406 protein-coding genes, 1 tRNA gene, 6 rRNA genes, 2 pseudogenes and 1 riboswitch (1 of these 416 running past the window's edge) are annotated in these 461,373 nt (G+C 47.2%); of the genes and pseudogenes, 229 read left to right on the top strand and 186 right to left on the bottom strand.

The genetic code is table 11. The features are described 5' to 3' along the window. Positions 1–359: 359 nt before the first annotated feature. Entirely contained in the window at positions 360–1,493 is a 1,134-nt protein-coding gene (locus AC5YB3_RS13750) for a hypothetical protein (RefSeq protein WP_115335681.1), read from the bottom strand. Positions 1,494–1,674: 181 nt separating this feature from the next. On the opposite strand from AC5YB3_RS13750, the gene AC5YB3_RS13745 reads away from it, so the two are divergent. Further along, positions 1,675–2,313, top strand: a complete 639-nt coding sequence (locus AC5YB3_RS13745; protein WP_006086643.1) for an ERCC4 domain-containing protein — start codon at positions 1,675–1,677, stop codon at positions 2,311–2,313. 34 nt (positions 2,314–2,347) lie between these two features. Here AC5YB3_RS13745 and yjjG read toward each other — a convergent pair whose 3' ends face one another. Further along, a complete protein-coding gene (gene yjjG, locus AC5YB3_RS13740) occupies positions 2,348–3,085 on the bottom strand; it encodes a pyrimidine 5'-nucleotidase (protein WP_311988333.1) in 738 nt (245 codons plus the stop codon). A gap of 239 nt (positions 3,086–3,324) precedes the next feature. On the opposite strand from yjjG, the gene AC5YB3_RS13735 reads away from it, so the two are divergent. Beyond that, positions 3,325–4,221: a LysR family transcriptional regulator gene (locus AC5YB3_RS13735; protein ID WP_311988265.1), complete on the top strand. Its 897-nt coding sequence runs from the start codon at positions 3,325–3,327 to the stop codon at positions 4,219–4,221. Positions 4,222–4,324: 103 nt separating this feature from the next. Beyond that, complete coding sequence (locus AC5YB3_RS13730; RefSeq protein ID WP_259566514.1) at positions 4,325–4,801, top strand: PD-(D/E)XK nuclease superfamily protein; 477 nt, start codon at positions 4,325–4,327, stop codon at positions 4,799–4,801. A 35-nt stretch (positions 4,802–4,836) separates the two neighbouring features. On the opposite strand, the gene AC5YB3_RS13725 is transcribed toward AC5YB3_RS13730, so the two are convergent. Then, positions 4,837–6,792 carry a DUF2075 domain-containing protein gene (locus tag AC5YB3_RS13725; RefSeq protein WP_259484179.1) on the bottom strand — a complete coding sequence of 652 codons (1,956 nt, stop codon included), beginning with the start codon at positions 6,790–6,792 and terminating at the stop codon, positions 4,837–4,839. Then, positions 6,789–7,019 (bottom strand): helix-turn-helix domain-containing protein, encoded by a 231-nt coding sequence (locus tag AC5YB3_RS13720; RefSeq protein WP_076497128.1) that lies wholly within the window; start codon positions 7,017–7,019, stop codon positions 6,789–6,791. Before AC5YB3_RS13720 ends, AC5YB3_RS13725 begins: the two co-directional genes overlap by 4 nt. A gap of 665 nt (positions 7,020–7,684) precedes the next feature. Between AC5YB3_RS13720 and AC5YB3_RS13715 the strand changes: the two genes are divergently transcribed. Then, positions 7,685–8,656 (top strand): sulfotransferase family protein, encoded by a 972-nt coding sequence (locus AC5YB3_RS13715; protein WP_494525521.1) that lies wholly within the window; start codon positions 7,685–7,687, stop codon positions 8,654–8,656. Between the two features lie 9 nt (positions 8,657–8,665). Here the strand turns inward: AC5YB3_RS13715 and AC5YB3_RS13710 are convergent, their stop codons facing one another. From AC5YB3_RS13710 to AC5YB3_RS13695, 4 genes are all read right to left on the bottom strand, one after another. Further along, positions 8,666–10,084 carry an MFS transporter gene (locus AC5YB3_RS13710; RefSeq protein ID WP_494525520.1) on the bottom strand — a complete coding sequence of 473 codons (1,419 nt, stop codon included), beginning with the start codon at positions 10,082–10,084 and terminating at the stop codon, positions 8,666–8,668. A 182-nt stretch (positions 10,085–10,266) separates the two neighbouring features. Then, positions 10,267–11,331, bottom strand: coding sequence for a phosphotransferase enzyme family protein (locus AC5YB3_RS13705; RefSeq protein ID WP_259506334.1), 1,065 nt, complete (start codon positions 11,329–11,331; stop codon positions 10,267–10,269). Next, positions 11,324–12,196 carry an NTP transferase domain-containing protein gene (locus tag AC5YB3_RS13700; protein WP_494525519.1) on the bottom strand — a complete coding sequence of 291 codons (873 nt, stop codon included), beginning with the start codon at positions 12,194–12,196 and terminating at the stop codon, positions 11,324–11,326. Before AC5YB3_RS13700 ends, AC5YB3_RS13705 begins: the two co-directional genes overlap by 8 nt. A 204-nt stretch (positions 12,197–12,400) precedes the next feature. Further along, positions 12,401–14,047: a hypothetical protein gene (locus AC5YB3_RS13695; protein ID WP_494525518.1), complete on the bottom strand. Its 1,647-nt coding sequence runs from the start codon at positions 14,045–14,047 to the stop codon at positions 12,401–12,403. Between the two features lie 252 nt (positions 14,048–14,299). On the opposite strand from AC5YB3_RS13695, the gene gmk reads away from it, so the two are divergent. The 30 genes from gmk to AC5YB3_RS13545 all read left to right on the top strand — a co-directional run bounded on the left by gmk (position 14,300) and on the right by AC5YB3_RS13545 (position 45,678). Continuing rightward, positions 14,300–14,932: a guanylate kinase gene (gmk, locus tag AC5YB3_RS13690; RefSeq protein ID WP_494525517.1), complete on the top strand. Its 633-nt coding sequence runs from the start codon at positions 14,300–14,302 to the stop codon at positions 14,930–14,932. A 49-nt stretch (positions 14,933–14,981) separates the two neighbouring features. Next, positions 14,982–15,260 (top strand): DNA-directed RNA polymerase subunit omega, encoded by a 279-nt coding sequence (gene rpoZ, locus AC5YB3_RS13685; protein ID WP_006079841.1) that lies wholly within the window; start codon positions 14,982–14,984, stop codon positions 15,258–15,260. Positions 15,261–15,305: 45 nt separating this feature from the next. Further along, positions 15,306–17,411 carry a bifunctional GTP diphosphokinase/guanosine-3',5'-bis pyrophosphate 3'-pyrophosphohydrolase gene (gene spoT / locus AC5YB3_RS13680; protein WP_494525516.1) on the top strand — a complete coding sequence of 702 codons (2,106 nt, stop codon included), beginning with the start codon at positions 15,306–15,308 and terminating at the stop codon, positions 17,409–17,411. A gap of 25 nt (positions 17,412–17,436) precedes the next feature. Further along, a complete protein-coding gene (locus AC5YB3_RS13675; protein WP_006079838.1) occupies positions 17,437–17,820 on the top strand; it encodes a RidA family protein in 384 nt (127 codons plus the stop codon). Positions 17,821–18,047: 227 nt separating this feature from the next. Further along, positions 18,048–19,712: an AMP-binding protein gene (locus AC5YB3_RS13670; RefSeq protein ID WP_494525515.1), complete on the top strand. Its 1,665-nt coding sequence runs from the start codon at positions 18,048–18,050 to the stop codon at positions 19,710–19,712. Between the two features lie 179 nt (positions 19,713–19,891). Beyond that, complete coding sequence (locus AC5YB3_RS13665) at positions 19,892–20,836, top strand: calcium/sodium antiporter (protein ID WP_494525514.1); 945 nt, start codon at positions 19,892–19,894, stop codon at positions 20,834–20,836. A 214-nt stretch (positions 20,837–21,050) separates the two neighbouring features. Next, the gene (locus tag AC5YB3_RS13660) at positions 21,051–21,752 is read left to right on the top strand and encodes a tetratricopeptide repeat protein (RefSeq protein WP_494525513.1); all 702 of its coding nucleotides are present in this window, start codon (positions 21,051–21,053) and stop codon (positions 21,750–21,752) included. Between the two features lie 132 nt (positions 21,753–21,884). Next, entirely contained in the window at positions 21,885–22,964 is a 1,080-nt protein-coding gene (locus tag AC5YB3_RS13655; RefSeq protein WP_494525512.1) for a sensor histidine kinase, read from the top strand. Beyond that, positions 22,964–23,560 (top strand): response regulator transcription factor, encoded by a 597-nt coding sequence (locus tag AC5YB3_RS13650; protein WP_107949587.1) that lies wholly within the window; start codon positions 22,964–22,966, stop codon positions 23,558–23,560. The genes AC5YB3_RS13655 and AC5YB3_RS13650 overlap by 1 nt, the downstream gene beginning before the upstream one ends. 184 nt (positions 23,561–23,744) lie before the next feature. Continuing rightward, a complete protein-coding gene (recG, locus tag AC5YB3_RS13645) occupies positions 23,745–25,820 on the top strand; it encodes an ATP-dependent DNA helicase RecG (protein WP_347097901.1) in 2,076 nt (691 codons plus the stop codon). Between the two features lie 198 nt (positions 25,821–26,018). After that, a complete protein-coding gene (locus AC5YB3_RS13640) occupies positions 26,019–26,915 on the top strand; it encodes a DUF3014 domain-containing protein (RefSeq protein ID WP_006079828.1) in 897 nt (298 codons plus the stop codon). A gap of 355 nt (positions 26,916–27,270) precedes the next feature. After that, positions 27,271–28,005 carry a beta-ketoacyl synthase chain length factor gene (locus AC5YB3_RS13635; RefSeq protein WP_268650124.1) on the top strand — a complete coding sequence of 245 codons (735 nt, stop codon included), beginning with the start codon at positions 27,271–27,273 and terminating at the stop codon, positions 28,003–28,005. Next, positions 27,998–28,873: a lysophospholipid acyltransferase family protein gene (locus AC5YB3_RS13630; protein WP_494525511.1), complete on the top strand. Its 876-nt coding sequence runs from the start codon at positions 27,998–28,000 to the stop codon at positions 28,871–28,873. Before AC5YB3_RS13635 ends, AC5YB3_RS13630 begins: the two co-directional genes overlap by 8 nt. Next, positions 28,857–29,111, top strand: coding sequence for a phosphopantetheine-binding protein (locus AC5YB3_RS13625; RefSeq protein WP_006079824.1), 255 nt, complete (start codon positions 28,857–28,859; stop codon positions 29,109–29,111). The genes AC5YB3_RS13630 and AC5YB3_RS13625 overlap by 17 nt, the downstream gene beginning before the upstream one ends. Positions 29,112–29,120: 9 nt before the next feature. Then, complete coding sequence (locus tag AC5YB3_RS13620; RefSeq protein ID WP_494525510.1) at positions 29,121–29,369, top strand: acyl carrier protein; 249 nt, start codon at positions 29,121–29,123, stop codon at positions 29,367–29,369. Then, a complete protein-coding gene (locus AC5YB3_RS13615; protein ID WP_268650122.1) occupies positions 29,369–29,917 on the top strand; it encodes a COG4648 family protein in 549 nt (182 codons plus the stop codon). The genes AC5YB3_RS13620 and AC5YB3_RS13615 overlap by 1 nt, the downstream gene beginning before the upstream one ends. Next, positions 29,914–31,278 (top strand): AMP-binding protein, encoded by a 1,365-nt coding sequence (locus tag AC5YB3_RS13610; RefSeq protein ID WP_494525509.1) that lies wholly within the window; start codon positions 29,914–29,916, stop codon positions 31,276–31,278. Before AC5YB3_RS13615 ends, AC5YB3_RS13610 begins: the two co-directional genes overlap by 4 nt. After that, entirely contained in the window at positions 31,271–31,675 is a 405-nt protein-coding gene (locus AC5YB3_RS13605; RefSeq protein WP_494525508.1) for an ApeI family dehydratase, read from the top strand. The genes AC5YB3_RS13610 and AC5YB3_RS13605 overlap by 8 nt, the downstream gene beginning before the upstream one ends. Then, positions 31,669–33,540, top strand: a complete 1,872-nt coding sequence (locus tag AC5YB3_RS13600; protein WP_494525507.1) for a glycosyltransferase family 2 protein — start codon at positions 31,669–31,671, stop codon at positions 33,538–33,540. The genes AC5YB3_RS13605 and AC5YB3_RS13600 overlap by 7 nt, the downstream gene beginning before the upstream one ends. After that, positions 33,537–35,111 (top strand): HAL/PAL/TAL family ammonia-lyase, encoded by a 1,575-nt coding sequence (locus tag AC5YB3_RS13595; protein WP_432320792.1) that lies wholly within the window; start codon positions 33,537–33,539, stop codon positions 35,109–35,111. The genes AC5YB3_RS13600 and AC5YB3_RS13595 overlap by 4 nt, the downstream gene beginning before the upstream one ends. Continuing rightward, the gene (locus tag AC5YB3_RS13590) at positions 35,108–35,539 is read left to right on the top strand and encodes an acyl-CoA thioesterase (RefSeq protein ID WP_427723805.1); all 432 of its coding nucleotides are present in this window, start codon (positions 35,108–35,110) and stop codon (positions 35,537–35,539) included. The genes AC5YB3_RS13595 and AC5YB3_RS13590 overlap by 4 nt, the downstream gene beginning before the upstream one ends. After that, the gene (locus AC5YB3_RS13585; protein WP_494525506.1) at positions 35,539–36,339 is read left to right on the top strand and encodes an outer membrane lipoprotein carrier protein LolA; all 801 of its coding nucleotides are present in this window, start codon (positions 35,539–35,541) and stop codon (positions 36,337–36,339) included. Before AC5YB3_RS13590 ends, AC5YB3_RS13585 begins: the two co-directional genes overlap by 1 nt. A 2-nt stretch (positions 36,340–36,341) precedes the next feature. Continuing rightward, positions 36,342–38,873 carry an MMPL family transporter gene (locus AC5YB3_RS13580; protein WP_494525505.1) on the top strand — a complete coding sequence of 844 codons (2,532 nt, stop codon included), beginning with the start codon at positions 36,342–36,344 and terminating at the stop codon, positions 38,871–38,873. Positions 38,874–38,896: 23 nt separating this feature from the next. Further along, positions 38,897–40,186, top strand: a complete 1,290-nt coding sequence (locus AC5YB3_RS13575; RefSeq protein ID WP_494525504.1) for an NAD(P)/FAD-dependent oxidoreductase — start codon at positions 38,897–38,899, stop codon at positions 40,184–40,186. Positions 40,187–40,190: 4 nt separating this feature from the next. Next, positions 40,191–40,979, top strand: a complete 789-nt coding sequence (locus tag AC5YB3_RS13570) for a DUF3261 domain-containing protein (protein ID WP_494525503.1) — start codon at positions 40,191–40,193, stop codon at positions 40,977–40,979. Positions 40,980–41,028: 49 nt separating this feature from the next. Continuing rightward, complete coding sequence (locus AC5YB3_RS13565; RefSeq protein WP_494525502.1) at positions 41,029–42,228, top strand: beta-ketoacyl-[acyl-carrier-protein] synthase family protein; 1,200 nt, start codon at positions 41,029–41,031, stop codon at positions 42,226–42,228. 1 nt (position 42,229) lies between these two features. After that, positions 42,230–42,766, top strand: coding sequence for a hotdog family protein (locus AC5YB3_RS13560; RefSeq protein ID WP_370452680.1), 537 nt, complete (start codon positions 42,230–42,232; stop codon positions 42,764–42,766). A 154-nt stretch (positions 42,767–42,920) separates the two neighbouring features. Beyond that, a complete protein-coding gene (locus AC5YB3_RS13555) occupies positions 42,921–43,646 on the top strand; it encodes a 3-ketoacyl-ACP reductase FabG2 (RefSeq protein ID WP_338726031.1) in 726 nt (241 codons plus the stop codon). Then, positions 43,647–44,906: a beta-ketoacyl-ACP synthase gene (locus tag AC5YB3_RS13550; protein ID WP_259515747.1), complete on the top strand. Its 1,260-nt coding sequence runs from the start codon at positions 43,647–43,649 to the stop codon at positions 44,904–44,906. It abuts the gene before it with no gap. Between the two features lie 28 nt (positions 44,907–44,934). Then, positions 44,935–45,678, top strand: a complete 744-nt coding sequence (locus AC5YB3_RS13545) for a hypothetical protein (RefSeq protein ID WP_268650115.1) — start codon at positions 44,935–44,937, stop codon at positions 45,676–45,678. 681 nt (positions 45,679–46,359) lie between these two features. On the opposite strand, the gene AC5YB3_RS13540 is transcribed toward AC5YB3_RS13545, so the two are convergent. Then, on the bottom strand, positions 46,360–47,193 hold the full coding sequence (locus tag AC5YB3_RS13540; RefSeq protein WP_494525501.1) for a metal-binding protein: 834 nt from the start codon (positions 47,191–47,193) through the stop codon (positions 46,360–46,362). Between the two features lie 608 nt (positions 47,194–47,801). Between AC5YB3_RS13540 and AC5YB3_RS13535 the strand changes: the two genes are divergently transcribed. Then, positions 47,802–48,257 (top strand): GNAT family N-acetyltransferase, encoded by a 456-nt coding sequence (locus tag AC5YB3_RS13535; protein WP_445782530.1) that lies wholly within the window; start codon positions 47,802–47,804, stop codon positions 48,255–48,257. 52 nt (positions 48,258–48,309) lie between these two features. Here AC5YB3_RS13535 and AC5YB3_RS13530 read toward each other — a convergent pair whose 3' ends face one another. After that, positions 48,310–49,497, bottom strand: coding sequence for a benzoate/H(+) symporter BenE family transporter (locus AC5YB3_RS13530; RefSeq protein ID WP_445782531.1), 1,188 nt, complete (start codon positions 49,495–49,497; stop codon positions 48,310–48,312). Positions 49,498–49,661: 164 nt separating this feature from the next. Here AC5YB3_RS13530 and AC5YB3_RS13525 point away from each other — a divergent pair, with 164 nt between their 5' ends. The 3 genes from AC5YB3_RS13525 to AC5YB3_RS13515 all read left to right on the top strand — a co-directional run bounded on the left by AC5YB3_RS13525 (position 49,662) and on the right by AC5YB3_RS13515 (position 50,967). Beyond that, positions 49,662–50,237 (top strand): helix-turn-helix domain-containing protein, encoded by a 576-nt coding sequence (locus tag AC5YB3_RS13525; protein ID WP_445782532.1) that lies wholly within the window; start codon positions 49,662–49,664, stop codon positions 50,235–50,237. A 145-nt stretch (positions 50,238–50,382) separates the two neighbouring features. Next, complete coding sequence (locus AC5YB3_RS13520; protein ID WP_012586539.1) at positions 50,383–50,706, top strand: rhodanese-like domain-containing protein; 324 nt, start codon at positions 50,383–50,385, stop codon at positions 50,704–50,706. Positions 50,707–50,781: 75 nt separating this feature from the next. Next, positions 50,782–50,967 (top strand): hypothetical protein, encoded by a 186-nt coding sequence (locus tag AC5YB3_RS13515; protein ID WP_432289180.1) that lies wholly within the window; start codon positions 50,782–50,784, stop codon positions 50,965–50,967. A gap of 154 nt (positions 50,968–51,121) precedes the next feature. Here AC5YB3_RS13515 and azoR read toward each other — a convergent pair whose 3' ends face one another. The 6 genes from azoR to AC5YB3_RS13485 form a co-directional block, all read right to left on the bottom strand. Then, positions 51,122–51,718 carry an FMN-dependent NADH-azoreductase gene (azoR, locus tag AC5YB3_RS13510; RefSeq protein WP_445782533.1) on the bottom strand — a complete coding sequence of 199 codons (597 nt, stop codon included), beginning with the start codon at positions 51,716–51,718 and terminating at the stop codon, positions 51,122–51,124. A 159-nt stretch (positions 51,719–51,877) separates the two neighbouring features. Further along, on the bottom strand, positions 51,878–52,333 hold the full coding sequence (locus AC5YB3_RS13505; protein ID WP_432370387.1) for a thioesterase domain-containing protein: 456 nt from the start codon (positions 52,331–52,333) through the stop codon (positions 51,878–51,880). Between the two features lie 159 nt (positions 52,334–52,492). Then, entirely contained in the window at positions 52,493–52,930 is a 438-nt protein-coding gene (gene dtd / locus AC5YB3_RS13500; RefSeq protein WP_011982175.1) for a D-aminoacyl-tRNA deacylase, read from the bottom strand. Between the two features lie 17 nt (positions 52,931–52,947). Continuing rightward, positions 52,948–53,553 (bottom strand): hypothetical protein, encoded by a 606-nt coding sequence (locus AC5YB3_RS13495; protein WP_115335715.1) that lies wholly within the window; start codon positions 53,551–53,553, stop codon positions 52,948–52,950. Continuing rightward, on the bottom strand, positions 53,550–54,515 hold the full coding sequence (locus tag AC5YB3_RS13490) for an alpha/beta fold hydrolase (protein ID WP_494525500.1): 966 nt from the start codon (positions 54,513–54,515) through the stop codon (positions 53,550–53,552). The genes AC5YB3_RS13495 and AC5YB3_RS13490 overlap by 4 nt, the downstream gene beginning before the upstream one ends. A gap of 36 nt (positions 54,516–54,551) precedes the next feature. Continuing rightward, the gene (locus AC5YB3_RS13485) at positions 54,552–55,523 is read right to left on the bottom strand and encodes a virulence factor BrkB family protein (protein WP_006086585.1); all 972 of its coding nucleotides are present in this window, start codon (positions 55,521–55,523) and stop codon (positions 54,552–54,554) included. A gap of 81 nt (positions 55,524–55,604) precedes the next feature. On the opposite strand from AC5YB3_RS13485, the gene AC5YB3_RS13480 reads away from it, so the two are divergent. Continuing rightward, positions 55,605–55,826 (top strand): hypothetical protein, encoded by a 222-nt coding sequence (locus AC5YB3_RS13480; RefSeq protein ID WP_006079786.1) that lies wholly within the window; start codon positions 55,605–55,607, stop codon positions 55,824–55,826. Between the two features lie 29 nt (positions 55,827–55,855). Further along, positions 55,856–56,509 carry a DUF2959 domain-containing protein gene (locus AC5YB3_RS13475; protein ID WP_115335716.1) on the top strand — a complete coding sequence of 218 codons (654 nt, stop codon included), beginning with the start codon at positions 55,856–55,858 and terminating at the stop codon, positions 56,507–56,509. A 230-nt stretch (positions 56,510–56,739) separates the two neighbouring features. Here AC5YB3_RS13475 and AC5YB3_RS13470 read toward each other — a convergent pair whose 3' ends face one another. After that, on the bottom strand, positions 56,740–57,900 hold the full coding sequence (locus AC5YB3_RS13470) for a trans-sulfuration enzyme family protein (protein ID WP_115335717.1): 1,161 nt from the start codon (positions 57,898–57,900) through the stop codon (positions 56,740–56,742). Positions 57,901–57,918: 18 nt separating this feature from the next. Continuing rightward, positions 57,919–58,923 (bottom strand): isopenicillin N synthase family dioxygenase, encoded by a 1,005-nt coding sequence (locus AC5YB3_RS13465; protein ID WP_115335718.1) that lies wholly within the window; start codon positions 58,921–58,923, stop codon positions 57,919–57,921. A gap of 367 nt (positions 58,924–59,290) precedes the next feature. On the opposite strand from AC5YB3_RS13465, the gene AC5YB3_RS13460 reads away from it, so the two are divergent. Both AC5YB3_RS13460 and AC5YB3_RS13455 read left to right on the top strand, forming a co-directional pair. Beyond that, on the top strand, positions 59,291–60,505 hold the full coding sequence (locus AC5YB3_RS13460; RefSeq protein WP_432330676.1) for a 4Fe-4S binding protein: 1,215 nt from the start codon (positions 59,291–59,293) through the stop codon (positions 60,503–60,505). A gap of 172 nt (positions 60,506–60,677) precedes the next feature. Next, positions 60,678–61,700: a GGDEF domain-containing protein gene (locus AC5YB3_RS13455; protein WP_494525499.1), complete on the top strand. Its 1,023-nt coding sequence runs from the start codon at positions 60,678–60,680 to the stop codon at positions 61,698–61,700. Between the two features lie 299 nt (positions 61,701–61,999). On the opposite strand, the gene typA is transcribed toward AC5YB3_RS13455, so the two are convergent. Further along, the gene (gene typA / locus AC5YB3_RS13450; protein WP_012196535.1) at positions 62,000–63,811 is read right to left on the bottom strand and encodes a translational GTPase TypA; all 1,812 of its coding nucleotides are present in this window, start codon (positions 63,809–63,811) and stop codon (positions 62,000–62,002) included. 1,023 nt (positions 63,812–64,834) lie between these two features. On the opposite strand from typA, the gene glnA reads away from it, so the two are divergent. Together glnA and AC5YB3_RS13440 are read left to right on the top strand one after the other, a co-directional pair. Beyond that, on the top strand, positions 64,835–66,244 hold the full coding sequence (gene glnA / locus AC5YB3_RS13445) for a glutamate--ammonia ligase (protein WP_006079778.1): 1,410 nt from the start codon (positions 64,835–64,837) through the stop codon (positions 66,242–66,244). Between the two features lie 258 nt (positions 66,245–66,502). Then, positions 66,503–67,578, top strand: a pseudogene (locus tag AC5YB3_RS13440) (dicarboxylate/amino acid:cation symporter). A 62-nt stretch (positions 67,579–67,640) separates the two neighbouring features. Here AC5YB3_RS13440 and AC5YB3_RS13435 read toward each other — a convergent pair. Both AC5YB3_RS13435 and AC5YB3_RS13430 read right to left on the bottom strand, forming a co-directional pair. Further along, a complete protein-coding gene (locus AC5YB3_RS13435; RefSeq protein WP_012586527.1) occupies positions 67,641–68,762 on the bottom strand; it encodes an aminotransferase class V-fold PLP-dependent enzyme in 1,122 nt (373 codons plus the stop codon). Between the two features lie 4 nt (positions 68,763–68,766). Further along, complete coding sequence (locus AC5YB3_RS13430) at positions 68,767–69,945, bottom strand: PrnB family protein (RefSeq protein ID WP_071940469.1); 1,179 nt, start codon at positions 69,943–69,945, stop codon at positions 68,767–68,769. A 265-nt stretch (positions 69,946–70,210) separates the two neighbouring features. Between AC5YB3_RS13430 and AC5YB3_RS13425 the strand changes: the two genes are divergently transcribed. Beyond that, positions 70,211–71,554, top strand: coding sequence for an anaerobic C4-dicarboxylate transporter (locus AC5YB3_RS13425; RefSeq protein ID WP_432345094.1), 1,344 nt, complete (start codon positions 70,211–70,213; stop codon positions 71,552–71,554). 66 nt (positions 71,555–71,620) lie between these two features. Here the strand turns inward: AC5YB3_RS13425 and AC5YB3_RS13420 are convergent, their stop codons facing one another. Then, positions 71,621–72,232 (bottom strand): TetR/AcrR family transcriptional regulator, encoded by a 612-nt coding sequence (locus AC5YB3_RS13420; RefSeq protein WP_220591760.1) that lies wholly within the window; start codon positions 72,230–72,232, stop codon positions 71,621–71,623. Between the two features lie 167 nt (positions 72,233–72,399). Here AC5YB3_RS13420 and AC5YB3_RS13415 point away from each other — a divergent pair, with 167 nt between their 5' ends. The 3 genes from AC5YB3_RS13415 to AC5YB3_RS13405 all read left to right on the top strand — a co-directional run bounded on the left by AC5YB3_RS13415 (position 72,400) and on the right by AC5YB3_RS13405 (position 74,997). Continuing rightward, positions 72,400–73,485, top strand: coding sequence for an MBL fold metallo-hydrolase (locus AC5YB3_RS13415; protein ID WP_432320821.1), 1,086 nt, complete (start codon positions 72,400–72,402; stop codon positions 73,483–73,485). A gap of 357 nt (positions 73,486–73,842) precedes the next feature. Next, positions 73,843–74,445, top strand: coding sequence for a hypothetical protein (locus tag AC5YB3_RS13410; RefSeq protein ID WP_494525498.1), 603 nt, complete (start codon positions 73,843–73,845; stop codon positions 74,443–74,445). 39 nt (positions 74,446–74,484) lie between these two features. Beyond that, positions 74,485–74,997 (top strand): M23 family metallopeptidase, encoded by a 513-nt coding sequence (locus AC5YB3_RS13405; RefSeq protein ID WP_494525497.1) that lies wholly within the window; start codon positions 74,485–74,487, stop codon positions 74,995–74,997. 133 nt (positions 74,998–75,130) lie between these two features. Here the strand turns inward: AC5YB3_RS13405 and AC5YB3_RS13400 are convergent, their stop codons facing one another. Further along, complete coding sequence (locus tag AC5YB3_RS13400; RefSeq protein ID WP_310795105.1) at positions 75,131–75,391, bottom strand: DUF2986 domain-containing protein; 261 nt, start codon at positions 75,389–75,391, stop codon at positions 75,131–75,133. Positions 75,392–75,805: 414 nt separating this feature from the next. Between AC5YB3_RS13400 and AC5YB3_RS13395 the strand changes: the two genes are divergently transcribed. After that, complete coding sequence (locus AC5YB3_RS13395; RefSeq protein ID WP_494525496.1) at positions 75,806–77,983, top strand: TonB-dependent receptor; 2,178 nt, start codon at positions 75,806–75,808, stop codon at positions 77,981–77,983. A 72-nt stretch (positions 77,984–78,055) separates the two neighbouring features. Here AC5YB3_RS13395 and AC5YB3_RS13390 read toward each other — a convergent pair whose 3' ends face one another. Continuing rightward, positions 78,056–78,223 (bottom strand): YqaE/Pmp3 family membrane protein, encoded by a 168-nt coding sequence (locus tag AC5YB3_RS13390; protein WP_006079767.1) that lies wholly within the window; start codon positions 78,221–78,223, stop codon positions 78,056–78,058. A gap of 263 nt (positions 78,224–78,486) precedes the next feature. On the opposite strand from AC5YB3_RS13390, the gene AC5YB3_RS13385 reads away from it, so the two are divergent. Beyond that, entirely contained in the window at positions 78,487–79,656 is a 1,170-nt protein-coding gene (locus AC5YB3_RS13385) for a GGDEF domain-containing protein (protein WP_494525495.1), read from the top strand. A 48-nt stretch (positions 79,657–79,704) separates the two neighbouring features. Here AC5YB3_RS13385 and AC5YB3_RS13380 read toward each other — a convergent pair whose 3' ends face one another. From AC5YB3_RS13380 to AC5YB3_RS13365, 4 genes are read right to left on the bottom strand one after another with little or no spacing between them, the layout of a single operon-like run. Continuing rightward, a complete protein-coding gene (locus tag AC5YB3_RS13380) occupies positions 79,705–80,397 on the bottom strand; it encodes a TIGR01621 family pseudouridine synthase (RefSeq protein WP_259484000.1) in 693 nt (230 codons plus the stop codon). A 33-nt stretch (positions 80,398–80,430) separates the two neighbouring features. After that, a complete protein-coding gene (locus AC5YB3_RS13375) occupies positions 80,431–81,687 on the bottom strand; it encodes a sensor histidine kinase (protein WP_006079764.1) in 1,257 nt (418 codons plus the stop codon). Between the two features lie 49 nt (positions 81,688–81,736). Further along, positions 81,737–82,414, bottom strand: a complete 678-nt coding sequence (locus tag AC5YB3_RS13370) for a response regulator transcription factor (protein WP_006079763.1) — start codon at positions 82,412–82,414, stop codon at positions 81,737–81,739. 60 nt (positions 82,415–82,474) lie between these two features. Then, the gene (locus AC5YB3_RS13365; protein ID WP_006079762.1) at positions 82,475–82,996 is read right to left on the bottom strand and encodes a hypothetical protein; all 522 of its coding nucleotides are present in this window, start codon (positions 82,994–82,996) and stop codon (positions 82,475–82,477) included. A gap of 493 nt (positions 82,997–83,489) precedes the next feature. On the opposite strand from AC5YB3_RS13365, the gene AC5YB3_RS13360 reads away from it, so the two are divergent. Then, positions 83,490–83,651: a hypothetical protein gene (locus tag AC5YB3_RS13360; RefSeq protein ID WP_006086557.1), complete on the top strand. Its 162-nt coding sequence runs from the start codon at positions 83,490–83,492 to the stop codon at positions 83,649–83,651. Positions 83,652–83,665: 14 nt separating this feature from the next. On the opposite strand, the gene AC5YB3_RS13355 is transcribed toward AC5YB3_RS13360, so the two are convergent. From AC5YB3_RS13355 to moaA (AC5YB3_RS13325), 7 genes are all read right to left on the bottom strand, one after another. Continuing rightward, entirely contained in the window at positions 83,666–84,769 is a 1,104-nt protein-coding gene (locus AC5YB3_RS13355; RefSeq protein WP_494525494.1) for an ABC transporter ATP-binding protein, read from the bottom strand. Beyond that, positions 84,750–85,430 carry a molybdate ABC transporter permease subunit gene (gene modB, locus AC5YB3_RS13350; RefSeq protein ID WP_107949675.1) on the bottom strand — a complete coding sequence of 227 codons (681 nt, stop codon included), beginning with the start codon at positions 85,428–85,430 and terminating at the stop codon, positions 84,750–84,752. The genes AC5YB3_RS13355 and modB overlap by 20 nt, the downstream gene beginning before the upstream one ends. 8 nt (positions 85,431–85,438) lie before the next feature. Beyond that, the gene (gene modA / locus AC5YB3_RS13345) at positions 85,439–86,239 is read right to left on the bottom strand and encodes a molybdate ABC transporter substrate-binding protein (protein WP_494525493.1); all 801 of its coding nucleotides are present in this window, start codon (positions 86,237–86,239) and stop codon (positions 85,439–85,441) included. 77 nt (positions 86,240–86,316) lie between these two features. Beyond that, positions 86,317–86,784 carry a molybdopterin synthase catalytic subunit MoaE gene (gene moaE, locus AC5YB3_RS13340; RefSeq protein WP_494525492.1) on the bottom strand — a complete coding sequence of 156 codons (468 nt, stop codon included), beginning with the start codon at positions 86,782–86,784 and terminating at the stop codon, positions 86,317–86,319. Between the two features lies 1 nt (position 86,785). Next, positions 86,786–87,037 (bottom strand): molybdopterin synthase sulfur carrier subunit, encoded by a 252-nt coding sequence (moaD, locus tag AC5YB3_RS13335; RefSeq protein ID WP_006079756.1) that lies wholly within the window; start codon positions 87,035–87,037, stop codon positions 86,786–86,788. A gap of 116 nt (positions 87,038–87,153) precedes the next feature. Beyond that, positions 87,154–87,630, bottom strand: coding sequence for a cyclic pyranopterin monophosphate synthase MoaC (gene moaC / locus AC5YB3_RS13330; RefSeq protein ID WP_006079755.1), 477 nt, complete (start codon positions 87,628–87,630; stop codon positions 87,154–87,156). A gap of 96 nt (positions 87,631–87,726) precedes the next feature. After that, positions 87,727–88,707 carry a GTP 3',8-cyclase MoaA gene (gene moaA, locus AC5YB3_RS13325; protein ID WP_494525491.1) on the bottom strand — a complete coding sequence of 327 codons (981 nt, stop codon included), beginning with the start codon at positions 88,705–88,707 and terminating at the stop codon, positions 87,727–87,729. After that, positions 88,695–88,828, bottom strand: a riboswitch (molybdenum cofactor riboswitch). Its footprint overlaps the gene before it by 13 nt. A gap of 247 nt (positions 88,829–89,075) precedes the next feature. Between moaA (AC5YB3_RS13325) and AC5YB3_RS13320 the strand changes: the two genes are divergently transcribed. Together AC5YB3_RS13320 and AC5YB3_RS13315 are read left to right on the top strand one after the other, a co-directional pair. Further along, the gene (locus AC5YB3_RS13320) at positions 89,076–90,725 is read left to right on the top strand and encodes an electron transfer flavoprotein-ubiquinone oxidoreductase (protein ID WP_494525490.1); all 1,650 of its coding nucleotides are present in this window, start codon (positions 89,076–89,078) and stop codon (positions 90,723–90,725) included. 348 nt (positions 90,726–91,073) lie between these two features. Beyond that, the gene (locus AC5YB3_RS13315; RefSeq protein ID WP_006086544.1) at positions 91,074–92,990 is read left to right on the top strand and encodes a methyl-accepting chemotaxis protein; all 1,917 of its coding nucleotides are present in this window, start codon (positions 91,074–91,076) and stop codon (positions 92,988–92,990) included. 76 nt (positions 92,991–93,066) lie between these two features. On the opposite strand, the gene AC5YB3_RS13310 is transcribed toward AC5YB3_RS13315, so the two are convergent. The 4 genes from AC5YB3_RS13310 to AC5YB3_RS13295 all read right to left on the bottom strand — a co-directional run bounded on the left by AC5YB3_RS13310 (position 93,067) and on the right by AC5YB3_RS13295 (position 97,187). Further along, entirely contained in the window at positions 93,067–93,423 is a 357-nt protein-coding gene (locus tag AC5YB3_RS13310; protein WP_006079751.1) for a DUF4870 domain-containing protein, read from the bottom strand. Between the two features lie 309 nt (positions 93,424–93,732). Further along, positions 93,733–94,422: an MOSC domain-containing protein gene (locus tag AC5YB3_RS13305; RefSeq protein ID WP_494525489.1), complete on the bottom strand. Its 690-nt coding sequence runs from the start codon at positions 94,420–94,422 to the stop codon at positions 93,733–93,735. 135 nt (positions 94,423–94,557) lie between these two features. Next, positions 94,558–96,018, bottom strand: coding sequence for a sensor domain-containing diguanylate cyclase (locus AC5YB3_RS13300; RefSeq protein ID WP_012586507.1), 1,461 nt, complete (start codon positions 96,016–96,018; stop codon positions 94,558–94,560). A 317-nt stretch (positions 96,019–96,335) separates the two neighbouring features. After that, complete coding sequence (locus AC5YB3_RS13295) at positions 96,336–97,187, bottom strand: PfkB family carbohydrate kinase (protein ID WP_006079748.1); 852 nt, start codon at positions 97,185–97,187, stop codon at positions 96,336–96,338. Between the two features lie 359 nt (positions 97,188–97,546). Here AC5YB3_RS13295 and AC5YB3_RS13290 point away from each other — a divergent pair, with 359 nt between their 5' ends. Further along, complete coding sequence (locus AC5YB3_RS13290; RefSeq protein WP_071940509.1) at positions 97,547–97,729, top strand: hypothetical protein; 183 nt, start codon at positions 97,547–97,549, stop codon at positions 97,727–97,729. Between the two features lie 40 nt (positions 97,730–97,769). Here the strand turns inward: AC5YB3_RS13290 and AC5YB3_RS13285 are convergent, their stop codons facing one another. Next, positions 97,770–98,165 (bottom strand): hypothetical protein, encoded by a 396-nt coding sequence (locus AC5YB3_RS13285; RefSeq protein WP_494525488.1) that lies wholly within the window; start codon positions 98,163–98,165, stop codon positions 97,770–97,772. A gap of 362 nt (positions 98,166–98,527) precedes the next feature. Between AC5YB3_RS13285 and ovoA the strand changes: the two genes are divergently transcribed. Continuing rightward, the gene (gene ovoA, locus AC5YB3_RS13280) at positions 98,528–100,642 is read left to right on the top strand and encodes a 5-histidylcysteine sulfoxide synthase (RefSeq protein ID WP_494525487.1); all 2,115 of its coding nucleotides are present in this window, start codon (positions 98,528–98,530) and stop codon (positions 100,640–100,642) included. A gap of 137 nt (positions 100,643–100,779) precedes the next feature. On the opposite strand, the gene AC5YB3_RS13275 is transcribed toward ovoA, so the two are convergent. Beyond that, positions 100,780–102,735 (bottom strand): methyl-accepting chemotaxis protein, encoded by a 1,956-nt coding sequence (locus AC5YB3_RS13275; RefSeq protein WP_494525486.1) that lies wholly within the window; start codon positions 102,733–102,735, stop codon positions 100,780–100,782. Positions 102,736–103,093: 358 nt separating this feature from the next. On the opposite strand from AC5YB3_RS13275, the gene ppnP reads away from it, so the two are divergent. The 8 genes from ppnP to glnG all read left to right on the top strand — a co-directional run bounded on the left by ppnP (position 103,094) and on the right by glnG (position 110,494). Next, the gene (ppnP, locus tag AC5YB3_RS13270) at positions 103,094–103,405 is read left to right on the top strand and encodes a pyrimidine/purine nucleoside phosphorylase (protein WP_006086532.1); all 312 of its coding nucleotides are present in this window, start codon (positions 103,094–103,096) and stop codon (positions 103,403–103,405) included. A gap of 287 nt (positions 103,406–103,692) precedes the next feature. After that, positions 103,693–104,289, top strand: a complete 597-nt coding sequence (locus AC5YB3_RS13265) for a TetR/AcrR family transcriptional regulator (RefSeq protein WP_494525485.1) — start codon at positions 103,693–103,695, stop codon at positions 104,287–104,289. 183 nt (positions 104,290–104,472) lie between these two features. Next, on the top strand, positions 104,473–105,630 hold the full coding sequence (locus AC5YB3_RS13260) for an iron-containing alcohol dehydrogenase (protein ID WP_494525484.1): 1,158 nt from the start codon (positions 104,473–104,475) through the stop codon (positions 105,628–105,630). Positions 105,631–105,689: 59 nt separating this feature from the next. Further along, entirely contained in the window at positions 105,690–106,382 is a 693-nt protein-coding gene (locus tag AC5YB3_RS13255) for a type 1 glutamine amidotransferase domain-containing protein (protein ID WP_432370413.1), read from the top strand. A gap of 135 nt (positions 106,383–106,517) precedes the next feature. Then, positions 106,518–107,144, top strand: coding sequence for a glutathione S-transferase family protein (locus AC5YB3_RS13250; RefSeq protein ID WP_432370414.1), 627 nt, complete (start codon positions 106,518–106,520; stop codon positions 107,142–107,144). Between the two features lie 192 nt (positions 107,145–107,336). After that, entirely contained in the window at positions 107,337–107,843 is a 507-nt protein-coding gene (locus AC5YB3_RS13245; RefSeq protein ID WP_432370416.1) for a DUF4124 domain-containing protein, read from the top strand. 153 nt (positions 107,844–107,996) lie between these two features. After that, the gene (glnL, locus tag AC5YB3_RS13240; RefSeq protein WP_311999956.1) at positions 107,997–109,043 is read left to right on the top strand and encodes a nitrogen regulation protein NR(II); all 1,047 of its coding nucleotides are present in this window, start codon (positions 107,997–107,999) and stop codon (positions 109,041–109,043) included. 38 nt (positions 109,044–109,081) lie between these two features. After that, positions 109,082–110,494, top strand: coding sequence for a nitrogen regulation protein NR(I) (gene glnG, locus AC5YB3_RS13235; RefSeq protein ID WP_494525483.1), 1,413 nt, complete (start codon positions 109,082–109,084; stop codon positions 110,492–110,494). Between the two features lie 136 nt (positions 110,495–110,630). Here glnG and AC5YB3_RS13230 read toward each other — a convergent pair whose 3' ends face one another. From AC5YB3_RS13230 to AC5YB3_RS13215, 4 genes are all read right to left on the bottom strand, one after another. Then, entirely contained in the window at positions 110,631–111,188 is a 558-nt protein-coding gene (locus AC5YB3_RS13230; protein WP_259529740.1) for a porin family protein, read from the bottom strand. 207 nt (positions 111,189–111,395) lie between these two features. Further along, positions 111,396–111,848 carry a hypothetical protein gene (locus AC5YB3_RS13225; protein WP_311906655.1) on the bottom strand — a complete coding sequence of 151 codons (453 nt, stop codon included), beginning with the start codon at positions 111,846–111,848 and terminating at the stop codon, positions 111,396–111,398. Positions 111,849–111,862: 14 nt separating this feature from the next. Beyond that, positions 111,863–112,753 carry a cation efflux pump FieF gene (fieF, locus tag AC5YB3_RS13220; RefSeq protein WP_126490959.1) on the bottom strand — a complete coding sequence of 297 codons (891 nt, stop codon included), beginning with the start codon at positions 112,751–112,753 and terminating at the stop codon, positions 111,863–111,865. Between the two features lie 51 nt (positions 112,754–112,804). Continuing rightward, positions 112,805–113,329 (bottom strand): Spy/CpxP family protein refolding chaperone, encoded by a 525-nt coding sequence (locus AC5YB3_RS13215; protein ID WP_494525482.1) that lies wholly within the window; start codon positions 113,327–113,329, stop codon positions 112,805–112,807. Positions 113,330–113,622: 293 nt separating this feature from the next. Between AC5YB3_RS13215 and AC5YB3_RS13210 the strand changes: the two genes are divergently transcribed. After that, positions 113,623–114,309, top strand: a complete 687-nt coding sequence (locus tag AC5YB3_RS13210) for a response regulator (protein ID WP_006079731.1) — start codon at positions 113,623–113,625, stop codon at positions 114,307–114,309. Between the two features lie 14 nt (positions 114,310–114,323). Beyond that, complete coding sequence (locus AC5YB3_RS13205) at positions 114,324–115,673, top strand: ATP-binding protein (RefSeq protein WP_283631165.1); 1,350 nt, start codon at positions 114,324–114,326, stop codon at positions 115,671–115,673. A gap of 96 nt (positions 115,674–115,769) precedes the next feature. Here the strand turns inward: AC5YB3_RS13205 and acuI are convergent, their stop codons facing one another. The 4 genes from acuI to AC5YB3_RS13185 form a co-directional block, all read right to left on the bottom strand. After that, complete coding sequence (gene acuI / locus AC5YB3_RS13200) at positions 115,770–116,750, bottom strand: acrylyl-CoA reductase (NADPH) (protein WP_494525481.1); 981 nt, start codon at positions 116,748–116,750, stop codon at positions 115,770–115,772. A 177-nt stretch (positions 116,751–116,927) separates the two neighbouring features. Further along, entirely contained in the window at positions 116,928–117,446 is a 519-nt protein-coding gene (locus tag AC5YB3_RS13195) for an ankyrin repeat domain-containing protein (protein ID WP_494525480.1), read from the bottom strand. 177 nt (positions 117,447–117,623) lie between these two features. After that, a complete protein-coding gene (gene katE1 / locus AC5YB3_RS13190; protein ID WP_494525479.1) occupies positions 117,624–119,144 on the bottom strand; it encodes a catalase KatE1 in 1,521 nt (506 codons plus the stop codon). Positions 119,145–119,426: 282 nt separating this feature from the next. Next, the gene (locus AC5YB3_RS13185) at positions 119,427–121,328 is read right to left on the bottom strand and encodes a sigma-54-dependent Fis family transcriptional regulator (protein WP_494525478.1); all 1,902 of its coding nucleotides are present in this window, start codon (positions 121,326–121,328) and stop codon (positions 119,427–119,429) included. 261 nt (positions 121,329–121,589) lie between these two features. On the opposite strand from AC5YB3_RS13185, the gene exaC reads away from it, so the two are divergent. Continuing rightward, complete coding sequence (exaC, locus tag AC5YB3_RS13180) at positions 121,590–123,110, top strand: acetaldehyde dehydrogenase ExaC (RefSeq protein WP_006079725.1); 1,521 nt, start codon at positions 121,590–121,592, stop codon at positions 123,108–123,110. Between the two features lie 227 nt (positions 123,111–123,337). Here exaC and AC5YB3_RS13175 read toward each other — a convergent pair whose 3' ends face one another. Continuing rightward, complete coding sequence (locus AC5YB3_RS13175; RefSeq protein WP_413491300.1) at positions 123,338–124,099, bottom strand: SDR family NAD(P)-dependent oxidoreductase; 762 nt, start codon at positions 124,097–124,099, stop codon at positions 123,338–123,340. 138 nt (positions 124,100–124,237) lie between these two features. Between AC5YB3_RS13175 and AC5YB3_RS13170 the strand changes: the two genes are divergently transcribed. Continuing rightward, on the top strand, positions 124,238–125,161 hold the full coding sequence (locus AC5YB3_RS13170) for a LysR family transcriptional regulator (protein ID WP_494525477.1): 924 nt from the start codon (positions 124,238–124,240) through the stop codon (positions 125,159–125,161). Here AC5YB3_RS13170 and AC5YB3_RS13165 read toward each other — a convergent pair. Together AC5YB3_RS13165 and AC5YB3_RS13160 are read right to left on the bottom strand one after the other, a co-directional pair. Beyond that, on the bottom strand, positions 125,147–125,659 hold the full coding sequence (locus AC5YB3_RS13165; protein ID WP_494525476.1) for a hypothetical protein: 513 nt from the start codon (positions 125,657–125,659) through the stop codon (positions 125,147–125,149). The genes AC5YB3_RS13170 and AC5YB3_RS13165 overlap by 15 nt on opposite strands. A 68-nt stretch (positions 125,660–125,727) precedes the next feature. Further along, positions 125,728–126,198 carry a ribosomal maturation YjgA family protein gene (locus tag AC5YB3_RS13160; RefSeq protein ID WP_494525475.1) on the bottom strand — a complete coding sequence of 157 codons (471 nt, stop codon included), beginning with the start codon at positions 126,196–126,198 and terminating at the stop codon, positions 125,728–125,730. A 219-nt stretch (positions 126,199–126,417) separates the two neighbouring features. On the opposite strand from AC5YB3_RS13160, the gene AC5YB3_RS13155 reads away from it, so the two are divergent. From AC5YB3_RS13155 to AC5YB3_RS13125, 7 genes are all read left to right on the top strand, one after another. After that, on the top strand, positions 126,418–127,005 hold the full coding sequence (locus tag AC5YB3_RS13155; protein WP_011845505.1) for a cytochrome b/b6 domain-containing protein: 588 nt from the start codon (positions 126,418–126,420) through the stop codon (positions 127,003–127,005). A gap of 53 nt (positions 127,006–127,058) precedes the next feature. Then, positions 127,059–127,505 (top strand): DUF1924 domain-containing protein, encoded by a 447-nt coding sequence (locus AC5YB3_RS13150; protein ID WP_259578684.1) that lies wholly within the window; start codon positions 127,059–127,061, stop codon positions 127,503–127,505. A 90-nt stretch (positions 127,506–127,595) separates the two neighbouring features. Continuing rightward, a complete protein-coding gene (locus AC5YB3_RS13145; protein WP_011845503.1) occupies positions 127,596–128,159 on the top strand; it encodes a diheme cytochrome c in 564 nt (187 codons plus the stop codon). Further along, the gene (locus tag AC5YB3_RS13140) at positions 128,152–128,418 is read left to right on the top strand and encodes a PepSY domain-containing protein (RefSeq protein WP_011845502.1); all 267 of its coding nucleotides are present in this window, start codon (positions 128,152–128,154) and stop codon (positions 128,416–128,418) included. Before AC5YB3_RS13145 ends, AC5YB3_RS13140 begins: the two co-directional genes overlap by 8 nt. Beyond that, positions 128,418–129,077 carry a winged helix-turn-helix domain-containing protein gene (locus AC5YB3_RS13135; RefSeq protein WP_012586486.1) on the top strand — a complete coding sequence of 220 codons (660 nt, stop codon included), beginning with the start codon at positions 128,418–128,420 and terminating at the stop codon, positions 129,075–129,077. The genes AC5YB3_RS13140 and AC5YB3_RS13135 overlap by 1 nt, the downstream gene beginning before the upstream one ends. 5 nt (positions 129,078–129,082) lie before the next feature. Further along, positions 129,083–130,399: a sensor histidine kinase gene (locus tag AC5YB3_RS13130; protein WP_494525474.1), complete on the top strand. Its 1,317-nt coding sequence runs from the start codon at positions 129,083–129,085 to the stop codon at positions 130,397–130,399. Between the two features lie 131 nt (positions 130,400–130,530). After that, the gene (locus tag AC5YB3_RS13125; protein ID WP_494525473.1) at positions 130,531–130,998 is read left to right on the top strand and encodes a GNAT family N-acetyltransferase; all 468 of its coding nucleotides are present in this window, start codon (positions 130,531–130,533) and stop codon (positions 130,996–130,998) included. A gap of 105 nt (positions 130,999–131,103) precedes the next feature. On the opposite strand, the gene AC5YB3_RS13120 is transcribed toward AC5YB3_RS13125, so the two are convergent. Together AC5YB3_RS13120 and AC5YB3_RS13115 are read right to left on the bottom strand one after the other, a co-directional pair. Next, positions 131,104–131,301 (bottom strand): hypothetical protein, encoded by a 198-nt coding sequence (locus AC5YB3_RS13120; protein WP_006079715.1) that lies wholly within the window; start codon positions 131,299–131,301, stop codon positions 131,104–131,106. A gap of 411 nt (positions 131,302–131,712) precedes the next feature. Further along, positions 131,713–132,225: a DUF1993 domain-containing protein gene (locus AC5YB3_RS13115; RefSeq protein WP_006079714.1), complete on the bottom strand. Its 513-nt coding sequence runs from the start codon at positions 132,223–132,225 to the stop codon at positions 131,713–131,715. Between the two features lie 484 nt (positions 132,226–132,709). On the opposite strand from AC5YB3_RS13115, the gene AC5YB3_RS13110 reads away from it, so the two are divergent. Beyond that, positions 132,710–133,726 carry an IS110-like element ISSba19 family transposase gene (locus AC5YB3_RS13110; protein ID WP_494525472.1) on the top strand — a complete coding sequence of 339 codons (1,017 nt, stop codon included), beginning with the start codon at positions 132,710–132,712 and terminating at the stop codon, positions 133,724–133,726. Between the two features lie 376 nt (positions 133,727–134,102). On the opposite strand, the gene AC5YB3_RS13105 is transcribed toward AC5YB3_RS13110, so the two are convergent. The 4 genes from AC5YB3_RS13105 to AC5YB3_RS13090 form a co-directional block, all read right to left on the bottom strand. Further along, positions 134,103–134,179 (bottom strand) — tRNA-Asp (locus AC5YB3_RS13105). Positions 134,180–134,215: 36 nt separating this feature from the next. Next, positions 134,216–134,331 (bottom strand): 5S ribosomal RNA (gene rrf, locus AC5YB3_RS13100). A gap of 190 nt (positions 134,332–134,521) precedes the next feature. Then, positions 134,522–137,424 (bottom strand): 23S ribosomal RNA (locus AC5YB3_RS13095). A 368-nt stretch (positions 137,425–137,792) separates the two neighbouring features. Beyond that, positions 137,793–139,335: ribosomal RNA gene (locus tag AC5YB3_RS13090) — 16S ribosomal RNA — on the bottom strand. Together the 16S, 23S and 5S rRNA genes with 1 tRNA gene alongside form the textbook arrangement of a ribosomal RNA operon. Positions 139,336–140,306: 971 nt before the next feature. Here AC5YB3_RS13090 and AC5YB3_RS13085 point away from each other — a divergent pair. Beyond that, positions 140,307–140,798 (top strand): N-acetyltransferase, encoded by a 492-nt coding sequence (locus tag AC5YB3_RS13085; protein WP_006083557.1) that lies wholly within the window; start codon positions 140,307–140,309, stop codon positions 140,796–140,798. Between the two features lie 241 nt (positions 140,799–141,039). Here AC5YB3_RS13085 and AC5YB3_RS13080 read toward each other — a convergent pair whose 3' ends face one another. Both AC5YB3_RS13080 and AC5YB3_RS13075 read right to left on the bottom strand, forming a co-directional pair. After that, positions 141,040–141,945, bottom strand: a complete 906-nt coding sequence (locus AC5YB3_RS13080; RefSeq protein WP_006083558.1) for a substrate-binding domain-containing protein — start codon at positions 141,943–141,945, stop codon at positions 141,040–141,042. Positions 141,946–142,014: 69 nt separating this feature from the next. Beyond that, on the bottom strand, positions 142,015–142,887 hold the full coding sequence (locus AC5YB3_RS13075) for a formate dehydrogenase accessory sulfurtransferase FdhD (RefSeq protein WP_494525471.1): 873 nt from the start codon (positions 142,885–142,887) through the stop codon (positions 142,015–142,017). A 319-nt stretch (positions 142,888–143,206) separates the two neighbouring features. Between AC5YB3_RS13075 and AC5YB3_RS13070 the strand changes: the two genes are divergently transcribed. The 16 genes from AC5YB3_RS13070 (at position 143,207) to AC5YB3_RS12995 (ending at position 163,730) form a co-directional block, all read left to right on the top strand. Next, complete coding sequence (locus AC5YB3_RS13070) at positions 143,207–143,671, top strand: DUF3305 domain-containing protein (RefSeq protein ID WP_006083560.1); 465 nt, start codon at positions 143,207–143,209, stop codon at positions 143,669–143,671. Beyond that, positions 143,671–144,339 (top strand): DUF3306 domain-containing protein, encoded by a 669-nt coding sequence (locus AC5YB3_RS13065; RefSeq protein WP_432407064.1) that lies wholly within the window; start codon positions 143,671–143,673, stop codon positions 144,337–144,339. Before AC5YB3_RS13070 ends, AC5YB3_RS13065 begins: the two co-directional genes overlap by 1 nt. Before the next feature lie 189 nt (positions 144,340–144,528). Then, positions 144,529–146,190 carry a 4Fe-4S binding protein gene (locus AC5YB3_RS13060; RefSeq protein ID WP_494527188.1) on the top strand — a complete coding sequence of 554 codons (1,662 nt, stop codon included), beginning with the start codon at positions 144,529–144,531 and terminating at the stop codon, positions 146,188–146,190. A 10-nt stretch (positions 146,191–146,200) separates the two neighbouring features. Continuing rightward, a complete protein-coding gene (locus AC5YB3_RS13055; protein WP_006084526.1) occupies positions 146,201–146,878 on the top strand; it encodes a TorD/DmsD family molecular chaperone in 678 nt (225 codons plus the stop codon). Positions 146,879–147,051: 173 nt separating this feature from the next. After that, positions 147,052–147,249, top strand: coding sequence for a twin-arginine translocation signal domain-containing protein (locus AC5YB3_RS13050; RefSeq protein ID WP_006083564.1), 198 nt, complete (start codon positions 147,052–147,054; stop codon positions 147,247–147,249). A 17-nt stretch (positions 147,250–147,266) separates the two neighbouring features. Then, on the top strand, positions 147,267–150,119 hold the full coding sequence (locus AC5YB3_RS13045; RefSeq protein WP_012090497.1) for a molybdopterin-dependent oxidoreductase: 2,853 nt from the start codon (positions 147,267–147,269) through the stop codon (positions 150,117–150,119). A gap of 26 nt (positions 150,120–150,145) precedes the next feature. Further along, positions 150,146–150,742 (top strand): formate dehydrogenase FDH3 subunit beta, encoded by a 597-nt coding sequence (gene fdh3B / locus AC5YB3_RS13040; RefSeq protein WP_006083566.1) that lies wholly within the window; start codon positions 150,146–150,148, stop codon positions 150,740–150,742. Positions 150,743–150,791: 49 nt separating this feature from the next. Then, positions 150,792–151,820: a formate dehydrogenase subunit gamma gene (locus AC5YB3_RS13035; protein ID WP_006083567.1), complete on the top strand. Its 1,029-nt coding sequence runs from the start codon at positions 150,792–150,794 to the stop codon at positions 151,818–151,820. A 384-nt stretch (positions 151,821–152,204) separates the two neighbouring features. Further along, a complete protein-coding gene (locus AC5YB3_RS13030) occupies positions 152,205–152,405 on the top strand; it encodes a twin-arginine translocation signal domain-containing protein (RefSeq protein ID WP_006084531.1) in 201 nt (66 codons plus the stop codon). A gap of 17 nt (positions 152,406–152,422) precedes the next feature. Continuing rightward, positions 152,423–155,275, top strand: a complete 2,853-nt coding sequence (locus AC5YB3_RS13025) for a molybdopterin-dependent oxidoreductase (protein WP_494525470.1) — start codon at positions 152,423–152,425, stop codon at positions 155,273–155,275. Positions 155,276–155,304: 29 nt separating this feature from the next. Next, a complete protein-coding gene (gene fdh3B, locus AC5YB3_RS13020) occupies positions 155,305–155,874 on the top strand; it encodes a formate dehydrogenase FDH3 subunit beta (RefSeq protein WP_006083570.1) in 570 nt (189 codons plus the stop codon). A gap of 79 nt (positions 155,875–155,953) precedes the next feature. After that, positions 155,954–156,937: a formate dehydrogenase subunit gamma gene (locus AC5YB3_RS13015; RefSeq protein WP_494527187.1), complete on the top strand. Its 984-nt coding sequence runs from the start codon at positions 155,954–155,956 to the stop codon at positions 156,935–156,937. Positions 156,938–157,358: 421 nt separating this feature from the next. Beyond that, positions 157,359–158,942: a methyl-accepting chemotaxis protein gene (locus AC5YB3_RS13010; RefSeq protein WP_494525469.1), complete on the top strand. Its 1,584-nt coding sequence runs from the start codon at positions 157,359–157,361 to the stop codon at positions 158,940–158,942. 459 nt (positions 158,943–159,401) lie between these two features. Next, entirely contained in the window at positions 159,402–160,943 is a 1,542-nt protein-coding gene (locus AC5YB3_RS13005) for an esterase-like activity of phytase family protein (RefSeq protein WP_494525468.1), read from the top strand. 132 nt (positions 160,944–161,075) lie between these two features. Beyond that, a complete protein-coding gene (locus AC5YB3_RS13000) occupies positions 161,076–161,966 on the top strand; it encodes a hypothetical protein (protein ID WP_494525467.1) in 891 nt (296 codons plus the stop codon). A gap of 372 nt (positions 161,967–162,338) precedes the next feature. Beyond that, the gene (locus AC5YB3_RS12995; protein ID WP_494525466.1) at positions 162,339–163,730 is read left to right on the top strand and encodes a tetratricopeptide repeat protein; all 1,392 of its coding nucleotides are present in this window, start codon (positions 162,339–162,341) and stop codon (positions 163,728–163,730) included. 69 nt (positions 163,731–163,799) lie between these two features. Here the strand turns inward: AC5YB3_RS12995 and AC5YB3_RS12990 are convergent, their stop codons facing one another. Then, a complete protein-coding gene (locus AC5YB3_RS12990; protein ID WP_220777034.1) occupies positions 163,800–164,711 on the bottom strand; it encodes a bile acid:sodium symporter family protein in 912 nt (303 codons plus the stop codon). A gap of 378 nt (positions 164,712–165,089) precedes the next feature. Between AC5YB3_RS12990 and AC5YB3_RS12985 the strand changes: the two genes are divergently transcribed. Further along, on the top strand, positions 165,090–166,427 hold the full coding sequence (locus AC5YB3_RS12985) for a coproporphyrinogen III oxidase family protein (RefSeq protein ID WP_012586473.1): 1,338 nt from the start codon (positions 165,090–165,092) through the stop codon (positions 166,425–166,427). A 132-nt stretch (positions 166,428–166,559) separates the two neighbouring features. Then, the gene (locus tag AC5YB3_RS12980) at positions 166,560–166,817 is read left to right on the top strand and encodes a helix-hairpin-helix domain-containing protein (protein ID WP_494525465.1); all 258 of its coding nucleotides are present in this window, start codon (positions 166,560–166,562) and stop codon (positions 166,815–166,817) included. 84 nt (positions 166,818–166,901) lie between these two features. Here the strand turns inward: AC5YB3_RS12980 and AC5YB3_RS12975 are convergent, their stop codons facing one another. Continuing rightward, positions 166,902–168,902, bottom strand: a complete 2,001-nt coding sequence (locus AC5YB3_RS12975) for a ligand-gated channel protein (protein WP_494525464.1) — start codon at positions 168,900–168,902, stop codon at positions 166,902–166,904. Positions 168,903–169,026: 124 nt separating this feature from the next. On the opposite strand from AC5YB3_RS12975, the gene AC5YB3_RS12970 reads away from it, so the two are divergent. Together AC5YB3_RS12970 and AC5YB3_RS12965 are read left to right on the top strand one after the other, a co-directional pair. Beyond that, positions 169,027–170,040, top strand: a complete 1,014-nt coding sequence (locus AC5YB3_RS12970; protein ID WP_494525463.1) for a LysR family transcriptional regulator — start codon at positions 169,027–169,029, stop codon at positions 170,038–170,040. A gap of 77 nt (positions 170,041–170,117) precedes the next feature. Next, a complete protein-coding gene (locus tag AC5YB3_RS12965; RefSeq protein ID WP_494525462.1) occupies positions 170,118–170,999 on the top strand; it encodes a patatin-like phospholipase family protein in 882 nt (293 codons plus the stop codon). Here the strand turns inward: AC5YB3_RS12965 and AC5YB3_RS12960 are convergent. The 3 genes from AC5YB3_RS12960 to AC5YB3_RS12950 form a co-directional block, all read right to left on the bottom strand. Next, a complete protein-coding gene (locus AC5YB3_RS12960; RefSeq protein WP_012090512.1) occupies positions 170,983–171,924 on the bottom strand; it encodes a LysR family transcriptional regulator in 942 nt (313 codons plus the stop codon). The genes AC5YB3_RS12965 and AC5YB3_RS12960 overlap by 17 nt on opposite strands. 28 nt (positions 171,925–171,952) lie before the next feature. After that, complete coding sequence (locus AC5YB3_RS12955) at positions 171,953–172,810, bottom strand: DMT family transporter (RefSeq protein ID WP_107949806.1); 858 nt, start codon at positions 172,808–172,810, stop codon at positions 171,953–171,955. Positions 172,811–172,936: 126 nt separating this feature from the next. Beyond that, positions 172,937–173,710: a type 2 periplasmic-binding domain-containing protein gene (locus AC5YB3_RS12950; RefSeq protein WP_226059943.1), complete on the bottom strand. Its 774-nt coding sequence runs from the start codon at positions 173,708–173,710 to the stop codon at positions 172,937–172,939. Positions 173,711–173,870: 160 nt separating this feature from the next. On the opposite strand from AC5YB3_RS12950, the gene trmL reads away from it, so the two are divergent. From trmL to AC5YB3_RS12935, 3 genes are all read left to right on the top strand, one after another. Further along, the gene (trmL, locus tag AC5YB3_RS12945; protein WP_113940306.1) at positions 173,871–174,335 is read left to right on the top strand and encodes a tRNA (uridine(34)/cytosine(34)/5-carboxymethylaminomethyluridine(34)-2'-O)-methyltransferase TrmL; all 465 of its coding nucleotides are present in this window, start codon (positions 173,871–173,873) and stop codon (positions 174,333–174,335) included. A gap of 422 nt (positions 174,336–174,757) precedes the next feature. Continuing rightward, positions 174,758–176,728: a hypothetical protein gene (locus tag AC5YB3_RS12940; protein WP_494525461.1), complete on the top strand. Its 1,971-nt coding sequence runs from the start codon at positions 174,758–174,760 to the stop codon at positions 176,726–176,728. Between the two features lie 426 nt (positions 176,729–177,154). Then, the gene (locus AC5YB3_RS12935; RefSeq protein ID WP_494525460.1) at positions 177,155–177,448 is read left to right on the top strand and encodes a hypothetical protein; all 294 of its coding nucleotides are present in this window, start codon (positions 177,155–177,157) and stop codon (positions 177,446–177,448) included. Here AC5YB3_RS12935 and AC5YB3_RS12930 read toward each other — a convergent pair. After that, positions 177,445–177,987 (bottom strand): hypothetical protein, encoded by a 543-nt coding sequence (locus AC5YB3_RS12930; protein WP_494525459.1) that lies wholly within the window; start codon positions 177,985–177,987, stop codon positions 177,445–177,447. The genes AC5YB3_RS12935 and AC5YB3_RS12930 overlap by 4 nt on opposite strands. A gap of 294 nt (positions 177,988–178,281) precedes the next feature. Here AC5YB3_RS12930 and AC5YB3_RS12925 point away from each other — a divergent pair, with 294 nt between their 5' ends. Beyond that, on the top strand, positions 178,282–180,303 hold the full coding sequence (locus AC5YB3_RS12925; protein WP_494525458.1) for a S9 family peptidase: 2,022 nt from the start codon (positions 178,282–178,284) through the stop codon (positions 180,301–180,303). Positions 180,304–180,420: 117 nt separating this feature from the next. Here AC5YB3_RS12925 and AC5YB3_RS12920 read toward each other — a convergent pair whose 3' ends face one another. The 7 genes from AC5YB3_RS12920 to AC5YB3_RS12890 form a co-directional block, all read right to left on the bottom strand. After that, complete coding sequence (locus AC5YB3_RS12920; RefSeq protein ID WP_494527186.1) at positions 180,421–181,854, bottom strand: M16 family metallopeptidase; 1,434 nt, start codon at positions 181,852–181,854, stop codon at positions 180,421–180,423. A gap of 11 nt (positions 181,855–181,865) precedes the next feature. Then, positions 181,866–183,197, bottom strand: coding sequence for a M16 family metallopeptidase (locus AC5YB3_RS12915; RefSeq protein WP_012090519.1), 1,332 nt, complete (start codon positions 183,195–183,197; stop codon positions 181,866–181,868). Between the two features lie 137 nt (positions 183,198–183,334). Further along, positions 183,335–184,750 (bottom strand): amidohydrolase, encoded by a 1,416-nt coding sequence (locus AC5YB3_RS12910; protein ID WP_494525457.1) that lies wholly within the window; start codon positions 184,748–184,750, stop codon positions 183,335–183,337. Positions 184,751–185,427: 677 nt separating this feature from the next. Beyond that, entirely contained in the window at positions 185,428–186,327 is a 900-nt protein-coding gene (locus tag AC5YB3_RS12905) for an Imm49 family immunity protein (RefSeq protein ID WP_494525456.1), read from the bottom strand. Positions 186,328–186,465: 138 nt separating this feature from the next. Further along, on the bottom strand, positions 186,466–187,374 hold the full coding sequence (locus AC5YB3_RS12900) for an Imm49 family immunity protein (RefSeq protein WP_494525455.1): 909 nt from the start codon (positions 187,372–187,374) through the stop codon (positions 186,466–186,468). Positions 187,375–187,569: 195 nt separating this feature from the next. Further along, complete coding sequence (locus AC5YB3_RS12895) at positions 187,570–188,004, bottom strand: hypothetical protein (RefSeq protein WP_012586460.1); 435 nt, start codon at positions 188,002–188,004, stop codon at positions 187,570–187,572. 145 nt (positions 188,005–188,149) lie between these two features. Further along, complete coding sequence (locus AC5YB3_RS12890; protein ID WP_259483584.1) at positions 188,150–188,869, bottom strand: ArsR/SmtB family transcription factor; 720 nt, start codon at positions 188,867–188,869, stop codon at positions 188,150–188,152. 64 nt (positions 188,870–188,933) lie between these two features. On the opposite strand from AC5YB3_RS12890, the gene AC5YB3_RS12885 reads away from it, so the two are divergent. Both AC5YB3_RS12885 and AC5YB3_RS12880 read left to right on the top strand, forming a co-directional pair. Then, positions 188,934–189,317, top strand: a complete 384-nt coding sequence (locus AC5YB3_RS12885) for an NIPSNAP family protein (protein ID WP_427648807.1) — start codon at positions 188,934–188,936, stop codon at positions 189,315–189,317. Beyond that, positions 189,314–189,643 (top strand): antibiotic biosynthesis monooxygenase family protein, encoded by a 330-nt coding sequence (locus AC5YB3_RS12880; RefSeq protein ID WP_259483585.1) that lies wholly within the window; start codon positions 189,314–189,316, stop codon positions 189,641–189,643. Before AC5YB3_RS12885 ends, AC5YB3_RS12880 begins: the two co-directional genes overlap by 4 nt. A gap of 84 nt (positions 189,644–189,727) precedes the next feature. Here AC5YB3_RS12880 and AC5YB3_RS12875 read toward each other — a convergent pair whose 3' ends face one another. Both AC5YB3_RS12875 and AC5YB3_RS12870 read right to left on the bottom strand, forming a co-directional pair. Then, entirely contained in the window at positions 189,728–190,378 is a 651-nt protein-coding gene (locus AC5YB3_RS12875; protein ID WP_494525454.1) for a methyltransferase domain-containing protein, read from the bottom strand. A gap of 104 nt (positions 190,379–190,482) precedes the next feature. Next, positions 190,483–190,854, bottom strand: a complete 372-nt coding sequence (locus tag AC5YB3_RS12870; RefSeq protein WP_494525453.1) for a hypothetical protein — start codon at positions 190,852–190,854, stop codon at positions 190,483–190,485. Between the two features lie 293 nt (positions 190,855–191,147). Between AC5YB3_RS12870 and AC5YB3_RS12865 the strand changes: the two genes are divergently transcribed. Then, complete coding sequence (locus AC5YB3_RS12865; protein WP_494525452.1) at positions 191,148–193,268, top strand: putative bifunctional diguanylate cyclase/phosphodiesterase; 2,121 nt, start codon at positions 191,148–191,150, stop codon at positions 193,266–193,268. 474 nt (positions 193,269–193,742) lie between these two features. Here the strand turns inward: AC5YB3_RS12865 and AC5YB3_RS12860 are convergent, their stop codons facing one another. Together AC5YB3_RS12860 and AC5YB3_RS12855 are read right to left on the bottom strand one after the other, a co-directional pair. Next, the gene (locus AC5YB3_RS12860; protein ID WP_494525451.1) at positions 193,743–194,366 is read right to left on the bottom strand and encodes a tRNA-uridine aminocarboxypropyltransferase; all 624 of its coding nucleotides are present in this window, start codon (positions 194,364–194,366) and stop codon (positions 193,743–193,745) included. A gap of 157 nt (positions 194,367–194,523) precedes the next feature. Beyond that, positions 194,524–195,732: a multidrug effflux MFS transporter gene (locus AC5YB3_RS12855; protein ID WP_012197777.1), complete on the bottom strand. Its 1,209-nt coding sequence runs from the start codon at positions 195,730–195,732 to the stop codon at positions 194,524–194,526. Between the two features lie 113 nt (positions 195,733–195,845). Here AC5YB3_RS12855 and AC5YB3_RS12850 point away from each other — a divergent pair, with 113 nt between their 5' ends. Next, a complete protein-coding gene (locus AC5YB3_RS12850) occupies positions 195,846–196,817 on the top strand; it encodes a LysR substrate-binding domain-containing protein (protein WP_126493135.1) in 972 nt (323 codons plus the stop codon). 83 nt (positions 196,818–196,900) lie between these two features. On the opposite strand, the gene AC5YB3_RS12845 is transcribed toward AC5YB3_RS12850, so the two are convergent. Further along, positions 196,901–198,772, bottom strand: coding sequence for a methyl-accepting chemotaxis protein (locus tag AC5YB3_RS12845; RefSeq protein WP_006079656.1), 1,872 nt, complete (start codon positions 198,770–198,772; stop codon positions 196,901–196,903). 374 nt (positions 198,773–199,146) lie between these two features. Between AC5YB3_RS12845 and AC5YB3_RS12840 the strand changes: the two genes are divergently transcribed. Further along, entirely contained in the window at positions 199,147–199,494 is a 348-nt protein-coding gene (locus AC5YB3_RS12840) for a hypothetical protein (RefSeq protein WP_006079655.1), read from the top strand. A 92-nt stretch (positions 199,495–199,586) separates the two neighbouring features. Here the strand turns inward: AC5YB3_RS12840 and AC5YB3_RS12835 are convergent, their stop codons facing one another. Then, on the bottom strand, positions 199,587–201,062 hold the full coding sequence (locus AC5YB3_RS12835) for a DUF4145 domain-containing protein (RefSeq protein ID WP_259506776.1): 1,476 nt from the start codon (positions 201,060–201,062) through the stop codon (positions 199,587–199,589). A gap of 33 nt (positions 201,063–201,095) precedes the next feature. Beyond that, entirely contained in the window at positions 201,096–201,803 is a 708-nt protein-coding gene (locus AC5YB3_RS12830; RefSeq protein WP_012197781.1) for a hypothetical protein, read from the bottom strand. A gap of 189 nt (positions 201,804–201,992) precedes the next feature. Between AC5YB3_RS12830 and AC5YB3_RS12825 the strand changes: the two genes are divergently transcribed. After that, on the top strand, positions 201,993–202,523 hold the full coding sequence (locus AC5YB3_RS12825; protein WP_012090531.1) for a DUF2780 domain-containing protein: 531 nt from the start codon (positions 201,993–201,995) through the stop codon (positions 202,521–202,523). Between the two features lie 101 nt (positions 202,524–202,624). After that, a complete protein-coding gene (locus AC5YB3_RS12820) occupies positions 202,625–203,098 on the top strand; it encodes a tellurite resistance TerB family protein (protein WP_006084588.1) in 474 nt (157 codons plus the stop codon). A gap of 176 nt (positions 203,099–203,274) precedes the next feature. Here AC5YB3_RS12820 and AC5YB3_RS12815 read toward each other — a convergent pair whose 3' ends face one another. Both AC5YB3_RS12815 and yjeH read right to left on the bottom strand, forming a co-directional pair. Next, positions 203,275–204,099 carry an HDOD domain-containing protein gene (locus AC5YB3_RS12815; protein ID WP_012586447.1) on the bottom strand — a complete coding sequence of 275 codons (825 nt, stop codon included), beginning with the start codon at positions 204,097–204,099 and terminating at the stop codon, positions 203,275–203,277. Positions 204,100–204,387: 288 nt separating this feature from the next. Further along, positions 204,388–205,650, bottom strand: a complete 1,263-nt coding sequence (gene yjeH / locus AC5YB3_RS12810) for an L-methionine/branched-chain amino acid transporter (protein WP_494525450.1) — start codon at positions 205,648–205,650, stop codon at positions 204,388–204,390. Positions 205,651–205,901: 251 nt separating this feature from the next. Between yjeH and AC5YB3_RS12805 the strand changes: the two genes are divergently transcribed. Continuing rightward, positions 205,902–206,333: an Lrp/AsnC family transcriptional regulator gene (locus AC5YB3_RS12805; RefSeq protein WP_006079646.1), complete on the top strand. Its 432-nt coding sequence runs from the start codon at positions 205,902–205,904 to the stop codon at positions 206,331–206,333. A 278-nt stretch (positions 206,334–206,611) separates the two neighbouring features. Here the strand turns inward: AC5YB3_RS12805 and nrfD are convergent, their stop codons facing one another. The 4 genes from nrfD to AC5YB3_RS12785 all read right to left on the bottom strand — a co-directional run bounded on the left by nrfD (position 206,612) and on the right by AC5YB3_RS12785 (position 209,261). Beyond that, complete coding sequence (gene nrfD / locus AC5YB3_RS12800) at positions 206,612–207,553, bottom strand: cytochrome c nitrite reductase subunit NrfD (RefSeq protein WP_494525449.1); 942 nt, start codon at positions 207,551–207,553, stop codon at positions 206,612–206,614. Then, complete coding sequence (locus tag AC5YB3_RS12795; RefSeq protein ID WP_006079643.1) at positions 207,550–208,236, bottom strand: 4Fe-4S dicluster domain-containing protein; 687 nt, start codon at positions 208,234–208,236, stop codon at positions 207,550–207,552. Before AC5YB3_RS12795 ends, nrfD begins: the two co-directional genes overlap by 4 nt. A gap of 9 nt (positions 208,237–208,245) precedes the next feature. Next, complete coding sequence (locus AC5YB3_RS12790) at positions 208,246–208,707, bottom strand: nitrite reductase (RefSeq protein ID WP_012586446.1); 462 nt, start codon at positions 208,705–208,707, stop codon at positions 208,246–208,248. Positions 208,708–208,784: 77 nt separating this feature from the next. Further along, positions 208,785–209,261, bottom strand: a complete 477-nt coding sequence (locus tag AC5YB3_RS12785) for a DUF2726 domain-containing protein (protein ID WP_006079641.1) — start codon at positions 209,259–209,261, stop codon at positions 208,785–208,787. A gap of 409 nt (positions 209,262–209,670) precedes the next feature. On the opposite strand from AC5YB3_RS12785, the gene AC5YB3_RS12780 reads away from it, so the two are divergent. From AC5YB3_RS12780 to menE, 5 genes are all read left to right on the top strand, one after another. After that, the gene (locus AC5YB3_RS12780; RefSeq protein WP_494525448.1) at positions 209,671–210,639 is read left to right on the top strand and encodes a LysR family transcriptional regulator; all 969 of its coding nucleotides are present in this window, start codon (positions 209,671–209,673) and stop codon (positions 210,637–210,639) included. Positions 210,640–210,820: 181 nt separating this feature from the next. Beyond that, complete coding sequence (gene menD, locus AC5YB3_RS12775; RefSeq protein WP_494525447.1) at positions 210,821–212,542, top strand: 2-succinyl-5-enolpyruvyl-6-hydroxy-3-cyclohexene-1-carboxylic-acid synthase; 1,722 nt, start codon at positions 210,821–210,823, stop codon at positions 212,540–212,542. Then, the gene (gene menH, locus AC5YB3_RS12770; protein WP_494525446.1) at positions 212,542–213,336 is read left to right on the top strand and encodes a 2-succinyl-6-hydroxy-2,4-cyclohexadiene-1-carboxylate synthase; all 795 of its coding nucleotides are present in this window, start codon (positions 212,542–212,544) and stop codon (positions 213,334–213,336) included. The genes menD and menH overlap by 1 nt, the downstream gene beginning before the upstream one ends. A 27-nt stretch (positions 213,337–213,363) precedes the next feature. Further along, positions 213,364–214,464 carry an o-succinylbenzoate synthase gene (menC, locus tag AC5YB3_RS12765; RefSeq protein ID WP_494525445.1) on the top strand — a complete coding sequence of 367 codons (1,101 nt, stop codon included), beginning with the start codon at positions 213,364–213,366 and terminating at the stop codon, positions 214,462–214,464. Position 214,465: 1 nt separating this feature from the next. Beyond that, entirely contained in the window at positions 214,466–215,878 is a 1,413-nt protein-coding gene (gene menE, locus AC5YB3_RS12760; RefSeq protein ID WP_494525444.1) for an o-succinylbenzoate--CoA ligase, read from the top strand. Positions 215,879–215,970: 92 nt separating this feature from the next. On the opposite strand, the gene rpoH is transcribed toward menE, so the two are convergent. From rpoH to ftsY, 4 genes are all read right to left on the bottom strand, one after another. Continuing rightward, positions 215,971–216,828 (bottom strand): RNA polymerase sigma factor RpoH, encoded by an 858-nt coding sequence (rpoH, locus tag AC5YB3_RS12755; RefSeq protein ID WP_006079635.1) that lies wholly within the window; start codon positions 216,826–216,828, stop codon positions 215,971–215,973. Between the two features lie 224 nt (positions 216,829–217,052). Next, entirely contained in the window at positions 217,053–218,018 is a 966-nt protein-coding gene (ftsX, locus tag AC5YB3_RS12750) for a permease-like cell division protein FtsX (protein ID WP_494525443.1), read from the bottom strand. After that, positions 218,015–218,728: a cell division ATP-binding protein FtsE gene (ftsE, locus tag AC5YB3_RS12745; protein WP_494525442.1), complete on the bottom strand. Its 714-nt coding sequence runs from the start codon at positions 218,726–218,728 to the stop codon at positions 218,015–218,017. Before ftsE ends, ftsX begins: the two co-directional genes overlap by 4 nt. A 3-nt stretch (positions 218,729–218,731) precedes the next feature. Beyond that, the gene (gene ftsY / locus AC5YB3_RS12740) at positions 218,732–220,312 is read right to left on the bottom strand and encodes a signal recognition particle-docking protein FtsY (RefSeq protein ID WP_494525441.1); all 1,581 of its coding nucleotides are present in this window, start codon (positions 220,310–220,312) and stop codon (positions 218,732–218,734) included. Positions 220,313–220,525: 213 nt separating this feature from the next. On the opposite strand from ftsY, the gene rsmD reads away from it, so the two are divergent. Together rsmD and AC5YB3_RS12730 are read left to right on the top strand one after the other, a co-directional pair. Then, positions 220,526–221,194, top strand: coding sequence for a 16S rRNA (guanine(966)-N(2))-methyltransferase RsmD (gene rsmD / locus AC5YB3_RS12735; protein ID WP_006079628.1), 669 nt, complete (start codon positions 220,526–220,528; stop codon positions 221,192–221,194). After that, positions 221,169–221,453 carry a DUF1145 domain-containing protein gene (locus AC5YB3_RS12730; protein WP_432311031.1) on the top strand — a complete coding sequence of 95 codons (285 nt, stop codon included), beginning with the start codon at positions 221,169–221,171 and terminating at the stop codon, positions 221,451–221,453. Before rsmD ends, AC5YB3_RS12730 begins: the two co-directional genes overlap by 26 nt. 102 nt (positions 221,454–221,555) lie before the next feature. On the opposite strand, the gene AC5YB3_RS12725 is transcribed toward AC5YB3_RS12730, so the two are convergent. Next, positions 221,556–222,119: a NapC/NirT family cytochrome c gene (locus AC5YB3_RS12725; protein WP_006079625.1), complete on the bottom strand. Its 564-nt coding sequence runs from the start codon at positions 222,117–222,119 to the stop codon at positions 221,556–221,558. A gap of 435 nt (positions 222,120–222,554) precedes the next feature. Between AC5YB3_RS12725 and AC5YB3_RS12720 the strand changes: the two genes are divergently transcribed. The 7 genes from AC5YB3_RS12720 (at position 222,555) to AC5YB3_RS12690 (ending at position 230,649) form a co-directional block, all read left to right on the top strand. Beyond that, the gene (locus AC5YB3_RS12720) at positions 222,555–222,917 is read left to right on the top strand and encodes a hypothetical protein (protein ID WP_259542809.1); all 363 of its coding nucleotides are present in this window, start codon (positions 222,555–222,557) and stop codon (positions 222,915–222,917) included. A 100-nt stretch (positions 222,918–223,017) separates the two neighbouring features. Next, positions 223,018–223,473, top strand: coding sequence for a DUF2057 family protein (locus AC5YB3_RS12715; RefSeq protein ID WP_259542803.1), 456 nt, complete (start codon positions 223,018–223,020; stop codon positions 223,471–223,473). 109 nt (positions 223,474–223,582) lie between these two features. Continuing rightward, positions 223,583–224,020 carry a hypothetical protein gene (locus tag AC5YB3_RS12710; RefSeq protein ID WP_494525440.1) on the top strand — a complete coding sequence of 146 codons (438 nt, stop codon included), beginning with the start codon at positions 223,583–223,585 and terminating at the stop codon, positions 224,018–224,020. Between the two features lie 268 nt (positions 224,021–224,288). After that, positions 224,289–224,549 carry a heavy metal-binding domain-containing protein gene (locus AC5YB3_RS12705; RefSeq protein ID WP_342898799.1) on the top strand — a complete coding sequence of 87 codons (261 nt, stop codon included), beginning with the start codon at positions 224,289–224,291 and terminating at the stop codon, positions 224,547–224,549. Positions 224,550–224,570: 21 nt separating this feature from the next. Continuing rightward, positions 224,571–226,112: an efflux RND transporter periplasmic adaptor subunit gene (locus tag AC5YB3_RS12700; protein WP_259506800.1), complete on the top strand. Its 1,542-nt coding sequence runs from the start codon at positions 224,571–224,573 to the stop codon at positions 226,110–226,112. Between the two features lie 9 nt (positions 226,113–226,121). Beyond that, the gene (locus AC5YB3_RS12695; RefSeq protein ID WP_494525439.1) at positions 226,122–229,271 is read left to right on the top strand and encodes an efflux RND transporter permease subunit; all 3,150 of its coding nucleotides are present in this window, start codon (positions 226,122–226,124) and stop codon (positions 229,269–229,271) included. 208 nt (positions 229,272–229,479) lie between these two features. Further along, positions 229,480–230,649, top strand: a complete 1,170-nt coding sequence (locus AC5YB3_RS12690; RefSeq protein ID WP_494525438.1) for a ribonuclease T2 family protein — start codon at positions 229,480–229,482, stop codon at positions 230,647–230,649. Between the two features lie 79 nt (positions 230,650–230,728). On the opposite strand, the gene AC5YB3_RS12685 is transcribed toward AC5YB3_RS12690, so the two are convergent. The 3 genes from AC5YB3_RS12685 to plsB form a co-directional block, all read right to left on the bottom strand. Continuing rightward, a complete protein-coding gene (locus tag AC5YB3_RS12685; RefSeq protein ID WP_494527185.1) occupies positions 230,729–231,502 on the bottom strand; it encodes a VOC family protein in 774 nt (257 codons plus the stop codon). Positions 231,503–231,651: 149 nt separating this feature from the next. Beyond that, positions 231,652–232,908, bottom strand: a complete 1,257-nt coding sequence (gene mtr, locus AC5YB3_RS12680) for a tryptophan permease (protein ID WP_012588833.1) — start codon at positions 232,906–232,908, stop codon at positions 231,652–231,654. Next, positions 232,908–235,331 carry a glycerol-3-phosphate 1-O-acyltransferase PlsB gene (gene plsB, locus AC5YB3_RS12675; protein ID WP_006079610.1) on the bottom strand — a complete coding sequence of 808 codons (2,424 nt, stop codon included), beginning with the start codon at positions 235,329–235,331 and terminating at the stop codon, positions 232,908–232,910. The genes mtr and plsB overlap by 1 nt, the downstream gene beginning before the upstream one ends. A 160-nt stretch (positions 235,332–235,491) precedes the next feature. Between plsB and lexA the strand changes: the two genes are divergently transcribed. From lexA to AC5YB3_RS12645, 6 genes are all read left to right on the top strand, one after another. Beyond that, positions 235,492–236,112, top strand: a complete 621-nt coding sequence (gene lexA / locus AC5YB3_RS12670) for a transcriptional repressor LexA (RefSeq protein WP_006084613.1) — start codon at positions 235,492–235,494, stop codon at positions 236,110–236,112. Continuing rightward, positions 236,109–236,621 carry a cell division inhibitor SulA gene (locus AC5YB3_RS12665; RefSeq protein ID WP_006079607.1) on the top strand — a complete coding sequence of 171 codons (513 nt, stop codon included), beginning with the start codon at positions 236,109–236,111 and terminating at the stop codon, positions 236,619–236,621. The genes lexA and AC5YB3_RS12665 overlap by 4 nt, the downstream gene beginning before the upstream one ends. A gap of 402 nt (positions 236,622–237,023) precedes the next feature. Then, complete coding sequence (gene coxB / locus AC5YB3_RS12660; protein ID WP_494525437.1) at positions 237,024–238,580, top strand: cytochrome c oxidase subunit II; 1,557 nt, start codon at positions 237,024–237,026, stop codon at positions 238,578–238,580. 9 nt (positions 238,581–238,589) lie between these two features. Next, entirely contained in the window at positions 238,590–240,182 is a 1,593-nt protein-coding gene (ctaD, locus tag AC5YB3_RS12655; protein WP_006084616.1) for a cytochrome c oxidase subunit I, read from the top strand. Position 240,183: 1 nt separating this feature from the next. Further along, entirely contained in the window at positions 240,184–240,765 is a 582-nt protein-coding gene (locus AC5YB3_RS12650; RefSeq protein WP_259577507.1) for a cytochrome c oxidase assembly protein, read from the top strand. Next, a complete protein-coding gene (locus AC5YB3_RS12645; protein ID WP_006079601.1) occupies positions 240,762–241,637 on the top strand; it encodes a cytochrome c oxidase subunit 3 in 876 nt (291 codons plus the stop codon). Before AC5YB3_RS12650 ends, AC5YB3_RS12645 begins: the two co-directional genes overlap by 4 nt. A gap of 4 nt (positions 241,638–241,641) precedes the next feature. On the opposite strand, the gene AC5YB3_RS12640 is transcribed toward AC5YB3_RS12645, so the two are convergent. Then, positions 241,642–241,860, bottom strand: a complete 219-nt coding sequence (locus AC5YB3_RS12640) for a DUF2909 family protein (protein WP_014620547.1) — start codon at positions 241,858–241,860, stop codon at positions 241,642–241,644. On the opposite strand from AC5YB3_RS12640, the gene AC5YB3_RS12635 reads away from it, so the two are divergent. The 5 genes from AC5YB3_RS12635 to AC5YB3_RS12615 all read left to right on the top strand — a co-directional run bounded on the left by AC5YB3_RS12635 (position 241,859) and on the right by AC5YB3_RS12615 (position 245,837). Beyond that, the gene (locus tag AC5YB3_RS12635) at positions 241,859–242,623 is read left to right on the top strand and encodes an SURF1 family protein (RefSeq protein ID WP_494525436.1); all 765 of its coding nucleotides are present in this window, start codon (positions 241,859–241,861) and stop codon (positions 242,621–242,623) included. The genes AC5YB3_RS12640 and AC5YB3_RS12635 overlap by 2 nt on opposite strands. Before the next feature lie 91 nt (positions 242,624–242,714). Beyond that, a complete protein-coding gene (locus AC5YB3_RS12630) occupies positions 242,715–243,260 on the top strand; it encodes a redox-active disulfide-containing membrane protein (protein ID WP_494525435.1) in 546 nt (181 codons plus the stop codon). After that, positions 243,260–244,237, top strand: a complete 978-nt coding sequence (locus tag AC5YB3_RS12625; RefSeq protein WP_259577511.1) for a COX15/CtaA family protein — start codon at positions 243,260–243,262, stop codon at positions 244,235–244,237. The genes AC5YB3_RS12630 and AC5YB3_RS12625 overlap by 1 nt, the downstream gene beginning before the upstream one ends. Before the next feature lie 14 nt (positions 244,238–244,251). Continuing rightward, positions 244,252–245,157: a heme o synthase gene (cyoE, locus tag AC5YB3_RS12620; RefSeq protein ID WP_259577512.1), complete on the top strand. Its 906-nt coding sequence runs from the start codon at positions 244,252–244,254 to the stop codon at positions 245,155–245,157. Between the two features lie 47 nt (positions 245,158–245,204). Continuing rightward, positions 245,205–245,837, top strand: a complete 633-nt coding sequence (locus tag AC5YB3_RS12615; protein ID WP_311905481.1) for an SCO family protein — start codon at positions 245,205–245,207, stop codon at positions 245,835–245,837. On the opposite strand, the gene AC5YB3_RS12610 is transcribed toward AC5YB3_RS12615, so the two are convergent. Then, positions 245,838–246,884, bottom strand: coding sequence for a polysaccharide deacetylase family protein (locus AC5YB3_RS12610; RefSeq protein WP_494525434.1), 1,047 nt, complete (start codon positions 246,882–246,884; stop codon positions 245,838–245,840). It lies immediately after the preceding gene. 22 nt (positions 246,885–246,906) lie between these two features. Between AC5YB3_RS12610 and AC5YB3_RS12605 the strand changes: the two genes are divergently transcribed. Beyond that, on the top strand, positions 246,907–248,274 hold the full coding sequence (locus AC5YB3_RS12605) for an MATE family efflux transporter (protein ID WP_494525433.1): 1,368 nt from the start codon (positions 246,907–246,909) through the stop codon (positions 248,272–248,274). 80 nt (positions 248,275–248,354) lie between these two features. Continuing rightward, on the top strand, positions 248,355–250,292 hold the full coding sequence (locus tag AC5YB3_RS12600) for an alpha/beta hydrolase family protein (protein ID WP_494525432.1): 1,938 nt from the start codon (positions 248,355–248,357) through the stop codon (positions 250,290–250,292). An 84-nt stretch (positions 250,293–250,376) separates the two neighbouring features. On the opposite strand, the gene nfuA is transcribed toward AC5YB3_RS12600, so the two are convergent. After that, positions 250,377–250,955 (bottom strand): Fe-S biogenesis protein NfuA, encoded by a 579-nt coding sequence (gene nfuA / locus AC5YB3_RS12595; protein ID WP_006079591.1) that lies wholly within the window; start codon positions 250,953–250,955, stop codon positions 250,377–250,379. A 241-nt stretch (positions 250,956–251,196) separates the two neighbouring features. Continuing rightward, positions 251,197–251,988: a ComF family protein gene (locus AC5YB3_RS12590; protein WP_494525431.1), complete on the bottom strand. Its 792-nt coding sequence runs from the start codon at positions 251,986–251,988 to the stop codon at positions 251,197–251,199. Positions 251,989–252,020: 32 nt separating this feature from the next. Here AC5YB3_RS12590 and bioH point away from each other — a divergent pair, with 32 nt between their 5' ends. Beyond that, the gene (gene bioH / locus AC5YB3_RS12585; protein ID WP_494525430.1) at positions 252,021–252,815 is read left to right on the top strand and encodes a pimeloyl-ACP methyl ester esterase BioH; all 795 of its coding nucleotides are present in this window, start codon (positions 252,021–252,023) and stop codon (positions 252,813–252,815) included. Between the two features lie 61 nt (positions 252,816–252,876). Next, positions 252,877–253,434 carry a hypothetical protein gene (locus AC5YB3_RS12580; RefSeq protein WP_268649961.1) on the top strand — a complete coding sequence of 186 codons (558 nt, stop codon included), beginning with the start codon at positions 252,877–252,879 and terminating at the stop codon, positions 253,432–253,434. Between the two features lie 99 nt (positions 253,435–253,533). Here AC5YB3_RS12580 and AC5YB3_RS12575 read toward each other — a convergent pair whose 3' ends face one another. From AC5YB3_RS12575 to greB, 3 genes are all read right to left on the bottom strand, one after another. After that, complete coding sequence (locus tag AC5YB3_RS12575; protein WP_494525429.1) at positions 253,534–255,498, bottom strand: LTA synthase family protein; 1,965 nt, start codon at positions 255,496–255,498, stop codon at positions 253,534–253,536. 217 nt (positions 255,499–255,715) lie between these two features. Further along, positions 255,716–258,079, bottom strand: a complete 2,364-nt coding sequence (locus tag AC5YB3_RS12570) for a Tex family protein (protein WP_494525428.1) — start codon at positions 258,077–258,079, stop codon at positions 255,716–255,718. 163 nt (positions 258,080–258,242) lie between these two features. Then, on the bottom strand, positions 258,243–258,746 hold the full coding sequence (greB, locus tag AC5YB3_RS12565) for a transcription elongation factor GreB (protein ID WP_006079584.1): 504 nt from the start codon (positions 258,744–258,746) through the stop codon (positions 258,243–258,245). A gap of 394 nt (positions 258,747–259,140) precedes the next feature. Here greB and ompR point away from each other — a divergent pair, with 394 nt between their 5' ends. The 3 genes from ompR to AC5YB3_RS12550 all read left to right on the top strand — a co-directional run bounded on the left by ompR (position 259,141) and on the right by AC5YB3_RS12550 (position 263,325). Then, complete coding sequence (gene ompR, locus AC5YB3_RS12560) at positions 259,141–259,866, top strand: osmolarity response regulator transcription factor OmpR (protein WP_006079507.1); 726 nt, start codon at positions 259,141–259,143, stop codon at positions 259,864–259,866. A gap of 42 nt (positions 259,867–259,908) precedes the next feature. Next, positions 259,909–261,225 (top strand): two-component system sensor histidine kinase EnvZ, encoded by a 1,317-nt coding sequence (gene envZ, locus AC5YB3_RS12555; protein WP_063882184.1) that lies wholly within the window; start codon positions 259,909–259,911, stop codon positions 261,223–261,225. Positions 261,226–261,354: 129 nt separating this feature from the next. Then, positions 261,355–263,325: a methyl-accepting chemotaxis protein gene (locus AC5YB3_RS12550; protein ID WP_494525427.1), complete on the top strand. Its 1,971-nt coding sequence runs from the start codon at positions 261,355–261,357 to the stop codon at positions 263,323–263,325. Positions 263,326–263,362: 37 nt separating this feature from the next. Here AC5YB3_RS12550 and AC5YB3_RS12545 read toward each other — a convergent pair whose 3' ends face one another. Then, on the bottom strand, positions 263,363–264,655 hold the full coding sequence (locus tag AC5YB3_RS12545; protein ID WP_494525426.1) for a DUF5666 domain-containing protein: 1,293 nt from the start codon (positions 264,653–264,655) through the stop codon (positions 263,363–263,365). A gap of 86 nt (positions 264,656–264,741) precedes the next feature. Here AC5YB3_RS12545 and AC5YB3_RS12540 point away from each other — a divergent pair, with 86 nt between their 5' ends. The 3 genes from AC5YB3_RS12540 (at position 264,742) to AC5YB3_RS12530 (ending at position 267,191) form a co-directional block, all read left to right on the top strand. Beyond that, positions 264,742–265,410, top strand: a complete 669-nt coding sequence (locus AC5YB3_RS12540) for a response regulator transcription factor (protein ID WP_131525518.1) — start codon at positions 264,742–264,744, stop codon at positions 265,408–265,410. Continuing rightward, positions 265,382–266,647 carry a sensor histidine kinase gene (locus AC5YB3_RS12535; protein ID WP_494525425.1) on the top strand — a complete coding sequence of 422 codons (1,266 nt, stop codon included), beginning with the start codon at positions 265,382–265,384 and terminating at the stop codon, positions 266,645–266,647. Before AC5YB3_RS12540 ends, AC5YB3_RS12535 begins: the two co-directional genes overlap by 29 nt. 154 nt (positions 266,648–266,801) lie before the next feature. Next, positions 266,802–267,191 carry a YgiW/YdeI family stress tolerance OB fold protein gene (locus tag AC5YB3_RS12530; protein WP_113940229.1) on the top strand — a complete coding sequence of 130 codons (390 nt, stop codon included), beginning with the start codon at positions 266,802–266,804 and terminating at the stop codon, positions 267,189–267,191. Positions 267,192–267,262: 71 nt separating this feature from the next. Here AC5YB3_RS12530 and AC5YB3_RS12525 read toward each other — a convergent pair whose 3' ends face one another. Together AC5YB3_RS12525 and AC5YB3_RS12520 are read right to left on the bottom strand one after the other, a co-directional pair. After that, a complete protein-coding gene (locus tag AC5YB3_RS12525; RefSeq protein WP_113940228.1) occupies positions 267,263–267,736 on the bottom strand; it encodes a peroxiredoxin in 474 nt (157 codons plus the stop codon). 80 nt (positions 267,737–267,816) lie between these two features. Then, a complete protein-coding gene (locus tag AC5YB3_RS12520; protein WP_494525424.1) occupies positions 267,817–268,773 on the bottom strand; it encodes a choice-of-anchor H family protein in 957 nt (318 codons plus the stop codon). Positions 268,774–269,131: 358 nt separating this feature from the next. Between AC5YB3_RS12520 and AC5YB3_RS12515 the strand changes: the two genes are divergently transcribed. From AC5YB3_RS12515 to AC5YB3_RS12500, 4 genes are all read left to right on the top strand, one after another. Then, a complete protein-coding gene (locus AC5YB3_RS12515) occupies positions 269,132–269,422 on the top strand; it encodes a PepSY domain-containing protein (RefSeq protein ID WP_494525423.1) in 291 nt (96 codons plus the stop codon). A gap of 2 nt (positions 269,423–269,424) precedes the next feature. Further along, on the top strand, positions 269,425–270,120 hold the full coding sequence (locus AC5YB3_RS12510) for a response regulator transcription factor (RefSeq protein WP_494525422.1): 696 nt from the start codon (positions 269,425–269,427) through the stop codon (positions 270,118–270,120). Further along, positions 270,113–271,477, top strand: coding sequence for an ATP-binding protein (locus AC5YB3_RS12505; protein ID WP_311898371.1), 1,365 nt, complete (start codon positions 270,113–270,115; stop codon positions 271,475–271,477). Before AC5YB3_RS12510 ends, AC5YB3_RS12505 begins: the two co-directional genes overlap by 8 nt. Before the next feature lie 148 nt (positions 271,478–271,625). Beyond that, positions 271,626–273,128, top strand: a complete 1,503-nt coding sequence (locus AC5YB3_RS12500) for a DUF3300 domain-containing protein (RefSeq protein WP_259574035.1) — start codon at positions 271,626–271,628, stop codon at positions 273,126–273,128. Between the two features lie 91 nt (positions 273,129–273,219). On the opposite strand, the gene AC5YB3_RS12495 is transcribed toward AC5YB3_RS12500, so the two are convergent. Both AC5YB3_RS12495 and AC5YB3_RS12490 read right to left on the bottom strand, forming a co-directional pair. Further along, a complete protein-coding gene (locus AC5YB3_RS12495; RefSeq protein ID WP_012588855.1) occupies positions 273,220–273,696 on the bottom strand; it encodes a hypothetical protein in 477 nt (158 codons plus the stop codon). Positions 273,697–273,793: 97 nt separating this feature from the next. After that, complete coding sequence (locus AC5YB3_RS12490; protein ID WP_494525421.1) at positions 273,794–277,441, bottom strand: bifunctional diguanylate cyclase/phosphodiesterase; 3,648 nt, start codon at positions 277,439–277,441, stop codon at positions 273,794–273,796. Positions 277,442–278,040: 599 nt separating this feature from the next. On the opposite strand from AC5YB3_RS12490, the gene AC5YB3_RS12485 reads away from it, so the two are divergent. From AC5YB3_RS12485 to cyoE (AC5YB3_RS12460), 6 genes are all read left to right on the top strand, one after another. Further along, entirely contained in the window at positions 278,041–278,430 is a 390-nt protein-coding gene (locus AC5YB3_RS12485) for a hypothetical protein (protein WP_006079495.1), read from the top strand. Between the two features lie 187 nt (positions 278,431–278,617). Next, complete coding sequence (cyoA, locus tag AC5YB3_RS12480) at positions 278,618–279,721, top strand: ubiquinol oxidase subunit II (RefSeq protein WP_494525420.1); 1,104 nt, start codon at positions 278,618–278,620, stop codon at positions 279,719–279,721. Positions 279,722–279,723: 2 nt separating this feature from the next. Next, positions 279,724–281,703 carry a cytochrome o ubiquinol oxidase subunit I gene (gene cyoB, locus AC5YB3_RS12475; protein WP_259524425.1) on the top strand — a complete coding sequence of 660 codons (1,980 nt, stop codon included), beginning with the start codon at positions 279,724–279,726 and terminating at the stop codon, positions 281,701–281,703. A 1-nt stretch (position 281,704) separates the two neighbouring features. Then, positions 281,705–282,325 carry a cytochrome o ubiquinol oxidase subunit III gene (cyoC, locus tag AC5YB3_RS12470; protein ID WP_006084646.1) on the top strand — a complete coding sequence of 207 codons (621 nt, stop codon included), beginning with the start codon at positions 281,705–281,707 and terminating at the stop codon, positions 282,323–282,325. Further along, on the top strand, positions 282,325–282,666 hold the full coding sequence (gene cyoD, locus AC5YB3_RS12465) for a cytochrome o ubiquinol oxidase subunit IV (protein ID WP_494525419.1): 342 nt from the start codon (positions 282,325–282,327) through the stop codon (positions 282,664–282,666). Before cyoC ends, cyoD begins: the two co-directional genes overlap by 1 nt. A 13-nt stretch (positions 282,667–282,679) precedes the next feature. Beyond that, complete coding sequence (cyoE, locus tag AC5YB3_RS12460; RefSeq protein WP_494525418.1) at positions 282,680–283,612, top strand: heme o synthase; 933 nt, start codon at positions 282,680–282,682, stop codon at positions 283,610–283,612. A 111-nt stretch (positions 283,613–283,723) separates the two neighbouring features. On the opposite strand, the gene AC5YB3_RS12455 is transcribed toward cyoE (AC5YB3_RS12460), so the two are convergent. From AC5YB3_RS12455 to AC5YB3_RS12435, 5 genes are all read right to left on the bottom strand, one after another. After that, entirely contained in the window at positions 283,724–284,248 is a 525-nt protein-coding gene (locus tag AC5YB3_RS12455) for a protein disulfide oxidoreductase (RefSeq protein ID WP_311998797.1), read from the bottom strand. Positions 284,249–284,273: 25 nt separating this feature from the next. Then, complete coding sequence (locus AC5YB3_RS12450; RefSeq protein WP_071940383.1) at positions 284,274–285,158, bottom strand: thioredoxin domain-containing protein; 885 nt, start codon at positions 285,156–285,158, stop codon at positions 284,274–284,276. Between the two features lie 122 nt (positions 285,159–285,280). Next, positions 285,281–287,392, bottom strand: coding sequence for a protein-disulfide reductase DsbD family protein (locus tag AC5YB3_RS12445; RefSeq protein ID WP_432369241.1), 2,112 nt, complete (start codon positions 287,390–287,392; stop codon positions 285,281–285,283). 279 nt (positions 287,393–287,671) lie between these two features. After that, entirely contained in the window at positions 287,672–288,100 is a 429-nt protein-coding gene (locus AC5YB3_RS12440) for a hypothetical protein (protein ID WP_081248404.1), read from the bottom strand. A 196-nt stretch (positions 288,101–288,296) separates the two neighbouring features. Beyond that, entirely contained in the window at positions 288,297–289,046 is a 750-nt protein-coding gene (locus AC5YB3_RS12435) for a 3-oxoacyl-ACP reductase family protein (RefSeq protein ID WP_494525417.1), read from the bottom strand. 184 nt (positions 289,047–289,230) lie between these two features. Here AC5YB3_RS12435 and AC5YB3_RS12430 point away from each other — a divergent pair, with 184 nt between their 5' ends. Continuing rightward, complete coding sequence (locus AC5YB3_RS12430) at positions 289,231–290,151, top strand: LysR family transcriptional regulator (protein WP_012090586.1); 921 nt, start codon at positions 289,231–289,233, stop codon at positions 290,149–290,151. Between the two features lie 46 nt (positions 290,152–290,197). Here AC5YB3_RS12430 and AC5YB3_RS12425 read toward each other — a convergent pair whose 3' ends face one another. The 6 genes from AC5YB3_RS12425 to AC5YB3_RS12400 all read right to left on the bottom strand — a co-directional run bounded on the left by AC5YB3_RS12425 (position 290,198) and on the right by AC5YB3_RS12400 (position 295,977). Continuing rightward, a complete protein-coding gene (locus tag AC5YB3_RS12425; RefSeq protein ID WP_494525416.1) occupies positions 290,198–290,845 on the bottom strand; it encodes a CatB-related O-acetyltransferase in 648 nt (215 codons plus the stop codon). A 257-nt stretch (positions 290,846–291,102) separates the two neighbouring features. Then, positions 291,103–291,504: a class I SAM-dependent methyltransferase gene (locus AC5YB3_RS12420; protein ID WP_259582086.1), complete on the bottom strand. Its 402-nt coding sequence runs from the start codon at positions 291,502–291,504 to the stop codon at positions 291,103–291,105. A 4-nt stretch (positions 291,505–291,508) separates the two neighbouring features. Beyond that, positions 291,509–291,790 carry a class I SAM-dependent methyltransferase gene (locus AC5YB3_RS12415; protein WP_494525415.1) on the bottom strand — a complete coding sequence of 94 codons (282 nt, stop codon included), beginning with the start codon at positions 291,788–291,790 and terminating at the stop codon, positions 291,509–291,511. A gap of 67 nt (positions 291,791–291,857) precedes the next feature. Continuing rightward, on the bottom strand, positions 291,858–293,012 hold the full coding sequence (locus tag AC5YB3_RS12410) for an MFS transporter (protein WP_014620492.1): 1,155 nt from the start codon (positions 293,010–293,012) through the stop codon (positions 291,858–291,860). 11 nt (positions 293,013–293,023) lie between these two features. Further along, a complete protein-coding gene (locus tag AC5YB3_RS12405; protein WP_494525414.1) occupies positions 293,024–294,583 on the bottom strand; it encodes an ABC-F family ATP-binding cassette domain-containing protein in 1,560 nt (519 codons plus the stop codon). A gap of 650 nt (positions 294,584–295,233) precedes the next feature. Further along, on the bottom strand, positions 295,234–295,977 hold the full coding sequence (locus AC5YB3_RS12400; protein WP_259483634.1) for a substrate-binding periplasmic protein: 744 nt from the start codon (positions 295,975–295,977) through the stop codon (positions 295,234–295,236). A 359-nt stretch (positions 295,978–296,336) separates the two neighbouring features. Here AC5YB3_RS12400 and AC5YB3_RS12395 point away from each other — a divergent pair, with 359 nt between their 5' ends. From AC5YB3_RS12395 to AC5YB3_RS12350, 10 genes are all read left to right on the top strand, one after another. Further along, the gene (locus AC5YB3_RS12395) at positions 296,337–296,843 is read left to right on the top strand and encodes a sigma-70 family RNA polymerase sigma factor (protein WP_012090589.1); all 507 of its coding nucleotides are present in this window, start codon (positions 296,337–296,339) and stop codon (positions 296,841–296,843) included. Between the two features lie 2 nt (positions 296,844–296,845). Continuing rightward, a complete protein-coding gene (locus AC5YB3_RS12390; RefSeq protein ID WP_494525413.1) occupies positions 296,846–297,835 on the top strand; it encodes a FecR domain-containing protein in 990 nt (329 codons plus the stop codon). 100 nt (positions 297,836–297,935) lie between these two features. Further along, complete coding sequence (locus AC5YB3_RS12385; RefSeq protein ID WP_494525412.1) at positions 297,936–300,335, top strand: TonB-dependent receptor domain-containing protein; 2,400 nt, start codon at positions 297,936–297,938, stop codon at positions 300,333–300,335. A 2-nt stretch (positions 300,336–300,337) separates the two neighbouring features. After that, the gene (locus tag AC5YB3_RS12380) at positions 300,338–300,700 is read left to right on the top strand and encodes a hypothetical protein (protein ID WP_494525411.1); all 363 of its coding nucleotides are present in this window, start codon (positions 300,338–300,340) and stop codon (positions 300,698–300,700) included. Then, a complete protein-coding gene (locus tag AC5YB3_RS12375) occupies positions 300,697–302,376 on the top strand; it encodes a PepSY-associated TM helix domain-containing protein (RefSeq protein WP_126493239.1) in 1,680 nt (559 codons plus the stop codon). The genes AC5YB3_RS12380 and AC5YB3_RS12375 overlap by 4 nt, the downstream gene beginning before the upstream one ends. A 20-nt stretch (positions 302,377–302,396) precedes the next feature. Then, positions 302,397–302,765 (top strand): DUF3325 domain-containing protein, encoded by a 369-nt coding sequence (locus AC5YB3_RS12370; protein ID WP_126493241.1) that lies wholly within the window; start codon positions 302,397–302,399, stop codon positions 302,763–302,765. An 8-nt stretch (positions 302,766–302,773) separates the two neighbouring features. Beyond that, positions 302,774–303,700: a MotA/TolQ/ExbB proton channel family protein gene (locus tag AC5YB3_RS12365; protein WP_494527184.1), complete on the top strand. Its 927-nt coding sequence runs from the start codon at positions 302,774–302,776 to the stop codon at positions 303,698–303,700. Continuing rightward, complete coding sequence (locus AC5YB3_RS12360; protein WP_006079463.1) at positions 303,684–304,154, top strand: ExbD/TolR family protein; 471 nt, start codon at positions 303,684–303,686, stop codon at positions 304,152–304,154. Before AC5YB3_RS12365 ends, AC5YB3_RS12360 begins: the two co-directional genes overlap by 17 nt. Then, positions 304,154–304,558: an ExbD/TolR family protein gene (locus tag AC5YB3_RS12355; RefSeq protein WP_014620481.1), complete on the top strand. Its 405-nt coding sequence runs from the start codon at positions 304,154–304,156 to the stop codon at positions 304,556–304,558. Before AC5YB3_RS12360 ends, AC5YB3_RS12355 begins: the two co-directional genes overlap by 1 nt. Next, complete coding sequence (locus AC5YB3_RS12350; protein WP_494525410.1) at positions 304,555–305,361, top strand: TonB family protein; 807 nt, start codon at positions 304,555–304,557, stop codon at positions 305,359–305,361. Before AC5YB3_RS12355 ends, AC5YB3_RS12350 begins: the two co-directional genes overlap by 4 nt. A gap of 109 nt (positions 305,362–305,470) precedes the next feature. On the opposite strand, the gene AC5YB3_RS12345 is transcribed toward AC5YB3_RS12350, so the two are convergent. Beyond that, the gene (locus AC5YB3_RS12345) at positions 305,471–306,217 is read right to left on the bottom strand and encodes a class I SAM-dependent methyltransferase (RefSeq protein WP_006079459.1); all 747 of its coding nucleotides are present in this window, start codon (positions 306,215–306,217) and stop codon (positions 305,471–305,473) included. A gap of 266 nt (positions 306,218–306,483) precedes the next feature. Between AC5YB3_RS12345 and AC5YB3_RS12340 the strand changes: the two genes are divergently transcribed. Beyond that, positions 306,484–308,748 carry an EAL domain-containing protein gene (locus tag AC5YB3_RS12340; protein ID WP_494525409.1) on the top strand — a complete coding sequence of 755 codons (2,265 nt, stop codon included), beginning with the start codon at positions 306,484–306,486 and terminating at the stop codon, positions 308,746–308,748. Positions 308,749–308,840: 92 nt separating this feature from the next. Next, on the top strand, positions 308,841–309,686 hold the full coding sequence (locus AC5YB3_RS12335) for a 23S rRNA (adenine(2030)-N(6))-methyltransferase RlmJ (protein ID WP_006079458.1): 846 nt from the start codon (positions 308,841–308,843) through the stop codon (positions 309,684–309,686). 68 nt (positions 309,687–309,754) lie between these two features. On the opposite strand, the gene AC5YB3_RS12330 is transcribed toward AC5YB3_RS12335, so the two are convergent. The 3 genes and pseudogenes from AC5YB3_RS12330 to AC5YB3_RS12320 all read right to left on the bottom strand — a co-directional run bounded on the left by AC5YB3_RS12330 (position 309,755) and on the right by AC5YB3_RS12320 (position 312,164). Further along, entirely contained in the window at positions 309,755–310,510 is a 756-nt protein-coding gene (locus tag AC5YB3_RS12330) for a lytic transglycosylase domain-containing protein (RefSeq protein ID WP_259582098.1), read from the bottom strand. Continuing rightward, a pseudogene (locus tag AC5YB3_RS12325) lies at positions 310,510–311,548 on the bottom strand (DUF3137 domain-containing protein). The gene AC5YB3_RS12330 and the pseudogene AC5YB3_RS12325 overlap by 1 nt, the downstream one beginning before the upstream one ends. A gap of 49 nt (positions 311,549–311,597) precedes the next feature. Then, positions 311,598–312,164: a LemA family protein gene (locus AC5YB3_RS12320; protein WP_006079455.1), complete on the bottom strand. Its 567-nt coding sequence runs from the start codon at positions 312,162–312,164 to the stop codon at positions 311,598–311,600. Positions 312,165–312,736: 572 nt separating this feature from the next. Here AC5YB3_RS12320 and AC5YB3_RS12315 point away from each other — a divergent pair. After that, positions 312,737–314,359, top strand: coding sequence for an AbgT family transporter (locus tag AC5YB3_RS12315; RefSeq protein ID WP_494525408.1), 1,623 nt, complete (start codon positions 312,737–312,739; stop codon positions 314,357–314,359). Between the two features lie 74 nt (positions 314,360–314,433). On the opposite strand, the gene AC5YB3_RS12310 is transcribed toward AC5YB3_RS12315, so the two are convergent. From AC5YB3_RS12310 to AC5YB3_RS12295, 4 genes are all read right to left on the bottom strand, one after another. After that, positions 314,434–314,757, bottom strand: a complete 324-nt coding sequence (locus tag AC5YB3_RS12310) for a hypothetical protein (RefSeq protein ID WP_006079453.1) — start codon at positions 314,755–314,757, stop codon at positions 314,434–314,436. A 37-nt stretch (positions 314,758–314,794) separates the two neighbouring features. Next, positions 314,795–315,058 carry a hypothetical protein gene (locus AC5YB3_RS12305; RefSeq protein ID WP_494525407.1) on the bottom strand — a complete coding sequence of 88 codons (264 nt, stop codon included), beginning with the start codon at positions 315,056–315,058 and terminating at the stop codon, positions 314,795–314,797. Between the two features lie 133 nt (positions 315,059–315,191). After that, a complete protein-coding gene (locus AC5YB3_RS12300; protein WP_259577578.1) occupies positions 315,192–318,326 on the bottom strand; it encodes an efflux RND transporter permease subunit in 3,135 nt (1,044 codons plus the stop codon). A 9-nt stretch (positions 318,327–318,335) separates the two neighbouring features. Next, entirely contained in the window at positions 318,336–319,481 is a 1,146-nt protein-coding gene (locus AC5YB3_RS12295; RefSeq protein ID WP_494525406.1) for an efflux RND transporter periplasmic adaptor subunit, read from the bottom strand. An 899-nt stretch (positions 319,482–320,380) separates the two neighbouring features. Here AC5YB3_RS12295 and AC5YB3_RS12290 point away from each other — a divergent pair. Next, a complete protein-coding gene (locus tag AC5YB3_RS12290) occupies positions 320,381–321,127 on the top strand; it encodes a TorF family putative porin (RefSeq protein WP_011845425.1) in 747 nt (248 codons plus the stop codon). A 132-nt stretch (positions 321,128–321,259) separates the two neighbouring features. Here AC5YB3_RS12290 and AC5YB3_RS12285 read toward each other — a convergent pair whose 3' ends face one another. Then, positions 321,260–321,949 carry a DNA-3-methyladenine glycosylase I gene (locus AC5YB3_RS12285; protein ID WP_006084667.1) on the bottom strand — a complete coding sequence of 230 codons (690 nt, stop codon included), beginning with the start codon at positions 321,947–321,949 and terminating at the stop codon, positions 321,260–321,262. Between the two features lie 207 nt (positions 321,950–322,156). Between AC5YB3_RS12285 and AC5YB3_RS12280 the strand changes: the two genes are divergently transcribed. Beyond that, the gene (locus AC5YB3_RS12280) at positions 322,157–322,804 is read left to right on the top strand and encodes a glutathione S-transferase family protein (RefSeq protein WP_006084668.1); all 648 of its coding nucleotides are present in this window, start codon (positions 322,157–322,159) and stop codon (positions 322,802–322,804) included. Between the two features lie 25 nt (positions 322,805–322,829). Here AC5YB3_RS12280 and AC5YB3_RS12275 read toward each other — a convergent pair whose 3' ends face one another. Both AC5YB3_RS12275 and prlC read right to left on the bottom strand, forming a co-directional pair. Next, a complete protein-coding gene (locus tag AC5YB3_RS12275; protein WP_006079446.1) occupies positions 322,830–323,360 on the bottom strand; it encodes a thioesterase family protein in 531 nt (176 codons plus the stop codon). A 184-nt stretch (positions 323,361–323,544) separates the two neighbouring features. Further along, a complete protein-coding gene (gene prlC / locus AC5YB3_RS12270) occupies positions 323,545–325,584 on the bottom strand; it encodes an oligopeptidase A (RefSeq protein WP_494525405.1) in 2,040 nt (679 codons plus the stop codon). A gap of 268 nt (positions 325,585–325,852) precedes the next feature. Here prlC and AC5YB3_RS12265 point away from each other — a divergent pair, with 268 nt between their 5' ends. From AC5YB3_RS12265 to AC5YB3_RS12185, 17 genes are all read left to right on the top strand, one after another. Beyond that, complete coding sequence (locus AC5YB3_RS12265) at positions 325,853–326,644, top strand: hypothetical protein (protein ID WP_259527895.1); 792 nt, start codon at positions 325,853–325,855, stop codon at positions 326,642–326,644. A 167-nt stretch (positions 326,645–326,811) separates the two neighbouring features. Next, on the top strand, positions 326,812–327,375 hold the full coding sequence (locus tag AC5YB3_RS12260) for a hypothetical protein (RefSeq protein ID WP_310802887.1): 564 nt from the start codon (positions 326,812–326,814) through the stop codon (positions 327,373–327,375). A 179-nt stretch (positions 327,376–327,554) separates the two neighbouring features. Next, positions 327,555–328,910: a glutathione-disulfide reductase gene (gene gorA, locus AC5YB3_RS12255; protein ID WP_226059714.1), complete on the top strand. Its 1,356-nt coding sequence runs from the start codon at positions 327,555–327,557 to the stop codon at positions 328,908–328,910. Positions 328,911–329,091: 181 nt separating this feature from the next. Beyond that, positions 329,092–329,292 (top strand): DUF1656 domain-containing protein, encoded by a 201-nt coding sequence (locus AC5YB3_RS12250; protein ID WP_006079439.1) that lies wholly within the window; start codon positions 329,092–329,094, stop codon positions 329,290–329,292. 6 nt (positions 329,293–329,298) lie between these two features. Next, the gene (locus tag AC5YB3_RS12245) at positions 329,299–330,162 is read left to right on the top strand and encodes an efflux RND transporter periplasmic adaptor subunit (RefSeq protein WP_259574017.1); all 864 of its coding nucleotides are present in this window, start codon (positions 329,299–329,301) and stop codon (positions 330,160–330,162) included. 5 nt (positions 330,163–330,167) lie between these two features. Then, on the top strand, positions 330,168–332,240 hold the full coding sequence (locus AC5YB3_RS12240) for an FUSC family protein (RefSeq protein WP_126493268.1): 2,073 nt from the start codon (positions 330,168–330,170) through the stop codon (positions 332,238–332,240). Positions 332,241–332,403: 163 nt separating this feature from the next. Beyond that, the gene (locus tag AC5YB3_RS12235) at positions 332,404–332,580 is read left to right on the top strand and encodes a hypothetical protein (RefSeq protein WP_006079436.1); all 177 of its coding nucleotides are present in this window, start codon (positions 332,404–332,406) and stop codon (positions 332,578–332,580) included. A 3-nt stretch (positions 332,581–332,583) separates the two neighbouring features. Further along, entirely contained in the window at positions 332,584–334,080 is a 1,497-nt protein-coding gene (gene putP, locus AC5YB3_RS12230; protein ID WP_012090617.1) for a sodium/proline symporter PutP, read from the top strand. Between the two features lie 11 nt (positions 334,081–334,091). Next, complete coding sequence (gene proB / locus AC5YB3_RS12225; RefSeq protein WP_006079434.1) at positions 334,092–335,192, top strand: glutamate 5-kinase; 1,101 nt, start codon at positions 334,092–334,094, stop codon at positions 335,190–335,192. Between the two features lie 48 nt (positions 335,193–335,240). Next, a complete protein-coding gene (locus tag AC5YB3_RS12220) occupies positions 335,241–336,488 on the top strand; it encodes a glutamate-5-semialdehyde dehydrogenase (RefSeq protein ID WP_012588921.1) in 1,248 nt (415 codons plus the stop codon). Positions 336,489–336,890: 402 nt separating this feature from the next. Beyond that, the gene (locus AC5YB3_RS12215) at positions 336,891–339,077 is read left to right on the top strand and encodes a TonB-dependent siderophore receptor (protein WP_494525404.1); all 2,187 of its coding nucleotides are present in this window, start codon (positions 336,891–336,893) and stop codon (positions 339,075–339,077) included. Positions 339,078–339,116: 39 nt separating this feature from the next. Beyond that, positions 339,117–339,758, top strand: a complete 642-nt coding sequence (locus AC5YB3_RS12210; RefSeq protein WP_494525403.1) for a nickel transporter — start codon at positions 339,117–339,119, stop codon at positions 339,756–339,758. Between the two features lie 27 nt (positions 339,759–339,785). Continuing rightward, positions 339,786–340,835 (top strand): efflux RND transporter periplasmic adaptor subunit, encoded by a 1,050-nt coding sequence (locus tag AC5YB3_RS12205; protein ID WP_494525402.1) that lies wholly within the window; start codon positions 339,786–339,788, stop codon positions 340,833–340,835. Between the two features lie 4 nt (positions 340,836–340,839). Further along, positions 340,840–344,007, top strand: a complete 3,168-nt coding sequence (locus AC5YB3_RS12200; protein WP_494525401.1) for an efflux RND transporter permease subunit — start codon at positions 340,840–340,842, stop codon at positions 344,005–344,007. Further along, entirely contained in the window at positions 344,000–344,368 is a 369-nt protein-coding gene (locus AC5YB3_RS12195; RefSeq protein WP_494525400.1) for a hypothetical protein, read from the top strand. Before AC5YB3_RS12200 ends, AC5YB3_RS12195 begins: the two co-directional genes overlap by 8 nt. After that, positions 344,365–345,969: a PepSY-associated TM helix domain-containing protein gene (locus AC5YB3_RS12190; RefSeq protein ID WP_494525399.1), complete on the top strand. Its 1,605-nt coding sequence runs from the start codon at positions 344,365–344,367 to the stop codon at positions 345,967–345,969. Before AC5YB3_RS12195 ends, AC5YB3_RS12190 begins: the two co-directional genes overlap by 4 nt. Further along, on the top strand, positions 345,966–346,292 hold the full coding sequence (locus AC5YB3_RS12185) for a DUF3325 domain-containing protein (RefSeq protein ID WP_494525398.1): 327 nt from the start codon (positions 345,966–345,968) through the stop codon (positions 346,290–346,292). The genes AC5YB3_RS12190 and AC5YB3_RS12185 overlap by 4 nt, the downstream gene beginning before the upstream one ends. A gap of 326 nt (positions 346,293–346,618) precedes the next feature. On the opposite strand, the gene AC5YB3_RS12180 is transcribed toward AC5YB3_RS12185, so the two are convergent. Continuing rightward, a complete protein-coding gene (locus AC5YB3_RS12180; protein ID WP_263162586.1) occupies positions 346,619–348,133 on the bottom strand; it encodes a KAP family P-loop NTPase fold protein in 1,515 nt (504 codons plus the stop codon). A 237-nt stretch (positions 348,134–348,370) separates the two neighbouring features. Next, positions 348,371–349,903, bottom strand: coding sequence for a DUF3612 domain-containing protein (locus tag AC5YB3_RS12175; RefSeq protein ID WP_012588922.1), 1,533 nt, complete (start codon positions 349,901–349,903; stop codon positions 348,371–348,373). Between the two features lie 252 nt (positions 349,904–350,155). Here AC5YB3_RS12175 and AC5YB3_RS12170 point away from each other — a divergent pair, with 252 nt between their 5' ends. Together AC5YB3_RS12170 and AC5YB3_RS12165 are read left to right on the top strand one after the other, a co-directional pair. After that, on the top strand, positions 350,156–350,719 hold the full coding sequence (locus AC5YB3_RS12170; RefSeq protein ID WP_006084707.1) for an aldolase/citrate lyase/malate synthase family protein: 564 nt from the start codon (positions 350,156–350,158) through the stop codon (positions 350,717–350,719). Positions 350,720–351,007: 288 nt separating this feature from the next. After that, positions 351,008–351,958 (top strand): YeiH family protein, encoded by a 951-nt coding sequence (locus AC5YB3_RS12165; RefSeq protein ID WP_494525397.1) that lies wholly within the window; start codon positions 351,008–351,010, stop codon positions 351,956–351,958. 23 nt (positions 351,959–351,981) lie between these two features. Here the strand turns inward: AC5YB3_RS12165 and AC5YB3_RS12160 are convergent, their stop codons facing one another. The 9 genes from AC5YB3_RS12160 to AC5YB3_RS12120 all read right to left on the bottom strand — a co-directional run bounded on the left by AC5YB3_RS12160 (position 351,982) and on the right by AC5YB3_RS12120 (position 360,329). Further along, positions 351,982–352,128, bottom strand: a complete 147-nt coding sequence (locus AC5YB3_RS12160; protein ID WP_494527217.1) for a hypothetical protein — start codon at positions 352,126–352,128, stop codon at positions 351,982–351,984. A gap of 174 nt (positions 352,129–352,302) precedes the next feature. Next, positions 352,303–352,938 carry a paraquat-inducible protein A gene (locus AC5YB3_RS12155; RefSeq protein ID WP_494525396.1) on the bottom strand — a complete coding sequence of 212 codons (636 nt, stop codon included), beginning with the start codon at positions 352,936–352,938 and terminating at the stop codon, positions 352,303–352,305. A 112-nt stretch (positions 352,939–353,050) separates the two neighbouring features. Next, entirely contained in the window at positions 353,051–354,241 is a 1,191-nt protein-coding gene (locus AC5YB3_RS12150) for an HD-GYP domain-containing protein (protein WP_259566209.1), read from the bottom strand. 234 nt (positions 354,242–354,475) lie between these two features. Further along, positions 354,476–354,715 carry a hypothetical protein gene (locus tag AC5YB3_RS12145; RefSeq protein WP_012588931.1) on the bottom strand — a complete coding sequence of 80 codons (240 nt, stop codon included), beginning with the start codon at positions 354,713–354,715 and terminating at the stop codon, positions 354,476–354,478. Between the two features lie 38 nt (positions 354,716–354,753). After that, entirely contained in the window at positions 354,754–355,491 is a 738-nt protein-coding gene (locus tag AC5YB3_RS12140) for a DNA-binding protein (protein WP_494525395.1), read from the bottom strand. A 29-nt stretch (positions 355,492–355,520) separates the two neighbouring features. Continuing rightward, complete coding sequence (locus tag AC5YB3_RS12135; RefSeq protein ID WP_012588933.1) at positions 355,521–356,063, bottom strand: hypothetical protein; 543 nt, start codon at positions 356,061–356,063, stop codon at positions 355,521–355,523. After that, positions 356,056–356,736 carry a CbiQ family ECF transporter T component gene (locus AC5YB3_RS12130; RefSeq protein WP_006084716.1) on the bottom strand — a complete coding sequence of 227 codons (681 nt, stop codon included), beginning with the start codon at positions 356,734–356,736 and terminating at the stop codon, positions 356,056–356,058. Before AC5YB3_RS12130 ends, AC5YB3_RS12135 begins: the two co-directional genes overlap by 8 nt. After that, positions 356,726–358,096, bottom strand: a complete 1,371-nt coding sequence (locus tag AC5YB3_RS12125; RefSeq protein ID WP_063882056.1) for an ATP-binding cassette domain-containing protein — start codon at positions 358,094–358,096, stop codon at positions 356,726–356,728. The genes AC5YB3_RS12130 and AC5YB3_RS12125 overlap by 11 nt, the downstream gene beginning before the upstream one ends. A gap of 1 nt (position 358,097) precedes the next feature. Then, complete coding sequence (locus tag AC5YB3_RS12120; protein WP_494525394.1) at positions 358,098–360,329, bottom strand: TonB-dependent receptor plug domain-containing protein; 2,232 nt, start codon at positions 360,327–360,329, stop codon at positions 358,098–358,100. A gap of 425 nt (positions 360,330–360,754) precedes the next feature. Between AC5YB3_RS12120 and AC5YB3_RS12115 the strand changes: the two genes are divergently transcribed. Continuing rightward, positions 360,755–362,113: an isochorismate synthase gene (locus AC5YB3_RS12115; protein ID WP_006079408.1), complete on the top strand. Its 1,359-nt coding sequence runs from the start codon at positions 360,755–360,757 to the stop codon at positions 362,111–362,113. A gap of 12 nt (positions 362,114–362,125) precedes the next feature. On the opposite strand, the gene AC5YB3_RS12110 is transcribed toward AC5YB3_RS12115, so the two are convergent. After that, positions 362,126–362,866 (bottom strand): ABC transporter substrate-binding protein, encoded by a 741-nt coding sequence (locus AC5YB3_RS12110; RefSeq protein WP_494525393.1) that lies wholly within the window; start codon positions 362,864–362,866, stop codon positions 362,126–362,128. A 215-nt stretch (positions 362,867–363,081) separates the two neighbouring features. On the opposite strand from AC5YB3_RS12110, the gene AC5YB3_RS12105 reads away from it, so the two are divergent. Both AC5YB3_RS12105 and AC5YB3_RS12100 read left to right on the top strand, forming a co-directional pair. Further along, complete coding sequence (locus AC5YB3_RS12105) at positions 363,082–363,741, top strand: 7-cyano-7-deazaguanine/7-aminomethyl-7-deazaguanine transporter (RefSeq protein ID WP_006079405.1); 660 nt, start codon at positions 363,082–363,084, stop codon at positions 363,739–363,741. Between the two features lie 100 nt (positions 363,742–363,841). Beyond that, a complete protein-coding gene (locus AC5YB3_RS12100) occupies positions 363,842–364,300 on the top strand; it encodes a GNAT family N-acetyltransferase (RefSeq protein ID WP_494525392.1) in 459 nt (152 codons plus the stop codon). A 349-nt stretch (positions 364,301–364,649) separates the two neighbouring features. Here the strand turns inward: AC5YB3_RS12100 and AC5YB3_RS12095 are convergent, their stop codons facing one another. Together AC5YB3_RS12095 and AC5YB3_RS12090 are read right to left on the bottom strand one after the other, a co-directional pair. Continuing rightward, positions 364,650–366,803 (bottom strand): sensor histidine kinase, encoded by a 2,154-nt coding sequence (locus AC5YB3_RS12095; protein WP_006079401.1) that lies wholly within the window; start codon positions 366,801–366,803, stop codon positions 364,650–364,652. Position 366,804: 1 nt separating this feature from the next. After that, on the bottom strand, positions 366,805–368,187 hold the full coding sequence (locus AC5YB3_RS12090; RefSeq protein ID WP_006079400.1) for a sigma-54-dependent transcriptional regulator: 1,383 nt from the start codon (positions 368,185–368,187) through the stop codon (positions 366,805–366,807). Positions 368,188–368,471: 284 nt separating this feature from the next. Here AC5YB3_RS12090 and AC5YB3_RS12085 point away from each other — a divergent pair, with 284 nt between their 5' ends. From AC5YB3_RS12085 to mutM, 8 genes are all read left to right on the top strand, one after another. Continuing rightward, entirely contained in the window at positions 368,472–369,296 is an 825-nt protein-coding gene (locus tag AC5YB3_RS12085) for an ABC transporter substrate-binding protein (RefSeq protein ID WP_006079399.1), read from the top strand. After that, positions 369,293–370,000, top strand: coding sequence for an ABC transporter permease (locus tag AC5YB3_RS12080; protein WP_006079398.1), 708 nt, complete (start codon positions 369,293–369,295; stop codon positions 369,998–370,000). Before AC5YB3_RS12085 ends, AC5YB3_RS12080 begins: the two co-directional genes overlap by 4 nt. A gap of 3 nt (positions 370,001–370,003) precedes the next feature. Then, positions 370,004–370,714: an ABC transporter ATP-binding protein gene (locus AC5YB3_RS12075; RefSeq protein WP_494525391.1), complete on the top strand. Its 711-nt coding sequence runs from the start codon at positions 370,004–370,006 to the stop codon at positions 370,712–370,714. After that, on the top strand, positions 370,698–371,288 hold the full coding sequence (mobA, locus tag AC5YB3_RS12070; protein WP_006084724.1) for a molybdenum cofactor guanylyltransferase MobA: 591 nt from the start codon (positions 370,698–370,700) through the stop codon (positions 371,286–371,288). Before AC5YB3_RS12075 ends, mobA begins: the two co-directional genes overlap by 17 nt. A 33-nt stretch (positions 371,289–371,321) precedes the next feature. Then, positions 371,322–373,133: a bifunctional molybdopterin-guanine dinucleotide biosynthesis adaptor protein MobB/molybdopterin molybdotransferase MoeA gene (locus AC5YB3_RS12065; RefSeq protein WP_494525390.1), complete on the top strand. Its 1,812-nt coding sequence runs from the start codon at positions 371,322–371,324 to the stop codon at positions 373,131–373,133. A 16-nt stretch (positions 373,134–373,149) separates the two neighbouring features. Next, positions 373,150–374,133, top strand: a complete 984-nt coding sequence (gene moaA, locus AC5YB3_RS12060; RefSeq protein ID WP_494525389.1) for a GTP 3',8-cyclase MoaA — start codon at positions 373,150–373,152, stop codon at positions 374,131–374,133. Positions 374,134–374,223: 90 nt separating this feature from the next. After that, entirely contained in the window at positions 374,224–374,679 is a 456-nt protein-coding gene (locus AC5YB3_RS12055) for a hypothetical protein (protein WP_259527847.1), read from the top strand. Positions 374,680–374,714: 35 nt separating this feature from the next. Further along, positions 374,715–375,530, top strand: coding sequence for a bifunctional DNA-formamidopyrimidine glycosylase/DNA-(apurinic or apyrimidinic site) lyase (mutM, locus tag AC5YB3_RS12050; RefSeq protein WP_311998738.1), 816 nt, complete (start codon positions 374,715–374,717; stop codon positions 375,528–375,530). A 62-nt stretch (positions 375,531–375,592) separates the two neighbouring features. On the opposite strand, the gene AC5YB3_RS12045 is transcribed toward mutM, so the two are convergent. From AC5YB3_RS12045 to AC5YB3_RS12035, 3 genes are read right to left on the bottom strand one after another with little or no spacing between them, the layout of a single operon-like run. Further along, positions 375,593–377,317: an ArnT family glycosyltransferase gene (locus tag AC5YB3_RS12045; protein WP_494525388.1), complete on the bottom strand. Its 1,725-nt coding sequence runs from the start codon at positions 377,315–377,317 to the stop codon at positions 375,593–375,595. A 9-nt stretch (positions 377,318–377,326) separates the two neighbouring features. Further along, positions 377,327–377,992: a TVP38/TMEM64 family protein gene (locus AC5YB3_RS12040; RefSeq protein WP_259523862.1), complete on the bottom strand. Its 666-nt coding sequence runs from the start codon at positions 377,990–377,992 to the stop codon at positions 377,327–377,329. Position 377,993: 1 nt separating this feature from the next. Beyond that, positions 377,994–378,725, bottom strand: coding sequence for a glycosyltransferase family 2 protein (locus AC5YB3_RS12035; protein WP_432359007.1), 732 nt, complete (start codon positions 378,723–378,725; stop codon positions 377,994–377,996). Between the two features lie 235 nt (positions 378,726–378,960). Here AC5YB3_RS12035 and AC5YB3_RS12030 point away from each other — a divergent pair, with 235 nt between their 5' ends. Together AC5YB3_RS12030 and AC5YB3_RS12025 are read left to right on the top strand one after the other, a co-directional pair. Further along, on the top strand, positions 378,961–380,124 hold the full coding sequence (locus AC5YB3_RS12030; RefSeq protein ID WP_259562746.1) for a nucleotide sugar dehydrogenase: 1,164 nt from the start codon (positions 378,961–378,963) through the stop codon (positions 380,122–380,124). Between the two features lie 23 nt (positions 380,125–380,147). Beyond that, positions 380,148–381,155, top strand: a complete 1,008-nt coding sequence (locus tag AC5YB3_RS12025) for an NAD-dependent epimerase (RefSeq protein ID WP_259562748.1) — start codon at positions 380,148–380,150, stop codon at positions 381,153–381,155. Between the two features lie 65 nt (positions 381,156–381,220). Here the strand turns inward: AC5YB3_RS12025 and AC5YB3_RS12020 are convergent, their stop codons facing one another. Then, positions 381,221–382,696, bottom strand: a complete 1,476-nt coding sequence (locus AC5YB3_RS12020) for a capsule assembly Wzi family protein (protein WP_259562750.1) — start codon at positions 382,694–382,696, stop codon at positions 381,221–381,223. Positions 382,697–382,786: 90 nt separating this feature from the next. Beyond that, positions 382,787–383,278, bottom strand: a complete 492-nt coding sequence (coaD, locus tag AC5YB3_RS12015) for a pantetheine-phosphate adenylyltransferase (RefSeq protein WP_259214355.1) — start codon at positions 383,276–383,278, stop codon at positions 382,787–382,789. Between the two features lie 290 nt (positions 383,279–383,568). Between coaD and AC5YB3_RS12010 the strand changes: the two genes are divergently transcribed. Next, entirely contained in the window at positions 383,569–384,639 is a 1,071-nt protein-coding gene (locus AC5YB3_RS12010; protein ID WP_259214356.1) for a glycosyltransferase, read from the top strand. A 354-nt stretch (positions 384,640–384,993) separates the two neighbouring features. Beyond that, entirely contained in the window at positions 384,994–386,166 is a 1,173-nt protein-coding gene (locus AC5YB3_RS12005; RefSeq protein WP_041408555.1) for a glycosyltransferase family 4 protein, read from the top strand. A gap of 48 nt (positions 386,167–386,214) precedes the next feature. Here the strand turns inward: AC5YB3_RS12005 and AC5YB3_RS12000 are convergent, their stop codons facing one another. From AC5YB3_RS12000 to AC5YB3_RS11990, 3 genes are all read right to left on the bottom strand, one after another. Then, positions 386,215–387,297, bottom strand: a complete 1,083-nt coding sequence (locus AC5YB3_RS12000; RefSeq protein ID WP_375163566.1) for a CDP-glycerol glycerophosphotransferase family protein — start codon at positions 387,295–387,297, stop codon at positions 386,215–386,217. A gap of 22 nt (positions 387,298–387,319) precedes the next feature. Further along, the gene (locus AC5YB3_RS11995) at positions 387,320–388,405 is read right to left on the bottom strand and encodes a glycosyltransferase (protein WP_494525387.1); all 1,086 of its coding nucleotides are present in this window, start codon (positions 388,403–388,405) and stop codon (positions 387,320–387,322) included. A gap of 91 nt (positions 388,406–388,496) precedes the next feature. Next, positions 388,497–389,540, bottom strand: a complete 1,044-nt coding sequence (locus AC5YB3_RS11990; RefSeq protein ID WP_494525386.1) for a glycosyltransferase family 9 protein — start codon at positions 389,538–389,540, stop codon at positions 388,497–388,499. A gap of 99 nt (positions 389,541–389,639) precedes the next feature. On the opposite strand from AC5YB3_RS11990, the gene AC5YB3_RS11985 reads away from it, so the two are divergent. Beyond that, a complete protein-coding gene (locus tag AC5YB3_RS11985; RefSeq protein WP_259577666.1) occupies positions 389,640–390,395 on the top strand; it encodes a 3-deoxy-D-manno-octulosonic acid kinase in 756 nt (251 codons plus the stop codon). A gap of 26 nt (positions 390,396–390,421) precedes the next feature. Here AC5YB3_RS11985 and waaA read toward each other — a convergent pair whose 3' ends face one another. After that, on the bottom strand, positions 390,422–391,687 hold the full coding sequence (waaA, locus tag AC5YB3_RS11980) for a lipid IV(A) 3-deoxy-D-manno-octulosonic acid transferase (RefSeq protein WP_259577673.1): 1,266 nt from the start codon (positions 391,685–391,687) through the stop codon (positions 390,422–390,424). A gap of 142 nt (positions 391,688–391,829) precedes the next feature. Between waaA and AC5YB3_RS11975 the strand changes: the two genes are divergently transcribed. The 5 genes from AC5YB3_RS11975 to glpG all read left to right on the top strand — a co-directional run bounded on the left by AC5YB3_RS11975 (position 391,830) and on the right by glpG (position 396,244). Next, positions 391,830–392,477, top strand: coding sequence for a TetR/AcrR family transcriptional regulator (locus AC5YB3_RS11975; RefSeq protein ID WP_011845372.1), 648 nt, complete (start codon positions 391,830–391,832; stop codon positions 392,475–392,477). A gap of 287 nt (positions 392,478–392,764) precedes the next feature. After that, positions 392,765–393,958 (top strand): glycine C-acetyltransferase, encoded by a 1,194-nt coding sequence (locus AC5YB3_RS11970; protein ID WP_494525385.1) that lies wholly within the window; start codon positions 392,765–392,767, stop codon positions 393,956–393,958. Between the two features lie 11 nt (positions 393,959–393,969). Further along, positions 393,970–394,995 (top strand): L-threonine 3-dehydrogenase, encoded by a 1,026-nt coding sequence (gene tdh / locus AC5YB3_RS11965; protein ID WP_006079369.1) that lies wholly within the window; start codon positions 393,970–393,972, stop codon positions 394,993–394,995. A gap of 101 nt (positions 394,996–395,096) precedes the next feature. Continuing rightward, entirely contained in the window at positions 395,097–395,402 is a 306-nt protein-coding gene (glpE, locus tag AC5YB3_RS11960; protein WP_006084745.1) for a thiosulfate sulfurtransferase GlpE, read from the top strand. After that, on the top strand, positions 395,399–396,244 hold the full coding sequence (gene glpG / locus AC5YB3_RS11955; protein ID WP_259589908.1) for a rhomboid family intramembrane serine protease GlpG: 846 nt from the start codon (positions 395,399–395,401) through the stop codon (positions 396,242–396,244). Before glpE ends, glpG begins: the two co-directional genes overlap by 4 nt. Before the next feature lie 89 nt (positions 396,245–396,333). Here the strand turns inward: glpG and elbB are convergent, their stop codons facing one another. After that, a complete protein-coding gene (elbB, locus tag AC5YB3_RS11950; protein ID WP_012588959.1) occupies positions 396,334–396,996 on the bottom strand; it encodes an isoprenoid biosynthesis glyoxalase ElbB in 663 nt (220 codons plus the stop codon). A 387-nt stretch (positions 396,997–397,383) separates the two neighbouring features. On the opposite strand from elbB, the gene polA reads away from it, so the two are divergent. Next, positions 397,384–400,149 (top strand): DNA polymerase I, encoded by a 2,766-nt coding sequence (gene polA / locus AC5YB3_RS11945; protein WP_259577681.1) that lies wholly within the window; start codon positions 397,384–397,386, stop codon positions 400,147–400,149. 1,258 nt (positions 400,150–401,407) lie between these two features. Here the strand turns inward: polA and yihA are convergent. Beyond that, positions 401,408–402,067, bottom strand: coding sequence for a ribosome biogenesis GTP-binding protein YihA/YsxC (gene yihA, locus AC5YB3_RS11940; protein WP_006079362.1), 660 nt, complete (start codon positions 402,065–402,067; stop codon positions 401,408–401,410). Positions 402,068–402,235: 168 nt separating this feature from the next. On the opposite strand from yihA, the gene AC5YB3_RS11935 reads away from it, so the two are divergent. From AC5YB3_RS11935 to hemN, 5 genes are all read left to right on the top strand, one after another. Beyond that, positions 402,236–402,859 (top strand): c-type cytochrome, encoded by a 624-nt coding sequence (locus tag AC5YB3_RS11935; protein ID WP_006079361.1) that lies wholly within the window; start codon positions 402,236–402,238, stop codon positions 402,857–402,859. Positions 402,860–403,680: 821 nt separating this feature from the next. After that, positions 403,681–404,319: a class I SAM-dependent methyltransferase gene (locus AC5YB3_RS11930; protein ID WP_259560067.1), complete on the top strand. Its 639-nt coding sequence runs from the start codon at positions 403,681–403,683 to the stop codon at positions 404,317–404,319. Between the two features lie 90 nt (positions 404,320–404,409). Beyond that, positions 404,410–404,970 carry a Der GTPase-activating protein YihI gene (gene yihI / locus AC5YB3_RS11925; protein ID WP_494525384.1) on the top strand — a complete coding sequence of 187 codons (561 nt, stop codon included), beginning with the start codon at positions 404,410–404,412 and terminating at the stop codon, positions 404,968–404,970. Positions 404,971–405,044: 74 nt separating this feature from the next. Continuing rightward, positions 405,045–405,512, top strand: coding sequence for a DUF2489 domain-containing protein (locus AC5YB3_RS11920; protein ID WP_494525383.1), 468 nt, complete (start codon positions 405,045–405,047; stop codon positions 405,510–405,512). Between the two features lie 261 nt (positions 405,513–405,773). Continuing rightward, positions 405,774–407,150 carry an oxygen-independent coproporphyrinogen III oxidase gene (hemN, locus tag AC5YB3_RS11915; protein ID WP_494525382.1) on the top strand — a complete coding sequence of 459 codons (1,377 nt, stop codon included), beginning with the start codon at positions 405,774–405,776 and terminating at the stop codon, positions 407,148–407,150. A gap of 92 nt (positions 407,151–407,242) precedes the next feature. Here the strand turns inward: hemN and add are convergent, their stop codons facing one another. Then, complete coding sequence (gene add, locus AC5YB3_RS11910; protein WP_494525381.1) at positions 407,243–408,238, bottom strand: adenosine deaminase; 996 nt, start codon at positions 408,236–408,238, stop codon at positions 407,243–407,245. A 210-nt stretch (positions 408,239–408,448) separates the two neighbouring features. Between add and AC5YB3_RS11905 the strand changes: the two genes are divergently transcribed. Further along, positions 408,449–410,260 carry a DUF885 domain-containing protein gene (locus tag AC5YB3_RS11905; RefSeq protein ID WP_494525380.1) on the top strand — a complete coding sequence of 604 codons (1,812 nt, stop codon included), beginning with the start codon at positions 408,449–408,451 and terminating at the stop codon, positions 410,258–410,260. A 95-nt stretch (positions 410,261–410,355) separates the two neighbouring features. Further along, positions 410,356–411,339 carry an alpha/beta fold hydrolase gene (locus AC5YB3_RS11900; RefSeq protein WP_011845362.1) on the top strand — a complete coding sequence of 328 codons (984 nt, stop codon included), beginning with the start codon at positions 410,356–410,358 and terminating at the stop codon, positions 411,337–411,339. On the opposite strand, the gene AC5YB3_RS11895 is transcribed toward AC5YB3_RS11900, so the two are convergent. The 5 genes from AC5YB3_RS11895 to ccoG all read right to left on the bottom strand — a co-directional run bounded on the left by AC5YB3_RS11895 (position 411,296) and on the right by ccoG (position 421,213). Next, entirely contained in the window at positions 411,296–413,746 is a 2,451-nt protein-coding gene (locus AC5YB3_RS11895) for an EAL domain-containing protein (protein WP_494525379.1), read from the bottom strand. The genes AC5YB3_RS11900 and AC5YB3_RS11895 overlap by 44 nt on opposite strands. A 289-nt stretch (positions 413,747–414,035) precedes the next feature. Next, positions 414,036–414,151, bottom strand: a 5S ribosomal RNA gene (rrf, locus tag AC5YB3_RS11890). A gap of 191 nt (positions 414,152–414,342) precedes the next feature. Further along, positions 414,343–417,245, bottom strand: a 23S ribosomal RNA gene (locus AC5YB3_RS11885). Positions 417,246–417,613: 368 nt separating this feature from the next. After that, a 16S ribosomal RNA gene (locus AC5YB3_RS11880) occupies positions 417,614–419,158 on the bottom strand. A 627-nt stretch (positions 419,159–419,785) separates the two neighbouring features. Next, on the bottom strand, positions 419,786–421,213 hold the full coding sequence (gene ccoG / locus AC5YB3_RS11875; RefSeq protein ID WP_494525378.1) for a cytochrome c oxidase accessory protein CcoG: 1,428 nt from the start codon (positions 421,211–421,213) through the stop codon (positions 419,786–419,788). Between the two features lie 91 nt (positions 421,214–421,304). Here ccoG and AC5YB3_RS11870 point away from each other — a divergent pair, with 91 nt between their 5' ends. From AC5YB3_RS11870 to AC5YB3_RS11860, 3 genes are all read left to right on the top strand, one after another. Then, positions 421,305–421,655, top strand: coding sequence for a hypothetical protein (locus AC5YB3_RS11870; RefSeq protein ID WP_006079351.1), 351 nt, complete (start codon positions 421,305–421,307; stop codon positions 421,653–421,655). Between the two features lie 124 nt (positions 421,656–421,779). Then, positions 421,780–422,685 (top strand): 1,4-dihydroxy-2-naphthoyl-CoA synthase, encoded by a 906-nt coding sequence (locus AC5YB3_RS11865; RefSeq protein ID WP_432345440.1) that lies wholly within the window; start codon positions 421,780–421,782, stop codon positions 422,683–422,685. A 185-nt stretch (positions 422,686–422,870) separates the two neighbouring features. Further along, a complete protein-coding gene (locus tag AC5YB3_RS11860; RefSeq protein ID WP_006079349.1) occupies positions 422,871–423,074 on the top strand; it encodes a DUF2061 domain-containing protein in 204 nt (67 codons plus the stop codon). 108 nt (positions 423,075–423,182) lie between these two features. On the opposite strand, the gene glmS is transcribed toward AC5YB3_RS11860, so the two are convergent. The 23 genes from glmS to rpmH form a co-directional block, all read right to left on the bottom strand. After that, on the bottom strand, positions 423,183–425,012 hold the full coding sequence (glmS, locus tag AC5YB3_RS11855) for a glutamine--fructose-6-phosphate transaminase (isomerizing) (protein ID WP_259214370.1): 1,830 nt from the start codon (positions 425,010–425,012) through the stop codon (positions 423,183–423,185). A gap of 47 nt (positions 425,013–425,059) precedes the next feature. Then, positions 425,060–425,833: a DeoR/GlpR family DNA-binding transcription regulator gene (locus AC5YB3_RS11850; RefSeq protein ID WP_006084759.1), complete on the bottom strand. Its 774-nt coding sequence runs from the start codon at positions 425,831–425,833 to the stop codon at positions 425,060–425,062. Positions 425,834–426,034: 201 nt separating this feature from the next. Beyond that, entirely contained in the window at positions 426,035–428,149 is a 2,115-nt protein-coding gene (locus AC5YB3_RS11845) for a TonB-dependent siderophore receptor (protein WP_494525377.1), read from the bottom strand. 284 nt (positions 428,150–428,433) lie between these two features. Next, positions 428,434–429,816, bottom strand: coding sequence for a bifunctional UDP-N-acetylglucosamine diphosphorylase/glucosamine-1-phosphate N-acetyltransferase GlmU (gene glmU / locus AC5YB3_RS11840; protein WP_494525376.1), 1,383 nt, complete (start codon positions 429,814–429,816; stop codon positions 428,434–428,436). A 187-nt stretch (positions 429,817–430,003) separates the two neighbouring features. Further along, positions 430,004–430,432, bottom strand: a complete 429-nt coding sequence (locus tag AC5YB3_RS11835; RefSeq protein WP_006083846.1) for a F0F1 ATP synthase subunit epsilon — start codon at positions 430,430–430,432, stop codon at positions 430,004–430,006. Positions 430,433–430,468: 36 nt separating this feature from the next. Beyond that, positions 430,469–431,860, bottom strand: a complete 1,392-nt coding sequence (atpD, locus tag AC5YB3_RS11830; RefSeq protein ID WP_006083845.1) for a F0F1 ATP synthase subunit beta — start codon at positions 431,858–431,860, stop codon at positions 430,469–430,471. 35 nt (positions 431,861–431,895) lie between these two features. After that, positions 431,896–432,756 (bottom strand): F0F1 ATP synthase subunit gamma, encoded by an 861-nt coding sequence (gene atpG, locus AC5YB3_RS11825; protein ID WP_006084762.1) that lies wholly within the window; start codon positions 432,754–432,756, stop codon positions 431,896–431,898. Positions 432,757–432,806: 50 nt separating this feature from the next. After that, entirely contained in the window at positions 432,807–434,348 is a 1,542-nt protein-coding gene (atpA, locus tag AC5YB3_RS11820; protein ID WP_006083843.1) for a F0F1 ATP synthase subunit alpha, read from the bottom strand. Positions 434,349–434,362: 14 nt separating this feature from the next. Next, positions 434,363–434,896: a F0F1 ATP synthase subunit delta gene (gene atpH, locus AC5YB3_RS11815; RefSeq protein WP_006083842.1), complete on the bottom strand. Its 534-nt coding sequence runs from the start codon at positions 434,894–434,896 to the stop codon at positions 434,363–434,365. A 15-nt stretch (positions 434,897–434,911) separates the two neighbouring features. Further along, positions 434,912–435,382 (bottom strand): F0F1 ATP synthase subunit B, encoded by a 471-nt coding sequence (atpF, locus tag AC5YB3_RS11810; RefSeq protein WP_006083841.1) that lies wholly within the window; start codon positions 435,380–435,382, stop codon positions 434,912–434,914. Between the two features lie 37 nt (positions 435,383–435,419). Next, a complete protein-coding gene (atpE, locus tag AC5YB3_RS11805; RefSeq protein WP_006083840.1) occupies positions 435,420–435,671 on the bottom strand; it encodes a F0F1 ATP synthase subunit C in 252 nt (83 codons plus the stop codon). 64 nt (positions 435,672–435,735) lie between these two features. Beyond that, a complete protein-coding gene (gene atpB, locus AC5YB3_RS11800; RefSeq protein WP_006083839.1) occupies positions 435,736–436,530 on the bottom strand; it encodes a F0F1 ATP synthase subunit A in 795 nt (264 codons plus the stop codon). A 12-nt stretch (positions 436,531–436,542) separates the two neighbouring features. After that, complete coding sequence (locus AC5YB3_RS11795) at positions 436,543–436,926, bottom strand: ATP synthase subunit I (RefSeq protein ID WP_126493379.1); 384 nt, start codon at positions 436,924–436,926, stop codon at positions 436,543–436,545. A 225-nt stretch (positions 436,927–437,151) separates the two neighbouring features. Then, the gene (locus AC5YB3_RS11790; protein ID WP_006084765.1) at positions 437,152–438,030 is read right to left on the bottom strand and encodes a ParB/RepB/Spo0J family partition protein; all 879 of its coding nucleotides are present in this window, start codon (positions 438,028–438,030) and stop codon (positions 437,152–437,154) included. Positions 438,031–438,039: 9 nt separating this feature from the next. Further along, on the bottom strand, positions 438,040–438,828 hold the full coding sequence (locus AC5YB3_RS11785; protein WP_012090674.1) for a ParA family protein: 789 nt from the start codon (positions 438,826–438,828) through the stop codon (positions 438,040–438,042). 73 nt (positions 438,829–438,901) lie between these two features. Continuing rightward, positions 438,902–439,522 (bottom strand): 16S rRNA (guanine(527)-N(7))-methyltransferase RsmG, encoded by a 621-nt coding sequence (rsmG, locus tag AC5YB3_RS11780; protein WP_494527161.1) that lies wholly within the window; start codon positions 439,520–439,522, stop codon positions 438,902–438,904. A gap of 117 nt (positions 439,523–439,639) precedes the next feature. Further along, positions 439,640–441,529, bottom strand: coding sequence for a tRNA uridine-5-carboxymethylaminomethyl(34) synthesis enzyme MnmG (gene mnmG, locus AC5YB3_RS11775; RefSeq protein ID WP_012588971.1), 1,890 nt, complete (start codon positions 441,527–441,529; stop codon positions 439,640–439,642). Positions 441,530–441,968: 439 nt separating this feature from the next. After that, complete coding sequence (gene mioC, locus AC5YB3_RS11770; protein WP_006083832.1) at positions 441,969–442,409, bottom strand: FMN-binding protein MioC; 441 nt, start codon at positions 442,407–442,409, stop codon at positions 441,969–441,971. Positions 442,410–442,676: 267 nt separating this feature from the next. Then, a complete protein-coding gene (mnmE, locus tag AC5YB3_RS11765; RefSeq protein WP_012197887.1) occupies positions 442,677–444,038 on the bottom strand; it encodes a tRNA uridine-5-carboxymethylaminomethyl(34) synthesis GTPase MnmE in 1,362 nt (453 codons plus the stop codon). Between the two features lie 127 nt (positions 444,039–444,165). Further along, a complete protein-coding gene (gene yidC, locus AC5YB3_RS11760; protein WP_006083830.1) occupies positions 444,166–445,791 on the bottom strand; it encodes a membrane protein insertase YidC in 1,626 nt (541 codons plus the stop codon). 3 nt (positions 445,792–445,794) lie between these two features. Further along, positions 445,795–446,049, bottom strand: a complete 255-nt coding sequence (yidD, locus tag AC5YB3_RS11755) for a membrane protein insertion efficiency factor YidD (protein ID WP_006083829.1) — start codon at positions 446,047–446,049, stop codon at positions 445,795–445,797. Continuing rightward, a complete protein-coding gene (gene rnpA, locus AC5YB3_RS11750) occupies positions 446,016–446,372 on the bottom strand; it encodes a ribonuclease P protein component (RefSeq protein WP_006083828.1) in 357 nt (118 codons plus the stop codon). Before rnpA ends, yidD begins: the two co-directional genes overlap by 34 nt. 15 nt (positions 446,373–446,387) lie before the next feature. Continuing rightward, positions 446,388–446,525, bottom strand: coding sequence for a 50S ribosomal protein L34 (gene rpmH / locus AC5YB3_RS11745; protein WP_006083827.1), 138 nt, complete (start codon positions 446,523–446,525; stop codon positions 446,388–446,390). Between the two features lie 446 nt (positions 446,526–446,971). Here rpmH and dnaA point away from each other — a divergent pair, with 446 nt between their 5' ends. The 4 genes from dnaA (at position 446,972) to gyrB (ending at position 453,198) form a co-directional block, all read left to right on the top strand. Further along, positions 446,972–448,360 carry a chromosomal replication initiator protein DnaA gene (gene dnaA, locus AC5YB3_RS11740; protein ID WP_006083826.1) on the top strand — a complete coding sequence of 463 codons (1,389 nt, stop codon included), beginning with the start codon at positions 446,972–446,974 and terminating at the stop codon, positions 448,358–448,360. A 19-nt stretch (positions 448,361–448,379) separates the two neighbouring features. Next, complete coding sequence (gene dnaN / locus AC5YB3_RS11735; RefSeq protein ID WP_006083825.1) at positions 448,380–449,480, top strand: DNA polymerase III subunit beta; 1,101 nt, start codon at positions 448,380–448,382, stop codon at positions 449,478–449,480. 201 nt (positions 449,481–449,681) lie between these two features. Next, positions 449,682–450,764: a DNA replication/repair protein RecF gene (gene recF, locus AC5YB3_RS11730; protein WP_011845334.1), complete on the top strand. Its 1,083-nt coding sequence runs from the start codon at positions 449,682–449,684 to the stop codon at positions 450,762–450,764. Positions 450,765–450,780: 16 nt separating this feature from the next. Continuing rightward, positions 450,781–453,198 carry a DNA topoisomerase (ATP-hydrolyzing) subunit B gene (gene gyrB / locus AC5YB3_RS11725; RefSeq protein ID WP_006083823.1) on the top strand — a complete coding sequence of 806 codons (2,418 nt, stop codon included), beginning with the start codon at positions 450,781–450,783 and terminating at the stop codon, positions 453,196–453,198. Positions 453,199–453,283: 85 nt separating this feature from the next. On the opposite strand, the gene AC5YB3_RS11720 is transcribed toward gyrB, so the two are convergent. Beyond that, positions 453,284–453,946 carry a glutathione S-transferase family protein gene (locus AC5YB3_RS11720; RefSeq protein WP_226060068.1) on the bottom strand — a complete coding sequence of 221 codons (663 nt, stop codon included), beginning with the start codon at positions 453,944–453,946 and terminating at the stop codon, positions 453,284–453,286. Between the two features lie 240 nt (positions 453,947–454,186). Between AC5YB3_RS11720 and AC5YB3_RS11715 the strand changes: the two genes are divergently transcribed. From AC5YB3_RS11715 to AC5YB3_RS11700, 4 genes are read left to right on the top strand one after another with little or no spacing between them, the layout of a single operon-like run. Further along, the gene (locus AC5YB3_RS11715) at positions 454,187–454,489 is read left to right on the top strand and encodes a c-type cytochrome (RefSeq protein ID WP_226060067.1); all 303 of its coding nucleotides are present in this window, start codon (positions 454,187–454,189) and stop codon (positions 454,487–454,489) included. A 1-nt stretch (position 454,490) separates the two neighbouring features. Further along, positions 454,491–455,717: a sulfite oxidase gene (locus AC5YB3_RS11710; RefSeq protein WP_494527160.1), complete on the top strand. Its 1,227-nt coding sequence runs from the start codon at positions 454,491–454,493 to the stop codon at positions 455,715–455,717. Further along, positions 455,717–456,100 carry a cytochrome C gene (locus tag AC5YB3_RS11705; RefSeq protein ID WP_494527159.1) on the top strand — a complete coding sequence of 128 codons (384 nt, stop codon included), beginning with the start codon at positions 455,717–455,719 and terminating at the stop codon, positions 456,098–456,100. The genes AC5YB3_RS11710 and AC5YB3_RS11705 overlap by 1 nt, the downstream gene beginning before the upstream one ends. Next, positions 456,097–456,432 (top strand): c-type cytochrome, encoded by a 336-nt coding sequence (locus AC5YB3_RS11700; RefSeq protein WP_494527158.1) that lies wholly within the window; start codon positions 456,097–456,099, stop codon positions 456,430–456,432. The genes AC5YB3_RS11705 and AC5YB3_RS11700 overlap by 4 nt, the downstream gene beginning before the upstream one ends. 90 nt (positions 456,433–456,522) lie before the next feature. Here the strand turns inward: AC5YB3_RS11700 and AC5YB3_RS11695 are convergent, their stop codons facing one another. Then, positions 456,523–457,443 (bottom strand): 5-oxoprolinase subunit C family protein, encoded by a 921-nt coding sequence (locus AC5YB3_RS11695; protein WP_259564060.1) that lies wholly within the window; start codon positions 457,441–457,443, stop codon positions 456,523–456,525. Between the two features lie 333 nt (positions 457,444–457,776). Here AC5YB3_RS11695 and AC5YB3_RS11690 point away from each other — a divergent pair, with 333 nt between their 5' ends. After that, on the top strand, positions 457,777–458,817 hold the full coding sequence (locus AC5YB3_RS11690) for an HDOD domain-containing protein (protein ID WP_494527157.1): 1,041 nt from the start codon (positions 457,777–457,779) through the stop codon (positions 458,815–458,817). Positions 458,818–458,904: 87 nt separating this feature from the next. Here AC5YB3_RS11690 and glyS read toward each other — a convergent pair whose 3' ends face one another. Together glyS and glyQ are read right to left on the bottom strand one after the other, a co-directional pair. Beyond that, positions 458,905–460,974: a glycine--tRNA ligase subunit beta gene (glyS, locus tag AC5YB3_RS11685; protein WP_494527156.1), complete on the bottom strand. Its 2,070-nt coding sequence runs from the start codon at positions 460,972–460,974 to the stop codon at positions 458,905–458,907. A 10-nt stretch (positions 460,975–460,984) separates the two neighbouring features. Further along, positions 460,985–461,373, bottom strand: partial view of a glycine--tRNA ligase subunit alpha gene (gene glyQ / locus AC5YB3_RS11680; RefSeq protein ID WP_006083814.1) — the 3' portion only. The gene runs 517 nt beyond the window's last position; only the last 389 of its 906 coding nucleotides appear in the window; the start codon falls outside the window, past its right edge; its stop codon occupies positions 460,985–460,987.

Here is a 461,373-nt window from a genome sequence, read left to right as displayed (position 1 = left end):
ACTCTTACTGTACACGCTAAGCAGGTAAGTCAAAGTTTACACGCCTAAACCGTTAAAAACACATTCACACGCTATAGGCGTTAAACATAGTTCACCCGCTACGGCGGGTAGCCTGACCATAAAAGACAAAAGAAATGGGGGGAGTCATTGCCAAGGAGCGCTGAATTTAATTGAAATGCAGAACCGACATTCAGTTTCAAATGTCGAATAGTGTGTTGTCGTGTTCAACTACAATCTAATAAACAAAAAACCTTATTTATCATGAATTTATCTTGGCGACTCAATCTAATTCACTTTTAATAAAGCAAAACACATCACTCGATCACAGCGCCATAGCTATTGGCATTAAAATAACTAAATCAAAGCGATAGCATAATTTTCTGTAACGGTTCTAACCGCTTAATCAGTGCTTTACGCTGTTTATTTTTGCTAATAAAAACATCAAAATTTTGTTTAAACTCGCTGGAAGATTGTTTTAGTTGATAAGCATCGAACAACACTTGCAAGGTACGGCCGGCATTATCATAGCCACTGGCACACCCACGAGCAGCCTCCTCAAAAGCACTATCCCAATGGCTTTGATGCGCTTTATAAACCGCTTCAAGATGTTCATTACGCAATAACGTCTCACGGGCAAGACGCTCGGCCTCTGCCATGCGCTCTTCTTGCATCACTTCTTTTTCTGCTACATGCCAGAAGGGATGCAACGATGCAACTGTTACCCAGTCGGAGTACTCTATTGGTGTTTCTTGCGTTCTGAGGAGCGCATACGCATCCGCCGCAAATATTTTCCCTTCATCAAATAAGCAACAAAGCAACGCGTCCTTCTCGGCATCCGTTAGCTTAGCCACCTGCTGCTGTGCCGTTAATACTGTGGGTTGAGGAACATGTGCAGGCATTGACTGCAGCAAAAGATGTAAAGCACGTATCGATGGTAAAGGGATGTCAAAGAGTGTGGTAAATGCCAATTGCGCCTGGGTTAACTGGTGAAAATCAAAGGCTATAAGCGGCAAGGGCTCTAAGGCCATATCATCGTTGGCTTGGCTTAACCAATGAAAATACAAAGCACGATAATCGCCAGTTAATAGTTCTGTCCTTAGTGCCACCAAATGCAGCATAAAGGATTCGGCACTCTCATCGTCGCGGTAGCGATAATCATCTTCTAAAGTAAATATCAGTAATTGGCTCTGCTTATTCTCGACAAAAGACACATAAAAGTCAGCATTTATTACCTTGAAATCACAGGGGATTGTACCGGCTGGCAATTTAAGATACGCATTCACTTGCCCCCAATTGGTGTAATAAAAGCCAATATCAAAAAAATCCATCATTAAGGCTTCTGGATCGGCACTTAAATCACCGTAATGATATTGAACACAAAAGGAGTGGCTGGTGATCTCTGCTCGGCTAGAAATATTCCTTAATCTATTCCGCTGCGGGACCGACAAGCTACTGTTAACACATTCGAATCGATAATACTGATATTCACTCATAGCTAACTCACATTGATTTTCTAGCGCTGTCTTAATGCAGCTGGCCAAACGAACAGATATAGGTATAACTAAATTTTAACTAGGCGACTCAGAAAGCTGAAGACAACTTTTGTGCTTGTTGTTCAGCCTGACTACACTCATAAACAATCCTGAATATGTCACTCGGTTGAGGTCACTAAAATTGGCAGCGGCTAAAATCCCTCTCTTTTATGACGATAGAGAACATGCAGAAAAAATCATCTATGAGCTGTCACTGCACGAAGATCTCTCACTCATCAAAAAACACCTAAAATTGGGTGATTATCAACTCAATGGTTGGCTGATTGAACGTAAAACGTTGCCCGATCTCGTGCAATCATTATGCGATGGGCGCCTATTCTCACAGGTGGCCAGATTAGCCCAGAGCCCAAATCATACCGCCCTGCTTATCGAAGGTTATACACAAGATATCGCATGTTACCAGATACGCAGAGAAGCGTTAATCGGGGCGCTGTGCTCGATTTCAATCAATTTCCACATCCCAATACTGCGCAGTCTATCGCAAACTGAAACAGCCAAAATTCTGTATTTTTGCGCCACTCAGTTAAACCGTAGAGAACATGAATTAACCCTCACGGGACGTAAGCCCAAACGCAAGAAAAATCAGCAATTATTCATCTTGCAAAGCCTACCCGAGGTAGGCCCTAAACTCGCCAATAAACTTTTATGCCATTTCGCCAGTGTCGAGGCAGTCGTAACAGCATCTGAAGAGGCATTGATGCAAGTGGGTGGTATAGGTAAAAATAAAGCAAGTAAGATCCGTGAAGTGCTGACTCGCTAAGTGACTTCACAGCATAAGCTGAGTGCCTGTTGACTTACCCGAACAATAAACTATATAGCTCTTGGTGCGAACTCACTTGATAGTTCGGGGCGATACCGGCAGGTACGTCGTGGCCGTGGACGTTATACCAGCAAGTATGAATACCGGCATTGATACCGCCTTGGATATCTGAATGTGGGTTATCACCGACCATGAGCACAGAATCGCGCTCAGGATGACCCATGAGCTCGAAAGCATGTTCGAAGATGCCTACATCGGGTTTGGCTATGCCGACTTTTTCTGAAATCACTAAAATATCAAAATGATGCTGCAAGCCTGTACGCTCTAATCGCACGGTTTGTAGTTCAGTGAAACCGTTGGTGATGATGCCCAATTTAGCTTTACCTTGCAGCGCGGCTAATAACTCGCGAGCACCGGGTAGCGGCGAACAAATTTCGGCCATTGCTGATAAAAAGGCACTATTGAGCGTCATGGCCGTGACAGATAATTTGGCTGCCCAAGGCTCGAAACGTATGGTCTGCAACTCGGCGGCAGTTATTTTGCCATCTTGATAATCGACCCAAAGCGGTTTGTTAACTAACTGATACTCGTCAAAATCGGCTTGGGTAAAATCGACCCCAAACTCACTAAACATCAACTTAAGCCCTTTTAAGGCATCAAAATAAAATAGGGTTTCATCGGCATCGAACAAAATCCATTGGTAAGGCAAGGACATAGGAACTCTCTTTCTGACAAAATAGCTAAAACCCATCCCCATGCCGTTCAGTGGCATCGAGAATGGTACATCGGCGATTGCGGCAATGCTGTGGCTAGCTGCCGAGCAGTAATCAAGATAAGCGATAAACATGAGCGATGAGCCCGAAAATAACTAGGCTTCACTGTCGACACCCGCAATCAGCAAGTGCATTAGTCTACCTTGCATCAAGGGCGATGATAACCACGATAATAAAAACTGACTGTTGAGGTATCATCAACAATAATGGCAGGGGAACGCGATAATCTAAGGACACCATGGAGCACTTTTCGGCACTACCTATCTTTGTCACTATCGTGGAATGCGGTAGCTTTTCACTGGCAAGTCAAAAGCTTGGGCTGAGTAAATCGGCGGTGAGTAAACGCATTACCCTATTAGAACAAAGTCTGGGTATTCAACTTTTGCACCGTACCACTCGCAGCTTGAGTCTTACCGAAGCGGGCGCCCGCTACTTCGACTATGTTCGCCCTGCAGTTAAACTCGCAGAGGAAGGATTGGACGCTATTTCAGAGCTACAGCAAGCGCCTCAGGGCAATTTGCGCATCGCTGTCCCTATGGTATTTGGCCGCTTGCATATCGCCCCTTTAATCCCCGAGTTTCTGCGTCGTTACCCGAAAATACAGCTGCAAATGCAGATGGATGATAAGACCACCGATTTAATTGCTGGCGGATTCGATCTGGCGATTCGCATCGGCGAACTGCCAGATTCAAGTCTTATTGCCCGTAAAATTGCCCCTTGTTTAAGTGTGATTTGCGCGTCACCCGAGTATCTTGCTCGCCACGCTGCGCCACAAACGCCACAGCAACTCAGCCAACATAACTGTTTGTTCTACTCATATTTTCGTGATGGTGTTGAATGGACCTTCTTAAGCCCACAGGGCCCCACTCGTATCCAGCCGAACGGTAACTACCAAGTCAATAATAGTGATGCCATCCACCAAGCCACACTCGATGGTTTAGGCATAGCCAACCTGCCCCGTTTCATGGTCGACACCGACTTACAAACAGGCCACCTACAAGCCTTGCTCGCAGACCATCCCCTCCCAGAACATGGCATCTACGCGGTTTATCCGCAGCGGAAATATTTGCCGACTAAGGTGAGTGTATTGATCGAGTTTTTGATGGAGTTGTTGGTGAATGGCAACTTAGGGTAAATTTCAAAGTTATAGAACAATTTTATGTAGTGGTTCTAACTGATTGAAAATAAGCCACTCTCAATGCTACATTAAAGGGCGATTTAATAACCAAGGATGGAGAATGAACCAAGAATCACTTTTTGAAGATCTACCTGAAGTCGACTCAGGTAAATATGAAGCAAGCATGTTATCCAATCAGAAGTTTTGTGATCAAGTAGAACAATCCCTTGTGGCGCTAGGCTTCCGTGAAGTACAAGGTGTTCCGTCTCAAAACGAGTTCCTTAAAAGTGTGCCTTATACAGATATGTATGGTGGAATTCGAAAAGCAGCATTCTTAGTACAACATCAAACACTAGGAGCAGTCCGAATTGAAGCTCACAAGCAAGAGCAAAGCGGCTCTGTCGATCAAAAATTTCCTTTTTTCCTAGAGTCTCTTCGCCTCGCGCCAGAGCACAATTTAGTCATTTTACTAGGTGGAAAAGGCTATAAACAAAAAGCTTTTGACTGGATAAAAACTGCTGCAAGTAATATTCAAGACAAACAAATCAAGGTCTTTAGTGACCTTGATGAATTTATTAGTTTTTTCGTTTCAAAATAACCAAAAGGGTCGAACAATTCCGACCCTTTCTTTTACTAAATCACACCAATCCCGCAATCTATCAAGTACTTATAAGTATGATCATAAAAATTTGGATCTCGAGTCTCATCTGATTTATCGCCTTTAGGAACGAATATCACCATGCCCTGACGAGCCCGCGTCAACAATACGCGATAAGCATTTTCAAGGTATTTTTGCCGAACTAATTGGCTTCGTTTTTGCCATTTCGTTCCTACAAACTGCCAGTGCTCAAATGCTTGAGCATTGAAACGGTAATCTGCATCCCAAGCCACAACGCACCAGTCTAGCTCTAGCCCTTGTACATCAAATTCAGTAGCAACATCCTCTAAAAATTCGGCAGAACGAATATCATCGGCCCCACTTAAAAACCACTTAGCAGGGTCTATCTTGTTCTTAACGAAAATACCCTCAGCTTTAAGCCTAATACCGTTAGAAGAAGCAAGCAGCCCCATGGACTCGTTGGCTCGTTTGTGCAGATTAACCCAAGCTTTGGCTTTAGCTATATCCCGAGTGACTTTGATTGGGTAGACATGCTCTATCTCTTTATAGAGGCTAACTGCAAGTCCGCATTGCCCAGAAACGAAGTAATGAACAAAGCTCGATAACTTTTCAGCGCGGAAAGATCGCATGGATGTGGCAAGATGTAAGTTAGGTAAGATATTCGCCCTTGAAACCGAATTCAGGTCTACGCCCATTGAGACATACTCACCAGACAATAAAGCGGTGGAAAAATAGACATCCCAATCTAAGAACCTGTCCTTAAGTGCGTCCAACCAACCTGCTAGACCTGCCTCACCTTTATTAATCTCCTGCCCACCACCGACTAGTGCAATAATAAATGCCCAGTCTTGACGACGGTCCATTACTTCGATGAGAAACTCAGGCTCTGATTTATCAAAGTCGACAATACCTCGCTTACGACGCATAAAATCGCTTGCCTGCTCTTTATCCCACGCCCGTTGAGCCTCATCAAATATGGCCACTTTTTCAGGCGGCACACCACCATTCAGATATTCATCCCTAAAGCGATGGATATTTTGAATAAATGATTCAGTCTCCTTTCTGGTTGCGCTGATAGAATCACCAGTTCTAGAAGATCTATCCCTAGCTAAGGCTTCCTGTAATACCGTCACTAAAGGCCCATTACCACTGAGGAAAACAGAATACTCGTTCTCTTCCCTGTTTGCGTGAATACTCGCAATATTTAGCCCTACAAGGGTTTTTCCCGCCCCCGGAACACCGGTAACGAAACAAATTATTTTTCGCTTATTGATACGAGCATCGTGAATCAACTGAAGTAATTGCTGACTCGTTTGTCCAAGATTTTGAGTGTCTGCTTCACTACGAGCTATATCTTCGACTTTATGCTGCGCATATAGCGCTTGCGCCGCTTCGATAATTGTTGGTGTCGGCAAATAGCCAGAATCAGCCCACAAGTTTGGGTCAAAAGTAGGTTGATTCAACCGTTCAGCGATTTGGCGCATTCTTGAAAACAATTCACTGGGTGAAATACACAAGGTCGAAGCAACATTATCGTCGGCGAATTCTGGATTTTTCGATTGGCTCATCGCTTTGGTGGCGACAAGCAGAGGAACTAGATATTTATCATGACTACCGCGATGAAAGTTCTTTAAATCTAAAGCATATCCATGAGTTTGCCTCATATCTGCAGCGGTAAATACTTTTGCGCCAACTTTAAACTCTACAACAAAAACAATCCCTTTAAATATAATCACGACATCGGCACGTCGTCCCATTCGTGGGATCATAAACTCAATGAAAATATGCCCTTCCAGCTCAACGCTCTCGGCCAAGGAACGTTTGAGAACTTCAATTTCAGTACACCAAGCACGAGTTTGCGTATGCAATAAATGCTGAGTATGGAAACGTGATATCTGCCCGATAATCGCATCGGGCTCATCAGATAGAAAATCTTTAAAACTCGCCAAATAAAATGCTCGTTGAGTCATAATGATCCCTCAACGGTAAAATCAAGAAGTTGTTTCGCCGGGATATCTAAAGCACTGGCAAGCTTAAAAAGATTAATCAAACTAACATTGCGTTGCCCACGTTCAATGCCGCTGACATAGGTTCTGTCCATGTCAGCTTTTAATGCAAGCTGCTCCTGAGAAAAAGATCTCTCAAGTCGCAAACTTTTTAGATGAGTACCGAATGAGGTAAGCAAATGATCTTCCATGAATAATCCTTTGAAGAGTTTTCATGATGATCTTTACTTGTAGACAATACGTCTACGGACTATGAGTCACATTCAATACCTAGCACTTAATGATTTTGACATAACATCGCACAGAGTAATCACTCACAAAATACAAAATGGTTGTTGCCGCTGATTACATTTAGACAGCAGATTTACCAACCACTCGACAATAAGTATTTGGTACTTCGGCCGCAGGAATTGCCTAGCTATTCCAGAATTCAACATCACGCAGCTCGACCAATTGAGCTAGATGACGGGCGACTCACATTAGCGACCTTTTGATTGAGGTTCACTTATTCGCCTCACATTATGAGTCGAATAGCGCTAATATTCGCCTCATCAATACCAACATGGCTATGCAATGCAGGGAAATGAGCCTTGTTGGTAATCCGGAAGCTCAGTTTCTAAGCCTTATGAGCTTCCACACTTACTATTATTGTGCAGCGACACTTCACTTATCACACAATACGGTGCGCCTTTACTGGGTGCATTGCCGTGGTGCGTGACTTTTATGTATAGCCACCGACAAAGCCTTCGTGCTGAGATATACTGTCGCCGCTGATTTGACACGCCAATGCGAAACGCCGATGTGAAAACTCATTGCTTACACTGCACCGCTTGCACACACATTCTGAGCCCAATCTATGCCTGATAATGCCAACAATTCAACAGCTTCTGCTCACGCACAATGTTCTGCTAATGCACAGCGTACTGTTGATGCACAACATATTGGCAATGCAGATCATGCCGCAAATACGCAGCACACTGGTCATTCACAGATTACCACGCCAGATAAGATGAATCCTGCAAAGTCGAGTGCGCTCGGTGGTGAACAGGCAAGTGTAGAAAAACAGAAGGTCTTTATCATAGGCCTACCGCGTACGGGCACGACAAGTGTGAGTGTGGCGTTGTTGGAGCAAGGGCTTAAAGTGGCGCACATGGCCTTTACTAAACAGGCATTTATGCTGGCCGATGCGATTTCTGATGTGCCCTGTTTTAGTGATTATCGGCAGCTTGATGGTCTATTCCCGCAGGCCAAATTTGTCTACCTCGAGCGTGATATGGCGAAGTGGGTGCCTTCAATGCAAATGCTACTGGGTAAAATGCTGCCGCATTTAGAGGAAAAATCGGGACGATTCCACCCGATTATGAAACGCAGTTTTCGGCACACGTTTGCTATCAATAAAGTGGCGGATCCCGTAGACGAGGCACATCTTATTGCTTGTTATCAAAGGCATCAAAACGAAGTGCTCGCTTACTTTCATGGCCGAGAAGATTTTATCTCACTCGACATAAGCCATGCGGGGAGCTTGAGTCGCTTGTTGCAATTTTTGGGGTTAACTACGGATTGCCCAACCTTAGGTCAAGTGACAGATAGAGCATTCTCGGACTCTCAAATAAAAAGTGCACCAAACCAGATATCACAGGAAGGAACGAGTCAGGAAAAGGCAGCCGTTCAACCACAGCCAGTCAACACCAGCGAGCATGGACTGGATTTCCCTAAATTAAACGCTGGTACACACGTTGCGGCTTGGCATGAATATAAACATCCCAATAAGGTGAACAGTAATAGCGCTGGCCCGCAAAGCCGTAAGTTTTTCGACTATACGCTTTAGCTGTACGCCCTATTGCTTGCGGCGTTTTACCACAGTGAGCCAATCGAGGCTCACGCCCGAAATGGCATTAAAGCCGCGGATACGGAAGATAAGTTGCAGTAACTGCGGCCTTGGACGCACTTTAGGTTCGACCGAGCGCGGAATAAACCAGAGTGTCACTAAGGCTCGCAGCACGGTCGAGACTAAGAACACCACGAAGATAGGGCTAGATAACACGCCATCCCAACCCGACCAGACTAAAAAGTCCGCCGCATGGGAGGCAATAGTGCCGCCCAATATCGCGCCAACAAATACACAGGCCGCACTCAAGGCTGCTTGCAAAGCGGCGTAGGTCGCAAAGTCACTGCGAAAGGGGCGGATATCATAAAGGTAATTTGCCGTGCTTAAGGTGAAGCCGCTCCACGCCAAGCCAGAGAAAGCTTGGATTGCTAAGATATACAGATAGTTATCCGAGAATAGCCACATCAGCGGCAAGCTTGGGATCATACAACTGGTGATGATCATCACTAAACGATTGCCGAATTGATCGCTAAAGCGACCCCAAAATCGCAGGGTGACAAATTGAGTCGCTATCGAAGCCACGCTGGCGAACACAAATTCGAGATAAGTAAACTTCAAGCCTTCCAACATATAAACGGCAAAAAATGGCGCTGAGATCGCCACCATTCCCTGCATACTGGCGACAAACAAACTGTACTGACGAAAAGTTTTATCCTTCCACGCCTCGCGAAAATGACTAATCGTCTGCAGAAATACGCCGCGCTGTTTGGGCTCGCGCGGATCGGGATCGTGCATCTGCAGCAGTAGCCAAGCCGACACAAACCGCCCCATCGCCGCGATAGAAAACAACAGACTAAAGCCCAGCCACGCCATCTGCATCGAGTCGGTTAAGGTAAGTATGCCGCCGCCAATAAAGAACACACTCAAAGATGCGCCCATAGTGAGCCGAGTGCGCGCGGCGAAAAAAGTGCCACGGCGCCGTTCGGGAACAATAGAGCCCATCCACGCCCGCCAATGGGGTTGAATTAGATTGATAAAGCCATGGTAACCAACGGCTAAAACGATAAAGATCCACACCGCATGTTCAGGGCCGAAAGCGGCTAACGCGCCCATAGCCAGCACAACACAGGCCTGAAAGGCGGCACAAAAGACGATAAAAGTTCGGCGGGAGAAATGGCTGGCGAGCCAGACAGATAAAAGCTGGGAGATAGCGCCAAAAAACTGAGGTAAACCTGTGACAAAGCCCATCTGCGCTAGGCTGGCACCGAGAAAAATTGCGTAGGCATTAAAGAAGTTATCGCTGGTCGCCGTCATCATAGACGAGGCAACCGCCTCCTGCTGCGAGCGACGCAGGGTACATCTTAACCAAGAGTTACGTTCGCTGCGCCGTGAACAAGTGACTAACGGCTGCGCCACAGGTGAATCCATACCAAGCACAAATCCATATAATATTAAGGGATATTGCTCGATTATGTCGGATGAAATGCCATCTGCCTAGGGCTTAAAGCAATCGTATTAAAGCAAAACGCCCAAAGCAAAGCCTTGGGCGTTTTGTTTCTCAGTGCATTGGAACTATAAACTGGCGCAATCACCAAGATCCATATCCTGACTTAGAAATGGGCTTTAAGTACCGTTTCTTGGTCGAGCAAACTTTGGTACAAGGTAAACTGATTGGCGGCGCGGTCCAGATTGTGGCCTTCGCGGTGGATGTGAAAATACACATCACCGTTAAGATAATCCGTTAAAAAACGCACGCCTATCATCAAACAAATCACCCGCGCGCCAAGCCACAGACTGCGTTTTTCGTCTTCCGTTAAGACATCGCCCAACTCGCTCAAGTAGCCACGGCAAATCGCGGCGAAGATATCTTGTCGCACTTCGACTTTATCCAAGGCCGTTGAGTCTTCTTCCTCTGGCGAGCAGAAAGTGCGGACCATATCGCCAAAGTCATACATCAGATGACCTTTCATGCAGGTATCTAAATCGATAATCGCCATGCTGGACATGTCGCGTTTATCGAAAAGCATGTTATTGATTTTAGTGTCATTATGACAAATTCGCAGCGGCAGCTTTGGCGATATTTCCGCGAGTTCATCCAGCAAAGCCTGCTGAGATAACGCGTAATCGACCCAATGACGGCAAAGATCTAGGCGGTGTTGGCTATCGAGTTCGGCGGCCTGTTGTAACAAGGCCATGCGTCCCGGTAAGTGGTGAAACTGGGGGATCACATCTTCGAGCTGAGTCGCATCAAAGTCACTCAAGGCTGAAGCAAAATGACCAAAGGCCTTGGCCGCCATTTCTGCTTCTTGTTCCGACTTAACCACTTCAATGCTGAGACTATGTGGCAAATAACTGATCGCGCGCCAAAATCCTTGTTCGCCTAAATCGATAGCCAATTCACCCTCTTGGGTTAAACAAGGGCTAACGACTTTGAGGCCGTATTGTTGCTGCAACGATTTAGCGCATAAATGATGGCTAATTTTATCGGCATTGCTGACCAAAGCGTTGGGCGTTTTAAATACCTCAGTATTAATTCGCTGCAATACTAATTCGCCCGCAGGCCAGCGCACCAACAGGGTGTCATTGATGTGGCCATTACCGAGTGCAGAAATTTTTGCCTCGGCAGCTTCAATACCAAAATGAGGCAACACTGACTGCCTGATGAGTTTAATCACTCAATAACTCCGTTAATTTTTGTTTTACCCAGACAGTGTCCTGCGGATAAGTCACGCCGAGCCAAGGCTCACAGGCAACATCGACATAGACAGGCAAACCTTGCTCAATGCCCGCTTGTACTATGGCGGGCAAGTAACATTCAGACTTAGGTTGTTGACCCTGTTGCCCAATAAATTCGGTTAATTCACGTTTAATAACATCAAATATGCTTGGGGAGAAGCCCCAGCAAGTCATAGAGACCAAGGACTCGGGCGGCAAACTCGCATGTCCCTGTGGGCCATCACCCACCAATTGCCCACCTTGCTCGGCGATATTGAGCCATTCGGCAACCGATTTAAGCTGACCATTTTCAACCTGACACAGACCCCGGTTAACACCGCCGTGCTCCGACAATGTGAGTTCTATGGGATAAGCCACCATCATCCACTCTGTAGGTCTCATGCTTAAGCCTTTGGCTAACGAGTCAAAAGCGCTATCACCATAAAAATCATCGGCATTGATAACGGCCATTGGCCCTTTAACGAGATGGCGCGCACTCCAAAGAGCATGGGCCGTGCCCCAAGGTTTAAGCCTGTGACTGAGATCAGCCAGCTGCGCCGCTTCGGGTAAATCCGTTAGGGCTTGATAGCAAAAATGATAGGCAAAATCGGTGGGCAAAAACCGTGTCAGTATCTCAGTTAACTCAGTTTCTAACTCAGGGCGGATCACCAGCACAGCACGCTGAAAGCCACTGCGAATGGCCGACATGATCGATAACACCAACATGGGTTCGCCAGCGGGACCGAGCGCTGCCAATTGCTTATCGCCGCCGAAACGACTACCTAGCCCTGCAGCCATAATGACTAAGGTCAATTCTGTATTCATGCTGGATTGATATATTCAGTTCAAATTTAAAGATGTTTCCCCAAACCGCCGCGCCCAATACCAAGGCATAACGCATTTAAAACGCGGTTTGAGAAAAAGAGGAGCAAAAGTGTAATCTACCCCTCTAATTGTGACTAGCATTTAAGCAGAAATTTTATCGACTTATGCTGCTGACCTAAGCTGCGACCTAACTTGCAGTCTAAATCAACGCGCGATGTAATCACCAAAAGTGCGATTCTGTTCCAATATCGCTTGGCTGCCCTTAAGACTGAACTTATAACCACACAGGCTGATACTGCCACGGCGCGCAAGGTCCACTATGATGGCTTGAGTGTCGAGTGGGGTGAATCGCGCTTCGGTTGCTGAGTCGGCTTTCAAATCCACAGTCACAGGGCGATAGTCAGTGCCATTATTAAAGGACAACAGGCTACAGGTTTTATCGCCCTTTGCCGTCGCTATGGACCAGAGGTTTTGCGCTTTACCTTTCTCACCGAGCCAACGCATGATCAAGATGTCATCCTCCAGCGCCACAGAAAAGCCGTCCGGTAGCGCGAGCGTCACCCGCTCACCCGCATAGGGCGCAATCGCGTTAACCGTTACCACTTCTGCGCCGTCGCCCGTCTCAGCGTCGCCACTTGGCCAAAGGCCCCAAACCAAGGCGAGCAAGACCACAACACCACAACCTATCCCCGCAGGACGCCAATAACGGCGTTCCAGTTTAGGCAGCTTAATCTTAGGTAGTACGAAGAACCGCTTTAGCGGCGCTAAAAACTCGAACAAACCGCGAAACAGCTCGGTCATCGACCCTGAATCTTTCGCTTCGGCGCGGCGTTGACGTACTTCTTCGGCATGATCTCGATCGTTAAAGCTGTCCGGCTCGTCATCTTCTTCGACGGCAAAACGCCAACCCGGTTCTGTGCTGCGTTCGGCGGGATCTAATTGGGCCGCGTTAAAGTCGACATGTTTTAAATCAACATTGGCGACATCAACGTCGACTAAATCAATGTTGGTCTGTTCGACACGACTGGTGTTAGCGGGGCGAAAATCCGCATGACTGTCGGGCACCACAAAATCGGCAGGATTTTGCGTCATCCGAGTAAGGGCATCAAAACGCAGTTCATCTTGGCGCTGGGCCTCAAGCTCGGCATCCGCCGCGCTCATAGTCGAGGCGACAATAGGTTCAGCGACATTAGACTCAGCGACTATTGGTTCAGAGGCAATGGGTTCAACATGGGCAGATAAATCCACCACTGCCTCAGAGGCCGTTGCGGCGCTAATGGCCTGTGCATGCGACTGCTCAACATGCGGCTCATGTCGCTCAACTTGAGGCTGCGCTTGAATATGGGCGGTCGATTTGCCTGCCTGTCTTGCGGCAACATCTTGAGTTTCTATCTCTTTAGCCGCCGCCTTTGGAACGATCGTCGGCTCCACACGGCGCCTAGGCATAGCCTGCGATGTTGGCGCATCCAGCTCAGGGCCGAAATAACCGTAGCGATAATCGACTATGGTTGGCGCCGGTAAACGCCAGCCCCAAAACGTCAGTCCAGCGGCTAACGCTAAACTCAAGCCGATTAAGGCAATATGCACATCGGCCGTTAACAGCCCGATGAAAATAAATAAGGGTAATAGGAATACGCCAATCAAGCCTTTTGACTTATCGGCATCGGCCAAACGACGCAAACTGGCGAGCCCTAATAAAGGTAAGCCCAACAATGCCAGTAAATACATCAGGAAATTAGCCCCAAAAGCAGCGGCGGCAAGTGCAATACAGACGTAAACGCCAACACTGATTGCGACAAAGCGGGGACGAGAATCACGCCCGTGAAGGCAGAAAAGAGATTTTAACAGCACGACCCTTCCTTTATTGTTGTAAAAACGAGATACAAAAAGACACTCATTGCCTTATTCGCACGAGCGTAACCAATTTACCCGCAATTGTCAGTGCCTACGACCCTAGTCGGATAAAAATGCGCATAATATCGAAGTAAATCTAAAATAGGCTTAAATTGCTGGCCTACAAGCCCTAGTATTTCTATGGTCAAAATCGGTATAATGCTCGGCTTTCTGGGCCCTTCTTGCGTTAACCAATTGGATATTTAGCTCATGACCGCACGCGGAAATTTATTTATTGTGTCGGCGCCAAGTGGCGCAGGTAAATCCTCGCTGATCTCGGCCTTGCTTAAAGACGAGCCCGCTGACATGCAGGTTTCGGTATCACATACCACCCGCGCGCCACGCCCAGGTGAAGTCGATGGTCAACACTATCACTTCGTTAATGTTGAACAATTCAAAGCGTTAATTGCTGAAAATGCCTTTTTTGAATGGGCAGAAGTGTTCGGCAATTACTATGGTACCTCGCGCCATGTGATTGAGCATACGCTCACCCAAGGTATCGATGTTTTCCTCGATATCGACTGGCAAGGTGCCGAGCAAGTTAAAGCTGTGATGCCCGATGCCGTTGGTGTGTTTATTCTGCCACCCTCGAAAGCCGAGCTAGAACGCCGCCTCACAGGCCGTGGACAAGACAGTAGCGATGTGATCGCCAGCCGTATGGCACAAGCCGTATCGGAAATGTCCCACTATAAAGAATATGATTTTATTATCGTCAACGACGATTTTGACACTGCATTAGCTGATTTGCGTGCCATCATTCGCAGTCAGCGCTTAACCTGTGCTAGTCAGATCCACGCGCAAAATGATATGCTTAACGATCTGTTGGCAGGCCAACTGTCATAGTGTACAATTTTGCGTCATTTTTTCCCTAGATAAACTGGAGTTTCAACACATGGCTCGCGTAACTGTAGAAGACGCCGTAGAACAAATCGGCAACCGTTTTGATATGATCTTGGTTGCGGCGCGTCGTGCTCGCCAAATCGCCGTGCAGGGTAAAGACCCTATGGTTGAAGAGATGAACGACAAACCAACGGTTATCGCCCTGCGTGAAATCGAACTAGGTTTAGTTAACGCTCACACCTTAGATGCCGATGAGCGTCAAACGGTACGTGAACGTGAAGCCGCTGAAATTGCAGCAGTTTCAGCCATTGCTGAAGGCCGTTCATTATAAGAGTTGTTGAGTAAACACCTGTTTAGGTAAAAGGAGAGCTGCCACTTGTATCTGTTTGAAGGTCTAAAGGAGTCTGCTTCCGGTTACTTAGAACCCGAACAGGTAGAATTGCTCAAGCAGGCGTACCAGATTGCGCGTGATGCCCACGAAGGGCAAATGCGCACGAGTGGCGAACCTTATATTACTCATCCGGTTGCGGTTGCCCGCATCCTTGCTGACATGCGTCTTGATCATGAGACGCTGATGGCAGCACTGCTCCACGACACTATCGAAGATACTCATGTCACCAAAGACGATTTAGCCGAACTATTCGGTATCGCGGTGGCCGAGCTCGTCGAAGGCGTGTCAAAACTCGATAAGCTAAAATTTCGCGACAAGAAAGAAGCTCAGGCTGAAAACTTCCGTAAAATGATGATGGCGATGACGCAGGATATCCGCGTTATCCTCATCAAGCTTGCCGATAGAACCCACAATATGCGTACCTTAGGCGCCCTGCGTCCCGACAAACGTCGCCGTATCGCCCGCGAAACCTTAGAAATCTACGCGCCCATCGCTAACCGTCTCGGTATCCATAACATCAAGACAGAGTTAGAAGACTTAGGTTTCCAAGCGTATTACCCCATGCGATATCGGGTGCTCAAAGAAGTCGTTAAAGCTGCCCGTGGCAATCGCAAAGAATTGATCCAAGGCATTGAAGCCGCTGTTTATACGCGCTTAAACGATGCGGGTATTCCAGGAAAAGTTAAAGGCCGCGAGAAAAATCTCTACTCCATCTATAACAAGATGCAGAGTAAAGAGCTGCAATTCCAAGAAGTGATGGATATCTACGCCTTTAGGGTAATAGTCGATTCCATCGACACTTGTTATCGCGTACTCGGCGCCATGCACGGACTGTATAAACCTCGCCCCGGTCGTTTCAAAGATTATATTGCTATCCCTAAAGCCAACGGCTATCAGTCACTCCATACCTCTTTATTTGGTCCACACGGCGTGCCCGTTGAGATCCAAATTCGTACCGAAGATATGGATCAGATGGCTGACAAAGGGGTCGCTGCACACTGGGCCTACAAAGGCGGTGCGCAAACAGGCCAAGGCACGACGACTCAAGTGCGTGCCCGTAAGTGGATGCAAAGCTTGTTGGAATTACAACAAAGCGCCAGCACCTCATTCGAATTCGTTGAAAACGTGAAGACTGAACTCTTCCCAGAAGAGATTTATGTGTTCACCCCTGAAGGTCGCATTCTGGAATTACCCGTGAATGCCACCGCGGTAGACTTTGCCTACGAAGTGCATACAGATGTGGGTAATACCTGCGTCGGTGCCCGCGTTAACCGCCAAGCGTATCCGCTCAGCCAGCCGTTAATTTCAGGCCAAACCGTTGAAATCATTACCGCTAAAGGCGCCCGTCCGAATGCCGCTTGGCTGAACTTTGTGGTAACAGGTAAGGCCCGCGCCAAAATCCGCCAAGTGCTGAAAAGCCTTAAGGGTGATGACGCAATTGCGCTCGGTCGCCGCCTGCTCAACCATGCGCTCGGCAAGACTAAGCTCGACAGTATTCCGCCTGAGCAGATTGAAAAAGTCATTCGCGATACTAAACATACCACGCTCGATTCACTGCTCGCCGACATCGGCCTTGGCAATGCCATGAGCATTGTTATCGCCCAGCGTTTGATTGGCGATAATCTTGAGAATCAAGAAAGCCGCGACGGCCACATGATGCCAATTCGTGGCGCCGAAGGTATGCTCGTTACCTTCGCCAACTGTTGCCGCCCAATCCCTGGCGATGCCGTAATTGCCCACGTGAGCCAAGGTAAGGGCTTAGTGGTGCACATGGAAAACTGCGCTAACATTCGTGGTTATCAAGGAGAGCCTGACAAGTATATTCCTGTGCAATGGGATAATGTCGAAGGCGTTGATTACCAAGCCAACCTGCGGGTCGAAATCGTTAACCACCAAGGCGCACTGGCGAAGATCACCTCGATCATTGCCGCCGAAGGCTCGAACATTCACAACCTCAGCACAGAGGAACGAGATGGCCGCGTGTATTTGATCAACCTGCGGATTTCGGTGAAAGACAGGATCCATTTAGCCAACGTGATGCGCCGAATTAGGGTACTGCCCGAAGTGCTGCGTACGTCCCGTAATCGTTAATTAACTCAACATTAGAGAGAGCGTCATGGCAGAAAAAATTATTATAGCGACCGAAAACGCCCCTGCGGCCATCGGCACTTATTCACAGGCCGTCAAAGTCGGCAGCACAGTATATTTATCCGGCCAAATTCCGCTTGTGCCAAGCACAATGCAAATTGTCAGCGATGATTTTGAAGCTCAAGTGGTGCAAGTATTTGAAAACCTAACGGCGGTTTGTACTGCTGCGGGCGGTTCAATCAACGATATCGTTAAGCTCAACATCTTCCTGATTGATTTAAGCCACTTTGCAAAAGTGAATGAAATCATGAGCCGTTACTTCAGCCAGCCATACCCAGCCCGTGCAGCTATCGGCGTGAAGCAATTGCCGAAGGATTCTCAAGTTGAAATGGATGGCGTGATGGAGCTGTAAGCTCTGGCATTCCACTTCAACCAACAAAAAGGCGCTGCGGCGCCTTTTTTGTTGCCGACACCAGCCTCTCTGACGCTTGTCATTCTCTTCATCTTATTTTCATACTCAGCTTGTAGGCTTTGGGCTCCATTCTCATATTTTACAATCCTGTAAACTATTTGCGCGGGCTCACAAAACTCGCCATACTGGGTGCAGCCAAAATAACAATAAAGAACAGGGAATTGCCAATGGATACAGCGATTAAGACGCCAATTGAAATGCTGGCGCACTGGGCTAAGACTCAGGGGGATCAAGTCTATTTACGCCAACCTATCAAGGGTCAATTCCTTGATTTTACTTGGGCCGAAGTTCAAGAAAAAGTTCAGCAACTGGCCGGTGCCTTACAGCATCTAGGCCTAGAGCGCGGTGATAAAATTGCCGTACTCTCTAAAAACTGCGCCGAATGGTTTATCACCGACCTCGCGTTAATGCACGGCGGCTATATTAGCGTGCCGATTTACCCAACGGCCAACACAGATACCATTCGCTATGTGCTGCAACACAGCGGTGCAAAAGCCATTTTCCTCGGTAAACTCGACCATTGGGCCGACCAAGAAGCCGGTGTCGGCGGCGAGCTGCTACGTCTTGCTATGCCCTACGATACAATGCCAGCCCAATATCAATGGGAACAATTACTTAAACTAGGTTATCCCCTAGTTGATGCCCCGCTACCGACGCCTGATCAAGTGATGACACTTATCTATACCTCTGGCTCAACGGGTCAACCTAAGGGCGCGATTCAAACCTTTGCTAGCTATGGCTGGACTTGCCAAGCGGTAGTGCGTGATTTACGCACCGACGGCAATGACAGACTGTTATCCTATTTGCCTTTAGCGCACATCACAGAGCGCGTCGCGATTGAAGGTTCATCCTTCTATTCCGGCAGCGTGGTCGCCTTCGTCGAGAGTCTCGACTCCTTCGTCGCCGACGTGCAAAGGGCAAAACCGACGGTATTCTTCTCAGTGCCGCGTTTGTGGAGCCTGTTCCAGAAAAACATCATAGACAAAATTGGTGTTAGTAAACTGAATCTATTGCTGAAGATCCCGTTAATCAGCAGCTTAGTGAAGCACAAAATCCATAAAGGCTTAGGTTTGAACCATTGTCGTTTGCTCGGCTCTGGCTCTGCGCCCATTCCGCCGTCGCTGATCCACTGGTATCACAGCATTGGTCTGAATATCTGTGAAGCTTGGGGTATGACAGAAAACTGCGCCTACTCGATTATCAACTACCCCTTCGATGCCCGTAAAATTGGCACAGTAGGTCGCCCGGTTGAGGATTGTCAGATCCGCCAAGGGGAAGATGGTGAGCTACTGCTTAAGAGTCCAGGGTTGATGACGGCTTATTATCTACAGCCAGAAGCCACTGCGGCAGCCTTCGACGCCGATGGTTTCTTCCACACTGGCGATTTATGTTCTATCGATGCCGATGGTTGCGTGACCATTACCGGCCGAGTGAAGGACAACTTCAAAACCGCCAAGGGTAAATATGTCGCGCCCGTGCCTATCGAACGTAAATTGGCGCAGGACCCGCATGTTGAACTGATCTGCGTGATTGGCTCAGGCCTGCCGCATCCGGTCGCATTAGTGCAATTATCCGAAGGCGCTAGTTTGCAAGCCCGCGAAGAAGTCCGCGCTTCACTCAAGGCGACACTCGATAGCGTGAATCCGCACTTAGAGTCACACGAACATGTGGATGCGATTATCGTAGTTAACGATCCTTGGACGATTGAGAACGATGTGCTGACGCCGACGCTTAAGATCAAACGCCATGTGCTTGAAAAAGCCTTTAGCGAACGTGTTGATGGCATTCGTGGCGCCCAAGTTCGCTGGGAAGATGAGTTAACGCAAAAATAACTCGACTAAACAGAGAGATGGCCAATATGGTTATCGGCACAAATCAAGCACGCCTCGGCGTGCTTTTTTATGACATATTCTGTCAAATTTCGATAAAACCACGTATCATGTGCGCCAGTCGGCTAAGGGATGATTCCCTTGTACTTTCCCATTCAATATAGGTTTAACAAAGTCCCGTGATGCTCATTACACTCTCGATTATTGGCGGTTTTATTATTTTAACCTTAGGCGCCGAAGCCCTAGTGCGTGGCGCGAGTGCTATCGCCCTACGCTTAGGTATTACGCCACTTATCATAGGCTTAACTATTGTTGCCTTTGGTACTAGCGCACCAGAACTGGCTGTGAGTGTCAAATCTGCCCTCGCCGGAAACAGTGGTATCGCCTTAGGTAACGTTATCGGCTCCAACATTGCCAACATAGGTTTGATCTTAGCGATCACGGCTTTAATCCGCCCTATCCAAGTGCAATCCCAAGTGGTGAAGCGCGATATCCCTTTGATGATCTTGGCGTCTATGCTGTTCTGGGGACTCTTGTTAGACGGCGAACTCAGCCTGATTGACGGTGTGGTACTGCTTTCACTGCTGGTTGGATATTTAACCTTTAGCTATATCAGCTCGAAAAACAGCAATAATGAGGAAGAAATTGAAGCGGGTCCCAATAACCCACTGCTTTCTGGCCTGTTCATCCTAGTCGGCATTAGCATGTTAGTTGGCGGCGGTATTCTATTTGTGAACGGCGCAGTCGATTTAGCAAAAACCTTCGGCGTGAGTGAAGTCATTATCGGCTTAACGATCGTGGCGATTGGCACCAGTATGCCAGAGTTAGTGACCTCAGTAATTGCGGCACTAAAAGGTCAAAGCGATATCGCTATCGGTAACGTTGTGGGTTCTAACCTGTTCAATATTTTGGGCATTTTAGGTGTTACCGCCATAGTGCATCCAGTGTCGTCACTCGGTTTCCAACCCTTCGACTTTATGGTGATGTTAGCTTTAGCCATAGTGATTCTGCCTTTTGCATGGACTGGATTACGCATCGGCCGCCGCGAAGGTTCTGTGCTGCTACTGACCTATTTAGGTTATATGGTTTACCTGATTAACCAAGCGAGCGCTCAAGCTTTGGTATAACACCCAGCGGTAATATCCACTTGAAACACCGGAGCCTCTCCGGTGTTTTGCTATCTGGGTTTCGCACTTTTAAAAAAAGACAAATTTAACACCCTTAAACTGATGACATTTGTCATGCTAAAGCCATGACCTTTGTGTCTGCATTTCTCCAGTCGAATTTCTGATAATGAGTCCGTACCCAAACACGGGGAAATTTACTCAATAAGGAAATACCATGAAAACATTATTACTCGTCTCAAGCTTAGCGCTTATCAGCCACGCGTTTGCAGCGTCGCCCTCTAATGCCAATATCACCAGCATAGATGCGTCCTCAAACTCGATGAACCTAGCGCAGTTGCAACAACTGAGTGCCAGCACCCAAGATTACGATCAAGCCTATGCGAACTATCGCTTAGCCATTAGCGCCAATGTCATGGGACAAAAAGCCCTCGCCAGCAGTGCACTGACTAATGCGCAAACTGCATTAGAAGCCTTAGAAACCAGCCAAGCTGACGCGGAATCCCTCGCGCTGTTATCGTCGGTTTATGGCATGCAAATCGCCTTAGACAATAGCAAAGGCGCAACTCTCGGGATGAAATCAGCCAAAGCCATTGCCAACGCCGAGCAGTTAGAACCCCAAAATCCACGGGTCGCCTTGGTTAAAGCGATCGCCGCCTATAACACACCAGCTATGTTTGGCGGCAGCATGCAAAATGCTAAGACGCTCGCCACCACGGCCATAGAAAGATTCGCCCAACCTTGCGACGGCATTTGTTGGGGTGAAGCCGAAGCTTACACGTGGCGCGGGCTCGCTAAACAGGAATTAGGCGATAGCCAAGGCGCGAGTGAAGATTGGCAACAGGCGATGAAAGTGCAAGCAGATTACGGTTGGGCAAAATTTTTGCTTCAACAAAATCAGCAATTAAGTGCAAACTAGACCAAGTTGTTAACAGGGACTGATGGCGCTGACCCCAGCGCCAATCCCTAAACAGAATAAATCAACACAGATGTCACCTTCGGGCATTCAATGATTAACGATTAACAATCAACACAGTTTCACAGAGGCATTATGATAAGCACGCATCTTCAGCTCGAACGAAAACTCGCTTGGGTGTATTTGATAAACTTAGTGTTTTATCTTATTCCGCTTGCCATCAATGCGTATCCAGCATGGAAAATCGCCCTTAGCTTTACCGTGCTGATTCCTTTTATTGCCAGTTATTTTTGGGCCTATAAGTGCAATCAGAATAGCGCCTATCGCCCCATTCTGATGATGGTGGCCATCGCCACAGCAATCACCCCAATCAACCCGGGATCTATCTCGCTATTCACCTTTGCCGCTTTTTTCATTGGCTTTTTTTATCATATCAGAACCTGTCTGTTGGCTATTGCCGCCTTAATCGGCCTGTTGTTTGCCCTCAATGAGATTTACGACTTTAACAGTTACTACTTTCCGCTTTACGGCTCAGGATTAGTGCTTGGTGTAGGCATGTTTGGCGTAGCCGAACGCAGGCGTCATCAACATAAATTGAAAGAACAGCAAAGCACGCAAGAAATTAGTACCTTAGCGGCTATGGTTGAGCGAGAACGCATTGCCCGCGATCTACACGACATCATGGGCCACAGCTTGTCTTCGATTGCGCTTAAGGCGGAACTGGCCGAAAAACTGCTGGAAAAACAAGAATACCAACTGGCCACAATCCAGCTTAATGAACTCGGCCAAATTGCCCGCGAGAGCCTCAGCCAAATTCGCCACACCGTATCTGACTACAAACATAAGGGGCTCGCGGATAGCGTGACACAACTGTGTAAACTATTGAGGGAAAAAGGAGTAAGTGTCGAGCTAACAGGCAATATCCCTAAACTGCCCGCCAGAATGGAGAGCCAGCTGGGATTAATTGTCACTGAACTAGTGAATAATATTTTACGCCATAGCGGCGCAAGCCAATGTATTATCGACTTTATTCAGCAAGCAGATAGGCTAGTCGTTGAGGTCAAAGATAATGGCACAAGTAAACCTATCGCTGAAGGCAATGGCCTCACGGGGATACGCGAACGTCTTGACAGCTTAGGCGGCAGCTTGAGCTATAATCTCGAACAGGGATATGCATTTACCGTCAGTTTACCTTTGCAGGGAGCAACAGATTAATGAAGATTTTATTGGCGGAAGACCAAGCCATGGTGCGAGGCGCACTCGCGGCACTCCTCACGCTTGCGGGAGGCTTTAATATCACCCAAGCGAGTGACGGCGACGAGGCCCTAGGCCTACTCAAACAGCAAAGCTTTGATCTCTTGCTAACCGACATCGAAATGCCCGGCCGCACAGGCCTAGAACTGGCAACTTGGTTAAAGGATCAACATAGTCAAACTAAGGTCGTGATCATCACCACCTTCGGCCGCGCGGGTTATATCAAACGCGCTATCGAAGCTGGAGTCGGCGGTTTTCTACTAAAAGATGCGCCCTCGGAAACCTTAGTCAACGCGATTCAACAAGTTATGGCGGGTAAACGGGTCATCGATCCTGAACTGGCCATGATGGCAATTGGTGACGCCGACCCACTCAACGATAAAGAGCGCCGCGCCCTACGCCTCGCCAGTGAAGGCAAATCCACCGCCGACATCGCCGAAACCCTTTTTATCGCCGAAGGCACAGTGCGTAACTACCTCTCCGAAGCCATAGCTAAACTCAATGCTAGCAACCGAATCGATGCAGCACGCATCGCCAAACAAAAGGGCTGGCTGTAATCACGCTCACGGTTAACTACTCTTTCGTTCATATCGACAATTTTTGCGGCCTTAGCCGAAACCTAAGGGCCGCAAACTGACGTTAGTTATGCTAGCAAATAAGTCCCTCATTCTGCTTGAGATTGCCTTACGCTTATTCTCTGTTAATATATGTATAAATTCACAGTGATTGAGTGCTAACGACTTGCAGCAATTGGATCTTGTTCCGATCACCGACCTCAAAGGCGTCGCCAAAAAGGTCGCGGAGAAACTCGCAAAGCTCGGCATCACAACAGTACAAGATCTGCTGTTTCACTTACCCCTGCGCTACGAAGACAGAACCCAAATCTATCCGATTGCCGCCCTTATGCCCGGCAGTTATGGCACCATAGAAGCTGAAATCCAATCGACGCAAATCATTCAAGGCCGCAAACGTATGCTGGTCTGCAATGTGCGTGACGATACGGGGAGCTTGAGCCTGCGCTTTTTTAACTTTTCCGTCGCCCAGCGTAATGCCATGCAAAATGGTTTGATGATCCGCGCCTACGGTGAAGTGCGCCGTGGCGGCCATCAAGCCGAGATAGTGCATCCAGAATATAAAGTCGTGTATCCCGGTGAAGATGTTCACCTGAGCGATACCCTAACGCCGATTTATCCCACAACTGAGGGCTTAAAACAGGCGAGTTGGCTCAAGCTGACCGAGCAAGCTTTGGTATTGCTGGAAGATGGCGGCTTAACTGAGCTGCTGCCAGCGCAATTACAACCAAACAACATCAGCCTTAAACAAGCGTTGCAAACGCTGCATCGACCTCCTGCGGGGATCTCACAGTTCGATTTAGAGTTAGGCCAACACCCAGCCCAGCAGCGACTCGTGCAGGAAGAATTACTCGCCCATAATCTCAGCATGTTACGCCTAAGGCAGCGCAGTAATTTAGACGCTGCGGTTACCATGCAGGCCACGGGGCAGTTGCTCAATCCATTCCTCGCCGCTTTGCCTTTTAAGCCCACAGGCGCCCAGCAAAGAGTGGTGGCCGATATAGGCAAAGATTTAGAAAAGCCGCACCCTATGATGCGCTTAGTGCAAGGGGATGTAGGTTCAGGTAAAACCTTAGTCGCGGCGATGGCTGCGCTGCAAGCGATTGAAAACGGTTATCAAGTTGCCATGATGGCGCCAACAGAGCTATTGGCCGAGCAACATGCAACTAACTTTGCCGCTTGGTTTGAGCCACTCGGACTTAAGGTCGGTTGGCTAGCGGGTAAACTCAAAGGCAAGGTCAGAGCTCAATCCCTTGCGGACATAGAATCCGGCGCCGCCCAGATGGTGATTGGTACCCATGCTATCTTCCAGCAGCATGTGGTCTTTAACAAACTTGCGTTAATTATCATAGATGAGCAGCACAGATTCGGCGTACACCAACGCTTAGGCCTACGGGAAAAGGGCGTGAGCCAAGGGTTCCACCCGCATCAATTGATCATGACGGCAACGCCGATCCCGCGCACGCTAGCGATGACGGCCTATGCAGATCTCGACACTTCTATTATCGATGAACTGCCGCCGGGACGGACACCTGTGACCACAGTGGCGATTGCCGATTCACGCCGCAACGAAGTGCTCGAACGGGTACGTAACGCCGTCATCACAGATAAACGTCAGGCCTACTGGGTGTGCACTCTGATTGAAGAATCCGAAGTACTCGAATGCCAAGCCGCCGAAGACACGGCCGAAGAACTGCGCCTCGCCCTGCCCGAGCTCAATATCGGCCTCGTGCATGGCAGGTTGAAGAGTGCCGAAAAACAGCAAATTATGGCCGATTTTAAGGCGGGCATAATTCATTTACTGGTGGCGACAACCGTGATTGAAGTCGGCGTCGACGTGCCTAATTCCAGCCTGATGATCATTGAAAACCCTGAACGTTTAGGTCTAGCACAACTACACCAACTGCGCGGACGAGTCGGTCGAGGCGCCATCGCAAGCCATTGTGTGTTACTCTACAAGGCGCCATTGAGCCATACCGCCACCCAAAGACTGAGTGTACTCAGGCAGAGTAATGACGGTTTCATCATAGCGCAGAAAGATTTAGAAATTCGTGGCCCAGGTGAAGTGCTTGGCACTAAGCAAACGGGACTGGCCGAGCTGAAAATTGCCGATCTGGTGCGCGATCAAGCTTTGATCCCGCACATTCAAAAACTGGCAAATCATGTGATGGCGCAGGCCCCCGAAAAAGTCGATGCGATAATCTTACGTTGGCTCGGGCACAAGCAGCACTATGTGCAGGCTTAGGCAGTAAAGGGGAAAGGCCGAGGAGTAACATCTGCCTCGATACTCAAAATAAATTGTTTATGTTCAGCTAAGCGCTATAGACAAGCGCATGGAAACTTGCAAAATGAACCAGCGGTATTCCAATAGTCCGCTCTTGCACTTTAATGTTAGCTGCATGTATTCACCAAGTTACCTTGACACTCAAGCGAAGGATGTAAAATGCAAGTTAATCAAGATGATAGAATAACACCTCAAGAGACTTCTTCTAGCAGTAATCGCTTTGCGCTTTTTGCGATAGTGCTCGTCGTGCTACTTTCTGCCGGAGGATATTATTACTACAGCGGTGACTCAGATTCACCTAAACTCATCCCTAACGCGCCAATTGTATTGCCTGAAACACCGCCATCTGAGCCAATGACGCTCGAAAGTGCGCCAGAGCCAGAAACCACTGAAACGACGCCTGCTGTTACAGAAACAAACACCAACAGCACAGAAGCCCCTGCGGTAACTGAGCCTGAAGTGGTTGCTGAACCTGTACCGGCACTGGCTGAAAGTGATGCATTCGTACAACAAAAAGCCCTCGCCATTATCGATAACAATGTGCTGGGTTCTGCATTAGTGCAGCAAGATCTCGCACGCCAATTTGTGGTGTTTGTTGATAACTTAGCTCAGGGCGAATTGACCCGTAAAGTGAGTCCACTCAAAGGCCCAGAGAAGCATTTCTCGGTTTCTGAAATCACCAACAAAGTGTATTTAAATCCTGAGGGTTTCCACAGATACGATGCCTATGTTGACTCGATTGCCAAAATGGACGAACAGACGTTAATGGTCACCTATAAGCAAATGACGCCTATGCTAGAGGAAGCCTTTACCGAACTCGGCTACAGCAACGCTAAATTCAACGACAGAATGCTGCAAGCGATTAAAATACTGCTCGCGGCACCTATCATTGAAGATCCGATTGAGCTGAGCTCTATTAGCGTTAACTATCAATTTGTTGACCCTAACTTAGAGGCACTACCTAGCGCGCAAAAACTGCTGATCCGTATGGGTCCAGAAAATACCCGCAAGCTAAAAGTAGCCCTACGCAAACTCGAGAACCAACTGGCACAGTAAAACCTTGCCGTGGTGAAGACAAAAGGCGCTCAGTGCGCCTTTTTTCATTTTGAGCGCAAATCGCTTGGATAAAAAAGCCTATCGAATGAGACTGCTATTGCGATATTTGTTACATAAATTCGATCGTTCTGCTGAAAATCACAGCACTTGATCCCATTGCGTTAACCCACACAATGCAAATGGCTTCATAAAAACGCGGGGCATAGTGTAGAATGGCTCCGCTGTAGAGGGCATTCCTAGCGTCATCGTCATTCATCAAACGCGTTTACACCTCACTATGGTATGACAATCCATCAATGTTCTAACTTAGTTAGGGATAACTAAGACAGCTTAAATTTAGTGTCGAGGCAAAGTAGTGCAACTAACATTCAGCATTCTCTCTTGGGGCGCTTGGGCCCCCCAATATCAGCACCCGCAAAGTTGGCAAACTTGGTGCAAAAACTCGGCTGAATTAAATCTCGACACACCACAGTCTGATACGACCGCTCCCGCACTCAAACACGTTCCAGCCATGCAACGCCGCCGTTTTAGTCGCTTGACTAAGATGATGTTAGAGGTGAGTTTTCAGTGCGAAATGCCTGCAAATTGTCGCTCTATTTTTGCCTCGCGCCACGGAGAGTTGCAGCGCACCATAGGACTGCTCGAAGACATTATCGCCAAACAGCCATTATCGCCCTTAGGGTTTAGTCAGTCGGTGCACAACACCGCCAGCGGCATTTTTGGCATAGTGGCGGCCAATACCGCGCCGTCGACCTCAGTTGCGGCAGGTACCGAAACCCTGTCACAAGCTATGGTTGAAGCCTTCGCCCAGTTACACCAGTCACCAGAACCCTTGCTGTTAGTCTTCGGTGATGATCCTGTGCCACCTGTGTACGATGAGTTTACCCAAGAATTTGAATTACCTTTGGCCCTAGGTCTACAGCTCGCGCCCTTCGATGCGCCCGCTTCGGTCAAGCTCACAGTGAGCCGCATCTCAGAGTCGACAGCATTAAATCCTTTGACCTATGGCGCCTTGCTCCACGCACTCGCGACAGCGCAAAATATTTCAGGCTGCTTATCCCAATGGCATTGGAAGCTAGAGCATGTTTAATACTGCCCACAGCCATGACGCCGCCAAGGGTTATGAAGATTCAATGCACAATGCCGCTTATACCTTGCCGGAGACTCGCCGCACTGGGCTGAATTATGTGCCACGTTGGCTAGGCGGCGTGAGTTGCTATATCGCCTTTGGCTTAGGCGGCTTATTAAGCTCCTTGACCATTTTGCCTTTGCTACGTTTCTGGCCTGGTACACCCGAGGCGCGGATTATTCGAGTCCAAAAGGCCGTACATTTGATGTTCAAAGGTTTTGTCGCCATGCTCACTTGGGCGGGCGTGATCCACGTCAGCACCCACAGAGCACAACAACTGCATGATGCCAGAGGCGTTATCGTTATCGCCAATCATCCCAGTTTAGTGGATGTGGTCGTGTTGATAAGCCTCATGCCCAATGCGGGCTGCATAGTCAAACAAGGTTTATGGCGTAATCCGTTTTTGCGTGGTGTCGTGTCCTGCGCGGGTTATATTCCCAATCGCGGCGCCGAACTTATGCTAGAGGATTGCCGCGAAGTGCTCGCGAGAGGCACCAATTTAATTATCTTCCCCGAGGGCACACGCACGGTTGTCGGCGCGACCATTAACGACTTTGCCCGCGGCGCAGCCAACATTGCCTTAAGGGCCGAAGCAGATATTTTACCTGTGGTGCTGCGTACCAATGTCCGTGGTTTGACAAAGGAGCAACCTTGGTATGAGATCCCAAGGCAAACCATGGGGATGGCCGTTGAAATCGGCGTAACAGTTTCTTACCAAAAGTACCAAGCGGCTTTAGGTGAGCATGCAAAAATGGCCCGGCAGCTGACGCGGGATCTTGAACACTACTATAAACAACAACTCGAAAATAATTATGAACTTAAACAATGAAATAAAGCAGTTAATCATCGACTGTCTCGATCTTGAAGACGTCAGTATTGATGATATTGAAACCGATGCGCCGCTCTTTGGCGAAGGTCTAGGCTTAGATTCAATCGACGCCCTCGAACTCGGCTTAGCCATCAAGAAAAAATTTGATGTCAAAATCGAAGCTAATTCGGATGCCACTAAGGCCCATTTTCATAGTGTTGCCAGCTTAGCTAGCTTTATCGAATCACAGCGTCCATAGGAGAGGAATATGCAAAATCGTGAACAAATCCTCGCTATGCTGACCACTATTTTAGTGGATGAATTCGAAATTGAGGCCGAGGCGATTACGCCTGATGCCAACCTGTATGAAGAGCTCGATCTCGACAGTATTGATGCCGTCGACTTAGTGATCAAGCTGCAGCAACTGACGGGTAAAAAGATCCAACCCGATGAATTTAAATCAGTTCGCACAGTCAACGATGTGGTTAATGCCATCGAAGGTTTAGTTAAAGACTAATGCGCGCCTTGCTACAAGTCTTAACCGCCCTCACATTGCTGGCCTATCCGGTTGCCGTGTATTTCGGGCTGAATTATTTGCCTGCTGGCACCATAGCGCTCGTGCTGTGTGGATTACTGATTGTGCGGTTAATGCTACAAAAGCAAAAGGTTAAGACGTTAGTATTGCCCCTGTTGGTGGGGATTGCGCTTACGGCAGGCAGTTATCTTGCCAAGCGCAGCGACTGGCTTTTGTATTACCCAGTGGTAATAAATCTGACTATGCTGGCTCTGTTTAGTTATTCACTGCACACTGGCCCATGCATGATAGAGCGTTTAGCCCGCTTGAAAGAACCCGATTTACCGGATGAAGCCATTCCGTATCTTAAAAAAGTCACCCTACTTTGGTGCGGCTTATTTATCTTAAATGGCTCGATGGCGGCTTATACCGCTGGCTTTACTAGCTTAGCAACCTGGACCTTGTATAACGGTTTGATTGCATACGTACTCATGGGACTGCTCCTCGGTGGGGAATGGTTATATCGCAGCTTTTGGTTGAAGAAAACATGACACAGCTACTCAAAAACTGGTTAACCCAAGGGCCCTTTGCCCAACAACTGATCAGCTTTAATCACCACGACATAGTCACAGGTGCATTATTTACCAATCAGGTGGCGTATTTTTACGAGCAACTGCTCGCCGCGCCCGAGAAAAAATGGCTGCTCGCGAGTGATACCAGCGATCTGTTTGCCGTCGGATTATGTGCCGCGCTGTTAGCGGGCAAAGAAATTATCCTGCCTCCCAACACCCAAACCGGCACCTTGAGCGAGTTAACGCACCAGTTTGATGGCATATTGTCAGACAAGCCTTTGTGCGAATGCCAAGCTTTTGTGCTGCTGAAAAAGGAACTGAGCCTACCCAACAAACCTTGGCCTGCAAGCGAGGCTATCGGTGAGTTAGTGCTCTTTACCTCAGGAAGCAGCGGCGAACCTAAGGCGATCCGTAAAACACTTGAACAGTTAGATGTCGAAGTGTCTGTGCTCGAACATACCTTTGCCGAGCATTTGCCCCATTGCAGCGTAGTATCCACGGTTTCCCACCAGCATATTTACGGTCTGTTATTCAAGATTTTGTGGCCGCTCGCCGCCAGTCGACCGTTTTTAAGCGAACAGATTGAATACCCAGAAACCCTAAGTTATTACACTGCCTTGCTGCCAAACCTATGTTTAATCAGTAGCCCAGCCCAATTATCGCGCCTGCCTAAAGCGCTAGAGCACGAGCGGCAACTGCGCTCACCGAGCTTAGTGTTTAGCTCTGGCGGGCCATTAAGTTTTGCCGCAGCCAAGGGCGTCAACCAGTGCTATGGTCACTTACCCATCGAAATTTTTGGTAGTACAGAAACCGGTGGCATCGCCTATCGCCGTCAGCATGAGGCCGATGAACCTTGGCAAGTGTTTGACCGCATCTCAATAGATCAAGATCCGACCGACGGCGCCCTGCTGCTGAAATCGCCCTATTTGGCCGACGATGAATGGCTACGCTGCGAAGATAAAATCGAACCAACCGAAAATGGCCAGTTTAGACTCAAGGGCCGACTCGATCGCATCGTTAAGATTGAAGAGAAGCGCCTGTCACTAGCGCAAATGGAAACCCTCATGTGCAGCCACGCCTACGTTGAGCAAGCCGCTCTGGTAGTGCTACCACAGTTTAAATCCCAACTTGGCGCAGTGGTGACCCTGTCTGAACTCGGTAAAAACGTGCTGCAAGAACAGGGCAAACTCAGTATTAACAATGCCCTAAAAGCACATTTACTGACCCAATTTGAGCGCGTCACGCTGCCACGCCGCTGGCGTTATCCCGATATTTTACCGCTTAACACTCAGGGTAAGCGTGTCACTGCCCAGTTAATCGAGTTATTTGATCATGATTAAATCGAGTTTACCGCCGATCCTGCATTCCGATATCGGCATTGATAACATTGAATTACGTCTGTTAGTGGCGGCCGACCTTGAGTATTTTAACGGCCATTTCCCCGAACAAGCCGTGTTGCCGGGCGTGACTCAATTAGATTGGGCGGTGCGTTTAGGCTGCAAACATTTCGGTTATTCAGAGGCGGTCGCTAACTTAGAAGTGCTTAAGTTTCAGCAACTCATACTGCCGGGCCAAGAAGTCACCTTAAGCATTAGCAATAATGCCGCTAAGGCAAAACTCACCTTCGCCTATTGCGATGGTGAAAACCGTTATGCTTCAGGCCGTATCGCCTTTGATAGCACGCCCGTTAACAGCAAATCTGCTACCAACAATGGCGATGAGGCAAGTCAGTGCTAACGCCTCCCAGCGACCTCGTCGAGTCGGTGCCCATCAAACTCGCCTTAGTGATCCCCAATTACAATCACAGCGCCGCGATTGCCCAGACCTTGGCCGAACTCGCCCAGTTTAATCTGCCCTGTTATTTGATTGATGATGGCAGCAATGATGAAACCCGTTATCTACTGCAATCCTTAGCCCAAACCTATCCTTGGGTGACTTTGCTGCTGCATCCGTACAATCGTGGTAAGGGCGCCGCTGTGATGACAGGGCTGCGCCGTGCCTACCGCGATGGCTTTAGTCATGCGCTGCAGGTCGATGCCGATGGTCAACATAATCTCGCCGATATCCCGGCTATGTTAGCAAGGGCACAAGCTAAACCCGATGCGCTGATTTCGGGTAAGCCTGAGTACGATGAATCTGTACCTAAGGGCAGGCTTTATGGCCGCTACTTAACCCATTTTTGGGTATGGGTCGAAACCTTAAGCTTTGATATTCAAGATTCTATGTGTGGCTTTCGCGTTTATCCGCTGGCCGCCACCGAGCGATTACTGTGCCAGCAAGCCTTAACGGAACGAATGGATTTTGATATCGAAATCCTGGTTAAACTTTACTGGCAAGGGGTGGAGATTCTATTCCAGCCGACTAAGGTGATTTATCCCGAAGGCGGCGTCAGTCACTTTCAAGCTGTGGCCGATAATGTGCGCATCACTAAGCTGCACACTAAGTTATTTTTCGGCATGCTCAAACGCCTGCCTTGGCTATTGAAGCGTAAATCACAGCGTAAATCGCAGCAACAAGCCGTGCAAACTTCCGATTGCTCGTCAGCAACATCATCAACTTCAGCTACCCATTGGTCTGGCATGAAGGAGCGTGGCAGTTACTGGGGCATCAAACTGTTAGCCGAAAGCTATCGCTTTGGCGGCCATTGGTTATGCCGCGCCATTATGTATCCGGTGATTTGCTATTTCTTCCTCACAGGCAAAGTCACCCGTGAAGCCTCGTTAGATTTTCTGCGCCGCGTGCAAAAACTTGAGCCGCAACACCCTAAGCTCAATCAGCCTGTAGGCTGGCGCGATAGCCTGAATCACTTTTTAGCCTTTGGCAATGCCGCACTCGATAGAATCGATGCCTGGTGCGATCGTATCCAATTGAGCCAAGTGGATTTTCCCGACCGCCAAGTGCTGGCCGACCAGCTCGAAAGCGGCAAAGGCGCCGTGTTATTAGTGTCGCACCTGGGTAATTTAGAACTTTGCCGCGCCATTTCAATCCACCAGCGCAAAGTCAAAGTGAACGTCATGGTGCTAACTAGCCATGCGGAAAACTTCAATAAGGTACTCAAACAGTTAAACCCAGATAGCACGCTCAATCTTATTCAAGTGACCGAGCTGAATCCTGCAACGTCTATGCTGTTACAGCAAAAAATTGAGGACGGTGAACTGGTGGTGATTGCGGGGGATAGAACCTCATCGAATACCCAAGGCCGCGTCATGTATGCGCCGTTTATGGGCCAAGATGCCGCGTTTCCACAAGGGCCGTTTATTTTGGCGGGCTTACTCGATTGCCCCGTGTTTTTAATGTTTTGCCTGCGGGAACAAGGGCGTTATCGGGTGCATTTAGAACGCTTCGCCGAAACACTGAAAGGCCCAAGAGCGGGCAGAATGGACAGATTACAGCAGGCCGTGAACCGCTACAGCGAACGTTTAGAATACTTCGCCAGACGCGAGCCTTTGCAATGGTTTAACTTCTTCGATTTTTGGCGCAAAGACAACGAGCTACAACGCACCCCATCGCATTTAGTACAGCCTAATCCGTTACCGACAACTTCAGCATCATCGCCGATCCCAGAGCAGGATCATAAGACAGACAGGACACAGCATTTATGAGCCACACCAAAGCAGCCGACTCCGAGAGTCAATCAGACCTACAGACTGTTGAGTTCGGCCGTCAATTTCTTACCTTAGAACAAGTGGTTGCCGTCGCCAAGGGCGCGCCAGTAAAGCTCTGTGACGATGCGGATTATCAAGAATATATCCAAAAAGGTGCGCGTTTTATCGATAGCCTGCTGCACGAAGAAGGCGTGGTCTATGGTGTAACCACAGGTTATGGCGACTCTTGCACAGTCAATGTGAGCTTAGCTCTGGTCCACGAATTACCACTGCATTTAACCCGCTTCCACGGCTGCGGTCTAGGCGAGACCTTAAGCATAATGCAGGCCCGCGCTGTGATGGCTTGCCGTTTAAACTCCTTAGCCATTGGCAAATCTGGCGTGACCTATGAGCTATTAAAGCGCATCGAAACCTTGCTGAATCTCAACATAGTGCCAGTCATCCCAGAGGAAGGTTCGGTCGGCGCCAGCGGGGATTTAACGCCTTTGTCGTATTTAGCCGCCGTGTTAGTCGGTGAGCGCGAAGTGATTTACCAAGGTGAGCGCCAAGCGACTCAAGCTGTGTACGCTAAGCTCAACATCACTCCGCACGTACTGCGCCCAAAAGAAGGCTTAGCCCTGATGAACGGCACCGCCGTGATGACAGCTTTAGCCTGCTTAGCCTTTGATCGCGCGCAATATCTTGCCCGCTTAAGTAGCCGCATTACCGCCATGGCTTCGTTAACGCTAAAAGGCAACTCGAACCATTTTGATGAAATCTTATTTGCCGCCAAACCGCATCCAGGGCAAAACCAAATCGCCACTTGGATACGGGAAGATTTGAATCACCACGAACATCCACGTAATTCTGATCGTCTGCAGGACAGATATTCCATCCGCTGCGCACCGCACATTATCGGCGTGTTGCAGGATGCCCTGCCGTTTATGCGTCAGTTTATCGAAACCGAAGTCAACAGCGCCAACGACAACCCAATTGTCGACGGCGAAGGCGAGCATATTCTCCACGGTGGCCATTTCTACGGCGGCCATATCGCCTTTGCGATGGATTCACTGAAAAATACTGTGGCCAACTTAGCCGATCTTATCGACCGCCAAATGGCGCTAGTAATGGACCCTAAGTTTAACAATGGCTTACCTGCCAACTTATCTGGCTCAACCGGTCCACGCCGCGCGATTAATCATGGTTTTAAAGCGGTACAAATTGGCGTGTCGGCTTGGACGGCAGAAGCGCTCAAGCACACTATGCCGGCCAGCGTGTTTTCACGCTCGACCGAATGCCACAACCAAGACAAGGTGAGCATGGGCACTATCGCCGCCCGCGACTGTATGCGCGTGCTGCAATTGACCGAACAAGTCGCAGCGGCTGCATTACTAGCCATGACCCAAGGTATTGGTCTGCGTATCGCCCAAAATGAACTGAGCGAAGCCTCGCTCACACCCTCATTGGCGAAAACCCTCGCTCAAGTGCGCGCCGATTTTGAAACCTTAATTGAAGATAGGCCGCTCGAAACTGTGCTGCGCCAAACCATAGCTAAAATCCAAGCGGGCGAATGGGAAGTGTGCCGATGAAATCATTGCTCACTATCGATATGGAAATGCAAATCCCCTTCCACGATGTGGATTCTATGGGGATTACTTGGCATGGCAATTACCTGCGTTATTTCGAAATAGCCCGCTGTAAACTGCTCGATGAGTTGGGCTACAACTACCGCCAAATGCAAGCATCTAACTATGCGTGGCCGATTATCGATTTGCAGATTAAGTACGTCAAAGCCAGCATCTTCGAGCAAAAAATCACAGTGCGCGCCGAGTTAGTCGAGTGGGAAAACCGCTTAAAGATCAATTATCAAATTCGCGATGTCGAAACCGGTGCGCGCATCACTAAGGGTTATACCATTCAGGCGGCGGTCGATATGAGCACCCAAGAATTGTGCTTTGTTACCCCAGATGTGTTCCGTGACAAAATCGCCACTCTGCTCGCTAAGGTTGAAGACTAATGAACTCAGTACTCGCCAAGAGCTCTGCGCTGACGAAGAATCCTGTGCTGGCGAAGTGTGCATTATTTCTCTACTTAGCTTTTGCTTTGATAAGCCTGCCACTCAAGGCTGAAACCTTAAGTGACAAGCATGCCGCGCCCGGCGATTATCAAGCACTCTTTAGCCAAAGTGCAGATACCGCGCAGCTTGTGGCCTTAAGCCAAAAACTTAACTTGGGCGAAACGGTGCGAGGTCACTTTGTGCAATCTCGGCAGTTAAAGGTGCTCAAAAAGCCGTTAATCAGCCAAGGTCAGTTTATCTTCGACAAAGAGCAAGGGCTGATCTGGCAACAGATAAAGCCCTTTAAATCCCTGCTGATTTTAAAAGATAAACAACTGATCCAGCGTGATAGCCAAGGTCGAGTGCAGATCAGCAAGGCCGACACCTCGGCAAGCGCCGCCGCTATGGGCGATTTATTACCCAGCCTAGTGCGCGCTATGCTCGGCGGGGATATTTCCGGTTTAAGCGAAAACTTCGAGCTGCACTTTCTCATTACAGACAAGTTAAACACAGAAAAGTTAAGCCCAGACGGCCAATGGCAATTAGGCCTAACGCCCAAAGATCCCTTAATGAAAAAAGCCATCGCCAATATGGTGTTAGAGGGTAGCGATGTGTTGCAATCCTTAGTGCTGCTGAGCGCCGCGCCGAATGTGACACCACAGGATATGACCCGCATCGACTTTAGTGCGCTTTCACAAGGCACACTCAGCGAAGCCGAATTAGCGCAGTATGCGTTGGCGCTCGAGGCGAGCAAACCTTAGCCATGGCCTCCAACTTCGGCGCGCGCGCCAATCAAGCTTTGATGCAATCTTCCCCCAAGTGGCGCCTCGCCATTTGGTTGCTATTGATGCTGTCAGCAAGTTTGTGGACGCTGCAACTTTGGCAAAACGGCGCACGGGTGCAGAGCGATATTCTCGCCATGTTGCCGCATTTACAGCAGGATAAACTCACAGAGCGCGCCCTTAACCAAGTTGAAGCCACGCTCGCTGACCAAGTCTATATTGCGCTCGTCGCCAAGGATGAAACCACGGCAATCGCTGCGGCTAAGCTGTTGATGCAAAAGCTTGAAACTGACCTTGTTGCAAGGGGTAAGCAAGGCGCGCTAACCGATATTCGCAGCGCCGATATGCAGCTCGGTGAAGCGCTAGGGCAATTCTATTTCCCCCACAGATTTAAATTACTGACAGCGCCGCAAGCTGAAGCGTTAGCCAGCCAAAATATTGAAAGTCTGATTGAGGCGGCCACAGCGCAGCTTTACAACGCCTTTAGTTACGCCAATAGCAACTTGCTCGCCCAAGATCCGCTGCTGTTATTCCCAGCCAATTTACTCGCCCTCGCGCCGAGTTCAAAAGTCAGAGCCAGCCAAGGGATACTGCTCGCGAATCAAGGCGATAATGTTGCCGCGGTCGTCATGGCAAAAGGGCGAGAAAGCGCTTTTAATCCCAATGCGCAATTAGCGCAGATGACGGCATTAACCCAAGGATTGGATGCCGTTAAACAAAGCTACCCAGATATTACCGTGCTCAAAGCTGGCGCCCTGTTTCATGCCCTTGCGGCAACGCAAACGGCTAAGAGTGAAATATCGATCCTCGGCCTAGCATCCTTACTTGGGGTGATAGCCTTAGTTTGGTTGGCGTTTCGCTCAGTGATGCCGCTACTGTTGGCGATTGTCACTATTTCCAGCGGGCTGTTGCTCGCAGTGACTTTTACCTTAAGTGTGTTTGGCGAGCTGCATTTACTCACCTTAGTGTTTGGCACTAGCTTGATTGGCATTGCCATCGACTACAGTTTTCATTTTTACTGCGAGCGCTTAAGCGATACAGAGCGGAGCGCAAAGGCCACAGTGGCGTATATCTTCCCAACGGTGACACTCGCCTTTATCACTAGCGCTTTGGCTTATGTCGGCATAGGTTTAGCACCGTTTCCCGGCATGCAGCAAGTCGCGATTTTCTGCGCCGCGGGTTTGCTCGGGGCCTATCTCACCCTCATTCTCGCCTATCCACTGTTAGCAGGAAGTCGTTTGCCTGAAGGCTCCCGCCCGTTAGCGCTCGCAGGGACTTACCTTGCCTGTCTCACTCAGTTATCGAAACGATTTACCACGCCGTTAGGCATGGGCATGTTTGCTTTGGTGATACTAGTCTGGTGTCTGGTTGGCGTAACAAAGTTAACCGTCGATGACGATATTCGCCATTTGCAACAAAGCCCTGCGAGCGTGACTGAGCCAGAAAACCAGCTACGCCAGTTACTCAGTGGCGGCACAGACAATCAATTCTTATTGGTGCGCGCACCGAATAAAGAAGCGCTGCTGCAACAGCTTGAGCGAGTGTCACCCATGCTTGATACCGCCATAACAAACCAAGAGTTAGGCAACTATGTCAGCCTCAGCCGGTATCTGCCCAGCCATCAAAAACAAGACACGGCTTACCACTTACAGGGCAAAATCTATCAAACTCAGATAGATACTGTGCTCACAAGCCTTGGTTTGGATGAAAATCTAAAGCCAGAACTGCAAGCCGCCTATTTGGCCGCGAAAACAGAGTACATCACGCCTGCTGCATTCTTTACGCTAGGGGCCGGCAAGCAACTCGCGCCGCTGTGGCTCGCGCCGAATGAGGCTAACAGTCCAGTCAGCAATGGCGCGCTAAATGATGATGGGGCGAGCGCGGAACATGGCGCGAATCACGGTGCAGTTCAGGGTGCCGATTATGGAGCTGATTATGGTGCAATAGTCCTCCTTGGTGGCATTCAGCAAATCGATGCACTTAAGGCGCGTTTTGCCCATGATGAAAGCGTACAACTTGTCGATAAGGTGGCGGACATTTCAGCCGTCATGGGCCATTACCGATTGTTAACCCTAAAGCTGTTAGCCCTTGCACTTGGCATCGCACTCTTGTTGTTTAGCCTGAATTTCGGCTTTAAAAAAGCGGCGGTTGTGGTTGCCGTGCCGGCCCTTGCGGCCTTGCTCACGCTTGCAACCTTAGGCTTAACGGGCTCACCACTGAGTCTGTTCCATGCACTCGCGCTCATTTTAGTTTTCGGGATTGGGATAGACTACAGCTTGTTTTTTGCCTCAGCCCAGAACCACGGCAAGGCAGTGATGATGGCGGTGTTTATGTCCGCCTGCTCGACCCTATTGGCCTTTGGTTTACTTGCCTTTAGCCAGACCCAAGCGATTCACTACTTTGGTTTAACCCTGTCGCTGGGCATAGGGTTTACCTTTTTACTTTCGCCGTTGATTTTGACCACAACACTGGCTTTAACCACCAATCAGCTTCTAACGACAAAAAAGTCCTGATGACTACAAGGAACGTATTTTACATGTCTACACAGGTTCACGATTTATCAGCTATACCAAATTCACTTGATGTCGATGTGGCTATTATCGGCGCAGGGCCTTCGGGCGCCATCGCTGCCAGCCTGCTACATCAGCAAGGCAAGCGCGTGCTTGTGTTAGAAAAACAGCATTTTCCTCGCTTCTCCATCGGCGAAAGTTTACTGCCCTGCTGCATGCAGTTTATCGAAGAGGCGGGCATGTTAGATGCGCTCAATGCCGCTGGATTCCAACATAAAAATGGCGCCGCCTTTCGTCGCAATGGGACTTACACCACCTTCGATTTTACCGATAAATTTACTCCTGGGCCGGGCACCACGTTTCAAGTGCAGCGCGCCAGTTTTGATAAACTGTTAGCCGATACCGCCCAAAGCCAAGGGGTCGACATCCGCTACGGCGAAACGGTCGAGGCGATAGATTTAACCGAGAACCCACGCTTAACGGTGCGTAATGAACAGGGCGAGCGTTATCAAATCAATGCCCAATATGTGCTCGACGCCAGCGGTTTTGGTCGCGTATTACCCCGTTTGCTCAACTTAGAAAGTCCGTCTTGCCTGCCACCGCGCAGCGCCATCTTTACGCATGTGGAAGACAACATCAGCGATGCTAGCTTCGATCGTAATAAGATTTTGATCAGTGTCCACCCTGAACATAAGGACATTTGGTATTGGCTTATTCCCTTTAGCAATGGCCGTTGTTCACTCGGCGTGGTGGCTGAGCCGCAGTTACTCGCGCGTTTACAAGGTTCGCTTGAGCAACAATTGATGAGCATAGTCAATGAAGAACCAGGGCTAAAAGCCCTGCTGGCAAACGCTAAAGTGGTACAGGAATGCGCCACGCTCAAAGGTTATTCCGCCAATGTGTCACGCCTTGCAACCGACAAGTTCGCCCTACTGGGTAATGCGGGCGAGTTCCTCGATCCTGTGTTTTCCTCCGGTGTGACTATCGCCATGCAATCGGCGTCTATGGCTGCAAAATGCCTGACGAAACAACTCAATGGCGACACGGTTGACTGGCAAGCCGATTACTCAACGCCTTTGATGCAGGGCGTGAATGCCTTTCGTACCTATGTGCAAGCTTGGTATGATGGCCGCTTTCAGGACGTGATCTTCTATGAAGAACCGAACGAGCGTATCAAGCAGATGATTTGTTCTATTCTGGCGGGCTATGCTTGGGATACAAATAATCCCTTCGTTAAAGACTCGGAGCGCCGCCTGAACATGATAGTCGAACTGTGCCGAAACCCAGCCGCCACTCCAGCATTCGCAGAGGTCTAACCGCATGCCGCTAAACCTTAACGCTAAATGGTTAGTGATCCCCGCCCTGCTGCTCGCAAGCCTTGGGCTGACGGGCTGTAGTGAACTGCTGCTCAGGCAGACCTGTGTCGGACTCGCTAAGGATATGCGTTATTGTTTGGCTCCACTGCCACATAACTTTGCTCCCGCGACCGATAAGCCGTTGACTAAGCCTAGGATAAAGCCCACGACTGAGCCTACAACCAAGCCCGCCATCATGGCGAGTCAGCAAACCGACAGCAATACTGGCGTATCTTCACCCCAGTCCTTTAGCCAAAAAGTCAGTATTAAAGTGGGTAAAGAGTCCCACGAACTGCTCACTCAATTGGAGTTAGAGGGCGAGCGCATGACGCTCGTGGGTTTAGCGCCACTCGGACAGGCTTTGTTTACCTTGGTTTATGATGGGAATACACTCAGCAGTGAGCAAAGTGTGCTGCTGGGCGACAATTTTAAAGCCGAGTATTTAATGGCGATGATGCAACTGATCTATTGGCCTGAGCAGAGTATTCGCGCCCATTTGGAAGGTGGCCATTTAGTGACAGGCCTTTGCGATACGGTTGGGGAAAATCAGAGTGACACGCTTGTCGACACCCGAGTAAATACAATCCCCTGTCGTCAGATCTATAGCCAAGATACCTTGATCAGTAAAAGCGCCCTGCAAACCCATGTGGTGCAAATCCGTTATCAACAAAATGTCGGCGATGCCCTATGGCAAGCCCACATCAGCTTAACTATGCCGCAGGCCAAGTTTGAGCTAGAAATCGAACCTATTTAACCTTTTAACACCCGCACTTCGCTGTGCCATGGTAAAAAAACGATACGCTATGATGAACAGAGTAGCCATTACACAGATTGGATTGTGTACCCCGCTAGGGCAAGATCCCCAGCAGGTTTTAGACCGCCTGATCGCGGGCGATACCAGCGCGATACAGCGCAGTGACACACTCCTGTTCGAGCACCCAACCTTAGTTGCGCCAGTGACAGCTGCGCTACCGGCAATTCCTGCAAAGCTCATTCAGTTCGATTGCCGCAATAACCAGTTACTCCTATGCGCGGCGCAGCAAATTACCGCCACGATTGAACAAGCGAAACGGGATTTGGGTCATGCCCGCATTGGCGTTGTGCTAGGCACGAGCACCTCGGGGATTTCTAAAGGTGAAGCGGCCCTGAGCTATCGCAATCAACACGGCCACTTTCCGGCGGATTACCACTATTTCCAGCAGGAGCTCGGCAGCACTAGCGACTTTTTACGCCAATATTTTGAGCTAGATGGCCCTTGCTACACGATTTCAACCGCCTGTTCCTCCAGCGCCAAAGTCTTTGCCAGTGCCAAACGTTTACTCAGCGCTAACCTCTGTGACATGGTGATTGTTGGCGGTGTCGACAGTTTGTGCCAACTGACAGTCAATGGTTTTAATGCTTTGGAATCTGTATCCAAAGGCCACTGCAATCCCTTTAGTATCAACCGTGATGGCATCAATATTGGCGAAGGCGCGGCCTTATTCGTGCTGGCGGCGGGCGAGTCCGATGTGATGCTAGCGGGCATTGGCGAGTCGAGCGATGCCCATCATATTTCGGCGCCACACCCCGAAGGCGTTGGCGCAATCACCGCCATGCAAGCGGCTTTGCAAGATGCAAATATTGCGGCACAAGACATTGGTTACATTAACTTACACGGCACAGCGACACCTAAAAATGATGCGATGGAAAGCCGCGCTGTGGTTGAAGTATTTGGCGTCAACACACCACCCTGCAGCTCGACCAAACCCTTAGTCGGCCATACCTTAGGTGCCGCTGGCGCGATTGAAGCCGCCTTCTGCTATTTATTGCTTTCGGCACATAATCACGGCCAAGCCCTGCCACCCCATCAATGGGACGGACAAGTCGATCCACAGGACCCGTCCATTGCCTTAGTCGAACGCCATCAAGTCGCCGCAAAAGGTGCACTTAATTATGTGATGAGTAATTCCTTCGCCTTTGGCGGCAGCAATGCCAGCCTGATTTTTTGCCGTAACGAGGCCTAAAATGATGCCCTTTATTCAATTCAATTTACCCTTTGCCGAGCAGGATATTGCCGATTTCATCCCCCACAGGGCGCCGATGATCTTGGTCGATAAGATCATCTCTTATCAACGTGATACCTTAGTTACCGAAGTCACGATCACGCCGAAAAGCCCCTATTTCGACGATAAACATCAAGCCGTACCCAATTATGTGGGTATCGAATATATGGCCCAAAGTATTGCCGCACTGGCCGGAGTAGAAGCTAAGCTGCGCAATGATAAAATCCGCGTGGGTTTTCTGTTGGGGTCGCGCAAATTAGCGCTACATGCCAAGCAATATGAACTCGGGCGCACCTATCGCACCCAGGTAAACCGTCTCTATCAAGAGGAGTCGGGATTAGCGGTATTCGATTGCCAGATTTATCTGCTGCCCGAAGCCGGAAGCGAACAAGAGAAAATCTTAGTCGCCACAGCGAATGTGAATGTGTTCCAACCTCAAGACACGCAAGCCTACCTTGATGGAAATCAAGACGCGGGCAATAGAAGCCTTGGACACTAATATCGAGGCAATGCTGAGACCATGCAATCGCAGCAAACTGAATTAGCCTGTCGATAAAAAGCGTTACATTAAGCGCCTTAGCAAGCAGCCTTTTACCATAAATACATGAAACCCCATACCGACTCCTAAAGATAAAATGGGGTGGAGAAAATAGATGAATAACAGAGTATTAGTCACAGGTTCGAGCCGCGGCATAGGTAAAGCCATTGCCCTCAAACTGGCCGCAGCAGGCTTCGATATCGCCCTGCATTACCACAGCAATCAAACGGCGGCCGATGACACTGCCGTTGAAGTTCGCGCGCTTGGAGTCAATGTGAGCCTGCTCAAATTTGATGTCGCCGAACGCGCGACAGTCAAAGCTGCCATCGAAGCCGATATCGAGGCTAATGGTGCCTATTATGGCGTGATCCTCAATGCCGGCATCAACCGCGATACCGCCTTTCCCGCTATGACAGAAAGCGAGTGGGACAGCGTCATCCACACTAACTTAGACGGCTTTTATAATGTGATCCATCCCTGCGTGATGCCTATGGTACAAGGCCGCAAAGGTGGACGTATCATCACTTTAGCTTCGGTATCTGGGATTGCGGGCAACCGTGGCCAAGTGAATTACAGCGCCTCCAAAGCGGGTATTATCGGCGCGACTAAGGCACTGTCATTAGAACTGGCAAAACGCAAAATTACCGTCAACTGTATCGCCCCGGGCTTGATAGAAACCGACATGGTGGCCGATATCCCTAAGGACATGGTCGAGCAATTAGTGCCAATGCGCCGTATGGGTAAACCCAATGAAATCGCAGCCTTAGCCGCATTTTTAATGTCTGACGATGCCGCCTATATCACTCGCCAAGTGATATCGGTCAATGGAGGCATGATCTAAATGAGCGAGGCGACAAATCAAACGCACTTGGGTAAACGAGTGGTCATCACAGGCATTGGCGGGATTACCGCCCTAGGCCATGATTGGCCGACGATAGCGGCGAGCCTTAAGGCGCAGAAAAACTGCGTCGTCACTATGAGTGACTGGGATAGATACGACGGACTTAACACCCGTTTAGCCGCGCCAATTACTGACTTTGAAGTGCCAAGCCATTATTCGCGCAAGAAAATTCGTTCCATGGGCAAGGTTTCCATTATGGCGACCCGCGCCAGTGAACTGGCTTTACTCGATGCGGGGTTGTTGGATGACCCTATCGTATCCTCAGGTGAAATGGGCATCGCCTATGGTTCATCCACGGGCAGTACCGATCCTATTACCGCCTTTGGCGATATGCTGAAAACGGGCGATATGTCGGGCATCACCGCCACTAGCTATATCCGCATGATGGCGCACACCACAGCGGTGAACGTTGGCGTCTTCTTCGGCTTAAAGGGCCGAATTCACACCACCAGCAGCGCATGCACTTCGGGGAGCCAAGGCATAGGTTATGCCTATGAAGCCATCAAATACGGTCAGCAAACCTTAATGTTGGCGGGCGGCGGTGAAGAACTCTGTCCCACCGAAGCTGTTGTGTTCGATACCCTGTTTGCTACCAGCACTAAAAACTCGACGCCCGAACTCACGCCACGCCCCTTTGATGCAGATCGCGATGGCCTCGTCATTGGCGAGGGGGCTTGTACACTGGTGCTCGAAGAGCTCGAACACGCCAAGGCGCGCGGCGCCAAGATTTACGCTGAGTTAGTCGGTTTTGGCACAAATTCCGACGGTCAACACGTCACCCAACCGAATGCGCAGACCATGGAAATCGCCATCAGATTAGCCCTCAAAGATGCGCAGCTTGAGCCTAGCGCCATAGGTTATGTGAACGCCCACGGCACAGCAACCGACCGTGGTGACATTGCTGAGAGTCACGCGACTCAAGCAGTGTTTGGCGCGGAGACGCCAATTTCATCCCTTAAAAGCTACACGGGCCACACCTTAGGCGCATGCGGTGCGTTAGAAGCTTGGGTGAGTATTGAGATGATGAATGCGGGCTGGTTTGCGCCAACACTCAATCTTGAGAATATCGACCCACAGTGCGCCGATTTGGACTATATCCGTAACGAACTGCGCCCGATCGACACGGATTATGTGATGAGTAATAATTTCGCCTTTGGCGGCATTAATACCTCGCTGATTTTTAAACGCTGGACCAGATAACACCTAAAACCCACATAAGGACATAGCAATGAAACCACTGTTTGCAGGGATGCTGCTGAGCATCAGTTTATTAACCGCGCCACTGTTTGCCAAAGAATACACGGTAGAAACCTACCAAGAAGTCTTTAAGGGCGACAACGAATTTAAGCAGAAACAAGCCATCGAATCCTTAAGCCTTGCAGGCTTATCCGATCCTGCAATTTACGATGTGCTCGAAGCTAAACTGCTTGCCTCTTTACCCCAAGCGACTGAAAAAAATGCCATCGACTACAGTGCTTGGTTAGTCAAAGGCTTAGCCTACTCGGGTAACGACAAGTACAGCGAAACCATCAACAGCATTGTGAATGGCAACTATCACAAAAAACTCAAAAAATACGCATCTCAAGCCAATGAAAATCTAGCGCAATATAAAAAGTGGAATACCATTCTTGGGGATAAAAGCCAATATGCTGCCGACCAAAGTCAGCAAAATAATGCCTTTGCCAATGCACTACGCAGCGATGATTTAGAGTTAATGCGCCTAGCGGCTAAACGCATTATGGATGATCGTCAGTACGATGACTTTATCCTAGCCATCCTCAGTAACGAATTAAAAACGCCACGCTTAATGGCCGATGACAAACTCGCTATCGATACCTATGCCAACATGGCAAAAGCGCTAGCTAGTTCGGGGAATACCGCTTACCGCGATGTGATTGAGAATATTGCGACCACAAATTCGAACCGAAAACTGCAAAAATACGCGGCTAGCTACCTGAAGAAATTCTATTAAACCAGCCCGTTTTACGCTTAATAAAAAAAATCATGGCCGAGCTTATCCTCGGCCATTTTTATATCCATTTGGATCACTTTTTAAATTAAAAGAAAATTTACTGTTGGCCTTAGCGTTTGCTGAAATTGCCTATACAGGCTTGCGATGGTAATCACTCACGACAATGTGAAATCTAAGTTGATAAACGAGAGTTACGGAAGGCGAAGAGACAGTTAAACACGGATGTTGTTCAAGTCCATCCTTGGATGCTCGAGCCCCGTCCATGGGCGGACGGTCGTCTCACCAATCACCATTATTTGCCTTTCGAGCATCAGCGTAACCTTTAAGCTCAAAAGACTAGAACGAACAATTAACAAATGGCAGATCCCTTGAAATTTCATGCTAACACAGAATTATATACAGCCTCATGTCTAAGGAATGAAAAACAGACTTTGCAATATCTAAACCGATTGCAGTAATCCTCATAGGTGGGCTCGTCCTCTTTCTGATGAGTTTTAGCAACTATATTGTGGCCCATTCCATTGCGAAGCAGATTTAAAGTGATGAGTCCATTCCATTATCCATGTCCTGACTCACGCAATTTATTCCAAAGCCCAGCGACAACTTCGCAGGAAATTGGTGTGTCGGTAACTTCAACCTGAAAAATCTAAAAAGTTCTCCTATCCAATCTCTTATTTAATCTCACTGTCCCACAGGATAGCTAACAATCGCTGTTGAGCCATCTAAGAACATCATCTGGTTACCGTGTAGTCCATGAAATGGGAATTCAGCATAGGGTAATCCTTGTGACGACATGTTGATGCGAAGGACGGTATCATCCAATCGAAACTCTCTAGCATGCCAAGGAAAGATCCCCTTATTCTTCTCTGTAACCATAAATGCAATCGGAAAGAAATGTAAATGACTCGAAATAGCAAGATTACCCTCATTAAAAAAAGCGATATTTTTAGCACTGACATGCCTGCTTGATGGATAAAACCAATAATACATTTCATGAGTGTCGACCAAAGCATCGTCATCACCCAACACAAATCTCTTTAATGGGTCAAAATATGGGGTAGATTCTGGTTCAACCTTACATTCCTTTACCGATGTCGCTGCCAATATGTGCCCAATCATAGCTCGACAAAACTTAATAGCATCAACCTCAACACTGATTTCAGTATAGGGGCTGGTTGGTATGTTGAAATAGTCCTTTATCTTAGAAGTTAATAACTTACATACTCTAGCGATCTCCGTATCATTATCACCACCAACATGAAGGCCATTACAGGTTTTACAAAGTGTTTTGAATTTGCTTCCATTGCTTGATTCAATACCCTTGACACCATTTCCCGAAACAAAACCTGCCGTTTCAGTTATGTGCCGCTGTTCAACTTTAGTTATAGTTATACTGCCTTGCGGAGGTACATGATCAAATGTCAGTACTCCATATTTCCCACATATTAAACAATATCCTTGGGTTATCTTTGTATGAGCGATTCTTTCAGATATTGACCGACTGTATTTTCCCATTGCCGCCCCCTTGCTATGACATTTTCTCGAGTAACTTAACTGGTACTGTTCAAGAAAGATAGAACACACATTAAAAGAGAAAAAACCTAACTAGCGATTCAATTTTTGTTTTCAATGATTGATGAATAACACTTAAATTATATGCATAAGCCAACACATCAAAAGATCTGACAGACATAACTTTTACTCCTTAACAATTGACCAACCACGCTATAGCCTCAGGAATACACCACCCCCTCGGAGTTGCCGCAGGGCATTAGCGTTCGTTGCGTGATCGAGGCATGGAGGCCGAGATAGCGTCAGTCGAATCAGGGACGAGCGTCTGACGCGATAGCATAAGGACGCTAATTGCCCAAGGGGATTTCAACTACGTAAGGGGCGTCTTGGAGAATCCAAGGAGGATAGGACGAGCAGTCCTCCTTGGTCGGGTGTGGGGTGAAGCCCCACGACTTTGACTTTGATTCTGTGTTTAGCTTTAGCTAAAGCTAAAAACTCTTGGCCTACCCTTTGCTTATCCCCCGCAGCGTTTTAACGCTAAAAACAACGAAACGCGATAACACTATGATGGACAAGCAACAAAAGAGGGAGTTTCAATCTTGAGAAAGACGATGAAAATTATACTAGATGATCTAAAAGGACCTGAAATCGCAGCACTTTTAACGGAACACCTCAACGATATGCGGGCAACTTCACCGCCTGAAAGCGTTCACGCATTAGATCTTGATGGCCTGCGTCAGCCCAATATTCGCTTTTGGACCCTATGGGATGGCAACAATTTAGCGGGCTGCGGTGCACTAAAATGGTTAGATACCGAGCACGCCGAGATCAAATCCATGCGCACCGCCGCGCCCTATAAGCAGCAAGGTATAGCGTCTAAAATATTGCAGCACTTAATTAACGATGCCAAAAGTGCTGGCATCAAACGCCTCAGTCTAGAGACAGGTTCGATGGACTTCTTCAACCCAGCTCGCATGCTCTACTGCAAATTTGGTTTTGAAATCTGTGGCCCCTTCGACGGCTACCAACTCGACCCCAATAGCGTGTTTATGACGAAGAAAATCTAAAACACATGCGCCTTAGTCTTTGAAATTCATCTCTAAGGCGCTTTTGATGCAGTTAAGTATTCGCTCGCTTAACCACAGCTGCAGCTCTGTGCCCGTTCCACCAATGGATGATAAACCCAAGTAACAACCCCCAAAATGCGCTGCCGATACCCAGCACACTAAAACCTGATGCCGTGACCAAGAAAGTGATCACCGCTACTTCGCGATCTTCGGTTTTAGCTAATGCGGCGGTAAGGCTATTGGCGATAGTGCCGAGCAGCGCTAATCCGGCGATGGCCAGTACTAATTCCTTCGGGAAAGCGGAAAACAGGCCGACCACAGTGGCGCCGAGTAACCCAGTGATAAAGTAAAACACCCCGCCCCACACTGCCGCCCAGTAACGGGTCGCTGGATTCGGATCCGCCTCTTTCCCCATGCAGATAGCCGCTGTGATGGCGGATAAGTTAAAAGCAAAACCGCCAAAGGGCGCCAGAATTACCCCGATTAGCCCTGTACTGGTGATCAAAGGTGAAATTGGCGGCCTGTAGCCATTTCCATGCAGCGCAGCAACTCCAGGCATATTTTGCGAGGCCATAGTCACTACAAACAGCGGTAGCGCCACGCCAATTACACTCGCCAACGAAAACTCAGGCGTGGTCCACACTGGCATCGCTAGTTGCAACTGAACGGCATCTAACTTGAGTAAATCTAATTGAAAGCTCATGCCTATGCCCACCAGCAACGTCAGCAAGATGATGTAGCGCGGCGCAAAAGGTTTAACGACGACAAACACCAACAGCATGATTAATATGAGGCTCAGCTGGGTTTGCATCGCCTGAAATAGCCCTAGGCCAAATTGCAGCAGGATCCCCGCCAACATGGCTGAAGCGACTGACTGCGGCATGATACGGATCAGTTTATCCATCCAGCCTGCCACCCCGCAAAGAGTGATTAAAATCGAACTCACCAGAAAAGCGCCTATGGCTTGGTTGACGCTCAACCCTGCAAGGCTGGTCACCATCAGCGCCGCGCCCGGTGTCGACCAAGCCGTTAGAATAGGATTCTTGTAGTAAAGCGATAACCCTATGCTGGTTACGCCCATGCCCACACCTAAAGCCCACAGCCACGAACTAATCTGTGCAGGTGTCGCCCCCACAGCTTCAGCCGCTTGAAAGATGATCACAGCCGAGCTGCTATAACCCACTAATACCGCAATAAATCCCGCTGATATTTTTGATAAACCCCCTGCATCTCGCCACATATCCACTCCCTTTCTCTGCAATTGATGTCGCCATTACTTTGTGCGCTATAACTTATAAAATGAACAAGATCGCTTTTTGTGCGCTATAACGTACGAGATGGACAAGATAGCACCTGTGCGTTATAACGTACAAACTAAATTTTCATAAAAATGATGGGGCCATTGTGCAGACGATAAACAGCTATCTCGCCACCACGCTTAAAGCACTGCGTAATCAAAAGGGATGGAGTTTAGATAAAGCCGCCCAAGAGACGGGCGTGAGTAAGGCCATGATAGGACAAATCGAGCGCGGCGAATCTAGCCCAACCATTGCGACGCTGTGGAAAATTGCCAGTGGATTCAATATCTCTCTTTCGACCTTTCTCGAGCCCACGCCCCAGAGCCAAGGCGCAGTATTCCGTAAACCCGACGAATTACGCCAACAACCCGCCACCGACGGCATGCTAGTCGCCTCACTCTTTCCCTTTGAAGACCGTTTCGGTTTTGAGATGTTTGAACTCACCCTGCTGCCAAACTATGAGCGGCTTTCTGAGCCCCATGAAGACGGCGTCACTGAACATGTCATTGTATTAAGCGGCACTATGGAAGTGTTAGTCGATGGACAGTGGCAAACGCTCAAGCAAGGTGAAGCGGTACGATTTGCGGCCGACAAACCCCATGGCTATCGCAATCTAAACGAGCAAGCCGTGGTATTCCACGACATCATTCACTATCAACGAGGCTGTGAATCTAGCTTGTAGCAGCTTATCTAATGCCAGTAATGCCGAGTTCGGGCTCTTGCACGGCCAAAGACCAAACCCTTCACTATGATAATTTGCAACGCTTGCACTCGCCAATTCATTAGAATAAACTTATTGAAAATTTTCTAATGGTAGGAGCAATGCTATGTTTCAATCTTTACTGGCTAAGTTATCCGGCAGCCACTCGGGCGAAAAGTGTTGGCAATTGATTGAGCAAGGCGCACGGGTGATTGATGTGCGTTCACCAGAGGAATTTGCCTCCGGTCATTTGCCCCAAGCCATTAATGTGCCATTGCCAACGCTCGACCAATGGTTGCATCAAGTCGACAATAAACAACATCCCTTCGTGCTCTACTGTGGCGCGGGTATTCGAGCGCAAAAAGGCTGCGATATCCTCAAGGCCAATGGTTTTGGCTGCGTGGTGAATGGTGGTTCGCTCAAAGATTTAGTCTGCTGCCAACCAAGCTAATTTAAACCTTGGTTGTTCAGCGCCAATCTCACCAATCTGTATGTTGTGATGGTTTAGATATCTGCGAGGTGATGTATGCATAAAACGAATCATGCCAAAGCGTTACAGTTTGAAGCCACACAGGTTAACCCTGCTGAAAAGCCGCATGAAACTGAACGCCCTGCACGCTTTAGCATCAGTCGTAACCGCGATAAAGCCAGCACTAAGGTGCGTTATGTTGAGACTAGCACCCTTACTAAAGGCTGCAGCCTTTGCGAATAAACGGCTATGCCTGAGACTTAAACCTAGTAGCTCAAACCTAACCACTTAAGCCAAGCGTGCTTAGCTTAAATGGACATACAAAAATGCCAGCCTATTAAAGGCTGGCATTATTTATTCAGCTAAATCAAATGACTCAACTAAAGCAACAGAACGATTAAGCCTTCAGCTGATCGATACTGTGTTTCGCTGCGCTCATGCCTTTGTCGTGTGCTTCAGGACCCATGTTCAGCGCTTCGGCGTAAACCACTTCAACATTAGTGATACCAATAAAGCCTAAAACCGTTTTCAAGTAAGGTACAACGTGATCCGTTGGGCCATCTTTGTGAGCGCCGCCACGGGTCGTCACTAACACAGCGCGTTTACCTTCCACTAATCCTTTTGGACCTGTTTCAGTGTAAGTAAAAGTCACACCAGCGCGGGCAATGAAATCGATCCAGTTTTTAAGTTGAGCCGGAATAGTGAAGTTATACATAGGTGCTGCGATAACAATAGTGTCGTTCGCTTTTAATTCAGCAACTAAGGTATCTGATAATGCGAGCATTTCTTGCTGACGTGCCGACAATTCTGCACCACCACGTAAACCAGAAGCGATTTCACCGTCTACCATAGGCAGCACGTCTTTACCGCCTAAATCACGTACTGTGATAGCGGCGCCTTGGTTTTCCCAGTGGCTAGCTAAGTGGTCAATTAACACGGCAGATTGTGAATAACCGCCAAGAATGCTTGATTTTAAAATTAAGACTTTAGACATAATCTGCTCCGAAAATAGGTAAATGACTCAGAGTCAGATGGAATATCTCAACTCTATGACGCTAGTGTATTCGCCCATAAAAAAGAAATAAAGTGGATAAAATTTGAGATTCACTTCGATTTTTTAGAAAGGTTATAGGTTGTTGCGACGCGCTATAAATTAACTCGCTTTCGGCGCACTGACATACAGACCTTCGAATACCGCACAAAGCTTAGCATCACAATACAATTGCACAGCTAACTTCACTTTAACTCTGCGCCCCCTTTGCAACGGGCTGAGATCCACATCTGGCCATTGCACTGTTACCACAGGGTCACAAGTCACTGGAGCGAGATAACGAATATGGGCATCGGCGAGCACAATGTCACCCGCAACGCCAGCTAACTGCTGGTTCAGCCACACAGCGCCCCAGCCAGTTAAGGTCATCAAGGTATAAATGCTGCCGGCAAACATGGTCTGATGCAGATTAATATTGGGCGCTATCGGCGCAGTGACTCGAAACTCACCCTCGCTGTAATCGAGTGGCGCAATCTGCATAAATTCGCTAACAGGAATAGTACTGTGCCACGTCTGGCGTAACTGAGTGAGTAATTGAGTAAGTAGTAATTCATCCATGTGCATTTACCTCGATACAACCCTCTTCACAGCTAACACCGAATAAGTTCAACACTCTATCCCCCAGAAAAACCACGCGATGACTAATGTAATAGCTAACGTAATAGCTAACGTAATAGCTAACGTAATAGCTAACGCAATCACTCGTGCGATAAGAAGCTACACCTGCAGATTAAAAGTCACAGGGCCATCATTGACTAAGGACACTTGCATATCGGCGCCGAATTGTCCGGTTTCTGTGGTCACGCCCTTAGCGCGGCAAAATGCGACAAACTCTTCATACAGTGCCAAGGCTTGATCCGGCGTACCGGCGCCCGAAAAACTCGGTCTCAAGCCACGGCCCGTATCGGCGGCCAAGGTAAATTGCGACACCACTAACAAAGAGCCACCGACTTGCTCTAGGTTGAGATTCATCTTGCCATTTTCATCGGAAAACACGCGATAACTCATCACTTTAGTTGCCAGTTTTTCCATCTTCTCACGGGTATCCTGCTGCTCGACGCCCAGGAGTACCAACAGACCCTTATCGATTGCACCTATGGTTTGATTATCGACAACCACACTGGCGCGGCTCACTCTTTGAATTAACGCAATCACAACTTTTCCTTTTTAGATTAAGGCTTAACGGGAACCATTTGCTGCATGAGCGGGATAGGACGAATATATTGATCGATGCCATCTGGCAGGGATTGCGCGACTTGTGCCAAACCGCCATTGGTCCACAGCATAAAACGACGTAACTCTTCGATTTCAACACGATCGGCAAAGGTGACTGTGCCTTGTATTTGGATCACAGCGCCTTGGTCCAGCAACACGAACTTGGCAAAATTAAGCTTCTGATTCAAAGTGCCAATCACCACAGGCAGCTCTTGGCTAGCCTGTAATTGCGGATGCACGGCATAGAAACGATTCATTAAAATACGGTCAATGCCCGCAGAATTAATACTCGGCTCAAGCAAAAACTGGTTATCGCCAAACTGCACCGCGACTTTCGTCGGTGCAACTTTGGTGGCCAAGTAGTTCGCGTTAATCAACGCTTGATACAAGCGCTCAGCGGCAGCGTCATTGGTCAATCCACCCAGTTCAACGACTTTGGGCGCGACGGGTGCACTCACGTTCTCCTGAGCCACCACTGGGTCAATCGCGCTGGTTTGCGAGGGCGCCGTGGCGGCACAGGCAGTTAATCCGAGTAAACTGGCACTGATGAGCAATGTTTTCATTGTATTTCCCTTTGATGTATCCACGACCACATAGCATGGATTTCTGCTGTGACCGCCAAAAACAACGACTCGCTATTGAGCATATGTCCGCCGTCGGCAACAGATTGAATCGTAATAGCATGCTCTAGCCCAGCCACAAAATCGCGCAATAGCGCCGCTGGGCAAATCGCATCCTGCATTCCTTGCAATAACACACTACGCGCCTTCACCCTAGGCGTCACGCGCTGCAACACAGTCATGGCATTGAAGTAATCATGCCGAGCAAAGTGCAATTCGATATCAGCTAACGCTAATGCTGGGTCGGGTAACTGTCTTGGCAACACCAATCTCGCCCCCGCGAGCTTTAGCTCCCACTGAACCCAACGCCGCGCAAAATGGTGCCGCAGGTTTTCATCGGCCGATGCCAAACCTTGATGATATAAATCCAGCAGTTCAGTCAGCGATGGCTCAACGGGCGCATTACCACTGAAGAGTCGATAAGCCGCAGGTTGCAATTTTGCCGCGCCGTCAGCGCCATAGAGCCAATCTATGCCTTCTTTAGAGGGAATAAATAACGCCCACAGCACTTGCGCTATCACCCGTTCGGGAAATAATCCGCTGTAAATTAAGCCTAAGGTGGCCCCAAAGGAGCCGCCCGCTAAACACCAGCGCTCAATACCTAACGCGAGGCGAATCGCCTCCATATCGCAGATCAAACCATTAAGATGATTATGGGCTAAATCGCCAAAGGGCAAGGATTGTCCAGAACCTCGTTGATCTAACAGCAAAATCCAATATTGTTCGCCATTAAATAAAGCTAAATCACCGATATCACAACCCGCTCCCGGACCACCGTGCAAATACAACAGCGGGATACCTTGAGGATTTCCGTATTGTGCCAGATGTAATTGCTGACCATTGCCAACGCTAAACCAGTCGCGGCGGATAAAAGGGGGAAAGGATTCAGGCACTGATTCAGGCATTAAGTGTTATCGCCATTACTTAACCGTTTAGGGATGTCATTCCGATTTCGCCACGGCCTTGAGTGCCGTCACCTCTGCCGACGTTAATACTGACGACGAATCACCTTGGCTGGCATCTGCTAATGGTTTGGCATTCAGGGCCGTTTCGTCATCTGAGCTCGATTCATAATCTAAATATTCTGGCATAGCCGCGGTAATTTCCGCGCCGAGCAACACTATCATCCACGATAAATACACCCAGACAAACACTATGGGGATCGTCGCGAGCGCGCCGTAGATGGCTTCATAACTTGGAAACTGAGTCACGTACAGGGCAAAGCCTTTTTTACCTAACTCAAATAAGAGCGCGGCCACAATCGCCCCCAATAACGCATGTAAAAACTTCACCTTCTGATTCGGCACCACCATGTATAACAGCAAGAATGCGGCAACTGAAAACAACATGGGCAAGCGCGCAATAAAAATCGGCAACATGCCCGATAAAGCTTCAGCTTCAAACACCTTCAGTGAAATCACATAGGAGGATGCGACCAAACTCGCCCCGACCAATACCGGCCCTAACGTCAGCACCATCCAATACATTGAAAATGCGACCACCACGGAACGCTTCTCTTTAGTGCGCCAAATGTTATTCAGTGATTTGTCGATGGCGGAAATCAGCATAATGGCAACCACCACTAAGGCCGCGATCCCGACGGCTGTCCCCTTAGACGCATTGCCCACAAATTCATTGATATACACTTGCACTGTGTCGCCAGCAGCGGGTAAAAAGTTTTCGTAAACAAAGCCTTCTATCTGCCCACGAATGCCTTTAAACACCGGAAAAGCCGACAGCATAGACATAGTCACTGCCACCATAGGCACGAGTGACAATAGCGTGACATAGGCCAAATGTCCGGCGCGGATATTGATCTGATCTTCCACTAAACGCCGCCTTAAATGCAGCAGGAAGTGCCAGATCCCGAGGAATAAGACGCGAATTTGTGCCAGTTCTATCTTCTTAGTCACGGGTTTCTCTTGATTCTGTTGGTATAGACTCGTTATCTTCGTACAATAAACACTTAATTTACAAGTCTAAGGAGTGAATTGATGTCTCAACAAGGATCTGCGGGTAACGTTATTTCCGCTATTGCTAGCCTATTTTTCCCTGGGTTAGGCCAACTATTACAAGGCCGCATTATGGCCGCACTGTTATTTTTCATTATCACAGTGGTGGGTTATGCACTCTGGTGGCTAATTGTGCCCGCGGTAATAGGTGCTATCTTTCATCTGTGGAGCATTATCGATGCGGCTCGATTTAAGGCCGATTAATTTCAATTCACTCAGTGACGGAATACCCAATGAAAAGACTGATAACTTCAGGCCTGATTGCCGCAAGCCTCCTGCTCAGTGGTTGCCAAAGTGCCTATTATGGCGCGATGGAAAAGGTCGGTTACCATAAACGCGATATTATGGTCGACAGAGTTAAAGACGCGAAAGAATCCCAAGAGGACGCCCAAAAAGAGTTCAGCTCGGCCCTCGAAGAGATGCAAGCCCTGCTCAATCACGATGGCGGCAACCTAGAAAAAGCCTATAACAAGGCTAAGGATGAATACGAATCGGCCCAAAGCGCCGCAGATAACGTCAGCAACCGCATCAAGAAAGTTGAAGATGTGGCCGAAGCGTTATTCGATGAGTGGCAAGGTGAAATTGGCGAGATCAGCAAAGCCAGCCTGCGCCGTAACAGTGAAGCTAAGCTCAAAGAAACCCGCCGCGCCTACGAACAATTGATCAAAAGCATGCACCGCGCCGAATCAAAAATGCCACCTATCCTTACCGCCATGAAAGACAACATGCTGTATCTCAAGCATAACTTGAACGCCCAAGCCATTGGTGCGATCAAAGGCGAATTTGCCAGCCTGCAAACCGATATTTCGGGCCTGATTAAAGAGATGAACAAATCGATTAACGAGTCGAACAAATTTATCGAGTCACTCGAAAAATCAAAAAGTTAGCTTGAATACAATTGACTCATTCGAGGCGCAAGCTGTTAGTTTCAATTAAAGAAAATAGAACTAACAGCTTGGGCTAACTCATCGCCGCTTAATATGAGTCATTGTTAGTGAGTTGCTGACATGGCACATCACACTAAGTGATTGACCATTCATCAAATTATCCCGCAGGAAAAATCTACCGCGAGTTGTACACACGATCCAAGCGACAGGCCGGATTCAAATTATCCGTCTTAGATCGCTAATGCTTGTTCAAGATCGGCAATTAAATCTTGAGGATCTTCAACGCCAATACTCAGTCTGATAAGGTTATCGTTCACCCCAGAAGCTAGCCTGCTCGCGACATCCATTGCCGCATGAGTAGTACTTGCTGGGTGGCAAGCTAAGCTTTCTAGATCGCCTAAACTGACCGCTTGAGTAAATAGGTTTAAATTATCTAAAAACTGCGCCGCTCGGCTAAACCCGCCTTCAAGCTCAATACTCACCATACCGCCAAAGGCATTTATCGTTTCACTCAAAACTTGATGCCCTGGATCCTGTGAAAGCCCTGGATAATAGACTTTTTCGACGCTCGGATGTGATGCTAAAAAAGCAGCGACTTTAGCGGCTCCCGCAAGATGGGCATCCATTCGCAACGCTAAAGTACGTAAACCGCGCTGCAGTAAATAGGCTTCCTGTGGCCCAATAGCAGCCCCAATATGCTTAAGTGCTAAGGTGCGAATTGGCTGCATTAATGCTTTACGGCCCGCGACTACACCCGCGATTAAATCACCATGCCCACTTAAATATTTAGTGGCACTGTGCATCACGATATCTATGCCATGTTCCAGCGGTTTGAATAAATACGGCGTTAAAAACGTATTATCACAAATGGTGATTGCCCCAACCCGCTCAGCGGCGAGCTTTACCTTACGATAATCACTGACTTTTAAGGTCGGATTGGTAATAGGCTCAAATAAGATAATTTTTGTCTCGGGGCTTATCTCAGACAATAAGTGGTCATCATCTTGATAACGGCGCACTGTAATGCCCGCGCGGGTCAGCGTTTGTATTAGAAATGCCGCAGTACCACCATATACAGGATCGATAAATGCGATTTCATCACCTTGACTGGCCAAGGCATAGAAAATACTGCTGATTGCCGCCATACCACTCGCAACCACAAGCGCGTCATCAGCCCCCTCTAGCTGGGCCAATTGGTGTTCGAGTGCCTGTACAGTGGGGTTCGCCATACGACTGTAGATAAACCCCGGCTGTTCACCGGCAAAACGCGCTCGACCATCTTCGGCACTGCCATAGGCAAAAGTGCTACTTTGATAGATAGGTGTCGTGAGCGCACCCGTTGAGTTTTCAGCGGTATGATGGGTGTGAAGTAATTTGGTTTTAAACTGCATAATAGATCCTAATAACAATTAAATAGCATTGGAAAATGAGGCGTAATGCGCTTTCGCAACATCAGGATGTGAGCGTAAACGTCCTTTTAATACGTTTTGGCCAACTTGGTGAAAGAGTGGATTTAATGGATCGCTTGCAGGCCCTTGGGCTTGGCGTGCCAAATATTCAGGCAAGGGTAACAAGGGAACCGTAGCGTTCAACTGTGCCGCCATAAAAAAGGCGCAAGAGTAGCGCTCAACTCCAGCAGGCGGGCTAGTGACCCTGTGATAAGTGGCTTTTAAATACCCGTTAGAGGCTAACTCAAGTAACTCACCTATATTAACAACAAAGGCGCCCTCCAAGGGCGGAATGCTTACCCAGCCGTCGTCAGTCTGAACTTCTAAACCCGATTGCTTATCTTGCAGCACTAAGGTGAGGTAACCAGGATCTTTGTGCGCTCCCACCCCTTGGCCAGAAGTCTCTCCATTCGCACTTGGATAGCGGATAAGCTTCATGTGTTGATATGGGCCAGTATCAATCGTGGCATCGAATGCGGTCTCTGATTGCTCTAATGCGACAGCGAGCGCCTTCAATAGCGTAACACTGGTATCGGCTAAGTCCTGTTGCCATTCCAATAAAATCGTTTTCATCTGCGGTAATTGGGACGGCCATTGATTAGGTCCTTGTAATTGCGACCATTTGGGCACATCCGAACGCGGAGGATTAGCGGTTTCCTCTTGCATTATGTCAAATTGCTCACGCAAATCAGGCTTCCCTAAAGTCAATTCACCTTGTAAACGGGTATAACCACGAAAATGAGGCGTGTTCGTCATTTTCACAGCGAGCTTATCGGCGAGAGGGAGCGCAAAGAAATCCCTAGCTAACTGAAGTACTTGCTGCTGTCTCGCGAGCTCAATGCCATGGCCAGTTAAATAGAAAAAACCTATCCTTCTAGCTGCATCGGCAAGTTTATTAATGAAGGCGTGACGACTTTGCCCACCCGCATGCCAATCGCTTAAATTCAATATCGGTAATTGTTCCATCAATGACTCCAATTCAACGCATGATTTGAGTCGGATTCTATGCCTTTATAGGTTAATGGATAACGAATTAATAACTATTTGATATATCAAACAAGAATATTAGATCATTTAGATATATAGACATCTAGGCTTCCATACTTCCCTTTCACTTGTCGATGAGTCGTAACGTTACTCATCTCGCCTCCCTGCAATCCCTTCTTTTTTTGTGCAAGCCCAAAACACTTGGCTTTGTGAGCTATGGCGCGCTTTAATGGATTGATAGCACCAATCTTAGACCTGTCGCACAATTTCACTTAGTACTCAAAAACTTATCATCAGTTCATCACTCAGACACTGTACTCGTTACTCATTCGCTGTATTCATCACTATGACTTTTATCGAATCACTCACCCTGATGTTGGCACTCATGTATCTCGCCTCCCTCAGCTATTGGAGCGGCCAGAAATGGGGCGCTGCCGCCACACTGTTACTCAGCGTCGGCGCCGTCGCGATTAGCCTTTACTGGCCATTGGCACTCGGACTGATTATTGCGCTGCCGTTGGCATTATTGGGGCATAAATTTGCACCTGATTCCTTCAAGGGTGAGATTAAGATAAACACCCTGCGGGAAGGCACTCAGCATGTCTTGGCGCTATCGCTTTTACTGGTTGCCGTGCAATACACAATCAATACCATACTGCTTAAGCAAGGTATTACACCTTGGCTCATGCGCCCAGATGTGGTCGATGCTTTCCTGCCAATTGCTGGCGGCATTGAGCTTAAGGCTATTGTCAGTCTGAATTTATGGGATCAAACCCATCCTGCAGCGGCAGTGATGTTAGCTGCGGTATTACTCACAGGATTACTCTGCAAGCGAGCATTTTGTGGTTGGGCTTGCCCATTAGGTTTGGCAGGGGAATATCTGTATGCCTTTAGAAAACGCTTTATTAAATCAGAACTAACACCACCCGCTTGGCTCGATTGGCCACTGCGTATGCTCAAGTATCTATTGCTGCTTGGCCTCTGTTACATAGTGATTGGCATGCCAGCGCAATCGATTCCTAATTATCTCGATGGCAATTACCATAAGATTGCCGACTTGAAGATGGCACTGTTCTTTCTAACACCTAGCCTAATTACTTTATTAGTGTTTGCGTTGATCCTTGCCTTAGCCGCATGGCGCCGTCAGGGATTCTGCCGTTACTTGTGCCCTTATGGTGCCATGCTCGGGATCTTAAGTTTTGCGAGTCCCTTAAAAATCCGCCGCGATAGCCAGCACTGTCTTATCGAAGCAAAAGGGATGAAATGTGACAAGTGCACCCGCGCCTGCCCAGCAAACATCATAGTGCACACCAAAACCACGGTTCGCAGTGACGAATGCCAAGCCTGTATGCGCTGCGTCGCCGCTTGTCCAAAATCTGCCGCCCTTGGCCTAGGACTTAAATCCGGCCACAGACTCGGCCACAAAGGATTGCTCGCATTAGTACTCATCACCTTATTTATTCTACCGCTTGGCGCTTACTTAGCAGGTTTCTGGCATAGCCAAACACCCGACAATATCCGCATGGAACTGATCCAAGTGATAGATAGAGTTGGGCATTAGCTAATACCCCAAAAGCACACTGCAGATAATGGCTTACATCACTATCTGCAGTATTTTTAATATATAAGTCATAACATTGACTACAATCAGGCAACCACTCGATTTTATCGCTGATACTATTCCTATGCGAATACCAGATAAGTGGTTTTATGTTCCATCACGGAGCTAGCCTATGCGACCCAACCGACAGCAACTGATCCGTTCGTTATTTGACGAATATATTGAGATGTATTCCTCCCGTGATGACAGGCTAACCCACCGCTTTAGTGAGAATTTTAGCGGCTATGCTGGCAGTAGTGACCAGCTTGTCACCGACAGGGAAGAATGGGTGCGGATCACTCGGCAGGACTTTGCACAAGTGCCTGAGCGGATCCATATCGAAATGTTAGCTCTCTCCTTACAAGATCTTGCCGACAACCTCGTGGTTGTAAATGCCTTTTTTCATATCCACTTACCCATCCCTAATCCCATGCTTTCCCGCGAGACAGCACGGCTAGTGTTGATATTTCGTCTAGAACACAAAGACTGGATGATTGCCCACAGTGGCATATCCATCCCCTACGGCTTAGCCCACAAAGGGGAAATTTACCCGATAGCACGATTAGAAGAGCGTAATGTCGAGCTTGAATCCATGATCAAGGCACGAACCTGTGAGCTGGCAGAAGCTAATAGGCAACTCGAAATACTCAGCAATACCGATGGTTTAACCAATATCGGCAACCGCCGCCTATTTGACATGATGTTACAAACGGAGTGGAGCCGAGGACAAAGGAGCAACTCATCACTGGCTCTCATCATGCTCGATATTGACCACTTCAAACAATTTAACGATCACTATGGCCACCTCGCGGGAGATGATTGCCTTAAACAACTGGCCAGTACTTTGTCCCAATCCGGCCGCAGAGCGGGCGAACTCGTGGCTCGCTACGGTGGTGAAGAATTTGTCATTCTGTTGCCCAATATCGACAAACAAACGGTGCTCGACACAGCGCAGCATATTCATCAACTGATCCAAACCATTGCCATTCCACATGCGGATACCGACCTTGGTATTGTGACCGTCAGCGCAGGAGTCGCTTATCTGCAACCCTCAAACCAACAAAGCCATTTAGAGTTAGTTCGCCAAGCCGATGCCGCGCTTTACCGTGCAAAATCAGCAGGCCGCAATTGCATACGGGTGATGAATGAGGAGTAATACAGGATCTCAAGATTCAGCATTTTTAACTAATCGCAGGCATACCCTATCTTCTCATCACAGAACAACAGAGTTACAACCTTGAGCAGAGCCCGCAGTGCTACAGAGAATATATGCTGCAAGCACTAAGCTTTTAGCGATGTAATGAATAAAACGCCACATCAGCTCCATAGCGCAAACTATCGACATGCCCATGACCAAATAACTCTCAACAAAAAGCCCCACATAGTTTCCTATGCAGGGCTTTTAAACCGATTAACCCACCTTAATGGCGTGCCACCTGAATCATCAGACTGGCATTAAGCGCGGTTAAAGCGCTTACGATCGTTTTCAGTCAAGTGTCTCTTACGAACACGAATGTTCTTAGGCGTTACTTCAACTAATTCGTCATCATCGATGAACTCAAGCGCTTGCTCAAGTGTCATGGTGATTGGCGTAGTCAGTACTTGAGCTTCGTCAGTACCAGAAGCACGCATGTTGGTCAGCTGCTTACCTTTCAGACAGTTAACTGTCAGATCGTTTGAGCGAGCGTGGATACCAACTACTTGGCCTTCGTATACTTCAGCGGCATGGCCGATAAAGAGACGACCGCGATCCTGTAGACCGAACAGTGCGAAGGTCAGAGCCTTACCTGTAGCGTTAGAGATCAATACGCCGTTAGCGCGTTGACCGATATCGCCACCTTTGTGTGGACCGTAATGGTCGAACGAGTGGTAGATTAGACCAGTACCAGACGTCGCAGTTAAGAATTCAGTTTGGAAACCGATTAAACCACGGCTTGGGATGATGAAGTCGATACGTACACGACCTTTACCATCAAGCTGCATGTCTTTCATTTCAGCTTTACGGGTACCTAACTTCTCGATCACTGTGCCTTGATCTTCTTCTTCAACGTCAACAGTCAACGTCTCGTATGGTTCACACAGTTCACCGTCGATGGTTTTCAGAATTACTTCTGGACGTGATACGGCTAACTCGTAACCTTCACGACGCATGTTTTCAATCAGGATTGATAAATGCAATTCACCACGACCAGATACGCGGAAGCGATCTGGACTTTCTGTTTCTTCAACACGCAGTGCCACGTTGTGGACTAATTCTGTTTGCAGACGTTCCAGAATGTTACGTGAAGTCACATACTTACCTTCTTTACCAGCAAAAGGTGAAGTGTTAACTTGGAAAGTCATGGTCAGAGTTGGTTCATCAACAGTCAAAGCAGGCATTGCTTCTACTGCGCCAACGGCACAGATAGTGTCAGAAATTTTCAGCTCGCCTAAACCTGTGATAGCAACGATGTCGCCCGCGTTAGCAATTTCAACTTCAGTACGGTCTAGACCCATGTAACCTAATACTTGGCCCATTTTACCGTTACGAGTTTTGCCATCAGCGCCAATAATGGTCACTTGTTGGTTAGTTTTAACGCTACCACGCTTGATGCGGCCGATACCGATAACACCCACGTATGAGTTGTAGTCGATTTGCGAAATTTGCATCTGGAACGAACCTTCGGCGTCAGCATCTGGGAAAGATACTTTTTCAACGATAGTTTGGAACAGCGGCGTCATATCATCGCTCGCTACATCCGGATCTAAAGTTGCAAAACCGTTTAACGCAGAAGCGTAAACGATTGGGAAATCTAACTGCTCGTCGGTTGCGCCTAAGTTGTCGAACAGGTCGAATACTTGGTCGATAACCCAATCTGGGCGTGCACCTGGACGGTCAATCTTGTTGATAACAACGATTGGCTTTAAGCCTTGAGCAAACGCTTTCTTCGTTACGAAGCGAGTTTGTGGCATTGGACCGTCAACGGCATCAACCAGTAATAATACTGAGTCAACCATAGACAGAACACGCTCAACCTCACCACCGAAATCGGCGTGGCCTGGGGTATCAACGATGTTAATACGGTAGTCGTTCCACTTGATGGCAGTATTCTTTGCCAGAATCGTGATCCCACGTTCCTTTTCAAGATCGTTGGAGTCCATCACCCGCTCAGTGGCTTCTCCTCGGGTTGCAAGGGTGCCTGACTGTGACAGCAACTTGTCTACCAGGGTCGTTTTGCCATGGTCAACGTGTGCAATAATGGCGATGTTACGTAAATTCTCTAGCACGGATAAACCTCTTACCATCAAACAAAAATAGGGATATTTCAGTAATTCGTTATGGCGATCTAGCTCGATCCGCCACAATAAAAAGCGTGCCATTCTACTCCAGAGCGGCCTTGGCGCACAGGATTATTTTTGAACACTTATAAAACAATCCGCCAATCCTTGGGTAATTCCTGCCAATATTCCATTGAGTGAAATCCTCTACCGCCACAGTTAAAGCACTGTTCAATTGCCATATTCGTAGGAAAAATCAGAGTTAAGCAGCTGAATTTGCTATTTTTCATACTCTAGACGCAAACCATTTCTGCTGATTTAAACATCAATTAAAAGTGATGTCACCGCGATGAAATCATCTCACCGAGAAACAGCAATAAATTCTAGCGTACATTTAACTGAGCATTCATATTGGCGTTTATGACCGCGAAAACTGAATGTCTTTAAGACTCACTTCATTGTCACGCTATACCTTTATTACGCATCATTGATTCACTTGGTCTGTGAACAGCAAAGACATTTCGCACATGAGAACGAACTCTTTCCTAATAATATGATAATAAACCACTATTGGATTGAGAATGCGTGCCATAGTTGGACAGACTAGCGTGGTTTTATGACAATTTTGCGGCGGCGAAACAGCCCAGAGAAATAGTCCCGTTCTGTGCTGAAAAGATGTGCTAGATTCACTGCTGCTGTCCTTATGCGACTAATGTGAGCCAAGGCGTCACTGCCATCTCACTGCCACATAAGCAGTGCATGTTATTAGTTTGGATCCCAGCCTAGGTTTGCATGAATCAATTCAGTGCGCACCAAAATGGATTGATGCACCAAAATGCCACAGCCAAAAGCACCATAGTGGTGCAAACACGAATCCAATTAAGTGCAACAAAGATTTTAAACCATGTTAATCAGCTAGTTAAATTATTGGCATGGATATCGCTTTATCGCTCGTAAGTTTGGCTCAAGATAAATCACTTGAGTTAAAAGATTATAGAAGGGGCATCCCTTTACCCTACCGGAGGCTTGAGAATGTCAGTTGAATCAGTTTTAAAGCAACTTGAAGAATTAGAAGTTAAGTTCGTTGATTTACGTTTTACCGACACTAAAGGTAAAGAGCAGCACGTATCTATTCCTTCTCATCAGGTAGATGCTGATTTCTTCGAAGACGGCAAAATGTTTGACGGTTCTTCTATCGCAGGTTGGAAGGGCATTAACGAATCAGACATGGTACTGATGCCAGATCCAACGACATTCGTACTGGATCCTTTCACCGAAGAAACCACAGCACTGATCCGTTGTGACATTCTTGAACCAGGTACTATGACGGGTTATGACCGTGATCCACGTTCAATTGCTAAAAAAGCAGAAGCTTACCTAATCTCTACTGGTATCGCTGATACTGTTTTGATTGGCCCAGAACCAGAATTCTTCCTATTTGATGATGTCCGTTTCGGTACTGACATGTCAGGTTGTTTCGTTAAGATCGACGCTAAAGAAGCGGCTTGGAACTCAGGCACTAGCTACGAAGGCGGCAACACAGGTCACCGTCCATTCACTAAAGGCGGTTACTTCCCAGTTGCACCGGTTGACTCATCACAAGACCTACGTAGCGCTATGTGTTTAGTGCTTGAAGAAATGGGTCAAGTGGTTGAAGCGCATCACCACGAAGTGGCGACTGCGGGTCAAAACGAAATCGCAACTCGCTTCAACACGTTAACTAAAAAAGCGGATGAAATCCAAATTCTGAAGTACGTAGTGCACAACATGGCACACGCTTACGGTAAGACGGCGACTTTCATGCCTAAACCCATCGTTGGCGACAACGGTAGCGGCATGCACGTTCACCAATCTCTGGCGAAAGACGGTGTTAACTTGTTCGCTGGCGACAAATACGCGGGTTTAAGTGAAACGGCTCTGTACTACATAGGTGGTATCATCAAGCACGCTCGCGCGCTGAACGCTTTCACTAACCCAAGCACTAACTCTTACAAGCGTTTAGTGCCACACTTTGAAGCACCTGTTATGTTGGCCTACTCTGCCCGTAACCGCTCTGCATCAATCCGCATTCCTGTGGTACCAAGCCCTAAAGGCCGTCGTATCGAAGCGCGTTTCCCAGATCCACATGCAAACCCATACTTAGGTTTCGCAGCGCTGCTGATGGCGGGTCTTGACGGTATCCAAAACAAGATCCACCCAGGTGAAGCGATGGACAAAGATCTGTACGATCTGCCTCCAGAAGAAGCGGCTGAAATCCCACAAGTGGCAACGTCATTAGAAAACGCCCTTGAAAACCTGCAAGCTGACCATGAGTTCCTGACTAAAGGCGGCGTGTTCAGTGAAGATTTCATCCAATCTTATATCGTACTGAAAACAGCTGAAGCTGAGCGCGTAGCACGTACAACTCACCCACTTGAGTTTGAAATGTACTACAGCTTGTAATCCTTACTCGCAAATTGATTAAGCCCCGAATTGTCGGGGCTTTTTTATAGATGAAGCTCTGACTAGCTATAAAGCCAAATCCATTAATCATAAAAATCAAAATCCATCACGTATAGATTTCAAACCTTTTCGATTTAAAATCAATCACACCTTGCACTCACTCAATGCAATCGCTAGCTTGAGAATGTCCATGCAGCACGATTAATCCTGATCACTTGGGCGCATCTTATTCATAAAAATAACAATAGGCGTTTACCTATGTGGCAAAAGATAAAACCTTATAAAGATTCCATCGTGCTGCTCACCGCGTTATTGTTGGGCGGCGTGCTCGGTGTCGGGTTGCCAGAACTGGCGCTCTGTTAGTGTCAATCATGGCGGTGTCTATAGTGATGGCGATTATCCCCGCCGTGGGCATTATCGGGCTGGCCTTATTTTTCGACCCCGCCCAAGGTGTTACCTTAGATCTCAATCAAACCATCAGCGATACTGCGGGGACGATGGATTTTGTCGGCCTGCTGACCACCAATGACTTTTCAGGTTTATTATCAAAATCCAATATCTTAGCCCTGATCATCATGTCGGTTATTGCGGGGATTGCGATAGGTCAATCGGGGGAAGATGGCAGAAAAGTCTCGGCATTACTCGACAGTTTTAATACCGTCATCATGAAGATAGTCTCGATCATTATGGTGGCAGCGCCCGTGGGACTCGGTGCCTATTTCGCCTCGACAATGGCAAGCCAAGATCCGCAGCTTGTTATCACCTTTGCCCGCGCCGTTGGCCTGTTTATGGTCGCCTGTTTTATTTATCTAACCGTGGGTTCTACCTTTTACGCTTGGCTTGGCGGTGGCACTCAAGGGGTTAAACAATTCTGGCGCTTCGCCCTCGAACCTGCAGTGACGGCACTGGGCACCACATCATCACTCGCCACCCTACCCGTCACCTTGAGAACCGCGCTGAAGATGGGCATTAAACCCGAAATCGCCGACATCAGCCTGCCATTATTGGTCAATTTAAATAAGGGCGGCGCCTCAATCATCACAGCCCTAAAAATCGTGTTTATCTACTCGTTACTCGGATTAGATTTCACCGTCGATGTGTTTATGGTGACAATACTGATTTCGGTTCTATCGGCCTTTATCATAGGCGGCGTGCCGGGCGGCGCTTTCCTCGGAGAGATTTTTATCGTCACGACCTTAGGCTTGCCAATGGAAACCATACCAATTTTAGTGGTGATAGGGGCAATTACCGATGCACCATCGACGGTCATTAACGTGGTACACGACTTGAACGCCTGCCAGATCATCGAGCGGCTAAATCGTAAACGACTCTAAAAAAATGCCCAAACACTGAGGTTTGGGCATAGCTATTTATCCACAGAGCCCTTATCAATTGGCTACCGATTGGCTTTTATCACGTCCAGTAACAACTTGATATCGGCCATATTGTTGTAGATATGCGGCGAAATACGGATCCCCATGCTGCGAGCATCGACGCTGATATTCGCGTTCGCTAATGCCGTCATGATTTGATGTTGTTGCTCACCAAACTGCAAAATCAGCGTACCGCTGCGTTTTTCAACATCCCGTGGCGACACAAACTCATGTTCGAGCTCTTGCGCCACGGCATCAATTAACTGCTGATTACATTTACGCAGCAAGGGGATGCCTAAACCCGCAAGATAATGAATGCTGTGGGCAGCAATGGCATAGGGGGCGATTGAAGGCGTTCCACCCCAGAAGCGCATTGCGGAATGCTGGTAACGAAAATCATGGATATCGAACTCGAACGGATTCTCGTGGCTAAACCACCCCACATCCTTTGGCTGGCAACTCTCCAATATGGCGGGATTAACCCAAAGATAGGCGGCACCAGGGCCGCCGCAGAGCCATTTCACACTCGAACCGATTAAAAAGTCAGGTTGTAGGCGTGCAAGATCCAGCGGAATAATCCCCGCCGATTGCGCTACATCCACTAAGCTCAAACAGCCTCGCTCACGGGCTATGGTGAAAATATTGGCTAATGGCGCCTGCTGCCCCGTATTCGAGTAAGCATGGCTGACAAACACCAGATCTACATCACGACTGATATGCGCGTCCCACACATTAGGGTCAGTGACATCGAGTCCCTTAGGAATAAAACGCACTTCGCAGCTAGCTGGCAGCGCTTTTTTAAGGGCGAAACCCATACTGGGGAAATCAATCTCACTCATCAACACAACGGCGTGTTCGCGATTTAATCGGTCGAGTGACATAACGATTTTAGTCAGTGCACTGGAAAGATTTACCTGAGGGCAAAAGTCCTTTTGGTGGCCGTTAAACAGTTTGGATAAGGCAAAGGTAAAATCATCAATCACACTCAGCCACTGACCCCAAGGCTCGCGCCCCGATTCCTGCCAAGGCGCAAAAAAGGCTTCTTTGAAGACCTGTTCGGTCGATTTTAACGGTCGACCGACTGAATGGTTCAATAGATATCCTGGACCCGCGAGGTAAAAGTCCTTTTTAAAGTCTTCAAACATAGTGTTATCTCAAACTCTCTTTTAATTTTTTAATCTCATAATAACGCGTCCGAATATCGCTGCGCTGAACGGCGGCGCGCCTATCTCTGAGTCGCTCCAATGAACCGAGTAGCACATGCAGTGGCGGACCACTGGCGGTAACCTTAGCTAAATGCTGCTGCTCCATACTTGTCGAAGGCTCGGCAATATATTTAGTCACTAACTCATTATGGTGCTGAATCGCAGTCTCGCCATGTAATTCGCAGACTTCGATAAAGAGTCGCAAATTTTCTTGATACCAAGTTTGGTTTGCACTGTCTTTTGCCTGCAGGAAATCATCCATCAAATTCGGCCGACGCATGCACTCACGTAATATCTGCTGATCCTCTGGCATCATGTACAAAAACTTGTCCACCAGCATTTGCGAGTAGGAAGCTTCATTGGCGAAACAAAGACCTAGCGTTAAATCGATTACATTAATCCCCGCAAAATCCCCAGCGTTAGCGCCGCGATAAATGACCGATCCCACCCGATAAGGTTTGTAGTAAGGGCGAACACAGTAAAAGAAACGATCCGTATCTAATCGATTGAATAATTGAGTATTCGACTCAATCACATCCTGCAATGCCTGTTTAGCGACTCGCAGTAAATCGTGGCTGATGGGATGGGAAATACCCAAAGGCTGGATCTTCAATAACGCATCGGCGGCGCGTTTATAGGCCAAAATGCCCTTAGTGTTGTAATCCACAAACAACTTTTCAGCGGGAAGATCGGTAAAGCGCTTATAAATGCCATTGTGGGCACGATTGTGCGTAGTTAAATGTGCGGTGGCAAAGCGCGGCGTGACGCCTATTGAAGCGCCGATGTGCATGGCAAGCGCGGAGGCTTCGGCTAATGGCGATGTGGTTTCCCGCGAAGGCTCGGTAATTTCATGGCGTCGACAGGCCGCCATATACAGGCCCACGTTGCCGAGTAAATCAAAAGCACTGTCGAACCCTTCGTCGGTATTGCCCTCATCGAGCAAGGCCTTAATCAACTCTCGCCCTTCGCTCTCCAGCGCCAACTTAGCTTCTGCGCCAATATCGAGCACATTGGCCCGATCCGTTTGTTGGTAGTAAAGCTGTTCTAGCTCTGAGTTGAGTTCGACAAAGCGACTGCGGATCCAATCATCGAAGGCTTCGGTGTTAAAGGTGGCTGGTTTCACGGGCTTATCCTTGAGTATTGTTATCGTTCTTTTAAACGGAGCGAGCTCAAAGTCTTAGCCCATTCCATAAAACTCGTTAACCAGAATGCAACTTATCGCTACGTGTTTCTAGCGCTAGGTCAAATTTCCGAAAAATCTCATGCCATTTTTTATTTACACCATGCGCCAGCGCAATTTTTCAAACGCTTTTCCTCCGCAAAATGTCCCTGAAAACACTCATCACTCAACAAATCGCTAAGCGGTAGATTCCGCAGAGGTAAATCGGATGATTTTAATGGAATTTATAGTAGTGCTTAGTTGCCTACTACTCGGTACCCGCTACGGCGGTATGGGACTCGGCCTCATCAGCGGCATAGGTTTGTTTTTACTGATATTTGTCTTCGGTTTAGCGCCGGGACAACCGCCAGTACAAGTTATGCTAACGATTCTTGCGGTAATCGGCTGTGCGGCCGTATTACAAACCGCAGGCGGTTTAGATGTGATGATGCAGTTTGCCGAGCGCCTACTGCGCCGCCATCCACAATACATCACCATTCTGGCGCCGCTGACCACTTGGACGCTGACCTTTCTTTGCGGTACAGGCCATGTGGTTTACACCATGTTTCCAATTATTTCCGATATCGCGCTGAAGAAAAATATTCGCCCAGAACGCCCAATGGCTGTGGCATCCGTCGCCTCGCAAATGGCGATTTGTGCTTCGCCCGTGTCGGTAGCGGTTGTCTCTATGGTGTCGATTCTCGCATCGCAGCAAGGTGTGGGCCGCGCCTACAATCTGCTCGAAATTTTAATGGTATCAGTACCGGCATCGCTTTGCGGTGTGATGGCCGCCGCACTTTGGAGCCTACGTCGCGGTAAAGATTTAGATAAAGACGAAGAATTCCAAGAACGGATTCAAGATCCTGTCCAAAGAGCTTTTATCTATGACAAGAGCGAAACCCTGCTAAATCAACGTTTTCCTAAGGAAGCTTACTGGGCAACGGGGATTTTCTTTGCGGCTATTGCAGCTGTGGTGCTGCTAGGTTCCTTTAGTGAACTGCGCCCTGCCTTTGAAGTTAAAGGGAAAACGACCTTATTATCGATGAACTTAGTCATCCAGATGATGATGTTAATTGCGGGGGCATTTATCCTAATGACCTGCAAAGTCAAGCCGACAAACATCTCTAATGGCCCGGTCTTTAAAGCGGGCATGGTGGCGATTTTCTCAGTATTTGGTGTGGCGTGGATGAGTGATACTTTCTTCATCAGCCATATGGATGTGCTTAAGGAAAACCTGTCCCACGTGGTGCAAAGCCAGCCTTGGACCTATGCCTTAGTGCTGTTCCTCATCTCTAAGCTAGTTAATAGCCAAGCAGCCGCGCTGACTGCCATTGCGCCTATGGGTCTCGCATTAGGAGTCGATCCAAAACTCTTGATCGCTTTCCTTCCAGCAAGCTACGGGTATTTTGTACTGCCTACCTATCCAAGCGATCTGGCCTGTATCGGCTTTGACCGTTCAGGCACAACTAAAATAGGTAAATTCATTATTAACCACAGCTTTATCATTCCAGGTTTTATCGGCGTGGGTACCGCATCGACCGTCGGTTATATGCTGGCGACAGCCTTGCTCTAGTCTGTATTACATAAATAATAAAGGCCGCGATGCGGCCTTTATGTTGAATAGCATGGAACGATAAGTTTAAGCGCGATACATGGCCAAAAACATCTTGATATTGGCGTCGATAATCGCTTGCTGGTGCTCATCATTATTTTTCATATGGAACAGCTTAGGCCAGAATGCAAACGCCTTAAACATGCCCCAAAACTGAGTCGATGCCATCGCAATATCGTCGATATTCAGCGCCTTGTGTTCTACCGCTCCCGCAAGCCAAGCTTCGAGTCCACCTTCTTGCTTCGCAAGCTTCTCCATCGCTTCAGTCGCTTGGACAGGCGAGCGAATAAACTCTGCCATCACCACCCGCGCCACATCGAGAAACTCAGGCTGCTGATACAAAGCCCAGCATCGATGCGCAATTTGCTGCAACTGATCTTCAAGACTCTGCGCAGGATTGTAAACTAAGGTCGCCGCCTCTTTCGTCCGCGCCCACAGCTCTGTGGTTGTGGTATCAAACAGCACTTCCTTGCTCGGAAAATGGTTATACACAGTACGTTTAGAAACATTAGCCCGCTGGGCGATCCTGTCCATACTGGCACCCACAAAGCCATTGACCATAAACTCTTCCCGCGAGGCACGCAGAATCGCCACACGTTTCTGCTGAGAATTTGTCAATTTAATGGGTTTGTCTGCCATGTTTTCCTACGCCATAAAAATCATTTGTCGACATTTTACACTATCCAGTTTACTTTTACACCGCCGCATGTAAACTACACTGTGTAGTTTACTTTTTAATATTGTACATGCAATTATAAATGCGATTGAAGATTGTCTTGACCTTACTACGACTCGGGAGCTTTATCATGGCCACTCAAACAAATACTGACGTAAACACTAAGACTTCGGCCCATGTTGAGGGTGACAAATTCAGCAATGAAGCTCCCAATACCCACAGTGGTGAAGGTAATTTACTTTCTATTTTATGGCGTTACATGACTGAAAATATTCCAGATAAGAGCCCAAACCAGCCATTACCGATCCAAAAAATGCAGCTAAACCCAACGGCCAATGCGACACCTATGCTGTATAAAATCAGCCATTCAACAGTGCTGTTACAACTCAACGGTCAATATTGGTTAACCGATCCTGTGTTTTCGAAACGCGCCTCGCCAAGCCAAATGTTTGGGCCAAAACGATTCCACGAGTTGCCGATCGAACTCGATAATATTCCAGTGCTCGCAGGGATTATTTTGTCCCACGATCATTATGATCATTTAGATAAACACAGCATTTTAGCCCTCGCCGAGCGCACGCAAAAATTTATCGTGCCACTGGGCGTAGATAAACATTTGCTCGCATGGGGCGTGCCTGCCAGCAAGATAGTCGCGCTCGATTGGTGGCAAGAAATCCAACATGCGGGTCTGAGTTTTATCGCGACGCCGGCACAGCACTTTTCGGGCCGTGGTATAACGGACAAAAACCAAACCCTGTGGGCATCTTGGGTTATTCAGTCCCCTGAACTAAAACTGTTTTTCAGCGGTGATTCCGGTTACTTCGACGGCTTTAAAAAGATTGGCGACAGACTTGGGCCTTTCGATTTAACCTTAATCGAAACAGGTGCCTACGATGAGATGTGGGCAGATATCCACATGCAGCCAGAGCAATCACTGCGGGCGCATTTAGATCTGCGGGGACGACACTTAATTCCGATACATAACAGCAGCTTCGATCTCGCGCTACATAGTTGGTACGAGCCATTGGAACGCATAGCCGTAGCCGCCAAGGCCTATGACGTGCCGCTGCTTACGCCGGAATTTGGTCAAGGGATCAACCTGAGTGAATTAGCCCATAGCCCAGCTTTGAATCACGCTTGGTGGAAAGCCTATTTACCCAAAGACAGAACCGAGTTTGAAATCATTCCGGCGCGCATGAGTTCAGATAAGTTTTAAGCTGAACTCTTATCAGCACGTGTATCTAAACCTTTATCAGTACGCTTAAAAACGTTGAATCAGTGGCTCTCCAACAAAAGAGAGCCACTGCGGTTTACCATTCGACAGATTCCCACTCGTCGGCGCTCAAAAGCTCACAACTTAAGTATTAAGCTTCTTCCTGCTAACGCTAAACCCTAGACGACAGCTTAGTTACAGGCATAAAATCACTTACCTTGTCATTTTAAATATCCAACTGAATTAACGGTATTAATCCTTCAAGCTGGCCGTATACGGATGAGTAAAATCGCGGGTACAAGAAGTAGATTGGTGATTTGAATCTTTAGAAACGCCATGATCAATTAACATTCACCTTATATGGTCGCGCTCATGTCTGTGCTCACTTGGCTAAAAAAACATCTTCATAGCGCCTTTCATGGCAACAGCACACTAGAGCGACAAGCTGACTTAGCCGCCATTTTTCATCCCGCGCAAATGCCCGACATCGACTTGCCGACAAACCAAGCCTATCCGCAAGTAACATCAATAGTGCAGGCCGATATTTATGCCTATCAAGTTCACGGCTTACTGACCTTAGAAGGCAAGCAAACCTTAGATACGTTAATCGGCAATACAGGTTTTACGGTATTGCCCGAACATGCCGCCAGCTTCAATGGCCTGATAACCCATCGGAGCCGAGCAACCAGCTTGCAGCTCCACCAATATGCCGATTTTTCGGGGATCTGCGTCAGTTTAATCAGCAACGACAAAGCACTATTAGAACAGCTGATTGCGTTCAAATCGACTTTACCTCACCCTTGGGAAAGCTTTCCCCATGTCGATCCCAATACACTCGGCAGTCTTCAAGGGAATATCGATTTTTGGTGTAACTATTTTTGGCGCCCCTATTGGTTATCACTTTCAGCGGCTGAACGCTTACAGTACCCCGTAAATTGGCAGGAATTCAGTGATTTTCATTAGAACTTGAGAGAAGTACTAAGGCTTAATGCAGGATAAAAAATGAAGTTAACATATGGTGGATTAGCACTATCGTTACTGCTACTTGGCGGCTATCTGATCCCTGAGTCACCGGTGATCCCAGTCAAAGGCGCCAGCAGTAAAGATTGGAACAGCCAAACCTTTTGGTATGAACCTTGGGGCCCATCGGGCGTACATAAGGGGATAGATATTTTCGCCGCCAAAAACACTGCCGTGATTGCGCCAACGCCTATGCTGATCTTCTATCGAGGCGACTTCTTTAAAGGAGGTAATGTGGTCGTTGGTCTAGGTGCTAAATGGCAAATTCATTATTTTGCCCATTTAGCGCAAATTGAATCAGCCACGGGATTAATTGCCCACCAAGGTGAAACGCTGGGCACTGTCGGCGATACGGGTAATGCTCAAGGTAAACCGCCACATTTGCATTATTCCATTTTGAGCTTATTGCCTAAACCTTGGCTAATAGATACTTCAACCCAAGGATATAAAAAGGCCTTTTATCAAAACCCCATCAGCTACTTAGAAGCACACTAAGACTTAGGTGATGAGTAACATAGCGGCTTCGCGACAATATCAACTACTAATGAGGGTTCAGCAACTCGCCATGTAGGCAAACTCACTGAATGCCAGCATGGCCGACACATTATACGAAGAAATGAACGGAGACTTATGATTCAGCAGACTTACTATCAAGAGTCACAGAGTTAACTGCCGCAGCATGCGACTCGGTATCGGCCTCTGCAGCTAATGATTCCCTATCCGCCTTCGCAATGTATTTAGGTTTATTGCTCGATTGCAGTTTGGCATTGGCCTTTTTCGCCTTGCTCTTCAAGGTTTGGTTTATCTTCTTTTTACGGTTCATCAGGGCACCAATGCAGATACGGAATAAAGGGGCGCGATTATAGCCTTCCAACTGCACGCCAGACAATCGAAAGCACTAAGTCAGATCGCCTCCGGCCATCAAACCCACGCCCAATGCTAACCAAATTAACAAGCCTAGTTAACAAACCGCGTTTTCAAGCCAAGTCATCAAGCCTGCGACCAAACCATCAGATCGCGAAAGCCATGCTAAACGCTAAGTAAGGTCATATCTTACCGACATGAACTCGCACTAGGTAACCCTTGGGGTTAAATCTCTATACCGAGTGCTGTGTCGCAATTTATCAATACTGCCGCCAAATCGTGCAATTTCCTGTATGACACGACTAGACAAGCCGTTATTCCTCCCCTAAAATCGCGACAGAATAAAAATCGTTATCATTTGTAATGCCGTTTAATGGAATATGGACTTATGCCAAAGGAGCCGGTGTAGCAAACTCATTCGCCCTTAGCAGGAAGTTATATGACATTCAAAACCTCGTTTGTTGCTTTAGCCGTATTTGCAGCGCTAAGCCAATCCGCTGCGGCTCAAGATGCCCCCGATAGCAATTCAAACAACAAAAATAAAGACATAGAAAAAATCACTGTCACCGCGAGTCGGATGGATAAATCCCCCAGCTCGATCCCTAATACCGTCACTATCATTGACCGCGCCCAGTTAGAAGAACAGTTCCGCACCACTAAAGATTTATCGACCATTATCGGTAACTTGGCCCCAAGCTTTTCGCCAAGCCGCCAGAAGATGAGTAACACAGGCGAAACCCTGCGTGGTCGTCCACCATTGATTATGATCGACGGCGTACCGCAATCGAACCCACTTCGCAGTGGAGGGCGTTCGGGTCAAACTATCGATCCTGCCATGATAGAGCGTATTGAAATCATTCACGGTGCCAATGCGATGCACGGTCTCGGTGCCCAAGGCGGCATCATCAACTACATCACTAAAAAGCCCACTGGCGACAGCGAACAGGTTGCGAGTTTCGATGTGACAGTTCCTGATTCGATGAAATCCAACGGCTTAAGCTTTGGTGCCAGCTATGCGTTTTCTGGCGAGTCTGAATTTATCGACATGATAGGCTCGGTTAGCTATCGCAATAATGGTGTGTACTACGATGCCAACCACGACGTTGTTGGCGTAGACACAACTCAAGGCGAGTCGATGGACAGTCAAAGCAAAGACTTCTTCATCAAGCTTGGCCATAACTTCGATGAGTCTCGCCTTGAATTAATGGTTAACCATTACAATGCAGACAACAATGGCGATTGGATGCCCGTTGCAGGCGACAAACCCAATGGCGTGCCCACGGGCGCAATTAAAGAAACCCAGCCATGGGAAGCGGCTAACAACCAAGTGACCACCACCAGTTTGACTTATACCCACGCCAACATTGGTGGCCAACAACTTAACCTGCAACTCTTTAATCAAGATTTTAAAGCGGTTTATGGTGGCGGCTGTTTCGACAGTTTCTACGATCCATCCTTCGAAGGTAGCGACCAAGTGATCCAGTGCGGTGTCGGCAGCAAAGGCGAAAGCTTGTACTACGAGCAATCGCGTAACGCTTCAGTTAAATGGGGGTTGAAAAGCTCCTTGATCGCTAAGGATATTGCGGGTTCAGGGATTGATGCGGCCTACGGTGTCGACCTTTTCCGCGATACCACAGAGCAAGATTTAGTGAAAACGGGTTTTTCGTGGGTTCCGGAAAGCACCTATGACAACGTCGCGCCATACTTGCAGTTAGATTATGATTTAATTGAAAATCTAACCTTATCGACCGGTGTTCGTTACGAACATGCCGAGTTGAGCGTTGATGACTACAAAACCCTATGGGGTGCGGGCAACAAGCAGATTGCAGGCGGTTCAGCCACCTTCGATGAAACCTTATTCAACGTCGGTATTTCCTACAAAATCACCCCAGACATTCGCGTTTATACCAGCTATAACCAAGGTTTTGGTATGCCAGATATCGGCCGTATTTTGCGTGATGGTAAAAGCTTCCCCGGCGACAATCCCAGCATAGATGACTCATTGGCGCTCACGCCGATCGTCACAGATAACGTCGAAGTTGGTGCCGATTACCAAGGTAAATACTTAAGCGCTAAGTTTGCATATTATCGTTCGGCCACTGATTTTGGCTCACGTTTAGCCTTAAATGGCGATGGTTTCTACGACGTGAAGCGGGAAAAAAGTGTCATCGAGGGTATCGAAGCCAATATTACCGCCTACCTCACCAGCAATGATGATCTTGGCATGAACATCGCCATTCAACAGGGCGAATACGATTCAAATGGTGATAACAAAGTCGATACCGATCTCGATGGCGCAAATATTTCGCCCAACCGTATAAACCTGTTCTGGACCCATAACTTCGATAATGACATGTCGACCCGCGTTCAAGCCAACTACTACATGGACCGCGACTTTAAAAATGCTGCGGGCAACAAGTACGCTGAGTTTGATGGCTATACCACAGTCGATGCTTCCTTCTCTATGCCGCTTTACACTGGCACCCTGAGCTTAGGTCTGCAAAATCTGTTTAATAAGGATTATTTCAATTATTACTCACAAACCATGGGTACAAATGATCGTTATTTCAAAGGTATGGGACGTACTGCGACAATAGGCTACACCTTGCCTTTCTAAGTGAAAGGCTCATTTTGAAGCATAAAAAAGCGCAATTAAATTGCGCTTTTTTATTGTGTGGAAGAAAGCAAATTATGCCTTGGTCACGACCCAGAGTGCATGTAATAAACCGGGGAACCAGAACAGTAAACACAACACTATGTTTATCAGCAGATCTTTACCCGCTCCTGCCTTCAAAAATACGGCAACAGGAGGCAATAGAATCGCAATAATGACTAAGAGTAATTTATTTGTATCCATAACAGGGCATCCTTAAAACGGAGATTATAGGCGAATCAACAGGGTCTAACTTCGCAGGAAGACTCAGAATTTGCAAACATTTTAGCTTACAAGACAGCAAATAACCCAAGTTATTCTCTAAATAAAGGCACTTAATATCGCCATAAATTCAAAAGAGGATACAGCCCACCTCCTGCCGATAAATACAGATTAAGATATCCTATAAACTTCAACCGAAAATGCCTAAAAGCATCTATAGTTAAAGAAAAATATGAAGTAAAAGAATGATATTTGATCCCCAAGCCCTATTACTCATCAAATTTATTTGCCTACTGGCCAGCACCGCAGCCGTGGCATGGGGACTCATTGCTAAACCCTTACAGATTGCCACTCAGGCCAGTATGCGCTTTTCTCTGGCGAACTTGTTCGTCCTCCTTGGCATAATACTCAACAGCCAACGCTCAGAAGCCTCCAGCTACCTTTTTTGGTTCTGCTCCGATATGGCGATTTTGTTTGGATTCATCCTATTACGCTGGGGTACTAAGGCACTTTTCAGGCTGAGTCCCAGCGTTAAATCCGATCTTATTCTCTTGGCAATCACGGCCAGTGTGATGATCTCGGTTCCACCCAACTTCAGCTCCGAACGCACCTTAGCCGTTGCTTTCTCCGCCTGCGCCGCGCTGATTTTTACCATGCTAACGCGGGATAACTATCAGGCCATTAAACGCGATACGGGGAATCGAGTCGCCATCGCTATGGTCATGCCTTTAGTCGCTATGGTGGGTATTTTTACCATTCGCATCTTTATCGCCCTGCTTTCCCCAGAAGAAAGTCCGATGTTTATCGCCATGCACACGCACGAAGCGATACCTGTGCTGTGGTTTTATGTATTTCTAACCCTATTGATCAATATCGTGATGATAGGTAATGCCATGACGCGACTCGTCAGCAAAATCCGTATGTTAGCGGAACGAGATCAACTCACAGGCCTGTGGAATCGGCGGGCTATGCATAAGTTTCTCAACAATATCCATCAACGCTGGCTAAGGGATAGTGTGCCTTACAGTATGATTTTATTGGATCTTGACCATTTTAAAGAGATTAACGATCAATACGGCCACGATGCGGGTGATCTCGCCCTGCTGACGGCGGCGAGACTGTTTGGATCAGTATTACGTGAAAATGATGCCCTATGTCGTCACGGTGGTGAGGAGTTTCTGGTGATTTTACCCGCGACCGATGCACCCGCCGCCAGAGCCGTTGCCGAGAAATTGCATCAAGTACTTAAGGACAATTCATTTGTCTGGCAAGGTGTTACGATAAAAATCCATGCCAGTTTAGGTTACGCCACTACCTATCAAGGATGCCAGCCCGACAAGCTACTCATTCAAGCAGACCAAGCCATGTACCGCGCAAAATCTGAAGGCCGAGATCGTATTTGCCAAGCTTGCTAGGCTTTCGCAAAATCTTGCTAGCCTCACGCAAAAATAACGCGACTCGTATTAATCCCCTTTCGCTGGCCAAGCCAAAGTATCGGGTTCACGCCATGAAACTAGCGCCTCAATCACACCTGCAGCGGCAAAATGTTCACCTTGAGTCGGCACATCCCTATACGCGTAATCACGCCAGCCAGTGACTTCGTCACCATAACGAAAATGCAGACAGTAGGCATGTAGATAGCAACGATCCGCCGCCGTGCCACCGTATAAATCATCGCCTAAAATCGGCACACCTAAGCTTGCCAAGGCGACTCTTAATTGATGGGTTTTACCCGAATGGGGTTTCAGTAAATATAAACGTAATCCCTCGCTGACACTTAATGAAAAAAACTGCGTAATTGCCGGATTCTCTTTAGTGCGCAGCAGTTTAAACATGCTACGCCGCGACTTTGCCATGTCACCAATCACCCAGCCTTGCTTCTTCTTCGGCTTGCCTTTCGCGAGGGCGAGGTAATATTTCTGCACTTTATGAGCGGTAAACAGCTCAGTAAATTGCTTAGCGGCGACGGCGCTTTTGGCCAAAATCAACAGACCAGACGTAGGTGTATCTAGTCTATGCACGGCAAAAAGCTTAATCCCTAAATCTTGCTCCGCCTGCGCCACCACGCCCGCCGTTCCATCCTGACTGTGGAAATGCACTTTGGCTGATTTGGAGATAACAAGGAAGTCAGCCTCATCGGCTATGATTCGATACATGGAGTTCTCGACACTGTAATGCGGATCATCGACTTAAAACTTAATAGTGACCACTAAGCCGGGATGATTATCCGTGAGATTAATTTTGGCATTGTGCCGTGAGAGAATCGCTTTGACCATAGATAATCCTAAACCTGTACCCTGTAAATGCCGGCTAGGGTCGAGGCGCACTAAGCGTTCGAACACTCTTTCTTTACTGTCGTCGGGAATACCGGGGCCATTATCGCGGATCTGAATTTGAGGGCCTGACTGAATAATCTCAATCCGCGCACCTTGGCCAGAATACTTCATCGCATTATCGACAAGATTATATAAGGCTTGGAATAATAAGTATTTATCACCAAAAACCTTATGGTCAGCCAACAGCGACAAACTCAAGGTTTGCTCATTGGATTCTGCCACGGCATCGGCCATGTCCAACAAATCGGTACACAGTTGCGCTAGGCTTAACTCCTGCAAATCGAGCGTCTGCTGACCTTCTTCGATACGCGTGAGTGACAACATGGCATCAAATGTCGCTAAACAATGGTCGAGCTCCTCGGTCAAAATCGCGCAACCCTCGCTAATCTCATCGCTGGGTTTACTCGCCAGCTCTTCAAGCCCAATGCGGATATGTGACAATGGAGTACGTAAATCGTGGGCGATATTATCGGTCGCACCACGCACTGCCATCAGGTTATTTTCGAGGATATCTAGCACATTATTAAACTGCAGCGCCAACATATCGAACTCGTCCTGACGCCAACTCAAGGGTAAGCGGGTGTCATAATGACCGCGTTCAATCTGTTCACTCAAGCGGTTGTATTGCACTAATCGACGTAAAATCGCCTTAGAAAACAGATAGCCGAGCGCTAAGGTCAACACTATCGTCAGCATCACGGCAGTCGCCGCAGCACTGATAAACTTATCGATTAACGTCGCTAAGTTATCGGTACGGGTCGCAATTAACACAGGGCCGTAGCGAGTCATCACTAGCCCGCCGGTAAGAATGTGTAGCTTATCTGGACCACCGGTTAAGATGGGGAAATCCCGCGTTTGCGGCAGCATGGGCATGCCTTCGGGCATAAAGCTCAAGGCACCGACCATGTCATAACTGTTGCGCCAAGCGATGAGCGCCGTCTGCGGATCGGCGGCGCGGATTTGAGCGGCAAAACTACGGCGATCAACCGTTAGGGCAAGTTGTTGATAACGTTGGGTCTCTGACTCTAAATATTGAGTCACTTGATACTGTTGCTCGATGATCAACTGTCGATAGAGGGCAAATAGCAGCGCCCCAATGATCACCGTCACTAAGGTCGAAAAGACGATTGTGATGCGCCAGGCGCTGCTTTGGTAAGGCTTAATGCCTTTGTCGTAAGCGATAACCCGCTCCCCTCACGGTTTCGATAAGCTCGCCATGGCCTAACTCTTCAAATTTACGGCGTAATTTTGCGATATGCACATCGATAACATTCGTGCGTGGATCGAAGTGATAATCCCACACAGCTTCAAACAACAAGGTGCGACTAATCACTTGATTCGCATGTTCCATAAGATACTTAAGCAACTGGAACTCTTTCGGCTGCAGCATCAACTCTTGCCCGTCTAAGGTCACATTACGGGTCAGTAATTCCATCTTCAATCCACCGACAACAAGATCTGTGGTGACTGGCACAGATTGACCACGGTGCATGAGTTTTTCGGCGCGCACTAATAACTCAGAGAAGGCAAACGGCTTAGTCATATAGTCGTCGCCGCCCGCGCGCAGGCCTTTCACTCGCTCATCAACGTGCGCTAAGGCAGATAAAATCAGCACTGGGGTTTGATTGCCCGTTGCCCTTAAGGCGGCCAATAATTTTAAGCCATCGAGCTGGGGTAACATGCGGTCGAGGATCACGAGATCGTACTGACTACTCGTGGCGAGTGAGAGACCTTGGTGGCCATCGCTCGCCGTTTCGATATTGTGGCCCTGCTCAAGAAATCCTTTGACGATGTAATCAATCGTCGTCGCATCATCTTCAACTAAAAGTATTTTCATCTGTATGTTGCGCTCCTCAATCCTAAATACTCGTTTGAGCACTCGATTGACTTAGATGTTTCAATCCCACTTGAGTAAAGGTAACGGGCGTAAATTTTCGACATCAAAAGCCAATTTAAACTTACCCGTATCGTCTAGCAGCTTAAGCTCTAAATAACTGATACCTAAGTCGTGATCTAACTTTGCCTCGGTTAAGAAGGCTTTGTGATCTTTAGTGGCCTTAGCGATTAGGCCTGAAAATGTTTGATCTTTTGCCGCAATCAAACGTGTCGCCTCAACCTCACCGAGATCATCCGCGCTCACTTTACTCGCCTTTTGTTTCAGCAACTTACCATCGCGGGCACGATATTCAAACCGCGTTATAGAATTGGCCAAGGGATTAATCAACTCAAATTGGTAGACTAATTCACCCTCTTGCTCTTCCATATTAAATTCGGCAATCACGCCGGAGAACCCTTTTTCGATCTGCTGCATAACGCTCAGCGGCGGTACATAGTCTCCGCCCGCAAACATCGAATACATGCTCTGAGCCGCAGTTGCGACGCCAGATACCAACATGAATCCTAGCAACCATAGTCTCATGGCTCCTCCATATAAATCAGCTAAGTTTGTATCTTATGAGACAATCAGTTAGAAGTCGATGGGACCTATTGTCCCTGTGCGCGATTCCAAGCCAATCTCCCATAATCTACCACTGGATATAGCATACACTGCGTTAGCCTTAACTCAGGTTTGGTCATAAATGGAACGAAAACTCCCTTTCAACATCACCTAAGTTATTAGCTTTTAAGCCAAACACTCAATCATTTTGTGGCTAATGTGTTAAGTCTACCTAATACCAGCTGAAACACCGATGGAAACAAGATTAAGCTTTGATCATCTGGGGGATTTTGAAGCATGACATTTCCAGTGAAAAACCATAATTTAGCCATTTAAAATCAAGCTGATTGAATTTGAGCGGGTATTTTAGTGCATCTGTGTCGTCAAAAAGTACGATTGGCAAATAGACCGCACTCAACTAAAGTCAGTCTGATAACCAAGCGTCAAGTAATGGCATTTTTTAATCGGAGCGAGTATGAAACCAGTCACACGATGGATAAGCTTGAGCTTGCTACTCGTTGCAGCATTAAGCGCCTACGCCTATGGCAGCGCCACAAGCGCCGTGGCATTTATCATCTTAGGCATGCTGTTGGAAGGAACATTTTGGATTGGATTGCTGGGTAAAAAACGTTATTAGAGTGCGAGATCACATTATTCCAAAATATGAATTTGTTCGGATTTGAGTGCCACTGTGGTTTGCATTCCTTTTGTGAGTGCAAGCTTTTGGGCGAGGTGCAGCGAGACTTCAGTGTTAAGTTGTAACTGAGTACCTGTGACATAGCAAATAAGCCGGACCGATTCCCCCATCACAAGCATAGCGTCGATCGTGACATCTAACTTATTAAAGCTGCGGCATAAACGCCCTTTGGAAATCGAATTAAACCGAATACCTTGGTTGGGGATAACCCAACGAACTCGACTTCCCACAGGGCGATCTTTGCCATAGTCACAGGCAATCAACTGCTCGCCAAACTTAAGCCAAGTGAGGTCTTTTGTGCTGTCTTGAAACACTACTTCACCGTCGAAAATATTCCTTAGCCCCATCTGCCGCGCCACAGCTTCATTGCGCGGCCGGGACAACACTTCGAAAGGTGCGCCCTGCTGTAGCATCTTCCCTTGGCTGATCAAAATCATCGAATCAGCCAGCAACAAAGCTTCATTTAAGTCATGGGTAACCATGATCACTGGGCAGAGTAACTGCTCCTTGAGGCGCGCCAGTTCGAGATATAAACGCTCGCGGGTTTCCCTGTCTACTGCCGAAAAAGGCTCATCGAGTAATAACACTGAAGGTTCGCGGGCAAGTGCACGGGCAAGCGCAACCCGCTGACGCTGACCGCCAGATAAATGCGCCGGCAATCTATCGGGTAGGCCTTGTAGGTTGACTCGCTCAAGCCAATCTTTAGCGCGTACAATGCGCTCCGATTTAGGGATATGGTCAAGTCCAGCGACTACATTCTCTAAGGCAGTGAGATTCGGAAATAAGCCAAAATGCTGCGGCATATAACCGATATGGCGTTGCTGCGGGCTTAAGGCGATGCGCGCTTTATCATCAAACCAAGGCCGTTCGCCAAAATGGATTTGGCCCGTATCGGGATGATTCAACCCAGCGATCATCCGTAGTAAGGTCGTTTTGCCACCGCCAGACGGCCCCACCACAGCGAGCACTTCGCCAGCCTTGCAGCGAAAATCAGCGTTGAGTTTAATGTGTTTATGGTTTTGGATCTGACACTGCAGATCAGCGATGATTTGCGCCACGCTGACCTCCTAAACGCCGTGATAAACTGGTAGTGAGCGCCAAAGCCGTTACCGCAAATAGCAATAACACTAATGACATAGTGCCTGCGGCATTAAAATCGAAGGCTTGCACACTGTCGTAGATAGAAATCGAAATCGTCTTAGTCTCGCCAGCGATATTGCCGCCCATCATCAACACGACGCCAAACTCGCCGAGCACATGGGAGAAACACAACACCAGCGCGGTTAGCACACCCGGCCACACCATAGGCAATTCAATTTTAAGCAATATTTTAAGTCGACTCATACCGCAACAAGCTGCGGCATCGCGGACATCATTCGGCACTGCTTCAAAGGCCCGCTGGATCGGCTGCACCGCGAAGGGGATATTGACGAACACGGAAGCGATAACCAGACCTGAAAAATGAAACACGAGCTGCTGGCCAGTTAGTTGCTCTATCCATCGTCCGAGCCAACTCTGACTACCGAGCCCCACCAGCAAGTAATAGCCAATCACGGTCGGCGGTAACACTAAAGGCACCATGATGAGTGCCTCGACCCAAGATTTACCGACAAATTGGCGGTAGGCCAAAGCTCGCCCCGCGAGTATCGCAAGGGGGATCAGCACCAATACTGTGATGCTGCTGAGTTTGACCGATAACCACAGCGCCTGCCAATCCATTGGAATCCTTAACTTACTGGCAAACCAAAACCGTATTGAGTGAATACGGCGCGGGCGGCGTCTGACTGTAGATATTGGTAGAAACGCTCGGCGGTTGAGCTCGCCTTAGGCATTAACGCCATACGTTGATTCAGCGGACCATGGAGATCTGAGGGCAGAGCTAAATAATGACCGAGAGCCTGAAACTGCGGCGCAATCGCCAGTGATAAAGGAATAATGCCGCCTTGAGTCGAGCCGCTGATCGCAAACTGCGCCGCTTGGGAGGCATTTTCGCCTAAGATCAACTTAGTTTGCAGCTCATCCCATAACCCGAGTTTTTTCAATAACTCACGGGCGCGTTCGCCGTAGGGAGCATGGTCAGGATTGGCGATCGCAAAGCGCTCTAGCTGGCCCGCTGCCAATAATGCTTTTAGGCCATTGAGTTCGATATCTAGTGCGAGCGGCGAATTTTTTGGGGCGACTAAGGCTAAACGGCCAACAGCATACTGCACGCCCTCGCCTTGGGTAAAACCGACTTTGTTCAGCTCGTCAATATAACGCTCATCGGCGCTCAGCAGCATTTCAAACGGCGCACCGTGTTGAATTTGCGCGACAAAATTTCCCGATGAACCATAAGAGACCCGTACTTTGAGACCCGTTTCTGCGGTGAAGTTTTTAACAATGTCATCCAAGGCAAACTTGATATTAGCCGCCGCGGCGATGGCAGGAATCGGCGCATTATCCGCTGCGCGACTGGTCGATGGTACGACGGCTAAGCAAAACAGTAATGCAAAACCTAGGGAGTGGAAGAAACGGGTCAAACTCTGCATTGGGTCACCTCAGTGCCGTGTTCGCGTTTATCTTGAGCTAGCAAGCTGCGTTGCCACTGCGCGTATTTTTGCTGCAACTAGTCTTTGTGTTGCCACAATTTGGCAGCTTGTTCATCGGCATCTTTCGCCTCAACCCAGCTTTTACCTTGCTCACCCGCTTCTAATTTCCAGAATGGCGCCTTGGTTTTTAGGAAGTCGATTAAGAATTCACAGGCCGCGAAGGCGGCTTTGCGATGGGCGCTGGTTACGCCGATAAACACAATTTGCTCACCTAAGGCCATAGTGCCCACGCGGTGAATCACAGTGACCTTGTTCAGTGGCCAGCGACTGTGCGCCTCGACAACGATTTGTTCTAGCACGGCTTCGGTCATGCCCGGATAGTGCTCTAAGGTTAAGTCTGTCACGGCGGCGCCATCATTAAAATCACGCACTTTACCGACAAAAGTGACTACGGCACCATCGCTATCATCTTGAGCCAACTGCCGATATTCGTCGGTCACACTAAAATCGACTTCTTGCACTCGAACTGCGGGTAATAAGCGCATATTAACCTCCGGTAACGGGTGGGAAAAAGGCGACTTCATCACCATCGTTTACAGGCGTATCCCATTGACTGATGGTCTGATTTACCGCCACCAGCAATTTGTCTGAGGTTAATACTTTTGCCCATTTATCGTCGGTAGCCGCCAGCGTCGCACGTAACGCTTCGGCGGTTTGTGTCTGCTCGCTCGCCTCTAGGCTTAATTTAGCAGTGCCCAATAATTCTCGAACTTGAGCAAAAAACAACACGTTAATCATAATTTTCTCTCGTTTTTGATCCGCTAAACTGACTCACAAATAGCGCGTCAGACTTCAGCTTGGACAGCTTCGCTCACTTGCTAATCTGCCGAGTGGCTAAAGCCTATTCTGTCAGGCTAAACCTTAAAATGTCCCGACTTGCCGCCGCGTTTTTCTAGCAAACGGACTTGGGAGATCACCATATCTTTTTGCACGGCTTTGCACATATCGTAGATAGTTAATGCCGCCACTGAGGCCGCAGTTAAGGCTTCCATCTCAACACCTGTTTTGCCGGACAATTTGCACAGGCTAGTGATACGCACGCGGTTATGTTCGGGCTGCGCCTCTAAATCGACTTCAACTTTAGTCAGCATCAGTGGATGGCATAAAGGGATAAGATCTGAGGTTTTTTTAGCGGCTTGAATGCCAGCAATACGTGCAGTGGCAAACACATCACCCTTGTGGTGGCTGCCACTCATGATCATCTCAAGTGTCGTGCTCGCCATCTCGATAAACGCTTCGGCACGGGCTTCGCGCTCGGTAACGGCTTTTTCGGTGACATCGACCATATGGGCGTTGCCATCGGCATTAATATGGGTAAATACATTGCTCATTGGAGCGATCCTTTAATTGAGGTCAAAACAAGGTACAAGGGAAATTGTGCTTATACTCGCGCTAAATTGGCTATGGCAACAGACCTAAAACCTGGTCTAGCCGCCAATAGAGGCAAGATGCTGAGTGACACCTGTGATGCCTTGATGCAAATAATGGGTTTCTTTCTTCTGGGCTAATTGACCGTGCAAACGCTCAATCAATTCCGCTTGTTGACTGGAATGCTGTAGCAGATCACGTAAATCGACACCGGATTCGGTAAAGAGGCACAAGTGCAACTTACCCTTAGCAGATACCCGTAAACGGTTACAGGTAGCACAAAAATTATTGGCGTAAGGCATGATTAAACCGATACGGCCCTGATAATCACTGCGGCTAAAGTTTTGCGCTGGACCATCATCGGCGCTTGGCGTATCTAATTGCCAACCATCCGCCAGTAACTGCGCTTTAATGTCAGCGCCCGCTAAATGATGTGCTTCAAAATACTCACGGCCTAAACCCGTTTCCATTAACTCGATGAAACGTAAATCGATTGGCGTGTTTTTAATCCAATGCAAAAAGCGCGGTAAATCTTTATCGTTTAGGCCTTTAAGCAGGACAGCATTGATTTTTACGCGCTCAAAACCCGCCGACAAGGCAGCATCGATCCCCCGCATCACTTCGTCGAATTTATTCTCGCCGGTGATTTGGTAAAACATTTTGGGATCTAAACTATCCACAGACACATTGATACGGCGCAAGCCCGCATCGAACCATTCTTTGGCATGCTTTTCGAGTCTATAGCCATTAGTGGTTGTCGCTATGGTGTGAATGCGCGGGTTATCGGCGACGACGCGGATGATGTCGGTAAAGTCTTTACGCAGGGTGGGTTCACCGCCTGTAATGCGGATTTTTTGGGTGCCGACTTGGCTAAATGCAGAGACTAAGTTTTCTATCTCATTGAGAGATAAGAATTTTGGCTTGCCGTCAGGATGATAACCGTCGGGGAGGCAATAACTGCATTTGAAGTTACAAACGTCAGTGACTGACATCCGCAAATAGTGAAATTTTCGACCAAAGCTGTCTTGTAATTGAGACATGATCACCTTTCCAAGTGTGGGAGGTGAGAGCATTTCTTATCCCACCCCGGTGGCATTATTACCACGGCTACACCTCCATATCTTTCGACTTAGGTAGGCAAGCTCGGAGAACCGTCACCGGTGATTATAGGCCGAAAGTACTCACTAGCTATACCCCTAAACAGGTATTTATTAACCTAGATCACGCTAGCGTGAATAATCTGTGACAGTCCTCACCTAAAGATTTGTACTGAATTAGACTAAACAGCCGCTTAATCCACTGTGACCTTATCTTATTTTCAGGTAAGGTGGTACAAGCAATAAAACGCCCGTTTACAAACTACAACACTCGATAAAAATCGGGGAAACGTGAAGGAAGAGGTGAACTGATGGAACGCGAATCAATGGAATTCGATGTTGTTATCGTCGGCGCAGGTCCAGCAGGCTTGGCCACCGCGTGTCGATTAATGCAAATATCACAGGATTCAGGTAAAGAAATTACCGTCTGTGTGGTCGAAAAAGGCTCAGAAGTGGGCGCGCATATTCTGTCAGGCGCAGTGTTCGAGCCAAAAGTGCTAGACGAGCTGTTCAGCGACTGGCGTGAGAAAGACGCCCCAGTGAAAACCGCTGTCACCCACGACGAAATCTACCTGCTCAGCTCCGCCACAGACGGCCGAGTGATGCCTAATGCCTTTGTGCCAAAAACCATGCATAACGACGGCAATTTTATTATCAGTGTCGGTAATCTATCCCGCTGGCTTGCCAATCGCGCCGAAGAACTGGGTGTCGAAATATTCCCCGGCTTTGCCGCCAGTGAATTGCTATTTAACGTCGATAACAGCGTTAAAGGTATTTTGATTGGCGATATGGGTGTGGGCGCCGATGGTGAGCCTAAAGACAGCTTTATGCCCGGCATGGAGCTGCACGCTAAATATACTGTTTTCTCAGAGGGTTGCCGCGGCCACTTAGGCAAGCAACTGATCGAAAAATACCATTTAGATAATGGTAAAACACCTCAGCATTACGGCTTAGGCTTCAAAGAGATTTGGAAAGTCCCCGCCGAGCAACACGAGCAAGGCAAAGTGGTGCACACTGGTGGCTGGCCATTAACCGAGGGCGCATCGGGTGGCGGCTTTCTGTATCACATGGAAGACAACCAGATTGCTGTCGGCCTCATTATCGATTTGAACTACAAGAATCCGCATCTGAGCCCATTTGACGAATTCCAGCGCTATAAAACCCATCCTGTGATTGCTAAGTATTTAACCGGTGGCGAACGTCTCAGTTACGGTGCCCGTGCTATCACTAAAGGCGGCTTGAACTCGCTTCCTAAGATGAGCTTCCCCGGCGGCCTGATCATCGGCTGTAACGCAGGGACTTTGAACTTCGCTAAAATCAAAGGCACTCACACTGCGATGAAGAGCGGTATCGTTGCGGCAGAAACCTTAGGCAAAGCCATGATGGCGGGTGTTGAAGGCGGTAAAGACCTCGACTGTTACCAGACTCATATCGAAGAAAGCTGGCTGCATGAAGAACTGCATAAATCGCGCAACTTTGGCCCTGCGATGCATAAGTTTGGTACCTATTTAGGCGGCGCTTTCAATTACATAGATCAAAACTGGTTTGGCGGAAAGTTCCCTATCACGCTGCGTGATGAACACCCAGACTATGCGCAAATGGCCTCCGTGAGCGCTTACAGCAAGATCGATTACCCAAAACCCGATGGCAAACTCAGTTTCGACAAACTGTCTTCAGTGTATCTGTCGAGCACTTATCATGAAGAAGATCAGCCCTGCCATTTACGCCTTAAAGACAGCAGCATTCCACTGGGCATCAACCTGACTCAGTTTAATGAGCCAGCACAACGTTATTGCCCTGCCGGTGTGTATGAAATCGTCGAAGAGGCGGGTCAGTCCAAGTTTGTGATCAATGCGCAAAACTGCATTCACTGCAAAACCTGCGACATTAAAGATCCTAGCCAAAACATCACTTGGGTTACGCCAGAAGGCGGTGGTGGTCCTAATTACCCCAATATGTAACTTGTCACCAATAAATGTTAATAGCGGCGCTCAGTGGAGCGCCTTTTTTTCACCTTTGACACAAATATCTCACTTTTTTTGCTTGCCCTTATCTACGACATTGGCCACAATTGCCACACAAAAAAGAGTTCGTTTTCAATCACCATCCCATTTCCATCTATACTCTACATAATTAGATCTACTGCAAGACCAACGGGTTAGGCCAAATAAATGTTATATAAGCTGTTTTATTCGGCATTCGGCCTAGACTAAGGTTAACTTTTCACATTCCTGTCCGATAATCTTTTACCGTACAAGAGTGCGTTGACCGATAACGCAAAACAGTCCAACACAGGCATATTGATATTTATGATATTTAATAACCTCACCATTAAGCAGAAAATTCTGCTAACAGTGACATTTGCAGTACTGCTGTCGACCATACTCGTCGGCGTATTAAGCCAACGTAGCGCTAAAAATGTCGTACAACAACGGATGTTAGGTTCGGAACTGCCGAGTTTGATGATGCAGATCCGCAATAAGATCGATCTCGACATCTCCACTTTAATGAATGCTGCAGAGCAATTAGCCAGCAGCCGCATGTTACTGCAATGGCTCGAAGATGGCAGACCGCAGGCCCAAGAAACCCAAGTGGTTGCCCAACTGAAAGACATCACGCGTCAATATAAGCTAGCGCAAGCCTCCTACGCCGACAGACAAACTGCCGCCTATTACACTCAGGATGGATTTTTGCGCGTGCTCACCCCCGCGCAGGATGGCTGGTTTTTTGGTTACCGCGACAGTGGCCAAGAACGTATGTTGAACGTATTCACTGAGGCCAACGGCGAAGTCAAACTCTTCATCAACTACCAGCAACCCAATGGTCGCGGCTTAGTCGGGCTAGCTAAATCACTCGATGATATGGTGCGCTTGCTGAGCTCGTTTAAGATTGAAGAAACGGGATTTGTTTACTTAGTGGATGCCAAGGGAGAAGTGAAACTCCACCCAGATACGAGCCAAATTGGTAAGAGCAACCTAAGCAACTTATACAAAGATGCGAACTCAAGCGCCTTACTAAACCGCGGTGATTTCAATCTGATCAATACCAAGATCAATGGCGAAAACATGCTGGTTGCCAGTAGTTATATCGCGTCTATGGATTGGTACTTAGTGGCACAAGTGCCAGAAGCCGAAGTGTTTGCGCTATTAACCGAAGCGGCTTATCAGATCTTAATCTGGACACTGTTGATTGCAGCGGGCTTTATCGTTCTCGCTATCGTTGTTGCAGGTTCTGTGAGTCGTCCAATCGCCCAAGTTGCCGCTATGTTCCGCGACATAGGCGAAGGTGAAGGTGACTTACGCCAACGCTTACCTGTCAATGGTGAAGATGAGATTGCGCAACTCGCTAAGGGATTTAACAGCTTTATCAGCAAGATCCAAGATTCGGTCATCGAAGTGGCGCAAACCAGCGAACAGCTCGGTTTCTCCGCTAAGGATGTGTCGAATCAGGCACAGCAAACCTTAGAAGACAGCCACGAGCAGAAAGATCGCACTATGATGGTGGTAACAGCCATTAATGAAATGGGCGCGACGGTTAACGAAATTGCCAGTAATGCTGCCCAAGCAGCGGTTGCAGCAAGAGATGCTGACACTGAAGCCAGCAGTGGCCAAGTTGTGGTAACCCGTGCCCGCGATACCATTAACCAATTGTCGAAGGACGTTGGCCAAGTGGGTGAAGTGATTGAGTCCCTCGCGACCCACACTAAATCCATTGGTGGGATTTTAGATGTGATCCGCGCTATCTCTGAACAGACAAACTTGTTAGCCCTCAACGCGGCAATTGAAGCGGCACGTGCCGGTGAAGCTGGACGCGGTTTTGCTGTAGTTGCCGATGAAGTACGTAACTTAGCATCACGCACAGCAGCATCGACCAATGAAGTGCAAGGCATGATCGACAAGTTGCAATCGGAAGCCAGCCGCGCAGTTAATGCGATGGCCCAGAGTCGTACCCGCTCCCACGAGGGTGTTGTGGCCGTCGATGAAGCCAGCAAATCGTTGATTGGTATTAGCGATCGCATTGGTCTTATCAGCGACATGAACATCCAAGTTGCTGCGGCAACGGAAGAGCAATCCACAGTTGTGGAGGACATCAACCGTAACGTCACAGAAATCAACGATATTACTCAGCGTACAGCCAATACTGCACAAGCGGCAGCACAGGCGAGTTTAGCCTTGAATCAACTGTCACACCGTTTAGATACCTTAGTGGCCAAGTTTAAGGTGTAAAACCTTAAACTTACACCATAAAAAAACGCCTTAGATGGAAACATCTAAGGCGTTTTTCTTTAACTCAAAGAGGCGATCAATCCATAGCAATAAATTTAATCGTTAATGGATATTTATATACCTTACCCTCACTGGCTTTAATAATCGCCAGCACAGTGCACACCAAATCGAATATGCCGAGTATGGCTAAAAAGATGAAACCTATCCCGACCAAAGCGAGTACGCCACTGATGATTACATAAATCAGCAGGCTCAATTTAAAGTTCAAACAACTACGGCCACATTGATCGACAAATGCGGACTCTTCACGCTTCATCAGCCAGATAATCAAAGGACCAAGAATCGAGCCCAGCGGCACTAAGTATCCAACAAAGCTTGAGGCGTATACCAGTAAGCCAAAATCTTTATCACTTTTTGTAACGGGTTCAATCATAAGGTCATCCCTGTTTTATCATTATGGATATAAATACTTATTTACCGCTCGGCCCACATAATACCAATCACATTAAATATCTAATCAGTTCAGAGCCTCACAGGCATCTCAATCCAAGGCGCATTGACGCAGAAATGGTTATTCCCTTTTAAGGCAATGCAACACGGGAGTGGGATGCCTGTGAGGCTCCCGAAGGGCGGGTTTCAATGCGCTTTATACTGCGTTCAAGGCTTTAGACAGAGCACCACTATGCCTTCAAGCCTTCGCCTTGTCTAAAGCGCGTTGAACTCCCGCTGAATGAACAGATATTTAATACGATTGATATAAGCGCATTTGCCAATCTTCTACTGTCTGTGATGCTAAGCGGCGTTGTAGGCTATTCACCCAACTCTGCGCTAATCCCTCGCAGCAAGCTAAACGATCATAGCCGCTGGCATTAAACGTTGGCGAAAAATAGAGTGCCATAGCCTCTGCGACACTAATGTCCGTACGGCGCTCAACCAGTTCAATCTTATCGTTTAACTGAATAATCCCAGGCGTTAATACTCGATAAAACCAACCACATAACTGGCTCTGCTGCATGGCGAGGGCAAATTCTTTGTGCCCAAATTGCAGATTCAACTTAAAGCAAGGTGAACGCGGCTGAGTGACCTGCACTGTTACGGCGCCAATTTGTAAGATATCACCAATATTAACTTGGGTTTCGTTTAGCCCAACGGTACTGATGTTCTCTCCCATGCTGGGCGCATCTTCGAGTTGAGTAATTAAATCCCAACGACGATATTGGCCGTAATGCTCGCGGGGAAAATGATGTAACACGCGATCGAGTCCGCCATGGTGTTTAGGATCGGCCTGTGCATCCCCTTCAACATGGCTGACATGCACTAGCAGTTGTTGAGCGGCGTGCTTGCCATCAATACCTGTGGCGACACCTGCCATTTCCTGCAGATGCGTCCCTAAATACAATCCAGATAACTTATTGATCAACAACTTTGACATCTGTAACCCCCAATCCATAACCCATCTCGCATTACCGCCAGAGTGTAAACCGCGATACGCCAGTAACACAATCAACTCGCTCAATCACCCATAAAAATAGGCGACATCTTGCCACCAATAAGCACGGGGCTGAATCTATGAATGATTTAACACCACTTGATTTCGACCGGCTTCCTTAGCCTGATACAAGGCCAGATCGGCACGCTTGATCAGATCTTCTGCAGGCTCTTGCGCCTGATGCTCGGCGACGCCAATACTGGCAGTAATAGAAATATGTAATCCATTCACTTTAATTTCCCGCTGAAAAATAAGCTCACGGATCTGTTCAGCCAGTTCTGCCGCTCGGGTTAAATCCATCCCCGGAAGTAAAATCAAGAACTCCTCGCCGCCCCAACGACATAAGATATCCTCTTGCTGCAGCGCGCCACGCAGCATATTCGTCATGGTTTTTAATACTAGATCACCAATCCCATGCCCATAGCTGTCGTTCACTTTTTTAAAGTGGTCAATATCCAGCAAGAGTATTGAAATCGGCGATTGTGCCAACTTAGCCTTATCTAACGCCTGCCTAAAGTACTCATCAAATACCTGACGGTTAGCGGCGCCAGTAAGCTTATCGGTAGACGCCATTACTTCTAATTTGCGCTGATAACGACCTAAGGTCATGTTGGAGATGAATAAAATCCCTAGGGTCACCATTAGGCTTAAGCCCAAGTTGCCCCAAAAAGTATTCAGTAACTCCCGCTCCTGAGGCGCATCTTCCTGCTCAACAATCAAGTACCACTTAAATTCAGGGACTAGGCGGCTGTTGAGATAAACAGTTTTACCATTTCTCTGGTAGCTAAAAGCCGCACTTGGACTGGTTAAAATACGCGTCGCTAAATTTTCAAGCCCTGGACTGGTTTGCAGCGAATCCGCACCATCATATTCATCGCCATGCAAAGTGACATTGCCCTGCCGATCGGTAAAGAACACTCGACGGTTATAACGTTTTTGATAAAGCTCGATGAGGGACTTAACCTTTTCAACCGCCAAACCCACACCGGTAACGCCTATAAATTTGCCTTCAAAATCAAAAACTTTATAGTTTACGAATACGGTTGTTTTACTGCGGTCCGCCGTATCAGCATCAATATTGACCTCATAATGCTCAGATTCGGGTAAAGAGCGCACTCGAAAGTACCAAGCATCATCGGGCTCAACATCTTGGATTTGTTTTAAAATGCCCGTGGAGTGGTAATAATGCCGACTTTTCTCTGACACAAAAAAACTGGTGACTGTATCGTATTTCTCTTGGATTTCCTTAAGGTAACGGATCAGTTTTTCTGGCTCTTGCTCGTGGCTTAATGTCCAATCGCGAACAAAAGTATCCTGCGCCATCAAGGATGAAATAAAAATAGGTCGCAGTAGATCCTGTTGAATTTCTGAGTAAATATTGTCACTTGTGAGCGGGAGGGTATTACTCTCGATTTGTTGACTCAGTGAGTCATGGGCCACCTTATAACTGATACCACTGGTCACTAAGAAGGCGACTAAAAGCAAAACAGAGAGCAGCCAAATAAATTTATTCTTATCATTCCAAGCGTTATTGCCCATTCTCAACTCCAAAGACTACAGAACACCTTGAGTGGCTTATTATTTTAATGTCACGATAACTATTTTAGTTGAATAAATGTTAACGCAATTGCGCCATGGCCGCACAACATTTCAGCTTTATGAATGTTCTGCGATGGAATAACTTTATTTTGAGCAAAAAAATGCCTCGTTGGGGAAACGAGGCAAAAAACATACTAACCAATAAATGGGAGAAAAGCACAAGAAAACGTTAAGGGACAAGAGCTATGCGCCACAAGACATACTCTAGCAAGACCGTATGACAGAAAGATGACTCAAACTGCTCATCCGCAGATTTTTCATGCGATTTGCTTCGCCTCTAAATACTGTTTCAGTGCCTCACCCGGAATAGAACTATCGGTTGCCACCGCAAATGCCGCCCAAACAGCGCCTTCAGCCATCGCCTCGGTAATCGACTGACCAGTGCATAGACTATGGATAAGCCCCGCCGCATAGGCATCACCAGCGCCAGTGGTATCAACAACAGTGGCAGGGATAGCAGCGACATGCTGCACTTGATCGTGCGTGTAAACCTTAGCTCCATTGATGCCATCGGTGACAATAAAGTAACGCAGACCCTCACCGCCAATGCTTTTGCCATATTCCCAAGAGGCGCCATCACAACGCCCTTGGATATCACTCATGGAAGCCAGCAAAATATGACAAGGTCTCTGCCTGTCATCTTTGGCTAATTGCGCGACCACAAGACAATGCTCCAAGGCTGTCTTTGCCCAACTGACCGAACCCTCAGCGGAAGTATTAAAATACAGCGCGTCCCATGGCTGCCATTTCGGCGGCACTGATAACTCAAATATGGGTCTTTGTGGCCGAATAATCGTCCGTTCACCGTCTGGCGTCATCACGAGTAGCATTTCGCAAGTGTTACCGGCTCGGCGCTGCACTAAACGGCAATCGAGTCCTTGAGTGCTGGCTTCTGCAATGAGCCAATCTCCCATGTCATCACGGCCAACTTGACTCACCAATGCGACGCTATGCCCTGCCCAAACTAAACCTAATCCGGTATTTGCCCCGCCGCCACCGAGCCTTTGTCCACCATCTTGATAATGGAAACGCCCACCTGTTTTTAAAGGTTTATCAAGCAGTAAAATCCGATCACAGTTGAGATTGGCAACTAACAGAATATTCGCCATTACGCGGCTCCAAAGGGCAAAAAAGACTCAAGGCCAGAAGATGAAAACAAAGAAATATCAATCTAGAGCAAAATGCTCACTGGTACAATCCAATCATCAAGATAGCAGCACCATCAGGCTATGGCTGACGCCGGTATAAGCATTTGTCCCGAATAAGATAAGGAAAAAGTCCATCACCATACAATAAAACTAACTGTTTCAGCTCAACCCTCTGTTTAAAATAGATTTCTATATTGCATGACGCCCAACGGCATAAATGCATACAACAAACTTCAAACCAGCTCAGTTAAATAGCAATAACTGTCGTTAAAATATGTGAAGTGAATAAGGAATTAAGTTTATGAATGGAATCAAACGCTATGCTAATGGAAAGATGGGATACCGCTGAAGAAAAAGCTGAGCAGCTACGCCGTTACCAGCTCTGCCTTGATGAGTTTAATGAGCTGGATTTTCACGATGTATATGTCACAGAAATTAAAAAAGAATACCAACAACTTGCAGAACTAGTAAAAGTGCAGTCAACGTCGGATCCCGAGCGCTAACTGCACTTACCTATTTAGTCACTTAACCATAAATCTTCAATTACTTTATTGGCGTCAATGGTGATAAAAACGCAAATTGTACTGCCAACGTCCAATCTGTGATAACCATATCTGACGGCTGCCAACTGTCATCAACCCACTCATAAATCAATCCTGGATTTTCCTCAGCATTGACTAACAAACGCCGTCCATCTTGCAATACCAGCGTATAATCGAGCCCCTGTGCATCGACACTTTCAATGTCCCCCAAGACATTATGTTTAATGGCCGAAATGGTTCCCGCTGCCTTAACGGCATCACTCCCCTTTGCACCGCTGTAAAACGTTAACGCCTCGTTTGCGACAGTCTTATGAAAGACAAACTCCTCAGTCACACCCACTACGATCGATTGATCAAGTTCGTACCAGGCGGGTATCCATAATGCGTTAATTGTCATCCCGTTATATCCTGCATAATAATTTTACGGACGGGATCATTCTGCCTTAACCCCGACAGAGAAAATACTCTTCAGGGATAAAATAATTTTAATCCTAAAAAGGATGGCACACGAAACGCCGTGCTCACTTCCTTTGTAAGATAATCTTAACTCCAAAGGTTATGTCTGAAATGTTTTAGCGCCATTGGCTGATGTTGGACTCAATTCGTGTTTCTGTTAGTTTGTAAAACACTTTGCCTCAAATCGACACATTAAGCTGACAAAGTGATCCTGAGCCCAGTAATCGCGTATAGAGTCACACACGATAGATTCATGTTCCCATGCTTGCACCGCAGGCCGATAAATACGGAGTTGACTTGCCTATGGATAAGCCCATAACGCCCCCCCCTCAAACCCTTAAGCTAATTGGTGAAACTGAGGCAGGAAAGCGTCTAGAGCTTAAGCAGTACTTTAATCAGACATGGGCTCTGTACGAGTCACTGTTTGATTTGATCCAAGAAGATAGCGCCTATTACCTCAAAGCCGAGCCGCTGCGCCATCCGTTGATCTTTTATTTTGGCCATACGGCCACTTTTTATATCAACAAACTCAAACTCGGCAAATTTCTCGACGAACGGGTAAACGATAACTTCGAATCCATGTTTGCCATTGGTGTCGATGAGATGTCTTGGGACGATCTGAACGAGCAACATTACCCATGGCCGAACGTGGCAGAAGTGCGCAGCTATCGCCAACAAGTTAATGCTGTCGTCAATCGCGTGATTGATGAAATGCCTCTAACGCTGCCGATCACTCAAGACAGCCCAGCTTGGATCATTTTGATGGGCATTGAACATGAGCGAATTCACTTAGAAACCTCATCGGTGATCATCCGCCAACTGCCATTGGAACATGTCGCGCCCGACAGCCTCTGGGCTGCGTGCCAAGACTTCACCGCCGCCGAAGCCAACAGTTTACTGGCAGTAAAAGGGCAGAAAGTGACCTTAGGTAAAACTGAGCAAGATCAAACCTACGGCTGGGACAACGAATACGGCCATAAAATCTTTAATGTTGTCGACTTTAAGGCCTCTAAATTCTTAGTCTCGAATCAAGAGTATCTCGCATTCGTCGAAGCTGGCGGCTATCGCTCACCCCAATTTTGGAATGAAGAAGGCCAAGCTTGGCTCGCTTACACCCAAGCTCAAATGCCGCGCTTTTGGCGCTTAAAACAAGATAAATGGTGGCAACGTAACTTAGCGGAAGAAATCCCGCTGCCATTAAACTGGCCTGTAGAAGTGAATCAACTCGAAGCTAAGGCCTTCTGCAATTGGAAAACCGAGCAAAATCAAAGCAACATTCGCCTACTGACGGAAGCCGAATGGTACATCTTACGCGAGAATGTGCCCGCCGATGCGCCCGATTGGCACGAAGTGCCGGGCAATATTGCTTTGGCTTATTACGCCTCTTCTTGCCCAGTGAATCGCTTCGAACATAATGGCTTTTTCGATATTGTTGGTAATGTTTGGCAATGGACAGAAACCGCAATCGACGGCTTTAACGGTTTTGCCGTGCATCCACTCTATGATGATTTTTCTACCCCAACCTTTGATGGTAAACATAATCTCATCAAAGGTGGCTCGTGGATCTCCACGGGTAATGAAGCCATTGCTTCGTCACGCTATGCGTTTCGTCGACATTTTTATCAACACGCTGGCTTCCGCTATGTGGAATCCACGCAAAATCCCGCCCAAATGGCCGAGGTCAATGTGTACGAAACTGATGAACTAATTTCCCAATACCTTGAATTCCACTATGGCGCCGAATATTTCGGGGTTGCTAACTTCTGTGTCAATGGCGTGCAACAAGCGCTCAGTGAAATTCAACTCACCCATACCACCAAAGCGCTCGATATCGGCTGCTCCGTAGGTAGAGCGAGTTTTGAACTTGCAAAAGTGTTTGATCATGTTGATGGTATCGACTTTTCGGCACGCTTTATTCAACAGGCCTATGCCCTAACTGAACAAGGTGAAAAACGTTACACCATACGTACCGAAGGCGATTTACAGGAATTTAAGAGTGCGAGTCTGGCTAAACTTGGATATGAGCTTGAGGCGAAAAAAGTCAACTTTATGCAAGGTGATGCCTGTAATTTAAAGCCAATGTATACAGGTTATGACTTAGTTTATGCCTCGAACCTTATCGACAGACTGAACGATCCTAAGCACTTTTTAACCAGTATTGCCCAGCGGATTAATCAAGGTGGATACCTTGTTATTACTTCGCCATACACTTGGCTTGAGGATTATACGCCGAAGGATAAATGGCTCGGTGGCGTTAAAGTCAAAGGAGAGAACTTCACCACCTTAGATGGCTTGACCGAAACCTTGATCGGCCAATTTGAGCTAGTCGCAGTGAAGGAAATCCCCTTCGTCATCCGCGAGACTAAACGCAAATTCCAACATTCTGTCTCAGAAATGACAATTTGGCGTAAGCGTTAATGCTCTCATGGAATAAACTGCTGAAATTTATATAAAAATATCCGCCAGAAATCCATTTCTGGCGGATGTGTAACATCCAGCTCAGTCATCTTTGCAGCATCAACTAAAGTTGAACACGGCAAATACAGCGCAAATACCTACACCTTAAACTGTGCCGTTGTTAAACCAAGCTGATTAGCTAACCCTAGCAAACTACGCGTACTCGCTGCCACTTGGCTGATCGCCGCGCTATTTTCTTCCGCCGCCACGCTCAAGCCCGCAATCCCCTGCGCAATCGTTGCCGAAACCGTTGTTTGCTCCTCCGCGGCGGTGGCGGTTTGGATCATTAATGCCTTTAAGGTTTCCAAACGTAAAGCGATGTCATCCACTGCGGCTTGCATGCCATCGGCATCTTCTGCTGTTTTAGAGGCTTCAGTAGTACAAGTCACACTATGCAGCGCCAACACGCCAGATTGCTGTTGAATGCCTTTTAACACTTGGCCAATATCCTGAGTCGCCAACTGAACCTTAACCGCTAACTGGCGCACCTCATCGGCAACTACGGCAAAGCCGCGGCCATGCTCACCAGCTCTTGCCGCTTCAATCGCCGCATTAAGTGACAGCAAATTCGTTTGTTCGGCAATCGCATTAATCACAGCCAATACCGAACCGATTTTCTGACTGTCAGCCTCAAGGCTGCCCACCTGTTGATGTATGGTCGCAAAACTGCTCAAGGTCACTTTCAAGCTTTTACGTGTACTGGCTAAATTTTGCGAAAGAATTTCACTCGAATGGGTACAGGCAGACACTTCATCGGAGGATTTAAGCGTATTAGTGCTGATTTCCGCGGCGGCATAACTCATTTCTTCGACTGCGGTTGCTAACATATCGGTTTCTTTCGCCTGCATCTGAATACTGCAATCGGCTTGGGTCATAGCGGCAGAATTTTGTTCAGCGGCGGATTCGAGTTCATGTCCAACGCCCACCAGCTGACTAATGATTTCTTTGAGCTTTGTTTGCATCCGGGCCAACCAGCTCATCAGATGATTATCTGTTTGAACATGGGGCAGATTATGGGTGAGATCGCCAGAGGCGATCATGCTGGTCAAATTGCACATGTCCTCAGGCTCACCGCCGAGTGGCTTCAACACAAATCCTGTGACTAACTTAGCGGCAGCGAATGCCAATACTAAGGCCGCAACACAAACAAATAAGCCGATAAATAGCATTCGATAGGCCGGCGCAGCGATTTCGCTCACATCAATTTCAGCCATCAAGCCCCAACGTAAGCCAAGTTCAACAACGGGAGAATAGGCAGATAACACTGGATTATGATTGTAGTCATTCACTTGCATCACACCTGTCTTACCCGCCAGCGCCTCTTTCACCGCAAGTGTGTCGACACCATTCTGGGCAACCGTTCCAGCAAACGAAGCCGTAACAGTGCGATTGTTCGGGTCAAGAAAAGAATCAGAACGCATGCGATTATTGGGGCCAATTAAATAGGTCTCGCCACTTTGTCCCATACCTTCGCGGATCTGCATAACTCGGTTGATGCGGTCAATTGATACTTGAGCCGCCACCACCAATCTTTGCTGATTGAATTGAATCGACTGACCAATAAATGCTGCCGGTTGGCCATTTGAAGGAGCGTATGCGGAGAAGTCTTGCAGTAATACAGTACCAGTAGACCCCAAAGCCTTATTGAATAACTGCGCTAATCCCGAATCATGGTAGGGCCCAGTGCGAAGATTGGTGCCGAAATCCGACTCCTTCGCGACGGTGTAAAACACAGTGCCATCATCCCGAATGATGAACAGATCGTAAAAACCTAAAGACTTATTTAACGATTTTAAGGTCTCATCAAGGTCGGAGATAGTATCGAGGCTTTTTTGGCTTGCGATCACCGCACTGACGGCCTGCAAGTTATCTGAAAAGTCCTGAAACATACCGACAATCTGTCGCTGCTTGATCTCGCGAACTGCCACTAAACGAGACTGAGCCTCGGCAAATAACTCATCCCGAGCAATGTAAGTCACTATCGCAGTAGCAAATATGAGGGGTAGTAGGACAATCAATAAACTGATCAGCTGAATTTTACGAGTAAAACCCATGGTGAGACTCCTTGTCGCGCTTCGAATTCCATTCATTCACTTCTTGCAGAATAAAATCTACCCTAGAACTATAGGAGAAGAATCTCAGCTAAACAAAGTGATGCAGACTATTTTCATCAAAAGTTAACCTAAATGCTGCTAGCTCATTATTTTTAAATAGAAAAATAATTAATAACTTTAAATGACAGCCAAGCCATACCGACCATTTCAAACAAAATGATATAGTGGAAAACACGTTATAAACCGAACGTTAGTATCAGCTTATATTCAATACGCACATCCACGCGACAAATGGCGCATTGAAATTTATTAAATATGCATATAAATTCATCTCAAGCCAATTTATAGAGGATTAAAAATGAGTTTACTCGAGCAAGTGTCTGTATCTAAAAAAGCCAATATTTACTTTGATGGTAAAGTTGCCAGTCGTAGCGTATTTTTTGCCGATGGTAGTAAGCAAACCTTAGGCGTAGTACAGCCTGGAGAGTATGAGTTCTCGACTTCACAAGGCGAAATTATGGAAGTGATTAGCGGCCGTTTTGAGGTGTTACTACCAGAAACGACCACTTGGCAAGAATTTAGCGAAGGAACTCAGTTTGAGCTTGCTGCAAATGTCAGCTTTAAAATTCGTAATACAGCCATTGCAGAGTACTGTTGCAGCTACCTGTAATCATCTTGATTGAGTAAAAGTTTCAATATCAATTATGAATCTAATGCTCACAGTGACGGTTTATCTCAGCACTGTGGGTATTTTGTCCTACCGAACCATTTTTCCTTGCCACAATTTCACCCTCTGCATGCTTTATCCGTCCGGTTTTTTATCAATCTGGCCGTTTTGTTAAGCAGACTCAGGACAGCTTAAACCTCGCGACTTAAAGAAGACTAGATCGGGCGTGTTGATATCGCCGATAAAAACAACACTAGACGACCGGTCTATTTTGATTTATCCTAGACCACATGAAAATTGAAACTCAATCCACTCGCCAGCACATTCTCGACATCGGCTATAAGCTGATCGTACGAAAAGGCTTCTCCAGCGTCGGCTTATCGCTACTGCTGCAGGCCGCCGAAGTGCCTAAAGGCTCATTTTATCATTACTTCAAATCCAAAGAACAATTTGGTGAAGCGCTCATAACTGATTATTTTGAGAAATATCAGTTAGATTTAGACGCATTATTCAATGACTCGACACTGACAGGCTATCAGCGCTTGATGCAGTACTGGCAACAATGGTTGCACGTACAAGCTGATGGTTGCGTAGATCAAAAATGCCTCGTCGTGAAACTCAGTGCTGAAGTGGCCGATTTATCCGAAGCCATGCGTGTTGCCTTACTTAAAGGTTCCGCCGGCATCATAGACAGGTTAACCACTTGTGTTCAAGTTGGCATAAACGACAGTTCAATCGCCGAGCAAGATCCGCAATCGACCGCTGAAATGTTGTATCACATGTGGTTAGGTGCCAGCTTAATGAACAAGTTAGGCCACAGCCCCGCGGCACTCGAACGTGCGCTCGTGATGACTAAAGCTATTTTAACGCCTAAAACGGCCCTTTAACTTAATACCGATTCAAGACCGATATTTGCAGATATCAGTCAGCCTAGATTTTTAAAGAATACATTTTCACGCCCCAGAATTAGACGACTGGTCTACTAATTTAACGAGCGATTAATTAACGCAGCGCATTTAACACAGCTAATTTAAAGTAGCTCACTTAAAGTAATAAGGGATAAATCATCCATGCTAAATTTTAACTATTACAACCCAACCCGCATCCGTTTTGGTAAAGACACTATCGCCGAAATTGATACTTTAGTACCGAGCGATGCCAAAGTGATGATCTTATTTGGCGGCAGCAGCGCCAGAAAAACCGGCACGCTAGATGAAGTTAAACAATCATTGGGCAATCGTTTCATCGTCGAGTTCGATGGCATTGAGCCAAACCCAACCTATGAAACCTTAATGAAAGCCGTCGCCCAAGTGCGCGAACAGAAGATCGACTTCCTCCTCGCAGTGGGTGGTGGCTCTGTTATAGATGGCACTAAATTTGTTGCCGCTGCAGCAGTATTCGAAAGTGAACCTTGGGACATTCTCACTAGCTGGGGCGCAAAAGTAACTCAAGCTATGCCTTTTGGCTCAGTATTAACCTTGCCTGCGACGGGTTCAGAAATGAACAACGCCAGCGTAGTAACCCGCAAATCACTGCAAGCTAAGCTGCCATTCCGTAATGACTTGGTTTATCCACAATTCTCAATACTTGATCCGACGAAAACCTTCACCCTGCCAGAACGCCAAGTGGCCAACGGTGTAGTCGATGCTTTTGTGCATATCACAGAGCAATACCTCACTTACCCAGTTAACGCCGCCGTACAGGACAGATTTGCCGAAGGTCTGTTACAAACCTTGATTGAGCTTGGTCCACAAGTGCTAGTTCAACCCGAAGACTACGACATTCGCGCTAACTTAATGTGGGTCGCCACTATGGCACTCAACGGCACGATTGGCGTAGGCGTTCCGCACGATTGGGCAACCCACATGATAGGCCATGAACTGACTGCGCTTTACGACATAGACCATGCGCGTACATTGGCAATCGTATTGCCTGCCCTGCTGCAATGTACCAAAGAGGCTAAGCGCGAAAAGTTACTCCAGTACGCAGACCGAGTGTGGCACATCAACACAGGTACCGATGACGAGCGCATCGATGCCGCTATTGCAAAAACTAAGGCTTTCTTCGAAGCCATGGGCATACCGACACATTTATCTGCCTATGATCTCGATGCCAGCCACGTTGATACCCTAGTGAAACAGCTTGAACTGCACGGCATGGTGGCACTCGGCGAACATGGCAACATTAACCCAGCAATGAGCCGTGACATTTTGACCTTAGCCCTATAACGTCAAATGAACTAAACCCAAAGCTCACACGTATTGATGTGAGCAACTTAGGTAAAGGTATGAAAATGAATATATTAATGGTACTTACATCACATGATAAACTCGGCGACACAGGTTTAAAAACCGGCTTTTGGCTCGAAGAATTCGCCTCACCTTTTTATGAGTTTAAAGATAAAGGTTTTGACATTACTTTAGCCTCCCCATTGGGCGGTCAACCACCGCTCGATCCAAAAAGTGATGAGCCAGACTTTCAAACTGAAGCCACTGCGCGCTTTAGTAAAGATCCTGAGGCACAAGCATTGCTAGCAAATACCACTCGCTTAAGTGAAATCAACGCAGCTGATTATGATGCGGTTTTCTATCCAGGCGGCCACGGCCCACTGTGGGATCTTGCCGAAGATAAGCATTCAATCGCCTTGATTGAACAGTTCTATCAAGCGAATAAACCCCTAGGGCTCGTCTGTCATGCGCCTGCGGCACTGCTGCACCCTAAAACCAGTGATGGTAAGCCATTGGTCAGCGGCAAGCGTGTTACCGGTTTCAGTAATTCTGAAGAAGAAGCCGTGCAACTCACTCATGTCGTGCCATTTTTAGTTGAAGACATGCTTCAGAAAAACGGCGGCACTTATGTCAAAGGTGATGATTGGACAAGCTTTGTTGTCGCAGATGGCCATTTGATCACAGGTCAAAACCCAGGATCATCCGAAGCCGTTGCGCAGGCCATAGTCGTGCAATTGAACGCCAGAGGCTAAGCGATAAATGACGCGACACACTCAGCTTGAAGTACATAATGACAAGCGCGAGTGTGCTAAATACGGTAGAAATAGCTCTCGCACCATAATGGTGCGATAGCTAAAAATGTACTCTCACAGCAAAAAGGGAAGCCAATGATCACCTTGCACCATCTCAATAAATCACGCTCTAAACGTATCATCTGGTTGCTAGAAGAACTCGGTCAACCTTATCAAATTAAGAGTTATCAGCGTGATAGCCAGACTTTTCTCGCGCCACCCGAACTCAAGCAAATTCATCCATTGGGCAAATCACCCATTATCGAAATGGACGGTCAAGTGATTGCCGAGTCAGGCGCGATCACTGAGTATCTGATTGAGAAATATGCGGCGGATACCTTAGCCCCCGCCAGAGACAGCGCTGACTACGTCGATTATCTACAATGGCTACACTTTGCCGAAAGTTCAGCCATGCTACCTTTGTTGCTGCGCATGTTCGTGCAAAAGGACGGCTGCAAAACCAACTTCCTTGAAGGTTATGCGGCGATAGAAGTCAGTAAGATAAGCCACTACTTCAATGATATGTTGGCCGATAAAACCTATCTGGTTGCAGGCAAGCTCACAGGTGCAGATATCATGATGTCCTTCGTAGTTGAGCTACTGGCTAACACTGGCGACCTCGAAAAATTCGAACACATTCAACGCTATGCCACTCAATTATCCCAGCATGCCGCTTGGGTTAAAGCGAGTGAGATCGAGAAACAACTCGACGCAAGCGTGTAATTTACAACTCGAGTTCGGGTACATGAGTGTGCCCGAACTTCAGCTCGTTCAACCCAGTCCGATTTCTAGCTCCCCTTTACTGTCTCGCTTTACGCCTTCCATGTAGCGACGCCGCATAACAAACACCATGATTTTTGATGTAAAAGAGACTAATCTTGATTAACTCTCTCTCAAGGCTACAGGGACTTTAGCATGCGTTCACTCACACTCATCGGCTTAGTGCTATTTAGCATGTTAGCGCAAGCGACGGTTTATAAATGGGTCGATAAAGATGGTAAAGTCCATTACTCAGATGAGCCGCAGCCCAATGCCCAAGTCGTTGAGCTAAAAGAGAAGACCTTAAATCAAATTGCCCTTCCCCTACCTAAAACAGACTCAAATAACGCAAACCAAGCAATTGAATCTATTCAATATAAAGTTAATATCACTTCCCCAGCAGAAGAAGAAACCGTCAGAGATAATAATGGCGATTTCGACGTCGTTGCGACTATCACCCCTGAGCTAAAAAGCCAGTATTTAATGGTCCTCAAACTCGATGGCACCCCCGTCGTTCAGCCGCAAATTGGCGGTACCTTCAAACTCAAAAACATCGACCGGGGTGAACATACCTTAGTTGTTGACGCTTTGACTCAAAACGGCAAAGTCTTTGCATCAAGTTCACCAAGAAAGATATTTCTTCATCAAGCAGCTAAGCGTTAATGTCGCTATTTATATAGTTAGAGTTAGTATAAGAACTTTAAATACATAGAGTTAGATTAACCGCCCCAGACTAAACCGTTTGATGAAGACAAGTTGCAGCTTGCACCAGATTGGTGCACCATAGTGGTGCAACCCTATTTCTAGGAACGGTCGATGGATAAAGAGACACTGCTCAATCATTTAGTTACCGCTGTACTTGTCATAGATAAGGATCTTAAGCCTTGTTATGCCAACGCAGCAGCAGAGCAATTATTAGGTGTTGGCAGCCATAGACTCGTAGAACAAGCTTTGCCTGAGCATTATCAAATCCTCGGTGTCGAAGCCCAGTTATTGAGGGATGCGGTAAAGGCTGGCCAAGGTTTAACGGTCAATACGGCGGCCCTAGTCACGCTCGATGGTCAGCACCATACCGTTGATTTAACCCTTATTCCACTCGATGATGAGGCTGAACTCAGCCTGCTCGAACTGCGCCAAGTCGACCAACAAAGACGTATTCATCAGCAACTGAGTCAAGATGCCCAGCAGCAAGCGGCGCAGTTTTTAGTGCGCAACTTAGCCCATGAAATCAAAAATCCTTTAGGCGGCCTGCGCGGTGCAGCGCAATTGTTATCGCGGGAGCTGGATGATCCGGCGCTGAAGGAATTCACTACCCTCATCATAGAGCAGGCCGATCGACTGCGTAATTTAGTGGATCGCCTGCTCGGCCCCCAAAGGCCGACGCAGCACAGTCTGCACAACATCCATCAAGTGGTGCAAAAGGTCTATAAGTTAGTTGAAATGGCACTGCCCGCTAACATCCAACTCAAACGGGATTACGATCCATCCATTCCCGATATCGAGATGGACCCAGACCAAATGCAGCAAGCCGTGCTCAACATTTTACAAAATGCGGTGCAGGCGCTTGAGCATACGGGCGGCGAGATTTTGATCCGCACTCGCACTCAACACCAAGTCACCATAGGTTCACAGCGCCACAAGCTAGTGTTAACCCTATCGATTGTCGACAACGGCCCAGGTATACCGCCCGAGCTAATGGACACATTATTTTATCCAATGGTGACAGGTCGTGAGCAAGGTTCAGGTTTAGGCCTCTCAATTGCCCATAATATTGCCCGTTTACACTCGGGAAGAATCGATTGCCTCTCCAGCGCTGGGCACACCGAATTCATCATTTCATTACCGATTTTAGGCGCGAAATAATTTCGACAGTACCTACCCATACCGTATGAGGAAGCAAGATGCGAATTAGTGAACAAGTGTGGATCCTCGACGATGACAGCTCGATACGTTGGGTACTCGAAAAGGCACTTCAAGGTGCCAAGCTCAGTACCGCCAGCTTTGCCGCCGCCGAATCCCTGTGGCAGGCCTTAGAAATATCGCAACCGCACGTGATAGTGTCGGACATCCGTATGCCAGGCACAGACGGTTTAAGCCTGCTCGAACGATTGCAGGTGCATTACCCCCATATTCCCGTGATCATTATGACAGCCCACTCGGACTTAGACAGCGCAGTCAGTGCCTATCAAGCGGGCGCATTTGAGTATCTGCCTAAACCCTTCGACATCGATGAGGCGATCTCTCTGGTCGAGCGCGCACTCACCCATGCCACTGAACAGAGCCCAGCACCCGCGCAGGAAGCCCAAGTCAAAACACCCGAAATCATAGGTGAAGCGCCAGCGATGCAGGAAGTGTTTCGCGCCATAGGCAGGCTTTCACGATCATCCATCAGCGTGCTGATTAATGGCCAATCTGGGACAGGTAAAGAGCTCGTGGCAGGCGCGTTACACAAACACAGCCCACGTAAAGATAAGCCATTTATCGCGCTGAACATGGCTGCGATCCCTAAGGATTTGATCGAATCGGAGCTATTCGGCCACGAAAAAGGTGCCTTCACTGGCGCAGCCAATGTGCGCCAAGGTCGCTTCGAACAAGCTAACGGCGGCACGCTCTTTTTAGATGAAATAGGCGACATGCCGCTAGATGTACAAACACGATTACTCAGAGTGCTTGCCGACGGTCAGTTCTATCGCGTCGGTGGTCATAATGCAGTGCAAGTGGATGTGCGTATCATAGCGGCGACCCACCAAGATCTTGAATTATTAGTGCAAAAAGGCGGCTTTAGGGAAGACTTATTCCATCGCCTCAACGTGATCCGCGTGCACTTACCGCCACTGTCACAAAGACGGGAAGACATTCCCCAACTCGCCACCCATTTCCTCGCCTCGGCAGCGAAGGAAATTGGCGTGGAAACTAAGATCATGACCAAGGAGACCGCGGTAAAACTATCCCAATTACCTTGGCCCGGTAATGTCAGACAACTCGAAAACACCTGCCGCTGGTTAACCGTTATGGCATCGGGGCAAGAAATTTTACCCCAAGATTTACCGCCAGAATTACTGAAAGATCCTGTGAGTGTCACCCACACGGCGAAAGGCAGCCAAGATTGGCAATCGGCACTGACTGAGTGGATAGATCAAAAACTCTCGGAAGGAAACAGCGATCTATTAGCTGAGGTACAACCCGCTTTCGAACGCATACTGCTAGAAACTGCGCTGCGCCATACTCAAGGCCATAAACAGGAAGCGGCGAAACGTTTAGGCTGGGGACGAAATACCTTAACGCGAAAACTCAAAGAACTGTCGATGGATTGAGTAAATAAAATAACGTTATTATTCGCTATAGCGATACAAGCTTATTAATCATAAAAAAGTAAAAGGGATATTTTCATATCCCTTTTTATTTGAAATTCTTTTCATTGGCATTAATTAAATATGCCAAATCAAAAAATTAGAATTGATAATGCACACCAACAGCGAATTGCTTAATATCGGTGTCTATATCTTTTAATCCTAAATAGCTACGGTCTGCATCTAAATCGCCCGTAGTGACATCATAGCTTACACGGATATTTAAGTGTTCTGTTACGGCGGCATTAACGCCTACACCGTAAGTCCAACCAAAACCAGTAAAGTCTTCATCGTAACCATAGCCATCAACATTCACAGCCATAGAAGCGATACCCACTTTGGCATAGGCAGAGAAAATATCATTGATTTGTGCAGTAAATTTAGGTGTGAAGCTTAATGCGCCAGCGCTAACATCAACATCCTTATCGCCTAAGTCGCCAGTGGCGAACAGGTTAGCTTCTAAACCAAACCACTCATTGAAGTTATAGCCACCGTATACGCCTACACCAGTACCGGTTTCTGAACCACCAAAAGTATCTGCTGTGACTCTATTTAATGCGCCACCCACATAAAATCCTGTCGTGTCGGTTGCAGCAGATACTTGAGTAGCCGCGAATGCTGATAGTAAAGAGATAGCAACAATTGATAACTTGTTCATCATATTTCCCTAATGATTTAACGTAAGTATTAGACAGCGCGGATATTACAATAAGCAATTAAGAAGTGTCATGGTTTAAATTATCAAAATACAAACCATACAGCATTGATTCAGCTTGAGTCGAAAAATGGAAGTTTTAGTTATTCGCTATGTAGCAAAACCATGCTTACTGTAAGTATTTTTTTAAAATTGAAACAATTAACGATGTTAACTTAGCACCCGCAACAATCCTATAAAACTAGCATATAACCAACGGATGAGGGAACGACGCCGTCTGACATCTAAACATTCGGATACGACAACTCGGCCAGTCGCTAGACAAATAATACGGGTGCGCCAAAGGAATAATGGCCAGATATGGACTCGATAAGTTTGGTTAGATATTTCAAAATCAATTTTCTGCGGTAGGTAATAAAGATGTTTACGCAGGACTAACTGACTCCAAGCCCCCGCAATCACAGGAGTGACTGTACTATCTGCTTGGTTCACTCTCGAGGACTGCGCTTGAGTTGAAACCGTAATATCCGCATCTGCAGGAACGTTCACATCACGAATCTCAGATTCGACTATCAACTCAAAGCGAGTCGATAGCCTCTGATAGCGACATATCAATCGAGTGGAATGATCCCATCTGTGACCTTGCTTCTGCATCCATGCCATCGCTTGCCCTTACTTTATGTTTCGTTGACTTCAGGTTTGACTGGGTCTTGGTGAATAATCACCTCGGCATCTTCAAAGGCGGCCTTGACCCTTATCCCTGTCGTATCGGCAATACTGTGGGCTTCATTCAAACTCAGATTGCCATCAAGCTCTAAATGGAATTGGATAAAAACAGTTTTGCCAGCCTGACGAGTACGCAAGTCATGCAGACCTTGTACCCGTGGATCTTCCATTGCGATTTGCGTGATTTGCTGGCGAGTTTCTTCGTCTAACTCCCTATCTAGCAAAGCTTGAATTGAGCGATAGCCCAAGCCAAAGGCTTGATGACCAATATAGAATGCAATCATTACCGCAAACAAGCCGTCAGCCCACCACCAACCATACTGGGCTAGGACGAGTGCTAACAGTACCGCGCCATTGAGGAATAAGTCCGACTTATAATGCAGTGAATCGGCTTCGACCACAGTGCTTTTTGTCGCTGCTAATGCGCGTTTTTGCAACGTCACTAAGGCTAACGTCATAATAATCGCGATAACGGAAACCACCACACCTATGGTGGCATTTTCGACGGGAACGGGCGTTAATAACCGCTCGCCACCATAGAAAAGTAACAGGAACGCGGAGCCCATAATAAAAGCGGATTGCGCTAAAGACGCTAACGGCTCAGCCTTACCATGGCCATATCTGTGGTCATGATCCGGCGGCACAAGCGCGTAACGAATTGCAATAAAGTTGATGATGGAAGCGAGTGCATCGGCAAAGGAATCCGTCAAAGATGCCAACATACTGGCAGAGCCGGAATAAAGCCAAGCGAACATCTTGATAAGAATAAGGATCAAAGCGGTAGCCACGGAAGCGCGGCTAGCCAGTTTGACCCAAAAATCGTATTGGGAAGTCTGAGTCATAAGGGATCTATATTGGGAAGCTATGACCCTATTGTATATCAGCTAAGACACTTAACCGCGAGGTTCTTTACCAGCTTGTGCTTCAAATCGCGCTTTAAACTTAGCTTGCTGCTCTGGCGTCAACAGATTGTATATTTGATTATGTAACTTCATGCGTTCAATGGCTTGAGCTTGACGCTGTTCTTGCTGCGCGCTCATCAGTGCCTTGGCTTGTACTTCATCAAAATTAGGTGCCGTCATCAAAGCCTGCATCTCAGTGCGATGGGCCAAACGCTGTTCTTTCGTTGGGCGGCTATCGGCTCGCGCAGCTTTCTGATCGGCAAATAACTTTTTGATGTCAGCCTTTTGAGCATCCGTTAAATCCAGCCCTTCAAACATACCATGCATGCCGCCATGATCCATATGTCGGCCGCCATGTTCCATACGATCGCCCATCATGCGGTCGCCTTTATGGAATTCAGAACGGGAGAAATCACAGCCACCGTCCATAGGTTCAGCATTGACTGTCGTCGCGAAAACCGCAGAACTCGCTAGAATTGCAAACAGGCTCGCTTTCAAAGGTGATAATGTTTTCATAGTGTTAACCTCAGTGGTTCAACTTTAATATTGCAAGTAATAAGACACAGTGACGACCCTTTTAAGCCGAGTCACTTTCGACCCTTCCAGTCTAAACCCCTATATGTAAGTGAGGACGTTGCCTGAGTAAATCACTGTAAAGTTGCAACAGCAAACGGCTGATTCTCTATTCTTTACTTTGGCTTACATTGCTACACAGCAATTGACATCAAAACAGGTATACTCAGCCAAAGCGCTAAAAGTGCCTGTGTAAACGGGCACGCAAGGCCACATTACAGAGATTAAGGAACAGTATGAGTCGGATATTATTAATCGATGACGATCTGGGTTTATCGGAGCTACTAGGGCAACTGCTCGAGTTAGAAGGGTTTCAATTAACCTTGGCCTACGACGGTAAACAAGGTTTAGATCTGGCACTGAGTGCGGATTACGATCTGATCTTACTCGATGTCATGCTGCCTAAATTGAACGGCTTCGAAGTCCTGCGTGCACTGCGCCAACACAAGCAAACGCCTGTATTAATGCTGACCGCTCGCGGCGATGAAATCGATCGCGTAGTCGGGCTTGAAATCGGCGCCGATGATTATCTGCCAAAGCCTTTTAATGACAGAGAGTTAATCGCCCGTATCCGCGCCATTATTCGTCGCTCGAACTTAACAACCCAAGAAATCCATGCCGCGCCCGCCCAAGAGTTTGGCGATCTGCGCTTAGATCCATCGCGCCAAGAAGCTTACTGTAATGAGCAATTAATCATACTCACAGGCACTGAATTCACTCTGCTGCACACCCTAGCACTGCACGCTGGCGAGTTGATGAACAAGGAAGAGTTAAACGAAAAAGTGCTCGGCAAAAAACTCATGCCCTTCGATCGCAGCTTAGACATGCATTTATCGAATCTACGTAAAAAACTCCCCGAGCGTAGCGATGGGCGGCCAAGGGTGAAAACCATCCGTGGCAAAGGTTATATTTGGCTTCCATAACGGCGGTATCGACTGTGCCTAATCGTTTATTTATCAAATTATTGCTCGGATTCTGGCTCTGCAGCTCGCTGATCATTGCCTTGGTCGGTCTGTTGCCATTGCTGCAGCAGAGTCACGACCGTGCGCCGCTGCCACCTCACCTTGAAAAGGTTCTATCGACCATAGCGCAGCGCATTCAAGAAAATCCTGCCTTACTGGAATCCGACTTTCTTCGTCGCTGGGAAAGGCACAGAGACATGGAAGGCAAGCCGCTACGGGTTTATCTCGTTAACAGCCAAGGCCAAGTCGTCAACACCCACAGAGTGAGTCGCGGTGTGCGCAGCTTTATGTTGATGGCCGATGAAGAAAAACAACCTATTAGCCATCAGTTTAAAGATGAGCTGGTGTTTGGCCCCTTTCAATTCAATCTGGGCGCCGAGACGTATTCACTCTACGGCCGTCTGCCGGATAACCATCCGCGGCCTTGGTTTTTCTTCTTCGCCGAAAATAAGTTATTAACTTTAAGCCTAGCAATTTTCCTGTCGGGATTATTATGTGGCCTGCTCGCTTGGCATCTAGGTAAGGCGTTAAATTCACTTAAAAAAAGTGCCAATGCCCTCGCAGAAGGCGACTTAAGTAACCGTGTCGATAAGTCCACCACTCAACGCAACGACGAAATTGGTCAGCTTGCCACGGCTTTTAACAGCATGGCCGACTCCATCGAAGCTATGGTGAATAATCAGCAGCGGCTCATGGGGGATATTTCACATGAACTACGTACCCCATTGACGCGCCTACAATTATCCCTCGCCCTCGCCCGTAAAAAAGGTCAACAAACCGCCGAAACGGAACGCATAGGTTATGAAGCCGAGCAACTCGAAAAGCTTATCAGTGAATTGTTAGAACTCTCGCGGGTCAAGCTCAGCACTAACGAAACTAAGGTGCATTTAGGCTTGGCCGAATCACTGAGCCAAGTATTGGACGATGCTGAATTTGAAGCCGAACAGCAAGGTAAAAGCATTACCATCGATATCGATGAAGAAATTGAGTTAGCACACTTTCCTAAATCACTTTCCCGTGCGATTGAAAATCTGCTGCGTAATGCAATTCGCTACGCCGCAAGCGACATTCACCTGCACGCAAGCGCGACGGCTGACCAAGTACAAATCACGATAAAAGACGATGGTCCAGGCATAGATGCCGCTGAACTCGATGCCATCTTTAAACCTTTCTACCGCCCAGACTCGGCAAGACAAAGAGAAAGCGGTGGCTGGGGACTCGGACTGGCAATCACTGAAGCGGCGATTACCGCCCACAAAGGTAAGATTAAAGCCGAGAACCGTATACCAACCGGTCTTGAAGTGACGATCACACTGCCGAAATAGCCGATATGAAGACAAGTAAACTTGGTAAAACGGATGGCATAGTCGTAGATGGCAACACCTCAGTGTTGCCATCGCTTTAAAGTATTAGAAGCTAGATTACAGCTTAACTAATACACGCCCTGTGACTTGGCCTTGGATAATTTTATTCGCGAAATCAGGAATCTCTGCCAATGAGATCTGCTGACAAGCTTGCTGATAGAAATGTGCAGGTAGTGCTTTAATCACAGCTTCCCACGCAGCTTTTCGTTTCTCAAATGGACAAGAAACAGAGTCGATTCCCAGTAAACTCACACCCCGTAAAATAAATGGCATAACGGTTGTCGGTAATGCAAAACCGCCCGCTAAACCACAAATAGCGGCGGCGCCACCGTATTGCATTTGCGCCAATGCTTTAGCGAGGATCTTGTTGCCAACGGTATCGACCACACCCGCCCAGCGCTGCGCCTCAAGCGGCTTAGCATCTTGTTCAAGCTCACTGCGATCAATCACTTCTGCGGCGCCAAGCTCCCGCAGTAAAGGTGCATTCTGTTCAACCCGACCACTGCAGGCGACCACACGATAGCCAGCATTGGCGAGCAAAGTCACCGCCACCGACCCCACACCACCACTGGCACCTGTGACCAGAATATCCCCACTTTGCGGTGTTATCCCAGCCTGCTGCAGCGCTTGCACGCACAACATCGCCGTAAGCCCAGCCGTGCCTATCATCATGGCTTTAGCGGCATCACAACCTTGCGGCATAAGCACCAGCCAGTCGGCGTTAACGCGCGCTTTTTGCGCCATACCACCCCAGTGATTTTCGCCTACGCCCCAGCCGGTCAAAATAACCTGATCGCCGACTTGGTATCTTGCATCAGTCGATTCGCGCACTACGCCCGCAAAATCAATGCCTGGCACCATAGGAAACTGGCGAATGATTTTGCCAGCACCCGTCACAGCTAAACCATCTTTATAATTCAGCGAGGAATAGGCAACCTCAACTAAGACTTCCCCTTCTGGTAAATCAGCTTCTGTGATCTGTGAAACTTGAGCAAACGTGTGTTTATCTTCTTGCGTCAGTAGTAAGGCATCAAACATAAATTGCTCTCCGAAGGCCATGAAAATCGTATTAAACGATATTCAAAAAGTTACCATAAAAGGCATAGACATCATTAACAAGCAGACTTGTTGCTAATAGTAAATGCTGAGATCTAAACAGATTAAAGATAATGACCAAAAGTGATCGAGCGCAAGAGATGGCAAGATCTAGCGTCTTTATTGCTTTAAACTCGCCTGCTGTAAAGCGCCACTTTGACCCCAGTAGCGGGCAAACTCAGTCAAGGTCATTCCGGCATTATTCGTTAGGCTCGCATCGCATTCTTTCGCGTATAGCCGCTTTACAATATTGAATTCGGCCTTAATCACAGCGCCCATCATTGCCGTATTACCACGCTTATCTTGCAAACAAGCATTAGCACCATGCTCAAGCAATAAATCCGTTGCAACCTCTTGGCCGTTATAAGCCGCCACCATTAGCGCGGTATAGGTTTGACTATTTCTCTGATCAATAGGGAAGCCTGCATCGAGAAAATGCTCAAGCACTGTGATATCGCCGGTACGCGCTGCAGCAAAAAAGTAGTCCACCAGCAATTGTACTTGTGCGGTATCGGGCTCGTCCGTTTGACTGACAGTTGTGGATGTAACCAATGGCGCTTGAAGCGAACCCGCCCCCATTGCCACCGACATACTCAGGGCCACAATAATCAATAATAAGATAGCAATAGTGTGTTTCATAAATGGCTCCCAGCACAGCTAAAATAGAGATTTAAACAATGAGACGTGACGAAATGCCCGCAAGACGCCCTCTTAAACTGGGCAGAAAAGAGCTTGTTTACGTCTTGCGGGACTTACTGGGTTCAGACAGTTAATGCGCAAATCTCTGCGACCAAAACAGTCCTAAAAATAACAAAATCAGATTGAACGTTGTTTAACGTCAGCCAAATCACCCTTTACGGCCTTGGTTAAACGCTCACCAAACTCTGGATCTGCACGATAAAAGTGACTGAGCATCTGATGTTTCACATTGGTATCGTTCACTTTACCTAAGTCACCGGCCAAGTTAGTGATCAGATCTGCTCTATCTTGCTTGCTCAAGCTGCGGTAAAAAACACCCGCTTGGCTAAAGTTATCCTGCTTGCTAATAGCCGTTTGTTGCACTGTGCCACTGAGCGCAGTCGTTACCGCACGATAACGATTATCTTCGGCCAAGGCTAAATGTACGCTCGGTTGATAATTCACATCGGACTGGGTATGCCCCATATTGCCCGCGCCTTCTTGGTTGTGGTTTGCCACCGCCACTAAGGGTTTATTAATCGGCAATTGCGACAAATTCGCGCCGAGTCGATACAGCTGAGTATCGGCGTAGGAGAACATACGGCCTTGCAGTAATCTGTCTTCCGACGGCTCAATCCCTGGGATCAAATTCGATGGCGCAAATGCCGCTTGCTCCGTCTCTTGGAAGAAGTTTGCAGGCATGCGGTTCAGCGTCATAGTGCCCACTTTTTGTTCTGGCACATCTAGCCACACCTTAGTGGCGTCTAACGGGTTGTAATCAAACTTATTAAGCTCAGTCGGGTCGAGTAATTGAACGTACAGATCCCACTTAGGATAGTTACCCTTGTTGATCTCACTATAAAGATCATCAGTTAAATGGTTAAAGTTTTGCCCTTGGACTTTAACCACTTCATCGGGACGTAAGCCTTTAACACCTTGCAGACTCTTCCAGTTAAATTTCACGTATTTAACTTGGTTATCTCGATTCACAAATTTGTACGCATGCACACCGAAACCGTCCATTTCACGATAACTGGCAGGTACACCTAAGTTACTGTAAACCTGAGTCAACATATGGGTTGAACCCGCTTCGTGACTGAAAAAATCGAAGAAACGATTCGGATCTTGCATATTGGTCACTGGCGATGGTTTGAGTGAATGCACCATGTCAGGAAACTTGATCGCATCGCGAATGAAGAATACGGGTAAGTTATTACCCACTAAGTCCCAGTTACCTTGGTCCGAATAAAATTTGGTCGCAAACCCTCGGGGATCACGCAGCGTTTCTGGCGAACCTTTCGAGTGGATCACGGTAGAAAAGCGCACAAATACGGGCGTCACTTTACCTTTTTGTGCAAAGGGTGCCGCTTGGGTTAGGTTACTAAAATCGCCACTCGATACAAACTCACCATGTACACCAGTGCCTCTGGCGTGGACGACACGCTCAGGAATACGTTCACGGGCAAAGCGTTGTAGCTTCTGGATAAGCTGTACATCTTGCAATAACACGCTGCCATTACTGCCCGCGGTGGTCGAGTTTTGGTTATCACCCACAGGTGCACCATTGTCACGTGTCAGGGTATTTGTTGGTAAAGTTTGAGCCTGTACATTCAATGTCAGACCCATAGAAATAATTAAAAGGCTTTTAGTAAGATGCATAACAGTTCCTCTTCTATGCATAACGCCAAGCTCTTTTCTGCCTGCCCGCAGTATAGTTCTGAATTTGTAATTAGAAGGAGCGATCTTTATCGATTATATGAATCAATAAAACCTATTAGACATAAATTGGCAACAACAAAAAGTCCCATTGTCAGATACTGAAGCTAGAGATTGTGGACTAAAACCTCTCGGTTTTAGTCTATTGCGAAGTGGATAAACGTGGGGTGATTAAGAGATATTTAGCAATTGATTGAGCTTCACAACAAGAGCCGTAAGCTAGCATTAATCCTTAATCCCCATCTGTTTTAATCGCCGGTACAAGGCATTACGGCTGATCCCTAAACGCTTAGCGCATTGGCTCACATTGCCATTACAGGCTTGGTATGCCTGCAGCACATTGCTATAAATCGCCTCATTTAGGGAATCCGATTGAACCTTTGTGACATTCGGCTCCACAGCGAACTTACCACTTTGCAGGGGTGATGCAGAAGGTTGACCACTTACCTCTTTAAATTCTTCACATAAAGATGCAGCTTGTAACAGGTCTCCTTTTAACAGCTCGCATGTGAGTTTGGCCGCCAGATAATCGGGTAAATGTTGCCAATTGAGGGTATTGTCCCCTTCTGCCATCAAGCAAGCGACTTGCATGAGGTTATCCAGCTCACGCAAATTCCCCGGCCAGTCGTATTGCATCATTTTCCCTAACAGTTCTGGGCAGATATCCTGCGCGGCGATACGATGTTTACGATGCAATTTATGGATAATACGCTCGATATCCTGCCGCTCACGCAGCGCAGGTAAACGTACTTGCAGACCATTCAATCGATAGAATAAATCCTGCCGAAACAGCCCCTGCGCCACTTGTTGCTCCAAATCCATATGGGTCGCGGCAATGATTTGAATATCAACTTTAAAACTTTGATTACTGCCTACGGGCACCACTTCGCGCTCTTGCAATACCCTAAGTAAACGACTCTGGGCTGCCAGCGGCATTTCGCCAATTTCATCTAAAAACAAAAAACCGCCGTGGGCTTGGCGAATCTTGCCGATAAATCCCGTACGGTTCGCTCCAGTAAAAGCGCCCGCCTGATAACCAAAGAGTTCAGATTCGACTAACTCGGCAGGCAATGCCGCGCAGTTCACCGCCACTAAATGCTCGGTGCGACGCGCGCTCTGGGCGTGGAGTTTTTTAACAAACTGCTCTTTACCTACGCCGGTTTCACCGAGCACTAACAGCGGAATTTGCTTGGTGATCACCTTATTGGCATGTTGCCATGCGCGCTCAAGTTGAGGGTCGCGAAACCGCACGCCCAGTTGATTAAGCGATTTATTACTAGTCGCTACCCGACTCTTGATGCTGGGAATATTTAAGGGCTGAGTCAGTAGATGCAAGTCTAAATGCTGATTAAAGCCACCCGCACGGCTCCAATTATCGCCTAAGTACTGCTCGACGGCATCGCCAACCTTGGCATGACTAAGCAATTGTTTCGCCATGGGATTGCACCCCACAATGCGACCATCACTATCGGCAATCACTATGCCCTGCCAACCCGAATTCAGTAAATTTGGCTGCGCCGCTAAATCGATTCGATAACGGCTATCGGGCAAGTGACACAAGAGCGCGGTCTCGACCTGCTGCGCCAAACTCGACACTAACATCAGCGTCTGCTGTGTGTGTCTTTGCTGCTCGCTGGTGATATCTATCACCCCGAGCATCTCACCTTGGGGGGAAAATATTGGGCAGGCAGTGCAACTCATAAAACGATTCTGGCGAATAAAATGCTGCTCACCCACCACAGATACAGCTTGTTTGGCGGTGAGCGCCGTCCCTATCGCATTGGTGCCTTTGTGCTGCTCGAGCCAATTCACCCCGATATCCAAAGCCACGTCCGCCAATTTTGTGGAGTAGCGGCTCACGCCCCAGTGCCTAAGCACATAACCCTCGGCATCGGAGAGCAAGAGTCGGCTATTAGAATGCGCCATCAACTGATTGAACAAGGGCAAAGCATGGGATTGCACTAATGCAATGAGCATTTGATATTGCTCATGTTTCTGCTTTAGTTCGCTGGCGTCGAGCCTAAGCTCTTGGGGTAACTGAAATTCTGACAAGCCAGCGCCAATGCTGCGCTGCCACGAATCGGCCAACCACGCCTGTGTCGATGGTAAATGCGGTTTAACTGCCATAGCCGTGCTCCCCCGAGCTGTGTTCCGTTTCGGCACAGTTGCAGTGTGCCATTCGATGACAAAGTGACCACAGGACACACCTCTCTCCCTGAGTGCCCACACTGTTTCAAATCTGCAAAATTAGCTTTTCATCATACTGTTAGCGCAACAAGTGTACAACTCTTGCCAGTTTGGCACTCTCCTTGCGATGCACCCTTAGTATGCAGGCCTTAGGTGTTGCATAAGAGAACACTAAGCTAATCAACAAGAAGGAATGATTCTATGATTTATGCTCAACCCGGAACCGCAGGCGCAATCGTTAACTTCAAAGAAAAATACGCCAACTTCATCGGCGGTAAATGGGTCGCCCCAGTCAATGGCAAATACTTCGACAATCGCTCACCCGTGAATGGCCAAAACTTTTGCCAAATCCCGCGATCCGATGCACAAGATATTGAATTAGCGTTAGATGCAGCCCACGCAGCCAAAGAAGCATGGGGTAAAACTTCAGTCACCGAACGCTCAAACCTGTTACTGCGCATTGCCGATCGGGTCGAACAAAATCTCGAATATTTAGCCGTCGCCGAAACCTGGGAAAACGGTAAAGCGGTGCGTGAAACCTTAAACGCCGACTTGCCCTTATTTGTCGATCACTTCCGCTACTTTGCCGGTTGTATCCGCGCACAGGAAGGCAGCGCCGCCGATATCGACGGCAACACAGTCAGCTATCACTTCCCAGAACCTTTAGGCGTAGTCGGCCAGATCATTCCTTGGAACTTCCCGCTCTTGATGGCAGCATGGAAAATCGCCCCAGCGCTAGCGGCGGGTAACTGTGTGGTACTCAAGCCTGCGGAGCAAACACCAGTATCGATTCTTGTATTACTTGAGCTGATTGAAGACCTATTACCCGCGGGCATTCTTAACGTAGTCAACGGCTTTGGCGCGGAGGCGGGACAAGCTCTGGCCACCAGCAAACGCATTGCTAAGCTTGCGTTTACGGGCTCTACAGAAATTGGTTATCACATTTTAAAATGCGCCGCCGAATCCTTAATCCCATCAACTGTTGAGCTTGGCGGTAAGTCGCCGAACGTATTTTTTGCCGATGTAATGGACCATGAAGACGAATATTTAAATAAAGCCGTCGAAGGTATGTTGCTGGCCTTCTTTAACCAAGGTGAAGTCTGTACTTGCCCGTCACGGGTGCTAGTCCAAGAGTCGATTTTCGATCGCTTCATCGAAAAAGTGCTCGCCCGCGCCCAAACCATTAAGCAAGGCGATCCCTTAGATACCGACACTCAAGTGGGGGCTCAAGCCTCCAAAGAACAGTTCGATAAGATCTTAAGTTACTTAGCCATAGGTAAGGCTGAAGGTGCAGAAGTGCTACTGGGCGGCACACTTTGCCAACTCGATGGCGGCCAAAGCGAAGGCTACTACATCAGCCCAACCATTATGAAAGGCCACAATAAGATGCGTATCTTCCAAGAGGAGATCTTCGGCCCTGTGATTTCGGTCACCACTTTCAAAGATGAAGCCGAAGCCCTAGCGATCGCTAACGATACTGAGTACGGCTTAGGCGCTGGTGTGTGGACGCGGGATATGAACACGGCCCAACGTATGGGGCGCGGCATTCAAGCAGGCCGCGTGTGGATTAACTGTTACCACGCCTATCCTGCCCATGCTGCTTTTGGTGGTTACAAAAAATCCGGTATTGGCCGCGAAACCCATAAGATGATGCTCAACCATTATCAAAATACGAAGAATCTCTTGGTAAGTTACGATGTAAATCCACTGGGTTTCTTCTAAGGAGCTTTGTTAGGAGATTTATCTAAGATACTTTCTATAAAGGACGTCTCTAACCTGCTACAGCGGTTGTTCTTAGCATTTGTTCTTAGCGGTTGCAGCTAAGCGTTGTTGAAGATGGTGCATTCGCAGTGATTGCTGCACAGCAATCACATAAATAAGAAAGGGCGACTCGCCCTTTCTTTGTTTCTGCCTCACATATTAATAAATCAGATGTTTACACAAAAAACTTACAGAAACATACCACCTGAGGCTTCGATACGCTGGGCATTAATCCAAGCGGCCGCTGGCGATAGCAAGGCACTAATCGCGCCGCCGATATCATCCGGCAAGCCCACACGTCCTAACGCAGTTTGCTGCGCTAAAAACTGATTCATCTGTTCATTATCCCGTACAGCACCGCCGCCAAAATCTGTTTCAATCGCCCCAGGGGCAAGCACATTGACCCGAATACCCCTCGGGCCTAACTCCTTCGCCCAATACTTAGTCATAGTTTCGACCGCGCCCTTCATAGTGGCATACGCGCCAAATCCGGGAATCGCAAAGCGCGTCAAGCCGGTGGAAATATTGACAATGCTTCCCCCATCCATCAGCTGCGGCAATAAGGTTTGAGTCAAAAAGAACGGTCCTTTGACGTGGATGTTCATCAAGGTATCGAACTGTTCGATACTGGTTTCCGCCATAGGCACATGAATCCCGATACCTGCATTGTTAATCAAATAGTTAAACGACTCCCGCTGCCAAGTATGAGCTAATACAGTGCTCACTTGGGTGGCAAACTCGGCAAATGAGCCGCTATCGCTCACATCCAGCGGCAGCGCTACCGCTTTGCGTCCCAGCCATTCAATCTCGGCGACCACTTCAGCGGCCGCTGCAGCATTCGTTTGATAGGTCAGGATAATATCTATCCCCTGCGCCGCTAATTTCAGGGCAGTGTTTTTACCTAAACCGCGGCTAGCGCCAGTGATTAGTGCAATTGGAGTCGTGTTCATGGTCAGTCCTTATAATCGTCGCTGGAAGTGAAACCTAAGCCTTGAGGCCTAATTAACTGCACACAGCTTATTACTTGCAATTAACGAGATAAACACACTATAAATGCTAAGACTGTTAGCCAATAAAGGACAATCGCCGTGCAAGATCGACTGCAAGCCATGCAAATTTTTATGCGGGTCGCTGAATTACAAAGCTTTACCCAAGCGAGCGTCAGCTTAGGCCTATCGAAAACCCATGTGTCGAATGTGGTGGCGCAGTTCGAAACATTTCTGGGTGCGCGCTTGTTGCAACGCACCACGCGGACGGTACGCTTAACCCAAGATGGCCAGAGTTGTTATGAGCGCTGTAAAAGTTTACTGGCGGAATTTCAAGAATTAGAAAGCCTGTTCCAACTGCAAGCCGAGCAAGTATCTGGGCGGCTCAGAGTCGATATGTCGACGGGCATTGCCCGCAACTTAGTGCTCCCTAAACTGGCTGAATTTATTGAGCAATATCCGCATATCGAGCTTGAACTGAGCAGCACAGATCGTAAGGTGGATGTCATTGCCGAAGGGTTCGACTGTGTGATTAGGGTCGGCAGTGTGCAGCAAGAAGGATTAATAGCGAAAAAACTGGGGCATTTTAAGATGCTGAACTGTGTCAGCCCAGCCTATATTGCCAAATACGGTAAACCCGAAAGCCTTGAAGATTTGACCCAACACAACCACAAACTCGTCCACTACGTAAGCCAATTAGGCGGCACTGACTCAGGCTTTGAATATCAAGATCCCCACACTCATCAAGCGAACCTAACTATCCAACTGCCTAAATTGATTACGGTAAATAATGCCGATGCCTATAGCTCAGCCTGCTTGGCGGGGCTGGGGATCATTCAAGTCCCTAGCATAGGGGTGGCGAAGTATTTACACACTGGAGAGTTGGTCGAGATCCTGCCAAATTACCCCGCGCCACCTATGCCTGTAAGCTTGCAGTATCCCCACAGGCGGCACCTATCTAAACGCCTGCAAGTCTTTATGGCATGGTTAAATCAGCAGATGACGCCATTTTTAGTCCCACATTAGTGACTTTTCGATGGCCGCTAAACGCTGAGCCAATTCGGCCATAGCGGCGGCCGTTTGCGGATCGCTTTGGGGATTAACAACTTCAATCAGCTTAAGTTTCGGCCGCGCCGTTAACCAAAAGCTGCCCGCAGTAATGACTAAATCCAGCACAAACTGACCGTAATAGTGCAGTCGCAAGCGGTTATCGGCTATGGGCCAGTGTGAGTGCAGTAAAAACGAATCATACATTTGCGCCAAAGATGTCGTCGCAATGAGCTTAAACGCTTCATCAAGCAGGCTAAACTCGGTTGATTCTTCGAAGGGACAATCAAAAGAAGTAATGACCAAATACCCTAAGGTTTTATTGGGTAAAACGCAGCGATATTGGCCTTCAATCACTAAGCCTGCAATAAAGGCATGAGTATGTTGGCCATTGAAATACAAAGGCATTTGCAGTGGATTAAGCTCAAGTCCATCGGTACGTGCTGTTAGCAATGAAAACGCCGTTATCGGCTGCATCCCCTTACCCCACTTATCTCGCCTGTCCGCGAAAACACATGTCACGCGGCTCTTGCGGATTCAAATCACTAGGACTGGCGGCTTTTCCAATAACAGCCCAATAAGATCAAGTAACCGACAAAATATGCCACGAGATCGAGTGGATCAAAATGGCTACCTATCACTATCCGCGCCAAGCGATTTCCGCCCAAGCCTAGCTTGTCGACTAAACCCCAATACTGGCCAAACTCGATAGCAAAGGCAAACAGCAATACCGCAAACGCCAGCCAAGGAGTTTGAAATAAGTGCTTAATGCCATCGCCGGTGTTTTTTGCTGCGGTATTTTCTACCGGATGGGTATGAGTGACTGGAGCGACAGCCCGCGCCATGCAAAACAGCAAGATCACTACCAATACATCGCCCACAAAACCACGAATAAAACCCGCAGGCGCATATAAAGCGATTAAGACTTCAGTCAAAAATAATAAAACGGCATAAATAAAAAAGGATTTACGACTCGGATTGCGGCTGATGAAAGCGCGAATAACGGCGGTAGACATAGATAAGTTAGTCCCTAACTTCACTCGGTTGAGGTGGCAGAATTTACCGTAATACCAAGAGGTTAACAAGCGAGTTTCGTTGACATTTAAGACTCGTCACCCAGGCAAGCGCGCCACTTAACCCCATCAACTCAATGAATGTTCGCGCCTCAAAATTTAAGCGAGGTTTAAGTTTGGGTTAAGTAGCCTACACCTAAACCAACTTAGGAGCGTCACACCATGTCATCAAACACACTGCAAACCATCAAAGTCTGGGACCTGTTGATCCGCATATTCCATTGGTCTCTCGTCGGCTTTTTCACCTTAGCCTACCTCACTGAAGGCGAAGACGAGTGGATGACCATCCACAGTTACGCAGGTTATAGCATCTTAATTTTACTGGTGTTTCGTCTGCTGTGGGGCGTGATTGGTACCCACAATGCGCGCTTTAGCAACTTTATCACTCGCCCTAAAGAAGTGCTGGTGTACCTCAAAGGGCTCATCACAGGCAAAGCCAAAGACTACATAGGCCATAACCCCGCTGGAGCAATGATGATAGTGGCCTTGATTGCCAGCATCGCCATCACGGGATTCTCAGGCATGGCTCTATACGCCACCGACGGACACGGCCCATTAGCCACGAGCTTTTTCGCCACTTGGCCCGAAGGCGCCATAAAAGAAGTCCATGAATTCTTTGCCAACTTCACCGTGTTCCTTGTGGTCATCCATGTTGGCGGCGTCATCGTCAGCAGCCTGTTACACAAAGAAAATTTAGTCAGAGCCATGGTCACGGGCAAGAAACAACGCCCAGTGGAACAAGAAGATTAATCCATTAGCCATTTTGCTTAGCAACAAGACATCCAGCCCAAAAGGAATGCCCTATGAACAGATTCACCAGACACACGAATAAAAGTCGCCTTGCTATCGTCGCGATTTCCACCTTGCTGCTGACTAGCCTCAGCGTTAGCGCCGCCAACAGTAAAGTGCAAAGCCTGCCACTGAGCGCCGAGCGTATTGGCACGCAGCTGCAAAGTTATCAAGCCCAAGGCGCAGGACCCTTTACCGCCGCCGCAGGACAAAAGCTTTGGCTACAGGACATGGACGGTCGCAGCTGCGCCAGTTGCCATACCGCCAAAGTCACCGACATGGGGATGCACCAAAATACCCGTAAACCCATTGACCCTATGGCGCCGTCGATTACCGCAGATCGGTTAACCGACTCAGCCAAAATCGAGAAATGGTTTACCCGTAACTGTAACTGGACCTTTAAACGCGACTGCACGCCACAGGAAAAAGGCGATGCCTTACTCTGGTTAAGCCTGCAATAACCGCCAAATTTCGACCTTATAGCTCATTCAATTAGATCAATTAATTTCAATACCTTCCACAGAAGGTAACGGCACAAAAAGGAAGATGTCATGACTAAACAAGCACACCCTATTAGCTGGTTCTTAGGTTCATCACTCACAGCTGCGGCATTAGCCATTGGCGTTATCGGTGTCAGCCTAACCTTAACCGGCACAGGCTATGCGGACGATGGCCGTGGGCTTAGCCGCGCCATTCCACAAAATGCGGAATATACGGCAGAATGTGGCAGCTGCCACATGGCTTACCCCGCGAACTTACTCCCCGCCGACAAGTGGCGCGCCATTACCGCAAATCTTGAGAATCACTTTGGCGACAACGCCAGCCTAGATCCTCAAGTCACTGCTAGAATTGAGGAATATCTGGTTCAACATGCGGCGCAAAATGGTAAGGTGATGAAAAACAGCACGCCACTGCTTGCAGGCGCTGGGCCGCAGAAGATCACAGAACAGGCATTTTTTATTCGCAAACACGATGAGATCCCAAGACGTATGGTGCAAGATAACCCCAAAGTCGGCTCATTCAGTCAATGCAGCAATTGTCACAACCTCGCAGAAAAGGGCATATTCGATGAAGATACCGTTAATATTCCTGGCTTTGGCCGTTGGGATGATTAGCAGCCCCAGCTGCGATGCCCACGACGATGATCTTTCAAACAAGGTGGTCGAGTGGGTTAAGGAGGGCAAGGTTTTGCCCTTCGACACCATAATGCAACGCTATGAATCACGGCTAAAGGGACGGTTGCTCGATCTCGAAGTCGAGCAAAAACATGGCAGGATCATCTACGAGCTCGAAATCCTCCGTGACGATGGCATAGTGTATGAAATCAAGATTGACGCCAAAACCGGCGAGTGGCTAAAGGAAAAGGTCGACTGATGCGTTTGCTATTGATTGAAGATGATACCGATCTGGTCGCGCGCCTCATCCCCGCCCTTAACAAGGCGGGTTATACCGTCGAACACGCCGATAACGGTATCGACGGTGCCTTTTTAGGCGAAGAAGAAAACTTCGAAGCCGTGATCCTCGATCTCGGTTTACCCGGCAAACCCGGTTTACACGTCCTCGGCCAATGGCGACAAAAAGGCTTAGCCATGCCAGTGCTGATCCTCACCGCTCGTGATGCGTGGCATGAGCGGGTCGATGGCCTCAAGGCGGGTGCCGATGATTACCTCGGCAAGCCTTTTCATATTGAAGAACTACTCGCAAGGCTCGAAGTGTTGATCCGCCGCCACTTTGGCCGCGCCGACAATGTGTTGCAACATGCGGGCGTTTCCCTCGATGTCGACAAACAAGCCGTCACCAATGTCGACGGTGAAGTGATAGAGTTGACTAAGATTGAATATCGCCTACTGCATTATTTAATGGTCAACCCCAGCAAAATCGTCTCTAAGTCAGAGCTCAGTGAACGCATTTACGAAGAAGATCAAATCAAAGACAGCAATGTCATCGAAGTGTACGTCAACCGCCTGCGCCAACGCTTAGGCAAGGATTATATCGAAACCCGCCGCGGCCAAGGTTATCGACTCAAGGAGTAAAAGGCGTGTATTCACTCAAGGGTTATCTGACGCGCAATCTGCTGATCACGCTCACCTTTGCCATGGTACTGTTACTGTATTTTCTGTACCAAGGTATCCAAATATTAACCCAAGACTTTGTTGCCTCGCGATTGCAACACGATGCCGACAGCCTGATCTCCGCCCTGAATAACAATCCCGATGGCACCTGGGCGCTCACCACCGACCGCTTGCCCAATGTGTACCACAGAGTTAATTCTGGGCATTATTTTGCGATTCAAATCGGCGAGCAAACCCTGCGCTCACGCTCCCTATTCGACCATAACGTGAACATGCCAAAACTGATCGCCGGTGAGCACCACCAAGCCACTGAGTTTGTCGGCAAAGAACATTGGCTGATGTTCAGTCAGGCCGTAATCAAAGATGATCAATTAGTTACCCTGTGGGTGACAGAAGACATCAGCGAGCTCGAACAAACTCAAGTACAGTTTTTAGCCTTTGCTAGCGCGGCCGTGTTGCTCACGATTGTTATTCTATTACTGGCACAGTATCAGCTACTGAAACGCGGCTTTAAACCCTTAGAGCAGATGCCTGAAGCCATACGGCAGATGCGCACCCAAGGGCAAGAAATTAATCCAGACCAAATGCCGAGCGAAATCATCCCGCTGATTGAAGAGATAGATCGTTTAGTCAATCAATTGGGCCAAAGAGTACAACGCTCCCGTAATGCCTTGGGTAACTTAGCCCACGAAATGAAACGTCCGCTACAAGGGCTGCAGTCCTACCTAGAAAGCCTTCCACCAGAACAGAGGAGTGAGGGCAGCAAGGTGCTCGCAAACCTGCACCACATCATTGAGAGAGAGCTTAAGCGCACTAAGATTGTCGGCCTGTCCACTCCGGGGCGTTATACCGTGCTCGATGACGACCTCGCGCCGCTGATTCAAGTGATGCAGCGCATCTACCCAGACCGCATTATTCATAGCCATTACGCGAGTGGCTTAGTGATGCCATTTGACCGCGATGACTTACTCGAACTCTTAGGCAATTTACTGGATAACGCCTGCAAACATAGCCGCAAGAACATTGAGATCCGTATAGTGCATCAAACGGCTCCCAACGCAGGTTATGGGATCATAGTCAGCGATGATGGAGAAGGCGTCTCTGATGCCGCACTGTCGATTATCATCGAGCGCGGCATTCGGCTAGATGAAAGCATCCAAGGCCATGGCTTAGGATTATCAATCTGTAAAGATATCGTCGACAGTTATCAGGGCGAACTCAGCTTTAGCCACGCGCAACAAGGTGGACTCGAAGCCAGCGTATTTCTGCCGATCCCGAGTTAAGCGGTATACTCAGCCAAACCATGCTCAATCAAACCTGCCGCCACATAATGTAGACCAGCGAACGGACTTAAGTATTCGCGCCATAATGTCGCACCATTAGGCCCTTTGCATAACACACGTCAGAGATTTATATGAAAGTTATCGACCTAAAATCGGCCCCGCAGTACATTCCACTGCTGGCACAATGGCATCATCAAGAATGGGCACATTTAAGTTCCGCGGACGCCACAGTCACCACACTCATTGAGCAGATGAGCGAGTACCTCACCGACGCTGCCATTCCTAAGATGTTTATCTGTGAAGACGCTAACCAAGTCATGGGCTCCTCCTCATTAACCGCAGCAGATATGGATACCCGAACCGACTTAAGCCCTTGGCTGGCCAATGTGTATGTTAATCCACACTATCGAAATAAAGGCTTAGGGAAATTATTAGTCAATGCCGTCGTTGATTATGCCAAAGCACTCGGATTACAAAAAATCTATTTGTTTACCGCAGACAAAGCAGAATTTTATCAAACGCTTGGTTGGTCAAAGATTTCACGGGAAGATTATATGGGCGAGATGGTCACGATAATGGAATATGAATTTAAGAAGTGAATGTTTAAGGAGAGTGAGCAAGCCCCACGACGGGCGTCGTGAAGCTGTACATGCTGGCTAAATATCTAGATGTGATATCCAATACTTAGCGACAAGCCAATGGCTTTAGTCAATTTCTATATCCACGCCGAAACGATTGGATAGTTGGCGTTGCTCGTGCAGAATTTCAATTCGGCGGCGAGTGTCTTGGGTCAACTTGTCTTTGAGGCGCAAACCACTAGTAATGGCGGCTTTTTTTGCTTTCTTGCTCTTAGTTGTCGTTGCATCCGTTGGACTCTCGACGGCTTGAGATTCGATAGACATAGCTAACTCCTTTAATTAGAACCTTAAATAGGCTCTTCCAGTAAATCCCTGCTCAAAACGAACAAACAGGTCATCTTTATAATGAGTCAATTCGCCATTCACTATTTAAGTAATAGATAATTTGGCGACTCATAAACTTACGGCTCATATCATTTACCTAAGCCAACAAAATTCAATCACATGCTAACAGGATAAAAATAATCGAGACGTAAGGTCGAAATGAAAAACTGAGTATTGATTGACTTCATCGGTGTAACAGAACCCTAACGAGCCCTAAATTTCCAGCGACAAAGCGGCATAACATAGGTAGAGAAAGAACAGGTGGTAATGCAGAAAGGTTGGTAAGCTCGAGCGGCAAAGCGCTGCTGCGCAACAATTAGGCTGCGCAACAGTACTACATCTAGCCTAGATTTACGACTTATATGGCATAGCTCCAAGGTAATCTTTCTTGCCAATTTCAACACCGTTGTGGCGCAAAATCGCGTAGGCTGTTGTTACATGGAAGTAAATGTTCGGAATCGCATGCTCAATAGCAAACTCATAACCCGTAAGATATTTTCCTTCCCAACGCGGTTGTGAGACATGGATCGTGGCCGCATTAGCAAAATCATCCGCTTTGAACGTCGCTAAGTAATCTAATACAGAGCTAATACGAGCTTGTAATTCAGTTAAAGTCGTTTCGCTATCGTCGTGCTTTGGCACTGTATCTAAGTTATCGGTCAAACGTGCCACGCCAATTTTGGCAGTATCGCAGGCAATCTGAACTTGGCGAATAAGGTTAAATTGATCCGGCGCTAAACGTGAGTTTAATAGCACCGCCATATCGACTTTCTTGAGGTTTGCGAAGCATTCGCCCTTTTCAAGAATAACGCTTAAATTTTTCAGCATCTTGCTAAATTGTACAACCGTTAAATCATAAAGCATGGCATTGACCTCAGTGATGGACGCTACAAAACTGCAGCACTTAAGACTATCTTGGGGCAAATAACTCAATTTCAATCATTCTTGGAATTTAAGTATTTGCTTAACAATAAACACACCTAAATAAGCCCTATTAAGCAGCTAAAAATAACAAGAAACAGGTGAAATCTTGTGAGGCAGAGTATTTATCAAGCGAAAGAAGGTTAATATTCAATCAGAAAAACAGTAATAGACGGTACAAAATTTGGACAATTGAACGAATAACAGCTTGAGATATCACCAATAATGTTAATTTCTCCACAACGGAAAAAGCCTCTACATTGCTGTAGAGGCTTTCATCTTTATGATGGCGGGTGAAATATCGCGCAGCGATAAGCTCATGAAGGAGAGGCATGGATAATGGAATGGACCCATCCACTTTTAATCGGCCTCGCAATGGGCCACGATGTAGTCGCTAAAACTCATCAGAAAGAGGACGGGTCCACTTATGAAGATTACTACAATTGGTTTAGATATCGCAAAGTCTGTTTTTCATGCTGTTGGTGTCGATAAAGCTGGCAAGTTAATTAAAAAGAAAATGCTTAGACGCAAAGACTTACTTCCCTTTCTTGCTCAAATTGAGCCGTGTCTGATTGTGATGGAAGCCTGTAGTGGGGCAAATTATTGGGCCAGAGAATTTGAGCTGTTGGGCCATAACGTCAAGCTAATCGCACCTCAATTTGTGGTGCCTTTTCGGCAAGGTAATAAAAATGACTACAACGATGCCTTAGCCATCGCTGAAGCTGCGCAGCGACCCAGTATGCGGTTTGTAAAACCCAAAAGCGTTGAGCAGCAAGATGTGCAACTGCTCCACCGCATGCGCGAACGATTAACTAAACAATCAACCGCCTTAATCAATCAAGTCAGAGGGATGTTAGCGGAATACGGCATCGTGATAGCCAAGAGTAAATCGGCTTTTAAAGTACAGTTCCCAGATATTTTAGCGGATGAAACCAATGCGCTAACCACCAAAGGTCGGGCCATTTTTTATCAGTTATATGAAGAGTTTAGTGATATAGAAAAACGGCTTAAGGGTTGTGACGTTCAAGTGCTCACTGAAACTAAGAACAATGTGATTTGCCAGCGTTTAGAAACTATCCCAGGTATTGGTCCAGTCACCGCTACCGCCTTTTATGCCGCCGCAGGTGACGGTAAAGACTTCACTAATGGCAGGCACTTTTCAGCTTGGTGTGGCTTAGTTCCCAAGCAACACAGCAGTGGAGGTAAAGATAACCTCCTTGGGATAAGCAAACGGGGAAATGCGTATTTACGCACCCTGTTCATCCACGGCGCCAGAGCCGTGTTGCAACACAGTTGTCATAAACAGGATAAATTTAGCTGCTGGGCAATCCAGTTAGCAGAACGCCGAGGTTTTAACCGAGCCTGTGTAGCCGTCGCCAATAAACTCGCGAGAATGGCATGGGTTATCGCGGCGCATGACGAAGAATATCGACTTCCAGTATAGTGCTGAATAGATTCAATAAACGTTAATAATTAACCAACCAACCAGCAAGTTGCTAAGACACTTGAATTGATGATGAGACAGTCAGACTGATCTACCGAAAACCTTAGCTCGGCATAGGCTCATAATGAAGCCGCAAGGATGATAAGGACAGTAGAAGCAGATATCCATCAGGGCCAGAGGCATACCTCAATAACAGGCCGGATATATGGGTGCAATGAACTCTTCTCAAAATCGCTATCGAATGTCTTGCAAACCGGATGGGTCCATATATGCCGAGCAGGGCTGTTAAGCAGGGATGCTGTTCCGCGACGATTGAAATAGATAAATTCCAGATACGAAAAAGCCCTAACATTGCTGTTAGGGCTTATCGAAATGTTGGCGGAGCGGACGGGACTCGAACCCGCGACCCCCGGCGTGACAGGCCGGTATTCTAACCAACTGAACTACCGCTCCTTTAGTCTAACGTTTGCACGTTAACCTAAATTAGGCGCTTGGCGATGACCTACTCTCACATGGGGAGACCCCACACTACCATCGGCGCGTTTGCGTTTCACTTCTGAGTTCGGGATGGGATCAGGTGGTTCCACAAGGCTATTGTCACCAAGCAAATTCTGTTTATTACCGTGTCCATCGCTGGACCACGTTAATAATAATTCGGAAAGCTGATTTGCTTTGTTTGAGTTCACACTTCATCAAGTGTCGATATTCTGTCTAAGGCTTTTCGTACGACCTCCATGGATGGAGGAAGTGCTAGAAAATGTCTGGAACATTTTCAGTAAAACCCATCTGGGTTGTATGGTTAAGCCTCTCGAGTCATTAGTACATGTTAGCTCAACGCCTCACAACGCTTACACACCATGCCTATCAACGTCCTAGTCTCGAACGGCTCTTTAGAGGAATTAAATTCCTAGGGATGACTCATCTTAGGGCTCGCTTCCCGCTTAGATGCTTTCAGCGGTTATCGATTCCGAACGTAGCTACCGGGCAATGCCATTGGCATGACAACCCGAACACCAGCGGTTCGTCCACTCCGGTCCTCTCGTACTAGGAGCAGCTCCCTTCAATCATCCAACGCCCACGGCAGATAGGGACCGAACTGTCTCACGACGTTCTGAACCCAGCTCGCGTACCACTTTAAATGGCGAACAGCCATACCCTTGGGACCGACTTCAGCCCCAGGATGTGATGAGCCGACATCGAGGTGCCAAACACCGCCGTCGATATGAACTCTTGGGCGGTATCAGCCTGTTATCCCCGGAGTACCTTTTATCCGTTGAGCGATGGCCCTTCCATTCAGAACCACCGGATCACTATGACCTACTTTCGTACCTGCTCGACGTGTATGTCTCGCAGTTAAGCTGGCTTATGCCATTGCACTAACCGTACGATGTCCGACCGTACTTAGCCAACCTTCGTGCTCCTCCGTTACTCTTTGGGAGGAGACCGCCCCAGTCAAACTACCCACCAGGCACTGTCCCTAATCCCGATAAGGGACCTAGGTTAGAACATCAAAACTACAAGGGTGGTATTTCAAGGACGACTCCATCATGACTAGCGTCACAACTTCAAAGTCTCCCACCTATCCTACACATGTAGGTTCAATGTTCAGTGCCAAGCTATAGTAAAGGTTCACGGGGTCTTTCCGTCTAGCCGCGGGTATACGGCATCTTCACCGCAATTTCAACTTCACTGAGTCTCGGCTGGAGACAGCGTGGCCATCATTACGCCATTCGTGCAGGTCGGAACTTACCCGACAAGGAATTTCGCTACCTTAGGACCGTTATAGTTACGGCCGCCGTTTACCGGGGCTTCGATCATGAGCTTCTCTTGCGATAACCCAATCAATTAACCTTCCGGCACCGGGCAGGCGTCACACCGTATACTTCCTCTTGCGAGTTTGCACAGTGCTGTGTTTTTGATAAACAGTTGCAGCCACCTGGTATCTGCGACTCCCGTCAGCTTAGAGAGCAAGTCTCATCACCAACAGGAGCGTACCTTCTCCCGAAGTTACGGTACCATTTTGCCTAGTTCCTTCAGCCGAGTTCTCTCAAGCGCCTTGGTATTCTCTACCCGACCACCTGTGTCGGTTTGGGGTACGATTCCCGCTAACCTGAAGCTTAGAAGATTTTCCTGGAAGCATGGCATCAACTACTTCAGTCCCTTAGGACCTCGTCATCAGCTCTCAGTCTGCACACTAAAGTGCGATTCCCCGGATTTGCCTAAGAAATCAACCTACCACCTTAAACGCGGACTACCAACGCCGCGCTAGCCTAGCCTTCTCCGTCTCTCCATCGCAGTTAGCGGAAGTACAGAAATATTAATCTGTTTCCCATCGATTACGCCTTTCGGCCTCACCTTAGGGGTCGACTCACCCTGCCCCGATTAACGTTGGACAGGAACCCTTGGTCTTTCGGCGAGGGGGTTTTTCACCCCCTTTATCGTTACTCATGTCAGCATTCGCACTTCTGATACCTCCAGCGTGGGTTACCCCTTCACCTTCAACGGCTTACAGAACGCTCCTCTACCGCGCACAGTAAACTGTGCACCCGTAGCTTCGGTGACTAGCTTAGCCCCGTTACATCTTCCGCGCAGGCCGACTCGACTAGTGAGCTATTACGCTTTCTTTAAATGATGGCTGCTTCTAAGCCAACATCCTAGCTGTCTAAGCCTTCCCACATCGTTTCCCACTTAGCTAGTACTTTGGGACCTTAGCTGACGGTCTGGGTTGTTTCCCTTTTGACGACGGACGTTAGCACCCGCCGTCTGTCTCCCGAGTAGTACTCATTGGTATTCGGAGTTTGCAAAGGGTTGGTAAGTCGGGATGACCCCCTAGCCTTAACAGTGCTCTACCCCCAATGGTATTCGCTCGAGGCGCTACCTAAATAGCTTTCGAGGAGAACCAGATATCTCCCGGTTTGATTGGCCTTTCACCCCCAGCCACAAGTCATCCGCTAATTTTTCAACATTAGTCGGTTCGGTCCTCCAGTTGATGTTACTCAACCTTCAACCTGCCCATGGCTAGATCACCGGGTTTCGGGTCTACACCTTGCAACTAAACGCGCAGTTAACACTCGGTTTCCCTACGGCTCCGCTATTCGCTTAACCTCGCTACAAAATGTAAGTCGCTGACCCATTATACAAAAGGTACGCAGTCACGGTCTCAAGAACCGCTCCCACTGCTTGTACGTATACGGTTTCAGGTTCTATTTCACTCCCCTCACAGGGGTTCTTTTCGCCTTTCCCTCACGGTACTGGTTCACTATCGGTCAGTCAGGAGTATTTAGCCTTGGAGGATGGTCCCCCCATATTCAAACAGGATGTCACGTGTCCCGCCTTACTCGTTTTCATCAATGGTTAGTTTTCATGTACGGGGCTATCACCCTGTGCCGCTGTGCTTTCCAACACATTCCACTAACACCCCACTGACTTAAGGGCTAATCCCCGTTCGCTCGCCGCTACTAGGGGAATCTCGGTTGATTTCTTTTCCTCCGGGTACTTAGATGTTTCAGTTCCCCGGGTTCGCCTCGCAACACTATGTATTCATGTTGCGATAACAGCTTATGCTGCTGGGTTCCCCCATTCGGACATCGTTAGCTCAAATGCTTGTTACTAGCTCGCCAACGCTTTTCGCAAGTTACTACGTCCTTCATCGCCTCTGACTGCCAAGGCATCCACCGTATACGCTTAGTCGCTTAACCATACAACCCAAATGAGTTTCACTCATCTGCGCCGCATTGCGACCAGCTTGGTTTTACTTGTCTCACTTCTGACCAAAGAAGTGGACGCGCCTTAGACGCAAACTATTCAATAAAGAATAATTTACTTTTTGAATATTCAAGACACTTAATAAAGTGTTTGAGAACTCATGATGCAAACGTTTCCACGTTTACATCGGTTTGTAAGTAACATGACGACAGACATCATCACGTTACATACTATCAGCTTTCCAAATTGTTAAAGAACAATGCGTACCTGCTAGCGGCGCATTCAGCTCTGACTTCTCCTAAGAGAAGATAAACAAGCAATCTGTGTGAACACTCAGCAAAAATTAAGTTAGTCGTATAGGTAAGGAGGTGATCCAGCCCCAGGTTCCCCTAGGGCTACCTTGTTACGACTTCACCCCAGTCATGAACCACAAAGTGGTGAGCGCCCCCCCGAAGGTTAAGCTACCCACTTCTTTTGCAGCCCACTCCCATGGTGTGACGGGCGGTGTGTACAAGGCCCGGGAACGTATTCACCGTGGCATTCTGATCCACGATTACTAGCGATTCCGACTTCATGGAGTCGAGTTGCAGACTCCAATCCGGACTACGACGAGCTTTGTGAGATTAGCTCCACCTCGCGGCTTTGCAACCCTCTGTACTCGCCATTGTAGCACGTGTGTAGCCCTACTCGTAAGGGCCATGATGACTTGACGTCGTCCCCACCTTCCTCCGGTTTATCACCGGCAGTCTCCCTAGAGTTCCCACCATTACGTGCTGGCAAATAAGGATAGGGGTTGCGCTCGTTGCGGGACTTAACCCAACATTTCACAACACGAGCTGACGACAGCCATGCAGCACCTGTCTCACGGTTCCCGAAGGCACTAAGCTATCTCTAGCGAATTCCGTGGATGTCAAGAGTAGGTAAGGTTCTTCGCGTTGCATCGAATTAAACCACATGCTCCACCGCTTGTGCGGGCCCCCGTCAATTCATTTGAGTTTTAACCTTGCGGCCGTACTCCCCAGGCGGTCTACTTAATGCGTTAGCTTGAGAGCCCAGTGTTCAAGACACCAAACTCCGAGTAGACATCGTTTACGGCGTGGACTACCAGGGTATCTAATCCTGTTTGCTCCCCACGCTTTCGTGCCTGAGCGTCAGTCTTTGTCCAGGGGGCCGCCTTCGCCACCGGTATTCCTCCAGATCTCTACGCATTTCACCGCTACACCTGGAATTCTACCCCCCTCTACAAGACTCTAGTTCGCCAGTTCGAAATGCAATTCCCAGGTTGAGCCCGGGGCTTTCACATCTCGCTTAACAAACCGCCTGCGCACGCTTTACGCCCAGTAATTCCGATTAACGCTCGGACCCTCCGTATTACCGCGGCTGCTGGCACGGAGTTAGCCGGTCCTTCTTCTGTAGGTAACGTCACAGCAACAGCGTATTAAGCTGCTACCTTTCCTCCCTACTGAAAGTGCTTTACAACCCGAAGGCCTTCTTCACACACGCGGCATGGCTGCATCAGGGTTTCCCCCATTGTGCAATATTCCCCACTGCTGCCTCCCGTAGGAGTCTGGGCCGTGTCTCAGTCCCAGTGTGGCTGATCATCCTCTCAGAACAGCTAGGGATCGTCGCCTTGGTGAGCCATTACCTCACCAACTAGCTAATCCCACCTAGGTTCATCCAATCGCGGAAGGCCCGAAGGTCCCCTCCTTTCCCCCGTAGGGCGTATGCGGTATTAGCAGTCGTTTCCAACTGTTATCCCCCTCGACTGGGCAGATCCCTAGGCATTACTCACCCGTCCGCCGCTCGCCACCTCAGAAGTAAACTCCCTTGTGCTGCCGCTCGACTTGCATGTGTTAGGCCTGCCGCCAGCGTTCAATCTGAGCCATGATCAAACTCTTCAATTAAAGTTTTGTTGCTTCCGTCTTACGACTTCAGCGGCTCAATGAATTCTGATTTTTTGTTTCTCGCTAAAAGAAACAAACTGTACATATTGCTATGAACACTCATTGTTACATTGATTTAAATTTTTGACTGCCAACCCGAAGGTTGAGCAGTTTCGATTAACTCAACACCTGTGAGTGTCCACACAGATTTCTTGTTTTATCTTGTTAAAGAGCAACTCAATATCCGTAAGAGGACGTGAGTACCACACTGAGCGTCGAACGCTTCCAGTTGGCTAGGGCTGCGTATTCTACGCATTTCCCGTTTCGCGTCAAGGAGTTTTTTCAACTTCTTGCTGCGGTTGAATTAAGTGGTTAAAAGCCATTCAATTCAATCTAACTCGTCATCTTGCTTTCGCTGTCTGCCGTGTCAGTGGATGCGCATTATAGGGAGATTGAGAAAGTGCGCAACCCCTTTTTTAAGGAAATCTGCAGTTAATTCTGATTACCTAAACTAGCCACAAGATACCCACCACTTACCCCCAAAGTTATCCACAAAATAGCGTTTTCTCTGCAGTTCTACCTCATATTTTGAGGATGTACAGCATCAAAATGAAGGGTTCAGGGTATGAATTTACTTGGTTTAGGTAACGATAACGGTTACCCGAATCGGAATATCTCCTCCCTACTTTTATATAGAGCAGTTAATGGAAAATATAGGGGGGACATATAGATGACCGCTAGTACATTTTAGGATACAAGGTACTTTAGCGACTCGTAAGCCTTCATTGCTTAGCTTTTCTCAATGAGTTGACTACATTTAGCACAAGAAAATTGCTTTCTAACGGGTAAATGCAATTTAGCTTGCTTAAAAGGTCAGATTAAATAAGAGGTGGGGCACGGTTCAACGCCCATCAAGATGTTAACGTATTGTTTTAATGAAAAATTATTGATCAACTATGTCTAGACTGTTGTAATAGACGGTACAAACCACGATGAAGAAATATAATAAAATGACTCAAACTAAGTCTGATACGCCAAGAACATTTACCATTCGTCCTGCATTAGCCGATGATCATACTGCCATTAGCGCTTTGTGGCTAAAGGGAAGTCTTCAAGCGCATCCTTTTGTTGCCGCAACTTATTGGAAGGAACAACTGCATACGATGTCGAATGATTATTTACCTAGTTGTGAATGTTGGGTATTGGAAGCCGATCACGAAATACTTGGATTTAGCGCTATGCATGACGATGAGTTATCAGCCTTATTTGTTCATGCGGATAGACAAGGCCAAGGTTATGGTGTTGCTTTGCTTAATCATGCAAAACAATTGAGACCTTTACTTTGGCTGGCGGTCTATGAACAAAACCAGCGTGCTTTGTTATTTTATCAACAGCAGGGTTTCCGGAATGAGAAACGCCAACGTTGCGAAAACACGCAAGTATGGGAATGGGTAATGCGAAGAAAGGATAAAGATAACGACTAATCTCAGTTAATTGTATCTAATCGTTTTGCATCTCCTAACTTCTTTTCATGTTAATAGTGCAGCGGCCTTCATCCCATCGCCATAGAAAGCTCCAAATGACTTAATCAGGGACAGGGAGAGATCTCTTTAATACTTATTCGGTAACTAGCTATATATAATAAGTAGCAGTGTAAGTAACTGTCATAAGTAAGGCAGAGATCATTCGACTCTATTCAGCTTGATCCATTACCGAGAAAGTGGATTAGCTCGCACTCCAGAGTAACTGTCCACAGTCGGTAAGATCATAGCCACCCAGTAGCGCCGCCATTTGCCTCGAGTGGCCGCTCGCCAACATAGTAAAGAGTTGTTGAAGCTGACGACGGAAGTAAATGCTTTGCGGCATAACGAAATCGAAGGACTCTTTAATCAGTGGCACGAAACTCAAACCACTCTCCAATGCCACAGATTGACAGCCAAAACCTATATCGGCATCACCACGGGCGATATAACCTGCCAGCTCCCGTTCACTATAGGCCGTCAGCACGACATTTAGCTGATCTAAGCGAGCGCCTTGCTTTAACAACCAATGTTCTAAATGTTGCTGGCTACCCGCGCCGCCCTGACGACTCACCCAACGCCAAGGTAAGTTCACGACTTTATCTTCCTCTTGGCACCTGTGGTGCATATCGGCACGCATGATCAACCCTTGTTGACGGGAGTAACCGTGCACCATGATCCATTGTTGATGATTGTTATACCCTTTAAGTAAGGCTGGATGACGGATATTGCGATCCTCCATACTGCCCCAGTGCAAGGTACACACATCGGCATAACCTTTAGCGAGTAACTCTAATCCTAAGCGTGAACCTGTCGCGCTGTAGCTTATCAACTCACGGCTACCGACTTGTGCCATCAAGCGCGCCACCAGCATAGATAAGAGTGGATCGTCACTACCGGTGATCAACAAACGGTCGGTAAGCATGCCACTGTGACACGAATCCATCACCCAACGGTCGATTAACACTTTCGGGAATAGCCATTTACCGGTGATTTTAGTGGCGGGGAGAATTCTGTCATTGGCCATGGCGTAGACTTTTTTCTCGTTAAGATCTAAATACTCGGCCACTTGCTTCGCGCTCATGTAAACCAATTCACTGGCAGACGTCATCTTGTTTCCTTGTCTTATTCTTTATTACTGCATGCAAGTCTTAGCATTACTGTCTTAGCTCACTTGGGGCTAAGGAGCCGTATTGGCATCAAATTGCAGATTTTCACTGCCGTGATACACCAAAAAGTGTCGACCTTTAGCGCGGGCGATAATAGTAATGCCTAACTGCTGCGCCAGTGCTAAGCCCATCTGAGTGACGCCGCTACGTGATAGCAAAATGGGGATCCCCATCTTGGCGACTTTAATCACCATTTCAGAGGTTAAGCGGCCTGTGGTATAGAATATTTTGTTATCGCCACGATCCTGCGTCAGCCACATATCCCCAGCCAAGGTGTCGACGGCATTATGGCGGCCGACATCTTCAACGAAGGCCATAATCTTATCGTCTTCGCACAAACCACAGCCATGCACAGCGCCAGCATTCTTATAGGTTTCGTTATATTCGTTGATATTTTTCAATAAGCTATACAGCGTGCTTTGCTTCAAACTCGGTGTAGGTAAATTGATGTTATCTAGATCCTGCATGAAACTGCCATACACCGTGCCTTGACCACAGCCTGACGTCACGGTTTTTTCGGAGAGTTTCTCGTCGAGATCGACAGTTTGTTCACGGGTAACCACAGCCGCAGAACTCACATCCCAATCGACGATGACAGAGTCCAGCAGGCTCACATCCGAAATAAAGCCTTGGTTCTTAAGATAACCTAACGCCAGAGACTCAGGTTTTGCCCCTAGGGTCATTAGCGTCACTATGGGACGCCAGTTTAAATAAACGGTAAGTGGACGTTCACAGGCAACAAATTTATCCAGCACTTCCCCCGCCTCATTCACTGCTTTTACGGCAATGGTTAACGGTACTTCCGCTTGGGTTCTCACAAAAGAACACTGATGATGAGGCTTCTGAGTGGGGTTAGCTGCCGCTACTTCTTTATCTGTGCCCATGCTGTTTTCCGAAATCATAATGCTACCGCTTAACGAGTCATGGCCTGAGCATAGCAATATTTATACCTAGGTATAAAACTCGGGTTTAAATGCGTGATCTGCCGCAATGCTGATTTTTCATTAGCCCTTTTATGTCCCAAACAAAACCCAGTACTGGACAAAATGTCCACTTTTTAGGGGGTTTTTGATGATCTAGTTCAAACTAATACCCCATGTTTACTGGCACCAATATTGCAGTGACCTTTTATCGCAATTTGTTGGTAAAACCGATCCGTTCGATCTACGGTTCGTCCATCAACACGGCTGAGACGGAGAGACAATGCAACATACAACGAATGTTTGGCCCATGTACGTTTCACTTAAAAAAGTAGAGAAACAAGTTGGCCGCTGGACCTCAGTACAATGGGAAATTGAACACCTACTTCCCGCCACCCATCAAGCCCCAGACGACGCAACCTTAGTGCTCCTCGAACTGCACAAAGACGAACGCGCCAGCTATCGCCTCAATCTCGATGTAGATAACGCTATGCTGTATTTAGTGTGCGATGAAACGGCCGATGGCACTTGGATACCCGCAGCACTGTCGGCAGACCAAAACGTCGCCGCAGGTTGCCTTGAGGGCAATACCCCTGTTATCAACCTATTGATGCCAGAAGCCATCGCTTGTTGGATTGAAGCCTTTATCACCCAGCATGGCGAAGTCGAAATCGCCGCCCATCGCCGTAAGCATGTCGATGGCCGTAAGAATCAAGGCCCGAGTCACGATCCACTTCGGAGGGACTAATGGCTGAATCCACGCAAAAAACGGCTGGGCTACTGAGTCGCTGGAACCAGCGTCGCGAACAAGTTGCCGCTGAACAAGCGCGAGAAACTCAAGAAGAAGCAGCGCCTCAAGCGCCGATCGCGACCGAAGCCACTGTGGCAGTTGAGCCGCTTCAACCGACAGAGCCAGTAACAGAGTCCAATACTGCCGAACATGACGATCCGAATCGCATGCTCACAGCGGCGGATTTACCGAATCCTGACGAAATTGAAATTGGCGGCAGCTTTGCGAGTTTTATGGGCGCGAATGTCGATCCGGCGGCGAAATCTGCGGCGCTGCGAGCACTGTGGAAACAACCACATTTCAACGAGATAGATGGGCTTTTAGAATATGCGCTCGATTACAGTAATCAGCCCAAACTCAGCGCCGAAGTTTCAGCAGAATTAGCGCAAAAAGTCTTCCGCTACATCACCAAAGACAGCGAAACGCCGGATGAAGAGTCAGCCTTAGCCAAACAAGCTGCAGAAACTAATCCATCCGCTAGTCTTGATGTAAGCGAAACCACGACTCAAGAAGTCGAAACCGAATTGGCAGCAGAGCCGATAGCGGACAATTTGGATGGGGAGACTGATGACCTACCCCAAAATGCACCAGAGCCCTCGGCTCAGGTCCAAACCCGAGTTGTTTAACGTCAGTTTAGCTAATTTTAATGTCCGTAACTTTGGTATGTGAATTGCTGTACTAAGACATAAAAAAGCTTAGATAAAAGCAGAAAAGGCAATGACTTACTTATTACCAGCCGCCTAAATCTGCCCAGATACAGTAAAACAAGAAACAGCCAAAGTACTGTTCAGGAACGCAATGTGAGCACTCATTTGATGACCAATCAAACCCAAGAAGCGTTAAAACAAGCGCGGCAACAGGTGTTAGCGCAAACTCAGATGCTGCAGAATCTGATCCCGCCAACCGTCAGCTACACCACCGAAGGCAATGTCCTCATTATCGGCCCAGAAGATCTTGCTCGCCTTGCCGCGGACAAATTGTCCACTATGGCCCATCGCGTGATTTTAGCCAATGAAGCCATTACCAGCCAAGACGAAGCCCACCTTGAGCGTGTGATGGCGGCGGCAACCGATGTCGAAAGTTACTACAACAAACTCATTGGCGTAAAAGGCTTTTTAGGCCAATTCCAAGTCAGTGTTGAAAATCAAGATGGCGCGGCCGAACTCAGTTTAGTGTCGATTCGTAAACCCCATTTCGATATCGTGCTCGATTTGAGCAGCACAGCTTGTTTGAACTTAGAGATGCTGCCACCCGGTTATTTCTATGTCGGTCAAGACACTGAGAAACTCGAAGATGCCCTCGCGCAAATTCCCGATCTTGTCGGCCAATTCGATAAGCCTCGCTACGTCAAAATCAACCCAGATATTTGTGCCCACGACCGCAATGGCATCAATGGTTGTAATCGTTGCCTTAACTTTTGTCCAGCCGATGCAATTAGTAGCGTGGCGAAGAAAATTGAAATCGACCCATACCTTTGCCACGGCGCGGGCAGTTGTACTAGTGCTTGTCCAACGGGTGCCATCAGTTACGATTTACCGACGCCGCAGGCCTTACATTCATATCTGAACAAAGTCGTTAGTCGTTTCCGCGAGCAAGCCCAAACCGCACCGGTGATTTTGTTCCATGATAATGCCGTCGGCGCTGACTTTATCACCGACGATCTAGCGGGTGACATTATCCCCGTCGCCCTAGAAGAAATTACTGTTGCTAGCTTAGATCACTGGCTGTCTGTACTCGCTTGGGGCGCGCGCCAAGTGCTGATCCTCAATACCGACGCCACAGCGCCAACTCTTACGCAAATGCTTAAAGGCGAGCTTTCGTTAGCCAACAGCATTTTAGATGAAATGGGTCAGCCACAACGTATCAGCCTCATCGACCCAAGCAAGCTTGCCGATTTAGATTCGATGCTCGATATCAGCTTAGATTGGCCCGTGATCGTGCCCGCTGCATTTGTCTCGACTACCAAACGCAACACGCTATTTGAAGCGATAGATCACCTCAATAGCCAAGCGGGTGAAATCGATACTTGCCTTAGCCTCAACAACATTCCCTTTGGCAAAGTCAGCGTGAATGTCGAAAAGTGCACTATGTGTATGTCCTGCGTGGCAATTTGCCCAACCGTGGCATTGCAAGATGGCGGCGACAAACCTGCACTACACTTTATTGAGCAAAACTGCGTGCAATGCGGCTTATGTGAAGCGGCCTGTCCTGAAAAAGTGATAAGCCTAACGCCACAAATTAATTTTGATAAAGCTGCTCGTCAGCAACAACACACCCTGAAAGAAGAAGCTCCCTTCGAATGTATTCGCTGCGGCTCTCCTTTCGCGACCCAATCTATGGTGCATCGGATGCTGGATATGGTCGGCGCGCACAGCGCATTTTCTGCCAATATTGAGCGCTTGAAAATGTGTGGCGACTGCCGGGTAAAAGACATGTTTGAAGACATTCTTCAAGATCCTGAAAAGCAACTGCGATAAGAGATCCGCTATGACCGAATCAGTAAGACAAGTTTCAGAAAACGATCAGTTGAGAGCCGATATCTATCAACTGTTAGCCGCCCTATTGCGCCGTCAGCCGAGTCCTGAACTGCTGCAATTTTTGGCCAATCTTGAAATCGATGCCAATGAAGACAACGAGATGACCAAAGCTTGGTTATCACTCCAACTTGCCGCCCAGCAGTTCAACGATGAACAGCTTGAAGACGAGTATTTTGCGCTATTCCTCGGCGTAGGCTCTGGTGAAATCCTGCCCTATGGCAGCTGGTTTATGACTGGCTCCTTAATGGACAAACCGCTGGCATTACTGCGCCAAGACCTAATGCAACTTGGATTTGAACGCGAAGACAATGTCAAAGAACCCGAAGATCATGTAGCCGCCCTGTGTGAAGTAATGGGAACCCTGATTTTAGAAGCGCCGAGCTATCGCCAACTGGCTTTTTACCAACGCCATATCGGCAGTTGGATTGGCCGCTTCTGCGACAACTTAGCTAAAGCGCCCAGCGCTGCGTTTTACGCGACCGTCGCCCAGCTGGCAAAAGCCTTCTTTGAAATGGAAGCCAGTGCCTTTGAACAATTGAGCTTAGATATTCCCGTCAATTGCCCAGGCAGCGCCGACCTACAACCGGCCACCAGCGATTTAGCAAAACCAGTGGAATTAATGAACTAAGACTAAGCTTAATAATAGCGCGACATGTGCGCGCTAGATATCAGTGCTAAATGGATTTAAACGGCAAGGTGAAGTCACACGCACCTTCGCAACAATAACGAAAGCTTAGGCTTTCACAATAACCGAGGTGGTCACCGTTTGTGCCACCTTATCCCGCAACACAAGGAGACACTATGAAGAAGCCAGCTTCCGACATGGGCCGTCGTCAATTGCTCAAAGCATTGGCACTCGGCAGTGCGGCAGGCGCAGTGGTAACCGTGAGCAGTCAGGCGTTAGCCTCGACAAAAACGGCAGCAACCACAGAGCCTAAGAGTGAGAACTACCGCGAAACCGACCATATCCGTAACTATTATGCGTCGTTGAACAACTAACCAGAGGAGAGTGTGTGATGCGATTAACCCGCAAAACAGACCAGGTTGTCGAATCTAAAGCGCCAGCACTGGGTCTCAATCGTCGTCAGTTCTTAAAATCGGCAGGTCTTGCCACAGGTGGCATCGCTGCGGCGTCCATGCTGGGCACAGGCATGATGCGTAAAGCACAAGCCCAAGAAGACATAGGCCACAATGTTCCCACCGAAGTTAAACGTACCATCTGTTCTCACTGCGCCGTCGGCTGTGGTGTATATGCAGAAGTACAAAACGGCGTGTGGACAGGTCAAGAACCGGCATTTGACCATCCCTTTAACCAAGGTGGACACTGCGCGAAAGGTGCGGCACTGCGTGAGCACGGCCACGGTGAAAAACGCCTGAAATACCCAATGAAGTTAGAAGGCGGCAAGTGGAAAAAGATCTCTTGGGATCAAGCGATTAATGAAGTCGGCGACAAGATGGAAGCGATTCGTCAAGAGTCAGGTCCAGATTCCGTTTACTTTATGGGTAGCGCCAAGTTTTCGAACGAACAAGCTTATTTATATCGCAAATTAGCGGCACTGTGGGGCACGAACAACGTCGACCATTCAGCCCGTATTTGTCACTCTACCACGGTAGCCGGTGTTGCTAACACTTGGGGCTACGGTGCGCAAACCAACTCGATTAACGATATCCGCCACACTAAGTGCATCATGTTTGTGGGTTCAAACCCAAGTGAAGCGCATCCAGTGGCAATGCAACATATTCTAGTCGCCAAAGAACGCGGCGCTAAAGTGATTGTTGTTGATCCACGTTTCACCCGTACTGCAGCGAAATCTGACGAGTACGTGCATATCCGCCCAGGTACAGATATCCCCTTCATTTATGGCCTGTTATGGCACATTTTTGAAAACGGCTGGGAAGATAAAGAGTTTATCAAACAACGCGTATACGGCATCGAGCGTATCCGTGAAGAAGCCAAAAAATACACCCCAGAAGAAGTTGAACTGGTTGCAGGCGTGCCTAAGGCGCAAATGTACCGTGTGGCTAAAATGCTGGCCGAAACGAAACCCGGCACTATCGTTTGGTGTATGGGCGGTACTCAGCACCATGTCGGTAATGCCAACACCCGTTCATACTGTATTTTACAGTTGGCCCTAGGCAACATGGGTGTTTCTGGTGGCGGGACTAACATCTTCCGTGGTCACGATAACGTGCAAGGTGCGACTGACTTTGGTTTGTTATTCGACAACTTACCCGGTTACTACGGCTTAACGACTGGCGCGTGGGCTCACTGGTCAAATGTATGGGATCTCGATCCTAAATGGATTGCCAGCCGTTTCGACCAAGGTGAATACCTAGGCCAAACACCACAAACATCAGCCGGTATTCCTTGCTCTCGCTGGCACGATGGGGTGTTAGAAGATAAAACCAAAATTGCGCAGAAAGACAATATCCGTCTGGCGTTCTTCTGGGGACAATCGGTTAACACTGAAACCCGTGGTCGTGAAGTGCGTGAAGCATTGAACAAGATGGATACTGTGGTTGTGGTCGATCCTTTCCCAACCATGGCAGGTGTTATGCACCAACGTAAAGACGGTGTGTACCTATTGCCTGCGGCGACGCAATTCGAAACCTATGGTTCAGTATCGGCCTCAAACCGTTCGCTCCAATGGCGTACTAAAGTCATCGAGCCACTGTTTGAGTCTCTGCCCGATCACATCATCATGTATAAGTTCGCTAAAAAATGGGGCGTTGAAAAAGAATTCTGTAAGCACATTCAAGTGAATGGCGAAGAGCCTTTGATTGAAGATGTGACCCGCGAATTCAATACCGGTATGTGGACTGTAGGTTATACAGGTCAAAGCCCTGAGCGTTTGAAAATGCACCAAGAAAACTGGGGCACTTTCGATGTCAATAATCTAACAGCACCCGGCGGTCCTGCTAAGGGTGAAGTCTACGGTTTACCTTGGCCATGTTGGGGTACACCAGAGATGAAACATCCTGGTACCCAGATCCTGTACGATCAATCAAAACACGTGAAAGACGGTGGCGGTAACTTCCGTGCCCGTTACGGTGTTGAGCATGATGGCGTCAACATTCTTGCCGAAGGTTCTTTCTCTAAAGGCAGTGAAATTCAAGATGGTTATCCTGAATTCTCCGCCGACATGCTCAAGCAATTGGGTTGGTGGGATGAACTCACAGATGCAGAGAAAAAACGCGCCGAAGGCAAAAACTGGAAGACTGACATTTCTGGTGGCATCCAACGTGTTGCGATCAAGCATGGCTGTATTCCCTATGGCAACGCTAAAGCCCGTTGTATCGTTTGGACTTTTCCAGATGATATCCCGAAACATCGCGAACCACTTTACACTCCTCGTCGTGACTTAGTCGCCAAGTACCCAACCTACGAAGACCGTATGGTTGCGCGTCTGCCGACCTTGTATAAGTCAATCCAAGATAAGGACTTTACCCAAGGCTTCCCGCTGACGCTGACCTCTGGTCGTCTAGTGGAATACGAAGGCGGCGGTGAAGAATCCCGTTCTAACCCTTGGCTTGCTGAGCTGCAACAAGAAATGTTCATCGAGATGAACCCTGCGGATGCTGCGGATCGCGGCGTGCGTGACGGTGACAATGTCTTTGTGCATGGCCCAGAAGGCGCCAAGATCACGGTTAAGGCTATGGTGACACCGCGCGTTATTGCCGGTGAATGTTTTATGCCATACCACTTTGCTGGTGTGTTTGAAGGCGAAAGCCTCGCGAAAAACTATCCTGAAGGCACAGTGCCTTACGTGATAGGCGAATCGGCAAACACCATTTTAACTTATGGCTACGACGTTGTGACTCAGATGCAAGAAACTAAGTCCAGCTTGTGCCAGATCAGCAAAGCCTAACCTACTTGATGAGGAGATAAGCCATTATGGCAGTCATGAAATTTCTGTGTGACACCAAGCGCTGCATCGAGTGTAACGGTTGTGTCACTGCATGTAAGAACGAAAACGACTCCGCTCTCGAGTGGGGAATCCAACGTCGCCGCGTGGTGACGATTAACGATGGTCTACCTGGCGAAGCCTCTATTTCAGTGGCATGTATGCACTGTACCGATGCTCCCTGCATGGCCGTATGTCCGGCAGATTGTTTCTACCGTACCGAAGACGGCATAGTGCTACACAACAAAGATACCTGTATCGGTTGTGGTTATTGCTTCTATGCTTGTCCATTTGGTGCACCGCAATTCCCGAAAAAGACTGCCTTTGGTAGTCGTGGCAAGATGGACAAGTGTACTTTCTGCGCCGGTGGCCCAGAAGAAACCTTCTCCGAAGCCGAGCGTAAAAAATACGGCGCCAACCGTATTGCTGAGGGCAAGTTACCTATGTGTGCTGAGCTTTGTTCGACAAAAGCCCTGCTCGCGGGTGATGCGGAAGTGGTATCCAATATCTACCGTCAACGTATGGCCTCTCGTGGCAATCCTAACGTGATTTGGGGTTACAACCCCAAGACAGGTGAGATTAACTAAGCAGAGCGAGGGTTAGGGAGTCATCCCTAACCTCTGGCAAGGAGTGAAAATGTTAAACAAACAGTTAAACAAATCACTGCGCAGTCTGTTTGCTCTGTTGGTGCTCGTCATGGGATTGGGATTAGGTTCAGTAATGAGCGCAAGCCCAGTACACGCAAGTGATCAGCAATCGAGTCAACAACAGGCGAAAGCGCAAACCAGCGATGCCGATCTTTGGCGGGCGGTAAAAGCAGGCGATGCCGGCTATACCACTGCCAAAGGGATAGATACTGGGGTGTTGATTAACGTTGCCGGTAACCAAGGTAAAGAACTGAGAAACCAATATCTAACCCCGATTATGGCGTTGGCCGTTGTCGGTGTGTTCGGGGCTTTCTTATTGTTTTATCTGGTGAATGGTCCATCAAAACTCAGCAAGGGCTTTTCAGGCAAGTTAGTGGCGCGTTGGTCTAAGGCGGATCTGTGGATCCACTGGATCATGGCGAGCAGCTGCCTGACACTGATGTTTACCGGTTTAACCATAATGTTAGGTAAGCATGTTGTTCAGCCCATGTTAGGGCCTGATCTGTGGGCACCATTGATCTACGGCAGTAAAACCATCCACGATTGGGCAGGTCCCATCTTTATCGCGGCTTGGGCTGTCTGTGTCGTCAAATGGATGCCGCTACAAACCTTCAAGATGTATGATTTGAAATGGTTTTTAGTGGTAGGTGGTTATATCAACTTTGGCCCGTTCAAAGGTAAACACCCTGACAGTGGTTTTGCTAACGCCGGTGAAAAAATGTGGTTCTGGACGCTGATGCTGTTTGGTTTATTCATCAGTGTTTCTGGCATCATGTTGGTATTACCAGGCTTAGACTTACCGCGCGAAGCCTCCATGGGCGCGCTACTGATCCACTCTATCAGCGCCATTATTCTGATTGCCTTTACCATAGTGCATATTTGGATGGCGACCGTACTCAGCGAAGGCGGTATGGAGTGTATGAAGTCAGGCTATTGTGATGAAAACTGGGCAATCCAGCACCACAATCTCTGGTATGACGAAATCAAAGCCAACGGCAACTTAAAATATAAAGACTAAGTTACACCGCAGCTTTTAGGTCCTTAAAACACCCCGCAATGCGGGGTGTTCTTTTATCTGTACTTCATTCGACAATACAAAAACTTAACACCTGAAACGCTGTGATACAAAAAGCCGCCAGCGCCCTGCTCCCAAGGGAGTTGCGAAACTATGAGCGAGTTAACGCTTTAAGAGTACGACAGCCGATTTCAACACTGCAAACTGTCCTAGATCAATTCCTACTCAACCCTTTCCTACTATATTGCCGTCACGCGCGATGATTGATGGCAAACAAGATGATTTCATTATCTTTCTCACCGCTAATCTTCACTTTTTGATAACAAGATGAATCCCACAAAAAGCCGTGCGATCTCAAAAAACTAAACCCTAATTTCAGGAGTCAGCATGAAGCAGCAACCCAGCGATTTATCTCGCCGATCTTTGCTCAAAGCGCTCACCGTCGGCAGCGTAGCGGGTGCCGCGATTGCCGCAACCGGCATGAGCGTGGCACAGGCCAGCGAGAGCAGCAAGGTAACCACCAAAGCGTCAAAGGGTTACCACGAAACTGCGCACATCAGCAGCTATTACAATAGCTTGCGCAGCTAATCTAGGAGAAGTCAGCGATGAAGTTAACTCGCAAGTCTAGTGTCGCCCCAGTGGCAGACAAACCGGCGTTAGGCATTAGCCGTCGTCAATTTATGAAGCACGCAGGTATTGCCACCGGAGGTATTGCGGCGGCATCACTGATGGGCACAGGCATGATGCGTCGCGTCGAAGCCAAAGAAGTGCCACATGATTCCCCTATCGAAGTCAAACGTACTATTTGTAGTGCCTGCGCCGTCGGTTGTGGTCTGTATGCCGAAGTACAAAATGGCGTATGGACGGGTCAAGAACCTGCATTCGATCACCCCTTCAACGCCGGTGGTCACTGCGCTAAAGGTGCGGCACTGCGTGAACATGGCCACGGTGAAAAACGCCTTAAATACCCAATGAAATTGGTTGATGGCAAGTGGAAAAAAATCTCTTGGGAAGATGCGATTAACGAAGTGGGCGACCAAATGCTCAACATTCGTAAAGAATCCGGCCCAGACTCAGTGTACTTCATGGGTAGCGCTAAATTCTCAAACGAAGGTTGCTACATGTACCGCAAACTAGCGGCCATGTGGGGCACAAACAACGTCGACCATTCAGCTCGTATTTGTCACTCTACCACGGTAGCCGGTGTTGCTAACACTTGGGGCTACGGTGCGCAAACTAACTCCTTTAACGATATCCAAAACGCGAATGCGATTTTCTTTATCGGTGCTAACCCTGCAGAAGCCCACCCAGTGGCGATGCAACATATTCTGATCGCTAAAGAAAGAAACAACGCTAAGTTGATCGTGGTTGATCCACGTTTCTCTCGCACCGCGGCGCATTCCGATCTGCACTGTGCATTGCGTCCAGGTACAGATATTCCTTTTATCTACGGTATGTTATGGCACATTTTTGAAAACGGTTGGGAGGATAAAACCTTTATCCAACAACGTGTTTTCGAGATGGACACCATTCGCGCCGAGGCGAAAAAATTTCCACCTAAAGAAGTGGAAAACATCACAGGCGTGAGCGAAGCCGAGGTTTATCAAGCAGCGAAACTCATGGCTGATAACCGCCCAGGTACTGTGATCTGGTGTATGGGTGGTACTCAACACCACGTCGGTAATGCCAATACCCGCGCTTACTGTATTCTGCAATTAGCGCTAGGTAACATGGGCGTGTCAGGCGGCGGAACGAACATTTTCCGTGGTCACGATAACGTACAAGGCGCAACTGACTTAGGTTTGTTGTTCGATAACTTACCGGGTTACTACGGCTTAACAACAGGTGCTTGGACCCACTGGACCCACGTGTGGGATCTAGACATGGAATGGATGAAAGGCCGCTTCGATCAAGGCACTTATCTTGGCCGTGAACCTATGACTACGCCGGGTATCCCTTGTTCTCGCTGGCACGATGGTGTATTAGAAGAAAAAGGCAAACTCGCGCAGCAAGATAACATTCGCATGGCGTTTTTCTGGGGACAATCGGTGAACACCGAAACCCGCCAACGTGACGTGCGTGATGCCTTAGACAAGATGGACACTGTGGTGGTGGTCGATCCATTCCCAACTATGGCAGGTGTGATGCATCGCCGTAAGAATGGTGTTTACTTGCTACCAGCAGCGACACAGTTTGAAACTGAAGGCTCAGTTTCTAACTCTGGCCGCAGTCAGCAATGGCGCGAAAAAGTCATAGAACCATTGTTTGAATCTAAAACCGATATCGAAATCATGTATCGCTTAGCGCAAAAACTTGGTTTTGCTGAGCAGTACACTAAACGCATCGCCAAAGAAAATGATTTGCCTGTGATTGAAGACATCACCCGCGAAATCAACCGCGGCATGTGGACTATCGGTATGACGGGCCAAAGCCCTGAACGCCTGAAACTACACACCCAAAACTGGGGCACCTTCAGCAACAAGACGCTCGAAGCCGCAGGCGGCCCAGCGAAAGGCGAAACCTACGGTTTACCTTGGCCATGTTGGGGCACGCCAGAAGCGAAACACCCCGGCACCCAAATTCTTTACGATCAATCCAAACATGTTAAAGACGGTGGCGGTAACTTCCGTGCCCGTTACGGCGTTGAATACAATGGTAAAAACCTATTGGCTGAAGGCTCTTTCTCTAAAGGTGCTGAAATCCAAGACGGTTATCCAGAGTTCTCCGACAAGCTGCTCAAGCAACTCGGTTGGTGGGATGATCTGACGGCGGCAGAAAAAACCGAAGCCGAAGGCAGAAACTGGAAGACAGATTTGTCAGGCGGCATAGTTCGCGTAGCGATCAAGCATGGCTGTATTCCTTTCGGTAACGCTAAAGCCCGTTGTATTGTTTGGACTTTCCCAGACCAAGCGCCAGTTCACCGCGAACCGTTATACACACCGCGCCGTGACTTAGTGGCCAAATACCCAACCTATGCCGACATGCAAGTGCACCGTCTGCCTACGCTGTATAAGTCAATCCAAGACAAAGACATGAGCGGCAAGTACCCACTGGTACTGACCTCAGGCCGTCTGGTTGAATACGAGGGTGGTGGTGAAGAATCTCGTTGTAACCCTTGGCTAGCTGAACTTCAACAGGAAATGTTTGTTGAGATAAGCCCTGCCGATGCAGCTGATCGCGGCATTCGTAACGGTGAAGACGTCTGGTTAGAAGGCGCCGAAGGTGGCCGCATTAAGGTACAAGCTATGGTGACGCCACGCGTTAAACCTGGCGTGACCTTTATGCCATATCACTTTGCGGGTGTGATGCACGGTGAAAGTTTAGCGCCTAATTATCCAGAGGGCACAGTACCTTACGTTATCGGTGAATCCGCTAACACTGCGCTGACCTATGGTTATGACCCTGTGACACAAATGCAGGAAACCAAGGCATCACTGTGTCAGATCGTTAAAGCGTAAGTGCAGCTTAAGCTAGGAGAATTGCCATTATGGCTACAATGAAATTTTTGTGTGATACCAAGCGCTGCATTGAATGTAACGGTTGTGTCACTGCCTGTAAAAACGAAAACGACTCCGCTCTCGAGTGGGGGATCCAACGCCGCCGCGTAGTGACCATTAACGATGGTCAACGTGGAGAAGCCTCTATCTCTGTCGCCTGTATGCATTGCTCAGATGCACCTTGTATGGCTGTTTGCCCAGCAAATTGCTTCTACAGAACCGACGACGGCATAGTGCTACACAACAAAGATGCCTGTATTGGTTGCGGTTACTGCTTGTACGCCTGTCCGTTTGGTGCACCACAGTTTCCGAAAAAAGGTGCCTTTGGTAGCCGTGGCAAGATGGATAAATGTACCTTCTGCGCTGGCGGCCCAGAAGAAAACCACTCAGAGGCAGAGCGCCAAAAATACGGTTCAAACCGTATTGCCGAAGGCAAACTGCCTATGTGTGCAGAACTGTGTGCCACTAAGGCCCTGTTAGCGGGTGATGCTGAAATTGTTTCAAACATCTTCCGTGAACGTGTGGCTTACCGTGGTGCTAAAAACGCGGCTTGGAATTAATTCAGGTCAACAGGATCTGTCCACAGACTTAGCTTAGCGCCTGCTCAGGCGGGCGCGACTAGGTGAGAGAGGATGTATGATGAACAAGTGGTTCAAACACATAGGCTTAGCCATAGCACTGTTATTTAGTGCCGTGTGTCTAGCCAATGGTGGTGATGAACTGGCGAATCAAGTTCAACAGTCTGATGCCCAAATTTGGGCACAACTGAAGGATGGTGCCACGGGATACACTACCTCCCAAAGTGAGTTTCATGCTCAACCCATCAATACCTATGATCTACGGGTATTAGAGCTACGTAGCAACTGGTTAGCGCCGGCCTTAATGGCAGCACTATTTGGTATGATCATTATCTTTGTTTTATTTATCAAGGTGAACGGCATCTCCAAGCTGCACCATGGTTTTTCAGGCAAGTTAGTGCATCGCTGGTCTAAGTTTGATGTTTCAATCCACTGGTTAGGCGCAATCCCGTGCTTACTGTTGATTTTAACGGGCTTAACCTTGCTGGCGGGTCGCTTCTTCTTCCAACCTTGGTTGGGCGAAGGCATCTGGGAAGCTATCGTGTACGGTGCGAAGCAAATCCATGACGTGATGGCGATTCCCTTCATGATAGGTTGGGCATTAATGACCACCCTATGGGCGAAAAACCAGCTGCCAAAAATGTACGACGTAAAGTGGTTCTTAGTCGTGGGCGGTTACATTAACTTTGGCCCGTTCAAAGGTAAGCACCCAGACGCAGGTTTTGCGAACGCCGGCGAGAAAATGTGGTTCTGGGCCTTTGCCCTATTTGGATTAGTGATTTCGGCCTCTGGCATGTTGTTACTCTTCCCTAACCTATTCGAACCTAGCCGTACATTAAGCTTGATCGCACTCGTGCTGCACTCTGTAAGCGCAATCGTGATCTGTGCTTTTTCTATCGTCCACATCTTCATGGCAACCGTGATGTCAGAAGGCGGTATGGAATGTATGGTGTCTGGCTACTGTGATGAAAACTGGGCAAGCCAACATCACAACCTGTGGTTTGACGAAATCAAAGCTAACGGCACCTTGAAATACAAAGACTAGTGTCATTGACTCGTCTCAACGCATAAAAGAAACCGTCGGTTTAACTAAAAACACCTCGCAGCGTCGAGGTGTTTTTCTTCATGCCAATATTGATACATTTTAAAACATTTACTCAATCTGTGATGTCGCTCACAAGCGGCAATACCTGTGTTGTTTCTATGTTTCGAAATTTAGGAGATTTGACAAATTATAAATTAAAAACAATAAGTTAGAATTCAACGTTATTTTGCAACTCAATATATAATCAACCCAGCGTTTGATTACATGCAACAATATGAAAACAAGTATTAATAAACAATACCTTACGGCGTAATTTAAACAACCATCAATTTGCACCCTCTTATTTCAGGCTGTAAAATGACCACATTGTGTAATTTTATTACATCACCTCTTCTATCCGTTCTACATCCTTAAGGTCACTATGTTTAATAATGCTAAAACCAGCACTCTGACGGCTTTGCCCTCGGTGATCGCGAGTATTCTACTCATCATCATAGGTATCTCATCCTATCGTAGCTTTACCGATCTCGGTGAAACTAGCCGTCGCTTAGTCAACAATACCCAACTGGCAGAAACCTTTACCAATATACGTGCTGAATTTTTTGAAATTCGTTTAGCGACGCTAGTCCATAATGAGAAAGGCATTACCGAACATCAACAGAACATTAGCCAGCTAGTCGCTAAACTCTCTGAATTTAATACCAATTTCATGGGCCAAAATGCGCGTAACATTCAGACTTTACAGCCACAGATAGAGCAATATGTCCGCCTCTACCGACAAGAAGTCGCCCTTGCTGAGCGCACCGCCACAGAAGCGGAATTAACTCAGGAACGTCGTGAACTCGGTCCTAAAGTCAGCGATCAAATTAATCAACTCGTTTCACTAATCACTATCCGTAACCATGAGTTAGGAACTCAGGCAGGAAGTAAGATTGCTATCGCAGAAAGCTTGTTACTGGGCCTGATCTTATTTGCCATCATCGCCTCTCTCCTCAGCGCGCTCTTTATGAGCAAACGCTTAGTTCGGATAGTCAATGACATTAAGCGGGTAATGGAACGCCTAGCCAATGGCGACCTGACACATAAGACAAACATAAAGGGTGACAACGAACTCTGCTCACTCGCCACCGATCTCGATCGCGTTATCGATAATCTACGCCATATCATCTCAGATATTACCCAAGCCTCAGATCACATGTCTGACCAAATTGGCCAACTGAATGTGCAATCCAATACTAATAGTGGTGCGCTACAAACTCACGCAGTTGAAACCGACCAAGTCGTAACGGCCATGTCAGAAATGAGCGCGACTGCCCATAATGTTGCTGGTGATGCCGCGTCTGCAGCCCAGTTTACTCAGCAAGCCAATGAACAAGCTGATAAATCGAAGAAAGCCGTTGAACAGGCCGCCAACACTGTGATTGCCTTGGTGACTAAAGTCGATGTCGCTGCTGATGCGATTAATGATATGAACGAAAACACTCGTCATATCGCCGCTATTTTAAATGTAATAGGCGAGATTGCCGATCAGACCAATCTGCTCGCGCTTAATGCGGCCATCGAAGCCGCCCGTGCAGGTGAACAAGGTCGAGGCTTTGCCGTTGTCGCCGATGAAGTGCGTACATTGGCCGCTCGTACTCAAGCCAGTACATCCGAGATTAATCAGATGCTTGAACGTTTACGCCGCGGTGCCGATGCAGCCGTGACCGCAATGGAGCAAACCAAACACAGTTGCCAACAAGCCGCCGACACAACCACTCTGGTAACGGAAAACCTCGATACCCTGACCGCTTATGTGTTCGATATTAATGGGCTCAGCACTCAAATCGCCACCGCCGCCGAAGAGCAAAGCGCCGTGACCGAAGAAATAAACCGTAATCTGACCACCATTCGTGAAATGGTCGATGAACTGAATCAAAGCGGTAAAGCCACCCTTAACAGCGCTACAGCTTTAGCCGCGACGAAGGAACAACTCGTCGGCGTGGTATCGCATTTTAAGCTTTAGGTTTAGGTTCACTGAAAAAAGCTTTTAAATCTGCGGCCTAAAAACAAAAATTATTAGGCCGCAGATTTTTAGAGCAGATATAAAGCGAGTCACGCACCTGCAATATAAATCGCAGCCAATAAATCTAACCTATTATTAATACTGTATTTTTAGAAAAGTTATTGACCAAAAAATGGTTGAATTGATTCAGTGCCAACAGTACTAAACCAATAATAAGAGCGTGAAGCCTGTAGTTCAGAAATGAAGTCTGCCCATCACTGCTGCCGCAATATTAAATACCACTAAAAACTTCGGACACAGCCAATCAACGACGCCATCATGGGCTTTCATGCACAACCAACACACCGTATTCGTACTCGATACGTAAAGCGGCACACTTGTCACATTTAGTTCACAGCCTAACTTTATATTACCTGCCAACAACATAGCTAATCACTTTGAGAATCGGGATATATTAAGATGAAAAATGTGCTCGTCACCTCAGGCTTGTGCCTGTCAGTTTTGCTACTGAGTGCTTGTAATTCGGATGATAAAGACATCAGTAGCCTGACCACACAAACCACATTAGTTGGCGGTGATAGCCACTGCTGGATGGGCGGCACTCGCACAGATTCGGGTCTTGATAACAACGATAACGGCAAGCTCGACGGTAATGAAGTGGTTGATAGCAGCTATATATGTAATGCCGACCTGTTTACGAATAAAGCGGTGCATCTACCTTTCACTGTGCTGCGCAATGATTTAGACAATGGCGCTATGCCTGGTACTAAATTTGAAATTCGTAACGGCGGCTATGGCTCTGATGCAGCGCCAAATCCCAATAATCCTATTCAATTTTATGCCCTCACCGATCGCGGCCCGAATGCGGATTACACCGGTAGTTTAGGCAAAGGTAAGATGTTTCCAACGCCGGACTACACACCACGTATCGGTTTATTTGAACTCCAAACCAATGGCACCATCACTAAGCTCAAAGACATCTTATTTAAACGCCCAGATGGCAGCTTGATCACCGGACTTCCCAATAGCAGCAGCCTTGGCGGCACAGGAGAAATCCCCTATGACGCAGCAGGTGAAGTCATTCGTCAAGACATGAGCCAGCCTTACAATGCCCAGACCAACCCAATCAAACTCGATGATTATGGGTTAGATTCCGAAGGTCTTGCCGCCATGGATGATGGCAGTTTTTGGGTCAGCGATGAGTATGGTCCACACATTGTGCATTACTCGGCTGAAGGGGTAGAAATAGCGCGGATTAATCCTTTCGCAGACGATGCACGCAACTTATATAGCCTACCAGCAGAGTTTGCTCATCGCCGCGCCAACCGAGGGATGGAAGGGCTGACTATCACGCCAGATCAGTCGACACTTGTGGGCATAATGCAATCGACCATTTCCAATCCCGATAAGAATGTTAACAACAATACCCTCACTCGAATCGTGACTATCAACTTGGCGACCGGCGCTATTGGCCAATATTTATATCAGCAAGAAATTGCCCAGAACTCTAACTCAGCTATCGTTGCCTTAAGTAACAGCCAATTTTTAGTGTTAGAACGTGATGGCAAGTTTTTTAATATCGACACTGATGTGATGAAGCATGTGTACAAGATAGATATAAGCGGCGCGACGGATCTCGAGACCGTCACTGCACAAGCTGATATCGCCCAAGATGCGGCGCTAGGATTAACCCTTAAAGGTAAAACCTTAGAACAGGTAGCGCTAAGCGATGGTTGGGAGGCACTTGCAGCCAATGGCATCATACCCGCGACAAAATCACTGGTGCTAGATATGGCTGCCAAAACACAATATCCCCATGACAAAATGGAAGGTTTGTGGCTCATTGATAATAAGCGTTTGGGTGTGCTAAATGACGACGACTTCGCCACTTGGAGTAATAACAACACCTTAGAACAGAAATATCTCGATAGTGCGCAAAGTGATATCGACGGCAACACTTTGTATATCGTTGACGACTTACCATTATCGGCTGACAAATAACCATTAAGTATTCAGCTGCATGAGTCATCACTGTCTTTAGTGGTGGCTCATGACACACTCAGGTTGTAATAGAAGTCGTTATCGCGAAAACATAAACAACCTTGCATCAGCACATCACTTAAGGATTAACCGATGAAAACAGCTTCACATGCGATGATGTCATTCACGTTAGCCTCAACTGCCCTGCTCGCCTCATATGCGGCACAAGCAAATCCTGTTGAAACATCAAGGGAATATAAGTTACTGCTCGACCCAAGCCACTTTAATTACGCCACTCAAAGTACAACCGCCAATAACTATCTAACGGATGCTAAACAAGTCATTAGCAACGCTATCAGTCGTAATATCACAGGCTCTTGGGCATTAACCAAAGCGCGTCAAGTAGCCTTCTATGACACCCCAACCAGTTGTCAGCTAAAGCAGTTAGGTTACATTTTTCGTGACCGAACGAGCGATGGCAAAAGTGAAGTAACCCTGAAATTTCGCAGCCCTGATCGATTTATTGCTGACTTTGAAGATCTCAGCTCACCCGATAATCAAGCCGACACTAAACTCGAAGCCGACATCAGTACCGATATCAATAATGGCATCCGCATTGTATATAGCCATTCAACCACCACGCCAAACACTCGTACCTTAAATGATATGGCCGATGTAAATAGTCACTTTTCAGGCTTTGCCGACGCTTACGGTTTAAGTAGCAATCTCACACTCGCCAAAGTCGGTGGCCTTACGATTAACGAATATGTGTTTGAAGGCAGTGAAATCGATTTAGGTAGCATAGATGCCTCACTCGAACTCACGCTGTGGTACACCAGCTCCCCAAGTGCCTCGCAGCAACCCGTGATTGCCGAAGTGTCCTTTAAGTATAAAGATCCCAATAGCAATTACACCGCCAAAGTCGTGCAAAGAGCCAAGCTGGCTTTCGACGCTATGACGCAACTGAGTGCATGGAACTCAACGAGCTCACTTACTAAAACTGCTTTTATCTATGCATCAACACCCAATTTTTGCAGTCAATAACGACACAAATCAGCGTCGTTAACACTAATACCAATCGTATTAAATATCTGTTCATTCAGCGGGAGTTCAACGCGCTTTAGACAAGGCGAAGGCTTGAAGGCATAGTGATGCTCTGTCGAAAGCCTTGAACGCAGTATAAAGCCGCAAAACGGCTATTGGGGCAGGTAAACTAGGTAATAAGAAAATAGTAGGTAGATCCCTTCAAACTGGCAATGCCACACAATAGTCACGGCAGTGCTACCGCTGCAATTCATCCGCCAGTCATAACACAGTGGCAAACCGCAGGGCTTGCTTGTAGCATAACAAGCCACTATGTTAGCCAACTTCACTAGCACTACCGCTTGCAAGTACCCGCTTAACTACAAGGATGTTATGAAGATATTCACGATTGCGACTCTCCTATTACTGCTGACCCTAAGCTTTGCAGCAACGGCGGAAAAATCCGCGCTGGAACAGTTATTTGAGCAACAACAATACAACGCTTTCTTACAACAAGCACAGCAGCAAGCCGCAGAAAACAATGCTGATGCGTTATTTCTACTGGGTAAAGCCTACCATCTCGGCCGTGGCGTCACGCAAGACAATGCCACCGCCAGCCAATACTATGAACAAGCCAGAGCCTTAGGTTCGGCCCGTGCCAGCCATAATCTAGGCAGTATGGCGCTGGATAATGGTCGAAAAACGCAGGCCATCCCATTTTTAGAAGAAGCGCTGGCGCGGGGTCTTAAGCTACCGACCTTATATAACCTAGGACGAGCACACAGTCCGGCAGATCCCAGCTCAAGGTTCTATCTGACAAAAGCAATCGCAGCGGCGCAGCGAGCGGGGAGTTACTTTGGGCAAGCCTTTGAACTTCAACCAGATAACCTTTACTTGGATAGTGCCTCACGCGAGTATCTGCGCGCTTACTTAATGGCGATGCAAAGTGTCGGCAGTGAAAGAGAAAGTCTCGACCTCCCGCAGTTACGCCAGCAAGCCATAAAGTGGCTGGAATTGGGTATGGCAGCAGATGACGGTACGGCGTGGACAAACTACGGCGCCCTACTGTTGAATGAAAATGACTACAGCGGCGCAAAAACCGCATTTTTACAAGGTGCTAAGCGTCAAGTTGCCATTGCTAACTATCATTTAGGCAGCATGGAAGAGCGCGGTTTGGGCGCAGAAGCCGATAAAGTGCAAGCACTGGCATACTACGAGAAAGCGGCGTTAGCCGGCATGGAACAAGCGAAGGCTCCCGCTTATGAACTGCTTAAGTCACAACTGGAATATGAAGACGATCTCACTAAATTAGAACAAGGCATTGCCCGCTTTAATGCATTAAAACAGCAAGATCAGTATGTTCCCATCTCACTGGACTCAGTTATAAATCGGCTGGCGTGGGGCACGTTTCTGGCACAGCAGCGGCAACAGACTATTTCGCTACCAACAGCGGCCAAAACCCAATTAAGCTTGCAAGCCTGTGGTTTAGGCTACAACCAATTGCATGGCAGCACATACAATATTGGAGAAAACTCGCACTGGCGTATGGCGGCGTATCTAACCTTAGCCGACAAAATCGCTTTACCACTTGAAGGCAGAGTCGACGAGCATGGTTGTGCCAGCTTAACGATTGCCATGACAGATCAGCTGTATCGCTTGTTACAACAAGGTGCCGTATTCGGATTGCGCTTTCCCAACTACACCCTGCCACTGGCATTAAGCCAGCAAGAAAATATCTTGCAGCTGACACTCATGCCCGTCGAGACCCCATTACCGGTTAATTAGTCACAGCAATCTAAGCCTGTGGCCGCGCTTGCTAGGCCACAGGTATTGTCTATTTTCGCCAGCAACATCTTAATCTTGCGATTCCCTCGCCCAATATCCCGCTAACATGGCGCCTGATAGGTTATGCCATATCGAGAATATCGCGCTGGGTATGGCAGAAATAGGGCTAAAAAACTTGATACACAAAGCCGTAGCGAGGCCAGAGTTTTGTAGGCCGACTTCGATGGAAATGGTTTTACAGACGGTATGGTTAAAGCCTAATAAACGGCAGCAAAAGTAGCCTAAAGCGAGGCCAAAACCATTATGTAAGAACACTGCCAGCAAAATAATGGGACCAACTTTATCAAACTGATTGGCATTTAACGCCACGATAATGGTAATCGCCATGACGATTGCCAAGATTGAAATCAACGGCAATGCGGGAGCGACTTTGGCCACCAGCGATTTAAAGAAATGATTTATGATCACGCCTGCGCTAACGGGGAACAGCACGATTTTCACTAAGCTCAGTAGCATGTCGGCGAAGGGAATATCAATCATCTCGCCAATCAACAGCTTAATAATCAGTGGCGTTAATACTACGCCCGCTAAGGTCGACAGTGCCGTCATGGTTATCGATAAAGCCACATCGCCTTTTGCCAAATAACAGACTACGTTTGAGGCAGTGCCACCTGCAACACTGCCCACCAACACCATGCCGATGGTGAGTTCCCTATCTAATCCTAATAACTGGCTGATCAATAATGCGCTGAGCGGCATGACCGAAAATTGCAGTATCAACCCAGTCAGCACGGCGCGTTTTTGTTTGAATGCATTAGCAAAATCCTGCAGATCTAAGGTGAGTCCCATAGAGAGCATGATGATCACTAACAGCGGCACTATGGCGGATTTAAGCTCAGTAAACCAACTCGGCATTAAATAAGCGGTCACAGCGCCTATGAGTGCCAACAGCGGGAAGAAGCGGTTTACGTTTACCAACATAGCTAGCCCTTTAGATCATGAGGTTATTTTATCGCTCGGATGATGACAGTCGAGCATTGGATAGACAAGCGCTAATCCACCAGCAATAAAGCCTAGAATGGTGATTTTTCAATCTCCACATTTCGACTGACACCTTAAGTTAACTCCCCAAATTCACAGTAGATTCCGCCCCAAAGCGCAGGATAAAAATGCATTCCTGATCGCTAAAACATGATCTGCTTAACAAAAAGCCCGTGATTTCCTTGTTAGGAAACCGTAACTTATAACCAGTTCACGTTTTAACAATTACATACGATGTAGTCTTATTGCGCTAGGTGGTCGTGAATTACCTAAAGCAATTTCGGTGTTTACGGTTAGCACTCACAGATAGGAATCGTTATGTCTTCAGTTATCCAAACGCTCAGCGGCGCTATCGCAACGCCTTATCAAGCGAATATTACCGTCCCTAACTGGATGCTCGGCTCGATGGAACGAGTCATGCAGTACTACGTCGATAAGAATCTTCGCCTCGATACCCTTTCCGCAGAAATGATGCCAGCGCCCGTAGAAGGCAAAAAGTATATGCTGTACGCGCATATCCCCTTCTGCCATACCCTGTGTTCTTACTGCACCTTCCACCGTTTCATGTTCAAGGAAGACAAGGCACGCGCCTATTTCATCTCATTGCGTAAAGAGATGGAAATGGTCAAAGCCCTCGGCTATGACTTTGAATCTATGTACATTGGCGGCGGCACCACCACAGTATTAGAAGATGAATTAGCCCGTACTATCGAACACGCGAAAACCCTATTCCCGAGCATTAAAGAAGTCTCCTGCGAGTCCGATCCGCAGCATTTAGATAGCCCTGGCTTTAAGCAACTCAAAGGCCTAGTGGATCGCATGTCCATCGGCGTGCAAAGCTTTAATGACGATATTTTAAAAATGACCGACCGACTCGATAAGTTCGGTACGGGTCAACAAACCTTCGACAAGATCATGGGCGCCAAAGAGTTGTTCCCAATTATCAACGTCGATCTGATTTTTGGTTTCCGCGGCCAAACCGATGAAGTGATCCAACACGATCTCGACATGGCATCGCGTTTAGATCCAAGACAAATTACCACTTATCCGCTGATGATCACCCACCAGACTCGCAAGAGTGTAAAAGGCAAGTTAGCGGCTCCGCAGGCGGATATGGCCAACCAATATCGCCAGATCTTAAACAGCCTGAATGGCCAATATAATCAATTGTCTGCATGGGCATTTGGTAAAACCGATGACGAAGGATTTGACGAATACGTTATCGATTACGACGAGTATTTAGGCGTAGGTTCAGGCTCATTCAGCTTCTTGAATGATACCCTATATGTAAACACTTTCTCGTTGCGCAAGTACCAAGAACGCATTGCCGCCGGCCACATGGGTGTCGAGCAGCAAAAGAACTACAGCAAAAAAGACGTGATGCAATACCGCTTCTTGCTGGGCATGTTCTCCGGCCGTTTATCACGTAAATATTTCCGCGAAACCTTTGGCGTCAACTTAGATACCGCCTTGTTTAAAGAAATGACGTCGATGAAGTTAATTGGTGCGATCAAGAATGACCCAAGGGATCCCGACAATCTGATTGTGACCGACAACGGTAAGATGATGGGTCTCTTGATGATGAAAGAGTTTTATTCAGGCATGGACAATGTGCGCGCCCAGTTACGTAAACCGCTCAAACCCTGTGATATGTAACACTTACGGATGATTGTTGATCCATAAAGACTAAACAGGCCCTTCGAGGGCCTTTTTGTTAACTCGGTTTAAAGGTAGTCTTGCCCAGTGCTATTAATTGAGCACAATCCCAACAATAAAGGAGTATTCGTTATGGGTTTTAATGAACAAGAAAAACACGCCTTATTGGCACTCAAAGGCGTTGGCCCCACTGTGATAAAGCGCTTCGAAGAAATTGGTATCAGTTCACTGCAACAACTGGCACAACTGGCACAACACGAAGTGGATGATATCGCAAACTTAGTCGCCAGCATGCTGCGCACCACGTGCTGGAAAAACAGCCCACAAGCGCGAAACGCCATAGGCGCGGCCATCGAACTCGCCCGCGCCCACCCGCTAGCAAACGAATAGTCATTCCTATTGATGAATACAACTAACAAAAAGCCAGAGTCAATGCTCTGGCTTTCGTTTCAGTGTTAGCAATAAGATATCGGCTTAAAAACTGTAGGTCATACCTAACCAATAACGGCGACCATCTTCAAGATAACCGTATTCCTCTTGGGTAATGTCCTTATCGAAGGCGTTATAAATTCCCGCGCTAAATTTCAGGCTATCGTTCAACTGATAGTTAGCCCCTAAATCCAGCAGAGTATAAGAAGGTGCGATAAAACTGCTCGACGACGGTCCCGTCGTCGGTTGGCTCTCTTCGCCACGGTAGTTCACTCTCAACCAAGTGCTTAAGTTATCAATAGGCTCGTAGTTGAACGACGCTTGGATCAAATGCTTAGGCAATTGATTCAATGGGCTGCCTTTGTAAGCCCCCGTCTTTTGCTCTGAATCCGTGTAAGTGTAGTTACCCGTTAAGCTCAGGTTTGAGCGAATCCGATAGTCGATACTCAGCTCAATACCTTGGGTCACAGCATCGTCAATATTCACATAAGTGGTTGGGTCGGAACCAAATTGATTGGGACCATCGGTACATTGAGTCGCAGGACAGGCCACGCGGGTGATCTTGTCTTTAAACTCGTTATAGAACACACCCGCACTGGCGGTAATGCTCTCGGTCAGATCCGAATACACACCTAACTCATAGTTCACTGAGGTTTCGGGTTGTAAATCTGGATTACCGTACATGTTGCCGCCACGGCTGACTTGTCCCCAATCGGGCACTGTCTGGCGCAAACTCGGCGCCCTAAAGCCCGTCGACACGCCGCCCTTTAAGGTGGTGCTGTCCGTTAATCCCCACACGCCGTAAACACGCGGGCTGACATGGTGACCAAAGTTTTCATCGTCATCCAAACGCAGCCCCATGGTCAGGGCAAAGTTATCGACTATGCGCCATTCATCCTCAGAAAATACCGACCATTGTCTGCGGCTGATATCGGTTAAGTTGCTAACCTGATTACCGGTTTCGTCGGTTAAATCTTGATGGTTAAATGCCGCACCAAAAGTCGCCGTATGGCTTTGGCCTAAGGTGGTGATCAGGCTAGATTGCACATCCGTGTTAGTGATCTTCATCTTGCGGGTTTTGTTATCAAAAACCTCATGCTTGATATAAGAATCCGAGGTACCAAAGTCCCAACGCCCTGTGTGTGAAAGCGAAATGGTGCTGTTTTCGTATTCTGTCGTTGAAGATTGAGGACAACCGCGACGACCACAGGCTTCGCCCGGTGCCAGCGGTGTAACGGTTTTGCCTAAGCTGCTGTCGAGTTCTTGGTTTGACACCCCAACTTCGAGCATGATGTCGTGGTTTTCATTGGGGGTGAGCGCAAAACGCGCGGTCAGATTCGTCGCATCACGGCCACGGTAACCGCCGTAGATATTATCTTCTTCACGCTGAGTATATTGACCGTACAGTTGCATCCCCAGCAGATCTTTAATCAAACCACCGTTGACGAAAAAGTTACTCTGGTACACATTTCCTGAGGTCGACTTTTCCTGCAATGTTGTGTCGAGTCGCACTTCACCCTGCCACTCATTCGGCACTTTACGGGTGATAATGTTGATCACGCCGCCAATGGCATCCGAACCATAAAGTGATGACATAGGCCCGCGAACAATTTCAATTCTGTCGATGGCCGCCAATGGTGGCGTCCAAGCGCCTTCAACACCTGGACCGTCGCTGTTAGTACGTGTCTCGCGCGAAGATTGGCGTTTACCATCCACTAAAATTAACGTGTATTGGCTGCCCATGCCCCGCAGGCTGATGTCCTGACGGTCGGCGCCGCCGGTAATCACCACACCGGGGACTTCTAACATGGCATCGGTTAAGTCGCGATAGAAGCGGTTATCCAGATCCTCACGGGTGATCACACTGATAGATGCGGGCGCGTCGCGAATTTGTTGTTCAAATCCCGATGCGGTCACTACGATTCTTTCCATCATCTTTTCTTTATCAGGCGCGGTATCCGCAAGGACATTTGTCACAGGTACTGCGGGCAACAAACATAAAGCGGTGATCACTTGAGCAAGGTACTTCTTACGACTTAACAACATAACCGACAAGTCTCCATTGGGTACAGATTGTAAATGAGAACAATTTTCAATACGGCAATGTATCCCTATGTTACAATCAGCTCAAGTTAGACTTTAGGTATTCACTTGTAAGAGTTACTTAAAAATGAATAAAAACATGATCAAAGGCATGATCGTTTTTGCGGCAATCGCAGAAAAGGGCTCAATGAGTGCCGCAGCGCAGCAGTTAAACCTCAGCTCCTCGGCGGTGAGTCAACAAGTGACTAAGCTCGAAATGGACATGGGGATCAGTCTATTCCATCGCAATACTCGCAATCTTACCCTCACAGAAGCGGGCAGCTTGTTCTATGAGAATTGCCGAAAAGTCATCGCGATAGTCGAAAGCACAGAGCAGAAACTCAATAATTTGAAAGGGATTCCTTCGGGGGAATTAAAGATTGCCGCGCCCATAGGTTTTGGCGGCGGCCTATTGAGCGAGCCCTTTAACTACCTGTTGGCGGCGCATCCGCAGATAAGTTTGAATTTACTGCTGCAGGATGGCCCGATAGATATAGTCAACGAGGGCATAGATCTGGCGATTTGCATCGGGCCTTTATCCGATTCCAACTTAATTGCCCGCCACTTAGCCGATTGGCGCATGTTGCTGTGCGCCTCACCCGATTATTTGCCAATGCACAAAATTTTTAAGCATCCCGCTGAATTGGCGGCCTTTAATCGCATTAATCACCCCTGCGCTAACAGTGAAACCTTGACCCATGCCCGCAGCCAAGAGTGCTTCGAGCTGACAAGTCAGCGCATTACCGTCAACAATATGCAGGCATTAATCCAACTCACTCTCGATGGTCTCGGGTTTGCCGCCCTGCCCGAACCTGAAGTGCACAAATATCTCGAAAGCGGCCAGCTTGTCACCCTCTTACCCGAGTGGTCACTCAATACCTACAGCGTTTATAGCGTCACTTCAGCGCGGGATAAGCAGCCCGCGAAAGTGAAAGAAGCGCTCAATACGCTTAGCCAATACTTCAGTCAGGCGAATTTTAACCCTGCCGTTCAATCTAAACAGCCTGTTCAAAATGGTGGCACAAAGGATTGCGTGACCAATATTTTACCCATAAAGCCCAAGCAAGCGTCCCATCACACCAACGTCGATCACGCATCTTAAGTGTGCCTTTTGCGCATTCATTTCTGCGCTAAGCTGGGGTATTCTGCTGGGATGAACCGATAAAAAGATGTAACTCGATGAAAGATGTGGCCTTAGTGTTGGAAGGTGGCGGCCTCAGAGCCATTTATACCGCAGGTGTGTTAGACGCGTTTTTGCAGCAGTCGCTCAACTTCAGCTATGTGATTGGGGTGTCTGCGGGTGCCATTTATCCCGCGTCCTATGTGTCCCGCCAATTTGGGCGTAATCTTCAAATTCAGCAGCAATATCTCAACGATAAACGCTATATGGGCCTGCGCCATTGGTTGGCAACAGGCAACTATGTCAATACCGACTTTACCTATCGCCGCATGGCCTATGAGTTACTGCCATTTGATTTTGATACATTTTTAAATAGTCATACCGAATTTAAGGTCGGCGCCTTTAACTGCAATACAGGGAAAACCGATTACTTCGGTATGGCCGATTTTAATGACCACGATAAATTACTCGACGTGCTCATCGCCTCCTCTAGCCTGCCTTTTATGTCTAAACCCAGCGTGATTAACCAACACCATTATCTCGATGGCGGCATCGGCGAACCGATACCGTTAGCGCAATCACGCAAAGATGGTTATGCACGCCAAGTGGTGATCTTGACTCAAGATCAGCATTACCAAAAATCCGCGATGAAAATTAATTGGTTAGCTCATAAAGCCTATAAACGCTACCCCGCAGTTGCCCATGCGTTAAGTGAGCGCCACCGAGTTTATAATCAAGCATTAGCCGAGTTAGACCAAGCCGTTGCAGCGAATATCGCCTTTGTGATCCGCCCAGCACTGCCGCTTAATTTATCCAGGCTCGATCGCAATATCGATAAAGTGACCGCCGTCTATCAACAAGGGCTAGCGGATGGAAAAGCAGTCTTACCCACATTAACCGCTTGGTTAACGGCGTCAAAAGAGCCTAAACCCGAGGCGTAATCGACGGCAGCACTTGGCTTATGATCAACTCACGTAGCCATTTATGGCTCAAGTCATGCTCGAAGTGTTTATGCCACATCAATAAATACGCGCCAGGGATCAGCTTGATAGGAGATGGTAAAGACTGAAGCTCGAAGGATTTCATCACAGCAAAGGCATAACGGGACGGCGCGCAAAGAATTAAATCGCTTTGTTCACACAGGGCCATAGCACTCTGAAAGTCGGTCATGTTCACGGCGATATCGCGCTGACGGCCCTCAAGTTGCAGCACATCATCCAGCAACCAATGCTCTATGCCACCAAAAGCCACTTGCAGATGGCGATAGCTCAAGAAGGTGTCTAAATTCCACTCTTGTGCTAACGCCGGATGATCGCGGCGCATCAAGCACACAGTATAATCCTGCACTAACTCGACATGGCACAAGTCATCGGGAATATGATTCACATGCATAGGCGAACGCTCGTCCCACTCGCGGCAACCTATGGCTAAGTCGATGTCGCAGCGCAGTAATCTGTCCATAGTATCGAGCCGCCAAGTTTGGCAATTGAGACTAACACCGGGCGCTTGGGCGAGCAGCGAGGGCATAAAATGCGGAAAAGTGAGCGAGTATGTGGTCTCAACCAAATGCATTCTAAACTGCCGCTGACTTAAGGCGGGCTCAAAGGTATCGGGCCGGGTAAATTGCGCCAATTGCTGTAAACATTGGCGCAACTCCGGCGCGAGCGACAAAGCTTTAGGCGTCGGTTTTAGGCCGTAGGCGGTGCGCTCAAACAGAGGATCATCAAACACTTCCCTCAAGCGCGTCAGTTGTTTACTCACCGCCGACTGGCTCAAATGCAAACGCGCCGCAGCGGCCGTCACACTTTGTTCCTCAAGCAGGATTTCCAGTACGGGTAGTAAATTCAGATCCAAACGTTTTAGCATCTATCCCTCATTTACCCCAAAATACTGACTAGGGCTGCACTTTTTTAAATGGGTTTAACCTTAAATTCTGTGGCAATTTCATCAATAACAGCGACAGTAATATCACACCTATCCCCGCCCACTGACGCATATCTAAGGTCTCACCCACGATCATAACCCCTAATGATACGGCAACCACGGGATTGACTAAAGCGACCATGCCCATGATTTCTGGTCCTAAATTTCGCATCGACCACAGCCAAGCCCAATAAGCGATGGCGGTGTTGGCAATCACTAACCATAGTAACGACGGCACCACTGTCAGGCTCGGTAATTGCGGCGGGCCCGCCATAAACCACGCTAGCGGGATTAACATCAAACCACCCAAAAACAGCTGCCAGGCGGTGAGCACTAAAAAGTCACCCACATCCCACTTTTGCATCCAGCGAGAAGAGAAAGCAATCAAGGTCGTGGCGCTCAACATGCACAACACGCCGATAGGATCGAGATCCGCCGACGGGTTAAGCAGTAAAATCACCCCGCCAAGGCCCATTAAGCCTAATAGTAACCACTTCATCCCAGGGCGTTTTTTATCAATCACCCAAGCTAAGATTAAGAAAATTAACGGCAGCGTCGCCCCTAATGTCCCCGCCACTGCGCCCGGCAAACGATACGCGCCGATAAATAACAAGGTGAAGAAGGCACCGATATTACAAAAAGCCAGCAAACCAAGCTTTGACCACACCAGCGTTGGCAAACGAGGACGCAGCATCAACATCAGAATTCCCGCAGGCAGCGCGCGCCACACGGCCACCCAATAGGGCGACATATCATGTAAGTAGAGACTCACTAACGCATAGGTCGTCCCCCAAAATACAGGGGCGAGTAAGGCGATTACAAAAGGCATAATAACTCTTCAAAAAGTATCTTGATATGAAGATATATTATTCTCAGTCTTCACTCCTAGCAAGTGAAGTTTATGAATATCTCATTATCGGCGGGAGTTAATTAGGTTAACTGTTTGATTTAAAAACTAAGGTTGCCAGTCATTGTAGGACAGATGGATAGTTTGATAAATCTGGCTTAATTCTCCAGTCTGCCGCAGTAATTCAATCATGCGAGTCAAATATGCGTCCACGGCATCCCCTTCGGGGCCCTTGGCAATCACAAACACATCTTCAAAATCGCCAAAGTCTTCACGGTGGATATTATGCAACTTCAACTGTTTCAGCATCATATCGGCCTCTTCCTGCGCCCAAACGAAAGCATCGATACGGCCATGGGAAAGTTTTAGCAAAGAACGTTTAATGGTTATCGAAGGTTCCGCAGGGATAGGCATGTAATCTGGGATCGCCTCCACGGTAAATACGCGCCCCGTTTGCTGCTGATCAAATAACATGGCCTTCGTTATCGGCTTATCCACATTGGTATAAAGCACGTGGGTGACTTGCCCAAATGAAACAGAACTAAAACGGTAAGGTAAGGCATCTAACGCGGCATTATTACGGATGGCGGGCAAACCAAAATCAGCACGACCAAGCGTCACGCCTAGCATCGCCCGTGAAAGCGGGAAAACCTTAATCTCAATTTCAACCTCAGGATCTGCCCTATCAATTGCTTTAACCAGTTCCACAAATGGCCCTGTGCCATCGGCATTAATTAATCCAGGGATCTCCCCTAAATAAGCCGTCATCTGCCGCTTGCCGCCAGCATTAATGACAGCATCATCCGCGGCATAGGCTGGGGTGAAAATGCTGTGAAGGAAAAGCACAGAAAAAATACACAAGGTAATAAAGTGACTGAACATGAGTGGTCCCTCGGTGGCTTTCTCAAGCTTAGCAGAGGACAACGATTGTGGCGTTCATTCCTCGCATCCAGATGAGAACGTGATAAAGCATCACTCTGTCACTGCGCTTAGCTGCCGTTTGCCGTATAATCAGCCGTCATTTTTCTATAGGCGGGCCAGTATGTTCCATATCGCACTCTATGAGCCAGAAATCGCACCTAACACAGGTAATATCATTCGCTTATGCGCCAACAACGGTTGTCAGCTGCATTTGATTGAGCCATTAGGTTTTGATCTAGAAGAGAAAAAGTTACGCCGCGCTGGTTTAGATTATGCCGACTTAACCAATGTGACTCGCCACAAAGACTTCGATGCCTTCCTCGAAGCTATGGCAGGCAAGCGCATAATGGCCTGCACCACTAAAGGCAGTCGCCCGCATACTGAACTCAGTTTTGCGAAAGATGATGTGCTGCTATTTGGCCCTGAAACCCGCGGCTTGCCGATGGCGATTATCGAATCTATCCCGACCGAGCAGAGACTGCGCATTCCGATGGCGGCCACTAGCCGTAGCCTCAATCTCTCCAATGCAGTGGCGATTATCAGCTATGAAGCCTGGCGTCAGCTTGGGTTTGAAGGCGCAATTTAATACCTAGGAATACTGATTTAGATTAGGCTGGACTTAACCAGCCAATTTTCCAATCAACCCCGAAAGATTGCGTTAACTCAATTCAGCCCGAAAGCAAGACAGTTTAGTGACGCGCATGACGCGTTAATTGTCATTGCTTTCCCAATGACATACTGCCAACGGTCACAGTTGCAACAATGCCAATCTTAACGACTATTGAACAGCTCATCCGGCTAAAAGCTTTTGCCCCGAAACGTGCCTGAGATGCCTTTCGCCTCCTTGTTGCACAGAGTCAGTTGACCAAATTATTGTATAGCTACAAAGTGTCCACTGTCACTGGAGCAGAACACAAAGTGGATATGCTAATAAATGTTTGTAATACATGTATAAAATCTATAGATTAATAAAAATTGTGATACGAAATTATGTGATCATTTTTGGTTATGAACAAGCCTGATAGAGATAGAGTGGTATTCCACTCAATACATGACATGTCGAGTGGTCACTATTTATCAAAAGCAGAATCGCTATTGAATAGCGAATTAGCGGAAGATATCGAAGACATAAACGATATACTTGAGTTGTACAATATATCGCTGTTCTTCGATAACGCTATACACCTTAAAAGTTGGTCGCATGCACACATTGCAAAATACAAAGCGAAAGCTAATACTTTTAAGGATATAGTCAGAAAATTCATAACCAATATTGATGATGGTAACTTTCTCCCCTATTTTACAAGTATATCTTACAACTACTATGGCAGTTTCTGGGAATTAATAAATAATTACCAACAATCTAAAAAAATATCTTCATCTCAAATAGAAAGGGCTCTAGAGGAAGTGCCCCATCAAATCAGAAACTTGTTGAGTCACAAGAACTTGGTTAATAAGTATAACCTTGTTATCTGTGAGTATTTAAAGAGCAACCCGCAAAGTGCAGAGTTACTTTTATCTATTTATGAAGTTGAAGATATTTTTAATAAAGACCAGCTGTATCTCCCTAGCTCTCTAACTATTCAAGACAAAGAAAATATAATTTCTTCGTACATCGAATCAGAGCATTGCAATACTAATTACCTGCCGATAATTCAAAATGCAAAAAAGCATAGTGATCTCCGTATCTCTGATAAAACTAAGTTGGCGGCCAAGAGGAAATATCAAGAGAATATTAAAGAGTTTTTCGACAACGGTTCTAACTCATTATTTAAATACGGAGTAGCTATCAGTTATCCAGAAAATACACCTAAAGTTAAGCATGCTAGGATTGAGCAGGGTATAGTTCACTACGAATATAGTTTAGATTACATTAAAGAAAATTGTGGCCCATATATTCTATATAGAAACTTCAAAACACTTTTTGAGTACATGGATGAGCAGAATATAATGACCCTACCCAGTAAAGAGAGTCAACTCGGAGTTTTTGAAAGAACTTTAGGAATTAGGTCAAAAAATCAATATGTTTTTGGTGTGGCGTTTAATCAATCAGAAATGGCATCTATGGCCCAAATGTACACATACTCTAATGTGCTGAAAGACATTGGATATTCATTGGAAGATATTTTAAAGACTGTTTTAATTAATGTTTTTCCTGAATTGCATGGCTTACCAAGTAACGTCAACTTAACCATCCCAACAGCCAGTGCTTCTGCTTTAGAGAAAGTAAGAACAATTGCACCTGAGTTTGAATCTATATTAAAGCAATATAAATTATTTGTTGAAAATAAACAGATAGATTTTGAACTTCTACAAATGTCATCTGGCCCTACGGCAATGAAAGATATTCCAAGTTTAAATTTCAATAAATATATTTATATTAACAAGGAAGATAAAGATGTTGAGTTTTTAATCTATTTACTGTTTTCAGATCAAACCCCTTTGACTTATGTTGAACCATTCAAATATAAACAATACCGTAATTTTGTTGATTTATTGGTAAATGAAGAAGAAATAAGCTTTAGTAATTATGGAAAATATCAACATGAACACCTTAATTACCTGAACGATAAGAACTATATCTCTATAGATGAAAACAATTGGATTCACGTTCCCAATTGGAACAGAGTTTTAATATTGAGAGACATATTCGAAAATGAAGTTGCTTCTTTTTATCACTACCCTACTGACATACAAGAAGAAGTTATGGATATGGTCAAGGAAGGTATTGTGTTTTTTCGAAGTTCACTTTTCGCAGAGTCTGAACAAAAATATTTCAACTACTACTTAAATAAGAGTGAGTTTACAAACGGACTAGACTTAAGAAATAGCTATTTACATGGAACACAGGCTAACCCATCTGAAACTGACTTACATGAAAATTCATATTTGCTTTATTTAAAAATATTAACTTTAGCTATTTTAAAAATAGAAGATGACCTAGTTATTTATAACAAGCGTAAGACGAGATTAGAATAATCTACCAGGAGGATGTTTATTAGTAAATATTTATACATAGGCATGATACTAAATTCCAATGACAAGATGATTCTATTCAAACGTTCCAATGTTTTTCCATCCAAGCAAATCGTGATCACTTTAAACTTAAAATTGGATAAATTTTATCCGCACCAATTTATTTTAATAATAAAAACTCACCGAAATGCTGGTAACGTTTCATAGGAAGTATAAAAGCTTTTTTGTTGTGAGTGCGAAATATACAGGTGTTTATTCCGTTGTTTTGACCAGCTTTCTGTTAATGATTGACTACTTGGTTAGTGGCAGTAGCTATGAACCTCGCCATAGGAACTTTAATTCGAAACAGATAAACTAGAACAAAGGACCAATCACGCTTTTGTCCCAAAAGAAGTCACATATCTTCTTTAAAACAAACAGGCTACAACGATGTTAAACAGGAGAGCCATGGTGATTAGCGACACGACCGTCCGCCCCATGGACGGGGCGGTCGAGCATCCACGGATGGACTTGCTGCGTGTCGGTGAGCAAATACCATGGACGCCATTCAATATGAGCTTTGCATTAAATGACCAAGCAATAAATCATTTAGTGTTATTAGCCCTTCTATATTTAGCGTCCTTCTGTCTCGAAGTGAGTTGCATAGTTTTCGAGCCGAACATTTACGATAAGTCGCATTACATACTCAAAACAGCTCATTCGGGTATCAATGAAGCGGCTTAATTCGATGGCGCGATAGGCGTCATCTCTATCCCACGAAATAGCTGATAGCGATCAATATCGTCGTCCAAATATTGAATGTTTTGCGTCCACTGCCATGCCCCTTGGGGCGATTTTGCCTCGAACAACAATTGGATCAAGGCAGAGCGCGCATTAACAACGCCTTCCCCTAGCAGGGAATAATCCCCATTTTGTCGATATAAACTAAAGACTTGCTGTTTATCTTCCGCCACACCGTCGTAATAGGTCAGTAACACTTGATCGCCTTGTTCCCTAAACCACCAAGTTTCGCTAAAGGGCGCCCTCGTGCCGATACTCACAGATAAAGTCAACTGGCGCTGATCGTGGGAGCAAAAGCCCGTGACGGCCACTTTTCTCGGAATCTCCCCCGCCTTGGCAGCATCACCCGCCCATTGCCCCACTAATTGTGGACAAAATTCCTTGAAACTGACCTTAGCGGCCATGACTGAGAAGGACGAAAACACGCTCAGTACAATGGCAAGACCCAGCATAAGGTTTAAACGGTCGATTTTAAGCGGCATATCTCTAGCACCTACCCGAAACAGATCAATACATTAGCGTTAAAAGCATCAATCGACAAATCCCCCATTACAAACGATTCCTTTAACGACGGAATGAACGCTTTTGTATTGCAGTTAGCCTGACAGTTTAGCGCCTACATCCGCCGCTTTTGAGCTGAGATACCCAACAAAGATTCACAGTTGCTTACATAACAGCTTATTCAGGCATGACGGGGTTTCATGCTAACTTGCCACTTAGCAAAAATACGCAACATCATAATCCTAGTAACTGTTTGTATCATAAGGAGACTCATAGTGAAGAAGACAGGCATTTTATTACTCTGTTTACTGATGCCCTTTAGCTCGGCATTTGCAGAACAGGGCAAACCACTCTCAGCAGAATTGCTTTGGCAACTCAAACGTATCGGTAGCCCGATTGTATCTCCAACGGGCGAACACATTATCGCGCCAGTCACAGAGTACGATCTAAAAGCCGATAAAGGCTCAACCCAGCTGTGGCATTTCGATGGCAAGCATAACCGAGCCATCACAGCCAAAGGTTTAAGGGTGAGCGAGCCCGTGTTTTCCCCCGACGGCAAAACCTTGGCATTTGTGAGTAAGCGCAATGAAGACGAGGCGAGCCAAATTTACCTGCTGCCGATGGACGGTCCGGGTGAAGCGCAGCGCTTAACCGATATTCCCACTGGCGTTAACAGCATTAAGTGGGTTGGCAAGCATCTGTATTTCATCAGCAATATCTTCCCTAATCAAAGCTGGGAAGAAATGAAAACCCAGCTCACCACAGATACAGACAATAAGGTTTCCGCCCATCAATGGAACGCCTTGCCCTATTCCCAATTTGATCACTGGTTAGATGAACGTCGCCAAGCCCACGTATTTAGAATTCCGGCCAAAGGCGGTAATGTCGAAAATATCACCCAGCCTGCGGGCCATGAATTACCACGCTCAGACCAAAGCAGTACAAGCTATGATGTTTCCCCCAATGAGCGCTGGATTGCCTTCAATGCCTATGGCTCAGAAAATAAAGTCGATCCTAAAATTGATATATTTCTCGCTGCGATTGGAGACAACAAGGCCGAAAATCTCACCGCAGATAATCAAGCGCCGGATCTGAATCCTAGCTTTAGCCCTAACGGTAAAACGCTCGCCTTTACCCGCCAAAAAATCCCCGGTTTCTACGCCGATACCTCAAGGCTGATGCTGCTGGATATCGACAGCCGTAAACTCACAACACTCACATCTGACTGGGACCGTTCTGTCTCTCAATTCAGTTGGACACCCGACAATAAGGGCTTTTATGCCACTGTGGAGGACGCAGCCACAAACCGTATTTACTCTATCGATGCCAAGAACGGCAAAGTAAAAGCCATCACAGAGGCAACCGATTTTAGCCAACCCGCCATAGGCAAAGATGGCGAACTGATTGCCACCAATCAGAGCTTCTTGTATCCCGCTCGCTTGGTTAGCATCCATCCTCGCAATGGCAAGATTGAACGCCTAGAAAACTTTAACGACGATATTCTCAAAGATGTCGACCTAGGTACTTATGAATCAGTCACCTACAAAGGCTATCAAGGTAAAGATATTCAAATGTGGGTCCACTACCCCGCAGGATTTGATCGCAGCAAAAAATACCCATTGTTTATGCTCGTCCACGGCGGTCCACACAATGCCATTACCGACGGTTTCCATTACCGTTGGAATGCGCAAACCTTTGCTTCTTGGGGTTATGTCACTGCGTGGCCAAACTTCCACGGTTCGAGCGGCTTTGGTCAGGAATTTGCCGATTCCATCAATCCCGATTGGAAGACAAAACCCCTTGAGGATGTGCTCAAGGCGGCAGACTGGTTTAAACAACAAAGCTGGATAGACAGTGATCGCATGGTGGCGGGTGGTGCAAGTTATGGTGGTTACCTGACCTCGATTATTTTAGGTCAGCCGCATCCCTTTAAAGCGCTATTGATCCATGCTGCGGTCTACGACATGTATGCACAAATGGCGTCGGACTTTGCCGTGCACAGCACCCGATTTGGCTACTATTGGGATAATCCAGAACTCTATAAAGCCATTTCGCCCCATTACTTTGCGGCTAACTTCAACACTCCAACCTTAGTCAGTCATGGTCAACTCGATTACTTAGTGCCGGCGACCCAAGGGTTCGAGCTGTTCCACACCCTGCAAAGTCGACATGTTGAATCGCGGATGATTTATTTCCCCGATGAAAATCATTGGATTATGAAGCCTAATAACTCAGTCTACTGGTATAACGAAGTGAAGAAGTGGATGACCCACTTTGCCGAACCTGGCGCGCGTTAAACACCATCCATAAGATACAAAAAAGGTCTGCAATGCAGACCTTTTTAATGGGTTAACTTAAGCTAAAGCATAAGCTAACGCCTTAGTTTGAAATGACTTAGCTTGAAATGACTGAGCTTATTGGCCAAAGCCCGTCGCTTTAATATCCACGGTTTGCACTTTGCCATACTTAGCGGCGATAGGTGCAATCTTAGCCGCATTGCCAATCAGCACAAATTGCAGATCTTTTTGCGGGAAGTAAGTTTTCACGAGCCTTTGAGTTTCTTCTAAGGTCAAACCATCCACCTTAGCTTGGAACTCATTGATAAACTTATCATCGAAGCCGTATAGATACATGCCAGACAACAATCCCGCCAGTTGGCCTGAGGTTTCAAACTTAGGTGGGAACTGGCCTTTCACATAGGCTTTAGCCGAATCTAAGGTGGTTTGATCTACGCCTTTCTCCCATAAACGAGCATAGGTTTTCAGTGCGAGATCAATCGCTTCTTGAGTGGTTTCCGTCTTAGTAAAAGTGCTGATAGTAAACACACCCGAGTCGGTATAAGGGCTAAAACCTGAGCGTGCGCCATAGGTTAAGCCAGCGTTTACCCGCAGCTCGTCGTTAAGCCAAGAGGTAAAACGACCACCTAAAATAGTGTTCACTACCGTTAAACCGACATAGTCTGGATTGTCACGACTAATGCCTAAACCGCCGATAACAAAGGTGGTTTCGATTGCATCGGGTTTATCCACCAGCAAAACTTTCGCTGCGGTTAACTGAGGCAAACCTTGGTTTAAGTCAGGCTGCACCAGTTTCTCGCTGCCTTTCCACTGACCAAAGGTTTGTGTCAGCTTGGCCTTCATCGCAGCAACATCAAAGTCACCCACGACGGTAATCGCAGTATTGGCCGGTTGGTAGTAACTCTTATGGAAAGCGCGCAGTTGCGACACTGTCACTTGTTCAAGCGAATCGCTGTTACCCGAAGCCGCATTACCATAAGGATGGGCACCAAATACCAGCTTATCGAAGTAACGACCAATCACCGCCCGTGGGCTTTCTTTATCTTGCTGCAAACCTGCAATCGCGCGTTGCTTGAGTTTATCGAACTCGGCAGCATCAAAGTCCGGCGTTAACATCGCCGCGCTAAATAAGCCCAGCATGACGTCAGTGTCTTTCGCCATAAAATCGGCGCTGAGATAGCTGCCTTCTTTATCCGCTTCAGCGCCTAAACTTGCACCGAGAAAATCCACTTGCTGCTCGATATCCGCCTTAGATTTACCCGCCGCCCCTAACAACAAACCTTCTGCCGTCATTTGCGCCACGCCTGCGGTGGTGTCATTGACAGCCCCCGCACGTACCACGGCATTTAAGGTGACTAAAGGCACTTCGCGCTGCGGCATTAAATACACAGTTAAGCCGTTATCCAGTACGAACTTGTCGTAACTTGGCATCACAAAGCTGCCAGTTTCAACGCGTTTTGGCGCCGATGTCGTAGCACAACCCGCTAAGGCTAAACTTGTGCCTAGGGCTAATGCGGCCATTAACTTAGAAGGTTTCCCGATTGATGCCATCTTAAGTGATTTCATTGAGAGATCTCCTCGTTTGCCGCCAGCACAGCTACAGTGCGATTCGATTTACGTAAATAGGTTTGGGCAACACGTTGAATATCCGCTGGCGTCACCTTGTTATAGGCTTCTGGCGCATTAAATAGCTTGTCGTAACTGCCAAAATACATCTCATAGGTGCCTATGGTATTGGCCTTGCCATTAATGGTTTCCATCGAACGATAGAAATCCATCAACTTGATATTTTTAACTTTATCCAGTTCTTGCTGGGTAACGCCCGTTGTCGCAATCGCATCGATTTGTTCAATCAGTGCCTGCTCCAGCGTCGAGGCTTTCACCTCAGGCGTGGCAACACCCATCACATAGAAGAGGTTAGGATCGACCGACATCGGCATATAGGTTTGCGCTTCTAAGGCCACTTGTTTATCAACCAGTGATTGATATAAACGCGAGCTATTACCTTGGCTTAAAATCGAGCTTAATAAATCCAGCGCATAAAAATCTGCGTGAGTCGCCGCCGGAATATGGTAAGCCAGCATCACATTAGGTGTGCTCACCGATGCCTTTTGCACAAAGGTACGACGCTCGCCCTTTTGCTCAGGTTCTACGGTGCGAATCGCTTTAGGCGGAGTTTGTGCAGGAATAGGCGCAAAGTATTTGTCGGCCAAGGCTTTAACTTGGGCAACCTTTACATCACCGGCAATCACGACCACAGCATTGTTCGGCGCGTAATAGGTTTTGTGGTACTGCACGAGATCTTCCAGCGTCCAAGCGGCAATATCCGACTCATGGCCGATCACAGACCAAGAATAAGGATGAGCTAAAAATGCCACGCCTTTGATTTCGCCTTCAAGGGCATTCCAGTTAGAGTTTTCTAAGCCAGTGGAGCGCTCCGACTGCACTACACCACGTTCGCTATCGACCATAGTTTGGTTGATATCTAAGTTAGCGATACGGTCGGCTTCGAGATCGAACATAGTTTCAAGCGCATTGGCAGGGAACCAATCGGTATAAACCGTCATGTCTTCAGTGGTATACGCATTGTTCGCGCCACCTGCGGCTTCCATAGTGCGGTCGAACATTTTCGGGCCGTACTTTTTTGAACCGTTGAACATCATGTGTTCGAAAAAGTGCGAAATACCGGTGATGCCGGGCACTTCGTTACGTGAACCGACTTTCCAAAACAAATACATGTTGGCATTGGGAATAGAGGCATCTTCTAGCACCATGATTTTCATGCCGTTATCTAGCGTGAAACTCTTAATGTCTTCTGCCGTGGTGGCCTGTGCTTGGCTTAGGGGGTTAAAAAGTCCCATGGCCAACACAAGAGCCGATAGCGTGCGCTTCATCTTGTTCGCTCCTTGCTGTAAAAATTCACATATGAGGGCATATTGATTAACAAATCAAGCGCAGAAAGCGTATCCCGCGCCGATTTTTTGTAAGCTCAAGTTATACCGAAGAGCTTACGGAATAACGTCTGTCCGACTTATTGCGCCTTAAGCGCAGTCAGCGCCACTTTAGTCATGGCCTCAACTCCCACTTTTAACGCACTTTCATCCACATAAAATGCCGGAGAATGATTGCTGGCCGCGGTTTCAGGGTCAGTTCCCTTTGGCGTCACCCCAAGGAAGAAAAACATCCCCGGCGCTTCTAAGGCGTAATAAGAAAAGTCTTCGGCACCTGTAATTAACCCAGGTTCAATCAGCATCTTATCGCCCACCACACTGGCAAGCACAGGACGCATGCTAGCGACTAACTCGGGATTATTCACCACGACAGGATAACCTGGGTGGATCTCTGTGGTCGCACTCGCACCAAGCGTTTTCGCCGATAACTCGGCCATTTCAGCTAAACGCACTTTGATATCGGCGCGCATGGGCTGGTCGAAGGTGCGAATAGTGCCAATCAGCTCGACTTCATCGGGAATAATGTTAGAGCGAATGCCACCATTAACCGCACCAAAACTCACCACGGCAGGGGCTTTAGTGATATCCACCTGACGGCTGACGATCGTTTGCACGTTAGTGATAATTTGCGCCGCGGCGACAATAGGATCGACCCCATTCCAAGGACGCGAACCGTGGGTTTGGCGGCCTTTCACTTTGATCGTAAAGGAATCTTCACTCGCCATCGCCGGACCACTGCGCACACCAATCATGCCACTCGGCATGCTGGAGGTCACATGCATACCAAACACTTGGTCAGGTTTACGCTTAGCAAACAGCCCTTCCTTTAGCATTAACTCCGCGCCGCCTTCTTCCCCGTCTGGCGCGCCTTCTTCGGCAGGTTGGAAGATAAACATCACATCACCCGCGAGGCTATCTTTCACTTTCACGAGGTTTTCAGCCACGCCCATCAACATGGCCACATGGGTATCGTGCCCACAGGCATGCATCACCCCCACCTTTTGATCACGATAGGTATCGGTCGCTTTAGAGGCAAAGGGCAAATCGACCACCTCAGTAACAGGTAAAGCATCCATATCCGCCCGAATCGCAATCAACGGACCAGACTTGCCACCTTTCAGCTTTCCGCCTTTTAAGATTGCCACCACGCCAGTATGCGCCACACCCGTTTGAACTTCTAAACCTAATGATTTCAGATGCTTTTCAATAATCTTGCTGGTGCGAAACTCACGATTTGACAACTCAGGGTGTTGATGCAAATCGCGGCGCCAGTCGATCACCTTTTGTTCCACACCCGCCGCCAACTTAGCCGCATCCGGCATAGCACTGGCCGCCGCTTGCGCCGAACTCAAACCCGCGCCCATAAAACTCAAGGCTAAGGCCGAAGCGATTAAGGTCTTGGAAAAAATGGCTTTGTTTGCAGAAAAGTTAAACCCAAATGATCTTGGGATCGATGATGTTGAGATAGCAGATGGTGATACAGAGGGTAAAGTCATAGCGATAACCTATTGTTGTTTTTATAAGCTACCTAAACTACACGGACACTGAGGAATTGTTAATAGATTTAATGATGAAGGAAAAGAGACTGCGCTTTATTGGAGACCGTCTCTAGTCGTCATTCCCGCAATGCTTGTGGGCGGGAATCCAGCTTTGAGGTAAATCAGTCTGTTCGATCTTGAGAGTATAAAAATTTTTTGCAAGTAAAACCAATACTTAACCAATTGATTTATTATGAAATTAAGTTAAGCACAGCCAGTCATAGGTGCTCGAACGTGGCATCTGCTGTATAGGACCGATCGCATGGATGTGAATAAGCGACCATGGGGCGGACGGTCACTTCCATAGCAGCACTCAGAATGTCTGAACGTCCGCATTTTCTGGCCATGCGTGCACACTTAATTACGGTAGTTGAATCAGTTCTTAAGAGATTTAATTAATTTTAGAGGGGAAACCGCCCCCACAATAGCCGCTAACTGGGCATAAAAGGGCGGATTTTAGGTGGCGTGGTGAATTAACCTAGGTAAGAATAATCACGGACACGCTTGGAGGCTAAGAAGCATTAAGACAGGGCTCAACTGCCATAAAGTTTGCCGTTTTCTCATTTAGTAAAACTGTGACAGCCATTATGAGCCCGATTTTAATGGCCTTGTATAAGGGACAAATCCAATAGTACTTAGCTTATCGGCTCTAACTGTTCGAAGCTAATAGCTTGATCCTCAATTTGATAAATAACTTCTGGGACATAATCGCTGTAGAACCCTAAGGTATAACCAAACTTACGGTAGGCTAACTTTGCTAACGCGGTTAGCGGCAAGGAAATATCGCCAACGGAATGTCCCGCCATACGTGGCAGGCTATAAAATTTATCGTGGGATTGTAGCGCTAGGTACATGGCCTGCCGATATTGGGATTCTTCGGCACCGCCGAAGATTTTCAACATGACGTCAATGGTTGGCAGCGTGACATTCGCGACGTGTTCGTAAGATGCCGTCGATATCTTGTCAAACTCAGTGGCGCTAACGAAATCTTGGATCAACGCTGCCACATCGCCCGCTTTCACACGGAAGAAACCGGCCAAAATATCACTCATCATATGGGATGGCGGATCCAGCTCCCAATTAAAGTTATCGGCCTCCTTGATGCTGACCAAATAGGTCATATCTTGGTACTGATCATGCAGTACCGCACTCCAAAAATAGATAGTCCAGTCTGCATAGGATAAAAATCGGTTATCTGCTGGCAGTGGTTTCAGCACTAAGGTGTCTGCGGGGATCTTGACACTGAGGGTATCGCCATCGGCCATCAGCTTACGTTTATAACCCTTAATACCCAGATAATGCATTTGCTGCAGATGCTCGAAGGCGCGTGCCGGAGCTGCGGCGCCATGCAGCGCCTCTGATGCAAGAGCGAGATGACGATTACTGATACTCAGCAAGTCAATATCTCTGGAATCGATACGGATCATATTCATCACCCTATCCAGACTTTCCAAACGTTCCTGATAAACCCAAGCATGACCTTTGAGCCTTTCTAGATGAAAGGGTAACGGACGGGATAAATCGACTGATTGCATCTTGTTAATACCTCTAAATCAATGCCTTCTAATACTGTGGATATGGTTAACCTTGGGTCAACCATTTCATTACTCTGATTGTCATGTCCAGATCGCTGACCCGTATTCAGCTTATGTTAGGGGCAACCCCAAGAGCACTTAGTTTGTTGGTTCTAGTGATACTAAGAGGTCAAAGCTGATAGCTTGATCCTCAATTTGATAGATAACTTCTGGGATATAGTCGCTGTAGAAGCCTAAGGTATAACCAAACTTACGGTAGGCTAACTTTGCTAACGCGCTAAGCGGCAAGGAAATATTCCCAACTACTTTGCCCGCCATACGTGGCAGACTGTAAAATGTATCGTGGGATTGTAGCGCTAGGTACATGGCCTGCCGATATTGGACTTCTTCGGCACCGCCAAAGATTTTCAACATGACGTCAATGGTTGGCAGCGTGACATTCGCCACATGATCGTAAGATGCCGTCGATATCTTACCAAACTCAGTGGCGCTAACGAAATCTTGGATCAACGCTGCCACATCGACCGCTTTCACACGGAAGAAACCGGCCAAAATATCACTCATCATATGGGATGGCGGATCCAGCTCCCAATTAAAGTTATCGGCCTCCTTGATGCTGACCAAATAGGTCATATCTTGGTACTGATCATGCAGTACCGCACTCCAAAAATAGATAGTCCAGTCTGCATAGGATAAAAATCGGTTATCTGCTGGCAGTGGTTTCAGCACTAAGGTGTCTGCGGGGATCTTGACACTGAGGGTATCGCCATCGGCCATCAGCTTACGTTTATAGCCCTTAATGCCCAGATAATGCATCTGCTGCAGATGCTCGAAGGCGCGAGCCGGAGCTGCGGCGCCATGCAGCGCCTCTGATGCAAGAGCGAGATGACGATTACTGATACTCAATAAGTCCATCGTTCTGGATTCGGTACGGATCATATTCATGATCCAATCCAGACTTTCCAAACGTTCCTGATAAACCCATGCATGGCCCTTGAGCCTTTCTAGGTGAAAGGGTAGCGGACGGGATAAATCGACTGATTGCATCTTGTTAATACCTTCCTCTATACCGAAATGGCAAAGCTATATCGTCATGAGTGACAATGCCACTCAGTAAACATGTCTCTATAGGCTCTATGACTACATTTATGTTAATTACGAAATAGGTGCAAAAATTTAAGTGTCATATTCACTTAACTATGAGTAGCCTCATTTTGTACTCAAGAATTAATATGAGAATAGTTATTTTACTGAAAAATCTACAATTTGTGTATTGCTTGTTAAGCATTTTTCCCTAGTAAAATAATTCTCACAAAACATTGCTGTTACATGTAATTTTTTAGGAACGGGATCATAGATCATTTTAACTAGGTCTTTATCTACTATCTGACCAATAATGCCATAACGAGGCACTGATATTTTTTCGTTTAACGCACAACCAGAATCAAACATGCCATTTATGCCATAGATGACTCCATTTTCATCCTTTATATCAAAACTGATACCACCCAATGGCTCAAAACATAGAATATAATTAAGCTCAACTTCTTTTTCAGAATTATTATATATTGTTATATAAAAGTTATTTCCATTGACCTCAAATTTTAACGCCTCATTTGCCAATACAGAAAATGAGAAGACATGAAGAAAGAATAAAATTAAAGATGTTTTTATCATCCAACGCCTCCTAACTTAGTTCAAATTAACACCCCATCCAAATGCCTTCTATTCCTTTCCATCTGAATTCTGGAATAACAAGTAAAAATGGCTAGCCATAATTAACAATATGATTTTCAGCCTCAAATAGACAACATTAAATTGTCTATTTTGTCGCAATGCCATAGTCAGCACGAAAGGATTTTAACCCTCGGCTTGAAAATTGTAGGGCACGGGTGTCGAGGGCTTTCTCTGCCCAGCCTTTATCCAAAATATCCTTAAGAACCCATTGACCTAGAACACCAGCAAGATGACTGCGACGCTCGCTCCAATCGAGGCATGACTTACATAAAGGACGGCGAGATTGACGTCTTTTCGGTACATCGAATACATCATCTGGTGCACCCAGCAACGAGTGTTCTACGCCACGTTTGGCAAAAAAGGTCATCCCTGCTGCGGTGATTTTTGTTTCGCCCCCTTCATGGACGATCAAATCCTGCCGACTTAAGCTGTCGTAAAGTGCAACACCCAATTCACCCGCGAGATGGTCATAACAAACACGAGCCAGTCTCAATCTAGGGTCCGCAGGTCCATGAATGACCTTAGAGTTCGTAATGGCTGCGCTCATGTTGAGCAGACTTTCCAACAGTTCGGCCACTTGGCGGCTCTGCAGCTGAAAATACTTATGCCTCCCCTGCTTACGCACGAGCAATAGTTCGCCTTCTACCAACTTAGTTAAATGGCTGCTGGCAGTCTGTGGTGTGATATCTGCTTCAAGAGCCAGTTCTGTCGCAGTCAATGCCTCTCCGCCCATTAAAGCTATCAACATACGTGAGCGGGCGGCGTCACCAATCAAGTTGGCAATAAAAGCGATGTTAGGTTCCATGCTTGTAATCTCATTCGGGAACAGTTCGATAACCATCGAAGCATTAATTTTTCTGGTAATTACAATGCAGCTAAAACCTTTACCACACAAGTCAATGGCGCCAAACACTATGAAAATTACCTGTTTTATCGAATACAAAATAGACCCGTTCAAATTGGAACAATTTGCCCAATATGCTGAAAACTGGGGCGATATCATTCCAGCCTACGGCGGCGAACTCCTTGGCTACTTTCTGCCACACGAAGGCACCAACGACACTGCATTTGGTCTCATTAGCTTCGATAGTCTGACCCACTATGAACGCTATAGAGACAAACTGAAGACAGAAGCCGCAGGCAAGGCAAATTTTCAGTTGGCAAAGCAAGGAGAATTTATTTTGAGTGAAAAACGCAGTTTCCTAAAGCCGATAGCAAAGACCTATCAAAGAGCTGCGGAGACAAAACTATGATGGTCGTTATTTTTGAAGTCGTGCCGAATCCCGACTGCCAAGAAAGGTATTTAGAGATAGCCGCCGACCTGAAATCAAGCCTGAGTAACATTGAAGGATTTATTTCAATCGAACGGTTTCAGAGCATGGTCAATCCCGAACGCTTATTATCGCTGTCATTCTGGGAGAATGAGGCTGCGGTACAAGCTTGGCGACGACAGATATATCACCGCGAGGCACAAACTCAAGGACGCGAACAATTATTCGCCGACTATCGCCTGCGGGTTGCCGAAGTTGTTCGTGACTATGGCATGTTCGACCGTGCTCAGGCACCAAGGAGTAACTGATATGCTGCTACTTGAGTAGCGGATCACGCAACACATAGCCTTAGCTGCAAAGGACATGATTTTAGTTAAACCGCTACGACTGCATTAATTTACTTTATGCATCTCTTTATATAAAAACACTACGTCTTTATCGATGATTTCGAGTCGCCAGCCATAGTGATGCGCGAGCCATTCAAAGGTCGCTTCGGCATAAAAGTTGATGTGGGTGGGATCGTTTTTATAGTGCCAGCGGGTAAATGCAGTCTGATCTTGTACGCGTTTAGTCATCACAGCCAAAATGCCGTTGGGTTTTAATAAGCTATCAAGTTGAGCAAGCAAACCTGCGGCATCGCTCACATGCTCTATGACTTCAGTTAACGTTATAAACTCGTATTGGCGAGCCAAGGCTTCAGGATTGTTGGCGTAATAAAGGTCGTAATTATCGATTTGATAGCCACGCGCCTTTGCCATCATACTCAATGCCTTGCCTTCGCCGCAGCCAAAATCGAGCCCTTGGGCCGAAGTGCTAACACGGCTAAGTAGTGGCTCAAGTGTGCGATTTAAAAAGGTTTGATAGCCAAGATCATTGGCATGATTCTCGTGCTTATCGTACTCGGCTTTTTCGGCCTCGGCCGAGAGATAAAACTCAGGAGGCACGCTAACCAGTTGGCAGGTTTGGCATTGGCGATAGTCGCGCTTTTTATCCTGATGATAAGCGAGTAATTCTGTGCCGTGGCATAAGGGGCAGATATTCAACAACAATTCCTAGGGATAGTAAGGTGCAATTAATGAGAGTAGTCGCAATGCCAACAAATAAGGCTAGCACTGCCTAGCTGAAATCGACGGTGTCGATGGCCCGCTTAAGGCTTTGGGATTTTACGCTCTTTTGCTGCGGCTTCTTTTGCTTCCCGTAAATATTTTTGCTCGCGACTTTCCCTCTCGTCGAACTGTTTCTGTGCCTTGAGTTTTTGCTGAGCCTCCCAATCATTGGTTTGGGACTGCTGTTTGATTTTATCTTCTCGCTCTGCAGTCTCCTTGGCGGCTTGGCGCGCCTTCTCTAATTGGGCCTGCTCTAATCGCTGGGAGTCTATACGGGCCTTATCGGCTTTTTGCTCTAGAGTTAATTTTGGCTTTGGCGCATCGGCGGCATTAGCCACGGCAAGATGAATGCTGGTAATCAGTATGAACGACATCAACATTTTAGAGATGAGCACCTTAGATAAATGCGCCATTTCCGGCCTCCTTTATTTGGTCATCGGATGGATGAACGATAACAGCCAACTCAAACACGATGCGAAAAACATAGCATAAAATCTGTCAAAGTTTGAAATATGCAGCAGGTGTTCTTAAAAAATATGCTTAAATACAAGTCTTAAACTACACTTTTTGAGTTTCTATTTGAGTGAAACAACAATTAGGTTTATTTTTAACCCCATTGGAATGATGTACTATTGGGCAACTTCGTATCAACGAAGACCTAAAAAATAGGATGTGACCTTATATGTGTCACAAGGGAGTATCCTAAATGATCAGATGGCAACACTTACTTAAGAAACTCAGTACGGATGATCCAGTACTGCAAGAAAAGCTGTCGCTCTGGCAAGCACATCCCCACAAAACTCCCCTAGCCTTAATTCAAGGCTTCAGCTTTATTAGCGCCAACCAAGCGACACTCGGTTATTTTGAGACTGAGTATGATGCCTTTGTGAATGCGACTCCCTATGACTTTTCTCCGAGAATTCAATCATCCGGCCGTAACAGTGTTGAATATGCGAGGGAAATGATCCTCGAAGCCATTGCAGGAAATAATGTTGAATTTAACTGGCTACACTTGAGTCAACTCGGCAATGAACTGCCAACTCGAGTAAACCTTTATCGCTGCTATCTGCAGCAACAGCCCGTTGTGCTCGTGGAATTTCAAGCGCTCAATCGCCGTAATCAAATGCGCGAAATTATTACCGATGGCTTTGCTCATATTCCTAAAGAGATTTTGTCGACGACGCTCGAGGAAAGTGCCGAAGCTGTGTATATCACAGACTCAGATGATCAGATTTTGGCCGTTAATAAAGCTATGTGCCGTATTTGCGGTTATAGCGCCGAGCAGCTTATCAGTAAAACCCCTGAATTTTTAGAGTTGAAAAGCCATCATTTAGGGACAGAAACCGAATGCCAAATTGCACTGAAGCAAAGGGGCTTTTGGCAGGGTGAGACCTGGAAGAAACGTTCAGATGGTAGCAATTTCCCTGCTTGGCAGAGTAGCCGTAAAATCATTACCGAAGATGGCGCTCACTATAATGTGAATATTTTCAGTGATATTAGCACGAAAAAGCTGCTCGAAACTCAGCTGACGACCCGTGCTATGTACGATACCTTGACTGGATTGCCTAACCGATTCCACCTTAAGCAGATCCTCAATACAGCCCTCGAAAAACTTAAAACCGATCCCCTCGCCCTCGGTGCGCTAATGTTTTTAGATCTCAATGGGTTTAAAAATATTAATGACAGCTTCGGCCACTCCATGGGCGATAGAGTGTTACAACTTGTCGCAGCCAGACTCGAAGCCGGTTGTATCGAAAAAGCCGACATAGCCCGCATGGGTGGAGATGAGTTTACCTTAGTACTGCAAGACTGCAGCTGCAAAGATGAAATCCAACTGTTTGCAGAGCAGATACTTAGTCTATTTGAGAGCCCCTTTGAAATTGAAGGGCAAAAGTTTTTCCTCGGCACGAGTATCGGCATTGCGCTATTTCCGACCCACAGTGATAAAGCGGGACAACTGATTAGCCTTGCAGATACAGCCATGTATTGTGCTAAAAAGAGCTTACCGCACCTCGTGTTTTACGATAAGGCTATGAGCCAAGCAGCAGAATTAAAGCTGCAGTTAATCAATAGCCTAAGGCATGCTCACAGCTTAAAACAATTCACTCTCGCCTATCAAGCCATAGTGGATTTACACACAAATCAAACGATAGCTGCTGAAGCCCTACTGCGCTGGCAAAAATCACCTACCGAGTATTATGACGCCGCCGATTTTGTTCCATTGCTGGAAGAGACAGGGTTAATTGTCAGTATTGGTCAATGGGTATTGGAACAGGCTTGCGTGCAAGCGGCACAATGGCGGGCACATAATCAGGCAGACTTTAGAATTTCAGTCAATGTGTCGCCACTGCAATTGGAACACTTAGATTTTATCGACCAAGTGATTAATGCTCTGGAAATGGCTAATTTACCTGCTGAGGCACTGATTTTAGAAATCACCGAATCGGCACTGCTACGCCAACCTGAGCAAGCACGACTCACACTCAATCGCATCAAAGCCTTAGGTGTCAGCATTGCCATTGATGATTTTGGGACTGGGTTATCTTCACTCAGTCGCTTAGGCACTTTGCCCATAGACAGTGTAAAAATTGATGCCGAGTTTGCCCTACGTTTAAACGAAGTGTCAGGACAAAAGCTCTGTAATGCCATAGTGCAACTCGCGCAGGCACTGGATATTCACTTCGTCGCCGAAGGCATAGAGACTCAACAACAAAGAGACATAATGACAGACATGGGCCAAGGTTTTGCCCAAGGATTTCTTTTTGGCTACCCGAGTTCAGTCGATAATTTCACCCAAACCTTTCTTACGGAAAAACATATAGCTTAAAGCTCGATAGCCCTGCCAGCACGCCATTAACTAATTGTGATTAACAATGGAATCACTCCCCTGCAAAGCCAGTTATTGACTGGCAAAGCCATCGCATCATTTGCTCCGAACAATGAACATATATACAACTGTTTTATCGGATGAGCTTTGATTAAAATTAGAGGCTAAGCAGAAATATTGCTGCGATGTCATTGCGGAAAAACACAAAGCTTAAAGCTCGATAGCCCTGCCAGCACGCCATTAACTAATTGTGATTAACAATGGAATCACTCCCCTGCAAAGCAATTGGCTGGCAAAGCTATCTCATCATTTGCCGCGCAAATGAATCCTTATTATTAAACCGTATTTCACACTAAGTTAGCGTGATCTGAATAAGATTTTGACTAATTTAATTCGTACGCAGTATCAAAACCCAATAACTTAAAGGCATTAATTCAGACCTAAAACCTCTAAGGCTAAATAATGTCAAAACATTCACTTAGTCTCGCCGTTAGGTTTGTTTGAGTTCTGATAACGAGCCTGCACAGTGCTCGGCATCGCCTTAATCCGCAGTTCAACCATAGCATCAAATGCCGTCATTAAGGGCTGAACATCAAGCCGAGGATTAAGGGCGCTTAGCATATAAGCACAAGCTTCTAAGGTCGATAAACTGTCGCAACGACTCGACTTACGGATCCGGTAGCGCGACTCATAACCTTCAGCCAAATGCACCGCAGGATACTGGGTTAACCAAGGATTCAGCTGCAACATCTTAAACGCCTTGCGCCAAGTACCATCGAGTAAGAGCAATACACAATCTGGATTGATAGGCTGCTGTTCAACACTCACACTTTGCTCAGAGGGATAGACGAGATAAATCGGCTTATTACACGCCGCTAAATGTTCCCGTAAACCATTGAAGTCGGCCTCGCTTTCGCCCACATAAACTTGCGTTTCAGCAACAACAAGACTCAATACCCGCACACTATTTTTTTTATGTTCGACTTCACTCGGGTGCTGTAAAACCACCAACTGAGTCATTGGAGAGATAGGCTGAACACTCGCACACAGACAAGCATTCTGGGGATAACGACAAATAGCACAATAGTGACGGGACAAGCTTTACCCTCGGTTTGAGTAAGTTATTTTACGAGTATACCAAAGGATAAAGGGGTATTAGGCACAATAAAAAATACCCACAGATCGCGGTCAAACAAACTGTGGGTAAAGGGTGTACTCTGTAATTAACGACTTTGTAATTAACCTGTGCCGCGAACTAATGCTCGCCAGCTAACTGCTCTTGATGCCAATGGTCGAATCGACTCAGCGCCATCATCAACAATAAACCGATAGGAAATACGCCCATCACTAAGGCCACTGCATAAGGTGCGGTTAAACTCGTTTGTTGTACGAGTCCAGCGAGAACGGATGCACCGCTCATTTGAATAAAACCTAACATAGCCGCGGCCGTTCCAGCTCGTTCACCGAAGGCCGACAGGGCCATACTGGTCGCAGGGCCAAGTAAGAAGGAAAATCCCACGCCTAACATCAACATGGGCAACATAAAGGCAAACGCTGCCATCATTCCAGTGCTCGGACCGAATTGCTGACCCGCCACAGTGATAGCGGCAGACAGAACGAGTATGGACAGCGCCAAAATCGTTGTCGGGCGATTACCGAGTTTGCGAATGACCAGCGGCGCCGTAAAACAGGCCACGATATTAAACACTGCATTGAAACCGAATAAACCACTGAACATGAGTTCAGAAAGCCCTAAATGCCCAATCAGCCACACAGGCGCATACGACACGTAACACAAAATCGCCGCCATCGCCGACATACAAGCAAAGGCATAAAACAAGAAGTGAGTGTTACCCAGTACAGGTTTGTATCGACCCCAACGGTAAAGCGGCCCTGTGGTAACCGTATTGGCAGGTCGAGTCTCGGGTAAGCGATAACCGACAACGAGCAACATCAACATGGCATATAACGTCATGAAAACGAAGGTTGAACGCCAACCAAATTGCATTGCCAATAAACCACCTAATGTCGGCGCTAATGCAGGAATAACGCAAATGGCACCATTTAAGTAACTGTAAATCTTAGCGCCTTCTTTTTGATCGTAGCAGTCACGCACCGCGCTAAACACCACGATAGAAGTCGAACAGGCGGCTAAACCTTGCAGCAAACGGGCAATCTGTAACCAATGGAACTCGATAGCCGCAGCGGCTAATAGGCTGCTCGCACCGTAGAGTAAGACCCCAAAGATTGCCACAGGACGGCGGCCATAACGGTCGGCTAATGGCCCGATCAACACTTGGCCTAAGCCCATGGCGAATAAAAATAATACGATCGTAGATTGCACATCACTGGCAGATACGGCGAATTCTGCCGCCATAGTTGGCATTGAAGGTAAGTAAATATCGATTGCCAATGGGCTGAGAAGCACCATAGACATCAGGATAGGTAATAGATTGCGCCGCATAAATAATCTCAGTTGATCAGGAAAAGGTATTTCAGTGGGCGCTATTTTAATTAACTCAAGGTATGAACAGAAATGGTATAATTTCCAAAGTAAATTTCCTCTGAGGAATATCTGTGAATATCGACAACTTAGCCAGAATCGATCTTAACTTGCTGGTCATACTCAAAGTTCTGCTAGAAGAGCAAAGCGTTACTCGCGCCGCCAGCCGATTGCATATAAGCCAGTCAGCCCTCAGTAAGAGCTTAAATCGGCTCAGAGAAACCTTAGATGATCCCCTATTTCAGCGCACGGCCCACGGCTTAAAACCGACGGCGCACGCCCTAATTCTTGGGCAAAAACTGCCGAATATTTTGCAAGACTTATATCAACTCACCCAGCCTCCGACCTTCAATCCCGCCAGTAGCAATCGACAATTCTCCTTTGCCATGGTGGAAAGCGCTTATGAAACCTTAATCCCGTATTTTATTGGCCCTATGCTAACCACGGCGCCCAACGTCAAACTTGACTCCTATGTCTGGACCGAAAAATCGATGCAGGATTTACAACAAGGGCAAATTGACTTTGGTATTTCAGGGCGGGACTTGCATCCATTGTCCGATTTTCAGGTGGATCGCCTGCCCGAAGGTATTGCCTATCAAACACTGTTTACCGATCAACAAGTGTGTTTAGTGCGTGAAGACCACCCACTGATGACGGCGCTCACTTCAGACCAATGGAATCTCCCACTCTACCTCGACATGGCCCATGTGCAGGTTCGCTGTGAAGGCAGCGATTGGTGGGCGCTGGATTACTTTCTTGCCGATCTCGGCCATCGACGCCGGATCAGTACGACAGTACCCGATTTTTATGGTGCCGCCAGTGTATGCGCCCACAGCGATTTAATCTTCACTCTGCCCTCGAGCTTTGCACGGCACGCCTGCCAGCTCTATCCGCTTAAGCTACTGCCCTTACCCTTCGAATTTATGCCCATGGCCTATGTATTGTTATGGCATCAAAGAAATGATGAAGATCAAGGGCATAAATGGATTAGAGAAACGATTTGTCAGAGTGTGGCTAAGTTATTTACTCCCGCAGAAATGCTTTAATACCAAATCACTATCAATAAAAAAGCCCGATAAAGCAAAGGCGTTATAGGGCTCTTATCAAAGTGAAGCGCTACAAATAGTGGCTACAGAATAAAGGTCGCGACTTGTGCATTAAGATCATTAGCACGGGCTTTTAATCCACGCGCCTGTGCCAAATCAGCCATGGCCGATGCGGTGATCTCATCGGTCACATCTTTAATCGCAACAGTATTTTGGGTGATTTCACCCGTCACTTGAGTCTGCTCTTCCGCTGCGGTAGCAATTTGGCCTGCCATATCTGAAATCACGTTGACCGCTTGAGTAATTTCTTCAAGGGCTTTTGCCGCCGCATTCGCATCTTCAACACTGTGACCCGCTAATGCTTGGCTGCTTTCCATCAAGCTGACGGCTCTGGCGGTTGTGCGTTGCAGTGTTTCAATCGTGGTATGCACTTCTTGAGTCGAATCTTGAGTACGGCGCGATAGCACGCGCACTTCATCCGCGACCACGGCAAAACCACGGCCCTGCTCACCAGCACGCGCCGCCTCAATGGCAGCGTTAAGCGCCAACAAGTTGGTTTGTTCTGCAATCCCTTGAATCGTCGCTAGAATGCTCGAAATGGATTGAGCGTGACGGCTCAAATCAGCAATGACATCGGTCGCTTGAGTCACTTCATCGGCCAGCGAATTAATTGAGTTACGGGTTTTATTGACTAACTCTTTACCCTGTAAACTGCTCGCTGCAGATTGTTGAGCCGCCGTTGCCGTGTTTTCAGCATTGGCCGCAATCTCATTGGTAGCACTCGCCATTTCTGTCACTGCGGTCGCGACCATAGCCACTTCTTGCTGCTGACGTTGTAGTTCAGTCACCGAGGTTTGTGTGGTGGCCAGACTACGCTCAGCATCGGCATCTAACTCATTCGCTAACTGGCGAATATGGCTGATAAGCTGATGTTGACTACCAACAAAACGGTTAAAGCTATCGGCAAGTACACCCACTTCATCTTGAGTGTCGACTGAGATACGCTGAGTTAAATCACCATTACCATCGGCGATACGCGCCAGTGCCTGCGATACTCGGCTCAATGGACCCAGTAACATGCCAACTAACCAAGAAATCGCTAACACACTCAACAGCAGTACGAGTGCCGATAAACCCAGTTGGGTGAGTAACAGGCTCGACAGTGGCGCTTCTAGCGTTTCCTTATCAAGCACTAACACTAATTCCCAATCTGTATTGGGAATATCAACGCTCCAAACTAACTTATCGCGTCCTTCATTTTCAAAATACATAGGCAACAGAGTACCCGCTGCACGGCTCTGTTCTGGCAAGTTGCGATTAAGATCGTTGTCGATTTCACCTATAGGCTTCATCGTCTTCGCTTGATCTTTATAAGCGATAACCGTGCCGTCTTTGTGCATCATGATGGCATAACCGTTGGCCGGTAACTTCATCCGATTAACGCCGTCAACTAGGCTCGCGATAGATAAGTCACCACCCACAACACCTTGTGTCGTAGGCTGCGCCATAGTCACAACCAGAATGTTATAAGCCACATCCACGTAAGGCTTAGTCAAGATAGGACCGCGTGCACTGATGGCTTGTTGATACCAAGGACGGCTACGAGGATCATAACCAGTACGGTCTACACTCGGATCAGAATCCAGCATTTGCCCCGCTTGGCTCCCAAAATAGGTCAACTGGAAACGGCCAGACGCTTGTGCTTGTTGTAACGTATTTAGGCTATCGCCCTCAACTTTGCTCGCCAGTGCCCCCATAATATCTTGGCGGCCGGCCAACCATTCTTGAATACGCTCAGCCTGCTGCTCACCTAAGCGCTGCACTTGTTCTAGGCTGTTTTTTAACAGCTGAGACTTTTGGCTGGAATAACTTTGCCATGACAACAAACCAATCACGAGTGAAAGGGCTACCACGACGGAGAACAGAATTTTTTGCTTGAGCGAATATGAGTTCATGTTGGCGTCTAATTTATTAACAAAGCAGTGAAACAAGAGGGTGTCTGAGCGAGTTGAACGAACATTTAAAACTAATTTAATAAAGCGGCAAACTGAGTTAAAACTGCAGCTTAATCTGAACTTAATTTTCTCATACTCTGTACAGTTCGCAAAGAAATTGCTCAGATTTACATCAAAAAGATTCGAGCAAAAACATATAATTAACCAACTGTTATTCGAAGCACAACATAGGCGACTACGAGATCACATATCAAGATGATACGTAACAGCCAAATGGCCTCAGAGGTAAAATAAAGTAAATTAATCAAGATTAACGTGACCTAGACGCACTCGCTATTGCACACTAAATGTCCACTGCCTATCGAGGAGTTCTTATGATTTATCAACAGTTCCAACAGAGCCCGCTGCAGACCCGAATTTCTGGCCCACGGGCTTGGTTAGCCATGGCAATTAGCGTTAGCCTTATCTGTTTATCGCTATTTTTATTGCCCTTCGTGCTTTTATTTGGCGCCATTGCGCTCGGTTGTTTAGTCCTGTTTAGCCGTTTTTACATGGCACGTCAGTTGGCTAAATTTAATCAGGCACAGGCAAACGCCAAGCAACACGCCCATGCTGCAGATGAGCCACAGAGCCAGGTTTATGGTTCAGAAACGATTGTTAGGGAATCTAATGCGACCCGCCATCAAGGGCGGACTTTTGAGCATAAAGAGGATGAACACTAGGGCGTGTTGACGTTTAGATATTAGATATTAAATTTTGTTCGCTCTGGCAAGCTAGTGATCGCGAAACGAGGCGTGAAGTGTCGTTATTCTACTCAAATGACGAGTAATGTCTGTGCGCGATTAAGGCTATGAATTTCTGCGGGATCTTGAGTTACTTTAAGTACATTTTTAATTTGTAATGCAAGAGAACGCCAAAGAGGCTCGATAATCTCGGCCTCTTTTTTATTGGCATGTTGGCGCGCCAACTTCAGCAAAGCAGCGGCTCCCACAACATCAATTCGCCCTAACATACCGTCGGCCAGTGCCATACTCAGCTCGATCATCGCAGGCACACTGTGACCATATTTGATCACTTGGCGCAGATAATCCTCAGCCTGAGTCAAATCACTACCAAAGGCATTATCGTCATTGAGCATATGCTGCGCCCGCGTCAGCATGGCATCGAGTTGCCCTTGCTCGGCAGCTTCAGCCATCCAATACTCGCTGGCAATCATATCTCGAGTACAACCGTCACCATTGGCGAGCATTAATGCCAAATGATACTGGGCATGGGGATAGCCCGCTTGCGCGGCTTTGCTTATAAAATGATAGGCTTGAGTCAGATTTTTTTGCTGGTAATGCAGCACACCTAAGTTCGCCATCGCTTCGGTTTGCTCACCCTCAGCGGCGCGCTGTAAGTATTGCTGCGCTAACTTGCTATCGGGTTGAAACGACTCACTGCCGACAAGATAAAAATATCCCAATAACGCCATCGCATTAACGACACCCGCCTCGGCCGCCGTCGCAATCAGCTGCTCACCTTTCGCCACCTCTGGCACACCTTGATAACCGTGGATCAAGGCCACGCCGTGCTCATGTAACGCTTCCATATGCCGAGGCGCCGCAAGGGCAAACCAATAGGCGGCACGGGTAAAACTGTCAGCGGCGCTGATGTGAGAAGTAAGAGGTGAAACGCCAGAAGATTCTGGATTAGATGTGGCTTCAGCTGAAGTGGCAAACTCTTGATCTTGTTGCAGCTCTTGCTCTTTCAGTATCAGAGCCTTGGTCTTAAAGGATATTCCCACTAGATACTGGGCTTCGGCGTCATCTTCCATCACAGCGCGGTAGCATAAATCCTTCGCGGTCATGGCATCAGACGCTTCATAACGATAATCAGGTGCGACTTGGCCTTTAACCTTGGGATACAAGTGTTCGACTAGCGCCAAAACATCTTTAATAGATTTTTGCGCCAGCGCGAGCAATTGCGCTTGAGTCAGGTGATATTTTTCAGGATGAGCGCCGCGGTTACCGTCGGCCCGCAATCGATGCAGCGCGCGAGTCGTCTTAACATCGATAACGCGCTGCTGATTTAGTTGCTCGATCCTATCGTACAGATTCGGACTCGAAAACGCGATTTGCTTATCTTGCCCCAGTAACTCGGTGAGCTTATGGGTAAAACTGCGAATGTGCAGTAGCGACTGAGTCGGCACATCCTGCACATAGCTTTTTGCCTTGAGATAGTCATCACTCAAGGAGGCCGAAAAATCTTGGATAAACTCACTATCCTTAATGACTGTTTTCGTCCCCATGAGTGATTCCCTGCAGGCTGAATTGAGTTTACATTACTCGACGCTTGGTTTTTTCGACACCATATATAAGCGGAACAAAGCCACGTTAACGAATAAGCCAATGAAAGACATAAAGGTATCCGATAGCATTTGCAGCGGTAATCCGCCCATAGAGGCAGCACCTGACAGCATATTACCCACCACTGAAAGTGGCAGATAGAGCATTAATAGTGCAATAGTTCTCAGCACGATAGGACCACTAAAGCTAAAACTGCCCTTGATGGCTTCCAGCGGTGTTAAACGCTCAACCACGACCATAAAGTTCACATAGGCCAAACGGGCGAAGAGATAGAAGCTAATAACCAACCCCACCAGCCACAAAGGACCGAAGGCGGCAAACAGCATCACTGGCGCTAAAATAGCTAAACCAGAAAACACCCCAGCTAATAATAGTGGTGGAACAAAAGGTAGACTTGCCTTCAGCACCATGCCCGCAGAAGGACTATGCCCTTGAGAGCGCAGTTCTAAAAACAGTGTCAGGGCGGCGATTAATACCGAAAAGGTGAGCAGTAACAGCATCATGGCGACCATGTGTGGTGCGCCAAACTGTGGATTTTCAAGATCGACTTTACTCATCTCTACGCCAAGCCACAACTGGATCCCTACTTGGATCAAAAGTAATGGAATCGTCAGCATAGCGAGTTGCGCCAGATGATTACGGAAGAAGTTATAGGCTTCTGACAAAATTGCGGACAGTGACATGCGACTTTCCAAATAATTGAAATGAATTAACACTTAGAATTGCGCTAAGGATACCGAAAATCCCGTAGCAATGCACAGCAGAAATCACCAGTGTGAATCGTAAATCACAGAAAACTACTGCAACAAAAGTTGCAAACCCGCTAAACTGTCCTGCGAACACATGCGCAAACCATCAAAGGACGCTTCCATATGAAACACACTCTTACCCTCTCTATCTTCCTCGGCACTTGTATTTTAGCGGCGCCAGCCAGTGCAGGATGGTTAGATAACTTGGCCGGAACTCAAGCCAAAACTGAAAAAGCGGCCACGACGGCGACAGCAACTCAGTCAAATGATTTGGTTGGCAGCGTCATGTCACAATTAGGTTTAAACCAAACTCAAGCCGAAGGTGGTTTAGGCAGTTTATTAGGCTTAGCGCAATCTAGCCTAGGGACAACCGACTACTCAAAACTGGCTGCCAGCATTCCTAATGCCGATAGCTTGTTAGCAGCAGCGCCTAAATTGGACTCAAAATCAGGCGTTTCTGGCTTGTTATCCAAAGCGGGTGATTTAGGTTCATCACTGCAAGGCAGTGCGATGGTGTTCGACGCCTTTGAAAAATTGGGCATTTCTAAAGATCTGGCGATGCCGATGATCAACATAGCTAAGTCTTACTTGGATACCAATGGCACTGAAGGCACCTCAGACTTACTGATGAAAGGTCTGAACTCGCTACTGTAATCCCGTTTTATCTCACCCTAAGCAATACAGTACTTAGGGTGAACTTTCGCCCCCCAATCGACTCTACCTTAATATTCCCTCCAACATGAGAACCGCCAAATATGATTGCGAAGTTAAGACGATTCTTTGAAGCACATACGCAAGCAGTCTCCCCAGAAGACAAGGCGCATCAACTTAAACTCGCCGCGGCGAGTATGTTACTTGAAGTGGTGTTTGCCGATGATACCTTAACGGCAGAGGAAGAAGCCTTATTGCCTAAGTTACTGACAGATACGCTATCAATGTCAGAAACTGACGCTAAGATACTGATTGATGAAGCCAAAAGCGTGCAAGGTAGCGCGACCTCACTGTTTGAATTTACCTCAGCCATTAACGCTGAATTTAGCCTAGCGCAAAAGCAGCAATTATTGCTCGCGATGTGGCAACTGGCCTATGCCGATGGACAGTTATCCCAATATGAAGACCAAATCATTCGTCGCACCGCTGATTTGCTGTACCTCAAACACAGCGAGTTAATTCAAATGCGCAATCTTGCCATCGCCGCCAATCGACATATTGATCAGGCGCCCCAGTGATTCAACGGTTTAATCAAAGTACTAATCGATTAATCCGTCGCATAAAAAAGCGTGAATGCGAAACGCTATCTCGTTTCACATTCACGCTATAGTCTTAAGACCTTATTGATATTGTCTTTGACTAAAAAATGATTTGTCCTGCCGCGCGATTTACTTAAACCCAACTCACTTAAATCCTAAGCTAAGGCTTTACCGATTTCGAACCCTGAACCGCGTAACTCAGTCAACTTAGTCCGCAATCCACCCATCTCCATTCTTAATCCTTTCTTGGTGGCTAACTGGGATAACCAACTGGTTTTCTCATCATCCTCAATGGTATCCCACTCATCCAACACTTTGTAAGATAGGCATAATAATGCGGCAAGTTTTGAAAATGGGTCCGAATCCTTAGGATGATCTTGATATAAAATACCTTCCACCAACGCTGTGGTGAATTTCCAATTTTTAGCCAGCAATGCGCCGATATCGGGTGAATCATATCCAAGTAACTCACGCTCAAATTCATGCTTATCTTTACCCTGCGCCACGGCTTCAGCAATTTTTGCCGCATCTTTAGGTGACACAGCCGCAATGAGTAAGTCGCCAATACGGTGCAAGATACCGCAGGTAAATGCTTCTTCAGGCATAGCACCACAACGTTTCGCCATTTCTTGGCTATATAGGGCAATCTCAAAGGTTTGCCCCCAAAACTGGGCTAAGTCGATTCCTTCACACTTAGGAACTGCGCCAATTACGGCCGATGCAAGCACTAAAGTACGTAGGGTCTGCATCCCAAGACGCACCACGGCTTCGTCGATCGTACCCACCTCTCGACTGCGTCCATAGTGGGCACAGTTAGCAAGGCGTAATACCCTCGCGCTGATTAAGGGATCGTGTGCAACCTTAGTGGCAATACTTTTTACTGTCGCATTATCATCATTGACTGCGTCTAATAGTTCACTGATCGCCTTGGGTAACCTGGGTAATTCATCCACTCGATTGAGTAACGCAGCTGAATCCATTTTTATGCTCCTTCTGTATGAATGATCAAAATATAGAACACAAACTAGCGCCTCGCTCGCGAGATATAATTAAATATCAGTAATGTGCAATCCTTCTGCGACACCTATTACCGGCCATCAAACTTAAGGTTTACCTCTTTATTTCATTCAATTTAATCACACTCAATCATATCCAGTTACGAAATCCACTCAGCCATACAAAAAAGCCCCGAACTCTAATAACCATAAAGAGTTCGGGGCTTTCTTAATTAACCCATCATTTTGATTTCGCCCCAGAGGAGCCGAATATTACTCAGGAATCGCTAAACCTTGTTTGCGGCTGATATGAGTCTTTTGCCACCACAGAAATGGCGCCACCACTAATATCAACACCAACACATAGGACATGCTCGCACCTAGGGCAAAACCTAATGCCAAGCAAAACGCACAACCCAGCGCTACTAGTGGCCAATTATGGCGCGGTAATAACTTAGCTGCCGCTAACATAGCCATCAAATAGATCACCACAAATACACCGTTGCTCCATGCAATAAGGTGTTCTAACTCTTGTCCAGTAAGATAAGTCAGCACTATCACGCTTGCCATCACAGATAACAGTGCAGCCAGTGCGCGAATAGGTACGCCGTGGGCATTCTTCACCGCAAAAAAGCGCGGCAAAATGCCTTCACAACTAAAGCTCCACACTAAACGTGCCGCACTGGCCGAATACACGTTCACGGTTGCCAATCCACTTGCAATCCCCAACACGCCAATCACTTGCGCGCCGTAACCACCGAGCAACTGATCAAACACGCCGATCATAGCGACGCTTTTATCCGTCGGCACTAACAGTAGCAATAGTGTACAAGCCACATAAATGACGCCCACCAGCACAGTACCCATCATCATAGCGGGGATCATATCCTGCTGCGGACGACGAAAATCATCGGCCAGATGGGTCATCGCTTCTATACCCAAGAAACTCCAAAAAGCGATGCCAGCAGCAATCATCACGGTTGGCATTTCAGGCATACCATGGCTGGCGAGTGTTGTCAGATGACCGGGCTGAAAACTGCTTGCGCCAAATAAGAGGACAACGACGGCCACTATGCACAGCGTTAAGCCAAATTGCAGCTTGGCCGACACTTGAATGCCCCTTAAATTAATCAGTAACAGGCCAAAAATCACTAATACTTCAACACCGACCTTGGCCCAACCCGATATCGGCATTAAGGCATTCACAAACTGAAAGGTCATCAAAATCGCGGCGGGGGCGCCCATGGGCACAACCAGTAAAAAGATCAGTCCAATTGTTCGACCAGCGGTGCGACCAAAGGCTTTTTCGACAAAGTAAGCGGGGCCAGCAGCATGGGGAAATACACTCGCTAAACGACCAAAAACCAGCGCCACAGGAATAATGGCTAAGGTGAGCAATATCCATGCGACTAGCGCGCCAGATTGCGCTTTTTCAATTGTCATCTGAGGCAAAATAAACACCCCAGTACCAAGCAAAGTGGTCGCCATCAGACCCGCACCTTGCCAACGACCTATAGTTCCGCTATTTGAATTCATCTGTTAATATTCTGTGGTATTTGAGCTGTCAGTATAGTGAGATTTTGCCCCACAATCTGCCGTTAATTTCAGTGTTCTCCACGTCCAATACCGGCAAAATCACGGCAAATAGCGTTATTTCCATCAAAATGACGGCCAGCTTAAGGTGTGGTGAAATTATAAGCTCAAATACTCAGTAAATTCTGTTGCCATTCAAACCAATGGCAAAATTGCACACAGATCCAATATAGCCATTTTCACTGGAGTCACCCTTGGATAAATTCGATACGGCCATCATTCATAGTTTGCGTCAGGATGCACGCCAGAGCGTGTCGAATATTGCCGAACAGGTGAACCTTTCCCGCAGCGCGGTAGCCGAGCGGATTAAAAAACTCGAACAGACTGGGGTGATCCGTGGCTATCAAGTGCTCTTGAGTGAGTCGCAAAAAGAAGGGGTATCGGCTTACTTCGAAATCCAGCATCAATGTCCACGTTGCGCCGACGTAGTACACGTATTCCAAGCGATCCCCGAAGTGATCACTTGCCGTGGTATTTCCGGTGATATGGATTTACTCGTGTACGTGCATGCCCCCTCAATGCGCCGCCTGCATGAGATCCGTGAATATATCGACACGCACACTGATATCATCAAGATCAAAACCCATGTGGTGATGAGTGAGTGGATTAATAATTTAGGCGAGTAAGTTAAATCGAGTGGCCCTAAAGCAAGAAACGCCACCCTAAGGAATAGAGGTGGCGAGGCCCATTTGGAGGCAGGGCAAAATATTGAAGTGTAAAATATGGCATCCTTGCCCAGCGACCTCCCTGTTACACAACCAACCGCGACTAGACTTACCCCTTGAGAGCTCAGCCAGCGCCGCAAGGGCCTCATCTACAATGTTTTCCTTTGACATTGTTTCCGCGATCCGTCGATTTCCTTGGTTCTTATCATCTTGTTCGTCTTGAATGAAGCGTTCGCACCTTAAGCGATCGTCATTTGTCCTGTGTACAGTATGAAGTTACGCAGCAACAACACCCCGATTAAGCTCAAGCAAGCCGTCCCTGCTACATAAGCCCATTTACGTTTCGACGTCGTGGTCATAAACAGGTTCATCGCTAACGGGCCTGATAAACCGAGTCCGATAATCCCTACCCAGAAAATCCAGCCCCAGAAGCCATAACCTAAGGCATTAAAGGCGGCAATTTCACTCTGTCCACCTGTTAGTACTAAGCCCATAAAGAAGGTAAAAATCAGCACGATTTCGACTAAAATTAGTGGAATTTCAACCTTGTGGATAAAGTGCACCTCTTTGTCATTCGGTTTGCCATTCATCAACACGCCACCGAGTAAAGAAGATGCCGCACCGGAAGACAGCCCTGATGCCAAGAACAGTAAAGGCAGCACAGGATTTTTCAGCATGGGATAACCAGGTAACGCCGATAACAAAAAGCCGGTATACGCGCCCAATGCTAAGGATAGAATCACCAGTAACCCAGTAATCGTCGCCTCAAACCGAGCTAGCAAAGCCGTCAGTTTAAGGACGATAGGGAAACGCGATTCACACCAAGCATCGACAGGTTTGCGGAAGGTTAACCCTATCCACATAAACATAAACACTTGGTAAATCAGCAGAATCAGTACGCCCATCGACATCACAGATTTAGGATTGTAAAACACCAAAATCTTCCAGAAATCGAGGGGTTTAGTTAAGTCTGCGACCAATATGCCTAAGCCTGCCATCACGGCGACTGGGGCGACAATACAGGCGGCTCGCACAAAGCCAGACTGATAGGCGTTTTGCTTCAAAACAAAATGTTTCAACAGTACGGCGAAGAACATAGCCCCTGCTGATACACCCGCCAAAAACAGGTAGATCGCAATCGGCCAATGCCAGACTAAGGTATCAAAATGTAGGGCACTCATAGTATCACCTCCCCGGATTTCGCCAGGATACGGAACAACTTAGGTCGCGTTCCGAGGGCGACTTTCGCGCGTTGAGTTGGATTAGCGCGCAGCACTTGTACTAACTCAGACGTCGGATCTTTTAAATTACCGAACACTAACGCCTTAGTCGGACACGCCTCAACGCAGGCAGGCTGTTTTCCTTGAGCGAGATTCGTCTCACGGCAGAAATCACACTTATCCGCCGCGTGGGTGACTGGGTTAATAAAGCGAATTTTGTAAGGGCAAGCCGCAATACAATATTGGCAGCCGACACATTTCCACGCATTGACTGACACTATGCCGGTTTCTTTATCAATAAAGGCAGCACCCGTTGGGCACACGTTAACACAAGGTGCGTCTTCACAATGCTGGCAAGAGATACGGCTGAAGTGATAATACTCATTCGGATACTCACCGAACGGTCCGGTTTGCTCAATCCTGACTCGAGAAACGCCTTCTGGCACTTGATTGGTTTCACGACATGCCACTTCACATGCGCGGCAACCAATACACTTAGTTTCATCATGAATCATCGCATATTTAATATCTGACTCTGCTTTAGCACCTTCAGCGGCATTCACTGTGGCGAGCAGTGATGCGCCCGTAGCGCCAGCAAATAAGGCACATGTGCCTTTTAGAAATCTTCTTTTTGAATTTTCCATAACCTACCCCTACTGGCCACTATGGCAATTGCGGCACAGCTCACTGCGAACTTTTGGCGTCATATCCGCCATAGGTTCGGTTGGGCTATGTAATTTATGACAGGCAGCACAGGGCACTTTTTGTGCGTGCACATTATGCGTCCACTCGGTTTCACCCAGTTTTCGCTGGGTATGGCACTTGTGACAAACGGCGAGCTGAGTATCAAGCTCCGAGCCATCTTTCATACCAAACACCACGATATCATTCGGCTTTTTAGGGTGGTCGCCTTTTTCACCATGACAGGTTGAACAGGTCATTTTCATCGCATCTTGGCCGTGATGCCCTAACATTTGACCGTTACGTTTGTGGCACTTCATACAAGTCGTGTCACTGTTAATTTGAAAGGCCGACTCGGCACTTGTCGCACCAAAGCTTAAAAGCAATGCAATTGCACCCAAGCGAATCGACCACAGCCATTGTCTTTTGGACATAGGGAGTCCTCACATTTATTTTGGGAAGGGAGAAGAGGAGTGTCAGGGTTCGGAGTTACCCGAACCCGACGGTCGGATCAGACGGCTAACGCTTGCTTTAGGCTCTGTGTATCCCACTGTTTATGTTGGTTCATTTCAATAAAGTTGATATTGAACTTACTAAACAGCTTTTTCATTGGCGAGTTGTGTTCTTTGCCAAAATCACTGATCACCATTTTCACTTCAGATGAGTCATGATCTATTAACACATAGTCTAGTCGGCACTCGTGATTTAAATCAGCGTCATGCTGGTCCATTTCAAATACGGTGTCTAGCGGGACATTACAGCAAACATCGTATTTGCCTTCCACTACGGTTTTTAACGATTTAAAAAAGTTAAAACTTTGTTTATCGAACAGTACTGGTTTAAGTTTCATTTCATGATGCTCTGCCTCATCGGGGCCTGCTTTAAAAAACTTAATGCAGGTCATGACGAACATGACAAAAACAAATGGCACTGCTACAAACAGCACGAAATACATAAACGCATAGCTGAGAATGACTGAAGTATTCATAACGCCTCCAATAACCTATTTATTTTTTGTTATCTCTTTTAACGCAACTTTAGTATTAACGTGAAGCGTTTTATTTTTTTTGAACACGATCACATTTAACAATGGCAATTTAATAATAAACAACAAGTTAAGAATTCGATCTCATTACCATTTAGCGCAAATCTTGAATGTAAAAATAGATAATTGATAATCGCCAATGTGAAATTCAATTAAATGAATTTCACCTTTTAAAATTCCAAATTTATCTTTATCACATTTTGAAATATAAAAAACATTAAATCTAAAAACGACACTAGCAGACTGCGATATTATAGTTTTGAAGTTGAGATATGTTTCACATTAAATTTATTTAATGACGCCATAATTAATCGTTCTTTAAAGTATTTGCTCGATAAAAGGGATATAAAAAATGCACATTAGTAACATGGATGGCCTGGATATTCTGAGTTTGAAAATACTCGTTTCATTATATGAGAACAAGTCTGCAACTTATGTCTCTAAGGCTCTTGATATTCCGGCTCCTAAAATAAGTCGTAGCCTTAAAAATCTACGGGAAATTTTTGGTGATGAACTTTTCATTCGTCGTAAATACGGACTATTCCCTAATGAGTTTGCGACCCATTTATATCCAATCGCGAAAGAAGCCATTGAATGTACTGATAAGTTTCATAAGGCCAGAGCCGCAAATGCTAACTTAGTAAAGACGCATATAGAAATTGCAGCTCCCGGCTTAATTGCTTACGCTTTTCCGAAAGCATTAATGCAAGCCATTAAAGATGAACAGAAGCTGATGCACATTAATATCACGCCTTGGTCTATGCACACGACCCAAGATATTGTTAACGGCGATACTACACTGGGCATTTGCTGTAATAAAAGTACGGCAGATGTGGCCGCCTTTGGTGATAAACTCCTGACGACCACTTTGCAACGCATGGATAAGGTTTACCTTATTGCGAGCCGTAATCATCCTATTTTCAAACGAGAAATTACTTTAGAGACGATTGCAGAATATCCCTACGTCAATACCGACCTCGGTAATCCCAGCTCTAAGCTCAGTCCTTACCAAGAGTTTTGCCTGAAGAGCAACATTAAACTCAATACTGAAATTACCATTACCAGTATTTCAAGTTTGTTTGAATACCTAGGTGAAAGTCAGGCGCTGTCGTTATTACCCTACCGCGTGGTTTACGAGATGGTGAGTGATGTGGCTGAGCTGCACACATGCCAACTGTCACAACACGAAGCCGAACGTTTATATGCTCATACTGAAGCGCCAACCATTTTCTTAGTGCAAAAAAATCAGCCAAGCAAAGTGAATGATGATTTAGTGTGGCTAAGTGGACAGATTAAAAAGATTGTTGACCATATTATTTAGCCCAAAGCAGCTTGCACAACCCATAGACTAGCCACTGTACAGAGGTGATAGGCATCCCTTGCCTTAGCTTAGGCTCCACCTCAGCCCCCATACAAACCCGCCGAGAATTGTTAAGCCAAGCATACATCTTGGGGCATAAACACGTTACACTAAGCCCATCTTTATCCTAATAGATTCAGCTATGCGGACCGAAAATACAGCCACTCTTAATCTTATTTGGGGCGCCCTTATTCTTGAGGAGTTAGCACGTCTTGGCGTGCAACATGTGTGTATGGCACCGGGCTCGCGCTCGACGCCGTTAACCCTCGCCGCCGCCCAGCAAACTAAACTCCAGCGTCACCTGCATTTCGACGAACGTGGACTCGGCTTTATGGCCTTAGGTCTGGCAAAAGCCAGCCGCGCACCGGTCGCTATCATTACCACCTCGGGCACCGCAGTCGCTAACTTGTATCCTGCGATTGTTGAAGCTTGGCTAACCCACGTGCCTTTGATCGTCTTAAGCGGCGATCGTCCACCCGAATTACTCGGCTGCGGCGCCAATCAAGCCATAGTCCAACCGGGAATTTTTGCTCATTACGCTACCCAAGTGAATTTGCCAACGCCGGATGCGCATATCGCACCGCAGGCGTTGCTCACCACAGTGGATGAAGCGGTGGCGAATCAAACCCGTCCGGTGCACATCAACTGCATGTATCGCGAGCCCTTGTACCCGAGTGAACTCAGTGGCGTGATTCTCGATGCCGAATCGCCTTACCTCAAACCACTGCAAACTTGGCTGCAACTCGCCCGCCCGTATACTCAATACGGCAAGAGCAAACAGCTGAGCAGCCCCAGTGACGATGCCATCATGCGGTTCGTCCACGGTAAAGGCGTGATCGTTGTCGGCACACTCACACCCGAGCAAGATCCACAGCAGCTTATCGCGTTATCGCAAAAAATTGGCTGGCCTTTGCTTACCGATGCCCAGTCGCAACTGCGCCAACATCCCGCGGCAATAGGCAATATCGACCAACTGCTACAACATCCAAGGGCACGCAATCTATTACAAGAAGCGGATCGTGTACTCGTATTCGGCGGGCGTTTATTGTCAAAACGGGTGATCGGTTATCTTGCCGAGCAAAATTGGCACAGCTACTGGCAAGTGTTACCCGAGCAAGACAGGCTAGATCCGAGTCACAATGCGAAGCACATTTGGCATGCTAATGCAGAGCAGTTTGCGGCCTTGAACTGGTATCGTTCATCCTCGGCGAACTGGGCGAATACCTTAATCACCTATAACGATGAATTGCATCACTTATTTGTGCGTAATATCGATCAAGGGGAATTTGGTGAAGCGCAGGTGATACGCGCTATCGCCAACACTCGTCCCTTAGAACAGCAGCTTTTTATCGGCAACAGTCTGCCTGTACGCTTGTACGACATGTATGCCCCTGTCAGTTGCTGCACAGCGACCACTTATACCAACCGTGGCGCCTCGGGCATTGACGGCTTGCTCGCCACCGCCTGCGGCATTGCGGCCCACAAAGGCAAACCTACCAGCTTGATCATCGGTGATTTATCACAATTGCACGATCTTAACTCGCTGGCCATCGCCAAAGGCTTAAGCAGCCCGCTGGTGATCGTGATCCTCAATAACGATGGTGGCAATATCTTTAACTTATTGCCGGTTCCCAATGAACAAGTCCGCAGCGATTATTATCGACTCAGCCACGGCTTAGAATTTGGCTACGCCGCAGCCATGTTTAATTTGCCCTATAATCAAGTGGATAATTTAGCTGATTTTCAAGATAGCTATAATGAAGCGCTGGATTTTCAGGGTGCTTCGATCATTGAAGTCAATGTGAGCCAAAACCAAGCCAGCGACCAAATCGCCGCGCTCAACCTTTGGGTGAAACAAAGCTAATGCCAACCATGGCCCGTTACGGCGATCCTTCACTACCGAGCTTAGTGCTACTGCATGGCTTTTTAGGCACTAAGGCCGACTGGTTGCCGTTAATGCCTGCGCTAAGCCAGCACTTCCATTGTATTTGCTTAGATCTGCCGGGCCATGGAGATAATCAAGCTGAAGGGTCGACTGAAGCTAAACTCGATTTCGACTTTTGCGTCGAAAACATAATAGCGCGGCTCGATAGCCTTAATCCAAGTCCCGAACCGTTTCATCTCTACGGTTATTCCTTAGGCGGGCGTATTGCCTTGCACCTTGCAAAAGCCTATCCGCAGCGCTTGTTAAGTCTGAACCTCGAATCCTGCCATCCTGGGCTGGTAGACCCGCAAGAAAAAACGGCCAGAACCAAGAATGATACCCAGTGGGCCGAGCGTTTATTGCATCTGGCTAGCAAAGATTTTTTAAACTTGTGGTATCAGCAGCCCGTATTTGCCGACATGACTGCGGCCAAACGTAGAGCATTAATCAAGCAGAGATCTGCCGTCTTAGATCAGCATCCCAAACAGCTGCTTAAAGAGGTATTCTTAGCTACTTCACTTGCGCGCCAAGCATCGATGTGGGATGTGCCTTTGCAGCTTGCCTGTGAATGCCATTTCTTTGCGGGCAGCCAAGATGCCAAGTTTCACGCCCTCGCCCAAGAGTGGCAATTACACGCACCTATTCTCGTCCATAATATTAGCGGCGCCGGACACAACATACACCAAGCAGCTCCCGAGGCATTAATAGCAACAATAGTTAAACTGCTTGGGTAAATAACAGAATTAAAATGTAGGAAATATATGATCTTAACTTCGCTTAACCTGTATCAATATCGACTACCGCTCGATGTATTATTGCCCGTAGGCAAGCAACGCATCGACCACAGGGCTGGGTTAGTATTGCAAGCCTGCGCCAGCGCTAATGTTGGTAGTGAGTATAAACAAGTCGAAGTTGAAATCGCCCCACTCTCTGGCATAGATGTCGATGAACAAGTCTTAGTGGGATTTAGCCGCGAAACACTGGCTCAAGTGCAAACGGCGTTAACTGAGCTATTGCCCCTACTCTGCGGTCAGCATATCGATACCCTTCTGGATTACGCCGAGCAAAGTCCTTACCCTTCCTTGGCCTTTGGTTTAAGTCTGTTGCATGCCAAATTAATGGGTAAGCTCGATGCTATCCGCCCACAAACTGCCACAGTCCCTTTGATTTATCATCCAACGGATGCGGGCAAAGACCTGCTCGATAACAAGATTGCGGCGCTCGGCATGCATGTTCATTCGGTGAAAGTTAAAGTCGCGCAGACCTCAATCGAAGACGAGCTGAGTCTGATTTATGGCATTTTACGCACCCGCTCCGATCTCAAGCTACGTTTAGACGCAAACCGAGGGTTTACACTAGAACAAGCCATCGAATTTGCCGCTTGTCTGCCCCTAGACACAATCGAATACATAGAAGAGCCTTGCCAGAATCCACAGGATAATCTGGAATTTTATCAAGCGATTGGCATGCCCTACGCCCTCGATGAATCGCTTAACGATCCCGATTATCAGTTTGCGATGCACAATGGCCTAACAGCGCTCGTCATCAAACCTATGCTGCTCGGTAGTATTGAAAAGCTAGCTAATTTAATCGAGACGGCGCAAAGCTATGGCGTGCGTTGCATTATCAGTTCGAGTCTTGAAAGCAGTTTAGGCATTAGCGATCTGGCCCATTTAGCCGCGATTCTCACTCCCGATGAAATCCCAGGACTCGATACCCTCAGCGCCTTTAGCCAAGATTTAATCGTGTCATCGGGTAAAAAACACTGCCTTACTCTGGCGCAACTTGAGCCTATTGCACAACACGCCATTGATTCAACGCCGCAAAGTGATGTTGGTGTAGCCAAGCGTGAGGAAAACTAGTTTGTCTGACAAACGCCTATCGAAGTCGCTAGCACTGTCACCCCTGCACCAAGCCGCGCTGGCGTTTCCACAGCTGACGGCCATCAAGTTGGCGGGGCAAGACATTCGTTACTCTGAGCTTTGCCAGCGCGTTATCGCTCTAGGTCAGCAGCTAAGAGCAGCAGGTCTTACAGAGGGTGAGCCACTTGCCTGTGTTGCAGTGAATAATCTCCAGATGATTTGCCTCTATTGGGCCTGCATCGATATCGGAGCGATTTTTTTCCCAATATCACCTCGTTTTCCTCTCGCACAGATCCAAGGTTTAATCGATGGACATCAGATCCGCTATGTGTGGCGGGCTGAGATTTCTGATCTGCAGAATTGCAGCCAACTAGCCTTAGATTTTAATCGCCTCAGTAAAGAGTCAGCTCAGCCTGTCGATATTACCCGCCCTGCCAATGTGATTTTAACGTCGGGTTCTAGCGGTTTTCCAAAAGCGGCGATCCATTGCTTAGCAAACCATATTGCCAATGCCGAAGGCGCTCGCAGCTTAATCGCGCTCAAACAAGATGATGCTTGGCTGCTCTCCTTGCCCTTATTTCATATCGGCGGTCTAGCGATATTAAACCGCTGTGCCCTAGTCGGTGCCACTGTTGTTATGCCAGACCAAGCGCTAAGTCTTAGTCAGCAAATTGACCAAGATAAGCTGACCCATCTCTCTTTGGTGCCAGCACAACTGAGCAAGTTATTAGCCGATACAAGCAGCAAACTTAAAAGCATCAAAGCATTATTACTGGGAGGCGGCGCAGTCTCATTAGACTTACTCGCGCAGCTTAAGCAACGCAATATCGCCAGCTACACGAGTTACGGCATGACAGAAATGGGCTCGCAGATCACCACAGGCCGCGCGTTAAGCGACGGCAGCAGTGGCAAATTACTCCCCAAGCGTGAGCTTAAAATCGAAGACAGTGTGATTTGGGTGCGCGGCGAATGCCTGTTTATCGGCTACCTCACCCCAGAGGGAATACAAGCTGGCGTGGATCAAGAAGGCTGGTTTTATACTAAAGACAGGGGCGAATGGGACGAAAATGGCAATCTACACATCCTTGGTCGCGTCGATAACATGTTCATTTGTGGCGGCGAAAATATCCAACCAGAAGAAATCGAAGCCGCGCTTAAACAGCACCCACAAATAGATGATGCTATCGTTTTCGCCATCCCCGATGCACAATTTGGCAATCTCCCCGCCGCTATCCTTCGCGGCAGTTTAACTCATCACACAGAGTCGATTGCCAATGAACTCGAATTGTTCCTCGCCGAAAAAATCGCCCGCTTCAAACGCCCAAGACAATATTATGTATGGCCAGAAAATCATGAGCAGACAGGGCTGAAAGTAAATAGAAAAGCCTTGATAGCTAATCTTGTTAAACACTGACAACGTCATCAAGCCAAATTTCACCCATAAAAAAACCTGCCGTAGCAGGTTTTTTTATGGCTAAATCACAGTCACCTTACACGTGATGTGACTTAGGCTTCCATGCAAGCTTTCAGCTTGTTCATGGCATTTTTCTCAAGTTGGCGAATACGTTCAGCCGACACTTGATAAGTCTCTGCAAGTTCTTGCAGTGTGGTTTTATCGTCATCTAACCAACGGGCGCGCAGAATATGCTGGCTGCGTTCGTCTAAGGTTTTGATGGCCGATAATAAACGACCTTGGGCATTCGATTCCCAGTTGTCGTTTTCAATGTTTTCCGCTAAATCCGATGAATGATCTTCCAAATAATGGACTGGGGCAAAATCATGCTCCTCGTCTTGATCATTGGTTAAATCAAATGCCGGATCTTGCGCAGCCATACGTGATTCCATTTCGGTCACATCGGCCTTAGATACACCTAAATTTTCAGCCACCATAGTGACTTCTGCATCGCTGAACCAACCTAAGCGTTTTTTCGCTTTACGGATGTTAAAGAACAACTTACGTTGCGCTTTAGTGGTCGCGACTTTAACAATGCGCCAGTTTTTCAGCACATATTCATGAATTTCAGCTTTAATCCAGTGCACAGCAAAAGAGACGAGACGCACGCCAACATCCGGATCGAAGCGTTTAACCGCTTTCATCAAGCCTATGTTGCCTTCTTGGATCAGGTCTGCCTGTGGCAAACCATAGCCTGAATAGCCCTTTGCAACGTGCACTACAAAACGTAAGTGCGACATAATCAGTTGCTTCGCAGCTTGTAGATCACCAGTTTCCTGTAAACGCTTGGCCAACTCATACTCAGCCTCAGCGTCCAGCATGCTGATGCTAGTCACTGAATGGATATAAGCTTCTAGACTACTGGCGCCCTGTGGGACTGTCAGTGCCATTGATTGCGTTTGAAAGGTCATTCGCTCTCCTACATTTATCAGACTGCTTACGAGTGCATTCTAAGGTTCAATAACAAAATACCCTAAGAATAAGCTCACGAACTATCGGCTAATTGACAGAGTATGTCAACCTCAGCTCGTTTGCGGATACCCTTTTTACCTCGCTGAAGTAGACATTGCAAGTGAACAAAAGTTCATTCCTCAGCATTTTTTTCATCACTTTTTTTAGTTTAATCGACTGATTATTATGAAGGTTCAATCGAGCGTAAATGCTGGCGTACAGACAAATACGAACCTAACCAACCTAAAAATGATGCCAGTCCAACCAACTGCAACAGTTCAGTAAAAGTGAGTGATTTCATCTCTAGCTGACTGCCATACAAGCCCAGTAGCTCGGCAAGGGCCGAATCGAGATACCAGACTAATAAGTTAATGATCAGCCAGGCCAATATGCCTCCAATCACTCCATACCAAATCCCAGTGTAGAGGAATGGACGTTGGATAAAGGCTTCAGTTGCCCCGACGAGCTTCATCACTTCAATTTCGCTGCGTCTATTCATAATTGCTAAGCGAATGGTATTACCTATGACTAGCACAACAGCCAGCACGAGTAATGCGGCAATCGCCATCACAGTACGTTCGAGTAGGCGCACTACTGCCTGTAACCGCTCTAGCCATTCGATGTCTAAGCGGCCAAAGCTAATCTCAGGCTCGCGTTCTAGCTTAGTTAAGAGTTCACGGGCTCCCACTGGCGTTGAATAACGTTGCGTAGGCGTGACAGTAATAACCGAAGGTAACGGGTTTTTATCTAAATAGGCCAAAGCTTCACCAAAACCAGATAAGCGTTGAAACTCTTCTAGGGCTTGGTTTTTATCAATATATTGCACTTTATCCACTTCGGAATAAGTGCGAATCCGCGTCAGCAGGCTCTGAATCGTTTGCTCGCTGCGATTGTCTTCGATAAACAAAGAGATCTCCGCAGCACTGTTCCAAGAGCTGGTAATGGTCTCAGCGTTTTTCACTAACACTTGCAAAGCCGCAGGCAAGCTCAGGCTCACTCCCAATACCGCCATCGTCATCACGGAAGACACTGGATTGCGCCAGAGTTCTCCCATACTCGCCATCGCTTGCTGTGCGTGACGAATAAAGAACATCACAATCCGCCCAGACAGAGGTAACTTACTGCGGGTTAATTTAGCGCTGTCGCTCATTGCCCTTCACCTCTATTGGTCGATACGCGCGTATGCACACTAGGATGTAATTCCTGTGCGCCCAACATACGACCCTGTTTGAGGGTGAAAGTGCGATATTTCATCCGCGCGATTAAGCCTAAATCATGGGTCGCGATTAACACGCTGGTTCCTGCATCGTTGAAGGTTTCAAACAGACGCAAAATATCCATCGATAATTTAGGATCTAAGTTACCCGTTGGTTCATCGGCGAGCAGTAAGGGCGGCTTGTTCACAATCGCACGGGCAATGCCGACGCGTTGCTGTTCACCGCCGGACAACATAATCGGGTTATGACGTTCTTTGCCATATAAACCCACCATGTCGAGGGCGCCGGCCACTCGCTTACGGATTTCACCGTGGGAGAAACCTTCAATCACCAAAGGCAAGGCCACATTGTCGAACACGCTTCGGTCCATCAATAGGTGATGGTTTTGGAAAATCATGCCGATATTGCGTCGCAAATAAGGCACATGCTTAGGGCTGACTTTGGCGATGTCGTGGCCATTGATGGCGACACGACCGGTCGTCGCCCGCTCGATAACCGTGATTAATTTCAACAGCGTACTTTTACCCGCACCCGAGTGGCCGGTTAAAAATGCCATTTCACCTTGTTGTAGATGAAAATTCACATCTTCCAGCGCCATTTGGCCGCCAGGATAAATCTTACTGACCTGCTGAAAATCAATCATAAATTAGCTATCCGCTTTTTCTTGAGTGAACAAGGCATCGATAAATTCTTTCGAATTGAAGGTACGCAAATCATCAATTTGCTCACCCACGCCTATGTAACGGATCGGAATATTAAACTTGTCGGCAATCGCAAACACCACGCCGCCCTTAGCCGTTCCGTCTAACTTGCTGATGGTAATACCCGTTACACCTACGGCTTCTTGGAATAATTGCGCTTGGCTAATCGCATTTTGCCCCGTGCTCGCATCTAGTGTCAGCATGACCTCATGCGGCGTATCTGGGTCGAGCTTTTTCATCACTCGCACCACTTTCTTCAATTCTTCCATCAAGTGCGCTTTGTTTTGCAGACGACCCGCAGTGTCGGCAATCAACACATCCACTTTACGGGCTTTAGCCGCTTGCAAAGCATCGAACAGTACAGAGGCACTATCGGCACCCGTATGTTGGGCAATCACAGTAATATCATTACGTTGACCCCAAACCTGTAACTGTTCTACCGCAGCTGCACGGAAGGTATCGCCCGCGGCTAACATAACTGACTTACCTTGGCTCTGATATTGTTTGGCTAATTTGCCAATAGTGGTGGTTTTACCCACGCCATTAACGCCGACCATTAAGATCACAAATGGGCCATTTGCATTGTCTGGCACTAACGGAATAGCGACAGGATCGAGCGTCTTCTGCATCTCTTCCCGTAACAAGTCATATAAAGCTTCAGCATCTTTCAATTGCTTACGCGATGCTTGCTCGGTCAAATTCTTGATCAAACGCGTGGTTGTTTCGACGCCAACGTCGGCGATTAGTAACTGTTCTTCGAGTTCTTCAAACAGATCATCATCGATTTTCTTGCCGCGGAATAGGCCGATAAAACCACTGCCAATATTCTCGCTGGTACGCATCAAGCCGCGTTTCAAACGAGCAAATAGCCCTTCTTTAACGGGTCTCGCCTGCGGCTCTGGCTGTAATTCAGTCACGGGCCCAGCGGTTTGCGTAGCTTCGGCCTGCTGTTGCGCTAACGCTTCAGCTTGCTCACGTGCTAATGCTTCAGCAGCGAGTTGCTCCGCAGCTAACACTTCAGCGGCTTGTTCGGCGGCAACACGAGCACGTTCAGCTTCCTCGGCTGCAGCTTGTTCAGCCGCGAGTCGTTCAGATTCTAACTGAGCAGCCGCCAGTCGTGCCGCTTCAGCTTGTTGCTCGGCTAAACGTTGAGCTTCGATTTGTGCTTGCTCATGTGCAATACGCTCGGCTTGCACTTTCGCAAGTTGTTCCGCTTCTAACTGAGCAGCCGCCAGACGCGCCGCTTCGGCTTGTTGCTCGGCTAAACGCTGGGCTTCGATTACTGCTTGTTCTTGGACAATACGCTCGGCTTGCGCCTGCTCGGCAGCTAACTGTTCTGCTGCCAGCTTTTCTGCGGCCGCTTGAGCCTCTGCCTCAGCAGCTAAACGTTGCGCCTCTGCGCGTTCCTGTTCTAAACGCTCTGCTGCTTCAGTGTCTTGTGTTGGAGTAACAACTGGAGTTTCAGCGACGACCTCATCTTGTGACTTATCTTTACGAAACCAGGAGAAAAAACCTTTCTTTGCCATGTGTGATTCCAGCGCTCTACTTCAGTGTTGAATTTTGAATAAGACCCTGATGTTATACCAGATTGCCTCGGCAATTACGCCCAAAAAGTCGGCAATTAGCTAAGCTCACTCAGCCTTCTCACCTTTTAGTGAGACTTTGATATAAAATAGTGGCCTTTATTAAGGTGGCATAGTCTACCACTTTCTTTCTTCAGGCAAAATCACGGGGGCACTTTGGTTAAGAATCGAACGGTCAAAAATAATGTGACCAAAAGTCCAACAGCCAAAAATAAACCCGGTAGCGGTCAAGTGCGGATCATCGCGGGCCAATGGCGTTCGCGTCGTTTACCTATTCAAGATCTCGAAGGTTTACGCCCGACAACAGACAGAGTGCGCGAAACCCTGTTTAACTGGCTTGCCAATGACTTAGTTAATGCGCGAGTGCTCGACTGTTTCGGCGGCAGCGGCGCTTTAGCTCTCGAAGCCCTATCTCGCTATGCCAGTTTCGCCAAGATTATCGAGTTGCAACGCGGCGCAGCCATGCAATTAAAAGAAAATCTGCAAACCCTAAAATGCGACAAGGCCGAAGTGCTCAACGCCGATACTTTAGTGGTGTTGCAAAGGGGCTGCGAGCAAGGTTTCGATGTGGTGTTTATCGATCCGCCCTTTCGCAAAGGATTGGCAGAAAAGACCATTCAACTGCTCGATACTCAAGCTTGGCTCAATGATGGCGCGCTGATTTATGTCGAGATCGAATCTGAATTAACCCAACTGGCCATTCCACCTTGCTGGCACGCCTTGAAAGAAAAGAATGCGGGGCAAGTGAGTTACCGCTTATATCAATATCAAGCCGAAAACACTGCCGAGCCTATCGAAGATGAAAGCCATGCCCTTGCTGATTAACCTAGGTAAAGCCATTACCCTCAGCGCTTGGTTGATGATGGCCTACAACTTGGTTATGCCATTTGAAGGTAATGTGGCAATTATTTTGAATATCCTGTTTGGCATAACCTGCATGATGCACTGCTTCCAAGTGGCCATTTTCCACATGCTATTTAAGACCTTACTGCCATTAACAAAGCTTGATTATCTGCAAGTATTTATCTTCGGTATTTTTAGCCTGTTAGCTTATCGACAAAAAGTGATGACTCCAGCGAGTTAACCTAACATTTAGACACCATCAGGTACTCAGACACGGACAGCAAAAAGCCCTCAACAGAGGGCTTTTTAATGACTAACGATAACGTAAGTTAATCGTTAAACCTTATCCTTTAGGGTAAGGGTGAGCGACGCCTTTGTGACAGTCGATACAGGTTTTTCTGTCTTCAGGGGCTTTCTTGAAGTTATTGCTGTGCATTCTCACTGCCATTTTGCTCATATTTTCTGATTGGTTTTCATAAATACGGTTGTGACAGTTTTGACAGGTTGAAGAATCGATTGCACGAAGGTAATCACGCGCTAACTCAGCTTGTTCTTTACGGTTTTCATCTAACCATGCTTGCGTGTTAAAGCCATCGATAGTTAAGAAACCAATAACGTCCTTAGAAACGATGATCTTTTTCTTCAGGTATTGGAATGGTTCCTGTGCGATGTGACATTGCTGACACTGAACCACGATACCCACACGGTTGTTACCGTGGGCAGACGCCATCACTTCATCTTTCAATGAATGTTGGCTGTGGCAGCTCATACAGAATGCGTCTTGGCTGGTTGCATGTAAGGTTGTTTGGGTTGCGAAATAGCCCACAACACCGATAACAATACCGACGACCAGTAGCGCCAGGATTGAATATTTTGCGCTAGGTTTAAATAGTGCACGCCAGTTCATCACTCTATCTCCAAAAATTGTCAAAATTAGTTTTTATAAGACTAGTTTATGTTCTTTCATTTATTAGAAATTTGATTTTAAGCCGAAATTTGCCGATTAAATTAACCATAAAAGCGCAAAATGAGACTTAGCTCTAACTATTAGGACGACATTTGGTAAAAACCGCTAGCTGAGCTGCAATGCACTTTAACTAAAGCTAATGCAATCACCCCATAATCGCAAGTTAGCGATTATCGCGATGAGATTTCCCCTTTGAGAATCAATAACTATTGAAATCATTTCTAGAAAATAGAAATGTGATCCGGTCGAGGTTTTGTTTAATTATTAGAAGTGGCCAGGAAATAAATCATTAGAAATTAAAAAATTGAACGCGATATGAAACTTTATCGGGCTAACTAAGGTCTCTAAGGGTAGCAATCAATTTCCCGAGTTATCATGGCTAAATTTTGGATCACCATAGCAGTGTTATTTTCGCTAATCGCCCAATCGGCGATGGTGAGTGCTATGCCAACTTCAGCCAGCACCAATGGCCACAGCAGTCAAACCATGCTGATGATGGATGCAGAAATGAACTGCACCATGCCAGATTGTTCTGCATCCGATTGCTTGCAACACTGCCAAGATAGTATGACAAGTCATTGTCAAACCCATTGCCTATCATCAATTTACCTTGAACCTGCAGTGTTAGAACTGGCCTTCGCCAACCCAGCAGGCAAGCGTATTGCCATCCAAGGCTGGGCGATGCAAACTGCCGATCTTGGACTCACTACGCCGCCTCCCACCTCCAATTCACTGTAACGTCTTTCGTTTTTTACAACGTAAAACCGACTAAACACCTCTGATTGCGCCGCTGCATATCCGCACCGCAACGAGGTACAGAGAATTTTTGGAGTTTATTATGAAAACCACTTTATTGAACAAAAGCTTACTAGGCCTAACTTTCGTTATCGGCGCCTTATTAAGTAGCACCACAGTTACAGCCGCCAGCTTAAAAAGCACAGATGCGCTCAGTGTTATCAGTATCAATGGTGTGGCAGCGACACCCTTTAAACCTATCCAACTCTCCGCAGGGAAAGTACTGCTCGAGCTAAAATATCAGGATATATTTGATTATCGCGCCGATGATAGTGGTAACTGGGTTAAATCAGCGCCGCTTTACTTAGTGCTGGATGTGAAGGCGAGTGATAGCTACCAAATCACCCAGCCCAAAATAATGACTGAAACTGAAGCGCGCCAATTTATTAAATATCCAACGATTCAACTCAGTATTAATGGTGACAAAGCGGGCGAATATCCACTGCAAAGCCACAGCCAGCTGATGGCGAAAATGTTAGTCAGCAATCCCGCTTTCTAATTTAGAAAAGCAAAATATTTAATTTGAGGCATGTGCTGAAATGTGAGTTAAATCATTACAGCATAATGCCTCTATGCTAGACTCGAGCCGTTCATCATTTGGAATACTTATGCATCACACACTCGGTCGTTACTTTTTAGTCATGTTCACTTTACTCGCACTCGTCGGGCAAAGTGTTGTGTCTAATGGTAACGCCATGGTGCCGCACACTATGGATATGAGTGCGATGAATCATGAAGCTTCCCCCCAAATGCACCATGCTGCCATGACGCAGATGAACACAGAGGACCCTTCTGACTCACATTCAATGGCCAACGCGGATTGCTGCAACGATAAAATGCTTCCCGGCGCGAAACAGCATTGCTGTGATGGCACCACATCATGTTCAAATGATTGTGGTCATTGTTTGACGATTTCAGTCGCTGGCACTCTATTCAGCCCACACCTCTGGCCAAGTGTGAGCATGAGCGATACTGCAATGGCCACTCCTATGCCTCATTTCCACTCGATCTCTTTGTCTTCGGCCTTTAAACCTCCGATAGCCTAGGCCTACTTTGCGCTTAATGGGCAAATCGCCCTTAAAGAAGCCAAGCTAAAACGACAATCCAGTTAGCCATAAGCTAACGCCAAAATTAGCCGTTTATTGTGGTGCCTTATCGTTAAATCGTGCACCCGAGTCTAGCAAAACGTTGATAACTGAGCCGAATGCCAAGTTGTGGCATCAATCCGTCTATCGAAGCGAACCGCTTTGAACCACTGTGCTCACAGACGTTTATGCGCTCATATTCGGCCGTTAATCCGATGGAGTGAATAATATGAAAACACTAACTAATCTCGCCTTAATCGCATTCTTGCTGACCAGCACTAGCGTGTTTGCCACGGCTGCGCCGCACGAGCATCAACACGACAATGCAAATCCACAGCAACAAGCACAAACCTATGTTTGCCCTATGCACCCCGAAGTGACTGGCAATAAAGGCGATACTTGCCCTAAATGTGGTATGAATTTAGAGCCAAAAGCGACGGAAGTAAAAACGGCTGAAGGTACGATGCACAACGCGCACGAACACCACTAAGCTAGGCTGGAGATGAGGCATATGAACCAATTTAATACAGTAAAAAAGCAGGCCCCTAAGGCCGTACTGATCTTGAGTAGCTTGCTCATCAGTACGCCTTGGTTGAGCCATGCCCAGTTGGCGAACACACAAGAGCCCACGGCGACCGAAGCGGCAGTAAATTCTGCAACTGCGCCTAAGAATAATCCGTTAAATCAAGTGAAAACCTACACCTGCCCTATGCATCCCGAAGTGATCAGCCATGAGCCGGGTCGCTGCCCTAAGTGCAATATGTTTTTAGTTGAGAAACTCGATGCCGCGAATCCTGCGGCCGAGTATACACAGCATCAAGCCGCAGATCACCAAGCCTCTGAGCATGGGCAAACCTCTGCCGCCAAAGCTGCGAGTCAGGTATTTGATACCCCAACACCTAAGGCCGACAGTTTAGTTAAAGCCCAAAATCATGTGACAACAATCAAGTATGTTTGCCCTATGCATGCCCACATTATCAGTGACGTACCCGGCACTTGCCCTATCTGCGGTATGAACTTAGAAAAGGTCGAAACGGGCGGTAATACCCAAGAAATCAACATCAATGTATCCGGCAGCATGCAGCAAGCATTGGCGTTAAAGGTGGCCAAGGTTGAACGCGACACACTGTGGAAATTTGTCGAAACCGTCGGTCAAATCGACTATGACGAAAGCCAAATCACCCATATCCATGCCCGCGTTACTGGCTGGATTGAAAAACTGATGATCAAATCCGTGGGTGATACCGTCAAGAAAGACCAACTGATCTACGAGATCTATTCCCCCGATTTAATCAACGCCCAAGATGACTACCTGCTCGCGATGGACACTGCTAAAGCAAACGGCCAAGGCCGCTACAAAGATTTGGTGCGCAATGCGGGCTTACGCTTATCCTTCCTTGGTTTTAACGACAGGCAAATCAAGCAATTAGCCGAGTCACATCAAACCCAATATCGGGTACCTTTCTACGCCAAAGAAGACGGCATAGTGAAGGCTCTCGACATTCGCGATGGCATGTATATTCAGCCGTCGACCGAAGTCATGTCTGTGGTGGATCTCTCCAAAGTCTGGGTGATTGCCGACGTCTTTGAGAACGAGCAAAGCTGGATTGCCAAAGGTCAGAAGGCCGAAATTGCCGTTCCCGCCATGAATATCAGCGGCATCGAAGGCACGATCGATTACATCTACCCTGAGCTTGATCCTGTCACTCGCAGCCTGCGAGTACGAGTAGTGCTCAACAATACCGAGGTAGATTTAAGACCTAAAACCCTCGCCAAAGTCTCACTATTCGGTGGCCCGAATAAAGATGTGCTAGTGATCCCGCAGGAAGCTTTAATTCAAACGGGCAAAGAAAACCGCGTGATCGTCAAGCAAACCGACGACAGCTTTACCGCCAAGGCCGTAACCGTCGGCATGATGAGCCAAGGTAAGGCCGAGATTATTTCAGGCCTGAATGAAGGTGAACGTGTGGTGATTTCGGGGCAATTCTTACTCGACTCCGAGGCTAGCCTCAAGGGCAGTTTAATGCGTTTAAGCAGCGGTCATCAGCACTAGGAGCGCGTTATGTTGAAATATATTATCGAGGCGTCCATCAGGCAGCGATTTATGGTGTTGATTATCGCCATCATGATCACTGTTTGGGGCGTACAGGAGCTGCGAAAAACGCCGCTCGATGCGCTGCCGGATTTATCCGATGTGCAAGTGATCATTAAAACCCCTTATCCGGGTCAAGCGCCAAAATTGGTTGAAGAACAAGTGACTTATCCCTTGTCGACCGCCATGTTAGCCGTACCTGGAGCCAAAACCGTGCGTGGTTATTCCATGTTCGGCGACTCTTACGTGTATGTGATTTTTGAAGATGGCACCGACATTTACTGGGCTCGCTCACGGGTGCTTGAATACCTGAGTCAGATCAGCAGCCGTTTACCACAGAATGTGCAACCTTCCCTCGGCCCAGATGCGTCTGGTGTCGGTTGGGTGTATGAATATGCGCTGGTCGATCGCTCCGGCAATTTAGATTTATCGCAACTCAAGAGTCTGCAGGATTGGTATCTCAAGCTAGAGCTGCAAAGCGTGGCAGGCGTGTCTGAAGTCGCCACCGTCGGCGGCATGGAGCAAACCTATCAGATAGTACTTGAACCCGACAAAATGGCGATCTATAAGCTCGATATCGCCACCATTAAACAAGCCATAGACAAAGCCAACAGCGAAGCTGGCGGCTCAGTGATCGAGATGGCCGAAGCCGAGTACATGGTGCGCGCCAAAGGCTATCGCCAGACGCTAGAGGATTTTCGTGAAATCCCCCTTGGTATCACCAGTCCTTCTGGCACAGGTTTAACCCTCAAAGATATTGCCACTGTGCGTAAAGGCCCAGCCTCACGCCGCGGCATAGCAGAACTCGACGGTGAAGGTGAAGTCGTTGGCGGTATTGTGGTGATGCGTTACGGCGAAAACGCCTTAGCGACAATTGATGCAGTGAAAGCAAAACTCGAAGAACTCAAAGCTGGCCTGCCCGATGGGGTTGAGATTATCCCAACCTATGACAGATCCCACTTGATTCTAAAGTCCGTCGACAACTTGTTTAGCAAGGTCGTCGAAGAAATGTTGGTGGTAGGCTTAGTCTGCTTGCTGTTTTTACTGCATGCGCGCTCCACACTCGTGGCCGTTATCACCCTGCCGCTATCCATCCTAATCGCCTTTATCGTGATGAATAAAATGGGTGTTAACGCCAATATCATGAGCCTTGGCGGCATCGCCATTGCCATCGGCGCCGTGGTGGACGGCGCGATTGTGATGATCGAAAACTTGCACAAACATTTAGAGCATTTTAAAGCGGATCATGATCGCGAACCCGATACGAAAGAGCATTGGCGCATCGTCACCGAAGCGTCGATTGAAGTCGGCCCTGCGTTATTTTTCTCATTAATTATTATCACCTTAAGCTTTGTACCTGTGTTTGCGCTCGAGGCGCAGGAAGGTCGATTATTCGCGCCACTGGCCTACACTAAAACCTTCGCCATGGCAGCGGCGGCATTTTTATCTATTACCTTAGTGCCGATTTTGATGGGTTACTTTATTCGCGGTAAAATCCCCAGCGAACGTAGCAATCCCATCAGCCGTTTCTTGATCGCGATTTACCAACCTTCACTAAAACTGGTGCTGAAATTCCCTAAAGTCACCCTGATGTTAGCGTTAATCGCGCTGGCGAGCGCTTGGTATCCTATGACCCGCATGGGCAGCGAGTTTATGCCCGCACTCGAAGAAGGCGATTTGCTCTACATGCCAACGGCGTTGCCCGGCATCAGTGCCAGCAAGGCCGCCGAAGTGTTACAGCAAACCGACCGTTTAATCAAAACCGTGCCCGAAGTGGCCCGCGTGTTTGGCAAAGTAGGCCGCGCCGAAACCGCGACCGATCCCGCGCCGCTGACCATGCTTGAAACCACTATCATGCTTAAACCCCATGACGAATGGCGTGAAGGCATGACCTTAGATGGCATTATTGCCCAACTACAGCAAACCGTAAAAGTACCTGGACTCACCAATGCTTGGGTGCAACCCATCAAAACCCGTATCGACATGCTCTCGACGGGGATCAAAACCCCTGTCGGCATTAAGATCACCGGGGCCGATGTCAACGAACTGCAAAGCATTGGCACTAAGATTGAAGCTATCTTAAGCAAAGTGCCACACACCAAATCGGCCTATGCCGAACGCAGTGGCGGCGGCCGTTATATCGATATCAGTCCGAAACTGGATGTGGCCGCACGTTACGGTATGACGCTGCAGGATATTCAAGATGTGGTGCGTTACGCCATTGGCGGTATGGATATTGGTGAGTCGGTACAAGGCGCCGAACGTTATCCAATCAACCTGCGTTATCCCCGTGAACTGCGCGACAACATCGAGAAACTGCGCGAGCTGCCCGTGATCACTAAGTCGGGGCATTATCTGCCGCTACGTAACTTGGCCGACATCGAAATTAACGATGGCGCGCCTATGTTAAAGAGTGAGAATGGCCGCTTAATCTCTTGGGTGTTTATCGATATCGAGGGCACATCTATCGGTGAGTATATCGCCACCGCGAAAACGGCCTTAGATGCCGAACTCGTTGTTCCGCCCCGCTACAGCTATAGCTTTGCAGGCCAGTACGAATATATGCAAAGGGTCGATGCCAAGCTTAAACAAGTGATCCCTATGGCGTTAGCCGTGATCTTCATCCTGCTGATGATGACCTTCGGATCCACCATTCAGGCCAGCATTATTATGCTCAGCCTCCCCTTCGCACTGGTCGGCAGCACTTGGCTGTTGTATCTGCTGGATTACAACATCTCAGTGGCCGTTGCTGTCGGTATGATTGCTTTAGCGGGTGTCGCCGCCGAGTTTGGGGTGGTGATGTTGGTGTATCTCAATAACGCCATCAAGCACAGGCAAGAAAAAGATAATTACCACAGCGTCAATGACTTGAAAGAAGCCTTGATTGAAGGCGCCGTCATGCGGATCCGCCCCAAAGCGATGACAGTGGCAACCATCTTCTTCGGCCTACTGCCCATAATGTGGGGTGCGGGTTCGGGTAACGATGTGATGCAGAAAATCGCCGCGCCTATGGTCGGCGGCATGGTCACAGCGCCCATACTGTCGCTATTTGTCCTGCCCGCACTCTATCTACTGATTTACTCACGTAAATTAAAGAAAGATGCTGCGCACGTAAGTTAACGGCAAGAGAGCACCCATAAAAATCCCCTCAAGCTATTAAGGTTTGAGGGGATTTTTCATTCAATCAGATTAAAAATCTAATTTAGCAGCAGTGCCACACACCACTCTGAGTAAAATAAGCCTCTTAGTTTATAACGCTTATGTGTACCATTAACTTAGCGCACCACAGGATTGACCCGACTTACTGCAGCAGAAAGGATTCCATCACATGACCAAGCCATTTTGTTTGACCATCCGCCGGATATGGCCGCAAGCACTTTCCCTTAAAAGCCTATCGCGTACGTTACTTGCGGCGTTCGGTTTATGCGCTGCGCTAATCATTTCAGCAGCACCTGCCTTTGCCGCGCCCGCAACCGGTGAGTTCGTTGCCGATAAACGCTGTGAGCTATTTCAATCGAAAAATAAGCAGACGAATCCAGATCAATGGCAGAGCAATATTGGTGAGCGCTATCCGGTACTCGAAATCCTCGGCAACAGCGCCAAACCTGATTGGCTGCGAGTGCGCACCAACGCAGTGAAGTCTCCCATGCGGTGGATCAGTGGCGCTTGTGGTCAGTATCTTTCCAATGTTGCAGGCAGTAATGTATCGACACCTGCAACGGCGGTAGAACCCGCGCAAACCACTACGGCATCGGATATCAAAGCCAAAAGCCGAGACGGCCTTAAAGAGCATGGCACACCAGAGAAACGCCAAGGAGATCAATGCCGAATCGGCGGTGAATTTGACGCCAACGTGCTGGCATTAAGCTGGCAAAGCACCTTCTGCGAACTCTATGGCCGCCGTAAAGCCGAATGCCGCGCCCTCAGCCAAACGCCAGAATCGAGCCAGTGGCAACACTTCAGCCTGCACGGACTGTGGCCGAATAAACAACAATGCGGCACACGTTATGGCTATTGCAGCACAGTCAAACTGCAACCGAATGATTTCTGTACTTATCCTGAGCTTGAACTGAATTCATCGGTGCGCAAAAATTTAGAAGAAGTCATGCCAAGCGCCCAATATGGCACCTGTTTAGAACGCCACGAATGGTGGAAACACGGCACTTGCCGTAGCCAAGACCCTAACGAGTACTTTTTATTGGCAACCCAGCTGACCCAAGCGGTCAATGCCTCGGCATGGGTACAAAAATTTATTCATGACAACATAGGTAAGAGTGTCAGTAAAAGTGAGTTAAACCAAAGTTTTGATAGCAGCTTCGGTCAAGGTGCTCACACTAAAATCAGCCTAGAATGTGGCAAGGGATTACTGAGTGAAATCCGCATTAACTTGCCCGAGGTCATTAAAGCCTCAGACTCCTTGCCTAGCCTACTCGCCAAAGCTAACAAGGCAGGCAGAGGCTCCTGCCCTGAGACAATCATGATTGATAATGCTAATTAAACAAATGGTTAGACGAATAAAAATGGCGACTAAGTGTCGCCGTTTTTAATCTTAAATGTGACTCGTCCTAAATATGGCCTTAAATCTGATTAAGCTTGATCACCGCAAAGGTGGCGCCTTGGGCGTCGGCTATTACAGAGAATCTGCCCACATCGGGAATATCACTGGGTGGAATACACACTTGCGCGCCTAACGCTTGGGCTTTTTCTGCAAATGCATCGCAATCGGCTACTGCAAAATAAAGCAGCCAATGGGGAGAGATATCACCCCATTCGGGCATGATGGTCATCATGCCGCCGATGGATTGACCATCAACTTGCCACTCAGAATATTCGATGTCCGGCATGTCGCTGGGCGAGTTAGTCCAAGGGAATATTTTGCAGTAAAAGGCTTCTTCAGCGCGCGGCTCTCTGCAAGCCAGCTCAACCCAGCAAAGGGTATTGAGTTCACCCTGACGGCGAGCACCGATATGATTCTTCGCTTGCCACAGCGCAAAACGTGCGCCTTGTGGATCGCTCACCTGCGCCATCACGCCCGCGTCAGCAACAATGTGCGGCCCCATGTGCACTTGGCCACCCACATCTTGAATCGCTGCAATGCTGGCATCCATATCATCAACGGCAAAGTAGACTCGCCAATGGCTAGGGATCTGCGACTCTGACTCGGGGATTTGGTACATGGCACCTAAATCATCCCCCGCTAAATTGAATAGCGAAAAATGACCTTCTGGGATCGGCATGTCAACTGAGTCCCAACCAAATAACGCTTGGTAGAATGCCTTAGCAGCTTGCCAATCGTGGCTTGCGAGTTCAACCCAACATGCATGTCCTTGTGCGTACTGAGTAATTTTCATCATTTGCTCCTTCGTTTTTACAATCATTCGAGTTAAGTCTGAGTTCGTACTTCTGTCCAGTGTCGAGATAAAAAAGATCTGCAGGATTAAAACTCAATCGCTAAATACAAAAAAGCCCTCTCGCAGAGGGCTTAAATCATCGAAACAAATTAGGAATATTGCGGCAGTAAATTTGCCATCGCGAGCAGATGACAAGCACCCGTGACTATGCCAAATAACACCACAAGAATAATCAGCGGCGTACCGCCTATCACTCTAAAACCTGTGCTCTCGGGGAATAACTGCCGTGATTTATAGGCCATCAGCGCCGGGACGATTACCGCCCACACTGTCGCCGCTAATGCCGCAAAGCCAATCGCCACTAAGAAGCCGTCGGGGAACAGTAATCCTAAAATCGTCGGCGGCACAAAGGTCACTAACGCGGTTTTCATCCGGCCCGAGCGCGAATCGTCAAAACCAAACAAGTCGGCGAGATAATCAAACAGACCTAAGGTCACCCCTAAGAAAGATGAAGCCACGGCCAAGTTAGCAAACAGGGTCAACATACTGTTCAACCAGCTACTCGCCATCACCTCGGACAAAGCGCCCACCAAGACCCCCATATTGCCGCCTTGGGCAATAATGTCGATAAACTGGCTGCGGGGAATATTGCCCATAGTCGCCACTAACCAACAGGCATAAATCACCAGCGCGATAAAGGTGCCGACGAAAATAGCCTTGATAATGGTGGTGGAATCTTTGCCGTAATACTTCACTAAGCTGGGAACGTTACCATGGTAGCCAAAGCTGGCAAGACCAAAGGGTAGCGCCGCCCACAGATAAGGTGAAAAGCTATTATTACCATCGGGCTCGAGCAACTTAGTCACGTCGATTTCGATCAGTAAATTGCCGATTGCAAGGAAGAAGGTAATGATCATACCGCCGAGCATAATCGTGGTAATGCGATCCACGGCCTTAGTGCTGATCAATACGATACTAGCCAACACTATGGCAAACACCAGCCCAGCAACACTTTGCGGTAACTCAATTCCCATGCCCTGCAAGCTGTGATTCACAATCGAGCCACCACCGCTGATATAGGCATAAGTCAAAATATACAGCACGAAAGCGATAGAAACGCCGTTCACTATCCGCCAAAACTGCCCTAGGGTTTGCTTGCTTAAAGTATCGAAGCTAGCACCCGGTTCGAAATGCAAATTGGTTTCGAGCAGCAATAAGCCCGACATCAACATGCAAAACCAAATGCCCAATAACATTAAAATCGAATAGCCAAACCACATACCTGCACCGACCACGGGCAGAGAAAACATCCCAGCACCTACGGTCGTGCCAGCAATAATCATGGCGCCGCCGAGCAAGGACTTACCTGCGGGCTTATGCTTAGCCGCATTCATATGATTTGCCATTAAACTGTGTGCTCCGCGGTGACACTCGCCACTATCGTTTGTTTCACTGACGGACGTAATAAGCTATTGGCTTGATCTCGTATGCGATTGATATTGGACTTATCTTGGTTATCCGCTAGATATCCCAATTCTTTGAGCTTAACGCTCAAGGTGCCGTAAAGTTTCTTATCGTAGAACTCTGGCGCGGTAATGCCATGCAAAGCGCCTAAACGCTGGGCGAGTAGATGACTCTCAGACTCAAGTTCTGAGCGCTCCATCTTAGGTCTGTTCGCTAACAGATTGAAGATAATGGCATAGCGTTGCAGAGTCTCGCTTACTGAACTGGCTAACAATAATAGTTGGCTAGTGTGTTCAGGCACGACAGTTAAGGTATCAGTCTCAACCACTAACCCTTGCTCAATGAAGAAATCCAGCACTTGATTGACATAGGCAGGTACATCCTTAATGCCCATGAAGAGTTCGGCTTTCAGCAGTGGATAAAAATCGGCAACGATTGACACCACTTGCTGACGCGGGATTTGCTCATTATGCGTTAAACAACTCGCAATTAAGGACGGCACGATAAATAAGTGAATGATATTATTACGATAGTAAGTCATAGACACTGCCTGACTCGCCTCGATAGACACGATTTCACCTAAAGGATCGGCACACACAACAAACTTGTTCAGCTCTAAACCTTGCTGCACTAAATGCTTACCATCACCTTCGGCAACCGAAGTATAAGTAGTGTAAGGCACTTTTTTGAGTAGGGTCAGATACAGATCAAGCTGACGTTCCAACAGACTGCGCTCTAAGGCATTTTGATCTGTCGCCAGCAACACTAAACTCGTCAAGGTCACCGAACTCGCCGCCGCCGCATCGTTAATATTCGTCATCACTCGATTCGCCAGCACGTTTACCGCTGGCGTTAACCAGCTTGGTTTTTGCTCAGGATCATCGGCCAACTCAGTACGCCAGTTTGGCGCGCGCTCATTTAAGAAGTTTTGCAGGGTTATAGGCTCGCCAAAGTTCACATAACCTTGACCGAAATTACCCAGTTTGCGGATCGCGCCAAACACTTGCCACACAGATTCTTTTTTCTTTTTCTTACCACTTAACTCTTTATGGTACGTCGCCACTTCCATCACATGGTCATAGCCTAAATACACAGGCACTAGCGTGACTGGACGCTCGATACCGCGCAGCACACTGTTCATAGTCATAGCAATCATGCCGGTTTTTGGCGCCAATAGACGACCCGTACGTGAGCGGCCGCCTTCGGAGAAATATTCCACCGAATAACCTTTAGCAAACAGTTGATCTAAATACTCACGGAATACTGCGGTATACAGCTTGTTGCCATTAAAACTACGGCGGATAAAGAAGGCACCACCGCGACGGAACATAGGTCCAGCGGGCCAGAAGTTGAGGTTAATACCTGCGGCAATGTGCGGCGGAACCATACCTTGATAGTACAAAATATACGATAACAGCAGGTAATCCATGTGGCTGCGATGACAAGGTACATAGACAATCTCGTGGCCATCATGGTGCAACTGGCGAACTTGCTCGGCGCCTTTAATGTTGATCCCGCTGTAAAGCTTGTTCCACAACCAAGTTAAAAAACGCTCGGCAATACGCACTAAACTATCTGAGTAATCTGCAGCGATTTCATCAAGGTACTCAATAGCCGTCTCGCGCGCTTGGGTCTCAGAAATCTTTTTGTTGGCCGCTTCTTCTTGAATCGCTTTACGCAACGACTCAGATTTGAGCAGCGAATGAAACAATGCTTGGCGATTTGGCAGCACAGGCCCTGTCATCACCTTACGTTGACGGCGGAAATGCACCCGCGCGACCCGCGCTAATTTATGGGCAATCCCCATGTCAGTGCCGTGTTCGTCGGCCATGTATCGCAGAGATACCGCATTTGAAAACTGTACGAAGTTATGTCGACCTAAGAATAGAATCATCAAGCATTTGCGCAGCCAAGTCGGGTTTTCCCGCTCAAACACAGCCGCCTTCATAGTGTCGTCTTCTTTCCCTGGCGTGCGGCCCCAATACAGGCTCACGGGCACCAGTTGAATGTCTAATTCAGGGCGCTCCTTATGCACGGCCAACAAACGCATAAAGCATTCGAGGAAAGGCTCGTTACCGGCACGCTCACCAAACAGCGGCTTACGCCCTTGAAGGCAGACAACCCGAGGCGCAATCACACCATTTGCCACTAAAGGCTCATAGGGGCTCGGTAGTCCTAACTTAGCCGTTATTTCACTCAGGGCAGCGATGTCACTCAGCGATTCCGTTTTCATCACATAAGCAAGGGGTCTGGAGGCATCCAGATTCAGATCGGCAAAGGGATCCTGAGGCACAACAATAGTGTGCACTAAGTGTTTTTGGATCCAGCGTAATGATTTCAACCAAAGAGAGTCGTGTTTAGGCATTATTCTTATGCAATTAAGTACGTTTACTAGCCCGGTAGAATACCAGACTATGGGTAATATTCGCTAATTCTCTCCAACATAGCTAAAAAGTGGTTAATACTTGCGCTGCAAATAATACTGTATATACTAACAGTAACTGTATAGAAAAACAGGAAACACCATGAGACCTTTGACGCCACGCCAAGCTGAAATTTTAGAGCTAATTAAACGAAATATTGCCGATACTGGCATGCCACCCACTCGGGCAGAAATCGCGACCCGTTTAGGTTTTAAGAGCGCCAATGCGGCTGAAGAGCATCTTAAAGCGTTGGCGAAAAAGGGCTGCATTGAGATCATGCCAGGCACATCGCGGGGCATTCGTCTGACTGCGGAAGTCGAAGAAGTAACTGAAACAGGTTTACCGCTTATCGGTCAAGTAGCCGCTGGCGAACCTATTCTCGCCCAAGAACATGTTGAACAGTACTACCAAGTCGACCCCAGCATGTTTCATCCCGCCGCCGATTTTTTACTGCGGGTTAAAGGCGACAGCATGAAGAATATCGGCATTCTCGAAGGAGATTTGCTGGCAGTTCATAAAGTACAACAAGCTAGAAATGGTCAAGTGGTTGTCGCTAGAGTCGACGACGATGTCACTGTTAAACGTTTCGAAAAAAAAGGTAATGTGGTCTATCTACACGCCGAAAATGAAGACTATTCCCCGATTAAAGTGGATTTAGGCTATCAAAGTTTAACAATTGAAGGACTCGCCGTCGGTGTGATCCGTAATGGAGATTGGCTATGAACAAACTACTTGGCAATGCACCCCGCCACCCGGGCTTGTGGCTCGATGAAGTACGTGATGCCGACTATGACTGGCACCATGCACCTATCGCCTGCATGCCAACGAAGACTCAAGGTCGCCAAGAATTAATTCATCTGAGCGCGCAACTCGCCCAGTTAAGCCAACAGGGCCGTTGGTTAGTGCTCATCAACCCGCCGAGTATTGGCTACAAACAAATGCTCGCCAACGCTGGCGTGCGTATGGATAGAGTCTTGCTGGTGCACGCGAAAGATGAAGTGGAAACCCTGTGGGCGATGGAAAAAGCCTTAACAAGTGGTACGTCCAGTGCGGTTATTACTTGGACCCAATCATTAGATGCACGCGATAATCGTCGCCTGCAAATTGTCGCTAAAAGTGCCCGCGCCATGGGCATAGTGCTAGAAGACGTAAACAGTCACTTACATGGCGACGTACGCATTGAGCAAGGTAGCCTCTTCGGCCAACAATCTTTTTTTAGCGCTGTGCATTAAATATTCATTTAATTTTTTACCTTGAAAGCCGCCTCGCCTATGAATGTGAGGCTTTTTTTTGGCAATTTTTCAGACAATTAGATAAATAAGTGATCTTGATCAATATTTAAACAGCAAGTATGGTTGGTTTAGTCGGCGATGATATATCGCCGCCCGTGGCAAATAAATCGAGCCGTTATCGCGTTCAAAATGCCACTAAAAATAGAGAACAGATTTATTTCAGTCGTATGTGCCAGCGTGGCTAATACCAGCAGTAATAATACTTAATTAAAAGTAACAGCCGCCAACGCACGTTGAAGTCAAAAAAGCTTTTTTGGGAACTGAAGAGTTTGCATAGAGTTGAGACTTACTGTGTTGCTCTTCTTTGTAGTTGCTATTCGCAATTGGCAGAGGAGAAGTCTTGTGAAGCAATTGTTGTATTGTTTACTCGTGGTGTTATTCGCACCACCGTTGGCCGCCGCGGACATGCGGTTCAACATGACCCCTGGCGTAACCGAGATCAGTGGCAAGGTTTATCACTTGCACATGACCATCTTGTATATCTGCTGCGCCATTGGCCTTGTGGTCTTTGGCGTGATGATTTACGCCATGATCAACCACAGAAAATCCAAAGGCGCTGTCGCGTCCCACTTTCACGAAAGCACTAAAGTTGAAATCGCTTGGACGATTCTGCCATTTATCATTTTGATCTTAATGGCGATTCCTGCGACAAAAACCTTAATTGCGATGGAAGATCCCAGTGACGCCGATCTGACCGTTAAAGTCACGGGTTCCCAATGGAAATGGCATTACAGCTATTTCGATCAAGACATTGATTTTTACAGCATACTCGCAACCCCTAGAGCCCAAATCGACGGTACCGAAACCAAGGGTGAACACTACCTATTGGAAGTCGATAAGCCGCTCGTACTGCCGATAAATCGCAAAATCCGATTTTTGATGACCTCTGAAGATGTCATCCATTCATGGTGGGTACCTGCTTTTGCCGTGAAGAAAGATGCCAACCCAGGATTTATCAATGAGGCTTGGACTCGCATCGACAAACCCGGTATTTACCGTGGTCAATGCGCCGAACTCTGCGGTAAAGACCATGGTTTTATGCCGATCGTAGTGCAAGCCTTACCCGAAGCCGAGTTTGAAGCTTGGGTAACGGAGCAGAAACAAGCCGCAGGCGCGGCGGCAGAAGCCGCTCAAGCCGCTTTATCACAGACCCTTAGCAAAGATGATCTGATGACCCAAGGTGAGCAAGTTTACCTCGGGCACTGCGCAGCCTGCCACCAGCCCAATGGCGAGGGGTTACAAGGCGTATTCCCACACCTCAAAGGCAGTCCGATAGCAACGGGACCGCTCAGCGGCCACCTTGAAATTGTGCTCAACGGTAAAACGGGTACGGCTATGCAAGCCTTTAGTAAGCAATTGACTGCACAAGAAATTGCCGCTGTGATTACCTATGAGCGTAATGCTTGGGGCAATAATACTGGCGATGCTGTACAGGCCAAAGACGTCAACGAGCACATGAACGGTAGTGCAGGCACACAGGCACCTGCTACCGCACCAGCCAATACGACCCCAACTCCCGCACCTACAACTGAGCCCGCAGCAGTTGTCGACTCCACAACCATAGTGGATCCGGCGAGCCTCCCCACTCTCACCCATGAGGCACTGATGGCCGAAGGTGAAACTGTCTACACCACCACTTGTGCGGCCTGCCATCAGTTGACGGGAGCAGGCATACCACCCGCCTTCCCCGCCCTCGCTGGCAGTGCTATCGCCACTGGGCCCGTCGCCAATCATCTCGATATTGTGATGCACGGCAAAACAGGCACGGCTATGCAAGCATTTGGCAAACAACTCAGCCCACAGCAACTCGCAGCAGTCATTACCTATGAGCGCAATGCTTGGGGCAACAATACCGGCGATACAGTGCAACCTGCTGATATCGCAAGCCATGGACAGTAGGGGATTATGATGAGCACAACGACTCAAGATCAAACCGCAGCCCATGATGACCATCATCATGGTGCGCCAAAGGGCATCATGCGCTGGGTGCTAACCACCAACCATAAAGACATTGGTACTTTGTATTTATGGTTCAGCTTCATTATGTTTTTAACCGGTGGCGCTATGGCCATGGTGATCCGCGCTGAACTGTTTCAGCCCGGATTACAATTGGTCGAGCCCAACTTCTTTAACCAAATGACCACAGTCCATGGGCTGATCATGGTATTCGGCGCGGTAATGCCCGCCTTTACTGGGCTAGCAAACTGGCTGATCCCTATGATGATTGGTGCGCCCGATATGGCGCTGCCACGGATGAATAACTGGAGTTTTTGGATCTTACCCTTCGCCTTTACCATCCTACTCAGTTCGCTGTTTATGGAAGGCGGCGGACCTAACTTTGGTTGGACCTTCTACGCGCCACTGTCTACCACTTATAGTCCTGACAGCACGGCACTCTTCGTGTTCTCTATTCATATCATGGGGATAAGTTCGATCATGGGCGCAATCAACGTGATTGTAACCATAGTGAATTTACGTGCGCCCGGCATGACATGGATGAAGTTGCCGCTGTTTGTGTGGACTTGGCTTATCACTGCATTCCTGCTGATCGCTGTGATGCCCGTACTTGCGGGCGCTGTGACTATGGTACTGACCGATAAGTTTTTCGGTACTAGCTTCTTCGAAGCGGCAGGTGGTGGCGATCCTGTGATGTTCCAGCATATTTTCTGGTTCTTCGGCCACCCTGAGGTCTACATCATGATTTTGCCGTCCTTTGGCATTATCTCCGCCATAGTACCCGCCTTCAGCCGCAAACCATTATTTGGCTATGCATCAATGGTTTATGCCACTGCCAGTATTGCAATTCTGTCGTTCCTCGTGTGGGCGCACCACATGTTCACTACAGGCATGCCAGTGTTTGCCGAGCTGTTCTTCATGTATTGCACTATGTTGATTGCGGTGCCAACGGGGGTGAAAGTGTTTAACTGGGTCGCGACTATGTGGCGTGGTTCACTCAGCTTCGAAACCCCTATGTTGTTCGCCGTGGCCTTTATCATACTCTTCACCATTGGCGGGTTTTCGGGGTTAATGCTCGCCATTACGCCAGCCGACTTCCAATACCACGACACCTACTTTGTGGTGGCGCATTTCCATTATGTGCTCGTGACTGGGGCGATTTTCTCCATCATGGCGGCAGCCTATTACTGGCTCCCTAAATGGACGGGGCACATGTACAACGAGCGACTGGGGCAATGGCATTTCTGGTGTTCGGTGATTTCGGTCAACGTACTGTTTTTCCCGATGCATTTCCTTGGGCTCGCAGGTATGCCAAGACGTATCCCCGATTACTCGATTCAATTTGCCGATGTTAATCAAATCGTTTCGATTGGTGGCTTCGCCTTCGGCTTATCGCAATTGATTTTCTTAGTGTTAGTCATCAAGTGCATCCGTGGCGGCGAGAAAGCCCCCGCTAAACCTTGGGAAGGTTCCGAGGGTTTAGAGTGGACATTGCCAAGCCCAGCGCCTTACCACTCCTTCACGACACCACCTGAGGTGAAATGAAATGACGAACCATCACCAGCCAGAAAAACCTAAGTCAAATCGAAAGCTTATCAGCATGCTCGTCATGGGCTGTATTGGTATGTTTGGTTTTGGGTTCGCGCTGGTGCCGCTATACGATGTGCTGTGTGAGAAGCTAGGGATTAACGGTAAAACCTCAAATACTGCCAGTAGTTATCAAGCGATAACCGTCGATACTAGCCGTGTTGTCACCGTAGAATTTATCTCCCAAGTGCAAACGGGTATGCCGTGGAAATTTGAGCCGCAAACCAAGCGGCTCGAAGTCCACCCCGGCGAGCTGATACACACAGCATTTTTGGCACGCAATGTGTCAGACAGAGCCACAGTTGGTCAGGCGATACCTTCAATATCACCCGGCCAAGGTGCGGCATATTTTAATAAAACAGAATGTTTTTGCTTTAATCAACAGCACTTAGCGGCTTCGACCAGCGCTGAGTTGCCGCTCATTTTCTTTGTGGATCCTCAGTTACCTGAATCCATCCACACTCTGACCCTCTCTTACACCCTCTACGACATTACCGACAAGCAGTTAGCGTCTGCCATAGAGCAAGGAGCTGCAAAATGACCACAAAACATGAAAATTACTATGTTCCCGCCCAAAGTGCTTGGCCCATCATTGGCGCTATAGGATTGTTTCTAATCGCCTTGGGTGCAGGGCACTTTGTCCATCAACTAAAATCAGGCGCATCAGGTGGCGGTTATATCCTGCTAGCGGGTATCGCCGTGATCCTCTTTATGCTGGTTGGCTGGTTTAGAACCGTGATCAACGAATCTATGACTGGGCTTTATTCGCACCAAATGGATAGATCCTTTCGCCAAGGCATGAGCTGGTTTATTTTTTCGGAAGTGATGTTCTTCGGCGCATTTTTTGGAGCGTTATTTTATGCTCGCATGGTCGCAGTGCCTTGGCTCGGTGGCGCCTCCAATAATGCCATGACCCACGAAGTACTCTGGCCACAATTCGAAGCCGTTTGGCCGTTGCTCACTACGCCAGATGGCACCAAAACCGAAGCGATGCCTTGGAATGGCCTGCCGTTAATCAACACTATCGTGCTGCTGACCTCCTCAGTCACCTTACATTTTGCCCATGTCAGCCTAGAGAAAGGCAAGCGCTCGGCCATCACACTGTGGCTCGGGATCACCATACTTTTGGGTATGGGTTTCCTTGCCTTGCAGGCCGAAGAATATATGCATGCCTACCATGAAATGGGGCTCACCCTGACCTCAGGGGTTTATGGCAACACCTTCTTCCTCTTAACTGGCTTTCACGGCATGCATGTCTCGCTCGGCACTCTGTTTTTATTAGTGTTGTTTTTCAGAGTGTTGAAGGGGCACTTTAGCGCAGATAAACATTTTGCTTTCCAAGCGGGGAGTTGGTATTGGCACTTTGTCGATGTGGTCTGGCTGTGTTTGTTTATTTTCGTCTACGTACTTTAAGGCTTTAGTAAGGCGTGGGATTGGGGCTGATTAACCCAGTCCCTAAGGCCACCAGCAGCAACAGAATAACGAGTACCGAGAAAATCACCCGGCGACCAAGATAACGGCTCATAGGCACTTGGTTGTCACCTCTCACCATAATAAACAAGGCTCTACCTAGATTAAAAATGATGAACAGCAACAGCAGAACTAAGACCAATTTAAAAATGAATAGGGTATTCATGCAATATCCTTATGTCCTGCTGAATAAATTAACGGTTTTTTTACTGATATTGACTGTGGCTGTATTCGTGATGTTGGTCAAGTTGGGTCTATGGCAATTAGCCCGCGGCGAAGAAAAAACCATGCTGTTAGCCCAAATGGAGGCAAGACAATCCTTGCTGCCATTAAGTTTTGAGCAGCTCCAACTCAAAATCGATAAGGAAGGGGTGACAGGTTATCGACTGCATGTGCACGCCATACCCGCGAACTCGCAAATATGGCTACTGGATAATCAAATCTATCAGGGCCAAGTGGGCTATTTAGCCTTTCAGCCCCTGCAAGTGGCAGCGGGTCAACCTTGGGTACTGGTCGAATTAGGTTTTGTCGCAGCCAGTTCCCACCGTGATGAGTTGCCCCACATCAGCCCACTTAGCGGTGAATTGAATATCGAAGGTCGGCTTTATCAAAAGCAAATCAATCCCTTGAGCCAGGCTTTAATGGCAGAAACGGGGACAAGTATTCGCTTTCAGAATTTGAATATACCGGAAATGGCGCAGATGTTAGGCCACCCTTTACTAGATGCAGTGCTGCAACCGGATGAGCTACCCGCCCTCGCCTTGCCGCATCCTTGGCAACCCTTCCCACTGTCGGCGCAAAAACATTGGGGTTATGCGCTGCAGTGGTTCTCAATGGCGGCCGTGTTCGCTGGGCTCATGCTGTGGCAAGGGATTAAGTATGTAAAACGCCATAGTACCGAAACAATCGCAAACTCAAGGAGCGAATAGGGAAATTCGTACCATACTTAACAAGACACAAATAAAAACTAAATAAATATAAAACAATAAATTAGGGATAATTTGAATGAGAGGAGCAAGCATGAACTCCCAGAATAAATCGAAACACAAGGCATTGGGCTTATTGTTGCTGGCGTTTATCGCGCCCGTGGTGATAGCCAAGCTAGTGCTGAGCCTGAATTTATACCACGGCGGCGCCACTAATCATGGCGAGCTGATCAATCCTGAGACCAGTTATGCCAGCCTTGGGATTGAGAATCCCAATCCCAAAGAATGGCAACTGCTATATTTACTACCCGCCCAATGCGACGATGCTTGCCGCGAACGCCTGTATATTTTACGCCAAAGCCACACTGCTTTAGGGCCAGATCAGGCACGAGTCGAACCGCTGATCCTCACCCATCCCGACAGCGATCTCAATGCTTTAAGTGCCTTTCACTTCAACACACGTCCCGCCAATGCTGGCTTAAGCCATTGGCTAGATGAACAGCAGCTGATCATAGTCGATCCCTTAGGCAGCTTAGTGCTGCGCTATCCCCAAGTGCAGGGCAAAGAAGCCCATTTAGCTCAAGGCAAGGCCTTGGTTGCGGATCTGCGTAAGTTGTTAAAACTGTCGAGGGTAGATTGATGCAGCTAACTTGGGTCCTACGCTTAACCTTAGTCTTTACCTTGTTGGTGATCTTAATGGGCGCTTACACTCGCCTATCGGATGCGGGGCTTGGCTGTCCCGACTGGCCGGGTTGCTACGGCCATATCAAGGTGCCCACCCAAGACCATGAAATCGCCCATGCACAAACCATCTTCCCAGATCACGATATCCACCCAGAAAAAGCTTGGCTGGAGATGATCCACAGATATATCGCCGGCGGACTTGGCTTACTGGTGTTATTCATCTTAGTGCTGTGTTTGAAAACGCCGGAAGCACCGAAAAAATTGCCGCTCATCATAGTGTTATTGATCCTCTTTCAAGCGGCACTCGGCATGTGGACAGTGACGATGAAACTCATGCCCATAGTGGTGATGTCGCATCTTATTGGTGGCTTCAGCCTTATTTCACTGCTGTTACTCCTCTATTTGCGAACCCGACCACGGCGGATCTTTAATAGCGAAACCCATGCCCGCAATCTGGCACCGCTGGCGCTGGTGAGCTTGTTAGTCCTTGTAGGTCAGATTATGTTGGGCGCTTGGACATCATCTAATTATGCGGCGCTCGCCTGCACCGCTTTACCCATTTGCGAAGGCAACTGGGTGGATAATTTGGCAATAGCGGAAGCTTTTTCGCCATTCCAAGGCCAACACCACAGTTTCGAATTTGGAGTGCTCGATTACCCAGCCCGTATGACTATCCACATCGCCCACCGAATTGGCGCTATCGTTACCGCGAGTTTATTACTCGTGCTCGCCTATCGATTATTTGTTGGCGCTGCTGGGATGAGGGCCTTAAGCCTCTTATTGGTAGGGCTAGTGATCCTACAAGTGAGCTTAGGTATTTCTAACGTAGTGATGCATTTACCACTCGGCATTGCCGTGTCTCACAATGGCGGGGCGGCATTACTGCTGCTGACCTTAGTCGCAATCAACTATTTTTTATGGCGCAAAGCATAAGCGAGGGATCCAAGATGGCAAAACCACTCTCAATCACCAGTAGCCTACCCACGTTCAGCGTGACATGGCGCGCCTATTTTGAAATGACCAAACCTAAAGTGGTCGCACTGATGCTGCTCACTGTCTTAGTCGGCATGTGTTTGGCCGTGCCCAATGCGGTGCCCGTTCAACCTTTGCTCGCTGGTATGCTGGGCATTGCCATGATGGCGGGCTCGGCGGCGGCGTTGAATCATCTGATCGATCGCCGTATCGATGGCTTAATGGCACGCACCTACAATCGCCCACTACCCAAAGGGCGTATTTCGGCCACGCGCGCGTTAATTTTCGCTGCCAGCTTAGGTAGTTTTGGCTTTATCGTCTTATATTCCTTAGTGAATCCACTCACGGCTTGGCTGACCTTTGCCAGTTTGATTGGTTATGCCTTGGTTTATACTGCCTATTTAAAACGTGCAACATCACAAAATATTGTGATCGGCGGCCTTGCGGGAGCCATGCCACCCTTGCTGGGATGGACGGCAGTGACGAACGAATTTCACGGCCATGCACTGTTGTTAGTGATCATCATTTTTACGTGGACGCCGCCACATTTTTGGGCTCTGGCCATTCACAGACGCGCCGAATATGCCAAAGTGGATATTCCTATGCTGCCGGTTACCCACGGTGTCGAGTTTACTAAAACCTGTATTCTGCTTTACACAGTATTGCTGGCGATTGCTTGCCTATTACCTGTGCTGGTTGGCATGTGTGGGCCCGTGTATTTCGTCTGCTCTAGTTTACTCAGTAGCGGATTTATCTATAAAGCATGGCAACTTAAATATCGGGATCATGATGGCTTGGCGATGCAAGTGTTCCGCTTCTCTATATATCATTTGATGTTGTTATTCATGGCATTACTGCTCGACCACTATTTGTGGAACTAGTGTATGCAACTCGTTTGTCGCGCTAACATGTCGTTATGGAGCCAATAATGCAGAAAAGAATTTTAGTCATCGCCATATTATTGATCGGCCTTGGGGGCCTATTTGCGGTGAAATTTAATCCCCCGAAACCTATCGAGCTAGAGAGCGGCTTTCTGTTTCCGCAGGCCTATGAATTAGCGCCCTTTGAATTGGTTGATCAACATCAGCAGGCTTTTACCAACGCCAGCTTGCAGGGGAAATGGAGCTTATTCTTTATCGGTTTTACCTTTTGCCCCGATGTTTGCCCGACGACCTTAAATAAACTCGCGGCGGCTTACCCCGATCTAAACAAAATTGCGCCATTGCAGGTGGTGTTTTTATCCGTCGACCCCAAAAGGGACACACCGGATAAACTCCTGACATATGTGAATTTTTTCAATCCAGAATTTAAAGCGGTCACGGGCGAGCAGACACAAATCTTCCCGCTCACCCGCAGCTTAGGACTGACCTATGCCATGGTCGGTGAAGGGGAAAACTACCAAGTCGACCATAGTGCGGGTTATGTGTTGGTGTCGCCGCAGGGAACGCGAGTCGCAGTGTTTAAACCTACGGCCGCATTAGGCAAACCGCCGCAGGTGTTAAATGATGAAATGATTAGCGATTTTAGAAAAATAGTGGCGCAATACAAACCTAGACGTTGATCACTCTTTGACCCAAGAGCCATCGTCCTTTGGCCTCACCCAAGGCTGAGAAAACCAATAGTAACCGTTGCGCGCCTTACTCGGCGCAGTGCAGTTGTAACGCGAACGCCCCGCAGGTAAGGCTAAATCCGCTTGAACACTAAACTCGTTCTCACTCAACCAAGTCGGCTGTTTTGAACCTTGGCCTTGGATATAACACATCACTTGCTTAGCTGAGATATCGCTCATATCGAGGGTGACTTTAAGCTCTGGGCGCCAATGGCCGCCCTTTAACTCAGGATCGCTAGGACTCTGCGCAATCACAGGCATATTTAGACTGTATAGCTTGGCCTTAAGGCTTTTTAAATCAGCATATTGTCCTGCAACAGGGAAACGCGGCAGCGCCGTTAACGGCGAATAGGGCCCAGCGGCACCCGATTGTTGCCCCAAGGCGACAAAGCCGTTCTCGGTTAACAGATTCTGCAAAGCTTGATTGTACTCACCGTAGGGATAAGCCAGCATTTTGAAATTGTGCCCTGTGGCATCCAAAATGGCTTTTTCTGTATCTAAGATATTGGCCTTTACCCGCGCTAACCATTGCGCCTGTGATTCATTTTCTAAGACACGGATCAAATGTTCGTGCGCCCAACTGTGGTTAGCAATATCGGCGCCTTCCTTGGATAGCGTTATCAGCTCATCCCAAGTCATCATCTCGGTAAACTTTTGTTTAATCGGCTCAATTGCCACAAACAAGGTGTAGGGAAATCCAAATTCCTTTAGGATAGGATGCGCCGTAGTGGCTATGCTGCGATAACCATCGTCGAAGGTAATTGCGACTGTTTTCGCCGGTAAATCTTGTTTTTGCTTTATCGCTTCAACTACCTGAGAAAGCGGGATCACCTTAAAGCCATCATCGGCTAGAAACTGCATTTGCTCACGAAATTGCGCGGGCGTCACGCTTGTGGCCGCCGGAGTGGTTTCTGACACATGGTGATATTGCAGAATGACCACGGCATGGGCAGAAAACGTCATTAGCCCTATGAGTGCCAACAGCACACGTTTAACCATAATGTGAACACCTCTGAAATTAATGAATACTGCTAAATCAACTTGGCTCGACCTAATGCTTAACGGCGCGAAAAATCGTCAATTACTGGCGCTTGCCCTGCCGATGATACTCTCCAATATCACTATCCCACTTTTGGGCTTAGTCGATACGGCTGTCATAGGTCATCTGAGTGAAGCCTATTATTTAGGGGGAGTCGCTGTCGGGTCAACGATTATCACATTAATCATTTGGTTATTGGGATTTTTGCGTATGGCGACCACAGGTTTAGTCGCGCAGGCTTATGGTGCAAATGATCTTCACGCCCAGCATAAACTCTTAGTCCAAGGCGCTATGCTAGCTGTGTTATTGGGCGCTGGTGTTATCGTGCTGCAAGTCCCGATATTAAATTTAGCGCTAGGATTATCCGAAGCGAGTAGCGAAGTCGAGCGCTATTGCCGCGAGTATTTTCAGGTACGAATTTGGTCAACGCCCTTCGCCCTACTCAACCTCGTAATGCTTGGCTGGCTATTGGGACGTCAGCAACCTAAAGCCGCCATGTGGCAGCTGATATTAGCCAACCTTGCCAATATTATTCTCGATGTGGTGTTTGTCCTCGGCTTAGGCTGGGGCGTTAAAGGCGCTGCCCTCGCCTCAGTCTTTGCCGATATCACCGCTTTCTCAGTCGCACTCACTATGGTGTTACAGCAACTCAAGCGCGAAGCCGATTTTCACTTATCCCAGCTATTACCCCATGTCACCCTGACGGGGTACGGCAAATTACTGAGGCTCAACACAGATATTTTTATCCGTAGCCTCTGCCTGCAAGCGGCCTTTGCCTTTATGACTTTTCATGGTGCGGGTCTGGGTGATAATACCGTTGCCGCCAATGCCGTGTTACTGAATTTACTGCTGTTAATCTCCTATGCACTCGATGGCATTGCCTATTATGCCGAGGCAGAAGTCGGCCGAGCCTATGGCCAAAAACAGGCGGAGCAATTACGGGAAGCAGTGATCTTAGCCTGGAGCTGGTCGGCCATTACTGCGTTAGGGTTCTGCGCTGTATTCAGTCTTTTGGGCAGTAATATTATCGCGTTACTGACCAGCATTAATGAGGTCAGAGCCACAGCACAGACCTATCTTATCTGGCTGATATTTTTGCCTTTATGGTCTTTTAGCTCGTATTTATTCGACGGGGTTTATATCGGTGCCGCTAAAGGCAAAGTGATGCGCAATAGCATGATACTCGCCACCTTCGGTGCATTTTTCCCGACATGGTATTTGCTGCAGCAGCTATTATTGCCTGAGCAAGGTAACCACGCCCTTTGGGCCGCCATGAGTATCTTTATGATCGCCAGAAGCCTAACGCTTGCGGGGCACTATTATTTCAGCAAAGACTTTTTGAATAATTAAATCTGTAAAGACAGTAGCTTACAAATATCAAAATCACTATGATGTTGATTTTACAATTGTAACAAAGATGTGATTCTATAATGAAAAGGATTTTACCGCTGCTTTTCCTGTGGCTATGCAACCATGCCGTTGCCGACACAGCGCCACAATTACCCGTTGAAGCCTTTGCCAGCATCCCAGATGTGAGCTCTGTACAGCTCTCGCCTAACGGCAAAAAACTCGCATCGGTTGTACGCGTCGACCAAGCCAAAATCAAAGGTACTGTCGTTAGTATCCAAGATATAGAAACAGGCGAAAAAAGCATTCCACTGCATACGGATAATCAAAAATTTGTCATCCTGTCTCTGCAGTGGGCAAACGATAATATCTTACTGATCAGTGCTAAGTTTCCGGCTAACCGTTACGGTACACCGACAACCGAAACCCGCCTTGTTAAGTATGATTTGACCACAAAAAAAACCTCGAGTGTTCTTCCGCGAAGTGTCTTAGATCGTCTCAATTGGATACCGCAACATCAGGGGCAAATTATCGATCTGATGGCAGATGATCCCGACAATATTTTACTGTCATTAGACGGAATGGGCGAAAACGTAGGCGAAGATAGTGTACTGAAAGTCAATTTAGCGCAGGGTAAATCCAGTTACACCCAAAATGCTAAAAAGAAGATCATCAGTTGGATTACTGACAGGCAACACAAGGTCCGTATTTCTATCTATAACGATGATACTGAGTACCGCATTTATGAACAGGCCGAGCAAAAGAGAGATTCACGTTTACTTTGGACCTTTAAAGCCTTTTCAGAAGACAGTGTTTGGCCATTAGGTTTTGATGCTGACCCCAATATTCTTTACGTTCGCGCCTATCACCAAGGTTTCGAAGCCATATTTAAAGTCAATCTGACCGATCCTAAGCTTACAAAAGAGTTAGTCTACGCAAATGAAGATACTGACGTTGAAGGTAATTTACTCTATTCGAAACTGAAGAAAAAAGTGATTGGTATCAGTGAAGGTGACGGCGAAGAATACACCTTTTGGGAAAAAGAATATGTGGGCCTACAAAATGGCCTAAAAGCCGTGTTACCCAATGCACATAACTATATTACTCAGTTCAGTACCGATGAACGCCGCTACATAGTGTATTCCACTAGCTCGACCGAGCCCGGCACTTACTATTTTGGCGATAGGGACGAAAAAACGCTTTATCCAATCGCTAACCGATACGGCAGACTCAAGAGTGAACTCCTCGCCGATACCCAATATTTAACTTATGAAGCAAGGGATAAGCTCAAAATCGATGCTTACCTAACCGTGCCAAAAGGGCTTGAAGCCAAGCAACTGCCGACGATTATTTTACCCCATGGCGGCCCCATCAGTTACGACAGCAACGACTTCGACTACTGGGCACAGTTCTTCGCTAATCGTGGTTATGCGGTATTTCGGATGAACTTCAGGGGCTCGGCAGGTTACGGCTATGAGTTTATGAAAGCTGGCCTAAAAAGCTGGGGACTCGAAATGCAAAATGACGTCGAAGACGGGACTCGCTACTTAATAGATCAAGGGATTAGCGATCCTAAACGTATTTGTATTGTTGGGGCTAGCTATGGTGGTTACGCGGCCTTAATGGGGGCTGCCATGACTCCCGATCTCTACCGCTGCGCCGTGAGTGTAGCGGGTGTCACCGATGTGGCCTATCTAGTGAAATCGAGCCGAAGATTTACTAACTACAAAGTGGTTAAAGAGCAAATAGGGGATGACTTTGATGCGCTCTATGAACGCTCGCCGATCAGTAAAGCCGATAAAATTAACATCCCAGTATTACTGCTACATGGCGATAAGGACAGAGTGGTTAAGGTTCAACATAGCCGAGAAATGTATGACGAACTCAAATCACTGAAAAAACCAGTGGAGTATATTGAGCTGGAAAATGGCGATCATTACTTGAGCAATAACGACAACAGACTCGCGACGTTTAAAGCCTTAGATAAGTTCTTAGCTGATAATCTCAACCCTAAGTTATAACTGAACAGCAGCACTTTAAGCGAATGCCAAATATAAAAAACGCGACTCAGAGGTCGCGTTTTTTATTCAGCTCAACAAACAAGATTAAGCGTAAGAATGCTCACCATGTTGGTGATCTGTCACGTCACGTACGCCAGTCAACTCACCTGGGAACATGTCTAACAGTTGTTTCTCGATACCATCCTTCAGGGTGATATCAACTTGAGAACAACCGTTACAACCACCGCCGAACTGCAGTACAGCTACGCCTTCTTTAGTGATTTCAACCAGCATGATATTACCACCATGGCCGGCTAACTGAGGGTTGATCTCAGATTGGATCACGTATTCGATACGCTCGACTAAAGGTGCATCACCAGACACTTTACGCATTTTTGCGTTAGGAGCTTTGAGCGTGAGTTGTGAACCTAATTGGTCAGTCACAAAATCGATAGTGGCATCTTCAAGGAAAGGTGCACTCTTCTCATCGACCATAGCATTGAAGCCAGTGAACTCGATTTCAATATCATCACTTTCTACTGCATCCGGTGGACAATAAGACACACCACACTCGGCTTGCGAGGTTCCTGGACTGATCACAAATACGCGAATATGAGTGCCTTCAGGTTGATCTGCTAACAACTTAACAAAATGGGCTTGAGCCGCATCGGAAATGGTAATCATGAAAACCTGCTCCGTCAGGGGATACCTGAGTGTTTTAGTAAGAATTAGCCGTATGATACTCCGACTCACCTTTGCTTTGTAGTCCCTTGGGTAGCAAGTTTGTGGATTTTTGCCATAGCGATCACGATTTGACTGGGTCATTTAGGCTGTTTAAACGATAAAAGCTTAGCGCATTAAAATCGAATAATGCAACTAAGACAGTCACTTGAGTGGACATTCCAAGACGCTATATACATGCTTCTCATTCATTATCGAGATCATCCAACAAGCCTGGCGCCTCTGCCCTTGCCAAACACCATACCTGCACATGCACGTATCGCGCTTCGAATAAGCGGGCAATTTCAGAGACTGTGGTGCCTGTCGTGACCACATCATCCACCAGTGCAATACGCTGGAACGCAAAATCATCCGCTAACATAAAGGCATCGTGTAAGTTGCGTCGTCGCTGTGCACCTGAAAGTCCGGCCTGCGGCCGAGTGTCTTGCTGGCGCGTTAATCCTTCGCTCACTAATGGCAGTTGCAAGAGCTGTGATAACTCATGGGCAATTAACCACGCCTGATTAACCCCCCGTTGTTGCAAGCGTTTTGGATGCAATGGGACTGGCACTATAGCTTGCGGCAAGGTGATTAATCCTTGCTGTTCTAATAGCTTTATTCGCGCCACTAAGGCGCGGCATAGCACAGGTAAAGCGGCAAGTTGCCCCTGATATTTAATCGCGCCGATCCAAGCACCTAAACCTTGATGGTAACTGCAGGGGGCAACGACTTTACGCGGCTGACGCTTTTGGCATTCCCCGCAATAATCAACCTCGATTTGCATCGACTTACCGCAGCCTAAGCAAATAGGTCCATGATATAAGCCAGATTGAAGACAAACGATGCAAATGCCCGTCTCGGGGATAGGTATGGATTGGTGGCACAGCAGGCAACGGTTAGGTAAACTGCCCGCCAACCACCTTGTGCTGAGTTGATAGCCTAAACGCACTATCCGCCAAGCGGATGGCGGCCAAATCCTTTTAACAAAGCGCGACATACCTTCACCTAATCCATTTTTGAGGCACTCAAGTGAGCCAAGTGACATCCACAAACCACGCAAATTTGCATATTGAAATCAGAGGCCAAGGGCCAGATCTGGTGATGCTTCACGGTTGGGGAGTCAATAGCGCTGTGTTTACACCATTACATGAGTCACTGTCTCAGTATAGGGTGCACTATGTCGACTTGCCGGGCTTCGGCCATAGTCAGATGGTGGAAGGTGTTCTATTAGCTTGGGTCGATGCCTTAGTCGCCGCATTACCAGAACACGCTATTTGGGCCGGCTGGTCACTCGGTGGGCTCGTGGCGACTCAGGCAGCACTGAGTTATCCACAAAAAATCAAAGGCTTGATCACTATCGCTTCATCCCCCTGCTTTATGGCGAGAGAGGATGAAGCATGGCCGGGCATTCCCCCCCTAGTACTGAGTCAATTTAGAGAACAACTCGGCCAAAATTTACCTAAAACCATTGAGAGATTTTTGGCGATTCAAGCCATGGGCAGCGAAACCGCCAAGGAAGATATCAAACGGCTGCGCGATCTTGTGCTTGCGCGTCCATTACCCGATGCCAGAGCCTTAACTCAAGGTCTGACTATGCTGACCGACATCGACTTAAGGCAACAACTAACAGGGTTACAGCAACCTTGGCTTAGAATTTGGGGCCGACTCGATGGACTCGTCCCCAAACGCGTACAACCTAAGATGCCAATCACGCCGCAAATTGAAGATGTGATGCTAGCCAAAGCCTCCCATGCGCCGTTTATTTCCCATCAACAGGAGTTTTTGCAGATATTTATGCCTTGGTTAGCGTTACAGACACGCTAACGCTTTATCTTTGAGCGATTAATGACTAGTATTTAACCATTAGTGCACCAAGGAATTTTCCATGTTAGTTGTCAGTAACTACCCCCAAGTCCCACTAGCGACCAGTAATGTCGCAACGGACTCGGCTCGGGTCGACAACCAACTGAAACCTGTGGTCATTCCCCCACAAGCTGCCACTAAAGGCCATGAAGAACGTGCCTTTAATTCGCAGAATGAACGCACAGCAGATCAAACTCAGCAACAAACCAAAACGCTCGAGAATAATCAGCAACAAGTTCAAGAAAAACAGCAGCAACAGCAATCCTCGCAGCAACAAAGCCAACAGCAACAAGAGAAAAAAGCCCCCCTTGTGGTGGCCGAGCGAGTTTTACCTAAGACGCTAAAAATTGCCGCACGCGGTCAAGCGGCGCTGCAACGTAAGGATATCCGCTTAAAGGTCAGTCAAGGTGCGGCAAATTATGCCAGCAGTAACGCCAAAGCGAATACCAGCAGTGCGGCGCGTCAATCGCTTCAAGGTGAATCGACTCAATTTTATCAACAGCTTGGACAACGCATTGGTCAGTTCTATCAACAACAGACTCAGCCAGAGCAAGAATCTATTATGTCGACGTGGATTTAACCTATTCTAATCGTATGAATCCGTTTGCGCACAAAATTAACATGAATGATAAACAAAAATGCCGCTAAAAATAGCGGCATTTTTTATGCTGTTTAACGCTTATTTAGGCAAACGATACAGCTCTTGCTGATAGGCTAAGCTGCCCCATAATGCCCAACTTAAGGCTTTCTTCTCTAACGCTGCCGCAGCTGGCGCATAAGGCGTTAACTGCTCAGTTTTTTCATTGTATTCGAAACCTTGAGCCGCTTTTTCTGGCTGCAGGATCACTACATCTTTACCTTCCATCAGGGCAAAGTTTTTATCGTATTGCATTAACGCGCGTCCAGGCCAATCATCGCTGACCTGGGTCAAATCTCGGCCCAGCATAGGATAAGAGTCTGAAATACCAATCAATGATAGAAGTGTTGGCGGTAAATCAATTTGGCTCACAATGCGATGATCGCGTTTTGGCGCTAAATTATCCCCAAGGATTAAACCCGGAATACGAAAACGTGACACTGGCACCAGATCCGCGCCACCCACTCGGCTGTCATGGTCGGCAACCACGATAAAAATCGTGTCTTTCCAGTAGTCCGCATTTTTCGCGAGTTTAAAAAACTCACCAATCGCATAATCGGCATATTTCGCCGCATTGTTGCGGGTTTGCTTAGGTTGCTCGTACTGCTCGATACGATCATCAGGGAATTCGAATGGATCGTGGTTACTCGAGCTAAACACTAAACTAAAGAAAGGCTTACCTTCGCTGTGCAGACGCTCAAACTCACTATTCGCTTTGCGCATTAAGTCTTCATCAGAGGCGCCCCACGAGCCCACAAAGGCCGGAGATTTATAATCTTTCTGATCTATGATGTCACTAAAGCCGTTGCCCAAAAAGAAGCTACGCATATTGTCGAAATGGCTCTCACCACCATAGATAAACTGCGTGGTATAACCATGATTTTTAAGTAATTCAGCTATGCTGAAGAAGCCAACTTGGCTCTTACCCAGTTTCACCACAGCACGAGCTGGCGTCGGGGTAAAGCCTGTCGTTACAGCTTCTATCCCGCGCACTGAACGAGTACCAGTGGCGTACAAATTATCGAAATACCAACCTTCTTTGGATAAGGCATCGATATTCGGAGTCAGCGGTAAACCACCTAAACTCCCTACAAAACGTGCGCCTAAACTCTCTTGTAGTAGGATCACTAAGTTCTTTGGCTTTCCGGTATAACTGGCTTGGTTAAAGCTTAGCGATGGGATATCTGTTGAGGTAAATGCACTTTCAGGACGACCACTTTCCTGTCTTATGGTCGCAATAATCTCAGCGTTATCTAACTTGCCATACACTTTAGAGGCATCTTCTTCACTGCCCATCTGCTTGATGGCAAACACTAATGAATAGGCTGAGTTGATGACTAAAGAGTTCACTAATGGATCGTCGGCAAACGCCACCATAGCAGGGTTAATCGGTCTATGGCCTAAGGTTGAACGCGCACCTAATAACGTCATGGCGATAACAAGCACTGCCAATACAGGACGCCAGTACCAGCGCGGGAAACGTAGATTTTTAGTGAGCTTACCGCTTAACACCCAACCGCCCCAAAGCGTACCGATAGTTAATAGCACGGAGAAGATCAGCTCAAGTTTGCGACCCGCCCACAGCATAGAAAGCACTTCTTTCGGGTAGATCAGATATTCCACATACAGGCGATTCGGGCGAATACCGTATTCTTCAATAAACGCAGGGGTCGATGCTTCTAAAAAGAGGATGATCCACAGACCGACAGTTAACCACACCCGTAAAATCGGCTGCCACAGACGGCCAATAAAATGATCACCCGAAAACAATGCGGTTCCTAAGGCAGCAATACCCCATAACCAGCACAGGGTAGCGATATCGACGCGTAAACCTTGGATTAAGAGATGCGACCAACCATCCACAGCGGCCACGCGATCGGCTTGCCACAGCCCTAAAGCGATACGGCTCGCGGTGACAATAAAAAGCACTAATAGCGAGAAAATAAAGATGGCGCGGAAAGGCCCATGGGCATTGTTGTGCCCGCGAGGTGATAAACCAGATTGCATGTGTTACCCCAAAACGTATAAAGAGCCACTCAGCGTTGGAGTGTCAATTTGAAAAAAATCGATGAATAAGCTGTGCTATGACAACCGATTTTGCTTAACGTTGCATTAAATGCCGACTTTATATTCCCTAAGACGACATTGATGCAACAATTTTGTGAGTAACATGTAAAAAAGTCGACTCGGACATGGCTTAAGTCCGAGTCTTAACGGTTAACGCTTACTTTTTCAGCTTAGCGAAGGCATCGGCAAAGGCATTGCCCATGGCCGCGTTCGCAGGTGCTTTAGGTGCTTGCTTTTGCGCAGGACGTGCAGCAGGTTTCGTCGACTGTGGTGCCTTACCATTATGAGTTCTGGCAGGATTATGTGGTCTTTGCTGCGATTTACTTTGATCGATAGCTTCATCCAAACGCATGCTCAAACCGATACGGCGACGCTCAACATCTACTTCCATCACTTTAACTTTCACCACATCACCCGCTTTCACGATTGTGTGGGGATCGCTAATAAACTTGTCGGTCAGTGAAGAGATATGCACCAGTCCATCTTGATGCACGCCAATATCGACGAAGGCACCAAAGTTAGTCACGTTGGTCACCACGCCTTCGAGCACCATTTCAGGTTTCAAGTGCTTAAGTTCTTCCACACCATCTTTAAACTTGGCGGTTTTAAACTCACCACGGGGATCACGACCTGGCTTATCCAGTTCGGCCAAAATATCCGTCACAGTAGGTAAACCAAACTCCGCCGTAATGAACTCTTCAGGTTTAATGCTGCGCAGTAGATCTGAGTTACCCATCAGGCTCGCCAGCTCCACTTGCTTAGTCTTAGCGATAGTTTCCACTAACGAATAAGCCTCAGGATGCACAGACGAGGCATCGAGTGGATTATCACCTTGACGAATACGCAAAAAACCCGCCGCTTGCTCATAGGCTTTAGGCCCTAAACGCGGCACTTTCAGCAGCTCTTTACGATTCTTAAACTGACCATTAGCATCGCGATAATCGACCACGTTTTTCGCTAATGTCTTGTTTAAACCAGCCACTTGCGACAACAAAGGCGCAGAGGCCATGTTGAGATCCACACCCACACCGTTTACGCAGTCTTCCACCACAGCTTCCAGCGAACCCGATAATTGGCTTTGGCTCACGTCATGTTGGTATTGACCCACACCGATAGATTTAGGCTCAATTTTCACCAGTTCGGCTAACGGATCCTGCAAACGACGCGCGATAGACACAGCGCCACGAATCGAGACATCGAGATCAGGAAACTCCAGCGCCGCTAATTCCGATGCTGAATATACAGACGCGCCCGCTTCACTGACCATCACTTTGGTCAACTGTGGATGGGTATCTTTCACTGCAGCAATCAGCTCAGCGGCCAGCTTATCGGTTTCCCGTGATGCCGTGCCGTTACCAATCGCAATTAATTCAACTTTGTGCATTTTGACTAAGTTCGCCAAAGTACGAATCGACTTTTCCCACAGATTTTGCGGTGCGTGCGGGAAAATCGTCGCATGGCACAACATCTTACCCGTGTTATCGACCACAGCCACTTTCACACCAGTACGTAAACCTGGATCGAGTCCCATGGTCGCTTTCGCGCCCGCTGGAGCGGCCATCAATAAATCACCTAAGTTACGGGCGAAAACTTTAATCGCTTCGGCTTCGGCGCGTTCGCGCATTTGCGAAATAAACTCGGTTTCCATCTGTAGCGCAATCTTGATACGCCATGTCGCCGTCACGACGGTTTTCAACCACTGGTCGACGCTGCTATCACCCAATTTCAGCCCTAAATGATCGCAGATAATTACTTCGCAGTAACTGCCTTGGCCCGCTTCGGCAGCAGGATCGGCATTCATAGATAACGCTAAGAAACCTTCGTTACGGCCACGCAGCATCGCCAGCGCACGGTGAGAAGGGATCTTAGCTAACTGTTCGGTATGCTCGAAATAATCACGGAATTTCGCGCCTTCTTTCTCTTTACCTGCAATTAAGCGGCTTTCTAACACACTGTTTTGGCTTAAATGTTCACGCACTTTACGCAGTAATTCCGCGTCTTCGGCGTAGCGCTCCATCAGGATATAACGCGCGCCTTCAAGCACAGCTTTCACATCGGCGAAACCCGCTTCGCTATTGATATAACCCGCCGCTTTGGCTTCGACATCGGCGCTACGGTCAGCCAGTAAGGCATCGGCTAATGGTTCAAGCCCAGCTTCGATAGCGATTTGGCCCTTAGTGCGGCGCTTAGGTTTGAAGGGCAGATACAAATCTTCGAGACGTGTCTTGCTGTCGGCGTCGTCAATAGCCCTTTGTAATTCTGGCGTTAACTTACCCTGAGCTTGGATGCTAGACAGAATCACTTGGCGTCTGTCGTTCAGCTCACGCAGGTAACCTAAACGTGTGTACAAGGTACGCAGTTGCGTATCGTCTAATCCGCCCGTGGCTTCTTTACGGTAGCGGGCAACGAAGGGAACCGTCGCACCATCGTCAAGCAGAGTGATGGTTGCGGCAACTTGTTGCTCACGAACATTCAGTTCTTGAGCGATAATCTGAGCGATGTTATGTGCATTAGTTTGCATAAATAAAGTGTCGTGCCTAACTGTAAAGTAAGTCGTTATTGCGCCAAAGATACCACAGGCGCCCCGTATGTTTCATGCTAAAACCTAGGTCAAATCAGAGTCTTTGATCTTTCCCCGTCATCCCATGACGACCGCAGCGGTTGTCACGGCGGCAACCCTGTCGCTAATCTGCCTCGCTGGCGAGAGTGGTTTCAAAAGGAGTGTAACGGATCTGATTGATATACCACTCTTTTGGACCCGATGGCGTTTGCACTACCACCTCATCGTCCACTTGCTTGCCGATTAAGGCACGCGCCATGGGCGAGTCGATGGTGATGTAGCCCAATTTGGTATCGAGCTCATCTTTACCGACGATCCGATAACGCACGCGATCACCCGCTTCATTTTCGAGCTCGAACCAAGCGCCGAAGAATATTTTACCTTCCTGCTGCGGTGAGTAATCGACGATTTTTAACTCTTCCAGCCGCTTAACTAAGTACCTGACTCGGCCGTCAATTTGTCTTAACAAACGCTTGTTGTAAGTGTAATCAGCGTTCTCACTTCGGTCGCCCTGCGCCGCCGCCTCTTGGACTTTAAGGGTGATTTGCGGCCGATATTCTTTCCACAAATACTTCAATTCTTTATCTAAAGTTTGCCAACCCTGTCGGGTGATCAAATGCGCTTTCATACTCATTACTCAATCGTTGGATTAAACGACCACAATTGATGCGGGATAATATATTGGACTGATGATACTCAGACTGGACACTAAAGTTAACTCACTAAATCATCTCTGTGCATAATGGCGGTGAAATCACCGCTTTTGCTGATGCCAATTTAGTTACAATTTCACCCTTGGCGTGAATAAACGCGAGTATTCTCATGCAATTTCATTTGCTTAGTATTAACATTGGGCAATAAATGTCAGCATTTATCGCATTCAAGCCACTAAGGTAAGCTAGTCGCCTAGGTTGAATGCGGCTATATTAGGCAGATTCGTTTTCAATTTCAGCCAGTTGGTTAATCTTAACTGTTTCTCGTCAGTAGAATAAGCACCAATCTGAGCAATTAAAGGACACCCCATGGGACAAGAAACCTCGAAAATCCTCGTCGTCGATGATGATATGCGCCTGCGAGCGTTACTCGAGCGTTACCTGATGGAGCAAGGTTATCAGGTGCGCAGCGCGGCCAATGCCGAGCAGATGGACCGCCTATTAGAACGTGAAAACTTCCATCTACTCGTGCTCGACTTGATGTTGCCCGGTGAAGATGGCCTGTCTATCTGTCGCCGTTTGCGCCAGCAAGGTAATCCTATTCCGATCGTGATGCTGACGGCCAAGGGCGATGAAGTCGACCGTATTATTGGTCTAGAGTTAGGCGCTGACGATTATCTGCCAAAACCTTTTAATCCACGGGAATTACTCGCACGGATCAAAGCCGTGATGCGTCGCCAAACCCAAGATGTACCCGGTGCGCCCGCCCAGCAGGAAGCGCAGATCAGCTTCGGTGAGTTTTCGCTGGATTTAGCCACCCGTGAGATGTACCACGGCGACGAATCGATTGCGCTCACTAGCGGTGAGTTTGCCGTGCTTAAAGTGCTCGTTACCCATCCACGCGAGCCCTTGTCTCGGGATAAATTGATGAACCTCGCCCGTGGCCGCGATTATTCGGCGCTAGAACGCTCCATCGACGTGCAAGTGTCACGTCTGCGGCGTTTAATCGAAAAAGACCCTGCGAATCCGCGCTACATTCAAACTGTGTGGGGATTAGGTTATGTGTTTGTGCCCGATGGCGCAGCGCGTCGATGAGCCGCGCTGCCATCTTAATCTGCTGCAGTTATTGAGCCCCCGATGAAAGCTAAGTTTTGGTGGCGGTTTGTCCCTCGCAGCGCGTTTAGTCAAACCGTGATGCTGATTGGTTGTCTACTACTGATCAATCAGCTGGTGTCTTACGTCACGGTTGCCGTTTATGTGCTTAAGCCAAGCTACCAACAAATCAATCAATTAATCGCTCGCCAAGTCAAATTGCTGTTTGTCGATGGCATAGATATTGGCCGCGAACACTTAACCATAGTCGATGCCCTCAATGCCAAAGTCCACGACGATGGCATGAAGATCTACAATCAACAGCAAGCGCGCGAAGCTGGGATTGAGCAAGCGACCTACTATGGTTTCTGGTCGGCGCAGATGTCGGAATATCTCGGCGGCGACGCCGAAGTGCGCGTCACCCACGGCAGCGTATTGCAGATTTGGATCCGTCCACCACAGGCGCCCTCGATTTGGATAAAAGTGCCGCTTATCGGCCAGAATGTTTCAGACCTTTCGCCGCTGACCCTCTATTTAATGGTCATAGGCGCCCTCAGCGTCGCTGGGGGGTGGTGGTTTGCCCGCCAACAAAACCGCCCACTTAGGCGACTACAAAAAGCCGCGATTGCCGTTTCCCGCGGTGAATTCCCCGATCCCTTGCCGCTTAATGGTTCGAGTGAAATTGTCGAAGTGACCAACGCCTTCAACCAGATGGCGCACAGCATGAAACAACTGGAGCAGGACAGAGCGCTATTGATGGCGGGGATTTCCCACGACTTGCGCACGCCGCTCACCCGTATTCGTCTCGCATCTGAGATGATGGTTGAGGAAGATCAATATCTTAAAGATGGCATAGTCAACGATATCGAAGATATGGACGCCATCATCAGCCAGTTTATTGCGTATATTCGCCAAGATCAGGAAACCAGCCGTGAACTAGGGCAAATCAATAAACTCATTCAAGATGTCGCTCAAGCAGAAGCCAATCGCGCCGGTGAAATAGAAGTGGTGTTAACTGACTGCCCCGAAGCCCAATTCCAAGCGATTGCCATTAAGCGGGTACTGAGCAACTTAGTCGAAAATGCCTTTCGCTATGGTTCTGGCTGGATCCGCATTAGCTCACAGTTCGATGGCAAACGTATCGGTTTTAGTGTTGAAGATAATGGTCCAGGAATTGACGAGTCACAAATCACCAAACTATTTCAACCCTTTACCCAAGGTGATATCGCCCGTGGCAGTGTCGGCTCAGGCCTAGGTCTCGCCATCATCAAACGGATTATCGATAGACATCAAGGGCAAGTCACCCTCTCCAACCGCGCCGAAGGCGGTTTAAGAGCCCAAGTGTGGCTGCCGCTGGAATAGCGCGAGATCACATATCGGCAAATCAAATGACAACGCTGACATTCATGTGGGCGCTTGTCATATTAATGTCACGCTAAATTCATAAACTCAGAACAGTTAACTGGCTCTGACAATTATGAAGATTGCAAAATGAAAATTTCAACGCTGTCGCTCTCTGCTTCTGCCCTGTTGTTATTGCTCGCGGGATTATTAGCGGCCGTAGTGCTGTGGAGTAGTGATCAGCGACAACATATAGAACAACAAACACTCACACTGCAAAGCATACAAGAAGACTTCCTCGTCGGCGTACGCCGCGATCTCGACGGCTATCTCGCCAGCGGCAACTCTAGCCAACTTGAACAAGCTAAAACTAAACTCAGCGCCATTAAGAACCAGCTCACAGAGCTTAATCTCGCCACCATGGGCGCTACCGATAATGACTTGCAAGCAAGTCTCAGCAGCTTCATTCAAGATTTAGATACCAAGTACCGCGCAGCGGGTAAACTCGCTGGCAACCCCAGGCAACTGCTGGCCCACGCCGAATCTGAAATGCTCGACTATAACCGTCGTTTGGGCAGCTATGCCGATAAAGGCTTAGCCACAAATGCGGAGGTCGCCGAACAATATCTGCAATTGAGCCGCGATTTACCTTCTATCGTCTATCAACTTTCCCAGCTGACCGATGGCTATCTGATCGGCAAAAATCAGCAACTCAAGGGCATTTTAGACAGCACCAGCAAAGAGCTAAATACATGGCACGACACCCTCAGCGCACTGCCGTTAATCGGCGTATATGAGCAGCAAGAAGCCGATGAATTTGCCCTCGGTGCCAGCGAACCAGAACAGATTGAAGTCGGCGAAAGTGACCGCAGTGAACTGCTCAGTCTCGCCAATCGATACAACAAAGAAGTCGCCAATACCCACCAATTGCTGCAAGCCAACCAAGAGATGCAAGATCAACTCATTCAAGCAATTAGCAATGTGGAACAACAGCTTATTGGCTTAGGTGAGGCTCAGGCGGCAAAGAATCAACAGCTGAAATATGAGTTACAGCTAATCCTCTACACTATGGTTTCCATCATGGCCTTGTTTGCTATAGGTTATTTAATCCTGCAGCAAAATCGCGTCGTCAAACCGCTGAAACGTCTTAATCAAGCCTTTATGAAATTAAGCGAATCGAACAGCCGCGAGCGTTTAGATATTAATCGTCGCTGCGAGACGGGCCAAATCGCAGGTCATTTCAACCAGTTGCTGCAAAGGTTTGAACAGGAAGACGAAGCACAGCGCCAGCAAATCACTAAGGTTTCTCAATCATTAAGCCAACTGGTTGCGCGAATTACTCAGCTGTCGCAGCACACAGAGCACACCCAAACGATTGTGGCCGATACGCAAACACAGACCGAACATATCCGCAGCCTCGCCAATGAGGTGAGCCACACTTCGGCACTCGTGGAGGACAGCGCCGCCGAAACCATGCGCCAAATGCAGTCGAGCCAAACCGAAGCAGAAGCGGTACTGAGCGCAACTGAGCAGACGCAAACCGCCGTTGGCCTTTGCCATGCTTCCCTTGAAAGCCTGAATAACTCAGTGACGGATGTGTCGAAAATCATTGATGTAATTGGCAATATCGCCGAACAAACTAACTTACTCGCCCTCAATGCCGCCATTGAAGCTGCGCGGGCGGGAGAGCAAGGTCGCGGCTTTGCCGTGGTTGCCGATGAAGTGCGAAATTTAAGTCAGCGCACCCAAGTGTCCTTAAACGAAATCGTGAAGATTCTGCAGCAACTGACCCAATCGAATCATGCCCTAAGTGAGAGTGTCGATGGCATAGCTCAAGCCACCAGCAGCCAAAAACTGCGCGCTCAAAGCCTATGGCAAGTGGCGCAAACGGTGCAAAACCAAGCGAGCGACATGGCCAATACCGCGAAACAAGGCTCGCTCAATGCCAAGGAGCAAGTCGATTATCTCGATCAATTTGTGCGCACTATGGATAGCTTAAAAGAACAAGCGCAAACCAGTTCACAGCAGAGTGAGTTCATCGCCCAAGAAGTACAGCAGAGTGTAGAAGATATTGAAACCAGCTTGGGGATTGGGCAAAGCCAAATAAACCGTGCGGCCTAAAACCGCACGTTTATTCACTTAATTTCTCTATTTGTGTTTAATCGTCGATTCGGCAATTATGGATATTAGAGCCATCGAACTGACATTCGACATCAACCCATTTGCCTTCAAATGGCGTTAATGAAGCATCAGTCGCTTGATAGCCCCACAAGGTCTTTTGCATCACTAAACCCGACAAATCAAGTTCATTGCTTCGCACTTCAAGATCAACTTCTTTCACTAACCACTGGTTGTCTGCGAGTTCAACACCTTCTATTTGAATCCATTTTTGGTCAAGTGTCGCTAAGGTTAAACCGTCGTCGAATTGAGTTCTGGCATCAATATCAAATGTAAATCCATTAATTTGTAGCTGATTATTGGTAGTCAGTGTCGCCAGACCTTCTAGCTCGAACTTTTTACCTAAGGTTGGAGGTATTCCACCATTATCATGTGATGTTTCAAATTCAACTTCTCTGGCCCATAAACCCTGCGGCATAGATTGAATATCTACATCGACTAGCTTGCCTTCAACCAAGTTAGCTTGCTTGCCATCTTCAAATTGAGTATTTGTAGTGACATAGAGTCGAGTACGGGCATTCAGCTCAAACTGCGTTTTATCTTGGTTGACCCAAGTAATAGTCCCTTCTAGCTCCATATCGTTAAAAGACGCCGTATCTTCCACTTCGACTTCAGAGGCCAAAAATGAAGCACCACTTTGCAGGCCTTCCACTTCAACCCATGCGCCTTCCTGTAAGCTGCCTTCTAAACGTGCGTTGGCATAATCAATCACTGCCGAACCGATATTGAATTGTTGCGTGGCCTTGTTTAATCCAGAGACACGTCCCTCAATTTCAGCAAACGCAAAATTGGGGATAAGGTTTATAGAATTAACCTGCCATTCTCCCATTACCGTTGGATAACCATTTACCGCAACCCAATCGCCTACTTTATACTGAGTCGCGTCCGCTGGTTTAACGACTAAATTAATCCCATTAACGGCAATAGTATTTTGATTAACGGAACTGATTTCACCCACAAGGCTTGGATCTAATATGACATTTTTAGCCTGTTGGCCTTCATTATCAATTTTGACCCTCATCCCCATTTGAATGGCATTAACCTCTAACGGCTGTTGTCCATAGTGAATCTTAGCATTAGCGATATTTACGCTATATCCGTTGACAGTAATCGAATTATTGTCAGAAGCAATATTTGTTACTGTACCGTTGATTTTTGCGGGTAACGTAGGTTGTGGAACGATAGGATCGGGTTTAGAGGTATCTGTTGATGAATCATTACCACCGCAACCTGCCAGCAAAATGGCCGTAATACAGACTAAGAGTTTATTCATTTTCTTCCCTATTATGTCTTGTTAAATCAGTGCTGGGCATCTTAGTATGAAGATCGTCAAGCAAATGTGAAGAAATGAATTAACCTATGAAAGTATTAATTGTTGATGATAATCATGATGTTATTGAAACAATCATGGATTATTTAACCCTAGAGGGGATTATTGCCGACTGTGCATATCACGGGGAAAGTGCAATCAATTTAATTCAACAAAACCATTACGATGTCATCATAATGGATATTATGATGCCAAAATTAGACGGTATTAATACGGTCAAAAAACTGCGTGAAGAAATTTATTGTAATACACCGATTATATTTTTAACCGCCAAAGATAGTCTGCAGGATAAAATTGATTCTTTTACATCAGGTGGGGATGATTTTTTAAATAAACCTTTCGCGATGGAAGAATTATGCTTACGACTACATTCACTGCATAATCGTGGCCCACGTTTAGATGTGGGTATTTTGCGCTTCAGTGATATCAGTTTAAATTTGCAAACCCATCAAGTTACCCGTGCTGGTAAAGAAATTAAGCTCAGTAAAATTCAGCGCACCATTCTTTCACTGTTACTAAAACATGCGCCCGCTATCGTGAGTAAAGAGCAATTGGTAGATACAGTATGGGGAGATGATGCACCTTCGAGTGATTCACTTCGCAGCCACATATACAGCTTACGCAGTGCACTCGATAAAGGTTTTTCAGACTCAAAATTAGAGACTATCCATGGCCAAGGTTACCGACTTATCCCCTGAGCATTTTCCGAGTTTATATAAAAAAATACGCCTCACTTTTTTAGTATTAACTAGCTTGATGTTTGCCATTTTTTGGAGCCTCATTTATATCGCCGAAGAACAAATTGAGAAGATTAGCCTCGAGCAAACGCTGGCCACAGAGACTCGCGAATATCTAAAGAATTATCAAAGGTTTGGTGATAAAGCACAGCTCCCCGATATCAATGAATTGAAAACATATTGGAGCAAAGAGTTTGTACCAGCTTGGCTGCAACCTTATCAAAATACCGGATTTTACGAACATCAACTGGGTGACGAAGATAAACACTTTTTGATATCCGCTCATCCTTCTGGGCAAGGGCTGTTGTATGTGGTTTATAAGGATGACGCGGACGATTTCCTTGATAGCTATGAAGATAGAATGCACATTTTGATCTCTATTATGGGGATCGGTTTGCTCCTGTTTATCATGGCGTATGGATTGCATTTTGTACGTCTGCTATCCAGTCCACTTGCTGAGATTGAAAATAAAATCAATCAACTATCACCTAAAAGACCAACATCAACACCGAGTACTTCATACCGTGAAACCCGCCAGATTGAGCAAACCCTATTAAGCAACAAAGCTAAAATTGCCGCCTACTTCACTCGGGAACAAGAATTTAGCCGTTTTGCCTCCCATGAGCTACGCACGCCCATTATGGTGATCCAAGGTTCGGTCGAATTGCTCAAAAAAATCCCCAATGCGACAACCGAGGCTCAACAATTAATGGTCAAAAAAGCCATTACACGTATTGATTACGCAGGGCATCAAATGAAAACGCTCACCGAGGCCTTTTTACTTCTCGGAAAAGAAGACATTGAATCCCAGCACTACAGCCAAATTGATTTAGCACCACGCCTTGAACACATTTTAGCTGAAATGGCGCAGCACTTTGCCAAGCAAGAAATCACCTACAGCTTAACGCTTAAAGATTGCTTGAGCATCAAGGCGCCACTGAGCTTTATTGACATAGTGATAGGTAATTTAATTAAAAATGCTTTCAATTACAGTGCCGGAAACATTGAAATTACGATGCAAAGCAACCAATTATGGATACTGAATCCACTAAGCACTCAAAGTACTGATACATCAGGCTATGGCTGCGGATTAATTATTATTGAACGTATTTGCGAGCGAATGGGCTGGGCATTTTCAACCCAAAACGATGGTGCTAGCTATCAGGCTTATGTTCAGTTTATAGATAATGCCCATTAACTGAAGTTATCTTGGATAAATGACCTCGTTTTAGCAAATTCTGAGTTGCAAACCCAATCTTCACAACCGCTTCACGCTTGTCTTGGCACTATGCTCGCAACACTGTAATAGCCATTGAGGCTGAGTTACATAAAACCATAGAAAGGACAAACAGATGAATAAAATGACTCTTACCGTTTTCGCAATGGCACTTTCATTCACGACTATGGCCAGCCAAGCGGGCTTTCAACCTACAACGGGTGAACCTCAAATACAGGGCGGCTTCCAAGGGCCGAGCGCAAGACAAGTGATTCATGATGTAGTGAGCGCGCTCAATGCCAGTGATGACGCCCAAATTGAGTTAACGGGCCATATCATTTCTTCCATTGGACACGATGATTATATTTTCCGTGACGCTACGGGTGATATTAAGGTCGAAATTGATGATGATTTATGGCGCGGCAACACAGTAACACCTGAGACTCAGGTCATTATTCGTGGTGAAGTGGATAAAGATTGGTCTGAAGTGACCATAGATGCAGACAACATTCAAATCGTACAATAAATTGATTTAGTTAAAGCCAGCCAATGAATGGCTGGCTTTGGTCACATCCAAACTTCATGTCTTAAATACGCTTAGATAGCAGCCAAAACAACTTCAGCTTTACTGGCTTCAAAAGCCTTTGGCTCTTCAACATTCAGCAGAGTCACTACGCCGTTATCTATGATCATGGCGTAACGTTGTGAACGCACGCCACCAAAACCGGCAGTATCCATCTCTAAACCTAAGGCTTTAGTAAAGCTGGCATCGCCATCGGCTAGCATCATCAATTCAGAGGCATTTTGTGCTTCGCCCCACGCTTTCATCACGAAGGCATCGTTCACAGCAACACAGGCAATCAAATCCACGCCTTTCGCTTTAAATTGATCGGCTAATACCACATAGCCAGGTAAATGCGCTTCAGAACAGGTCGGAGTAAAAGCACCGGGTACAGCAAACAATACCACTTTTTTACCAGCGAACAGTTCAGTAACTTGGTGATTCACCATGCCATCTTTCGTTAGTTGGCCTAATGTAGCTGCTGGTAATGTTTGACCTTGAGCAATCATATTTATCTCCATTTAGTTAAATTAACCTGACCATACTAGCCCTATTTACCTGAGATAAACACAGAGAGAAAAAAGGGTGATTAGCCGCGAGTGCGATTCATCCGCAGCCCAGCACACAAACCGAGGAACAACAGACCCAATACCGATAAGCTACCGCCACTTTCTTCGACGACTATGACATCAGGCTCTCTGTCTCGATCGCTACTTTCCAGTGGCAGTGCATACAAACCATCGGTTTCATCGGCACTAATGGTCGCGACAATGTCGCTGTAACCCACTTCGTACACATCGATTAGCACATCGTAGTGGTCCGTCGCATAACCCGTGTAGAGCGTGGTCAGCACTTCATAATCGTCCTGTGTTGAATCGCCATAAATAGTAAACACGTCCGTGGTGTAGTAATGCACCCAAGGGCCGCCATCACGACTGAGATAAAGCTCGGCAAATAAGTCGGCTCTTTCATTAAGATACGCGCCGTTAACATCGACGTCGAAGGTCACGCTAAAGGTTTGATAAAACCCATCGTAGTCAAAGTCTTCGAACAAACGACTGCTGGCATCAAAAATCGAAAAGCTGTGATACACAGGGGCGCGGTAGGGATCTTCACTGGTCGCGCTCGAACTCGGCATGCCTTGGCTCGCATGTTTCGCAGTCACTTGCTCACGCGTCATCGGCGATGCGCCCATTAGTTGCACGCGGTTTGCCGTCGGCGCTTTAGAGGATAACGCGGGCGCCAAGGATTTAACGGCTGCAGCAGCGGCTTCAGTGACATTTTTTGCGGGCGCAGCTTGTTGTAACAAGGCTAAAGCTTGCTGCTCCTGCTCGGCTGCTTGCTCGCTATTTTCAGCTTTTTGGGCAATGCCGACACTGGCCGCAGTAAATGGCGTTAAGCTTTGCGATGATTCCAGTTCGCGGGGCTGAGCGCTGACCACAGTGGACGCTAAAAACAGCGCGGCAATGGCCGTCGCTTTAACGAAATGGGTGTTAACCTGACTGTTAACTGTGGCTGCCATACCTTGTTTATTGAGTGTGTTCATCTTGAATACCCCATGGATAACCCGTTCAAATTGGAGCCATTAAAGTGCAATGAAGGTGAACATAAGCTGAACATCAACATTTAGTGTTCTTAGCGCGACAATACGTTCAGCCTTAGTTCATCTGGATTAGCCGACACTAGGGCATATTGAATGCGAGCATAGGAATAGACTCGCTGACAGAGCTTCAGTTCTGTCACGAATAACAAAATGACTACCAAAGTTAATTTTGATGGAATTGTGCCAACCAATTGGCTGATCTCTATGTGTTTGTTAAGGTGATGAGGTATTCTTAGTCGATTCGATAAGTTATCCATCTCACTCATTAACTTAAGATCGCCGAACATTGCGGGTACCAGATATGAAACTTGGTTTGACATTGGCCCTAATCGCTTGCTTATTGGCCTCCTTTGGCAGCATGGCAGGCAATGATAGACAGAATGATCGCAACCAAGGTGCGAAGAATGAGCAGCGCCGTCTGGCGGTCAATAGCCCAGATCAAGCTGTGGCTATGGTGCAACGCCAATATCAAGGCAAGGTACTGAGCGTGCAATCCAGCAGCTCAGGGTATCGGGTTAAGCTCCTCAATAATGACGGCCAAGTGTTTTCTGTCTCAGTGGATGCCGCATCTGGCCGAGTGTCGAGGAACTAACTATGCGATTGTTATTGGTTGAAGATGATTTAGAACTGCAAACGAACTTAAAACAACATCTGCTCGACGCCCATTACAGTATCGATGTGGCGAGCGATGGTGAAGAAGGCTTATTTCAAGCACTCGAATACAACTATGATGCGGCGATAATCGATGTCGGTTTGCCTAAACTTGATGGTATCGCGCTTATCCGCAGCGTACGCGAACAGGAACGCGACTTCCCAATCCTAATTTTAACCGCGAGGGACAGCTGGCAAGATAAGGTTGAAGGACTCGACGCCGGTGCCGACGACTACCTGACGAAACCTTTTCATCCCCAAGAACTGGTCGCGCGGCTAAAAGCACTGATCCGTCGCTCTGCCGGCAAGGCCAGCCCTTTGATTTATAACGGTCCCTTTAGCTTGAATACCAGCAGCTTAGAAGTGCGTAAAGGCGAAGAGTTGGTTAACCTCAGCGGCTCTGAATACAAGTTATTCGAATTTTTTATGCTGCATCAGGGTGAAGTGAAATCCAAAACCGTATTGACGGAGCACATCTACGATCAGGATTTTGATTTAGATTCAAACGTCATCGAAGTCTTTATCCGCCGGTTACGCAAAAAACTCGATCCTGATAATCAATACAACCTGATTGAAACCCTGCGCGGCCAAGGTTATCGCCTAAAAGCGTTAACGCCCGAGCCCACTGCCGATGAGTAAACGTGCCATTGTGTGGCAAGTATTGAACTCCCTTAAAGCGCGCTTAGTGATTAGCGCGCTATTGTTTATCTTAGTGTTATTGCCTTTGATCGGCGTCGCCTTAAACGATGCCTTTACCGAACAAGTTAAAAGCGCGACCAAAAATGAACTCAGCGCCTATGTCTATTCGATACTCGCGGTGACTGAAGTCGAGAATAAGCAAATCTCTATCCCAGAATTAGTACTCGAAAATCGTTTTAACCTTATTCAATCTGGGCTGTATGCCATTGCGACCACTGAAGATGCCAGCGGTAAACAAACGATCGTGTGGCACTCGCAATCTTTTATGGGCATGATGCCACCGCCACATTTTACCATCCCAGCAACCGGTCAAAGTGCCTTTGAGCAAATCGAGCTCGCCGAACAACCCCATTTGATTTATAGCTTTAGCGTCAGTTTCGCCAGTCAAAATCAAAACGTGCCTGTGACGATTCACATCATTAAGGACGAGCGCGAATTTCAGCAGCAAATCGATCAATTTAACCAGCAGCTTTGGACTTGGCTGCTGATCCTCATGTTCGTCATGCTGGTGTTCCAACTGAGCTGGCTAGTGTGGACGCTGCAACCATTGGCGCGCTTTACCCAAGAATTACATTCCGTCGAGCAAGGTAAGTCGATGCAGCTAAGTAGTCAGTACCCCACTGAACTACAAGCGGTTGCGCGGCAGCTCAATATTTTGCTCAATACCGAACAAACCCAGCGCAAACGCTATCGTAATGCCTTGGCCGATCTTGCCCACAGCCTCAAAACACCGCTGGCGGTGATCAAGAGTCAGGCCGACTTAAGCGAAGCCTCCAGCGAGCAAGTATCGGTGATCAGCCGCATTATTGGCCACCAGTTGAAACGCGCCCAAACGGCAGCGGCAGCCTCGTGGCATTTAGGGATTCGAGTCGATGACGTCGCCGCTAAGTTATTACGCACCTTAGCTAAAATTTATCGCGAGCCGCAAATCAACCTCAGTGGCGAGATGGCTGACGAAGCAGTATTCAAAGGTGATGAAGCGGATCTCACGGAAATTCTCGGTAACGTGCTCGACAACGCCTGCAAAGCGGCAAAGTCCACGGTTAAATTAACCGTGACCGGCGATGCCTATCAATTGCTGATCTGCATCGAAGATGATGGGCCAGGGATCAGTGAAGCGCTGCAAAATCAAATCTTTGAACGCGGTATTCGCGCTGATTCCTATCATCAGGGTAATGGTATTGGGCTTGCGATCGTGCGCGATTTAGTCGACAGCTATAACGGCAGAATTTCAGTCTCACGTTCAGAAACCTTGGGCGGCGCCAAGTTCAGCATCAGCTTTGTGCACTCAATTTAATGATTTAGTTTCAATACCATAGATTTAAATTCCCACCTAAATTGCGGTTAAAAATAACTTTTTAACCGTAAAATGCTTTCAGCTTATGTTCATATTCAAACGCCTATGATGCCCATAACATCCTCGAACAGGATTATTGGAGCAAACCATGAACAGACTACATCGATGGAATTGGCTAGTGTTAACGGCGGCATTAGTGGCCTTGCCTTTCACTACCACAGCACAAGCTGCGGGCGTATCTGTGAGCCAAGGCTCGAGCGCTGCGGCAAGCCAAGCCGAACTCGAACAAATGCTGGCGCCTATTGCCCTGTATCCCGATAGCTTATTGACCCACATACTTATTGCCTCAACTTATCCACTCGAAATCGTGCAGGCACAGCGTTGGTTAACCCAGCGCCCCAAATCCTCGGTCGATCAACTGATGTCGCAGGCCGAAGATCAAGATTGGGACCCGAGCGTCAAAGCTTTGCTGGCTTTTCCGACGCTGCTGCAAAGAATGAGTGAAGATCTCGACTGGACTCAAAGACTCGGTGAAGCCTTCTTAGAAGATGAAGGCCAAGTGATGAACAGCATTCAATCCCTCAGACAACAGGCTGATAAAGCGAACAGCTTAGCAGACATGGATAACATGGCGATCACCCGCGCCAACAATCAGATCATCATAGAACCCGCTAAGCGAGAAATCGTCTACGTGCCCTATTACGATCCGCGCGTGGTTTATGGCACATGGCGCTGGGGTGTGGCTTATCCACCCGTGTATTGGGAATTTGGCGGCTATGCAGGCTATCCCTATCGTCCGAGTCATAACCATTTCTACTGGTCACCTGGCATCCATATTTCCTTTAACTACTTCTTCAGTTCATTCCACTGGCACAACCATAAAGTGGTCGTGATCGACTATCGCCATTCACATCGTTATCGCCCACGTGAAAGATACACGGTCAGTTATGGTGCCCAGCCTTGGAAACATAAACCCGAACATAGACGTGGCGTGAGTTACCACAACCCCGTCGTGAAGCAACGCTATTACAACGAAGACAAGTATCGCGGCAGAGATTCACACTCTAGCGGCAGCAAGCAGCACTTTAATAGCCAATACTCGAAATCAAAAGAACGCCAAGATACCCATAGCAATCAAGGTAATATGAGTAATCAGGGGAATAAGAGTCGTGACAATAAGGACTATCACAACGCCAGTCGTGAACGTGATAACCGCGTACCGAGTTATCAAAAAACACAGGCCGAGTTAAAGGAACGTCGCGCAGCGACTATGGTACAAACGCCGACTCACAAGGAGCGTAATGACGCGCAATCGAGACCCGTGCAGTCAAAGCCAATGCCATCGAAGGAGTCTCAGCAAAGGCAATATCAAACTCGGGAGTCACAGCAGCGTAATATCGATCAACAAAGGACGCAGCCACAAAGACAAGAAAATCCAAGGGCTGCGACCCCAAGAGTTGAAACGCCACGACCTGAGATAAGACGCGCAGAACCGCAACGTATTGAACAACCAAGACAAGCAGCGCCAAGACAACGCGAAGACGTGAGAGTGAGACAAAGTGAGCCACGCCAAAATGCGCAAACCGCTCGCTCGGTAGAACATAACCAAGGTCGCTCAACTCAAAGCCAAGAACGTCGTCATAGGGAATGATCCCGCTATGGCCGCAGTAACACAAAGAGCGCAGTTAACTGCGCTCTTTTTTTTAAATCAGTTGTTGTTAAATGGCTTATTTTTAAACCGCTTAAAACTTCAAGGTCAGGGACTGACCTTCACCCATTCCCTGCCACTCAATACTCAACTCCATAATCTCATTAAGAATATGCTCAAAGTCCGATTGGCTAACGGTTGGAACGGCTAAGTCTCGGCTGTTGCAGGCTTGCTCTAACAGATAAATAAAGCCATCATAGGTTGGCGTTTCACCCGACCAGAGTAGCGACTGCAAGGTCTCGACTATGGATTCGGTTTGCCACACTTCCGTTTTATCTGCGATGGCACGGGAGGTTTCATTATGTTCCAAGGCGAAGCTGATATCGGCGCCAGCTCTGACCTGCGAGAAGAAAGCCCCTTGAATATGCAGACGTTTTTCAACCACATAATGGATCATATCGTGGGGAGCAATGCCCTGTTCTGGCATTTGGGTTTGGGTCGCACTACCGTCCATGCGCACGCAGCGCAACTGACCATAACGCTGGGTTCCTTTGGTGAAGATGACTTGCATAAAACCATCCTTAGTATTTCGATTAACGCATACATAATGCGAACTCAAGTATAGTCCAACTCTGCGCCAGCATTAGAAAAACAACAATACTCTGCCGTTATAAATTACGCTGGATAAAGCGGAAACACTCTTCTGCCGCTAAGGGTTTACTAAAGTAAAACCCTTGCACTAAGTCGCACCCCATGCTCGACAATAATACCAATTGCGCCTCGTTTTCAACCCCTTCGGCCACCACAGTTAACCCCAACTCATGGGACATAGAAATGGTCGCAGCACTGATAGCAGCATCGTTCGGATCGCTTTCAATATCCTTCACAAAGGAGCGGTCGAGCTTCAATCTGTCTAAGGGCAAGAGTTTCAAATAGGATAACGAGGAATAACCCGTACCGAAATCATCAATCGCAAGTTCGATACCATGCTGGCGCAATTCAGCCAATAGGCGCGCATTCTGCTCAGGATATTGCATCGCCACACTCTCGGTGATTTCAAGCTCCAATGCCCCTTTGCCCAACTTATGCTTTAAAAGCACATTGGTGATATCAGCGACAATGCTATCTTTGCGGAGTTGATGCGCTGACAGATTCACTGCCATTCGCAGCTCAGTCGCACCCGCAGCGCGCCAAGCGGCAAGCTGCGCCATCGCGGTTTCTAACACCCATTGGCCGATAGGAATGATCATGTCGATCTCTTCGGCGATGGGGATAAAGCGGTCTGGCGCTACCATGCCAAATTCGGGATGTTGCCAGCGCACTAAGGCTTCGACACTGACCACTTGCCCAGTACGGATATCAATTTGTGGCTGATAATGCAGCCGCAATTCATCGTTAGCGAGCACCTGCCTGAGGCCAGTTTCAATTTGTTGGCGCTCAGTGATCAAGGTATTCATCGCCGCAGTAAAGAATTGATAGTTATTGCGTCCCGCCGATTTGGCGCGGTACATGGCCATATCGGCGTTTTTCATTAGGGCTTCAACACTGTCACCATCGGTCGGGAATAAACTGATGCCTATACTTGGCGATGAATGTAATGCTTGATTATTAATGATATAGGTTTGACTCAAACCACTGCGCAGCGCCTCGGCTAAACTGGCCACCTTATCATGATTCGTATCAGATAATGCGACCACAAACTCATCGCCACCCAGACGCGCCACAGTGTCAGTATCACCAACAATGTTTTTCAAACGACGCGCGACCTCTAACAACAGTTGATCGCCCACATGATGGCCCAAGGTGTCGTTGATATTTTTAAAGTGGTCCATGTCGATAAACATCACCGCAATTTGGCTGTCGGATGCCAGCGCCTCCCTAAAGACCACTTCGAGGCGCGACTGCAAGCTGAGTCGATTAGGCAGTAGCGTCAAAGAATCATGGTGGGCGAGGAAATGAATCCGTTCCTCACTGACTTTACGCTCGCTGATATCGGTAAAGCTGCCGATGTAATGGCTCACAGCACCTGCGTCATCGCGCACCACAGACATCATCAACCATTTAGGGAAATCGTAACCATGCTTATGCCTGTCCCAAACTTCACCTTGCCAGAAACCTGTTTGTTCTAGGGCAGCACGCACTTGAGGATCGATACCTTTGTCGGTACGTTCTGCCTCTAAAAAGCGGCAGTTTTTACCAATGATTTCTTCTCGGGAATAACCGGTGATCTGAGAAAACGCACTATTCACATCCACAATAATGTCGTTGGCATCCATGATAGTGATGCCTTCACCACTCTGCTGGAACACCTGCGCCAATAGATTTACCCGCGCAACGGTGCGCTCCTGCTCGGTAATATCTTCAACGATAAAGAGAATAAGCTGCTCACCATCGGCGCCTGTGACTAACGCACCATTAAGGCGCACTGCCACTAACTGGCCATTCTTATGCACATAATGCTTCTGATAGGGGCCATAACGACGGGTTTGCTTTAGGCGTTCTAATTGCTCAGTTTCACTTAATTGATAACGCTTTGGCGTGAGATCCCAAGGGTCAAGCTGATTTAACTCATCGAGTGAGTAACCCGTCATGGCTTCGAATGCGGGGTTAATCGCCACAAACTGACCATCATCTAAACGTTTAAGCACATGCCCTACAGGCGCCTTATCAAACAAATTACGATATCTTTGCTCGCTTTGTACCAAGGTAGCCTGAAAAGCCTGACGACGGGCAATTTCCTTCGACAAGGCCATGGTTTTTTCAGTCACTTTCTCGGCAATACGTTGGCGCTCGCCGGAGGAAACCAGCGTCATACCACCCACAACAGCACAGGTGATAAAGGCGAGGAGCAGCATAAGTAGCGATAAGCTAAAAGTATCGCCCATCAGCACGGCATAGGATTGATAAATCACTATGTGCCAATGCCGATCCGCTAGCATCAGGCTTGCTTGAAAATACTGGCCGGTTTTATCGCTAAATAGCTTGTTGCTAAACTCGGGAAACGACTTCGTGGTATTGCTATAAAGTAATGCACCGCCCGCACTCATGTCGGAGAGTTTCCACTGCAGTCCCTTTACGCTCTCAACATCATTAATAATGCTTTGCAAATCAATCACAGCTGAACAAAATCCTGAGATTCTACCTAGTCGGTCGAACGCGGGCGCAATGAGTAAAGTACCACCTGGGCCATTGGGATCTTGAGCTAATTGAATCTTAGCCGTCATCACAGGCGCTAAGGTCGCGCGCACTTTGGCAATGGCAGCGGCTCGTGTCGGCTCGCTATTGAGATCTAATCCCAGCGCTGCCTCATTGCCTATGATTGGCTGAATGTACATCACAGGCACTAACCAGCCATCGGTATTAGTTTGCCAGCCTTGAGGCCGCGTGACTTTGTAAGGGCCGCCAATGGCTGAGCGGGTCGATGCCTCAAAACTGGGTAGATCGGCGGCCGCCACTAACGGCGACCAAGACCAAGCTCTAAAGCCATCTTGCTGCAGCATGTTACGTTTGCCAAACTGCACAAACTCATCCTCAGAAACCTGATCGCTATTATCGAACAAGCTCGCTAAGGCGATGATTTGCTGCAGATTAGCCTCTTGAAAACTTTCAATATTGCTAATCACTGCATTGGATTGGATCTGAAACTTATCCTGCAACTGTTGGCGCTGGTTCATATCCGAGTAGTAATAAATCCCCACGCAGAATAAAAAGCCCACCAGCAGGGGAACACCCGTCTGAATGCGGCGAGCACGCCAGATAGTCCGCTTATCAAATAGCAACATAGTCAAAGGGATAAAGATCACGGCGCCGAGCAAATCCCCCGTCCACCAATTTATTAAACTCCCCAATAAATCAGATGGTGGAATCGTACCGTTGCTCACTAAGGCACTGTTGCCAAAAACGGTCGCCACAATACAAGTTAAGGCTAAGCTCAAGCAGGATTTAATAACGGTATTAGGATTATCTAAGGTGAATAAATGATCGACTCGGCCAAGAACATGGGCTGAAAGCACAGCCTGTATACAAGACCCAATCGAGATAGCAAAGGGTAACCAGCCCCAATGGATATGCCCACCAATATTGATGTTGATCAGCAGGGAACCAATTAACACGCCAACCCAAGGGACATACTCTTTCCATAGGATACATGCGGCAATAGCAATCCCTGCGGCAGGCCAAATCGCCGCAGAATATCCAGGCGGCAAAGCAATCATCAAGCCTAATTTACCTACAACAATGTAAGCTAAGGCGATGAAAATATTTACCTTAAGGTATGGAATAAATGACTTTATGTGTAGTCCTTCAAGCTGGCACATCTAAATGTTAACAAGTATCATGCCCTACTCACTCGATCAATCTCAAGCAGATATCAAGGTTGTGATGAAATCACAGTTTAATAATCGCTTTATCTAATGTAAATAGCGTAAATGACTGACATTATCGCTGTTTTAACTTGATGTTTTTATTTGATATGCCCAGCTAAAATCCATTCCACGACACTTAACTCGCATCAAAAATCAGCATGCAAAAATGTGCGGCGAGCAAGGGTAAATAGCAGTGTCATTCGTATGCGATAAAAGCGACTGTTGGCTAAAACCCACATGCTTATGGGGGGATCAATCCACGCCATACCGTCGCCAACACATCAACTTTAGCCAAAACGAATAAATGAAGCGCCTCACACATTTTTATTTTATGAGAACCAAATCAGTTAAATTTTGGTTAATTTTGTAAAATTATTGATTTTATTTGGTTTTAATTAAGGTTTTTTTAACGCTTAAGCCCTTTTACCGCGGGGATCCGCTTTCATTCAATAGCCGCTTCTTGGTATCCTCCTGCCGCATAAAAAAGTTGCATGCTGAATATTTTTTGTTCTGCCAACTGACTCCCTTTCCCGTTCAACCGGACCCGTTAATTGAAATTAGCTCTTAGCCAATTCATTGCTGAAAGATTGAACCTGATTATTCGGTTTTCAACCTTTAGCATGACAAACCTAACCCTGTTTTTCGGGTTATTGTTTGTGCTGCCTGTAGCTGACGTTTTGTACGTATTGATCGGCGGTTGTGTCGATATTAGTGAACTCATCAGCCTCAGCAATGGCTTTTTAGTCGAGTTTATCGGCGCCAGTCTGCTCAGCCTGTTATTGCTCAACCCCCTCGTTATTCTGCAGTTATGGCATTTAATCGACTGCTGCTTCAAATTTTTCAATAATCTCGATTTAACTAACGCTTCACTTTTTTTAGCACCCCCAAGGCTAAAATCCCTCGAACATACCGCCCACGGTTGTCGCGCCCCACCATTTTAACCCTCTGTTTTTAAATTCAAATTAAGCATTAAGCGCTGAAAGCTGATCTTCGATTTCGTCGGGATGGCGGCACAATTTGTGTAATTCCTCTTGGGTTTCAGGATTTGCGCTCAGATAACGCCGCTTAGTGCGACTGCCGGTTCACGCTTGGCAGAGTTGTAAACCTTAGGGTTAGAGGAATCTTCCTTTGTTAATTCGAAAATTAAGTAAAGCGGCAATCGCGGCAGTAGCATTCATGCTCGCGGGTTGTGATGGCGGTGTGTTGGACCCTAAGGGCCAAATCGGTATCGATGAAAAACACCTGATTATCGTCGCCACCCTACTCATGCTCATTGTTGTTATCCCTGTGATTGCCATGACATTGTACTTCGCGTGGAAATACCGCGATGGCCGTGATCAAGAAATCTATGCGCCTAAATGGGCACACTCAACGGCGATAGAAACCGTCGTGTGGATAGTGCCGATTGTGATCGTGATAGTGCTAGGTGTGATCACTTGGGGTTCGACCCATGATCTTGATCCAAATAAGCCTTTAGTGCACGAAGCTAAACCCGTCACGGTTGAAGTGGTGTCGCTGGACTGGAAATGGTTATTCATTTATCCAGAACAAGGCGTGGCATCGGTCAATGAGTTGGCGTTTCCAGCCAATGTGCCAGTGAACTTTAAGATCACCTCTGACACTGCGATGAACTCCTTCTTCATCCCTCAGTTAGGCAGCCAGATTTACTCTATGGCGGGCATGACCACTAAATTGCATTTGATCGCTAACGAGCCAGGCACCTTCGATGGTATCTCGGCTAACTACAGCGGCGCCGGATTTGCGGGCATGAAGTTTAAAGCGATTGCCACTCAGACACCTGCCGACTTCGATGCATGGGTTGCCAAGTTAAAACAACAGGGCAAGACATTGGACTCAGCGGCCTACGCCACACTGGCTAAACCGAGTGAATACAATCCGGTTGAATACTTTGGCTCAGTGAGCAAAGGGATGTTTGACCAAATCGTGATGCAGTACATGCACATGGACTCACATGACGGCATGAAAGGTCACGAAGGAATGGACATGCACGCAGGCATGGAACACATGGGCACTGAGCACACATCTGACATGGCAGACATGAAAGGTATGCACGACATGGCACATATGGCAGGCGAGCACGCGATGGAAAATACACAGAACATGGCCGACATGGATAGCTCAACACCTTCTGTACCGTCATCAACACAGGACTCATCCACAGAACCTTTATCCTTAGAGCACTCATCCACCCAAAAAGTGGAGGCGGAGTAATCATGTCATTTCTCGGTAAATTAAGCTTAGATGCGATTCCGTATCACGAGCCTATCATCATGGTGACCTTAGCGGTCGTCGCAGTGGTAGGTTTGTATATCGCAGCCTTGATCACTAAACACAAAAAATGGAGCGTACTTTGGAACGACTGGTTAACCTCAGTTGACCATAAACGCCTCGGTATCATGTACATAGTGTTAGCTTTGGTGATGCTCATTCGTGGCTTCTCCGATGCCATAATGATGCGTACCCAGCAAGCACTCGCCACCAACGGCGCCGCAGGTTATCTACCGCCTGAACATTACGACCAAATCTTCACCGCCCACGGCGTGATCATGATTATCTTTATGGCGATGCCATTTATGATAGGTCTGATGAACTTAGTGTTGCCGCTGCAAATTGGTGCCCGCGACGTTGCCTTCCCATTCTTGAACAACCTCAGCTTCTGGCTTACCGCCTCTGGCGCTGTGCTGATCAATATTTCATTGGGTTTAGGTGAATTTGCTAAAACAGGTTGGGTAGCGTATCCACCCCTCTCAGAGCTGGCTTACAGTCCGGGGGTTGGGGTCGATTACTATATCTGGGCACTGCAGATTTCGGGCATAGGGACGACCTTAACCGGGGTGAACTTTATCGCCACCGTACTGAAGATGCGTGCCCCAGGCATGAAGCTGATGCAAATGCCAATCTTCACTTGGACTTGTACGTGGGCGAACATATTGATCGTCGCGTCATTCCCAATCTTAACCGCTGTGTTAGCCCTGCTGACACTCGACCGTTACATGGACTTCCACTTCTTCACCAATGACGGTGGCGGTAACGCCATGATGTATATCAACCTGTTTTGGGCGTGGGGACATCCTGAAGTTTACATCCTGATTTTGCCTGCTTTTGGTATTTTCTCCGATGTGATCTCAACCTTTACCTCTAAACGTCTGTTCGGTTACACCTCTATGGTGTGGGCGAGTGGTGCGATTTCAATTCTAGGTTTCATCGTTTGGTTACACCACTTCTTCACCATGGGCTCAAGTGCCAACGTCAACGCCTTCTTCGGGGTTATGACTATGGTGATTGCGGTTCCAACTGGGGTGAAACTGTTTAACTGGTTGTTCACTATCTACCGTGGCCGCCTACGTTTAACGGTACCTGTGTTGTGGACACTAGGCTTTATGGTGACTTTCACCATAGGCGGTATGACAGGTGTGTTATTAGCCTTACCGGGTGCCGACTACGTCTTACATAACAGTTTGTTTTTAATCGCGCATTTCCATAACACTATTATTGGTGGTGCGGTCTTTGGTTACTTAGCAGGCTTTGCTTACTGGTTCCCGAAAGCAACAGGTTTCCACTTAAATGAGCGTTTAGGTAAAGCGTCATTCTGGTGCTGGCAAATCGGTTTCTATGTGGCCTTTATGCCGTTGTACGTACTGGGCTTTATGGGTATGACACGCCGTATCAACCACATTGATAACCCAGCGTGGAACGTGTGGATCTACTTAGCCGCCGTGGGTGCTTGCATCATCATGGTCGGTATCATTCTGCAGTTTATCCAACTGTACGTGAGTATCCGTGACCGCGACCAAAACCGCGACACCACGGGCGATCCATGGAATGGCCATACTTTAGAGTGGTCAACCGCTTCTCCACCACAGTTCTATAACTTCGCTAAGCTGCCACAGGTTGATGATATCGATGCCTTTACCGATGCGAAAGAAAAAGGCGTGGCTTATCAACGTCAAAAACACTACCAAGCTATCCATATGCCGAAAAATACCTCAAGCGGTATCTTAATGGCGCTGGGGATCACTGCCGCTGGTTTTGCCGCTATTTGGCACATCCTGTGGTTAGCCATTGTGGGCTTAGTGGGCGCTTTCGTGGTGTTCCTGTTCCGTGCTTATAACAATGACGTCGACTATTACGTGCAACCCGATGAAGTGGCTCGCATTGAAAATGCCCACTTAAACAATGTAGTAAGGGGCTGATATGAGTATTGCAATCCCAGCAGATTTAGAAGTAGCTCACGCAGAAGATCACCACGAGCACCATGATACGAGTGGCAACACTCTGTTTGGCTTTTGGATTTACCTGATGACCGACTGCATTTTGTTTGCCTCGGTTTTCGCAACCTATGCTGTGCTCTACATGAACACGGACGGTGGCGTTTCGGGTAAAGACATTTTCGAATTGGACTTTGTGCTGATTGAAACTGCCGCCCTGCTCGTTAGTAGTATTACCTATGGCATGGCGCTGATTTTTGCTAAGCGCCACAACAAAGCTGCAACCCTCACTTGGTTAGCCATTACCTTTGCACTGGGTTGTGTGTTTATCGGGATGGAAGTCTATGAGTTCCATCACCTGATTGAACACGGCAATGGCCCACAGCGTAGCGCTTTCCTGTCGTCCTTCTTCACCCTTGTCGGTATGCACGGCTTGCACGTGACCGCAGGTCTGATTTGGATGGCGATCATGATGATTGAAGTGGCGAAAACCGGTTTAGGTAATCGCAGCATCACCCGCCTGAGCTGCTTAAGCTTGTTCTGGCATTTCCTCGACATAGTGTGGATTTGTGTATTCACGGTCGTGTATTTATTGGGAGCACTTTAATGAGCGCACATAGTCATACTCATAAGCCTAGCCATGGCACTGACGATCTGGCCGCGAGCATTAAGTCATATCTAATGGGCTTTGTGCTGTCAGTGGTATTAACCGCCATTCCGTTTTGGGCCGTAATGACCCATCACTTCGAGAAAGTGACCACCCTTAGCTTAGTGCTAGTGATGGCGATAGTGCAGATAGTGGTACATCTTAAGTACTTCTTGCACTTAGATTTCTCGAAAGAAGGCAAAGTAAATACCTTCTCCTTCCTGTTTACCGCCCTGATTATTGTCATGGTAGTCGGCCTGTCGGTGTGGATCATACTCGAAGCCAACGCTTTGATGATGTAACGAGAAACAGTCTATGCAAATACAAGACAGATTTATGTCACCGCAATGGAAAGCACGCTTCAAAGGGTATGTACAGGTGACTAAGCCTGGCATCATTTTCGGGAATCTGATTTCCGTTGCTGGCGGTTTTTTATTAGCCGCCAAAGGCGACGTAAATCTGGTCTTGATGCTGGCAAGCTTAGTGGGATTATCCTTAGTCGTCGCCTCAGGCTGTGCGATTAATAACTGTATTGACCGTGACATTGACGCCAAAATGCAGCGAACCTGCAAACGCGTAACCGTCACGGGCGAAATAGCCGTGGGTAACGTACTCGCGTTTGGACTCACCTTAGGTGTGTTGGGCTTTAGCATCTTAGCCTTGTTTACCAATGCATTAGCCCTGCTATTTGCCATTATTGGTTACATAGTTTATGTGGGGGTTTATAGCCTCTACATGAAACGTAACTCAGTGTATGGCACTTTAGTTGGCAGCTTCTCGGGCGCAGTACCGCCCGTGGTGGGCTATTGCAGCGTGACAGGGCAAATGGACATAGGTGCAGCTATTTTGCTGTTGATGTTCAGTTTATGGCAGATGCCACATTCTTACGCCATCGCGATTTTCCGTTTTAATGACTATGCGGCAGCCAATATTCCTGTTCTACCGGTTGCAGAAGGCATGACCAAAGCAAAACTGCATATCGTGCTTTATATTGCCGTGTTCGCCTTAGTCAGTGCACTGTTGCCACTCGCGGGTTACACAGGTATCGCCTTTATGGCAGTCACCTGCGCAACCAGCCTGTGGTGGCTTGCCATGGCATTAAAAGGTTATCGCCACGGCGTAGACATGCAACGCTGGGCTCGCCAAGTGTTTGGTTTTTCAATCATCACTATTACGGCGCTCAGCGTGACTATGGCGCTCGACTTTCAAGTTGTGAGTCAGGCGCCACTGCTCACCTTAGTGAAGTAAACCCTAAGCTTTCAGCTAGTTGCCTAGTCCTGAGAGAAGTTGATAATACAAAAGCGCTAACCTAGATTAGCGCTTTTTTTCTACCTTAAAACAGCCCCTGATGTATCACTTCTAAGTGAACATCATTCGCCACCACATGCCTGGCAGGCTAGTAAAACCAGTCGTGTAGTGTTTTAACTCACCATCTTTAAAGATCATAATGGTTGGCGTCGACTGCAATGACCAATCACGGGCAATCTTGCTGTCACTATCGTTAATAGTGTCAAAGCCATAATCCTGATGCTGCAGATATTTTCTCAGTTTCTCATCCTCACCCGAACTCATGGCAACCGTCACCACTGGGTAATAGGCCGACATTTGATTGACCGCTGGACTGACAAAATTACACACAGGGCACCAAGTGCCCCAAAAGTATACCAATACCGCCTGATCTTGGCTGAGCGTGGCAATATCAAGCGTATCCCCTGCCAACGTCGTCCCTTGTAGCTGTGGCAAATTATCCCGCGGGATATCTTTGCCGCGCCAGATGTCCATCACGCTGGTCACGATAAGGGCAATGAGCAGCCAAAGTGCCAGCTGCTTAATCCAGCCCAATATGCGTTTAGGTAAAGATATCGAAACTTGTTCGGCGCTCATATTTTCAGTTTCCTTTGGCGGCATCTTAACTGCTCTTCTGCGTCTTATCTTTAGCGGCAATCGCAGCTTCAAGCTGCTCTTTTAACACTTCGTAAGGCACTAATCCTGGAATAAGCGTATCGGCCACTATCATACTTGGCGTGCCACCTATGCCTAACTCATTCATTAATTTCACATTATCATCGACCATTTTAGCGACGCGCTCATCTGTGTTGCCGACCCAGCGCTCGGTTGCCGTCAGTTTAGCGACCTTAGCGATGGCGGCGGCATCGAGTCCACGCGGGCTCGACATCAACATATCCTTCACCTTGAGATACTTTTCGGGCTCGTTTAACCAAACCGTTTGGGCAAAATCGACCGCCATTTTGGAGCCTTCGCCCTGCAGCGGCACCATTTTGACTATGATTTTTAACTGCGGAAATTCTTCAATCAGCTGGTTCAGCGAAGGCTCGATTTTCTTGCAGTATGGACAGTTAAAATCGGTGAAGTACACCATCTCAATCTCAGGTGTCGCAGCGCCCTTCCACGGATCGCTTTTGGTCTCATACATGGCTTTATGATGAGTCACAAGACTGGTTTGCATGGCTGTATTTGCCCCCTCTTGCTCCCTTGCTTGCCACGCAATAATCGCTTCCCTCATTAGGTCAGGATCATTGATCAAGGCATCTTTAAGAATCGCTCGCACCTCTTGCTGCTGCGCCGCCGATAAACTGCTGTCCTTGGCATAGGCCATGGTGCTCACCGAAGGCAAGGAAACCACCAGCATTGCCATGGCGACACCCGAGACAGCAAACATCTGCAACTTGCGATGTTTGAATAAAGAGCTAAATTTCGACATCTTAGTGCCTCCGATGACTTGAGTATTCTGCATTGATTCAGTGATGTTTTGTGCTTCAATTGTCTGTTTCATAATCGATTTCCATTGTTTCAGGTCAGGGGCTTCCTGACCTGAGTATTTGTTGAGTGTCACTCGGCGAGCTACCGTACGAGATTGGCTAGTGATATTGCCGAGTGAACGGCTAGTCGTTAGCGTTATTTCCCTGCCGCTACGGATGACTTTTCAGGGGACGCTGAGGCCTGCTCAATCGCAGCAAGCACAAGGTCAGTCGATAGAATTTCCGGTAACTCAATCCCTTGCGGCGCACCCGGGCCGTAAACCACGTTGAATGGCACTCCAAAACGATTATGGCTTTGCAGGTAGTGAGTAATGGGCTCAGAAGGCGTGGTCCAATCGCCCTTCATCGGCAAAATATGCGGCTGTTGCAACAGGCTATAGACTGGATCTTGCAAGATCACGCCAACTTTATTGGCCTTACAGGTGATACACCAATCGGCAGTGACATCGACAAACACAGTTTTGCCTTGGGCCACCTGCTGATTAATCAATGCTTGATCCAATGGCGTCCAAGCAAGATCCGCAGGTAAAGGCTTAGCCCATTGATTCGTAGTCATAAATGCGATAACCGCCGACAGTAAGATGCCGATACCTAAGCAGCTCACAATAGCAATCGCGCCATATTTCTTAGCCATAAACACCATAAATATCAGTGTAATTACACCCGCTAATGGCCACAGGTAGCTAGTATCAATGAAGCTGGCCAACAGGCTAATCAGCCACAAACTGGTGATGAGCAACATGCCGGAGAAAAACACTTTAACTGTGTTCATCCAGCGACCGGGTTTAGGGAAATAACCCGCCACTTGCGGGAATGCCGCCACGATTAACCAAGGGAACGCCATACCCACGGCCAAAGCGGTAAAGATGGCAAACAGGCTCAGTACATCGGCGCCCAAGGCGAAGGCGACCGCAGTCCCCAAGAAAGGCGCACTACAGGGCGTAGCTAGCAGTGTGGCGAACATGCCCTGTAAAAAGTGGCCGCTGTTATTATTGCCGCCCGTTGTCGCCAACTTGGTTTGCACGTTAGAGGGTAAGTTGATCTCAAACACACCTAACATATTGAAGGCAAACACTGTGGTCACCAGCGCCATAAAGCCGATAAACCAAGGGTTTTGGAACTGCACACCCCAACCAATCGCTTGACCCGTGAGCTTAAGCATTAAGATAAAGCCAGCCAGTAACCAGAATGAGGCCAATATCCCCAGCGCTGATGCGATGAACTGTTGGCGGATTTGATTACGCTTCAGATCAGGCGCAGCAACCACTGAACTGAGCTTCATGCCGAGAACGGGTAACACGCAGGGCATGACGTTTAAGATCAAACCACCGATAAGCGCTAACAAAATCATGCCAAATATCGAGGTACTTGCTTGAGTAATCACCACAGGCTTAACCTCGGCGCTGTATTCCAACGCCCGCTCGCTATCGGCGACAGTCATGTTCAGCGATTTACCCAAAACTTCAGGCTCGCCCAGCCAACTTTTACCGCTGAAAATACCGACCAATTGCTTGCCGTTAGCATCACTTTCGATTGGTTTTAAGCTCACTAGCTTGAATGTGGTATCTGGCTCGCCATCGATAATCACGGTTGGACTCTGCCAGTTGGCATCATTGAGTCTGACTTCAAGTTGACCTTTGGCTGCATCCCAACCCATTGTCATGGCAGGATTCTGGCCCTCTTGGGACAACACTTTTTGTGGCACAAGCGACACGGCCTTGTTGTAAGCCAACATGGCATCGGTATCTGCTTGCAGCGCATTGGGCGTGAAGTCGAGACTAATCTGATAATCCGTCAGTACACAGATAGTGGTACAGGTCGACAAGGTCACTTTGCCGCGCAGCTGAGTGGGAGCAGCGATATCATCGACTTTTAGGGTTAAGGGAAAGGTCGTATTACCTTTGTAACCAAAGGTTTGTAATCCCAATAATGAGAATTCCTCTGGCGCAGGCCATCTCCAATCTACTTGCTGTAGATTGCGAGAGCCATCCCACTTGATGGTAGGCGCAATGCCGCCTTCCCCAGGACTGCGCCAATAGGTTTTCCAATCGCCCTCGAGTTGTACTTCAAGCACAGCGGGCAAAGTATTCGTTGCGGGATCAACTTCGCCCGTCAGCATAAAACGTACTTTGGCTGGCGGGTGATTATCGTTAACTAACCACCCCGTCGATGCGGCCAATAGTGACGGGCTCGTCACTATCAAGGTGAGTATCCAGAATCTGGTTAACATGGATTTTAATATGCTCATTTTGTCCCCATTGGCATGAACTGTTCGCTATGCCCTGTAAATGCTTGCTTTACTGCTTAACTCTGCACCCGTTACAAAGGGCGTGATGGCTTAAGAAAAATCAGTGTGATAGCAGGCTTAATTCAAGAAATTTGATCTGAGATAGGATGTGTAAAAGCGGACGTTCTGCAGCTGGGTAATGATCCTTTCAACCGGTAAACGGGTAAGAAAAGCCAACTATCGAGCTAGAGAATGGGCGCCAGAATAAACTCACCTATCAGTTTGATAAGTAAAATATTTCTATTCTTGAAAGCGACAGAGAGTGAGATGTATTCGCCTAGGTTTAGCTTGATAACCTTGTATGGGTAACAGTGTTATCACGCGGGAGGCGCGGGGAAGTAACGGCAGTAGGAACAACAGGATAAGAAATGGAATGGAACTCGGTGCATCGATACAGGTTCGGATCGATTTCTCAGACAATTCACATTTTTTAGGCTCGCTTTTGACCAGCTCAGTACCCGCCGCTTGGGCATCGACGTGACTCGCCATATTGCTTGAAGCTGAGCTGCTGTTTAAAGCTGAACTTGAGTTTAAAACTGAGTTGGCGCTAAAACCAGCTCCAGAAAAAGACGTAGCCGACATCGCTTGCGCGCTCGACTCTTTGAGCAACAAGTTAAGTATTCCACTGTTTTGAGTCAAACAGAACAAGGTCAGAATGGTAAACACCATCACGCCCCATAGGTTGCCTGTTTTCTTAGTCAATAACGTAAAAATTTGGATTTCTCTTCGTCTTATTCTTTGATAATAAAGATAAAAAATGAGTGTCTTTCAACAGATAGCTGAAGATAAGACCGGCGGATTGTAACAATAGTTCATCAACAAGCAAATTAATTTAGCTTGCCTGAAAAATAGATACAGACAAAGCTTATGCCGAAAACCCGCCATCAATCATCAAACTCGCACCTGTAATGTAGCCAGCTTCAGGACCCGCGATAAAAGCAACAAAACTGGCAATCTCTTCGGCTTTACCAAAGCGACCCAGAGCACCCATCGCCTTAACGGGCTCAGATGAATCACCGTTATCAGGGTTCATATCGGTATCCACAGGTCCTGGCTGAATATTGTTCACCGTAATGGCACGTGGGCCTAAATCCCGCGCTAATCCTTTGGCCAAACCGACTAAGGCAGATTTACTCATGCCGTAAATCGCACCACCTACAAACGGAATACGCTCAGCGTTGGTGCTACCGATATTGATGATGCGGCCGCCGTCATTCATGTGCAGCGCCGCTTCTTGGCTCGCCACAAACACACTGCGCACGTTGGTGTTAATTGTTCGTTCCCAGTCTTCTAGCGTCAGATTTTCGATGCTATCCCAAATCAGCGTACCCGCATTATTGACCACAATATCTAAACCACCGAAGTGCGCTTTAGTCTCGCGAATGGCACGACGGATCGCCTCTGGATCAGTACTGTCAGCCTTAATGGCAATGGCTTGACCACCCTGCGATATAACTTCATCCACCAGCAATTGTGACTGCGCCTCAGAAGACACATAGGTAAAAGCAACCGCTGCGCCATCACTCGCTAAACGCTTAACAATGGCGGCACCGATACCACGGCTACCACCTTGTACAAAAGCCACTTTACCTTGCAGATTATTCGACGATTTCATAGTTAGCTCACTCAATAGGGATAAAAAATTTATGGTATAGAAAACGTTACTTATCAATCATAAATTAGCCATTGACCAGTTATTAACGCTCATTTTCATACTGTGGTAGTAGCTTACGCGATTCACTTGCCATGATTAAGTCACTAAAATGACCATCACTAAGTCCTTCAAGGAATTAATTGCCGTGATAAATAATCAATTTATTGAGATACGCCATTTCGTCACAGTTGCACAGCTCGGCAGTTATACCTTAGCGGCGCAGGCGTTAGGCATGACAGGTTCGGCGCTCAGTAAAAGCATAGTGCGATTAGAAACCCGCTTAGGCACTAAACTTTTACACCGCACCACAAGGCGTGTGAGCTTAACCAATGATGGCGATTCGTACCTCAAAGACTGCCAAAATGCTATGGCAATCCTAGACAATGCACAAAGCCGACTCGGCAGCGAACAGCAAATTCCCTCAGGTCGAGTGCGAGTGGATTTACCCGTCACGTTTGGGCGGCGATATATACTGCCGACCCTATTAGCACTGTCGCAAAAATATCCCAAGCTCGAGTTATCTATCACCTTCAACGATAGAACGACCGACTTATTCAGTGACGGCATTGATTTGGCAGTGCGTGTCGGACAACTCGGCGACACTGTGGATTTAGTCGCCCGTAGATTAGGGGAACAACGCCGAGTGATCTGCGCTTCTCCTGCCTATTTCGCTCGACTTGGCACACCAAAAGACAAAGCAGATCTCAGCCAGCACCAATGCATTGTTGGCTGGCCGCTTGGGCAGCAACATCGCTGGTTACTTAAAAATGAGGATGGGATCATCGAGGCCTATGACATTCCAGTGCGCCACGAAATCGCTGATTGCGAAGCCATTTTAGCGGCCACACTGGCGGGAGTGGGTTTAGCGCAAGTGCCGATATGGTTGGTTGAGGACTATCTTAAAACCGGTGAACTTATCTCGGTACTGGACGAACTCGCCAGTGACGACACACCTATCCACCTTATTTGGCTTAAAACCCCTTACCTCCAACCCAAACTACGGGTGATCATCGAAGAACTGGCCGAATTAGCCAAAACGCCAAAAAGTAGATTTAAGGCAGAATAAGTGAAAGGACTCGACTGAGCGCGACCTTTCACTTTGGGACTAACGGTTATTTGCTTTGATGTATGGATTGGTCATAGAGGGTGATCGCTTTGCTGAGCGCGTCAAAATCCGCCGAACACAAATACCGCTTTAAGCTTTCAAACTTTTCGGCAGGCCAATCGTAGATTTTTAACGCCAGTAACTCAGTAATGACGTCTTTATCAAACCGATACTTGATTAATTTCGCAGGTGATCCCGCCACAATACTGTAGGGTTCGATATTTTGAGTGACGACACTATTTGCGGCAACAACCGCACCTTCACCTATCGTCACCCCAGGCATCAGCATACATCTCATACCTAACCAAGCCCCATCACCAATATGAGTATCGCCTTTGCCTACATAGGCCTCCTCGATGAAATCCATAAAGGGATATAAACAAAACCAATCCGCTCTATGCGTATGATTTCCGCCCATTAAGATCACAACTTCGGCGGCGATACACACATAGTTCCCGATATAAAGTTTATCGATAGGCCACTTAGGCCCCCACTCACGGCTCACTTCATCACCATGAAGATATCTCACTGCGGATCCCTCAAAGCCAGCATCCCAACAATCACTGTAATAGCTATGTTGGCCTTTGACTATGATATTGGGATTGGTGACTACCTCATGCAATAACTGAACTTTTGACCAATGCTTGTTCTGCATTGTAAATCCTCTTTATAAACAAAATAATAAATATAAGACATCATGTTATGAGAAGTTTCACATTAGAATAGTCAGTGAATACGCGGTTGTTTTAGCAGAGGAATGAGTTTCATATAAAAGTCATAAGTGGGTATCAAAAAGAAAATAGCCCATAAAGCTGAAATATCGACATGAGCTATGCCAGCCGACATGTTAACCACCATAGCCCGCCGCTGCAAAGCTATGATGGTTAGTTAAGTTACACGTTTAGAAAATGACTAAGCCGTTGCACGCCAACCACGCCATGAAAGGCCCGCATAAAAAAGCTCTACATCGGTAAAGCCCGCACTCTTAAGTAGCGCCTCGTTACGCGCCGGACTGACCATTTTTAGCACATTGACTAAGCGATCACAGGTGGTGCTGACCTGCTCCGGATCGGCACCAGAACCCAGCGCAAAATCTCGATAGCGTGCCAACATTAATTCAGCGCTTGGTGATGAGATATCAATACAACAATCGACCAGCACAAACGGCGCGCCAGGCTTTAGGCGTTTTTTAAGTTCTAGCAGAGTTTGCAACTTACTACCATCGTCAGCGACAAAGTGTAGCGTGAGCAAACAGCTTGCAGCATCAAATGGACCTTCTGGGGCATCTGTAATATAACCATGATGCCAATTCACTCGCTCACTCGCATCGATAGCAGCGAGGCGCTGCCTTGGCAGCGTTTAACATTTCTGCAGCTGGATCTACGCCAATGTAACGCCATTGAGATTGTAGCGAAGCAAAGACCTCGAGCTCGAATCCGCCGCCCGCGCCAAGCACAAGCAGCTCGCCAACTTCACCTATACCTTCTTTTATAAGCTGAGCCGTCATGCGCTGCATCTGCTCATAGGCTGGCACAAATGCCGTTGGGCCCTGGGCATAACGGCGGACTACATCAGGATTTTCAAAGTGTACTTGTTTCATTTTTAAACTATCCATAATCAATCGGTTGTAAACCATGATAAAAATTAGTGCGTCTTTTTATTCGCGGCTATTGAGCCTGTTTCACAGGGCGTAACACAGCGATGGCGGCACCAAATAACAAAGTAGCAAGAATGGCCATACCTATTGGTCCAACACTATAAGCAAATCCCGCTACGCCAGACCAGATAGCCACCCCGAGGTGCATCATAGTCATGGCGAGCGACATCAGTATGCCGCGATGCGCGTTAGATAGTTGCGCAATATAACTCTGTAATGCTGGCGAACCGACGCCACCCGCTAGCGACCACATGACTAACGGTAATATCAGCACTAATAGTTGCTGCGCGGGATACAGATAAAACCCAATGCTGACAATAAGGCACACAATTAACGCCAGTCGCATAACTTGGCGGCCGCTTTCAAGTCGGCCCGCCACGCGCGGCATTAACATATTGCCGATAACGCTACTCCCCCCTAACACAGCATACATAACACCCACGGACCAAATACTCATGCCTAACGTGTCGCGTAAATGCTGCCCAATTAAATTGAATAACCCGATGCCTCCGCCAAGGCCGAAAAACATCGCCAGCAAGGCGCCAGTAGCACCCGGAATAGCCCAGATTTTAGTGACCTTTTCATCGCCATCATGGATAGCGGGAGCTTCAACAGTTTTACTACTAACGAAAACCACGGCGAGCGCCCCAGCCACACACCAAGCACACACGCCAAGTACCATAAACGCGGCGCGCCAAGAGAGCCATTCAGCCAATAATGCCCCAAGCGCTGGGCTAGAGATCATACCAAGCGTCAGCCCTGATTGAACCCATGCGATACGCGTCATCGCATCATTACTAGCGTTAGTTGAAGCATCTGCGGCCATCGCAAAAGCAATCGGTAACATGCCTGCGCTAGCAATACCCGTCAGTACCCGTGTCGTCAGCCCCCACTCAAATGAGCTAACCAATCCGGTTGCGATAGAAGCCGCGCCAAACAATAAGGCTGCAGGTAACATCACTCGCATGCGTCCAAGGCGGTCAGATAACACGCCCAGTGCTGGTGCCACTATCGCCAGCGCCACGCTATAGGCGGTAATGAATAAGGTCACGCGTTCAGGTTGAACTCCTAAATCATAACCAATAGGTACTAAGATTGGCCCTAGCATCAGCTCATCTGCACCGACTAAAAAAGCAATGAAAAATAATAAAACTTTTAATAACATGGTTTGATAACCTAAATAGTTTCAGCATCTTGTGCGGTGATAATGGCTTGAATGTCCACAATTCTGTCTGGCCAGTCGGCGACAAAACTACGCTCATGAGACACCACAATGATAGTCCCAGAGTATTCAATCAAGGCCTGCTTAAGTGCTGCTTTTACAGTGACATCTAAATGTGTTGTAGGCTCATCCAGGACTAACAAGTTAGTCGGATTTTGTGCCAATCGGCAAAGCTTAACCTTCGTTTGCTCACCGCCACTAAGGGTACGAATAGGCTGCATAGCGAGTTTTCCTGACACCCCAAACTGGGCTAATTGTTGTCTGACCGCTTTATCATCGAGCCCACCACATGCAGATTTAATGAGATTGGCTGCTGTGGCGTCTGGATATGGCCAATGTAATTCCTGCTCAAAATAGCCAAGTTTGACCCCCGTAGAAATTGCTATCTGCCCAGCAACTGGCGCCAACTCACCCACCAAGGTTTTCAACAAAGTAGATTTACCTATGCCGTTAAAACCTGTGATCAGCACCTTTTCGCCGCGGCTAATGTTAAGTGCGATGGTGGGGAGCAGTGGCCGCGAATAACCAATTAGCAGGTCAGTTGCACTCAGCACTTGCTGGGCATTATGGGTCGTATGTTTAAACGCTATCGATATTGGCTTATCTAATTCCGGCGCGGCGAGCTTCGTTATGCGGGTTAGCTGTTTTTTACGACCATTGGCAATGCTGGCATTGACGCCAGCGCCATTTTTCGCAATGAACTGCTCCAGTTTATCGATGTGTTTTTTCTGCGCCAGATATTGCTTAGCATGAGCCGCACCATCGCTAACTTTTTGCGCCATAGCCTTATCGATATTACCTTTGTATTTGCGGATCTGTTGTCTATCTATGTCGCAAATACTAGTGGCAATACGATTCAAAAAGGCGTGATCGTGCGACACCACCATAAAGGCACCATTAAAATCAGTAAGGTAGTCGGCTAACCATTGAATATGAACACTATCTAAATAGTTGGTTGGCTCATCCAGTAATAACACGTCCGGTGACATCAACAGCAACGACGCCAACATCACCTTATGACGCTGCCCACCACTTAACTCGCCAAGCCTTGTGTGCATACCAAACTGAGTAATGCCGAGTCCGTCTGCGACCGCGTCGATATGGTTATCAACTTGGTAAAATGACTGGCTCTCGAGCTGGGTCTGAACATCAGCGGCGCGCACAAGGTAGCTATCATCTGCGCTTTTTTCGGCGCAGGCGTATATCGCCATCATTTCTGCTTCAAGTAAGTACAGCTCAGAAAAGGCGGTTTTGAGGTAGTCACGTACCCGAAACTGGGCATCCATTTGGGCGTGTTGGTCCAGATACCCCACTTTCACAGAGGGTTGCCAAATGATATCGCCACCGTCTGGCAGTAACTGTGTTTGCAGTAATTTGAGTAAGGTACTTTTACCGACGCCATTACCCCCCGTTACCCCAACATGCTCAGCGGGAAAGAGATTGAAATCAGCATTCTGGTACAAGGTTTTATCACCAATGTGATAAGTTAGATTATGAACTTTGAGTAAACTCATTGTATTACATCCAAAAAAAACGAGGGGCGGCAGTTGATATACCGGCCCCTCGTTTCAAGAAACATTGAAACTTTGCTTCTGACTTTTATCAGAAACAAAAAAGCCGACGATGAAGCATCATCGTCGGCCAAGTTTCTGCAATGTTCAGATACAAGAACCCCTTCCACTTAAAGACAGGGAATCACCTTGTAGCTGATGAAGATTCAGAAAACATCAAGCTCCGAGCAACACTTCATCGTGTTAGTGCGCGGAGCACAGTCTCCTGACAAATTTCTTGAATAGGATGTACAACATTGCAGATAACCAAAAATCTAATCAGATGGCGACTTTAGCGAAGTCGAGAATTGTAGTCAAACATAACAATATTTGCGATTAATAGAATATAATATTGGGGATTGACACCTAACCAACTGAATATTATTGATTAAACTTTATCGGCAACAATACCCACCACTGAAAAATGAATAAAGCCGACGCTGTAATTAAAGGTCAGTATATAAGTTTAAATAGTGAAAACACGTCAATCGCAACTTAAATTTTATGCGGAACATGAAAAAATACAACAATTATCAAAGTAACATTAGCAAATAGGCTCAATGAACTACTCTACCCTATATTCCTTGATGGATTTTACGAAAATACCAATCTAATCAATCATATTTACCTTTATATAAATCTTGAACCATTGTTTGATATAGCCCTGATTTCTGTATTTTTTCAAAGCCAGAATCATACTTTTCGACAAGAGCTTCGACATTAGGGTAATTTTTAGAAAACATGAGGAAGGAGAAATTTTCATCATACGCTAAAGGGTGAATTTGAATTTTAGCTTGTTCTTCAGCAGATAAATCGCGTATCAGTTTCCGCCCCACGGCTTCATTTACAAGGAACGCGTCAAAACGTTTAGCAAGTAGCATCTTGATTCCCTGTGGGTATTCGTTTAACTCTTGAACTTTAACTCCTATCTCAGTCAATGCTTTAACATAGTAATCGGCTCGGTTGCACCCGATAGTAAATTGTTTAAGATCACTCATAATCTTCCAGTCAAACTGACTATCAACTCGTTCAATAAATACGCTGCGAGAAACGATTATCGGTTTCTTACTGAACAGATATTGGGCTTTACGATCTTCTTGAATGGACCAACCGGGTGACGCGAGAAAATACCCATTACCGGTTTCGACTTCAATACGAGCCCAAGGTTTGAACTCGAATTTTGCGGTAATTCCTTCCTGCTCAAAAGCGATTGTGACCACATCGTTTAAAAAACCTAATCCTTTCAATTTAGCGCCAGCATACGGAGACCATTCTCCGCTACCGATAAGAACATCTTGGTTTGCAGCCGCAACAAAGGCACTCATAGTTAAAATCAGGAACAGCAGAAACTTACTCATCAATTTCTCCTAAAATATTCCAACTTTCTTTTTATTCACTTAGAAACTAAGTCAAACCACCAGCAAGCTAACCCTAACAAGATGTTTTTATCTCATTAATGAATCACCATATTTTTCAAAAAGATAATTGGTCGTCCTATAGAGATAAGGCTCAAGTTTAGTTGAGCCAGTCAAAAACACAAAAAGATAGGCGAATCCTTTTGCTCGAAAGTCGCATAAAACAGGATTACAACTTATTTTCCGCCATGATTCTCGCTATGCATAAGCAGGTAATCTCATGAGCGTAATGACACAAAACTTGACCTATCAAATGATAATCAATATCATTACAGCATTATTAATATTCTTGCCTATACCGTATGACGTCGGTCAATATTTCTTCTCCTATCAATAACCTATATAGAGATAACCAGTTTTGGCTACGCGGCTGGCTATACTCACGCGTGGGTTGTTCAGAAACAGCGGCCGACCTAGCCCAAGATACATTTCTACGTTTGTTAAAAACCGGAAATTTACCGCCTTCAGGCGAATCGCGGCGTTTTTTAACCCGCATTGCCAAAGGATTGATGATTGACGCTTATCGTCGGCAGAAGATTGAAGAAGCCTACCTAGAAAGTTTGAGCTTGATGCCAGAAACATTCATTCCTGGGCCAGAAATCCATCATGTCATCATTGAAACACTCGCTGAAATTGCCGTTATGCTCGATAACTTGCCGGATAATGTGCGCTTGACGCTGTTACTGCGCCAGATAGAGGGTTTAAGCTATGCCGACATTGCTAAGCAACTATCAGTTTCTGTTTCATCGGTAGAAAAGTACGTTGCGCGAGGCTTAGCGGCCTGCTGCCTCGCGCTGGAATCCTATTAGTCATGCCTGCCAATCAATCCGGGGCCGAGAATATCGGGCAGGAAAACAACTGCGATGCCATTGAAGCTGCTGCTGGCTGGATGGCACGTCTGTTGGCGGATGACGCTACCGAGCAGGATAGTATTAACTGCCAACAATGGCGTGACCAAAGCTCACTTCACGAACAAGCATGGCAACGCATGTGCCAGATCACTGGCAAGTTCGCCTCCTTACCTAAGGGTACAGGCATCCAAGTGCTTGAAAAAGTTAGCCAGTCCGTCGTATCACGTCGGCGTTTCCTCAATGTTTTAGCGCTGGCAGGGATTGGCGTCACCGCGACTTGGCTTGGCGCGTCACAGACTCGACTTGGCCGGAGTCTGCAGGCTCAATACCGCACCGGCGCAAACGAAACTCGCACCTTTACTCTTGAAGATGGCACCCGCTTAACACTAAACATAGATACTGCAGTGGATGTGGATTTCTCCGCCGAGAAACGGCAAATACAACTCCATCAAGGAGAGATTTTGATCAAAACGGGTCATGAATCTCCCCGTCGCCAATTCTTAGTCACCACCCACTTTGGCCAACTAATCGCGTTAGGTACTGAGTTCTGCATCCGCCAATACGAACACTATGCCCGTGTAGCCGTAATCGACGGCGCAGTAGAAGCTTATGCTGCCAGTGGTGGTAAGCCACAACGAGTAGATGCAGGCCAACAAACTCGGTTTGATAAGACAATGATTGCGCCTCCTGAACCGCTACAAAACGCAGCGATAAGTTGGCGCCATGGCAAGCTAGTGGCAGAAGGGATGCGGGTAGCAGATTTTGTCGAGGAGATCGGCCGCTATCGACCCGGCTTCACGCTATACGATAGTGCTGTGGCCAATTTGACCATCAGCGGCGTATTTTCTCTGCAGGATACCGACCTTGCCCTACAAAGCCTTGCAAGCAGCCTGTCAGTAGAGCTGCAATATCGCACCGCTTACTGGGTCAAAGTGATCCCAGCCCGCTAAAACCTTAACGCTGAAAATTATTTTCAAAAGTTTTACGGGTTTTGCGATCTCGTTCGGAATAGTAGATAGAACCTATTAACTTTCCCCCTTGGGACTCTCTATGCATTCCGTTGAATTTGGCCGTTCGCGACCAAAAAAATACCGCGCTAACTACTTGTCCCTTATGGGCCTGAGTTTCACCGTCATCTTAAGCATTACAGCACCACAGCCATCACTGGCTCAAACTGTCGATGTAGATGCCAAACAAATCAACAAGCTACAAGATTATCAGATTAAGGCGGGCACGCTCGATGCTGTACTCAACAGCTTTGCTCTAGCCGCGAATATTGATCTGTCGATATCTTCAGCACTCACTCGGGGTAAAACTAGCTTAGGGCTAGAGGGACAATACTCGATTGAAGCAGGCTTGCAAAAGATACTGGCGGGGACGGGTTTACAGGTCACATCGCGCTTTGAGGGGCAATATATTCTCGGCAAGGCGACCGCTGCAATAGTGTTGGCACCCATAACGGTTATCAGCGCTGCGGGTTATGAACAGGATATCAAAAATGCGCCAGCGAGCATTAGTGTGCTTTCAGGCAAGGATCTAGAGCAACGCAAATTTAATTCACTACAAGATATCGCGCGGGAAATTCCCGGAGTCAATGTTATTGGCTCTGGCGCACAGAGCGGAATATCCATCCGCGGTATGGAGAAGGGTTATACGTTAGTGCTCGTTGACGGCAAGCGGGTACGCTCGGACACGGGAAATCCGCGAGGATTGAACAACGAAGATCTCGATAGCAATTTTATCCCTCCCGTTGCGTCGATTGAGCGCGTCGAAGTGGTTCGTGGACCTATGAGTTCTCTCTACGGTAGCGATGCAATGGGCGGCATCATCAATATCATCACCAAGAAAACACCCGAACATTGGAGTGCTAGCGCGGGCTATAGTTTGCGCGTGCCAGACAGCAGCGCTATGGGGAATCAAAACCAACAGGATATCTATATTTCGGGGCCGCTGGTTAAAGATCTACTTGGTGCTTCCATTTGGGGAAATCAAGCCGTACAGGACGAAGACAAATATTACGGTGGATATCAGGAATCCACTAAGCGAACCCTAGGCGGTAAGCTGCGGATCACGCCTAATCGCGACCACGAGTTTATCCTCGACTACTCAAAGGCGAGTCAGCGCTACATTGGCAATCCTGGTGGAGTTCTACTCACCACAGCCAGAGGAAGTATTGACCGCGAATGGACCCGAGATGCATGGAGCATTGCCTACAATGCCTTGTTCGATCTTGGCGAACTAGAACTGAAATACTATGAAGAAGATTATGAAAGACTGACTTATCCTGCTGCAGCTGATTTCACTACAGGATCAACAAACAAAGTCGGCGATGCGCGCTTCATCACAGGTGTGGATAGCCATACTCTGACTTTCGGTGGTCAATGGACTAACGACAAACTGACTAACGGTGATTTAGGTAATGGTACTCCCCGAAGCTTTGGTACCCGCTCTGTCAGTGATATCAGTATTTTTGCAGAAGACGAATGGGAACTGCTCACAGAGAAACTTTATCTCACCCTTGGTGCGCGACTAACGGATAACGAATTCTTTGGTCATCATGTCTCACCTAGAGCATATCTTGTTTTCAATCATAACGATCACTGGACTTTCAAAGGGGGCATAGCCACTGGCTACAAGAGCCCGAAGATTGACCAGATTGATAACACCACAGGCTCTCAACGCGGCGGCAGTACGAGTCAGTTTGTCATTGTTGGTAATCCCGACTTAGAGCCAGAACAAAGCACGAATTATGAAATCGGCGCGCTTTACACTAAAGATGACACGCTAAATATCGGCGCAACGCTATTTTTCAATGACTTTTCCAACAAAATCCTCAACACCAACACCTTCTATTTCGACGATGGTAACGGTGGATATATTCCAGCCTATTGCATTTCAGGTGACGTTGGCACCAAAGACTGCCCAGCTTGGGCCACTTGGCTAAATGCCAAGGGAGCACAGATCCGCGGTGTCGAACTTGAAGGTCACTGGGACATAACTGATACCTTGGCGCTCAAAGCGAGTTACACCTATACCGATTCACGAATTGACGCAGACAACGTGATCATCAATACCCCCGCGGGTCCACGCCCTTTCGGTGACACCTTGGCATTGCTGGACGGAAATTCACTCGTCGGTATCCCAAATCATAACGGCTCAATTACGCTCGACTACCAACCTACAGATGCACTCTCGGCATTCCTGAGAGGTAATTATGAGGGCGAAATTACCCGAGTCAGCTTCGAACGCAACACGGTCGATAAGAGTGACAAGGATTTGATCACGCTGGACGCAGGTCTGAACTATTCGCTGAACCGCTTTATTAGCTTCAACGTCGGGATAGACAACATCACCGACGCTACGCGATTTAAAGTGAATAACGATACTGGGGCCTACCGCTATTCAGAGCGCGGACGTAGCTATTTCGTTAGCGTTAAGACGCAATTCTGAATATGAACCTACATATCATGCTCAAAAAAGACTCACGATTGTCCCATCAAGCGAAGCGCGGCAATCAAAGCGCCATTAGCAAATGGCTGTTCACCACTGGGATGCTGGCACACTCAATCGCCATCTGTTTATTGTGCTATTTATCCAGTGGCCAACTTGTTAATACAACAGGAGCTCTGCTTTACCACATGGGTATGCCATGGACGGATGCCGTGGTCGTCACCAGTATGCTGGGGTTTATCTACTTAGTGCTGATTCTATTGTGGGCATTTTCCCGTAACGGCGTCCTGCGAACTTGGCTGAACGTAAGCAGCCTGACGGGTTTTAGTATCTTCATGGCTTGGATAATTGGAGCATTAGCATGAAAGATGGATTCCGTACTCGGATGAGTCTCTTGCACACTTGGGCAGGATTGATATTAAGCGGCTTGCTGTTCGCCATTTTCTGGACCGGCACGCTGTCAGTATTCGATAAAGAAATCGATCGCTGGATGATGCCACACACTCGAATACACATGGATACTGCAAGGCCATTATCGGTAGACCGCGAGATCATACCTTTACTGGCAGAGCGAGCTGAGGGGGCAAAAGCTTGGACTATAGTGCTACCCGCTGAGCGCAGACCTTTTTTGACATTGGCTTATGATTCTGCAAAGTCACACATAGCACAGCGAAATAGTTTCCACCCGATCACGCTCGAACCGCTTCCGGCTCCAAACACCCGAGGAGCGAGTAACTTTATTTACCCCTTCCATCATAATTTAACCTTACGCCAAAACAACATTGGCGCCCTACTGGTTGGTATTGCGAGCATGGGTATGCTTTGCCTGTTAATTTCCGGCATAGTCATACACCGTAGAATATTTGCCGATTTCTTTACCCTTAGGCTGCTTCGTGGCTTTAGCAGAGCCAATCTCGATATTCATAACCTCACAGGCGTTGTGCTGCTGCCTTTCACTATCGTCATCACCTTGTCTGGGCTAATGATTGCGCACTTGATCTATTTCCCCAAGGCGCCCGATGCCGTTTTCGCACAGCTTAACCCAGCATCCGTGACGCAGGAACGACCCAAATCCAAAGTAAGAGAAGCTTCACGCAAACGTGAGCAAGATGTTAGCAGTGAAAATGAAGACGAAATTACCGATGCCAGAGAAGGCTCACGCAATAGTCCTGCACGGAGCCGTTTTATCGCCGAATCACAGGGGCGTGTTAGACCACAAGCAATAGGCCAACCCGCCAATGTTGCCGCAATTGATCCTATGATTGCGGCGACCGAAAGCGAACTAGGTCAAGGGGCTGTCTATATGATTCGGGTTAGCAATCCTGGAGATGCAGGTGGCGTCGTCGCACTCAGGCTAAATGGCGATAACAGCGTATCTCAGAATATTGATAATAGGAGATTTTCTACCGCCACTGGAGAGGAACTAGCACATTTCAACTCATCCTCGACGACCAATGTATTTAACTTTATTGCTGGTATGCATTACATCAAATTTAAACACTGGCCACTGCGCTGGCTTTATTTTATCGCAGGGCTGGGTGCTTGCGCGTTAATCGCCACTGGCCTACTGCATTGGACTCAGGCACGTAACCAAAAGCAAGGCAGCACTGGCTTCAATGTGTCTTTTATGAATGCACATAACATCGCTGCGATCACTGGCATTATTTCTGCGACCGGGGCTTTTTTAGTGGTCAATCGCTTGCTCAATAATAGAGAACAATTTGCCGGTATCTCCAGCCGCGATTTAGAGGTATATGCCTTCTTTGGTGTCTGGCTAGCTTGCTTACTTCATGCGTTGATCAGAGTATTTTTGAACAAACAGCATGGTTACCGAAAGGCTTGGGCAGAACAATGCAGGGCGATTGCTCTGATTGCTATCGCAGCTGTGGGACTGAACTGGATAACCACAGGCGACCATCTGCTTAAGACCCTATTCACCCATACCTATTGGCCCGTTGCGACCCTAGACTTAGTGCTTGTTACTAGTGCTGTGATGGCCATTTACGCAGCGCGGAAACTATCCGTTATCCGTGAGAGTTAGATGTTAAAAGGAGAGGATTAATGCCTAAAGACCTGCTGTTAGTCGCCATATTTAGCACGGCCTACCTCAGCTTTGCTTTGTTCGCCCTGAGCCAAGTACGGCATTGGCGCGTTGTTTTCGATAAGGCGCTACCCACTCAAAGGGTGGTGTTGACCCTGCGCTGCCTAGGCATCTTGATGCTAAGCATATCTTTAGCACTGTCGCTGGTGCGCGACGGTGTCAGCTTTGGCAGCCTGCTTTGGATAACAATGATTGGCATGGCTGCACTTGCCATCGCCTTAACCTTAGCTTGGCGACCTCGCTGGTTACGGCCTGCAGGTAAATTATTCTCCTTCACTTACCCAGATACAGGGCGAGTGAACCATAAAATGAATCAAGTTAAAGGTTGATAAAATTGATGATATTGAAAGCCGTTTTACTCTCATTGGTATTACTTGCTGTGCCACTCGCCAGCTGGGCGCAGGAAAATGCCAGTGCCGATAACAGCCAAGCCACGTTACCGCTCAACACTGAGACTCATGCCATTGAGCAATTGTCTTCAGTACCTGAAACGGTAGTTTCAGGTGTGCAACCGCCAACGGAGGAAGCTTCCGCTACAGATATGTTAGCAACATCGACTTGGTGGAACGATGCCCTCGCGCTGCTGGAGACGGGCGGCACTGTAGTGGTGATATTGGTGTTGATGTCATTGGTTGCGATGACGATTGTGCTGATGAAACTTATCCAGTTTCAGCGAGCCGGACTATGGCAACGTAAACCCGCAAGGCAGGCATTGGCACTATGGCAACAAGGCAAGCAGGAAGAAGCATTACAGCTTGCTGCAGTAAGCCGCAATCCCACAGCACAGGCAATGGCACAAGCGATTCGTGGCATCACACGCCAACTACCTGAATCTTTAGTGCGTGAAGAAGTACTGCGTTATGGCTGTAATGCGCTATTTCAGTTAAGACGCGGATTGCGCCCACTAGAGGTCATAGGTTCATTATCACCACTACTGGGATTACTGGGCACGGTAATGGGTATGATAGCAGCCTTCCAACAACTCCAAGCGGCGGGTAATAAAGTGAATCCGGCGATTCTATCGGGCGGAATCTGGGAAGCCTTGCTAACCACAGCGGTCGGCTTGTGTGTCGCAATCCCAGTGGTGGCATTGCTGAACTATCTGGAGCGCCGCGTCGATCACCTCGCACATGAAATGGATAACTTAGTGACGCAACTGTTTACCCCAGAGTTATCAGCGGCCAGCACTTATCAAGCACCAAACACAGTGGTTACACCACTCACAGCCAGTAACAAACAGGCACGCCATGCAAGCGCCCTTTAGTCAACGACCAAGACTCACGGCTCATCCTTCAAAACGTAAAGCTGTGATTAGCTTAACGCCACTCATTGATGTGGTGTTTATCCTATTGGTGTTTTTTATGCTGTCTTCCAGTTTTCTAGACTGGCGCACTGTGGCGCTCGATACCAGCACGGCAGGTAGCCCCGCTCCCGCTGAGCAAGCGCCATTTTTAGTACAAATTAGCGCAGACCAACTGCAACTAAACGGCGAAACGATCACACTGGAAGCATTACAGCAAAAAGCACAAGGGCGCCAGCCTGCAAGCCAAATGGTGAGCCTACAGCCGCAGGCGGATACTCCAGTACAAAGGTTAGTACAGGTATTGGATGCACTTAATGCCGCAGGGATTGCGCCGCTAACACTGGTAGAAGACTCCAATTGGCAACCCGCACCTGCGACGAAAGCGGACGGCAATAATATGGAGAACAGCCACTAATGCATTTTCCTGAACGTCGGCCAGACCAAACCGAAGAACGTATTTTGCCGCTGATTAATGTGGTGTTCTTGCTGTTAATCTTTTTTATGATCGCAGGTAGCCTTTCAGTGACAGCGCCGTTTGATGTCACTCCACCGGTCTCGCAAAGTGATGGCGTAGATGAACCGGATGCAGTGCTCATCCTAATAAGCCGTGAAAACAAGCTCGCACTCGATAATGAACCGATTACGGAAGCAGAACTGTTAGCACGCATCGATATGCTGCTGTCCGCCGAGCCAGAAACCCAAGTCACGCTAAAAGTTGATGGTGAGTTATCGGGAAACCAGCTCGTGCATTTTACCCAAGCCTTGTATGGCGTAGGTGTTAAAAAGCTGCGTTTATTAACTGAGCTGGGGGCCAAATGACAGACCAAGAGTTCGCGCCGAACATAGCGCAATGCTGCATAGCTTTGCTGTTAGCGGCTTTTTTGCACATCGCCTTAACGGCTGCAGTGTTTTGGTCACCAGCAGTAATAACGCCCACGGGTCAGGCTAAAGCGGTTGGCAACGGAGGGATTGAAATTTCCTTAGGGCCTGCAGGTAGCGCAGCGAGTGCTCTGCCACAAACGACGGCGCCAGTAGCTGAGCAAAAATCTGAGCCCATTAAAGAGCAAGTCGATAAACCAGCACGACTGCCACCCATAACAAAGAAAGCAACTCCCACACTAAGTACCAAACCTAAACCCATAGCGCCAACGCCTCAACATGAGCGAACAACTCAGTCCGAAGTGGATGAGCAGCATAGCAGTCCAACCGAAACCCCATCGCCGACAGCGTTAGCAGCGTCGACCAACGAAGTAAGTCAAAGTGGTGAAGGCCATTCCGCAGAACAGAATAAGGCGGCTAGCGGCGATAACATGACTGGAGGAGGTTTGCTTGGCGATACCCAAGACTACACTGCGACTTTATTAGCTTGGTTAGAGCAACATAAGGAATATCCGCGTACCGCACGTAATCGACGTCAGCAAGGCACTGTAATGCTGTATTTTGTGTTGGATCGCCAAGGCAGAGTCAGCGCGAGTCGAATTGAGCAAAGTTCGGGCTATCAAACATTAGATGCAGAAGCACTAAAAATGTTGGAGCGAGCCCAGCCCTTACCTGCCATACCCGATGCAATGCCAAACGAGACGTTAGAACTTGTTGTGCCAGTGCAGTTTTTCTTACGTTAAGCTGCGCCGTGAAATAGAACATCCTGCGGACAAACTTATCGACCTAGTTATCATATTTAATGAGTGCCTTGCTTGTTTGTCTGAGCAATCATGTAAATAGGTATAAACCCTATTTCATCGCGGCTTTTACGTAGACATCGAAACGGTTTTTCTTAGTTTCGATAACAGTATTTGGCTTAACCCCGTCCAAATCTTCGGCGTAGTCTGGGCGCTTAACGACGACACGTTTCGTTGCTAAAGCCAAAGCAGGGGCGAGTAAGCCATCGGCGTCTAAATCGGCACCGACTAAGGATTGGAATACACGCATTTCCTTTTTAACGAGGGCCGACTTATCGCGGTGGGGATACATAGGGTCGAGGTACACCACATCCACCTCTTGTGCCAATTTCGATAGGGCTTCGAGGCTCGAACCATGGAACAGGCGCATCCGCTCACGCATCCAGTCACCGATTTCAGCATCTTGATAGGCGCGGCGCAGACCATCTTCAAGCAATGCCGCAACCACAGGATGACGTTCAACCATAGTTACAGTGCAACCAAGGCTTGCTAGCACGAAGGCATCGCGTCCTAAACCTGCAGTGCCATCAACCACACTTGGCATTACCCCTTGCTTTAATCCCACGGCTTTAGCGATGGATTGGCCGCGACCACCACCGAACTTACGTCTATGGGCGACGGCGCCAGTCACAAAGTCCACCACTATGCCATCGAGCTTAGGCTCATCGCGTTTATGCAGTGATAAAGTATCTGATTCAAAACGCAATTCGAAGGTCGCATTCGCATCGTAGACGAGTTGCCAACGTGCACAAATATCCACAAGTGTTGGGTATTGCTGATTGAAAAAAATCGGGGTCACAGGCTGTCTTCTAACCAACGAAAATGATGGCCATTATGCCTAAAAATCTGGTTTATGAATATGCCAGTCAGCAAATCACATCAGCAAACTCATCACTGTCTTAGTCAATTTGTCGCAGTGCACCCTTAAAGATTCAAACAAGCATCACACTGTAATGCACTGATTTATAAAGATAGTAATCTATTTGTATAACAATTAAGTGATTTATGTTATATGTTATATCCCCATTCAACCTGCGTGACTTCCGTATGGGATAAGGACTCTTTTTGCTTCAATGGCTGAAAGGTTTTTTGTTTATTAGGGATCGAGACTTTTTAAATCCTGATAGAACAATATTAAAAACCAGCTTATTGCGGATTATTCTGCTCAGTGGCGCGATGTTGACCGCTAGCATAGTGCTGCATAGCTCTTTAATTGCGTATCAGTTAAACCTCGCTTTCATTATCAGCATTACGGTCAGTTTTTTAACCGTACTCTTCTTAACTTTATGGTTTACACGCAAATATTTACTCGCCAGCTCAATTAGCCTGCTTGCTATGGTCATTGCCGCCTGTATTTCTATACTCTTGTTTGTCCCAGACTTTAACTTATCCCAGGCAGGGATTACCTTCTTATATACCTTGCCCTTAATGGCGCTTTTTCTATTTGGCAGAAAAGTGGCCGTTATCATGATGTTTTTTAATGTATTGCCTTTTTTACTGCTGCTGCGTAACCAAAATATTCCCCCGATTATTGATATTGATATCAGTCTGCCTGCGACCCACGCTTATCTGAATGGCTTGCTGTTTGTCTTTTTTAATATCTGTATTCCCTTGTCGGCGATGCGCCTGCTAAAAACCCAGAAAGTCCATGCGCAGCAAATGATCCAGCATCAAAATGATCTGCAACGTACCTTAGATCAATATGCTGAAATCTTTGAAAATAATGGTACCGCTTCCTTCTTCTGCAACGAGGACGGCGTGATCCTCAACCTGAATAATGCGGCGAAAGAAATCGCCGGAGAGGTCACACTAAACCGCACTCGCCTATGTGACATTTTTGAACTTACCGAAGATACCAGCATAAATTTACTGGCGGCCGCGTTTCCGACCCATTTAAAGAAAAACAACGACGCTAAATATCTGCTGCAGAAAGCCTCATTAGAGCACCATGACACTTTGTTGTTTCACTGCCACGATGTCACAGAACAGGCAAACCATGCGATTGAACTAAGCCGACTTAAAAAGCATCATATCAGCACACATTTCTATGATTTAGTGACCGGATTACCCAACGAGAATCACTGGTATAACCCAGCCCCAAGCACGATCCATTTGGATATGACAGTCGCCTTAGTCAAAATTGATAATCTGAGTCAAATCAATGCGGCATTCGGTATCAGCGTCGGGGATGCCATCCTAAAAGCCTTTGCGACCGAACTCAAAAATCGCTTTGGGCATCACGCAAAAATATACCGGTTTAGGGGAGCCTCGTTTGCGCTTGAGTTTACCAGCCTGCCGCTGATCTCCCCCGAAAACCTCGCACTACAATTACGCGAGCGTATTCCAACAAACCTGCAGCTCAAACAAGAACAACAGATTGAATATCATCTCGAGTGCCGAGTCGGTTGCAGTTCGGGTAATAAAGCCTCACCGCAGCAAGCCGCAGAGCAGTGTTTAATTGCCATTAAACAAACAACCCAAGCTAGCCCAGTCATGGTGTATTACATTGGTTTGATTAATAATCTTCTCGAAGCCTCATCGCAAAAAGCTAAAATTCGCGACGCATTGAAACATAATCGTCTGGAAATGTGGCTACAGCCTAAAGTAAGGGCCGATGGCCACATTATTAGCTTTGAAGCGCTGGCAAGAATGTTCGATGAAGACGGCACTATGATTATGCCGAACACGTTTATCCCTATCATAGAGTCATCCCAATTACAGGCAATTTTTGCGATAAAAGTCTTCAGGCAATTACTACAACTGATCCGTTCTTGGCCGAAAAATGTGCCTCTGGTCAGGATAGCCTTCAACTTATCTGGGCAGGATATTTTGTCGGATCGCTTCTTTAAAGTATTGATCCAAACCTATATGAATCACCCCGAACTCATCCCATTATTAGAAATTGAAATCACTGAAACCTCAGTATTTTCAACCCATAAAGAAACGGGCCGACGCCTAAACACCTTAGCTCGCATGGGAGTGTCTATCGCCATTGACGATTTTGGCACTGGCCATGCGTCATTAAGCCAACTCATTGATATCAGTGCCGACACGATAAAAATCGACCGCTGCTTTGTCAGTCAAATGGGCATTAGTGAACGCCATACCCAAATTGTCAACGCCGCCATCCTGTTAGCCAAGAGCTTAAAACTCAACGTCATAGCCGAAGGTATCGAAACCGAAGCCCAGTTATTGCAACTCACGGCGTTAGGATGTGAACAATTTCAAGGCTATCTATTCGGTAAACCCGCACCCGCGAATCTATGGCTGAAAACCTTTCAAATGCAAACGCCCACACACTGGTTCGCCAATAAAAAGAGCGCCAACTGAGGCATTAAATTTACGCCTACAAGCATCGCAGGTATAATTGGCGTCAGGCATTTGCCTCTCTTTGCTTTGTTTGCAAATTACTAGGATCCCCCATGTTAAGTTACCGCCATGGTTATCACGCTGGCAATTATGCCGATGTGTTGAAACACGCCATCTTGCTTCAAACCTTGCAGCTGATGCACAAGAAAGACAAACCACTCGTGTATATCGATACCCATGCGGGTGCAGGTGGTTATGCTTTAAGCGATGAATTTGCACAAAAAACCGGTGAATACCTCGAAGGTGTAGCTAAGCTTTGGGATAAAACTGATCTGCCGCAATCGCTGCAGGACTATGTCGCCGCCGTGCGTCATTTTAATGAAGAAAATCCTGACGAACTCAACTTCTACCCAGGTTCGCCTGCCATTATAGACATGGAATTGGGGCCTAAAGATCGCATGGTGCTGCACGAGCTGCACAGCACTGATTATGTGTTGCTGGACGATTATTTCTGCGAAGACAGACAAGTAAAAGTGATCAAAGGCGATGGCTTAAAAGGCCTTATCGCCGCAGTGCCACCCTTAGAGCGCCGCGCTCTAGTGCTCGTCGATCCTAGCTACGAGATGAAAACCGACTATCAAGATGTAGCCGAAACCCTGATCAAAGCGCATAAACGTTTTGCTACGGGCGTGTTTATGCTTTGGTATCCAGTGGTAAATCGCGCTCAGACCGAAGGCATGTTATCGCGCCTCGCCAGCAGTGGTATTAAACGTCAGCTAAGAATTGAGCAGGCGATTAAACCCGATTCGGATGAGTTTGGCATGACAGCGGCAGGGTTATGGATCATCAATCCGCCTTGGCAGTTAGATGAAATCGCAACCGAATTAATGGATTACTTAGGTAAGACGCTCGGACAAGCGGACGGTAATATCACAGTAAAATGGGAAGTCGGCGAATAACCTTCTACTCAAATGGCGGCGATGATCTCAGGTTTTCGCCGCTTGATTTAAGTTCACAAAGCCTACAGCTAAACGCCCTTCTGCTCGCGATAACGCTTTAATAGAATTTTCACCCGCTCAACATAGGCTTGGGTTTCAGGATAGGGCGGAATGCCATTGTACTGCACCACAGTTGTTGGCCCCGCATTGTAGGCCGCGCAGGCCAAGGCCACATCCCCGTTAAACTGTTTGAGCATTTGCGCCAGATACTTACTGCCACCTAAGATATTTTCTTCGGGTAAAAACGCGTTTGCCACACCCATTTCTTTAGCCGTTTCAGGCATTAATTGCATCAATCCCATCGCGCCAGTACGCGACAATGCTCGCGCATTGAAGGCTGATTCTGCGTGGATCACGGCGCGGATCAAGGCGGGGTCGAGTTGATGTTTATGGGCAGCACGGGTGATCAGGGCATCGTAATTGGCGGTAAATAAACGGATACCATTCCAATCTATAGTCGAGTCGGGGCGACAGGCAAAACAGTCATACAACAGAATTTGATATGGGTTATTGGCAGGGGCTTTGTCGGTAAATACAGTGACACCATTGGCTTGTTGGTATTGATAAATCTTGAGTTTTTCTAAGCCTTCACGGCTGACTATGCCGCTCTCTGAATATCTGGCAACGATACGCGGCTTAGCTTTAACGCTCGCCTCCTCCGCTTTTATACTCGTCATCAGACTCGATATCAGCCATAAACACAGACCCAACACGGCAAGGCGGCGAGGCGATAAAAAGGCCGCTGCCATTTGTGTACGAGTCGGTGCTGAGCGAGTGAGCAACATCAAAGTCCCGTGTGCTGATTAAGTTTAAGTACTTCAATAATAGCAAAGAGTTGCTTCATCTCTCGGTTTATCTGACTAAAATTCTGCTGAAAAGGTCGCGCCATTAAAAATGGACTGCATTTGAAAACGCGTTCTGCGATTTGGCAGGAACATAATCAACTTGTTGCGAAAGAAAGCGCATTGAATATTTCCACCAAAATGCTTGGCAAGTTCCTGTAAGCGCTCCATAAATGCCGTATTGAGCAAATAGCGAGACTCTACTTGATCCGTTGAAAACACATCGAACTCTTTTTCGAATTGCGGATCTTCAAGTTTCACTCGCACCAGTCCGGCATGGCTGTCGGACAGGAAGTTCGCTAAACCACCGCGATCCCTCAGCACCACAGTGTGGCCCATAAACGCTTTATGGCTACTCAGTTCAACCACTAAGCCACTAAACTGGGTTTCGGTGCGGGTAACAGTTCTGCGCCTATGGGTACTGGCATCCAGTTCTTCGACTTGCACATTCTGGGTCAGGGTGAGTTCATTGACCGTCAACTCAACGCCTTTATAGCGGCCTTGAATATAGTCACCGAAGCTCACTTTGTCGTATTGCGGCAATACTTTAGCCGCAACGAGTCGATTCATATCGAGGCGCATTTCGCGGCTATAAACAAAATCATCACCGAAATATTTAAACATCAGTGGATAAATATCCCGCTGAACCAGATGTTTAAAATCTCGAGTCGGCGCAAAGCTCCACCAGCTCAACCCAACTAAAGCAAGCAAGGGTAAAGGCGGGAAATAAGCAACGCCGCGGTAATAGCCAATCACAGTGAGTAAGGTCAGCCCAAGTACTATCATCAAACTCAAATATAAACGTTTACGCGCCGCCTTAAGACAGGCCACGCGCTTAGTTTCATATTTACGACTAATGGGGGCTAGGTGTTCTTCGTAATACGCTTCGAGTTGAGGAAGTTCATCCAAATCCGCAGACAAACCAACATGACCCCGATAAGTCCGAATCGGGCTACCTAAAATAAAGGTGAGAATATTCATATTGATATCATAGTATTGCAGGGTGATAACTCACCCTGCGTAACTAAGCTTACAAGTATTCGGCCGCATCTACGGGCGCTTTTGCCGCTTCGCTCACCTCATAGAATGGCATCACTTTAATACTCGCCATAGAAGCGATAATCGAGCCTGGGAAGATTTCAACCGCAGTATTAAGCTCTGACACTGCCGAGTTATAGAAACGCCTCGCTGCAGAGATATGCGCTTCGACCTCGTTATAGGTCTGCATCGCCTGCAACATAGTGTTGTCGGACTTGAGCTCGGGATAGTTCTCCACATTCACCATCAAGGCGCCCATTTTGTCATTCAACCGCTCAGCCTGAACTAAATGCTCTTTAACGGCACTCGGATCGGCCTTGTTGTAATTATGGCTGAGCTGAGTGCGTAATTCGGTGATTTCTGTGAGCAGCGACTTTTCATGATCCATAAATCGTTTGGCGATTTTTAGAATATTAGGCACAAGATCGGCACGTTTGGTTAGCTGTACATCGATACCCGACAGGGCCTCGAGTGCAGTATTGCGCTTTTTGACTAGGCTGACGTACCAAAGATAGGTAACGATAAAAATCAGCGTTAATCCCAATAACAATTTTTCCATCTTCCATCCTTAGGTTTCTTATTCTTGTTAACAGGATACAGCTAATCATAAATGAGTGGAAATTTCACCTATGGCACAGGTTAAGACGATGAAATTATTCGCAGGTCAGAGCTGGCAATGGTGAAAGTGGCTATCTGGAGCTTCAACCACCAGCAAAACTCGCCTCTTTAGGCGGAAAATTGTGATCCTGCACATTAAAAAGCGCAATTAAAATATAAATTTAACGATATTCAGCTCCGATACAGCAAACAAGGTCTATAGTGTATTGGCACAACATTAGAGCATCCAATTTTGCTCGTGAATACTGGACTCCTCGAGAGTCCATTTTTTTATCCCCATTTTGCCCACATCACTTCCACGCCGCCAATCGCAACATTTAAGTTTCAATTAAAACTTAACAATCATACTTTCCGGCTAATTTTTTAACTTTTACCTTAGCTTTCCCCCAGAATACTTGCTGCCAGAGTCATCCCCTCAGCCACCTTATCCAGAGTCGGCCGTCGGCAATGCCTCGCGTCTGTTCTAGGGTCAAAGATAGTGCGCTGCGCAAAGGTCGACATAAAGGAAGAACGATGAGTTTCAATTCCGGCGATATCCCCCCAAAAAAGGCCTCGGAGCCAGATCCACAACATGGCGATATCAGCGCCAGTGGTTGGTTTGTGCGTTTTCTCAATATTGTTGAACGCTTAGGTAATCTTCTCCCCCACCCAATCACCCTATTCGCGCTGTTCTGTGTCGCTGTGGTCGTCATTTCAGGTATCGCGGGTTACTTTGGCCTGACCGTTGTTGACCCAAGACCTATTGGTTCCCACGGCCGCAGTGCCGATGGTTTAATCCATGTGGTAAGCCTAATGAACGCCGAAGGCTTGCGGATGATAGTCTCGCATCTGGTGACTAACTTTACTGGCTTTACGCCGCTTGGCACTGTGCTCGTCGCACTACTCGGCGTCGGGATTGCAGAACGTTCCGGCTTATTATCCGCCGCTATGCGCGCCTTAGTCATGGGCGCCTCAAAGCGATTGGTTACTGTGACCATAGTCTTTGCCGGCATTATGTCCAACACGGCCGCCGAGCTTGGCTATGTGGTATTGATCCCTATGGCAGCGATGATTTTCCACTCCCTAGGTCGCCATCCTCTGGCGGGTTTGGCGGCAGCTTTTGCAGGAGTTTCAGGAGGCTATAGCGCTAACTTGTTACTGGGTACTGTCGATCCCTTATTATCGGGCATAACCGAAGCTGCGGCGCGCATGATAGATCCTGAGTACAACGTCGGCCCAGAAGTGAACTGGTACTTCATGTTTGTTTCCACCTTTGTGATCACTTTCCTCGGCGCCTTTGTTACCGAGAAAATCGTCGAGCCTAAGTTAGGCAAATACCAAGGTGATGATGCGGATGAAACCGTACTGCAATCGATGGAGATCGTTAGTGAGATTGAAAAGCGTGGCTTAAAATGGGCGGGGTTATCTATGTTAGTGCTCGCCGTTATCCTAGCGCTTTCAGTCGTCCCCGAAGGTGCGCCGCTGCGTCATCCAGAAACTGGCCTTATCTCAGGTTCGCCCTTCCTTAAGGGTATAGTCGCCTTCATCTTTATTTGTTTTGCCATACCGGGCTTTATTTACGGCAAAATAGTGGGCAGCATCAAAAATGATAAAGATGTCATCAATGCCATGTCCCACAGCATGAGCACTATGGGCATGTATATCGTCCTCGTCTTCTTCGCCGCGCAGTTTGTCGCCTTCTTTAACTGGAGTAATTTAGGTGCGGTACTCGCAGTGTTAGGGGCCGATGGGCTGCAATCTATAGGCTTGACTGGCCCTATTGTGTTCCTGTTCTTTATTATGCTTTGCGGCTTTATCAACTTGATGCTCGGCAGCGCCTCGGCACAGTGGGCCATTACCGCCCCGATTTTCGTACCTATGCTGATGCTGGTCGGTTATGCGCCCGAAACAATTCAAGCGGCATACCGTATTGGAGACTCAGTGACTAACTTAGTCACGCCTATGATGAGCTACTTCGGTTTGATATTAGCGGTCGCCTGTCGTTACCAGAAAAACCTCGGTATAGGCACGCTGATCGCCACTATGCTGCCGTACACCCTGGTGTTTTTCGTGGGTTGGACAGCGTTCTTCTTCCTGTGGGTATTTGGTTTTGGTCTGCCCGTCGGGCCGGGCGCTGCGACTTACTACACGCCTTAATTTCAATAAAAAGGGCGTCGATGATCAAGTCGACGCCCTTGCTTTATCGGGTTGATCCACTGAAACCCGTAGATTTAGTCGTATAACCATTCCATCAACAGACTGCAAATGAGCAAAAACATGCCTAGATTAAACACATAGGTCTGCAGTGTGGATTTTTCTGGCGTGTCCTTAGCTTGCGACACTATTTGGCTCACTGACATAAAAAATAACTGCGGGGTTAACCCCATGCCGACAAATAACACGGCGGCACCGACGCAGCGGGTTAACTCGGGCACAGCAAGCGCCGGCAAGTAAAACGCATATACACCATAGGCCAAAAACGCCAGCGCTATGCTATGGCATATCATTCCCACGATAAGTTGCTTAGTTGCAAGATTACCCCACGAAAACACCATGTCACCCCTACACTCAGCTTAACCAGAACTATTGATGCTATTGGGCGCGCAGTTTATCTCGCTTACGATGAATCTGCCCCCACGTAAACCAACCAAATAAAATGCCGCTAATGGGATAAATATAGAGCGCTCTTTGCAGTTCCGCCCAGAATGGATCGCCCAAGATAAAATAATGGATTAAGGCGACCATGAAGGACACCAACATACCCCAGAAAAATACGCCAAAGACTAAAATGACGTACATCTTACCCTTTGCAAGTAGTGCATCTAGTTTTTGCAATTCCAATGCTGCATCATCCATGTTTCGTCCCCTTAACGGCCTAAGCACAATATGCCAGAACTCGCGCACAGTGCCTATCCATCTTTATAACTAACAGCATTTAAATAACAAAAAGCCCCGCAATTGCAGGGCTTTAGTTTAGAAACGACTGAGCTTACTCAGCTGAGCTTGGCTTCTCTTCCTTACCTTTCTTCTCACGCTTACTGAAGATACGCTCCACTATCACGAAGAATAATGGTACGAAGAAGATACCTAGGAAAGTCGAGCTCATCATACCGCCAAGTACCGCAGTACCGATGGCGTTTTGGCTACCAGAACCCACACCCGAGCTAATGGCTAACGGCACAACACCTAAACCAAAGGCAAGAGACGTCATCAGAATAGGACGCAAACGCACACGTACCGCATGCAAGGTCGCCTCGACTAAGCCTGAACCTTTCTCGTAGAACTCTTTCGCGAATTCCACAATCAAGATGGCATTCTTGGTTGCTAAGCCCACTGTGGTTAACAGCCCCACTTGGAAGAACACGTCGTTTGGCAAGCCGCGACCGTTCATTGCAACTAAGGCACCGATGATCCCGAGTGGCACCACCAGCACAACAGCAAACGGCACCGACCAGCTCTCATAGAGTGCCGCCAGTACGAGGAACACCACTAAGATCGACAGGGCATACAGCGCAGGCGCTTGGTTACCCGATAAACGCTCTTCGTACGATAAGCCGTTCCACTCAACACCAAAACCAGGAGGAAGCTGCTTAGCAAGGTCTTCCATGATTTCCATCGCCGCACCGGTACTGAACCCAGGAGCCGTAGCACCCTGAATGTTCATCGACGGTAAGCCGTTAAAGCGCTCTAGACGTGGTGAACCGAATTCCCATGTACCAGTGGCAAAGGCAGAGAATGGCACCATGTCACCCTTGTTGTTTCGCACGTACCAAGAGTCTAAGTCTCCTGGTTGCATACGATACTGGGCATCACCTTGAACATACACTTTCTTCACGCGGCCGCGGTCAATAAAGTCGTTCACATAAGAACCACCCCAAGCAGTGGCAAGTACACTGTTCACATTAGTGATTTCAATGCCTAATGCGCTTAACTTAGCGTGATCTACATGTAATTGATAAATCGGCGCATCTTCTTGACCGTTAGGACGCACGCCCACCAGATTTGGATTCTGTGCCGCCATGCCCAGCAGTTGGTTACGTGCCGCCACTAACTTCTCGTGACCTTGGCCGTTCTTATCCTGCAAGTACATGTCGAAACCGTTAGCCGTACCCAACTCGATCACCGCAGGCGGTACGAAGGCGAAGACTAAGGCATCTTTCATCTGGCCGAACACACCCATGGCGCGACCCGCAATAGACTTAACGTCCATGCCAGGCGCTTCACGTTCAGACCAATCCTTCAAGCCAACGAAGGCGATACCCATGTTTTGCCCTTGACCCGCAAAACTGAAGCCTGCCACGCTAAATACCGATCTCACGCCTTCTTCAGCCATAAAGTGATCAGAAACTTTCTCCAATACTTTTAGAGTGCTTTCTTGGGTTGAGTTAGTCGGCAAAATCGCTTGGGTAAACAAAATACCTTGGTCTTCGTCTGGCAAGAAGGCGGTAGGCATACGGATGAAGATCCAACCCACTGCAATCACCAGCACAACATAAATCGTCATCACTCTGAAGCTGCGCTTGATGATACCAGCTACGCTCGATTCATAACGATTAGTCAGCTTGTCGAAAGTACGGTTAAACCAACCGAAGAAGCCTGTTTCTATGTGACCATGGCCCTTCTTGACTGGCTTTAACATAGTCGCACACAGTGCTGGCGTTAAAATCAACGCCACCAGAACAGACAGCGCCATCGCAGAGACGATAGTGATAGAGAACTGACGGTAAATCACACCCGTTGAACCTGACATAAATGCCATAGGTACAAACACAGCAGATAGGGTCAGACCAATACCGACTAAGGCACCGGTAATTTGATCCATCGACTTACGCGTCGCTTCGAGTGGACTTAAGCCCTCTTCGGACATCACCCGCTCGACGTTTTCCACCACCACAATCGCATCGTCCACCAGCAAACCGATGGCGAGCACCATAGCGAACATGGTTAGGGTGTTAATCGAGAAACCCGCCATCGATAGAATCGCAAAGGTACCCAGCAATACCACAGGCACTGCAATAGTCGGGATCAAGGTTGCACGGAAGTTTTGCAGGAAGAGGTACATGATAACGAACACAAGTACGATAGCTTCAAGCAAGGTATGCACCACACCTTCGATAGATTGCTCTACGAAAGGTGTTGTATCGTATGGATAAACCACTTCTAACCCCTGCGGGAAGAAAGGCTTCATCTCAGCAATTTTTTCACGAACCGCTGATGCGGTATCCAGCGCGTTAGCACCCGTTGCTAGCTTAATTGCTAACCCTGTTGCAGGTTGACCATTATACAGTGACACCACGGCATAACTTTCAGAACCTAACTCAACTCGCGCCACATCACCGAGGAAGACATTTGCACCTGAAATATCCGATTTAAGGATAATCTTGCGAAACTCTTCCGCCGTTTGTAAGCGGCTTTGCGCCGATACGGTCGCGTTCAGCTCTTGGCCAGCCACAGATGGCGCGCCACCTAACTGTCCAGCGGAGACTTGAGCGTTTTGAGAACGAATCGCCGCAACAACATCTAAGCTGGTTAAGCTGTATTGAGTCAGCTTCAACGGATCTAGCCATATACGCATCGCGTATTGGGCACCGAACAGCTGAATTTCACCTACGCCCGGAACACGGCTCATAGGATCTTGAATGTTCGCACCCACATAGTCGGCAATATCGCCTTTATCTAACGAACCGTCGGTCGATACGAAGCCTAATACCATTAAGAAGCCAGAACTCGACTTGTTAACGTTAACCCCTTGCGACTGCACTTCTTGCGGTAACAGGGTCATAGCGCCCTGTAACTTGTTCTGAACTTGAACCTGTGCAATATCCGGATCGGCTTCGGCGTTGAAGGTTAAGGTAATAGACGCATTACCAAAACTGTCACTGGTTGAGGAGATATAACGGAGGTGATCGATACCCGTCATACGTTGCTCAATCACCTGAGTCACAGAATCTTCAACAATCTTAGCGGAAGCGCCAGGATAGTTAGCACTGATCACCACGGTCGGTGGTGCAATGTTAGGATATTGAGACACTGGCAGCGAGCGGATCGAGAGGATCCCCGCCAGCATAATAATCAAGGCGATCACCCACGCAAAGATGGGGCGATCAATAAAAAAACGTGCCATAGCTATGCCCTATTGTGCTTGCGTTTCAGAAATAACTTTGGTGGTTACTGGAGCGCCTGGACGAATTTTCTGCAATCCTTCCACAATCAGTTTATCGCCCACAGCTAAACCAGAAGTGACTCGCCATTGGTTGTCAATCACTTCAGCGGTCGTCACAATTTTCAATTCAACGACACCTTGGTCATTCACAACCATAGCCACTGCTTGACCCTTAGAGTTACGCGTGATGGCTTTTTGTGGAACCAAGATAGCCTGTGGATCAGTACCCGCATTCAACATAGCGCGAACATACATACCAGGTAACAAGATACCTTCAGGGTTCGGGAACTCAGCGCGCAGAATGACTGAACCTGTGTTTGGGTCCACACTCACTTCGGCGAACTGCAACTTACCTGGATGGCTATATTGTGTGCCATCTTCGAGTAACAGCTGCACATCAGCATTTTCTGAAGCTTGTAGCTTACCTTGCTTCAACTTAGCTTTAAGACGTAACAACTGCGCACTCGATTGCGCGATATCCACATTGATAGGATCAAGTTGTTGAATCGTCGCCAGCGTTTGGCTTTGGTTCGCGGTCACTAATGCACCCGCAGTCACACTCGATTTACCGATACGACCAGAGATAGGCGCTAATACTTCAGTGTATTGCAGGTTGATTTTAGCTGTGTTAATCGCAGCTTCTGCCACGGTGACATTCGCTAATGCTTCTTTATATGCCGCTTCAGCTTCATCAAATTCTTGCTTACTGATGGCATTGGTTTTCACCAGTTGCTGATAACGTGCAGCCTTAGCTTTTGCTGAGGCTAAACCCGCATTGGCTCTGGCTAAATCGGCATTGGCACTCACTAACGCGGCTTTATAAGTTGCAGAGTCAATTTGATACAAGGATTCACCCTGTTTCACATTGCCACCTTCAACAAAACTACGCTTAGTGATAATACCGCTCACCTGTGGACGAACTTCGGCCTCGAGGAAAGCTTTACTGCGTCCGGGTAATTCCACCTGAATCACTTGTGGCTGGGCAACAACATTAAGGATTCCCACTTCCATACTACGTGGGCCAGCGCCCGCCTGAGCTTTCTCTTCTTGAGGGCTGCAAGCTGCCATCCATAACGCCACGCTTATAACTGAGGCAAGTTTAATTGTCTGCCGCATGAGAACTCCTTCAAATATTAACTGCCCACATACCAGTACACTTATTGCGCTGACACGAGCCGTAATTGTAACTAAAATCAAATCCGTTATTTATCTCATAGCCTATATGAATCAACAAGGAAGATAACGAAACTAAATTGTAAACTAATGAAAATTTTCACTCATTCGGCATTACTATATTCATCGAATTGTTATTCGATTTAAAAAGCCTGTTAACTTTGAGCAACATTGTTAGAGGGATATGCCGTAAAACACCCAATAAGCCTACTCCATATTGAATATGTTGCAAATCTGTTCATATTCTAAACTTGCCGTAGGCCAAGGCTCACAGCTCAATAGCGTTAGCTTAACCGCCACTTGTTGCAATAATTTGTACATAGAGACGAAAACGCAGCGCTGTTGTTTTTACTCAGGCCACTCTCAGCATCAAGTCGCTAAAAACGACCCTATCAAGACTGACAATACCGAAAGAGAGTAAACAAGGAATTAGCTTCAGACTGCCTGCGCGTAAAAAACATCATTTAGCGGATTAATGTGCAGTTTGTTACCTCAAACATATGGCCGAAATACGGCGCCAATGGCTTGAGTCAAACCCACAACAATAAAAGTAACCGTCTCAAATTATACTGAGTGGGTTATTTTAGTGGTTAGCCATAGGCGGAGCAAACCCGAAATCCAGTTTAATACCCCATTAAATGAAACTCAGACTCCCACAATTAACACTTCTTTAATGACGAATATTGCTTACAAAGCTAAAAATTCCTCGCTTAAAAACGCATTTGTTCATATTAATTCACATATTTTCGTGATTGGTTCATTCCAAGCATCACGGCTATTCACAAGTTATTTTTACGATAATGGTGCGCTAACAACTCCCAATAATTTGAAATAATTTTGAGATGATGATTATGAAGACTCGCACTAAATTTCTGCTCAGTGGGGCGTTACTTTCCCTTGCTATGACTGCTCAAGCGGCCGATGACAACCAGCTCTTTGGCGGTACGATTAATGCCAATGTTAACTTTGCCTCCGATTATGTGTTCCGCGGTGAATCTGAAACCTTAGACGGCGATATCCCCGTAGTGCAAGGCACCTTAAGCTGGAATCACAATGAAGGTTGGTATGCTGGGGTATTTAGCTCCAACATCAAGTTTGCCGATCCTAATTTAGAGATCGTTACCGCGCCTTTTATCGGCAAAGCCGGTGAATTTGGCGACTCAGGATTTACCTATGATGTGATGCTGTTTTCATACCTCTATCCAGGTGCATCCTATTCAAACTACACAGAACTCTGGCTCAAAGTGGGCAAACAGTTTGGCCGCGCCAATTTACAATTAGAAGTCACACCCACAGTCGATGACTGGTTTGGTGTTGATGGCTGGCACGGCGTGAACTACGCCTTGCACCCAAGCTACAACTTCGATAATGGCGTAAAAATCTCAGGCTCTGTCGGTTATCAAGACTTGAGCGGTGAAGGTGCCGAAGGTTGGGGACACTGGAACTTAGGTCTAAGCAAAGTATTCTACGGGTTGAATTTTGATGTCCGTTACCACGGCAGCACAGTGGATACCGACCACAAGGTCTATGGCACTCAGACTGAAATTTTCGATGACAGATTTGTCGTGGGCATCAGCAAAAGTTTTTAAGTGTAGTTCGTCGCGTTACCCGCTCATCCGCTGCTTCCCTGCGGCACTCCAGTGGCTTGATTAATAGAGCCTTGACCAGCCCCGCGGCTGGTCTTTTTTATGTTGCACTTACATATGCTAAATCTAAATATCCTAAATTCGATTATCCCCCACGCTACAAGCCAAAATACGGCTGATGTCGGCCAAACAACGCCCTGATTCCTGTTGCCACTGATTAAAAACAGCTTGTACTTGTTTAAGCGCTGTCTGCGACGTAAAACCCGCATCGACTAACTTGTGCGCTTTAAAATAACCTTGCACATCATCGGTTAACAAAAAGGTATCTTTACCAATGCCGCGCAGAAAATAAGGACCTGTGTTGCCGCCCAGTCGGGTACCGCGTTTCTTTAACAGTGCCCACAAACCGATAATATCCTGCGTCGGCCAAGCCGCGATCAGCTGTGCCAAGCTGCCATGTTCGCGAGCAACATCGTGGATCATTAAGGCGTTGTCATAAATAGCTTGGGTCTTTTTTAGATGGCGGATCAGCGTCGCATCACTCGCCCGCGCTTGAATTTGTTCAGGGGATAACATCAACACTTTATGCGGTTCAAACCCAAAGAATGACTTCTCATATTCAGGCCATTTATTAACAACCACCCGCCATACAAAACCACTTTGAAACACCTGACGGCTCATCGCTGACAATAATTCAGCATCACGATACTGGCGAATTTCATCATCGGACAGGCAACCAGACAACAAGGCTTCGAGTCCCGCAGCCCCGCCTTTGCGCTCACTGGCTCTGGCATAAATAGATGAAAAACGCTCTAACTGGCTCATATTATTACCTTTAAAATGATTAAATCCCGACACTTTTGATATGTCGTTAATAATACCGATTTTTATCCTTGATGGATCATTTGGCTTTGCAGCTAAAAATTGTGTTTATCCCTGCATTTTTTAGAAAAACTCTTACAGCAAGCACCTTAATTACGACTAAAATTAAGGCGTAAAGTCAGTAAAATTCAGGGTTTGGAGTTAGTGCCTATGGAGCTTTTTTATCACCCCTTATCTCGCTATTCACAAAAGGTGCTGATCGCACTTTATGAAAAGCAGGCCAATTTCTATCCCAGAATCATAGATCTGCGCGACCCTTTTTCACGCAAGGAATTTCACCAAACCTATCCGCAGGCGAGAGTCCCGCTGCTCAAAACCCACGATGAGCTGCTTGTCCCCGAATCCAGCATTATTATTGAATACTTAGATAGGCATTTTAATAACAGTACCCAGCTGCTGCCCCAAGAACCGCAACGCAACTTACAGGTGCGTTTGTTCGATCGCATCATAGACAATGATATTAATAACCCATTATTTCAATTAGAAAAGTTGAAGCATACCGAGGACAGCAACGAGTTCGAAATCAAACAATTAGAGAAACAGCTACTGGCACAATTTCAACGCTTAGACACGCAACTCACGCAACACCATTGGGTTTGTGGCGACAGTTTTACCTTAGCCGACTGCGCCCTAATCCCTTGTTTAAGTTATAGCTTTCAACACTTAAATCTATTGGATTTGGATGAAATCGTGCGCTATTGGCAACAGGCACAATTACGCGGCGCTTGGATGTTAGTACAAGAAGAGGTGTTGCTGGCTGAAATGGAGGAAACGGCGGGAATAAGAGGCATACCTTAGCGGGGTAAGCCATGCCTCAACAAGATCACATATTGCGTTCTTTCTTCAACTGCAAAAATGCTTTCCACTTCACGACTTCTGGCGGCAACTCAGGTGCAGCATCGGTATAACCCGCCTCTTTCACTAACACATCTAGCGGCACTTGCTTACCTTTGCACACGAACACGCCGCGCACATGCACGATACAATGCAGGCCACGTTCGCTCACAAAGCGTTGTTCAATATAGAAATATTTCTCATCCCAACCGACGACTTTGGTTTCAATTTCAAAGGTTTTTAGCGGCTTGATATCGCGAATATAGGTAAACTCGGCGGCGTTAACTATCGGCATCCACTTCAACTTTAAGAAACGTTTCAGCAGACCCATCTCAGCCAACATATAAGTCCGCGCCAGATCCATAAACGCGGGATAGCGGGAGTTAGTCAGATGGAAATTGATATCGCAATCACTCGGTAAAGCACGATACGTGATACGGCTTGTCCCTAAAAAATCGATCTTACGGCAGTGACGCGTGCGCCAAAATAACAACCAAAACAAACGAAAATACAGATTCATAACGAGTCGCCCTTGGAATAAGAGCCACAGGCTAACAGAGGTCATACCACAGGGCAAGCGGGATCTATGTCACAAAAAAAGCGCCGTTAGGCGCCTTTTTATCCTTTAGCAAAACTAAATGCTCAGAGAAAATCAGCCCGTTATAATGGGCTGATTTATCAAGGCGAACAATTGCTTATCTAGCTTATGCAGCAATGCCTGAATGTCTTAACAGGGCATCGATATTCGGCTCACGTCCCATAAACTGTTTGAACAAGTCCATAGGTTCGGCTGAGCCACCCATTTCGAGGATATTGTGCAGGAAACGACGACCCGTTTCAGGGTTGAAAATCCCTTCCTCTTCGAAGCGGGAAAACGCATCCGCCGACAGCACTTCTGCCCATTTATAGCTGTAATAACCCGCAGCATAACCGCCCGCAAAAATGTGGGCAAAACCATGTTGGAAACGGTTAAAGTCTGGCGGCGTTAATACGGCGACCTGACGACGCACTTCGTCTAAGGTTTCTTGAATGCACGCGCCTTTAGCGGGGTCGTATTCGTGGTGCATTCTAAAATCGAACAACGAGAACTCAAGTTGGCGCAGCATCATCATGCCAGATTGGAAGTTTTTCGCCGCCAGCATCTTATCTAACAAGGCTTTAGGTAATGGCTCACCCGTTTCGAAGTGACCAGAAATTTCGGCCAAGGCTTCTTCCTGCCAGCACCAGTTTTCCATAAATTGGCTCGGTAACTCGACCGCATCCCAAGGCACACCATTGATACCTGACACACCTGCAACATCGATTTTGGTCAGCATGTGGTGGATACCATGGCCAAATTCGTGGAACAGGGTCGTCACTTCATCGTGGGTAAATAACGCAGGTTTATCATCAACCGGACCATTAAAGTTACAGGTCAAATAGGCCACTGGCTTTTGCAATCCATCGGCGGTTTGACGGCGCACACGGCAGTCATCCATCCAAGCACCGCCACGTTTACCTGTGCGGGCATATAAGTCGAGGTAAAAACTGCCTCTGTGTTCGTCAGTTTCGTCGAAAATATCGAAGAAACGCACGTCTTTATGCCAACGATCAAGGTCTTTTTGCTCAACGATTTTAAGGCCGAACAAACGCGATACTGTGTAGAACAAACCCGAGAGCACTTTATCTTCAGGGAAATACGGACGCAGGATTTCCTGTGAAATCTCATACTTGTGCTGCTGCAACTTCTCGGCATAGAAACTTAAGTCCCAAGATGCCATTTCGCTCACGCCGTATTGTGCCTCAGCAAACGCTCTCAGCTCGGCCACTTCTGCCTTAGCTTGATCCTTTGAGCGCAGCGCTAACTCATTTAAAAATGCCATCACCTGCGCCGGCGTTTCGGCCATTTTCGTCGCTAGGGATTTGTCGGCAAAACTGTCAAAACCGAGTAACAATGCAAGTTCGTGGCGCAGTGCTAGGATTTCGTCCATCAGCGGGCTGTTATCAAACACGCCAGCATTGGGGCCTTGATCCGAGGCGCGCGTAACAAAGGCGCGGTAACACTCTTCGCGAAGACTGCGGTTTTCACTGTAAGTCATGACAGGTAAATAAGAAGGAAAATCTAAGGTAAATAACCAACCTTCTAGCTCACGTGCCTCGGCCATCGCCTTAGCGGCGGCTTTGGCAGACTCTGGCAGGCCCGCAAGCTCAGCTTCATCTGTGATCAACTTAGTCCAAGCTTGGGTCGCATCCAGTAATTGATTCGAAAAGCCACTGGTGAGTTCAGAAAGACGTTTGACCATTTCGCCATAACGCACTTTTTGCGCGTCATCTAAGCCAATACCCGATAGTTCAAAATCGCGCAGGCTGTGTTCAATCACCTTCTGCTGGGCTTGGCTTAATTGTGTAAATTCATTCGATGCACGCAGGGCTTTATAGGCTTGATACAAACCTTGGTGTTGACCAACATAGGTGCCGTATTCCGACAATAGCGGCAAACAAGCATCATGAGCAGCGCGCCATTCATCTGTGCTGGTCACTGAATTCATATGAGAAACGGGCGACCAAATTTGGCTCAGCTCATCGTCAACCTGTTCTAGTGGCGCGACCAAGTTGTCCCAAGTGTAAGGACCTTGATTCTGCAGCACTTGATCAATCTTAGTGCGGCACTGAGCAATGGCATGCTCAACGGCGACTTGAATATGTTCCGGTTTAATCTGTGAAAAAAGCGGTAATTTTGCGCCGCTAAGCAAAGGGTTGCTCATATTGACTCCTCAACAATCTGTATCACTTATAGATAAGGGCTAACGGGCTATTTATCAAGGCGAGAAAACCGATTGCCCCCTTCGAACGCCTTGCTAACGCTATTTCTGCTTAAAAAAAGTGAACTCGTTCGCATTTAGCATTTACGCTTAATGTACCTAAGCATTATTGTCGGCTTGATCGCAAATCGAATCAATTCGCATTAACACTTACCTGTGGGAAAGGTATTCTCGCCCTAACAAACGCATTTCTACCTAAATCAGCAAAAATATGGCAACACACTCAGTAAAACTGATGGCGAGCATCCTCTGTACTTTAGGCATCAACGGCCTGAGTGATAACGCATTCGCCAATGAGAGCCTAGAAAGCATCGAGAGCATTTCAAGCGCCGGATTGCCCAGCCAGAATAGCCAAGCCTTAGCTGTAACACTGGATTTAGGTTGGGACAGTCAATACGTCTCACAGGGTCGCAATAATCTGCAAGATGGCGGCATCTATTGGCTGAATACCGCAGTCCAGCAAGACAATATCACCGTCTACGCTTTAGTTGGCCGCGGCGATAGCCAAGCCTACACTGAGTGGAATATCGGCCTTGAATATGGGTTCGATGTGGCCGAAAACCTAGAGGCTAATGTGGGTTATCAACGCATTGAAGGCTACAGCAATAGCCGTTGCCACGATAACGAGCTATTTGCCGAACTCGCTTACACAGCTGAACCTTGGCTAGTACCATCGGCAAGTTATGTCTATTCCAACGAGGCTGCGGGTTACTTTGTTGAAGTGAGTTTACACAGCTATTGGCATGTCACAGATCAGCTCAGTCTCACGCCATACATCACTCAAGGGTTTGATTTTAAATACCGCACAGAAGAACACGATGGCCGCAATAACTTGCAATTTGGCCTCGAAGCCAGTTATCAGCTGTCATCCTACATGAGTATCGATGGTCACATCAGCCACAGCATTGCCCAAGGAGATATTGAGCAAGAAGCGATGGCGAATGGCGATATGAGTTCGCAAGATGAGACCTATGCCGGCATCCACTTTGCGATAACGTTTTAACTCCATTCTTAGCGCTGCGGTTTTTAGTTCAGTGTTTTTAGCGCTGTATTACAACCTTCCTCAGTCAATTTATCCCGCTCCATTTGGCAAAATAGCGCTCACTAACTACACTCAAAAAGTCGACGGAACGACTCACCATTCATATCGATTTTGCCGAGGAACAGGGAATGTTAGCCCAGCACTTTTATCTCATCCGCACCGCCGTTATTGCCTTACTTCTGCTTTTTCTCCCAGTCATACACTCGGCTGACGCACGGCAATTACTTGAACTTGAGCCTGAATCTGAACCGAGTCTAGAGTCCTTATCGCAATCGACACAAACCGCGCCTTTGCCCCTAGGCACCTTGCTCGACAGTGAGGGCAAACCGATTAATCTACCTGACCAAGAGCAAAGCAGTTTCGAGTATTCGGCTCCCACTCTCACGCCGACTGAGTCATCCAAAACCACTAAATCAACTAAAGCCACGCAATCGACCAAAGCCACTAAGAGTAAAAAACTCAGCCGCAAGCAACAACTTGCCAGCCGTGAACACGTAGCCAATGATCCCAACTGCCGCTGGCTCGATAAACGTATGGATCAGTTAGAAGCGCAACTCGGCGGCAAACAAGATAATGCCGCTACGCATCAAGCCGACGAACTCAGCGCCCGCCAAAAGGAATGGCAATGTTTGAAATGTGGCGCAGAAGGTCCCGCTCAAAACGATCACTCTAATTGCCAATATCGCCGCTAGACGGCGACCCGATGAACAGCTGATGCCCAGTTCGGGTAAGTGTAAAGCTCAGGATCTTTTTCAGTCAAAGTACGGTCTTATGCGTTAGTCATGCAATGGGCTGGTCTGTTATCGCAAACACCCCTACAATGACCTTCTGCTGTAAAGCATCTCATCCTTGAAGTAAGACGGAGAAACTCATGGCTCAACATTTTGACTATATCTGCCTAGGCGCAGGCAGCGGCGGTATCGCCTCAGCAAACCGAGCAGCAATGCGTGGCGCTAAGGTTCTACTCATCGAAGCCAAACACGTAGGTGGCACCTGTGTAAACGTAGGCTGTGTGCCGAAAAAAGTCATGTGGTATGGCGCCCATGTTGCCGAAGCGATGAACCTTTACGCCAAAGATTATGGTTTCGACGTCACTGTTAATAAATTCGATTGGAATACCTTGGTCGAGAACCGCGAAGCCTACATTGGCCGTATTCATGATGCCTACGGCCGTGGTTTTGCCAACAACAAAGTGACCCTGTTAAATGGCTACGGCCGTTTTGTCGATGGCAACACTATTGAAGTGGATGGCGAACATTACACCGCCGATCATATCCTTATCGCCACTGGCGGCGCGCCGACTATTCCGAATATTCCTGGTGCCGAATACGGTATCGACTCCGATGGTTTCTTCGCCCTGCGTGAGCAACCAAAACGCGTTGCCGTTGTGGGCGCGGGCTATATCGCCGTTGAAGTCGCTGGCGTGTTACACGCTCTGGGCAGTGAAACTCACTTATTAGTGCGTAAACATGCACCGCTGCGTAACTTTGACCCCATCTTAGTCGATGCCCTCGTTGAAGCCATGGCGACCGAAGGCCCTACATTGCACACCCATAGCGTACCAAAAGCTGTGGTTAAAAATTCCGATGACAGCCTGACACTGAGCTTAGAAAACGGTGAAAGCATCACAGTCGATTGCCTAATTTGGGCGATTGGCCGTTCACCAGCGACGGGCAATATCGGCTTAGAAAACACCGAAGTGCAAGTAGATAGCAAAGGCTATGTCATCACTGACGAGCAGCAAAATACGACCCACAAAGGAATTTACTGTGTCGGCGACATTATGGCGGGCGGCGTAGAGCTCACACCTGTTGCGGTTAAAGCGGGCCGTTTGTTATCCGAGCGTTTATTTAACGACATGACAGATGCCAAAATGGATTACAGCCTGATCCCAACGGTCGTGTTCAGCCATCCACCCATTGGCACTATGGGCTTGACCGAACCAGAAGCCCGTACTCAATACGGCGATGATAACGTCAAAGTGTATACCTCGACGTTTACCTCAATGTACACCGCCGTCACGGCCCATCGCCAAGCCTGTAAGATGAAGTTAGTTTGCGCTGGCAAGGACGAAAAAGTCGTCGGTATTCATGGTATTGGTTTTGGTATGGACGAAATCCTCCAAGGTTTCGGCGTCGCTATGAAAATGGGCGCAACTAAGGCCGATTTCGATGCGGTCGTTGCTATCCACCCAACGGGCGCTGAAGAATTCGTTACCATGAGGTAAAAGCGATTTTTGCTTTGATTTCATCATATTTAGGGCCAGCTAATGCTGGCCCTAATTGATCGCAGATAGCATAAAATCATTAACTCTCACGCGACTTTCCTATAATCTCGACTGAGTACTTTGCATTTTAAACACATAGCGCGGTTATCGCTGCGCCACTGTAATCGGGATGAATAGCGTAATGCTTAAAGAACTCGCGTTCGATGGTTTGTTATTTAGTCCATTAATTATCTTTATCCCCTTAGCTTTTCTGCTTTCCTGCATCACTCGCTTGGTACTCTATCAAACTGGGCTCTATCACAAGCTGTGGCGCGAAGCTTGGTTCGAAGTTGGGCTGTTTATCTGCTATCTGGCGTTGGTCATTTACTTGCTTGGGAGTTGATTGTTCATGGGAAAAATCTTTCGTATCAGCCTCACCCTCATTGTGGTCGCGGTTGCAGGTATTGCCGGACATTGGATATGGTCACACTACCTTTATTCTCCTTGGACCCGCGACGGCCGAGTTCGCGCCGAAATCATTACCATAGCGCCAGATGTGTCCGGTTGGGTAAATCAACTGAATGTAAAAGACAATCAAATCGTCAATAAGGGTGATGTGTTGTTCACTGTGGACGATACCCGCTACAAGGCCACCATTGCCGAATTGAATGCGAAAGCGGAAAGTCAAAAATTGGCATGGGAACTGGCAAAACATAAGTACAAACGTCGTATCGGTTTGACCAATGACAACTTGGTCAGCAAAGAAACCTTCGACGAAGCCTTTATCAATACCGAACTGGCACGAACCAGTTATGAGCTCGCACAGGCGCAATTGAATACCGCCAAAATTGACTTAGCGCGAACGCAAATTCACGCTCCCGAAAATGGCACTCTGATCAATTTAAGTCTGCGCAATGGCAACTATGTCAGCAAAGGCAACTCAGTATTTTCGCTGGTCAAACAAGATTCTCTCTATATCACAGGCTATTTTGAAGAAACCAAAATCCCCTTGGTTCACATAGGTCAAAAAGCCGATGTCAGCCTTATGAGTGGCGGTCACGTCTTGCATGGCAAAGTGACCAGCATAGGTAAAGCAATCGCCAATACCAATGTCACTACTAATGGACAGTTATTACCGCAAATCGGCCAAACCTTTAATTGGGTAAGGTTGTCGCAGCGTATTCCGGTCGATATTCAGCTAGAAAGCATTCCTAAGGACATAGAGCTGAGCGTCGGCATGACAGTTTCCATCCAGCTACAGACTGACAAATAGTCATTATGACGCTGTTACTGAAGAGTTTATTCTTTCCAGACCGACGAACCCTCATCTTCGCGATTAAAGGCGTGATTTCGATGGCGCTCGCCTTATATGTGGCCATGTTCTTAAATCTAGAACGGCCATATTGGGCGCTGGTGTCGGCGGTATTTCTGCAAATTCGCCCCGAAAGTGGACTCGTGATCGAAAAGGGCTTATGCCAAATCGGCGGCACCTTAGTCGGCGCGCTCGCGGGGATTGCCATACTCAACTGGTTTACGCCCTATCCCGAACTCGCCTTAGGATTACTCGCCTGCTGGATAGGGCTAAATTCTGGGTTGTCGGCCATGGTACGCCAGCAAAACTTTGTCTATGCCTTTGCTATGGCGGGCATGACCGCCTGCTTGATAGTGCTCATTGTGATGGCGAGCCCAAGCACGGCCGATAGTGCAAAAATATTCGATGTGGCACAGTCGAGGATCAGCGAGATTGTCGTCGGGGCGATTTGCGCCGTTTTAGTCAGCTCGCTACTTTGGCCGACAAAGGTAAAACATAGTCTACAATTGCATGCTAAAAACACCATTAATCATACGCTTAACTATCTTGCATTAGAACTCGATTTACAGGGGGAACATGCGAGTCGCCATGAACATATCGACACGATTATGGAGTCAGTATCGGCGCTGAGTGACGACTCCAGCGCGGTGATTTATGAAGGCCCCGAAGGACGCGGGCAGAGCCATGCGGCGAACTTTCTCTGCAATAAGACTCTTTCGCTATTGGCGGCAATCCAACTATTTGGCCGGCTGCAACGTAATCATTCCCATCTTGTTAGCGAACCACTCGCGAAATCCTTAGCCAATATGCGCAGTAGTTTTACCTTGATGGCGCAATCGAGTGATTACCAAGAATGCTACAAAATGGCGCGCACCTTGAGGTATCAACTCCAGCAAAACCTGATGCAATACCGCGACCGCGCGCCGTTAGAGACGCGCTTACTCAAAGTCGCGATGGAATTAAGCGCCGATCTGATCATGGTGCTCAAGAGCTACAACGTGCTGACCAGTCACTCTGCGGTGCAGCTCAACGCGCCGCCGATGGAGTTTCACCGAGATCCATTAATAGGCGTTACCACGGGCCTGCGCAGCATGGCGGTGTTTGTCATTGGGGCTTCATTGTGGATTGGCACAGGGTCGAGCGCAGTCCTCATGATGATCCTGCTGCCCGTGGTCTTTTCCATCATGATGGCGCGCCAACCACTGCCGATGTTAACCACGATTTTGCGCCGTATTCTTGTCGGCATCACTATCGCGGCACCACTCACAGTGTTTTACGCTTTACCTTTGCTGGCAAAGAGTAGCGGCGATTTCGAAATCCTCGTTTTAGTGCTCGCTGGGCCGTTTTTTATTGGCTTACTCGCCTTGGCGAATCGACCGACCTTGCCCTATGGGCTCGGCATTTGCGTGCCGTTTGCTGTGTTAGTGCAGCCCAGCAACACCATTTCATTTGCGATAGAAAACACCGTCAGCAATGCCTTAGCGATTTTTGTTGGCGTGACTGTGCTGTATTGGTTGTTTAAATTGATTACCGAACCTAGCCAGCGGTTGATGCAATATCGTCTGCTGCAATCCATCCAAAAAGATCTGGTGCATATCGCGCAGCATGATGATCCCGAGCCTTGGTTTAACGCCCGCATGGGCGATCGACTGCTGCGGATCGCCAGTTACGAAAAAGGCTCGGGCAAGAGTTCGAGGGTATTTACCGATCTGGTGTTTACTGCACTTAATCTAGGCCATGTGTCGATTCGGATGCGGCGCATGTTGCAGGGCATTTCAGATACGCACTTAAACTTAGGCTTAGAAAATGCACTCAACCTCTGGCAACACAATTTAGGTCAGGCATTTATCGCCTGCGCCCACGGACAAGTCGCAGAAGAGTTTAACATCAGCAGCGAAGCATTATTAGAAGCGCTGGCCCAATGTCCGTTACCCCACGAACAATTCACTATGATTACTGGGATGTTTGAACGCATCACTTTAACCTTCGAACGCACTGCCCACAGTATCGCCGAGCAGAAAAACACCTCCGAAAAATAATCAGTTCTCAAACTATTTTTCGCCCCAAAAGCCACTCTTTTGCTGCCACCAAAACCATTTAAATTCAATGGAAGCTTGATATTTGGCCGATAAAATGCCTTAATATAGTTAGATCACTAACTATATTGGTGATATAAATTCAATTATCAACCAAGGAGAAATTATGTCTACGGAGAACCCACCAGAGGAAAATCTCATCTCGCAAGTAGCAAGCTTTACCCGATTACACGCTAAGGAATCAATGCAGTTTATGTGTTTACTTGCAATATTAAGCACCTATCTCTTTGTCATTTTGAAACCGAGTATTATTCAAAATAACAAAGCGTTAGGAGAAAAATAACCAATGAATTACCTCGCTTACATTTCCTTAGCTATCTACTTTATCGTTATGCTCGCCATTGGCTTATTCGCTTACAAAAAATCTACCAGCGATGTGTCAGGCTATATTCTTGGCGGCCGTAAGGTAAGTCCACAGGTCACCGCACTCTCAGCGGGTGCATCTGACATGAGTGGCTGGATGCTAATGGGTCTTCCCGGTGCTATGTTTTTGGTTGGTTTCGAAACCATTTACATCGCACTTGGGCTATTGATTGGTGCTCTAATCAATTACTTGATCGTCGCACCAAAACTTAGGGTTTATACCGAGGTGGCGGACAACGCCCTCACTATCCCGGAGTTTTTTGCTAAACGCTTCGGCAATGCCAACGGCAGTATCCGTATTATTTCGGCCGTGATCATTGTGATCTTCTTTACCTTGTATACCTCAGCAGGTTTAGTGGCTGGCGGTAAATTGTTTGAGTCAGCATTTGGCCTGAACTACGACATAGGTTTAGTCGTCACACTAGCGGTTGTGGTTTCTTATACCCTGTTAGGTGGATTCTTGGCAGTGAGCCTCACTGACTTTGTCCAAGGCTGTATTATGTTTGTCGCCTTAGTCTTAGTTCCTGTCGTGGCATATCAAGAATTTACCAGCGCTGACACTATGTTGAACTTTGCGTATCAGTCGATTCCACACTTCACCGATGCGATGCAAAACGTCACTATGTTAGGGCTTATCTCAAGCTTATCTTGGGGACTCGGTTACTTTGGCCAACCGCATATTATTGTCCGCTTCATGGCGATTCGTTCAGTAGCTGACATTAAAACCGCCAGACACATAGGTATGGGCTGGATGACAGTGACCATTGTGGGTGCACTGGCAACAGGTCTTGTCGGTATCGCTTACGCCAATAAATTTGGTATGAAGCTGACCGATCCTGAAACCATCTTTATCGTGTTTTCTGAGTTGTTGTTCCATCCGATCATTAGTGGCTTCTTACTGGCCGCCATTCTGGCCGCGATCATGAGCACCATTTCATCGCAGCTATTAGTGTCATCAAGCTCACTCACGGAAGATATCTATCGCGTTATTTCGAAGAAAGAATCTACCGAGAAAGACATGGTGAAAATGGGACGCTTTGGCGTAGCAGGCGTGGCAATTGTCGCGAGTCTACTGGCGCTCGACCGCTCTAGCAGTGTGCTATCACTGGTGAGTAATGCATGGGCAGGATTCGGTGCCGCATTTGGTCCGTTAGTTTTGTTTAGCTTGTATAAAGCGAACCTAACCCACAAAGCCGCGATTGCCGGCATAGTGTCAGGCGCAGCTACAGTGCTGTTTTGGATTTATGCCCCGGTATTGGCAGATGGACAAGCCTTAACCACAGTGGTGTATGAAATGATCCCCGGCTTTGCCGTGAGCAGTGTGGTGATTTGGATAGTCTCGTTACTCGATACTGATCCCTGTGCCAAAACCACTAAATTATTCCATAAGGCTGGCCGTGTTTTAGCCGAAGACAGATGAGGCGCGCAGGTATGACTGACTTACCCTGGAAACGCATTGTCGTTAAGGTAGGTAGTGCCCTGATTGCACCCCACAAACAAGGTTGCAGCAGTCACTACTTACTCGGCATTGCCCAATTTATTACTTATTGTCGTGCCCAAGGGATCCAAGTTGTCTTGGTCTCTTCGGGCTCAGTCGCCGCGGGATGGCATCACTTTGGCGAGGTTGATAAACCTAGCGTCACAGTGAAGAAAGCCATGGCAGCAGCAGGTCAGGCCGATATGATGGCCACATGGAACAAGTTATTTGATTTCCCGACCGCACAGCTACTGTTAACCCACGGTGATTTACGCAACCGAGATCGTTACATCAGTATTAAAGATACGATTTTCAGCCTACTCGAACATGGGCTACTGCCTATCATCAACGAGAACGATGCCGTGACCGCCGACAAGCTCAAAGTTGGCGATAACGATAATCTTTCGGCCATGGTAGCCGCAGCGGCCGATGCCGATACCCTGATTATCTGTTCGGATGTGAATGGGCTTTACACACAAAACCCCCATGAAAATCCCGATGCACAGCTTATCAAGCAGGTGACCGAGATTAATGCCGAGATCTACGCCATGGCAGGCGGCGCCAGTAGCGCCGTCGGCACAGGTGGTATGCGGACTAAGATACAAGCCGCCAAAAAGGCAATTTCCCACGGGATCGAAACCTTTATTATCAATGGTTTTGATGCTGACTCATTCAACCAATTGTTGAAGGGCCAAAACCCAGGAACCTTATTTACCCCCGATGAAAAGCCAATGCAAGATCACTTGCACTGGATGACACATACCTCGCAGGCTCAGGGCGAAGTCATTGTTGAAAATGACTTTAATATCTCCCTCGATATCCATAGCGAGCAATTGACCAGCGACGATGTCGTTGCCATCAATGGGGACTTTTCTGCCGGTGACACCATTTTAGTACGCAAAGGTGATGGTACTAAATTGGCCAAGGCCAAATCCAATTACAGCAGTTGTTTACTTAGCTTTATTACGGACCAAGACGATCGCGAGTTTGCCAGTGAATTTCAGCAAAAGACTGGACCGATCATTTCCGAGAAAAACATCGCCATTCTCGAATAAGCATCAGCCGAATAAATATGAGCGAGTAAACATCTAAGCGGAGTAAATATGACTTTAATCAAAAACTTATCTCAAGAAGCTGCTAAAGCGGCTCTTATTCTCGCCCAAGTTGACGAACAGCTTAAAAATACTGTACTGCTCGACATGGCGCGTTCATTACGTGAAAAGTCCTACGAAATCCAAAGCGCTAACTTGATTGACCTACACAGAGCAACAGCCGATAACGTTGCCCCTGCTATGCTCGACCGCTTAACGCTAACACCAGAACGCGTAGAAGCCATGGCAGTAGGGATTGAAACCATCGCTGCCTTGCCCGATCCCATTGGCAATGAACGCTATATTGGTCAACGACCTAACGGCTTATCCATCAGCAAGATGCGCGTGCCATTAGGCGTGGTTTGTATGATTTATGAAGCACGTCCGAATGTTACCGCCGATGCGGGTGCCCTGTGCTTTAAATCCGGCAATGCCGTGATTTTGCGCGGTGGTAAAGAGGCGCTGCACACCAGTAAAATTATCGCCACCATTTTGCAAAGCGTATTGAAACAGTACGGCTTGCCCGAGGCGTTAATCACAGTGGTGCCCGATCCTGACCGTGCACTGATGTTGGAACTGATGCAGCAACGAGATTATATCGATGTGATCATTCCCCGTGGCGGCGAAGGCTTGATTAACTTTGTGTCTGACAACAGTAAAATCCCAGTGATCCAGCATTTTAAAGGCGTGTGTCATTTATACGTCGATAAAGATGCCGATCTGGATATTGCTTTGGACTTACTGCTTAACGGTAAAACCCAGCGCACAGGCGTTTGTAATGCCCTCGAAGCCCTATTAGTGCACCAAGAAATTGCTTCGCAATTCCTGCCTAAAGTGGCCAAAGCGCTGGCCGAGCATAAGGTTAAAATCAATGCTTGTACCCAATCCGGTGGCTACTTCGAAAACTGTACTTATATGGAAGAAGACGATTTCGGCCAAGAGTATTTAGATCTCGAAATCGCCATTCGCCAAGTCGATCACTTCGACCATGCAATCCAACACATTGCCCGTTTTGGTAGCCAGCACACCGAAGTGATTTGCACTGAAAACGAAGTCACAGCCGCACGCTTCCAACGTGCAGTCGATGCCTCAGTGGTGATGGTCAATGCTTCTTCGCGCTTCTCCGACGGCAGCGAGCTCGGTCTTGGCGCCGAAATTGGCATCGCGACCTCTAAGCTACATGCCTACGGCCCAATGGGACTCGAGTCCTTGACCGCTGAGAAGTATTTAGTCTCAGGCACAGGCCAAGTACGGGCGTAAACCTAAGGTGTAAATCATACTTTTAGGCTTAACAAGTCCGTTGGATTTCGATTCAATTGTAAAGATTAAAGGCCACAGTCGGTAACGACTGTGGCCTTTTTGTTAGCTAAAGGAACTTGAGTCACAACAGCTTTTGTTCCAAGTCGATGCCCTGAAACCGAGTTATAGTAAGGCATGCGCTAAAAGTACAGCGCTCACCGCGACCGCTTATCACAGCTCGCTGACAAACTATTCGCCAATAAGTTACAACCCCGCTTAAACAATTTACACATTGAGCATATTGCATTTATTTTCAACAAACCTATCATGCGATCGATTCTCATTTGCAACTATGTGCTTTATTTGCACTCAGGATCACCAATCATCATTTAATCTGAAATCGCCTGAAAGGATTGAAATACCATGCCTCCCCTATCTGTTTTAACGTCATGGCGCTCGCCATTGATCCCTGTACTTCTCAGCACACTCACTTTGACGGTTCAAGCCAATACGGACCCTAAGCAGGATGAGAAAGAAGATACAGAACAGATAGAAAGATTAAACGTAGTCGGAACCTACACCCGAGCGGCAATGAATAGCGCCACGGGTTTGTCTATGTCACTCAAAGAAACCCCGCAAAGCGTCACTTTGATTACCGAAGAGATGATCAGTGACAAAGGTTTGATCACTATGGAGTCAGTGTTAAACCACACTCCGGGCGTCACTATGGTGGGTGATGCCTCTGAAAACAGTAAGATTTTCGTGCGCGGTTATGCACTCGACAGCGGTGTGCAAATTGACGGCTTAATCACAACCTCTTCATCCAATGTTTACAGCGGCTCAATTGATCAAGGTTTAGACCCTGTGATTGCCGAACGAGTTGAAGTGTTAAAAGGTGCGGCCGGGATCTTAAGCGGCTTAGGTGAACCTTCTGCCACGGTTAACTTTATTCGTAAACGCCCAACGGATGATACCCGCGCCACGGCAAGTGTCAGTTATGGCTCGTGGAATACCTATAGATTAGAGGCCGATGTTTCTGGCTGGCTAACGGATTCAGGCAATGCTAAAGGTCGATTCGTCAGTGCGGTGAAGAAAGGCGATTCGTTTATCGACCGCTATCAACGCGATACCACAGTGCTTTATGGCGTGGTTGAAACGAGTCTAGGTACAGATACTAGCTTGTCACTGTTTGCGGACTATCAAAAATCGCAAACCGATGGCGTGTATAACTGGAACTCTAATCCTGCATTTTATACCGATGGCACAGCTGTCGATTTCGGCCGCAGTTATTCCAGCTCACAGGACTGGACCCATTGGGACGTGACCCAAAAAAGTCTCATGGCCGAGTTTAAACATAGATTCGATAACGACTGGTCACTCGTCAGTGCCTATCGTATTGCTAACGCCACCATAGATGCATTGGCCTTTTACCCTGGCGACAACATAGTGAAACCAACCGGCGAGTTTGTCGGCCCTTGGGGCGATACCTATTCCGCCCAGCATGATAGAGAATCCGATACCAACAGCTTCAACCTATACGCCACGGGTAACTTCGACTTACTCGGCCGTGAGCACAGTGCGGTGATCGGTTTTAACTATGGTGACAACGAGTTTGACAACATCAACACGAACTCCGCACCCCAACGTCGCTATAACGTGGCAGATCAAGGCAATTATCCCAAGCCTAATCTGCCTAATTCACCCACCAATGGCCAAAAAAATGAACAAAGCCAATCGGGTGTTTACGGCACAGTCCGTATCAATGTATTGGATTCCCTGAAGTTAATGGTCGGCGGACGCGTGAGTAACTGGTCCTACGAAAAACATGATCTCGTGGGCAATAGCACAGATGCGACCATGGAAAAAACCGGCATTTTCATCCCCTACTATGGCCTAGTCTACGATGTGACCGAACAAATCTCTGTCTATGCCAGCCGTACTGAAATCTTCAAACCCGGCACCTATTTTGGTGAAGATGGCCAACTGCTCGAACCCGCAGAAGGCACCAACATCGAAGGCGGCATCAAGGTCGCACTGTTCGATGACACCCTCAATATGTCAGCGGCAATCTACGAAACCAATAAAGACAACGAACCCGAATATGCGGGTAAAGGTCAGCTACCTTCTGGGGATTTTATCTACGAGAGTGTCGATGGCATTACCACTGAGGGCTACGAGCTAGAAATTGCCGGACGGCTTACCGATCTTTGGGATATCAGTGGCGGTTATACCCATAACGACGCGGAAGATGAAGATGGCCTACGCCGCCAAACCTATCTCCCCGAAGATATTTTCAAACTGACCACTAAGTATAACTTTGAAGACATCCTCCCCGGTGTTACTGCGGGCGCAAGCTGGCGCTGGCAGAGCAGTACCTTCTATCAAGGCACTATTTGGGGTGTCGATGGCGCGCCGAATGTGGCTTACCGCCAAGCACAATCCGCCTACTCACTCGTCGACTTAATGTTTGGCTACCAAATAACGCCGTCGATTTCGATGCAAGTGAACATCAACAATATTTTCGACAAAAACTATAACCGCTCACTCTGGGGCTACGCAGACTTTGGCGAGCCACGTAATGCCACGCTGTCATTACGTTGGACACTGTAAATTTTGCACCCAACACTAAACTATATTAAGGATAATCAAATGAAACAAGCACTTGTACTACTCACTTTACTCGGCGGTATCGCCTTTTCGGCTCAAGCACATGAAGTATGGCTTGAGCGCAGCAGCGATGGTTCGGTCAAAGTGCAATTTGGTGAACCGGGTTCAGAGTACGCCACAGCCGAAGAGTTAGCGTCATTAAGCGCAGCACGAATTTTCGACGCCAATGCCAAAGCGCCGCTGACCGCCACAGCGCAAGCCGATCATTTGCTGGTTAAAACCCAAGATGGCAAGAGTGACGTCAGTTTCTATGCCGATACCGCGTGGCAACCCTGGAAAACCGAGACAGGACTACAAGCCGCAATACTCTATGCCCGCACAGGACAAGAACACACCAAAGCGCTGCAAGATTTTGAATTTACGCCAGTAAAGTCAGGCGATCCCGAGTTTGTGCTTAGCTATAAAGGCGCGCCACTGGTGAATCATCCAGTGCAAGTGTATCGCCCCGGTTTTTGGAGCAAGTCTTTCACCACCGATGCCCAAGGTAAATTCGCCCTCGATACCCCAGATGCAGGCCACTACTTGCTCGTCAGCAACCACACCACAGAAGGCAAGCAAACACTGGCTGGCAACGAGGTTGATAGCGTTTTACACATCACCACCACGAGTTTTATCACTCAGTAACAATCTTAATAGTGAGATGGAGTTAACGTGCGGTATTTAATGATAGGTTTATACCTGCTGTGTTTTGCAGTCCACGCAAGCGCAGTACCTGTAACAGTCGCCTTGCCCCAAACTGGCAGCACCAATGAACTGTTGCCACTCAGTGGCTCCATTAAATCCGCACGGGTGGCTCGCTTATCGGCACGTACCGATGGCCTAGTCGCCAAAGTGCTGGTCGATGCGGGCTCCCAAGTCCGCGCAGGCCAGCCTTTACTCGCACTCGACGATACCTTAGCCGTACATCAATTAGCACAGCGTCAAGCCGATGTGATGGCCGCTAAGACCATGCTGACAGAAAAGCAGCGACTCCTCACCGAGGCGCAAACACTCAGCGCTCAGCAGTTATTCCCCGAAACAGAGCGCGCGATTCGCCAAGCGGCGTTAACCGAGGCCGAAGCCAATCTGCAGAGTTTAACGGCAGCACTCGCACACCAAAAAGAGGTAGTCGCCCGTCACCAACTGATGGCGCCGTTTGCGGGGGTGATTTCCAGCAAACAAACTGAAACCGGTGAATGGGTTAATGTCGGCACTGAAATCTTCACCTTAGTATCCCAAGAACAGCTCTGGCTCGACATTCAAGTGCCGCAGGAAATGTTCCAAAGCGTAGCCACTGCGACTCACGTGGACATTGCCGCCGACATGCTGCCTGAACAAGCGTTTATCGGCCATGTGAATGCCCTTGTCCCTGTGAGCGACCACAATGCTCGCAGCTTCTTAGTACGCTTGACTATTCCCGAAGCGGATGGACTTTTGATGCCCGGCACATCGGCCACCGCCACCTTCCACTTACAGCGGGCGCAACACAGTGTTGTCGTGCCGCAAGATGCGCTAGTCCGTCACCCCGACGGCCAGTTCAGCGTCTTTACCGTGCAAAACAACATAGCCCAACGGCATACCGTTCAAGTGGGCCATACGAGCGCCATCGGGATTGAAATCCTCAGTCCATTACCCAAAGACGCGCCCGTGGTGATCCGCGGCAATGAGAGCCTACAAGACCAACAGTCAGTCTCTGTGCTCAACTCTGTAATAGGAGGTTAGTGGGATGCTGAAGTTTGGTATTAAACATGGCACCTTACTGTCGGTCATAGTCTTGATATTCTGCGTGTTGGGCACGGCTGCCGCACTGCGTATCCCAATCCAAATGATCCCCGACTTAGATGTGCGCACCATCAGTGTCGCCACAGGTTGGCCGGGAGCAACGCCGCAAGACGTTGAAAAAGAAATTCTACTTGAGCAGGAACGTTACCTGCGCACCCTGCCCAACTTACAACGCATGACTTCTTGGGCCGATACCGGTTCAGCATGGGTAGAACTCGAATTCCCCCAAAGCACTGAGATCAGTGACGCGCTTATTCGTGTTAGTAATGCGCTCAGCCAAGTGTCGTCTTATCCAGAAAACGTCGACCAACCAAGACTTTACAGCAGTTCATATTCAGACAACGCTTTCATGTATTTCCGTCTCGTGCCAGTCGCAGGCAACCCGCTGAATCTAGATATAGACATGATGCGCGATTTCGCTAACGACTTCATTCGCCCACAAATGGAGCGCGTCAAAGGCGTTTCCTCCGTCACCATTCAAGGCGGCGCCGAACGGCAAATCCAAATACTGCTCGATCCCGCCAAACTCGCCCAACGCGGCATCAGCATTATGGATGTGCGCCAAGCCATTAGAGATCGCAACAAAGACACCTCTGCGGGCGATATCGACAGTGGTAAAAAACGTTATTTACTGCGGGTGATTGGCCGTTTCGAGGATTTAAATCAACTTAAGCAACTGATTTTAAAACGCCAAGGTAATACTAATATTCTGCTGCAAGACGTTGCCGAGATAAAACTCGACCACGCTGAGATCCGTGAGCTGTCCTTTGCCGAACAAGAACGTACCCTCAGCTTAGCGGTTAAGCGGGACGTCGGTTCTAACGTTATCGCCATCAAAGCCGCCATGATGCCTGTGGTAGCGCAGATCAATCAAAATCAACTCGCCCAGCACGCCATGCAATTAGAGTTATTCAGTGATGATGTGCGCTATGTGCAAGATTCAGTTGAAAATGTGTGGGTGAATTTGGGCCTAGGTGCATTACTGGCAACCTTAGTCATGTACCTCTTTTTGCGCTCGAGTCGAGCCACCCTGATAGGCGTTATCGGTATTCCGCTGTGTACCTTAGCCGCCTTCGTCGGGCTGCTAGTGTTTAATCGCACCATCAATGTCATTTCCCTCGCGGGCGTGGCCTTTGCCATCGGCATGACAGTCGATAACAGCATTGTGGTACTCGAAAGCATTGAACAAGCCCGCAGGCGCGGATTAGGTCGTCTCGAAGCAGCCATCAGTGGCATTTACGATGTGTGGCCTGCGGTACTGGCCTCGACACTCACTACAGTGCTGGTGTTTGTACCCATTCTATTTATCAAACAAGAAGCGGGGCAACTGTACTCGGATATCGCGATTGCCATCGCTTCATCCATTGTCGCTTCTATGTTGGTCGCAGTGTTCATCGTACCCGCCGCTATTGCACGTTTTGGCTTCGGTAAGATGCGCTCGGCAAGCACAGACCAAAGTGAGCCGCCCAAAGCATCACGCATATTGAGCTTAGTCAGCCAGCTGGTGCTATCGGCAAAACGCCGCGCCGCTGTGATTGTGCTATCACTCGTCTCGACGATTGGGCTTGCAGCTTGGCTTATGCCTCCGGCCGAATATTTACCCGAAGGTGAAGAACCAAAAGCCTTTACCTCTATGGTCGCGCCGCCGGGTTACAACCTATCGGAAATGGCTAAAATTGCAGAAGAATTAACCACTCAGCTATCTGCGAGAGTCAATGCTGAGGCGACATCCTTTAAATCTGGTGAGCAAAAAATTCCGCCGCTAAAATATTATACCCTCAGTGTAGGTGTCGGCAGTATTTGGGTGATGAGCGAGCCCGTTCGCAGCCAAGATATGGAGGCTATGATGAGCTCACTCACCGCCTTGTTTGAGCAATATCCAGGCATGCGCGCCTATTCATCGCGGGGGTCGATTATTTCCAGCAACGATGGTGGCACCCGCGCAGTCGCCTTGGATATTTCTGGCCCGAATCAAGCCAGCCTCTACCGCGCTGCCGAAGCGGCGTATCAAGCGGCAGAAAAAGTGTTTGCCGAGCCGCAGCTGTATTCAGACCCATCGACCTTGTCGCTAGATCAACCGCTGTGGCAGATTTCCCCTCGCTGGCAACGTCTTGTAGAACAAGACTTTAGCGGCAGCGAGTTTGGCTATGCGGTTTCGGCACTGAGCGATGGCGCCTATGTCGACGAGTTTTTCCTCAATGATAACAAGGTAGATATCTTCCTATTTAGTCTGGCAGGCAATCAACAGAGCCTGTCGCAATTGGCGCTCGCTCCGATAGTCACGCCTAAGGGCAATGTGTTGCCACTGCAAGCCTTGGCCGATATTAGCGAGCAGATGGATAGCGACAGTTTACGCCGCGTCGATGGCCGCAGAACCGTGACCCTTTACATCATTCCACCACGCGCCATTGCGCTGGAAACCGCAGTGGCTAAGGTGCGGGAAGAATTAGTCCCCATCCTCTATCAACAGGGGGCGGTCGGCAAAGATGTCAGTTTGGACATTTCGGGCGCAGCCGATCAGCTCGAAGCGACGAAAGCGGCACTCTCCAGTAATTTTCTGGTCGCCGTGTTGATCATCTACTTGTTATTAGTCGCGATTTTTAATCACTGGGGTTATCCGTTATTTGTGTTGGTCACTATCCCACTCGGGCTCGCAGGCGGGTTAGTCGGCTTACAAGCGCTGAATTATACTGGCAGCTTATTTGCGTATCTTGGCGGCCAAGGTTGGCACCAACCCTTTGATATGATTACTATGCTTGGATTTTTAATCCTGCTCGGCACAGTCGTTAATAACCCGATTTTGATCGTGGAACAGAGCCGTAAAAACCTGCAATCGGGTCTGTTTAGTGTCGTTGACGCCGTAAAATCTGCCGTCGCTAATCGATTGCGGCCGATTTTAATGTCCACCGCGACGACCTTGTTTGGTCTATTACCGCTGGTGTTATTCCCTGGGGCTGGTAGTGAACTCTATCGCGGTGTTGGCATAGTTGTGCTGGCAGGCCTTATCGTGGCAACGCTACTCAGCTTAACCTTTTTACCCGCCCTGTTAATCTCTGTGTTGTCCCGCACTCACAAGACAAATTCAGCCAAAGTGGCACACCATCATGACTGAGAAAATCGCCATGACTCAGCCGTTAATACAAAGGCTAACACGTTGGAAAATCTCCACTATTTGGCGCGATAGTCTGCACATAGGTAGTCGCTGCCTCGCGGCCATATTCGGGGGTTATTTGTTAGGTGCGGTCGCGACCATTTTGCTCGCGCAAATCCTGCCGTTATCTCAGGTTGATCGGGTGTTAACCGCCATGATGCTGTCATTTACTGTGTACACGTGCGCCGTGCTGTGGGTCTTTAGTGTTAAATCAACATGGCGATACTGGCTGGATTTATTCGCGCTTAGCGGTCTGCTGTATTTAGCCTACCTTGCCGCTAAGGCGTTGGATATCAATCCTATTCAAGGTGGCGGATTATGAAAGACTCCTTTTTTCGTTCAATGACTTGGCTACACACTTGGGTGGGATTACTCACCTGCTGGGTGTTGTTTCTGGTTTTTTTCGCCGGAACAGCGGCCTATTACCGTGCTGAAATTAACCTATGGATGCAACCCGAAAACCACGGCAGCCAATATGATGTCAATGCGGATAACCAACAGCTGATACTCAAAGGTCTAACGGCCTTGGCACAGCAAGCCCCCGACGCTGAGACATGGTGGGTGTATCTGCCCACACAGCGGACGCCATTACTGACCTATGCGTGGAGTGAACCTGCCGCTGAAGGCCAGCGATTTGGTGATTATCATCAAGGCTTTATTAACCCTGCGACGGGTGAAGCCCTGCCCAAAGCACGGGAAAGTCGAGGTGGCGATTTCCTCTATCGACTGCATTTTGACTTGTACTACATGAGCGTCATCACTGCGCGTTGGATCGTCGGCTTTTGCACTATGTTCATGTTGGTCGCCATCATCAGCGGGATAGTGATCCACAAGCGGATTTTTAAGGATTTTTTTAGTTTTAGACCCGGCAAAGGCCCGCGCTCTTGGCTCGATGCCCACGTCGCCAGCTCAGTGCTTGCCTTACCTTTCCATCTAATGATCACTTACACCGGCCTAGTGACCCTGATGTTTATGTATATGCCATGGGGGCTTAACACGCAATATGGTGATGAAACTCAAGCCTTTTATTCGCAATGGAAACCCATTTATAGCTCAAGTGTCCCTAGCGGTGAAGCCGCCACTATGCAGAGTCCGCAGCAACTGCTTGCAAGCCTTAATGCTGCCATGCCCATGAGTGATGAAGCGGCGAGTCCAATAGAGATGCTACAGGTCGAGCACTTGAATGATGCCAACGCCAAGGTAACAGTTCGAATGAGTCCAGAACACAGCTTAAACCAGCAAGCACCTTGGTATCGCTTCAGCGCAATAACGGGGAAATTAACAGAAGAATCAACGGCTAAATCGGCAGCGAATAAAACCCAAAGCACTATGATAGCACTCCACAGCGGCCGCTTTGCTGGTCAAGGTTTGAGATTATTATATTTACTAGCAGGGATTACAGGCTGCGTGATGATTGCGACGGGCGCCATCATGTGGGCAGAAAAACTCGCTCAGAAACAACAAAAAAGCGGCCAGTTCAAACCCGGCTTAGCCTTAGTAAAAATGCTGAATCTGGCAACTTTTGCAGGTCTTCCCATAGCGTTAGCCAGTTATTTCTACGCCAATCGACTCTTACCCGTCACCTTTGCTGATAGAGAGAACTGGGAAATCCATTGTTTCTTTATCAGTTGGGCGTTAGTCGCGCTACTCGCTTGCTTCAAACGAGATAAACAGACATGGCAACGACTTTTTTTACTCACCGCCTTGCTTTATGGTCTGCTACCCCTGCTCAATGCTATGACTTCGCAGTATCAGCTGATGAGCAATCTACAGCGCCAAGCCTATGTTCTCGCAGGATTTGATCTGATGATGCTCGCACTTGCAGCGCTGTTTTACATGGCAGCTAAACGCTTGCGTAGCCCTAAAAAAGTGCTGGCTACACGGATAACCAAAGCGACGACAGAATTAGGAGTTGAATCATGACAGCCACAGGCGAATTGTTAACCTGTTTTATCGCCATGGGGCTGTTGGCCTTATCTTATTTTAGCCACCACCGAGTGGTGCGTAACCGCCCGTTAACCGATGCACAAGCACGCGGATTTCGCACCGCTGGCACTGCAATGCTCGTCTTGTGCTATTGGCTTGCCAGTCGTCATTACGGCCCCGCTTACGCCAGCGTATTACTGCTCGGCTGGGTGTGTTTAAGTTCGATAATCCTAGTAATTTTACTCAGCTACAAGCCACGCTGGTTACTGCCCATATTACCCGCCAGCACCGTAGTGTGCTTGCTCGGCTTGTTATATTAACCAATGATTTTAAACACAAAATCACGTCAACCATGAGCGAGACTGATTGATAAAAAAACATAGAGTAGGGATTGTGAGATGAGTTCTTTTTAAAGCGATAAACACATGAGTGACGACATAACTAATGATTAAGCACTCTCATTCCAGTGACTCGCCATTAACTCATCCCTGAGGGCTCGACGGCGGCATCCATGCCGCCAACGGTCACTTACATGCGAGTGCTTAATCTCTGTATATTTTTGAAGCTTACTATTGTTACATTAATACCAAAATTTCATAAATGGATAGCTCTAAAATGACTAAGGAGTATAGATAAGCGCTTCTTTCTATTCATCAAAAGACACTGCTAACTCTACCCAGTTTTTATAATCCGTTTTACTTGCAGAAAGATTTAATAATTGCTCTTGACGGTGACAATCTATTTTATCAAAGTAAGATATACTTTTTCCATGTTTTTCATCTAAATGCTTTATATACATACTCTTATCTCTAGGTATCCAATTCGAGCACATTTTATTCATTTCAGCCAGCAATCCATTTAATCCTAAATTAAAAGAAAGGCCACATGGTGATGTAACCACTTTAGGTAAAAATCCTTCATCACTATGAAAAGAAATTGGTAGAACATCTATAAAATAACCAACATTTGATATTGAAATAGAAAAATCATGGTTTTTATCATTTGCTTCAACCCATTCACTATAAAGAGAAAAATACTTATCCCTCAAGACAAATAACGTCAGCAATAAATAAGGATTAAATGTCTTTGGTGTATTGCTTAAAACAGCTAAAAACCTATCTGTTAACTGCTCAGTTTCCCTTAGCGATAATCTAAATCTATCGGCAACAATAGAAACAACTCTTGTGAAGTCATCGATCTCATCTAATCTAGGAATATATTCTTTCCACTTAGGATTATAAGTCACTTTGCTTTCTGCGATTCGGCTTACAAACTCATAGCGGGAAAGCTCAGTTAACGAATAACGGCGCCTAAAGAATCGCCCTAAATAGGTTTGTGCATCAAAGCCTTCCCCATAGACTGCTTTAACTGCATGCTGTAATTGCTCAGTATCAGTCGCAACAACAAATGCAATATTATCTAGCTCAAAGAAATGCTTCACTACTTCTAACATCTCTACTGCGTAACTTGGACGACAGCGGTCTAATTCATCGATAAATATAAAAGCCGGTGCTTTTAAAGTATCATTTTTATGTGCAATTACCGCAGTAATTAATTCTTTAATTTCGGATCGTAAATATTCAACCGACTTCAGTTTATCGTTGTGATCTTTCACTAAGCATTGTGCAATAGCTGCAGCAGACTCACTAAAAATATCTGATGAACCTTTGTCATCATTTTTAAGCTCATGTGTAATTTTGTCTTCGATTGAAATGTCATCTAAATTCAATCCAGTTGCCTTTTTAACCAATCCTTTGAGTAAAGCAGGTGCTGCAGCTTTGATAAAACGAGCCGTTTTTTCATTGATATTAGATACTATTTTATTTCCATGAGGTAATTGATCACTTAAAGCGTTTATCAAAGATGAAATCACCGTAAGCATTGGGTCGTCTGAATAGTCCTGCTTCCAAGCATCAATATAAACGACAGGGTGACTCTCTTTAATGCTCTCTATCCAGCGGTTAATGAAATAGGTTTTACCCGATCCCCACTTAGCGTTTAGGTTTAATACATAACCGCCATCGATGGCATTACTTGCCAAATAGTTGTGCAAAAATGAAGCGTATCTTGCTCTATTTAATGTGTCTTTTGGAAATAATTCCGTTCCATCAGTGCATAACATAGGCTTCTGCCAGTTAAACTCTACAATATCATCAGACATAAAATCCCTTTTTATTAATCAGTTACTCATACTTCAGAATAAAGTCGTTATTTTTTAACTATCAACTAAATGAGCGATACAGACAAACACAGAAGTCCGCAGAGTTAAGCACTCTCGCGGCAGTGACCGTTGGCGGCATGGATGCCGCCGTCGAGCCCTCAGGGACGAGTTTATGGCGAGTCACTGGAGTGATAGTGCTTAATAGCAACCACTTTATAAAACTTCCCACGACATCCTTTACGCTACTCCATCACACTGTGATTTACCCGCTTGATAGCAACTGGGTTGGCGTGGGCATACGGCGCCGCGAGAGCAAATAAGGCGGGCGTCGTTTTTGATCCCGCGCTCTATCCAGTTGATATTGAGGATTTTTGCGACGCTCACCAGATCGCTTTTAATGTGTTTTGGAATAGTGACTGAACCGCCACTGGCGACACAGGCATCTTTCAAATCGTGGGCGATTGAGAGAGCATCTTTGCCTTGTGCTTCAATCGCCGGATTTAAATCTATGCCGGCACAGAGCACATGCGGGTTGCCCGCCGAGTCTTCGACTTTAATCGACTCACAGCAGTAAATGCGTGGTTCGTTGCCGACGTTTAAAATCGAAATCTGTGCCGAAGTGCCGACCGTTGGCTCGCTTATCATCCTAAAGACGGCCCAATGCTGGCAGGGATCTTCCACTAACCGCATATTGCCCCAAGGCAGTGGGATCCCGTTGCCGCGATAAACCGCCTTGAGCTTGCCCGGTGCGTAAGCGTCGAAATAATGCCAATGGGGATAAGGAGAGACGACTGTCATGCGCCGCATGGCGACCGAGGCTGATACTTGCAGTTGCTTGTGTACTTCAATCTCGTAACCGTGGCGGTCGAGTAATTGGCGATAAGGTACTTTAGGGCACAACAGCGCACCGGCAAAAAAGCTCGATTCAAAGTCACGCCACGCATGCAAAATGTCCTGCGCGTTCAAAGTATTGGACTGCATACCCGCTTCTTCGTCCACTTCCTCTTTACGGCCTGAGGTCATCACACTCTTGAGGCCGTCTTTGTTGTGCAGCACACAATGACCTATGTGCACGGCTAAGTCATATTTGAGTCTATTAGGACGATTTTTAAGGATTTTATTCACATAAATCGTGCTCGGCGGCTCGAAAAATGAGGTGACTAACTGGCGTGAACTCACGCCCATATCGTCGATCACTTCCTGCGGCGTACTATCTATCCATTTGATTTTTAATCCCATGCCCTTAGCAATATCCATCATATCGTCCAAAGATAAGGGCATACGCTTGAGGCCGACTTCTTCGGCGGCACGTTCAAGATCGGGGAAATGATTTTGATGGTGTTCTTGATGGGCGCGGATCAATAAATGGGCAAACTGCCGACCTGAGATCCCCGTCTGCGACAACATTTCTGGTATCGCGATTTGCAAAATATCATTGGAAAACAAAAAGCTGGGTTCGAGCGCCATACCGCTTATGCCACCACGTCGGCCTTTATCTGGCGTAATAGCGCTCTCTTCGGGTACATCGTCGAGGAACCAGTCGGCATCTTTTTGAAAAACAGCGGCGATCACAGCCAGCATTCCGGCGCTCGGCACTCGTTTTCCACGCTCGATCATCGACAAATATGACACAGAGGGCGCACTTCCGGCGTCGACTCGAATGCAGCGTGCCGACAAATCTTCCATGGTTAAATTATTACGTTTCCGTAGGTTACGTATTTTTGTGCCTAGGAAGTGTGATTTTCTCATCAAGCTCTGGTCATTGCGCATTTTGTAAAATTCACAGTGTAAAATTTTTATTGTGAAATTGTAGTCAAAAAAAGACTAGACTACAAATTAAGCAATCGAGAAACGACTCAAGCGAACCAGCGGAGTCAGCAATTCAAGAAATGCTTAACCACTAACCCTTAAAGCGGGCAAGCACTTAAAGCGGACAAGCCAAGTTGAAAACAAACTTTGATAAACCAAAAGTTAAATCAAAACCCTGAATTTTTTAAATTGAAAGAGTGAGAGGAACGAGCGATGAATATGTCAATTATCAAGAGCAACCAGATCCAACCGAATCTAAACAGCCTCATCGCAGAAGAAGTGCTAGCCGTGGCCCAAGTGAATGTCGCCGAGCACGAAAAGATCGCCAATGCGAAACAATTCCTCGACCGCCTCTTTCCACTTAACTCTGGTTCACACCAAGATGTGAGCAGCTATGTAGTTTACTACCAACACCTGTTGGCCTTTTTTGCCGACGGCAGCCACAGTGGTTTACGTCAGCCAAAACAGTTTGTGGCCTTTAACGGCACTAAAGATGCGCCTTGCGCCATAGTGTTGCAGGACCTAGGTTGCCACGTTGAACTCAGTTTCGACCGCAATGGCATGATAGGTGCGAGAGACGTTGCCAATCTGGAAGATATCCAAATCGAAACGTCATTAAACATGGTAGTCGGAACACAAGAGTCACGTTCAGCCGCATCGCGCCATTGGCTCAGCCTATTACATGCGGGTATGTCTAGCGCTAACGACACCCAAGATAAGTTGTTTACCGCAAAGGATGGCAGCGATTACAACTTGAAAAGTATCGTAAATTTATAATTTCACGCTCTGTAACCTCGCCATTTATAATCCAGCTAAGAAGATGAACTGAGCACAGTTCATCTTCTTCGATTTAACCTCTAGCTTTGCCAAACCTTCTAAGAGTCAATAAAACTGATTAACTTGTTAAGTTTAATTGATTTTATTGAGGCTAATACTCACAGCTATAATGCCCTCTTGCATCTGTCTCCATGATCAATCCCCATTGATCGCCATTTTGTATCCGTCGCTTAATGTGAAGATCTGTGGTTGGAACGATAAAACCGAATCGCTCGAGCCTAAGGCGTTATGAATTCTTCATCGACATCACAGCAAGATAATAAGACTCATCGCATCGTTTTCATCTGTGCGGGCTTGTTATGCCTCGCGCCTTTTATCTCGTCGCCCATGGCGCTAGTGCTCGGTTTTACCTTAGCCAGCCTTGGCTGGGTACCTGTGCAATGGAATATTGCCGCGCTCACCAAAAAACTCCTGTCTTATTCGATTATTGGCTTAGGGTTTGGAATTAATTTAAACGCGGCGATAGAGGCGAGCACCCACAACTTCGGCTTGATAGTTGGCTCAATCTTTTTCACCCTCAGCTTAGGGTTTATGCTCACCCGCGCCCTGAAATTTGATCATGTCACGGGCCACTTAATCGCCTCTGGTACCGCTATTTGCGGTGGCAGCGCCATTGCCGCAGTCGCTCCGGCCATCAATGCGCGTAACGATCAAACCGCCACGGCTTTAGCCTGTGTGTTTGTGCTGAACTCAGTCGCGCTGTTTTTATTCCCCGCACTCGGCCATTTGCTCAATATGAGCCAATACGATTTTGGCGTGTGGAGTGCCATCGCCATCCACGATACTTCATCGGTTGTCGGCGCGGCTTCAGCCTATGGCGATGAAGCCTTAAAAACCGCCACCACCATAAAACTCGCCCGCGCCCTGTGGATTATCCCGATCGCACTGGTCAGCGCTATGCTGTTTGGTGGTGATAAGCGCAAACTTAACCTGCCGTATTTTATCGGTTTTTATTGTTTAGCCATTGCTGTGGCGCATTGGTTACCGCAGTTTAACGCTGTTTATGACGCCTTGTTTATGATGTCGAAACGGGCATTAGTCCTGTGTTTGTTTTTGATTGGTGCAGGAATTACAGTGCAGAAAATGCGGGCGAGTGGCCCCAAACCTTTGTTGCTTGGGGTCATGCTGTGGGCAGCGATTGGTATCACGTCTTTAGTGTATATTCTTTATTTTCAATAAGTATGGTTTAGCAGAAAGCCTGTCTACTCTGCCGCCGGCTTCATTCGCCAAGCCCAGCAGAGGACGCCTACAAAGGCGGAGAATTCGATAAGTGAACGCACGAGTCCTGTGGTTTGCGTCGAAGCGACCAAGGCAATCAGGCAAAACACGATAATCAGCCAGTTTTTCAATTGCATCTTCCTGCAAACTTAGGGGATGCTCATTATTGTTTAGAACTAAAAACTCAGCAAATATCGATTTTAAATAACAAATAGCTATAACAGCTAAGCCAATCCAGCGCAGATTGTCCTAACTCACAGCACTATTCATTAACCGCGTTAAATCTCGGCATGCCGACCTTATCGCTACAAAATTGGCGTTGGACGACGCACTAAAAAACCACTCAAAATCGATAAAATGCAGTAAGCGGTAAAAAAGTAAAAACCGTTTTCAAATTGCGCCTGTGTTTTTAGCATTTCCCCCATACCGCCTGAGGCGTTCCCCGCCATAAAGGTGATGATCAGCGCCACCACAAACACATCGGCCATCGACCACTTAGCAAGTGCGTTGACGACGGAATTAATCCTCAGCTTCAGGCCAATCGAGCTAACACATTGCTGTACCAGCATTAAACTCAACTTCAAGGCCGGCACCACCACGCTGAATAACATCACTAATCCCGCGACGAGCCCGTTCCCAGAGTGATAAAGTTCGGTTACCGTTCCCCAAATACTGCGGGTTTTCTGCAACACTTCGACTTCGCCCTTAAGGCTATTGAGCCCCAGCAAACCACTGACCATACTCAGCATGCCGCGAGCGCTGTCGCGCCCCGAGTCTTCATCGAAACGTTGAGCAACTTGCTCTATGCCCTGCTCGGTCAGCTTGGCCTTATCGATAGTGCCGCTGATACTCAAAATAGGTTGAGTCACCCCAGGGATTAATAAAGCCAGAGATAAGAGAATGATAAAAATAGGAAATAGAGATTTCATAGCACTGTTCATCGCATTGCCAGACTGGAGAAGACATTCAGTTTACGGTTTTTAGCGCAGGCTCTGCAATCGTTCGCACCAGCCATCGACTTAGATGACCGGCATTAGAGACAAGATTTGAGGATTAATAGAAAGGCGTTGGATCAATATCCAATGAACTCGGTGACACGCCGCGCTCGATATACAACTCAGATTTTAATAAATCCACCATAGCGACATCTGTGTAACGTTTTACTTTTAAAGAATAAAAGCACTTTACGATCGGATGCAGTGCATCTCTGTCCTTCGAGGCCCAGACAATACCAATTCGGCCGTCCGATAATTCAACTAAGGAGCCCACAGGATAAATACCGATACAACGAATAAACTCGTAGACCAATTGTTGATCTAAGTGAAATGGCGTCAGACTCAGTAAAATTTTAAAAGCTGCGGCAGGACTCATGGCCTCTTTGTAACAGCGCGTCGCGGTTAACGCATCGAAGATATCGACGATACAGCTCATACGACCGTGGCGAGGGATTTCATCGTCTTTCAATCCCCTTGGATAACCACGGCCATCTAACTTTTCATGGTGCATCAAGCAGATATCTTTACTGATCTGCGACAGACCAGTAGTTTCGTTCATAATTTCAAGCGCATACACTTGATGCAGCTTCATATGTTCGAATTCTTCTGGTGTCAGTTTGCCCGGCTTGTGTAGCACTTTATTGTCGACTTTAATCTTGCCAATATCGTGCAAAATCCCACCGACCGCCATTTGCCGCAGCATATCGCGATCCAGCTGTAGGTATTTGCCAAAGGTTACCAACAGAAAGGCGACATTCACTGAATGTTCGAGTAGATAGGCATCTTTTGAACGGAGCGCAGACATACATTTAAGTGCATCAGCATCTAACATGACAGACTCAATCATGGTATCGGCTAACGCTTCGAAGGGCGCAACTTCGATGGCTTTGCCTTCGAAGGTTTCGGATAACACTTTACGAATAAGATCTTTCGCTTCGGTCAGCATGACCTTAGCTTGAGCTTGTTGCTTATCACGACTCACTGACGCTTTTCGATTGTCGGTTTGACTATCGTTGGTAGCTTTTTTCTTTAAACCGCAATGTTCTGCCGAACGCTCGGCGTCTACCCAAACAAATTTAATACCGCTTTTGGCCAGTTTTAAAATCGCATCCTTGTGCTTAATTTGTCCAGCATTTGCAATAGCAAGTTGACCTTTATCATTTTTGTCTATGGCACTGACAAACATACCTAATGTCAATTGCGACACAGGTAATTTGATAAGCTCAACTGATTCTGCCGACTCACTCATATCTACAACCCCAAGGATGATGTGCCCGAATAAAATATCAACTTAACCATACGACATAAAAGCGACCTACGCTCAAATGTTCTGTTGTTATTCTTGATTATTATAGAACAGGCGTGAGGGGCATTCTAAGCCGCGCATTAGAAAATCACCATAGACTTTCTTGGTAAACAAAATGCCCTAAACAGGATGCGATGGAATAAGGGCCTAAGGCTCAAGCAAGACCCTTTCACACTCTCACTTTTTCAATAAATGCCTAAGGGCTAGGCATTCAAAACCGGCGACCATCCAGCGGCGATATTGGCAGTTGTAGCAGGAGCGGGGCTCATCGTCGATCTGCTCGTCTTCATCATCTGGGATAAAACGCGTGCACAACTTGGCCGCTTGCCTCGCCTGTGGATATTGAGCCAATCCCGCCTTAAAAATCCAGCGGTCATCCTTTAATTCAAATGCATGTTCGACCAAGTTGAGATCCATTTAGCACTCTCTTTTTAAACTCTTTCACTAAACTTGCTCTAATAGGCTTGCAGGGCTTGCTTGCCCGCATTGCGCCATTGCTCTGCCTCTTGATGAACGAGCAATACAAACTGGTGATCAAGGTATATGGCTTTCACTTTGCCCTTAAGCTGCACTCGCTCATCAAGCGCAAGTCGATACTTGTCCGCACTCATCACAGCATCAAGTCCGGTTTGTTCGAGGATATCGGCAACGCTGAGTTCGAGTGAAGCATCCTCAAATTGGCCAAGTTTAATCTGGCCTTTTACCCGGCCGTCGCTGCCCATCAAACGTAGCCCTAATCCCGCTAACGCACCAATCACACCTTGGCCTGTGCCGCCATGTTCGGTCAGCAGAATATTAAGTTGTTCAGCCAAATCATAGGCCGCCGCTTTCGTGATCACTTCAACCTTGGCTCTGCGGCCAAAATCCATTAAAGATGCGGCATCATAGCGAGAGTCTACATCGAGTATGGCGATGCCAGGGTCTGCCGCAGGAGCCGATTCCGCGACCAAATGCGCAACGGCATGTTGGTGGATCTCGGCCTGCGTCAGTGGCGAGCGCAGCGCAAAACACATGGCACTGTTATGTGAGGTATAAGGAATATCGGGGTGCACAAACAATTGATGCCGCGTCACAAACGAAGCATGGCCGCCCGACATATTCGCGAGCAGATGGGCGATTTCCTCGGCAATTTCGCCCGTGCCCTTAGTGCCTATATCATCGGTATCGTCGATACAAATCAGCCAATTTTTCATCTGCATTTCCTAAAGCTTTAAAAAGGTTTTTAAAATTTGTCACGGTGTAACAGGTCATGGGCTTTTAATCGCGTCAGCACAGGCGGTACAAGCAAGGCGCCCAGAGTGGCAAAAAAGCCGCCTTTTAATACACTCAAACCCCACTGAATCAACACGACATCCAGCGCCATGCCCGCGAGCACATTGGTGAGTGCCACTTTGCCCGCCCAAGCGATACAGCCTGCAATGCCTAAGATCACGCAGCGCCAATGCAAGTTCATACTGAGTGGCAAGAGTAAGGCGACGAGATCCATTGCTATGGCAGGCAAGGCAAACTTCAGTAAAATCATAGGCCCGCCTTTACCTACGCCTAAAGCCATAGCCACTATGCCCGCGATAGCACCGCATGCCGTCATGCTGCCGAAACGACCTAACACGCCGTAACAGATCAGATAAAAGAAGCTCATCAGGAACATGCTGTGACCAGACAAGCCCAGTTTCAGCCTTAACATGCCCGTTAATGCCACCAGCAAGGTGGCGCAAAAGCCGACAAATAGAGAGTCTTGTAGACTCAGCGGGATTTTTTTAGTCATTTTTGTCTCTCGGTGAATGCCAATGTGTTGGCCGTTGCGCTAAACCAAAGTGACGGCTCTGCGCTGCAACGGCCATCTGGCGAGATAATTTAAGTAATTGGATTAAGACGGGAAACAACACGCAATACACCAACTCGGACCAATTTTTAGGGTTACGCAGCGCCTTAGGTGTAATGCGAGCCCCGCGCAGACACTGGATCTGATATATCTCGCGAATTTCATCTGCCATATAGGGCAATAAACTTAAGGATGCCGCGACCACAAAGGCCCACTTGGTCGGTAAAAACGCACTTAACACTTCACCAATTCGCTCGGGAGCCGCCGTAAGACACAGCCACCACCCGGGAATGGTCGCCAAAATAATACGCGCAACCACCACGGCGCCTTGGGCTAAATGCTCAACGCCATAGAGGATTAAATACAGACTCAAAGTAATGCTCAATTGCACTAAACCTAGCTTTAGCACGCCCCAAATACTGCCGCGCCGCAGCAAACCGTGGATAACAAGCAGTCCATTAAGCCCAGCTAATGGCAAGAGTAAAGCAGCGGGCAATACAAAAGCACAAGCTGAAAGCACGCACACCAATAGCAGCGACAACGCACAAAGTGCCGTTTCCCGCCGCTCATAACTCCAATGCCGCAGCGCGCGTAGGCGCCGACAACTAGCCCACATAACGCTCTCCTGTTTCAATCAATTCCTCCACCAATAGACCATTACGCAAACTCAATTGCCGTGATACAGCGCTGTGTTCAATGCTTCTGTGGCTGCTGAGCAAAATAGCGCAACCTTGCGAGCTTAACCGCTTCAGCAAGTACCACACTTTGCCGTAATAATGCTTATCCATCCCCGCCAATGGATCGTCCAAAAGCAATACTTTAGGGCGTAAACAGGCGAGTGACGCTAAGGCAATCAAGTGCTGTTGGCCGTAGGATAATTTGTGGGGCGACAGCTGAGCTAAGCTAAATAAATCCAATTCATCCAACATCTGCGCCGCGCGTTCTTTGGGGAGTTCAAAACGCCTAAGGCTAAACTGCATTTCGGCCAGCACGCTGGTCTCGAATAATTGTCGACTCGGCCTTTGCATCAGCAGTCCCAGCTCAGCGCCATAAATCCCTAGCTTAGGTCTTCGCCCTAGCACTTTAAGCGGAAGACGCTGCCTTGAACTGAGTACGCCAGCTATGGTTTTCAACAAACTAGTTTTACCTGAGCCGTTATCTCCCACTAAGGTCACTATCTCACCCGCCTGCAGTTGAAATCCCTGCGGACACGCAAATAATGTAGGACAAGCATCGAAGCCAAAATCAAAGGCTTCGGCGCTGACCAAGACTTTACCTAAGTGCTCAAACTTAGGCTGATTTCGCCACGCAGGCGCCTCAGTTTGCGGCGCATCGGTCACGGTATAGACGCCTTCGGATAGCTTGCCGGCCTCTAACTGCCAGTAATGCTGAATAATCTCAGCGAAGGCCGAGGCGTTATGTTCAACCAACACTAGCGCCATGCCATCTTGGATAAGATTGCGGAGCACGACCAGCAGCTCACTCACACCGTGATCATCGAGTTGCGCCCAAGGTTCATCGAGCAGTAGTAAATGCGGCTCGCACACCAGTTGGGCGGCAATCATTAAACGATATTTTTGACCGAGGGAAAGCGTGCTGACTTGGGTATCGAGGCGCAGATACAAGCCCACGCGCCGCAGTGCCAATTGCACTTTAGGCAGCATTTGCTCAGCGGGAATGCCGAGGTTTTCTAAGGCGAAAGCCACTTCGGCGCCAACGGTTTGCCGAAGCAGCTGAGTTTGCGGGTCCTGCATCACCAGACCCGTAACCAGTTGAGGATAACGCCAGATGTCGCCTTCATGCGGACGATTTAACACGCCCGCCAGTAGGTTTAGCAGACTCGATTTCCCAGAGCCCGTAGGACCGCTCACGCAATGGCATTGGCCGGTGCCAATCGCCAAGTTAACCTCCTGCAATACAGTCGGTAACTGGCTACCATAGTTGAAGCTAACGCCTTCGAGCGCTAGGAGTTTCATCTTAGATCTGCCAGTTCACACCGATGAAGATCTGTCGTCCCGCCTGTGGCAGAGCTTCACTCTGGTAGTAGTTTTCATCCAGCAAGTTAGTCGCACGTAGGTAAACATCTAACTTGTCACGAATTAATGGCTGTACCAGATTTACGTCCACTAAGGTGTAGTTATCTAACGACTGCTGTTGATATTGGGTCTGACCGCCAACCTTCACCTGCGTCGCATAGACTTGGTCTAAAATACGCTCCACGTTGAGGTGAACTTGAGTCTCGAAGGGAAACTCGTAACTCATCTGCCAACGTAACTGGTGACGTGGACGATATTGCAAGGCATCTAAGGTATCGTCGCCGTCTATCTCTTCTGAATCGAGAAAACTATAAGAGAAGCTCAGATCTAAGTGCTCAATCGTATGGTTATTGATTTGGAAATCTACCCCTTTGAACTTATAACGCCCCATATTTTGGTAGAAACCATCGACATCCTTGGCGATGTAATTTTTCGCATCAGTGTAATAGCCATAAAGGGAGAAATCGGTACTCGCCGGCAGATTCTGCTCTAAACCCAGCTCCACATGCTTAGACTCTTCGGCTTCTAAATCACGATTACCAGATAGCTGCGAATAAAAGTTCACCATAGACGGGAAACGCACTTTACGTGCCACACTTAAGCTTAAGCGGGAATCTTGCGCCGCCTGCCAATAACTGGAGGCCATGGCCGAATAGTTGCCATCGGTACTATCTGTGGTGTCGAGTGAATGATAAGCGCCACCTAATGTGAAGCCGTACTGCAGCTCAGATTGGTACTGATACTCAGCCGCGGCCGTATATAACCAGGCAGAATCATTTAAGTTCTCGGCGCCACCTGAACCTGTTCCACCACCTGAACCTGTTCCACCACCTGTGCCAGTTCCACCACCTGTACCTGTTCCACCGCCTGTGCCAGTTCCGCCGCCTGTGCCAGTTCCACCACCTGTGCCAGTTCCACCACCTGTGCCTGTTCCGCCGCCTGTACCTGTTCCGCCGCCTGTACCTGTTCCGCCGCCTGTACCTGTTCCGCCGCCTGTACCTGTTCCGCCGCCTGTACCTGTTCCACCGCCAGAACCTATAGTGCCACCATTATTGCTGCCTGTATTAGTCGTATAAGTATCGACGACTGACTTCCAGCTTTGTTTCTCGGCAATGACTGAGGTCGTGAATAAACCCGCGGTATGCAAGTCTGTGATTAACTGCAGATTGACGCCTTGCACAACCGAGCGCCCATCTTGCGACAGCGTAACAGCCTGATAGGTTTCATCGGCATAGGAGGCTTCTAAGGTATCGCTTTGATTGTGATAGCCAAAGCCACGTAGGGTGAAAGTGTCATCAAACTGATGTGCTAACCCCAGTTGGAAAGTATGCGCGTCATAGTCATCGGTACGTTCGAATTTCAACTTGCCGCTGCCAGTACCGTCACGGGCAGGTTTTCCCCATTCGCCGCTGCGCAGCGCCATATTGGCAATCAATTGGGTCTTGTCGGATAACCAGTAACTGCCTTGGGCATAAACGTTAGTGACTTCTTTATCCGAGTTAACGCGCAGCTCACCATCTTGGTATTGTGTCGGCTCAAAGTCATTCGACATAGGGAAACCGTCGGTTTGCTGCCGACTGACACTGACCAAACCTTGCCAGTCGTCACCCGAACCTGCGGCGTTGATATCGCCATTAAATGTATTGTCTTTACCCGCTTCGAGGCGTCCAGCCAGTGCTGGCGCCGTGCTGCCCTGCTTGGTAATAATGTTGATCACGCCGCCCGCACCACTTGGACCGTAAAGCACAGATGTCGGGCCGACAGACACTTCTACCGAGGCGATTTGGCTTGTGGGAATGATACTCGGGTCGAACTGACCATCGTCGGCGCTGCTCATAGGCACACCATTGACCAACAAGGTCACATGGCGAGTTTTAAAACCACGAATATCGACCCTTGGCGTTCCGTCGCCACCGACGCGAATGTACACACCCGGCACATTCTTTAAGACTTGATCTAGGCTTTGCGCTCCGGTTGCGCGGATCTCTTCTTCACTAATGCTCCAATGGGTCGTCGCCATTTCACTGGCTTCTCCGCCGTCACCATGCACGACGATCACTTCATTGATATTGAGTCGCGGATCACGGGCGATTTCATCGGCTTGAACAGTAAAACTAAGACCAATAGCTAAGGCTAAAGATGACACTCTAAAGAGGGTATTCGTGGTAATCATATTATTGTTGTCACGTCGAAAATTTAAGATGTGCCCGCTATTGTGAACCGCGATTATTCTGTCTCAACCGGAAAACGTTTAAAAACCAACCCAGATCGACAAATTGAAACAAAGGGAAAGCGCATGGCGTAACCAAGAGACAAAATGTCCACCAAGGGTGACTTATCCGACAAAAAGACCCACTCAAGTCACATTTTTTAGCAGCGTAAAATGAGACTATGGCGAAAGTCACACGCTGGGGGCTTACATCTTGACACTCTAGACCTTGGCCTTTAATTTGAGCGAAAGATTCTTATTTACAGGCTGAATCAACTAAAGGTAAACGACTTGAAAAAGAGTACATTAACCTGAGTCGAATTCATTGACGCTGACAGAGTGACCTTCAGCTTTCGCCTTCATCCCTTATCTTTGCTTTGGAGTTCTATTTGCCCGTTCATGCCCTGTCTGAAGACCTTAAGTCTCTCATCGACAAACTCATTCAATTAAAGCAAGTTCCGCCGACGGAGCCGATAGTGCAGTTGTCGCTAAATACTGTCGCTATGCCTTTAATTTCATGGTTGGCATCGCAGACGCAATTTCCGCGCATCTACTGGCATGGGCGCGACAGAATCGAAGAAGTAGCGGCGATTGGGGCATGTAAAGACTTCAGATTTGAAACCGGCATTAACGATCAACAACTGGCCATGGCCTACCAAGAGCAGCGAGCCTTATCGACGAATCAAAATATTCGTTACTACGGCGGCGTTGCCTTCGATCGCACCATAGAATCTTGGCCAGAGTTCGGTAATAGTCGCTTTATCTTGCCGCGCATTGAATTTAGACGCAGCGGTAGCAAGTTTAGTCTGTTGGTGAATCTTAATTTTGCCGAGAATGATCACCATAGCGAAATCGACAAGGCCATTGCCGCTATCGAAGCTGTGATGCCCGCGAAACCACTCTCGCCGCCGAAGAAAATCGTTCCTCTTGGCCGTAGTGACAAGCCCGATTTTGAACGCTGGAAGACCTTAGTCGAGCAAGTGGTCGAGCCAAAGTTCAATCAAGACACCCCAAAAGTGGTGTTATCCCGCTTAACTCAGCTTGAAGTGAACGAACCTATCGATCCTTGGATGGTACTGGCGTGCTGGCAGGGACGTAATCCCAACAGCTTCCAATTTGGCTTTCAATTCAGCCCAGAACGCACTTTTATCTCTTGCTCACCGGAGCGTTTATTCCGCCGCCGTCAGCAGGAATTATTCACTGAGGCGTTAGCAGGTACGACAGTACGCGGCCTGAGCCAAGAAGAAGATATTGCGCTGGCAAATGCCTTGTTAGAAGACAACAAGAATAGCGTTGAGAACCAACTCGTTCGTAGTCACATAGTAAATATGCTCACGCCTCTGAGCAATTATGTCGGCGCCGATGAATTAGCGACCATCTTTAAACTGAATCATATTCAACATTTGCACCGCGCGATTCGAGCCGAATTAAAGCCGGGCGTAAATGATTTTCAACTGTTGCAAGCTCTGCATCCAACCCCTGCTGTGGGTGGCTTGCCGCGGCATTCGGCATTGAACTTTATTCGTCAGCGTGAAGGTTATACTCGCGGTTGGTACGCAGGTGCCTGCGGTTACTTCAATAAGTATGAGAGTGAGTTTTCGGTGGCTATCCGCAGTGCGTTGATCGAACCGGGTCGGATTAACCTATTTGCGGGGGCGGGAATTATTGCAGGTTCAGAGCCCGAAGCTGAGTGGCAAGAGCTTGAAAATAAACTCGCGACTATCATGTCGATTCTGTTCGAAATGTAATAAGCCTAAGGTCTATTTGTCACCATCAACCCTTCGTTTTTCAAGCGTTTCAAGGTAAAGCCTGTCCTGTTCACCCGAATCAATTAAACGTTTATGTGCAAGGTCAAAATGGTGTTTCAGCATCTGACCTTTTTCAGTATTCGCGAAGGCGAAATAGGTTTCAGCCTTGAGTACGCCTTGAATAATCACAAAGTTTTGTAGCGCCTTCAGCTTAGGCACATACATAAGCAAATTAGATTTATAATCCAGCACTGCATCTATGCGCCCTGCATTTAAGCTATTGAGCATAGTCAGCATATCGCTACTTTCTTCGTAGTACATGGGCACGGGAGTCAACATATTGTATCGATAGGCCAACATGGCCTGAACCCTCTTGTGGGATAGACTCTCAAGTCCTGTCCAAGTCGCCGCTAACTCGGCGGTCACCGCTACATCGATAGAATCCACTTCAACCGTATTCTCAGTTAACAGCGCCTTTTTAGTATCTCCCTTATAAACACTGAGGGTGATATCGGTACGATTATGCTCAACCAGATAAAGGCTGCGGGCAAAGGGCATAAACTGCACTTTGAGTTGCCATTCTGGCTCGGGGAAAACCCGCTGAAGTAACTCGAAGTAATAGCCCGTTTCATCACGATTGGCAAAATCATCCCACGATGCAGTCGCTACATTGACGACAATCGGCTGGGCGGCGCAAATGGATACAGGTAACACGGCTAAAAGTAAGCAAAAAATAGCAAAGAATCGTCTCATGGCTATCCTCCTTCGACGTACACAAAGTGTAGAAGAGTTTTCATTCTATGCGTACATTTAAACAGCAGGCTTGCATCTTAAAACTCGAACACTATAATGGCGACCCGATTTCGCCTCGCTGCGATCGGTAATGTTCGGTGATATTGTCGTAAACATAATAAATTGAAAATTAGCGGGTTCCCTCACCCCGCCCTACACAACTAAAAAGGCCACATATGTTAATGTTAACCACAGCGCAGCTTCGCCGCGCCTTATTCCTATTAGTAGGATTCCACATACTGATTATTTGCGTCAGCAACTACTTAGTACAATTGCCATTTCAGCTATTTGGTTACCACACAACCTGGGGCGCATTTAGCTTTCCATTCGTGTACTTAGCCACAGATCTCACTGTCCGTATTTTTGGCCAACAAGCCGCACGTAGCATCATACTCAAAGCTATGGTTCCTGCTTTGATGATTTCCTACGTGATGGGAGTCGTGTTCCATCAGGGTAGCTTCCAAGGCGCTGACTCACTTGCAGAGTGGAATACCTTTGTGTTCCGAATCGCCTTCGCCAGCTTTGCTGCTTATTTGATTGGCCAGTTAATGGATATTAAGGTTTTTGCCCGTCTTCGAATGAGCCGCTCTTGGTGGGTCGCGCCTGCAGCATCGACCTTAGTGGGTAATTTGGTCGATACCTTAGTGTTTTTCAGCATCGCCTTTTACGCCTCTTCCGATAGCTTTATGGCGGCCAATTGGCCCGAAATCGCTACTGTCGATTACGGTTTTAAGCTGATCGTGAGCTTAGGTCTTTTCCTGCCTGCCTACGGAGTTCTGCTAAAAGTCTTACAAGACAAGATTTTGCGCACCAATCCGCAAGAATCAATTTCCTGATTAACTCAACTGGCCAGACCTGTTATAATTTGACCAGTTAATAGTTCAGCCCTGCTCCTGTTAACGTGCGAGTGGGGCTGATTTTTTATGAGAGCAAGCAATGTATTCTATCGAAATTAAAGCAGAGTCAGGTTTGACTCCCGAGTTAGCCACTCAGCTTATCGAACTTAGCAAACAAATCCCTGAACTCGATCGCCCCCTCACCAGCGAAGTGTTAAATCAGCGCTTACAGGGCAAGCAGTGTTTGATCTTAGTCGCGTATGTGGAAGGTGAATTGGCAGGGTTTAAACTGGGTTACGAGCAAGAAGAGGCCATCTTTTATAGCTGGTTAGGTGGTGTTGCCTCCGACTTTAGACGTTTAGGCTTAGCGCAGAGTCTACTTGAATATCAAGAAACTTGGGCACGCCGTCAAGGTTATAACCATATTCAGGTGAAAACGATGAACCGTTTCCCTGCGATGCTTAATTTGTTGATCAGTAATCAATATTTAATTACCGAGCTCAACGCCGATCCAAAAAGCTTAACCGACCATAAACTGCATCTACGTAAGTCGATCTAAACCGTTAATGGATGAGAGCGAAACGATATTTGTAAAGATGTGCACTTTTTGCAATAAATAGCTTGCAAACACGATTGAGAATGATTATCGTTAACGTGCGTTCCAAAACTCATCTTTAACAACGATGACTGGTAATCGACGTTGTTACGGAGCTCCTGAGTTTGCAAGCACGACATTGCTCACACACACTCTTTGTGGCCGGATTCATCATCCGGCTTTTTTTTGCCTAAAATTCGGTGATGCAAAGCCACATAAAGCAGAACTAACAACTGCAGCCATATTTTAATGACACGTAATCAATCGAATACAACAAACAGCCATATCTCACTCGGTAAAACTCATCGGTAAGCTAATCGGCAGACATGTCGCTGTAGTTGCCCGCAATATGTAAGCCCTCGTAGGGATTGTTTTGCTGATCTTCCTTCGCCTCATGGTACAAGCCTATGGTAAATAACGTGCCTTTACCTAAGGTTGAACTCACTTCTATCGTGCCACCAATCCGTTTAATAATGCCGTAACTGAGCGAAAGCCCTAAACCAGTGCCATCCTTACGCGTGGTGTAAAAGGGGTCGAAAATTCGCCCTAGCTGCTCTGGTGCTATCCCAGAACCTTCATCTTCCACTTCGATTTTGACGCCAATCGGCATATCTTGCTGCACCCAATCATAGGTTCGCACCCAGATACGTCCTTTACCGTCCATCGCATGCGCCGCGTTTACTACCAGATTAATCAAGACTTGCAGTAACTGCGGTCGATTGACCTGCACTGGACAACTGGCGTTTAACTCAGTGATCAAAACCACTTCTTGTTTCTGAATCGAATGCCGCACTAACACCAACATTTCTTCAATAATGGGGGTAATCGGATGCATTTCTAGCGGGGCGTTAAATTCGCCCGGACGACTGTACTGCAACAGGCTGCGGATAATGGTGCTGATCCGTCCCACCTGCTGAATAACGAGATCAATTTCTTCTTTTACTACTTCCGCATTATCGCCAAGCTCGTAGCGCAGTAACTCCATGTTGCCGAGGATAACGGCGGTCGGATTATTGATTTCGTGGGCAATACCAGCGGTCAACTCGCCAAGTGCGGTGAGCTTCTCGTTGGTAACTAGCTGTTGACGTGTTTCATTCAGTAACGCCACGTTACGTTGCAACTCTAAAGTTTTGTCCTGCAAGCTGCGGGTACGCTCTTCGACCTTCATTTCAAGCTGCTCTGCCGCCGCTTGGATCTGGGCATTTCGGCGCTGCAGTAAATCGAGCATACTGTCGAACTGCTCGGCCAAGTTCGATAACTCGTTATCCCTATCTAACCCTAAAGCGCCGATACGAATATTGCGCCCCGACTGCACCGCTTGAACAACGTGGTGGATACGCTCAATCGGCTGCAACAAGCTATAGGCGCCGCGATAAACCAGCAAGCCCGACACCAGCAGTACCAACATTAGAATCGTGCCCAGCTCTATGATATTTAATAAATAATTATGGATAAAAGGTGACTCAGAAAACCCCGTATAGATCATGCCAACACGCTGGCCACGAATATCTTCCAAGGGAGCATAAGCGGATATAAACCAATCGTTAAACACAAAAGCGCGGTCGACCCATTGCTCGCCTTGGGTTAACACTTTTTCTTTCACTTCCTCCGACACTAAACTGCCCAGCGCGCGACCTTGCGTCTCGTTGCCCGTGGGATAAAAGTGCAGCGGCACGTTAGTGGAGATACGGATGTTATCTAAGAAGATGGTTACAGTGCCAATGGAGCGCTCGGGCAAAGTGCCCTTGTCGTACACCAGATCACGAATGTGGTCGACAATCCGAATGTCACGATTGAACAGAATGCCGCCATCCAGATACCACGCCACTTTACCTTGCATATCTGGCACGGGCAGTAGACTACGGCTCAATAAACCGCGTTCTTCAACGGTTTTCGTCGGGCTCTGCGCTCGCAAAGTCGCGACTATCGGGATGCTCGCAGTGACCGCTAATTCTGGGTCGATGCGAGATAAGCGTTCGGGCGGCAACACCATCAAGCCGGAATAAGGTAATAAACCGTTTATCTTTGGGAGGATCTGCCGTAAATCAGGGTCAGCGGCCGCTTCGGCGACAGTGACGAGACGCAGATAATCGAGGTTAAGTTGTTTTTTCTGTTCCAGGAGAAATGCGTCGAGACTGGCTCTGTGGATGACTTCACCAGTTAATTCTTTACCACTGAAAAGTGGCCTAAAATCATTTTGAAAGGTCCAAGACGTTACCACACGTTCGAGTTGTTTTTCTTGGCGAACTTGCACTTGCTGCAAGGTATTTTCGGCAACAGACAAGTCAGCTTTAACCTTCATAAACAGCTGCTTACCTGTGTAACTGATATTCCAGTAAATAGTGATAAACACTAAACTCACCAGTGTCAGCAGAATAGGCAGTAATGTCAGGATTAATATGCGATAGCGCACCTTGGCCTGCATTTGCTGCCAACTGACACCAAAAAAGTGAGTGAAGAATGACACCCTATGACTCCTGATCGCCGCTGAAATCAAACCACTCTTTATACTTACGATCTAAGGTCTTACGCGAAACGCCTAAATCCCTCGCCGCGGCAGACTTATTGCCAGAATGTAAGTCCACAACGCTGGTCACATGGTGTTTTTCGACTTCTTTTAATGGCCAATCCAATGGATAACCCGATGTCGATAAAGACTCACTCTTTAGCTGTTGTTTCCAATATTCCGCCGGCGGTTTGCCCAGCAAAATACAGCGCTCAATCATATTGCGCAGCTCACGAATATTGCCCGGCCACTCATGTTGTTGCAGCTTCACCATGTCCTCATGGCTCCACACTACTTCTCTAACCCCTAATTCGGCGGCGAGTTGACGGGTGAAGTGATGGGTTAACTCGACCACATCTTCGGGTCTGTCACGTAATGGTGGGATTAAAATATCGAGCACATTCAGTCGATAATATAAGTCACGGCGGAAATTCCCCGCATCCACTTCATCAATCAGAGTGCGGTTGGTGGCCGCGATCACTCGCACATCGATGTTCACTTCTTTCTCGCTGCCCACTGGGCGAATCGCTTTTTGCTCTAATACTCTGAGCAATGCCGTTTGCATTTTCAGTGGCATTTCGCCAATTTCATCGAGGAAAATCGTCCCGCCCGAGGCAAAACTGAATAAACCTTCACGATTACCTTTGGCACCCGTAAATGCACCTGCGGTATGACCAAACAGTTCACTTTCGAGCAATTCAGGAGCGATAGATCCACAGTTGACTGGGACAAAAGGTCCCTGACGTCCACTGAGCAAATGCAATTGGCGTGCAACTAATTCCTTACCCGTGCCCGACTCACCTTGGATCAACACCACAGCATTGGTCGGCGCCACACGTTCGATAATGTGTTTCACCGACTTCATGGCCTCACTGCTGCCAATTATGGTCGATGAGTAACCGATTGAAACCTCACGGCGCAGCATCAAATTCTCGCGTTTAAGCAGGCGGCGTTCGATACAACGATCGACCGCTGTCATCATCTGCTCAAGGTGGAAAGGTTTCATGATGAAGTCAGATGCACCCGCGCGCAGCGCAGTAATCGCCACTTCCATGTCGGCATAGCCGGTCATAAAAATGATGTCCGAACGACGACCCTGCTCATCTAGCGCTTCATGCCATTCGATACCTGAGCGGCCTGGCAAGCGAATGTCGACGATCAGCAAATCGAAATGGCAGCGGCTACGTAGCTGCTCCGCATCTTCGATACTGCCCGCTGTTTCGACTAAGGCGAATTTCTTCGAGAGTGCCTTATTTAAAAAACTGCGCATTCCGGGTTCATCATCAACAATCAGTACCGATACTGCCGATGGAAGAGGCTTGAGGTTATTATCTATCTGGCTCATATTGTCTGCTTCTGGACATTTTGACTCATTTGCGACCAATTCTAGCACTGAAAATAGATGAATAGGTCACTATGAACCACAGGAAGTAGGTGCTGAGACAATTTGTCTGTAGAGTATTTGTTAAGCTTGGGATCAAGCTCACAAATTAGGTTAAGCTGTGAAGAAAATGACCGCATTCTCAGCTTGGCATCTAATTTGCTTTCAACCGAACGTATTACAATTTACGAGACCTTCCACTCAGTAGGCATTTGAGTTGGAATCCTATTTTTCGCCAAGGAGTACCCATGCTAAACATGAAATCTCATATTAAGTCACTACTGGGCCTGGTTGTTGCAGCCAGTATGTTCACCGTTTTACCCGCTCACTCGACTGAAGTTATCAAGTTAGCCACGACCACCAGCACTGAAAACTCAGGCCTATTAAAAGAACTGTTACCTAAGTTTGAAAGTGAATCTGGCTACAAAGTTCAAGTTATCGCCACTGGTACAGGCAAAGCCCTGAAACTGGGTGAGCAAGGTGACGTGGATTTAGTTATGACTCATGCGCCAAGTGCCGAAGCTAAATTCGTCGCCGACGGTTTTGGTGTTGAACCCCGTGGCATCATGGAAAATGATTTCGTGGTACTGGGCCCTAAAAATGACCCAGCAAAAATCCGTGACAGCAAAAATGCCGAGGAAGCTTTCGCGAAAATTGCCAAATCAGGCGTACCTTTTATCTCCCGTGGTGACAATTCAGGCACTCACATCAAAGAGTTAGAAGTATGGAAAGCGGCAAGTGTGACACCCGATTTCAAAGGTTACACTTCAGTAGGTCAAGGCATGGGCAAAACCCTGCTAATGGCAAACGAAATGCAAGGTTACACTCTGTCTGACCGTGGTACTTTTGTAGCTTACAAAACTAAGCTAGATCTTGGTGTTGATTTCGATGGCGGCAAAACCTTAGCCAACCCATACCAAGTTATCCTGATCAACTCTGCTAAGTACCCAGATCTAAACCACAAAGGCGCTAAAGCGTTCAGTGACTGGTTGATCAGCAAAGAAGGTCAAAGCATGATCAATAACTTCAAAGTTGATGGCGAGCAATTGTTCAAGGCAACTTATAGCGAATGAGCGACGGCTGGCTAGCACTATTACAGCAGGCGTTAAGCCTGCTGTTTTCTTTAGACCCCGACGTTTGGTCCATCATTTCGATCTCGTTTTCGGTATCTTTCGCGGCGCTGCTCATCACGCTGGTGCCTTCAATGGTACTCGGCTTTGTGCTGGCGTTTGCGCCATTTCGCGGCAAATGGATAGTCACTAACTTAGTTCAAACTCTGCAATCTATCCCCACTGTGGTTATCGGTCTGCTGGTCTATTTACTGCTCACCCGCAATGGTCCACTGGGCGATCTAAAATGGTTATTCACCCAAGAAGGCATGATCCTCGGGCAAATGTTGATCTGCGCGCCGGTACTGATTGCGATGAGCCAAGCCGCCTTTACGAGCGTTGACCGTAGAGCATGGGAAACCTCACGCACTTTAGGTGCCTCTTGGTGCCGCGCAGTGTGGACAGTCTGCCGCGAGCTACGCATGCCCTTACTGCTGGCGATTGTCGCGGCATTTAGTCGTATTTTGACCGAAGTGGGTTGCTCTATGATGGTCGGCGGCAATATTTTAAACGTAACCCGTAACATACCCACAGCTATCGCACTCGAAACCAGCAAAGGCGACTTCGCCCAAGCTATCGCCCTCGGGCTAGTGCTGCTAATCTTGGCCTTGATCCTCAACTTTGCCCTCGGTGGTTTACGCGGCAAAGCCATGCCAAGGAGCCATTAAGCAATGACTAAGGTCAAACTGATCGCCCGAGACTTAGAGATGTCCTTTGGTGCGCGCCTGTTATTCAAGGCAGACGCATTAGCGCTCTGCCAAGGGGATGTGATTTATCTGCAAGGCGACAACGGCACAGGTAAATCGACCTTGATGAAAATTCTTGCGGGCTTGATGGCGCCAACTAAGGGTAAAATTGAGACTATGGGTTTTGCCAAAAATGCTTGGTGGCGACACAATCCCTTATTAGGCAAAGCCGTTTATCTGCACCAACATCCTTATTTGTTCGACGGCACAGTGGAATATAATCTCACCTATGGGCTGAATTTCAGTTCAGAAACAAAAGCCAAGGCGAAACAACGTATTACTCAAGCGATTGAGATGGCACAGCTAGGGTCGCTGCTACACGCCAGAGCCAGTAATCTCTCTGGCGGCGAAAGACAGCGGCTCGCCATTGCGCGCGCTTGGATCCTACAACCTAAACTGTTAATGCTCGACGAACCGACCTCCAATATGGACAAGGATTCCCAAGAGCTCGTATTAAAAATGATCCAACAACTCAAACACGAAGGCACAGGTATGTTGTTGAGTAGTCATCAGAATTGCGCGTTAACCTCCATCTGCGAACAGCAGTGGCACATAGAAGGCGAACGAGTGACGACCTCTTATCAACACCCAGAATCTTTGCCAGCACAGGAGTCTTTATATGTCATCGCAAATTGATGCCGTTATTCTCGCCGGTGGCATGGCGCGTCGCATGGGCGGCGACGATAAAGGTCTCGTCGAATTAAACGGCGAAGCCATGATTAAGCACACAATAGACAGAATAAAACCTCAGGTTAAGGAGATCCTGATCAACGCAAATCGCAACCAAACACGTTATGCTGAGTTCGGTTTTAAGGTGATAAGCGATGAACATACTGGTTTCCTCGGCCCCTTGGCGGGAATGATCACCGCAATGGGCCAAACGGATGCAGACTACTTATTGGTGGTGCCCTGCGACTGCCCACTGCTACCAACCGACCTTGTGCCGCGTATGCTGGCAGCGATTAAGGCTGAAGATGCGGAGATCGCCGTCGCCAGTGACGGTGAATATGAACAACCCGTCGTCTTACTGTTAAAACCCAGCTTACGTGACTCGATGAAAGCGTTTCTTGAGGCGGGTGAGCGTAAAGTGGACTTCTGGTATGCCAAGCATCACTTTGTTGTGGAGTCTTTCTCCGACCAGCCCAATGCCTTTGTAAATGTGAATACGCCAGAACAAAAACAACGACTGGCCATGGAAATTACCAAATAGCTAAGGCTCCAATAACCCAAATTAGAGGTGCAAATGAGTAACCCCTTCGTCAATCCGCTCGCTATTCCCGTTCTCGGATTTTGTGCCTACAGTGGCACGGGGAAAACCACCTTACTCAAGCAATTGATCCCCGAATTAAATCAACGTGGCCTGCGCTTAGCCGTGATCAAACATGCGCACCATAATTTCGACGTGGATATTCCCGGCAAAGACAGTTACGAAATGCGTAAAGCGGGTGCGCGGCAAATGCTGGTCGCCTCCCACGTGCGCTGGGCGCTGATGACAGAAGATGCACGCGATGGCGATCCTGAGTTAGTCCATTTGCTCAAGCAAATCGAAGCCGACAAAGTCGATATCGTCCTCGTCGAAGGCTTTAAAAAACTCGCCTTACCTAAAATTGAATTGCACCGCGCCGCCCACGGCAAACCTTTTATCTACACCCAAGATGAAAATATCCTCGCCATCGCCTGTTGCGATGACACTCAGCTGCCAAGCGACGCACCTCCAAGTAAGCTGCTCCGGCTCGATCTCAACAATGTCAGCCAAATTGCCGACTTTGTCATTGAGTATGCCCAAAACTGGGAAGCGCCACTCCAATACCCGATTTCAGCCGTGGATGCCTGCGCCATAGGCGACAACAAAAACCTCAGCGTCAGCCAAGGTTTAGCGCAGATTTTATCCCATGTTTCACCCGTGGCAGAGGTCGAAGAAATTGACTTAGACGCCTTAGATAACCGCGTACTGGCCAGCGACAGTTTTTCTCCCGTCGACGTGCCGCAACAAACCAATTCGGCGATGGATGGCTACGCCTTTTTCTATCAAGACCCCATGCCTGCTACCTTAAAACGGGTGGGAGAGGTCCTTGCCGGTCATCAATATTCGGGCACGCTTAACGTCGGCGAAACCGTGCGTATCATGACGGGCGCGACTGTACCCGTGGGTGCCGATACAGTGCAGCCTCGTGAACTAGCGAAAGAAGTCGACGGCAATGTTAGCTTCGACGGTCGTATTCTGGCGGGGCAACACGTTCGCCTCGCGGGGGAAGATATCGCCCAAGGCCAAGTTGCCCTCGCAAAAGCCACTCGCCTTAGCGCCGCCGAACAAGGTTTACTGGCTTCACTCGGGCTCAATCGTTTGAATGTTTATCGCCGCCCAACCGTTGCCGTCTTCTCCACCGGCGATGAAGTGAGCCAACCTGGCGAAGCACTCAAGGCCAACTGCATCTATGACTCAAACCGCTTTACCATCAAAGCGATGGCGAAACGTCTTGGTTGTGATGTTATCGATTTAGGCATTATCGAAGATTCTGAAACCGCACTCGAAGCGACGCTCGCTAAAGCCGCCACCCTTGCCGATGTCGTCATTAGCTCTGGCGGTGTATCGGTCGGTGATGCAGATTACATTAAAACCGTACTGGCCCGCTTAGGCAAAATCGATTTTTGGCGGATTAGCATGCGTCCGGGTCGACCACTCGCCTTTGGCAAAATCGGTGATAGCTTATTCTTCGGGCTGCCGGGCAACCCAGTGGCGGTAATGGTTACTTTCCTGCAATTTGTGCAGCCCGCTTTGCGAAAATTGGCGGGTGAAGTGAACTGGCAAGCGCAGCTATTCCCCGCAATAAGTGATGAAACACTGCGAAGCCGCCAAGGCCGCACCGAATTTATTCGCGGGATTTATCAACTTGGCAAAGATGGACGCCTGCACGTGAGTAGCACAGGCAACCAAGGTTCCGGGATGTTAAGTTCAATGGTCAAAGGGAATTGTCTCATCATCATAGGCGATGATGCAGAAGCCGTGAATGCAGGTGAAACTGTGTTTATTCAACCCTTTGCGGATCTGCTTTAAGATCCAGTGAGTTTTTATGAGTCTAATGGTGGATTCCTTTGGCCGTAAGGTCGAATATTTACGGCTCTCGGTCACCGACCGCTGCGACTTTCGCTGTGTCTATTGCATGACGGAAGATCCCTGTTTTCTGCCAAAGGACCACGTACTCCACCTCGAAGAATTAGCTTGGATTGCCCAAGCTTTTACCGAGCTTGGTGTGACTAAAATTCGCCTGACTGGCGGCGAACCCTTGGTTCGCACCGATTGCGATCAGCTAGTGAGCCTGCTTGGCAAACTGCCTGGGCTGACAGATTTGTCCATGACAACCAATGGTTCAAGGCTGACAAAATTCGCTAAGCCCATGTTTGCAGCAGGATTAAAGCGCCTCAATATCAGCCTAGATACTTTAAACCCCACATTGTTTACCCAGTTAACACGTAACGGCAAGTTAGACAGAGTCATCGATGGTATCGATGCCGCCATTGCGGCGGGCTTTGAACGTATCAAGATTAATGCGGTGATTTTAAAACAACAGAACGATAATGAAGTCATTGATTTAGTTGATTTCTGCCGTGACCGCCGTTTAGACATCGCCTTTATCGAAGAGATGCCACTTGGCGAAATAGATGAGCGTAAACGCGCCCGTCATTGCAGCAGTGATGAAGTCAAAGCCATCATCGGAAGCCGCTATCCGCTGCAGCTATCGAGCAAACGCACTGGCGGCCCAGCGCGGTATTACACTATGGCCGACAGCCCAATCCATATCGGTTTTATCTCACCCCACAGCCACAACTTCTGCCACGAATGTAATCGAGTGCGCGTCACAGTCGAAGGCCAATTATTGCTGTGTTTGGGCAATGAGCATGCTGTTGATCTCAAAAGCATAGTCAGGGAATTTCCCGCAGATATTGAGAGACTTAAAGCCGCTATTCTCGCGGGCATTAACCTCAAGCCTAAGCAACACGACTTTGGCAATAATCAGGTACAAATACTACGCTTTATGAACGCCACTGGCGGTTAAGCATCCCCCCTCAATCGCTTAAGGGCTAGCATCTCAATTTGGCCGTGATAAACTCGAAGCATCACCCCATACTTAGCGTCACACATTTCTATGGCATTAACTCGTAAGCAATGGAATAACGTCATTATTGTCGCCTGTGTCTTTATGGTCGCCGTGCTGACTTTTATGGATAACAAGACCAATAATGTTCCGAGTGATGCTCAGCTGCTATTTGACGATAATGCGCCGCTTTCACAGCTGCAACTCAATGGGATGTGGCTGCACAAGCAAGCATCACAATGGGAGTGCGACACTACAGTCCTCAACTGTGATGAATGGGCAAAGGCGTGGCAAACCATACGGGTGTCTCCCTTAACGGCGGCACCGGAAACCACAGATAATCCACAAGAATTAGTCATTCAGATTGCAGATGTCCGCGATGCTCAGCTGTGGATCTATTTCCCCAATGAAGGCGCCTTAAAGTCTCCCGCAGGCAATTGGTATTTAGTGCCTCCGAGTTTACGAGCTAAACTGCAACCGATCCTCGATGCGAAACCCGCAGCTTAATGCCGCCCCATTTTACTTAAGATAAGAAAGAATCCATGCCGGAATTACCAGAAGTTGAAGTCACCCGTCAGGGTATTGCACCCTTCCTTGTCGAGCAAACCGTGGTTGATCTTGTGATCCGCAATGGTTCGCTGCGCTGGCCAGTGCCTGACATCGCCAAACAAATTATCGGCCAAGTCATACGCCAAGTGCGACGCCGTGCTAAATATCTGTTAATCGACACTGATGCGGGCACGAGCATAGTGCATTTAGGCATGTCCGGGAGTTTACGGATTTTGCCCCACGATACCCCAGTGGAAAAGCATGACCATATCGACTTAGTGCTCGCCAATGGCCGCATTTTACGTTTTAACGATCCGAGACGATTCGGTGCTTGGCTATGGTGTGAACTCCCAGAAGAAGCCCATCCATTACTCGCCAAACTGGGGCCAGAGCCGCTGACCAATGCTTTTAATGTCACACAATTAGCGGCAGCTTTAGCGGGCAAGAAAAAGGCCATCAAACTCTGCCTGATGGATAATCATATCGTGGTGGGAGTGGGTAATATTTACGCCAATGAAGCCCTGTTTGCGGCGGGCATTCACCCAGAAGCCGAGGCAGGTAAAATCGATATCGAGCGCTTGACCGTTTTAGTCGCCGAAGTGAAGCAAATCTTAGCCCACGCCATTAAACAAGGCGGCACTACGCTGAAAGACTTTACCAATGCCGATGGCAAGCCGGGCTACTTCGCCCAAAAACTGCATGTCTACGGTCGCGGCGGTGAAACCTGCACCAGCTGCGGTAACCTACTGAGTGAGATCCGTTTAGGCCAGCGCACCACAGTATTCTGTGGCATTTGCCAGACACGCTAACTATCACTCGCTAATCGCCGTAAAAATGCCTACAATTGCAGGCATTTTATTCTTTATATTGGTTACTCTTTTAACCAGCTCCCAGGATGATCGGTAAAGTAACGATATTCGCGTTTAGGCTTTTCGCACTGCGGCTTTAGCTCAGTGGCCGATAACAAAATCCACTCATCACGATGGGCCATTCCCATGCTCTTGCCGCCTTTAATATCGAAACAACTCAGCTCAGCCCCGCTCGGCACTAATAAATAACGTTGTTTATTTTCCTGCATCCATTGCCATGCATTACGCTCTTGTTCCTCAACCGAAGCAAGATAACTAAAGTGCGTCACACTCATGGGAGAGAACAAAATAAACTGCTCTTTAAAGTTCACTAGGCCTAGCTCAGCGTCCTCGCCAATCATCTCCGCCGTATGCAGCATCAAGCTTCTAGGAGTGCGCATTTCATCGAGCATAGAATACCCCCAAGTACTGATCAGCACCCAGCCTAAGGCAGAGACAATCCCCATCTTAACGAGAGCAAACTGTTTACGGGCGAGCCAAAGCAGCAGGAACCAGAGCAGACCAAGCAGGATAAATAGGTAGCCAATACCAGTTAAATCATCAGTATAGTCGGCAAGCGCTTTAACCAATGCAGGATAATGAATAAGCGCAAGCACACCCGCCAGCAAGACTACTCCACCTAAAAACCACAGTAATCCGCTGACGAGTTTTTCAAACCACACTTTAGGCGCAACACCCGTTAACACCGCTGAGGCCGCCAGCGCCAACATAGGCAAAGCCGGCAGAATATACACATTACGCTTACCCGGACTGATACTGAAAAACAACACAACCAGTGCCACCCAAATCAACAGAATTGCAATAGTAGGATCGGCCTTCACCTTCTGCACCCATTGTTTCCAGTAAGCAACCACCAGCAGCGAAATAGGGAACCACATCCAAGGAATGACACTTAAGACAAAGAAATACCAAGGCTTAATATGATGCCAAGCGTTGACATAACGCTCACCGGTTTGCTTAAACAAGATGTTGTTTTGATAAGCAACAAGTTCAGGCGTGCCATGGGCTTGCACTGTCAGCACCATGGGCACCAACCAGCAGGCAATCACGGCAAGCATAGCCAAAGGCCCAGCAAGACATAACCAAGTTAAACGACCTTGAAAACGGCTTTTGTCTTTAACGGCATAAATACCAATAGGGATCAGCATTAATAAAGGCAAAAAGCCGACGCCCTTAGTGATCACCCCTAGCCCCATAAATGCCCAGCCAACAAAATACCAACGCCAATGGGGACCGAGCATAAAGTGGCGGATCAAGCCGTAGCATCCCATAGTAATCCAACACATCACCATAGCATCGATCTGGGCATTTTTAGCCTGCATTAAAAACTGCGGCACAATTAACAGTAACAGCGCGGTATTGCGGCCAACACGTACATTCCACAATCTGGAGCCAAGATCGTAAACCAGGAACACAGTCAACAGGCCGCACAAGGCGTTAGGGAGGAGGAAAGCGAGCTTAAGGGAACCCGTCAGCTGGTAAAATAGCGCGATAGCCCACATGAATACCGGGGGTTTATCAGGGTAGTACTCGCCGCCACGGGTAGGAAATAACCATTGTCCCGAAGACACCATTTCCCGTGCGACTTCCACAAACCGCGGCTCATCTGCAGGCCAAGGGGATCGAAATCCCACTCCCACCAGCAAAATCAGCAAGCTTATCAAGAGCAAAGGCCAGAGTACTTGGTAGTAATCCTGACTATTGAAACGACGACTAAGAGCTTCCATCCTGAATCCTTATGCTTCGATTTCCAATTCATCGACCTGTTTACGCAGGCTTGAACGGTACAAATACGCGCCAATCACGCTTGATAGGATAAATAATCCGATACTAATCCCTAGCTGATGATGATCCGATAAACCTATACCCGCGCCCGCAAAGCTAAAAATCAACATCTGCGGTAAATAGCCTAATACGCTGCCCAGCATAAAGCCACGCGCAGGAACATGAGTTGCACCAGCAAACAGATTGGTGAGTAAATTACTGCCGACGGGCAGTAAGCGTATCATCAGCACTTTCAACCAGGTTTTGTCGCTGATAAGAGCTTCAAACTTTTGCAACCTAGGGCCAAAGCGGCGCTGTAAACTGCTGCGGATAGTTAATCTCGCCACATAAAAGGCCAGTACACAGCCCAGTAAGGCAGCTAGGGTCGAAAACAGCCCACCATAGATGCCACCCAAAGCAAAACCAAAAACAAAGGCGATGACTTGTCTTGGACCACCCACAGCGGTAAACAAGGCTCCAATAGCTAACAACACTAAAAATGCAAACCTGCCTTTATCAGCAATAAAATGCGCGACCCAGTTGCTATCGGTAACGTGCTCGAATAATCCCTGTTGGGCGGCAAGCATCAACACCAACAAAATACAGACGATAAATATCGCCTTATAGAGTCGCTTCATCTTAGTCGCGCCAGTTCGATTCACTGCGTGCAACCTTGGCGACTTTGGCTCTGCGCCCAAGCCAGATCACGCCCATAATATCGACGATACCAACCCAGACACGATTCCAAGCCGTGTACTTAGAGATACCCACTTGACGATCTCTATGATTCACCACCGAAATAAAAATCTCACCACCCATACGCCGCACTAAAGCAGGAATATACCTGTGCATATGGTCGAAATAGGGCAAGCGAAGGAAGGTTTCACGGGGAATTAACTTAAGGCCGCAGCCCGTATCAGGCACGCCATCGTGCAGAAGCGCATCGCGAACCTTATTCGCAAAGCGAGACTGGAATCGCTTCCAAGCGGTGTCTTTACGATTTTTACGGTAGCCCGCAATACAGAAGTGCTCGGCTTGGATCTGAGGCAACTGGGCAAACATGGCAGGAATATCGGCGGGATCATTTTGACCATCGGCATCTAAGGTCACAATATATTTGCCGCGTGCGTGCAAAACGCCAGTCGAAATAGCGGTACTCTGCCCTGTGCTACGCTCATGGCGAATCGCTTTCGCATCACATTGCTGTTCAGCTGCGGTACGCATCACTTCACCAAAGGTATCATCTTGACTGCCATCATCGACGACAAGGATTTCAAACTCAGTCAAACCTTGGAGGGCTTGGCATATCTCTTCCATCAGGGGGCCAATATTGCCCACCTCATCTTTAGCGGGGATCACAATAGAGATCAATTCAACACTCCACAACTTTATGACCACAAATACGGTATCACATGATTATTGCAAAATTAAAATTGGGACAAATAGGGATTATCACTTAAACAGAATGCTTACATGGAATTGTAAGCTAGCGAAAAGACAAGAGAGAGCACTTAATTTGGAACTGTCGTTTTCAATGAATTACGCCTTTTTTCGATGAAGTTATGTTATTTTATCTAAGCGTATAGATATGACATCCGAGCCATTTATGAAAATTGTTGTTGTTGGGATGGGCTATGTGGGCCTATCAAATGCCGTCTTATTGGCGCAGCAAAACCAAGTCACTGCAATTGATTTAGTTCCTGAACGTGTCAAGCAAGTTAACGAGCGTAAATCCACTGTGGTCGATGAATTAATCGAAGACTATCTGCAAAACAAACCGTTGAATTTAAATGCAACAATGGAAAATGTGGCCTTTCAATCGGCTGACTTTGTGATTATTGCGACTCCAACAGACTACGATCCTCAGACTAATTATTTTAATACCCATTCGGTTGAAAGCGTCATTCGTGATGTACTCGCTGTTAATCCTGATACGACGATTATCATCAAATCGACTGTCCCCGTCGGTTATACAGCAGCATTAAGGCACAAGTTTAAGAGCGACAACATACTCTTTTCTCCAGAGTTTTTACGCGAAGGTAAAGCCTTGTATGACAACCTTCATCCCTCACGGATCGTCGTCGGTGAACGCTCGGCGCGTGCCCAAGTCTTTGCAGACCTTTTAGCCAAGGCGGCAATCAAGCAAGATATTCCTATTTTGCTGACCGATAGCACCGAAGCCGAAGCGATTAAGTTATTTGCTAATACATTTCTTGCCATGCGGGTCGCCTACTTTAACGAGCTCGATACCTATGCAGAGAGTCGAGGATTAAATACTCGCCAGATTATTGAGGGGGTTAGCCTCGATCCGCGTATTGGTGATTATTACAACAATCCTTCTTTTGGCTATGGTGGGTACTGTCTTCCGAAAGACACTAAGCAATTACTGGCTAACTACAATGATGTCCCAAACAATTTAATCAGTGCCATTGTCGACTCAAACACCACACGCAAAGACTTTATCGCCGACGCTATTATCCGTAAGCAGCCAAAATGTGTAGGAATTTATCGTTTGATCATGAAAGCCGATTCAGACAATTTCCGCGCCTCAGCAGTGCAAGGCGTGATGAAGCGCATTAAAGCGAAAGGCATTGAAGTCGTCGTGTTTGAGCCTGTACTTAAAGAAGATTACTTTTTCAAATCTCGCGTGATGAGAGACTTAACTGAATTTAAGTCAATATGTGATGTGATCGTCTCCAACCGTATGGTTGATGAACTCAATGATGTTGCGGATAAAGTCTATACCCGAGATCTATTTCACCATGATTAATACACTTTAAATAAAGGTCATAAATGAAATACTTAGTCACAGGCGCTGCGGGTTTTATCGGCGCCAAAGTCAGTGAACGCCTTTGCTTGCTTGGCCATGAAGTTATCGGCATTGATAACCTCAATGACTATTACGACGTCAATCTCAAATTGGCACGTTTAGACCTTTTACAAACTTTAGATAATTTCCATTTTATTAAACTCGATCTCGCAGACAGAGAAGGTATTGCTGCGCTTTTTGCCCAGCATGCATTTCAACGCGTTATTCATCTGGCAGCTCAAGCAGGTGTGCGTTACTCGCTCGACAATCCGTTAGCCTATGCCGACAGTAATTTAATTGGCCATCTCACTATTTTAGAAGGTTGCCGTCGCCATAAGATTGAGCATCTCGTGTATGCTTCATCTTCGTCTGTATATGGATTAAATCAGAAAATGCCCTTCTCCACTGAAGACAGCATAGATCATCCCATTTCGCTCTATGCCGCCACGAAGAAAGCCAATGAATTGATGTCGCACACTTACTCACATTTATATCAATTACCGACGACAGGTCTGCGCTTTTTTACCGTCTACGGCCCTTGGGGCCGTCCCGATATGGCTTTATTTAAATTCACCAAAGCCATACTCGCAGGTGAAGTGATCGATGTGTATAACCATGGCGACCTCAGTCGAGACTTTACCTATATTGATGATATTGTTGAGGGAATCATTCGGGTACAAGCCAAACCACCTCGCCCAAATACGGACTGGACAGTAGAAGCTGGCACGCCAGCCACCAGCAGCGCGCCATATCGCGTCTTTAATATTGGCAATGGTAGCCCAGTGCAGTTACTCGACTTTATTACAGCGCTAGAAGATGCCTTAGGCATTAAAGCGAACAAGAACCTGCTACCGATGCAGCCTGGCGATGTGCATTCGACATGGGCCGACACAAGTGACCTATTTGATGCCGTTGGCTATAAGCCATTGATGGATATTAATACTGGGGTCGCACAATTTGTGGACTGGTATCGCCAGTTCTATAACAAATAATTTTGTGTCCAAAAGCCAAACAAAAAGGCCTGCAAGAATGCAGGCCTTTGCTTTAGTCATGAATGTTAGAAGCGATACTCAAAACTGCTAAAGAGCGTGGCATTAGTATCATTTTCTTGAACATCAAATTCCGATCTCGATACCGTTCCACCTAAGCTCCACATGCCTTTCCATACAGGCATACGGTAAGAAAGCTCAAGCATCAACAAATCTTCCTTCGGTGGTTGTGGCGCCCAAGTGCTCGCCACATTAGTGCCATCTTTATTCAACTTCGCATAACGCAATAAAGAGGTAAAACCTCGGCTGTTACTAAACTGGCCGACTAATCCCACCACAAACGTTTGAGCATCGCTATCATAGGTTGAGCCTAAAGCACGGCCATAATAACGAGAACCACTCAGATAGACAGGATCTTCATAGAAACAATTGGCACTATCACCATCGCATTTTACATAGGTGTCTGAATATTCCATAAACAGCTTAAACTGCTTACCCGATGTGCCAAAATGGGTATCAATCCCCCAAAGTGAGCCGCAGTCACTGCCATTCTCACAACTATGTTCGAGATATAATCCCACAGGAATATCCTGCAAAGAGCTGGTATAGCGCATATCGATACTTTGGGTTCTATGGCCTGCATCGCGGCGCTCATCTGGCGTGCAATTACTTGTACCATCGAGGCAAACTGAATTACTGGCAACCGAATCCCACCAAGAATTGAAGTTACAATCTTGGCCCTCTCCACAAAACAATGTCGACCACGACAGACCCACTTCTAGCTGCTTAATCGGTCTTGCACTTAAGCGCATATCCCACTCAGCCGTTTTAGGCACAGCACGATCAACTTCCGTTAAGCTTAATCCGGTTTTAAATGTCCAAGGACCAATCCAAGATAACCAAGGCGTTTCAAAGGCTGCGGCATTATTGCGGCTCAGCGTTAGCGACTGCATAGGGCGAGCGTTATTAGAACGGTGCAATGCAGAGTCAAATCCAGGCCCCCACCACTGTTCAACCGAACCTAAGGTCGCAATCCAATTACCTAAAATGATGGCAAAATATGACTCATCGAGGCGAAAATTTTTATTATCTTGCGGATCATAGGTTTCTGCCACCGTCGCCTTATAGGCAACACGTGACCCTAAATACTCGTAGGAGCCCAGCACTTCACCTTTCTCGCGATAGTCGGAGCCATAGTGTTGAAAACGAGCCGGATCGGTCGCGCCCGAGACTTTAACCCTCGCATTACCGCGATTATCGACGGCACTTTGATAATAAAAGTTAACCCGAGCATAAGCTTGTACTAAAGAAGGCGACAGCAGTTCAGGCTCAATTTTCGCTAGATCACCGCCAATTCCTGACCACATCAAGGGATAAGTATTCACAGGAACAGTGATCACACCCGCATCGGCCAACGCTTGAATATCCGCTCTAAGATAAATATCAGAGGCATCGACCCAAGGTGCAGCGGCAAGTATTGAAGAAAAAAATAGGCCAGAGGCAATGCTAGTAGCAAGGATCGTGGGGGTTAAAAAAGCCTTCATAACATCCTTTTAAGTATCATCGCGAGGCCACAATGCCTCAAAGTTAACACAAAACACCTACGTAAAAACCATCAGGTACGCAGGTAAAATCTAAGGTTTAGCCAGCTTAAGCTTTGCTGCTAATGCTGTCGCCACTTCTGAGTGAACAAACTGGCTCACATCGCCACCATGCAAAGCGACTTCCTTTACTAAGGTTGAGGAGATAAAGGAATTTTCCTCGGCAGGCGTTAAAAACACGCTTTCTAGATCTGGGCTCAATCTACGATTCATATTTGCTAGCTGAAATTCATATTCAAAGTCAGATACCGCACGCAAGCCACGCACTAGCACACTGGCTTTTTGTTCCTTAGCAAAATCCACTAACAGGCCAGAAAATCCCACCACCTCGACATTATCCAAATGAGCGGTGACACGGTTTACCAGTTCAACCCGCTCTTCTAAGGTGAATCTTGGCTGCTTAGAAGGATTAGCCGCAATGCCAATCACCACATGTTTAAACAGTTTAGCCGCACGCTCAATCAAGTCGGCATGGCCATTGGTGATAGGATCAAAGGTTCCTGGATAAATCGCTCTTGTATGCACTTTACTGACTCAACTCACATGGATGCCAAAAATCATTGCTCGTCAGTCTACTCGTTTTAGCCAAGCGAGTGAATAATCGCAGCAAAATCGGCTTTAAATAGCCACAAAAAGCCTCAAAATTGGCAAGAATCCAAGTGAGTAAGCCCCTATAAAGGTGCAAACTGATATAATGTTTCACCTAATTGAAACCGACCAAATACGATGTCGCTCACCCATTCAACGCTATTACGCTGAGCCAAAGCTAAGTTGAAACCACGACGTTTAAAAAAGACACGCAGAAGAGCACTTATATGAAGAAAATCGCGATTTTTTGCCATAACTTTTTCTCCAACGGCACGGTAAAAATAGCCTTATCGCAGGCAGAAGTGTTGCAGGAAGCAGGTCAGGATGTGCATTTGTTTGTGTTTCACAAGGAAGGCGATTTTATACCGCCACAAAATGTAACCATTCATTATCTGTTTGAAGCGGGTCAAAAACCTTCGCTTCAGGAGCAGAGACAACAACTTATAGCGAAAGTGAACGAAGCAGAAAAAACGGGGGAATTCTCACTATTTTTAAGCAATTCAACAGACTGCGATGTTGTTGTTTCCGGCTGTCATTTCGATCCTTGCTACTACTTCTGTCATTGCGCGTTAAAGCAAGAGTTACTGATGGAGTTAAAACGCGGCCCAGTACATTTCTGGCGCAGATGGAAAAAAGCCAAAGCTCTGATCGGCAAAAAAATCATCACAGTCTCAAATGGTATTGCCGACGAGCTAAGGGCCACATCATGGTTAAAACCACAGAGCGTGCAAACCATCTACAACCCATTTCGCTTAGAAGAAATAAAAAATAAAACTCAAGAAGTCATTGCCGAAATTCCCAATGAACCTTACATGATCCATGTGGGTAGAGTGACTCGTCAAAAACGCCATGACATTCTCTTCAAAGCATTGAGGGATATGCCGACAGCACCTAAGCTAGTTCTTCTCTGTAATCGGCCAAATAAGGCGCGTAAATTAGCCAAAAAATACGGCGTTGAACACCGAATTATCACACCTGGTTTTCAACATAATCCCTATGCTTGGATTGCTAAAGCAGAATTGATGCTGCTGAGCTCCGACTTTGAAGGCTTGCCCACTGTGGTCATTGAATCATTAGCCTGCGGCACGCCAGTTGTCAGCACAGACTGTCCTCACGGCCCAAATGAAATCCTTACAGGGCACTTAGCAAAATACTTAGTCCCCGTTCGTCAACCAGCACTGCTGGCACAGAAGGCTCTAAAATGTCTAGCATCGCCCCCATCACTTGAAGATCTTGCGATTCTTAAAGCCGTAGACAGCCAATATATTGCTCAGCAATATTTGAATTTGGCAGAATAAATATCTTTATCAGTAGTAAATAGGAGCTCTATGGCTAATATAAATAGAGTTTCTATTTAATCTCGCTGAAAAGTTACACTCTGATACAATATGCAAGCCCATTAAATCACTCGCAAGCGCTCATCAAACTTAACACCTGTATCATTTTTAGCGTAAAAGACACAAAGATATAATACCTTTGGTTTATATAATCACGATTACAGAACATATGTAATACAGTTATTTATAAGGTCATCCATTCTGTATTTATGAATAAATAATTTCATTGATAGTCTATTTGAAAAATATCAAAATACTCCCATCAAATAATTCTGCCTAAGTAGAATTAGCAATAAATGATTTTTTGGGGTAGTAATGAGTAAGCTTAAAGTGGCTTTATTAGTTGATGAGTACTTTGGTGGCACAGGCACAGTGTACGGTGGGTACGGTTTTCTAGCACGTCACTTAATCGCCAAACACTTACCCAATGAGAATATTGAAGTAGAAGTGCTCATAAAAAAAGACTGCAGCAAGCAAAGATTAATACCTCGTCGCTATATGATCGATGGCATTAAAGTTTATCGCTTAGCGGCTAAATTTATGGATTTTCTTAATATTAGATTTTTGAAAAAGAAAAATTACGATATATTTTTGTCAATAGAAATGACAACCCACTCCTATCGTATTCTGAAAACTATCCCTAATATTGATAAAAAGCTCCTCTTTTGGGTTCAAGATCCAAGACCTGATTATGAATGGGATGAAATAAATACCGTCAAACTTTTCCCAGAAAAAAGTTATTGGGACAGTAATATTTATCAGTTTGTTCATGACCTTTGGGCAGCAGGGAAAGTCTCATTTATTTCTCAGGCACGCTTTTTAGATCGTAAAGCCAGAGATCTCTATAATCTCGATGATAAAACAGAAATCAAATATTTACCCAATCCTATCGAGATCGATCATAGTTTCGATGTAGAAGCACACCCGAAGAAAAATCACATTATCTTTCTGGGACGAATTGAGTCCGTCAAACGTGGTTGGTTGTTCTGCGAAATAGCTAAACTGATGCCTGAATATGAATTTTTCATGCTAGGTCAGTCATTTAGGCAGTCAAAGAAAAATCAGTCCATCATGAATGACTACCTAAATATTCCCAACCTACATTTTGTCGGCCATGTAGAAGGCGAGAAAAAGGCGCAATTAATCAAAGATGCTAAAATATTGGTTAACACTTCAATCCATGAAGCTCTACCTATCTCTTTCTTAGAAGCCTTATCTTATGGCACTCTTCTCGTCAGTTGTCGTGATCCTGACGAGCTGACTAGCCAATTTGGCGTATTTACAGGTACAGTGATCGGGGATGGTTTTGACAAAGTCGATTTATTTGTCGATGGCATACGCCATCTCATGGAAAACGAACCACTCAGGCAAGAGCTCGCGATTAAGGCGGTTAACTACATCAAAGCCAACCACAGTATTGAAGATTTCCAGAAAAATATGCAAGAAATCATCTTTAAACTGGTGGAAGAAACGAAACTACAAGGCTAACAAAATGGACCGATATTAAAATATCGGCCCATAAGTAACAACAGCTAGCTAAAACAACTTCCAATAACCTAGCTTGCGACGCATTTTAAAATGGCGCAGCAAGTTTAATGGTTTAGGCTTAAGCCAATCGGTGCCTTTATCAATCAAAGCATCTGTTGCGGCTAAAACTCGCTGGCTAGATTGGCCATCCCCCGTAGGGTGAATTTGATTACAATAATCATGGATATTCGCCATCAAATCATCTGGACGACTCAGTGCTCGCGTTAATGCAGATTCAATATCCTCAACCTGACTGATATCGATTAAATGATCTTTAGGTGACTGATTTTTAAAGGTCACTACGGGTTTTCGCTGCATTAAAAACATCAGCAGAATCGATGAAGTGTCACACAACATTACATCACCCGCCTGCAGCAAAGGGATCACATTGTCAGTTTCAATAAACTGTAAATTCTCGTTTTCTAAAGCCCTGTACTGCTCAACAATCTTAGGATTCATCTTAGGATGAAATTGCACTAACCAGCGCCATTGGCTCTTTTGCGACAGGGCTTTAATCTGCTCAAATACTACAGGTGCACAGGTCAAACTTGGGGAAAATGTTGAGCAAAAGAGTACTACTGGCCTTGGGTCATCAGCTTTGATATAGGGATTATCTTTATTCTCAAGAAATAGGGGGTCGAGCGCAGGCCATCCCGTTTCAACTACAGTAAAAGTACCAAACTTTTTCTCAAGCTTAAGGAAAGGCAAAGTTGTCGCTGGGCCTTGGGTACAATACAAGTCAAAACAATCACGGATTTCGAAGTGATCTTCACGGCCCTTATGATTCATTTTACCTGCATTAAAGCCATGAAATACCCCGACTTTAACCCCAGGAATAAAACGAGGGACAACATTCCCAGGAACAAATACCGCATCGGGTTTCCACGCCTTAACGGCATCAATGCTCAACAAACGCGACTCATCAGCCTTTAGAAACTTAGCGTCGACTTCATTTCCCTCTAAAAACCAGCAAACCTCATCGCCTCTAGCCCAAATGACTTGTTGAAGAGGCCTTAACATCGCATAGGAATAGTTTTGCGCTATGTAAAATAAGTAACGTCTTTTGGCTTGTTTGACTTCTTCCACCCGCATCCTCCTACAATAAATTGTTAAATTATTTGGCCAACGCTAAATATTGTTCAGCAATTAAGGTGGCATCCACTTTGGCCAAAATATCCACCTGTTCAAGGGATGGCGGTTGGCTGACAACCTCATCTATCATTTTTGCTAACGCCGCAGGATCGCGACGCGGCACAAGATACGGTGCTAAATTCCCAGTTAAAATCTCACTAGGACCATGGGGACAATCAGTACTCACCACAGGCGTCCCACACGCTAACGATTCAATCAAGACTGTCGGCAGACCTTCAAAATCGGAGCTAAGCACTAATGCCTTAGCCTGCTTAATCCAAGGAAAAGGATTGCTTTGGAAACCGGGAATAATTAATCGCTTTTCAATACCAAACTTTTTCGCCGCTTTTATCGCTTTCTTGTGGTTGTGGCACAAGAGCACCACGGGAAGCTGATTTTGCGTGAGCTTGAGGGCTTCAAACAGCACATCATGGCGTTTTTGCTTAGCAAAGCGACCGACATGAATAAGATAATCACCCTGAGGAATTTGCGGATTATCTTGCTGTGATTGAGATGTGATGTCATTAAACTCAAATGGATTATAGATAGTCTGCATCGATGCTGGATGCAAACGACCTTTATCTTTGATCTCATTTGCTATGCCATTTGAGACGGTAATCAAATGCTGGCCATTGAGCGCTTTTTTGGCTCTGAGCTTTTTAAAGTACGCGAACGGCCCCAATTTAAATTGGCGGCTCAACTCTTCTTCCACTGAGGAATGGACTATGACATAAAGCGGTGAAACGCCCGTTTTGGTCATCATCAAATTAGTTTTATCTAAGTTAGATAAAAACAAATCGAACTTGCCCACTTTAGATTCAATTTCAGCGATTTTTGCGCTGAGCTTGTGAACCGAAGCATTCAATCGCACAAAATGGTCGAAATCTTTATCCTTAGGGGCAAAACATTGATGAACGGGTAAGTCCTCAGGGGTTTCATAATAGCGATTATCCTCCATGACTAAAAAATGCGGCTCATGCCCTAAGCGAATAAATTTCTTGGCTAAGGTAATCATGACCTTTTCGGCTCCGCCACCCGCTAAACTATCAATGGCAATAGCTATCCGCATGATTTATCTCCTAAACGATATTCTGAATACCCACCGCTAATGCAGCGATATTTCAAGAGTGCTGAACAAGAATGCACGATACTAACAAGCCTTAACTGAGTGTCTGCTGAACCACTAACTCAAACTTCTCAATCACGGCTTCAACACTGATCAACGCCATCAAATGCTCGCCTTTGGCGCGAGTACCCCACTTAACTTCACCTCTATGTTGGGATGCTATCGCCTCATCATAGGCGCTCACCACATATTGCTGCGATAGATAAGGACCTGTGCGCCCAGGATTTGAATGGGCATATAAACCAATGACTGGCGTGTCTTGGGTCACCGCCATATGCGCAGGGCCCGTATCAGGCGCTAACACTAAACTAGCGCGTTTTAGCAGGGCTAATAGTTGAGCCAGACTGGTTTTGCCCACTAAATTATCGATTTTAGAAGGGCACGCCTGCAAAATTTGCTCTGCTAAATCCTTCTCAAGTTGAGTTGGGCCACCGCACAGCATGACTCTAAATCCTTTCGCAATCGCATGGCTCGCGACGGCGGCATAACGCTCGGGCAACCAGTTACGTTCAGCCTTACTGGCTGCGGCGCAGATGATAAAGACTTTTTCATTGTCCTTAATCTGCGTCTGGGCAAATTCAGTATCCGCAATGGGTACAGGGATATGCCATTGAGGAGTGAGATCCTTGACGCCAATCGCCTTAGCGAATCCCATAAATCCTTCGAGCACATGGGGCTTGGCCAAGGGCTCAACCCTACGATTCGTCACTAGCCACTGGCCTTCTTTGGCGCGAGCACGATCGAAACCAATACGTATTTTTGCCGAGATGGCCAATGAAGCTAAAGTGGCACGTAGCGCAACCTGCATATGCAGCAGCACGTCAAAACGTCGGCCTTTTAATGCCTTACGTAAATTAAAATAGCTACGCCATCCTTGAGATTTATCAAAAATAACAAACTCAATGCCGGGTAAATGCTTCAACAATTGATATTCGAGTTTACCGATCACCCATGTGATTTTGAGCTCGGGGTATTGCCGCTGAATCGCCTGCACCATAGCCACGGCATGACAGACGTCACCGATTGCGGATAAGCGAAGCAAACAAAGGGAATTCATGGTATTGGGATTTAAACTCATTGGGATTGAAGCTAATTAGCTCTTAAGGTTATTTGGCGCAAGCTAAGGATCTTAATGTAGAATGGCGCTAGGTGCCACGCTTAAGTCAACAAATCTCCCATGAATGCTCAGATACAGATCATAAAAACCGCCCAAGGTCACATGGCGCTTTGCCAAGATACACCAACAGATATCGCTCCGACTTGGTTTACGGTGGATTTTTGGCGTGCTAAAGATGCTGTCGTCGGCTCATCCAAAGGCCGCTACACCACTTGGTTTGTGGCATTTGAACACAGCCATTGGGTATTGCGGCATTATTGGCGTGGCGGCTTAATGGAGAAATTCAGCAAAGATGCTTACGTTTATACTGGCCTCGAAAATACCCGCGCCATCGGCGAGTTACGCTTATTAAACATTTTGTATCACGAGAATTTTGCGGTACCTAAGCCGATTGCCGCCAACATAGTACGCGATGGATTATTTTACCGCGCCGATATCATTATCGAACGAGTCGAAGGCGCCGAAGATTTAGTCGCTAAACTCGGCAAAGGGATAATGAGCACTGAGCAATGGCAAGCGTTGGGAGTAACTATCGCCCAATTCCACCAGCGCGGTGTGTACCACGCCGATCTCAATGCCAAAAATATTCTGTTCCAGCCTGCGCAAACTGCACCCATAACGCCAGAGCGCTTTTATCTTATCGATTTCGACCGCGGGGAGTTAAAAACACCGAGCCCGCAATGGCGGCAATCGAATCTAGACAGACTGTTACGCTCTTTCAATAAAGAACAAGGCAAACTGCCAAGTCTTGCCTTCACCGCCGATAACTGGTCATCACTGATGATGGGCTACCAAGCGGCGATGCAAAGCGCCTGATCCACTTAACAAATTATTCCGTTTAATTAAGCCTTTATGAGGGATTGTGCTAAAACAAATTGTCGTTGCAAGGCACCGCGATTTGCCTCAACTACTGCCAACCCCGCGTTTGCCGCAAGCTGACGCAACTCAGGTTTCGCAAAATAGGCAATCAAATTAGCCGCCAGTTCATCCGCCGAAGTGACAATCCTTAGCCCACCAGCGTCCGCCAACATCTGCGTAATTTGGGCAAAGTCCCAATGGTTAGACCCCACCATAACAGGTACGCCCATAGCGACTGGCTCCAAGGGATTATGACCACCGTTAGCGATCAGCGTACCACCGACAAAAGCTTGATCCGCGGCGCCATAAAAGGTCAGAAGTTCACCCATGGTATCGCCCACCAGCACTTGTGTCGTAGCCGTCACGGGAAAATTTCCGCTGCGACGAACAGATTCAAAACCTTGGCTGGCAACAACCTCAGCAACGGCAGAAAACTGCTCAGGATGACGCGGTGCAATAATCATCAAGGCATCGGGCCACTGAGCCAATAATTGCCTATGGGCGGTGAGCATGGCGTCAAATTCTCCAGGATGCACACTGCCTGCAACCCAAATCGGCGATGTTTCACGCCCCCAAGCCTGACGCAACTGCTTGGCATTGGCTAAACGCTCGGGCGTAATACTGAGATCAAACTTCAAGCTACCGCATACTGTCACTCTGTCCGGCGATACACCTAACTCGATAAAACGCTGCGCTTCCACCTGAGTTTGCACCGCAATAACATCGAGTCGTTGCAACATAGGTCGATTGAGTGTTGGATGCTTAGCATATTGCGCCGCCGACTTGGTCGACAGGCGGGCATTCGCTAACATCAAACGCACACCGCGTTTGGCAGCAACAGCAATTAAGTTAGGCCACAACTCAGTTTCCATAATCACACACCACTTGGGCGAGACTTGGCGCAAGAAACGCCGCACACACCAAGGTAAGTCAAAGGGCAAATAACAATGTTGCACTGAGTCACCAAAGGCTTTGCGCACTTCGGCAGACCCCGTTGGACTGGTTGTGGTAACCGTAATACTTAGCTCAGGGTGTGATTGCATAATCAAACGGATCAAGGGGATTGCCGCGAGCGTTTCCCCCATAGACACAGAATGGATCAGTAAATCCGTCGATTTTAGTCGGGTTAATCCAAAACGCTCCCCCCAACGACCACGGTAATCAGGGCTTTTAATAGCACGAAATGCTAAATAGACGATTAGCAAAGGGGATAATAAATATAATATCGTGGAATAGAGAAAACGATTCATTAAAAACGTGCTTATGAGTTTTGCCTGATGAATGGCGGCAATGTTAGCATATGCACCAAATTAGGGATAATTTACCAGCAGTATGGCGGTCGTTGGTTAACTCTATCTATGATGTGGCGTTCACTAGCAATTTGGATAACTTATGAAAACCCGCGACAAAATAATCTATGCCAGTCTTGAACTGTTCAACGAGCATGGCGAAAGAAACATCACCACCAATCACATTGCCGCTCACTTAAATATGAGTCCCGGGAATCTTTATTACCATTTTCGCAATAAAGAAGACATTATCCGCTGTATTTTCAGCTTATATGAGAATCATCTCGAATCGGGTTTCCAACCCTATGAAGATAAGCAAGTGGATGTGGAACTGTTAATCGGCTACTTCGATGCGATGTTCTATACCCTGTGGCAATTCCGCTTTATGTACGCCAACCTTGCGGATATTCTCGCCCGCGATGAAGAACTAAAAAAACGTTATTTGCATGCACAGCAACAAGTTTTAACGCGTTCGAGCCACGTGCTGCATAAACTTAAGCAAGATGGCTTTTTACACTTAGAGAGCGACAAAATCACGCCACTGGCGGATACCATCAAGATGATCGTCAGCTTTTGGATCGGCTACCAACTCACGCAATCCAGCACGTCGACCATCACTAAAGCGACGCTCTATGAAGGTGTATTGAGGGTACTGATGATTTTCAAAGCCTATGCAACCCCGACTTCCGTTGCGACGTTTACTCGCCTAGAGCAGCATTATCACGCGTTAGCGAATCAAGAATCCCTCTAGCATCATCCCAAACACCTATGTTGGGAACTCGCATTTGGTACTAGACTCAAAGCAATTATAGTGCTGAGTGCGAGCCCGTTTTTCGCTCTACATTCCTTAAAAGAAGACTCAGCCAAACAGTGGCAAACTTATGTTGCACATTAGTTTTTATAATGTAAAAACCACTTTAGCCCTAAACTAGTTTATCTTGCGAACCTGCATGAAAAAAAGGCTGTAGGCCGATTAGGTTTAGAGTTAGAATGCCGCCACTCCCAAAATCAGAATAAAGTTAACTAAGGAGATATCAGGTGGCCTCTACCTCATTCTACGCACAGATTAATCAACAGCTTGCAGACATCAAAGCCGAAGGCTTATATAAAAGCGAGCGTGTTATTGCCTCACCGCAACAGACTGCCATTCAAGTTAATCAGCAAGAAGTTATTAACTTTTGCGCGAATAATTACTTAGGCTTGGCGAATCACCCAGAGCTAATCAAAGCCGCCCAACAGGGCTTAGACAGCCACGGCTTTGGTATGGCGTCGGTACGTTTTATTTGCGGCACCCAAGATATCCATAAAAAGCTAGAAGCTAGCCTAAGCGAATTTCTCGGCACCGAAGACACCATTCTTTACTCTTCATGTTTTGATGCCAACGCCGGCCTGTTCGAAACCCTGTTAGATGCAGAAGACGCGATTATTTCCGATGCGTTAAACCATGCTTCTATCATCGACGGTGTACGTTTATGTAAAGCCAAACGTTTCCGTTATGCCAACAACGACATGGCCGATTTAGAAACTCAGCTGATCGCCGCTAAAGTAGCAGGCGCCCGTAACATCTTGATCGCCACCGACGGCGTATTCTCCATGGACGGCGTGATTGCAAACCTTAAAGGTGTATGTGATTTAGCCGATAAATACGGCGCACTGGTGATGGTCGATGACTCTCACGCGGTAGGCTTTATTGGCGCGAACGGCCGTGGCACCCACGAATATTGCAATGTGATGGACAGAGTCGACATCATCACAGGCACCTTAGGTAAAGCCTTAGGCGGCGCATCGGGCGGTTTCACTTCGGGTAAAAAAGAAGTCATCGACTGGTTACGCCAGCGTTCACGTCCTTACCTGTTCTCTAACTCATTAGCGCCGTCAATCGTGACTGCATCTATCCATGTGTTAGAAATGCTCAAATCAGGCCAAGCACTACGCGAAGCCGTATGGGAAAACAGCCGTTATTTCCGTGAGCAAATGTCAGCAGCTGGCTTTACCTTAGGCGGCGCCGACCACGCGATTATCCCTGTGATGATTGGCGATGCGAAACTGGCGGGCGACTTTGCTAACCGCTTATTAGCAGAACATATTTATGTTATTGGCTTCTCGTTCCCTGTGGTTCCTAAGGGACAAGCCCGTATCCGTACGCAAATGTCAGCGGCACATACCCGTGAGCAACTCGACAAAGCGATCACCGCCTTTACACGTATTGCCAAAGAAATGGGCATTATTTAGGACTCAAGACAATGAAAGCACTAAGCAAGTTAAAAGCCGAAAAAGGTATTTGGTTAGTCGATGCGCCTAAGCCAGTAATGGGCCACAACGATCTGCTGATCAAAATTAAAAAAACGGCGATTTGTGGCACCGACATGCACATCTACAACTGGGACGAGTGGTCACAAAAAACTATTCCCGTTCCTATGGTTGTTGGCCATGAATATGTAGGCGAAGTGGTTGATATCGGACAAGAAGTGCGTGGTTTTAAGATTGGCGACCGCGTATCTGGCGAAGGTCATATTACCTGCGGCCACTGCCGTAACTGTCGCGCTGGCCGCACCCATTTATGCCGCAACACCTCTGGTGTCGGTGTAAACCGTGAAGGTTCATTCGCGGAATACTTAGTGATTCCCGCCTTTAACGCCTTTAAAATCCCTGATGACATCAGCGATGATTTAGCGTCAATCTTCGACCCGTTTGGTAACGCTGTGCACACAGCATTATCCTTCGATTTAGTCGGTGAAGACGTATTGATCACAGGCGCAGGCCCAATCGGCATTATGGCTGCGGCAGTATGTCGTCACGTAGGTGCGCGCCATGTAGTGATCACCGACGTTAACGAATACCGCTTAGAGCTGGCCCGAAAAATGGGTGCTACTCGCGCAGTGAACGTGTCTAAAGAAAGCCTGAAAGACGTGATGAAAGAACTGGGCATGACCGAAGGTTTCGACGTCGGTTTAGAAATGTCTGGCGTACCATCAGCCTTCCACGCCATGTTAGATACCATGAACCACGGCGGCAAAGTCGCTATGCTGGGTATTCCTGGTGGCGAAATGGCGATTGATTGGAGCAAAGTGATCTTCAAAGGTTTGGTCATTAAAGGCATCTACGGCCGCGAAATGTTCGAAACTTGGTACAAGATGGCGAGCCTTATCCAATCGGGCTTAGATATTTCGCCTATCATCACTCACCACTTCAAGATTGATGATTTCCAACAAGGTTTCGACGCTATGGGCTCGGGCCAATCGGGTAAAGTGATCCTCAGCTGGGATTAATCCTGCAGAGCATTACTTAGATAGGGGCTGTACACTCGCAGCCCCTTGTTGCACACTTATCCCATCTTGATTTCCATCTCTTAGCTTTGTCAGGTTTTATTATGTCTTCCTTTAAACACTTAAGCGTTAATCAATTGCTGCAAATGACCGAAGCACAGCCAGTGCAAATCGTCGATATCCGCGATGGCAATAGCTTCACCAACGGCCATATTGCAGGTGCAACTAACCTGAATAACGAAAACCTAGCGCAATTTATTAGCCAAGCCGATATGGACAGCCCACTGGTAGTGGTTTGTTACCACGGTATGAGCAGCCAAAATGCGGCGCAGTATTTATGCGAGCAAGGGTTTGATGACGTTTACAGTCTAGACGGCGGCTATAGCGCCTGGCATGAGGCAAATGCATGATAGAAATTGGCCGACTCCCCAACAGTAGAGCCGCGCAGGCATTTGTCGATTACCTCAAAGGTGAACACATTGACTGCCAAATTGAGCCGCTGGAGCAAGGTGTCGCCATTCTCGTCATCCATGACAAAGATCTGGAGCAAGCGCGCACAGAGTTTGCCCATTTCATGGCTCATCCCTACGACAGTAAATATCTGCAAGCCTCGTGGGAACACGGCGATACCCAAACTAAGATAGATTACGGCGCCCCTTCGCTACAGTTGTTTACCCAATTCATTACCGGCGCAGGCCCAGTCACGTTGATCGTTTTTGCGGTTTGCGTACTCATTTTTGCGGCGATGAACTTAGGGTTCGCCAACCAAACCTACGCAGCACTGTCCTATTTTGGCGCGGTACCAAATTCAGAGTTCAGCCAGTTCTGGCGTGTTTTTACCCCAAGCCTGCTGCATTTTTCAGCCATGCACGTCATCTTTAACTTGCTCTGGTGGTGGTATTTAGGCGGAAAAATCGAAACCCGAATCGGCACAGCACCATTGCTAATCTTGCTGTTTGTGGCGGGCACACTGCCAAACGTCATCCAATATTATGTCGGTGGACCTAACTTCGGCGGGCTATCTGGCGTTGTGTATGCAGTGGTGGGTTACACTTGGGTCATGGGGATACGTAAACCTGCTGCTGGAATAGACTTTCCACCATCATATATGGCCTTTATGATGATTTGGTTGGCATTGGGATTCACCGATATTCTAGGGGTTGCCGTTGCGAACGGTGCCCACATTGGTGGCTTACTCATAGGGTTAGCCCAAGGTTTATTCGATAGCCGCAAGTCCTCAAGCTCAATCTAATTCCATTATACCAAGATAAATCCTGAAGAACGCATGGGGATTTATCTTGGTTCAATGACGGGCTCTTACACTTCTACAAACCGCTCAAACTAACGTGCGTCAGTCATCTCCAGTACCTTAGCAACCAGCTTCTCGATGCCTGAATGCGCTTCAGCAATACTTCCAGCCAACATATAAGCGGGAGTGCTGACTATTCGATTCGCTTCATCTACGACGATCTCATGCACAGTCGCGACTTGATGCTCTCCACCCATCAAATTGAACGCCGCAACAGTATCGCTATCATTACCAATAGTGCCTTTTACGCCATGGGGATATAAACGCGGGATCATCATAGGTGCGATACAGATAAAGCCAACGGGCTTTTTCGCCAGAATGAACTCATTAATAAAATCTGTGACCAGCGGATCTACTTCACACTCGCTGCCGTTCGTCGCAAAATTACACAGATTTTTCGCCGCACCAAAACCACCGGGAATGATCAAGGCATCAAATTCGGCGATAGCTAATTCTGTGGTCGATTTGACTTCGCCACGGGCAATGCGCGCCGACTCCACCAGCACATTACGACTTGCTGTCGCATCGACCTCGCCAGTGAGATGATCGACCACATGCATCTGTTTGATATCAGGTGCAAAACATTGGTAGTGAGCCCCCGCTTTGGATAAGCATAAAAGCGTTAAAACCGATTCATGGATCTCTGTTCCATCGAAAACACCGCATCCACTCAGTAACACTGCGACTTTTTTCATTAAAAATATCCTTCTTATGTCATTAAGTTTTAACAAACTACAAACAAACTAGTTGATCTGATTAAAAATCGTGCTAACTTAATTCGTCGAATCTGACGGGTGCCGAAAATTAAGCCAATCCTTAGATGTATTTTACGGAGTCAATAAAAAATCCACAAATTGGGAAGATTTTTTAAGAAACAGTATTGAACTCACACAAATCTTTTATAAACATAAAAAACAACAACTTAAAAATATCGCACTAAGCCGTAATCATCGCCATTATTCTCAGTTGACTTTTTCACTCACAGACTTATCCACAGGCTGGGAGTCATTTTGCCGTGGCTGAAATAGCGCTTATGTGGCATGCTTAGCGCCATCTAAGTCATCGATAAACGAAAAATACCTATGCCAACCGTCGCTAAAAACCCACTTGTGCTTGTGGATGGATCTTCTTATTTATATCGCGCTTATTATGCGCCTCCTCACCTGACAAACTCAAAGGGCGAAGCAACCGGTGCCGTTTATGGCGTAGTGAATATGTTACGCAGCTTGCTGACTCGCTATCAGCCAAGCCATATCGCAGTCGTGTTCGATGCCAAAGGCAAAACCTTCCGCAATGACATGTACAGCGAGTACAAAGCGCAGCGCCCACCTATGCCTGATGACCTACGTTCGCAAATCGAACCTTTACACCGCATTATTCGTGCACTGGGTTTACCACTGATTTCGATTTCCGGCGTCGAAGCCGATGACGTGATCGGCACTATTGCTCGCCAAGCCAGTTTAGAAAACCGTGCAGTGCTTATCAGCACTGGCGATAAAGACATGGCGCAGTTAGTCGATGAGAACGTCACGCTCATCAACACCATGACAGACACCATAATGGGCCCAGAAGAAGTCGCGATTAAATTTGGTGTTGGTCCAGACCGTATCATAGATTTGCTCGCGCTGATGGGCGACAAGGCCGACAACATTCCCGGCTTACCCGGCGTTGGTGAGAAAACTGCGCTCGCTATGCTCACAGGAGCCGGCAGCGTGAGTAATTTATTAGCGGAACCCGAAAAAGTCGCCGAGCTCGGCTTTAGGGGTTCTAAAACCATGGCGGCGAAGATCATTGAAAATGCCGATATGCTCAAGCTTTCTTACGAACTCGCCACCATTAAAACCGATGTCGAACTTGAGCAAGACTGGCATGAACTCACCATCAAGCCCGCGGACAAAGATGAACTGATCAAATGCTACGGCGAGATGGAGTTTAAGCGTTGGTTAGCCGAAGTCTTAGATAACAAAAGCACTGCAAATACCTCAATTGATGCGGCATCCGAGACACAAGAAGACTCAACTCCAGCCGAAGCGATTGCAACGCAGTACGACTGCATTCTCACGGAAGCCGAATTAGACGCTTGGATTGCTAAGCTTAAGCAAGCCGACTTGATGGCGGTAGACACTGAAACCACCAGCTTAGATTACATGGTGGCAGAATTAGTCGGGATATCCTTCGCCGTTGAGGCAGGAAAAGCGGCTTATCTGCCTTTGACCCATGATTATGTTGGCGCGCCGACTCAAATCAATAAAACCGTCGCGCTTGAAAAACTGCGTCCACTGCTTGAGGATCCAAAACTTAAGAAAGTCGGTCAAAATCTTAAATACGATATCAGTATTTTAGCCAATGCGGGGATCAAACTGCAGGGCGTCGCTTTCGATACTATGCTCGAATCCTATGTCTTCAACTCAGTGGCTTCGCGCCATGATATGGATGGCTTAGCGCTCAAGTACTTAGGCCATAAGAATATCAGCTTTGAAGAAATCGCCGGTAAAGGTGCAAAACAGCTGACCTTCAACCAAATTCCACTGGAAACGGCTGCGCCTTATGCGGCCGAAGATGCCGACATCACCCTACGTTTGCACCAACATTTGTGGCCAAGACTCGAAAAAGAAGCGGAACTGGCCGCTATGTTTACCGAAGTCGAATTGCCGCTGATCCAAGTATTGTCGGATATTGAACGCCAAGGGGTATTAATCGACAGCATGTTACTCGGCCAACAAAGCAACGAGTTAGCGCGTAAAATCGATACCTTAGAAGAAAAAGCCTACGACATTGCCGGTGAGAAATTTAACCTTGGCTCGCCTAAGCAACTGCAAGTATTGTTTTTTGAAAAGCTCGGTTACCCGATCACCAAAAAGACCCCCAAGGGTGCGCCATCGACGGCAGAAGAAGTATTAGTTGAATTGGCATTAGATTTCCCTTTGCCAAAGGTGATCCTCGAACATCGCAGCCTATCTAAATTAAAGAGCACTTACACAGATAAACTGCCACTAATGGTCAATGCTAAAACGGGTCGTGTGCACACTAGCTATCATCAGGCCAATGCGGCAACAGGACGCTTATCATCGAGCGAGCCTAATCTGCAGAATATTCCTATCCGCACCGAAGAAGGTCGCCGTATTCGCCAAGCCTTTATCGCACCTGATGGTCGTAAAATTTTGGCAGCCGACTACTCGCAAATCGAACTACGGATCATGGCGCATTTATCCCAAGATGCCGGCTTACTCAAAGCCTTCGCCGAGGGCAAAGACATTCACAGAGCTACGGCTGCCGAAGTGTTTGGCACTGACTTTGATGAAGTAACCACAGAACAGCGTCGCCGCGCCAAAGCGGTTAACTTCGGCTTAATTTACGGCATGTCAGCCTTTGGCTTAGCGCGTCAGCTTGATATCCCGCGCCATGAAGCACAAACCTATATCGACACCTACTTTGCCCGTTATCCAGGCGTATTACGTTATATGGAAGAAACGCGTGCGGGGGCTGCCGACCTAGGTTATGTATCGACTCTGTTTGGCCGTCGCCTCTATTTACCCGAAATCCGTGATCGTAATGCGATGCGCCGCCAAGGTGCTGAACGTGCTGCGATTAATGCCCCAATGCAAGGCACGGCTGCCGACATCATCAAAAAGGCCATGATCAATATCGCCCAGTGGATCAAGACAGAAACCCAAGGCGAAATCACTATGATCATGCAGGTTCACGATGAATTGGTGTTTGAAGTCGATGCGGATAAAGCAGAAGCGCTTAAAAAGACAATCTGTACTTTAATGGCACAAGCCGCCGATCTCGATGTTGAACTGCTTGCCGAAGCGGGCATTGGTAATAACTGGGATGAAGCCCACTAACCTTAGTGACATCAAAACCAACACTATCAATATAATTTAAAGTAAATAAAGCTAACCTGAATTCAATATTTTGAACTCAGGTTAGCTCTCTCCCGTCTTAATCATCTCTAAGCACACCAATACTGAGTCCCTTTCATCACTGTGCGAAAATTATCTTTTCACAATACAAATCAGACCATTAAGTTAAGAAAAACTGCATCGGCAGCACAATGTATGACTCTCAACGAAGCAATCTCGACTCCGCAAATATTAGACCATCAAGTTCGGCGCAACATAATGTATGACTCACAGCCAAACAATCTGTATTCAGAACCCGCTAGTTCGTTAAGCGCAGCGCAACTTAACAGACGACACAAACCATGACTCACAACTAAACATTCCTTACCCCACAAACACTAGAGCATCAAGTACGATGCAACGTCATCGGCAGCAACATGCATAACTCACGACCAAACAATCTTTACCTGATTCATTTAGCAGTAGAGCTCATCGATACACTGCCGCAGCAGATGGAAACTCAAGGGTGTGATTACACGAATCGAAACGGCGTTAAAGCCAGCTATATATGCTCAAAAGTGTCATAACGGTTGTTCTCTCACGCGTACACTAAAACATTAAGCCAGATTTAGAGTAAAAACATTAAATCTCAAATATTGATCTCTTTTGTATATAAATTTCGGATTTCCCCGCTAAATCAGCCGATTAAGCATTTTTAATGAAATTTTAAGATCAATTTAAGATGCTTTTTCACTCATAACCTGAGATCAAGCGCACATAATTACCTCTTTTTTGAAAAAACTGTTTTCCATTTAAAGATAAATGGAGTAATATTCTCTGCGTAGGGTACAGAGGTTAAGATGTTCTATCTTTCAGACCTTTATTTCACTTATAGTGATGAGCCAAATTCTGGCGCCTCAGCAACTTGTTTGCTGAGGCTTTTTTTTGGTCTTTTTTCAGACTTTAGGTAAATTTTAGAGTATTTACTTTAATAAAAAGTAAATTGGCTGTATGCTAGATTCATTGAGAACCATTGAAGCTAATTTGGTGGTGCTTGAGTCTTGTTGAATTTAGCTTCTCCCCAAAAGAGCTAATATTTTTGGCCGATGACACTGTCATCGGCTATTTTTTTGCCTGAAATTGACGAAAAGTTAATAGGGATAAAAGCTTAACAAGAGGGAAAGATAAGGAAAAATTACAGGAAAAACAGAGGGGCGGCATACACAGTCAAACTCAACCATGTATGCCAAAACAGGCAATATTATTCGGCGTTGTTCGCCGCATCTAGCTCATCGGTCAACCATTGCGGATGACACCATTCATTTAGAATAGCCAACACTTTAGGCTTACCGGTTCCCTTAAGCGATGAGAAAGGCTCAACTTGTACCCAGTCGCCAAACTCACTCAACGCCAGACGTACTTCATTTACGGTTTTCATCTTAGCGCTTTGAGCTAATTTGTCTGACTTGGTCAGCAAAGCTAACACAGGGATTTCACTGGCAACCGCCCACTCGATCATCTGCATATCGAGATCTTTTAGTGGATGACGTATATCCATCAAGACAACCACGCCACTTAAACAAGCGCGTTTTTGCAAATATTCACCTAATGCCTGCTGCCATTTATTTTTCAACGCAAGCGGGACTTGTGCAAAACCATAGCCAGGTAAGTCAACTAAACGACGCTGAGCATCTAACTCAAATACGTTAATTAATTGAGTTCGGCCAGGGGTTTTACTGGTTCTTGCTAAACTTTTTTGCTCAGTTAATGCATTGAGTGCACTAGACTTTCCAGCATTAGAGCGGCCAGCAAATGCAATCTCAACTCCAACATCGCCGGGCAGATATTGATCCAAATGTGCAATGTCAGGTGCACTGATTAAAAACTTTGCCCTACGAAAATCTATACGAGATTCAGTCACTATTTACTCCGAAATTTTTCTACGCAATACCATAATTTATGAAGAATTACTTACTTTTCCACGTTTTCGTGTAAAATATTACTCCGATCACATTAATCATATTTTACCACGCTTGCGGGTCACCCTAGTAAGCTCAGGATAATAATCTTAACCAGAAGTTGGAACGCCATGAAAAAGCTAGCTCTTGCGCTGTCTGTTGTAATTGCCGCCATATCTTCACCTGCGATTGCTGAAGGTAATGCTGAAGCGGGAAAAACGAAAATCATTGTCTGTTCAGCCTGCCATGGTATGGACGGTAACAGTATGATCGATATGTACCCTAAACTTGCGGGCCAACACGCCACTTACCTCCAAAAGCAACTACATGATTTCCGTAGTGCAGCGCAAACTGGTGGTAAAGACGGTCGTATGGATCCTATCATGAGTGGCATGGCAATGCCTCTAAGCGATCAGGATATTCTCGACATTACTGCATATTTTTCTAGCCAAGTAATCCAAGTGGCTGAAGCGAAAGATGTCCCTGAGTTAGGCGCTAAACTTTACAAAGGTGGCGATGTTTCACGTGGTATTACCGCTTGTATGGCATGTCATGGCCCAGATGGTAAAGGCGCTGAACTTGCAGGCTTCCCAACATTGGCTGGCCAACACGCCAATTACATCAAGATCCAACTGACAAAATTCCGTGAAGCGGGTCGTCATAATGACCTGAACGGCATGATGCAAGATGTGGCTAAAAAGCTAAGCGATAGCGATATCGACGCACTATCTAAGTATCTTTCTAGCCTGAAATAATCTTAGTCAGTTAAGAAAGGGGTGTATTATCCCCCTTTTTTTACACCACCAAGTTGACGTGAACGTAAACTGCATAAGATTCATGCTTGACATAGATCACAGATTTGGGTTTAATAAGCCCCGTACCGAGATAAACCCATCTGTTTGTACAAAAAGATTAATAATAACTTACAGGTTTCGGTATAATTAACATTCAAGATATAAGAATAAAGACACTCAATAACAATAATATACTTAAGACCACTCTCTAATAATAACAAGAGTCGTGATTTCCACTTGAAATCCAGGTCAGCACAATTTTGTAAGGGATGGCCGATAACGCCAATTTGCTTCTAGCAAAACGCCTTACACTCAGGGTAACTTGCCCCATCAGGACACAGTTTACATGATGTAAACTGTAGCAAAGGAAGCGATAAGCTTAGGATGCACTGGCTGGATGCTTGTTATCACTGGAAGGTACTTAAGTAACATGGATGGTTAACTAAACGTCAATGATGACGATGCTATACAATGATGTGTCGCGAGACCATCTACGGAAACTGTGGTCAGGATGGCGACAGAAAAAAATAAAGTGTCTGGAAGACCGTTAACAAAAATAATGCAGGGAAAGCAGTAAAAAAAAGAAGGATACCGACCGGGAAAGTCGCATAGCAAGTATGGATACTTGGAATCAGGATAAGGTGCTAAAGCACCCTTTGTAAGGCGGCAGTTTAACTGCCGCCTTTTTTCTTTGGTGTAAATACACCACCAGTGTCTAAAATGTGCACTCGACCAATATAATTGGTACAATCAAAGCCTTAATAACCACTTCAGCAGACTCAATGCCCAGATGCCCTCTTTGTCATAACAGTCAGACACAACTCCTTTATCAAGATAAAAAACGGAGTTTTTATGTTTGCAAGACATGTGAGTTAACCTTTGCGGATGCCAATAGCCATTTACCACCCGCGGCAGAGAAACAAAGATACGGTCGTTCACGCATAGCGTTGAAGCAAAAGCAGCTATCGCAATTTATTTTGCCGCTGTTAGCGCAATTAGAGCATCAGCAAGCTGGTCGTTTATTAGGATTGAATTTTGGACGCATACTCGATAATGAGAGTTTGGCGACCATAGAAAATGCGGGCCACAAGTTAAATCAATACGATCCCTTTTTTGCCCCTAATCATGATGTGTTAAAGCAAGAATATGATTTTATCTGCTGTTATCGCGTTTTTGAGCATTTTCAGTACCCAATAAAAGAGTGGGCCTTACTCTCTCGACTACTGCATCCTGGTGGTTGGTTAGCGATAAGCACACCGTTACTAACTGAATTAGATGGTTTTGCTAAGTGGCATTACAAGAACAACCTCACCCATGTGAGCTTTTACCAGCGACAAACCTTCGAGTACCTAGCAAACAATAGCGATTTTGAACTATTATTTGCCGCAAAGGACCTCGTTTTGATGCAAAAAACATCATAATCTGGTATAACACTCGGCCTAATTTCGCACCTTGTAGACAAGCTCAACCTTAGTCTGCGGGGCCATACGTTGTAAACAATTGAGAAGACCATGTCTCGTAGCAAGAAAACACGCAAGGGCGGCGAGAACAGCCCTAAGTTACAGCCAAGAGTCAAGAAGCAAGATCGCGCTGTATCGACTGGCAAACGTAAAGATTCTGGCAATAAATCAGGCAGTCGTCATAACGAAAGCTTAATTTTAGCGCAAGCGCCGCAACAGCAGGCCGCGAAGAAAAAAGACCCGCGTCATGGCAGCAAAAAGCCTATTGCTTTAGCGATTCCAGCGGCAGTGGTAACAGATAAAGCCGCTCAGCCAAAAGTGAAACAAGCTAAGCTGACTGACGAACAAAAACTGCTGAAATTGGAAGAAGATCCAAGACTAAATCAGCTGTTAGATATGCTGGAAGAAGGCCGTGATCTCAACGATGTGGATCAAAAATGGTTAGATCAACAGCTGAATAAGATTGAAGCTCTGATGGTTAAACTCGGCATTAGCGACGATATGGATGATGACGCACCTTCATCACCAGCTAAGTCTTTGTCTGACGATGAGTTGTTCGATAAGTTCGAATCAGGCGCTGACTTACTGAAAGATTATCAAGACAAGTTCTAAACCTCTCAGTGCTAAGGCATAGGGAACTCAGTTTTTTAGCTGTGCTCCTTATGCCATTCATATAAGGAGTCTCTGTGTCTACGACTATCATTATTCTCGGTTTTATCATCATAGTAGCGCTTAGTAGCTACGCCACCTTCTTAATCCTAAAACTCAAGCAGCAAAAAAAGCGTCAGCAGACCGAACAAGCCGAGCGTGAAGTCACGGCGAATGCAAAACGCGCCCAAGTTTTAGATGATATCCGCTATATCGCCACAGCCATGATTGAAGACCGCTGTGAGATCTCTGAAGGCGTGGTCAGAATTGGACGATTATTTGAAATCCTGTCATTGAGTGAGCGCGTGGCTCCTGATTACCCTTCATTATTCAAACACTTTGAGCTAATTAAAGATCATCCCATCATGGATGCTCGCCAAGCCTTGCCTAAGCAAGAAAGGATGAAGTTAGACTTGATCAGAATGAAGTCCGAAGCAGCATTAGAGCAAGGCATTAGTGATGATGCGAAAAAACTGGCGGATTACCAAGCCAAAGCGATGCATTAAACCTGCTCATTGTTATACCTCAAGACCACTTATGTTGTGGTTTTGAGGCCATCTCGATAAAACCCACTCCAATCTTTCCTTCCTTACTCCCGTGAGCCTGCGCACAAAACTGCCATATATCGACAGACAAGCGTACTTTTTTGATAGATATTGCGTAACTTCTAAAAAGACAGACGTCATTTTTACAACCTAGATCAAGGTTATTTACTTAAGAACCTTGCATACTTCGCTTGTTGCTAATTTACCCACGGAGGACACGCCTTGAAGCAGCCCACTCAGATTAGCTGGGATCAGTCGATGATCGAAAAGTATAACTACAGCGGTCCCCGTTATACCTCTTACCCAACGGCATTGGAGTTCGATGACACATTCACCGAACAAAATCTGCTGACGGCCATTGAAAATAGCAAAAGCGATAAACTGTCGCTGTATATTCATATCCCGTTCTGCGCCAAGCTTTGTTATTACTGCGGCTGCAACAAAGTCATCACCCGCCACCAACATAAAGCCGATCAGTACATTGAATATTTAAGCCAAGAAATTATCAAACGTGCGCCCCTGTTTAAACATTACAGCGTAACCCAAATGCATTGGGGCGGCGGTACACCTACATTCTTAAATCCTGAGCAGATTCTTAAACTTACGTCATTGATTAAAGCTAACTTTAACTTTGCGGAAGAAGGTGAGTTCTCGATTGAAGTCGATCCTCGCGAGATAGAACTGTCAATGCTCGACACATTGAAAGAAGCGGGCTTCAACCGGATCTCCATTGGTGTACAAGATTTCAATAAAGAAGTGCAAATTGCCGTTAATCGCGAACAAGATGAGCAATTTATCTTCGACTTGATGGCGAAAGTAAAAGCCATGGGTTTTGTGTCAACCAACATAGATTTAATCTATGGTTTGCCACACCAAACACCAGAAACCTTTGCCGTCACTATGCAGCGCGTTTTAGATTTATCACCAGACCGTCTGTCGGTATTTAACTATGCTCACTTACCTGCGCGCTTTGCTGCTCAACGTAAGATCAAAGATGAGCATTTACCTTCGCCAAAACAAAAACTCGAAATGCTGCACCAAACTATCGAGACCTTAACTGACGCGGGCTACCAATATATCGGTATGGACCACTTTGCTAAACCCGATGACGAGTTAGCCAAGTTACAGCGTGAAGGCAGACTGCACCGCAACTTCCAAGGTTATACCACCCAAGAAGAATGCGATTTGTTAGGTCTTGGCGTGTCGTCCATCAGTCAGATTGGCGACTGTTATGCACAAAACCAGAAAGATATCCGCCCTTACTATGAAGCCATAGATAAGGAAGGCCATGCTTTGTGGAAAGGTTGTAGCCTGAACCGTGACGATGAAATCCGCCGCGTAGTGATTAAGCAGCTGATTTGCCACTTCGAACTAGATATGGCGAAAATTGATGAGAAACTGGGGATTAACTTCGAAACCTATTTCGCAGAAGATCTTAAGTTAATGCAGACATTTATCGATGACAAGTTAGTTGAAATCGTCGACAGACAGATCACTATCAGCCCTACTGGCCGTTTATTGATCCGCAATATCTGTATGTGCTTCGACCTTTACTATCGTCAAAAAGCGCGTCAGCAACAATTCTCACGCGTGATCTAAAGCGCCTATCGCTGCACTCGTAAACGCTCACAAAAAATCCGACTCTAAGTCGGATTTTTTATTTATAGCTATTTTTATTAATGACTCAGAGCTTATACCTTAGCGGCATACAGTGCTTTGCGATCACTGTCGGATAAAAACGCCATTTCAACGCCATTGCGTTGCACCTGCGCTAACTCAGCATCGGTTAATTTAAGTTCGGATTTGGCGATACGATACTCATGATTAATATCGATAGCGCTCACACCGGGATCATCGGTGTTTAAGTTGATCAATACGCCTGCATCCATAAAGGTTCTGAAAGGATGCTCAGCGTAAGAAGCGACTGTAGAAGTATGCAAGTTACTGGTTGGGCAAGATTCGATACCAATACGGTGCTTAGCAAGATATTCCATCAGCTTAGGATCGTGAATCGCGTTCACCCCGTGACCAATTCGCGTCGCGCCAAGTTCTTGAATCGCTTGCCACATACTTTGTGAACCCGCGGCTTCACCGGCGTGAGCCGTAATCGCAAGGCCAGCATCACGAACACGTTTAAAGTGATCGTTAAATAACTCGCCAGGGAAGCCTAATTCATCACCGGCTAAGTCCATAGCCACGAGATGTTGTTTATGGGCGAGTAAGCCTTCAAGTTCTTGAGTACAAGCGGCTTGACCGAATGAACGTGACAAAATACCAATCAAATTGATCTTCACGTTATAGTCTTTTAAGCCCGCTTTAACACCATCAACCACCGCTTCAACTACGCCTTCAATCGGTAACTTATGGTTCATCGCCATATAGTAAGGACTAAAACGTAACTCAGCGTAATCTAAGCCAGACAACGCCGCATCGGCAACGTTTTCATAGGCAACGCGTTTAACCGCATCCAAGTCAGCGAGTACGCCAACCATCCAATCGAGCTTCTTTAAGAAGGCGACTAAGCTAGTTTCTTTCCCCTGAATTTGCACAAAAGGTGCGAGAGTCTCTAAAGAATCGGCAGGTAGCGCAATGCCGTGTTGGTGTCCTAGTTCCCAAATGGTGTTTACTCGCACGTTACCGTCTAGGTGACGATGCAGATCCACCAATGGAATGGATGTATCAATCATATTTAACCCCTATTTGAACTACCCAGCCAATGCTTTTGTTATTTGGTCGCGGGCGGACACTAAGTTTAACACGCATTTTCAGGGGCATTTATGCGCCAAACGCATTTAAATTCACATTCAGTCACAATTCTGCTTAATATCCATACAAGGAACTGCCGTATTCATCAGGCATAATGACTTCAATAACAACGAAAATATCAGAGATCGACTATGCATAAACTCTTAACCCCCAGTTTATTGATATGCGCATTAAGCGCCTGCAGTGCCACTCAAATCACAAAAAATGGCCAAACCGCAGCGCCACAGGCAATATCAGCAACACAATCGCAAGTTGAGCCCATAGCTCCCGCGCTGCAGGCGATTATCGACCAAAGCTGGCAATTACAGCTCAGCGCGAGTCCTGAAATGGCTTACAGCATGGGCGATGCCAGTGCCGCAGGAAAGTTATCGGATCTCTCGCCAGCTGCACTCACTAAGCTCAATCAAGGCCAAATCGCAGTATTAGCGCAGCTCAAAGCACTCGACCGCAGCAGTTTGAGTAAAGAAGATAAGATTAACGCTCAAATACTGGAAGATCAGATCCAAAACGATGTCGACCTGTATCGCTTTAAAGATTATTACTTGCCCATTACCGCGGAAAGCGGCTTCCACGCTTATATCACCTCAATCGCACAGGGAAGATTCAACACCCTTGAGGATTACCGCAACTATATTGCCAAACTTAATGCACTCCCGACCTATTTCGCCCAGCAAACTCACTGGCTAAAGCAAGGATTAGCCGAGGGAATAACGCCGCCTAAAGTGACACTCAATGGCTTTGAAGACAGTATCAGTGCTTATATCGTCCCTGTGGAAAAGAGCGGTTATTTCAAACCTTTTACGCAATACCCCAGCTATTTCACTGAAGCACAAAAAACTCAGCTGACCCAAGAAGGTCGCGCCTTAGTCGAGCAAAAAGTCCTGCCGCTATATCAAAACTTCTATGATTTTATGACTAAAGAGTACATTCCCAATGCACGGGAAAATATCGCAGCCAGTAGCTTACCTAACGGTGCTGAGTTTTATGAGAATCGGGTGCGTTACTATACGACCTTGAATATGACGTCGGCAGAAGTGCATGAACTGGGCTTAAAAGAAGTTAAGCGTATCCGCCAAGAGATGGAGCAAATCATCAAGTCCGTTGGCTTTAAAGGCAGCTTTGCCGACTTCTTACATTTCCTGCGGACCGATCCCCAGTTCTACACCACCAGTGCCGATCAGTTACTCAAAGAAGCGGCATTTATTGCCAAAAAAGCCGATGCCATGCTGCCTAAGTACTTCGGTAAACTCCCCCGTAAACCCTATGGTATAGCACCAGTGCCCGCAGAAATTGCGCCGAAATACACCACAGGCCGATATTCAGGATCGAACAGCGATGACGAACCCGGTTACTACTGGGTCAACACTTATGCATTGGATAAGCGCCCACTCTACGAGTTAGAAGCTTTAACTTTGCACGAAGCCGTACCCGGTCATCATCTGCAAATATCACTCAACTCTGAGCTAACATCACTCCCTGACTTCCGTCGTTATGGCTATATCTCTGCCTTCGGTGAAGGCTGGGGTCTGTATTGCGAATACTTAGGTTTGGAGGCTGGTTTCTATCAAGATCCCTACAGTAACTTTGGCCGCCTAACCTATGAAATGTGGCGGGCGGCGCGTTTAGTCGTAGACACAGGCATGCATGCCCAAGGGTGGAGCCGTCAACAAGCCATCGACTTTATGGCCAGCAATACCGCGCTATCACTGCACAATGTCACGACCGAAATTGACCGTTATATTTCCTGGCCAGGACAAGCCTTGTCCTACAAGATTGGCGAGTTAACGATCAAACGGTTACGTGCTAAAGCAGAACAGGAACTCGGCGACAAGTTTGATATTCGCGCCTTCCACGACGCTATGCTCGAGAATGGCTCAGTACCTATGTCGATCCTCGAACAGCAAATCAATGATTTTATTGAAGCTAAAAAGGCGACACGCTAAGTTAATCACAACCATGGGAGTAGGTATTTTCAGACTCCCATGGTTGTCTGTTACACTCTAGCAAACCATTCAAGCCAAATGATTTGCGACTGAGTATGAGCCAAGCCAAAGCGACATTTTCGACTGAACACGATTTAAATACCTCAGAGCAGCAAGCCTTCTGGCAAAGCGTTGTTCAAGACACGCTGATCACAGCTGATGGCATCACGCTGGCCTATATGATGGTCAAACATCCCCAAGCACATACCGCAATCGTTCTCAGTAGTGGCCGAGTTGAATCCTATTTAAAGTACCAAGAATTGGTCTTCGACTTGTACCAACAGGGTTACTCTGTTTATGCCATCGATCACCGTGGCCAAGGATTGTCGGATCGTATGACAATCAATCCGCACATGGGCCATGTGCGAAGATTTAATGATTATATTGATGATTTTGCACTGTTTATGCAAAAGAAAGTGTTACCACAAAACGACAAACAACTAATGCTACTTGGCCATTCAATGGGTGGCGCGATTGGCACTTTGTATCTCAAACAGCATCCCGATATTTTTACCGCCGCGGCATTTTCAGCGCCCATGTATGGCATCAAATTACCTATGCCAAAAGCATTCGTGCGCTGGTTAGCCAGTAAGCTCGATACCACTCTCAATGGCGGCGAACCTAACTATGTGCTTGGAGGACAGAACTATAAACCGGTTCCCTTCAAAGGAAATGAGCTAACCCATTGCCAAAGTAGATACCAAGCCTATCGAGACTTGTATGACGCGGCCCCTAAGTTACAACTCGGTTCCCCAACTAACCGTTGGTTGACAGAATCTTTAGATGCAGCAGACACTTGCGTACTGGCAACGGCGCAAATTCGCACGCCGATCCTGATACTGCAAGCGAGTGAAGATAAGATTGTTGATAATGCGGCCCAGAATCTTGCGGTGAGCACTCATTGTCAATTGAAGGTAATAGCAGGGGCTGCCCATGAGATTTTTATGGAAAAAGACGCCTATCGGAACCAAGCCTTAAATTATGCCCTCGACTTCTTTAAACGCTTCGCAATAAAGGACGAGGACAAACAAGCTGGATAAAGTCCGCTTGGTTTAGCGCTCGGCTGAATAAATAGCCCTGATAACCATCACAGCCAAATTCAACAAAGACTTGATAGTGTTGGGGTGATTCAACGCCTTTAGCCACCACGTGCAAATTAAACTGCTGCGCAGAGACAATTAACGCCTTCACTCTTTGTGGCATTGCGGCTAATGAATCAATACAACTCATATCCAATTTAACCGCAACTAATGGCTGGTTGGCTAAACAACTCAAAGCACTCGAGCCAGAACCGAAATGATCGAGGACGATGCCTATCCCAGCATCAACTAACTTAGACACGCGCTCAGCCACAAACTGTGGTTGCATTAACAATGCAGCCTCATTGAGCTCAATACCCAATTGATGAGGCGCAATGCCATGCTCTTTGACTAACGCAATCAATGCATCAACAAAATCTGCCTGCCCAAATGAGAATGCACTGATATTAAGAGTTAAAGTCGGCAAACTCCGGCCTTGGGCATGGGATGTCTGAATAAACTGACACACACGTTTAGCGACCCAAAGATCGAGTTCTGCAATCATTCCTCCCTGTTCAGCTAACGCCACGAACTCTGCAGGTGGGATAAACTCGCCATCGGCACGATACCAACGCGTGAGCACTTCAGCCGAGACCAATTCACTGTGCGCATTCATCACAGGTTGGAACATTAACGTCATGCTATCTTGCTGTAATGCTGTCTGTAATTCCTGTTGTAACTGTTCATCACGGCTCAGACGTAAATCCATCTCAGCATGATAGAAAGCGCATCCCGCTTGCCCTGGTCGCTTAGCACTCAAGGTTGCTAGCTCGGCGCGGCGCATGACTAAAGCTGGATCTAAGGTCTCTATGCTGTCGAGCAAACAAATCCCCACATTCGCGCTGAGCTCAAAGTGATGATGACCGTAATGGAATGGTCGAGCAATCACTTGCCTTAACTCACTCGCAAGCGCTAAAGCACGACGCGCAGCCACTGAAGCATCTATCGCTAAGTCTTTAGCCAGCAAAACAAAATCACCGGACTCCAATCGGCCAACGGTAATATTCTCAGTGAAATAACTCGATAGACGTGCAGCCACTTGCGTGAGTAAACGCTCTAATTCGTGAGAGTTTAAAGTTGCGACCAAGCCTAACCTATCCACCTCAACAAGCAGCAATGATCCCCATTGACCTGAACTATTACCTTGGGTTAAAAATTGCGACAGTCGCGCCATAAAGACATCGGGTAACATCTTGCGACCCGTAACCGATTGATCCACAAGTTCATTAATCGCAGCATGGTTTTTGGCACTTTCTGACACATCCATATGAATGCCGATCATCCGAGTCGGACGTCCTTGAGGGTCCCAATCAACCAACATGCCGCGATCCAGCACCCACACATAATGCCCCTCTCTATGCCGCAGTCGATGGACACTTTCAAATTCTTTACTCTTACCGCTAACGTACTCCTGCAACGCATCAAGTACGATATCCCTATCATCGGGATGTAACCGCGTTTCCCAAGTCTGGAATACGCCCGCTAATTCATCCGGCGCATAACCGATCATCTCTTTCCAGCGATCAGACAGAAAAACCTCACCCGTACTGATATCCCAATCCCAAATACCGTTCCGCGAGCCTTCCACCGCAAACAGCCAGCGCAGTTCGCTGTCATTCAACTGTTTCACGGCACGACTCAAACGTTCATGTACCTGCTGCAAACTGGCTTGCAATGATAAGACTTCTGATGAGCTCCATGGGATCGATGTCGAAAAGGAAGAAGTCCCTACCTGTTTAGCGGCCTCGCTTAATATTTGGAATGGACGGATCAATAGGAAATAGAGAATGAAGGTAAAACCAATCAGTAATAATCCACCCAGCCCCCAAACCCGCATAAAACGTTGTTGTAACTTAGCGGAAGCTTCGGCGACTAAAGGCGCTAAATCGGCTTCAAGATAAATCAAATCAACCGCACCACCATACTGAGGCAAGACGGGATAATATGCTTGAATGGTTAAGCGTTCGAGATTAACAAGAATTTGTGGCAGGAAAGCCTGAACCACAGCACGATGACGAGTAGCATCATAACCATCAATGACTTGCATGGCATTGCTATCGCGCCAAACAGTATGGTTTGCAAAACGAATACGGCTATCAGCATCAACTAAGATATAAACCATAGTGCCCATATCCAGCGCAGCTAAGGAAACCTCCTGCTCGATCCGCTCCACATCCTGTAAAGCCTGCGCCGATTGAACCACATTCTGCATCCGGAACAACTGCTGCTTTATCAGTGTCGATTGTCGCTGCGCCAATTCAGCACGCACTTGATCGCTTTCAAATAGGTACTCGCCTATGACCAACACTAAATATAGTGTCAGCATACACAGAGGGAGCAGTACCGCGAGCGAAAGCTTACGAAGCATAGGCAACAGACAGCCTTTAACAAAAATGTGAATAGTTTTTGTATGCTAACGGGAAACTAACCACTAAGCAAAAGGACTTATCAAACTAAGCGAGATCTTGATGTAAATAATGAACTTAGAGTATAAAAGTCTGAAATATAGTAAGGAAAAAACGTAAAGAACTAGCGAAATGACCAGAGCTAAAACGAATAGAACAATGTTCTGTATTAACGCTGATTTAACAAATTGCAGACGCAAAAAAGCCAGCTTATTCAGCTGGCTTCGTTACATCTCAATGAGATAATTAGGCGCTTGGCGATGACCTACTCTCACATGGGGAGACCCCACACTACCATCGGCGCGTTTGCGTTTCACTTCTGAGTTCGGGATGGGATCAGGTGGTTCCACAAGGCTATTGTCACCAAGCAAATTCTGTTTATTACCGTGTCCATCTCTGGCTCACGCTAATAATAATTCGGAAAGCTGATTTGCTTTGTTTGAGTCTTTAACTTTATCAAGTGTCGATATTCTGTCTAAGGCTTTTCGTACGACCTCCATGGATGGAGGAAGTGCTAGAAAATGTCTGGAACATTTTCAGTAAAACCCATCTGGGTTGTATGGTTAAGCCTCTCGAGTCATTAGTACATGTTAGCTCAACGCCTCACAACGCTTACACACCATGCCTATCAACGTCCTAGTCTCGAACGGCTCTTTAGAGGAATTAAATTCCTAGGGATGACTCATCTTAGGGCTCGCTTCCCGCTTAGATGCTTTCAGCGGTTATCGATTCCGAACGTAGCTACCGGGCAATGCCATTGGCATGACAACCCGAACACCAGCGGTTCGTCCACTCCGGTCCTCTCGTACTAGGAGCAGCTCCCTTCAATCATCCAACGCCCACGGCAGATAGGGACCGAACTGTCTCACGACGTTCTGAACCCAGCTCGCGTACCACTTTAAATGGCGAACAGCCATACCCTTGGGACCGACTTCAGCCCCAGGATGTGATGAGCCGACATCGAGGTGCCAAACACCGCCGTCGATATGAACTCTTGGGCGGTATCAGCCTGTTATCCCCGGAGTACCTTTTATCCGTTGAGCGATGGCCCTTCCATTCAGAACCACCGGATCACTATGACCTACTTTCGTACCTGCTCGACGTGTATGTCTCGCAGTTAAGCTGGCTTATGCCATTGCACTAACCGTACGATGTCCGACCGTACTTAGCCAACCTTCGTGCTCCTCCGTTACTCTTTGGGAGGAGACCGCCCCAGTCAAACTACCCACCAGGCACTGTCCCTAATCCCGATAAGGGACCTAGGTTAGAACATCAAAACTACAAGGGTGGTATTTCAAGGACGACTCCATCATGACTAGCGTCACAACTTCAAAGTCTCCCACCTATCCTACACATGTAGGTTCAATGTTCAGTGCCAAGCTATAGTAAAGGTTCACGGGGTCTTTCCGTCTAGCCGCGGGTATACGGCATCTTCACCGCAATTTCAACTTCACTGAGTCTCGGCTGGAGACAGCGTGGCCATCATTACGCCATTCGTGCAGGTCGGAACTTACCCGACAAGGAATTTCGCTACCTTAGGACCGTTATAGTTACGGCCGCCGTTTACCGGGGCTTCGATCATGAGCTTCTCTTGCGATAACCCAATCAATTAACCTTCCGGCACCGGGCAGGCGTCACACCGTATACTTCCTCTTGCGAGTTTGCACAGTGCTGTGTTTTTGATAAACAGTTGCAGCCACCTGGTATCTGCGACTCCCGTCAGCTTAGAGAGCAAGTCTCATCACCAACAGGAGCGTACCTTCTCCCGAAGTTACGGTACCATTTTGCCTAGTTCCTTCAGCCGAGTTCTCTCAAGCGCCTTGGTATTCTCTACCCGACCACCTGTGTCGGTTTGGGGTACGATTCCCACTAACCTGAAGCTTAGAAGATTTTCCTGGAAGCATGGCATCAACTACTTCAGTCCCTTAGGACCTCGTCATCAGCTCTCAGTCTGCACACTAAAGTGCGATTCCCCGGATTTGCCTAAGAAATCAACCTACCACCTTAAACGCGGACTACCAACGCCGCGCTAGCCTAGCCTTCTCCGTCTCTCCATCGCAGTTAGCGGAAGTACAGAAATATTAATCTGTTTCCCATCGATTACGCCTTTCGGCCTCACCTTAGGGGTCGACTCACCCTGCCCCGATTAACGTTGGACAGGAACCCTTGGTCTTTCGGCGAGGGGGTTTTTCACCCCCTTTATCGTTACTCATGTCAGCATTCGCACTTCTGATACCTCCAGCGTGGGTTACCCCTTCACCTTCAACGGCTTACAGAACGCTCCTCTACCGCGCACAGTAAACTGTGCACCCGTAGCTTCGGTGACTAGCTTAGCCCCGTTACATCTTCCGCGCAGGCCGACTCGACTAGTGAGCTATTACGCTTTCTTTAAATGATGGCTGCTTCTAAGCCAACATCCTAGCTGTCTAAGCCTTCCCACATCGTTTCCCACTTAGCTAGTACTTTGGGACCTTAGCTGACGGTCTGGGTTGTTTCCCTTTTGACGACGGACGTTAGCACCCGCCGTCTGTCTCCCGAGTAGTACTCATTGGTATTCGGAGTTTGCAAAGGGTTGGTAAGTCGGGATGACCCCCTAGCCTTAACAGTGCTCTACCCCCAATGGTATTCGCTCGAGGCGCTACCTAAATAGCTTTCGAGGAGAACCAGATATCTCCCGGTTTGATTGGCCTTTCACCCCCAGCCACAAGTCATCCGCTAATTTTTCAACATTAGTCGGTTCGGTCCTCCAGTTGATGTTACTCAACCTTCAACCTGCCCATGGCTAGATCACCGGGTTTCGGGTCTACACCTTGCAACTAAACGCGCAGTTAACACTCGGTTTCCCTACGGCTCCGCTATTCGCTTAACCTCGCTACAAAATGTAAGTCGCTGACCCATTATACAAAAGGTACGCAGTCACGGTCTCAAGAACCGCTCCCACTGCTTGTACGTATACGGTTTCAGGTTCTATTTCACTCCCCTCACAGGGGTTCTTTTCGCCTTTCCCTCACGGTACTGGTTCACTATCGGTCAGTCAGGAGTATTTAGCCTTGGAGGATGGTCCCCCCATATTCAAACAGGATGTCACGTGTCCCGCCTTACTCGTTTTCATCAATGGTTAGTTTTCATGTACGGGGCTATCACCCTGTGCCGCTGTGCTTTCCAACACATTCCACTAACACCCCACTGACTTAAGGGCTAATCCCCGTTCGCTCGCCGCTACTAGGGGAATCTCGGTTGATTTCTTTTCCTCCGGGTACTTAGATGTTTCAGTTCCCCGGGTTCGCCTCGCAACACTATGTATTCATGTTGCGATAACAGCTTATGCTGCTGGGTTCCCCCATTCGGACATCGTTAGCTCAAATGCTTGTTACTAGCTCGCCAACGCTTTTCGCAAGTTACTACGTCCTTCATCGCCTCTGACTGCCAAGGCATCCACCGTATACGCTTAGTCGCTTAACCATACAACCCAAATGAGTTTCACTCACCTGAGCCGCATTGCGACCAGCTTGGTTTTACTTGTCTCACTTCTGACCAAAGAAGTGGACGCGCCTTAGACGTAAACTATTCAATAAAGAATAATTTACTTTTTGAATATTCAAGACACTTAATAAAGTGTTTGAGAACTCATGATGCAAACGTTTCCACGTTTACATCGGTTTGTAAGTAACATGACGACAGACATCATCACGTTACATACTATCAGCTTTCCAAATTGTTAAAGAACAATGCGTACCGGCTAGCGGCGCATTCAGCTCTGACTTCTCCTAAGAGAAGATAAACAAGCAATCTGTGTGAACACTCAACAAACATTAAGTTAGTCGTATAGGTAAGGAGGTGATCCAGCCCCAGGTTCCCCTAGGGCTACCTTGTTACGACTTCACCCCAGTCATGAACCACAAAGTGGTGAGCGCCCCCCCGAAGGTTAAGCTACCCACTTCTTTTGCAGCCCACTCCCATGGTGTGACGGGCGGTGTGTACAAGGCCCGGGAACGTATTCACCGTGGCATTCTGATCCACGATTACTAGCGATTCCGACTTCATGGAGTCGAGTTGCAGACTCCAATCCGGACTACGACGAGCTTTGTGAGATTAGCTCCACCTCGCGGCTTTGCAACCCTCTGTACTCGCCATTGTAGCACGTGTGTAGCCCTACTCGTAAGGGCCATGATGACTTGACGTCGTCCCCACCTTCCTCCGGTTTATCACCGGCAGTCTCCCTAGAGTTCCCACCATTACGTGCTGGCAAATAAGGATAGGGGTTGCGCTCGTTGCGGGACTTAACCCAACATTTCACAACACGAGCTGACGACAGCCATGCAGCACCTGTCTCACGGTTCCCGAAGGCACTAAGCTATCTCTAGCGAATTCCGTGGATGTCAAGAGTAGGTAAGGTTCTTCGCGTTGCATCGAATTAAACCACATGCTCCACCGCTTGTGCGGGCCCCCGTCAATTCATTTGAGTTTTAACCTTGCGGCCGTACTCCCCAGGCGGTCTACTTAATGCGTTAGCTTGAGAGCCCAGTGTTCAAGACACCAAACTCCGAGTAGACATCGTTTACGGCGTGGACTACCAGGGTATCTAATCCTGTTTGCTCCCCACGCTTTCGTGCCTGAGCGTCAGTCTTTGTCCAGGGGGCCGCCTTCGCCACCGGTATTCCTCCAGATCTCTACGCATTTCACCGCTACACCTGGAATTCTACCCCCCTCTACAAGACTCTAGTTCGCCAGTTCGAAATGCAATTCCCAGGTTGAGCCCGGGGCTTTCACATCTCGCTTAACAAACCGCCTGCGCACGCTTTACGCCCAGTAATTCCGATTAACGCTCGGACCCTCCGTATTACCGCGGCTGCTGGCACGGAGTTAGCCGGTCCTTCTTCTGTAGGTAACGTCACAGCAACAGCGTATTAAGCTGCTACCTTTCCTCCCTACTGAAAGTGCTTTACAACCCGAAGGCCTTCTTCACACACGCGGCATGGCTGCATCAGGGTTTCCCCCATTGTGCAATATTCCCCACTGCTGCCTCCCGTAGGAGTCTGGGCCGTGTCTCAGTCCCAGTGTGGCTGATCATCCTCTCAGAACAGCTAGGGATCGTCGCCTTGGTGAGCCATTACCTCACCAACTAGCTAATCCCACCTAGGTTCATCCAATCGCGGAAGGCCCGAAGGTCCCCTCCTTTCCCCCGTAGGGCGTATGCGGTATTAGCAGTCGTTTCCAACTGTTATCCCCCTCGACTGGGCAGATCCCTAGGCATTACTCACCCGTCCGCCGCTCGCCGGCAAAGATAGTAAACTATCTTCCCGCTGCCGCTCGACTTGCATGTGTTAGGCCTGCCGCCAGCGTTCAATCTGAGCCATGATCAAACTCTTCAATTAAAGTTTTGTTGCTTCATCCCGAAGGAATCAGCGGCTCAATGAATTCTGATTTTTTGTTTCTCGCACTCCTTATAAAAGAAGGGCTGAAACAAACTGTACATATTGCTATGAACACTCATTGTTACATTGATTTAAATTTTTGACTGCCAACCCTAAGGTTAAGCAGTTTCGATTAACTCAACACCTGTGAGTGTCCACACAGATTTCTTGTTTTATCTTGTTAAAGAGCAACTCAATATTCGTAAGAGAACGTGAGTACCACACTGAGCGCCGAACGCTTCCTGGTGGCTAGGGCTGCGTATTCTACGCATTTCCCGTTTCGCGTCAAGGAGTATTTTCAACTTCTTGCTGCGATTGAATTAAGTGCCATTCTCAACAGAGAGTAAGCCATTCAATTCAACCTAACTCGTCAGCTTGCTTTCGCTGTCTGCCGTGTCAGTGGATGCGCATTATAGGGAGATTGAGAAAGTGCGCAAGGGCTTTTTGTAGGAAAATAACGATTAATGGTTTAGACGTTTACTTATCAAACGATACGTATAAAAAAGGGGCTAAAAAGCCCCTTTATCTCGATTACGTCTGACAATCTATATGAGTCACGCTCAGTTAGATCATCATTAATACTGTTATCTATGGACTGAAGAAGCGAGTTTCTTGCTCAACTTCGACTTCTTCACCGTCGATATGGGTTTTCACTTTGATCTCTATGTCAGTAACTGAACGAGAAAGCTCAACCGGATCGATGCCGACACTTATAGGTAACGTTAAGACTTCACCACCCGCAATAGTGACCGAAGTTGGGCCGTACCATTTATAGTGCTCCAATCCTTCGACACTCATAGTGTATTCGTGGGATTGCTCTGTCTTATTAAGAATCTTCAAGGTGAAGGTGTTTTCAATCAAACCTTGGTTATTCTCTCTATAGAGCTGGTTACGATCACGAATAATGTCCATACGCACAGGTGCTATGGTCGCACTGGAGTATATAAAGACTAATATCATCGCCATCAATACCACACCATAACCGACAAGCTTAGGTCGCAGCACTTTTTGCTTTATACCTTCTAACTTGTTCTCTGTGGTATAGCTGATAAGCCCTTTCTCGTAACCCATACGATCCATAGTTTGGTCGCAGGCATCGATACAAGCGCCGCAGTTAATGCACTCATATTGCAGACCGTTACGAATATCGATACCGGTAGGACATACCTGCACACATAAGTCACAGTCGATACAGTCGCCAAGGCCTAGCTCTTTTGGGTCATCTTTACGCGAACGCGGACCACGAGTCTCACCACGTTTAGTATCGTAACCTACGATAAAGGTATTCTTATCGAACATGGCCGCTTGGAAACGAGCATAAGGGCACATGTGGATACACATGATTTCACGCATCCAACCCGCATTGCCGTATGTGGCAAGTGTAAAGAACACAACCCAGAAGTAGATACCGCCGGAAGCATTAAGCGTGAAGACGTCGACATAGACTTCACGGCTCGGCACGAAATAGGACACAAAGGTCATCGCCGTCATCAGTGAGAGCAATAGCCAAGCCGTATGTTTTGCAGTTTTACGCCAGAGTTTGTTAAAGCTCCATGGCATTTGATCTAACTTAATGCGTTTATTGCGTGCACCTTCAAGTTTTTCTTCGAACCAGATGAACATAAAGGTCCATACTGTTTGGGGGCAAGTGTATCCACACCAAACGCGGCCAAGATAGGTGGTCACAAAAAACAGCGCAAAGGCAGCTATCATAAACAACGCTGCGAGCAAGGTGAGATCCTGTGGCCAAATCGTTAAACCGAAGACGTGAAACTTTTGTTCGCCTAAGTTAAACCATACAGCTTGACGGTCGCCCCAAGGGATCCAAGGTAAAAGCAGGAAAAATAACATGGCAATCCAGCCCATGCGGCGACGTAAGCTACTCCACAAACCGTCGATTGCTCGGACATAAATCCGATTACGAGGGTTAAAGCGATCCGCTTTACTCGCATCTGGCTGGTGAATCTTAATTCGATTGGTTTTCGAATAGTCCTTGTTGTTAGATTCTGAGTTCATCGTTACAGCCTTTTACTGCTTTAATATTGGACGAAAACTAGCTTATTATACCCATATTCTTAATGGTTATTCACTTATGTTGGACTAAAAGATGAAAGGTTGGCTCATATTGGCGCTACTCGCGGGTGCTTTGTATTACTTATACACAGAAACAGATAAATTAGATGCTCCTATTGCAAAGACTGAGGCTATGGTCAAAAAAATAGAGAATAAAGTTGACTCTATGACGGGAACAAAAATCATAAAAATCGACCATAAACTGGCTAAGGTAAGAACCGACATCGTCGAGCGCTTGTCGACATTAGAACTCGAAGCCTTTAATCAGATACCAATGACACCCGAGTCTATTGCCGACTTTAAAGCTAACTATTGCGGCACTATGGCGCCAGAACATCCAGTGTTCAGCAAAGATAATCAGCTTTATCTCTGTGATCACCTCTAACCATCACCAACTCATAGGCAAACGGGATTTTGCTATATAGCGCTAAGCTTTAGGCTTAGGTGATTGACCTTATATATGATTCCGCCTAGCCTTTGAGGCATTACAGCACAAAGGCCTATAAATCATGACCCAACAAGTATCAGACATTTTTGATCCCACCCTATGGGATGAAGTCAGTGGATTTCAATTCGGCGACATCACCTACCACAGAGCTAAAGCCCACGGCACAGTTCGCATTGCCATTAACCGCCCTGAGTGCCGCAACGCCTTCAGACCTAAAACCGTTGATGAGTTATTTATCGCACTCGATCATGCGCGCCAATGGTCTGATGTAGGTTGTGTACTACTAACGGGTAACGGTCCTTCGGCAAAAGATGGTGGCTGGGCGTTCTGTTCGGGTGGAGATCAACGTATTCGCGGCAAAGATGGCTATAAATATGAAGGCGCCGAAGAAGGTAAAGCCGATCAAGCCAGAATGGGCCGCTTACATATATTAGAAGTGCAACGCTTGATCCGCTTTATGCCTAAAGTGGTCATCGCCGTTGTGCCTGGATGGGCGGTAGGTGGCGGCCATAGCTTACACGTAGTGTGCGACTTAACCTTAGCCTCGAAAGAACACGCGATATTTAAGCAGACTGATCCCGACGTAGCGAGCTTCGACTCAGGTTATGGCAGTGCGTATCTTGCCAAGATGATAGGTCAAAAACGTGCCCGCGAAATCTTCTTCTGTGGTTTTAACTACAGCGCCGATGAAGCCTTCGACATGGGTATGGTCAATAAATCCGTTCCCCATGCAGAGCTAGAAACCGAGGCATTAATGTGGGCCAAAGAGATTAACTCTAAGTCGCCTACGGCTATGCGTATGCTTAAATACGGTTTTAATATGACTGACGATGGTATGGTCGGCCAGCAATTATTCGCCGGTGAAGCGACGCGTTTAGCCTATGCGAGCGCCGAAGCGCAGGAAGGGCGCGATGCCTTCCTCGAGAAACGCGATCAAGATTTCTCCGCCTTCCCTTGGCATTACTAGTTTATTAGCAGCGCTTTACTTTACTGCTAGCAGCCCAAAGCCCTCATGAGTGAGGGCTTTATGTTTTTTACAACGGATAAATAGATAAAACCGTTTAAACTAATCTGAAAACACGGCTTTTAATTTTAATGAGAATTGTTATCATCTAAGTGTTCCCGCTGGGAGCCCATTTAGAGGACAAGATCATGACTAAGACACTTACTTTTGCCGTACTCCATTTTAGCGTCGCTTTTACCGTAACCTATTTATTAACCGGCAGCGTGATCGTCGGCGGCGCAGTGGCCTTAGTTGAACCCGCGATTAACACTGTAGTGTTTTACTTCCATGACAAAGTATGGAAACGCATTGAGGCAAAAAAGCAGCACGAGCTAGATGCCATTCCAGCATAGAAAGCTAAGCCACCAGCATTTACTATTGCTGTAAGTTAAGCGTCGTTTTATTGTGAATCTAAATGAAAAAACCGCCAATAAAGGCGGTTTTTATTTAAATGCTTATATTTATTCTACTGTTACAGATTTTGCTAGGTTGCGTGGTTGATCCACGTCGGTACCTTTGATCAACGCAACATGGTACGACAATAGCTGTAGCGGAATAGTGTAAATCAGCGGCGCCATAAAGATATCGCAGTGTGGTACTGGTATCACTTTCATTGTGTCATCCGACTCGAACTCGGCATCCACATCGGCAAACACATACATGAGTCCACCACGGGCACGCACTTCTTCGACGTTCGATTTGAGTTTTTCGAGCAATTCATTGTTTGGCGCAACGACAATCACAGGCATATCGGCATCGATAAGCGCCAATGGGCCGTGTTTTAATTCGCCAGAGGCATAGGCTTCAGCATGAATGTAAGAAATCTCTTTCAGCTTTAACGCGCCTTCCATCGCAATCGGGTATTGATCGCCACGGCCAAGGAATAACGCATGATGTTTATCGGCAAAATCTTCAGCCAATTCAGCAATCGCAGCATCTAGCCCTAAAGCTTGTTCCACTTTAGCTGGCATAGATTGTAGGCTTTGAGTAATGTCGGCCTGCATTTGATCAGACATACCATTGTGGCGACCGATCACCGCAGTCAACATTAATAAACCAGCAAGCTGTACTGTGAACGCTTTAGTGGATGCCACGCCAATCTCTGCGCCCGCTTTCATCATATAAGCCATGTCAGATTCGCGAACCAGTGACGAACCTGGCGCATTACAAATCGTCAATGTGGCTTTGTAACCCATTTCTTTCGCTAAGCGCATGGCCGCTAAAGTATCTGCAGTTTCACCAGATTGTGAAATCGTCACCAATAGGCTATTTGGGAATAAGTGCGACTTGCGATAACGGAATTCAGAGGCAATTTCGACGTTACAAGACACGCCAGCCCAATCTTCTAACCAGTAACGCGCCGCCATGCCCGCATGGTAACTAGTGCCACAGGCGATGATTTGCACGTGTTTGATATCTTTTAAGAACTCAGCAGCGTTATCACCAAAGGCTGTATCTAATACTTGCTTGTTTGCGATACGACCTTCAATAGTGCGCGTCAGTGCCAATGGCTGCTCGTAAATCTCTTTAAGCATATAGTGGCGATATTCGCCCTTATCACCAGCATCGTGGGTAATTTCAGATTCTTTGACTTCACGCTCAACGGCATTACCGTTTAAGTCGAAAATACTCACGCTGCGACGGGTCACTTCGGCCACATCACCTTCTTCTAAGAAGGCGAATGAACGAGTCACAGGTAAGAGTGCCAGTTGATCCGAGGCGACAAAGTTTTCACCTAGACCAAAACCAATCACTAAAGGACTACCAGATCGAGCAACAACCAAGCGCTCGCTGTCGCGGCGATCGATTACCACTGTGCCATAGGCGCCTTCGAGTTGTTTAACTGTGGCTTGCACGGCAGAAAGCAAAGTGCTGTTAGTTTTCAGCTCATGGTGTACTAAGTGACAAATTACTTCGGTATCGGTATCAGAGCTAAATTTATAGCCTAAACCTTTAAGCATCTCGCGCAGTTTATTGTGGTTTTCAATAATGCCGTTATGCACCACCGCGATATCACCTTCCGATAAATGCGGGTGAGCATTACGCTCACTCGGCTCACCGTGGGTCGCCCAGCGAGTGTGCGCGATACCGGTTCCGCCCGCTAATGGGTCAGTTTCAAGCGCTGCTGAAAGCTCTTGTACTTTGCCAACGCGGCGCGTGCGATTGAGTTCACCATTGTGAATAACGGCAACGCCTGCGGAGTCATATCCGCGATATTCTAAGCGGCGTAAGCCTTCTACTAGAATTTCAGCCACATCCCTTTGCGCCACAGCGCCTACTATTCCACACATAGTCTTTACCTATAAATTAAAAATGAAGTTGTTAAGTTATTTTGCACTCACTCATGAGCGTAGGGCGCTAGCATGACTCGCACGCCCTGATCTGAAATTTGTTTTAGCGCACTCTTGTCGATACGATCATCGGTGACCAGCACACTGACCTTGGCCCACGGCAACTCTAAGTTAGGGATCCGCTTGCCGATTTTGTCTGAATCCACCATAACGATCACTTCGCGGGACACTTCGGCCATCACTTTGCTTAGGCCTGTTAACTCGTTAAAGGTGGTGGTCCCGCGTTCAAGATCGATACCATCGGCACCGATAAACAGTTGGTCGAAATTATATGAACGCAACACTTGCTCGGCGACTTGGCCTTGAAAGGATTCAGAATGCGGGTCCCAAGTGCCACCGGTCATCAATAAGGTTGGCTCGTTTTCGAGTTCATGGATGGCATTAGCAAGGTGCAGGGCATTCGTCATGACTACCAGCCCACGTTTATCGTTCAGCTGTTCAATCAAGCCTGACGTCGTAGTGCCACTATCGATAATAATGCGATTGTGATCTTTAATCAGCTGCGCGGCAGTTTTCGCGATAGACAGTTTATTGGGCGCGATTTTGGCAGAAAACTGCTGGGTCACTTCGTCAGGAATAGCCACGGCGCCACCGTAACGGCGCAATAATAAACCCGTTTTCTCAAGCGCAGCCAGATCTTTGCGAATCGTCACTTCTGAGGTTTCAAAACGTAACGACAGTTCATCAACACTCACTTCACCCTGTTCGTTCAATATGGTGATTATGCTGTGGCGACGCTGCTGTGTGTTTCGTTTGTTCATAAAACCTTTCAGATAAGTTTCGATTCGAAAGCAGCATTATAGTGAAACGAAACTTTTTTACTAGTATTCGAAACACGCTTTCGCATGATCCTGCGTAATTTTCTATCCTTCTGTAATAGTGATTTTATAAATCAGCCAATAAAAAAAGCAGCTTACCCCTAGGGATAAACTGCTTTATTAAAGATAAAACTTGAGGAAATATTAGAACTTAGCTTCGACAGCAACACTAAAGTTACGGTCTTGGCCGATAGTCACCATCTGGTTGTTACCACCATCTAAGTATTCAGTATCAAAGAGATTTCTGACGTTAGCGCGGATACCGATTTCATTGCCACTGATATTGAAGGTGTAGGCAGCCCCCATATCAAAGCGGACATAACCATCTTTAGTGATGGTATTTTGAGTATTGGCAAAACGCTCACCTACATATACCGCACCAAAATTAAGCGCCAATGCATCTGTCACCTGATAACGGCTCCAAATGTTAGCAGACCATTCTGGCGCATCTATAGGTGTTTTGCCATTGAGGGCATCAGCGGTCTTGTAGCCAGCATCCAGATACATCATAGAAGACGTCACAAACCAACTGTCACTTATCTGTCCTTGAGCACCTAGTTCAAATCCTTTGTGGTGCTGTTTGCCATCCTGGCGAGTAACCTGGGTAATGCTCTTTTTACCCGGTACGTCGATTGGCGTATCCAATTGATGCCTCACGATGCGGTTATCGATTTCGATATCAAACACAGCGCCGGTCAGGAGTAAGCCGCCATCCATCAGCTCCCATTTAGCACCGAGTTCATATTGAGTACCGTACTCGGGATCAAGCTCTTGGTTGTTATTCAGGTCGGCTTCGTCGTTTACCTTGCCCTGGGGCACAAAACTCTTGGAGTAATTGGCATAAAGACTGAGATCCTGCTGTGGCTGCCAGATCACCCCAAACTTGGGTGATATAGCATTGTCATTACCAGATTCCTCTTTTTGCTCATCGAAACGCACCCCAGCGAGCAGCTTCCACTGATCGTTCAGGCTGATAAGGTCCTGCAGGTACACACCGTAGAATTCATACTCGCTGTTACTCCAGCTGGTATCTGTGGTGTAAGAAATATCAGGGCGGGGCGCAGCCACGCCCGGCATCACGGTTTGACTACTACCGGAGGTGCGCAGCTGGGCATAACCATAATCCAGCTTATTGGCGCCTAGCAGCAGTTGGTGTTCCATTCCCGCAAGTTCAAACTCCCCAGTTAAATCCACATAGGCGCTTTTGTGACTCCAATCATCAAAACGGTCGAAGGGACTTATCTGATAGCCATTAGTCATGGCTTCGGCATTGTATCTCGGCGCAGAATCAAAACGCTGACGATTGAACTGCTGGTCATTGTAACCAAATTTCAAATTCCAGTTATCACTGATTTGCCAAGCAATATCAGCACCGAGGTTAGTAATACTGTTATCGGTAAAGGCCCAAGGCATGTCCCAGATTTGCTTACGTCCGCCAATCAGGTTACCGTCTTTGTCGAGCCACCCCCCCACGTCGATGCCAGTCTTGTCTTCAGTACGATCATAACGCACCGACAACAATAAATTATCGGTTACATCATAATCTAGAGCCACAAAGCCCAGCCAACGGTCACGATCTTGCTGCTCGGCCTGTTCGCCCGGCAGTGGCGAATAGCTGCGCCAGTATTCTGTATCTTGTTTTACGCCAACGGCACGATATCTTAAGGTTTCAGCCTCGTTGATAGCACCACCAGCATCAAGTTGGAAGCGAGTTGAGCCCTGCTCATCTGTATCAATGCCCAGTTCAAACAGACGCTCGTATGTTGGTTTTTTGGTAACCATGTTTACCAAACCACCAGGCCCAGATTGACCATAAAGCATGGAAGAAGGCCCCTTAAGCACTTCGACCTGGCTTAAGATTTCAATCGGCAATACGTAGTGAGCAAAAAGCTGGTGGCCGTTAGTCAGGTAGCCTGAACCTGAATCAAGTTCAAAACCACGTAGAGAGAAAACTTGACGGTTCCAACGCTGGGTTCCTGCAGTGATAGAGGAATCATTAACTAATACTTCCGCTAGATTGGTTGCCAACTGTTCGTCAGTCACAAAATCTGGGATTACATTAACAGACTGTGGGGTATCCATTAAGTCGATATCACCGCGCATAGCACCCGATGCACTACCCACTTTATAGTCGTTAAAAGTACGGCCTGTGACATTAATGCGCTCAATATTGGCATCGTTTGGCACCTCTGCCAATACGGGCATAGCCATTAACGCCGAACATACGGCCAAACCTACAACTGAATATTTAAATACCATTGCCAACACCTCAATTAGACCTTTCGTCTTAGAATTGCAGGCAATATAAATGAGAAGTGTTTTTATTTAATCTTCTTTACACGAATTTACAATTAGCTGTGATATAGATCTAAATCTGTTTAAAACCAATAAATTGCATATACCACAACAGGATTAACTTAACCTTAATTTCATGGCTTTTATTGTTTTCCATCTGAATTAAACGAATCGAATTTCCAACAATTTGACTAAATATAAAAGCGGCACATGGCCGCTTTATAGATACTCAGTTGAGTTAAATAAACTTACTTTTTAATTTTGACTGGACGTTGCCAACCCGTCAGGTGCTTTTGTTTAACACGGGTAATGACTAACTCATTTTCACCCACATCGCGGGTAATGGTTGAGCCAGCGCCTAAGGTTGCGCCTTTACCAATAGTGACAGGTGCCACCAGCTGGGTGTCTGAGCCAACAAAGACATTATCTTCGATAACGGTAAGATGCTTATTCGCGCCATCATAATTACAAGTAATAGTGCCAGCGCCGATATTAACGCCATCACCTATAATAGCATCACCTAAATAGGCTAAGTGTCCAGCCTTAGAACCCACGCCGATAACCGCTTTCTTCACTTCAACAAAGTTACCAATGTGCGCATCTTGCTTAAGCTCTGCGCCGGGACGTAAGCGCGCAAATGGACCAGCACTGGCAGCAACACCAAGCTTAGCGCCTTCGATAATAGAGTAAGGTTTGATCTCAGCGTTATCGGCAATCTCACAATCGATTAAAATCGCACCTGCGCCAATAGTGACATTATTACCTAAGGTCACTTTGCCTTCGAATATCACGTTGATATCGATCATCACATCCATACCGACGGTGACATCACCACGGATATCGATACGGCTTGGGTCGCGCAGGTTCGCTCCCGCCAACATCAGTTTTTCGGCTTCACGGGCTTGATAAGCGCGTTCAAGTTGCGCCAGTTGCACGCGGTTATTAGCGCCTTCCACTTCAATCGCAGATTGTGGCTGGGCAGTATCAATAGCAACGCCATCAGCGTGCGCCATGGCAATAATATCCGTTAGATAATATTCGCCTTGGGCATTATTGTTGGATAAACGGCTCAACCAAGCTTTAAGTTGTTTACCTGGAACAGCCATGATGCCGGTATTGATTTCATTGATCAGTAGCTGCTCTGCTGTAGCATCTTTCTGCTCAATAATACCAACGACTTTACCTTGGTCTTGACCTTCACAAGGAGTACGGACAATACGGCCATAACCCATAGGATTCGCTAAATTCACCGTTAAGATGGCCACGCCATTTTCAGGACGGGCAGCGAGTAAGGCTTCAAGGGTTGATTGTTGAATAAGCGGCACATCGCCATAAAGAATGAGCACAGTATCATTGTCAGCAATATGCGGGCTCGCTTGCGCAACCGCATGACCCGTGCCTAATTGCTCAGCTTGCAATACCCAGTTGAGTTGTTGCTCACCTAAGCTGGCTTGTAGCTTATCAGCACCATAACCGTAGACTAACTGAATCGCGTCACTACCCACTTTGTGGGCGGTATCGATGACATGCTGCACCATGCTCTTATGGGCGATGGGATGTAATACCTTAGGAAGATCAGAGCGCATCCGTGTTCCCTTGCCAGCTGCTAAGATCACTACATTTAATGCCATTGTCATATCCTTGAACAAATACCCAAGAGGGTGAAAAAATTACGGTCGATTTTGTAGCGCAATTTTAACGGAAAGCACATAGAAAAGCGAAGCGGATAGCGATAGGAATAGCTCAAAAACACGCTTACCCAAATTTCGGCCACAAAAAAGGCGACCTTATGGTCGCCTTTTTTCACAAACAATAACCTTATCTGGCAATGTTTTTCTTGATGGTTTCAACAACACGTAATTGAGCCATAGCCTTAGCTAGTTCAACCATAGCCGCGTCATAATTGAAGTCAGCACCTGCATTTGCCATATGGGCTTCTGCACGACGCTTAGCTTCTAATGCCGCTTGCTCATCAATATCTTTGGCACGCATAACCACATCAGCCAATACGGAAACAGTAGAAGGTTGTACTTCCAGAATACCACCTGAAAGGTAAAACACTTCTTCACTGCCGTCTTGCTTGACGATGCGCGCCATGCCAGGTTTGATATAACTCAGCAAAGGAGCATGGCCATGCATTATGCCCAACTCACCTTCTGAACCAGTCACTTGCAGCGAAGCTACACGACCAGAGAAGATTTTGCTCTCTGCACTTACTATATCAAGATGTACTGTCATGGCTGCCATCCCGTTCTCCTTAAGAAACTAAATATTGCTACTTAGTTATTTCTTTTTGTTCGCTTTCTCGATGACTTCATCGATTGAGCCAACCATGTAGAACGCTTGTTCTGGCAGGTGATCAAACTCACCGTTCAAAATACCCTTAAAGCCACGGATAGTGTCTTTAAGAGAAACGTACTTACCAGGAGATCCAGTAAAGACTTCTGCTACGAAGAAAGGCTGAGATAAGAAACGCTCAATCTTACGAGCACGGAATACAGTTGTTTTGTCTTCATCAGACAATTCATCCATACCCAGAATCGCAATAATATCTTTCAGCTCTTTGTAACGTTGCAGTACAGTTTGCACGCCGTTAGCAACATCATAATGCTCTTGGCCAACAACCAATGGATCTAATTGACGTGAAGTCGAATCCAATGGGTCAACCGCTGGGTAAATACCCAGAGAAGCAATTTGACGTGACAGTACAACAGTCGCATCTAAGTGAGCGAAGGTTGTTGCTGGTGACGGATCGGTCAAGTCATCCGCAGGTACGTATACCGCTTGTACAGAGGTAATAGAACCAGTCTTAGTTGAAGTGATACGTTCTTGCAGAACGCCCATCTCTTCAGCCAATGTTGGTTGATAACCTACCGCAGAAGGCATACGACCTAACAGTGCAGATACTTCAGTACCGGCCAAGGTATAACGGTAGATGTTGTCAACGAACAACAGTACGTCACGACCTTCGTCACGGAACTTCTCTGCCATAGTCAGACCAGACAGTGCAACGCGCAAACGGTTACCTGGAGGCTCGTTCATCTGACCATAAACCATGGCCACTTTGTCGAGAACGCCAGAATCTTTCATCTCGTAGTAGAAGTCGTTACCTTCACGAGTACGTTCACCTACACCGGCGAATACAGAAAGACCCGAGTGGGCTTTAGCGATGTTGTTAATCAGTTCCATCATGTTAACTGTTTTACCAACACCCGCACCACCGAACAAACCAACTTTACCGCCCTTAGCGAATGGACAAACAAGGTCAATAACCTTGATGCCAGTCTCTAACAGTTCAGTAGAGCTTGATTGATCTTCGTATGAAGGAGCTGTACGGTGAATCACATAACGCTCTTCTTCACCGATTGGACCCGCTTCATCAATAGGCTCGCCTAATACGTTCATGATACGGCCAAGAGTGGCGGTACCAACAGGAACAGTAATAGGTGAACCTGAGTTTACTACTTCAAGACCACGACGCAGACCGTCAGAAGAACCCATAGCGATGGTACGAACTACACCACCACCTAGTTGTTGCTGAACTTCCAGCACCAAACCATTACACGGGCCTTCACCTACGATTTTCAGAGCGTCATATACTTGAGGTACGGCATCTTGTGGAAACTCTACGTCCACAACCGCGCCAATCACTTGGACAACAGTACCTGTGCTCATGATTAATCCTCTAAAACTTGTATTCGTTACCTAACCTAAACCGCAGAGGCACCAGAAACAATTTCCGACAGTTCTTGCGTAATCGCAGCCTGACGGGCCTTGTTATAGACCAGTTGCAAGTCGTTGATAAGCTCACCAGCGTTGTCTGTTGCCGACTTCATCGCCACCATACGGGCAGCTTGTTCAGAGGCAATATTTTCAACAACACCTTGGTAAACCTGAGATTCTACATAACGGACCAATAAGGTATCCAAAAGTGCTTTTGGATCTGGCTCGTAGATATAATCCCAACGATGAGCAGTTTCATCATCTTCTGATTTAGGCAAAGGTAGCAGCTGCTCGATCACAGGAGTCTGCGTCATAGTATTCACAAATTTGTTAAATACCACGTACAGACGATCCAGCTTGCCTTCGTTGTAAGCTTCTAGCATGACACCGACTGTCCCGATCAAGTCAGCGAGCTTTGGAGCATCGCCTAAACCTGAAGCGTGAGCAGACACTTGTCCACCGAAGTTTTTGAAAAACTGCACACTACGTGCGCCGATAGGGCAAAATTCAAATTCTGCACCTTGGGCTTTCCAGCTTTTCACGTCTGCGATAACCTTTTTGAAAAGGTTAACGTTCAGACCACCACAAAGGCCACGGTCGGTTGCCACAACAATGTAACCAACCCGCTTAGCCTCTCTCACCTCCAAATAGGGGTGTTTATACTCGAGAGAACCTTGCGCTACGTGACCGATCACCTTACGCATGCTTTCCGCATATGGACGGCTCGCAGCCATGCGTTCCTGCGCTCTGCGCATTTTGCTGGCTGCCACCATTTCCATGGCGGACGTGATCTTCTGAGTGTTTTTCACACTCGCGATCTTGGTTTTAATCTCTTTAGCGCCGGCCATCTCTACTCTCCAATCTGGACCTGAGGTGTCTTAAGACACCTCTATCATTGTTACCAGGTTTGGGTTGCTACGAACTTGTCGAGGCCAGCTTTTAATTCAGCTTCGATATCAGCGCTATAATCGCCAGTATCATTGATAAGCTTCATTAAAGGAGCATGCTCGCTGTTCATGAACGAGAGCAGAGCGGCTTCGAAATTACCGACCTTATTCAGCTCAACACTCTTCAGGTAACCTTTTTCAGCTGAGAAAATAGACACAGCTTGAGCGGCTACGCTCATTGGAGCATATTGCTTTTGCTTCATCAGTTCGGTAACACGCACACCATGCTCAAGTTGAGCACGTGTTGCATCGTCAAGATCAGATGCAAATTGCGAGAACGCAGCAAGCTCACGATACTGTGCTAGTGCGGTACGAATACCACCAGACAGTTTCTTGATGATCTTAGTCTGAGCCGCACCACCAACACGAGAAACAGAAATACCTGGGTTAACCGCTGGACGTAGGCCAGAGTTAAACAGATCGGTCTCAAGGAAGATCTGACCATCGGTAATAGAAATTACGTTGGTCGGTACGAATGCAGAAACGTCACCCGCTTGCGTTTCAATAATCGGCAGCGCGGTTAAAGAACCGGTTTTGCCAGTTACTGCACCTTTAGTGAACTTCTCTACATAAATCGCGTTAACGCGTGATGCACGCTCTAGTAAACGTGAGTGTAGATAGAATACGTCACCTGGGTAAGCTTCACGGCCTGGTGGACGCTTGAGCAGTAACGAAATTTGACGATAAGCAACTGCTTGCTTAGACAAATCATCGTATACGATCAAAGAATCTTCACCGCGGTCACGGAAGTATTCACCCATAGAACAACCAGAATATGGCGCTAAGTATTGCAGAGCAGCAGCTTCAGAAGCCGTTGCAACAACAACGATAGTGTTAGCTAACGCACCGTGTTCTTCTAGCTTGCGTACTACGTTTGCGATAGTAGAAGCCTTTTGGCCAATCGCAACGTACACACATTTAATGCCAGAATTTTTCTGGTTGATAATTGCGTCGATCGCCATAGCTGTTTTACCAGTTTGACGGTCGCCAATGATCAATTCACGTTGACCACGACCGATAGGGATCATGGCATCAACGGCTTTATAACCAGTTTGAACTGGTTGATCAACAGACTGACGTTCAATAACACCTGGTGCGATAACTTCAATTGGCGAGTAACCATCGTTATCGATAGGTCCTTTTCCGTCAATTGGCTCACCTAGAGTGTTAACAACGCGGCCAAGAAGACCGCGGCCAACTGGAACTTCCAGAATACGGCCAGTCGTTTTCACTTTTACGCCTTCTGCTAAATCAGCATAAGGACCCATTACTACGGCACCGACAGAATCACGTTCAAGGTTCAACGCGATTGCAAAACGGTTACCAGGCAGTTCGATCATCTCACCTTGCATCACGTCGGCTAGGCCGTGGATGCGGATGATGCCGTCACTTACCGCAACGATAGTACCTTCGTTACGAGATTCGCTAACGACTTCGAACTGCTCGATCCGCTGCTTAATCAGATCGCTGATTTCAGTGGAATTCAGTTGCATGCTCAAACTCCCAATTACGACTGCAGCTTATCAGACAGACGCGATAACTTACCGCGGACCGAGCCATCGATGACTAGGTCTCCTGTCTTAATGATTACACCGGCGATGAGCGCGGCGTCAGTGCTACAATTCAGCTTAACTTTGCGTGCGAGACGTTTCTCTAAAGAAATACTAATCTGCTGTTGTTGTTCAGAGCTCAGCTCAGTTGCAGAAACCACATCGGCTTCCACTTCTTTTGCCCACTCATTACGGTATTCAGTAAATAACTGAGATACAGCAGGTAGTACCTTTAAGCGACCGTTTTCAGCCATTACCTTTATCAGGTTCTGACCTTGCACATTGACTTGCTCACCACACACACTAATAAAGAGTGCTGCGAGCTTAGTGCTGGCTAAAGAGCCAGCTAACAGTGGTTGCATGGTTTCGTTTTCACTCACCAATGCGGCAAACGTAAGCATTTCTGCCCATGAATCCACTGCATCTTGTTCAATAGCAAAGTCAAAAGCTGCCTTTGCGTAAGGGCGAGCGATGGTGGTTAATTCAGCCATAACTCAACTCCCTTATCAAATTTCAGCGACTAGTTTATTAACTATGTCACTGTGGGCGGCTGGATCAATAGAACGCTCAAGGATCTTCTCAGCACCCATGATGGCAAGAGTAGCAACCTGCTTACGCAGATCCTCTTTGACGCGATTACGTTCAGCTTCAATTTCTGCTTTACCCTGAGCGATGATTTTAGCACGCTCAGCGTCTGCTTCGGTTTTGGCTTCTTCAACTATTTGAGCTTTACGCTTGTTAGCTTGCTCAATAATTTCATTAGCCGTTACCTTGGCTTCTTTTAGTTGGTCAGTCGCTTTCGCTTGTGCCAACTCCAGGTCTTTTACCGCACGATCAGCATCAGCTAGACCGTCAGCAATCCTTTTTTGGCGCTCTTCGATGGCATTCATCAAAGGGGGCCATACAAACTTCATGCAAAACCACACGAAGATGATAAAGGCGACCGTCTGACCGATTAGGGTAGCGTTGAAATTCACAACAGCCTCCTATTTAGAGTTAAGACAGAAGCGTTTTTTACAGCATTGCACCCAGTGGGTTGGTAAATAGCATGAATAATGCGATACCAACACCGATCATAGTTACGGCGTCAAGAAGACCCGCTACGATGAACATTTTAACTTGTAGCATAGGAGCCATTTCTGGTTGACGCGCAGCGCCTTCCAAGAACTTGCCGCCTAATAAGCCGAAACCGATTGCAGTACCAAGAGCACCCATACCAATCAGCAGAGCAACAGCGATAGCTGTCATGCCTAAAATCGTTTCCATCTGTATCTCCAGTATCTAAATCTATATTAGTTGATGATTTAGTTTAAAATTTCTTCAGCAATCCTTAATGATCTTCATGCGCCATGCTTAAATAAACAATGGTCAACATCATGAAGATAAACGCTTGCAGTGTGATAACCAAAATGTGGAATATTAACCAACCCAGTTGCAGAGTCACACCTAGGGTAGATAATAACAAGTTGGTACCATACATCAGCGCAATAAGGATGAAGATCAACTCACCTGCGTACAAGTTACCAAAGAGTCGCAATGCCAATGAAATTGGTTTTGCTATCAAAGTAACAGTCTCTAATAGGAGGTTGACGGGTATCATTGCCTTATGGTTAAAGGGCTGTAGTGTCAGTTCTTTAACAAACCCAGACACACCTTTGACCTTAATGCTGTAGAAAATAATCAGCAAGAACACACCGATAGCTAAGCTAAAGGTAATGTTAACGTCAGTCGTCGGAACCGCTTTAAGATATGGAATACCCATTAAACTTGCTGCGTGAGGCAGCCAATCTACAGGGATCATATCCATGAAGTTCATCATGAATACCCATACAAAAATGGTCAGAGCTAAAGGTGCGATCAGAGCATTGCGACCATGAAAACTTTCTTTCACGCTGTTATTTACGAACTCAACGATCATCTCAACAAAACATTGCAGTTTGCCAGGAACACCGGAAGTCGCTTTTTTACCAACGCTGCGGAAAATCCACAGGAACAGAACACCAAGACCAACCGAAAAGAACAACGAATCAATGTGCCATGTCCAAAAGCCTTCACCAACACTTAAGTTGGTAAGGTGATGTTGGATATAGCCCTGCGGTGTTAACGCTTCACCAGTTGCAGCCATGATTCATCCCACTTAACTTTGCTTGAAGTATAAAGGAGCTGTCCAATGCACGATTAGCGTCAGCACATAACAAACAAAAAGCGGCATAAAAGCGACCTTAATATTGATAAATACAAACGAAAACATTGCGATGGTTAACAGCAACTTTACCGCTTCCCCCCAGTAAAAAGTCTTTATGACTTTTGCAGCTGAACTTGCTCCCGTGTGGGAGAAAGCGAGGGTTGCGAATACAAAATTAGGGAGCACAGCGATTGAACCACCTGCTAACGCAGAATAGCCAAACTGAACTCCCCACACGGCGAAAAAGAGAATTGAAGCACCCCCAGCGACCGCCGCCTGCATCATCACCAATTTATAGGCTGACCACCGGCCACGACGCGCTAAAACCTTACTCAATTCATCCTCTCCGCATTCATACTTTTTGTTTCGATGACCGGATGACAAATACCCGTATTTATGTCGATGCACAAAAAGCTTGCGAAAGTATACCTTTTCACGCCTTCATTGCAACTTTGAGATAAGGAAAAACAACACTTTTAACGTGATCTAGCGCCAAACGAGTTAAAATGTAAGATTAGCATCTGTCACAAATTTACATTAAAAACTGTTAATCTACAGACATTAATGAATTTTACTAAGAATTCCGTCTAATTCAGCCAGATTCTGATAGTTAATTACAATTTTACCTGTGCCCTTACTACTATGAGCGATAGAAACCTTGGCACCTAATCTTTCAATTAACTGCTGCTCTAAACGACAAACATCTTGATCTTTAGTCGTAGTTTCGGCTTGTTTAGGCGGATTTAAGGTTTGATTAATTAATCGTTCAGTTTCGCGAACGGTTAATTCCTTAGCGGCCACTAATCTCGCAAGATTTGTTTGTTCTTCTCCCTCAATTGCTAACAAAGCGCGAGCATGACCCATATCGATGTCGCCATACTCGAGTAGACGTTTTACTGGCTCATTTAAGCCGTTTAAACGTAACAAGTTAGATACACTCGCTCTGGATTTTCCCACAACATCGGCAACCTGTTGGTGAGTCAGTTCAAATTCTTGCATTAAACGTTGTAATGCAATGGCTTCTTCCATGGCATTTAAATCTTCACGCTGGATGTTTTCAATCAAAGCGATAGCAACAGCGGCCTCATCGGGCACTTGTTTGACTATGCAGGGGATTTTATTTAAGCCAGCAAGTTGAGAAGCACGCCAGCGACGTTCGCCCGCAATGATCTCATACATGTCGTTTGCCACTTGTCTTACAACGATGGGCTGAATAATGCCTTGGTTGCGGATAGAATGCGCCAGTTCTTCCAACGCTTCGGGAGACATGTCTTTACGAGGTTGATACTTACCCGGTTGTAATAAGTCTAAATCGAGATGGATAAGCTCTTCTTTTTTATCGACAACATTAGCTTCGTCAGTGTGTTTTTTACTGGCGGCATGGCTGTTACTCAGTAGGGCATCTAACCCTTTGCCTAATCCTCTTTTCTTTAACGTCATGGTGATCCTTTACGCTTGCTTAGCCTGAGTTTGTTGTTCTGAACGACGGATCATTTCACCCGCAAGCGCTAGATACGCCTTGGCGCCGGCACTCGATTTATCGTAATACATAGCAGGCGCACCAAAACTTGGCGCCTCAGCCAGCCTGACATTACGTGGGATCACAGTACGATATACCTTGTCACCAAAATGCTGTTTTAGCTGATCGGACACATCATTAGACAAACGATTACGCGGATCGTACATAGTGCGTAAAATGCCTTCGATGCCAAGCCCAGGGTTAACCATAGCGGCAAGCTTAGTGATGGTATCAATCAGCGCCGTTAAGCCTTCAAGGGCATAGTATTCGCACTGCATAGGCACAAGCACAGAGTCGGCCGCTGACATAGCGTTCACCGTCAACATGTTCAATGAAGGAGGGCAGTCGATAAAGATATAATCATATTGATCTTTTATCGGTGCGAGCGCGTTACGCAAACGGATTTCGCGCGCAAAAAACTCCATCAGTTTGATCTCTGCCGCTGTGACATCGCCATTACTGGCGATCAGATCATACTTACCCGCAGTGTTTTTAATGACGATCTCGTCGAAGGATTTCTCTTCGACCAATAATTCGTAGGCCGTATTTTCGACCTCGTATTTATCGACACCGCTGCCCATAGTCGCATTACCTTGGGGATCGAGATCGATCAATAAGACTTTACGTTTTGTTGCTGCTAACGAAGCGGCGAGGTTAACGCAAGTAGTTGTTTTTCCTACGCCACCTTTCTGGTTAGCCACGGCAATCACTTTACCCACAATATCACCCTGTATGTAAATGCTGGTTTATTGCCCTTACTTAAAAATGATTTATTCATCACTTTCAAGCCTGTTATTCTTTGATTATTTTCAATAAATGTCTTTGTTCATCGAGTTTAGGCACCTTAAGCTCGATGACTTCTTTCACTACAAATCCACTTGGAATATGTTGCATCTCTTCATCATTTAACTGACCTTTAAGGGCATAAAACTGCCCATGTTCGGCGGGTAAATGATGACACCAAGTCAGCATATCTTGGATTGAAGCAAATGCACGACTTAATACGCCGTCGAATTTTTGCTCAGGTTGATAAGCTTCTACGCGGCTTTCAACTGAGCTGATGTTATGAATGCCTAATTCAAAGGACACTTGTTTTTGAAAACGAATACGTTTCCCTAAGCTGTCCAATAACACAAATTGTATATCGGGATTCATAATCGCTAACGGGATCCCAGGTAAACCGGGTCCAGTGCCCACATCGATAAAACGTTCACCTTGCAGATGTTTTGAAACCACTAAGCTGTCCATGATGTGACGGATCAACATGGCTTCGGGATCTCTCACCGATGTCAGGTTATAGGCTTTATTCCATTTGTTGAGCATGCCAACAAAATCAATTAGTTGTTTTTTTTGCTCGGCGGTTGCGGGCAAATTAATTTCGGCTAAATAAGCCTCTAACTGGGCAGATAACACTGAGCAACCTCAACAAAGATACGATTATGAACGCGAAGGCTATTATGAAGCCCGAAAACGATGAAGGGAAGCCTGAATGCTTCCCTTCTATGACCTAAGTAGCTATTAAGCTAGCTTTTACGCACTCTTACGTAATAAGCCACGCTTTTTGAGGTGAACCAACAAAATTGAAATAGCCGCAGGGGTAATACCAGAGATCCGTGACGCTTGGCCTATGGTTTCTGGTTTGTGGTTATTTAACTTAGCAATCACTTCGTTCGACAAGCCCGGTACTTCTTTGTAATCGAGCGTCAAAGGTAAACCTGTGTTCTCATTACGCACGGCTTTGTTGATCTCTTCCTGCTGGCGTTGAATATAACCAGAGTACTTCACTTGGATCTGAACTTGTTCAGCTGCTTGTGGATCTTCAAGCCCAGGACCAAAACCTTCAATCTGCATTAACTTGCTGTAATCCATTTCTGGACGACGCAATAACTCTTCAAATGACGCTTCTCGAGAGATCGGCGTATTCAAATGTGGGTTTAACGCATGGATCAAAGGCGAATTTGGATGTACCCATTGGCCACGCAGTCTTTGCAGTTCAAGTTCAATGGATTCTAACTTCTCGCTAAATGCTGCCCAGCGAGCGTCGTCGACTAAACCAAGTTCGCGACCTTTGGCCGTTAAGCGAATGTCTGCGTTATCTTCACGGAGTAATAAACGGTATTCGGCACGGCTAGTAAACATGCGGTACGGTTCTTTGGTACCTAGAGTCGACAGATCGTCAACCAGTACTCCAAGATACGCTTCATCGCGACGTGGACACCAAGCTTCTTTGCCTTGCACTTGCAGTGACGCATTCATGCCCGCTAATAAACCTTGAGCACCGGCTTCTTCATAACCGGTTGTGCCGTTTATTTGGCCAGCGAAGAATAACCCATTGATCGCTTTGGTTTCTAATGAGTTTTTCAGATCTCTTGGATCGAAATAATCATATTCGATCGCATAACCTGGACGCATGATTTCTGCGTTTTCCATGCCCTTGATCGAACGTACTAAATTCAGCTGTACATCGAAAGGTAAGCTGGTCGAGATCCCATTAGGGTAGATCTCATTGGTATTTAACCCTTCAGGTTCGATAAAGATCTGATGCGAAGATTTATCCGCAAAGCGGTGGATCTTGTCTTCAATCGATGGGCAATAACGTGGGCCAATACCCTCGATTACGCCAGAATACATAGGGCTTCTATCTAAACCACCACGAATAATTTCATGGGTTTTTTCATTGGTATGAGTGATCCAGCAAGAAATCTGCTTTGGATGATGACTTACGTCGCCCATAAACGACATCACAGGTAACGGAGAATCACCTTTTTGTTCAGCCATTTGAGAAAAATCTATCGTGTTTGCATCGATACGTGGTGGGGTACCGGTTTTTAAACGGCCCACGCGGATCGGTAACTCACGTAAACGATTGGCTAAGGCAATGGCTGGTGGATCGCCTGCACGGCCACCGCTGTAGTTCTCTAACCCTATGTGGATTTTGCCGCTTAAGAATGTGCCTGTTGTTAACACAACGGCTGGAGATTCAAAGGCTAATCCCATTTGAGTCACTACGCCAACGACTTGATGATTTTCAACAATTAAGTCATCAACTGCTTGTTGGAAAATACGTAAGTTAGGTTGGTTTTGTAATATGTTTTGGATTTTTTGACGATACAGCGCACGGTCAGCTTGTGCACGTGTCGCTCGTACTGCTGGGCCTTTGCTTGAATTCAAGGTTCTAAATTGGATCCCTGCATAATCGGTTGCGATCGCCATTGCACCGCCTAAGGCGTCAATTTCTTTCACTAGGTGGCCTTTGCCTATGCCACCGATCGCTGGATTACATGACATTTGTCCTAACGTATCGATATTGTGCGTTAGTAATAATGTTTTTGATCCCATTCTTGCTGCTGCCAACGCGGCTTCAGTTCCGGCATGACCACCACCAACAACAATTACATCAAACCGTTCATGAAAATGCATGCCACTACCTTCAATTGCTAAGAGACTCAGTACGAGCCGAGTATTTTAGCATTTGCTTTGCCCTAGGTGAATGATCATTTTACGCTGTTCGATCGAGATGATCCGGACTAATAGATCTTAAGATCTTTATATAGATCTTCTTATTATGTTTACTATTAGGATCGCGTTTTTCTGTGCATAACCCAAATTCAGTATATAAATCATTAATTAGCGCGATCTTGATCCTGTGATCTGATCGCGATCTAACGCCATTAAACATGGGGATAGATCGCCTACTTATCCACAGGGTGGATCATTAAGCAGATCGGAGTGTGAATAGTACAGAGGTTGATCAGATCTAAATAATAGCTTATCCACATGTTTATACTTTAAATAAGTAAATTGTGGATAAATAGAATCTAAACTGTACATAGATCGCGACCTTATCCCATAGGCGATCTTAAATCTCCTGTTGCCATTGTGCTAACCATGCAAGGGCTGGGTCTTCTGGCACGGGATCAAGCTGTACATCGATCTGGATCTTATCCACAAAGGCTTTAGCATCGCAGTCTTGAATGGCTGAAATTAATTTTTCAGGGCCTTGGCAAAAGGTGTCGTAACTTGAGTCGCCAATTGCACATAAGGCAAAGTTCACTTGGCTGAGATCCGGTTTTTGCTCGGTAATTTCATTGAAAAAGGGCTGGATATTATCTGGAAGATCACCTGCGCCGTGGGTAGATGACACGATAATCCACAGTGCATGGGTGTCGATTTCACACAGAGTTGGGGTTAAATGCACTTGAACTTGGTGCCCTTGATCCGTTAATTGCGCCATCATTTCGTCGGCGACATACTCTGCACTGCCCAATGTTGTGCCGACTATTACTTCAATCTTTGCCATTTATGACGATACCTTTTATGGATAATCTCGCTGAAATACACTCGTTTACTGCCTTTTTGGGGCTGTATTCGGGCGCTAATACGGCTTCATCATAAGGTAAAACCAGGCTTGTCTCTATGAGATGGTGTGTAAATCTGGGATTTATGCGCGTAAAGCGAGAGGGATATCAGGAAGATATATAAGCGGGATTATGAGCTTTTAGTTAAAAGAAAGGCTTGTTGAGCACAACAAGCCTTAGCTAGAAAAGCAGTTCACATGGCGAGAACATTACTTCCCGATACAGAAAGAGCTGAAAATCTTGCCGAGTAGATCATCAGAAGTGAAGCGACCAGTGATCTCTGATAGTGCTAATTGGCACATACGTAGCTCTTCCGCCAGCAGCTCTCCGGCAAGGTAAACCTCTAACTGTTCTTTACCCAATTGCAGGTGTCCTGCGGCTAATTCAAGGGCTTCTAAGTGACGACGACGGGCGATAAAGCCACCTTCGAGATTACTTTGATAACCCATAAGTGACTTCAAGTGTTGCTTTAATTCTTCAACACCTAAGCCTGTTTTTGCCGAGATCCGGTAGACGCTATAACCTTGTTCTTCGGTCATCATTAAGTCTTCGCCAGTAAGATCGGCTTTATTACGGATCACTGTCACGCCTAAATTGGAGGGCAGGCGATCGACAAAGTCAGGCCAAATCGTATGGGGATCGACGGCGGCTGTTGTCGTGCCATCCACCATAAATAGCACACGATCGGCGCTGTTTATTTCATTCCATGCGCGTTCAATACCAATTTGTTCTACCGTATCATTGGTATCACGCAAGCCTGCGGTATCAATAATGTGCAGCGGCATACCATCTAAATGGATATGTTCACGTAATACGTCGCGTGTTGTACCGGCAATTTCAGTCACAATGGCCGACTCTTTACCCGCTAACGCATTCAGTAAGCTTGATTTTCCGGCATTGGGACGACCGGCAATCACCACTTTCATCCCTTCACGAATGATAGAACCTTGCTTGGCACTGGCTTGCACTAGGTCAAGTTTGTCGATGATTTTATAGAGTGCATTGGCAATTTTGCCGTCACTTAAAAAGTCGACTTCTTCATCGGGGAAATCAATTGCGGCTTCAACGTATAAACGCAGGTTAGTGACTTGGTCCACCAGCTCGTGGACTTCCTTAGAAAATTCACCTTGTAGTGATTGCAGCGCGCTTTTAGCGGCTTGTTCACTGGTGGCGTCGATAAGGTCGGCAATGGCTTCGGCTTGGGTTAAGTCGAGTTTATCGTTCATAAAGGCTTGTTCGCTGAACTCACCTGGTTTTGCGATACGAATACCACCGACTTCCATTACACGTTTGATCAGCATGTCGAGGACAATTTGGCCGCCGTGGCCTTGAAGTTCCAAGACATCTTCGCCAGTAAAGGAATTCGGTCCTTTAAAAAACAGCGCTATGCCTTGGTCTATTACTTGGCCCGATGCACTTTTAAAATCGCAATAATCGGCATATCGGGTTTTAGGAAGATGACCTAATACGGCCATAGCGACATCACTGGCCTTGTCGCCTGAAATTCGAATGATGCCAACGCCGCCACGTCCGGGCGCGGTGGCTTGAGCCACGATAGTGTCAGTTGTCACGGAAATACCCACCAAACTAATATCTACTAAATTATGTAAAGGAAAAGGCGGCCAATTAAGCCGCCTTTTAGTGTCATTCGTTCACATTAATCTGTAACGATGCGCTAGAGTCTTGCAAATCTTAGGCTTATTTTAAGCCTTTTTTCGCCAGACCTGCATAAATAATCTTCTGTTGCGTGATAGCAACTATGTTACCCACTAACCAGTACAGTACTAGACCCGCTGGGAACCAGAGGAAGAAAACGGTAAAGATCACTGGCATCCACTGCATCATTTTCACTTGCATTGGGTCCATAGTCGGTGCAATAGGTTGCATCTTCTGCATCACAAACATAGATACGCCCATCAGCAACGGCAATATGTAGTAAGGATCTTGTACCGATAAATCGTGGATCCACAACATAAAGGGTGCGTGACGTAATTCGAAGCTTTCTAACAATACCCAGTACAAGGCAATGAAGATTGGCATCTGTAAAATAATAGGTAAACAGCCACCCATAGGGTTAACTTTTTCTTTCTTATACAGTTCCATCATGGCCTGACCCATCTTTTGACGGTCATCACCAAAGCGTTCTTTCAAGTCAGTCAGTTTAGGTTGCAGGTTACGCATCTTCGCCATTGAGGTGTACTGCGCTTTTGTTAGCGGGAACAGTAAACCACGAACGGTTAAGGTAATCAGAATAATAGCCATACCCCAGTTACCGACGAATGATTGATAGAACATCAATAGCCAGTGAATAGGTACAGCTAACCACCATAGGAAGCCGTAATCGACCACTAGGTTTAAGGTATCAGAGATGGCTGACAGTGCTTTTTGATCCTTAGGACCAACGTAGAACTGTGAGCTAATTTCTTGAGTCGCACCAGGTGCAATATCATATACCGCGCCGCGGAAACCAATATTGGCTAAACCGCCCGCACTGACACTAGAGAAAATTGTGTTGCTGTCGGTAGCCGGTGGGATCCAAGCTGAAACGAAATAATGTTGTAGCATGGCAGCCCAACCGCCCAACGTCGCTTGGTTCAGGTTGCTTTTCGCCATGTCATCAAATTTGTATTTCTCATAACGTACATCTTGCGTAGAGAATGCACCACCACGGTAGGTAGGCATAACCATGCTGCTTTCAGACGGTTTAATCGTTTGTTTAATTTGACCGTACATCTGAACTTGCAGCGGAGCCGCTGAAGTGTTGTTGATTTTATAGTCAACATCGACGTTGAACTTACCGCGATGGAATACAAACACTTTAGTGTATGTCACGCCATTGTCGGCTACATAAGTTAATGGCACTTCTAAAGTGTCTTGACCTTCAGCTAAGGTATATTCAGTCGCTGCAGTGCTAAATGCGGCACGGCCTTTGGCGCTACTGTCGATACCATCGCGACCTATAAGACCGCTCTGGGCTATATAAGTGAAATCTTTCGTTTGCTCAAGCAACACGAAGGGTTGATCTTTATCCTGTTCCATCTTGTGCGAAACTAACGCAGCAAAAACAATGTCGCCACCGATTGGATTAATTTGAACATCCAACTGGTCGGTTTTCACGGTAATCAGTTTGCTGGTTGCTGTCACTGCTGCAGGAACACCTGTATCAGCTTCTGGAACATCGGCACTGTGTGAGTTTGCCGCGTTCGCCACTAAGGACGATTCGGTTGCAACTGGTTTAGGAGCTTTGTCTGCTTGCCACTGTTGCCACAGCAAAAAGCTGACAAACAGTAGTCCTATGAGCAATATATTGCGTTGAGATTCCATAGCCTATTTATTACACCTGTCATTTTTAGGGGGGACGGGATCACTACCGCCGGGATGTAAAGGGTGACATTTTAATATGCGTTTCAATGCAAACCAACAACCTTTCGCGGTTCCATGCACTTTTATTGCTTCAATAGCGTAGTGAGAGCAGGTGGGATTGAAACGGCATCGAGGGCCCAGTATAGGGCTTATGAATACTTGATAGCCACGAATTAACGTGGTCGCTAGCCATTGTAGCGGCGACTGAGTTTGCGCCATAGCTTTTCTATCAATTTGTTGATTTCAGCGTTTTCCATTTCCATCACGCCATTTCTGACAAGCACAACAATATCAAGATGAGGAATGTCGTGTTGATTTAAGCGAAAACTATCTCTGATCACACGCTTAATACGGTTACGTTGATTGGCGCGTTTTACAAAGCGTTTGGCAACAGTAAGGCCCATACGCGGATGTTGTTCCGTGTTAGGAATAGCGAGCAAGGTAATTTCAGCAGAAGATGCTTTGATGGGATTGGAAAATACAGATTTAAATTGCGCGGGAGTTAACAAACGTAACTCCCGCGAAAAGGTATAGCTAGTCAACTAGTTACCCACTTATTAAGCAGATAAACGAGCGCGACCTTTCGCACGACGACGTGCAAGCACCTTACGGCCGCCTACAGTAGCCATACGAGCGCGGAAGCCGTGAGAACGCTTGCGCTTCAGGTTGCTAGGTTGAAAAGTACGTTTACTCATGATGGCAATCCGTCTTTGTTAATTAGTGAACATATCCTTATCTCTAGGATAGAGGTAAGGGCAAAAAAGAGGCCGAATTGTAATCACAATACTTAGTCACGTCAACAACGAAAGTAAGTAAGTGCTTTATTTCTGCCAGCGTATCCTTTGATCAATCCCCAGAATACACCATAAGATGTGGATAACTCTGTGTACGGACACTACATATAGTAGTGCAGGGGATCTTCGAGCCGATCGAAGGGGCGCCATTATAGATCAATGTGGATCGCTTAATAAAGCAGGATTTGCGGATAGTGCAGAATAAAAGGATCGTTTTGGATCTTTGATGATCGAGGATATCCACACAGAATGATCTCGCTGGGGATAAATATTTTTTAAGGATAGCGATCCTTGAGATCTCGCTATAGAATACACCTCTTTTTTGATGATCTTTTGGGGATAACTAAGTGGCTGTTTCACTTTGGCAACAATGTATCGGACGATTGCAAGATGAGCTTTCTGCTCAGCAGTTCAGTATGTGGATCAGACCGTTACAAGCCGAAATGGATGGAGATACTCTGGTGCTTTATGCGCCCAACCGCTTCGTGCTTGATTGGGTCAGAGATAAGTACATCAATATCATTAATCAGTTCTTTACTGAGCAGATGGGCAGCGATGCACCTAAATTGCGTTTCGATATTGGTAGTCGTCCTTCGGCGAAAAAGCCAAGTGTGCCAGCACCTATAGCGCCAACTCGTGTAGCAAATACCCAAACTAAAGCGACTGTAGGCACGACGTTTAACGTCCAAGCCGAGCCGATGGCGAACGCGAATCACCGCAGTAACATCAATCCTAGCTACCAGTTTGATAACTTCGTAGAAGGTAAGTCGAACCAATTAGGTAAGGCTGCGGCGTTGCAAGTGGCTGAAAATCCAGGTGGTGCTTATAACCCATTATTCTTATATGGCGGAACAGGTTTGGGTAAGACTCACTTGTTGCACGCTGTCGGTAACGGGATCATTAAAAATAATCCGAATGCCAAAGTGGTTTACATGCATTCCGAGCGTTTTGTCCAAGACATGGTTAAAGCGCTGCAAAACAATGCGATCGAAGAATTTAAACGTTACTACCGTAGCGTCGATGCTTTGTTTATCGATGATATTCAATTTTTTGCCAATAAAGACAGATCCCAAGAAGAATTCTTCCATACCTTCAACGCCTTGCTTGAGGGGAATCACCAAATTATTTTGACTTCAGATCGTTATCCAAAAGAGATCGACGGTGTTGAAGACAGATTGAAATCGCGTTTTGGTTGGGGTTTAACCGTGGCGATTGAGCCACCAGAGTTAGAAACCCGCGTGGCGATTTTGATGCGTAAAGCCCAAGAGAGTGGCATTAACTTGCCCGATGAAGTGGCCTTCTTTATTGCTAAACGTTTACGTTCAAATGTGCGTGAGCTAGAAGGGGCGTTAAACCGCGTTATCGCTAACGCTAACTTTACTGGTCGACCAATTACCATTGATTTTGTTCGTGAAGCTTTGCGTGACCTCTTGGCACTTCAAGAAAAATTAGTCACTATAGACAATATTCAGAAAACCGTAGCTGAATACTACAAGATCAAGATGGCTGATATGTTGTCTAAGCGCCGTTCACGCAGTGTCGCGCGGCCTAGACAAGTGGCAATGGCGTTATCTAAAGAATTAACTAACCAAAGCTTGCCGGAAATTGGTGATGCTTTTGGTGGTCGAGATCACACCACAGTGTTGCATGCCTGTCGTAAGATTGCTCAGCTACGGGAAGAGAGCCACGACATTAAAGAAGATTATGCTAATTTGATTAGAACCTTATCTTCTTAAAACAAGGAATTTGGACACTATGAAATTCTCAATTGATAGGGATGCCCTATTAAAGCCGTTGCAATTGGTGTGTGGTGCGGTAGAAAGACGCCATAATTTGCCCATTTTGTCTAATCTCCTTGTAGAAGTAAGTGGTCACTCACTTAAGCTGACCGGAACAGATTTAGAAGTCGAACTTGTGGGCCAAGTTGTGGTTCACGGTGATATCGAAGAAGGTCGTACTACGGTTCCGGCTAAAAAGCTGCTCGATATTGTTAAGTCTTTGCCAGAACAAAGCGAGCTGAAAGTCGAGCAACAAGATAATAAATGGTTGCTGCGTTCAGGTCGTAGCCGTTTTTCCTTAGCGACGTTGCCCGCAGAAGAATATCCCAACGTTGAAGCCTTCCAAGCTGAGATTGAATTTAGCTTGAAGCAGGGCGTATTGAAGTCGATTATCGACTCAACGCAATTTTCTATGGCTAACCAAGATGTGCGTTATTACCTCAACGGTTTATTGTTTGAAACTGAAGGTAATGTGTTGCGCGCGATTGCGACCGACGGCCACCGTTTGGCCTTAAGTCACCGCACGATTGAAGCACAATTACCTGAAAAACAAGTCATTGTTCCACGCAAAGGCGTAATGGAAATGGCGCGTTTATTGGAGTCGGACGATCTCGATATCGCGATTGCCATTGGTGATAATGCCATTCGTGCCACTACGGCTAACACTGTATTTACCAGTAAATTAGTTGATGGCCGCTTCCCTGATTATCGCCGTGTATTGCCAAAGGGCGGTGATAAAATAGTGATTGCGAGTCGTAATCACCTGAAGCAAGCGCTGACCCGCGCATCGATTTTATCTAACGAAAAATTCCGTGGTGTGCGTATTCAACTCGAAAATGGTCTGCTTAAGATCACCGCTAACAATCCTGAACAGGAAGAAGCGGAAGAGATCATCGATGTGGAATACAACAACCAAGCCTTAGAAATTGGTTTTAACGTCAGTTATTTACTCGACGTGCTCAACAACCTTAAGTCCGATGATGTGCGTATCACGCTCATTGATGGTAACTCCAGCGCCTTAATCGAAAACCATTTGGAAGAAGATTCCATGTATGTGGTTATGCCGATGCGCTTATAAACCATCGATTTTTACGTTACCCGTGTTTGTACCTCTGTCTTCGATGTCTATGCCGCTTAACGGCGGCGTAGTGTTTAATACGCAGCATTGGCCATTCCTTCACTCATTTACCGATAGCCTTAGCCTGTGGCAGCGATTGAGTTGCCTGTTAAGTGTTATGAATCCTTGCCTTCGCCGTTTACGCGGCTTAATGAGTAATGCATGAGCCTGACCCGTCTCAATATCGAAGCGTTTCGCAACATTCAGTCCGCACAGTTAATCCCCGCACCTGGGATTAACTTGATTTATGGCCAAAATGGCAGCGGCAAAACCAGTATTCTTGAGGCGATTTATTTCCTCGGTATGGGGCGTTCGTTTCGCAGCCATTTATCCCAACGAGTGATTAATAACGACGACGATAAGTTAACACTCTTTGCGACCTTAAATTTAGCGCGCGGTGACAGCAAAATCGGTTTGCGCCGATTTCGTAGTGGTGAGACCGAAGTGAGAATCGACGGCGAAAAAGTCAAACGTCTGTCGACATTAGCCGAAACGTTACCTATTCAAGTGATCACTCCTGAAAGCTTTTCTTTACTGTTTGAAGGCCCAAAATCCCGTCGACAATTTATCGATTGGGGCGCATTTCATGCTGACCCACAGTTTTATGGCGCTTGGACGAATGTTCGCCGCGTTCTTAAACAAAGAAATCAATTACTTAGAAATGGCTCAGCCTACAGTAATATTCAATTTTGGGACCAAGAGTTTGTGCGTTATGCCGAGCAGGTTACAGAAATACGAAACCATTATGTAGACTCGTTAAATGAGCTACTTAAGGGTATAATCGGGGAGTTTTTACCGAGTGTAGATGTGAAGGTTTCATTTACGCGCGGCTGGGATAGTAAAACGGATTTTGCAGAACTACTCGAAAACCAATATTCCAGAGATTTGGCCACAGGTCATACCGTCAGCGGTCCCCATAAAGCTGACCTTAGACTTCGTGTAGGCACTTTGCCGGCGCAGGATGCCCTGTCCCGTGGTCAATTGAAATTATTAGTCTGTGCACTGCGTATTGCACAGGGAAAGTTGCTCAAACAACAAATAGATAAACACAGTATTTATCTTGTGGATGATCTTCCGTCCGAGTTGGATGCACAGCATAGGCAGCTATTGCTTAAGCAGTTAACGGATACCGGAGCACAAGTTTTTGTGACCGCCATCGATCCTGCTGCAATAGTCGATTCGTTACACACGCCTCCCAGTAGGATGTTTCATGTGGAACAGGGACGTGTAACGGTAATTGAATAACCATTGAGAGAATAATATGTCAGAGAATAGTTACGATTCTTCGAGTATTAAGGTCCTTAAGGGCCTTGATGCAGTACGTAAGAGACCTGGGATGTATATTGGTGACACCGACGACGGTACGGGTCTACATCATATGGTGTTCGAAGTAGTCGATAACTCTATCGATGAAGCCTTAGCCGGCCACTGCAGCGATATTACCATTACTATCCATGTCGATGGTTCGGTTTCTGTTAAGGATGACGGCCGTGGTATTCCGGTCTCTATCCATGAGGAAGAAGGCGTATCGGCAGCAGAAGTTATCATGACGGTATTGCATGCCGGCGGTAAGTTCGACGATAACTCCTATAAAGTGTCTGGCGGTCTCCACGGTGTGGGTGTATCGGTTGTAAACGCTTTATCTAAAAAGCTGCAAATGACTATTCGTCGTGCAGGCAAAGTGTACGAGCAGTTTTATACTCACGGTGTGCCTGATGCGCCAATCAAAGAGATTGGTGATGCGACTAAAACCGGTACCGAGATCCGTTTTTGGCCAAGTGAAGATACCTTTAGCGATGTCGAGTTTCACTTTGAAATTTTGGCAAAGCGCGTGCGCGAACTGTCATTCCTTAACTCAGGCGTAGGTATTCGTCTGGTTGATGAACGTGACAACAAGAATGAATTCTTTAAATACGAAGGCGGTATTAGCGCATTCGTAGATTATTTGAACCGTAATAAAACCCCCGTCAACAAAGACGTATTCCACTTTATGCAAGAGCGTGAAGATGGCATTACCGTTGAAGTGGCTATGCAGTGGAATGACGGTTATCAAGAAAATATTTTCTGTTTTACCAACAACATTCCACAGCGTGATGGTGGTACTCACTTAGTCGGTTTCCGTAGTGCGTTGACACGTAACCTCAACAGCTACATGGAAAACGAAGGCTATAACAAGAAAGGCAAAACTAGCGCGACTGGCGACGATGCCCGTGAAGGTTTGACTGCCGTTATCTCTGTTAAAGTGCCTGATCCTAAGTTCAGCTCGCAAACCAAAGATAAACTGGTTTCTAGTGAAGTGAAAACCGCGGTTGAACAAACCATGGGTGAGAAGCTGAACGATTATCTGCTGGAAAACCCAGCCGATGCTAAGTTGATTGTCGGTAAGATTGTCGATGCAGCCCGTGCCCGTGAAGCGGCGCGTAAAGCCCGTGAAATGACCCGTCGTAAAGGCGCACTCGATTTAGGTGGTTTGCCAGGTAAGCTGGCCGATTGCCAAGAAAAAGATCCTGGTCTTTCAGAAATTTACATAGTGGAAGGTGACTCTGCTGGCGGTAGCGCTAAGCAGGGACGTAACCGTAAAAACCAAGCGATTCTGCCACTGAAAGGTAAAATTCTAAACGTTGAGAAAGCCCGCTTCGATAAGATGTTGTCTTCTCAAGAAGTGGCCACACTGATCACGGCGCTTGGCTGTGGTATTGGTCGCGACGAATATAACCCAGATAAAACCCGTTATCACAACATCATCATCATGACGGATGCTGACGTCGACGGCTCGCACATTCGTACCTTGCTGTTGACCTTCTTCTTCCGTCAAATGCCTGAATTGATTGAACGTGGTTATGTGTATATTGCTCAGCCACCACTATTTAAAGTGAAAAAGGGCAAGCAAGAACAGTATTTGAAAGACGAGCCAGCATTGACTCAATATCTCACGACTCAAGCATTGGATGGCACTATTGTGTACCCAACTCAAGGTGCGATTGGTATGTCAGGTGAGCCGTTAGAGCGTTTAGTGACTCAGTATCGTGAAGTGGAAGCCATTGTTGCCCGTTTAGAGCAGCGCTATCCAACGCACATTACTAACCGTATGCTTTACCACCCAATGATCACCAACGATATGTTGGCCGATGAAGGCAAGATGAAAGAGTGGATCGATGCCTTTATCCATGAGCTGGTGGAAATGGAAAGCAGCGGCGTACTGTATTCTGCTGAGCCGATTCTCGATCCTGAGCGTAAAGTGTATCTGCCTAAGATCACCATTCGTAAACACGGTATCGATACTAACTATTTGTTTACTTATGACTTCTTCCAATCAAGCGATTATCAACGTATCGGTAAGTTAGGTGCGGCCTTGGATGGCATGATTGAAGAAGGCGGCTATGTACAACGCGGCGAACGTGTTAAAGAGGTCGGAAGCTTCCTTGAAGCCCTAGATTGGACGATTTCTGAAGCCAAACGCGGCTTATACATTCAACGTTATAAAGGATTGGGTGAGATGAACCCTGAGCAATTGTGGGAAACTACAATGGATCCTGAATCACGCCGTATGTTGCAAGTCACGATTGATGACGCCGTGGGTGCCGATCAGTTGTTCACTTGTTTGATGGGTGACCAAGTTGAACCTCGCCGTGAGTTTATCGAAGCGAACGCATTGAACGTGGCTAACTTAGACGTGTAGTGCTAGATGCGCAATGCGTGTTAGTACGTGAATGATTAAGGGAAAGCCAAGGCTTTCCCTTTTTTATTTCTATGATTTATCTCTTCTATCGATCAATACCCGCTTCATCAGCTGCAACAATTTCAGTCTCAGCTTTAGCCGCACTCATCCACGCCTGCATTTCCGGACAGCTGATCACATGCTGCATATAGGCACTGCTTGCCTGCGAGACTTCAACACCGTAGGTGAGAAAGCGCATGACCACAGGCGCAAACATCATGTCGGCAATCGACCATTGGCCAAATAACCAAGTACCTTCCGCATGTGATGGGGCGAACTCGGCCATTTGTGCTGACCAAATCGCATCGATGCGCTCAATGTCTTTGCGGACCGCATCAGTGAGCTCAACATAACGGCTCGCACGTATGTTCATTGGTAGAGCGTTACGCACGGCATTAAAGCCAGAATGCATTTCACTGGCAATCGATCTAGCCTTGGCTTTTTGTTTAGGATCTTGCGGCCATGCACTACCGGCAAGATAGGTGTCGTTGAGGTATTCGCAAATCGAGAGTGAATCCCATACCGTGATATCGCCATCGACTAATGTCGGTACTTTTAACGTCGGCGAAATGATTTTTAGTTGCTGATAAAAGCTGTCGGTATCGAGTTGCAGTAATACTTCGTTGAACTGCACGCCAGATTTCGCGGCCATTAACCAAGCCCGCAGTGACCAGCTAGAGTAGTTTTTATTGCCAATATAAAGATCCATTGTTTGTCCTTGAGTGAAATGCCGAGTGTTTCTGCAAAGCTACTATATGGGCTCATTTCACCTATGACTAATGAATATTTTACCCTTTCTACATCCGCTAATACGCGTCATTTCTCTTGAGCTTTCGAATCACTTTTATTGAATTTAAACCACTCACCGCATTGGGATAATTTAAGCATATCTTAATTACTTCGTTCGATGGAACTCGTCGGGATGAAGACTAACTGATGAGAACTGTGGATGTGGCTTCGAGTGATCTATCCGGCGAGCGTGCTGATATTAATGTTACCAGCTGTGGTAAACGCCGATGAGGCTAATAAGTTATTGAACATGTGTAAGGCCTGCCATGGCGAGTCTGGCGTGAGTCGTTTTGAGCATATTCCTAACATTGGATGGCAAAACTCGGATTACCTGTTGAAGCAGCTTCGAGCCTTTAAGACGGGAAATCGCCAAGATCCCACTATGACTAAAGTCGCCCAATTGTTGAGCGAGGCTGATATGCAGCAGATGGCGGATTACTTTTACCTCGGAAAGGGCAAATAACATGGATCTTAATCGTCGGATTTTTATTAAAGGAGCGGTAGCGACGTCTGTGTTATCAGCTTTACCCGTTAAGTGGGTATTTGCCGATCTGCTTCCCGCAGCCGTCACTCCTCTGGATATATCAGCATTAACTTGGACTAAGGCAGAGGAGTTGCCGAGTTATTTCAAAGTATTAAACACTCATCCACTGAATGCGTTTCCACCGGAGCATAAACTTGCTCCTGCTGTGACGCCAGCAGATGCCTCATTTATCCGTTGGAATGGCATAGTGCCTGATTTTAAGGCGCTTGATGCTAAGACTTGGACTTTTAAAGTGGATGGCGAGTCCGTTGCTACCCCGAAAACCTACACAATCGATGAGCTCAAGCGCCGCTTTAAGCATTATACATTACAGTTACTGATTGAATGTGGTGGCAATAGCCGTTCAGGCTTCTTTCCTAGCACTAAAGGCAATCAATGGAATAATGCTGGGGTATTTTGCTCCGAGTGGACGGGTGTGTTAGTGAGTGACGTGCTTAAGGATTGCGGTATTAAAGCCGATGCTGTTTACACGGGTCATCACGGTGTTGATCGGCATTTGAGTGGTAAAGGTGAGGCGATTTCACGCGGTGTGCCAATAAAGGCGGCGCTCGAAGAGCTTGGACTCATTGCATGGTCGATGAACGGTGAGGACATTCCTTATCTACATGGATATCCCTTACGTATTGTGTTTGGTGGCCGGCCGGGATCCGTTTCGCAAAAAGCGGCGACGGGGATCAGTGTGCGCAATAAAGTGCATGATGGACATAAAATGGAAGCGCCAGCGTATCAACTCCCTAAGTATCCGATAGCGCCAGGTGAGTCCGTTGACAATAAAGACTACCGAATCATTGAAGAAATGATAGTGAAGTCCTTGATTACCGAGCCTCAATCCGGAACCGAATTAGCTGTGGGTCAGAAGATAGCCATCGCAGGCCATGCTTGGGCGGGATTGCGGGAAGTCGTTAAAGTGGAAGTGAGTTATGACTATGGAACCCGCTGGTTTACCGCTGAGTTAGAAAAACCTAAAAACGTAGCCGCATGGCAGCAGTGGAAGATTGAATTGCAATTACCGTCGCAGGGATATTATGAAATCTGGGCAAAAGCGACAGATAATCAAGGTGATAGTCAGCCAGTAGTACAGCCACAATGGAATCCTAAGGGATATATGTTTAATGGTTGCCATCGTATTGCCGTTAGGGTGGTGTAATGAGAGTGCTGAACAAGCTATTTATTTTTCTTGGGCTAGTGGCATCCAGTATTTCGCTAGCCGCTGAGTATCCAGTGGACCCTAAATCGGGTTTGATCATGGCTCCTGGCTGGGAGTTAGTGAATTATCAGTGTAATGCTTGCCATACCAGCATGATAGTCGTGCAAAATCATGGCGATAAAGCCTTTTGGAAAGAGACTCTGCAGTGGATGGTAGACACTCAAGGCCTGTGGGACTTGTCGGATACTTGGGAGCCGACCTTGAGTTATCTAAGCACTTATTATGGTCAAGCTGAAATGGATATGGCGCTTTTTAGGCGTCTTCCCTTAGAACCTAGCCTGCCGCCTTCGCTCGTTAATTCTGTCTCTAAGGAAACTAAATGAAAGCTCTTATCTTAAGCTTTATTGCGCTATGTGGCTTATCCGCAGAGGTCTTTGGAGCGGTTTATCAAGCAGATAGTGAACGTGGTCTGGCGTTGGCTACGGCTCAGTGTGAGTCGTGTCATGGTAATGCAGTGATCGCTATGGCCAAGCAATTCCCAAACTTGAAGGGACAGAAAATCGCTTATCTCAATAAACAGCTCGTCGATTTTAAAGTAGGTTTACGACTCGATCCTTTGATGCAAGCACAGGCCAGCGCGTTAAGCTCTGAGCAATTGCAAGATGTGGCACTATTTTATAGCCAGCAAGTTACACCGAACCTAAGTGCGGATTAGCATTATTGTGGGGACTATTTGAATGAAGTCGAATGTGGCTTGCTAGGAATGCGGGATGATGTTTCTTGGCCGCGATGATGAAGCGGCCTGTTAACCTAGACTGCGTTGTAAGCGATAGAAGTAGTCATGCCATTCTGCTTGCGCCGTTGCGGCTTGTTCATCGTCGACTAATTCGAATTTAACTGTTTGCCCTGGGCGAGTTTGGGCAAGCTTCCAAAGATCGGCTTCAATAATCACGGCTATTTGAGGATGACTGCTGGTGGTCTGCGCATCGGCAAGTAACACGAGTGGTTGCCCTGAAGCGGAGACTTGAACCACTCCGGGCGTGACTGTGTGTGATTGCACAGGGAATGGTTTTGCCAATGTTAACGTATCACCTTTGAGTATTGCACTCGCACGATCACTTTCAGCTGAAAGTTGCCACTGTGTTTGCCAGAATGTTTGCTGAGATTTCAACGAGAAGGCTTGAGTGTGCTTGGTCGCGAGTGCGCGAATATGCCCATCCCAACTTTTTTGAATTGCGCCAACTTGCCTTCTTAGTGGATGAGCTGAACCTAAGGTCAGGCGATCGCCCGCTTCTAATGCGCGGCCATGAAATCCACCGATACCTGAGGATAAATCGGTAGCGGCAGAATTCATCACTAGCGGTACTTTAACGCCGCCATCAACGGCAATATAAGCACGCATGCCTTTATTTCCCCCTCTAAGACTGAGTTTTTGCCCTGCCTTAATGGAGTAACGCCAGCCGCAAACTATGGGCTTATTGTCTATACGAGCATCGAAATCGGCACCGGTTAAGGCAATCCAAGCGTCGCGTTTAAACAAAAAAATCGATTGGCCGAAGGTCAATTCTAATACGGGTGTGTTATCTGGGTTTGATAATAGGCGGTTTGCTAAACACAGGGCAGGTCTATCTAAGGCGCCAGCTTGGGTTACACCTAAATGTCGGTATCCCATGCGTCCGAGATCTTGAACTGTGGTTAGTGCACCCGCTTTTATTACCTCGATCATCAAATATTCCGTCGTTAGCTGGCGAGTATGTCGTGAATGACTTAAAGGGAGACGAAATACGTATCACTTTATGAATGGTGGACATATTGTCAGCTAAATGATGCAAGAATGTAAGTTTTTTGAGGTTTCAAGTTGTAACCAAGATTGTCTTTATAAAGGCAGCAATAGCGGGATTGTAGACGTCAGAAATGAATTGAATATGTTACACTTAAGCAAGCCATTAGCATGTCTGCAACGTGTTTATATATAGCTTTAGCGGATCAAAATGGATTTATTATGGGCAATATTTAACAGACTTTTTAACAATTATTTATAATGACAGGTTGATGCTTCTTGATTAAATCACTTTTTAATAAGCTCTTTAATATTCGCGATACAGCGACGGTTGAGAGGCCCAAAAGTTTTTCAACCACTGACTTAGGTAAGTCGCTTGAACCTGCGCGAAAGCCAGCTAAACCTCTCGAAGACATTAGTGTGGTATCTGTGGATTTAGCCGCACTCTTTTATAGTTTGTTGTTTCCAACACGGGTTAAGGACACTGGCGGTGTAGCTAATAATCTTGAACGTCGAGTCATGGCGGAGATAGAGCAGGCATTGGCATCGCCACAAGTGATCGCCGAAAAAGTGCTAAAGCTACCGTCAAAGGTATTGGAGCTAGATCGTAAGCTGGCCGATCCTCAGTTTGATATAAAGGATCTATTAGCGCTTATTGAGCGAGATCCTTTACTGAGTATTGAGGTACTTAAGCTATGTAACTCCCCTGCGTTTAAACGTAGCGATAAGGATATCACCAGTTTACAACAGGCTTTGGTACAGCTTGGTCGTGAACAGTTAAGAAAGTTTGTCACCACTTGTCTAGTGCGTGAAATGTTGGATATCAAGCCAATTTATTTTCGTCGTTTCGGCGCTGAAATTTGGCGCCACTCGATGCAGGTCGCCTTTCTCGCCAGTGAGTTAAGCGATGAAGATCAAGATACGGCTTTTTTATTGGGCTTATTGCATGATGTCGGCAAGCTGGCCATTTTCAAAATGCTCCTCGATGCGTTTGTGCAGGCGGAGCCGGGAGAGCAGCCTAATTCTGGGTTATTTAGACAAGTGATGACGACGAAATCGTTAACCTTAAGTTCATTGCTCGCTAAGCATTGGCGGCTACCCAATACCTTTGAAACAGAATTAGACAAGCTCGCAAGTGTGAACTCGCGCCCGCAAGCTGGGCTCGCCGCTGTGGTATGGCGGGCGAATGTGATCAGCGAGATTTCTATGCTGCATCAAGCAGGGCAATTGTCTCCTGAAATATTGGCGAATTTACTGCAGCAAGTTAACTTAGATCAAACTCAATTTGATGGCTTACATCAAAAACTGACGCAGTTCTGATTGGGCAGCTTATGAAATCAGGACAATAAAAAACGCGCTATTGAGCGCGTTTTTTATAAAGCGATAATTTTAAAAGCTTTAGTATCATTATTGCAGTAGTGATATATCCGCGACGTGCAGGAACTGCTCGCGTAGATTATTCAACAATGCTAAACGATTGTTTTTCAGCGCTTCATCATCTGCCATTACCATCACATCTTCGAAGAACTGATCCACGCTTTCACGTAGGCCAGCTAACAAGGTTAAGGCTTGTTGGTAATCGGCATTGGCAAACAATGGTGCCAGCAGTGGTTGTAGCTCGTTCAACTTGGCCGCTAATGCTTGTTCTGCGGCTTCAGTTAACAGACTCGCATTGATCGTTGTCGGTAAAGCACCTTCAACCTTAGCCAGAATGTTGGATACACGTTTGTTCGCTGCCGCAAGTGCACTAGAAGCTTCTAGGCTTCTAAAGTGTGATACCGCATTGATACGGCTATCAAAATCAGCTGGGCGTGTTGGGCGACGTGCTAGCACTGCTAAGATCACATCAACACCAATGCCTTTATCTTGATACCAAGCGCGGAAGCGTGCCATTAAGAACTCTAACACTTCATCGCTTGCATTGGCGTTGCTTAAGTTAGTGCCATGCAGTGCTTGTGCTTTAGCAATAAGAACAACTAAATCAAGTGGTAGCTTGTTTTCTACTATGATACGTAGTACGCCAATTGCTGCGCGGCGTAGGGCAAAGGGATCGGCTGCACCTTTAGGAGCTTGGCCAATACCAAAGATACCGACTAAAGTATCTAGCTTGTCTGCTAATGCAACTGCGCAAGATACACCTGCACTTGGCACAGTGTCACCAGAAAACTTAGGCTTGTATTGCTCTTCCATCGCAACTGCAACGGCTTCGGTTTCACCATCGAGGCGGGCGTAATGCATGCCCATAGTGCCTTGAGTGTCGGTAAATTCCATCACCATATTGGTCATCAAATCGGTTTTAGATAACAAACCTGCACGGGCTGCATCAACCGCATTCGCGCCAGTTTGCTCTGCAATAAAGGCGGCTAGGGCAGATATACGATTTACTTTGTCTTTTAATGTACCCAGCTGCTGTTGGAACAAGACTGTTTCTAAGCTAGGTAAACGTGATTCCAGCGTGTGTTTTTTATCGGTATTAAAGAAGAATTCGGCGTCGGCAAGACGTGGACGAACGACTTTCTCGTTACCAGAGATAATTTGCGCAGGATCTTTTGATTCTATGTTGGCCACAAAGATAAAGTTTGGCAGTAACTTGCCCGCGTCATCAAAGACTGGGAAATATTTCTGATCGCCCTTCATGGTGTAGACCAAAGCTTCTGACGGTACGGCTAGGAATTTTTCTTCGAAGCTGGCGGTCAATACCACTGGCCATTCAACCAAAGAGGCGACTTCTTCAAGTAGGCTATCTTCGATATCGGCTGTACCACCAATCTTAGCGGCGGCTTTTTCGGCATCGGCTTTGATCAATGCTTTACGGCTTTCGTAATCGGCGATGACTTTGCCTTTTTCTTTCAGGTCGGCAAGGTAGTGATCAGCATGGGCTAATTCAAACTGCTTGAGTCCCATAAAGCGGTGACCGCGAACAGTGCGTGCCGATTTGATACCCAGCAATTCCCCTTCAATCAACTCACTGCCTAACAACATAGTCGCGGTGTGCACAGGGCGAATAAATTGGGTTTTATTATTACCCCAACGCATTGGCTTAGGAATGGGCAATTTATCGAGTGCACGTTGAGCCATAGCAGCGATCAAACTTTTCGTTTCGACGCCTTCAACTTTAGCGTTATGGACTAACCATTCGCCTTTATCAGTGACTAAACGTTCGGCTTGTTCAACTGTAATACCATTACCACGTGCCCAACCTTCGGCGGCTTTAGTTGGCTTACCTTCAGCATCAAAGGCTGAGCTCACGGCAGGACCGCGTTTCTCAACCACTTTGTCGGCTTGTGCAAGCGCAAGTTCAGTGACGTTAATCGCCAGACGACGTGGCGCTGCGTACCAAACTGCTGAGCTAAATGCTAAATCGGCTTTGGTGAGTTCTTCGGTAAAGTTAGCTAAAAAGGATTCAGCCAGTTTACGCAGTGACTTAGGTGGTAACTCTTCTGTGCCTAACTCTATGAGTAAGTTTTCAAAATTCATGTTTTTACCTCTACTTACACATTGGGAAGCCAAGCGCTTCGCGTGCCTGATAATAAGATTCAGCGACCGCTTTCGCCATAGTACGAACGCGTAAGATGTAGCGTTGGCGCTCGGTCACTGAAATTGCATGGCGGGCATCGAGTAAGTTGAAGGCGTGCGAGGCTTTCATCACTTGCTCGTAAGCGGGCAGAGGTAAAGGTTTTTCCAGTGACAATAAATGCTGACACATTTTTTCGCACTGATCGAACAGGGTGAACATAAAGTCTACATCGGCGTGCTCGAAGTTATAGGTCGATTGCTCGACTTCGTTTTGATGGAACACATCGCCATAGGTGATGCGACCCAGTGGACCATCGGTCCAAACGAGATCATAAACGCTATCAACACCTTGGATATACA

The sequence above is a fragment of the Shewanella sp. 1311 genome, assembly GCF_059338235.1.
This window is presented reverse-complemented; position numbering and strand designations above follow the sequence as displayed.

Coding starts and splice junctions, on each gene's coding strand:
- AC5YB3_RS13750 (WP_115335681.1), bottom strand. CDS start 1,493: ATGAGTGAATATCAGTATTATCGATTCGAATGTGTTAACAGTAGCTTG.
- yjjG (WP_311988333.1), bottom strand. CDS start 3,085: ATGCCACTGAACGGCATGGGGATGGGTTTTAGCTATTTTGTCAGAAAG.
- AC5YB3_RS13735 (WP_311988265.1), top strand. CDS start 3,325: ATGGAGCACTTTTCGGCACTACCTATCTTTGTCACTATCGTGGAATGC.
- AC5YB3_RS13730 (WP_259566514.1), top strand. CDS start 4,325: ATGAACCAAGAATCACTTTTTGAAGATCTACCTGAAGTCGACTCAGGT.
- AC5YB3_RS13725 (WP_259484179.1), bottom strand. CDS start 6,792: ATGACTCAACGAGCATTTTATTTGGCGAGTTTTAAAGATTTTCTATCT.
- AC5YB3_RS13720 (WP_076497128.1), bottom strand. CDS start 7,019: ATGGAAGATCATTTGCTTACCTCATTCGGTACTCATCTAAAAAGTTTG.
- AC5YB3_RS13715 (WP_494525521.1), top strand. CDS start 7,685: ATGCCTGATAATGCCAACAATTCAACAGCTTCTGCTCACGCACAATGT.
- AC5YB3_RS13710 (WP_494525520.1), bottom strand. CDS start 10,084: ATGGATTCACCTGTGGCGCAGCCGTTAGTCACTTGTTCACGGCGCAGC.
- AC5YB3_RS13700 (WP_494525519.1), bottom strand. CDS start 12,196: ATGAATACAGAATTGACCTTAGTCATTATGGCTGCAGGGCTAGGTAGT.
- gmk (WP_494525517.1), top strand. CDS start 14,300: ATGACCGCACGCGGAAATTTATTTATTGTGTCGGCGCCAAGTGGCGCA.
- rpoZ (WP_006079841.1), top strand. CDS start 14,982: ATGGCTCGCGTAACTGTAGAAGACGCCGTAGAACAAATCGGCAACCGT.
- AC5YB3_RS13675 (WP_006079838.1), top strand. CDS start 17,437: ATGGCAGAAAAAATTATTATAGCGACCGAAAACGCCCCTGCGGCCATC.
- AC5YB3_RS13670 (WP_494525515.1), top strand. CDS start 18,048: ATGGATACAGCGATTAAGACGCCAATTGAAATGCTGGCGCACTGGGCT.
- AC5YB3_RS13665 (WP_494525514.1), top strand. CDS start 19,892: ATGCTCATTACACTCTCGATTATTGGCGGTTTTATTATTTTAACCTTA.
- AC5YB3_RS13660 (WP_494525513.1), top strand. CDS start 21,051: ATGAAAACATTATTACTCGTCTCAAGCTTAGCGCTTATCAGCCACGCG.
- AC5YB3_RS13655 (WP_494525512.1), top strand. CDS start 21,885: ATGATAAGCACGCATCTTCAGCTCGAACGAAAACTCGCTTGGGTGTAT.
- AC5YB3_RS13650 (WP_107949587.1), top strand. CDS start 22,964: ATGAAGATTTTATTGGCGGAAGACCAAGCCATGGTGCGAGGCGCACTC.
- AC5YB3_RS13640 (WP_006079828.1), top strand. CDS start 26,019: ATGCAAGTTAATCAAGATGATAGAATAACACCTCAAGAGACTTCTTCT.
- AC5YB3_RS13630 (WP_494525511.1), top strand. CDS start 27,998: ATGTTTAATACTGCCCACAGCCATGACGCCGCCAAGGGTTATGAAGAT.
- AC5YB3_RS13625 (WP_006079824.1), top strand. CDS start 28,857: ATGAACTTAAACAATGAAATAAAGCAGTTAATCATCGACTGTCTCGAT.
- AC5YB3_RS13620 (WP_494525510.1), top strand. CDS start 29,121: ATGCAAAATCGTGAACAAATCCTCGCTATGCTGACCACTATTTTAGTG.
- AC5YB3_RS13615 (WP_268650122.1), top strand. CDS start 29,369: ATGCGCGCCTTGCTACAAGTCTTAACCGCCCTCACATTGCTGGCCTAT.
- AC5YB3_RS13610 (WP_494525509.1), top strand. CDS start 29,914: ATGACACAGCTACTCAAAAACTGGTTAACCCAAGGGCCCTTTGCCCAA.
- AC5YB3_RS13605 (WP_494525508.1), top strand. CDS start 31,271: ATGATTAAATCGAGTTTACCGCCGATCCTGCATTCCGATATCGGCATT.
- AC5YB3_RS13595 (WP_432320792.1), top strand. CDS start 33,537: ATGAGCCACACCAAAGCAGCCGACTCCGAGAGTCAATCAGACCTACAG.
- AC5YB3_RS13590 (WP_427723805.1), top strand. CDS start 35,108: ATGAAATCATTGCTCACTATCGATATGGAAATGCAAATCCCCTTCCAC.
- AC5YB3_RS13585 (WP_494525506.1), top strand. CDS start 35,539: ATGAACTCAGTACTCGCCAAGAGCTCTGCGCTGACGAAGAATCCTGTG.
- AC5YB3_RS13580 (WP_494525505.1), top strand. CDS start 36,342: ATGGCCTCCAACTTCGGCGCGCGCGCCAATCAAGCTTTGATGCAATCT.
- AC5YB3_RS13575 (WP_494525504.1), top strand. CDS start 38,897: ATGTCTACACAGGTTCACGATTTATCAGCTATACCAAATTCACTTGAT.
- AC5YB3_RS13570 (WP_494525503.1), top strand. CDS start 40,191: ATGCCGCTAAACCTTAACGCTAAATGGTTAGTGATCCCCGCCCTGCTG.
- AC5YB3_RS13565 (WP_494525502.1), top strand. CDS start 41,029: ATGATGAACAGAGTAGCCATTACACAGATTGGATTGTGTACCCCGCTA.
- AC5YB3_RS13560 (WP_370452680.1), top strand. CDS start 42,230: ATGATGCCCTTTATTCAATTCAATTTACCCTTTGCCGAGCAGGATATT.
- AC5YB3_RS13555 (WP_338726031.1), top strand. CDS start 42,921: ATGAATAACAGAGTATTAGTCACAGGTTCGAGCCGCGGCATAGGTAAA.
- AC5YB3_RS13550 (WP_259515747.1), top strand. CDS start 43,647: ATGAGCGAGGCGACAAATCAAACGCACTTGGGTAAACGAGTGGTCATC.
- AC5YB3_RS13545 (WP_268650115.1), top strand. CDS start 44,935: ATGAAACCACTGTTTGCAGGGATGCTGCTGAGCATCAGTTTATTAACC.
- AC5YB3_RS13540 (WP_494525501.1), bottom strand. CDS start 47,193: ATGGGAAAATACAGTCGGTCAATATCTGAAAGAATCGCTCATACAAAG.
- AC5YB3_RS13535 (WP_445782530.1), top strand. CDS start 47,802: ATGAAAATTATACTAGATGATCTAAAAGGACCTGAAATCGCAGCACTT.
- AC5YB3_RS13530 (WP_445782531.1), bottom strand. CDS start 49,497: ATGTGGCGAGATGCAGGGGGTTTATCAAAAATATCAGCGGGATTTATT.
- AC5YB3_RS13520 (WP_012586539.1), top strand. CDS start 50,383: ATGTTTCAATCTTTACTGGCTAAGTTATCCGGCAGCCACTCGGGCGAA.
- AC5YB3_RS13515 (WP_432289180.1), top strand. CDS start 50,782: ATGCATAAAACGAATCATGCCAAAGCGTTACAGTTTGAAGCCACACAG.
- azoR (WP_445782533.1), bottom strand. CDS start 51,718: ATGTCTAAAGTCTTAATTTTAAAATCAAGCATTCTTGGCGGTTATTCA.
- AC5YB3_RS13505 (WP_432370387.1), bottom strand. CDS start 52,333: ATGGATGAATTACTACTTACTCAATTACTCACTCAGTTACGCCAGACG.
- AC5YB3_RS13495 (WP_115335715.1), bottom strand. CDS start 53,553: ATGAAAACATTGCTCATCAGTGCCAGTTTACTCGGATTAACTGCCTGT.
- AC5YB3_RS13490 (WP_494525500.1), bottom strand. CDS start 54,515: ATGCCTGAATCAGTGCCTGAATCCTTTCCCCCTTTTATCCGCCGCGAC.
- AC5YB3_RS13480 (WP_006079786.1), top strand. CDS start 55,605: ATGTCTCAACAAGGATCTGCGGGTAACGTTATTTCCGCTATTGCTAGC.
- AC5YB3_RS13475 (WP_115335716.1), top strand. CDS start 55,856: ATGAAAAGACTGATAACTTCAGGCCTGATTGCCGCAAGCCTCCTGCTC.
- AC5YB3_RS13470 (WP_115335717.1), bottom strand. CDS start 57,900: ATGCAGTTTAAAACCAAATTACTTCACACCCATCATACCGCTGAAAAC.
- AC5YB3_RS13465 (WP_115335718.1), bottom strand. CDS start 58,923: ATGGAACAATTACCGATATTGAATTTAAGCGATTGGCATGCGGGTGGG.
- AC5YB3_RS13460 (WP_432330676.1), top strand. CDS start 59,291: ATGACTTTTATCGAATCACTCACCCTGATGTTGGCACTCATGTATCTC.
- AC5YB3_RS13455 (WP_494525499.1), top strand. CDS start 60,678: ATGCGACCCAACCGACAGCAACTGATCCGTTCGTTATTTGACGAATAT.
- glnA (WP_006079778.1), top strand. CDS start 64,835: ATGTCAGTTGAATCAGTTTTAAAGCAACTTGAAGAATTAGAAGTTAAG.
- AC5YB3_RS13435 (WP_012586527.1), bottom strand. CDS start 68,762: ATGTTTGAAGACTTTAAAAAGGACTTTTACCTCGCGGGTCCAGGATAT.
- AC5YB3_RS13425 (WP_432345094.1), top strand. CDS start 70,211: ATGATTTTAATGGAATTTATAGTAGTGCTTAGTTGCCTACTACTCGGT.
- AC5YB3_RS13420 (WP_220591760.1), bottom strand. CDS start 72,232: ATGGCAGACAAACCCATTAAATTGACAAATTCTCAGCAGAAACGTGTG.
- AC5YB3_RS13415 (WP_432320821.1), top strand. CDS start 72,400: ATGGCCACTCAAACAAATACTGACGTAAACACTAAGACTTCGGCCCAT.
- AC5YB3_RS13410 (WP_494525498.1), top strand. CDS start 73,843: ATGGTCGCGCTCATGTCTGTGCTCACTTGGCTAAAAAAACATCTTCAT.
- AC5YB3_RS13405 (WP_494525497.1), top strand. CDS start 74,485: ATGAAGTTAACATATGGTGGATTAGCACTATCGTTACTGCTACTTGGC.
- AC5YB3_RS13395 (WP_494525496.1), top strand. CDS start 75,806: ATGACATTCAAAACCTCGTTTGTTGCTTTAGCCGTATTTGCAGCGCTA.
- AC5YB3_RS13390 (WP_006079767.1), bottom strand. CDS start 78,223: ATGGATACAAATAAATTACTCTTAGTCATTATTGCGATTCTATTGCCT.
- AC5YB3_RS13385 (WP_494525495.1), top strand. CDS start 78,487: ATGATATTTGATCCCCAAGCCCTATTACTCATCAAATTTATTTGCCTA.
- AC5YB3_RS13380 (WP_259484000.1), bottom strand. CDS start 80,397: ATGTATCGAATCATAGCCGATGAGGCTGACTTCCTTGTTATCTCCAAA.
- AC5YB3_RS13370 (WP_006079763.1), bottom strand. CDS start 82,414: ATGAAAATACTTTTAGTTGAAGATGATGCGACGACGATTGATTACATC.
- AC5YB3_RS13365 (WP_006079762.1), bottom strand. CDS start 82,996: ATGAGACTATGGTTGCTAGGATTCATGTTGGTATCTGGCGTCGCAACT.
- AC5YB3_RS13360 (WP_006086557.1), top strand. CDS start 83,490: ATGAAACCAGTCACACGATGGATAAGCTTGAGCTTGCTACTCGTTGCA.
- modB (WP_107949675.1), bottom strand. CDS start 85,430: ATGGATTGGCAGGCGCTGTGGTTATCGGTCAAACTCAGCAGCATCACA.
- modA (WP_494525493.1), bottom strand. CDS start 86,239: ATGCAGAGTTTGACCCGTTTCTTCCACTCCCTAGGTTTTGCATTACTG.
- moaE (WP_494525492.1), bottom strand. CDS start 86,784: ATGCGCTTATTACCCGCAGTTCGAGTGCAAGAAGTCGATTTTAGTGTG.
- moaD (WP_006079756.1), bottom strand. CDS start 87,037: ATGATTAACGTGTTGTTTTTTGCTCAAGTTCGAGAATTATTGGGCACT.
- moaC (WP_006079755.1), bottom strand. CDS start 87,630: ATGAGCAATGTATTTACCCATATTAATGCCGATGGCAACGCCCATATG.
- moaA (WP_494525491.1), bottom strand. CDS start 88,707: ATGTCTCAATTACAAGACAGCTTTGGTCGAAAATTTCACTATTTGCGG.
- AC5YB3_RS13320 (WP_494525490.1), top strand. CDS start 89,076: ATGGAACGCGAATCAATGGAATTCGATGTTGTTATCGTCGGCGCAGGT.
- AC5YB3_RS13315 (WP_006086544.1), top strand. CDS start 91,074: ATGATATTTAATAACCTCACCATTAAGCAGAAAATTCTGCTAACAGTG.
- AC5YB3_RS13310 (WP_006079751.1), bottom strand. CDS start 93,423: ATGATTGAACCCGTTACAAAAAGTGATAAAGATTTTGGCTTACTGGTA.
- AC5YB3_RS13305 (WP_494525489.1), bottom strand. CDS start 94,422: ATGTCAAAGTTGTTGATCAATAAGTTATCTGGATTGTATTTAGGGACG.
- AC5YB3_RS13300 (WP_012586507.1), bottom strand. CDS start 96,018: ATGGGCAATAACGCTTGGAATGATAAGAATAAATTTATTTGGCTGCTC.
- AC5YB3_RS13295 (WP_006079748.1), bottom strand. CDS start 97,187: ATGGCGAATATTCTGTTAGTTGCCAATCTCAACTGTGATCGGATTTTA.
- AC5YB3_RS13290 (WP_071940509.1), top strand. CDS start 97,547: ATGCTAATGGAAAGATGGGATACCGCTGAAGAAAAAGCTGAGCAGCTA.
- AC5YB3_RS13285 (WP_494525488.1), bottom strand. CDS start 98,165: ATGACAATTAACGCATTATGGATACCCGCCTGGTACGAACTTGATCAA.
- ovoA (WP_494525487.1), top strand. CDS start 98,528: ATGGATAAGCCCATAACGCCCCCCCCTCAAACCCTTAAGCTAATTGGT.
- AC5YB3_RS13275 (WP_494525486.1), bottom strand. CDS start 102,735: ATGGGTTTTACTCGTAAAATTCAGCTGATCAGTTTATTGATTGTCCTA.
- ppnP (WP_006086532.1), top strand. CDS start 103,094: ATGAGTTTACTCGAGCAAGTGTCTGTATCTAAAAAAGCCAATATTTAC.
- AC5YB3_RS13265 (WP_494525485.1), top strand. CDS start 103,693: ATGAAAATTGAAACTCAATCCACTCGCCAGCACATTCTCGACATCGGC.
- AC5YB3_RS13260 (WP_494525484.1), top strand. CDS start 104,473: ATGCTAAATTTTAACTATTACAACCCAACCCGCATCCGTTTTGGTAAA.
- AC5YB3_RS13255 (WP_432370413.1), top strand. CDS start 105,690: ATGAAAATGAATATATTAATGGTACTTACATCACATGATAAACTCGGC.
- AC5YB3_RS13250 (WP_432370414.1), top strand. CDS start 106,518: ATGATCACCTTGCACCATCTCAATAAATCACGCTCTAAACGTATCATC.
- AC5YB3_RS13245 (WP_432370416.1), top strand. CDS start 107,337: ATGCGTTCACTCACACTCATCGGCTTAGTGCTATTTAGCATGTTAGCG.
- glnL (WP_311999956.1), top strand. CDS start 107,997: ATGGATAAAGAGACACTGCTCAATCATTTAGTTACCGCTGTACTTGTC.
- glnG (WP_494525483.1), top strand. CDS start 109,082: ATGCGAATTAGTGAACAAGTGTGGATCCTCGACGATGACAGCTCGATA.
- AC5YB3_RS13230 (WP_259529740.1), bottom strand. CDS start 111,188: ATGAACAAGTTATCAATTGTTGCTATCTCTTTACTATCAGCATTCGCG.
- AC5YB3_RS13225 (WP_311906655.1), bottom strand. CDS start 111,848: ATGGCATGGATGCAGAAGCAAGGTCACAGATGGGATCATTCCACTCGA.
- fieF (WP_126490959.1), bottom strand. CDS start 112,753: ATGACTCAGACTTCCCAATACGATTTTTGGGTCAAACTGGCTAGCCGC.
- AC5YB3_RS13215 (WP_494525482.1), bottom strand. CDS start 113,329: ATGAAAACATTATCACCTTTGAAAGCGAGCCTGTTTGCAATTCTAGCG.
- AC5YB3_RS13210 (WP_006079731.1), top strand. CDS start 113,623: ATGAGTCGGATATTATTAATCGATGACGATCTGGGTTTATCGGAGCTA.
- acuI (WP_494525481.1), bottom strand. CDS start 116,750: ATGTTTGATGCCTTACTACTGACGCAAGAAGATAAACACACGTTTGCT.
- AC5YB3_RS13195 (WP_494525480.1), bottom strand. CDS start 117,446: ATGAAACACACTATTGCTATCTTATTATTGATTATTGTGGCCCTGAGT.
- katE1 (WP_494525479.1), bottom strand. CDS start 119,144: ATGCATCTTACTAAAAGCCTTTTAATTATTTCTATGGGTCTGACATTG.
- AC5YB3_RS13185 (WP_494525478.1), bottom strand. CDS start 121,328: ATGGCAGTTAAACCGCATTTACCATCGACACAGGCGTGGTTGGCCGAT.
- exaC (WP_006079725.1), top strand. CDS start 121,590: ATGATTTATGCTCAACCCGGAACCGCAGGCGCAATCGTTAACTTCAAA.
- AC5YB3_RS13175 (WP_413491300.1), bottom strand. CDS start 124,099: ATGAACACGACTCCAATTGCACTAATCACTGGCGCTAGCCGCGGTTTA.
- AC5YB3_RS13165 (WP_494525476.1), bottom strand. CDS start 125,659: ATGCAGCCGATAACGGCGTTTTCATTGCTAACAGCACGTACCGATGGA.
- AC5YB3_RS13160 (WP_494525475.1), bottom strand. CDS start 126,198: ATGTCTACCGCCGTTATTCGCGCTTTCATCAGCCGCAATCCGAGTCGT.
- AC5YB3_RS13155 (WP_011845505.1), top strand. CDS start 126,418: ATGTCATCAAACACACTGCAAACCATCAAAGTCTGGGACCTGTTGATC.
- AC5YB3_RS13150 (WP_259578684.1), top strand. CDS start 127,059: ATGAACAGATTCACCAGACACACGAATAAAAGTCGCCTTGCTATCGTC.
- AC5YB3_RS13145 (WP_011845503.1), top strand. CDS start 127,596: ATGACTAAACAAGCACACCCTATTAGCTGGTTCTTAGGTTCATCACTC.
- AC5YB3_RS13140 (WP_011845502.1), top strand. CDS start 128,152: ATGATTAGCAGCCCCAGCTGCGATGCCCACGACGATGATCTTTCAAAC.
- AC5YB3_RS13135 (WP_012586486.1), top strand. CDS start 128,418: ATGCGTTTGCTATTGATTGAAGATGATACCGATCTGGTCGCGCGCCTC.
- AC5YB3_RS13125 (WP_494525473.1), top strand. CDS start 130,531: ATGAAAGTTATCGACCTAAAATCGGCCCCGCAGTACATTCCACTGCTG.
- AC5YB3_RS13120 (WP_006079715.1), bottom strand. CDS start 131,301: ATGTCTATCGAATCTCAAGCCGTCGAGAGTCCAACGGATGCAACGACA.
- AC5YB3_RS13115 (WP_006079714.1), bottom strand. CDS start 132,225: ATGCTTTATGATTTAACGGTTGTACAATTTAGCAAGATGCTGAAAAAT.
- AC5YB3_RS13110 (WP_494525472.1), top strand. CDS start 132,710: ATGAAGATTACTACAATTGGTTTAGATATCGCAAAGTCTGTTTTTCAT.
- AC5YB3_RS13085 (WP_006083557.1), top strand. CDS start 140,307: ATGAAGAAATATAATAAAATGACTCAAACTAAGTCTGATACGCCAAGA.
- AC5YB3_RS13080 (WP_006083558.1), bottom strand. CDS start 141,945: ATGACGTCTGCCAGTGAATTGGTTTACATGAGCGCGAAGCAAGTGGCC.
- AC5YB3_RS13075 (WP_494525471.1), bottom strand. CDS start 142,887: ATGGGCACAGATAAAGAAGTAGCGGCAGCTAACCCCACTCAGAAGCCT.
- AC5YB3_RS13070 (WP_006083560.1), top strand. CDS start 143,207: ATGCAACATACAACGAATGTTTGGCCCATGTACGTTTCACTTAAAAAA.
- AC5YB3_RS13065 (WP_432407064.1), top strand. CDS start 143,671: ATGGCTGAATCCACGCAAAAAACGGCTGGGCTACTGAGTCGCTGGAAC.
- AC5YB3_RS13060 (WP_494527188.1), top strand. CDS start 144,529: ATGACCAATCAAACCCAAGAAGCGTTAAAACAAGCGCGGCAACAGGTG.
- AC5YB3_RS13055 (WP_006084526.1), top strand. CDS start 146,201: ATGACCGAATCAGTAAGACAAGTTTCAGAAAACGATCAGTTGAGAGCC.
- AC5YB3_RS13050 (WP_006083564.1), top strand. CDS start 147,052: ATGAAGAAGCCAGCTTCCGACATGGGCCGTCGTCAATTGCTCAAAGCA.
- AC5YB3_RS13045 (WP_012090497.1), top strand. CDS start 147,267: ATGCGATTAACCCGCAAAACAGACCAGGTTGTCGAATCTAAAGCGCCA.
- fdh3B (WP_006083566.1), top strand. CDS start 150,146: ATGGCAGTCATGAAATTTCTGTGTGACACCAAGCGCTGCATCGAGTGT.
- AC5YB3_RS13035 (WP_006083567.1), top strand. CDS start 150,792: ATGTTAAACAAACAGTTAAACAAATCACTGCGCAGTCTGTTTGCTCTG.
- AC5YB3_RS13030 (WP_006084531.1), top strand. CDS start 152,205: ATGAAGCAGCAACCCAGCGATTTATCTCGCCGATCTTTGCTCAAAGCG.
- AC5YB3_RS13025 (WP_494525470.1), top strand. CDS start 152,423: ATGAAGTTAACTCGCAAGTCTAGTGTCGCCCCAGTGGCAGACAAACCG.
- fdh3B (WP_006083570.1), top strand. CDS start 155,305: ATGGCTACAATGAAATTTTTGTGTGATACCAAGCGCTGCATTGAATGT.
- AC5YB3_RS13015 (WP_494527187.1), top strand. CDS start 155,954: ATGAACAAGTGGTTCAAACACATAGGCTTAGCCATAGCACTGTTATTT.
- AC5YB3_RS13010 (WP_494525469.1), top strand. CDS start 157,359: ATGTTTAATAATGCTAAAACCAGCACTCTGACGGCTTTGCCCTCGGTG.
- AC5YB3_RS13005 (WP_494525468.1), top strand. CDS start 159,402: ATGAAAAATGTGCTCGTCACCTCAGGCTTGTGCCTGTCAGTTTTGCTA.
- AC5YB3_RS13000 (WP_494525467.1), top strand. CDS start 161,076: ATGAAAACAGCTTCACATGCGATGATGTCATTCACGTTAGCCTCAACT.
- AC5YB3_RS12995 (WP_494525466.1), top strand. CDS start 162,339: ATGAAGATATTCACGATTGCGACTCTCCTATTACTGCTGACCCTAAGC.
- AC5YB3_RS12990 (WP_220777034.1), bottom strand. CDS start 164,711: ATGTTGGTAAACGTAAACCGCTTCTTCCCGCTGTTGGCACTCATAGGC.
- AC5YB3_RS12985 (WP_012586473.1), top strand. CDS start 165,090: ATGTCTTCAGTTATCCAAACGCTCAGCGGCGCTATCGCAACGCCTTAT.
- AC5YB3_RS12980 (WP_494525465.1), top strand. CDS start 166,560: ATGGGTTTTAATGAACAAGAAAAACACGCCTTATTGGCACTCAAAGGC.
- AC5YB3_RS12975 (WP_494525464.1), bottom strand. CDS start 168,902: ATGTTGTTAAGTCGTAAGAAGTACCTTGCTCAAGTGATCACCGCTTTA.
- AC5YB3_RS12970 (WP_494525463.1), top strand. CDS start 169,027: ATGAATAAAAACATGATCAAAGGCATGATCGTTTTTGCGGCAATCGCA.
- AC5YB3_RS12965 (WP_494525462.1), top strand. CDS start 170,118: ATGAAAGATGTGGCCTTAGTGTTGGAAGGTGGCGGCCTCAGAGCCATT.
- AC5YB3_RS12960 (WP_012090512.1), bottom strand. CDS start 171,924: ATGCTAAAACGTTTGGATCTGAATTTACTACCCGTACTGGAAATCCTG.
- AC5YB3_RS12955 (WP_107949806.1), bottom strand. CDS start 172,810: ATGCCTTTTGTAATCGCCTTACTCGCCCCTGTATTTTGGGGGACGACC.
- AC5YB3_RS12950 (WP_226059943.1), bottom strand. CDS start 173,710: ATGTTCAGTCACTTTATTACCTTGTGTATTTTTTCTGTGCTTTTCCTT.
- trmL (WP_113940306.1), top strand. CDS start 173,871: ATGTTCCATATCGCACTCTATGAGCCAGAAATCGCACCTAACACAGGT.
- AC5YB3_RS12940 (WP_494525461.1), top strand. CDS start 174,758: ATGAACAAGCCTGATAGAGATAGAGTGGTATTCCACTCAATACATGAC.
- AC5YB3_RS12935 (WP_494525460.1), top strand. CDS start 177,155: ATGTTAAACAGGAGAGCCATGGTGATTAGCGACACGACCGTCCGCCCC.
- AC5YB3_RS12930 (WP_494525459.1), bottom strand. CDS start 177,987: ATGCCGCTTAAAATCGACCGTTTAAACCTTATGCTGGGTCTTGCCATT.
- AC5YB3_RS12920 (WP_494527186.1), bottom strand. CDS start 181,854: ATGGCATCAATCGGGAAACCTTCTAAGTTAATGGCCGCATTAGCCCTA.
- AC5YB3_RS12915 (WP_012090519.1), bottom strand. CDS start 183,197: ATGAAGCGCACGCTATCGGCTCTTGTGTTGGCCATGGGACTTTTTAAC.
- AC5YB3_RS12910 (WP_494525457.1), bottom strand. CDS start 184,750: ATGACTTTACCCTCTGTATCACCATCTGCTATCTCAACATCATCGATC.
- AC5YB3_RS12905 (WP_494525456.1), bottom strand. CDS start 186,327: ATGCAATCAGTCGATTTATCCCGTCCGTTACCCTTTCATCTAGAAAGG.
- AC5YB3_RS12900 (WP_494525455.1), bottom strand. CDS start 187,374: ATGCAATCAGTCGATTTATCCCGTCCGCTACCCTTTCACCTAGAAAGG.
- AC5YB3_RS12895 (WP_012586460.1), bottom strand. CDS start 188,004: ATGATAAAAACATCTTTAATTTTATTCTTTCTTCATGTCTTCTCATTT.
- AC5YB3_RS12890 (WP_259483584.1), bottom strand. CDS start 188,869: ATGGAACCTAACATCGCTTTTATTGCCAACTTGATTGGTGACGCCGCC.
- AC5YB3_RS12885 (WP_427648807.1), top strand. CDS start 188,934: ATGCAGCTAAAACCTTTACCACACAAGTCAATGGCGCCAAACACTATG.
- AC5YB3_RS12880 (WP_259483585.1), top strand. CDS start 189,314: ATGATGGTCGTTATTTTTGAAGTCGTGCCGAATCCCGACTGCCAAGAA.
- AC5YB3_RS12870 (WP_494525453.1), bottom strand. CDS start 190,854: ATGGCGCATTTATCTAAGGTGCTCATCTCTAAAATGTTGATGTCGTTC.
- AC5YB3_RS12865 (WP_494525452.1), top strand. CDS start 191,148: ATGATCAGATGGCAACACTTACTTAAGAAACTCAGTACGGATGATCCA.
- AC5YB3_RS12855 (WP_012197777.1), bottom strand. CDS start 195,732: ATGCGGCGCAATCTATTACCTATCCTGATGTCTATGGTGCTTCTCAGC.
- AC5YB3_RS12845 (WP_006079656.1), bottom strand. CDS start 198,772: ATGAACTCATATTCGCTCAAGCAAAAAATTCTGTTCTCCGTCGTGGTA.
- AC5YB3_RS12840 (WP_006079655.1), top strand. CDS start 199,147: ATGATTTATCAACAGTTCCAACAGAGCCCGCTGCAGACCCGAATTTCT.
- AC5YB3_RS12835 (WP_259506776.1), bottom strand. CDS start 201,062: ATGGGGACGAAAACAGTCATTAAGGATAGTGAGTTTATCCAAGATTTT.
- AC5YB3_RS12830 (WP_012197781.1), bottom strand. CDS start 201,803: ATGTCACTGTCCGCAATTTTGTCAGAAGCCTATAACTTCTTCCGTAAT.
- AC5YB3_RS12825 (WP_012090531.1), top strand. CDS start 201,993: ATGAAACACACTCTTACCCTCTCTATCTTCCTCGGCACTTGTATTTTA.
- AC5YB3_RS12820 (WP_006084588.1), top strand. CDS start 202,625: ATGATTGCGAAGTTAAGACGATTCTTTGAAGCACATACGCAAGCAGTC.
- AC5YB3_RS12815 (WP_012586447.1), bottom strand. CDS start 204,099: ATGGATTCAGCTGCGTTACTCAATCGAGTGGATGAATTACCCAGGTTA.
- yjeH (WP_494525450.1), bottom strand. CDS start 205,650: ATGAATTCAAATAGCGGAACTATAGGTCGTTGGCAAGGTGCGGGTCTG.
- nrfD (WP_494525449.1), bottom strand. CDS start 207,553: ATGAGTGCCCTACATTTTGATACCTTAGTCTGGCATTGGCCGATTGCG.
- AC5YB3_RS12795 (WP_006079643.1), bottom strand. CDS start 208,236: ATGGAAAATTCAAAAAGAAGATTTCTAAAAGGCACATGTGCCTTATTT.
- AC5YB3_RS12790 (WP_012586446.1), bottom strand. CDS start 208,707: ATGTCCAAAAGACAATGGCTGTGGTCGATTCGCTTGGGTGCAATTGCA.
- AC5YB3_RS12785 (WP_006079641.1), bottom strand. CDS start 209,261: ATGAATACTTCAGTCATTCTCAGCTATGCGTTTATGTATTTCGTGCTG.
- AC5YB3_RS12780 (WP_494525448.1), top strand. CDS start 209,671: ATGCACATTAGTAACATGGATGGCCTGGATATTCTGAGTTTGAAAATA.
- menD (WP_494525447.1), top strand. CDS start 210,821: ATGCGGACCGAAAATACAGCCACTCTTAATCTTATTTGGGGCGCCCTT.
- menH (WP_494525446.1), top strand. CDS start 212,542: ATGCCAACCATGGCCCGTTACGGCGATCCTTCACTACCGAGCTTAGTG.
- menC (WP_494525445.1), top strand. CDS start 213,364: ATGATCTTAACTTCGCTTAACCTGTATCAATATCGACTACCGCTCGAT.
- rpoH (WP_006079635.1), bottom strand. CDS start 216,828: ATGACCTTTCAAACGCAATCAATGGCACTGACAGTCCCACAGGGCGCC.
- ftsX (WP_494525443.1), bottom strand. CDS start 218,018: ATGAGCGACAGCGCTAAATTAACCCGCAGTAAGTTACCTCTGTCTGGG.
- ftsE (WP_494525442.1), bottom strand. CDS start 218,728: ATGATTGATTTTCAGCAGGTCAGTAAGATTTATCCTGGCGGCCAAATG.
- ftsY (WP_494525441.1), bottom strand. CDS start 220,312: ATGGCAAAGAAAGGTTTTTTCTCCTGGTTTCGTAAAGATAAGTCACAA.
- AC5YB3_RS12730 (WP_432311031.1), top strand. CDS start 221,169: ATGAAAGCCATGCCCTTGCTGATTAACCTAGGTAAAGCCATTACCCTC.
- AC5YB3_RS12725 (WP_006079625.1), bottom strand. CDS start 222,119: ATGAACTGGCGTGCACTATTTAAACCTAGCGCAAAATATTCAATCCTG.
- AC5YB3_RS12720 (WP_259542809.1), top strand. CDS start 222,555: ATGGCTAAATTTTGGATCACCATAGCAGTGTTATTTTCGCTAATCGCC.
- AC5YB3_RS12715 (WP_259542803.1), top strand. CDS start 223,018: ATGAAAACCACTTTATTGAACAAAAGCTTACTAGGCCTAACTTTCGTT.
- AC5YB3_RS12710 (WP_494525440.1), top strand. CDS start 223,583: ATGCATCACACACTCGGTCGTTACTTTTTAGTCATGTTCACTTTACTC.
- AC5YB3_RS12705 (WP_342898799.1), top strand. CDS start 224,289: ATGAAAACACTAACTAATCTCGCCTTAATCGCATTCTTGCTGACCAGC.
- AC5YB3_RS12700 (WP_259506800.1), top strand. CDS start 224,571: ATGAACCAATTTAATACAGTAAAAAAGCAGGCCCCTAAGGCCGTACTG.
- AC5YB3_RS12695 (WP_494525439.1), top strand. CDS start 226,122: ATGTTGAAATATATTATCGAGGCGTCCATCAGGCAGCGATTTATGGTG.
- AC5YB3_RS12690 (WP_494525438.1), top strand. CDS start 229,480: ATGACCAAGCCATTTTGTTTGACCATCCGCCGGATATGGCCGCAAGCA.
- AC5YB3_RS12685 (WP_494527185.1), bottom strand. CDS start 231,502: ATGAAAATTACTCAGTACGCACAAGGACATGCATGTTGGGTTGAACTC.
- mtr (WP_012588833.1), bottom strand. CDS start 232,908: ATGGCAAATCATATGAATGCGGCTAAGCATAAGCCCGCAGGTAAGTCC.
- plsB (WP_006079610.1), bottom strand. CDS start 235,331: ATGCCTAAACACGACTCTCTTTGGTTGAAATCATTACGCTGGATCCAA.
- lexA (WP_006084613.1), top strand. CDS start 235,492: ATGAGACCTTTGACGCCACGCCAAGCTGAAATTTTAGAGCTAATTAAA.
- AC5YB3_RS12665 (WP_006079607.1), top strand. CDS start 236,109: ATGAACAAACTACTTGGCAATGCACCCCGCCACCCGGGCTTGTGGCTC.
- ctaD (WP_006084616.1), top strand. CDS start 238,590: ATGAGCACAACGACTCAAGATCAAACCGCAGCCCATGATGACCATCAT.
- AC5YB3_RS12650 (WP_259577507.1), top strand. CDS start 240,184: ATGACGAACCATCACCAGCCAGAAAAACCTAAGTCAAATCGAAAGCTT.
- AC5YB3_RS12645 (WP_006079601.1), top strand. CDS start 240,762: ATGACCACAAAACATGAAAATTACTATGTTCCCGCCCAAAGTGCTTGG.
- AC5YB3_RS12635 (WP_494525436.1), top strand. CDS start 241,859: ATGCAATATCCTTATGTCCTGCTGAATAAATTAACGGTTTTTTTACTG.
- AC5YB3_RS12640 (WP_014620547.1), bottom strand. CDS start 241,860: ATGAATACCCTATTCATTTTTAAATTGGTCTTAGTTCTGCTGTTGCTG.
- AC5YB3_RS12630 (WP_494525435.1), top strand. CDS start 242,715: ATGAACTCCCAGAATAAATCGAAACACAAGGCATTGGGCTTATTGTTG.
- AC5YB3_RS12625 (WP_259577511.1), top strand. CDS start 243,260: ATGCAGCTAACTTGGGTCCTACGCTTAACCTTAGTCTTTACCTTGTTG.
- cyoE (WP_259577512.1), top strand. CDS start 244,252: ATGGCAAAACCACTCTCAATCACCAGTAGCCTACCCACGTTCAGCGTG.
- AC5YB3_RS12615 (WP_311905481.1), top strand. CDS start 245,205: ATGCAGAAAAGAATTTTAGTCATCGCCATATTATTGATCGGCCTTGGG.
- AC5YB3_RS12610 (WP_494525434.1), bottom strand. CDS start 246,884: ATGGTTAAACGTGTGCTGTTGGCACTCATAGGGCTAATGACGTTTTCT.
- AC5YB3_RS12605 (WP_494525433.1), top strand. CDS start 246,907: ATGAATACTGCTAAATCAACTTGGCTCGACCTAATGCTTAACGGCGCG.
- AC5YB3_RS12600 (WP_494525432.1), top strand. CDS start 248,355: ATGAAAAGGATTTTACCGCTGCTTTTCCTGTGGCTATGCAACCATGCC.
- nfuA (WP_006079591.1), bottom strand. CDS start 250,955: ATGATTACCATTTCCGATGCGGCTCAAGCCCATTTTGTTAAGTTGTTA.
- AC5YB3_RS12590 (WP_494525431.1), bottom strand. CDS start 251,988: ATGTCGCGCTTTGTTAAAAGGATTTGGCCGCCATCCGCTTGGCGGATA.
- AC5YB3_RS12580 (WP_268649961.1), top strand. CDS start 252,877: ATGTTAGTTGTCAGTAACTACCCCCAAGTCCCACTAGCGACCAGTAAT.
- AC5YB3_RS12575 (WP_494525429.1), bottom strand. CDS start 255,498: ATGCAATCTGGTTTATCACCTCGCGGGCACAACAATGCCCATGGGCCT.
- AC5YB3_RS12570 (WP_494525428.1), bottom strand. CDS start 258,079: ATGCAAACTAATGCACATAACATCGCTCAGATTATCGCTCAAGAACTG.
- greB (WP_006079584.1), bottom strand. CDS start 258,746: ATGAAAGCGCATTTGATCACCCGACAGGGTTGGCAAACTTTAGATAAA.
- ompR (WP_006079507.1), top strand. CDS start 259,141: ATGGGACAAGAAACCTCGAAAATCCTCGTCGTCGATGATGATATGCGC.
- envZ (WP_063882184.1), top strand. CDS start 259,909: ATGAAAGCTAAGTTTTGGTGGCGGTTTGTCCCTCGCAGCGCGTTTAGT.
- AC5YB3_RS12550 (WP_494525427.1), top strand. CDS start 261,355: ATGAAAATTTCAACGCTGTCGCTCTCTGCTTCTGCCCTGTTGTTATTG.
- AC5YB3_RS12545 (WP_494525426.1), bottom strand. CDS start 264,655: ATGAATAAACTCTTAGTCTGTATTACGGCCATTTTGCTGGCAGGTTGC.
- AC5YB3_RS12540 (WP_131525518.1), top strand. CDS start 264,742: ATGAAAGTATTAATTGTTGATGATAATCATGATGTTATTGAAACAATC.
- AC5YB3_RS12535 (WP_494525425.1), top strand. CDS start 265,382: ATGGCCAAGGTTACCGACTTATCCCCTGAGCATTTTCCGAGTTTATAT.
- AC5YB3_RS12530 (WP_113940229.1), top strand. CDS start 266,802: ATGAATAAAATGACTCTTACCGTTTTCGCAATGGCACTTTCATTCACG.
- AC5YB3_RS12525 (WP_113940228.1), bottom strand. CDS start 267,736: ATGATTGCTCAAGGTCAAACATTACCAGCAGCTACATTAGGCCAACTA.
- AC5YB3_RS12520 (WP_494525424.1), bottom strand. CDS start 268,773: ATGAACACACTCAATAAACAAGGTATGGCAGCCACAGTTAACAGTCAG.
- AC5YB3_RS12515 (WP_494525423.1), top strand. CDS start 269,132: ATGAAACTTGGTTTGACATTGGCCCTAATCGCTTGCTTATTGGCCTCC.
- AC5YB3_RS12510 (WP_494525422.1), top strand. CDS start 269,425: ATGCGATTGTTATTGGTTGAAGATGATTTAGAACTGCAAACGAACTTA.
- AC5YB3_RS12505 (WP_311898371.1), top strand. CDS start 270,113: ATGAGTAAACGTGCCATTGTGTGGCAAGTATTGAACTCCCTTAAAGCG.
- AC5YB3_RS12500 (WP_259574035.1), top strand. CDS start 271,626: ATGAACAGACTACATCGATGGAATTGGCTAGTGTTAACGGCGGCATTA.
- AC5YB3_RS12495 (WP_012588855.1), bottom strand. CDS start 273,696: ATGCAAGTCATCTTCACCAAAGGAACCCAGCGTTATGGTCAGTTGCGC.
- AC5YB3_RS12490 (WP_494525421.1), bottom strand. CDS start 277,441: ATGTGCCAGCTTGAAGGACTACACATAAAGTCATTTATTCCATACCTT.
- cyoB (WP_259524425.1), top strand. CDS start 279,724: ATGTCATTTCTCGGTAAATTAAGCTTAGATGCGATTCCGTATCACGAG.
- cyoC (WP_006084646.1), top strand. CDS start 281,705: ATGAGTATTGCAATCCCAGCAGATTTAGAAGTAGCTCACGCAGAAGAT.
- cyoD (WP_494525419.1), top strand. CDS start 282,325: ATGAGCGCACATAGTCATACTCATAAGCCTAGCCATGGCACTGACGAT.
- cyoE (WP_494525418.1), top strand. CDS start 282,680: ATGCAAATACAAGACAGATTTATGTCACCGCAATGGAAAGCACGCTTC.
- AC5YB3_RS12455 (WP_311998797.1), bottom strand. CDS start 284,248: ATGAGCGCCGAACAAGTTTCGATATCTTTACCTAAACGCATATTGGGC.
- AC5YB3_RS12450 (WP_071940383.1), bottom strand. CDS start 285,158: ATGAAACAGACAATTGAAGCACAAAACATCACTGAATCAATGCAGAAT.
- AC5YB3_RS12445 (WP_432369241.1), bottom strand. CDS start 287,392: ATGAGCATATTAAAATCCATGTTAACCAGATTCTGGATACTCACCTTG.
- AC5YB3_RS12440 (WP_081248404.1), bottom strand. CDS start 288,100: ATGGTGTTTACCATTCTGACCTTGTTCTGTTTGACTCAAAACAGTGGA.
- AC5YB3_RS12435 (WP_494525417.1), bottom strand. CDS start 289,046: ATGAAATCGTCGAATAATCTGCAAGGTAAAGTGGCTTTTGTACAAGGT.
- AC5YB3_RS12425 (WP_494525416.1), bottom strand. CDS start 290,845: ATGCAGAACAAGCATTGGTCAAAAGTTCAGTTATTGCATGAGGTAGTC.
- AC5YB3_RS12415 (WP_494525415.1), bottom strand. CDS start 291,790: ATGAAACAAGTACACTTTGAAAATCCTGATGTAGTCCGCCGTTATGCC.
- AC5YB3_RS12410 (WP_014620492.1), bottom strand. CDS start 293,012: ATGTTATTAAAAGTTTTATTATTTTTCATTGCTTTTTTAGTCGGTGCA.
- AC5YB3_RS12405 (WP_494525414.1), bottom strand. CDS start 294,583: ATGAGTTTACTCAAAGTTCATAATCTAACTTATCACATTGGTGATAAA.
- AC5YB3_RS12400 (WP_259483634.1), bottom strand. CDS start 295,977: ATGAGTAAGTTTCTGCTGTTCCTGATTTTAACTATGAGTGCCTTTGTT.
- AC5YB3_RS12395 (WP_012090589.1), top strand. CDS start 296,337: ATGACGTCGGTCAATATTTCTTCTCCTATCAATAACCTATATAGAGAT.
- AC5YB3_RS12390 (WP_494525413.1), top strand. CDS start 296,846: ATGCCTGCCAATCAATCCGGGGCCGAGAATATCGGGCAGGAAAACAAC.
- AC5YB3_RS12385 (WP_494525412.1), top strand. CDS start 297,936: ATGCATTCCGTTGAATTTGGCCGTTCGCGACCAAAAAAATACCGCGCT.
- AC5YB3_RS12380 (WP_494525411.1), top strand. CDS start 300,338: ATGAACCTACATATCATGCTCAAAAAAGACTCACGATTGTCCCATCAA.
- AC5YB3_RS12375 (WP_126493239.1), top strand. CDS start 300,697: ATGAAAGATGGATTCCGTACTCGGATGAGTCTCTTGCACACTTGGGCA.
- AC5YB3_RS12370 (WP_126493241.1), top strand. CDS start 302,397: ATGCCTAAAGACCTGCTGTTAGTCGCCATATTTAGCACGGCCTACCTC.
- AC5YB3_RS12365 (WP_494527184.1), top strand. CDS start 302,774: ATGATATTGAAAGCCGTTTTACTCTCATTGGTATTACTTGCTGTGCCA.
- AC5YB3_RS12360 (WP_006079463.1), top strand. CDS start 303,684: ATGCAAGCGCCCTTTAGTCAACGACCAAGACTCACGGCTCATCCTTCA.
- AC5YB3_RS12355 (WP_014620481.1), top strand. CDS start 304,154: ATGCATTTTCCTGAACGTCGGCCAGACCAAACCGAAGAACGTATTTTG.
- AC5YB3_RS12350 (WP_494525410.1), top strand. CDS start 304,555: ATGACAGACCAAGAGTTCGCGCCGAACATAGCGCAATGCTGCATAGCT.
- AC5YB3_RS12335 (WP_006079458.1), top strand. CDS start 308,841: ATGTTAAGTTACCGCCATGGTTATCACGCTGGCAATTATGCCGATGTG.
- AC5YB3_RS12330 (WP_259582098.1), bottom strand. CDS start 310,510: ATGTTGCTCACTCGCTCAGCACCGACTCGTACACAAATGGCAGCGGCC.
- AC5YB3_RS12320 (WP_006079455.1), bottom strand. CDS start 312,164: ATGGAAAAATTGTTATTGGGATTAACGCTGATTTTTATCGTTACCTAT.
- AC5YB3_RS12315 (WP_494525408.1), top strand. CDS start 312,737: ATGAGTTTCAATTCCGGCGATATCCCCCCAAAAAAGGCCTCGGAGCCA.
- AC5YB3_RS12310 (WP_006079453.1), bottom strand. CDS start 314,757: ATGGTGTTTTCGTGGGGTAATCTTGCAACTAAGCAACTTATCGTGGGA.
- AC5YB3_RS12305 (WP_494525407.1), bottom strand. CDS start 315,058: ATGGATGATGCAGCATTGGAATTGCAAAAACTAGATGCACTACTTGCA.
- AC5YB3_RS12300 (WP_259577578.1), bottom strand. CDS start 318,326: ATGGCACGTTTTTTTATTGATCGCCCCATCTTTGCGTGGGTGATCGCC.
- AC5YB3_RS12295 (WP_494525406.1), bottom strand. CDS start 319,481: ATGCGGCAGACAATTAAACTTGCCTCAGTTATAAGCGTGGCGTTATGG.
- AC5YB3_RS12290 (WP_011845425.1), top strand. CDS start 320,381: ATGATGATTATGAAGACTCGCACTAAATTTCTGCTCAGTGGGGCGTTA.
- AC5YB3_RS12285 (WP_006084667.1), bottom strand. CDS start 321,949: ATGAGCCAGTTAGAGCGTTTTTCATCTATTTATGCCAGAGCCAGTGAG.
- AC5YB3_RS12280 (WP_006084668.1), top strand. CDS start 322,157: ATGGAGCTTTTTTATCACCCCTTATCTCGCTATTCACAAAAGGTGCTG.
- AC5YB3_RS12275 (WP_006079446.1), bottom strand. CDS start 323,360: ATGAATCTGTATTTTCGTTTGTTTTGGTTGTTATTTTGGCGCACGCGT.
- prlC (WP_494525405.1), bottom strand. CDS start 325,584: ATGAGCAACCCTTTGCTTAGCGGCGCAAAATTACCGCTTTTTTCACAG.
- AC5YB3_RS12265 (WP_259527895.1), top strand. CDS start 325,853: ATGGCAACACACTCAGTAAAACTGATGGCGAGCATCCTCTGTACTTTA.
- AC5YB3_RS12260 (WP_310802887.1), top strand. CDS start 326,812: ATGTTAGCCCAGCACTTTTATCTCATCCGCACCGCCGTTATTGCCTTA.
- gorA (WP_226059714.1), top strand. CDS start 327,555: ATGGCTCAACATTTTGACTATATCTGCCTAGGCGCAGGCAGCGGCGGT.
- AC5YB3_RS12250 (WP_006079439.1), top strand. CDS start 329,092: ATGCTTAAAGAACTCGCGTTCGATGGTTTGTTATTTAGTCCATTAATT.
- AC5YB3_RS12245 (WP_259574017.1), top strand. CDS start 329,299: ATGGGAAAAATCTTTCGTATCAGCCTCACCCTCATTGTGGTCGCGGTT.
- AC5YB3_RS12240 (WP_126493268.1), top strand. CDS start 330,168: ATGACGCTGTTACTGAAGAGTTTATTCTTTCCAGACCGACGAACCCTC.
- AC5YB3_RS12235 (WP_006079436.1), top strand. CDS start 332,404: ATGTCTACGGAGAACCCACCAGAGGAAAATCTCATCTCGCAAGTAGCA.
- putP (WP_012090617.1), top strand. CDS start 332,584: ATGAATTACCTCGCTTACATTTCCTTAGCTATCTACTTTATCGTTATG.
- proB (WP_006079434.1), top strand. CDS start 334,092: ATGACTGACTTACCCTGGAAACGCATTGTCGTTAAGGTAGGTAGTGCC.
- AC5YB3_RS12220 (WP_012588921.1), top strand. CDS start 335,241: ATGACTTTAATCAAAAACTTATCTCAAGAAGCTGCTAAAGCGGCTCTT.
- AC5YB3_RS12215 (WP_494525404.1), top strand. CDS start 336,891: ATGCCTCCCCTATCTGTTTTAACGTCATGGCGCTCGCCATTGATCCCT.
- AC5YB3_RS12210 (WP_494525403.1), top strand. CDS start 339,117: ATGAAACAAGCACTTGTACTACTCACTTTACTCGGCGGTATCGCCTTT.
- AC5YB3_RS12200 (WP_494525401.1), top strand. CDS start 340,840: ATGCTGAAGTTTGGTATTAAACATGGCACCTTACTGTCGGTCATAGTC.
- AC5YB3_RS12195 (WP_494525400.1), top strand. CDS start 344,000: ATGACTGAGAAAATCGCCATGACTCAGCCGTTAATACAAAGGCTAACA.
- AC5YB3_RS12190 (WP_494525399.1), top strand. CDS start 344,365: ATGAAAGACTCCTTTTTTCGTTCAATGACTTGGCTACACACTTGGGTG.
- AC5YB3_RS12185 (WP_494525398.1), top strand. CDS start 345,966: ATGACAGCCACAGGCGAATTGTTAACCTGTTTTATCGCCATGGGGCTG.
- AC5YB3_RS12180 (WP_263162586.1), bottom strand. CDS start 348,133: ATGTCTGATGATATTGTAGAGTTTAACTGGCAGAAGCCTATGTTATGC.
- AC5YB3_RS12175 (WP_012588922.1), bottom strand. CDS start 349,903: ATGCGCAATGACCAGAGCTTGATGAGAAAATCACACTTCCTAGGCACA.
- AC5YB3_RS12170 (WP_006084707.1), top strand. CDS start 350,156: ATGAATATGTCAATTATCAAGAGCAACCAGATCCAACCGAATCTAAAC.
- AC5YB3_RS12165 (WP_494525397.1), top strand. CDS start 351,008: ATGAATTCTTCATCGACATCACAGCAAGATAATAAGACTCATCGCATC.
- AC5YB3_RS12155 (WP_494525396.1), bottom strand. CDS start 352,938: ATGAACAGTGCTATGAAATCTCTATTTCCTATTTTTATCATTCTCTTA.
- AC5YB3_RS12150 (WP_259566209.1), bottom strand. CDS start 354,241: ATGAGTGAGTCGGCAGAATCAGTTGAGCTTATCAAATTACCTGTGTCG.
- AC5YB3_RS12145 (WP_012588931.1), bottom strand. CDS start 354,715: ATGGATCTCAACTTGGTCGAACATGCATTTGAATTAAAGGATGACCGC.
- AC5YB3_RS12140 (WP_494525395.1), bottom strand. CDS start 355,491: ATGAAAAATTGGCTGATTTGTATCGACGATACCGATGATATAGGCACT.
- AC5YB3_RS12135 (WP_012588933.1), bottom strand. CDS start 356,063: ATGACTAAAAAAATCCCGCTGAGTCTACAAGACTCTCTATTTGTCGGC.
- AC5YB3_RS12130 (WP_006084716.1), bottom strand. CDS start 356,736: ATGTGGGCTAGTTGTCGGCGCCTACGCGCGCTGCGGCATTGGAGTTAT.
- AC5YB3_RS12125 (WP_063882056.1), bottom strand. CDS start 358,096: ATGAAACTCCTAGCGCTCGAAGGCGTTAGCTTCAACTATGGTAGCCAG.
- AC5YB3_RS12120 (WP_494525394.1), bottom strand. CDS start 360,329: ATGATTACCACGAATACCCTCTTTAGAGTGTCATCTTTAGCCTTAGCT.
- AC5YB3_RS12110 (WP_494525393.1), bottom strand. CDS start 362,866: ATGAGACGATTCTTTGCTATTTTTTGCTTACTTTTAGCCGTGTTACCT.
- AC5YB3_RS12105 (WP_006079405.1), top strand. CDS start 363,082: ATGTTAATGTTAACCACAGCGCAGCTTCGCCGCGCCTTATTCCTATTA.
- AC5YB3_RS12100 (WP_494525392.1), top strand. CDS start 363,842: ATGTATTCTATCGAAATTAAAGCAGAGTCAGGTTTGACTCCCGAGTTA.
- AC5YB3_RS12090 (WP_006079400.1), bottom strand. CDS start 368,187: ATGAGCCAGATAGATAATAACCTCAAGCCTCTTCCATCGGCAGTATCG.
- AC5YB3_RS12085 (WP_006079399.1), top strand. CDS start 368,472: ATGCTAAACATGAAATCTCATATTAAGTCACTACTGGGCCTGGTTGTT.
- AC5YB3_RS12080 (WP_006079398.1), top strand. CDS start 369,293: ATGAGCGACGGCTGGCTAGCACTATTACAGCAGGCGTTAAGCCTGCTG.
- AC5YB3_RS12075 (WP_494525391.1), top strand. CDS start 370,004: ATGACTAAGGTCAAACTGATCGCCCGAGACTTAGAGATGTCCTTTGGT.
- mobA (WP_006084724.1), top strand. CDS start 370,698: ATGTCATCGCAAATTGATGCCGTTATTCTCGCCGGTGGCATGGCGCGT.
- AC5YB3_RS12065 (WP_494525390.1), top strand. CDS start 371,322: ATGAGTAACCCCTTCGTCAATCCGCTCGCTATTCCCGTTCTCGGATTT.
- moaA (WP_494525389.1), top strand. CDS start 373,150: ATGAGTCTAATGGTGGATTCCTTTGGCCGTAAGGTCGAATATTTACGG.
- AC5YB3_RS12055 (WP_259527847.1), top strand. CDS start 374,224: ATGGCATTAACTCGTAAGCAATGGAATAACGTCATTATTGTCGCCTGT.
- mutM (WP_311998738.1), top strand. CDS start 374,715: ATGCCGGAATTACCAGAAGTTGAAGTCACCCGTCAGGGTATTGCACCC.
- AC5YB3_RS12045 (WP_494525388.1), bottom strand. CDS start 377,317: ATGGAAGCTCTTAGTCGTCGTTTCAATAGTCAGGATTACTACCAAGTA.
- AC5YB3_RS12040 (WP_259523862.1), bottom strand. CDS start 377,992: ATGAAGCGACTCTATAAGGCGATATTTATCGTCTGTATTTTGTTGGTG.
- AC5YB3_RS12030 (WP_259562746.1), top strand. CDS start 378,961: ATGAAAATTGTTGTTGTTGGGATGGGCTATGTGGGCCTATCAAATGCC.
- AC5YB3_RS12025 (WP_259562748.1), top strand. CDS start 380,148: ATGAAATACTTAGTCACAGGCGCTGCGGGTTTTATCGGCGCCAAAGTC.
- AC5YB3_RS12020 (WP_259562750.1), bottom strand. CDS start 382,696: ATGAAGGCTTTTTTAACCCCCACGATCCTTGCTACTAGCATTGCCTCT.
- AC5YB3_RS12010 (WP_259214356.1), top strand. CDS start 383,569: ATGAAGAAAATCGCGATTTTTTGCCATAACTTTTTCTCCAACGGCACG.
- AC5YB3_RS12005 (WP_041408555.1), top strand. CDS start 384,994: ATGAGTAAGCTTAAAGTGGCTTTATTAGTTGATGAGTACTTTGGTGGC.
- AC5YB3_RS12000 (WP_375163566.1), bottom strand. CDS start 387,297: ATGCGGGTGGAAGAAGTCAAACAAGCCAAAAGACGTTACTTATTTTAC.
- AC5YB3_RS11995 (WP_494525387.1), bottom strand. CDS start 388,405: ATGCGGATAGCTATTGCCATTGATAGTTTAGCGGGTGGCGGAGCCGAA.
- AC5YB3_RS11990 (WP_494525386.1), bottom strand. CDS start 389,540: ATGAGTTTAAATCCCAATACCATGAATTCCCTTTGTTTGCTTCGCTTA.
- AC5YB3_RS11985 (WP_259577666.1), top strand. CDS start 389,640: ATGAATGCTCAGATACAGATCATAAAAACCGCCCAAGGTCACATGGCG.
- waaA (WP_259577673.1), bottom strand. CDS start 391,687: ATGAATCGTTTTCTCTATTCCACGATATTATATTTATTATCCCCTTTG.
- AC5YB3_RS11975 (WP_011845372.1), top strand. CDS start 391,830: ATGAAAACCCGCGACAAAATAATCTATGCCAGTCTTGAACTGTTCAAC.
- tdh (WP_006079369.1), top strand. CDS start 393,970: ATGAAAGCACTAAGCAAGTTAAAAGCCGAAAAAGGTATTTGGTTAGTC.
- glpE (WP_006084745.1), top strand. CDS start 395,097: ATGTCTTCCTTTAAACACTTAAGCGTTAATCAATTGCTGCAAATGACC.
- glpG (WP_259589908.1), top strand. CDS start 395,399: ATGATAGAAATTGGCCGACTCCCCAACAGTAGAGCCGCGCAGGCATTT.
- elbB (WP_012588959.1), bottom strand. CDS start 396,996: ATGAAAAAAGTCGCAGTGTTACTGAGTGGATGCGGTGTTTTCGATGGA.
- polA (WP_259577681.1), top strand. CDS start 397,384: ATGCCAACCGTCGCTAAAAACCCACTTGTGCTTGTGGATGGATCTTCT.
- AC5YB3_RS11935 (WP_006079361.1), top strand. CDS start 402,236: ATGAAAAAGCTAGCTCTTGCGCTGTCTGTTGTAATTGCCGCCATATCT.
- AC5YB3_RS11930 (WP_259560067.1), top strand. CDS start 403,681: ATGCCCAGATGCCCTCTTTGTCATAACAGTCAGACACAACTCCTTTAT.
- yihI (WP_494525384.1), top strand. CDS start 404,410: ATGTCTCGTAGCAAGAAAACACGCAAGGGCGGCGAGAACAGCCCTAAG.
- add (WP_494525381.1), bottom strand. CDS start 408,238: ATGATTGATACATCCATTCCATTGGTGGATCTGCATCGTCACCTAGAC.
- AC5YB3_RS11905 (WP_494525380.1), top strand. CDS start 408,449: ATGCATAAACTCTTAACCCCCAGTTTATTGATATGCGCATTAAGCGCC.
- AC5YB3_RS11900 (WP_011845362.1), top strand. CDS start 410,356: ATGAGCCAAGCCAAAGCGACATTTTCGACTGAACACGATTTAAATACC.
- AC5YB3_RS11895 (WP_494525379.1), bottom strand. CDS start 413,746: ATGCTTCGTAAGCTTTCGCTCGCGGTACTGCTCCCTCTGTGTATGCTG.
- ccoG (WP_494525378.1), bottom strand. CDS start 421,213: ATGAACTCAGAATCTAACAACAAGGACTATTCGAAAACCAATCGAATT.
- AC5YB3_RS11870 (WP_006079351.1), top strand. CDS start 421,305: ATGAAAGGTTGGCTCATATTGGCGCTACTCGCGGGTGCTTTGTATTAC.
- AC5YB3_RS11865 (WP_432345440.1), top strand. CDS start 421,780: ATGACCCAACAAGTATCAGACATTTTTGATCCCACCCTATGGGATGAA.
- AC5YB3_RS11860 (WP_006079349.1), top strand. CDS start 422,871: ATGACTAAGACACTTACTTTTGCCGTACTCCATTTTAGCGTCGCTTTT.
- glmS (WP_259214370.1), bottom strand. CDS start 425,012: ATGTGTGGAATAGTAGGCGCTGTGGCGCAAAGGGATGTGGCTGAAATT.
- AC5YB3_RS11850 (WP_006084759.1), bottom strand. CDS start 425,833: ATGAACAAACGAAACACACAGCAGCGTCGCCACAGCATAATCACCATA.
- AC5YB3_RS11845 (WP_494525377.1), bottom strand. CDS start 428,149: ATGGTATTTAAATATTCAGTTGTAGGTTTGGCCGTATGTTCGGCGTTA.
- glmU (WP_494525376.1), bottom strand. CDS start 429,816: ATGGCATTAAATGTAGTGATCTTAGCAGCTGGCAAGGGAACACGGATG.
- AC5YB3_RS11835 (WP_006083846.1), bottom strand. CDS start 430,432: ATGGCAGCCATGACAGTACATCTTGATATAGTAAGTGCAGAGAGCAAA.
- atpD (WP_006083845.1), bottom strand. CDS start 431,860: ATGAGCACAGGTACTGTTGTCCAAGTGATTGGCGCGGTTGTGGACGTA.
- atpG (WP_006084762.1), bottom strand. CDS start 432,756: ATGGCCGGCGCTAAAGAGATTAAAACCAAGATCGCGAGTGTGAAAAAC.
- atpA (WP_006083843.1), bottom strand. CDS start 434,348: ATGCAACTGAATTCCACTGAAATCAGCGATCTGATTAAGCAGCGGATC.
- atpH (WP_006083842.1), bottom strand. CDS start 434,896: ATGGCTGAATTAACCACCATCGCTCGCCCTTACGCAAAGGCAGCTTTT.
- atpE (WP_006083840.1), bottom strand. CDS start 435,671: ATGGAAACGATTTTAGGCATGACAGCTATCGCTGTTGCTCTGCTGATT.
- atpB (WP_006083839.1), bottom strand. CDS start 436,530: ATGGCTGCAACTGGTGAAGCGTTAACACCGCAGGGCTATATCCAACAT.
- AC5YB3_RS11790 (WP_006084765.1), bottom strand. CDS start 438,030: ATGACGTTAAAGAAAAGAGGATTAGGCAAAGGGTTAGATGCCCTACTG.
- mnmG (WP_012588971.1), bottom strand. CDS start 441,529: ATGCATTTTCATGAACGGTTTGATGTAATTGTTGTTGGTGGTGGTCAT.
- mioC (WP_006083832.1), bottom strand. CDS start 442,409: ATGGCAAAGATTGAAGTAATAGTCGGCACAACATTGGGCAGTGCAGAG.
- yidC (WP_006083830.1), bottom strand. CDS start 445,791: ATGGAATCTCAACGCAATATATTGCTCATAGGACTACTGTTTGTCAGC.
- yidD (WP_006083829.1), bottom strand. CDS start 446,049: ATGGCGCAAACTCAGTCGCCGCTACAATGGCTAGCGACCACGTTAATT.
- rpmH (WP_006083827.1), bottom strand. CDS start 446,525: ATGAGTAAACGTACTTTTCAACCTAGCAACCTGAAGCGCAAGCGTTCT.
- dnaN (WP_006083825.1), top strand. CDS start 448,380: ATGAAATTCTCAATTGATAGGGATGCCCTATTAAAGCCGTTGCAATTG.
- recF (WP_011845334.1), top strand. CDS start 449,682: ATGAGCCTGACCCGTCTCAATATCGAAGCGTTTCGCAACATTCAGTCC.
- gyrB (WP_006083823.1), top strand. CDS start 450,781: ATGTCAGAGAATAGTTACGATTCTTCGAGTATTAAGGTCCTTAAGGGC.
- AC5YB3_RS11720 (WP_226060068.1), bottom strand. CDS start 453,946: ATGGATCTTTATATTGGCAATAAAAACTACTCTAGCTGGTCACTGCGG.
- AC5YB3_RS11715 (WP_226060067.1), top strand. CDS start 454,187: ATGTGGCTTCGAGTGATCTATCCGGCGAGCGTGCTGATATTAATGTTA.
- AC5YB3_RS11710 (WP_494527160.1), top strand. CDS start 454,491: ATGGATCTTAATCGTCGGATTTTTATTAAAGGAGCGGTAGCGACGTCT.
- AC5YB3_RS11705 (WP_494527159.1), top strand. CDS start 455,717: ATGAGAGTGCTGAACAAGCTATTTATTTTTCTTGGGCTAGTGGCATCC.
- AC5YB3_RS11700 (WP_494527158.1), top strand. CDS start 456,097: ATGAAAGCTCTTATCTTAAGCTTTATTGCGCTATGTGGCTTATCCGCA.
- AC5YB3_RS11695 (WP_259564060.1), bottom strand. CDS start 457,443: ATGATCGAGGTAATAAAAGCGGGTGCACTAACCACAGTTCAAGATCTC.
- glyS (WP_494527156.1), bottom strand. CDS start 460,974: ATGAATTTTGAAAACTTACTCATAGAGTTAGGCACAGAAGAGTTACCA.